Raw genomic sequence first — 458149 nt, 5'->3', positions numbered from 1 at the left:
AGAAACGATGCCCAGACCAGTGATAACGACGCGGCGCATGCGGATAACCCTTAAAAGTTGTCAGTGGAAGTGAATACGCCGACCCGAAGGCCTTCGGCAGTATAGATCTCGCGACCGTCGACAGTCACCGAACCGTCGGCGATGGCCAGGTTCAGCTTGCCCTTGAGGACGCGCTTGATTTGAATGTTATAGGTGACTTTCTTGGCGCTCGGCAGTACCTGGCCAAAGAACTTCACTTCGCCCGAACCCAGGGCGCGACCGCGGCCCGGCAGGCCTTGCCAGCCCAGGTAGAAACCGACCAGCTGCCACATGGCGTCAAGGCCCAGGCAGCCTGGCATCACAGGGTCACCTTCGAAGTGGCAAGCGAAGAACCACAGGTCAGGGGTGATATCCAGCTCGGCGACCAATTCACCTTTGCCGTACTTGCCACCCTCTTCGCTGATATGGGTGATGCGATCCACCATCAGCATGTTCGGGGCGGGCAGTTGCGCGTTACCTGGGCCGAACAGCTCACCGCGACTGCAGCGCAGCAGGTCTTCCCGAGTAAAGGCGTTTTGTTTGGTCATGCGAGCTCCTCAATAATCCCATGCGGCAGGGTAGGGCAAATCTTCCCGAACCGAATGAAGCGTTCATGCCTCATAGCGGCAGCCTACACATAGACTATTGCGTTGTAGTGAAAGTCACAGCGGCAAGGCACTGAATGTACACTTGTTCACTGAAATTTTAAACCGGGCCTGTTTATCGGCCCGTTCGGGTGCCTAAGACTGCCGCACTTTCGTCTTTCACGCCAGTCGCAGTTGGCTGATGGCGCGGCGCTATTGCACCCAGCGCTGCAGGATTTGCTGCAAATCCGTGCGTTTGAACGGCTTGGCCAGGTAATCGTTCATTCCGGCTGCCAGGCAGGCTTCGCGGTCGCCCTGCAAGGCGTTGGCCGTCAGGGCGATGATTGGTAGATCGGCGCAGCCGGGCAGTTGGCGAATCTGCCGCGTGGCTTCGTAGCCATCGATCAAGGGCAGGCGGCAGTCCATCAGGATGGCGGTGAAAATCAGGCTCTCGGCACTGCGGATCGCCTCGGCGCCGTCCGTGGCCAGGCTGACTTCAAAGCCCAGGCTGCGCAGCATCGCTTCGACCACGGTGCGGTTGACCGGGTTGTCTTCCACCAGCAGCACGTGGCGCCCGTCGCCGGCGCTGGCTTTGCCGAGCGCGTCAGGAGCGGCCACCGGCACATGCTGCTGGTCGATGGCCAGCGGAATTTCCAGGGTGAACACCGAGCCTCGACCTTCTTCGCTCTGGGCGCGCAAGGTACCTCCCATGCGCTCGGCCAGGGTGCGCGCAATCGGCAGGCCCAGGCCTGTTCCACCGTAACGCCTGGAAATCGAACTGTCGGCCTGCTGGAATGCATCGAACATCAAATCCAGGCGTTCGGCGGAAATACCAATGCCGCTGTCGCGCACGGTGCAGGTGAACCACACCAGCTCATGGTCCAGGGTTTGCCAGTGGGGCTCGACGGTCACGCTGCCACGTTCGGTAAATTTGAGTGCGTTGCCGATCAGGTTCACCAGGATCTGGCGGATCCGTGTCGGATCGCCGCGCACCCGCAGGGCCTCCATGCCCATGGGTATCGGCAGTTCCAGGCTCAGCCCGCGCTGCTGGGCGCTGTGTTGGAAAGCCTGGGCGCAGCTGTTGATCAGATCCGCCAGGTTGAACGCAATATGTTCCAGTTCCAGGGCGGCGCGTTCTATGCGCGAGAAATCAAGGATGTCATTGATCACCTTGAGCAAATGCTCGGTGGACTCGGACGCCAGCGCCGCATACTCGGTCTGCTCCTCGGTCATCTCGGTGGTTTCCAACAGTTGCAGCATGCCCAGTACACCATTCATGGGCGTGCGCAGTTCATGGCTCATCATCGCCAGGAAATCCGACTTGGCGTTGTTCGCCCGCTCGGCTTCTTCACGGGTCTGGATCAGCTGGGCCATGGCTTGCTGCTGTTCGCGACTGGCCTGTTGAAGGCCCTCGGCCAGGTTGTTGATATGCCGCGAAAGGTCGCCCAATTCCGAGTCATCGACGATCGGCAGTGGCGTTTTGTAGTCGCCTTGCTGGATGGCCTTGACCGCATGCCCCATGGCGCTGATCGGCTTTGACAGGCTCGCCGACAGGCGTCGCGCCAGCAGGAAGGTAAACAGCAGGGCGAACAGCGCCAGGATCCCGGCTTTGAATAGGATTTCCTGCTGGCGCTGGCTGAACGCATCGTTGGACATGCCCACGATCACCCGCCCCAGGTAATCCGCGCGGGGGGCCTTGGGTTCGTTGAGGTTGTCCTGGAAAAAGTCATTGTTGAGCTGAATGTGTTGCAGGCGGATCGGTGCCTGGAACACCTTCACCGACAGCGAGCGATCATGTCGCTCGGACGGCTGCTCCACGTACACCAGGATGTTCTCGGCGCTGTCCTGGATCTCGAGGAAGCGCACATGGGGGGTGGCCAAGGTCGCGCGCAGCAGGGTTTCAAGCACATCGTTGTTGCCGGAAATCACGCCGTACTCAGTGGCAGGCGCCAACTGGTTGGCGATCAATTGACCGGTGTGGTCCAGCTCCTGGCGCAAATCCTGGATGCGCACGAAGGTGAAGAAGGTGATGAGCAGCAGGGTCAACAGCAGCGCGGGGCCCAGGGTAATGAGCTGGGTGCGGGTGTTGATATCCCAACGACGGCGCAAGGTCATGGGCGTTTTTCTCCTTCTGCCAGGCGGGCGGCAACGGCGACTTCATCGACCTGTTCGATGCCCAGTGAGCGTGCGACTTGCGGGTTGCCCACGACTTTGAAGTGTTGCGGGTACAGCGTGTGCGGCCAATTGGCCGGCGGCTGGTCCAGCAGGTGATTCAGCACGGCGAGCCAGTCGGCCTGATCGCTGTAGGTGCTGGCCAGGCTGCCGGCCCGCACAAACCCGGCATTGGGCCCTACTAACGGCAGTTGCTGGGCATAACTGCTCAGCAACAGGTTTTTTACGGTCTTGGGGTTGTACAGGTTCGGGTCGTCGAGGCCCAGTAGCACGTCGCTGTTCTTGAACAGGTTTTGCAGCGGCCGGCTGTCACTGGTGTTCTCCCAGAGCTGGGGCACGATTTCCAGGCCCATGGGCTTGGCAGATTGAGTCAATTCGCGCAGCAGGAACTCGCTGCCAGCTTCGTAAAGCACGCCAACGCGCTGGGCCTGGGGCAGGATATGGGCGATCAGGCGCAACTGACGGTCCAGCGGCGGGTCGCTCCAGAGCAGGCTGATTTTCGCCGGATGGGTGTTGCCCAGGCGTTGCCGGGCCTGCAGGCGGCTGATGCGCAATACCAGGGTGGGCGGCCCTTGTTCATCCTGCAGTCGCCAGTCCAGGCCGGGCAGGTCAAGGAGGATCAGGCGGGTGCTGGCAGGCAAGTCCCTGGGCGCCGGCAACGCGTTGAGGGGGGTGAAGCTGACCTGGTCGTCGGGGCGCTGCTGGGCAAGGGCCTGGATAAAGGCGCGCACGCCGGCGCTGTCTTCGGCGGCCGTCAGCAGGATGTTGGCGCTCCACGCCGGCGCCGCCAGCAACAGGCACGCGAGCAGCAGGCCACGGCGCCAAAACCGTGAAACCAAGAGGGTCATCCGTGACTGATCGGCCATGTCAGAAGTCCAGCTCGGCGCTGAAGTAGAGAACGTGGCGATGGTCGTAGTTGTTGTCGGCCCAGGTGGTGGGCTGGTTGTCCAGGCGTTGTTGCAACATGCCCGCCAGCTCCACATTGGTTTTGCCTACGGCGATGCGCTTGGCCACCCGCAGGTCGACCCGCTGGAAGCGATACTGGTTGAGCGCGTCGTCGCCATAGTAGAACAAGGCGCTGGACCAACCCTGGCCCCATTCACGCAGCCAACCGGCCGAGCCGCTGTTACGCGCGGTTTGCGCCTTGTCCCGCGGGTTGCTGGAGGTGGCGTCTACATAAGCATAGGTCAGGCGCAGGCGGTCGGCGTTACTCACGCGCCAGTCGAACTGCGACTCGGCACCGCTAAAGCGCGCACTGTTGGCGTTGCTGGCGATGTATTGGTTGTTGCGCAGCGGCGAGCTGATCATGTCGGTGATTTCGTCATAGAACAGCTTCACGTCGACATTCAGCCCCAGCTCGGCAAAGAAGCCGTTGTAGCCCAGCTCGCGCGAGCGCATCAACTCTTTGTCGAGGTTGCCGGGGCCGCGCGTCACGACAAAATATTGCCCGGCGTTTTGCCCATAGGTCGGCGAACTGAGATTGGTGACGCGGTAGCTCCAATTGACGTTGTTCTCAAACATGTCCGGCGAGCGGATCGCCTCGGAGTAAACCGCGCGCAAGCCGTGGCGGGGGTTGATCAGGTAATTGACCGCCACACGCGGGGTAAGCGAGTTGCCGCTCAGGTGGGTGTCTTCGTACATGGCGCCACCTTGCAGCAGCCAGTGCTCGCTGGCGCGCCATTCCAGGTGCCCGAACAGGCGCCAGGTGGTGTCGTCCAGGGTGCCATTGAAGTAGGTCTCGGAATCGGCGCGGTCGTAGCGGTAATTCATGCCGCTGACCAGGCGCAGGCTGTCGGAGAGGCTGAGCGTGTCCTGGATCTCCAGGTCGTAGCGGCTTTCACGGGTGCTCTGGTCGATATCGCCACACACGCTCTGGTTGGCGCCGTTGCGCCACTGGTCCAGCACCTGGTTGGCCAAGGCCTGTTCGGCGGCGTTACCCGGTGGGGCGGAGCCTTGGCTGTAGGTGTCCATGTGCCGCGCCAGCAATTCGGCATAGTTGGGGTTGAGCTGCCATAGCTGGGTCAATTCAGGGCTGAACGAGGCCTTGGCGTCACAGGCTTTCCAGATTTGCTTGCGGTCCCATTGCTGTGCCGAGCCCTGGATATACAGGCTGTGATCGGGGTTGAAGTCGAAGTTCCAGCGCAGGGAGCCGGCGTAGTCTTTGGCGGTGACGTCGGAATTGGTGCCGCCTTCGGTAATCCCGGCAAACACTGGGGTGTAGGTGTATGGGCGTTGGTTGGTGCCTTCCTTGACGTTCAGTTGCCAGTCGAGGCTTTGTTGCGCGTTCAAGGTCTGGCTCACCGCCAGGCTGAAACGGTTGAGACGACGCCCGTCACGGCGGTCGGCGCCGGCCGCGTCGCTGTCAAAACCATCGTCCTGTTGCCCGGACAGGGACAAGCGCAAATCACCGGTCTCCCAGCCCACACCCTGGCTGGCATAGAAGTCATTGATGCCACGCTCGCCACGGATGACCTTTACCCGCGAGCCGTGGCTGTTGGCCGGCGAGCGGGTGAGGATATTCACCACCGCCATCAGCGCATTGGCACCGTAGCTGACCGTGTTGGGGCCGCGAAACACCTCGATGCGCTCGATATCCTCCATGGCCACCGGGATATCGCTCCAGTCCACCGTGGCCAGGCCGGCGCGGTAGACCGAGCGCCCATCGATCAGCACCTGCATGCGCCGTGCATCGCTGGCGCTGGTGCCGTGGTAATTCACTGAGGCCTGGTTACCGCTGGTGTAGCCGACCATCATCCCCGGGACCAGCCGCAGCAGTTCCGAGATGTCCCGGGCGCCGCTGGCCTTGATCAGCTCACTGTCGATCACCGTCATGCTGCCGGGCACGGCGGCGGCCGATTGCTTAAGGCGCGTGGCGGTCAAGACCTGCGGCAGCGGCTGGCTGTCGAGGAATAGATCGTCGGCTTGCGCGCAGGTAGCGCACGCCAGCATCAATAACAGTGATGAACGAGGAGGGGGGCCTAGATACACGGCACGGCCTTGTTAATTGCGGATAGCCGCCCATGTTAACCGAGGCGCGGCTATTTGCCAGTCGTAGGACTTGCAATTACTTCGCACCTCCATGGCATTTTCCGACAACCCCGCGAATTGATACGGGGGCTGGCCGCAAGCCGGGCGCCCCGTATAATGCCGCCATCGCCACTGGTATGGATTAACGGATTGCATATGACTGAACAGCGCCCTATTGCGGTCCTGGGAGGCGGAAGTTTTGGTACCGCCGTGGCTAACCTGCTGGCCGAGAACGGCCACGCGGTGCGCCAGTGGATGCGCGACCCCGAGCAGGCCGAAGCCATTCGCGTGCATCGCGAAAACCCCCGTTACCTTAAAGGTATCAAGATTCATCCTGCCGTCGAGCCGGTGACCGACCTGCTGGAAACCCTCACGGCCTGCGACCTGTGCTTCGTCGCGCTGCCTTCCAGTGCCTTGCGCTCGGTATTGGCGCCCCACGCCGAACGCCTGGCCGGCAAGCTGCTGGTCAGCCTGACCAAGGGCATCGAGGCCCACACCTTCAAGTTGATGAGTGAAATCCTCACCGAAATAGCCCCGCAGGCGCGTATTGGCGTGCTGTCCGGGCCTAACCTGGCGCGGGAAGTAGCCGAGCACGCATTGACCGCCACCGTGGTTGCCAGTGAAGACGAAGCCTTGTGCGAGCGCGTCCAGGCCGTGCTGCATGGCCGTACCTTCCGGGTCTACGCCAGCGCCGATCGCTTCGGCGTCGAATTGGGCGGGGCGTTGAAAAACGTCTACGCGATCATTGCCGGCATGGCCGTGGCCCTGGGCATGGGCGAAAACACCAAGAGCATGTTGATCACCCGTGCCCTGGCCGAGATGACCCGTTTTGCGGTGAACCAGGGCGCCAACCCCATGACCTTCCTCGGCCTGGCGGGCGTGGGTGACTTGATCGTCACCTGTTCATCGCCTAAAAGCCGCAACTATCAGGTCGGGTTTGCCTTGGGCCAAGGGCTGAGCCTGGACGAGGCGGTGACGCGCCTGGGCGAAGTGGCCGAAGGGGTCAACACCCTCAAGGTCTTGAAGGCCAAGGCCCAGGAAGTGGGCGTATATATGCCGCTGGTCGCCGGGCTGCACGCGATCCTGTTCGAAGGGCGCACCTTGAACCAGGTCATCGAGTTGCTGATGCGGGCCGAGCCCAAGACCGATGTCGACTTTATTTCCACCAGTGGTTTCAACTGAGGAACGCGTCATGAACGATCCCAAAGCTGCCCCTCCTTACGAGTCGATTGTCTTGCGCATCCTGTGGATGCTGGTGTTTGCGCTGGTATGGCAGGTGGCGCAATTCCTGCTCGGCGCGCTGGTGGTGGTGCAATTGATTTACCGGCTGATCTACGGCGCACCGAACCTGGGCCTGATGAATTTTGGCGACAGCCTCAGCCAGTTCCTGGCGCAGATCGGCCGCTTTGGCAGCTTCCACACTGAACAAAAGCCTTGGCCGTTCGCCGATTGGCCAACCCCGCGTGCGCCCGAAGGTGAAGCGGCCCACAGCGTACCGCCGGCACCGCACCCGGTGCGTGATGAAGAGCCGAAGCTATGAAGGTATGGATTTTGCGTCACGGTGAGGCCCAAGCGCATGCGCGCACGGACGCCGAGCGCAACCTTACCGAGCATGGGCGTGCCGAAGTCTTGCGCAGTGCTGCGCACCTGATTGGCCAGCCCTTGGGCGCCATCATTGCCAGCCCTTATGTGCGAGCGCAGCAGACGGCGCAGTTGGTGCGCGATGTGCTGGGGTTTGAGCGCGAGATCCTTACGGTGCCGTGGCTGACGCCTGATGAGGATGTTCGACAGGTGCTGGAGAAGCTCGATACCGATGACGACGTGCTGTTGGTCAGCCACCAGCCGTTGGTGGGCAACCTGATCAGTTTTTTGCAGCATGGGCATCAGCGTCAGCCACAGCCGATGTATACGGCCAGCTTGGCGCAGCTTGAGGGGGACTTTCCGTTGGCGGGGTTGATGAGTCTGGTGGATGTGAAGAATCCCTAACGCACTCCAACTGTGGGAGCTGGCTTGCCTGCGATGACGGCCTGCCAGCCAACACCTGTCCACCTGACACCCCACAATCCAACTGTGGGAGCGGGCTTGCTCGCGAAGGCGGTTTGGCAGTCAACACAGTTGGATTGGGTACATATCCATTGCTGCGGTAACGGCGGCTTAGGGGGCCGCCCTGACGGCGGGTCACTTTTGGAAGGACCCAAAAGTAACCAAAAGGTCCTCGCCCCACCACTCGGCACCTCGCTTAGGCTCGGTGTGCCCGTAATTCGCCAGTGATTTGGGGGGCCGCCGCCACGCGCCATCCTTGGCGCGGGGCGGCTAAACCGGCATCCCTGCCGGTTTACCCCCCAAATCCCTGTCGAATTCCGGCCAGCGTGGTTTGATGGGGCGCTTAAGATCAAGATCACAAGCAGATCAAGATCAAGAGCGACTCGCTTCGCATCGTGGTTAGCGGCAGGCCGTTTCCTTTGCCTGTGCTATACAGTCAGCCAAGCAAGTGCTTGGTTGGCTGTATCTCGGATCACAAAGGAGTGCGTCCCATGCCTGTCGCTTTTCGTTTGCCGTTGCAGGTCTTCTTTGAGCGTGAAGCGCGGCACCCGCGTAAAGTTTTTCTTGTTCAGCCCATCGGCGGCGGTGAGGTGCAGACCCTCACCTGGGGCGAGGTGGGCCACCAGGCGCGTTGCGCTGCGCACTGGCTGCGTGCGCGGAAGTTGCCCCTGGGCTCGCACATTGCGCTGATTTCAAAAAACTGCGCCCACTGGATCATCGCCGACCTGGCGATCTGGATGGCCGGGCATGTGTCGGTGCCGCTTTATCCCAACCTCACCGCTGAGTCCGTCGCCCATGTGTTGACCCATTCGCAGGCGCGGTTGGCGTTGATCGGTAAACTCGATGACTGGCCGGCGATGGCGCCTGGCGTTCCTGCGGGGGTGCCGACTATCAGCCTGCCGCTGTGTCCGGAGGGGACTTTCGATTTCAGTTGGATGGACCTGCAAGCCTGTTCTCCTATCCAGGACAACCCGCTGCCGGATGCCGCCAGCCTGGCCACTATTATCTACACCTCCGGTACTACGGGCCTGCCTAAAGGGGTGATGCACAGTTTCGGCGCCTTGGGTTTTGCTGCCACGCGCGGTACTGAGTTGTTCGGCCTGGGGGAGGGTGACCGGTTGCTGTCGTACCTGCCGCTGTGCCATGTGGCGGAGCGGATGTTTGTTGAAATGGCGTCGATCTATACCGGGCAAACCGTTTTTTTCGCCGAGAGCCTGGAGACGTTCCTCACCGATCTGCGCAGGGCGCGGCCGACGGCCTTGTTTGGTGTGCCGCGCATCTGGACCAAATTCCAACTGGGCGTCTACGCCAAAATCCCGGAAAAACGCCTCGATACCCTGTTACGCCTGCCTTTTATCGGCAAGCGCGTCGGCCATAAAGTCCTCGCCGGTCTGGGGCTGGATGCGCTGCGTATCGCTCTGTCCGGCGCGGCGCCGGTGCCCGAGGCGTTGCTGCGTTGGTATCAGCGCCTGGGCCTGGATGTGCTGGAGGTGTATGGCATGACCGAAAACTGCGGCTATTCCCATGTGTGTCGCCCTGGCGGGCAAAGGCTCGGCTGGATCGGCCAGTCCTGCCCAGGTGTGCAAGTGCGTATCGACCCGTCAGGCGAAGTGCAGGTACACAGTGGCGCGACCATGCTGGGCTATTTCAAGGACCCGCAGAAAACCGCGGATACGCTCACCGCAGATGGTTTCCTGCGCACGGGGGACAAGGGCGAGCAGGACGCGGACGGCCGGCTGCGCCTGACCGGGCGCCTCAAGGAGATCTTCAAGACCAGCAAAGGCAAATACGTGGCCCCGGCGCCGATTGAAAACCGCTTGGCCGAACATGCGCGTATTGAACAGGTGTGTGTGATCGGCGAGGGGCTCAGCGCACCGATCGGGCTGTGCGTGTTGTCGGCGCCGGACGAGGACCGCCACGCCCTGGGCAGTGGCCTTCAGCGTTGGCTGGCACAGGTGAATGCCGGCCTGGATAAGCATGAGCGCATGGGGCAGTTGGTGGTGGTGAAAGATCACTGGGCGGTGGAAAACGGTTTTCTCACGCCGACCTTGAAGATCAAGCGCAACGTGATCGAGTCGACGTACGGGCCACATTTGCAAGCGTGGAGCGCGCGCGGCGAAACCGTTCTGTGGCAGGATTAGGGCCGTAATAAAACCAACAAGGACAACCGTATGAGCCTGTGGCGTACCCAACCGAATATCGAACACCTCAACGCGATCCAGAAAAACACCATCGGTGAAATGCTGGATATTCGTTTCGAAAGCTTCGACGACGAATCCCTTACCGCCAGCATGGTGGTCGACCACCGCACCCATCAGCCCTACGGCCTGCTGCACGGCGGCGCCTCGGTGGTGCTGGCCGAAAGTGTCGGCTCCATGGCCGCCTATTTGTGCATTGATGCCAGCAAGTTCTATTGCGTGGGCCTGGAGGTCAACGCCAACCACCTGCGCGGTGTGCGCAGCGGGCGGGTGACGGCGGTGGCCAAGGCCATTCATATCGGGCGCACCACCCAGGTGTGGGACATCCGCTTGAGCAGCGACGAGGGCAAGGCCAGTTGTGTCTCACGCCTGACCATGGCCGTGGTGCCGCTGGGTGAACAACCGCCGGCGCGATAGGCGTGGCGTGAGTGTCATCATTCCTGGCAGTTACAGTCATTGCTGTAGGCGCCGGGCATGGTGACAATCCCCCTCTGTTCTGGTTGATGGAAACTGTATGTCGCAGCACGTGTTTTTTACCCACGCCAATGGCTTCCCTTCGGCCACCTACGGCAAGCTGTTTGCTGCCCTGGCCCCGGAATATGCAGTGGCACATCTGCCGCAGCACGGTCACGACCCCAGGTTCCCGGTGGATGATAACTGGCAGAACCTCGTGGACGAACTCATCCACCATCTGGAGCAGCAGCCAGAGCCGGTCTGGGGCGTAGGCCATTCCTTGGGCGGCGTGCTGCATTTGCACGCGGCCATGCGCTGCCCGCACCTGTATCGGGGCGTGGTGATGCTGGATTCACCGGTGCTCACCCGCGCAGACCGCTGGGTGATCCGCGCTGCCAAGCGCTTTGGCTTTATCGACCGCCTCACCCCAGCCGGACGCACCCTTGGCCGGCGCGAAGAATTCACCGACCTGGACACCGCGCGCAGCTACTTCGCCGGCAAGACCCTGTTCCGGGGCTTTGACCCCGACTGTTTTGACGCGTACCTGCAACATGGCCTGCTGCAAGTGGGCGACCGCCTGCGCCTGCGGTTCGACCCGGCCACCGAAATCAGCATCTATCGCGGCGTGCCCCACACCAGCCCGGGCCAGGTGCGCCAGTTGAAGGTGCCCCTGGCCGTGGTGCGTGGCCGCCAGAGCCGAGTGGTGATGCGTCACCATGCCAGCGGCGTCGACCGCTTGCCCGTGGGCGAAATGCTCACCATGCCCGGCGGCCATATGTTCCCCCTTGAACGCCCTCAGGACACCGCCGCCTTGATCAAAAATCTGTTCGCCCGCTGGCAGGCCCGTGAGCGCAGTTGCGCATGAGCACACCTGTCGAAGAGGTACGCCTGAGCCTGCCGCACATCGAGCTCGCCGCGCATCTGTTCGGGCCCGAGGACGGCCTGCCGGTGATTGCCCTGCATGGCTGGCTGGACAACGCCAACAGCTTTGCGCGCCTGGCGCCCAAGCTGCACGGCCTGCGCATCGTCGCCTTGGACATGGCGGGGCATGGGCATTCGGCGCACCGCCCGGCCGGCGCCGGTTATGCCTTGTGGGATTACGTCTACGACGTGCTGCAGGTGGCCGAGCAACTGGGTTGGAAACGTTTTGCATTACTCGGCCACTCTCTTGGCGCCATCGTCTCCCTGGTGTTGGCCGGGGCCTTGCCGGAGCGGGTGACACACCTGGGCCTGATCGATGGCGTGATCCCGCCGACCGCCAGCGGCGAGAGCGCGGCCGAGCGCCTGGGCATGGCCTTGCAGGCGCAATTGAGCCTGCAAGATAAGCGCAAGCCGGTCTACAACAGCCTTGATCGAGCGGTTGAGGCGCGGATGAAAGGCGTGGTGGCGGTCAGCCGTGAAGCGGCGCAGCTCCTGGCCCAGCGCGGTTTGATGCCGGTACCGGGCGGTTACACCTGGCGCAGCGACAGCCGACTGACCCTGGCGTCGCCGATGCGCCTGACCGAAGAACAAGCCATGGCTTTCGTGCGAAGGATAGGGTGCCCTACGCAGTTGGTGGTCGCGGCTGACGGCATGCTGGCGAAACATCCCGAATTGCTTTCTCAGCTACCCTTCACGGTTACCACGCTGCCAGGCGGCCATCATTTACACCTGAATGACGAGCCCGGCGCGGCTCTTGTTGCAGACTGTTTCAATCGGTTCTTCTCCACGCCTTGACTTGGCGGGGTCAACTGCCGAGGCTGGGCGGATTGAAAGGGAGTCAACCATGAACACACTCAATATCGCTGTGACCAACATTGGCCAGGGCTCACTGATCCGATGAGCCTGGGTAAAGGAAGTATCCGTGCCCTTGGCCTTTGCTGTTTCAGCCCCCTGGTATTTGCCGCCGACCTGCCGGGCAGCCAGGATTTACCGGCGGTAGCCCGCCAGGTGGATGCGCAAATCGTCGATTACCGCCCCGCTGAAGACAAGGAACGCATCTACCCCATGGGCGCGATCCGCAAGATCAGCGGCCAGTTGCGCTATGAAGGCCAAGCCATCGCGCGCGGCCCGGCCACTGCAATCACCTATGAACTGCCCGCTGAACACAGCTCCAGCGCTGCCTTTACCGCAACGCGCGAAGCTTTGCAGGCCAAGGGGGCGCAGTTGTTGTTCTGGTGCAAGGCCCGCGATTGTGGCGAAAGCAGCCTGTGGGCCAACGAAGTGTTCGGCAACGCCAAGCTGGTGGGCGCCGACGGCCAACAGGAATACCTGCTGCTACGCCTGGCCGCCCCGCAGGACAATTCCCTGGTCGCGCTGTACGGCATCACCCGTGGTAACCGCCGCGCCTACCTGCATGTGGAGCAACTCGACGCCAGCGCGCCCTTAGGCGACCTGCTGCCCACCTCGGCCACCCTGCTGCGTGAACTCAAAAGCACCGGCGAGCTGGATTTCCCCGCGCTGGGCGCCGAACCGGATGACACCTGGCTGACCTTGATATCCCGCGCCTTGAACCTCGATACCACCCTGCGCGTCAGCCTGAACGGCCCGCAGGCCGAGGCCTGGCGCCAGGCGCTGGTGGAGAAGGGCGTGCGCACCGCCCGTCTGGAAACCGGCAGCGGTGAAACCCAAGGGCTGCATCTGCATCTGATACGCTAAGCACCACAGGGCGAACGGACCCGCGCCGTTCGCCTAAGCTCTCTTTCTACAGCCTTCTTCTCGAGATACCCGATGCTCAATAACGATCGCCTGCTGGTGCAAATCCTGCTGTTGGTGCTGTTTGGTGCCAGCTTCTGGGTCATGGCGCCGTTCTGGTCGGCGCTGTTCTGGGGCGCGGTGCTGGCCTTTGCCAGTTGGCCGCTGATGCGTTTGCTCACCCGCTGGCTGGGCGGTCGGGAATCCCTGGCGGCTGGCATCCTGACGTTGGGCTGGATGTTGCTGGTGGCGGTGCCATTGGTGTGGCTGGGGTTCAACCTGGCTGACCATGTGCGTGATGCAGTGGCGCTGATCAAGGACATCCAGGTCGACGGCTTGCCCGAGGCGCCGACCTGGTTGGGGTCGATCCCCTTCGTAGGCGAGCGCCTGGTGGCGACATGGGACAGTATTGATCAACAAGGCGCGGCGCTGATGGTGAGCATCAAGCCGTACCTGGGCCAGGTCGGTAATTGGTTGTTGGCGCGCAGTGCGCAAATTGGCGGCGGCATTCTTGAGCTGACCCTGAGCCTGGTCTTCGTGTTCTTTTTCTACCGTGACGGGCCGCGCCTGGCGATGTTTGTGCACCGCCTGTTGGAGCGCCTGATTGGCGAGCGTGCTGGCTATTACATCGAACTGGTGGCCGGCACGGTACAGCGGGTGGTCAATGGTGTGATCGGCACCGCTGCGGCCCAGGCGCTGCTGGCGCTGATCGGCTTTCTGATCGCAGGCGTGCCGGGCGCGTTGGTGCTGGGTATCGTGACCTTCTTGCTCAGCCTGATTCCCATGGGCCCGCCGCTGGTGTGGATCCCGGCCACGGCGTGGCTGGCGTGGAAGGGCGACTACACCTACGCGGTGTTCCTGGGCGTGTGGGGCACGTTCGTGATCAGCGGCGTGGATAACGTGCTCAAGCCGTACCTGATCAGCCGTGGCGGCAACCTGCCGTTGGTGATTGTGTTGTTGGGCGTGTTTGGCGGGTTGATAGCGTTCGGCTTTATCGGCCTGTTTATCGGCCCGACGTTGTTGGCGGTGGCTTACAGCCTGCTGACAGACTGGAGCGCGAGCCAGGCGCAGGTGCGCCGTGAAGACAAACCGTGTAACTGATCGGTGACTACATAACTGTCATGCGACGCTGCACCTGTGGGAGCTGGCTTGCCTGCGAAGACGGCCTGACAGCCGACCGGGATGTTGGATTTGACCGCGTACATATCCGTTATTTAGGTAACGGCCACTTAGGGTTCCGCCCTGACGGCGGCTCACTTTTGAAAAGCGCAAAAGTAAGCAAAACGCTCTTGCCCCACCACTCGGCACCTCGCTTAGGCTCGGTGTGCCCGTAATCCGCCAGTGATTTGGGGGGCCGCCGCCACGCGCCATCCATGGCGCGGGGCGGCTAAACCGGCATCCCTGCCGGTTTACCCCCCAAATCCCTGTCGAATTCCGGCCAGCGTGGTTTGACGGGGCGCCTAAGAGCAAGATCAAGAGCGACTCGCTTCGCATCGTAGTTACCGTCGGCTGCTACAACTTACAAAATTGTATAGATACCTATGCTGCGATAGCGGCGGGCCAGCCAACACTTCATCGACTGACACTGCGCAATCGCAGGCAAGCCAGCTCCCACATTTGGATCGCGGCGCGTCAGGTAATGGGAGTGCTTAAACCCTCGGCAACCACATCACCGCCGTCAAACCACCACCCGGTGTGTCCTCCAGGCTCAGGTGGCCGCCGAGTCGCTCGACGGCCTCCCGGGCAATGGTCATCCCCAAACCGACCCCTCCGGAATTGCGGTTGCGCGACCCTTCCAGGCGAAAGAACGGCTCGAACACCGCTTCGCGCTTATCGGCGGCGATCCCCGGGCCGTGGTCGATCACCCGGATCACCAGGGCGCCACGGCTGTCGGCCAGTTCTACCCGGGCGGTGCCGGCATAGCGCAGGGCGTTGTCGATCAGGTTATTCAGGCAGGAACGCAGGGCCATCGGCTGCACCTGCAACGGCGTACAGGTGCCGGAAAATTGCACGTCGCGGCCTTGGTCCTGGGCGTTTTCACTTAAAGACTCCACCAATGCCTGCACATCGAGCCAATGCCGTGTCTCGCTGGTGCGCTGTTCGTGCAGGTAGCTCAAGGTGGCATCGAGCATGCCGATCATGTCGTCCAGGTCCTGGCGCATCTGGCCTTGCAGCTTGGGGTCTTCGATTTGTTCCAGGCGCAGCTTGAGGCGCGAGAGCGGGGTGCGCAGGTCATGGGAGACCGCGCCGAGCATGCGGGCGCGCTGGCTGACCTGTTCGCGGATGCGCTTTTGCATCAGGTTGAAGGTGGAGGCCGCCTGGCGTGCTTCGCGAGGGCCGGATTCCACCAGGGGCGGGCTGTCGAGGTCGACGCTCAAGCGCTCGGCCGCCGCGCTCAGGCGCTGGATCGGCCGGCTCAGCAGTTTGGCGCCGTACCAGGCGGCGATGATCAGCGAGATAAATTGAAACGTCAGGGGCACCACCGGGCCGCCAAACCAGGGGCGAGGCGCTTTGCGCAAAGGCGTGAGGCTGCCGTCCGGTTGTTCGACGAACGCCGCGCGGGGCGGTGGCGGCGGGCCGTAGTGGTGGAACCAGAAGAATGCCAGCACGTGGGCCAGCACAATCGCCACCAACAACAGGCCGAACAGTCGCCCGAACAGCGTATTGAAGGGGGCGCGCATCAACCGATATCCCGGGCGTCGAACAGGTAGCCTTCGCCGCGTACGGTCTTGATCAATTGCGGAGCCTTGGGGTCATCCCCCAACTTCTGGCGCAGGCGCGACACCAGCAAGTCGATGCTGCGATCAAAAGCCTCGATGGAGCGCCCACGGGCCGCGTCCAGCAGCTGTTCGCGGCTCAGTACGCGGCGCGGGCGTTCGATAAACACCCACAACAAACGAAACTCGGCGTTGGACAACGGCACCACCAGGCCATCATCGGCCACCAGCTGGCGCAGCACGCTGTTCAGGCGCCAGGTGTCGAAACGGATATTGGCCCGCTGTTCGGTGCGGTCATCACGCACCCGGCGCAGGATGGTCTGGATACGCGCGACCAGTTCTCGGGGTTCGAACGGCTTGGACATATAGTCATCAGCGCCCAGTTCCAGGCCGATGATGCGATCGGTAGGTTCGCAACGGGCAGTAAGCATCAGGATCGGAATGTCCGACTCGGCGCGCAGCCAGCGGCATAAGGTCAGCCCGTCTTCGCCCGGCAACATCAAGTCGAGCACCACCACATCGAAGGTCTCCGCTTGCATGGCCTGGCGCATGGCGGTGCCGTCGGTGACACCCGAGGCGAGAATATTGAAGCGTGCCAGGTAGTCGATCAGCAGTTCGCGGATCGGCACGTCGTCGTCGACAATCAGCGCACGGGTGTTCCAGCGCTTGTCTTCGGCGATCACCGCGTCTTTTGGCGCTTCGTTTACAGGGTCGCAAGGGGTATGCATAGCGAGGTCATCTGCCTGAGTGTGGCTGTCAGCATAGGCGCCCAGTTCCAGGGCTGGAAGTGCTGGGCGGGCGGTCATGTGCGCGAGGCTAGCCGGGCGGCGTATTGGGGGCGTGTCGTGAATGTATCGAGGTTGAAACAATTACCCTGAATCGCCGGTATTGGGCGCTTGATCGGTATTTACCGATCATCGGATCCCGCAACGGCGCTGCTTGCGCTACAATCCGCGCCGATTTCGACTTGCCTGAGAGCCCATTCCAATGTCCGTCTGCCAGACTCCTATCATCGTCGCCCTGGATTACCCCACCCGTGACGCCGCACTGAAGCTGGCTGACCAGTTGGACCCCAAGCTTTGCCGGGTCAAGGTCGGCAAGGAATTGTTCACCAGTTGCGCGGCGGAAATCGTCGGCACCCTGCGTGACAAAGGTTTCGAAGTGTTCCTTGACCTGAAATTCCATGACATCCCCAACACCACGGCGATGGCCGTCAAAGCCGCGGCCGAGATGGGCGTGTGGATGGTCAATGTGCACTGCTCCGGTGGCCTGCGCATGATGAGCGCCTGCCGCGAAGTGCTGGAACAGCGCAGCGGCCCCAAACCGTTGTTGATCGGCGTGACCGTGCTCACCAGCATGGAGCGCGAAGACCTGGCAGGCATTGGCCTGGATATCGAGCCGCAGGCGCAGGTGTTGCGCCTGGCAGCACTGGCGCAGAAAGCCGGCCTCGACGGCCTGGTGTGCTCGGCCCTGGAAGCCCAGGCCCTGAAGAACGCTCACCCGTCGTTGCAACTGGTGACACCGGGTATTCGTCCTACCGGCAGCGCTCAGGATGACCAGCGCCGTATCCTGACCCCGCGCCAGGCCCTGGATGCGGGCTCGGATTACCTGGTGATCGGCCGTCCGATCAGCCAGGCGGCGGATCCTGCAAAAGCGTTGGCAGCGGTCGTCGCCGAGATCGCCTGATTTTTAGAGTGAGCAAAAAATGTGGGCTGCCCACAGAATCAGTGCAAGGAACAGATCCCCTGTGGGAGCGGGCTTGCCCGCGATGGCCATAGGTATCTACACAATTTTGGGACGACACTGGACCTGTGGCGAGGGAGCTTGCTCCCGTGACGGCCTGACAGCCGGCGCCTATCTTTCTGACGCACTTGATTCAAATGTGGGAGCTGGCTTGTCGGGTCGCCGCATCGCTGCGAAGACGGCCTGATAGTCAACGCAGTTAGACCCGGTACATATCCGTTATTTAGGTAACGGCCACCTAGGGTTCCGCTCTGACAGCGGCTCACTTTCGAAAAGCGCGAAAGTAAGCAAAGCGCTCTTGCCCCACCACTCGGCACCTCGCCTAGGCTCGGTGTGCCCGTAATCCGCCAGTGATTTGGGGGGCCGCCGCCACGCGCCATCCATGGCGCGGGGCGGCTAAACCGGCATCCCTGCCGGTTTACCCCCCAAATCCCTGTCGAATTCCGGCCAGCGTGGTTTAACGGGGCGCCTAAGATCAAGATCAAGAGCGGCTCGCTTCGCATCGTGGTTACCCGGTGGCTGCGGCGAACTGCACAGTTGTGTAGATACCTATGCCGCGATGGCGGTGGGTCAGATTAATTAATCTGACCCACCGCTTTCGCAGGCAAGCCAGCTCCCACATTTGTTTTTGTGTTGTTTCAGCTGACTTTGAGCACCAACTTCCCGAAGTTCTCGCCGTTGAACAGCTTCATCAGCGTTTCCGGGAATGTCTCCAGCCCTTCGACAATATCTTCCTTGCTCTTGAGCTTGCCCTGGGCCATCCAGCCGGCCATTTCCTGACCCGCCGTCGCAAAGTTTGCCGCGTGGTCCATCACCACAAAGCCTTCCATGCGCGCACGATTGACCAGCAATGACAGGTAGTTGGCCGGGCCTTTGACCGCTTCCTTGTTGTTGTACTGGCTGATTGCACCGCAAATCACCACGCGGGCTTTGAGTGCCAGGCGGCTGAGCACCGCGTCGAGAATATCGCCGCCGACGTTATCGAAATACACGTCCACGCCTTTGGGGCACTCGCGCTTGAGGGCGGCGGGCACGTCTTCGCTTTTGTAGTCGATGGCGGCGTCGAAGCCCAACTCATCGACCAGGAACTTGCACTTCTCGGCGCCACCGGCGATTCCCACCACGCGACAGCCCTTGAGCTTGGCGATCTGCCCGGCGATGCTGCCCACGGCACCGGCAGCACCGGAGATCACCACGGTGTCACCGGCTTTCGGTGCGCCGGTCTCCAGCAGAGCAAAGTAGGCCGTCATGCCGGTCATGCCCAGGGCGGACAGGTAGCGGGGCAGGGGCGCCAGCTTGGGGTCCACCTTGTAGAAGCCACGGGGCTCGCCGAGGAAGTAATCCTGCACGCCCAGTGCACCGTTCACGTAGTCCCCCACCGCGAAGTTCGGATGCTTCGAGGCAAGTACCTTGCCGACGCCCAGGGCGCGCATCACTTCGCCGATGCCCACCGGTGGAATGTAGGATTTGCCTTCATTCATCCAGCCACGCATGGCTGGGTCGAGGGACAGGTATTCGTTGCGCACCAGCACCTGGCCGTCCTGGGGTTCGCCCACCGGCACTTCCTGGTAAGTGAAGGTCTCGCGCGTGGCTGCACCGACCGGGCGTTTGGCAAGCAGAAATTGGCGGTTGGTCTGGGCGGTCATGGCAAGGACTCTTTAGAAAGGGAATATGAGTGATAGACCCTCAGTAGCAGAAGGGCAAGGGTGTGCGGCGCAGGCGAATGCCCGGCAATAGGCCTCATTGATAATCAGCCGGGCGGCTTTATCACTGCGATTCATGCAGCGCCAACCGGCCTTCTGATAGTGCTGACGCGCGGCTCCCGGCGTTGGCTAGACTCGCTCCACCGCTACTAACTCCACAGGACAGTTCCCATGAGCATGACGTTTTCCGGCCAGGTCGCTTTGGTGACCGGCGCCGCCGCTGGTATTGGCCGTGCCACCGCGCTGGCATTCGCCGCCGAAGGCTTGAAGGTGGTGGTCGCTGACCTCGATGTGGCGGGAGGCGAGGGCACTGTGGCACTGATCCACCAGGCCGGTGGCGAAGGGATATTTGTGCGCTGCAACGTCACGCTCGACACCGACGTACAGCAATTGATGGCGCAGACCGTCGCCACCTATGGGCGCCTGGACTACGCCTTCAACAACGCCGGCATCGAGATCGAAAAGGGCAAGCTGGCCGACGGCAGTCTCGATGAGTTCGATGCCATCATGGGGGTTAACGTCAAAGGCGTGTGGCTGTGCATGAAGTATCAGCTGCCGTTGCTGTTGGCCCAGGGCGGCGGGGCCATCGTCAACACCGCCTCGGTGGCGGGGTTGGGGGCGGCCCCGAAGATGAGCATCTATGCGGCGTCCAAGCATGCGGTGATCGGCCTGACCAAATCAGCGGCCATCGAGTACGCGAAGAAGAAAATCCGCGTGAATGCCGTCTGCCCGGCCGTGATTGATACCGACATGTTTCGCCGCGCCTATGAGGCTGACCCGCGCAAGGCTGAGTTTGCCGCAGCCATGCACCCCGTTGGACGCATTGGCAAGGTTGAGGAAATCGCCAGCGCCGTGTTGTACCTGTGCAGTGATGGCGCAGGGTTTACCACCGGTCAGGCCCTGGCGGTGGACGGTGGCGCGACGGCGATCTAGGACGGCAGGTCGCGCGGCATTCGAAAACAGATCCAGGCGCTGTGGGGCGTTTCCATGGCAGGCAGTGGGCTGTGCCTGAATATGTTTCAGTAGGTAAATAACTCAATAAAATCAATACTTTAATAAAAGTTGGCGACCGGTTTTAACAGGCTTCTGTGCTTAACTGTTTTGGGTTAACAGACAGTTTAAGTGAGTGGCTCATGGATTTAGGGATTGATCGACAAGCCCAGGTACCGGTTGTTCAGCAGATCGTCAGCGCGGTGGCAGAATGGATTCGCAAGGAAGGGGTGAGCCCTGGCACACGCTTGCCGTCCATTCGCCAATTGGCCCTCGATAACCTGCTGAGCCAGGCCAGCGTGATCGAGGCATTCGAGCGGTTGGTGGCCCAGGGGCTGCTGGCCCCCAGGCAGGGTTCGGGGTTTGTGGTAGCGCAGCCCACCACGGCCCACGAAAACCACTGGTATGAAGGTGCGGAACAGGGCTGGGGCGCCTTTACCGATGGCCCGCTGGGCGAGCTGAAGCTGGGTTGCGGCTGGTTACCCGACACTTGGCGCGAAAGCGATGACATCAGCTACGCGATCCGTGAACTGAGCCGTACCGACACCGGCGGCCTGTTCAACTACAGCACGCCTCTGGGGCTGCCGGCGTTGCGCGAACAACTGCTCAAGCGCCTGACCCAGATACACGTACCTGCCAGCCTGGACCGTATCCTCACCACCCATGGCGCCAGCCATGCCCAGGACCTGCTGATACGCACGCTGCTCAAGCCCGGTGATAAGGTGGTGGTCGAGACCCCAGGGTATGGCAACCTCTATCGCCAACTGGCCTTTCAGGGGGTCACGCTGCTGCAAGTGCCGCGCACCCGTGGTGGCCCGGATATCCCGGCATTGGAAGCGCTGCTGCACACCCACCGACCCAAGTGCCTGTTCATCAACAGCCTGTATCACAACCCCACAGGGACCAGTTTGAGCCGTCCGGTGGCGGAGCGCTTGTTGGAGCTGGCACGCGAGCGCGACTTCCTGATTATCGAAGAGGACGTCTACGGCGACCTGCAACATGCCAGTTGCACACGCTTGGCGGCGCTGGCCCATGATGACCGGGTGATCTATGTGTCGAGCTTTTCCAAGACCCTGAGCAGCGCCCTGCGCGTGGGTTACCTGTGCGCCAGTGCTGCGATCATCTCGCAATTGGCCCAACTCAAGACCCTGACTGGCATCGGCACTTCACGTTTTGCCGAAGCCATGGTGACGACGTTGTTGACTAACGGCACTTACCGTAAGTGGGTGCAGCGCCTGCGCAAGCGCCTGAACGCGCAGATGGCCGCGACGTTGCAGGTGCTGGAGGATGAAGAGTGGCAGGTATTTGCCGCACCCGCGGGTGGCATGTTCCTGTGGGCGCGACCGGGCTTGGCCGACCCCCTGCGACTGCAAGCCTGCGCCCAGCGGCTCGGTGTGTTGCTGTCGCCGGGGGCGTTGTTCAGCCCCACGGGTGAGCGCAGCGAATGGCTGCGTATCAATGTGGCCTACGCCGCTGATCAGCGCGCGTTGACGCTGTTTCGCGCCATGGGCGCGGCAAGATCGACCTCGACCATTCTGAAAACGACGCACATGTAGCTTTTTGCCATTATTCCGGCGCCAGCGGCTTGTGCTCAGTGCCTCGGGGTTGCGAATCTCGCTGCTTGTAAACCTGGCCTATGGCATTTGCCATTGCAAGAGGATCAAGTGCAATGATTTCGGGCGTGCAACGACGTTTCGCCAACCTCGGTATGGCAAAAAAACTCGGCTTGGGTTTTACCCTGGTACTGCTGCTGACGGCCCTGGTCGCGGCCATCGGTGTGTGGTCCCTGCAGACCATCGGCCAGCGCTTCGAAGGCCTCACGTCGATGTCGACGCTTAACAGTGACCTGCTCAAGGTGCGCTTGATCGAACAGGACTATGCGCTGCACGCCGACGCCAAGGCCGTTGACGCCCTGCATGCCAGTGTCGATGCGCTGCTGGCCCAGGCCACGCGCCTCAAGGCTCGGTCCGCCAGCAACGAGCGAGTGATGGGCGACGTTGAGCAAGCTTTGGTCGCCTATCGCAAGGCATTCGATGAGTTCGTCGAGTTGACCCAGACCAAAGACCTCGCCTTGGAAATGGCCAGTTGGTCGGTGTCCAGCGTGGCCAATAATCTGGATGTGCTGCAAGCCGGGCTGGCGGATGACGGTGCCTACGGCCTCAAGGAAAGCCAAGGCAAGGAGGGCGCGGAGTTTATCGAGCAGGCAGGGCAAGTCAGCCAAGTGTCGCGGCTGATGTTGCAGGCCATGAACGAAGCACGGGTGCGCCTGGACCAGAGCCGCAGGGCAGACGCAGACGACGCCGGGCAGGGCAAGATCGAGCAAGCCGACCAGGCCCTGGCTGAAGTCGAGAAACTCAAAACCACGGTCAAGGACCCCGGCTACCAGACCGTGCTCAATGAAGTCTCCGGGCATATCGCGTCGTTCAGTGACAAGCTCGGCGAATACACCGGGCTGCTGGCCCAGGAAAAAGTGGTCTACACGCAATTGCATGACCGCGCCGAGCAAGTGGTCAGCCGGGTCAACCAGGCGTATGCCGCCGAAGACCAGTCCATGCAAACGCAGTTGCAGCACAGCACGCTGTTGATCATCGGTTCATCTGCTCTGGCACTGCTGGTGGGTTTGATCGCTGCGTGGGTGATCACCCGCTTGATTGTTGCGCCGTTGCGCGCGGTGATCGCCGTGGCCCAGCAGATCGCCTCAGGTGACCTGAGTGGGCGCATGGAGGTCAGCCGGCGTGATGAAATCGGCCAGTTGATGCAGGCGATGCAGCAGATGGGCAACAGCTTGAGCCAGATGGTCAGTGGGTTGCAGACGGGGATCGAACAGCTCGCCAGCTCCGCGCATTCGCTGTCCAGCGTCACCGAGCAAACCACTGCCGAAGTCAGCAACCAGAAGGACGAAACCGAACAGGTCGCCACGGCGATGAACCAGATGACCGCCACGGTGCACGATGTGGCACGCAATGCCGAGCAGGCGGCCCAGGCCGCGCAGACTGCGGATGCCAAGGTCGATAGCGGCCAGCAGGTGGTGCGCATGAGCCTGCAGCGTATCGAGCTGCTGGCCACATCCAGCAACAGTGCCAGCGCCAGCATCGAAAGCCTCAGTGCGCAAATCCAGAACATTGGTACCGTCTTGAGCGTGATCCGGAGCGTGGCCGAACAGACCAACCTGCTGGCCTTGAACGCTGCGATTGAGGCGGCGCGTGCCGGTGAGCAAGGGCGTGGCTTTGCGGTGGTGGCCGATGAAGTGCGGGCACTGGCCAAGCGCACCCAGCAATCGACCGAAGAAATCGAACGGCTGGTCAGCACGCTGCGCAGTGCGGCGCAGTCCTCGGTGCAGCAGATCCAGCAGAGCGGCGAGCTGGTGAAGCTGGCGGTCAGTGATGCGCTGGAAACCGAAGGGGCCTTGGGCAGCATTGCGGCGGCCGTTTCATTGATCCAGCAGATGAACCAACAGATCGCCGCCGCCGCCGAGGAGCAGAGCTCGGTGGCCGAAGAGATCAACCGCAGCGTTACCAGTATTCGGGCGAGTGCCGATCATTCGGCGTTGAGCATGCAAGACAATGCCGCCTCGAGCATCCAGTTGGCGCAGTTGGGCGCGCAACTCAAGGGCATGGTGGGGCATTTCCGCCTTTGATCGCAGCCAAGGCGCTGCGATCTGAGGGCAGGGCGATCAGGCGTGGTTGGCGAGGAAGGTCAGCAGCGCCTCGTTGACGAAATCCGGGTTCTCGCGGCTGGAGATATGCCCGGCTTCGGGGATCAGGATCAGGCTGCAACCAATCAGTTCGGCCATTTCCTCGGACTCGGCCGGTGGCCGGGGTTTGTCCTGCTCGCCGCACATCACCAGGGTGGTGTCGGAGTCCAAGGCCGGTAGTTGCGCCAGGATGTCTTCGCGGCTGAAGATCAGGCGGCCCAGCGGCACGATGCTGTCCAGCAGGCGTTCTTTGGGGAAGCTTTGCAGTGACTGGCGAAAATCCTGGTACAGCGCGGATTCGCGGTCAATGTTCGGGCGGAAGAAGATCGGCGCGATCACATCCAGCAACGGTTCGGGGATCGCCCCGGCGTCTTCGATCATCTTGAACAGCGAGAAATAGTACTGGCACGTTGCTTCGGGTTCGGCCCCGAGGTAGGTGTCCATCAGTACCACGCTGTTGATGCGCTCGGGAGCCAGCAGCGCCAGGCGTGCGCCCCACATGCCGCCGACCGAGAGGCCCACCAGGTTGGCCTCTGCGATGTCCAGGTGATCCAGCAGTGCCAGGGCCTGGCGGGCCAGGTCATCCAGGGAATGGGTGGGTGCTGGCAACGGGCCGGACTCACCGTGGCCCCATAATTCGGGGACGATTACGCGGTATTGCTGCGACAGCGCTTCAATCTGCGGCGCCCACATGTCGCTGGCCCATAGGTAACTCGAACCCAGTAGCACGACGGGGCCGGCGCCCTGGTCGATATAGTGCAGCGGTTGTCCATCAATCACGGCGACAGGCATAACAGGCCTCTAATTTCACGGAGTGAGGGGCACTTTTTTACGCTAGTCGGGGGCGGGGGGATAGGGTCATATTAATGGCATGTGGCAGAGTCGGATTTTCCTTAGCGGCCTGACACCCTACGACCTCACTGTGGGAGCTGGCTTGCCTGCGATGAAGGCCCGCCAGCCGATACTCACCTACCTGACACCCCACCATCGAACTGTGGGAGCGGGCTTGCTCGCGAAAGCGGTGGGTCAGTCAACATCAATCTTTGCTGAGCCGACGTCTTCGCCGGCAAGCCCCACCTTTGATCTTCGTTGCTTTGAGCATTGCGCTCGCGTTGCCATCAATCGTAAATAGCTTTCTTCTTCCACTCGGCGTCAGCGTCAACGACTTTCAAGCCCTCGGTCAGCTCGTTGACTTCGTCCTCGGCAGGCTGGCTGTTGGTCAGCACCGTGGAGTTGGCGCGCGCAAGTTGGGATTCCAGCAGTTGCAACTGAGCGCTGTAGAGCACCGGCTCTGGCTGTTTGCGCAGGTACTGCACGCCGCGCTCGAACGCCAGGCGTGCCTGGCCGGGTTGGCCTTGCAGCAGGGCGTGCTGGCCGAGGTTGTTGAAAAACTCGATGTGCAGCAGCACCAGGATATGCCGGATTTCCTTGATCCAGTGCTTGGCCTCGTTGGTCGGCAGGAAGCCGTCCTGGGCGGCGCGGGTGACTTGGCCGTGCAGGGCTTCGAGCAAGAAGCGCACGTCCTTGGCCTTGGCTTCGGTCTGGATCGGCGCCGGCGGGTTGGCCACTGGAATCGACTCGCCTTGGGCGATCAGCGCATTCAGTTCGTTGATGCGCGCCTTGAGTGGTGTGCTGGACTTGTTCAGGTTCAACAGGCGCTGGTTGACGTTCAGCTCCAGGCGAGCCAGCAACAGCTTGAGCGCTGGGGTCATCAGTTGGCCAGGGAAGGTCTCGGTGATTTCACCGCAGCGACGCAGCCGATCGTTAAGCTCGATCTCGGTGCGCTTCTTTTCCAGCTTGTTGTTTTCCACCACGTGGTTCATGTAGCCAATGGCGATCAGTATTACGATCCCGGCTATTACCAGCAGGGTGATCATGAGTGGTGTCACCGGTGTGACCTCTTTAATAGGGTGTGCTGTGGAGTGTAGTGACTGGGTCATCCGGCGGATAGGACCGATCGACCAGTTGCCCAGGTGATTTCTTCTATATAGGTAGGCGTTGCCTGAATGGATGCACATTGCCATCATTTACCTGGGTGAACTATAGCGCCTTGTCGAACGCCAGAATATAGGCGCCAAGGCTCGGACGGCACCAATGCCCGCGAAGGCCGTGAAACCATGGCGAAGTCATTGATTTAAATAAATTTATCCTTGGGGGTTGACGACCTTTCAATCCATCCATAGAATGCGCGCCACTTACAGCGTAAAGCACACAGCGAAACGGGGTAGGGAGTGAATGTTGTACGTGTGTCCCCTTCGTCTAGTGGCCTAGGACACCGCCCTTTCACGGCGGTAACAGGGGTTCGAGTCCCCTAGGGGACGCCATATGCGGGAATAGCTCAGTTGGTAGAGCACGACCTTGCCAAGGTCGGGGTCGCGAGTTCGAGTCTCGTTTCCCGCTCCAATTTACAAGCAGTGTGGCCCTCGGGCGGCATTGAGTGAAACCAGGACCAAGTCTTCGGACAAGGCCTCTGGGCACTGGAACACACATCATGTGTTTCAGTAGCGTGTCCCCTTCGTCTAGTGGCCTAGGACACCGCCCTTTCACGGCGGTAACAGGGGTTCGAGTCCCCTAGGGGACGCCATTTGCGGGAATAGCTCAGTTGGTAGAGCACGACCTTGCCAAGGTCGGGGTCGCGAGTTCGAGTCTCGTTTCCCGCTCCAAATTTTGATCCACAGACTTCTACTGGGGTCTGTAGGTCATTGAAAAAAGGAGCTTCGGCTCCTTTTTTCATTCCAGCGAGTGCCACGGAAATCCACCCACAGCTACCGTTTTTGAGTGACCAAATAAGGCACAAGAATACGGGTGGGTCGGCTACCGGATAGTTGCTGGGGCTGAGCGGGGACCATGACGAGCATAGGGCCTAAGTCATTACTTAGGAGTCTCGAAATGGCGCTCTCTGATCTGACCGTCCGGCAGGCGAAGACCACCGGAAAACGCTACACCCTCTCCGACAACGACTGCCTGGGCCTGATGGTCTCAGCCGCAGGCGGCAAGTCATGGCAATTCCGCTACTACTGGCTGGGCAAGCAAAAGCGCCTGTGCCTGGGCGGCTATCCTGCTCTCAGCCTGCGCGAGGCCCGGATCGAGCGAGACAAGGCCCAGGCCCTGCTCGCCAGGGGGATCGATCCTCAGGTCGAGCGCGACCAGAAACGGCACGCGGCCAAGCTGGCGGGCGAATACACCTTCAAGACCGTCTTCGATGCCTGGGTCGAGCATCGCCGCAAGGAACTCAAGGAAGGCCGTCAAAGCACGCTGTCGCAGATCCTGCGCATCTTCAACAAGGACGTGTTGCCCACCCTGGGAAGAATGTCGATCTACGACATTCGCCGCCCCCAACTCCTGGGCGTCTTGGCGGCGATCGAGAAACGCAAGGCGTTCACCACCGCCGAGAAGGTCCGCACCTGGTTCAACCAGTTGTTCCGCTATGCCCTGGTCATTGCCGAGGGGTTGGAAGTCAACCCGGCCGCCGACCTGGACGTGGTGGCAGAGCCCAAGCCCCCCGTAGCCCACAATCCCTACCTGCACCTGCCCGAGATGCCCGAGTTCCTCCAGAAGCTCCGGCTCTACAACCCCCGTGGCTGGCAGACCCAGCTTGGCGTCCGGCTGCTGTTCCTGACCGGGGTGCGCACCGGCGAACTGCGATTGGCCGAACCCGAACAGTTCGACCTCGACAGGGGCTTGTGGATCATCCCACCGCAGATCGTCAAGCAGCTCCAGGATGAAATGCGCAAGGCAGGGAAGCGGCCGCAGGATGTGCCCCCCTATATCGTGCCGCTATCCCTGCAGGCCATCGAGATCGTGCGCTATCTCCTGGGGGTGATGCGGCCGGCGCAGAAGTACTTGCTGTCACACCGCAGCGAACTCAAGAAGCGCATCAGCGAGAACACCCTCAACAAGGCCGTGCAGCTCATGGGCTATGAGGGGCGCCTGACCGGCCACGGCATCCGCGGCACTATCTCGACGGCGCTCAACGAGATTGGCTACCCGAAGATTTGGGTGGACGCGCAGCTTTCCCATTCCGACCCCAACAAGGTGAGTTCGTCCTACAACCACGCCAAGTACGTTGAGCCGCGCCGTCGGATGATGCAGGACTGGGCCGATCGGCTCGACCTGCTCGAACAGGGCGAAGTGGAAGCCGCGAGCGCGCATCTGACCATCCGTATCGACGGGGTGCCGGCGATGGCAGAAGTGGAGGAAGCGGTGGATGCGACCCTCGCGATGGCCGAGCCCACTCCTCCCGGCGTCCCGCCCGTCGTGGCCACGCCTATTGTCGTAACCCCGAGCAACGGCGGCATCACGTTCCAGCGGCTGTCTCAGGTACCGCCGCCTCCGACGCATGCCCCAGAGCCGGAAGTGTCCGCGATCCAGCGCGAGCGCGAGGAAATGCTGACCATCTACGAGTCTCCAAGCAGCTTGCCGGTCCCGCTGTTCGGCAAGCTGGCCGGAAAGTCCAAGGACCAGATCAACCGCGAACTGAAAGCGGGCAAGTTGCTGTCCATCAGTTTGGGCAATCGGGGGCAGCGTGTTCCCGATTGGCAACTGGTGCCGCTCAAGCACAAGCTGGCCCAGGTGCTCATGAACCAGTGCCCGCACGCGGATTCGTGGGATCTGTACCGCATGCTGACCCAGCCGCACCCTGACCTGGGGGACCGCGCGGCCATTGATGCGGTCACGCCGACCAACGTGCCGGCGATCATCCAGGTCATCATGGGCGACTACCAGCACTATGCGGATATGCCCGAGGCCATTGCCCCGTACCCCATCCCCGAGGATGTGCGGCAAAGCGTTCGTCGGCTGGTGGATAGCGCAGTAGTTCTAGACGGAGCATAGGGCTCTCAAACCTTGCAGGGGCCTTGCGGCCCCTGCATTACGCTTGCACCGCCTCCACGAGTTCGCTCAGCGTGCGCGGTGCGGGAGCGAAGAACACGGCGCCGGTGTGCGCCGTCGAGAAATCGAGCAGGCGGTCGTGCATGCCTGGCGGATCGCCGAGGAACATGCGCTCCAGCATCTTCTGCGTCACCCACAGATGCCTGGAGTAGCCGATGAAGTAGGTGCCATATTCGCCCTGGCCGGGGCGGCCGAAGGGCATGTTGTCGCGCAGGATGTCGTGCTCGGTGCCGTCGTCGTCCACGATCGTGGCGAGGGTCTTGTGCGATTTCTGGCCGCTCGTCGCGTCGGGCAATTCGACATTGCTGACGATCTCCCGGCCGATGATCCGCTCTTGCTCGTCCTTGGCGAGCCGAGCCCACGGCTGCATTTGGTGCAGATACTTCTGCACCACCAAGTAGCTGCCGCCGGCGAACGCCTGATCTTCACTGCCGACCAGCGTCGAGGCGCCGATGTCGTGCCCGGTCGGGTTGGCCGTGCCATCGACAAAGCCAAGCAGGTCGCGGGAGTCGAAGTAGCGAAAACCGACCACCTCGTCGGCCACCGTCACGCTGCTGCCCAGTTGGTCCAGCAGCAGGCGCTCGAATTCAAAACAGAGGTCCTCGCGTTCGGCACGGATGTGAAAGAACAGGTCGCCGGGCGTGGCAGGCGCGGTGTGCTTGGCACCCTCGATGGGCACGAAGGGCCGTAGTTCCTTCGGGCGCTTCCCGGTCTGGAAACGGTCCCATAGCGCCGATCCCAGTGCAGTGATGCACGACAGCCGGCCGTTGAGATCGCGGAAGCCCACCGTTTTGATCAGGTCGTCCAGCCCGTCCAAGACGCCGGCGACCGCCTGAAGGGCCTCGTGGCCCTCGGCGACTGTCAACGTGAGAAACACCGCCGCGCGCGACAGCGGCGCATCGATGCTTTGCGAGTCAATTGGTACTCGATCCCAACCACTTCCAACCATTCGTGCCTCCAAAGACCATGTTAATTCATCATATTGCCAGAGATGGAAGCGCTATCACTGGCGCGCTAACAGGCGCGTGCCGCTGCAATTACCCGCACGCAGCCTCGGCGAGAGCGGGCTATGGGGTATTCGAGCAAGCCGCCCTGTCCCTGGCAACCAACATTGCCCTGTGCTCGAACCGCTCAGAAACAACATTGGCTCGTCCGTGGGGCCGCTGCAGATATGTCACGATCTCGTAGGGGCCGTCTGAAAGCGGTCGCATAGTGATCCCCCACGCATGGGCACGCTCAATGCGCGATTGCGCGGAGAGCCCCACTCCGTAGCCAGCGGTCACCCAAAGCGCCATCATCTCGAACGAAGTCACGTGCTGAATGCTCTGCTGGCTCAACGGAAGAAAGGACAGTCGCTGATCCAGCAGTAGGCAAGCCTCCGCCGGCCAGCGAAACACCGGATAGTCCAGAAGCTCGGCAAGCGTGATCTTCGCCTGGGCAACTAAGGGGGACCCCAGCGGCACTGCAACAGCCACGTTCTCCACCCAGAGCGGTTGGCTTTTCACGGCCGGAGCACCAGCGTTCCGAAGCGTCATTCCAGCGTCGTAGCGGCCTTCCTCAAGGCCCGTCAACAGATCATCGGCTGAGGTCTCAAAGAACGTGATGGTGACTTCTGGTTCCTCCGCGCGCTGTAGGGCAAGAAGCGTTGTGAGGCAAGAGGATGGCACTCCGGGCGCGATAGCAAGCCTGAAATGGGAAAACTGGCTGGTGGCGTCATGCATGAGGGCCCCCAATAAGCGATCTGTCCAGAAAGGCAAACCAGCGTTGCAGGAAAGAGTGAAGTTTAACGTCGTTATCTTTAACGTGGTTAATTGTGGCAGATTGTTTGACGCTTCTGCTAATGCAGAAATCAACAATTCAGCCAGGCCGTCCTTCTGGCACATCGACGTATGAATCCGAGTCGGCGTTAGCCTTCGGACAGGCCGTGCGCGCTGCGCGCGTCGCTCAAGGAGTCGCGCAAGACGAGTTCGCATCTCGGGCAAGCATTTCGCGTTCTCACATGGGTAAGATCGAGCGTGGTGAGCACGTGCCCACGCTTCCGCTCATACTGAAAATTTCTACGGCACTTGGAATAAGCGCGGCTGACCTGATGACGGCGACCGAACGCAATCTGCGTGCCGACACTGATCCCTGAGTGTCTAGCCTGCCAGGCTCCGTCAACCGTCCGAAGAGTCGCGAAGGCGAACGATAAATCGCTCCACCGAAGCCGATAAATTGCCGCCGTCGGGCCGAAGCAGGTAGGTGGTGATCACGGCAGAATCCATCGCCAAGGGGCGGATCACCACATCCGGCCGTTGGGAGATGGGAATCTTGGTCGCCGTCATGAAGCCGATGCCGTAGCCGGCGCCGACCAACGTGAGCATCATGTCCAGCGAGGACACTTCCTCGACAACATTCAGCTTGTGCTCCAACGTGTTGAGCAGCCGCTTGAGTTCGCGGCAATAGCCCTCGCATACCTGCGGGTCGCACAGGACAAGTGGATGGCCTTGAAGTTCTTGAAGTGGCACCTCCTTGTAGGTGAGCAATGAGTGACGAGCTGGCACCGCAATCACCAGCGGGTCGTGCCAGATTGGTTCGGCAGCGATACCGTCGCCGACATCGCCCGTGTGCGCGAACCCGATCATGAAGTCGCCCGAACGCAAGCCACGCACTTGCTCTGCCAGAGGCACTTCTGACAAGCGTATTTCGATCTCCGGCTCCTCGGCGCGGCAACGAGCCAGAAATGCCGACAGCCGTGGATCGATAGCCCCATCTGATACAGCGATGCGCAGGCTACCGCGCAAGCCCGATGCCACAGCCTTGGCATTTTCACGAGCCTGTTCCAGCACTGTGAATAGACGGCGAACATCTTGCAAGAAGACCGCGCCCGCCGCCGTTAGAACTGTTCCTCGTCGGTTTCGGTCGAAGAGCACTACGCCCAACTCGTCCTCAAGTTCCTTGATGGCTCGTGATAGCGGTGGTTGTTCGATATGCAGGCGCTCAGCCGCCCGCGTGAAATGTAGCTCCTCAGCAAGAACTACGAAGCAGCGAAGATGGCGCAGCTCCATAGGCCACCCTCCCGTTCCGACTTATCCAACACTGTGCTATCTCCCTATAGAAGTGACTGCCATTCTGGCGGCGGCGAGTTCGGCCACATCATTGGAAACTTCTGGCTGAATGAGCCAGGGCTGGGTTGACCGTGCGATGGCCCGAGGCAGGCACAACACCAGGCGAGCCTGTCAAGTCCGTGGGGTGATAAGGATCAGACGAAGGCTATCTCCAGCCACGCACGTCAATGGATGCCGTGCATCGTCCCCGTCTGACCCTTGGCCGATTGCGAACCAAGCGCTTGAACACGCTTGCGGTTGATCATCACCTGCGGATTGCTGAGGCTCTGCTCCTGGTCCGAGCCAAGGCAAGTACCCTGGGGCAGACGGCAAATGCCGGCGAAAATATTCGCCGGCTCCAGTTGCTGCCCGGAGACTGGCGGGACCAGAATGCCTCTCACCAGAAAGTGTGAGACATCCTGATGCTTAGCCCGCGCCGGATGCTTAATGCCGCACTGAACCATGCGGGTCGATGACGTACTTGTATGCAGAACCCGCGTCGAACTCTTTGTACGCGGCGGGCGCGTCTTCGAGCTTGATGAACTTAGTGTTCATCATCGGCGAAAGGTAAGGCATGCGATCGTTCAGTATCGCCCGCATTAACGCGTGGTTGTAGTTGGCCGTCGGAGATTGACCAGCCGACATTCGCGGCGACTTGATCCAGGCGTTGGACCATTCCAGATCCATATGGCCTTTCTTGGCTTTCGGGTCTTTCGAGATCGGGTTTGCGCAGTACACACCGACCGTACTGGTCATTCCGCCGAAGCGGACATATTTGAGCATTGCGTTGGTAACAGCGCTCTCCACGATCTTGTCAGCCTCCGCGCCAAACCCGCGGCAGTCCACACCAACATAGTCGATGACGCGATCCACCTCCCTGTGCCCGGTAATGCGTTCGAGATGCTCCTCGATCGGCACGCCGTCGGAAAGGTTGATGGTTTCCACGCCGTGTGGCTTGAGAAGGTCCAGCCGCTCTTGAATGTAATCGGCAACGATGATGGCGCCTGCACCCAGAAGTCTGGCGCAGGCGGCACCCGCTCTGCCGACCGGCCCGGCACCGAAGATCAGGATGTTTTCGCCGACGACGTAGGCCGGCGCGGCTGGCCAGTCTGGGCCAGCGAACCCATGGAAAGCTGTGGGTAATACGTCAGAGAGAAGGGTCAGGTCGCGGATTTTTTCCATGGCGGCATCCTTGTCAGGGAAGCGAAGGAGATTGAAATCCGCATACGGTACGAAGAGATAATCACCTTGCCCCCCCGTCCAGCCACCGAGGTTGAACCCGTAGGCTCCGCAGTCGATTTCGGGGTTGGTGTTCTCGCATACATCGGAGCGCATATGCTTGCAGTTGTAGCAACGCCCACACCCCACATTGAAGGGAACGGAAACGATGTCGCCCTTCTTCACGACTTCGACGTCTGATCCCACTTCGATCACTTCGCCGGTCATTTCATGGCCCATGGTCATTCCCTTGGGAACAGCAAACGAACCGCGATAAATGTGAAGGTCGCTGCCACAGATATTTGTGGTAACTATTTTGAGGATAGCGCCATGGGGTGCGCTTTTCCCTTGAGGGGTTATCAGCTCTGGAAATTTGAAGGTGTTGACCTTCATTTCCAAGGGCTTCTCGAAAGTCACGATTCGGTTACCGGTCGGAGTCATTTCGTCACCTCTGTGCGTTAATGTTTCCATCTTCTAAATCGAAGTGGGAAACGAAATTTACCGCTGTCAAGAAGAACGATCGTGGTATTGCCTAGCCGTTGGTCGCGTCTCCTTCTGCGGTCTTGACAGCATCGGATCAAGCTCAGAAGTGGTCAAACTGGAATAATCTATGTGCAGATAGGCACGATCTATCTACGCGGGATCGTCGAGCCGTGCTCGTCTCCTAGCCGGGAGAGGGCAACGATCATCGCTACATCGCGCCTCCTAGCTTGATCTAGGAACAGTCAGCTCGACCCAGCGAGACATGAGGAGGCCGCATGCAGCAGGTACTCCTGCCCCCCGAGTTGCCCCTGGACCTAGTGGCCTTCGATGGGTTGCTCAGCACGTGGCGCCTGTTAGCGGCGCACACGGCATGCCTGCAATCTTCGCCTGGTTGAAGCAATACAGAGTTGCTCTTCAAGACTCGCTATTTCAGGGGGCTTTGAGATGAGTCTGCTTTGGGCTGGAACCGACGATGGATCGATATAACGGATTGAAGAGTGGCGGCGAGTTCGGGGGTGTGCACCATTTCGAGCAATGCACGCGATGACGGTGCCTCGAACGCATTTTTCCCAGCAACGAATCCGACATTTGAGTGCGACATTGGTCCATTGATTGCGATTGCGTGGAGATTTGGAATGTGCGCGAGTTGGCCGGCGAGAGATTGCGGAAGAACTGCCGAATATTTTCCTGTCGCCACGTGTGCCGATAGCACGTCAATTGAATCAGTGCGAATAGTCTGCGCGGTACATTGCATCAGCCTATCTTGAATGGGTTCAGGTACTGCCGAGTTCAGCACGCAGAGTTGTCTATTGAGAACATGGTCCCACGTTGTGCTTCGGGGTTGCTGTGTTCTCGCGGCGTGAAAAAGGAAAATGCGTTCACGGTACAGAAGGTGAGTATCGAAGTCTTCCCCTGGGATATCCTCCAAATGCATGAGTGCGATATCCAAATTGTTTTCTCGAATCGCCTGTAGCAGGGAAGAAGCGCCGGAAACCAGAACTGATTGTTGAAGTAAGGGTGTTTTTTCAGCAAGGGCGATGCTTAATGTGGGCGCTACACCGGCAGTTCCTGGGAGTATCCCTAGCCGGAATTGCCCCTCTATACCTCGCCGTAGTGCGGAGAGTTCTCGCTCCAGCCCTTTGCAGTCGTCATACATCTGCTGAGCCCAAGACAGTACGCGCATCCCTTCAGAAGTGAGGCCGTCATAGCGTCGGCCATGACGCACGATCTCGACACCCATGTCTTCCTCCAATTGCTTAATGCCCGCGGAGAGTGTCGGCTGAGAAACATTGCAGCTTTTGGCCGCGTTGCCAAAATGGCCTTCACGGTGCAAAGCAAGCAAGTATTCAAAGTTTCTTACGATCATATATTTTCTTCTGATAAAGTTGATTGGATTTTATACTTTCACGAAAAACCCTGCGCACGCTTCGATCCGCGTCCAACCTTGGGCACGTAGCTGGCACGCATGAAAGGCTGCCGCGCGCAGTGTCCATACAGTAGGTTCGACTCGTCATCGACGGTCAGCACCACAACGCACGGGACAGCCAATAGCGCGAACACAGGTGCTTTGCGCTGTGGGCGAGTCGTCCTCATGTAGCTTAGCAGTTGGCGCGTTCTGGAAGGGAGTAAGCGTGAGTGGTGAGGCACGCAACCGCAAAAGGCGGTGCTAAGCTCTTGAGCTGTTCGGGTCGTGGCCGTTGAAGCGGCGAGAGAATGGAGCCTGCCATGGCCGTTGTGGCGCAGCTAGTACACCATGCCCCCAGCGTTTCCTTAGCTGCGATTGACGGGCATGCCTGGCGGTAGCTCAATAACAGCCATTTATGGATGAAGGAACGAGGGGAATAAGGCAGATGAAGATATTCACGATTGGATTCACTAAGACCTCCGCGCGGTCCTTCTTCACCAAGTTAAGTGCTTCTGGTGCCAAGCGCCTTGTCGATGTTCGCCTGAATAATGTTTCGCAATTGGCCGGATTCGCTAAACGCGAGGATCTTCGATATTTTTCCGAGGCGTTGTGTGGGATGGAATATGAACATCTACCAGCACTTGCTCCAACCAAAGACATGTTCGAGGAATATAAAATAAAAGGGGGAGATTGGGATATCTACGCCAGTAAATTTCTGGATTTAATGTCGTCCCGAAAGATTGAGTCAATCGATAAAGAAAAGATTGATAACAGTTGCCTGCTTTGCAGCGAAGACAAGCCCCATCACTGCCATCGGAGGCTAGTGGCCGAGTACCTTGCAGGCAAATGGCCGAATGTTGAGATCGTGCATCTTTAGAGGGGCGACGTAGCTCCCAATGTCATCAACTTAAGCCCCCAGCCCTGGCCGGGGCAAGAAATCCCGGGGCTTGGACGCGCGGTTGCAGCAGTGCCTTCACTGGTTTTGCTCCCCAGTTCAGCGCATGTGCGACCCAGACGCCAGCTTAATGGATGCCGGTTCGCCTCGGCGGGCGGGATTTCTCGTTTTCCGGGCGAGCGCGTGCCGGCCGCTGTCTGGCCAGCTTTTTTGCGGTGCAGTTCGGGTGCTGCTTGTTCTTAGCGCGTCGGTTTGTAGCCCTCGCAGCCGCGACTGGCCAGGCGCATACGCTGGCGCGGGAAGCTGCGGCCCGGGCGCACAGCGCTGAGGCTGTTGGCCATCAACTCCATCACGTTGGCCAGCCCCTGCACACCGGGGCGTACCAGCAGGTCGACCAGGGTGTTCTTGAGGCGTGACACCCCTTGGGTGAAGTTGACCTTCCAGCGCAGCTTGCGGCCTTTGTGGCGCTGCTCGATGACCGGTTGCAGCAGATGTTGCATCAGCAGCGCTAGGTTTTTCAGCAGTTGCCCGGCATGAAAGTCCTGCTTCACGGCCGTCACGCTACGGCCGCTAAAGTTGTCGAGGCAGAGGGTCTGCTTGAGGCGGCGGTAGTCCGTTTCGATGCCCCAGCGGCGGTGGTAAAGATCCGCGAACACCTCGGCCGGGAAGGCCTGTCGATCCAGCAGGGAGGTCAGCAGCACTTCGCTTTCACCGCTGGCTAGCTCGACCCGGATCAGGCGCAATTCGACCCGGCCCGCGGGATCGACGCCGGCCTCGGTACAGAACAGGCGCGCCTCGGGATGACTGGCAGAGAAGAACTGCGTGTCTTCTGTCTGCCCCGAGCGGAGAAACTGTTTGACCTGCGCGTTGTAGCCACACGGCAGGCGCATCAGGAAATGTCGCCGGTGCTGCTCGAACAGCGCAAACAGCCAGTGTCCGGGGTAGCCGCGATCAAACAACGTCAGGCTGTCAGCGGGCAGATGCTCGAGGTGCAGATGGGCGCAATCGCGCTCGCCGACTGCGGATGGCACGATCAGGCTGTGTAGCGTCTGGCCGTCGGCGACGTCGTAGAGCATGGACAGACGGGCAACGGGAAACTCGCTATGGCAGCCGAAAAAGCGCGTCATGACCGACTCCAGCGGTAAATGGACGGTCGAGCCGTCCACGGCGAGTACCCGTAACCCGCGCCACGTCTGGCGCAGCCCGAGGCTGTCGAGCTGTTGCTGAAGGGTTTGGTTGAGGCTCTCGAAGACCTCGGGCTTGAGCTTGCCGCGCGCCTTGCTGAAGGCCTGCGCGGTGACCACCTGGGTCTCGGCCGAGGCCTGGTTGAGCACGCGATAGAACTGATCGAGCTCGGTTTGCAGGGCGGTGCGTGGCTGATTGAGCAAAAACAGGACGAGGTTCTTGAAGGTCAGTTGGCGTCGGCGGGTAAAGTCGTGAGGGCGCTGGCGGTGGGTATCGATGAAGTCGGGACAATCGAGCTGACTGGTTATTTTTTGTACAATTTTCAAGCCAGGGTTTGCTGGGCGGTGTCAAACGGTGTGGAATGAGGGGCCAAAAGGGTTTCTCCTATGCGCTGAATTTAGCGCTAATTATATGATATTTATAGGAAAAATTCCTTAAGTTGATGACATTGACGTAGCTCCACGTTTCCAACGCCTCGTCTGGAGGGCTGAGAGAGACAAAGGCGCGTATCGGCGGGAGCCGGCGCCACACATTGGGCGTACAGAGCAACCTCGCCCGCCACGGCTCGATGTCAGCGCTCAACGAGGCGAGTGGCTCCAGGTGCATTGGCAGACGGGCCGCTGGCTGACGTCGTGGCGATCGGCGGATATGCACTGGGAAGCCCGCCCATGTGCTGGGCTATCATGTTGGCGACGCCTACGCCCAGGTGGGGCGCGGCAGGATCGCCGTCATTTACACCCCAGTTTGGTACTGCTATAGGTCTTCTGGAATAGCCGATACATCAGGACAAATTGAAGTAGCTCAATTAGGAGATATCTAATGTCAACCGGTATGTTTATTCTGCACTCCAACTATACGCCGGCGGGGGACCAGCCAGAGGCGATAGCGCGCCTGCTGTCGGACATAGAAGAAGGTGCGACGCACCAGACGCTGAAAGGTATCACCGGCTCAGGTAAGACCTTCACCATGGCCAATGTGATTCATCGTCTGAAGCGGCCTACGTTGATCTTGGCTCCTAACAAGACGTTGACCGCGCAGCTTTATGGTGAAATGAAGCACTTCTTTCCTGAGAACGCGGTCGAGTACTTCGTTTCCTACTACGATTATTTTCAGCCCGAAATCTATATGCCGGGCACCGATCGTTTCATTCCAAAGGACTCGGCCATCAATGACCACCTTGAGCGCCTGCGCCTGTCCACGACCAAATCCTTGATTGAGCGTCGTGACGTGATCGTCGTCGCTTCGGTGTCTTCAATCTACGGCCTGGGTGATCCAGATGCATACCGAGCGCTACAGATCGCTCTGTCCCCTGGGGTCAAACTAAACCAGAGAGAGCTAATTCGTCGCTTGGCTTTGCTGCAATATGATCGCACGGAGCGCACTCTCAAGCGTGCAACGTTCCGCGTCCAAGGTGATGTGATTGACATTTTCCCCGCTGATTCCGAGTACAGGGCGGTTCGGGTGGAACTGTTGGATGACACTGTTGCGTCTGTCCAATGGATGGACCCTGTTACCGGCAAGACGTTGGGAGAGATAGACCATTATTTGGTTTCGCCAAAAACGCTTTTCGCGCCGCCCACGAACAAAATAGATTCTGCATCCAAAAAGATACTCGCTGATATGGAAGAGCGGGTTGCCGAGCTGAACAGGAATAATCGCTTGGTCGAGGCAATCAGGCTGTACGAGCGGATCACGCATGACGTGGAAATGATGCGCGAGGTCGGCTATTGCTCGGGGATGGAGAATTATTCCTGCTACTTCAGCGACCGAGACGCAGCTTCTCCTCCGATCACGTTGCTGGATTATTTGCCGAAAGACGGGCTGCTGTTCGTCGATGAATCTCATGTCATGGTGCCACAGATATCCGCAATGTACCGGGGGGATCAGGCGCGCAAGGACACGCTGATCGATTACGGGTTCCGTTTGCCTTCATCGAAGAACAACCGGCCATTGAACTTTGACGAGTTCGAGAAGGTCAAGCCTCAGACCATCTTTGTTTCCGCTACTCCGGGCGACTACGAGCTGAGGGTGTCGAAAGGCAGGGTTGTCGAACAGGTTATCAGGCCAACGGGACTGCTTGACCCCAAGGTTGAAGTGCGGAAAGCGGATGGATACATAGATGACCTGCTTGCCGAAATATCGAAGTGCGTGAAGAGAAAGAATCGAGTGCTTGTGACTACGCTGACGAAGGTCAGTGCAGAAGAGCTAACGGATTTCTTGACGGACAACGGGATTCGAGCGCGCTACATGCATTCGGACATAAAAGCGGAGGATCGTGTTGAGATCATCAATGGCCTGCGCGCAGGAGAGTTCGATGTTTTGATTGGGATTAGTCTTTTGCGCGAAGGGCTGGATATTCCAGAGGCATCATTGGTTGCCATTCTCGATGCAGACCGTGCAGGGTTCTTGCGTTCGGCCCATGCGCTCATTCAGATGATCGGTCGAGTCGCTCGGAATGAAAACGGCAAGGCGATCTTGTACGCCGACGCGGTGACGCCGGCGATGAAGCAGGCGATCGATGAGACCAATAGGCGCAGGCAGCTTCAAATTGCCTTTAACGAGGAAAATGGGATTTCTCCAGCCTCGTCTGTGCGAAAACTAGCAGGGGAAGAGACGAATACGGAGGAGCCCACCGTTCATTCCGAGGCTTTCTGCGAGAACTTGTCCGACCTTTGCGATCAGATCACTGCCAAGGAACAGCAGCTACTCGAATTTACCGATACCGGTGACGAGCAGCGCGTCGAAGACATTCGTCGTCAGTTGGATGGGTTGTACCGGCAATTCATTTACATCTAATCGTTCGCCGGCATTGGGTTGCATGGCCGACCGATCTGCATCTGGGGCAAGCGGGCAGACGGTCGGTTCATCATTCAACCGGAGGGGTGAGCCGCCGAGGCTCAGTGCCCCGCTTTCCAAGATGTGTGCCCTACAGCGTCTTGCGACGTGTCAGCGCAAAGCTGGCAACGATCCAACGGCGACCAGCATTTCATCAAATACCGCTCGAACCCTTCCCGGAATGGGGCCACGCTGAGGCCGATAGACGTACAACCCCCATGCCGGAGGTTCTTCGTTCTCCAGCACTCGCACGAGCTTCCCGCTGGCAATGTAGGGGGCGGCCATGTAGTCCGCCAGTTGCGCGAACGCGATCCCGGCCAGCGCCGCTCCCATTTCCATGTCGGCATTGTCGGCGACGAGAGTGGGTGCGGTAGGTGTCCACTGGCGTCCCGCCTTGAAGTGCCAAGGCCAGGGACGGCCGGTATTGATATCCAAGGCCACGGTAACTGGCAGGCTGCTTAGCGCATCGATGTTTGCAGGTACGCCCACTTTCTTGATCAGGCGCGGAGCGGCAACGATGGGGAGTCTCATGTCGGCGGCCTTGCGTGCGACGAAGCGGCTATCGCGCATGAATCCGACCCTGATCCCGACGTCAATCCCTTCGTCAACCGTATTGCTGATGCGATCGGACAGGCGCACATCCAGCGTGATGCCGGGATGACGCGCGGCCACGCGCTCCAGTGCCGGTAGCACCGCTCTGGTGCCCAAGCTGTGCGGTGCGGTGATGCGAACCGTACCGGACAGAGAGGCCTGCTGGTCGGAGCTAGGCGTTCGCCACAGATCCTCGAACCGCTCCAATGCGGGGCGCACTTGGTCTAGCAGCCCTTCGCCGAAGGCGGTGATGCGCACCTGGCGCGTGCTTCGATGAAACAACACCTCGCCGTAGTGTTGCTCCAGTTGCTGGATGGCACGGGTTACACCTTGCGGAGAAGTCCCCAGCCGGACGGCCGCATCGCGAAAACTGCTGCTTTCGGCCGCCACCCGAAAGATGCGCAGTAGTTCCATTTCTTTGTTCATGACGCACGCCTCATGGCCGGTTTCGCTGCTCGTTAATTGTTCCAGATTGTGGAATTATAAAATCGCAACAATTCCATATACAAGGAGAGCGCGGTTGCCCAGACTGACAACACCCCGGAATGCTCCGCTCCGAACAACCCAACAAGGAACGCGAATGAACGCTGCGACTCTCATCACTGCCTACTACGACGCCTTCAACCGCGGCGACCGCGAGGCCATGCTGTCAATGTTGACCGATGACGTCGCGCACGACTTGAACCAGGGCGCTCGTGAGGTCGGTCGCGAAGCCTTCCGCGCCTTCCTGCAGCGCATGGACCGCTGCTATGGCGAGCAACTGCGCGGGATCGTGGTGATGGTCAGCGCCGACGGCCTGCGTGCAGGCGCGGAGTACGTGGTGCATGGCGAATACAAGGTGACGGACGACGGGCTGCCGGAAGCCCAGGGCCAGCGCTACGTGCTGCCGGGCGGCGCGTTCTTCGAGATCCGCGATGGCAAGATCGCTCGTGTCACCAACTACTACAACCTCGGCGACTGGATCGCACAGGTTGGAGGGGACGCCTGAAATGACCAGCGACGTGCAGGTGCTGGTTCGTCGTGGCCCGGACATTGCCGAATGGTTCGATGCCGTGGCAGGCCTGCGGGCGAGCGTCTTCCGCAGCTTTCCTTACCTGTACGAGGGCGACACCGAATACGAGAAGCACTACCTCGCCATGTACGCCCGTTCGGCAGACAGCCTGCTGGTACTCGCGCTCGCTGATGATGTGGTCGTGGGTGCGTCCACGGGGTTGCCGCTCGGCGATGCGGAGCCGGCCTTCCATGTGCCGTTCGCCGATCGAGGAATCCCGGTGGAGGCAGTGTTTTACTGTGGCGAATCAGTCCTGCTCCCGGCCTTCCGGGGCCTTGGCCTGGGCCATCGCTTCTTTGACGAGCGCGAAGCGCATGCCCGTTCGTTGGGCGGCATGCAGTGGGCATCGTTCGCGTCGGTGGATCGTGCAGACGACGATCTCCGGCGTCCTTCCAACTACCGCAGTAATGACCCCTTCTGGACCCGTCGCGGCTACGTGCGGCAGTCGGACATGAAGGTTACGCTGCCCTGGAAGCAGGTGGGTGAGCCGAGCGAAACCGAGCAGACGCTCACGATGTGGCTGCACTCCCTGGAGAACGCGAAATGAAAGTAGCAGTTGCGAAATACTCAGTGGGTCAGCCCGCGGGCTTCGAGGCATTTGCTGCGCGGCAGCGGCTGGTTCTGGAGGAGGCGCGCCGTGGCGGGGCGGAACTGGCCGTGTTGCCCGAGTATCTATCCCTCGAACTGGCTGCAACGTTCGAGCCTGGCATCCGCCATGATTTCAACGCCTCTCTGGCCGCGCTGCAGGCCTTGCAGCCTGCGTGGCTGGCACTGTATGCCGACCTGTCGCGCGAGTTGTGCATGACCATTCAGGCCGGTACGTTTTTGACCCAGGTTGGATTGGACCGCTACCGCAACCGGGCTTGGTGGTTTGCGCCTGACGGCACACGCGACTACCAAGACAAATTGCAGTTGACGGGGTTCGAGAAAGACGCCGGCGTCATCGAGGGTGGCGACGAACTGAAGGTGTTCGATTTGAAAGGCGTGCGTGCCGGCATCGCTGTTTGCTATGACAGTGAGTTTCCATTGCCCGTGCGAGCCCAGCGAGAGGCGGGAGTGCGCCTGCTGCTGGTCCCGAGCTGTACCGACACCCAAGCAGGTGCAACCCGGGTCCGTGTGGGCTGCATGGCGCGGGCACTGGAGAACCGAATGTTCATCGCGCAGGCCGTGACGACCGGAGCTGCTGACTGGAGCCCGGCGCTGGACACGAATACTGGCGAGGCCACGATCTATGCACCCATGGATCGCGGATTCCCGGAGGATGGCATTCTCGCGACGACTTGCGGCACGCAGACATGGGCGATTGCTGATCTGGACGTTGAAGCCCTCGAACGAAACCAGGAACAGGCCCAGGTTGCGGTCGATCGTGACTGGGACGGCCAGATGTTGCCTGCACTGAGGAAGGCTCGGTACTCGGGTCGTCAGGTCGCCTAGCCGGTCTCATCTTGATAGCTTCAGCTCGATGAGTTGGCTTAGATAGGCCATATCTATCTGCGCATAGATTTTTCCAGTTTGACCGGTTTTGAACTTGCCCCGATGCTGTCGATACATGCAAGAAATATTCATTGATTTGAATGTTTTGCGCTTCTTGGGAACAAATCTGTACTAGCCTGTAATAGTGCTCGAAGAGCACAGAATTTGTGGCGAAGTTCGGCCGCATATACTATGGTGGAGTATTGTATAATGCGGCGGTGTACCCAAGTAGAGAGGTGTTCGATGCCACACAGCCCGGAAGAAAAGAAGCAAGCCCTGACGCGCATCCGGCGCATCAAAGGTCAGGTAGCGACTCTTGAGCAAGCGCTCGATGCAGGTGCGGAATGCCCTGCAATTCTTCAGCAGCTTGCGGCCGTTCGTGGGGCAGTCAACGGATTGATGGCAACCGTTCTGGAGAGCTATCTGCGGGAAGAGTTTCCCAGTAGCGAAATCAGGAGCGATTCGCAGAACAAGTCCATTGACGAGACCATCTCTATCGTCCGCTCCTATCTGCGGTAGAGGCACCAGGGTGCCCTCGGTGAGGGCAAATTTAGTTAGCTAGTAAAGGAAGCGACATCATGAAATCACGTGCAGCAGTTGCCTTCGGGCCAGGAAAGCCGCTGGAAATCGTCGAGATCGACGTCGAGCCGCCGCGCAAGGGCGAGGTGCTCATCAAGATCACGAACACCGGCGTTTGCCATACCGACGCCTTCACCCTGTCGGGCGACGACCCCGAAGGTCTCTTCCCGGTCGTGCTGGGTCATGAAGGTGCGGGTATCGTCGTGGAGGTGGGTGAAGGTGTGACCAGCGTGAAGCCTGGCGATCACGTCATTCCCCTCTATACCGCCGAGTGCGGCGAGTGCCTGTTCTGCAAGTCCGGCAAGACCAACCTGTGTGTCGCGGTGCGCGCCACCCAGGGCAAGGGCGTGATGCCCGATGGCACCACCCGCTTCAGCTACAACGGCCAGCCGATCTACCACTACATGGGCTGCTCGACCTTCAGCGAATACACGGTGGTGGCCGAAGTCTCGCTGGCCAAGATCAACCCGGACGCCAATCCCGAGCATGTCTGCCTGCTGGGTTGCGGTGTGACCACCGGCATCGGCGCTGTTCACAACACGGCCAAGGTTCAGCCGGGTGACTCTGTGGCCATCTTCGGCCTCGGCGGCATCGGGCTCGCTGCGATTCAGGGGGCACGCCAGGCCAAGGCAGGTCGCATCATCGCCATCGACACCAATCCAGCGAAGTTCGAGCTGGCTCGTACCTTCGGCGCGACCGAATGCCTCAACCCGAAGGACTTCGACAAGCCGATTCACGAGGTTCTCATCGAGATGACCGGTTGGGGTGTCGATCACACCTTCGAGTGCATCGGCAACGTCAACGTGATGCGCTCGGCACTAGAAGCAGCACATCGTGGCTGGGGTCAGTCGATCGTCATCGGCGTGGCTGGTGCAGGCAAGGAAATTTCGACGCGCCCGTTCCAGTTGATCACCGGTCGCACCTGGAAGGGCTCGGCTTTCGGCGGGGTCAAGGGCCGCACTCAACTTCCCGGCATGGTGGAGGACGCAATGAAAGGCGAGATCGATCTCGCCCCGTTCGTCACCCACACCATGGGCCTCGACGACATCAACAAGGCCTTCGACCTGATGCATGAAGGCAAGTCGATTCGCACGGTGATCCACTACTGACCGCCCACTACCCATTCAACACCAACCACCAAGGAAATTAATCATGTCCACTCCTGTCATTTCTGGCGATGGCATCTTTTCGCACATTTTTATCGGCGCTGCCGACCTTCAGAAGTCGGTCGCGTTCTACGACGCCGCTCTGGGTGCTCTTGGCATCAAGAACCTCGGTCCTTTCAACAACGGATGGGTACTTTTCGGTCGCGAAAAGCCGGCTTTCATCATCGCCCGTCCGGGCAATGGTGAAGCGCCCTCCAGCAACGGCGTGACGATCGGCTTTGCGGCCGCCACTCCCGCCGAAGTGGATGCCTTCCATGCTGCCGGCCTTGCCGCAGGCGGCACCGACGAGGGCCAGCCTGGCGCACGTGGTCACCTGCCGGGTGCCTATGCGGCCTACCTGCGTGATCCGGCGGGCAACAAGGTCTGCTCGTACACCTTCGTCTGAAAGCAAGGAAGCTGAGGGCGTTCTGAAAGGGCCAGCACAAGCCTCTATACGGCGAGCCTATTAGACGGACCGTGTAGAGCGGTGCCTGCTCATGAAGATCGGCCCGCAGCCATGTGCGAAACGCATGGCTGCGGGCATTTGCTTTGAAGCGTGTTTTTCAACCAATGAGAAATGAGGTCGTTATGCAAGAGCCGGCCAACATCAATGCGACGACCGTACAACCCGCCCCGACCGCCACCGTGTACGGCATGCCGGCCTATGCCGATCGTGCTGCGGCCGTGGGTGAAGTGCATGCGCGCCCGCATCTGTTGATTCAGGCCCCCCGCGGCATATTGCAGCTCGCTTTCATGACCGAAGGCGATCAGGCCAGGGATCAGATGGCGATGAGTGAGTTGTCTCATCGCTTCGGCGTTGCCGAGCCCGACCACGCTACGCCGCTTCACGGCATGACATGGGATGAGGGAGACCTGCACTGTGAAAAGCACACCGAGTTCTCAACGTATCTCTGGTGCGCTTCGCTGGATTCCGAGACGGGAGAGCCGTGCGGCGAAAATCCGTTCAAGCATGGATTTGTTCCTCCCGGCCCGGTCGTATCCGGCATCCGTTTGAGACTTCTTCCATGGACGCCGGAAACGGAGAAGGAGGCCGATCGCTTCGATCCTGCCAGCCTGTGCTACTCGCTGGTGGAGAACGGCTCTGCCGCCATCCTCACCGACTTCCGACAGGATGAGGATGGCCTGACGCAGATCCTCGTCCTTGCCCGCGATTTGACCCCGGCGCGGGCGGGTGCGCTGGCTCAACGTCTGCTGGAGATCGAGACCTACCGTACCTTGGCGTTGCTGTCCTTGCCGTTGACGCGGTCGATGACGTCGGAGCTGCGGCGCATGGAGTCGCGCCTTGCGGCGATCACCGACGAGATGTGTACGAGCTTGGTGGAACGGCGCGACAGCGACGTGCTGCTGTCCGAATTGACCGGCCTGGCTGCCGAACTGGAAGCTGGCGTTGCGGCGAATCTCTATCGCTTCGGCGCCAGTCGTGCCTACTACGAGATCGTCGAGGAAAGGCTGGCAGCGCTTTCGGAAGAGGCCGTATCCGGGTACTGCACCTGGGCGGATTTCCTGCAGCGTCGCATCGCTCCCGCCATGCGGACATGCCAATCCGTAAAGGAGCGCCAGACCAAGCTCTCCGACAAGCTGACCCGGGCCATCGCGTTGCTGCGTTCCTGGATCGACGTCGAGCTTGAACGCCAGAACCGCGATCTGCTTGCGTCGATGAACAACCGGGCCAAGATGCAATTGCGCCTTCAGCAAACCGTCGAAGGCCTGTCGGTCGCGGCAATTTCTTATTACGTCGTGAGTCTTCTCGGCTATTTGCTCAAGGGCATTCCGATGGTTCACGACAGCGTGGCGCCGGTGATGGCGGTTCTGGTGCCTGCGGTGATGCTGACGATCTGGTGGATCGTGCGCAGGATCAGACACGCCCACGGCGACACGGCAGCGGAAGAGAAATCTTCCTGACGAGCTGCCGTCCTGGCGCGCGAGAGCTGCGCCGTTCCTTTGAACATAGGAGAACTACATGGAACGCATCGAACATCACGCCAGCTTTGATGGTTGGCAGGACGTTTATCAGCATGAATCCACGACGCTCGGTTGCACGATGAAGGTCGGCGTCTATCTGCCTCCGCAGGCACAGCACGGCAAGGTGCCGGTGCTGTACTGGCTTTCAGGCCTCACCTGCACCGAGCAGAACTTCATCACCAAGGCCGCCGTCCAGCGCTACGCGGCCGAACATGGCATTGCCGTCGTCGCGCCCGATAGCAGTGCTCGCGGCGAAGGCGTTGCCGACGATCCTGCCTATGACCTCGGACAGGGGGCGGGTTTCTACGTCAACGCCACACAGGAACCCTGGGCTGCGAATCATCGGATGTACGACTACGTCGTGCAGGAATTGCCGGCGCTGATCGAGGCCCACTTTCCCGTGACAGCGGAGCGGAGCATCAGCGGCCATTCCATGGGAGGACACGGCGCTCTGGTCATCGCCCTGCGCAACCCGGGCCGTTATCGAAGCGTCTCGGCCTTCTCGCCCATCGTCGCCCCCACCCAGGTTCCCTGGGGGCACAAGGCCTTCGAGGCGTACCTGGGCAGCGATCGGGAAGTGTGGAAGCAGTACGACACCGTGGAGCTGATTCGCACCGTGCAGGAGCGTTTGCCGTTGCTGGTTGATCAGGGCTTGGGCGACGAGTTCCTGGAGAGCCAGCTTCAGCCCGACCTGCTGCGCAAAGCCTGCGACGAGACGGGGCACCCGCTCACGTTGAATCTGCGCCCAGGCTACGACCACAGCTACTACTTCATTGCCAGCTTCATTGGCGAGCATATGGCACACCACGCATCGGCGCTGAAACGCTGAGAGAGGAGATCAGGTCATGACAAAGACCTCCAAAAACCGACATCACGTCGTCATTATCGGAGCGGGCTTCGGCGGGATCGAGGTTGCCAACCAGCTTGCTGGTGTCGAGGTCGATGTGACGATCATCGATCGGCGCAATCATCACCTGTTCCAACCCTTGCTTTACCAGGTCGCAGGTGCGTCACTTTCGACATCCGAGATCGCCTGGCCTATTCGCTATCTCTTCCGAAATCGCCCGGAAGTGAACACCTTGATGGCGGAAGTGGAAGGTATCGACCAGGACGCGCGTCAGGTCATTCTCAACAATGGAATGCGGCAAACCTACGACACGCTCGTGCTCGCGACAGGTGCTACCCATGCCTACTTCGGACACGACGAATGGGGGGCTTTCGCGCCGGGGTTGAAGACGCTGGAAGATGCCACGACCATTCGGGGCCGAATCCTCGCGGCTTTCGAGGAAGCTGAGCGCACGAGCGATCCTCAGCAGCGTGCCGCGCTGCAGACGTTCGTCATCATCGGTGGTGGTCCCACCGGGGTTGAATTGGCCGGAACCATCGCCGAGCTGGCACGAGACACGCTGGCGCGTGACTTCCGCTCGATCGACCCGAGCACATCGCGGGTTGTACTGATCGAGGCTGGCCCGCGTCTGTTGTCGGTCTTTCCAGAGGATCTTTCGGCCTATACGCGCCAGGCACTCGAAAAACTCGGGGTCGAGGTCGTGCTGGGTACTCCGGTCACCGAATGCTCGGCCGACGGCGTGGTGTATGGCGGCAAGCCCCTTTCGGCCAAGACCATCGTCTGGGCCGCCGGAGTCCAGGCGTCTCCCGCGGCTCGCTGGTTGGGCGCTGCGTCTGATCGTGCTGGTCGAGTGGTCGTTGGCCCTGACCTGACGGTGGCCGGTCGCCCGGAGGTCTTCGCCATCGGCGATACAGCCTCGTGCACCATGGCCGATGGGAAGCCCGTGCCGGGCATCGCCCCGGCCGCCAAACAGCAAGGGAAGTACGTCGCTAACCTGATTGGACGGCGTTTGAAGGGCAAGCCCGCTGACGGGCCTTTCAAATACCGGCATCAGGGGAACCTGGCCACCATCGGCCGCAGCCTGGCGGTGATTGACATGGGGCGGGTGAAGCTGCGTGGTGCCTTTGCGTGGTGGATCTGGAAGCTGGCGCACATCTACTTTCTGATCGGCACGCGAAATCGTCTCAGTGTCGCTTTGAGCTGGGTATGGAACCACAGCATCGGCTACCGCGGCTCTCGCATCATCATGCATGCGATTGCCGACAAAGAGCCCACGGCGTTGGATAAATCCGGCTCTCTGGATTGAGGTGCCCACCTTATCGGAACGTCAACTATCAGAAATGCCAGGGAGAGGAACTTGACCGATCTATTCACGACAAAGCCCAAGCCTCCCTTGGCCGAACTCCTGCGGCCCAAGACGCTGGACGAATTCGTCGGGCAACGGCACTTGCTCGGCCCCGGCAAGCCGCTGCGTCTCGCGTTCGAGGCGGGCAAGTTGCACTCGTTCATCCTCTGGGGGCCGCCAGGCGTGGGCAAGACCACCCTAGGGCGCCTGGCCGCCAGTGCGACCGACAGCCGATTCATCGCCATCTCGGCCGTGCTGGCCGGGGTGAAGGACATCCGGCAAGCCATCGACGAGGCCCAGGCCGAACTGGACAACCATGGTCGATCGACGGTGCTTTTCGTCGATGAGATCCATCGCTTCAACAAGGCGCAGCAGGATGCCCTGCTGCCCCATGTCGAGTCGGGGCTCCTGACCCTGGTGGGGGGGACGACCGAGCATCCGGGGTTGGCGGTCAATTCCGCACTGCTCTCGCGCGCGCAGGTCTATACCCTCGAACCGCTGTCCAGCGACGAACTGAACCAACTCTACGAACGCGCACTGCCGCATCTCCAGGGCGTCACGTTGGACGCGGACGCGCTGGATCTGCTCAAGGGCTTTGCCGATGGCGATGGCAGGCGCTTCCTCAATCTGCTTGAGCAGGTGACGAATGCGGCGTCGGGCGCTGGCAAGACCGTGGTCGATGGCCAGTCCGCCAAGCTGTCCACCAGTCCATCGCTGCGCAGGTTCGACAAGGGCGGTGACGAGTTCTACTGGCAGCTCTCAGCCTTCCACAAGTCGCTACGGGGCTCCGACCCTGATGCGGCCCTGTATTGGCTGGCCCGCATCCTTGACGGTAGCGGCGACGTCAGCCAGGTGACCCGCCGCATGGTGGTAGTGGCCAGCGAAGACATCGGCAATGCCGACCCGCAGGCGCTGCAACTGGCGCTCAATGCCGCGCTGGCTTATGAGAGGCTGGGTTCCCCCGAAGGCGAAATACCGATTGCCCACGCGGCGACCTACCTTGCTGCCGCCCCCAAGTCGAACGCTGCCTATGCCGCCTGGAACAAGGCGAAGACCTTCGTCAAGAACAGCGGCTCCCTGCCTGTGCCTCTCCATCTTCGCAATGCGCCGACGAAGCTGATGCAGCAGATGGGGTATCACGAAGGCTACCGCTACGCTCCTGACGAGCCCAACGGCTACGCCGCTGGGCAAAGCTACTTTCCCGAGGGCGTGGCGCGGCCGGGCTGGTATCAGCCAACGGACAGAGGTGTTGAGCGCAGGCTGGGAGAATGGCTTACTTGGCTGCGCTCGCTGGATGATGGGACGCTGCCAGAGGCGGACGCCTGACCGGTCGCCTCCGAAACCTGCCCATCGTGATCTCACAAACTACAGGATAAGCACATGCCAGCCTCTTCTTTTGGTGAGTCCTCGGCGCATATCAGACGGAGACGCGTTGCCCACTATCTACGCACGGAGTCTGGCGCTGCGGTGCTGCTGGTGATCGTCACGGTTGTGGCGCTCGTGTGGGCGAACTCGCCGCTATCTAACGCCTATTTCGAGTTGTGGCACCTAGACGTCGGGTTCAACTTCGGGCCACTGCGCCTACACATGGATCTGCATCACTGGGTCAACGACGGCCTGATGGTCGTCTTCTTCTTCCTGATCGGACTGGAGGTGCGTCAGGAGTTCGCCCACGGATCGCTCCGTGACCGCAGCCGTGCCCGCCTCGCCCTGATCGCGGGGGTCACGGGAGTCGTGCTTCCCGCGCTGGTGTATGTCCTGATCGTGAAACTAGCCGGAAGTGAGGGCCTGCACGGGTGGGGTGCGGTGGTCGGCACCGATACGGCGTTCATGCTGGGCACCTTGGCGATCGTCGGCCCGCGGCTATCGGGTCAGTTGCGCGTGTTCCTGCTCACCCTGACCGTGGTCGATGACTTCCTCGCAGTGTCCATCATCGGCATCGTCTATAGCGAGGAGATCCGGATCGTCCCGTTGCTTATCGCCCTCGCCAGCCTCGTTGGATTGTGGTTGTTGGGGCGCACCCGCCAGTGGCGGGCGACGCCGTATGTGTTGATCGTGATCGTGCTGTGGTTCGCAACCGTGTATTCCGGCATCCATGCCTCCCTCGCCGGGATGGCCGCGGGGCTGCTGATCCCCGCCTATGCGACGCAACGTCACGGGGTCGTTGCGGCAAGACAGTTGTTCCGTGACTTCTGGCAGTCGCCGAGTGCCGCATCGGCCCGCGCGGTGGACTGCGGGCTGTCCCGGGGTATCTCGGTGAACGAGCGATTGCACGAGTTCCTGCGGCTGCCGACGGCGCTGCTGATCGTGCCGATCTTCGCCTTGGCGAACGCCGGGGTGGACGTGCGTGGCGGGCTGCTCGCCGAGGCCTTTGGCTCGCCAGTCACGTGGGGCGTCATCGCAGGGCTCGTGCTCGGCAAGCTCTTGGGCATCGGGCTCACCACGCTCGTCGCCGTCCGTCTCGGCCTGGGCCGGCTGCCCGAGGGCGTCGGGGTGGGGAGCGTGTTCGGTGGGGCGGCGCTGTCCGGGATCGGCTTCACCGTGTCGCTGCTGATCATCGGGCTCGCGTTCGGCACGACCTCCGACCTGGGCCGCCAGGCGACGGTCGGCGTGCTCGTGTCGATGGTGTTCGCCACGTTGCTCGGGTGGCTGATCTTCAAGGTCGCCGCCCAGCGGTGGGGTGAGAAGACCGCTGACCTGCCGATGGTGCTTGAGCCGCCGGTCGATCCGGAGATCGATCACATCCGCGGGCCGGAGGACGCCCAGCTCACACTCGTCGAGTACGTGGACTTCGAGTGCGCGTACTGTGCGCACGCCACCGGTTCGTGGGACGATCTTCGCGCCCACTTCGGTGACGACCTGCGGTATGTGGTGCGCCATCTGCCGCACCACCCGCACGGGCCGATTGCCGCGCGGGCGTCCGAGGCAGCGGCGAACCAGGGGATGTTCTGGCCGTGGCTGGACTTCGTGTTCACCCGTCAGCATGCGCTGGAGCGCGAGCATCTGATCGGCTACGCCGCCGAGCTTGGGCTCGACGTCGAACGGTTCATCGCGGATCTCGACAGCCCTGCGGTGATCGAGCGTGTCGAGCGCGACCTCGCCAGTGCGGTCGCCAGCGGTGCGCACGCCACGCCGACGTTCTTCGTCGAGGGTCGTCGTCTGCGCGGCAGCTACGACGCCCGCACTGTCACCGCAGTGCTCGAAGCCAGCCGCCGCGGCACCCGAACTCAGGAAGTCCCGTCCTGAGCGGGACGAACTACAGGATAAAAACTTGCCAAACAATTCTTTCGGTGAATCCTCTTGTACCGCTGCGGCCAGCGGCATGGTGGAAGTGCGCGGTGCGCGCGAGAACAACCTCAAGGAGGTGGACGTCTCCATCCCGCGTAACGCGCTGGTGGTGTTCTCGGGTGTCTCCGGCTCCGGCAAGTCCTCGCTGGCCTTCGGCACCATCTATGCCGAGGCCCAGCGACGCTACTTCGAGTCGGTGGCCCCCTATGCGCGGCGACTGATCGAGCAGGCCGGCGTGCCGGACGTCGATGCGATCGACGGCCTGCCGCCGGCGGTGGCGCTGCAGCAGCAGCGGGGCTCCAGCAACGCGCGTTCCTCCGTGGGCAGTGTGACCACCTTGTCCAGCCTGGTGCGGATGATGTATTCGCGCGCCGGCGCCTATCCGGCCAACCAGCCGATGCTGTACGCCGAGGATTTTTCGCCCAACACGCCGCAGGGAGCGTGCCCGACCTGCTACGGCCTGGGCCATGTGTACGAGGTGACCGAGGCCATCATGGTGCCCGATCCCTCCCTGAGCATCCGCGAGCGGGCGATCGCCTCCTGGCCCCCCGCCTGGCAAGGCCAGAACCTGCGCGACATCCTGGTCAGCATGGGCTACGACGTTGACCGACCGTGGAAGGACCTGCCGAAGAAGGATCGCGACTGGATTCTGTTCACCGAGGAAACACCGACGGTGCCGGTGTACGCCGGCTTCACGCCCGCCGAAACCCGCGCCGCGCTCAAGCGCAAGATGGAGCCGAGCTACATGGGCACCTTCACCGGCGCCAGGCGCTACGTGCTGCACACCTTTGCCAACACCCAGAGCGCGTTGATGAGAAAGCGCGTGTCCCGGTTCATGGAGGGCAAACCGTGCCCCACCTGCCACGGCAAGCGGCTCAAGCCCGAGGCGCTGTCGGTCACCTTCGCCGGCGTGGACATCGGCGCGTTCATGCAGATGCCGCTGGACCAGTTGGCGGCCTTGCTCGAACCCATCGCCCAGGGCGATTTCCGCGCCCATGCAGCGGGGGCGGCTACGGACAAGGAAGCGACCCGACGCGACCGTGCCGAACGCGCGGCCTCCGGCCGCGCCGTCCATGCGGTATCGCCCGACGTGCGCCGCACCTCGGCGCTATCGGAAGAAAAGCGCCTCGCCGCGCAGCGCCTGGCCGGTGGCGTGATGGCACGCCTGCGCCAACTGCGTGGGCTGGGCCTGGGCTACCTGACGCTGGACCGGGCCACGCCGACGCTTTCGGCCGGCGAGTTGCAGCGCCTGCGGCTGGCCACGCAATTGAGTTCCCTGCTGTTCGGTGTCGTGTACGTGCTCGACGAGCCCTCCGCGGGCCTGCACCCCTCCGATAGCCAGGCCCTGTACGACGCGCTCGACCGGCTGCGCGACGCCGGCAACTCGGTGTTCGTGGTGGAGCACGACTTGGACCTGATGCGCCGCGCGCAATGGCTGGTGGATGTCGGGCCGGATGCTGGGGAGCGTGGCGGCCGCGTGCTCTACAGCGGCGAGCCGGATGGCCTGCGCAAGATTGCCGAATCGCGTACTGCACGCTACCTGTTCGATGAGATCCCCGCGCCGGGAAGCCGGGCACGCGAAGCGACCGGCTGGCTGGAGCTGCAGGACATTCACCGCCACAACCTGCATGGCGTGAATGCGCGCATTCCGCTGGGCGTGCTGACGGCCGTCACCGGCATCTCCGGCTCGGGCAAGTCCAGCCTCGTCGCGCAGGCCCTGCCGGAGCTGGTGCTGCTGCACCTGGGCCACGAGCCGGAAGACGATGTAGCCGAAAGCGCCACCAGCGAAGGGCCGGCAGTGATCGAAGCGACCGGCGGCCATCTGGCGGGCGACGTGGACGCCGTACAGCGTCTGGTGCAGGTGGACCAGAAACCGATCGGGCGCACGCCGCGGTCGAACCTGGCCACCTACACGGGCCTGTTCGACCATGTGCGCAAGCTGTTCGCTGCCACGCCCGATGCTCGACGCCGCCGCTATGATGCCGGACGGTTCTCGTTCAACGTCGCCAAGGGGCGCTGCGAGACTTGCGAGGGCGAGGGTTTCGTTAGCGTGGAACTGCTGTTCATGCCCAGCGTGTACGCGCCGTGCCCGACCTGCCATGGCGCGCGCTACAACGAGGCCACGCTGAAGGTGCAGTGGAACGGGCGCAACATCGCCGAGGTGCTGCAGATGACCGTGGACGAGGCCAGCGAATTCTTCGCGGGTGAAGACGCGGTGGCAAGGCCCCTGCAACTGCTGCGCGACATCGGACTGGGCTATCTGCGCCTGGGACAACCAGCCACTGAGCTTTCCGGTGGCGAGGCGCAGCGCATCAAGCTGGCGACCGAGCTTCAGCGCAGCCAGCGCGGCCGAAGCCTGTACGTGCTCGACGAGCCGACTACCGGGCTGCATGCGTCGGACGCCGACCGGCTGCTGGTGCAGTTGCAGCGCCTGGTCGATGCCGGCAATACCGTAGTGATGATCGAACACGATATGCGCGCGGTGGCCCAGGCCGATTGGGTGATCGACGTGGGGCCTGGTGCAGGCGCTGCCGGCGGCAGCATCGTGGTGGCGGGCTCCCCTCAGCAGGTGGCCCGAACGTCTGGCAGCAGAACCGCTCCGTTCCTTGCACAGGAGTTGGCGCGGGCCGAGTAGCTCAGTTCGCCAAATGTTGCCAATTTTCGCGGGGCATTGATCGTCGCCACACGACGGTGGCGATCAATGCCCGAATCGCGTCATCCTTCCTGAGTCAGAGCAAGATAGGGATTGTTGGGCGGTATTTCGGCGAGTGCCAAGGACCCATCTTCGAGGAGGTAGCCATGCAGTCGGCGGGACTTCCTCGGGCCCGTGACTTCACAGGTCCAAATGTTCAGGCCATTGGGCTGCTTTCGATGTAGCTGCAGCTTCTCGAAGCGCTTCTGCACCCACTGCCAATCCTGTTGATTCTCCTGCTTGGCGAGTGCGGCCACTTCGGGATGCTCCTGCGCATAGCGTTGGAACACACCCGGGCTGACCAGGTAGGCCGTCTCATTCACCGTATGCACGAGTGCCTTCGCGTCGTTGATGATGAGCCGTCGTGAGGCGATTCCCTGCTTCAGCCAAACCATGAACTGTTCCCCGGATGGCTTCGTTGCCGATGACCCAGGCGTAGGCGCGGGTGCAGGTGCAGGCGATGGAATGGACGTCGCGGCTGTTGCTGGCGCGGGGGTGTGGAGGAACTCCTCGGCATCCTGGCCAACGCCGGCCGACTCACCCAAGCCCACCATCGCGAGCAAATCCTCCATGACGTCGGGCACGGGCTGGGCTGCGGGCGGTGAAACGATGGTGGTGCTGTCGCCCTCCCAAATCGGAGGCTCTTGACCTCCCTGCGCTGGGTTCACCGAGACGGTAGGCGCGGGAGCCGACATGCAGGCGTCGTTTTCCGCGGGCGTCGCGTCGATCTCTACCGTGCCCGCGAAAGGTGCTGGTCGCTCGCCAGACTCCCAGATCAGCGCGGGAGCGAGACGCAACAGGGTGAACGAATGGGACCAGCCGGTCGTGCTGGTCACGGTCGCGCGCCAGACCGCTTTGCCGTCCGAGGTGGGCTGGAGCATGCCGTGGTCTTGCAGCACGTTGAACACGGCGGTGTTGTTCGCAGGAATGCCATCGATCCCCTGAGACAGGAGGTGTGCGCGCAGTTTGTCCGAAACCGTCTTGCTCACCAGCCACAAACCATCCTCGGTGAGCCAGCCATCGGAGGCTTCCGGCTGGTTCAGCTTCAACTCTTCCTTGAGCAGATAACGCAGCCCGTCGAGCAGCTTGCGTTGCAGTGCGTGCTTGGGTGCTGCCATGACGCGGGCCGGATCACCACCCAGCTCCTGAGCCACAGAAGCGCGATCAGCCTGCACGACAAGCTCGCCCAGGACCCCGGCATGCTCGTACTGTCCGGCCAAGACGTAGAGCAGCGGGGCCCATAGCGCCGGGTAGCCACTGAGCCAGTCCAAGACGTGCCGATCGAGCAGTTGGCGGTAGAGCAGACCTGTTGCAGCACTATGCAAGCGGTATTCACGATCCTCACGATAGCGGAAGCGGTACGGCTGGAGCAGCGGCCCGTGCCAGGGATGCCAGGTGTTGCCGTCGGCGAGTTCGACGTGCAGATCGACAGCGATCTTGCCGATGTCGTGCAGTAGTGCCGCGTAGGCGACGGCGGCGGTCCAGGCCTCGGACTGCGCCGCCTGGTCCTCGGGGCTGGCACCGATGGGCAGCAGATGGGACTGGCGCAGCTTCAGGCTGTAGGCGACGATTTCCAGGCCGTGGTCGAGCATGCCGCCCGGGTAAGCGTGATGGTGGCTTTCGGAAGCGGGAAATTGCTGGACCAGCTCGGCATATCGTTCCAGCGGCGTGCGGTACAGGGTGACGAACTGCTTGCGCGAGAGGGAGGTGCGCTGCCAGATGTATTCCAGCAGCTTCTGCCGGCGCGGCGTGGCCAGCAGCGATGCGGCCGACTCGGGCCGCAGCAGCCCTTTCGGGAGATCGAGGGCGGGCGCTGGCGACGGAGCGGCAGCGACCGGAGGTCGTTTCCGCTGGAACAGAAAGAGCATGCGGGTGTCCTGGTGGTGGGCCGAGCGGGGGGCCTTTTCGCCTTTTCGAGGTAGGGCCTTTCCCCTTGCACCCCATTCCCTTGCCCTTTCGGCCCTTTAGCCTTTAACCATTTGGGTATAGGGCGTGGGGCATTGACCGTCCACGGCCAATGCGAGGTTCGGCGGGCCGGATTGATGCGTGAAGGCTTGGTGTTCCCGCCCTACGATGGGCCGATTCTTGGACTCGGGAGGACGCCATGAGACCCCATATTGACATGGTAAGGAATATTCCTTACCATCAGGGCATCGCTATTAGGAGAACGGCCATGCCTGCCATTCATGAAGTTGCCACGCTGACCTCCAAAGGCCAGATCACGCTGCCCAAGCCCATCCGGCAGGCGCTCGGTGTCGATGCCGGCGGCAAGGTTGCGTTCGACCTGCGTGACGGAGAAGTCGTCGTGACCCGTGCCGACGCCGAGCACGAGGACCCCGCCATCGGTGCGTTCCTGAGTCTGCTGGCCCGCGACATCGAGGCGGGCCGGAACGTCCATGGTCTGCCCGAGGATCTAACTCGCGCCATGCTGGAGCAAGCGGGTCACGGCGTGAAGCTGGACGAGGAAATCGACGGCGAAGTGGAACTCTGATGCAACGGCATGGCTGGGCATTGCTGTTCCACGACTGTGTGATCGAGCAGTTGCAGAAGCTGCACGCAGCCGCACGGCGCGCGCAGGAGAACGACCCGGAGGGCTTCGAGTCCAACGCCAACGTCAAGCTCTTCCGGGCCTTGAACCAGTTGATATTAGATGTGGTGCCCGGTGATCCGGCACGCGACGAGTACCGCCAGGGCAACACCCTGGGGCTGGCCCACCGGCACTGGCGAAGGGCCAAGATCGGAAGGCGGTTCCGGTTGTTCTTCCGGTACGACTCGAAGGCCAAGGTCATCGTGTACGCCTGGGTCAATGATGAGCAGACCTTGCGGTCTTCGGGGAGCAAGTCAGATCCCTATGCCGTGTTCGAGAAAATGCTCGGACGTGGAAATCCACCAGACGATTGGAACGTATTGGTGCAGGCAAGCAAGCAGGATTGGAGCAAACTGGAATAGGCATTCCTCATGTAGCAGGAGACGACCATGAACACGACAACCCGCATCAGCACCGCAGAACGCCTCGGCCGCAGCGTTGGCCGTGGATGGCGCGCCTATGCGCGCGGCGAGCGAAGGTTGTCGTGTTGGCTCGCCTCCAAGGGGATGCCGCTTGCCGGGGCCACCGTGCTCGTATGGGTAGTGAAGCTGGTCGCGCTGGGATTGCTGTTCTACGCCGCGTTCTGGCTGGCGTTGGTGCTTCTGGTTGGGGTTGCCGCAGCATGGACGGCCAGCAATTCGACGGTCAATGATGATCGCTGGACGCAACCGGACGAACTGCGAAACGGCGAGGCAGGCTTTGGCCTGTATTCGTCCAGCGGTCAGCGGATCGACCCGCACGACCCGAACGATCCGTTCAACGACTGAAATGGGCGACCGATCAAAGCACCTTGCCGGTAACCTTGTTTACGCCTGATCCCGCGCTGTCGCGTGCTTCCTTGGAACCGACAGCCAGGTTCTGAGCGATTACCCCGGCTTTTACTCCGACCCACCCAAGCGCTGCCACCCAGAAAGTCGGCAGGACCAAGAACATCGTGCCGGTGACGAACATCAAAAGCATGTCGCCGAAGGCATTGTTCAGCCCCACCAGCGGGTCGAAGTTGGTATGCGGCCGGTTCCAGCCAAAGCCCCACCCGTAGAGCGCATCGAGGATGGTGCTGTCGATCCAGCGTGCGAGCTGAAACCAGAAGTCCGTGAAGAACAGCGCGAACTGGACGGTGCTGACGGTGACGACCATCTTCAGGTCATAGGTGCCCACGACCAGCACTAGCGGAATGCAGATCACGAGCGCCATCTTGAGCAGCGCGAGCACCATGGGCAGTGCTTGGCGCACTACGTCCATTGCCGGGAAGGCGGCGAGAGCCCCAACCGCCAAGCCAACATCGCTGGTGGCACGGTTGACGACATTGGGCAATGTCTTGTCGATCTGACCGCCGTAGTCCGTATAGACGCTGCCTTGGTTCAATTTCTGCTGCCGCGGTGACGCGATGGCGCGGATCACGGAGTCGTCCACCTCGGCCCGGCTCAGGAATCCAGCCCAGCCCGCCAGGCGATTCAGCAGGCTTGGGTCCACTTGCCCCAGCAGCCGCGCGCGCAGTCCGTTACTGCCGTCGGACCACCACTGCCTGCAGGTCGGGTAGCCGCCACCATTGGCAACCTGCGCAAGCCCAGCGTCGCGGGTGTCGTCATAGGGCCATGCCTCGCGCGCCGTGCTAGAGCGGTAGCTGTCGTAGTAACCGCCCGTGTCCGTGAAAAACCTCGAACCGATCCAGGTCACATCGTTCATCTGCGTTTCGTCCAGCTCCGGCCGCGCCATGAACAATTTGGCGCGAGCCGGTCCATAGCAATCGTGCGTGAAATCCGCCACTTCTTGGGCCAGCACCGGGTCGTCGATGCGTGTGGCATCGATCTCCATCCGCATCTGCCGCAGATCCGTGCCGCACGGGATCGCAGCCACCGAGGCGCTCGTGACGGCGCGCGAAAGCGCGTGCATGAAAGCCCACCAGACCGGAACCTTCGCCGACTGGTTGTTGATGGTGCTGAAGGACTGCGACCAGCCAGTTTGCGCGGGCTGCGGCACGCTGACCTGGCACTGCGCCGAGCGCGAGCTGTCGTACTGGATAGTGCTGAGGTCGACGTCGATGAACGGAATGCCGGCGAACATCACGACCACGATGGCCACAAATACTCGGTTCTCGATGCGCGCCGCCGAGAGCACGCCCTTGTTGCCTTCGTCGGCGCCCTCCGCTCTGGCCTTGAGCCATTCCTGGATGACGATCGCCACAAAGGGCAGCGCAAACACCCCGCTGGACACCAGCACGGCCCAGATGCCGTTGTTGACGATCCAGGACACGAGGGTGAGGTAGTACTCCAGGTAGTCGGTCGTGAAAAGCGTCATTGCCTCGATCTCCCCTCAAGCGGCCTGCATCAACAGGCTGGCTTCGAGCGCCACAATGGCAAGGACGCCGGCGACCTCTGCGCGGATCAGCCGACGTCGCGCCTGCGTGCTGTCTTCGCGGGCCAGCAGCCGACGGCGCATCCAGACCCATCCATAGGCCGTACCGCCGTACAGGCACAGTCGCCAGATGAAGAAATACCCTGCGGACGCCGCCAGCCACCGCTCCCAGGCCGCGACACTGCCGACCAGGTAGATGCCCGCGACGTTGGCCCCTACGGCGGCGGCCACGACCAGCACAAGCCATAGCAGGGTTTTCGCCGCGTGCCGGCTGAACAGCCAGCGTAGTGGACGCCAAGTCATGCGAGCCTCGCTCATGGCCGACCTCCCGGATTGCCCTTCTGGAGTTGGTCGAGACGGTCGGGCACCGGATCGCCCTCGTAGATGCCGCGCGAACCCGAAGCGCGCGTGCTATGGCGCTGAATGATGGCCATCGGCGAGTTGTTGGCCAGCTCGCGGCGCAGTTCCAGTTCCGTTTTGAGGTTCTGGATCTCGCGGTCGAGCGTATCGCTCTCCTTGTTCACGGCCTCCACCGCAAGCTCGTTGGCCGCGACGTTGGGCTCTTTCTTGCCCGTGAGCAGCGTGCGCTGTAGCAACAGCGCCTTCTCCAGCACGGAGGACAGCGCGACCTCGGACGCCAGGCGCTGCGACAGCAGGTGCTGGTCCGGCTCGTCACGCAGCGCCTCGATCACGCCGCGGGTGATGGGCAGCGATGCACTGCCAGCCTCGCGCAGGTTCTCGGGCGTCGTGTTCTTCGCCTTGGACACCAGATCCTGGAGCGCCTGCAGCTTGGCGTCGTATTCTTCTTGGATCAACGGCGTCAGCCCTACGCCGGGCGTCGTCTCGGTCTTGGTGCAGGCATCGCAAGTGCGCTGTTCCTTCTCGCCGAGTACGCGCGTGGCCCACTCGACGGCGGCCTGCGGCGAGGTCCAGGTCTGGCACGAGAGACTGCTGCAACTGGTCGGTGCGATGGACGATGTATCGGTCACGCCGCGGCCGTTGACCAGGTTGTAGCCGGCGCGGGTGACATCGCCGACGACCTTGATCGCGGGCTGGCCGGAGCCTCCCGCGTTGCTGCCCCCGACCCACGGCACACCGTCATTGCCGCGGCGCGTCTCGGCCTGCTCGACGGCCGAGACCGCATCCGTGCTCGACACCGCATCGCGCAGCGCCAAGCCTTCTGCCATCTGGCTCCAGCCGAGCTGCCCGCCCGCCGTCTCGGCCATCCTCTCCGCCATGGCACGGCACGTCAGCTTGGAGCGGTCGAAATCGAGCCGTGCCTGCAACACGCCATTGGTGAGCAGGTTGTAGAGGCCGGGATCGGCCCGCTGAATGATCAGTGCCGGCAACGACGCCACCGCGCTGGTGGCGCTTTGGATCACCGATGACATGATTTGCTGGAAGCCGTTGGTGACGCCGTTGAGCTGATTCTTCAACGTGGTCTGGATGCTCATGTCACCGCAGATCAAGTTGCTGTTCCAGCCCACGCCGACCCCGAGAGAGCGCATGCCAGCCGCACGTCCCATCGACACGGCGTTTCCGCCGCCGATCGAGTACATGACGTCATCGCCGATGACACTGCCGCCGGTCTGGTAGCCCAGTTGGCTCCAGGCCACACCGCTCGTCAGCGCGAGCGCACCGGCCACCGCCATGACGATCCTCGTGCGACGTACCCGGCGGGAGAACGGATTGAATGCAGGACGGAACTTCATGGCACCACCTCAGAGGAAATCGACGCTGCCGAGAAACACCTGGCCCCGGCGTTCGCAGCACGCATAGGGCCGCCACAGCGCCCAGGCGTAATCGCCTTGCCGGGCCTGTGTCAGGGCGCCGCTGCGCGGGAAGACCGAGCAGGACGAGGACAGGACTGGCGTGAGTTCCTGCCACTTGCCCGTCGAGGCATCGCTCTCCATGAGCGCGCCAGCCGGCCAGTAGCCATCGCGGGAGTTGGCGAGCAGCGGCTGATAAACGTGGATCTGTCCCCGGCGCGTGACGACATCGCCTGCGCGCTGGGCCACCACTGCACTGGCCTTGTGGTCGTCGGTCTGGTGCAGGAAACCCCCGCGGGGATACACGTTGCCCCAGAGGTTCATCGTGGTGCGTGCACCGACCTCACGCATGCCGGGAATTAGCGCCTCCGGGTAGGCCATCTCGGGCACGTTGTAGCGCCAGGCCAGCGTGTCCAGGGTGCCGAGCAAGTACGGCATGAACGCCGTGCCCGCACCCTCGCAGAAGTAGCCCGAGGACGACACGAACTGGTTGAACACCTCGACGCCCGGGTGCCCGATGACGTCCGCGTTCTTGAACTTGGCGAGGTTGTTTTCGTGGTCCTCGTTCGTCGTTCCGTCCCCGCCGGTTTGGGCGGATGGGTTGGGCGTGCTCATCGGCCGGACTTCGATCCAGGGGTTTTCGCCGGTGTTGCTGTAGCTGGAGACGATCGCATCGGGGATGTAGTGGCGGACCTTGATGGACGTGCGTACCGTACAGCCCGTCCAGGTGCAGTAGAGCCAGTAGCAGATCCCGACGACGCGGTATTCGAGGCAGTCTGGCGATGCCACCGAGCCGACGATGGTTGCGGTGTTGAGCGCGTAGCTGCCCGTGGCGCTGAGCAGCAGAACGGACGCCACGCCAGCACGCAGGCGGCGCATCAGGTCGAATGGGCGGGTCACGGCTGGGCCCTCCAGTGCTGCTCGATGCGAGCGACTGCGCGGGCCACATCCGGTTCGCCATAGACGACGTAGCGTTGATCCACCACGACGGCCGGGATGCTGGTGATGCCCAGGCTCCACGCGTCGGTGACGCCCTGGTAGGCGGAAGCGATGCGGCGTTGGAGATCGGTGCCGCCGCTGTTCAGTCGGCGCTTGACGATGGCGGTCGCCTGCTCGGGTTCGGCGGGCAGTTCCGCAGAAAGCTCCGCTTCGATCCGGTGCGCTTCGTCCAGCTCGATCAGCCGCTCGCCGCCCATGGTCTTGACCGGATGGCGGCTGTCGGTGATGACCAGCACATCGGCAGCGAATGTGGCCGGACTAAAGACACCCAAGGACACCGGCAGTGCAACGGCCAGGCCAAGGGCTCGCCAGCTTGGCGCGAACCTGGGAAAAGATGCTGGCATGACACGTGCCCCGGAAGTTGATCAGGGCCATAGTCAAACGCCGAATCCGGTGCAGCCCCCACAAACAATGCGCATCGCGGACACCCCGCATACCTGCTTGCTTCGGGGCAAGGAAGAAACGGAGGCCGAAGCCCCCGTTGTGATCAATGAACGATGCGCTACAGCAAGCTGTGCTCCGCGAAGGAGTACGGAATCCCCTGGCCAACGATGATGTGATCCAGTACCCGAACATCGATCAGCGCCAGCGCTGCCTGCAGTTGCTGGGTCAGCGCACGATCGGCGCTCGACGGCTCAGTGACACCCGAGGGGTGCTGGTGCGCGAAGACCACTGCGGCGGCTTTCAGCTCCAATACACGCTGCACGACGACACGGGGATAGACCGCAGTCGAATTGATCGTGCCCCTGAACATCGGCTCGTAGGCCAACACTTGGTGCATGCTGTCCAGGAAAACGATTGCGAATACCTCGTTGGGCTCAGCGACCAGTTTTAGACGCAGGTAGTCCCGCACGGCGGCCGGTCGGCTGAGGCACGGTCCGACTTTGAAGATCCGTCTCTCCAGCAGCGCGATAGCCTGCTGGATGATCCAGTCCTCACGCTGGGCTGCGACAGCGGAAAGCGACTCCACGCAGGAGTCATTGACGACGAGAGACATGGCGAACCTCCGGATGATGAGATCAGAGGGCGCACGCCCTGGGAGGGCAAGCCCTCCTGGGGATGAGAACAACGGAACAAGGTGCATCCACCACCACGCAGAGGTGATTGTTCGCGGCCAGGATGCGGAGCGAACGGGGAGCGGTCAGCGCAGAAGACTGCGCCGTAGCCTCAAGGACCGCGGGCTACCTGGGCATGTCGCCGACAACGTCGGCAGGCATTTCGGTGGCGGGTGTGGCGGGTGGTTCATCAGCGGACAGCATGTCCATGGCCGACAGCAAGGCATCGCCTTCGATCGGTCCCTGCAGCAGGATGGACTGACCCGTCTGGCGATCGAGCAGGCGCAGCGACGGCGTGGCCGTCACGCCGCTTTTCGTGGCTTCCGCGGCCTGGGCGCGGATGGCCGCGTCGACCCGCTCGCTTGCCATGCACTGCTCGACGGCCGGCGTCGATTCGGGGTAGCGCAGGCCATCGGGCAGTCCCAGGCCGTCGCTGCGCGTGTGGGCATAGACCCACTCGACGGCTCGCCAGAAGGCAGCATGCCCGCCGGCTTCGGCGACGCACTCGACCAGACGCGCCTCGGCCAACGCGGCCGGCTCGTGCGCAGCCAGCGGCTGGTGATGCCATTGCAGGGTCACGTCGGCGTTGCTGCCGACCCAGCGCTTGAGCTGCGGGAAGTACTCCCGGCAGAACGGACATTCCAGATCGGCATAGAGCGTCAGTGTGAAACGGCCCTCGGGGTTGCCCATTTTCCAGGGCGGCCCGGCCATCTGCGCCGTGCTAGCCGGCGTGGGCGACTGCGATGAGGATTCGCCGGGCGACCGGGACACGAGCCAGATCAGCAGCAGCGCGACCAGCGCAGCAGTCAAGGCCCAAGGCCAGCGGGGCCGCCTGTGGCGACGGCGGAACGCCTGGACTTGTATCGGAATGGAAGGACGCTTCTGCTCCATGGTGTTCTCCGGCTTACGACAGTTCCAAGGCCGGCGACTCGATGCCGCGTGCCTGGTCGATCTTCTCGGCGACCTTGAAAGCTGCTTCCAGCTCGGTGCAGCCGTATTGCTGCATGAGCTGGTAGCGCTCTGCCTTCTCTTCGGGTTCGGTTTGCGCGAGCGCGAGGTACAGGCTCGGCGGCACGGCGCGGAACAGCACTTCCATGCTCTTGGAGAGGATGACGCCCTCGGTGAATTTCCCCGCCTCTTTGCGCGCCGAAAGCATCAGCGCTTTCTGCGCGGGCGAGAGTTCGCGGAACCGGGCGATCTTCTCTACCTCGTCCGGCGGCATCGACAGGCAGATCCACCACTCGATCATGTTGAGCATGGGTTCCGCGGCGCGCGGCAGATCGTCGATATTCTGCGTCGCGAGCCAAAACCAGGCACCCAACTTGCGCCACATCTTCGTGATCTTCACGACGTAGGGCGCGAGCAGCGGGTTCTTGGTGATGATGTGCCCTTCATCGGTCACGTTGATGATCGGGCGGCCCAGGTACTGGTCGCGCTCGGCGATGTTGTTCACCGTGCTGATCAGGCTGATGTAGGCGATGGAAAGCTGCGCGTTGTAGCCTTCGCGGGCATAGGTCGCCAGATCGACCAGGGTGATGTCGGCCTCGGGCCACGGCGTGCCGTCGCGGTCGAACATTTCGCCATCGGTGCCTTGACAGAACATGTCCATGGCATCTGCCATCTCCAGCAGCCGCACGCGCCGCATCTCTGGCAGCGTTGGGTCCTGGCCGCGCTCGCGCAGCGCGTTGCGCACGTCGCGCGTGAGCACCGTGCGCTTCTCGGCCACGCAATGCTCGGCGGCGTCGAGGATGCACTGGCGGATGAGCGAGCGATCGGCCCGCGTCATCCGGGCCTCTTCTTTATCCTCGCCGCCGGTGATCATCAGCCGTGCGGTGATTTCCAACTCGCCGAGTACGTCGCGCTGCTCGTCCGCTTCCATGGCCGATGCATCGGGTGGCATGTCCTCGTCCAGCACATCGGCATCCAGCGTCTGCACGTCGCTCGGCGTTTCGATCAGCCGACGCGCGTCGGCGAACGGCGCCAGGCTGATGCCCGAGCCAGGGGCCAGCTTGACCCGGTTCACAGTCAGGCCCAGGCGCTTGGCGAAATCGCTGAACAAGCCGAAGCTGTTGCCGGCTTCCACGATGAAGAGGCGCGGCCGGTAGATGGCCGTGACCTGGTTCAAGAGGTTGTTGAGCGTTGCGCTTTTGCCGGAGCCGGTGGGGCCGAACAGGAACAGGTGCGCGTTCATCTGCCGATCCAGGCGGTTGAGCGGGTCAAAGGTGATCGGCCCGCCGCCTCGATTGAAGAACGTATTACCCGGATGGCCCGTGCCCTGGCTGCGGCCCCAGGCCGGTGAGAGGTTCGCCACGTGCTGGGCGAACATCAGTTGGGTGAACCAGTTCCGTCGATCCTGGCTCGGGTTGTAGCAGCACGGCAGCCAGCGCAGATAACTGTTCAAAGGCGCGACTTCATCGTCCTCGCGCACGGGCTGCAAACCGGCGTTAAGCATCACGTTCGCCAGATCAAGGCCGCGCCGGTCCAGTTCGGCTTCATCCCGGCCGCGCAAATAGAACGCCAGTGTTCCCCGGTACAGCTTGTGCGCGCTGCCGATCAGCGAGCGGGCCTCCTGCACATCCTTGAGCGTCTGTTCCGATGCCAGTGTTTCGCCGACTGCCTTCTTCGCCAGGTGGTTCAGGTGCGATTCGAGGATGTCCTGGGGGGTCGCCACCATGGTCAGACACATCGTCGTGTCCTCGGGCATCTGATCGAACAGCGTATTGATCGCATCGCCTTTGCGAGTTTCGCCAGTCAAATGCCCCGTGCCGGGCGGCATGCGCAGCCGGTCAGTGACCAGCACACGATGCGGCATGCCGTCGAAGTGCCAGGTGCCGTGCTCCGCGTCCGAACGTGGCTGGCTGAAGAAAAGCCGCTGGCTGAAATCCCGTCCGCTCGCCAGCTCGATCTCACCGTCTTCTGTCTCGTCGGGGTAGCGTGCCAGCGCATAGAAGCGTTCGCGGTCCTCGACCCCAGGGCCGAGCAGCGTGGGACGCGGGTTAAACCACCGCAGTAGCCAGTCATGGACGTCGGCCGCGACCATGCGCCGGGCCTGGATGCCGGCGTTCGCCAGCCCGCCACACAGGCGATCACAGACGATGTTCAGCATCTGCTCGGGCGTCTGGCCGCGGCGGCTCGCCTGCCCGGTGGCCCGGCGATAGACGACCATGCGCACGCGCCGCGTCTGGCCGCGCCAACGCAGCCGCGTGACCACCGTGTCCTCGAACAGCCCGCCCGGCTTCGCTACCGCGCGCAGGTGGTGTCCGAAGAAGCGAAGGTAGAACTCGGTGAAAGCCGTATTGCGGGCGCGCGGCTGCACGTAGTCGCGCAGGGTCTGCATGTACTGGTCGAAGCTGGGTTCGTCCTGGGCGTAGAGCTGGAGTACCCAGGGGTTCTCGTCCAGTTCATCGAACGAGTCCTGGAGCGCGTTCTCCAAGGCGTCGCGGGCATGCGCGAGCCAGCCGGGTTCCCGGCCCTCGGTGCCCAGCGGCACCAGCTCGTAGAATGCCGCGACCGATTGCCCGTCTTCCAGCAGCATGGACTTCGAATCGGGCAGGAACTCCACCCAGGGCAGGAATTCCGCGAACGACGGCGCGACGTCGTACAGCGCCTGCTCGTCGGCCACGGTCGCCGGCCTGCGGCCATGGACCGCCGTGCCGGGTTCTGGGATGCCGGCCTGGCGCAAGGCCTCGACGTGGCGTTGCCAGCCCTCCGGCCGCTCGTCATCGCCTGCGCCGGATGCGGCCAGCTTCGGCGCGGCCGACTTGTGCCAGGGGAGTTTCCAGCGCATCAGTAGTCCTCCACGCGCTCGCCCGGCATGGCGTACTGCACGCGCTGGTACAAGGGAAAAACCGTCGTATAGCCCGGCACGGGCACCGGGTCCGTGCCTGCCAGGTGCGGGTACACGTACATCACCAGGTCGGGATTCGGCAGGCGCTGGAACTGGCGATAGACCTCGTTGCGCGCTGTGCGCGTGTAGCGCATCTGCTCGGCGGGCGCGGCCTGTACATCCATCTCGGTCAGCGGCCGGCGCAGGCTCTGGCGCGCGTCGAGCAATTGCCTGCGTGCCACCTGGCCGGCGCCACCGCCGCCGTCACCGGCGTTCTGCTGCCAGATGTCCATCATCGTGCTGTCGCCGTGGGGCAGCAGCTTTTCCTTGCTGGTGGCGCAGCCGCCGAGCACCGCGACGGCAAGGGCCAGCGCCAGGCCCTTATTCAAGTTCGAGAGCATGGCTTTCTCCTGCACGGTGATCGACCTTGCGACCTTCGGGATCGAAATCGATGGCGAGCGGCTTTTCGAGGTGGACGGCGACCTTTGCGCCGGGTTGGACATAGACGGCGGCGAAGGCCTGGCCGTACAACTTGTTCACCCAATCGGCCATGTCGCGCACGCCACCGGCCAGGATGCGACCTACGGCCTCGTTGCTGGAAATGCCGACGCTGCCGATGGAACCGTCTGCGCCCACGTAGGACATCTGACCGCTGTCGCTGTCGATGAGCGAGGCCACGCCAGCACCCGCCGCGGTGATCAGCGCCTGCGAACCGAGGTACTGCTGGGCGTTGCTGCGCCGCTCTCCGCTGACGCAGGGAATGCCATAGGGATCGCTGATCCAGCCCAGGCCCCCACTTTGAGAGTTCTGCTGCTGGTTGTTCTGCTGGTTGCCGTCGCGGTCTTCGGGAATCGTCCGAATGGTCCCGTCATGGAACACAAAGGTGATGCTGCGCACCTGGCCGCGCACGCAAGAGAGCGTCCAGTCGCCCGAGGCCGTGCCGGAAAACACGGCGCCCGCCACGTCGGGAATGTCGATACCGTTTGCCGTGAGATTGTCGGGACCGACCAGGACTTTGAACGGATACGGATCGTTGACCGTACCGTCGATCGGCACGCGGCCGATCAGCGCCGTCATTGCCACCGATCCCATCAGCGTCGAGTTGGTCGGCACCGTATAGACCGGCTTGGCGCTCTTGACGCCTGCGGCGCGGGCGCCCGCGTTCGCCACGGTTTGTGCCGTGGTTTCCAGCGTGCTCTGCGCGGGGCCGAAGCTCGTCGGAAAGCTCATGCCGCCACCCGTGCCGCGACTGCCGTTACGCCCATCAGCGGGCTTCGCGTCGTCCGGCTCGACCCAGCGCACGCCGCCTTCCATGCCTGCCTCGTCGCCGTTACGCAGCCCCAGGCCCACGGGTAGATCGGCGTGGCCGCCGCCGCGCCCGCCGATGCCTTCCAGGCGCCGCTGCAGGTCGGCGAGCAGTCCCTCGGTCTGCTGGCGTTCGCTGGCTGCCTGCTGCTGGTCGCGGCGCAGGTTGGAGCGCTCGGTCTCCAGCGCCGAATTGATGCGCTGGTCGATCGAGTTCTCGCGTTGGCGCAGGCGCTGGTTCTCTTCGCGCTGGGACTTGTTGTCGGACAGCGCCGTCTGCAGTTCGGTGCGCAACTGCTTCACTTGCGCCACGAGCGTCGCCACGGTATCGCGGGGGGTATCGCCCTCGATGCCCAGCGCCTTCATCTCCTCCGGCGTGAGCTTGGCGCCGGCATCCGCAGCGGGCGGCGCCGACGAGCCTCCACCCGAAAACAGCCGGATGGCGACGAACAGCACCAGCAGGGCCACGGGGATCATTAACCACTTCAGGAGTCCGTTACTGCGCATGGCGGGCCTCCTTGTCGTCGGTGGCCTCGGCTTCGGGCTGCGGCAGATGCACGGCTGGGTCGAAGCGGTTGATCGCCGGCAGCAGCGATTGCGCGAGGCCGTGCCCCCGCGTCACCAAGTACAGGACGGTCGTGTCCTCTGGCGTCCCGCGCGGGCCGAGTGCTTCGTGCTGGAAGGTGGCGGTGAGGAAATCGCCCTGCAACACGCGCGGGTCCAGGGTGATCCAGCCGCCGCTGCTATTGGTGAGGCGCACGGCTGTGACCCACTGGTCTTCCAGACGCCACGAGGCGAGCGCAACTGCGCGCACCGGCAGCGTCGGCACCAGCGTGCCGAGGTCGAGATCGCGGCGCAGGTTCACCCGCATGACGCCCGGCAGCGGCTCCACGGTGCGCAGCGGTGCGTAGAGGTTCTGCGCGGCGAAGCGCGTCAGCACGACCGGAACCGGGGTTTCACGCCGCGCTGCCCGCGCGCCTGCCTGGTCCTGGGCGCGCGCCGGGGCGTCGTCTGCTCCGTCGGCTTGATCGCCATAGCGCGTCGGGGCGCTGTCGCCCTCGACGATGCGCACCGGCTCCAACTCGGCTTCGCCGTCCTTGGCCGGCTCGGCCGCGATATCGAGCAGAATCAGCGCGCCCGTGTCGGCATCCTGCAATTGCAGCCGTGTGGGCTCGATCGGCTCGCTCGCGCGCAGGTACACCGCGCCGCCCGCACTCTGCACCCGCAAGCGCTCGCCGACGCCCGCGGGCACGCCCACGCGGACGTTCCGGTTGATAAACACGACGCGCTCCTGCCCGACACGCAGGGGCACGGCCAGGGGCATGCGTTCCCAGCGAAGGATCTCCACGGCCTGGGCAAAAGGAGCCGAGGCGACGGCCAGCAGCCCCAGCAGTGCGAGTACAAGGTGCTTCATGGGGTTTCTCCTTGAGGCGCTTGCGGAGACAGGCCGCCAGGTGCCGGGCGCGACGGCTCCGGTGTGCTGATGCGCTGGGGCGCACCCTCGTAGCAGTCGAGCGCCAGGCCAAACGGATTGCGAGCGGGATCGATGTCCACCCGCGTGACTTTCACGGGGTAGCGCACCAAAGCCCGCTTGACTTGTTCCGCCCCGTAGTACTCGTCTGCGGTGATGTCCAGCGTCACCACCCAGTCGCGGTCGGACACCACGCGCACGCGCGCCGTGGGGTCGTCACCGTAGCCGCGACCGGGGATTTCGTAGATGCCGCGCACGCGCTGACGCAGCTCGCCCGTGGAGCGGCGATAGTCGTAGTCCGCCCGCAGGAAGGCCTGGCAGGATGGGGTGAGGTACGGCGAGAGCGTGTGGAGATTACGCGCATAGTCCTCTTCGCCATTCGTCGGCCAGCGGTTGAGGGTCTGAAACACGTAGAACGTGAACGCATAGACCGATTCGGGCGGCACTTCCCACCACTTGCGGGTACTGCCGGAGCGCAGATCAGGCGGGACGTGGATGGTCAGGTCGCGCGGAGCGCTCCACCAGCCGCCGCCCATGACCAGGGCGACGATGACCAGCGCGCCAGCACCCAGGCGAAGCGTCTTGATGTGCGCCTGCAGATGGGTGATCTCGTTCTTGAAGCGGCTCATCGTGCCCCCCTTGCAGCAGACCTTCGGGTGGTCCAGAAGCCGGAGCGTGAGATCAGCACATGGCCGCCCACCCAGCCCGCCACCAGCGGATAGCGCGTGGCGATGCGCCACTGGAGTTGCCGATACAGCCAGGTGTCGGGACGCCCACGCTTGAGGCGACGCAGGATGCCGCCCCCGATGAACACGCCGAAGGCCACGCCCAGCACGACGAACGTGGGCGCGAGCGCGATCGTGCGGAACACCCAGGACAGCGGCGCACCGACCAGCAGGCCGGCGGCGCCGGACAGGCCGCAGCAGATCCACAGCTCGTCGGCGGTGAGGCCGCGCACGACAACGGGATGGCGGTTGAGCCGGTGCGGAAGGAACGTGACCGTCCCGTCAGCACGGACGTGCTGCTGCTCGGACATACCGGCCTCGCCTTACAGGATGCCGGTGGCTTCGGTGAGCAGCCAGATGCCGATCACGAGCAGCACCGCGCCGATGGCGACCGTGAGGCCGAATTGGCCCCAGGTTTTGCGACCAGTGTGGATTTCCGCGTAGGTGCCGTAGGCGTGGTAGCACACGCCAATGAACATCGACGCCACAACCAGCAGGGCCACGAGCATGATGATGTCGTAGCCGTAGTTCCTGATCGTTTCCATGATGCCGTTGCCCGTGCCGCGGGTCGGGTTCTCCAGTTGCGGCAACCCCTGCGCGAACGACAGCGCGGGCAGCGCGGCGGCGCCCAGAGCCACGGTGGCGCGCTGGACAAAACGGGAAGTGAGGATGCGGTTTTGCATGGTCAGGCCTTTCAGGTCAGGAGAGGAGGAAGAAACTCAGGACGAGGTACATCGCGACGAAGCGGATGCAGACGCCGAGGAACTGGCGCTGGTTGAGGTGGCTCTCGGACCACCCCACGTAGGCCGTTCGGATGGCCCAGACGCCCCAGACGAGCAGGACCGCGAACACGACGCCGACCAAGACGGTCGCCATCGCGGAAGGCGCGATGCCGCTGTTGGCTTGAAATGCCGAGACCTGGGCGCCGTTCATGGCTTGACCTCCGCGGTCGTCGGCGATGGCTCGACGGCCCGCTCAGTGCGGTAGTCGCCGGCCAGTTCGGAGGGGTCGCGCGGCTGGGCACGCGAAGGTGAGAGGTGGGCCTGGATACCGGCGCGCACGCGCGCTAGGTCAGCCAGCAGCCGCGGGTAATCGAAGTGGTAGCGCTCTCCCGGCTGGATGGGGGCATGCGCGGCGCTGTCGGCGACGGTGCGCTCCAGCGCGTCGAGCTGGCGCAGCGCCGCGACCAGTTCCTGGCGCTGCGTGGGGGGCTCGGCCAACGCCATCGGGGACTGGCCCAGCAGGAGGGCCGTCACGAGAAAAGTGGGCACGCCGCGATGCGCGGCGCGCAGCCAGATCGGAGCCAACATCGCGCCATTCCTGTGAAATCAGCAATGGCTTGATCGTGGAGATCAGGGCTGCTTTAGGCCACAAACAATAGGAACTGGGGCCGACCGGATTAGGTGCGCAGCGATCCGCAAATACAGGAGCGAACGACGCTTTGTTCTACAGTGCGTCCCAAGAAGATGGCTGTCCAGCACCCGGCCACAAACCCAGGGCGACGAGCCGTTGTTCCTTATCAGGCCACTCTTGTTTGCTGCGGCATGCGACTGTCCATCGCGCCGCGGCAACGCTGGGCTGCTGAAGGAGCGCCTGGAAGTAGATCGCATCCACGGGGGACAGAGAGTGGCCAAGCACGACGACCTTCTGGATGGCTCCCAACGCCTGAAAAAACGTCCTATGCTGGGCGATCAGTTCCTCGGAACGCTTGAAGGTGGCTGAGAAGTAGTCGTCGATGATGTCGTTGGCTTCAGCCACCCGGGTATCGATCTCCTCGATATCCGGACGGTCGTTGAGCGAGGGGCGGGATTGGGGATTCCAGGCGTGGCCCAAGACCAACTCATCGTCTGCCGCATCGGATCGGCCGTGGATGTGCAGAACACGTGCCAGATCGATGCCATAGAGAGTGTCCAACGTGCTCGTGTAGTTGAAGGTCAGGAACAGCGCCTGTGGATCCAGCGTCGCAAGCCGTCGCGGGGCGGTGTCGTGTGTCGGGATGGGCAAGTCTCGGATCCATTCGGCAAAGCGCGTCCGAAGCCCCTTGGACAGTCGCTCGACGACGTTCCCCACCTCGTACTGAAAGTCGTGGTGCCCTGAATCACTCCAGTCCTCGGCACCATAGGCCCCCATGAAGTGCCCCAAGTTGTCGACCAGCATATCGGCATCCAGTTCAGCCAGGGCTAATTCCAAGTCGCACCAGTCGTCTCCGGCTGGAAGGTAGTCCTCGACCTCGCGATGAATGTCCCGGTCTGTGGCCAGGACATACTCCTTGAACTGTCCGAGGCCCGATGGAATGCCGTGCCACAGGTCGAATCCATTGCCGACTACATAAAGCGTGGTGGGGTGCACGGTGTGCTCCTTAGGTCCCAAGAATCCGAAGTGTCTGGGCATTGAAGGTTATGGTCGATATAGTAATATCAAATAGCGTAAATAACCCATTTGAGGAGTCAGTCATGAGCGTCGTTGCAGACCGTCTCGGCGTGTCGACCCTTGTGGGTACGCCCAAAGAGATTCAGGCTCAACTCGCTCGGTCGCAGGCTGACCACGTGCTGGTGGTGGCGTTCGACCACATCAAGCCCAGTGTTTTCGCGGCATTGGCGGAAAACTTCACCAACGTCGCTTCATCCATGTTCGAGGTGCTGCTTGAACGTCAGGACCGCGAATCGCTCGAACGGCTGGCAGAAATGCTCGTGCCGCGCAATCCGCTGTCGCCCCGGCTGCTCAAGGAAGCGAGCCTGCTGGTGCAGGCGCGTAAGGCGGTGTTGGAAAGTGGAGACTGGTTGACCGCCGCGAACATCGCACAACTCGCGGAACTGAGCACCCGGAACCCGAGCGCTCAGCCCAATAAGTGGAAGAAGCAACGCCAAATCTTCGCTATCAACCACGGTGGCATCGATTACTTTCCGGACTACGGGCTGGATCGTGACGCTGGTTTCCGTCCACTGAAATCGCTGGCCAAAGTGATTGAAACCTTCGAAGGACACAAAGACGGCTGGGGCATGGCTTATTGGTTCCGCTCCGAAAACAGCTTCCTGGGTGGAAATCGTCCCCAGGATCTACTCGCTTCGGCACCGGACCGTGTCATTGCGGCCGCTGTGGATGAAATTCTTGAAATGACCCATGACTAAGCGATGCGCCAATCTGCCCGCCGATGGCGAGCCACCTAGTGAACCATCCTCGGCCGCGTCTGAGCCTTCGCACAACGACGTCGGTGCCTACGATGCCGTGCTCGAATTGGCCGACAGGATCGGAGTGTCCATTGTCCAGGGGAAGAGTTGAATGGAATGCTTCCGGATCGATGAAAGTGGTTATACCGGCTTTGACCTGATGAACCCTGAGCAGCGGTTCCAAGGAGCGACGGCCATCGCCATTGAGGATGACGAGGCCGGGCGCCTGATCCGGGAGCACTTTCCCAAGCTTCAGGCGGACGAACTCAAGTACCGGGCGTTGGCTCGGCGCCCAGCCAATCACCCCCGTCTGATGGCGCTGCAGCGCGACTTGCTAACCGACCACAAGTGCGTGACCTACGTCTGCGACAAGCGCTACCTGTTGCTGCTGATGTTCCTGGACTACGCGGTCGAGCCGTTCTACTACGAGCGCGGCATGGACTTCTACGAAGACGGGCAGAACTACTCGCTTGCGTCGCTGCTGTATACGGTTGGACCGACGCTCCTCGGCAAAGGCGCGCTCGACCGGCTGTTGGTCAGCTTCCAGCGCGCGGTGAAGGAAAAGAGCTCGGAGGCGCTTGGGAACCTGATCGATGCGGCGTGCGCATCGCGCTGGTGGGAACTGCCGGAAGCGCTTGGCCCGCTTGCGCAGTTCGCTGCCCCTGAATGCCTGAAGGCGATCGTCACGCCGGGCGTCAACACCGATGCTGCTTTCGTGGTGCTGCAGTCCCTGGTCAGTCGGATGGAAATCATGGCTGACGGCCCGTATCGGGTCGAGCACGATCAGTCCAAGAACCTGCTCACTTATCACGACCTGCTGCAGCGGTACATCCGCCATGAGAAACCGATCACGTTTCGTCAATCGGAGATCGCCAGCATCACCTTTCCGCTCAAGCTTCAGTCCGTGACTCAGATCGATTCAAAGCACAGTCCTGCAGTGCAAGTGGCGGACGTGATGATCGGCGCGGCCATCGAAGCGGCGAATACGCTTACCGGACAACGCGCCGGGGTACTGGATGCCGAGAAGGTCATGGCGCTGTACGCCGATCATCAACTGATCCATATGCTGCCCTCGATCGACTTCGAGGAGCAAAAGCGTTTCCGTCAGGGATCCCAAGCGGGGCAGGTCATCGACTATTTTGCTGAGAACTTCCACAAACCGTAATAGCGAATGGAAGCATGACCCGCCTGTGCCTACTGCGCTGGCGACCGATCAACATCATCAAGGACGCCATCGAAGCGTCTTCCTGTGTAGAGGGGGCTGCATGGCAAGCATTCATTCGGAGTACCACCGCTTCTTGGCGCACTTGGCGCAACGCCAGGTGCATGACGACGTGTGCCGGCTCGCGCATCTGGTGCTTGATCACCTGCAACCTCTGGCTGAAGTTGGTGCAGCGCGCCGTGGACGCTCCACCCGCATGGCGCCACTGGCCGTCGCCCATTTGGCGCAGATGCCGGTCGCGTACCAGGGAGATGGCCACGGACCCGAAGTCGGGCCGGCGCTGGGGCGCCTGCGCCAGCTTGAGGTGGGACCGTTTCGCGGATTCATGCGGCAAGAGACATTCGACCTCAGCCACGACATCACTTTGGTCTATGGCGCCAACGGTACCGGCAAGAGCAGCTTCTGCGAGGCGCTGGAAGTGGCGATGCTCGGCTCCATCAGCGAGGCCCAAGTCAAGCGGGTCGACCAACGGACATACTGCAACAATGCCCGGTTGCGTCGCCATGTCGCGCCCGTCCTGTCTTCCGGAGCACCAGACCAGGCCCAGGCTGTGCAGCCCAACGAAGCGGAGTACCGCTTCTGCTTCATCGAAAAGAACCGCCTCGATGACTTCGCCCGCATCGCGGCGCGTACTCCGGGCGATCAGCGGCAGCTCATCGCTACCTTGTTTGGCGTGGATCAGTTCAGCGACTTCGTGCGCGGCTTCAATCCCGCGCTCGACCAAGACCTGATGCTCGTCGGCGCCCAGGCTACTCAACTCGCGCAGCGGCGCTTGCAGTTGGCGAACTCTGAACAGACGATCGCTGCTTATCCGCAAAAGATCGCGGCGGTGGAGAACTCCGAGCAAGCGCTGGCGCAACGAATGTCGCCCGGCGCGACGTACCAGGCTTGCGTTGACTGGCTGCTCGGCACACCGGAGCAGCAAGGGCGGCTGCCGTACGTCCAGGCGCAACTGGTTGCCGTCCCACCTGCCGTTCATGAGGTGAGCCAAGCGCGGCTGCAGACGCTGCTGGATGAGGCTTATCACCTTCAAGGCCTGTGGCAGGCGGCCACCGGACAGCTTTCGGCGCGTGCTGGGGAAGTGTCGTACGCTAAGCTCTACGAGGCTGTGCTGGCCTTGACTGACGGGGCGACCACCTGTCCCGCATGCGGAACCGGATTGGCTGCTGTCGCACAGGATCCTTTCGCCAAGGCCCGCACGGGCCTGGAGCAGCTCGCGCAGTTGGCCACCCTCCAGCAGCAGGAAGCCGGCCTACGGACGCAGTTGAGCGAGGCGGTGCGGGCGCTGTGGGACGAGATGCGTCGGGTAGTCGCGGTTGGCGCAAACGCTTGTCCTGCACAGTTGCAGGCAGCAGGCCTGCCTCCATTGCCGCCTACCTCGACAGGCGCCTGGCTTGGCGCATGGGTCGATGGCGACCGGCGTGCCTGGAACGCTCTGCTGCAGGTCACGGAAATCATCGAGCGCGCCGACGCGCAAGCCCGCGAAGCGCATGCCCTGCGCGGGGCGCTGGCCCGGGAGCGGGACGCACTGGACCAGCACCGGCTGGAGATCGAACGGCTGCGGACCATACGCATGACAGCCGACCAAGAAATGGCCGCTGCCCGCCAGACCGTGGCCCAATTTGACGAGGCGAACCGTGAGTTGATCGAGTCGGTCGCAACCGAAGTGCCGGTAGTCGCGCACCACCTGCGGGTCAAGGCCGCCTACGACGGCTTCTTGCCCGAAATCCAAGCCTACTTGGCCGCATTGCCGGGCGTGCTGCTCCAGGGCCTCGGAGAACAGGCACGCAATCTGTACAACGCATTCAATCGTGCTGATCCGCCTGGCGACCTCTTGCACGCGTTGTGGCTGCCTGTCGCCGAAAACGGCAAGATCGAAGTAGAGTTCACCGGTGAGCCTGGCGTGCGCTATGACGCGCTGGTGGTCTTCAGCGAAGGGCATATCAAGTGCCTGGGTCTGGCGATTCTGCTGGCGAAGAACATCGCGCAGGGGTGCCCCGTGGTCATTTTCGATGACGTCGTCAACGCGATCGACGATGACCATCGTGACGGAATCTGGCGTACCTTCTTCGAGGATGGCTTGCTCGTCGGCAAGCAGGTCATCCTCACCTCACACGCCGAGGAGTTTCTGCACCGGATCCAGCAGGAATTGGGCGCCCGGCGGGCCGGGTCCATCAAGCGCTACAAGTTCCTCCCGCACCAGGGCGAGCATGAGCTGCGCGTTGACAGCGATCCACCGACGAAGAACTACGTCCTGTTGGCCCAGCAGGCGTTGGCAGCCGATGAGAAGCGTGAGGCGCTGCGCCAGGCGCGGCCCGCGCTGGAGAGTCTGACTGACCGTCTCTGGACTTGGCTGGGCCGGCGAGCAGATGGGCGCATCGAACTCAAGCTAGGCGGGCCACGCTCCCCCTGGGAATTGAACAACAAATGCGCAAAGTTGAGATCAGCCGTCGATCGCATCTCCGCGCAGCATGCTGGCGCGCCAGACGTCGTTGTCGCTTTGACCCGGCTGCTTGGTGTTGGTGCAGGAAGCATTGAATGGGGGTGTCTCAACAGCGGTGTCCACGATTCCCAGCGAGACCACGAGTTCGACCGCTCCTTAGTGAGAGTCATTGTCGAATCGATTACGGCGTTGGACGCTGCGTTAGATGTTCTGCAGAACCGATGAGCACTACAGCCACGCGGGACAGCATTCGCCTAAAGGTATTTCTTGAAGCTGCCCGCGGTCAGGCTCACGGCCAGCCCCAGCAAGGCGGCGCTCGGCAGCAGAATCAGCAGTGGATGCACCGAGATCGGCAAGGCCAGGTACGTGACCCAGGGCAGAACGGCCAGCGGCATCAGGCTTGCTTTCGCGCGGTGGTAGATGAAGCCCGATTCGCGGCCCGCGCCGAACCGGCGCACGTCCCTCCGCACTAGGCCGTCGATCAGGCCGACGAATGCCGCGGTGAGGATCAGCGGCAACGTGAGCACCAGGACCAGCAGGCGCACAAGGAAGGTCAGCGTCGTGAAGGCTGCGGCGATCAGGTAGCTCTCGGTCCAGACATAGGCCTGGCTGATGTAGTAGCGAAAGTTGCGTGTCTGCCCGTGGCTGGGTGCACGGGCGCGCTCGGCGGTCTGGCTCATGCGCTCCAGCAAGCCCGAGCGCACGAACACCCATTCGTATCCGGTATCCACCAGCTCGTGCGCCGTGCGCCCCGGTTCCTGCACGACCACGCTGCGCGTGAAGTGGTTGGACAGGTGCCCCAACTCGTACTGCAACATCTGCTGGGAGTGTCGCCAGCCCTCGTCCTTCCAGAACAGGTGCATTCCGACGCACTCCACGACAATGGAGAACAGCAGCGAGCCGATCAGCACCCCCAGCAGCCGGAACGGCAAGGTGATGGTGCCGACGATCAGGCCTTGGCGCTGGTTCTGCTCCCGCTGCGCGGTCGAGGCGGCATCCTTCATGGCGAGGCCTCATTGCCGGCGCTGTCGTCGGTGGCCACCGGGCCAGGTTCGGCCGCAGCGGCATCATCCAACAGGTCGTCGGGCAAGGCCCCGTCCTGCAACGCCGGGGAACTGGTGAACTCCCACCACTGCGTGGCCTCGCTGTAGCTCTGGCGCATGTAGCCCGCCAGTTGTTGCAGATCCTGCGGCATGACCTCATCGGGGTCCGGTGCCGGCAGCGGCATGCGAACCTTCCAAAGCTGGCCGCCCTGCAACAATGCGAAACATTGGCCCTTGGGTAAGGCGACGACGTGCGACGGCTCGATCATCGGCACGCTGGACATGCTGATGCGGTCCTGCGTGTTGCTGGTGAAGTCCGTCGCGCCGCGGATGTCCGAGCTGTCGGTCGCGCCGGAGACGATGGTGGTCGTATAGACCTCGACCTTCGGCAATTGCCGGGTCAGCAGTTCGGCGGTGGCCGTCTCCCTGACCCTCAGCATGAACAGATTGTTGAAATTGCCAATCACTTGACCCGCTTTGGCGCGGTTCCCGATACGGGCCTCGATGTCCGAAAGCGTCTGCGTGTACGCGGTGACCTGCAGACCGGCGCCGCCGCCTTTGTTGATCAGCGGCACGAACTCGTCACCCATCAGTTCATTGAATTCATCCGCGTGGACGTTGATCGGCACGCGCGTGCCAGCCGATGCGCCCGGCAGGCCGTCATCGATCCCGTGCTTGTAGATATGGCCTGCCACCGAAACGAGATCGCTGAACATCGAGTTGCCGACCGCTGCGGCGACCTCGGCATCGGATAGCGCGTCCAGGCCCACATAGACGACTGCGCGCTTTCGGATGACCTGCATCCAATCGAAGATCGGGCGGGGGTCGGCCAGGTCGGAATAGTTCGGCGCCAGAAGCTGGGAAATCTTCCCGCTGGTGAGCTTCTCCAGCAGCGGCAGCAAAGACGCGACGATCTTGTCGAAATACGTCTTGTCGTAGCGAACCGCCGAGCGCAGGCCGTCGAGCACCGGGTCGTAGTTACGGGCCTGGGATAGGTACTGCTCCAGCGCCACCACGCGCTTCTCGCGCCCAATCATGTTGCGCGGGATGTTCTTCTCGTTGAGCTTGGCCTCGATCTGGACGATCACCTCCCAGGCTTTGGGCTCGGTCTTGGCGAAGTAGTGCTGGGCGTACTCGATGAACAGCGCGTCGATGTTGATGACGTGCCGCTGGATCAGCATGTAGTCCGGGCGCTGCCCCAGTTCCACCAAGGCGCGGGCAATGATGTTGACGAAGCGCCACGCGAATTCCCTGAAGGCTGCGCTGTTGCCTTCGCCGGAGAGCTGCCCCGCGATGCGGGTGGCGACTTCCGAGATGCGACCGAATCGGCCTACGGCGTTGTAGCGTGCCGAAATGTCCGGCCACCCCAAATGGAAGACATAGAACTCGCCTTCGCGGCCCGCGCGCTTGGCCTCGACATACATCCGCTTCAGGAGATCGGCATCTCCTTTGGGGTCGATGACGATCACGACCTCGTGTTCGCCCGCGGCGTTCCTCCGGCGGATGTCTTGAGTGACGAAGAGTTCGGCCAAACGTGTTTTGCCCACCCTTGTCGTTCCCAAAACCAAGGAGTGGCCCACGCGCTCACCCAGCGGCAGGCTGACGTCCACCTCGTCGGGTTCGATGCCGTGCAGGCGCGGCAGGCCGCCCACTGGCGGCAGCGGCCGCACCGGATTGAAAGGCACGTCCCAGCCGGTGAGTTTCGATAGCCGGGACAGCGGGAACGGCGCGAACTCCAGCCGTTCCTCCAGGCGCCGGGCCAGCCGATAGGCCGGCGTCGGCTCGACGTAGCGCCGAAACTCTGGCCGGTACGTCTGCATGAGCCTATGGGTGTGTTTCTGCTCCCACAGAAAGCCGCGTCCCACAAACAGACGTTGCTGGCTGACCGGCACGTCCTTGCTGGTCATCACGTAGCGCGGCAGGCGACGGATGTTGCGCCGGTAGCACAGGATGACGCGGGCATCGCGGTAGCGGATCGCGCCATAGGCTCCGAACGCCAGCGCGCTGCCGACACCCATGGCGGGGCTCAGCGCGAGCGACCACGGGGCCACCAGGGACAGAAACGCGGCGCCTGCACACGCCGCGACGGTATATAGCTCCACCGCTGGGCGAAGCAGAACCTCGACCGGCTGTTTCCCCGACATGGCTTCATTGCTCGATGCCGGTGGCCGTGACTAGCGCCGGGTAGTGCCGCAGGCCCAAGCGCTCGGCCAAGTCGTCGCCGGACACGGGCGCAAGCGGCACGCCGGACGCCAGTGCGCGCAGCCGCGCCAGGCCTTGCACGGTCTCGACGTTGACCACCAGACCGACCGCGCCGCGCTCGCGCAATGAGGCTGCATGGCGGCGCAACCAGGCCTGGGAAGCCTCGTCGTCGCCCACGACCACGAAGGGACGCAGGCCCGGGGCCTCGATCACCCGCCGCGCGACGGTGCCGGGCGTGAGCTTGGCGCTGCGCACCGGCAACATCGCGGCCTCATCCGCCGGCGTGGCCGGGATCTGAGTCGCAGGGATGGGCGATCGGGCCGGAGTGTTGGCGCGCGGCTGGAGGCTCAGGGCTTCGTAGTACGGCAGCGCCGACGTGCCGCCACGGTCTTCGACCAAGATCAGCGGCTCGCCGGCACGCGAGGCCAGCGGCAGACCCGCCAGCAGCACGAGCAGGCCTTTCGCCGCGAGATGGGCCAGATGGGATTTCGTCATGGGGTGGTCTCCTGGCGCGCGGCGAGGACCGCGGCGGTTGGGCGCGTGCCCTGCACGCGGGCGAGGTGGCGGGAAACGCTCCGCCGGTAGCGGGCTGCGGGCTCGCCCCCCGCGGGGCGGTGGTAGCGGCCGATCGCCAGCAGCCAGTTCTCCCCCGGGATGTGCTGCTCCTTCAGGATCTCGGAGGCGATGGCGAGGTTGCGGTACGGATCGAGCAAGTCGCACGGGCTGGTGAAGCGGTGCTTGTGGTAGCCGAGGTTGATCTGACCCAGGCCCGCGTCGATGCGCGTGTGCGGCGTGGAGCGCATCGCCTGCTGCAAACCGGCGCAGGCGTCGGCGCGGGTCGCATAGCGGCGCGATTGGCCGGCGACGTTGAGGGACCACGGCCACGGGACGATGCGTCCGTTCCGCCGGATGCCGCTCTCCTGCAAGGCCACGGCGTAGAGCACCGTGGAGGGAATGCCCGCACGTTGGGCGGCAAGCTGATAGGCCGGAGGCGGAACCTCCTGGGCATGGACGGCGCAGGCGTACAGGCCAGCAGCGATCACCAGTACGCGAAACCGCGCCGTCAGGGCTGGCGCTGCCATTGGCCGTTCACCTCGCGCACGACCGCGGGCAGATCGCCGGGCAGACCCAGCGACAGCCAGCGGCCGCCGTCGTGGTTGAGCGTGATGGTGCCGCTGCGCACCCGTGTCGGGTCGATCTGTGCGCGCTTGGCCCAGTCGCGGATGCGCGCGTCGTCCTGGCGGCTGCCGACCATGTACAGGTCGAACTCGGTACCTGAGGATTGCAGGCGTTGCACGAGCTGTCCGCAGGCCGCGCAGCCGTCCTTGACGAACACCGCCGTGCGGCCGCCGCCGCGCACTGCGCCGCCGCTGGGTTTGTCGTCAGGCAGGTTCACCCGTTGCATGCCGGGGTTCAGGCGCTGCCAGGCTTCGTCGTAGGCACGTTGATAGGCAAGCAGCTTCTCGACGCGGCGCGCTTCGATTTGCACCTGCAGTTCTGCGTAGCGCCGCCGTTCCTCGTCGGTGCGGGCCTCGATGCCCAGGGCGGACAGAGGGTCCAGGTTAGGCGAATAGATGCCCAGCGGCCCGTCCATCAGCTCGCGGTATAGCGCCCATTCCTGCGGTTGGAGGCCCCAGTCGCCTGCTACCTGGTCGTCCGGGGTTCGGGCGACCAGCGGACGCTCCTGGTTCTGCGCATTGCGGGCCGGGGCGGTGACCGGCTGCTGCGCCCAGGCGGGCAATTGGGCGGATGCCAGCAGGAGCGCGGAAAGGATGATCGACGGATTCATGTGGTGTGCTCCGGTCAGGGAATCGCCACGCGACGGGTCTGGTTGCCGGCCTGGAACACGGCGGTGTTGCCCTCAATCGCCTGTAAGTGCCACGGGCCGAGCGCATCACCTGGCAGCAGCACCTGAAGCTGGTCAGGCGTGAAGTCCGCACTGCTCGGCGCAACGGACACGCTGCGCTGGCCAGCGCGCAATTCGGCGCCGACGACGCGGAACGGCAGCGGCGGCGGTTCGGGCTTGGCGGCGGCCTTGCCCGATGCGCGCGGCTGGGCGGGTGCTGCGGCGCGCGGAACGGGCGCAGCGGTCTGGCGCGCCTTGATCTGCTCGACCTCCGCGCGCAGCGCCTGAAGGTCGTCGGCAGCGGCATAGCCGCTCAGCGTTTTCTCAACCTGGGCAGCGCGTGCTTCCAAGACTTGGCGGGTGTCTTTGAGGTCTGCCGCCGTTGCGACGGCCGAACGCTGCTGGATGGCCTCGATCGACTCGACCAGGCCCGCCGCCCGGGCTTCCAGGCGTTGCAGGCGGGAATCCAGCCGTTCCTGGTCGGCCTGGTCGTTCATGGTCTGGTAGCCCAAGGCTACGAAGACGCTGAGGCCGATCAGCCAGAGCCACAGAAGGCTCTGCACCATCACGACGGCGGCCGGGCGCCGGGCAGACTGTGGGGCGCTCATGGCTGGCCTCCCGAAACCGAAGGCTCCAGCGGGAACGTCTGCACCGCCTCGGCGGCGGGTGGCTCGGATGCGGGTTCGATGACCGCGCTGTCGGCGGGCCGTTCGAAGCAAATCTGCCGTGCGCGATCATCCGCGTGCAGTTCCCAGGCCGGGCCAGCCAGTGTGAGCAGCGCATCGCGCAAGGTCATGGGGCCGAGGTGCAGGTGCGCCGCCGGCAGCGGCAGCGCGTACAGCTCGATTACCGCGTGCGCCGTCTGGCACAGGCTGTAACCGCTGCGCTTGAGCACATGCCGCAGCCCATCGCCGACGGTGGCGCGGGCATCTTCGGGCATGGACACGTCGATGGTCTGCAACAGCAGGTCGCGTTGCGCCGCTCTGGGTGCCAGCTCGACCAGCGTGTAGCGACCGTAGCGCACGACGGGGATGTACTCGGGCGCCTCGGGTTCGGGCGTGGCCAACACTTCCTCGATGGCATCAGGTGCGGGCGGCGCAGTCGTCGTAGCGCAGCCGCCAGCCAGCACCGACCAGAGCAGGCCGAGGACTCCTGCCAGCAGGCGGCGTTCGGGATGGTGAAACCAAGGTGGAGAGGGGCACATAAGCTCGGCGTCCTGAAACAACGAGCCCTCACCATCGCCGCTAAGGCCCGGGGCAGCAGCAAACAATGCGAACCACGCTGCGTCCGATTTGCCGGCAGCGGTCTAGTCGAACAAAAGCGGCCTTGAGGGCGCCGAAACGGAAAAGCTCAGTCGCGGTCGGCGGATGGAGGCCGGCCGCTTGACTGCTACTATTTGTTAAAACACCAGTGGACGGGGGCGTAAATGAGGGTTTCTCGGGTCAGGTTGATCAATTTCGCCAATTTCTCGGATGTTGATGTCGAGACGGGGGAAAGTATCGTCATCGTGGGAGAGAACAAGGTTGGCAAGAGCAATTTCATTCGCGGCCTGCAGTTGATCCTTGATCCGGGCTTGTCTGAACGCGATCGACAACTGGGGCTTGAACATTTCTGGGACGGACTTGGCGAAGACAAGGTTGGTGCGACCATTGAGGTCTCTGTGGATCTAACGGACTTCACAAACGATCCCCGGCTGATGGCTCACCTCAACGATTGCGTGATTGATCCTGGCCCACCCATGGTGGCCCGACTCACCTACCGCTTCCAGCCTAAGGCGGGCCTGGGGCGCGCCCCGGAATCGTTGAAGGACTATGAGTATGTGATCTTCGGTGGCAACGATCCCGAAATGCGTATCGGCGGCGCACTTCGCCGGATGTTGCCAATAGATGTTCAGGTAGCCCTGCGTGACGCTGAGAAGGACCTTGCGAGCTGGCGCAATTCGCCATTGAGGCCACTCATTGAGGATCTTGCCGCGTCGTTGGATGATGACGCCCGTGAGGAGATTCAGAATCAGGTCGACCAAGCACAGCGAGAGCTGGCTGGACACGAGGAAGTGGTAGCGACAGCAGAACGGATCAGCGAACGGCTGATCGCAATCGCCGGGGGGCAACATGCTGTCCCGGTATCGCTCGGACTTGCACCTACACGAGTGGATGCATTGCTGCGTAGCCTTCGGCTGCTTATCGACAACGGTGTTCGCGGTGTCGGCGATGCCAGCCTAGGAACGGCGAATCTGATCTTCCTGGCCTTGAAGAGCCTCGAACTCGACCGTCTCGTCTCCGAGGGGGAGCGCGACCACACATTCTTCGTCGTCGAGGAGCCCGAAGCGCACCTGCATCCGCATGTCCAGCGTCTTGTCTATCGCTACTTTCTCGGCACAAGAGCGGAAGATGAGGACGAAGCCCCTCCACTGACGACAATTCTCACTACTCACTCGCCGCATATCGCAAGCGTTACACCGATTAGGTCCATCGTTCTCCTGCGTCATAACGCAACGGACGGGAAAACCGTCGCGGTTTCGACCGCGAACACACCTTTCACACAGAGGGATGAAGACGACCTCCAGCGCTACATCGACGTCACTCGCGGAGAAATATTATTTTCCCGGGGAGTGATTCTGGTTGAAGGGGACGCCGAGCGCTTCATCATTCCCGCGTTCGCCGACGCCCTCGGGATTCCTTTCGACATACTTGGAATCACTGTGTGCTCGGTCGGGGGGACGAACTTCACTCCTTATGTGAAGCTTTTGGGCCCTAAAGGGCTAAATATTCCACATGTAATTTTGACAGATCGCGACCCGGTCAATGGCAAACCTCCACTAGCCCACAGGCGATTAATTAATCTCTTAAACGAGGTCGATGACGAATATGGTTACGATGACCTGGATATAGATGAGGTGCTCAAATACGCCGCAGAGTTTGGATACTTCGTCAACGAGAGCACGCTGGAATCCGACCTATTTGCCGCCGGAATGACCGAGGCGATGAAGTCGGTAATCGAGCAGGAGTTGCCGCTGAGGCAAGTCACCCGGGACGCATTGCAAGAGTGGGTGGATGATCCGGATCAGGTCGATGAAGACCGGCTGCTGAAGTTGATTGAACGGATTGGCAAGGGGAGATTTGCACAGGCACTTGCGCCGTCGGTGTCTGAGGACGTTTGCCCGGCCTACATTCGCTCTGCGCTGGAGCATATCCGCGATGCCGTCGCGTAACGTCGGTACAGCCTACCTGGCGCAGGCTGCCGAGTTGGCTGGAAATCCAGGGCAGTTGGCAGCTTACAACTCTCAAGGACATTGTGTGGTACTCGCTGGTCCCGGGAGCGGTAAGACCAAGACACTCGTCCTAAAGCTCGCCCGCATCCTGGCCGAAGACGTCGAGGCCCCTCGTGGCGTTGCGTGCATCACTTATAGCCAGGAGTGCGCTCGCGAACTCGCTCGCCGAATTGAAAACTTGGGACTTCAGCAGGCACCTAATCTTTTCATTGGTACGGTCCATGGGTTCTGTCTGCGTCATCTCTTGATGCCGTATGGACGCCTGGCCGGCCTGCCCATATCTTTCCCACTTTCGGTAGCCACTCAACGAGTCAGTGATCGGTTGTTGAAGCAAACTGGAGATGCGCTTTTCGGCCAGAACCATCCGTACAAAGTTATTGACCTCGGGCGGCATCGCCGTTCCGTGCTCAATCGAAATAGCGTCGCTTGGCGTAGCGAGGAGGAACTCGCTGCCTGGGCCGAGGCCTACGAGGCCGCTCTGCGCGACGAGGGGCTGATTGACTACGATGACATGGTTGTCTTCGGCCAGCGTTTGATCGCCGAGCACGACTGGGTACTACCTCTGGTTCAGGCAAAATTCCCCGTGCTCGCGGTGGATGAGTACCAGGATTTAGGCGTGGCACTGCATCGCATCGTCAAACGCCTTGCCTTCGACGGGGGTGTCCGACTTTTCGCTGTCGGGGATGCGGATCAGTCGATATATGGATTTACGGGAGCTGATGGCGCGTTGCTCATGGAATTGGCGGCTCGCAGAGACATTGAGCCTGTCCAGCTTCAATTAAATTACCGTTCTGGTGCAGGGATCGTGACTGCGTCAGAGATGGCGCTTGGAGAAGCCCGAGGCTATCAAGCGAGCGATCCTGCGCGACAAACGACCATCGAATTTGTCCTGCGCCCGGGTGGTATGGCGGACCAGGCTGCGCACGCCGTCGCGCAGATCATTCCGGCGGCCTTAGCCTCCAAGCCGGGACGAACACTGGGCGATATCGCGATCCTATACAAAGACTATCGCGCAGGCGATATCGTGGCTGAAGCTGTGGCAACCGGTGGTCTCGATCACATCCGTGTGGATACCGCAGCACCTTACCGCAAGGTTGCCCTAACAAGTTGGGTAGAAGATTGTGCGGCGTGGTGCGCGGGTGGCTGGCGTGTTGGACGCCCACAATTGCGTGGACTACTCGACCGCTATCGCGCATTTCATCGGGCGAGCTTGGACGATTCACAGGCCAAGCGCGAAGAGCAAGAGCTAACCGCCTTGCTATGGGAGCTGCGTGCTGACCAGCAACCTGCGCGAGAATTTGTTGCTTCGCTGCGCAACGGTGTAGTGGATCATCTGCTGGCGGCTGAATTGGCGCTCGCTGATCAGAAGGAGCAACTGGATCGCATGACGGCAGCGCTCGCTGAAGGCGGTGCACTGGCTTCGCTAGACATCACGAGTTTGGGCGGTCGGGACGGTTCGCCCGATCACCTGAATCTGCTGACACTGCATTCCGCAAAGGGCTGTGAGTACGACGTCGTCATCATGGTTGGACTCGACCTCGGAAATCTGCCGTGGCGCAATGAAACTCCAGAGAAGTTGCGCGAAAGTCGCCGGCTCTTCTATGTGGGACTCACACGTGCTCGCGACGAGGTCCACATGCTGTATTCGGGCTTCGTTGATGGCCGCTATGGCCCTATGCGCTTTGGGCGCTCGCCATTCCTTGATGAGCTGGAGGCGCGAATGCGTGCCGCTGGCATTTGAGTGTGAACCCGGGAATCTGGAGTGTCGGTGCTGCGTCGGCGCATGTCGAGCAACACCACAGTCGAGCTACATCTTTGCAGCCAAGCGATTGGCTGCGAAACGCTCGCGCGCGAGTCTGGCGGCGTTATTCATCGAGTCTAGGTTATCGATACACCATAGACCGTTGATGCAAAGAAAGCGCTCACTAAGCACTGCTTCAAGTATGTTTGGAAGGGTTGCGTTGAAGAATCCGGCACCCTTGACCGTTGGGGCCGGATCTAGCTCAAGCATCGCGACCGGCAGGTCAGAAAGGCACGGGCCGAAGTGGCCGGCCGAAGGGAACTTGCCCCCAAACTCGGTGCGCAGACGCTCCTTTCCCATGCTCTTGGTGAGAGTGCTATATCGCTCCTGCCGCAGCAACCAAAGAGACTTGATGCCCGCCTCGCGGTACCGCTCTTGGCGTTTACGGTAGTCACGGAGCGACTGATACGATCTTTGGATCTCGACAGCCAACCTAACCCCATTGCGCTCACCCCAGACATCAGCCTGCCAGCGACCTGCATCACCCGAACCCGGCATTTCAACCGAGGCACGGAATCCAAGATCTTCAAGCACGCTGCGCACAAGTATCTTGGCCGCCAGGTGCCATTGGCTTTCTTCGGAAGTACTGCACGCACCTCCTAGATGCGCGAAGAAGGGGTACCCATTAGCACTAACCTTGGGAATCGCTGGAGCGTTGCAGCAAGGCATCAGCAGATCACCGACGCAGTACGCCCGTTGCAACTCTTCCCACTGCGCCTGAGACATATGCAGTGCGTTGGCTGCACCAGTACCATCTGCATATGCTGCTTCGATCACCATAGCCATAGTGCCTCCTTGAATCTCGGTATTGTCTGATCAGTTTAGCCTTCCCCGCGCTGGGACCGGGGCGGTGATCGAATCCTCCGAGCAGCAATTTCCTAGAAAAATGCCGGCACCCCCGAAAGGATGCCGGCAGACAGCAGATCACGCAGTTACCAATTGCCGGGCCAATGCGACCTCGACGGAATCACCATCCTGGTTCAGGACATCGAGCCCCGATTCGGGTACATCGCCCGAAGTGGACTGCGAGACCATGATCTTCTTGGCCATCAGCTCCAGGCAGGTCATCTGCGAGGAGCCGGCGTAGCCCAGGTAGATCACGCGCACGGACAGCTTCTGCCCGATACGCCAAGAGCGGCGTGCCGCCTGCTGGAGCGAATACACGTTGTAGCCCGACTGCATGAACACGATCGTCGGAAACTCCAACAGGTCCAATCCCGTCTTGACAAGCTCGGGATTGGTGATGAGCACGTCGATGCCACGGTCCAACTGCTCGGCGATCCAGTCCTCGCGGCGGCTGGCATCCACGCTTGCGCGCAGTACCGCCACTTTGAAGCCTTCCTGCTCCAGCAATACCTTCAACCGGCTAGTCGTGTCGCGCGTGCCGGTATAGACCGTGTAGGCCAGAACCTTGCGGCCCTGTGCTTTCTCTTCCCTGCAGATGTCGATCAGCTCACGCTCCTTGGGGCTGATCTCGAACTCGTTGAACTGAGCCGGGACGAACGCCAAGGTATTGCGTGTGCGCGGATGCACCACGGTCTCCGACCGGAAGCAGCAGTCCGGCCAGGCCAGCAGCACGTTGAGGACCACACCCAGCAAGGTTGTATCGCGTCGCGCCAGAGCCTGTTTCAGCTCCGCGGTCAGCCGACCCGCCAAATCGCGGTAGGCCGCGGCTTGCGCCGTGTCCATCGCGACTTCACGGAACTCCTCGTCATACGGTGGCAGAACGTTGCCGCCGATGTCTCTGAGTTTGAGGAAGATCGTGAACGGCAGGATGCAGCGCAGCACGCCCTTGGGGCCGAAGCCCGGAGCTTTGACCGTTCTGACACTGACTTTCGTGCCTTTCGCGGTCTTGTGCGCCGTCCCGGTGCTCTCGGAATAAATGTCCTTCAGGACACCGTGATCGCGCATGAACGCCATCGCGGCCGAGGTCATGCTGCCGCTCGTGGTCGGGCGATAGCCGTCTTCGATCATCCGCCCGGGAAGGGCTCGGAACAGCAGGTAGAACAGATCGTCGCCGTAGCCGCCCATCAACGTGCCGGTCAGCAGTAAGGTCTTGCGAGCCTTCGCCGCCAGCACGCCCATGGCCTGGCCCTGGGCGCTGCCGCCGTTCTTGTACTCGTGGGCCTCGTCGGCGATGAGCAGGTCGAACGTGCCTTGCGGCAGGTAGCGCTTGATGAACTCGGACGGTTGATAGCCGCCCTCGCCAAAACCGAACTCCATGTTGGCCATCGCACGTTCCATGCGCGTGGCTTGACGGTCGGAAAACACCAGCTCGCCGTTGCCGTCCATGAGGTTGATGAACTCATGGATGTTGTCGCCCAGCATCGACGCCAGGAACCCGTCGCCGAACTTCTGCATCAGCTTCTGCGCGGTGACTTCCCCGATCGTCGGGATGCGCTTCAACGCTTTCAGCACGGCCGAGGACTGGTCGCTGCCGGACAGGCTGCGCGGGCGGATCAATGTCCACAGGGGCGCGGCGCAATGGCTGCACTTCCTGCGGTACTCCTCGGCTTCGAGCGCGACCGGGTTGACCGGCTCGCCGTCGAGGTCGGTGATGACCGTGCCGCAGTCAGGGCACGCTGCCACGTCGCCATGGCGGGTGCGCCGCGTGGTGAAGACAGGCTTCCAGTGGAATCCCATCCGCATCCTGACGCGCCCCAGGACAAAGAACTCCTGGCCCGTGGGCTGCACACCCAACTGCTCGCGCAGCTTGATGAGCTTGACCAGCGTGTCCGGGCCGTTGAGCACCCAGACCTTGGCGCCTGCCACCGTCTCCTGGATCTCGCGCCGCCACTTGTAGACCAGGTGCGGTGGAGAAAGAACCAGGGTACGGCGATAGCCTTCGGCGTTGAGCACGGCGGCTGTGGCGATACCAACGGTCGTTTTGCCGCAACCCATCTCGCCGTTGACGATCGCGGCGTGTTCGCCACGGTCGATCAGCAGCTCGGCGGCGGCATGGACGACTTCGGCTTGGGCTTGGAATAGCTTGCGTTTGAGGCTGGCGACGACGAGTTGACGATGCGCCTGCGGCTGGCCGGTATAGACCGGCGGATTGGCGCTGTTGAGGGCGTCGAGCAGTTCGTCGCCGAACTCGCCGACAAAATCCTGAAGGCTCAGGGTCAGAGGGTTGGATTCCGCGTCGAGCAGTTCGCCCTGTACGGGCGTGGCTTCGGCGGTAGTGTTTTCGAGATCGAGGGACATGGTGATGCTCCAAAGAAAATGGGGCATGCACCACCCCCAAAGGGGCAATGGCCTGCCCCAGGGTGGGAAGATCAATCGGCACACGGCCGACGGTGGATGGAAAACGCAGGCGCTGGCGGCCTGCTGGTGAAATGTGCTTAGTCTTCGGACGGCAGCACGATGGATGTGAGATGGCGTTTCGCATCGGTGACGATGCGAATGCGCAGCGCACGATGAATCACGTAGTGCGATTCCAGCAAAGCACCCGATTGAAGTGCGATGCCGTTGGCTTGCCATTGCCCGTCGCTGACGTCCCCCCAGTCGCCACGGACATGGCGACGGAAGTACGGAATCGGGTCAAGACGACCGGCGCGGACCAGGCGGTCGATACCTTCGCTGAGGATGAGTGCACCTACCGGAAACAGCAGGTCCTGGCAGTAGGTTTCGATGTGTCGGGATGCCATGGATTCCTCCTTGATGGATTCATTGAGCCACGACACCCCTGGCGGAGTGAAGTGGCTCCGTCAGGTGACTGGGATGACGATGGGTGACTTCAGATCATGTCGCGCTCTTCGGGAAGCTGGACAACCGTGGTCTGGTGGTCTTCGCTGGTCTTGACGATCAGAACCAGCTCCGGCGTGATCCGGTAGTAGGAGATCATCAGGTTGTCCTGTTGGAGTGCGACGTCGTTGGCCTTGCGGGTGGCCTTGTCGATCTCGCCCCAGTCACCGCGCACATGGCGCTGGACATAGGTCAAGGGGTCGATCAGGCCTTTGCGGGCCAACCAATGCACCTTCTCGCTCAACTTCAGCGAGCCCGGTGCGAACAACGGTTGCTTCTGCGGCGCGGGCCGCTTGAACAGATTTGGGAACATGGTGTTTCTCCTTCGATGTGGTACAGCAGGACAGCAGCGCGTCCGGTGGATTAACGAATGGTCAAGACGTCGCCCCGTGTCGGGGAGCCAGGCGTCATGTCCCACGCGCGGATGACAGGTACGAACTTGTCGGTGAGGATGCGGGTCTCGGCGATGGAGCCGTCTTCGCGTTCGGTGAATTCCCGCTGGAGCGTCTTGTCCTTGTGGGTGTCACCTTTGACGACGAGCACGCGCCCCGTCTTGGAGCGCACAACCCCCGAGATCGCGCCTGCGGCCAGAGCCAGGGCGAGATGCCAGTGGGACAAGGCCCGCGCCGGTGGACGCAGCGACTGCTGCGCGGCCCCCAGGTGCGTGTCCTGCGACGGCCAGAGGCCTTGCAGCCTGCCAACCTCGTCGGCGAACTGCTCGGGCTCCATCGTCACGCGGAAGAAATGCTCCGGCTCGGCCGGACTGGCGGGGACGATGTACGGCAGGAACGGCCATTCGCTCGGCAGTTCGTCAGCTTCGATCTCGCCTTGCCCAACCTGCAGCAGCAGATTGCGCACGGCCTTGACGCCATCCGAGGCCTGCTCGCGCTGGCGCACCCGCCGGCCGAAGATCACAACTTGCTTGAACTGCGTCTCCACCGCTCGGTAGATGCGCAGGTCGGTGTAGTGGCGCGTCAGCCAGCCGACCAGCTCCGCGTCGAGCACGTAGCCGGGGACGATGAAGACCAGCACGCCGCCGTATTGCAGCAACGACAAACTGCGCTGGTAGAACAGTTTTTCGAGGCGGGCACGACCCTGGCCCTGATAGCCGATGTTGCCGTTGACGTCCTTGGACAGGTCGCCATACGGCGGGTTGAGCCAGAGCAGTCCGAACGACTGCTTGGAGACCATCGTGTCCATCAGGTCCGCGTGCAGGCAGTGATCGACCAGGCCGCGGGCATGGCGTGCCCGCTCCGCGTCGAACTCAACGGCGAACGCCTTGGCCTGCTCGCGCCCGAGGGCGTGGGCGGCTTCGGCGATCGCTACGCCTTCGCCGGCGCAGGGATCGAGGATGCACATCGGCCCGTCGCTGGGCATCAGTGCGTTGAGGGCTCTTTCGAGCGTGGGTTCATCAGTCGGGAAATACCCGTTCTTCACGAAATTGCGGGCAAGCCGCGGGAACATGAGGGCCATGGAAGTCTCCTGGTTGGCGGGGATGAAAGACGGAAGCACACCAAGGCGTGCCTCCGAGGGTGGGTCAGGCCGCTACCACTTCCGGCGTCCAGATCTTGGCCGGGTATGGATAGGCGGTGAGCACGTCACTGCGGATCAGGGAGCCCAGCGCCAGGGTCAGCGTCGGCACGTCGATGGCGAGCCGATGGCCTTCCAGCGGCCCGAGGGCGAACGGAAGGCGGCCCAGCATCTCGCGGCTTTGCAGCAGTTCCAGCACGGTCTCGCGCCAGTGGTCGAGCAGCGGCAACGGGCACGTGTCCCGCACCAGCGTCCACAGGCGGTCGAGCCGGTGGGCGCTGTCGCGTGGCAGCAATGCCAGCGCGCTGGCGTTGGCCTTGTCGGGCTTGACGCAGCGCCGGTCGAACAGCCACACGTTGGACAGCGAACCGAACAGCGTTCGCCGGTAGGCGCGCGTGATGCGCTTTTCCAGGCGATCGACGTTGCCGATGAACACCGGGACGCTGCCGCCTTGGTCGGTGATGACGTGAAACTGGTCCAGTCCCTGCTCGTCGCGCCCAAGGGTCAGGCGAGCGAGGAACTGCTGGACGGCGGTGTCCCGCGCCCAGATCGACAGGAAGATCAGGTTGCCCTGGTCGTCGCCGACGCAGGCGTCGGCCATCACATCCGGGCATTCGTCGATGCGGTACAGCGTGGTGGAAGAAGTGTGTGCGGGCATGGTGGTGTCCTCGGATGAACGGGAACAGCACCGCCCGCTGGGGCAAGTGCTGCCCCTGGGGGTGGAAGAAAACCGCTCAGTCCGGCTCGAACTGCCGGGTGTGCGGGTTGAAGTGAAGCACCTCGTCCACCGCGGTGATCGGCGTGAAGCCGTCCAGGTAGATGTTGTTGAGGTACTGGTCGCGGTAGGTCAGTGCCTGCCGCGCCTGTTTCTCGGTGAGGCCGTTGCTGATGAAGTACTCCAGCATCTCCTCGTCGGAGGACACTTCGTCGTTGGACAAACTCCCTTCAACGAGCGCCAGCAGCGAGGGGGAGAGCGCAGCGAGGATCAGGTCCATGTCGGTTCCTCCTGGCTCAGACCATCAGCGTTGCGGCGGGTGCCGTGACAGCCGTGGGTGTGCGTCGCCGAGCGTGGTAGGCGCGAACGCCTGCACGCCATTCGGCAGACTGCTCCGGTGCAAGGTCCAGATAGGACAGCGGGCACGAGTAGTAGTACGGGTGCATGGACTCGTCCAGCGGCTTGTAACCCCACTGGCCGCCGCTGCGTTCAAGCAGATCGCAGCGGATGTAGCGCAGGGATTGGCCCGGCGCGAGATCACGATGTACGCCTTCGACCTTGGCCGTCACTTCCGCGACAGACCAGAGGACGTTGCCGCGCAGCGCGTGGGCGATGACCTTGACGCTGGCGCGCTCGGTCTCTTGCGGTGCGATCAGTTCCGCGATCAGTTCAGACCGCGATTGGGGTGAGAAATACCAGCCCATGAGAGGCCTCCTGGAAAAGTAGAGCCGGAGGCCTCCCCACGGGGAGGGCCTCCCGGCGGGTGATGAAAAGCCGCAGGTGCGGCGAAGGAACCTATGCTTTGCCCTTAGTCCCAGTCGTCATCGTCGCGATCACAACCGGCCGGGCAGTAGCCGAACTCGATCCCATGCGAGCAATAGCCATGCTCCGCATTCCAGTCCTGGGCTTCCTGCCGCTCGGCGGGTGTTGCGTAGTCCCATTCGTGGGCTGCGATTTCCAGGGCCTGAGCTCGCTGGCTTTCCGGCAACCGACTAGCTTGCGCGTCGATCTCCGAACTGAAAAGCGTGACCCAATGATCCCAGGACAGGCCGCAACCACGCTGGGCGTGCTCGGCGGCTGTCTTGCAAACAGCTCGCCATGCGGATTCATCCAGCGCGGAACGGGGTACATCGAAAGCGATGGTGGACATGATGGAGACCTCCAGAAAATGGCCGAGGCCTCCCCCGCAGGGGGAAGGAACCCCGGCGGGTGGATGAAGAACACCGCGGATGCGGCGTCTGCGATCACGCAGGTTGCAGTTCGGCCTGACGGCTCCACTCCTGCGTCTTGAAGTCCAACGCAAAACCCAGTTCGCCCAGGCGGGCGATCTGCGCGCGCAGGGCGCGGCGGTCGATGGTCGAATCCAATTTCACGGACTCGCCCAGCGGCCACAGCAGACCGAACAGAGCGGCGTCGCCATCTTCGGTGCTGCCGGGGGCAGCCGCCGCAGCGGGCGTCGGCGCATCCACACCGAAGGGCGTGGTATCGACCAGAGGATCCGCCGACGCCTGCACGGGTGCGTGCTTGGCGGGCGTGGAGGCCTTGGCAGACTTGGCCGGCGTTGCTGCAGGCTGCGTCCCCAGCTCTTCATCGAGTGGATCGACGTCCTGGGTGGCGAAGCTTCGGGCTTCGTCGCGGCTCAGTTTGTCGATTCCGTTGAGCGTCATTCCGTCCAGGTTGGCGCGGATCTCGAACCGCATGCCGTCGCCGACCGGATAGGACTTCGGGAAGATGTAGCGGATGATGAATTCCCCGTCGTATTTTCCTTCGGGGTACTGCTCCAGCTCCGCATCCTTGACCGCGAACTTGCCGATGGGGGTGACAAGGCGGCCGACGGTGAACGGGCCGTTCTTGCCGCGTATGGTGCGCAGCGTGAGCTGGCCCGGAACAATGATGGGCGATACCGATTGCTCGGGCGCCGATGTGGTTGCCATGTTGGTTCTCCTGATGACGAATAGCGGGCCGCCGACGGCGCCCGGTGGATGAGAGGAAATGGACCTCACCCGAGCTGGGCGAGGTCCGCTTGGCATCACGCCTTGAGCTGGCGCATGCCTTCGGCCAGCAGCCACAACGCCCGGTTCAGGCGCAGGTTCTGGTCGATTCCTTGCACCGGACGGGTGCGTTGATTGCGGCCATTGGCCGAGCGTCCATTCAGTCCCCCTTTGACGAGGTTCTCCTGGACGCGGTTGAAGACGGCCCACAGGTCGTTCTTGCGGTCGTCCCAGCGCCTGGGCGCCAGAAGTTGGCTCTCCGTGACAGGGGTGGACTTGGCCGGGTCGTCGTACTTGAGTGCGAGCGCGGAATTCGCAAAGATTTCCGCTTCGCCCTCATCGAGGGTGATGGTGCGCATCGCATCGCGCGCGTCCTGCACGCGCTCGAAGCCTTCGAGAACCTCGTAGGCACCTTCGATCACCTGGCTTGCCACGTCGCCCTTGTGAGGAACGCGGATGTCGGCGGTGGTGTCACCGCAGACCAGGCCGTTGTGGCAGACGAACCGGAACATGCCGGCAAGCATCTGGTAGCTGCTCGTGCCGTCGTGGCTGTTGAGCAGGATGATCTCGTTCGCCTCGTCGCCGTTGATCTGGCTTGCATGGCGAAGTCGGATGAGATGCTTGGTGTACTCGCGCCGATCCTCGTTGCGCACGCGCGTCTGGCACACCATGAAGGGCTCGAAACCCTCCTGGCGCAACCTGGTCAGCACGACCGAGGTCGGTATGTAGGCATACCGATCGGACCGGCTCCCATGCGGAGCGTCGGCAAAGATCGAGGGAACAACGGCACGAATACGGTCGTCCGAGAGTGGGCGATCGGAGCGCAGGATCGGGGATTGCGGAGCAAAACGGGATGCCAGAGACATGGCTGATCTCCTTTGAGAAATGCGGTAACCGCGCGGTCGTGTGACCACGCGGGACTCGGGGGATGAAAAGACGCAAGCACCTTTGGCGTCTTGGGGACGCGGCGGATGCTAGGGAGGAGAAGCGACAAGGCCCCATGAGGGGCCATGCCGGATCAAAACGAAGCGACCAAGGCCGGCTCCTGCTCCTCGACTTCACCCTCGGGCTCGCGCTCGGCGGACTCGACGGGTAGGTCGGAAACGGCGTCGGCGGCAGTGTCGATGGCGTTGTCGGCTTCGGGCGCGGGTGCGTCCTCCACCGTTGGCGCCTCGGCTTGCGCCTGGCTCATCGGATAGACCTGGGTGCCATCGATCTTGATCAGACCGATGTGGATCAGCGTCGACTCCAGGCTTGCGGCCGGTGCCCCAGCGTGCTCGCCCTTGGTACGGATGTACGGATCGATCTTCATGTCGTTGAGACGGAAGGCGATCAGCACCTTGCGATCCCCTTCGATGGCCTGCACGCATCGGCGAACCAGATGCTCGGCCCCGAGGGTGGCGACGATCGTGTCGAAGTACCGATATTCCGGTTCATCGACAGGTCCGGCCAATGCGGCGATGGAGCATGACAGGAACGGATCGCCATCCTTGGGGGTGACGTCCTTCGGACGGTTGAGGTAGCCGATGCCACGGGTAATCAGCTCGTGCTGCTCGATTGAAGCCAGTTCGGCCCGCTCGATCGGCTCGGCCTTGAGCAGTCGCGCCTTGAGGGACGCGGCGGCCTTGCCCTGGTTTTCGCCCTTGTCGCGGATGTACGCATCGCCCCAAAGGTCGCCGAGGCGGAAGCGCACCAGCGGGCGCTGCTTGGAATCGTCAACGCCGATGTAGCGCTGAACGAGCTTCTTGGCCTCGGCACCCGAGACCTTGACATCGAAGTAGCGGTAGCTGGGGTCCCTGGCGGGGCCGACCAATGCGGCGATGGTGCATGCCAGGAAGGGCTGCGCACGGCGGCCGCCCCTGACGGGCACTTCACGGACACGCTGGATGTAGCCGATGCCCGATGTGTGGAGGTCGAAATACGATTTCTCGTTGGACGTGGTGTTCATGGTGAATCTCCATTGGGAAAAGCGGAGACACACCGAGCCCACGCATGCGGGGAAAGGTGCGTAACCCCGCGGTGGGTTGATAAGGCGAAAGCATCCACCACCAGAGACTGGTGGCCGCTCGCGTATGGATGCGGTGCGAGCTGGCTCGGTCACGCAGTGGAAACTGCGCCGCAACCTCGAAGACCGATGATTGCCTGGCATGTCGCTGACAACGTCAGCAGGCATGGGGTCAGCATGGGCGGCCCTTGCGCGCGCGGCAGCAATCAATTGGCATCCGGGTGTTTCCCTTTGTCCACGCAGCCCGGTTCAGCGCAAGAAAAAGCCCCTCGAAAGGGGCTGGAGATGTCAGGCTTCGTACACGAAATAGTGTTCGCGCTGACGTGGGAAGAACACGTGTTTCCACGTGTCGCCGGTTGTATTGCCACCGTCAAACACGACCATTTCGTAGTCGTCAATGTCGGTGTCCATCAGATCGGCGCTGTCGATATGGCGCATGTGCAGCGTGCCGCTCATGCGCTCGAACACCAGAATCTGGCCGATGGCGTCGTTCTGGCTCATGGCGTTAACGCAGGCTCCAAGCTGATTCTCGAAGTCAGGCGTAGGCGAGATGAGATCGGGGAACATGAGATTGCTCCTATGGAATTGAACCGGCCCAGCTCCTGGTGGGAGGCGGGCTGGCATGTGGGGGATAAAGGGGAAGGCTTGCGCGTCGCGCGTCTGCTAGATCTCGGCCAGTGGCAGGCCCAGTAGCGCGGGTGCGTCAGCGTCTAGGATGAGGATGCGCACATCGGCCTGGCCGGCCAATTCAAGAATGTTCGCCAGGTCGTCAGGCATGCCCTTGTCCCGGTGTTCCTGCCGAAGCTGCTCCGCACTGATGCCCTCGGCATACTCCAGGTTCTTGTCTGTCCAGGGCGTGGAAATCAGCTTGACGCCGATCGCTGGGCTGTATGGAACCCGGAAGGCGATGAACAGAAAGGCCTCCGGTGTCGCAAGGTCCGCTAGGCTGGCCAGGTACTGGCCGGTTTCCTGGCTGATGTGCGCGCTGCTGATTTCCCAGCATCGGCTGTAATAGCCGGTCTCGAAACCCAACCGCTGCACCACGTCTCGCGCGGCCTCGGCCGAATAGGTATCACCGACGTGGACCGGGCGACCGTCCAGGTCGTCGCCATGGATGGCATAAACCACCGCACCCACCACGCCTTCGCCGCTGACGCCTTCAATGGCATCGCATTCGGCCATCAGTTCGGCACTGACAGGCACAGTGCCATTCCTGACCACCGCGAAGTCGCTGGTGACGATGCAGGGGGAAGAAACCAGCTCCTCGTCGGAGAGGTGCTGTTGGCTCGCGTGGATGTTTCGCCACACATGCGGGCTTCCGTCTTCGTAGCTGATGCACAGCGTTCGGACGATTTTCAGATTCCAGTAGCCGCGTACAAAGGGGTTGGGATTCTGGGTCATAGGATTTCTCCAGATTGAATAATGGAGCCAATCCCCGCCACCGGGAACTGGACCCCGGTGGGTTGAAAGTCGAAAAAGCGTCAGGCGGCACTGATCGATGGCTTTGGGCCAATCCGCGCTGGCTGACGGAGGGAAAATTGAGGGACATGGCCTGGTGGGCGCATGTCCCTCATGGGGTGGCGAACGACAAGGTGGTGATATTCCGGAAGCCGGCTCACCAACCGCTGTAGTTCACCAGCAGGTCGGCGATGACCTTGCGGCGTTGCAGATCGAGACCGTCGAAGTCCGACAGTCCTTGGAAGTGGCAGCGTTTGAGCATGGCACCGCCCTCGCGCGCGTTGTAGAAGCTGAACATGGCGGACAGGAACATGCGTTCTCCGCTGCTCAGGACGCCGAGAGCGTCGTTGGCACGCAGCATGTCGGGACGCAGATCCCACTTGCTCTTGGCCTGGTTCAGGCCTTCGCGTGTGCCGTCGCCAAACCATTGCGGGCCAGCGATCTCGACACCGCGCTTCCAGGCCTCGAAGAAGGCTTGGGGCGCGGCGGCGAAATGCTGCTCTTCCCGCATGATCTGATCGACGACTTCCTGTGGCAAAAGCTGGTTCATGACGTGATTCCTCCAGTTGGATCAGGGCGTGGCGAGCTGGGACCAGCCGCCTCTTTCTAGGGCACGTTGAGCCGCGACATAGCTGCGGAAGTACTCGCTGGATTCCCGCGAAACGGGACCTTCGGTATCGCGCGTGCCGATGTAGTGGCCGGCGGCGCTATGCAGGACTTCGAGCGGCAGGAACTTGCCGCAATGGATCAAGGCCAACTGGCCGAAAGAGGCTTGCTGGGACATGGATGGGCTCCTTGGAGAAGCGAGGGCCTTGTCCCTCACGGGATGGCAGCTCCCGCATGCGGTTGAGAAAAAGCATCGGCGTCACGAGGACGCGCGTCCGCAGACTCGATGCGATGGCGGACTGGCGGGTGGCGCGGAGAGAATCCGCGGCAGCCTGGAAACCCTGGCTGCTGGCATGGTGCTGACGGATCAGCGACACATGCAGGCAGCTTCGTGCGCGAGTCGAGCCACGTCAGCCGGAAATCGGCACCTGCTACAGCCCCGATTGGCGAACGTGGTGTCATTTTCAGAAGGTGACTGCACGGAATATCAAGAGTCGGCTGCACAGTCTTTTCTGATCTGTGGTCGTCTCAGAAAACGGAAAATAAAGCACGCTAAGCTGTGGAAGCCCCTGCCAAGCTCGTTCCACCTTGCAACGACGCAATCAGCGGACACGAAACATTCCCCTGCCGCGAATGGCAGGCGCACACCAGGTCAGACAGCACAGCCTCCATGCGCGCCAAATCGGCCATCTTCTCGCGCACGTCTTGGAGCTTGTGCTCGGCCAGGCTGCTGGCCTCCTCGCAGTGGGTGCCATCGTCGAGCCGCAACAGCTCGGCAATCTCGTCCAGACTGAACCCCAGCCGCTGTGCCGATTTCACGAATTTCACCCGAACCACGTCCGCCTCCCCATAGCGGCGGATGCTGCCGTAAGGCTTGTCCGGTTCCGGCAACAGGCCCTTGCGCTGATAGAAGCGGATTGTCTCCACGTTGACCCCGGCCGCCTTGGCAAAAACGCCAATGGTCAGGTTTTCCAAATTATTTTCCATATCGCTTGACTCCGTACATGAGTACGGAAGTAAGGTTACGCTATCCAATCCAAATTCAAAAGGGCCAACGTATGTCTGAACCACAAAACGGGCGCGGTGCGCTCTTCGCCGGCGGGCTGGCCGCCATTCTTGCATCGACCTGCTGCCTGGGGCCGCTAGTACTGGTCGCCCTGGGCTTCTCCGGTGCTTGGATCGGCAACCTGACGGTGCTGGAACCCTATCGACCGTTGTTCATCGGCGCGGCGCTAGTGGCGCTGTTCTTCGCCTGGAAGCGGATTTACCGGCCCGTGCAGGCATGCAAGCCAGGTGAGGTCTGCGCGATTCCGCAGGTGCGCGCCACCTACAAGCTGATTTTCTGGATCGTGGCCGTGCTGGTCCTGGTCGCGCTTGGATTTCCCTATGTCGTTCCATTTTTCTATTAACCAGGAGTTCATCATGAAGAAACTGTTTGCCTCCCTTGCCCTCGCCGCCGCTGTTGCCCCGGTGTGGGCCGCCACGCAGACGGTCACCTTGGCCGTTCCTGGCATGACCTGCGCGACTTGTCCTATCACCATTAAAAAGGCCTTGAGCAAGGTCGACGGTGTTAGCAAGACCGAGGTCGACTTCTCAACCAAGCTTGCCGTCGTAACGTTTGACGATGCGAAGACCAACGTCCAGGCGCTTAGCAAGGCGACGACGGATGTAGGCTACCCATCTGAGCTGAAGAAGTAAGGCAACAAATAACGGCAGCATCGCTAGAACCACGGCAGAGATGCCGCTCAGGCGATTCTGCCGGTCGTCATCGCGTGAGCAGCCTGTAAACGACCCACGGAGCCTGTTCCCTGAAGCGCACAACCGATTCAGTGACCGAGGCGTCGTACTAGTTGGCTTGGGCACAACGGATAAAAGAGAGAGCGGAATGCAAGAGTTAAACGAAGTTGGTTTGAGCGTGGCGGGAATGACTTGCCCAAGTTGTACAAGGCACGTTGAGGACGCGCTGCTGGCGGTCCCCGGCGTAACGCGAGCGGCTGTCGATTATCCATCGAACAAGGCGCAAGTCACAGGCAATAGGCTTGACGTGTCCGCGCTCGTAGCAGCAGTGGGCGCCCTTGGTTACGGTGCTACGCCTACAGACGAATTTGAAAGCAAAGAGCGCAGTGTTGAACAGCCAGGACTCCTTGGCAAAGCCGCCCAGTGGCTGAGCGGCGAGCGCGCGGTGGAGAAACCGGCAGGTCAGCTGCATGTGGCGATCATCGGTACTGGCGGCGCCGCTGTGGCAGCAGCGCTGAAGGCAGCTGAAAACGGTGCCCGTGTCACCCTGATCGAGCGGGGAACTATCGGCGGCACCTGCGTCAACGTGGGCTGCGTCCCTTCTAAGATCATGATTCGGGCAGCGCATATCGCTCATCTGCGACGCGAAAGTCCTTTTGACGTGGGACTGTCGGCAACGCCCCCAGTTGTCCTGCGTGACCGTCTGCTGGCGCAACAGCAGGCCCGTGTGGACGAGCTGCGTCATGCTAAATATGAAAGCATCCTCGAAAGCAATCCGTCGATCAATCTGGTGCGAGGCAGCGCCCGATTCAAGGATGGCCAAACGCTTATCGTGGAAGCGGCAGAAGGTGACACTCGCGAAGTGGCCTTCGATCGCTGTCTCATTGCCACTGGTGCAAGCGCTGCCATCCCGCCGTTGCCTGGTCTTGCAGGAACGCCATATTGGACGTCCACCGAAGCCCTGGTTAGCGAAGCCATTCCTAAACGGCTGGCAGTAATTGGCGCCTCGGTCGTAGCACTGGAACTGGCACAAGCGTTTGCGCGCTTGGGCAGCGAGGTGACGGTCCTGGCCCGGCGCACCTTGTTTGCCAGTGACGACCCTGCCATTGGCGAGGCCGTGACTGCAGCTTTCCGTGCGGAAGGCATCACGGTGCTGACACAGACGCAGGCGAGTGCCGTGACCTATTGCGACCGCCAATTCATCCTGACGACCGCGCAGGGCGAGTTAAAGGTGGATCAATTGCTTGTTGCCACCGGCCGCACGCCAAATACCGCAAGCCTGAATCTCGAGCGCGCAGGTGTGACGTTTGACTCGCAACATCGCATCCTGATCGATCAAGGCATGCGCACGAGTGCTTCGAACATTTACGCAGCTGGCGACTGCACTGACCAGCCTCAGTACGTCTACGTTGCAGCCGCGGCTGGTACCCGGGCTGGCATTAATATGACCGGCGGCGACGTAAAGCTCGATCTCGACGCCATGCCGGCAGTCGTGTTCACCGATCCGCAAGTTGCCACGGTAGGCTACAGTGAAGCAGAGGCCCAGCGCATTGGTCTGCAAACCGAAAGCCGTACGCTCACGCTCGACAATGTGCCGCGTGCACTCGCCAACTTCGATACCCGCGGCTTTATCAAGCTTGTTGCTGAGGCAGGGTCCGGACGCATTCTCGGAGTCCAGGCTGTGACACCGGAAGCAGGCGAAATCATCCAGACTGCCGCGATTGCCATCCGGGCCCGCATGACCGTCCAGGATCTGGCTAACCAGCTTTTCCCTTACCTCACCATGGTTGAAGGTCTCAAACTGGTGGCACAGACTTTTTCGAAGGATGTGACACAGCTATCGTGCTGTGCCGGCTAAACCTTGGGCACCAAAACAGGGACAGAGGAGTTTTTATGTTTTGTGACATCAGACTTAAATTACGCCGTGTACGCGCGTGCTTGACGATCGTACTGGCAAGTACCGCAACGTTAGGCATGCCAAACCAAGCGTTGGCGGCTTATGATTTTTCTAAGCTCGGCGCCGCGATTGAAACATTGTCGCCAGAGACCGTCAGTGATTGGGAAAAGAAGGCCAGGGCTGGCGATGCCATGGCTCAGAACATCATGGGTCTTGCGTACAAATGCGGTATGGGCGTAAAGCAAAACCACGCGGCATCGATCCAGTGGTTCCGCAGGGCGGCCGAGCAGGGTGAAGCCGATGCACAGTTCAACCTCGGGCGCCTCTACGGAAGTGAAGTCGACGGTATGTATAAGAATGGGCGTGCGGCTCCTGCCAACGATGCAGAGGCTTTCAAGTGGTACCGCCTCGCTGCCGAGCAGGGACACACGCAGGCTCAAGTCAGGCTGGCCCAGCTGTTTGCAAAGGGTCTTACCGACATCGCGCCCGACCAGGTGCAGGCATACCAGTGGATGAGTCTGGCCGCAGCGTCGGGAGAACCGACAGCAGCAAAAGTCGTTGCAGACTATGCAGCTCAAATGAAGCCCGAACAGTTACAGCAAGCCCAGCTGCTGGCCGAGGAATGGCAACGCCGGCAAGGCACAAAGTAATTCGTCTTTTTTAAGCGCAGGACGTAACCGCCGAGTAAGGTTTATCTCGGTTGATCGCTGCCCGATATAACAGGTGGAAAATGGACAAGACTATTTATTCCAAAAAGATTGCCGAAAGCCTTTCATCTGGCAATCATCCTAAAGAGTTCGCAACGCTCTTTGTCGCGCTGCTCCGACAGCTAGCGATGGGGGGACCTGTATCACGCGAAAAGCTCGCCGGCGCACTCGGATGGTCTGGAGCGAGAGTTGCAACGGTACTTGAGCAGGCACCTGGTACGGAATATGACGACGAGGCCAATATCATTGGACTGGGGCTGACACTACGTGAAACCTCTCACGTTTTTGAGGTGGATGGCCGTCATTTGTACACATGGTGTGCGCTGGACACCTTGATGTTTCCCGCCTTGACCGGCAAGATTGCCCGTGTCACTTCCCGCTGCGCGCCACCGGTAGGCCGATCACTCTCACCGTTGCACCAGAAGCAGTGCTTCATGTCGAACCGGCAGAAGCAATGGTTTCACTGCGAACTCCGGATACTTCGCCCGACATTCGTTGTTCGTTTTGCTGTCATGTGCATTTCTTTGCGTCTCCGTCTATTGCAAATTCGTGGGCTTCGACCCACCAAGGGATTGAGGTCGTGCCTGTCGAGAGTGCGTTCGACCTTGGTCATGATGTCGCGCTTAAGCTGCTAGAGGACTGCGAGGAAAGCCCAGTATGAATGCGTACTCGATATCGAAGCTGGCTGATGATGCTTGCGTCAGCGTGCATGTCGTGCGCGACTACATGATACGCGGCTTGTTGCACCCTGCTCGGCGAACCGAAAGTGGCTATAACATTTTCGATGACAAAACACTCGGAAGGCTGCGGTTTCTCCGCGCAGCCTTCGAGTCCGGAATTGGGCTCGACCGAGCAGGGACACACGCAGGCTCAAGTCAGGCTGGCCCAGCTGTTTGCAAAGGGTCTTACCGACATCGCGCCCGACCAGGTGCAGGCATACCAGTGGATGAGTCTGGCCGCAGCGTCGGGAGAACCGACAGCAGCAAAAGTCGTTGCAGACTATGCAGCTCAAATGAAGCCCGAACAGTTACAGCAAGCCCAGCTGCTGGCCGAGGAATGGCAACGCCGGCAAGGCACAAAGTAATTCGTCTTTTTTAAGCGCAGGACGTAACCGCCGAGTAAGGTTTATCTCGGTTGATCGCTGCCCGATATAACAGGTGGAAAATGAACAAGACTATTTATTCCAAAAAGATTGCCGAAAGCCTTTCATCTGGCAATCATCCTAAAGAGTTCGCAACGCTCTTTGTCGCGCTGCTCCGACAGCTAGCGATGGGGGGACCTGTATCACGCGAAAAGCTCGCCGGCGCACTCGGATGGTCTGGAGCGAGAGTTGCAACGGTACTTGAGCAGGCACCTGGTACGGAATATGACGACGAGGCCAATATCATTGGACTGGGGCTGACACTACGTGAAACCTCTCACGTTTTTGAGGTGGATGGCCGTCATTTGTACACATGGTGTGCGCTGGACACCTTGATGTTTCCCGCCTTGACCGGCAAGATTGCCCGTGTCACTTCCCGCTGCGCCGCCACCGGTAGGCCGATCACTCTCACCGTTGCACCAGAAGCAGTGCTTCATGTCGAACCGGCAGAAGCAATGGTTTCACTGCGAACTCCGGATACTTCGCCCGACATTCGTTGTTCGTTTTGCTGTCATGTGCATTTCTTTGCGTCTCCGTCTATTGCAAATTCGTGGGCTTCGACCCACCAAGGGATTGAGGTCGTGCCTGTCGAGAGTGCGTTCGACCTTGGTCATGATGTCGCGCTTAAGCTGCTAGAGGACTGCGAGGAAAGCCCAGTATGAATGCGTACTCGATATCGAAGCTGGCTGATGATGCTTGCGTCAGCGTGCATGTCGTGCGCGACTACATGATACGCGGCTTGTTGCACCCTGCTCGGCGAACCGAAAGTGGCTAGAACATTTTCGATGACAAAACACTCGGAAGGCTGCGGTTTCTCCGCGCAGCCTTCGAGTCCGGAATTGGGCTCGACGAACTGGCGCGACTTTGCAAAGCATTGGACGCAGACGATAGCGAAAGCCTGGACCGATGCGTCGAGCGCGTGCGATGGAAGATCGACGTGCGTCGAACAGTTTTGACTGTCGTCGAGGCCTCTTTGAATGAAATGGCGGCCGGTGCAGCTACTTGAGGTCCGGCCGGTAAAAGCGTTGGAATTAGCCACTTCGTATATAATATATTGATTAATATAGCTTTTTCGATGAATGTTTGACTAAAGCCTTTATCGCGACAGTGACTCCTGAAGCTGCTTAAACTGCCCCTGAATCACCGCTTTTTCCTGAAGAATCAACTTGTTCTCATCGGACAGAACTTCCGCTCTATTCTGAGAGGCTTTCAGATCCGTTTTGGTGACCTCTAATGCTTGGGATAGTACGGCCACCTGCTTATCGGCATCTGCTTTCTGGCTTGCGAGTGCGGCAATATTATCCGCCAATTGTTTGCTTTCATGCTTCCGCTCCCGGTTTTTTGCCGAGGCGTCGTTAAGTTGATGCTCCAAGTTCTGGATATCGGCCACTTGCCTATCCAAGGTGCTTTTGTGCATCGCATTGGCCTGTTCGAGCTCATGCGTTTGTCGTTGTAATTGCGCATTAGTGTCTATCAGCTCGGACGCTCTTGACTCGGCTTGGATGAGCCGGTTTTGCAGGTCTTGAATCTGGTCTTTCAGGCCCCGGTTAACCATCTGGAATTGCTCGCGCTCCTGCTGCCGGTCTTCGGCGGTGCGTTGCTGGTAGGGGGCACCTCAGAAAACGGAAAATAAAGCACGCTAAGCTGTGGAAGCCCCTGCCAAGCTCGTTCCACCTTGCAACGACGCAATCAGCGGACACGAAACATTCCCCTGCCGCGAATGGCAGGCGCACACCAGGTCAGACAGCACAGCCTCCATGCGCGCCAAATCGGCCATCTTCTCGCGCACGTCTTGGAGCTTGTGCTCGGCCAGGCTGCTGGCCTCCTCGCAGTGGGTGCCATCGTCGAGCCGCAGCAACTCGGCGATTTCATCCAGGCTGAAGCCCAACCGCTGGGCCGATTTCACGAATCGCACCCGTGTCACGTCCGCCGCGCCATAGCGGCGAATGCTGCCATAGGGCTTGTCCGGCTCGGGCAACAAGCCCTTGCGCTGATAGAACCGGATGGTCTCCACGTTGACGCCGGCTGCCTTGGCAAAAACGCCAATGGTCAGGTTCTCCAAATTATTTTCCATACCGCTTGACTCCGTACATAACTACGGAAGTAAGCTTAAGCTATCCAAACCAAAGATGTCAAACAATTGTCCTGCTGCGCAGGATGAAAGGAGATGGAACCATGAAGCTCGCCCCATATATTTTAGAACGTCTCACTTCGGTCAATCGTACCAATGGTACTGCGGATCTCTTGGTCCCGCTACTGCGGGAACTCGCCAAGGGGCGTCCGGTTTCACGAACGACACTTGCCGGGATTCTCGACTGGCCCGCTGAGCGAGTGGCCGCCGTACTCGAACAGGCCACCAGTACCGAATATGACAAAGATGGGAACATCATCGGCTACGGCCTCACCTTGCGCGAGACTTCGTATGTCTTTGAAATTGACGACCGCCGTCTGTATGCCTGGTGCGCGCTGGACACCTTGATATTTCCGGCGCTGATCGGCCGTACAGCTCGCGTCTCATCGCATTGCGCTGCAACCGGAGCACCCGTTTCACTCACGGTTTCACCCAGCGAGATACAGGCTGTCGAACCTGCCGGCATGGCGGTGTCCTTGGTATTGCCGCAGGAAGCAGCCGACGTTCGTCAGTCCTTCTGTTGCCATGTACATTTCTTTGCATCTGTCCCGACGGCGGAAGACTGGGCCTCCAAGCATCAAGGATTGGAAGGATTGGCGATCGTCAGTGTCCACGAGGCTTTCGGCTTGGGCCAGGAGTTTAATCGACATCTGTTGCAGACCATGTCATCTAGGACACCGTGATCGGATATCGACCCAATGTTCTACGGCACCGGCATCGGATTCGCAGCGCGCGGATTGAACTCGGCGAAACGGTATATGCATTGCCGTGAACCGACCAAAAGGAGGTGTTCGATGAACGCCTACACGGTGTCCCGGCTGGCCCTTGATGCCGGGGTGAGCGTGCATATCGTGCGCGACTACCTGCTGCGCGGATTGCTGCGGCCAGTCGCCTGCACCACGGGTGGCTACGGCCTGTTCGATGACGCCGCCTTGCAGCGACTGTGCTTCGTGCGGGCCGCCTTCGAGGCGGGCATCGGCCTCGGCGCATTGGCGCGGCTGTGCCGGGCGCTGGATGCGGCGAACTGCGATGAAACTGCCGCGCAGCTTGCTGTGCTGCGTCAGTTCGTCGAACGCCGGCGCGAAGCGTTGGCCAATCTGGAAGTGCAGTTGGCCGCCATGCCGACCGCGCCGGCACAGCATGCGGAGAGTTTGCCATGAACAGCCCCGAGCGCATGCCGGCCGAGACGCACAAACCGTTCACCGGCTACCTGTGGGGCACGCTGGCCGTGCTGACTTGCCCCTGCCACCTGTCCATCCTCGCTGCCGTGCTGGCCGGCACAACCGCCGGTGCATTCCTTGTCGAGTATTGGGTCATCACGGCGCTCGGTTTGACCGGCCTGTTTCTTCTGTCACTGGCGCGGGCGTTGCGGGCATTCAGGGAAAGATCATGAGCGCTTCCCGGCCGGATGGATGGACTACGGCGGAGGGCCCAAGCGTTCGAGCGCGGGCAAGGCTTTCTGTTCGCAAAGCCGATGCCGGCGGCGGCATTCGCCGTCTTCGTCAGTCAATGGAGGGGTGCCACCATGAATGCAAATGATCCGACCGCCACCAGTTGCTGCGTGTGCTGCAAGGAAATTCCGCTCGATGCCGCCTTCACACCGGAAGGCGCGGAGTACGTCGAGCACTTCTGCGGGCTGGAGTGTTATCAACGTTTCCAGGCGCGGGCCAGCACTGCGACCGAAACGAGCGGCGAACCGAACGCTTGCGGTTCGCCGCCGTCAAATTGAGACAAACCACGCTTTCGCTACGTCGCCTCATGTCGGCATCAAATTCGGCTGAGTAGCTTCTCGCCATCTGGACGTAGCTCGCCCTTGGGTGAAATATGCCGATACAGGGTCTGCCGCGTGATGCCAAGTTCCTGGCACAGGTCGCCGACCTTGGTCTCTGACTGCCCCATTGCCGCCATCGCCAGCCGCAGCTTGGCGGCGGTCATCTTGAACGGCCGGCCGCCTTTCCGGCCGCGTGCCCGTGCTGAGGCCAGGCCCGCCACGGTGCGCTCGGCGATCAACTCGCGCTCGAACTCGGCCAGCGCGGCGAAGATACCGAAGACCAGCTTGCCGGCGGCGGTCGTGGTGTCAATGGCCGCGCCGTGCCCGGTCAGCACCTTGAGGCCGATGCCGCGTCCGGTCAGGTCATGGACGGTATTGATCAGATGGCGCAGGTCGCGCCCGAGCCGATCCAGTTTCCAAACGACCAACGTGTCGCCTGGCCGTAGTGCCTTCAGACAGCTCGCCAGACCGGGACGATCCTCGCGTTTTCCGGACGCTTGGTCTTCATAGAGATGCGCCGGATCAACACCGGCCGCGACCAGCGCATCGCGCTGCAAGTCCGTCGCCTGGGAGCCATCCGCCTTCGATACTCGCATGTAGCCAATCAGCATCTTGTACCTGTCACATATACGTTCGATTATGTGACAGTTTGCATCGGGAAGCTCTGCACGTCAAAATTTGTCACTTAACCCGTCATTCTGTCTAAGGCATGCAAAGGGTAGGCTAGGCTCATAATGTGACAGAAATTCCGGGGGGATGCCTTCCTTCGCGAAGGTGGCGCGCAACTGTTCCAAGGAAGCGGGGTCGCGCCGACCATAGGAAGCCAACGCGAACAGCGAGCGTGCCGTCTCGGGGTTGTGTCGTGCTTCAATGATGGCCTCATCAATGGCCTGGATTGCACGCTGCCAGTGATCGACGGGTTCGGGCTTCGGCGCTTTCGCCGGCAGGCCACTGGTGAACCCGGTTTGGGGCTCGGACCAGAATAGCTTTGCGTGCTCGCCTGGCGGGCTTATATCCCTCACCTCAATCAAGCTGATTGCCGTTGCCGCCGCCTCCAGCATCTGCAACCGTACTGCCGGGTTCAGGGTTTCATACGGTCGCCACAGACTTTGCCCAGCACGCAGCGGATGCCCGCAGCATTCCCAGATTTGGCGGAGATACCCCGCGTAGGTGCCGCACGTCGAAAGCGGGGTGTTCAGCTCATCGAGCAGCGTGCGTAGCAGCCTAAACCACAATCCGGCGTGGATGCGTCGGCGCGGCAACTCCACGTGGCCGGTCGTCAGTGCCTGCCAGGTACGCTGGTCCATCGCCGCAATCGCGTCGCTGGCAGTGCGCGGTTCGGCGTCGGCGTTCTCCCAGCCGAGAAACCGCCCTGGCACGCCCCAATAGGATTCCAGCCAGCAGCCATGCAGTGGGCAGCTCAGCATCAGGGGCAGCTTCCACGCGAGCAGTACGGCTTGGTTCTCCGGATCGTTCAGACAGAGCGGGCAGGCGCGATGTATCGGCTGGCTGGGCAGCCAGGCACGCCAGCTCGTGATGGATCGCGTCCTACGGCGGAGTTTCGGCAGCAGCACCGAGAGCTGGAACGCATAGGTTTCCAATGCATCTGGAATCTGATCATCAAGGCTGTCCAGTAGCCAAGGCACCCAGCCGGCGAAACTCATGCAACGCAGCCGGTCCGGCTCGATGCCGCTCCGCTGGGAGAGCATCGCCAGCAGCGCCAGTGGTGGCGCGGTGTCCAGGTCATCAACCTGGCCGTGACCAAGATCGTGCTCCAGCAGCTCGGACACCTCCATGTGATAGCAAAGGGCCACGCGGTTGAGCCACGAAGACAAGGCTTCGCCTTCCCTGGGAGCCGGATGCAGTGGCCAGTGTGGCGCTGGCTTCACATCAGTTCCCGCTCGAATTGCCGCCGCCGCTCGCTGGGACCGGTGTAATCGGCCATGCTGAGCGTGCGATGGTTGATCGCTTCCTCACCGCTCTCCACGGCAGCGACGGCCGCCGCCATCAACAGGTGCGCCAGCTCGCCGATGGTGCCCTCGCTGCGCGTGAGCAGGTAGCGGGCCATATCCAGCGTGGCAATCGACGAGGGTCGCCGCAGCGGGAGCGAAGCCGCGAAGCTGGCCAGCAGTGAGCAGCAATCGTCGTTGGCCTCCCACACCGGCAGCATCATCGGCTCGAAGCGGTTTTCCAACTGGTCGTCCGAGCGGATCGCCAAGTAGGCATCGCGTGTGCCGACCCCGACCAGCGGGATGCGCAGCTCGTTGCCGAGGAAACGCAGCAGGTTGAGGAATTCCCGGCGGTTGACGCTGTTGCCGGCCAGGACGTTGTGCAATTCGTCGATCACCAGCATGCGCACGCCGACCTTGCGTAGCAGTGCCAGCGCCAATTGCTCCATTTCCGGCAGCCGTGGGCGCGGGCGCAATGGCGCGCCCATCGCGGCAAGTAGCGCGACGTAGAAGCGGATTACCGACGGTTCGGATGGCATCTGCACGACCAGTACCGGAATGTGCTCCTGGTCGGCGTCGGAGCTGGCCGGGTGGGTGCGGCGGAATTTCTCGACGATCATCGACTTGCCGTTGTTGGTTGGACCGACCAACAGCAGGTTGGGCATGCGTTGTTTGTTCGGCCACGCATACAGGGCTTCCAGCCGATTCAGCGCCTCGACTGCTCGCGGATAGCCGATCCAGCGGTCAGCGCGAAGGCGATGGATGCGTTCGTCCGCCGGAAGACGGGCCAAGCCCTGGGCCACCGGCATCAGGTGGGACAAGTCGATGATGGGATATTCTTCCACGGCTACCACTCCTCAATCTGGTCGAACGGTTTGGCAGGTGGCTGGTTGTCTGCCTGCGGGTCAGCCATGTCCGCGTCCGGTGGTGGCGTGGTTTTGAAAAGAACTGCCGTTGCCTTGAGATGCTGGCGTCGATCCGCGTCGCGCCGCGCCTTGCGCGTAGCTTTCTGCGCGGTGGACACGATTTCGCGCATCTGGCCGATCATGCGAAACAGCGCCGACTCATCCACCTGTTCGCGCCCTTGCTGCCGCAATTTCGCCAGCGCCTGTCGTTGTTCCCAGAGGGTGACAGCCGGGTGCGACAAGGTGCGGTATGGAATTTCCAGATAGTGCTGCCCCTCCGGCTCCAGCACCCAAATGCGGCTGATGTCGCGCGGGTCGCGCCGGATCAGGAACGCAGGCAAGCGGTCGCGCCGAGCTATCCACGGCTTGAGCGCATCGGCGTAGTAATGGATGTGGTCGATGACGAAGCCGGTGCGGGTCAGCGTGCGGCGGATGATGGGCAGAAAATCGACCAGAAAAGCCGTGGTGCGAGTGATGACGGTTGGCACGCCGGTCCGCGCGATAGCTTCGGCCCAGCGCGCTGCCGGCGGCTGGAGCAGGCCGTTGTGCACGGAGCCGTGGTAGGTGCCGACCGCCAATGTGAGCCAGCGCTCCAGCTCACGCAGCGTCAGGGCGGCCTTGTTTTCGGAATCGTAGTCGCCGCGCTGGTCAGGGTTGGAGAAGGTCGTCCCTGGCAATTCGTCGTGGATCATCTGCATCGCCGTGCCGATGATCCGTTCCACGATGCCGCCGTAGTGCGGCTGCCCGAGCGGGCGATAGTCAAGCCGGATGCCATGCTGCTCGCAGCCTCGGCGTAGCGCTTCGCTCTTGAACTCGGCCGCGTTGTCCAGGTAGAGCAGCCTGGGCTTGCCGCTCATCGGCCACTCCATTTCTATGTTCAGACCCTCCAGCCAGGGACGCTTGTCGCAGGCGACATGCACAAGGCACAGGCCGACCGAAACAGATGACGGCGCTTCCAGCGTGACGACCATGCCGAGCACGCAGCGGGTAAACACGTCGATGGCGATGGTCAGATACGGACGGCCAATCGGTTGCCGGTCGCGCTCGTCCACCACGATCAGGTCGATGACCGTGTGATCAATCTGCACTTGTTCCAGTGGCGCGGTCACGGCGGGAGGCTCACCACCGACACCTTGCAGGCTGCGGGACGCATCCTGACCTTCCCGGCGGCGAGTGGCCTTGAGCGGATCGAGGCCGGCGATCCGCAGAGCCACGGTGTTGCGCGCCGGCGCCCGCAGCTTTTGCGCTTTGCAAGCCTGCGCGACCTCGCGGTGGAACGCTGCCAGGCTACGCTTCTGCTTGGTCAGGAAGCGCTTTTGCAGCAACTCGCGGATGATGCGCTCAACTGATTCCGGCAAGCGTCCCTTGCCTTTTCCGCCGCCGGATCGGCTGCGAGCCAGGTCCGTCACAAGCCCAGCACCTTGCCGGGCACGGCGGATTAGGACATACACCTGCCGCCTGGACAGGCCAAGCGCGTGAGCAGCGGCATCGGCGGCTTCATGCCCGACCACATCAAGCGCTGCCAGCGGCCCGATGATTTCCGCCCGTTGCCGGGCCTGCGCCCAAGCCGCATCGGGCAGGGTGGCCACGCCTTGCTCGGCAATCAATGATGTGTCTGACGCCATGCTCACACCTCGCTTTGGTGCACACGAGTATTGAGCATAGTCGAGATTGGTGCAGATGACTTCTGATATTGCGTTGTCAGGAGTCGCCTGCACATCTGGCGTTACGCCCCGTCAATTGGTGCAGTCGTCTTCTGAAAATGACACGTGGAAAAAGAAAGCCCCGCAGCAAGTGCGGGGCTGTCAGGACGGGTAGGAGAAGCTGGATCGATGCCGCTGCACACACTGCCGTACAGCAGTTGCGCGCAATATTGAGGGTGCATGTCATCTCTCCTGTTCGTGTGGCCCAGGCCAATGGCCGGACCGGGACGTTGATGGGCAGGAAAAAGGCGCCGAAGGCCCTGCGGCCTTCGGCTCGGGAGGAAAGAGGAGCCACCCGTGGGCTGATTGGCAGGCCCGGTCGTCGCTAGAACCGTCTGCTCTCAGCAATCACACCCGGCCCATGTCGTGGCTGGGGCCGGCATCGTCTGGCGCACATCCGCGCACAAAGGGAGCCCGTTTTTGCACCGGCGGGCACCGGCACCGATTACCGCTGACCACGAAGGGTCTCCCGGTGGCTCGTGCACGCTGGCAAGCCACCGGGAGACCCTTCGCAGAGGGCGGAAGAAACGCAGATCAACAGAACGCGCGTGGTGCGGCTCGCAGAGAAGCTACCTTCAGGTCCCGCGGCCGGGGACGGCTGGGCGGGACGCGCACACAAATCAAGAAGGCGTTGCGCGCTGGGCGTCCCGCAGGGCATGCGGGACACGGGCCACGCCGCCGAAGGCGGGCACGGCTCACGGGGAACGGGATCGGTCAGGAGCCTTTGCGGCCGCTACGGCGCGGGCGCGAGGCGGCGCGCTTGGAGCTGCCGGATTCGACCGGCAGCGTGCCTTTGCAGTCCGGGTAGCGACTGCACGACCAAAACGGGCCGCTCTTGCTGCTGCGCTGGCGCGTGGGTGCGCCGCACTGCGGGCATGTCGGCCCTTGGGGAGCCTTGATAGACAGGGACGCGTTGCCGTACTGCGCGATCAACTGCGAAATCCATGCGGCCTGCTTGCCGATGAACACATCCAGCGTGAGCTGGCCGGCTTCGATCATGTCGAGCGCTTGTTCCCAGACGGCGGTGGTGCCGGGGTCGGCAATCGCCGCAGGCACGGCATCGATCAAGGTGAAAGCCGCATCCGAGGCGCGGATGGCGCGCCCTTTCTTTACGAGGTAGCCGCGGGCGATCAGGCCGCCGATGATGTTGGCCCGGGTCGCTTCGGTGCCGATGCCGACCGTATCCTTGAGCTTCTGCTTCAGGCGGGGATCGGACACCAGCTTGGCGACGCCTTTCATAGACTTGACCAACTCGCCTTGCGTGTACGGTTTGGGCGGCAGCGTCTTGAGTGCCTTCAGATCGATATCGGCCACCTGACATGCCAGACCTTCGTGCAGCGCCGGTAGCACCTGGGCGCGGGCCGCGGTGTCGCCGTCGCCATCGCCGTCCTCGGACTGCGGCTCGGCCAGCACCTGGCGCCAGCCCGGCGTGACAACCTGCTTGCCCGTGGCCGCAAGGTTCTGCCCACCGCACGAAAGCTTGGCCACAGTATGGTCGAACTCGTGGTGAGGGAGGAACTGCGCTAGGTAATGCGCCCGGATGAGCCTGTACACGGCCAGTTCCTTCTCGCTCATGGCGGAGAGGTTCGCCGGTTCGAGCGTCGGGATGATGCCGTGGTGGGCCGTGACCTTGCCATCGTTCCAGGCGCGCGAGCGCTGCAAACGGTCGAGCTGGCCTATGATCGAGCGCAGCGAGGGATCGGTCTTAAGCAGGCTGTCGAGAACGGTGGTCACTTCGGCAAACATGCTCTCGGGCAGGTAGCCGGAATCCGAGCGGGGGTATGTCGTGGCCTTGTGCGTCTCGTACAGGGCCTGGGCGATCTCCAAGGTTTCCTGCACGTCCAGCCCGAGCTGCTTTGAACACACCTCCTGCAAGGTGCCCAGGTCGAACGGCAGCGGCGGGCCTTCGCGCACGCGCTCGGTCTCAACCGACACTACGTGGGCGCTGCCCGCAGCGCGGATCTGCTGCATGGCCTGCTGTGCGACCGGCTGCTGCAGGCAGCGGCCTGCGTCGTCGGTGCAGGCATTGGGTGGAACCCAGTGCGCGGTGAAAGCCTGGACACCTGCGGACAGGGACACGACGATGGCCCAGTACGGCACGGACACGAAGGCTGCGATCTCGCGGTCGCGGTCCACGACGAGCTTGAGCGTCGGGGTCTGGACGCGGCCGACCGACAGCACGCCGTCGTAGCCGGCCTGCCGCCCCAGCACCGTGAACAACCTACTGAGGTTCATGCCCACCAGCCAATCCGCACGGGATCGCGCCAGCGCCGAGTGGTACATCGGCAGCGTCTCGGCTGAGGGCCGTAGCTTGCCGAGGGCGGCGCGGATGGACGCATCGTTGAGTGCCGACAACCACAGCCGCTCGATGGGGCCGCGGTAGCCGCACAGTTCGATGATCTCGCGGGCGATCAACTCGCCTTCGCGGTCGGCATCGGTGGCGATGACAAGCTGGGTCGCCTTCGCCAGAAGCGCCTTGACGACCTTGAATTGCGTGGCGGTCTTCGGTTTGACCTCGACCCGCCAATGCTGGGGAATGATGGGCAACTGCTCGATGGACCAGCGCTTCAACTGCTCGTCGTAGGCTTCGGGCGTAGCGGCTTCTACGAGATGGCCGATGCACCAGGTGACGGTGACGCCGGAACCGTTGAGACAGCCTTCACCGCGCTGTGTGGCGCCGAGAATCCGGCCAATGTCTTTGCCCTGGGAGGGCTTCTCGCACAAGAACAGCCGCATATCCGTTCATCCGATTCCCATGGTTCATGGAGTTGCTGGGATCGAGGATGCCGAGCACCACCGGGGGCAGCAGCAAACAAGCGGCACGCGGCGGCGACCGCTTTCACGGGATGGAAGGGCTTGTGCGGTAATGGCGAGTGGCCGGAGGTATGCGGTTCGGGAGCGGCGATTCGCGGGAACGCGTGGAAGTCGGTGGACGTTGATGGAGCTATCCCCTGGGGATAGCTCGCGGCGCATGGAGGGCGGCGAAGCGCTGCGGCAGCCGCCCTCCATGCCGGGTCACTTCCGGCGCTTCGTCTCTTTCGGCGCGGTCGATTCCTGGTCGGCCTGCGGCTTCGGTTCTGCCTCCTGTGGCTTCGGGCTGAGGACCACAGACTCGATGCGGTACGGCAAGATGCCTACGCTGCGCGCATTGACTTGCCAGGTCTCGCGTGGCTGATCTTCGTTGTCCGTCCAGGGCTCGCGCTCCATGCGGCCGATGACCAGCACCCGCATACCCTTCTGGTAGAGGCGCTGCCAGTGCTCGGCGTCGCGGTGCCAGATTTCCACCGGCGCCCAGAAGCCGCCACGGTCCTCAAAGGTGCCATCCTTCTTGGGAACGGGGTTGTCGAAATAGACGTTCAGGCGCAGCAGGCGGTTGGGCTCGTCGTTGCCATTGGGGAATTCGCGGTACTCCGGTGGCGAGCCGATATTGCCTTCGCCAGAAAAATGCGTGCTCATGATGTGATCTCCGTGGTGGTTGAAATACCCGTGCCTCATCGGCGCCGGGTGCGTGCTGGGATGTCTGGCGCAATCACCGATCGCGCATTGCGGTTGGGGTGGACTTGAGCCGGCGCAGGTATGCGTTGTCCGCTTCGGCCGCTTTGCTGGCGCATTCCTGCGCCTGCCTGCCCAAGGTGTGCAGCAGGCTGATCTGCATGTTCAACGTGATGCGCTGTAACTCGATCGCGTGCAGGTCGGCCAGCAGGTTGACCGGCGTGCTGGTGCTCGCCACCAGTTCCTGCCACAGCGCCACGCCCATGGCCGAGCGGTCGTGCTTGCGCCAGCGAAGGAACGTCGTTCCCGCGCCAGTTATCTGCTGGGCCAGCTCGACGGGAAGCAGGTGGAAGGGATGCCCGCACGCCTGTGGCAGCACCTGTCGCTGCGCCAGGGCAATCAACTCGTCGCGCATGGCGAAGCACTGGCTGGCCCAGGCCTCGAAGTCCCCTTTACCTTTAAAAGGCTTTAAAAGGCCTTTTAGAGAGGCCGCGTGTTCCAGCCGCATGAAGGCTGGCTGTTCCAGACCACGGAAGTAGCGAGGTTCGCGGTTCGGGTCGCTCATGCCTGTTCGTCCTCGCCGGTGCTGGCCTCGGCCGGATCGGCGGCAGTGCCTTCGTCGCTGGGAGGTGCGGCTGCGGCAGCGCTATCACTGCGCTGTTGCAGGCCGCGGCGCACGACGGGCGGCGCAAACTTCGAGCGGCGAGCGCCTTCGAGCACGTCCTGCGGCAAGTCGCCGAACTTCTCCAGCGCCGCCCGCGCTGCGGCGTTCTTGGCCGCGAAGTCGTCGCGGGTGCATCCCGAGTAGCGGTACTGCTGGGCCAGGCTGAACAGGCTGCGCAGCGTGTGAGCGCCTTCGTTGAGCCACCGCTCCAATGTCGAGCGATCGATCAGCGCGGTGTGATGGGCGAGGATCAGCTTGCGGGCGATGTCGTCATAGTCGGCCAGGAGATAGACCGCGGCAAAGCCGAGCTGCGCGTTCACGAACAAGGGGAGCTTCACCGGTTGCACGTTGAGGTTCTCGCCCAGGCTCAACGCCGCTGGCACGCCGGCCAATGCCTGGTCCACCTGCTCGCGCAGCGATTGCAACGTGGTCTTGGCCTGGTCGAGCTTTTCCTCGATGCGCAACATCCACCAGTCGCTGTACGGGTCATCCTGTTCCGAGCCGCGCTTCATCTTGTTCATCACGGCGATGTAGCCGTTCAGGCCGACGATGCCGGGTCGCCCCTCGGCGGCGGCGCGGCCATGCCAGATGCGCGATGCGTGGTGGGTGTGAAGCGTCAGCGACATCGCGCTGCGCAAAGAGCCGAGATTGAGTTGCAGAGGTTCGTTGGTTGCCATGGTGTCCGCTCGCTTGGGAAAAGGAGCGGTCAGGATCGGCATGCAGCGGAAGGCAGTCAGTCAACAAACCGAAATGAACTGGTCCCCGGTTGTCGTGGTGGTGGCGGCCCGCAATGCGAGCTATCCCCAGGGGATAGCTCCATCAAACGCCACAGAGCGCTGCTCGCGCAGATGGTGGGTGCGCTCAGGAACCGGACGCCACTGCAGCACCGTGGACAGAAGCACCCAGCCTGTGTCTTTCGGTGTTACGCCTTGCATCACATCTATCCCCAGGGGATAGCTCTACTGACGGCCACGGGCGTCTGCTTCACGCCCTTGTCGCTCGTCGCGCTCAGCTACTGCGCAGAAGGTCGCGCAGCCGGTCGATGTGCTGCCGGGCTACCTCGGGCGGAACTACATTGCGCGGTGGCTCAGGCGGTGCATCTCGTGCAGGGGCAGGTGGCGGTGCTGACCCAGCTTGCCTGGCCCATGCGTTGAACTCGCCACGGATGGCACGTTGGATGATGCCGAACAGGTAGCCTGCCGGGTTGCGGATGGTGCTGCCACGACAGCGATCCGCCCATTCGTCCAGCACGGCCTGGCGTAGCGGGGCATCGACCTGCTGCAATGCCACCATGGCGCCGGCCTGCTGTTCATCTTTCAAGCCGAGAAAGCGATCAGGCAGACGAACTCCCGGCATCGCGCGCGCCTGCCCACGCTCACGCGCGGTAGTACGTACTTCATTAATACGACTACTACGTACAGTACGGTCCTGTTTCGGATTCCGAAGAGCGCCGTCTGCTGCGTGTTTTGGCCCTGCTTCGGAATCCGAAGAGGGCCGATCAGAATTCCGAAGAAGGCTCGGCGCCCCTTCTTCGGAATCGTGAACCGTGTCCTCCTGTGGATAACTCTCCTGCGACCCAATGCCTTGGCTTGCGAGGCGTTCGGCAAGGACCTGCAGCCGCGAGGGCAGCATGCGGCCAGACAGCAGCGGGTCTTCGGCGATCTCATTGAGCGTGTGCAAGCCCACGACCTGAACGGCCCTGGCCGAATGGCCCAGGGCTTGGCTGACGAGCTGCAGGTAGTCCGGGTCGAGCTGCATCGCCTCGAACGGGGTCAGGGGCTCATCGTGCAGGACGTAGAGGTTGCCGAGGATGCGCCCGGTCTTGGGGTCGCGCCTGCGGCGCACGAGACTCAACCAGCGCGTCAGGCGCAACAGCGTCAGCGCCCGTGCCACGGTCTCGTGGGAGGCCTGTCCGGCGCAGGGCATTGACGCGAGCCACGGGCGAAGTTGCTCATACGTCGGAAACGCCGTGACGCCATCCTCGTTGAGCATCATCCGGAAGACTTGCCAGGCATTGCGTTCCAGCGGCGTCAGGCGTCGGTCGAGGAACAGCCGTCGCGGCACGCTCTCGTGCCGATTTCCACTGAACAGGAAACCGTCGCCGGTTGCAGACACAGGAGACGTCGCGGATGCGAAGGCGGGAGCCGGTGCTAGTGGGCGAGGTTTCGGTGCAAGGTCTTTCAGCGCGCTGTCGAACAGATCAGCGAGGGCGACCGGACCTTGGCGTGGTGCTCGTGGTGCAGCGTCGTCCACGGCCATGATTCAACCCAGTCCCTGATCGATCCAGTTCTTGATCGCAGCCCAGACCACCGACAGCGGCAGCTCCATGCCTTCGGCGAGGTCCATTGCCGCATCAAGAACCGAGGTCTCATCCTCCAGCTCGACGTTCCTGCTGCTGGTCACGACCTTCCAGCGCCGCCACAGCTCGGTGTCCTGCTCCTCGTCCAGAACCGGATGGCGCCCCTTGCGTTTGGGCAGGCCGAGAACTTCGCGCCGAAGTGCGACTTCCTGATGTGTCAGCCCGTAGAAGCGGCTCACCATTTCGGTACTGGCACCCAGGCGCAGCATGCGATCGACGGTGGCGATCTCCTTCTCCACGTCCTGCGCCTGTTTGAGCAATCGCCGGAGCACTTCCCGGTTCACCGAGACAGAGCACCAGGAGACGTTGGCATTGGCCAGCACGCTGATCAGCGCCGGATGCTTGAGCGCATCCAGCTCTTCCTCGCCGAACCCCATCGCCTTGCAGCGACGCAGTTGCCCGTTGCGTAGGTCGTAGAGTGCCTGCGCGATGACGGCCTGGTTGAGTGGGTTCGGTGCGGACATGCAGGCCTCCCTCGCTCAGATCCCAGAACCGACAGCGCCGGCTTCCAGATCCAGCAGGCGCCGGGCCAGCCGCAGCAGACGAAACAGCTTGACCAGCGCGGTGTCGCTCAATCGCCGGGCCCCGCCGTCACGACGTTGACCCTGGCCGTGCAACAGCGCTGGCAGGTCTGTGATGAGTTGCCCGCTGTCCAAGCCGACGCCGGCTGGCTGCTGACCGGCCAGGGAAACCAGTAGTGCGAGCACGGCGCGTGCGAGCGGCGACGAAGCCTGGGCTGGGGCACGACACGTGAACCCGATGCCATCAGAACGATCCTCGACACACGCGTCCAGGTCGGCCTCGCCCGCGATCTCGCGCGCGAACTGCGCGATGTGGATGCGCAGGCGGTCGGGTGTGTCGAGGCCAGGGTCGATATACCAGATGTCCGAGATGGGATAGAGGCCACCGGCCTGCACGGGAATCGACTGCAAGACGTTGGCCGAGAAGTCGGGCGGCAGCGCATCGCCCAACTGGTCGGCGACCATGCGCTGGATGGACTGGAGCCGCTCCGTCGTGGGTGCCGGAGAGATGATGTGCTCGTCAAGCAGACCGCCATTCGCTGCCGCAGGGCTGGCTGCGGATGCCTCGCTCGGGGCCCCATCGTCCCGGGGCCTTGTCGGCGCGTCGGCAGAGTGGCCCGCAGAAGGTGCAGTTGTAGTGGGGGGCGGTGCCGGTTCGATCGGCGGCCGTGCGATGGCCCCAGGCTCGGGCAATGCCGGCGGCGCCGATGGCGGGGTTGGGTCGCTGACCAGGGCGCGGTGGCGGCTCTCGGATTCGGTCAGGTCCAAGGCGAGCACGTCGTAGTCGATGCCCAGCAGCTCGGACATCTGACCGATCAACTCGTCCTGCACACGCGGCGGCGAGAACTCGTCGGGCTGGACATCAAATTGCGACAGCGCCTCCAGAAAGAAGCTGTCGAAGTCCAGCGGCAGGGAGCGGCCTTTGGCATAGTGCTCCCACGTGCGTTCGCTGGCTTTGCGCATGACCGACAGCCGCTCGACCTGGTGGCGGCCGAGGCCCCCGTATAGGACGGTCGGGATCGCGGGCAGCAGGTAGCGCACCGCGTCAGCCATGCGGCTGATGTGCGACTGCTGGACTGGGAAGCCGTCGGCGGCCAGGCGGCGGGCCAGCTCGGACTGGCTCAGGGTGGTGCCGCTTTCAGCCTCATAGAACTCGCGGGCTTTCTCGACGCCCAGGGCGCGCTCGATGAACGTGAGGCCGCCGCGTAGTTCGTTCTCGGCGAGGTGCCCGGTCAGGGCGACGATCTCTCCGCGCGCAGGCCACGGCCGGAACAGGCACGATATGCGGAAGAAGCGTTCGTCCTTGGTCTCCGCCCAGAGTTCACGCAGGATCGCCAGCCTGGTGTTGCCGCCGTTGCGGATGATGTAGTGCGCCTCGCCAGGACGGCGTGTGATCGCTGGCGCCGCGTCCAGGCCGCGCTCTCGGATGGAGGCCTTGATTTCATCGTAGGCCGAGTTGCGCTTTTTGCGGGGGTCGTGGTCGTAGGGCCGCAACTGGTCCAGCGTCACGACCATCGGCGTGTCGGCGATCGGGTCGCTCAAGGCCGTGGCCGATGGCCCACTGCGCTCGAACCCGGCGGCAAGCAGCTTGCCGGCCATGTCCTGGGAGGTCATCTCAGCCATGACCACATCCCTCGGCGTTGACGGCCCGGGCCATGCGGGCCTCGCGCTCGGCGCGGCGGATCTGTGCACGGGCGTTGAGATCCGCCCGGTAGTCGCTCGCTGTTGAGCTGGTGTAGATGGCGGCGCAGCCGGCCTTGGTGAACTTGAGGTGTCCGCCCCGTGTGCGCTTGACGTGCCAGCCTTCGCTCACCGCAAACTCAATCAGGGCGCGCAGCCGTTTGTGGCCGCGGGCCAGTTCATGTGCGTTCGCCATGTGACCTCCCGGTTTCAATGGAACGAGGAGGACGGCCGGACACGAGGGCAAATCTGTCTTGCCACTGTGGGAACAGTTCGCCGGCGAGCGCGCGCATGGTGTCGAGCGCGGCGGGCGCAACTCTGCCCGGCGGCTGGCGATGCTCGACGCGATGCACCGGCAGGCCGCGGGTTGCGGCGCGCGGATAGGCCTCGATGGCCGGCACGTCGGTGCCCAGCACGCATATGCCGGCATGGTCCTGGAACAGGTCGCGCAGCGCCTGCTGGATCATCCGTGCATTCGCGGACACGGGGTGGACGCGATTGATGAGCAGGTGCAGGGATGGCGGTTCGATGCCGAGGTGCCGGTATGGCGCGATGTCCTCCAGCAACTGCATGGTGCCGCGTCGCAGTTCGCGGGCAGCGAGAATTTCCGGGGTCACGGGCGACAGCGCCAGGTCAGAGGCGAGCACCGCCATCTCCAACAGCACCGAGCGTGCACCCTGGGTGTCGATCAGCACCAGGTCATAAAGCGGCGCCAGCGCCGGCAGCAGGTGCCGCAGTCTCAGGCGTCCGTCTGGCGCGTGCAGTAGCAACGTGTTCAGTTCACCCCGGTGATCGTTCGAGAGCACCAGGTCCAGGCCCGCGATGATGGTGCGGGACACCAACTGATCGAGGGCGCGTTCGTTGAACGCCAGCAACTCATAGATACCGCCGGCAGCGCGGTGTGCCAGCTCGTAATAGGACGACAAGGTCGGCTGCACGTCGAGATCGAGCAGCAGCACACGCAGCCCCGCGTCCGCGGCGAGGCCGCCGAGGTTGGCGGCCGTAGTCGTCTTGCCTACGCCGCCTTTCGTTGAAATTATGGATACGACCTGCATGGCGCTCTCCGTTTGGCGATGGGAAAATCGAGGGGGAGCGGGTCAGGTCCGGTTGTTGAGGCGTTCGGCGATCCACTGGTCGATCTCGACCGAATCCCAGCCCACGGCGCGCACGCCCAGGCGCAACGCCTGCGGAAACTGGCGCTTCTTCATCAGGTTGTAGATGTGGGCGCGTTTGAAGCCGGACTTCGCTTCAACTTCATCGAGCCGCAGGATGCGGCGCTCGTGCGGTGGCAGTACAGGTATTTGCGACATGGCGGTCACTCCTGAACGCTCAGTAGCGTTTGTTGGCGTGACCTCTATTCAATAGACATGGCTGCGGAAAAACATTGCAAATGCAATCTCCGCGACTGCACATACAAGATGGAAGAATTCACGCGGCTGCGCTACGGACATTCTTCCTGGCATTGGCGAACTTGCCGTTCAAGGTTCGCTCCGTGATGCCCATGGTGCCGCCATAGTGGGCGAGCAATGCGGTGACGATGGCCTCCTGCGTCTTGAAGCTGGAGTACGGCACGCCGGATGGGGATTGGCTCAGCATCAGCGTCAGCATGCCGCCGATGATGTTCAGGTATGTAGTTTCCGCCCGATCACTGATCACGCACTGCTTGGGAGCCAGCAGTACGGCGGACTGCTTTAGCAAGACTTCGTGTTGCTGTTGCAGTTCGCGCATCTCGCGTCGGCTATGGTCCAGCGCGGCCTGCAGAGCCAGCCGTTCCAGCAGGATTGCCTGTCCTGTCTCGATGGTGATGAAGGGATGCACCATGCGCTCGCCGCGACTGAACAGAAATCCCGGCCGATGCTCGGGATAGTGGGTGCGCATCCACCGCTTCAGATCGACATGGCGGACGGTCAGATCGAGTGAACTCACCAGATCTGGGTCATTAAGTGTGATCCCGTTCTTGCCGAAGGGTAGTTCGGCGTTGAGGATACCGTCGTAGATGCGTTCCGAGTACAGCCGACACTCGTTCCATCGCGGGCAGTCCAACATCTGCGGCAGACAACGCGGTGATGCGATCGATGCGACGATCACCGCTTCGTACCGCAACAACCCAGCCCACCGTATGGCAGCTTCGATGGGACGATAGAACACCTTTGATAGTGGTGGCTCCTTGTGCATGTTTTCGTCTCCTTTCGGAAGCGCTACATCACCGGCTCCTTCTTGCCCCACCAAGGGGCTGTTTTTTCGTTATGCCTGTGGCTGATGCCTGGGGCGATGCCCTGGAACATGGACGGAAGAGATCATGGCACCCGTCACAGGTGGTTCTCTCTTGCTCGATATGCAAGAATTGACCAGTTGCCGGTCCGTCGAGTAATAAGGAAGAAGCACGCTCGACAATTGCGCTCACGGTGCCAGCGTCATGGGGTGCGTCAAGCACATCAAGACCGATTCGATATGGTCTGATATCCCCACGGTTTCACAAGGCGCAGGGGATTGCATCCGCTGCTCCACGTCCAGAGGGACCTGGAGAAATCCGCGCATGTCATGCTTGTTTCGGCATCCTGATATATCGACATAGCATCTTGCGGCGAAGCATTTTGCTTGGTTCAATCCAACGCACTTTGCGTTCACGCGCCTGCGGTGTGGGCCAAACATGGTCACATCGCATCAGGATGCAGTGCAGTTCTATCGCCCGCTAGGCATCCTGCCTTCCCTTGAACTAGTCCGTGGTGCGAGAAGGCATCCGCCGCTCTTGATAGAAGCATCTTGCTGCCGCGATGACTTTGATGGGCGTGATGCGCGGAACATAGTCCAAGAACTCGACGGCGGTATGCCGCGAAGCCATGAATGACTTGCCCGCTGATTCTTATCCATTAATTCAATAATTGTTGTACTATCGAATCATGAACGAAGATCAAGCCGTTTCCGCCCTGAGCGCCTTGGCGCACACCCAGCGCCTGCGTGTGTTCCGCGCCCTGGTCGTCGCCGGCCCGGAAGGACTCACGCCCAGCGTGCTGGCCGACCAGCTCGACGTGGCCCGCAACACCTTGTCCTTCCATCTGAAGGAACTGGCCCACGCCGGCCTCGTCAGCATCGAGCAGCAAGGCCGCAACCTGATCTATCGCGCCGAATACGACCACATGAACGGCCTGATCGGCTACCTGACCGAGCATTGCTGCCAAGGCGGAGTGTGCGAGGTTTCCGAATCCACCCGCTGCGACTGCTGACGCCATGACCGACACGATCTACAACGCATTGTTCATTTGCACGGGTAATTCCGCCCGCTCCATCCTTGCCGAAGGCATGCTCAACGAGCTGGGCAAGGGCCGCTTCCACGCTTATTCGGCGGGCAGTCACCCCAAGGGCGAGGTTCATCCGCTGGCACTTGCCACGCTGGAGCGGCTGCACCTGCCGACGACCGGCTACCGCAGCAAGAGCTGGGACGAGTTCGTGGCACCGGGTGCGCCGGTGTTCGACTTCATCTTTACAGTTTGCGACAACGCTGCTGGGGAGGCTTGCCCGCTGTGGCCGGGCAAGCCGGTGTCGGCGCATTGGGGCGTCCCTGATCCGGCAGCCGTCGAGGGCACTGAGGAGCAACAGCGCAAAGCGTTCCTCGACGCCGCGATCACGCTGCGCCGACGCATTGAACTGTTCCTGTCGCTGCCGCTCCAGCGCCTGGACGCCATGTCGTTGCAGCGCGAGCTGCGCGACATCGGCCGCCAGTAAGGGCGGCGCGATGACTACAGAAACCGAAGCGGCCGGTCACGCGCCGGCCGCATCTGCCATGAGCAGCTTCGAGCGCTATCTGACCCTGTGGGTGCTGCTGTGCATCGTTGCCGGCATCGCGCTGGGCCAGTTCGCGCCGGGCGCGTTCCAGGCCATTGGCCAGCTGGAAGTCGCCCAGGTCAACCTGCCGGTGGGCTTGCTGATCTGGGTGATGATCGTGCCGATGCTGCTGAAGGTGGACTTCGGCGCACTCGGCCAGGTCAGGCGACACTGGCGCGGCATCGGCGTCACGCTGTTTGTGAACTGGGCGGTCAAGCCGTTTTCGATGGCGCTGCTGGCGTGGATCTTCATCCGCCATGTCTTCGCACAGTGGCTGCCGGCCGGGCAGCTGGACAGCTACATCGCCGGGCTGATCCTGCTGGCCGCCGCGCCCTGCACGGCGATGGTGTTCGTGTGGAGCCGGCTGACCGGCGGCGATCCGGTGTTCACGCTGTCGCAGGTGGCGCTGAACGACACCATCATGGTGTTCGCCTTCGCGCCCGTCGTCGGCCTCCTGCTGGGCCTGTCGTCGATCATCGTGCCATGGGCCACGCTACTGGTGTCGGTCGCGCTCTACATCGTCATTCCTGTCATCCTCGCGCAGCTCTGGCGCCGGGCGCTGCTGCGCCGGGGTCAGGTTGCGTTCGACCGGGCGCTGGAACGTATTGGCCCGCTGTCGATCGCCGCGCTGCTACTGACGCTGGTGCTACTGTTCGCCTTTCAGGGAGAGGCCATTATCCGGCAACCGCTGGTGATCGCCATGCTGGCGGTGCCGATCCTGATCCAGGTGTTCTTCAATTCCGGGCTGGCGTACTGGCTCAACCGCAAGGTAGGCGAGAAGCACAGCATCGCCGGCCCCTCGGCACTGATCGGCGCGAGCAACTTCTTCGAGCTGGCCGTGGCCGCCGCCATCAGTCTGTTCGGCTTCCACTCGGGCGCGGCGCTGGCCACCGTGGTTGGCGTGCTGATCGAGGTGCCGGTGATGCTGCTGGTGGTGCGCGTGGTCAACCGCTCGCGCGGCTGGTACGAGCGCCAAGCGTAATCATGGACAACACCATCCCGCGCTCTCGCGGCTGGCTGATTCCCTCGCTCGGACTGACGCAGATCGTCGCGTGGGGGTCGATGTTCTACGCCTACGGCGTCCTGATGCAGCCCATGCAGGACGAACTCGGCCTGTCCAAGCCCGCCATCGTCGGGGCTTATTCGGTGGCCTTGCTGATCTCGGGACTGCTTTCGACCGCGGCCGGCAGCATCATCGACCGCATCGGTGGACGTCTGCTGATGGGAAGCGGCGCCTTGCTGGCCGCCGTCATGCTCGCGTGCCTCTCGCGGGTACACAACGCGACGGAGCTTTACCTCGTGTGGGCCGGTATCGGCGTGGCCATGAGCGCGACCTTGTACCAGCCGGCCTTCGCGGTCATCACGCAGGTCCATGGCAGCAACTATCGCCGGGCGATCACGCACCTGACGTTGTTCGGCGGTTTCGCCAGCACGGTATTCTGGCCGCTGACGCAAACGCTGTTGCAACACGTCGGCTGGCGCGAGGTCTGGTTGATCTATGCGGCCGCGAACCTGCTGATCTGCCTGCCCATCCATGCCAGCCTGCCAAAGGGACGCGGCCCGGCACACGGCACACCCCCAGCGCGGACGGAAACCCGATCCCGCAATCTCACCGCGGTCATGCGCGAACCGGTGTTCTATCTCGTCACGGCGGCTGTGACGCTGAATGCACTGGTGTTCGCGGCGATGTCGCTGCACATGATCCCAGTCTTGCAGGCACATGGCATCTCTGCCGCAAATGCGGCCTGGGTCGGTGCGCTGATCGGGCCAATGCAGGTACTCGGCCGTGTGGTGCAAGCCACGGTCGGCAAGCGGGCCAGCACGCGCCAGGTCGGCATGGCGGCCATCAGTCTGCTGCCGCTGTCATTGCTCCTGCTCTTTGCTTCCGAGCAGTGGCTGCCGGTGTATGTCGTGTTTGCCGCGCTCTACGGCATCGGCAATGGCGTCATGACGATCGTACGAGGCGCCTTGCCCGCCGAGCTGTACGGTCGGGCCGCTTATGGCGCCATCAGCGGCGCGATGGCGACACCCGTGCAGATCGCAGTGGCCGCCGGCCCCTTCGTGGCCTCGCTGCTGTATTCCGCCGGCAACGGCTATCCCGGCACGCTGCTGGCCCTGACCGGCATCAGCGCGGCGGGCGCGATCCTGTTCGGCTATGTGATCAGGCATCTGCGCCAGCAATCCATGCTTCTCTCGAACGAAGGCACCTCGACATGAGCCACATCACGATCTACCACAATCCCGATTGCGGCACGTCACGCAACGTCCTCAGCCTGATTCGCAACAGCGGCGAGGAACCGGCTGTCATCGAATATCTGAAGACACCGCCCGACCGCGACATGCTGAAGGCGCTGATCGCCGCGATGGGCATCCCGGTACGCGCGGTGCTGCGCGAGAAAGGCACGCCGTATGCGGAACTCGGCCTGGGAGATCAGAAGTGGAGCGACGAGCAATTGATCGACTTCATGCTCCAACATCCGATCCTCATCAACCGACCTATCGTGGTCACGCCGCTGGGCACGCGCCTGTGCCGCCCGTCGGAAACAGTGCTCGACATCCTGCCGCAACCGCAGCGCGGCGCGTTCAACAAGGAAGACGGCGAGCCGGTAGTGGATGTGGAGGGCCGTCGTGTCTGAATCCCGTCTCGACCTGCCGAACATCGACGCCGCATTGCTCCAGCCGCCGGACATGGAACGGCTACTGGCACCCGAACGTTCCACCCATGCGCCACGCTTCCTGCTGCTCTACGGCTCGCTGCGCGAACGCTCGTTTAGCCGACTGGCCGCCGAAGAGGCAGCCCGCGTGCTGCGGGCGTTGGGCGGCGAGACGCGGCTGTTCAACCCGTCGGGCCTGCCGCTGGTGGATGACGCGACCGAGGATCATCCCAAGGTCAGGGAACTGCGCGAACTCGCGCAGTGGGCCGAGGGTATGGTGTGGAGTTCGCCGGAGCGCCATGGCGCGATGTCCGGCCTGATGAAAACGCAGATCGACTGGATTCCGCTGTCAGTCGGCGCGGTGCGTCCGACTCAGGGCAAGACGCTGGCAGTGATGCAGGTGTCGGGCGGCTCGCAATCTTTCAATGCTGTCAATCAGATGCGCGTGCTGGGCCGCTGGATGCGGATGCTGACCGTCCCCAACCAGTCCTCGGTCGCCAAGGCGTATCAAGAATTCGATGAAGCGGGACGCATGAAACCGTCGGCCTACTACGACCGCATTGTGGACGTGATGGAGGAACTGATGAAGTTCACGCTGCTCACGCGCGATGCGTCGCCGTATCTGGTGGACAGGTATAGCGAGCGCAAGGAAAGCGCCGAGGCGTTGACCAAGCGCATGCAGCAGGCGGTAATCTGATAACCCCTGATTCCATTCGCCTATCGCCGCACGACGGCCTTGGCCACTGGAGGCCCCATTGCATCGCGACAGCATCGTAGGGCGGTGCGACTGCGAAAAGAGCAGTCCTTGGACTTCAATGGAAGTCGTTGGATGAACTTTGTTGCCGAGGGCGAAAAACAAGGCTATAATTCAGGCCTTCGCTGCTCACCACAGCGGAGAAAGTGATTGGGAAACAGAGACTTATCGCTCTAGTGCATGACTCGTTTCCCGCTCCATATTTAACGAAAACGCCGATCAGTGATGATCGGCGTTTTTGTTTGTGCGCAATAAATACCGCAACGGTGAGCCGAGTGTCGTCGATACGGGTCAGTTGCCCGGCTGCGTCGTGCCGGTAGTTGCGTACCACCAGGCGTTGAGGGTCGCCGCGTTTACCCAGTGCCTGTTCCAGCAACTGGCCGTTGGGTGTCCAGGCCTGCCGCTGCTGTAGACCGTTGCCCTGGTCGCGGGCGATTTCGCGGTGCAGGTTGTCGCGCTGGTAGCTGAGCAGTTCTTGGTCATCTACTTTTAGCGCCAGTAAATGGCCGCTGCCGCAGGTCAACCAGCTGACACGATGGCCGTCTGGTCGTGTGGTGGCGATACGCTGGTTGAGGGCATCGTATTCGTGCTTCCAGATGGCGACATGCGGCTCCTGCAAATAACGCAGGTACTGATGCTCGCGGGTGTTGTTACCTGCACGGTCGTAAAACCATTGCAGCTTGCATGCAGCGTTCTCGGCCAGCAGTAGGTTGCCGTTGCCGTCGTAGGCGAAGGTCTCGGTCTGCCATTCCTCGCCCTTCCTGTGCCCGGCATTACGGGCGATCAGGCGACCGAGTGGGTCGTACTCGAACGTAGTGACCCGGTCGCCAGCTATGCGACGGGTCGGCTGGTTGCTGCCGTGGTCGTAGAGGTAGTTGGTGATCTGTTTGTCGAAGCCGGTTTCCTGGCGTAGACGTCCGTCGGGATCGTACTTGAAGCTGGCGGTGCTGTTGTTTTCGTTGCGTAACTCGGTCAGTTGACCGAGGCGATCCCAGCGGTAATCGAGGGTTGTGTCGTTGGCATCCAGGCGCTTCTGGATCAGCCCAGCCTCGTTGTAATACCAGGTGGTGCGTTGGCGCAGAGCATCGGTATGGGTGAGCAGGCGACCTTCGGCGTCGCGTTCGAAGTGTTCTTCGGTCTTGTCGGGGTGGATCAGTCGTACCAGCTGCCCGGCGCGGTACTCGTAGCGGGTGACATGACCTTCGGCATCGGTGAAGCGGCTGAGCCGGCCGAGTGCATCGTAGTCCCACTGACTGATTTTGCCCGAACAGTCGGTGTAGCGGATCAGTTGGCCGTCAGCGTTGTAGGCCAGTTGCTTGGCACCACCGTTGGCATCGGTGATGACCACGGGCAGGTTGTCGCTGTTGTAGCTGTATTGGGTTTTGTTCTCCAGCGGGTCGATGGTTTCGATGATGTTGCCGCGTTGATCGTAGTCGTACTTCCACAGGCCGCCTTCGGCATCGCGGTTTTTGCCACGGGTATAGGCATTGGCGAGATCAAGCCAATGCCTGTGTCGTCCGGTTGTTAAAGAACGGGGTTGCCGGTCAGCGGTGAACGGAGCCGCGGGAGCCGCTCGCGATCAGGGTCGCGCCGCAGGTGGTCTTCATGCCATCCAAGGCTACGGGAATGCCGTTGACGGAATAGGTGCTACTGCCTTCGGCAATCGGGAAGGGGCCTTTACATAAGGGGCACATCACCATGTGGCCTTTACCGGCCATGGGTTTGCCGTTGAGGTTCGTGTGAGGGATGGATTCGGTGACAACACCACCGTGGTCGGTGGTGTCGCCAAGTCTGACGATATTATTCAACGCGTTTCCCCCGATTGGATATTCAGAATTTGGTTGATATTTGTACTTTCCTAAATCTCGTCTGCCGTGGAAATATTTTCAATGCCTGAAATTTTATCTCCAATAAAATTGATCAGTATTCCATACGGCTCACCAATTGGGAGGGCGCACTCACTGAAGAGGATGGACCAATGACCATTTCCCCAGAACGTGGCCTCCGGTTCGCCGATTAGCTCGTCTGGGGGGCAGAAATTACTGGTCACACCCAATAACTCTGGTGATGTTCGTAATAGTTGATTTATGTAATTGATTGAGTTGTTAAGGTGCTTTGAAAATTCGCTAAGTGCAGTCATCGCGAAAACTTTGCTTTCATTATTACTTTTAGGTGTGTTGCTGTTTTTGATCGAAAAAAACATACCGTCGCCATTTGCAAGTTTGTAAGTTCCTTGAAGGAATGAGTCGCCCTCAGGACTAATGCACTCTGTGAGGGGGCCGAGATCAGAAGCGGAAGTTGTATTTTTCATGTTCGGTTTTCTCCTATCTTGAGTATCGGTTGGTCTTGTTCTTACAGGTGTAATTCACATCCATATTGTTTTTGGCCGCGAAATTGCCCATCGCTGTGCCACACGCCGGGCATGGTTTTATTCCGCCAATAGGAACGGTTTTTCCGTTAACTTTGATAAATGATGGTTCGGAGGTTATATCTAAGGTGCACCCTTCCAACTCGGATTTTGAATAATTGTTTTCAATATGACGTAATAGTTTTTGCTCCGCATCTTCTGTTCGTCCGGGCATGTTTTTTGCTCCTGGTGACGATCTAAAATCGGGGAGCTTAATCGACTCCCCTGTGGGGCGCGTAAGCGTAGAGCTGATCTTATTCGTTCCAAAAGGGTCTACCCAAGAAGTAGGGGTGGGCGCATACGCATAAACGTTAAGCCCGCCCGCAAACCCAATCGGATCCTTGCCAATAAACCGCCCGACCTGCGGATCATAGTACCGATAGCGATTGTAGTGCAGCCCGGTTTCAACATCGAAGTACTGACCTTGAAAGCGCAGCGGGTTGCGCACATCCGCACGGTTTGCCGTCTCGCTGCGTTGTTCCTTAGCCAGTCCCCAAGCCTTGTAGACCCCGGCCCAGGCGATGTCGCCGTTCTCGTCGGTCAATTCCATCGGTGTGCCGAGGTGGTCGCATTGGTACCAGGCCACAGCGCTGAAATTCACCGGCTTAGGCTTGTGCTGCCAAACCGGGTCACGGTCGATGTCGTAAGCGGCTTCATAGACCGGCTCGGGCAGCAGTTGGATGCTGCGTTGCTCCACCGCCTGCGCCACCGGCACAAAACTGCCCGGTTCAAAAAAGTAGTGGGTGAGGCGTTCGCTTTTGTCGTTGTTACGGCTTTCGAAGGCCAGCACATCGCCGTCCCAGCCATAGATCGTGTAGCCACAGCCGTATTGTTCGTCGAGCTTGGCGCGCTCTAGCTTGTTCCACATTGGCCCGGCTTCGCGGCGGTCGTGGTACTTGGCCTTGGACAGTTTGAACAGACGCCGTCCCAGTGCGTCGTAGGCAAAGCTGACGGTCAACCTGTCATCTACGTAGCCGATCAGACGGTCGTACAAATCCCAGGTGAAGTGGGATTTTTTGCCGTTGTGCAGACGTTCCTTGAGGTTGCCGCGTTCGTCGTAGCTGTAGTGGGTGCCAACGTAGTCGCGCAGCAGGTTGTCGAGCAGTTTGGTTGGGCCGTATTGGTTGGGACGACGCGGTGCCTGCGGGTCCAGCAGGTTGCTGGCCGGGTCGAAGGCGAAGGTTTCTTCGCCGCTGATGGTTTGGGCTGCGAGCAGGCGACCAAGTGGGTCGTAGCGATAGCTGAGGGCTCCGCGTCGGGTGTCGTCGATGCGAGTCAGTTGGCCGGCAGCGTCGTGCCGGTAGTTGCGTACTACCAGGCGTTGAGGGTCGCCGCGTTTACCCAATGCCTGTTCCCGCAACTGGCCGTTGGGTGTCCAGGCCTGCCGCTGCTGTAGACCGTTGCCCTGGTCGCGGGCGATTTCGCGGTGCAGGTCGTCGCGCTGGTAGCTGAGCAGTTCGGTGTCGTCGACCTTCAAGGCCAATAGATGACCGCTGCCATAGGTCAACCAACTGACACGATGGCCGTCTGGTCGTGTAGTAGCGATACGCTGGTTGAGGGCATCGTATTCGTGCTTCCAAATGGCGACATGCGGTTCCTGCAAATAGCGCAGGTATTGGTGTTCGCGGGTGTTGTTGCCCGCGCGGTCGTAGAACCATTGCAGCCTGCAGGCGGCATTCTCTGCCAGCAGCAGGTTGCCATTGCCGTCGTAGGCGAAGGTCTCGGTCTGCCATTCCTCGCCCTTCCTGTGCCCGGCATTACGGGCGATCAAGCGACCGAGTGGGTCGTACTCGAACGTAGTGACCCGGTCGCCAGCTATGCGACGGGTCGGCTGGTTGCTGCCGTGGTCGTAGAGGTAATCGGTGATCTGCTGGTCGAAGCTGGTTTCCTGGCGTAGACGTCCGGCTGGATCGTACTTGAAGCTGGCGGTGCTGTTGTTTTCGTTGCGTAACTCGGTCAGTTGACCGAGGCGATCCCAGCGGTAATCGAGGGTTGTGTCGTTGGCATCCAGGCGCTTCTGGATCAGCCCAGCCTCGTTGTAATACCAGGTGGTGCGTTGGCGCAGGGCGTCGGTGTGGGTGAGCAGGCGACCTTCGGCGTCGCGTTCGAAGTGTTCTTCGGTCTTGTCTGGGTGGATCAGTCGTACGAGTTGCCCGGCGCGGTACTCATAGGCAGTGGTGCTCCCTTCGGCATCGGTAAAACTGGCGAGTTGCCCTAAAGAATCGTAATGCCACTGGCTAACCTTGCCGGAACAATCGGTATAGCGAGTCAGCTGGCCGTCAGCGTTGTAGGCCAGTTGCTTGGCACCACCGTTGGCATCGGTGATGACCACGGGCAGGTTGTCGCTGTTGTAGCTGTACTGGGTTTTGTTCTCCAGCGGGTCGATGGTTTCGATGATGTTGCCGCGTTGATCGTAGTCGTACTTCCACAGGCCGCCTTCGGCATCGCGGGTTTTGAAGCGTTGATCCTGATCATCGTAGGCGTGATGAACACTGCTGCCGTCGGGGCGGAGGTGTTGGAGCAGGTTGCTCCGGTCATCGTAGACATAGTTGTCGGTACTACCGTCGGTGTGGATATGACGGACGACGTTCTTGGCATCGTCCCGGTAGAACCACTCTTCATTGCCGTCTGGATGGATGACACGGTAGGTGTAGCCGAGGATGTCGTAGTAGTACCAGGTCTCCTGGCCCAGCGCGTCGGTCACGTAGGTCAGGCGGATATTTTCATCCCACTCCAGGCGGGTGTCGTAGGTGCCGTCGTCGGCCCATTCGCGTATGGCCTTGGCGTCGGCACCTTCGCCTTGCCATTGCAGGTTGATACCGCGCCCGGTGCGGTCGGTATAACGGGTGATCAGGTGATGCTGATATTGGTAGTCCCACTGCGCGGCGTGTTCGTCGCGGGCGGCAATCAGGTCGCCGTGTTCGTCGTAGTCATAACCCGTCAGTTGGCGCTGAGGCAGGCCTTCGTGCATCAACCACAGAGCATTGATACGGCCGTGTTCGTCGAGGCGGGTCTGAATGTGCTGGTGCTGAGTGTCATCCTGGTAGGTGAGCAGGTCTGAAAGCAGGGCCCGGCCTGCATGTTGATGCTCATAGTGCAGGGCGATGCGTGCGCCCCCTCGTAAGGTAATGCCGCTGAGCAGGTAGCGATCACCTTGCTTTTGAAATGTCTCCTGGCTGTCGTGACCGCGCACGACCACCAACGTGTTGAGCGTGGTGCGAATCAGCAACACCCCTTCGATCGGGTCGTAGTGATGCTTGCTGATCTGGACATCAGGGTAACGCTGGCTGCGCCCGTCATAGCCGTTATAGCTCAGGCCGTTCTCATCTTGATCAATGCGAATCGAGAATGGCGTGATCCAACGTGCGCCAAGGCTTCCTTGATCAAATGCAGCAAGGCTGGAACGGTAGGTTCGCGTCCACTCGATTGGGAAGGGGCCGGGCAGCGAGAAATCGGTATGTTCCAGTGTTTCACTGCCGGTGGCGAAACTGATGCTGTGGCGAGTACCTACAGGGACGCTAGGCTTGCAGTTCTTACAACCATTTGGGTCATGGGCGGTTTTACGTTGAGTTGATTGACTGACCAGTGGGCCTTGGCCTTGGGTCGCTTGAGCTCGATTGTTCTGGTGACTGGAGGCACTGGCTGTTTGAGTACCTCGACGTTTGCGGGCTGCCAATGCGCTGACCAATGCCATGATCAGGTTGCCGATGCTGCCGATTTTTTTCGGGTCTCCTAGCCCCTGTACTTTTTGCGCCACCGCCAAGCCGATTCTGTCAGCGGCACTGGCGACGGTGAGCAGTTTCTGGCAAACGGCTTTGGACAGAAGCCTGTCGTCAATCATGAATTGGGCGGCAATGCCGACCACTGGGCCGAAGAAGAAAGAGCCAATCTTGGCCTTCTTTGCCAGCGCCTGCTGCCCTTGCTCGCTGGCAATACTCCTGAGCATACGGGCAAAGGCGGCGCAGGCTTTCCTGATTTCTGCGGCGATTTTGGTGAGCAGTTCACTGAGACGCGCTTGGATGGCGTTGGCAAAATCTTCCAGGGCGCCGCGAGTTTTTTCGTTAAGGTTCTCCTCCAATGCACTGAGCATGGCCGTCGAAATGGCGGGCAAACCGTTGCGCCTGACCGTTAAAAGCGTGGTGCGCACCGCCAGCCGTGCAGGCCCGACACCGGGAAAGGAGATCAGGCCGACGACATTGACACCAAAGCTGACCCAGGTCAGGAAGTCGTTTTGATCACCGTCGATCAGTGTGAGCAGGTCACCAATCGCATCAATCGCGGCAAAGACGGTGCCGACACCGGGAATCACAGCGCCTGCGGTCTGTACGGCATTCCAGCCAATGGCATCGTTGGTGAGATTACGCAGCCACTTGTCGAGCTTTTCCTTGCCTGCATCAATGTCATTTTTTGATGTGGTATTGAGCGGGGCGGTGGCTGATTGAGGCGGGCGCGCAGTGGCTGCGGTCATTGTGTCTTCTCCGAGAGCTTGCGTGGCAATCCGAGCATCTCGGCGTTTTTCACGAGTGCCTGAGGTAGTTGGGAGGCAAGCGCGGTCGCAGCATCTGGCATTGGCACGGTCTTTTTCAGCAGGTCGGTGGCCAGGCTCGTTGGCGTTTGCTTTGTGGCGTTGAGCACCTTGTCCAGCATGGATTGCGCTTGTGCCGGTAGTGGTTTGGAGGCTTCAGTGGCGCTTGCTTCTATCTGCTCATGCGGACCGGGAAAGCCGGGATCGGTCCAGACATCGACCGGGTCTTTGCTGAAAAGCACTTTGGCCGGACCTGGAGCAACACCGGCTACCGCTGCAAATCCGTTCGCGTCCAGAGACCCTTTGAAAACCTTCCCCAAAGCATCCTCAACCTTGTATTCGCCTCCCTTGAAGGCGACTCCGTTGGCATACTGTTGGAGCAATTCCAAATTCCCTTTCCCCGCCTTCGGCTCCTCCGGAAACGCCCCCGCCTTACTCTTCGAAGAGTCGTAGATAAACTGCACGGCGTGTCCGGTGTACACCCCACCGGTAGCATGGGTAATCCCCCCGGCGTTATAGGTGGTGCTACTCCCCGCCGCCTGAATCACAATCTCTTCCTTGGCACTCAACGTGATGCGCTCAGCCGTCACGGTGACCTTGAGTTTTGCCAGCAAATTGATGTTGTCTTTCAGCGCCCGGATATCGATATCGCCGGAGGCCGCCACCAGCCGCCAGCCCAGGCTTTGCACAAAGGTGCGCACACCACGGCTGGCGCTGACCAGCAGGCGCTTGCCGATGGCCAGGCTGGTGTGGCCGCCGCTGCTGAGGGCCAGGTGTTCGCCGCTGGCGATATGGGTGGATTGCGGGGTGTTGCTGGCGATGCCGGCGGGGCTGTGCAGTACCAGGTGCGGTTCGGCCAGTTCCGGGTATTGGTTGGCGTTGGGGTTGCCGCCGGTGCCACGGATGGCACTGTGTTGGGCCTTGAGTGCGTCGGCGACTTCGTCCTGGTCCCCGCTTTCCTGGGCCAGGTGGTCGCGGGCTTCGCTGGCGAAGGTGGCGTGGTGTTGGCGGGCGGTGTCGAGTTGTTCGGCGGTCTCCGGCAGGTCGGTGTGGTGCTCTGCGGCACGGGGGCGCAGTTGGGTGGTGAGTAATAGGCCCGCGCCGGCGCGCAGTACGCCGTGGGCGTCGGTGCGCAGTTCAAAGCCTTCGCCACGCGGCACGCCGCCACCGGGGCGTGGGTGGGTGAGGTAGCCGAGGGTGAGGGCGCTGGCGGCGTGGTCGCTCATCAGTGCGGCGCTGATTTGCCCGGTGGTGTCGTCCAGGCGCAGTTCGTTGTGGCGCTCGCCGTGAAGCTCCTTGCTGCGGATGGGGCTGAGGGCCTTGAACTCCGGCAGTTTGTACGGTGAACGGTTGATGGCGTGGTAGCTGCGGCCAATGATCATCGGCTGGTCGGGATCGCCTTGCACAAAGCCCACCAGCACTTCCTGACCGACCCGGGGCAGGGCAACGTGGCCCCAACCGGCACCGGCCCAGTTGTGGGTGACGCGCACCCAGCAGGAGCTGCGGTCGTCGTCCTGGCCTTCGCGGTCCCAGGGGAATTGCACGCGCACGCGGCCGTGTTCGTCGCAGTAGATTTCTTCGCCGGGCGGGCCGACCACGGTGGCGATCTGTGGGCCTTCGATACAGGGTTTGGGGCGTGGTGGCGCTTGCCATTCGACGCTGTCGGGAATCAGTGTGGCGGTGAAGCTGTAGTGGGTACCCACTTTGCTGTCGGCCGCTTCTTCTTCCATCGCCGTGTGTTGGCGGCCAGTGTGCTTGATGTGCAAGGCGCGCCAGCCGATGTTGAGGTCTTCACGCGGATGCCCGGTCAGATCAAACGCCAGCCCCGGCACCAGGCGCGCATCGTCGCCCGTGACTTCGGCGGTGCGCGCATCGCCGCGCAGGCCTTGCAGGCGGGTCTGGGTAAAAGGTTTACCGGCGTCGTCGTGCTTGTAGCGGCCGGGGTAGTCGTAGCGTTCGTAGTCGGGGCTTTGGTGCTCCAGCTGGCGTGCTTGCTCGTGTTGCTCCAGGTTGTAGCGCGGGTGGGTGAAGGTGTAGTCGCGCTGGGTTTGCTGGGCACTACGCACCTGCTCGCGGTAGGTGAAGCTGTTCAGCGCCGGCTGCGCCTGATCGCCACCGGGGTTGGCCTCGTACACCAGCGGTTCGCCCTCGAGCATCCCGAAGCTGGCGATATGGTCGGCCTGAATCAGTTGATGCCCGCCCTCGCTGTGCTGGAAGATCGACAGCAGGCCTTCTTCGGCGGCCAGGCGCTGGTAGAAGTCCCAGTCCAAGTCGCCGGCCTGTACGCAGTATTCGCGAGGCAGGTGGGTTTCGGTCAGGTGCTGGGTAAAGGCGCCCCAGCGGCGTTCGGTGCACAGTTGCTCAAGGATCTGCGGCACGCTGCGTTGCTGGAAGATGCGCCAGTCCGATTGCAGGGTGGCGCGGGCCAGTTGTGGTTCGATCACGGCGCGATAGCGGGTGCGGCGAAAGCCGGTCTTGCCCTGTTCGAAACGGCTGATGAGGCCGTGTACATGGCGCACCGGTTGCTCGCCTTGCCAGATGGTCAGGGCGGCGGGTTGATCCAGCAGTTGCATGAAGTTGGCGTTGGCCGAAGTGCTGACCAAATCCACGGTCAGGCAATACAGTTCGCCAATACCTTCGGTAAGTTCAAACGAGACCACATCGAAGTCGATACTGGCGGTAGAACTGAAGGCAAAGCGCACATCACGCAAGTTAGGCATGGCAACTCCTGCGGGCAATCCCTTTGGCAGGTTTCAGAGGCCTTGAACTTTAAAGAGGCGTTATCTGGCTGTCGCCTTCATGCTTTCCGTGTGTGTTGTGGGAAGTTTCTCTAAGTTGGGGATGGGGTGTTTTTTTCGAGGTGGCTACATACGTTGTTAGTACGGGGGGGCAACGAATGTGCGCACCGTCGTTAACGCAACAAGATGGCTTCCAGCGATTGCATGACTTGTTGAGTGGTGGTGTTCAAGCGGATGGCAAAGAACGTGTATGCCCCCAGGCAAACCACTCCGGCTGCTGCCCAGGGCGTCCACAACGGCCATTGCCGGTTCAACTGGTAGTTGCGCGGCGCAACGTTATCCAGTGGGCGGGTCAATTGCTCAGGTGCCGGCTCGTGCAGCGCGCCGATGACGCTCTGTAACCGGCTGATCAACTTTTGCAAGGCCTGGTCGCCTTGGGTCTGCACGCTGTACTGGCCCTTGAAGCCCAGGCATAGGCACAGGTACATGAACACCAGCACGTCGCGGTAGTGTTCCGGGGTTTCCTGCAGGCGCGTCAGCAGGGTGAAGAACGTTTCGCCGCCCCAGGTTTCCTGATGGAAGGTGCTCAGCAGCGATTTGGCTTGCCACACCGACCCGCTGCCCCAAGGCGTGGCTAATACGGCCTCATCGACAAACGCGCACAGCGCATAGGAGAACACCCGCAGTTCGGCCTCGCTGTAGTCGTGCTGGCGCAGCTCTTCCAGCATGACCGTGATCTGGTTAGCGAGGTGCCCGTGCAGTTGTTCTCCCGCGCGGTAGGCATCGGTTTTGCGCAAACGAATCACCAACCCGAACAGTGGCATGGCGACATCCACCAGCGGGTTGAGGCTATGCCCGCGCAACTGGAACTCCAGCGGGTCGTGATGGCAGAACAGTTCATGGTCAGGCAGGTTTTCGCGGGCGTCGTCGTGCGTACTGGAGAAGGTAGTGGTAGGGGTGAGGGTTGGCATGCCGGTCTCCACGAATCAGATGATGGGTTGCTGGCCGGTACGCATCGGCCAAGTAAAGGCAGTGCGGTCGGCGGCGTTGATGATTTCCAGCTGATGGAAGGCGTTGGTGCTGGCATACAGCGCCATGAAATGTGAGAGCACACTGCCAAACAGGTGCAGGTCGCCGGCGTTGCTGAAGGCGGCGGGGTCCATGGTCAGGGTGGTGCAGCTGCCGCGCACGGGTACTCCCTTGATCAACCAATCGACCGGGGCGGTGCTGACCTGACGAATGCCCTCCAGGCGGCGTTGGGTGGCGCGGTGGTAGGGCAGGTCGTGAGCGGCGACGAAGTCATATACCTGTAACACCGCCTTGAGCGCTGCAGGCGAAGAGAGTGACAGGTTGTTCAGGGCCAGGTTGGAGATCAGCGCCCACTGGGTCTGGCCGTCAAGCATCGGCGGGTAGGCGCGTGTTGGACGGGTGAGGTTGCGATAGGTGGCGAACGAAGGGGTGGTTTGGGTGATGAGGCTGAGTTCGCCCACCTCTAAGTGTCTAGGCAGGTCGCCGTTGCTGCAGGTCAGTTCGATGTTGAGCACTTCACGCGCGCCCAGGTATGGGCGCTGGTCGGCATGGATCAGGCGCAGGCTGTGTTTGGCGCGATCCTTGAGCAGTTCCGGTTCAATGGTGTGGCTGTAATAGCGCGCCGTGCGCTCGCCGGCCGGTTCCACCTGATGCTGCAACGACTCATACGGGGCGAAGTCGACGCGATAATTGTCCGCTGCGGTTTGCGGCATGCGACGCCGAGCGCTGACCTGGTCGATGCTGAAAATCTCATAGGTATGGGCGTATGGGCCGCGCGGCTGCACTGATGCGTGCAATTCTTCTCCGTCCAGTTGGATTGGTTCGGCGGGGTGCTCAAACAGGTTGATGGCAGGGGTGCAGTACAGGCAGAGCGTGTCAGGGGTGATCTGGAGGGACGCCGGCAGCGGAGTGGAAAAGTGCAACTCCAGGCGAGTCCGCCCCGCCGTTGCCTGCGGCCAGAGGCGGCTTAGCCCGCTGACGCTGAAGCCGTGAAAGCGCTGGGGAAAGTAGAAATACTCCTGGAGCAGGCGATAGCCCTCCAGTTGATGGTCCAGGCCAGGTAACAGGGCCTCCTGGGGCGTGAATCCGGGAAAGCCCAGGGCATCCGGGGGCAGGCCCATGCGCTGGTCGTCGAAACACAACACCATCTTGTTCAGGTGTTGGGCCAGCCATTGGTAGAGCGTCAGCGCGTTGAGCTCGCTGCCACCAAGATGGAAATCCAGGCGGTTGCTGTTGATTTCACTCAGCGGCTGGTCCGACAAGGCCTGCAGCTCGATGCTTAACACCGACTTTTGCACACTGTGGGAAACACCGACGCTGCTGACCTGCAATGGATAAAGGGTCACATCGGTACAGGTGCGAAAGGTGCAACTGACGCCGTCTACCGGCCGGGAAAACAGCTGCGTGCCCTTGGCAATCACCTGCGGGCCGCTGAGAGCCTGCACCACCGGGTCAAAACGCACGTGGGTCACGCTCGGCAATGGACGCAGGTAGTTGGGGTAAACCTGTTGCAGCAGCGGGTGAGTGAGCTGCGGAAGATCGTCTTCGATTTTCAGGGCCAGTTTGGCGGTCAGAAAGGCGAAGCCTTCCAGCAGGTGCGCGGCACCTGGGTCGCTTGCCTGGTCACCCAGAAACGGCGCCAGCTGCGGATTATCTTCAGCGAACTCGCGTCCCAACTCGCGCAAGTAGCGAAGTTCTTCTGAAAAACGATCTTTTAGTGGCATGGCGCGAGCCTGTTTAGGGAAACTCTGAAAAAGACTTTCTGATTTGGCAAAATACCGCGACCCCACCCACCGAGTTTCCCGATGAAGCAGATGACCTTCGCCGACGCCGAGTACGCTGGCAAGCGCAAGCAAACCCGCAAGGAGTTGTTCCTGATCGAGATGGATCGGGTGGTGCCGTGGAAGGGCTTGATTGCTTTGATCGAGCCACATTATCCGAAAGGTGAAGGTGGCCGTCCGGCCTACCCGTTGATGGCGATGCTGCGTGTGCATCTGCTGCAGAACTGGTTCGGCTACAGCGATCCAGCGATGGAGGAAGCGCTGTACGAAACCACGATCCTGCGCCAGTTTGCCGGGCTGAACCTGGAGCGCATCCCCGACGAAACCACCATTCTCAACTTCCGCCGCTTGCTGGAGAAACACGAGCTGGCGGCCGGCATCCTCGCTGTCATCAATGGCTATCTGGGCGACCGCGGCCTGTCGCTGCGCCAGGGCACCATCGTCGATGCAACGCTGATCAATGCGCCCAGTTCGACCAAGAACAAGGACGGCAAGCGCGACCCGGAAATGCACCAGACCAAGAAGGGAAACCAGTATTATTTTGGCATGAAGGCCCACATCGGCGCCGATGACGAATCGGGTCTGGTGCACAGCGTAGTGGGCACGGCGGCCAATGTGGCGGATGTCACCCAGGTGGACAAATTGCTGCATGGCGACGAAAACGTGGTCTGCGCCGATGCAGGCTACACCGGTGTCGAAAAGCGGCCCGAGCATGAAGGACGTGAAGTTATCTGGCAGGTGGCGGCACGCCGCAGCACCTACAAAAAACTCGATAAGCGCAGCGTGCTGTACAAAGCCAAGCGCAAGATTGAAAAGGCCAAGGCTCAGGTGCGCGCCAAGGTCGAGCATCCGTTCCGGGTAATCAAGCGCCAGTTCGGTTACACCAAGGTGCGCTTTCGCGGCTTGGCCAAAAACACGGCGCAACTGGTGACACTGTTCGCTCTGTCGAACCTGTGGATGGCGCGCCGACATTTACTGACGAATGCAGGAGAGGTGCGCCTGTAATGCGGGAAATGGCCACCGGAGTGGGGTCCGGGTGGCGAAAACGTAAGAAATACTCGTCGAATTGATTGTTTTTTGATCATTTGGCGAGTTTAAAAGTTGCGCTAGGTGGTATGCCGGGGAAATACATGGCTACTTCAGACCATCCTTAGTGGGTTTAAGTTGTATGGGTTAGTTGTAAGAAGGTTCTGTAGGAAAGTTGTGGTTTGATATTTTTTTGGATTGCAAGGCTGTTTGTGAATGGTTCTTTTGGTTGGCGTGTTTCGTCAAGGTAATTGCAGGGCTTAGGTGTAATATTTTGTTTCTCTAGAAAATAGCATTGATTGCTAGTTATTTGCACTGCTACTGTTTGTTTGAAGTTACGAACGACATCCTTCAAGTCAAACATTGTTTTCCTCCATTAGGGTAGGGCCGTTTTTATCTTGGAAAAAGTTCAGGGGCGAACAGTCATGAATAAGAAGCTGGGCATGTTGGCGCGTGGGTTTTCTGCCCTTCAGCGCCATGGGGCACTCGTCGCTATGGTGGCCGGGATGTTGGCGATTGCTGTGGTGCTGGGCTGGCTCTGGTGGCTAGCGCCGCACTGGACCTGGCGCGACACGCAACCGTTGGCGCCTTGGCCGCTGCGCCTGGCCATCAGCGTGGTTTTGGTGGTGTTGCCGCTGTTGGCCTGGACCTGGCTGGTGCATCGTCGTCAGCGCCGTTTGCAGCTGGAGCGTGAGCAGCAGGCACAACGGGTGCAAGACCCTTGTCTGGTTCACCTGCAAGCCCAGGAACGCTCATTGGAAAACAATCTGGCGCGGGTTTGGGACAACCATCAGGGCCGTAGCCTGCACCAGATCCCCTGGTACTTGGTGCTGGGGGAAGAGAACGCCGGCAAGTCCAGCTTTATCAGCCGCTCCAGCCAGAGTTTCGCCCTGACCCGCACCGCGCGCAGTGGTACCGCGCAGACCACCTCGGATCCAGACCTTGCGTTCGACATCGACTGGTGGATCGGCGATGAGGCGGTGTTGATCGATCCGCCCGGTGAGTTCATCAGCCAGCCCGAGCGGCAACCGCAGCCGACGCCGGCTCCAGTCGCGCCCACTGAGAATGCGGCGGCGGACCCTGAAGCGGTCGCCGAGCCCGTGGTCGTTGCCCAAGTCAAACAACCCACCGGCCTGCCCGCCGGCGCCGAGAAACGCCTGTGGCACCATATGATCGACTGGCTGGCGCGCAGCCGCAGCCGTCGTCCGCTCAACGGCGTGGTGCTGTTGGTGGACATGGTCAGCCTCTTCGAGCGCCCGCCCAACGAGCGCCGCAATCTGGCCTATATGTTGCGCGCTCGCCTGAACGAACTAGGCCATGAACTGGGCACGCGCCTGCCGTTGTACGTGGTGCTGAGCAAGTTCGACTTGCTCGATGGTTTTGAAGAGTTGTTCGCCAAGCTTCCGGCGTCGGCGCGGGAAGAGGTGCAGGGGTTTACCTTCAGTCTCGAATCCGTCGGGGATTTTGATGCCTGGCTGGGTGAGTTGACGGTCGTCTATGACCGCTTCGTCGATGCGTTGAACAGGCAGGTCATACGGGCCATGGGTGACCCCGGGCCAGCCGAAGTGCGTGAGCGCCTGTTCTGCCTGATGCGTCAGCTCAGTGGCTCACGGGAGATTTTGTTGCGCTTTCTTGGCGATGTGTTGGGCAGTGATCGCTACACCACGCCAGCCCTGGTGCGTGGTGTGTATCTGTCGTCGGTGTACCAGCGCGGTGTGGTGGCCAACTTGTTTGTCGAGGCCTCGGCACGGGCCTATGGTTTTCCCGCACCGGTCAGCTCGGCCAAACCCCAGGGGCATTCGGTGGTGTACTTCGCCCAGCACCTGTTGCAGCGGGTGGTCTACCCGGAAGCCGGGTTGGCCGGGGACAACTTCAAGGTGGCACGGCACAAGCGTCGCCTGCTGCTCAGCGGTTCGGTACTGGCCGGGATTTCCAGCGCATTGCTGGTGGGCGGTTGGTGGTACTACTACAGTGTCAACCACGACAAGGCCGACCAGGTCCTGGCCCAAAGCCAGGCCTTCAGCAGCAAGGCCAGCGACCTGCAGGCAGACCCCACCGGGCTGAACTTGCTGGTGCCGCTGGATGAAATTCGTAAGGCTGTCACGGTGTATGGCGACTATCGAGCCACCTGGCCGCAATTGGCCGACATGGGCTTGTACCAGGGGCAGCTCATCGGGCCGATGGTCGATCAGGCCTACCTGAACTTGTTGTCCCGACGTTTCTTGCCCGCGATTGCCGAAGGCGCTGTAGAGGTCATCCGCCGCGCCGAACCGGGCAGCGACGAGCAACTTGCCGCGCTGCGCGTGTATCGCATGATCGAGGATCGCGACAATCGTCGTCCGAAGATCGTTGCGCAATGGATGGCCCAGCAATGGCAACAGGCTTATCCGGGGCAGGGCCAACGCCAGGCCGCCTTGATGCGTCATCTGACTTACGCGCTGTCCTATGCCGATGTCGAGCTGCCCGAACACCGCGAGCTCATCGCACTAACCCAACAGCAACTGCGCAAGCTGCCTATGGCGCAGCGGGTGTACATGACCCTGCGCCAGCAGGCCCAGGAACGCCTGCATGGCGAACTGGATTTGCGCAATGAAATTGGCCCGGCCTTCGACGTGGTCTACCGTCCCCTGAACGAACGCGACAGCGGTGCGGCGCTGGACGAAAACCTGACGCTGCCGCCGCTGCTGACCGCACGGGGCTTTCGGGATTATTTCGAGCCCAACAGCCAGAACGTCACCGAGCTGGCATTGATTGATCAATGGGTGCTGGGCGAGCGCCGCAGCCTGGATTATTCCGAGGCTGACCGCCGGGTGCTGACCGAGCGACTGCGGGGCTTGTACAGCGCTGATTACGTCGACAGCTGGCGCCGCGCGTTGAACCAGTTCGCCGTGACCGACTTCACTGACCTGGCCCAAACCCTGGAAGTACTGGGGCAAGTCACCGGCCCGGCCGCGCCGCTGCGTCGTCTGTTGGAAACCGTGCGTGACAACACGCTGATCTATCCACCATCCACCGGCAAGGACGAGGGCGCTCCCGGCGATGAGGCGGGTCGCACTCAGGCGCTCGGCATCCACCGCGCGTTCGCGGGCCTGTCCGGGTTGCTCAATGCCGAGCAGGACAAGCCCTCCTACTACGAAGAAACCCTGCGCGCGATCAGTGGCGTCTACGACTATGTTAAAGGTGTGCAGGATCAGCCGAACCCTGGCAAGGCGGCACTGGGCGTGGTGCTTACCCGGTTTTCCAAGTCCGATCCTGACCCGATCCGCAACTTGCAACGCATCGCTTCGGGTCTGCCCGAGCCACTGAACCGCCACGTTAACCAATTGGCTGTACAGAGCTCTCAGATGCTGAACATTACCGCGTTGCGCGAGTTAGAAAAACGTTGGGACAGTGAGATTTACAGCTTTTACCGTGACCGCTTGGCTGGACGCTATCCGTTCAAGGCCAGTGGCGAGGATGCCTCGCTGCAGGACTTCGTCGCTTTCTTCGGACCAAAAGGGCGTCTGCAACGGTTTCAGGACCAGTATCTGAACGTATTCCTCAAGGACAATCTGGATAGCCTGTCCACTGGAGACCAGGGCGGCCACTGGGTGCGCCAAGAGGTATTGGAGCAACTTGAAAAGGCTGAGCGCATCCGCGAAACCTTCTTCAACCCAGACGGCCAATTGGCCGTGCAACTAACCATCGAGCCGCTGGCCTTGAGTGCGACCCGCCTGAGCAGCATGTTCAGCGTCGATGGCCAGTTGATCCCTTATCAGCATGGTGCGCCGCAACGCACGGGGCTGGTGTGGCCGAACACCCTGGGCAATACCAATGGCAGCCAACTGACCCTGGTACACAGCACCGGCAACACCGCCAGTTTGAGTTATCGCGGACCGTGGTCACTGTTTCGGCTGCTTAGCCGCGGGCACCTCAATGGAAGAACCGACACCAGCGTGGACCTGACCTTTGCCGTTGCCGATGGGTTGATGCGTTATCGCATTGGTGCGGAGAAAGCCAACAACCCCATCACCCAGCGAAGTTTTGAAGGGTTTGCTTTACCGAGGACTTTGCTGGAAGAGCGGCGGCAAGCATCATCCGAGGATGAGGTCACCCTGTTGTAGAACTGCGCAATTTACCTCGCCAGCGCACCGCCCCCCTTCAAAGCGTCGAGGTAATCTCCTGCCGTGGCATAAAAAACCGCGCAAACAGCTCCGACTGAGATTTGATATTCAGCTTGCTATAGATATTGCGGCGGTGAACCTTGATGGTTTCTGTCGACAACGACAGCTTGCCGGCGATCTCTTTGTTGGAGAACCCACTGAGCAGTAACTTGAGCACGTCTTTTTCACGCGTCGTTACGTGTGTTTCCAACTGAGTGAGTGCCTCGGCCCATGGGGTCGGCTCGGCGAGGTTTTTTGTTTCACGATGACTCCAGCCCGGTAGTTCGCTGGACTGCGACGTAGCCCGATACAGCAGGTTTATCAATAGCTTACGCGCTTCCATCATATGCCGGTGCTTTCTGAAACTTGACCCGGTTCTCCCTCGCGCCGCTCCTATCTGGCTCCTGGAATCCGGGTCGTTCCAAGGAGTCATCATGGCAAAGATCAAGCTCACCAAGACCGCCGTAGAGTCGGCGCAACCCCAGGCGAAGGACATCGAACTACGGGATACCGTCGTGCCCGGCTTCCTTTGCAAGATTACCTCGACGGGACGCCGGGTGTTCATGCTCCAGTACCGCACGAACTCTGGCCAGCCCCGCAAGCCCTCGCTGGGACTCTACGGGGAGCTAACCGTCGAACAGGCGCGGGTCAAAGCGCAGGACTGGCTGGCCGAGGTTCGCCGGGGTGGTGATCCCGGCGGTGCCAAGGCCGAGGCGCGCAAGGCGCCCACGATGGCCGAGTTGTGCAAAAAGTTCATGGAGGACTACTCCAAGAAGCGCAACAAGGTCAGCACGCAGGACGGCTACCAGGGCGTCATCGACCGCAACATCATCCCGCTGCTGGGCCGCAAGAAGGTGCATGACGTGAAGCGGCCCGACATTGCGGGGCTCATGGAAAAGCTGGCCTACAAGCCGACCGAGGCCAACAAGACCTTCGGCGTGCTGCGCAAGATGTTCAACTTGGCCGAAGTCTGGGGCTTCCGCCCGGACGGCACGAATCCGTGCCGCCACGTCCCGATGTACCCGCCGGGCAAGGAAACCCGGCTCATCGTGGACGAGGAAATGGTGCGGATCTTCCGCCAGTTGGAGAAACTGGAGGCGGAGGGGCTGGAGAACTACGTCATCCCGTTGGCGATCCGGCTGCAATTCGAGTTTGCGGCGCGGCGCTCCGAAATCTGCCCGCTCGAATGGAGCTGGCTGGACTTCGAGAACCGGCGCGTGGTGTGGCCCGACAGCAAGGTTGGCGGCATTTCCAAGCCCATGAGCGAGGAAGCCTATCGGCTGCTTTCGACGGCGCCGCGTCTGGAAGGCTGCCCTTACGTCCTGCCGTCGCCGAACGACCCGGCCAAGCACCTGACCTTTGGCGAGCACTATGGCGGCTGGTGCCGGACGCTCAAGGCCGCCAGCGTGCCGCACGTAGGCACGCACGGCATCCGTCATCGCTCGACCACCGACATTGCCAATTCCGGTGTGCCGACCAAAGTGGGAATGAAGCTGACGGGCCACAAGACCGTGGCGATGTTCATGCACTACGTCCACACCGAGGACAAGCCGGTGCGCGAGGCGGCCGAGCTGGTGGCCAGCCGCCGCCAAGCCATCACGGGCGCGCGGCAGCTTGCGGAGGCGGTGGCATGAACGGGCGCCGGCCATCAGCAGCATCGCTCGCAGCGCCCGCGGCGCTGCTGGGCGACATTCGGGCACTGATCGAGGCGGCGCGCTTGCGCGCCGCCTCGACGGTGAATAGCGAGCTTACGATGCTCTACTGGCGCATCGGCCAACGCATCCACACGCAGGTCTTGGACAGGCGCCGGGGCGCCTACGGCAAGGAAGTTCTGCCCACCTTGGCTGCGCAGTTGGTGGAGGAGTACGGCAGCAGCTTTGCAGAGCAGAACTTGCGCCGCATGGTGCAGTTCGCCGCCACCTTCCCCGACGAGCGAATTCTCGTATCACTGATACGAGAATTGAGCTGGACGCACTTCATCGCCCTGATGCCGCTGAAAGACCCGCTCCAGCGGGACTACTACGCACAGATGGCCAGCACCCAACGCTGGAGCGTGCGGACGCTGCGCGAGCGTATCGACTCGATGCTGTACGAGCGCACGGCGCTTTCCCAAAAGCCGGAAGAAACCATAGCGCAGGAGTTGGCGACCCTGCGCGATGCGCAGCGCATGTCGCCGGCCCTGGTCATGCGCGACCCGTACATCCTCGACTTCCTGGGCCTGCGGGACACTTGGCAGGAAGGCGACTTGGAAGCGGCGATCATCCGTGAAATGGAGTCCTTCCTGCTGGAGCTGGGCGCGGGCTTCTCATTCGTCGCCCGGCAGAAGCGCATTCCGATCGACGACGAGGATTTCCACCTTGACCTTCTGTTCTACAACCGCAAGCTGCGGCGGCTGGTTGCGGTGGAGTTGAAGGTAGGTGACTTCAAGGCGGCCTACAAAGGGCAGATGGAGCTTTACCTTCGGTGGCTAGACAAGCACGAACGGGAGCCGGAGGAAGCCTCGCCGCTCGGGATCATCCTTTGCACCGGCAAGAAGCGCGAGCAGATCGAATTGCTGGAGCTGGACAAGTCCGGCATCCACGTTGCCGAGTATCTGACCGCCTTGCCGCCGAGGGGCGTGCTGGTGGAGCGGCTGCAACAGGCAACGCAACGGGCGCAGTTGCAAATCGAGCAGCGCAAGACGGACAACGAGTAGTCCTGTCCCAAGCAGTCGGGCGTCCCGGCGTGCCGCCGTCGCGCTGTCGTGCTGCGCATCGAGCTTCGCTGCGCGAGTCTCGCCCCTGTCGGGCTTCCATCACTGACGCCTCCGTCCCGGCTCGTTGATCCGGGCCTGCGCGCTCCGCTTGCCAAAAATCGACTCTGTGCAGTGGGCGGGTGTGGGCGGTCTTGCTGTTCCCTTCACCGTATCACGGCGTTCTCGCCGTCAAGGGCGGCGCGCGCCATGCGCGCTTGCGTCCTGGCGGCCGTCTGCGACCCCTGACTGCTTGCGCTGCGCCGTGCTGCCGCCGGTTCCGGGCAATTCCGCCCGAGCAACCGGAGCACGATCATGTCGCAACTGTCCTTTCCCTCGTTCGATTCCTGTCTGCTGGTGCGCGACGCGCACGGGCGCTATCTACCGGCATCGGCCGACGACATTCTGGAAGCTGCGCGCCAGGTCATTGACCGGAAAATGCGGCGCGGAGCAGAGTTCACTTCGCCGGCGGCGGTCAAGGAATACTTGCGTACAAAGTTGGCCAGCTTCGAGCATGAGGTGTTCGTAGTGCTGTTCATGGATACGCGCCATCGTCTGATCGAATACAGGGAGATGTTCCACGGCACTATTGACGGTGCGTCGGTGTATCCGCGCGAAGTGGTCAAGGAGGCGCTGCGGCTCAATGCGGCGGCGGTCGTCGTTTCGCACAACCATCCGAGCGGAAACCCCGAGCCGAGCGCGGCTGACCGGGCGCTGACCCAGCGGCTCAAGGAAGCGTTGGGTCTGGTGGACGTGCGCGTGCTCGATCACATCATCGTTGCGGGCAACGAAACGGCATCGTTCGCCGAGCATGGGCTGATCTAGCCCAAGGGGCTTCGGCCCCTTTTTGCTGCGCCTGGTGGCATAGCTATGGCCCTCGCGGCCTGATGCTCAGGCCGTCGCAACCTGAATCATCTCGTCGTAATGTTTCTTGTCCACCTCTTCCAGCCACTGGAAGATGTTCCCGATGACGCTGTGGCTTTCGCCTGCCAAGTTTTCTGCGGATTCCTCTGTTATCTCAATAACGTCGCTATGTGAATACTTATTGATAAAGCGGTAGATTTTTTCTTTAAGCTCTGGTGTCGTGATGGTGCAATCTTTTAGGCCAGCCTCCATCAATTGACTAATGTCGCTTCGACGCCTTGGATATTTGAAGGTGAAAAACGATTCAACAAGCTTTCGGGCGAGGTTGGCGGTCAAGAACGCCTCATCTCGATTGAGTGTTGTGTGCGCCCTATATTCGTAGAGCTTCTTGAAGATATAGTGGTACTCGGAACCGTAGTTCTTGAGTGAGTCGTCGGCATCCACAAGTAGGGAGTGACGAGGGGAGCCAGGTGGCGCATCCAGGCGATAAAAGAAGCAATTCTCGGCGTTGCCTTTTTTGACTCGATTCCTATTGGTGCCAGTGAACCAGTCTCTCACTAGCTTAAAGTAAGTGAAGTTGTGAGTCAGCACAAAAAGTTGCTTGGCTTCAGTGCATTGCGTTCTCAAAAACGAGTAGGCGTGAAACAAGTGATTAGAATCAAAGCTTGAGACCGGATCGTCAACGACGACGATCGTATCCTTGATGTTATTTCCATTTTCTTTGAGCTTCGTGATGAAATAGACAAATGCAATCGCAGTTTTCTCACCTTCGCTCAAATTCCCATCGTGCTCACCAACCCCGTTTCTGATGATCTCATAGCCTTTCTTCTTCTGATTGAAGTTCAGGCAAAGCTCAGAGCGGCCAATGAAGCGATGCAGGATGTCATTGAACTCCTTTGCCCCGACCGTTTCATTCGAGAGCGCCGCTTCTATGGCTCCGACCTCTAGACTAATTTTTTCAATTTCCTTATGGTCGTTCTTTGCTTCTGACTCAAGGTCATTGCACTTCTTCTCACTTCCAGCATAGTCAAACTCTTGCACCTCAGCCGCAGCAAAGTGAAGCTCCAGTGCCACCTTGCTTTTTGAGGTCTCAGATTTGAAATTTGAAGTCTTATTGTTGTGCTTTCCAACGAGAGCAACAATCGATTTCAGGATGTCATTGAAATTGGTGACATCGTCTTCAACCACATCCGAGATCTGAATGTCTGTCTTCCCAGGGTCTGTGATCTTGGCCTTCAGGGCTTCCCGCCAGGCGTCGATTTGCTGGTCGATCTTTTCAGCAGCAGTTGCGTAGTCCTTTTGAAGCTTCTCTGCCTCGGCCGATAGTTCTTTATAAAACTCGGTCGATGCGGGAAACTGATTAGCTGGAGCGCCTTGAGATTCAATCCATGTCGCCGCGTTCTGAAGTCGGCTCTGAAACTCCGTGAACTCCTTGCTGAAGTGGGCAGCAAGCGCCTCGGCACGAAGCTGGGCGAACGGAGAGCCGCAGAACTCGCAGGATTGCGAGTCGTGGTTTTTATGGATTTCCAAGCCTGCTTGAACCCATTCGCGGATTTCCGGGTTATCGGTCAGCCGCTGGATTGCTTGATTGACCGCCGTAGTCCCAATCAAATCTCTGATGCGGCCCGCCGCTTTCTTAAAGTAGTCCGGCTCAATGGCCGTTGAGGCGAAAGCAATGCTTGGAAGCTGATCTGGCTTGGCGGCATTCGTAAGGTCGATAACCCTCTCATCTGGAAGAACCGACTCCGCCTTGATAATTGTCTCGCCGTTATTCTGTATGAAGTTGAAGAGCTTGCGGCGGTCGTAATTCAAGTAATAACTGTCGCTCGTATCAATCGCCTGAAGTCCAAGCTTCATTTTCTTGGCAGCATTGGTCAGGAACTTCTCTAATGCCTCACGCTGCTTCTTGATATCGCTTTGCTTGTCGTCGTGAGCCTTCTTTTTCGACTGAAGCTCGCTCTTCAGCTTCTCCAGCTTCTGCAAGTCATCAATCTTCTCTTTCGCAATAAGAAGGATGCTCTTTACGGATTTGTCCCAATCAATGTTCTCATGCACGAAGCGTTGATTGAAAACATGAATATTCAATTGGGATGAGTGGAGTGTGGATTCCGTGATCGTTGAGCCATCCTCCAGAACTACTGAAAATTGGCCCGTGCTGAAGCGGGGAACCATCGAGCGAAGCTCAAAGCAAGAGAATAGATTCGATAACGTTGACTTGCCTGTTCCATTCCAACCATAGACCAGGTTGTACCGGCCGAACTTTTGGATCTTCGTTCCATTGAAGTCGCTGAAGATTCCGAACTGTTTGAGGCGGTTGATGCAGACAATCATCTCTATATCTCCGTGTTCTTGCTTTCCCATCATTTGCTTGCGAAACAAATGGTAAACGAAGAGTCCTCTTGCGTCTCCGCTTCGCGGATCGCGCTGCTCCAGGTTCGCTAGTCGCTCATCCCTGGCGGGACTGGCTTCGCCAGCCTTCCGCATCGCTGACGCCTACGGCCCGGCTTCCAGCTTCGGGCCTGCGCGCTTCGCTTGCGTGCGGTCAGCACAAAGGGATGGCCGTTGCCTTGTCCAGCCGTCTCCCCTGACTTCATCACCTTACCCGCGACCGTAGCCCGCGACCGTGTGCCGTCAAGGCGCGCAGGGCCGTGTCCTCGGCTGCGCCTGCGGGCCGCACCAACCCTGCGCTTGGCTCCTTGACGGCCCCCGTCCGCGCGCTCCTTTGGGCGCGGGCGATGAACTCAGGAAAGACGGTGGCAACAGGGCCAACCGGGTTCCTCGTGCCGACCGCACCAAACAGCCGAAAGGCTGGGCTCCGAATCTAGAAATCCGGTGTGCGGTGTGAACAGCAAACCTCTTTTGTCAGGAGAAAGACCATGCAACTCGCATCCCGTTTCGCTTTCCGCTCCCCCTCGCTGCGCAGCGATTACCCGCTGTCCGACGACCAGATTCACCGCGTGGCCCCGTCCATCTTCGCGGATGCCCCGCACGAGAGCCGTTCGCAGCGGTACGCCTATATCCCCACCGCCGCCGTGCTGACCGAGCTTCGCAAAGAAGGCTTCCAGCCTTTCATGGTGACGCAAACCCGCGTGCGCGACGAAGGCAAGCGCGAGCACACCAAACACATGATTCGCTTGCGCCATGCCAGCCAGATCAACGGCGCGGAGGCCAACGAAATCGTGCTGCTGAACTCGCACGACGGCACCAGCAGCTATCAGATGCTGGCCGGAATGTTCCGGTTCGTGTGCAGCAATGGCCTTGTCTGCGGCAACACCGTGGCCGATGTGCGAGTGCCCCATAAAGGCGACGTGGCCGGTCTGGTCATTGAGGGGGCTTACGAAGTCTTGAGCGGTTTCGATCGGGTGAAGGAATCGCGCGATGCCATGCGCGGCATCACCTTGGACGATGGCGAATCCGAAGTGTTCGCCCGCGCCGCGCTCGCCCTCAAGTACGACGACCCCGACAAGCCCGCGCCCATCACGGAATCGCAAATCCTGATGCCGCGCCGCTTCGACGACCGCCGCCCCGACCTGTGGAGCGTGTTCAACCGCACCCAAGAAAACCTGACCCAAGGCGGGCTGCGTGGCCGCAGCGCCAACGGGCGCCGACAGCAAACCCGCCCGGTGCAGGGCATCGACCAAAACATCCGACTAAATCGCGCCCTCTGGCTGCTGGCCGATGGCATGCGCCAGTTGAAAGCCTGAATCCCCACGCGGCAGGGGCAGGCAGCAGCCCTTGTCGCTTTCTTCGCTGCTGCATCCCTGAACCGATAGGAGTTATCACCATGAACGCCGTTACCCAAACCGAAGCCCGCGCCATCAACACCGCCGCCGCTATCCCGCTGGAAGCCGCTGATCCGACCAAGAACCTGATTCTGGTTCCGCTGTCGCGGCTGGTGTCGCGTCCCACTGGCCGCAACGTGCGCAAGACCCCGCGCATGTCCATTCCCGAACTCGCCGCCAGCATCCAGCGTGTCGGCCTGCTGCAAAACCTCATCGTGATTGCCGCCGCCGATGGCGAGCATTACGAGGTCGTGGCCGGTGACCGTCGCCTCGCAGCGTTGAAGCTGCTGGCGAAAAAGCACCGCATTAGCAAGGAATGGGAGGTGCCTTGCCTGCTGGTGGCCGATGGCACCGCCCGCACGGCCAGCCTCACCGAGAACGTGCAGCGCGAAGCCATGCACCCCGCCGACCAGTTCGAGGCGTTCGCCGCGCTCGTGGCCGAAGGCCGCAGCATCGAGGACATTGCAGCGGATTTCAGCGTCACGCCGCTGGTGGTGCAGCGCCGTCTGAAACTCGCCAACGTGTCGCCGCGCCTGCTGGCCGACTACCGGGCCGAGGCCGTGAGCCTTGACCAGTTGATGGCCCTCGCCATCACCGACGACCATGCTGCGCAGGAAGCCGCGTTCTACGATGCGCCCACATGGCAGCGCGGCCCGCACAACCTGCGCGACCGCCTGACCGAACGCGAAATCGACGCCTACCGGCATCCGCTGGTGCGCTTTGTCGGGCTGGACGGCTACGAGCAGGAAGGCGGTGGCATCCGCCGCGACCTGTTCGCGGAGGGCGACAAAGGCGTGTATCTGACCGATGCCGCACTGCTGGAACGGCTGGCGCAGGACAAGCTGGCAGGTATCGCCGCCAAGGTGCAGGCCGAGGGCTGGGCGTGGGTGGATGCCACGCCGGGCATGACCCATGCCGATCTGCAAGCCTTCCAGCGTGCGCCAAGGGAACGCCGCAGTCCGAACAAGCGCGACGCGCAGCGCATCGAGAAGCTGCAAACCAAGCTGCACGAACTGGCCGAGGCGGTGGATGCCGCGCTGGACGACGAGGACGAGGAAAAGGCCGATGCCTTGCAGGAAGAAGGCGAACGCCTGGGCGAGCAGTTGCAGGCGCTGGAAGATGGCTTGCTGGACTATGCGGCCAACGTGAAGGCCGCAGCCGGTGCCATTGTCACCATCGACCGCGACGGGCAGGCCGCGATTCATCGCGGGCTGCTGCGCGAAGCGGAGGCCAAGGCACTGCGCACGCTGGAGCGGCTGCGGCAGGGTTTCGGCAGCGAAGGCGAAGCCGCGAACGAGGACGCAGGCGAGGACGACGAGCAGCCCAAGACCGCCGCCATGTCTGACCGACTGGCGCAGCGGTTGAGCGCGCACCGTACCGCTGCGCTGCAAATCGAAGTTGCACGGCATCCGCAAGCAGCGCTGGCCGCCGTGGTGCATGGCATGGTGCAGACCGTCTTGCAGGAAAGGCACTACGGGCACGACCTGCCGCTGGGTGTGCGCCTCACGGTGCAAGACCGGCTGGAAGGCATGGCCCCGGACTGGCCGGAATCACCCGCCGCCGTGGCGCTGCGCGAACTGCAACAGGTGGCAGGCGAAACCTTGCCGGAGGACAGCGCCGAACTGTTCGCCGCGCTGCTGGCGAAATCACAGGATGAACTGGTGCGGCTGTTGGCCGTGTGCTTAGCTTCCACGGTGGACGTGGTGACGCCTCGCGCCACGCCGCACCAGCCCGGCGCGGAACTGGCGCAGGCCGTGGGGCTGGATATGGCCGCGTGGTGGCAGCCCACCAATGAGGGTTACTTCCGGCATGTGCCGAAGGCCGCGATTCTGGAAGCCGTTGGCGGGTTCGCGCCCTCGCACGTCACCCGACTGGCGAAGTTGAAGAAGGGCGACATTGCCAGCGAAGCCGAACGGCTGGCCGCTGGCACCGGCTGGATGCCCGCCATCTTCCGCTCCGAAGGCCCGCAGCAGACCGGGCAGGACGCGCCGGCGGATGGCGAAGCCGAAGCACAGGAAGAAGTGGCCGCCGTGGCGGATGACCAGCCGCAGGCCGAGGCTTTGGCCGCGTGACTTCGCACCGTAGATAGCGCCCCGGTTCCGGCCGGGGCGCTTCATGTTGAGGATGCCTGCCATGACCCACCAACCCGCAAACCGCCCCCGCATAGCTGCGACCTATGCCTCCGGCACGGTGCGCGCCCGCCGCTGGCACGGCGACGGCGACGTGCGCGGCTACCGTCCGCCGCGTGGCTGGACGGCCCGCGCCGACCTGACCGATCTGCATCCCCTCACGGGCCGCGCCTTGCCGCGCGCCGTGTGGTGGATCATCGAAACCAAGGAATAACGAGCCGCACCGGCCCCAAGCCGTGCCGCCTTGGGGCCGGTGGTCGAAAACTCCGGGCGCGGCGGTGGCCGCGCCCGGTTTCACTGCTCAAAGCCAAAACGCCCCATCGCCGCCTTCGGACAGGCGGCGATGGGGCCACGCACAAGGGCGCTCGTGCGCGAAATCCACGAAGCCAGCAAGTGTGGCGGCGCATCGCGCCGCCAACGATTCGACCGAGCCCCGCCGCAATGGGCGGGGCTGGTGTGGCTACGCCCCGGCTTGCTGCGGCAGGTTGCACGAAAGCGTGCCGTCCCCGACGCTGGCGGTTCGTTGTCTGTACGTCACGAAAGACGGTTCACCGACACGCCGCCCAGCCTCGCTTCTATGGAGCTTCCACACCACGCCTCAGTATGTGGCCGTGAGCTGCGGCAGGGGCGCTCTGGCCTTGTCGTCGGGGCATTGACCTGGCCCGCGTCAGGGCGCAAGCCGGTGCAGCCGTCACGCGGGGATGCCGAGTTGGCCACGTCTCCATTCGGGAGCGGGCGGCCTGTGCGTCCTTGTCTTGTTGTGAATCCTGGCGGTGGCGCGGCTGCGCCTTGTGCTTGATGGCCGCAACCTTGCAGCGAAAACAATTTCCCCTGCGCTGCGCGCATTCCTCGCGGGACAAATTCTTTTCGCTTCCAGGTTCTCCACGTTGTTGCGACCGCTGTGCGGTGCGACCAGCCCATCCCCCGCCGGCCGGATCACAACAAGGACGCACTGGCGCGACCTTGTTCAACCCGAAAGGAGAAACATCATGGCTAACATCGGCACCTTCACCGCAGAGAAAGACGGCTTCACCGGCACGCTTCGCACCCTGACGCTCAACGTCAAGGTCAAGCTGGTTCCCAACGACAAGGGCGACACCGAGAACGCCCCCGACTTCCACCTGCAAGCGGCTGGCCACGAAGTCGGCGCAGCGTGGAAGAAGACCAGCGAGGCCGGGCGGGAATACCTGTCCGTATCCATCGACGACCCTTCGTTCCCGGCGACGGTCTATGCCCGCCTGATCGAGAACGAGGACGGCACGCACGACCTGATCTGGTCGCGCAACAAGCCGAAGGCGGCCTGACAGCCGCTTACCGCGTCCCGCCCACTGCGGCGGGGCGCGATGCTGCTGATCGCAGCACCGCACGCGCAGGATTTCTGCTGCTGCCGCGTGCTGGATACGCCCGTCACGGCGGGCCTGCATGCGTGCCTTGTGGCTCGCAATCCGTGTCAACGAGCGGTGTGTGGCGTGTCGGCGCTGTAAGCGCCGCCGGGCTTTCGGGCTTCGCCCCGTGCCGGCAAGCCGTCACGGCCATCCGGCTTCAATCCCTCACGCCTTCGCGCCTGCGGCGCTGCGCGCTCCGCTTGCTGCAATTCAGTACCACACGCCAACGCGCTAAGGCGTGTCGGGCTCTTCCAATATCGCCCTGAGTTCCTGGCGCACCTGTGCCAGCAATTCATCAGCTTCGCGGGTGCTGTCACCGGCATAAGCCAATGTGAGCAGCGTGAGCGGATGCACTTCCATGACCTCGCACAGATCGGCCAGCTTCTGGATGGTTGGGCTTTTCAGGTCGCGCTCCAGCGTGCTCATGTAGGTGCGACTGGACACGTTGGAGAACGCTTCCTGGCTCAAACCACGCGCCTTCCTTACCGTCCGAATCGCCGCTGCCAATGAGTTCTTCGCTGCCACCTATGGTTTCCCCAAAAAACCAAGATGACAGCCCATTGCGCCCTATAGGACTACAATCTATAGTGTTCATTTGGTGGTGATGTTTTCCTTTTCCGTGCTTTTACGGAGATCCGCATCTGCGGATTTCCTCAGACCCAGGGAACCGCATCCGTGTCTTTCCTGACTTCCACCAATACGCCTTCGTGCCTCTCCGCTTTTGCGGCTTCGTGCGCTTGCGCATACGTGCATCCGTCCGCAGGCACAGATGCGCCTCGGCGATTGCGTGTGTTCGTGGAAGGGGCGCGGCCTTGACCACGCTTGTCACCGAGGAAGACCGGGTGCACCTACTGGCCCACGGCCTCACCCGCGCCGCAGGCCAGGAATGTGACCCGCTGCCCGTGGTGCGCCTGTTCACACCGGACGCACATGCGACCTGGCTATTGGCCGCGCTCGATCCGACCGATGGCGATACGGCCTACGGCCTGATCGACCTCGGGATCGGGATGCCTGCCCTGGCGACGGTGAAGCTGTCCGATCTGGCGTCCATCGTCGGGCCGCTCAAGCAGCCCGTGATACGAGATCGGTATTTCCAGCCGACGCGGCCGCTGTCGGAATACGTTCGACTGGCTCAGGAAAACGGTTCGATCACCGATTGACGCATTCCAGCGCGACCAGGCAAAAAGTATCGCATTGTGACTATTTCGGTCTTAGCCAAGACCTGGCAAGTCTTGATCCGCATGCTTGCACCAGGGTGGTGCGCTCCTGACCAAAACAGTCATGATGCCAGGCGCGAGATTCGGCACGGTGTTCAATGCTGCACCCCATTTCCGGGCGGTGCAGTCGTCGCATTTAGACGATTTCGGCAATGCACTGGAGCGAATCTGTCTTGACACCAGCAGTTAAAGCGTAACCCGAGTTTGATGACCACTTGATGGCGATTCGATAGCTCCCGCACAGCGGAATTGTGGCGACGTTCCCAGAAACAGGGAGGTTTCGCCATGACTGACCGCAGCAGCCAACACTGGTATCCCACGGCCGCGTATCTCTACACGCTGCACCTCGATGGCCCAGCGCTGGCTTGGGAGTATTTGCGCAGGAATCCAAGCTACCGGCGCGACTGGCTACGCCGGCGTCGCAAGCCTGATGCGGCGCAGGCCTGGGGCCTGCGCCTGCTGGAAGATCCCGGCCTGGATGCGCGCGACGCACATCCTGCTTGGTTCCCCGATCACGATGCCGTGGTGCAGCTATACCCCGACGCCGACCCACCACCCGATGCGCATACCTTCGAGTTCTGGCGCATTCCTGGGCGCAAGCAACTGACCCACGACGGCAAGCGCCTGGTGCTCGTATCGCATTGGCCAGGCTGCTGCGTTCGGCTGGCACTCGCACCCGACCTGGAAGATGGTTCGGCCTATCTCTACGCCACACGCGCCTGCGCCACGCCCTGTGCGCGCTACCGCACGCTCGCTGCGAAGCTGGATGCGCTATCTGCCGCAACCGTGGCCACGCCTGTGGCAACAGCCCGCTCCCGCCCCACGCCCGCCGCGCTGCTGGAACTGCATACCTTGCAAGCGCTCGACGCGACCCTCGCGGGAGCCTCCTTGCGCGAGGTGGGCGAAGGTCTGTTCGGCGCGGATGCCGTCGCGGCCGACTGGCACAAAGACAGTGCATTGCGTGCCCGCGTACGGCGGCTGGTACGCCGCGGCGATGAGCTGATGCACGGCGGCTACCGCCGACTAGCGCAGCTTCCAATGTTCCCGTCGCATTAGGGGGGACGTTTCTCGACCCGTGCGAATCGTCCCTTAGCAAGAAGCCTTGCTTTCTTGAGAGTGCCTCTATCCGGCCGCGTGGTGTGGCCGGGCTTGATGGAGGTACATCCCATGCGACCTGCTCCCTCGCGGCCTGCCGCCGCTGCCGTCACTGCGACCTCGCAGCCTCAACGCTACCTGACAAACGACGAAGCCGCCGACTACCTGCGGCTGTCGCCGCGCACGCTGGAGAAGCAGCGGGTGATCGGCGGCGGCCCCAAGTTCCGCAAGTTCGGCCGCCGCGTCATGTACGCGGTGTCCGACCTCGATGCCTGGGCCGACCAGCGCAGCTACGAGGCCACGTCCGATCCCGAATACGCCGAGCGCCACGCGGGCGACTACCGTGATGGCCGCTGATCGTCGGCGCGTGGGTGGCCTTCGCCATGTCCAGCCCGCCAGGGCAAGCCTTGCCGCAGCGCGAACAGCTCGATCTGTTCCGCGCGCTGCCGGGCGACATGGCGCCACGCGATTCCCAGGACTTGATGGCCTTTCCGTTCTTCTCGCTTGCCAAGTCGCGGCGCACGGCGCCGATCGACTTCCGCAGCGGGAACGTCACCATTCGCGTGGAAGGCACGCAGGAGCACGGCATCGCAACGATATGGGATGCCGACGTGCTGATATGGGCCGCCTCGCAGATCGTGGAGGCGCGCGACGCGGGCCTGCGCCCGTCGCGCTGGATACGCGCCACGCCTTACGAGATTTTGCGCTTCATCGGGCGCGGCACGTCCCTCAACGACTACCAGCGCCTGAAGGCCGCCCTCGACCGGCTGCAATCGACCACGGTGGCCACGTCCATCCGCGAAACCACGGGAAGGCGCTTGCATCGCTTCTCGTGGATCAACGAGTGGAAGGAACTCGCCGACGCCAGCGGCACCCCGCTGGGCATCGAGCTGATCTTGCCGGACTGGTTCTATGCCGGCGTGCTCGACGCCGCCCTGGTGCTGACCATCGACCCGGCCTATTTCCGCTTGAAGGGCGGTATCGAACGCTGGCTGTACCGCCTGGTGCGCAAGCATGGCGGGCGGCAGGAGCACGGCTGGCAATTCGACTTCCGACACCTGTACCGCAAATCCGGCAGCGCGGCCCGCTTCTCGGACTTCGCCTACGACGTGCGCGCCCTGGTGGCGCGGCAGTCGTTGCCCGGCTACGTCCTCGGCATCGAGCGGATGCCGGACGACAACACCGAGCTGCTGACCTTCCGGCCCGTGCCGCACGCGGCACGGGGATAACTGCGGGAGAACCTGTGGACGGCCTCGTGCTATCAGGAGTACCGGGTATCGTGCTATCAGGAGTACGACCCTCGTGCTATCAGGAGTACGAAAACGCCGGAAAGCCAACAACGGCGCGGGTTTGCGTTCCCTCTAACTTACCTAACAAGAAATACATAACTTTTAGTAGAAGCGCGCCGTTTCGGTGGACAACCACGAAACGGCACGGCCAGGCCGGCTTTCCAGCTCGGAGGGCCGCGCCATGATCTTCGCGTTTCTCAACCAGAAAGGCGGCGTCGGCAAGACCACGCTCGCCACGCACATCGCCGGCGAACTGGCGATGCGCGGCCTGCATGTCATCCTGCTGGATGCCGACCCGCAGGGGTCATCGCTCGACTGGACGCAGCGGCGTAGCCAGCAGGGCCTGCCCCGTCTGTTCAGCGCCGTGGGCCTTGCCCGCGAAACGCTGCATCAGGAAGCGCCAGAACTCGCCAGGCGGGCCGATCACATCATCATCGACGGCCCGCCGCGCATCGCCGCCCTCGCGCGTTCCGCGCTGCTGGCGGCCGAGCGCGTGCTGATCCCCGTGCAGCCCAGCCCCTACGACGTATGGGCTTCTGCCGAGATGGTCGCACTGATCCGCGAAGCACAGGTGTTCCGGCCAGCGCTGCGCGCGGCCTTCGTCATCAACCGGCGCGTCAGCACCACCATCATCGGCAGGGAGGCACGGCAATCGCTGGCCGAACAGCCGCTGCCCGCGCTGCGCTCGGAGATCCACCAGCGCATCGTCTTTGCCGACAGCGTAGCCGCTGGCCGGCTCGCCCGCGAAACCGCGCCCGACAGCGCCGCTGCCCGCGAGATCGCCGCGCTCACCGACGAACTGCTGCGGTGGCCGACATGACTGGGAAGCCACCACCACGCAGCAAGCGCGTCGGCATCGGTGCGCGTCCCCCAGCGAATCCGCACGCCGAAGCGTGGATTCGCCAGGGCGACGCAGATGCCGTGCAGAAAGGCGACCTCTACACCGCTCGACTGACGCTCGACATCACGCCCGCCATGCGGGCGCGCATCAAGGTGTCGGCCTTCACGCGAGGCGTGACCGTAGCCGAACTGCTGCGCGACCTGCTGGAGCGGGAGTTTCCCCCGGAGGGCACGCCGTGAACGCATCCGCTTCGACCGCCCACACCCCCAAAGCAAGTGCGCCCACGGCTGCGCCGCCGCCGGCGCCTTCGACACTCGCCGGCCAGGCCGGCAACGTGCCGCTGACGCGCGTGGCGCTGGCCTACATCGAACCGCGCTTCAAGCTCTACCTGCGCTTCGGCGAACCGGCGCGCACGCTCCAGCTCGACCGCTGGCGGCGCTGCGCCGTGTTCCTGCCGAACGCGGTTCTGTGCCGCATCCGTTGGCAGGCCAACGACTACGGCACGATCCGCTGGCAGCTCATGGTGATGCAGACCGCCACGCCGCTGGACGCCGTGCAGCGCATCCCCGGCGTGCAGCCGGGCGCGCGTCTGCTGCTGCACGCCGAAGGCGATGCCAACGTGCGCGCCGTGCTGGAACGCATCGACGGCATCGAGGCGCTGGGCATCGCAGCCGCAGACACATCGCCCGCGTACTGGCGCACGCTCGCGAACCGGCTCGCAGCGCGCTCGGCGCTACCCACATACACCGCAGAACGGCACGCCGCCTGGCTGGCCGGGAGGGCATTGCCATGACCACGATTTCCACGACCGGCCCCGTGCCGCATCCTCGCTCGCGCCTGCGCGCTCGCCTCGTGCTGGCAGGCTTCGCCACCGTCGGCCTCGCTGCGCTGGCCTGGGCGGCGTTCGTGCAGCCCCTGCCGCGAATGGCCTACAACCCGTCCGACAGCGTGGCGGTCGGTTGGTATCGCATCGAACCGTTCGACCCGCGCACCGCCTCGCGGCCACGTCCGCTGTCCGTGGACAGCATCGTGCTGATGCCGCTGCCCGACAGGGCCGCCATGCTGGCTGCGCAGCGCGGCTACCTGCCGACCCGCGTTCCGCTGCTCAAACGTGTGGGCGCAGTCGCGCCACAACACGTTTGCATCGTCGCCGGCCAGGTTCGCATCGACGGCGTGCCGGTGGCCGCCGCCCTGCCTGCCGACCGGCTGGGCCGGCCGCTGCCATCCTTGCAGCTTTGCCGCCGTCTCCAACCGGGCGAACTGTTCCTGTTGAGCGCGACCAACCCGGCGTCGTTCGACAGCCGCTATTTCGGGCCGGTCAGCGCGTTCGCCGTGATCGGCGTTGCGCATCCGATCTGGCTGGAGACACGTCCATGATGGCCGCCGATTCGCTGCACTTTGCCGCGCCTCTCATCGTGCCATCGGGCATGTCGTTCTACTGTTCGTCGCCGTGTCGTCGCGCGTGCAGTGCGGGTGCATTCGCACCGCACTTCGCGCTGCCTTCGGCGCAGCCGCCCAACGTGCAGGCGTCTTGCCTCGAACGCGCCTGGCCTGCGGCCATTGGCGTGTTCGCCGGCGGGCTGGCTGCTCGTGCAGCAGCGCCGCCGGGCCGCCGATGCCCGGAGCGGGAGCGAGGGGCAAAGGCGGAAGGCAAGACAAAAGGGTTCGGCACTCTGCCGCCCGCAAAGCCAGTCTGCACGTGGGGGTGGCGCGGCACGGCGCGGCTTCGCCGCCGTGCCGCGTGGGGCGCGAGGCACGCGCCGATGCAGGCATGTCCGCGTGCTTCGCACGCTCGGACACGCCGGAGCTTGCAGGGAGCACAGCCATGACCGACCGCGGCGACCATGATTTCTGGGTGCGCCCTGGCGCGCCGAAGAACCGAGGCAAAGGCCAGGGCCAGAGCTTCGTTTCCAAGGTGCTCAAGCAGGCTGGCAAGGCCAGCGGCGGCAAGTCGGCGGTGCGCCGTCCTACCGCTGGCGGGAGCGGCCAGCACGCCGGCCAGCGGCCCGGCTCACGGCTTGGACGCGGCCATACGGCGGCGCGCTTCGCAGGCGCAAAGCTGACCCCTATGTCACGGCGCGTGACCATCAAGACGCTGCTGGTCAACCAGCGCAACGCCAGTCCGCAGTCGCTCGCCAAGCACCTGCGCTACATCGAGCGCGACGGTGCCGGCCGGAACGGCGAGCCGGGCCGTGCCTACGGGCCGCAGACCGACGAAGCCGACCTCGATGCCTTCAAGGAACGCTGCCAGGACGACCGACATCATTTCCGCTTCATCGTCTCACCTGAAGACAGTGCGGAGCTGGACGACCTGCGCACCTACACCCGGCACCTGATGAACCGGATGGAGGCCGACCTGGGGACGCGGCTGGATTGGGTGGCGGTCGATCACTGGAACACCGACAACCCGCACACGCACCTGATCGTGCGCGGACGCGACGATACCGGCAAAGACCTCATCATCGCGGGCGACTACATCGCCCACGGCTTCCGCCATCGCGCCGCCGAGCTGGCGACGGAATGGCTGGGGCCGCGCACCGAACTGGAGATCCAGCAGACCTTGCAGCGCGAGGTGGAGCAAGAGCGGTGGACGAGCCTCGACCGCACGTTGCAGCGCGAGGCCGGCGAGGATGGCCGGGTGCAGATCGAACGCTTCAACGAACCCCGGCTGCAACGCCAGCGCCTGCTGCTGATCGGCCGCCTGCAACACTTGCAGCGCCTGGGCCTGGCCGACGAGGTGCAGCCCGGCACCTGGGCCGTCCATGCGGACGCGGAGAAGACCTTGCGTGCCCTGGGCGAGCGTGGCGACATCATCCGAACGATGCAGCGGGCCATGAGCGGCAAGCCTCGCGAGCTGGCGGTGTTCGAGCCGGGCGACGACGGCCGCACTATCGTCGGTCGCGTGGCTGCTAAGGGTCTGGCCGACGAGCTGCACGACCGCGGCTATCTGGTCATCGACGGGTTGGACGGCAAAGCCCACTACGTCGCGTTGGACGCCCGCGACGAGCTGGCGAACTATCCCATCGGCGCGGTGGTGGAGGTACGCGGTTCCGCCGAGGTGCGGGCGGCCGACAAGAACATCGCCACGCTGGCGAGCAATGGCCTGTACCGCACCGATCACCACCTGGCGATCGAGCAAGGCCGAGCCAAGCCCGGCCGCGACCCGCAAGAGGCTGTGGCGGCCCATATCCGCCGGCTGGAAGCCCTACGGCGGGCCGGCATCGTGGAGCGCGTGGCCGAGGGGTTATGGAAGGTGCCGGACGACTTGGCCGAGCGTGGCCGCCAGTACGACGCGCAGCGGCTGGGCGGCGTGGCGGTCGAACTGAAATCGCATCTGCCGATTGAACGGCAGGCCCGCGTCATCGGCGCGACCTGGCTGGATCAGCAGTTGATCGGCGGCGGCAAGGGACTGGGCGACCTGGGCTTTGGCGGCGATGCTAGGCAAGCCTTGCAGCAGCGCGCCGACTTCCTCGAAGAACAGGGGCTGGCCCAGCGGCGCGGGCAGCGGCTGATTCTCTCCCGGAATCTGCTGGAAACGCTGCGCAATCGGGAGCTGGCGCAGGCCGCCCAGCACATTGCCGCCGATAGCGGATTGGAGCATCGGCACGTCACAGACGGGCAGCGCGTAGCCGGCATCTACCGGCGCTCGGTCATGCTCGCCAGCGGTCGCTATGCGCTGCTCGATGACGGCATGGGATTCAGTCTGGTGCCTTGGCGGCCGATAATCGAGCCACGACTGGGGCAGCAGATCGCCGCGACTGTACGCGGCGGCGGTGTGTCATGGGAGGTTGGACGGCAAAGAGGTCCTGGGATTGGATCGGGGCCGTAGGCTGTCGTACCGAGTTAAGGTGTCGAGCAGCGTTTTGGCCCTAGCTTCTGTGCTCCGTTAAGACGACTAGTCTGTGCTTATCGACGACGCTGTGGGTGCATGGTTGCTTGCCAATTCCGGTGCAACTCGCAAACGCGCTGCCCCGACCTGAACTGCCCATTCAACGATCTGCCCGGCCAATATATCCGTGGCGACACCGAACGCGCTCACCACATCGGCCTCTCGCTTGCTGCCTGTGGCTTGGATTGCTTCGAAGCGTCTACTGGCAATAGCAGTCCGTTTGGCCGGATCGACCAGTTGCACATCGAGCCGAACCGCGGCGATCGCTTCAGTGCCGCGGTATTCGAGCTGGAACGCCCGCAGCGTACTGCGCAACTCCATATCGGCGCTCATTGGGGTGCTATCGGTAATCACGGAAGTCGACCGCCCATCGCGCATGAAGGCTTCGACGATTCGGTCACGCAGCAGCACCGGTGCGGGGTCGGCCCAACGCACTCCTTGCCAAGCCGACAAGCGACCATCGGGCTGCGCAATGAACAGCCGCTCCGAATCCAGGACGCGACTACTCTCAGGGGCGTAGACGCGCAGCGCCCCGGGTCCCGGAACGGCGCGCGGCGTACTCTCCGCCTGGGCGATGTGATAGTCGGGCAATTTGTAGGTGACCATTGGAGCTGCTTTGGGAAGCACACTGCACGCGGACAAGCCGAGTACTAGCGTCATAGTCACGGCAGCGACGGGAATCATCCTGGCGGAAGTGTTCACGGCTTGGTTTCCTCAATGTTCTCTCCACCGAGCAGGTATTGCGCCGGATTGCGATCCAGTCGGCGCAGCACGGTGTTTAGATTGGCCAGCGCCTGCTGGAGTTCGTGCATGGCAGGACCTGTGGCGGCCAAGCCCTGGTTCAGCGATTCCTGATTGTTTTGCAGTAGCGTCTCAACCCTGAAAGCGGCGCGTTCGAGGGATGCCGTTGCATCACGCGTGTTCACCATGATTTGCTTACCATCGTTATTTAGTAGCAGGTTGGCATCGCGAAGAGTGCTATTTGCTTGGCGCACGGCAGCTGTCGATTCTCTGCTTGCTTCGGTCAGATTGCTGATTAACGTCGCGATCTCGGCCCTCTGGTCAGCGACCGCGCCCGTGGTCTGTTCAAGATTCACCAGACTGCGGTGCACAAGAGCCAAATTCTCCTTCGACAGTAACTCCTGCGTGCGCAGCAAGATGCCGTTGAGTGTCGTCATGCTGTTCCCCTCACCGGAGACCAGGGATGCCATCGCCGAACGTGGTGCGAGGATCAACGGTTCCTCGTCCTCTCTCCGATCCAGCAATGGCACGTTTGGCCCACCGTCGCTCAACTCGATCACCGCGTTGCCGGTAATTCCCGTGATGACCAATTCAGCGCGGGTATCCTGCCGGACCGGGATGGTGGCATTGATGCGTACGCGCGCTATCGCCCGCCTTGGGTCTCGCGGTGAAAGAGAAAGTGCAACGACTTCGCCAATCGTGATTCCGCTGTACTGAACCTGGCTGCCGGGCGTAAGCCCGGTCACTGGCTCATCGAACATAATCCGGTAATACTGGTAATCGTGGTCGGAACGTGTGTCGCTGAGCCAAAGCGCGAAGCCAATACCAATCGCACCGAGCAGCACGACGAACAGACCAATGAATACATGATGGGCACGTGGTTCCATGATCAGACCACCTCGTTCTCAGAGTTTAAATATTGCGTGCGCCCAGCCCAATGCGTGCGCGACGGAAGAATGATGCAGATGCGGAGGGGTTTCATGGCTGCGTCTCTTGGCTGGAAGCACCAGTGGCCTGTGCGGCCGCACGGCCACGGGGGCCGTGAAAGTATTCCTGTATCCACGGGTGCTTGAAGCGCTCGACTGCCTCGATGCCGTCGTTGATGAGTACCTTCTGGTTCGCCAGGACCGCGACACGGTCGCATATGGTGTACAGCGTATCGAGGTCGTGGGTTACCAGAAACACCGTGAGGCCCAGTGCATTGCGCAGGGTCAGAATCAATTGGTCGAAAGATGCAGCCCCGATTGGATCCAGTCCTGCGGTGGGTTCGTCAAGAAACAGGATGTTCGCATCAAGCGCCAAGGCTCTCGCCAGTGCTGCTCGTTTCACCATGCCTCCGGACAACGAGGCCGGATACTTGTCTCCCGCTCCGGCAGGCAACCCCACCAAGCCCAGCTTGCTTCTTGCCAAACGCTCGGCAAGAGGCCGCGCCAGACCGACATGCTCGATCAAAGGAAGAGCGACGTTCTCCAAGACGGTCAGCGATGAATACAACGCGCCCTTCTGGAACAGAATGCCGAACCTTCGCTCCATACGCGCGCGCGCAAGCCATTGGGCTCGCAGTAGGTCGCGCCCCCCGATACGGACCACGCCCGAATGCGGCTTCTGCAGCCCGACGACGCTACGCAAGAGCACGGATTTCCCGGTGCCTGACCCTCCCACCACGCCAAGGATTTCCCCGCGCCGCACGTCCAGGTCTAGGTCCTGATGGACCTGCTGGGTTCCAAACCTGTTGTCCAGGCCGCGCACTTCAATAGCGTGTCGCACACCGTTGTCGGTGTCTTGCTTCACCGCGCTCACCAGCCCATCTCCATGAAGAACAGTGCAGCGATGGCGTCTATCAGGATCACCATGAAGATTGATTGCACGACACTAGACGTCGTGTGGTCGCCTACCGACTCAGCGCTACCGGCGACCTTGAACCCTTCATGGCAGCCGATAGCGGCGATCATCACCGCGAAGAGCGGGGACTTGCTCATTCCGACAAGAAAATGGCGCACCTCGATTTTTTCCTGCACGATGGCAAGGAACTGTGCGGGAGGAATTTCCAAGCTCAGTGCGCATACGGTGGCGCCGCCCGCAATGCCAGCCAAGATGCCTACTAAGGTGAGCAGTGGCAAGGACACAAGAAGCGCCAGCACGCGTGGCAGCACCAGTAACTCGATGGGGTCGAGCGCGTTGGAGCGAAGCGCATCGATCTCTTCATTTGCCTTCATCGAACCGATTTGGGCGGTGTACGCGCTTGCGGTACGGCCTGCAATCAATATGGCCGGGAGCAGCACTCCGAACTCGCGCATGAACGAGAAGGCGACCAGATGCACCGAGAAGATGCTCGCACCGAAGTTGGCCAGCACCGTTGCTCCCAGGAACGCCACCACCATTCCTACCATGAAGCTCAGTAGCGCCACGATGGGAATGGCGTCCACCGCTGATCGCTGGATTTGAGCGATCACCGAGGTCGCGCGCCAGCGACGCGGGTGACGAACGGTACGGCTCCATGTTTCGATGATCTGGCCCACGAACCCGGCCAGACCAAGACACGCACGACAGCCCTGTTCCAAGGTCAGGCCTATGCGTCCCAGACCGCGGAGCAGAGGATTCCCGCTCACCGCTGCTTTCTCCGTCTTCTGCTGATCGGTAGCAGCGGCGGCCAGCGCTCTCATTAGGGCGAGGCGATCCGAGGACAGATTTGGAGCTGCCTCCGGCCGGTCGAGTATCGAGTCTGGCCCGAGAATTTCCACCAGCAGAGCCGCGCCGGCGGTGTCCAGTCTCTGGACTTGCGTCCAGTCGAGTAAGGGAGTGGCGTACCCCTCGGCATGACTGATGCGGGCGGCGGACACGGATTTTGCCAGACTGGCGTAGTGCTCTATCGTCCAGTCGCCACCCGCCAGCCATTTGTGATCACCGCCGACCATGGCATCCTGCCGGAGCCAAGCCTGTGAAGCGTTGCTCATGGCTGCGTGTCCCGCCAAGCGCTGTCGATGCGCTCGATGCAGTTCGTGATCGCCGCTTTGGCATGACCCAGCAATGTGTACGAACCGGCGAACTCTTTAATGACGTTGCCGCGCTCGAAGCAACTGGCGGCAGCAACCCGGCGTCCCGTCCTTAAATCGACTGCTTCGAACTCTAGGCTGGCACCACCCGTCGTCACGGGTCCAACCAGCAGGGTCGTCATTGCATTGACTGCCCGATTCGGTGTCTGCAGTTCGGTGACCGCTACACGCACCCGAACCTGTCCCGCGCCACCTGGGGGGGCGGGACTTTTGCCTTCCTGGCGTTTCAGTTCGCTCGTCACATGGTCTAGCACTTCGCGCTGCTGCGCGTCATCGAGCCCATCGATGCGACCCGAGGCGGTCTTGATCTGCGCTTCTTCCACCACGACAGCGGCATAACGCTTGGGCTCGAATCCCGCTGCGCGGTACATCAGTACGTTCTCGTATCGTGTCGGCGATAACTTCTCGTAGTCGCCGAGAAATCCGGAGCGCGTCATGCTGTTGGTCGCGCATCCAGAGAGCGCGCCTGCTACGCAAAAAAAGATGCCGCCGCGGATCAATGCAGTTTTGCTCTTCATAATGGGTCTCCTTGATCAAACGAAACTAAGACAGGCAATGCCTGCTGCGATGAGGGCGGTGCCAGACCAGCGCGTTACCGATGCGACATCGCCTAGTAGGAGGGCGCCGACGCCCAAGTTTCCAAGTAGCCCGATTCCTGCCCAGGCTGCAGAGGCCGCGCTGATCGGAATCCGCTTGAGCGCGAACCACAAAAGTGCGCCGCTGGCCGCCATGCACGTCACTGCCACACAGAGGCCGACCCAGCGCATCGGACCGCCCGCCGTGATGGCCCGCAGGCCCAGTGGATAGCCCGCTCCTAGAACCCCTGCGGCAATGACAATCGACCAGGATTTCCAGATCAGCGGATGGGTGCTGAATCGCATAAGCCTAGCGAGACATACGCATGAAGCGTGGGTGCATACGAATTCTGAGAATGCGCAGCACGCGGCGGCTCGCAAGAGACTCATGAGCGATCTCCATGCGCGGTGGCGACACTCAGGTTCCACGGCCCAATTCGCTTGATTCCAAACAGGACTTCGTAAAGCAGCGGAATCAAGCCCAACGTCACCAGCGTTCCGAGTGCCAGCCCACCGATCATCGCGATCGCCATCCCTTTCCATAATGGTCCGGAGAAGAGCATGAGTGGCACCAGTCCCGAAATGCAGGTGACCTTGGTCATCACGATTGGACGAAGCCGTTGTATCGCGGCCCCAACCAAGGCTTCATGGCGTGGCAGGCCTTCCGCTAGCCCCTGGTCGATGCGTTCCAGCAAGAGCACGGCGTTGTTGACAATGATCCCGAACAGGGCCAGTACGCCGAAGGTCGCCATGAAGCTGAAAGGTGTGCCGGTCAGCTTCAGAGCCAATACCACGCCGATAAGCGTGAAAGGGATCGTCGCGAGGATCACACCGAGCTTGCGGAAAGAATTGAACTGCCATACGAACAGCATCAGCATCGCCAGAAATGCGAGGGGCATGTAGGTCGACAGCGCGGCGTTCGATTCGGCGGCTTCCTCGATCTCGCCGCCAAGTTCAACCGAGTAGCCCGCGGGCAGGTCCAGGGCAGCGACGCTAGGCGCCAGGCGGTTGATGATCTCCTGGGCGGTGTAAGAGGTGTTCTGTCCTTGCACGGTGATCGTGCGGATGAGATTGCGCCGTTGGATGACCGAGGGCTCGCTCGCGAGCGATACGTCTGCGACCTGAGCCAGCGTCACCGCTGGACCGCCGTTGGTGGGATAGATGAGCGTCGCGCCTACGTCTGCCGTGCTGCGACGCTCGCTTACGATACTGCGCAGGACGATCGGGACGGAGGTGTCACCGTCGCGAATAACCGAGATCGATCTGCCGCTGTAGCGGACATCCAGCCCGCCAGCGATGTCTTCAGTCGTCACGCCCGCCCGACGCGCGCGGTCCTGGTCGACCCGTACGTCGATGCGGCCAACGCGCGTATCCCAATCGTTCTTGACGTTGATGGTGCCGGGCAGCTTGCGCAGCGCTGCTTCGATTTTGGACGCGGCCCCCAACAATACCTCCTCATCCGGACCGCTGACGCGATAAATGGCAGTCCCTGACTCGGTCGCACCGAGCGAGAAACGCTTGGGCTCGGCGCGCACGTCGCCATGTGCTTGCGCAAAGTAGCTGCGGGTGCGGGCGAGGACGGCGTCGATGTCGCTCTTCGGCTTCAATGTGACAACGAAGTACGCGATGTTCGATGCCGGCAGTGGTGGATTCAGGCTAAGGATGAAGCGCGGGCCACCATCGGCGACGTAGCCGATGTGATCGGAGACTTCTGGATTGATGTTCGTGTCGCCCAGCCAACCACTGATCTGCTTCACGCGGGCGAGCGTTTCGCGCGAGTCGGTACCGGGGGCGAGCTGCACCGGAATCTGGAACTGAAGCCGGTCGGACTTGGGCATGAAATCGTACGGCAGGGTGGTGAAGCCATACAGCGCAATGGCAAGCGCCGCGATCATCGACGCTACATAGACCGCCTTATGGTGGAGCACCCACTCCAGTACGCGCCGGTAGCCACGGTAGAAGCGGGTGTCATAGGCGTCGCCCTGCTCCTGCTTGTGATGGGGTTTGGCGAAGTGGTAGCACAATAGGGGCGTGACAGTCAGGCACAGCAGCCACGAAGCGAACAACGTCAGTGCCAGCACGACCACGAGATTGTGCAGATACTCGCTCGTGGCGTTCTGGCCAAAAAAGAACGGCGAGAACACGATCACGATCACGAGCGAGGACGTGAGCAGCGGAATGGCGAGCGTGCGGCCCGCCTCGAGGCAGGCATGCTTACGATCTTCGCCACCGGCCAGGCGGCGTTCGATGTCTTCGGCAATCACAATGCCGTTGTCCACCAACAAGCCGAGCGCAATGATGATGGCGCCCATCGAGACGTTCTGAAGCTCGATGTTCATCGCGCGCATGACGATGAGTGCACTGAGGATCGTCAACGGCACGATCATGCCCACGATGATCCCGGTGCGCCAACCGAGAAATAGCACGACGACACCGAGGACGACGATGATCGTCTCCATCATGACGTGGTTCATTTTGCCCATCTCGTGCTTGACGACATCGGCCTGGAAAGTGACGTATGACAGATCGAAACCCGCCGGCAGCAGCTTCTCCTGGTCTGCAACCCGTGCTTTGAGCGCTTTTCCGAACTGCTCCACGTTCTGACCGGAGGCCATCGAAACCGCCATGACGACAGCGGGCTGGCCTTTGTAGATGGCAGCAGATTCCGGCGGATCGGCTGGCCGCACACTCACCTGCGCCAGTTCACCCAATGCGATCGTCGGCACGGGCGCCGTACTACTTTGCGGTCGTGGCAGCGCGATCGGCATTGCTCGCAGGGAGGGAGCGTCACGCACTTCGCCACTGACCGCCAAGGTTGCATTGATGCCGCCGACAACAATTTGTCCACCCGAAGCGACGACGTTCTGTTTGACGAGTTGGTCGATCACCCCCTGTGGTGTCAGCTCCAATCGCGCGAGCCTAGGCCGATCGAATTCGAGATAGACGCGCTCTTCCTGCAGGCCGTAGAAAGTGATGCGCTCAATACCAGGCACGGTGTACAGGCGGTCGCGCATCTGCTTGAGCGCGACGCGCATCTCGCTCATGGAGTAACCTGGTGCAGTGACCGCAATCGAGGCAACCGCGACGCGGCCGAAGTCTTCGTCGACGAAAGGCCCCATCGTGCTCTGTGGTAAGGCATCCTTCGAATCGGCGACCTTGGCCCGGACGCGCTGCCAGATCGGTGCCAAGTCGGTGTAGCGGTCCCAGATCGTGACCTGGATCATGGCGCTGCCTGCGCGCACGGTGCTCGTCACGCGCTTGACCTCTGCCAGTTCGCGCAAGCGCTCCTCGATCGGCCGGGCAATGAGTTGCTCAACGCGTTCGGCGGGCAGCCCCGGGTTCAACGCCGTGACCATCGCATCGCGGACCGTGACAGTCGGCTCCTCCTGAGAAGGAAAATTCAGGAAGGTCGCGATGCCGGCGACGAAAATGATGAGCGCTACAAAGTAGGTAAGTCGACTGGCGCGCAGCGCCATCTCGGTGATCTTCATGATGAAGTAACCTGGTGGATCGCGTTAGCGCTTGGTCAATTGAGTGGTGGCTTCCAGTGGTGTCACTGGCTGTCCATCGGTGAGCCATCCTCCTCCGGCGGCAACCACCGTCTCGCCGGGCTTGAGTCCAGCGAGGACGCGCGCGCTGTCTCCTTCCTGTACCGGCGTGAAGCGCACCGCGCGACGGTGCACCTTCTTATCTTCAGGGGTGTAGACGAAGACGGAAGCCTCGCCCGGCTTCGTGCCGAGCACCAGCGAGGCATAAGGTATGGATACAGTCTCGGGCCGAGAGGTCTTGGAGGTTGCCGCAGGTGCGTCGAGCACGACCTGTACGGGAATACCTGGCCGAAGTGCGCGCGCTTGCGCGTTATCTTCAGGCACTAGCACCACGGGTAGGAGCGAGCCATTTTCGGCGCGCAGACCGACACGACGTACCACCGCTCGGATTGGTTGTTCGGCTCCGCTCCAGCTCAGTTCTGCGCGTTGGCCGACATCTATGTGAGGTGCCTGTGTAGTAGACGCGTTCGCGATGATCTCAGTGCCACTGCGCACGCCGTCGACCTGAAATACCGGCGCACCAGCAGCAATGTCGGTGAACGCCAAAGCCAGCTTTTCCGCCACGACACCATCGAAAGGAGCGACGATCATCGTGCCACGTTGTGCTCGTTCGGCCAGGCCAAGCGCCGCCTTGGCAGTGCGCGCTTGACCCTCTGCGACCGCTAGCTGCGCCTTCGCGCTCTCGAACGCAGCAGGGGAGATGACTTCGCTTTCGAGCAACCGGCGCTGTTGATCTGTCTGTACACGTCGATCCATCAGGCCGGCTTCGGCGGCCGCCAGGGATGCTTGCGCTTGTGTCACGCGAAGCCGGTCAGGTTGCGCATCAAGTTCTGCCAGGACTTGGCCGCGGGAGAACCGTTCACCCACGTCGACGTTCAACTTGGCGATCCGTCCTCCTGTTTCAAATCCTAGGATGCTGCGCTCGGTTGCTCGCGCCGAGCCAGTCAATTCGATGCGAGAGCTATGCGGGAGATCCGACTGCGCGGCGGCGAGCTTCACTGCGCGCGGAGGCTCGGATACGGTGGATTGCGAGTTTCCGCACCCTGAGAGCAGAGTCGAAATGGATAGTGTGCAAGCAACCGCCAAGGAGCGCGGTGCGCACGCGGTCATGACACCGCTACGGACGCGACTCATGTGCGTCCTTTTGCCGGGACAAGTTCGAGATGGCCCGAGGCGAGATCCTGGAGCGCCCGAAAGAAATGCCGCCGCTCTGCGGGTGCGAGTATTGGCAAACCCAGAAGATCGGCGAACAGGGCGCCATCCAATGCCAGCATGATGAGTGCCGCGGTCTCGGTGCCACGCGGGGATCGACGCACGCGTTCGTACTGCACGCGGTACCACTCGCGCAGTGGGTCGAGAAGTGTTGGATCTTCCGCAGCTGCCGCGAGCAGCGCTGCGCCCATCTTCTGCATCTCGTCGTCGGGCATCGCTTCCACCTGGCTCGACAGCCAGGGGTCCGGATCTCCGGCAAACCTGCGCTCGTGATTGGCTTGTACCGCGTCGAACGCCCGGATCATCTCGTCGATCAGTGTCACGAACAAATCGCGTTTGGTCTTGAAGTGATAGAGAAACGCCCCTTTGCTCAACCCGGCCCGCACAACGACGGCGTCCAGTGTCAAGCGACTGGCACCTTCCTCCAGCACCAGTTCGCGGGCGGCCTGCAGGATGCGGTCGCGAGTTCGCTGGGCTCCTTGCTGGAGGCCGGGCTGCGCATCGGCGCTGCTATGGGCAGTGGACGGGGGGGGGCAACGTTTGACATGAGGGGCGGCCAAGGGCGCCAGCCCTTGGACGTCCCCCTCGATGGAAGGGTTAGGCATCACTGCGTGTTCGCTCGAATGCCTGGCGTGTTTGAACCATGTACACGGCTGGACCATCTGGGGTGGTTACGGTACCTTGCCTCTCAAACCCCGCTTTCTCGTAGCATCGGATCGCTCGCAAGTTGCTCGGCGACGGGTCCGTTTGGATCTTGGTGACCTCGGGATCATTGAACAGCAACTCAACCAGTGCTCGAACCAGCTTGGTTCCCAAGCCTTTGCCCAGTTGTGATGCATTCGCCAGTGACTGGTCTATTCCGCGTACTCCTGGATCGGTTTCTTCTTCCCACCATCCGTCCCCGCTTCCAAGAGCAACGTACGACTGGGCATACCCAATCGGCTCTCCATTCAGCATTGCAATGTATGGAGTGACGGACTCTTGCGCTAAAACGCTTGGCAAGTACTGTTCCTGTACGTCAGCAAGTGTCGGGCGTGCTTCTTCTCCGCCCCACCACTCGACGATATGAGATCGATTTAGCCACTCATAGAGCATCGCAAGGTCATGCTCAGTCATGAGGCGCAGTGTGACGGAATCGTTGCTGTTGGTCACGATGCTGTACTTTGTGATGCCTAACTTTGTTTTCGCGCGGGGCGGCATGGTCGTGCTCCAAAAAAGCTTGAGTCATATACAGTCCAGACGGTATAGTAGAAGCCATACAACAGTCCGTCAAGACTTTTTCGGAGCGCAAGGAGCTGCCATGTCTCAAATTCTTGAACGCTATCGCCTCATTGCCATGATTTCTCCGCTACTGCTTCTTGCGGCCTGCAGCCATGCCCCGCACTCTGCCGATCCACCTCGCCTGGATGTACCGGCCCATTTCTCAAATGAAGAGGGAGGTGAAGGCATCTTGGACAAATCGTCCCGCCGTACTCTTCCCGTCGATTGGTGGACGGCCTACGGCGATCCGCACCTCAATGCCTTGGTCCGGGCGGCGCTGGAGCGCAATACCGAACTGACGATTGCGCGAGCGCGCGTGGACGAGGCATCGGCCGCCACGCGGCGAGCACGGGCCTCCCTGCTCCCCTCGTTGTCCGCGGGCACGCAGGCAACTCGAGGACGCGACTATTCAGAGAACGTTGCAATCGGCAATGATGGCCGCGCCACGTTGTCCGCATCGTGGGAGGCAGACCTGTCGGGACGGCTTTCGCAGGCAGCAGAAGGTGCGCGCCTGGATGCGGTGGCAGCCGAACAAGCGTGGGTTGCCACGCGGTGGCAGGTCGCGTTTGAAACAGTGTCGGCGGCTGTGCAGCAGCGCCAAGCCAGTGAGCTCGAAGCGCTAGCCGCGGCGCGGCTGGCATCCGCAGAACGACTCGTCTTGCTGATGCAACGGAAGTTCGAGGCCGGACAAGCTACCGGCTTCGACATCGAGCGTACCCGCGCCGGCGTCGTCGCACTGCGCGTGGAGCAAGAGCAACTGCGGCGTGCGCGCGGCGAGGCGACGCATGCACTCGATGTACTAGTGGGACAAACGCCCGGAGCGCCTGCAGCTTCCCCAACTCTTGCGTCGCTCGCCGTCCCGGACTGGACACCGACACGCATACCTGCGGACCTGCTGAGTGAGCGGCCCGACGTGCGCGCCGCCGAAGCGAAGTTCGCCGCCGAAACCGCGCGCTGGAACGCAGCCGAAGGCGAACGCTTCCCCAGGCTGGTGTTGGACCTGAGCGGCGGACGGCAGCGCGTAGAGAGTGTGGGAACCCGCATCACTGGAAACATTTTTTCACTTGGGGCCGGGGTGTCGTTGCCGATCTTCGATGGTGGCGCGATCCGTGCCGGCATCGAGACCGGAGAGGCGCGCAGCCGAGCTGCCCGTGCGGAGTTCGAGCGCACTTTGTTGAGTGCTTTGCAGGACGTAGAGAACGCATATCTCGGTTGGCATACGCAGCACGCAGCACTGGAGCATCAGGCCGAGGGTGTCGCAGTCGCGGAGCGTCAGCTCGATCGCAGCCGACGTCTGTTCGAGGCGGGACAAGTGGACGCCACGGTGGTGGCCGAGGCTGAGGCCGGGGTGCTGTCAGCGCAGGCTTCGCTGATCCGCACGCGGGCCGAGACAGCCATGCAATGGGGCGTCCTGGCAAAAGCATTATCCGGCTCTCCTGTTTGATCGCAGAAACATGCTGGAGCAGCTTGCGAAGGCTAGCTAAATAGCGTGACGCAAGGCGAAGGTGGTGAGGCCTGAGTGATGAGGAATGCGAACATGGAAATTCGACACCTGCGCTACTTTCTGGCGGTGGCAGAGGAGCTGCACTTTGCCCGAGCCGCAGAGCGCCTCCACATAGAGACATCGCCGCTGTCGCGCGCCATCAAGGAACTTGAGGAAGAGTTGGGCGTAGCGCTATTTGCGAGAACCACTCGGAGCACCCGCTTGACTCGTGCGGGCAGGCTCTTCTTTGAGAGCGTGCCGCGTGTCTTCGCAGCTTTGCAGCAGGCGCGCGACAGTGTGAACGCCGCAGCCAATGGCTTTCATTGCCAGCTCCGTATTGCATTGTCTGATGGAATCACGCCATCGCGCCTGCCTGCGTTGTTGGCGCTCTGCCGGCAGGAAGAGCCGGAAGTGGAAGTTCGCTTCTTCGAGGTGCCTTTGGCACAGCAAATCAAGGGATTGTGTGGCGAACTGTACGATCTCGGCTTCGCTCAATCGGATGAAGTCGGCGAAGGCATCATCGCCGTGCCGGTGTGGAGTGACCCTCTGATGGTAGCTGTGCCCGCACGGCACCCCTTGCTATCCCACAAACAGATTCCCCTAGAAGAGCTGTTGCGGTATCCGCTGGTGCTCTGCGACGCGGTGGCGTGTGAGGGCCATGCTCGGCAAGTTGAACGGGTGCTACGTCGCGTGGACATAGAGCCACTGATTGCCGAACGCGTGACTTCCAGCGATCTAATGATGGTCCTGGTTTCGGCGGGACTTGCACTAGGCCTCACAGGAGGCGCGCATATCACAGCCAGCAGGGAACAGGGGGTGGTCGCACGGCCGCTGACTGGACGTTCGCCAATGCTCACGACCTATCTACTACGGCCGGCCAGCGAGCCGTCAGAAATGCTGACTCGCTTCATGGAACGCGTTCATTCGATCAAATCTCCAGATGCCAAAGGTCGGCGGTAAACCATCACACAATCTCCCAAAGAAAATTAACCATGAAGAAGATTGCTCTCATATTGCTTTCCTCGACATTGGCAGCCTGCAGCCCATCTGGGAAACCAGATAAAGCCAACCTTCCGACAGTCGATGAATTAGCGCTCAATCCTGAGCGTCTGAAAGAGTTGCGCAAGCAATGCAAGTTGGATCGACCAATGCTGGGCGACCAACTATGTAACCGGGTTGCCGAGGCTACGCGAAAGCGCTTTTACGAAGATGGCGATGTGCCCCACACCACGCCTAAAGAGCCGCCGAAGTTCTAAGCTGGTGGTCATGCCGGAGTATGTATGCCGGATATGAAAAATTTGAAGGAGAATCGCAATGGGTTGGATCTATCTTGTTTTGGCTGGATTGTTTGAAATCGGATGGCCGGTCGGGCTGAAAATGGCGCAAGAGCCAACATCGCGTTGGAGTGGGGTCGCAGTAGCCGTCTCTTTCATGACAATTAGCGGCGCCTTCCTATGGCTTGCTCAGCGTCAGATACCGATTGGGACTGCTTATGCGGTGTGGACGGGTATCGGAGCGGCGGGAACTTTCTTAGTCGGAATTCATTTCTATGGCGACCCAACCTCCCTGATGCGATACCTTGGCGTGGCGTTGATCATCCTGGGCGTTATCACGCTCAAGTTATCGAGTTGATCGCTAGCTCCATTGGTAGCGTAGTCGCTAGGCGACCCAGCTCCCAGAGTGGATCGGGCGCTGGGAACTCGTACGGTCACCTCCTCTCTCTAGTCGCTATGTGACGAGCTTGCCGGCGCCTCGGGAGAGTTCGAGCCAGTGCGCGTAAGGCGGTGGGAGCACCCATTCCGGGTGGCTCCACCTTCAGTGCCTGCGCCAAGGTGACCTGAGTACGAACTTTGTAGCCAGTCAGGCAGTGAGTTCGGAGGGGATGCTATCGGATTGGATCCAGTTGCGCCGGATCGTCGCCGGCGGTTTGTAAGCATGCGCGCTATGCGGCCGCTGCTCGTTGTAGAACTGTCGCCAACGTTCGATCAGCACCTTCGCTTCGGTCCGACTGCGGAACCATTCGCGGTTGAGCAGTTCGTCGCCCATCGTTGCCTGCGAAGTCAGGACCAGCAGAATCCTGAGGGGAGTTCTCATCATGGTTTTCTCCGTTCAGACGCTTGGGATCAAGCGGCCGGAGACCACTACGCCTGCTTGGCTTTGCGCGCTGCCTCGACCAAGCTGTCGAGCCAGTCCTGATGGCCGTTGATCATCGGGTTGGGTTTGGCGTTGTGCAGCTCCTCGGCCGGTTTGCCCTTCTGAGTTTCCTGCGTGAGGATGCGCACGCGCCTGCCGTCCAGGTTCTCAACCAGCCAGGCGTGATGCACATCCAGGCGCGTATCTGTGCCTTCCTCGCCGGACCAGCCGTGCCAGGCCACGCGGCCGGGTTGCCCATCCGCAGGTGGCACGTATTCGTTGCACTGCCCCTCTACCGGGAAGCCGAAGGTCTCGAAGTAAAACCGATCGCCGTCGGCCAGTACCGGGCCTTTGCCGTCATGAAAGCACACGTTAGCCGAGTTGGCGTAGTAGCTTGGCCACAGCGATGGTGTGACGAGTAGAGGCCATACGTCGGCCGCGCTCAAGCCGGCGGCGATGATCTCATTGGAGGCGAAATTCTCAGTAAAGCCCGGCGTGTAGCCTTCGGGCCAGAGGATGGCGTTCTGTTGCTTGCTCATATCGAAGCTCCTTCACAAAATGTCGATGACGCAACAGGGGTGGCTGCGTCATTCAAGTGGTCATGGAGCAAATCATGAGCCTCCATCTGCAATAAGTGAAATCCTAAGTTTCTATTTTTGATATCATAAAATATGATATCAAGGCCTAGGTTCTGCCATCCACCGACTAGGCTATCTCGCAGCGGCGCTACGAAAGGGCGCGTCTCCAATTGAGCCGACTGATTGCTTATTTGTAGTGCGAGGTAGAGTTGTGCTGAGCATGACGATAGGAGCGATCTTGCCTACTTGTTGTTAGCACAGGAAGTGAACAGCAGTGCTCGTATCCAGCGATGTGCTGGATCGTGATGGGTGCGTTCGTGCCAAGCAGCCGTCTTGGTGAACCCCGGTATCTTCACCGGCGGCAGGGAGATAGCCAGCTTGTCCATACCGGCGACCAAGCGGCTCGGCAAGATCGCAACCATGTCACTGGCACGCAGGATGTCTGGCAAGATCAGAAAGCTCTTGACCGACAGTGTGACGCTGCGTCGTTTGCCCAACTGTTCTAGCGCATCGTCGGTGACGCCGCGGAAACCTCCACCATCGTAGGAAACAAGCGCATGGTCGAGAGCACAGAACTGTTTAACGGTCAGCTTGCGCCCCATAGCCGCAGGATGGTCTTCCCGCAGGACACACACATAGTGTTCCTTGAACAGCTCTCGGGCATGCAGATTTGGCGGAGTGATCTCTGGCGTCAGGAGGGCTAAATCGATCTGACCGCGCTCAAGCTGGTTCTGTAGCTGCCCGCTCTCGACTGGCACTAATGAGACTCGTACACGCGGTGCGTGCCGTTTAAGTGCCGATAGAAATGGGACAGCAACGGCACGCAGCGCATAGTCCGTCGCGGCGATGGAGAAGGTCAGTTGTGCGGTGGCCGGATTGAAGGAAGGTGGCTGGAGCAGCGCGTCGATTTCGGCGAGCACCTGCTTGACAGGCATCCCTAGATCCAGCGCCCGCTGCGTTGGAACGATACCCCGCTGCGAGCGCGCGAAAAGCGGGTCACCGAAGCTCTCGCGCAACCGCGTCAGCATGCCACTCAAGGCCGGCTGGGTTAGTCCCAGACGGGCCGCCGCCCGTGTCACATTGCGTTCGTCTAACAATGCGTCCAGCGCCTTGAGCAAGTTGAGATCCATACTCTTGATATTTTTCATTTTTATTCCAATCTTAAATATCATCGTTTTTCATGATATCTAAATATTGCCTATGAGTGGAAGCAAGGCCCATTGACGGCTTTTTTTGGGTAACTTGCTTGGAACTCTGTATGCGCCGCAGTGCGCTTTCGCTTGCGGCGCTTTTCTTTGACTCGCCACCGCGCTCATTCTTTCTTTTCCCTCGACCATTGTGCTGCGAACGGTCTTTGACCGGCACTAGCCCAGAACCGATCCTGACGCCTGCGACACCCCCTGTGCAACGCTTTCAATGAGACACCAGCGCAGGAGAAATCGGAGGACAGGTCATGCAAGGGACGAACGTTCTGTTCGGCCAGATCGCTGTGGTAATCGGCATCGTGATCGCCGGCGTCTGGGGCGCCACACAATGGACAGCAGCGACCCTTGGCTATCAAGTACGCCTCGGATCGCCCTGGTTCGATCTTCTAGGTGTACCGGTTTATCACCCGTGGCGCTTGTTCGAATGGTGGTTCTTCTTTGATGCCTACGCGCCGCACGTCTTCGACACAGGCGGTGCGATTGCGGGTGGTAGCGGTTTGTTCGCTTTACTCGTCGCCATCGCCATGTCGGTATGGCGTTCTCGGCAGTCGCGGCTGGTTACGACTTATGGTTCGGCACGCTGGGCCGATGCCGTCGACATCCGCAAAGCTGGACTGACCCTCCCGGCGGGCGTCTTCCTCGGCCAACACGACGACCAATACCTCCGACATGAGGGGCCGGAACATGTCCTGAGCTTCGCACCCACGCGCTCGGGCAAGGGCGTGGGCTTGGTGGTGCCTACGTTGCTTTCGTGGCCGGCGTCCGCCGTCATTCACGACATTAAGGGAGAGAACTGGAAGATCACGGCGGGCTGGCGTTCGCGCTTTTCGCACTGCCTGCTTTTCAACCCCACCGATAGGCAGTCGGCCGCCTACAACCCGCTGCTTGAAGTCCGGCGCGGCGCACATGAAGTGCGCGACGTGCAGAACATCGCCGACATTCTGGTTGACCCTGAAGGTGCGTTAGAGAAGCGCAATCATTGGGAGAAGACCAGCCACGCGCTACTGGTCGGTGCAATCTTGCATGTTCTGTACGCAGGCGAGGACAAGACGCTGCGCGGCGTCGCCAACTTCCTCAGCGACCCGGCGTGTCCGTTCGAGCTGACGCTGCACCGGATGATGACGACGAAGCACCTGGGCGATGCGCCTCACCCGGTTGTCGCATCCGCTGCCCGCGAAGTGCTCAACAAGTCGGACAACGAGCGATCGGGCGTGCTCTCCACCGCCATGTCGTTTCTCGGCCTGTACCGCGACCCGACCGTGGCCGAAGTCACATCGCGCTGCGATTGGCGCATCGCCGACCTGATTTCCGCCGAGCACCCGGTATCGCTCTATCTGGTGGTGCCGCCCTCCGACATAAGCCGCACCAAGCCGCTGATCCGGCTCATCTTGAACCAGATCGGGCGGCGGCTGACCGAATCGCTCGACGGCAGCGATGGCATCGCGCGCCGGCACAAGCTGCTGCTGATGCTGGACGAGTTTCCGGCGCTGGGTCGCCTCGATTTTTTCGAGTCCGCGCTTGCCTTCATGGCCGGCTACGGCATCCGCAGCTTTCTCATCGCTCAAAGCCTGAACCAGATCGACAAGGCGTATGGGCAGAACCATTCCATCCTCGACAACTGCCATGTCCGGGTGACTTTCGCCACCAACGACGAAAGGACGGCGAAAAGGATTTCCGAAACCCTCGGCACCGCCACCGAGCTTCGCGCGCAGCGCAACTACGCGGGCCACCGCCTCGCTCCGTGGCTGGGGCACCTGATGGTGTCGCGTCAGGAAACTGCACGTCCGCTGCTGACGCCCGGCGAGGTGATGCAGCTTCCACCTGAGGACGCCGTAGTCATGGTGTCCAGCGTTGCCCCGATCCGCGCGAAGAAGCTGCGTTACTACGTCGACGCCAATTTCAAGGATCGCGTCCTGCCACCGCCCGTGCTCGCAGTCGGGAGGTACGCCGACGCGCCGCCAGCCCGCCCCGACGACTGGAGCGGCTTGGCGATCCCGGCCGTACCTACGGCGCCGACCTCGGTATCCGCCGATGGTCCGGGCGGCACCGATGACGGCGGCCCGCGCCGCCAGCTCGAACTCTCCGAAACCGTCGCCTACGAGCCCGAGTTGGACGCGTGTGCGAACGACCTGGAGCTGCTCGATGACGACGACCTGGCGCTCCCGCTTCCCGGCCAGCTCGACCCGGCCATGCAGCGCACGGCCCGGCTGGCTTCTCTCGACCCCAACGACGGAATCGACCTATGAGCCAATACCGCCTCAATCTTTTCATCCAGCCCGAGCACGCCAAGCGCCTGGATGAACTTGCCGCCAAGAAAGGCGTGTCCAAGTCCTCCATCGTCGCAGCGGCCTTGGCGTCCTGGCTGTCACCCGATGCGGGCGACCAGCGTGAGGCCGCCATTGCCAAGCGGCTGGATCGACTGTCGCGGCAGACCGAACGCATGGAGCGCGACCAGAACATCCAGATCGAAACGCTGGCGCTGTTCATCCGCTATTTCTTGACCATCAGCACGCCGGTGCCAGAAGCCCACAAGGACGCGGCCCGCGCCCAGGGCAAAGCGCGCTTCGAGCAGTTCGTCGAGCAGTTGGGTCGCCACCTGCTGCGTGGCCGCAGTCTGGTGCGCGACGTGGTGGAGGAACTGCACCCCGATCCGATGCGGATGGATGACGCAGCAGCGATGGCGTCCGCCGATGAGCGAGCTGCAGAGCGTGCGTCATGAGTGCCGTTCCGCAGATTCCGCCTGAATCTCGCTCATCCGCCGCGGCGTCCCAGGATCGCCGCATCCAGATGCTGCGCACGGCGATGGGGCCGCTGATCGCCGCTGCGCTCGAAGATCCGGATGTTGTGGAAATCATGCTCAACCCCGATCGCACCCTGTGGGTGGATCGGCTGTCGTCGGGTCGCTCGCCGCTGGGCGTGGAGATGCCCGAGGCCGATGGTGAACGCATCATCCGCCTGGTCGCCGCGCATGTCGGCGCGGAGGTGCATCGCGGCCAGCCGCTCTTGACCGCCGAGTTGCCGGAAACCGGCGAGCGTTTCGAGGGCATCCTGCCTCCGGCCGCCCCGGGGCCAGCCTTCGCGCTACGCAAGCGGGCCGTGAGCATCATCGGCCTGGATCGCTACGTGGCCGACGGCATCCTGACCGCCGGGCAGGCCGAGTTCCTGCGCCGCGCCGTGCGCGAGCGGCAGAACATCCTGATCGCCGGCGGCACCAGCACCGGCAAGACCACGCTGGCGAACGCGCTGCTGGCCGAGATCGCCGCCACAGGCGACCGCGTGCTGGTGCTCGAAGACACCATCGAGCTGCAATGCGCGGCCCGCGACCATGTGCCGCTGCGCACCCGCGCCGGCGTCGTCACAATGACCGAGCTGGTGCGGGCCACGATGCGCCTGCGGCCTGACCGCGTGATCGTCGGCGAAGTGCGTGGCGGCGAAGCCCTGGACTTGGTGAAGGTCTGGGGCACCGGCCACCCCGGCGGCATTGCCACCATCCATGCCGGCTCCGCCTTGGGCGCACTGCTGCGTCTGGAGCAACTGATCCTCGAAGTGGCAGTGAATCCGCCCCGCGCCCTGATCGCCGAGGCGGTCAACGTGGTGATTCACATCGCAGGCCGTGGCCGCAAACGTCACGTCGAAACCATCTCCCGTGTCGTCGGCTTCGACGGTGCGGGCTATCGCCTGACAGATGCGCTGGAAACGCCGTTTCCCGAGCTGCCGCCGGTTCCTCTTGCAGCCGCTGCCGCTGCGCCTTCCTCGACCCCTGACCAACCTGGAGAACTGCCATGACGCACGTTGATGCTTTCCGTCTTTCCGTAAATCCTATTTCTCGCCTGTCCAGCATGGCGCGGCTGCGCCACCTGGCCCGTCCCGCAGGGCAAGGGCTGCTGCTGGCCGCGCTGATGCTGTTGCTGGCGGGCACGGCGCAGGCCGCCGGTTCCTCGATGCCGTGGGAAGGGCCGCTGACCTCCATCCTCGAATCCATCCAAGGGCCAGTCGCCCGGATCGTGGCGGTGATCATCATCATCTCGACGGGGCTTGCGCTGGCGTTCGGTGATACCAGCGGCGGCTTTCGCAAGCTGATCCAGATCGTGTTCGGCCTGTCCATCGCGTTCGCCGCGTCCTCGTTCTTCCTGTCGTTCTTCAGCTTCTCCGGAGGGGCCGTCGTATGAGTAAGGCCACCGATCTTCCGGGCTTTGAAGTGCCGCTGCATCGCTCGCTGACCGAGCCGATCCTGCTGGGCGGTGCGCCGCGCACCGTGGCGATTGCCAACGGCACGCTAGCCGCCGCCGTCGGGCTGGGCCTGCAACTGTGGATTCCCGGCGTGGTGCTCTGGATCGTCGGCCACTCGCTGGCCGTATGGGGTGCGCGCGTCGATCCGCAGTTCATGCAGGTCTTCGCGCGGCATATCAAACACCGCCCGCTTCTGGACGTGTGAGGGGAGGACGCCATGCTGAACCTTGCCGAATATCGTCAGCGCCCGGCCTTGCTTGCCGACTGGCTGCCCTGGGCCGGGCTGGTCGCGCCGGGCGTTGTGCTGAACAAAGATGGTTCGTTTCAACGCACGTTCCAGTTTCGCGGCCCCGACTTGGACAGTGCGACACAGGGCGAGCTGATTGCCACGTCGGCGCGGCAGAACAACGCGCTTCGCCGTACCGGGTCTGGCTGGGCCTTCTATATCGAGGCCGAGCGGATGCGGGCATCGAGCTATCCGCAATCCTCCTTTCCCGAACCACTGTCCTGGCTGGTGGATGAGGAGCGACGCGCGGCGTTCGAGGAGTCGGATGGCCATTTCGAGAGCGTCTATCACTTCACGTTGCAACACCTACCGCCGCAAGAGTCTCGCGCCCGTGCGGCTGGGATGCTGTACGAGAACCGGCCCACTGAGGGTGTGGACTGGCGTGGTCGGCTTGATTCCTTCGTGGCAGAGACCGATCGCGTGTTCGACCTGCTCGATGGTGTGATGCCGGAGATTGCCTGGCTGGACGATAGCCAGACGCTGACCTACCTGCATGCCACAGTCTCCACGCGGCGCTATCGCGTCGGCGTGCCCGACGTGCCGTTCCATATCGACGCACTGCTGGCCGATGCCGCGCTGGTCGGCGGCCTGGCGCCCATGCTGGGCGATCAGCACCTGCGCGTGGTGTCGGTACGAGGCTTCCCGACCTCGACCTGGCCGGGGATCTTGGACGACCTCAACCGCCTGGGCTTTGCGTATCGCTGGAGTACGCGCTTCCTGTGCCTGGACAAAGCCGAGGCGGAACGGGAATTGGGGCGCTTGCGGCGCCAATGGTTCGCCAAGCGCAAGAACGTCATCGCGCTGCTGCGCGAAACGATCTTTCAGCAGGAAAGCCCGCTGGTCGATACCGATGCCAGCAACAAGGCCGCCGACGCCGATGCCGCCTTGCAGGAGCTGGGCAGCGATCAAGTCGCCTTCGGCTACCTCACCGCCACGGTGACGGTGCTCGACGCCGACCCGGCCGTGGCCGACGAGAAGCTGCGCATGGTGGAGCGCGTCATCCAGGGCCGGGGTTTCGTGACCATCCCCGAAACCCTCAACGCAGTCGATGCCTGGCTGTCGTCCGTCCCCGGCAACGCATACGCGAACGTGCGTCAGCCCATCGTTTCGACGCTGAACCTGGCGCACATGATGCCGATGTCAGCGGTATGGGCTGGGCCGGAGAAGAACGAACACCTCGATGGCCCGCCGCTGATCGTCACCCGCACCGATGGCGCGACGCCGTTCCGGCTGGTGACGCACATCGGCGACGTGGGGCACACCCTTGTCGCCGGGCCGACCGGCATGGGCAAGTCGGTGCTGCTCGCCATATTGGCCATGCAGTTCCGGCGCTACTTCGGCTCGCGGATCTTCGCCTTCGACATGGGGCGCTCGATGCGCGCCACCATCCTCGGCCTTGGCGGTGAGCACTACGACCTCGGTGCCGATGGCGGCATCGCCTTCCAGCCACTCGCGCGAATAGCCCACGAGGGCTACCGCACCTGGGCCGCCGAATGGGTGGAGGGCCGGCTGCTGCACGAAGGCGTGACGGTCGGCCCGGACGAGAAGGCTGCCATTTGGTCGGCGCTGCGAAGCCTTGCCGGTGCGCCAGTGGAGCAGCGCACCATGACCGGCTTGTCGGTGTTATTGCAGTCCAACGCGCTGCGCCAAGCGCTCGCGCCCTATGTGTTGGGCGGCGCCCACGGCAAGCTGCTGGACGCTGACCACGACCGGCTGGGCATGGCCGACGTGCAGGGCTTTGAGATGGAAGAACTGATGCACAGCCCCGCCGCCGTGCAAGCAGTGCTGCGCTACCTGTTCGCCCGCTTCGACGAACGTTTTGACGGCGCGCCCACGCTGCTGATCCTCGATGAAGCGTGGCTGTTCCTCGATGAGCCGTCCTTCGCGGCCCGCATCCGGCAATGGCTCAAGACGCTCAGAAAAAAGAACGTCAGCGTCATCTTTGCCACGCAGTCGCTGGCCGACATCAAGGACTCGACCATCGCGCCAGCCATCATCGAAAGCTGCGCGAGCAGGATCTTCTTACCTAACCCGCAGGCCACCGAGCCGCAGATTCGCACGATCTACGAAGGCTTCGGCTTGAACAGCCGCCAGATTGAGATCGTGGCGACCGCACAGCCCAAGCGCGATTACTACTACCAGTCGCGCCTCGGCAATCGCCTGTTCGACCTCGACCTGGGGCCTGTCGCGCTCGCATTCGCGGGCGCATCCACCCCTCAAGACCAACGCGATATTGACCGCGTGCTGACGCAGGCCGGCGCTCCCGGCTTCGCCGGCGCGTGGCTGCGCCATCGCGGCCTCGGCTGGGCCGCCGACCTGCTGCCGTCCGCTCCGGCGGCAGCTTCCTTTCTCGCTTCTCAACCGCTGGAGGTTTCACCATGAAGACCAAGCCCCGTTTGCTCTCTGTCTCACTCGCTGCCGTGCTGTCGGTATCGCTGCTGGCCGTGCAGCCCGCATCCGCGCTGACGGTGTTCGACCCGTCCAACTTCGTGCAGAACACGCTGACCGCCGTGCGCACGCTGGAACAGATCAACAACCAGATCAACCAGCTTCAGAACGAGGCGCAGATGTTGATGAACCAGGCCAGGAACCTGGCAAATCTCGACTTCAACATCGTCAACCGCCTGCGCTCGACGCTCGCCACCACCGAGCGCCTGATCGCCGAGGCGCGCGGCTTGGCCTACGACGTGCAGAGCATGGATGCCACGTTCGCCCGCCTGTACCCGGAACAGTACGCCGCCACCATCAGCGGCGACCGCATGGCACAGGACGCCCGCGAACGCTGGCAGAACACCTTGAACGGCTTGCACACCGCGATGCGGATGCAGGCGCAGGTGTCGCAGAACCTCGCCCAAGACGAAAGCGCGCTGGCCGATCTCGTGAGCCAGAGCCAGTCGGCCACCGGCGCGCTGCAAGCGATGCAGGCGACGAACCAGCTCCTGGCTTTGCAGGCCAAGCAGTCGATCCAGGCGCAGCAGCTCCAGATCACGCAAGACCGGGCCGCTTCACTGGAACTGGCGCGGCAAGCGGCGGCTATGGAGCGCGCCCGCGAAGTGCGGCGGCGCTTTCTGGGCACCGGCACGCCGTACACGCCGCAGTCCGTCAACTTCTATAACAACTGACCGGAGGCGGCCATGCGATGCGCTTCCGTCCTGATGGCCGTGCTGCTGACCGCGTGCGGCCAGCAGCCGGCCGAGAACCTGGCCGACGCCCTGGCCGCAGATCCGGTGCGGCTCAAGGCGTTGCGCGGGCAATGCGCGGCCGACCGGCAGGCCGTGGGCGAGGATGCCTGCCGCGCCGCCGCTGAAGCCTTCCGGCGGCGCTTCTTCGCCGGCCATACCGGGCCGGATGAATACAACTCGCTGGCTGAACTCCCGCCGATTCCGCCGAGCTTCGATACGCCCGCAGATGAATTGCCAGAGGGCGCCGTTCCGCTCACTCCGCCCGAGGATTCGCCATGAACGACGTGACCATCATCGACCGTTTCCTCGATACGTTCTCGCGCTACATCGACTCGGGCTTCGGCTTATTGCAGGGCGAAGTGGCATTTCTCACCGCCACGCTCATCGTCATCGACATGACGATCGCTGGCCTGTATTGGGCCATGAGCCACGCCACCGGCCAGGGCGACGACGTGATCGCCAAGCTGCTGCGCAAGGTGCTCTGTGTCGGCGCGTTCGCCTACATCATCGGCAACTTCAACTGGCTGGCGAGCATCGTGTTCCGCTCGTTCGCCGGCTTGGGAATTACCGCTACCGGCTCGGCCATCACGATGGAGAACTTCCTTCAGCCGGGCCGGCTGGCGAAGACCGGCATCGACGCAGCCGCGCCGATTCTGGAACAGATCGGGGACATGGCTGGGTTCCCCGAGGTGTTCGTGAACATCGACCCTATCGTGGTTCTGTTCATCGCCTGGCTGGTGGTGATCCTCTGCTTCTTCGTGCTGGCCGTACAGCTTTTCATCACGCTGATCGAGTTCAAACTGACTACGCTCGCCGGCTTCGTCTTGATCCCGTTTGCACTCTGGAACAAGACCTCGTTCCTCGCGGAAAAGGTGCTAGGCAACGTGGTGTCGTCAGGCATCAAGGTCTTGGTGCTGGCCGTCATCGTCGGCATCGGTTCAGGCCTGTTCGCCGAGTTCCAGGTGCATCCCGACGAACCATCCATCGACCACGCGCTGGTCGTGATGCTGGCCTCGCTCGCGCTGCTGGCGCTGGGCATTTTCGGCCCCGGTATCGCCACCGGCCTGGTGTCCGGTGCGCCACAGCTTGGTGCGGGCGCGATGGCTGGTGCTGCGGTCGGGGCTGTCGGCACCGGCGTTGCCATCGGCGCCGCCGTAACGGGCGTGGGCGGCGCCGTCATGGCCGGGGCACGAATGGCCCCGGCGGCCGCAAAGCTGGCCGGTGCCGGTGCGCGTGCCGCGACTTCGGCGGCCGGCAGTGCCCGATCGGCGTTCCAGGCCGGTTCCGCTGCGGCCGGCGGCGGTGCCAAGGGCGCGGCGGCTGGCCTCGGCAATGTCGCCAAGACTGGCGCACAAGCCGCAGGCCGCAGCGTCACCTCTGGTGCTTCCGCTGTTGGGCAGAAGGTGGCCGACTCCTTCCGCGCTGGCTGGAACGGCACAGAAGCCGGCAGCGACGGTGCTGGCCCCGGCCAGACCGCAGACGGCACCGCAGGCTCGCAGAAGCAACAGCAACCGGCCTGGGCCAAGCGGATGCACCGCCGCCAGCAGGCTACCCATGCCGCGACCACTGCCGCCCACACGCTGCGCGGCGGCGACGGCGGCGGCTCCGGGCAAGGCCCGAGCCTGCGGGATTCCGATACCTAACCTTCAAGGAGAACACCCATGCGATTCAAACGACCGCAGGTGCGCTACGCCGATACGCCGCAGCCTGCCACCCCGTATCAAGCCGCCGCCCAGGTGTGGGACGACCGTATCGGCTCCGCCCGCGTGCAGGCGAAGAATTGGCGCCTGATGGCCTTCGGCTGCCTAGTGCTCGCGCTGTTGATGGCCGGCGGCCTGGTGTGGCGCTCGGCGCAGTCCATCGTGACGCCCTATGTCATCGAGGTCGATCAAGCCGGGCAGGTGCGCGCCGTGGGAGAGGCCGCCACGCCGTACCGGCCCGGCGACGCGCAGATCGCGCACCACCTGGCGCGCTTCGTGACGCTGGTTCGCTCGCTGTCCATCGACCCCATCGTGGTGCGGCAGAACTGGCTCGATGCCTACGACTACACCACCGACAAGGGCGCGGCGGTGCTCAACGACTACGCCCGCACCAATGACCCATTCGCCCGCATCGGCAAGGAATCGGTAACGGTGCAAATCACCAGCGTGGTTCGCGCGAGCGACACGTCTTTCAACGTGCGCTGGACAGAGCAGCGCTATGTCAACGGTGCGCCCGCCGGCACCGAACGCTGGAACGCCGTGCTTTCGACCGTCCTGCAAACCCCGCGTACTGAACAGCGCCTGCTCAAGAACCCATTGGGTATCTACGTCAACGGCCTGTCATGGAGCCGCGAACTGGATTCTTCCGAAGGAGCCAAACCATGAAACTTCGTTTCCGCCTTTACGTTGTTCCTTTGACGCTGCTGGCCCTCGCGGGCTGCGCCTCGCAGGGGAAGCCGCCGCCATCCATCTCGCTCGACGAGACGGTGCTGGCCCAGCCGTTGCCCGAACCGCCCAAGCCCGTCGAAGTCGTCGCCGTCCCTGAACCGCTGGCGCTGCCGGCGCAGTTGAAGCCCCTGCCGGAACTCGATGAGGCCCCCGTTGCGCCGGAGCCGGCCGACGAAAAGGTGCGCGTTTCCCGTGCCAATGCAGAAGCGCGTATCGCGCCTACCCGTGAGGGCTACGTCAACGCGATTCAGGTGTGGCCGTTCACCGATGGCGCGCTTTATCAGGTCTATGCGTCGCCGGGGCGCGTGACGGTGGTTTCGCTTCAACCGGGCGAGGAACTGGTAACGGTCGCCGCCGGCGATACCGTGCGCTGGATCGTGGGCGACACGTCCAGCGGCGGCGGGGCCGATCTGCGCGTCAATGTGCTGGTCAAGCCTATCCGCTCCGGTCTGAAAACCAATCTCGTCATCACCACCAGTCGGCGCACCTACCTGCTGGAGCTGACCTCGACCGAGAGGGCATGGATGGCGTCGGTGTCCTGGGACTATCCGAAAGACCGAATGCTCGCGTTGCAGCGCCAGGCGCAGGCAGCGCAGGCAACAACGCCTGTCGATACGGGCCTGTCGCTGGACAAGATCCGCTTCCGCTACGCGGTATCGGGCAGCAACCCGCCGTGGAAGCCTCTGCGCGCCTTCGATGATGGAGAGAAGGTCTATATCCAGTTCCCGCCGGGCATCGCCCAGGGCGAGCTGCCGCCGCTGTTTGTCATCGGCGCGCAGGGCGACGGGCAACTGGTGAACTACCGTTTTCGCTCGCCGTACTACGTCGTGGATCGCCTGTTCGGCGCGGCCGAACTGCGGCTGGGCGGCGATGGCGGCGACGTGGTGCGGATCGAGCGCACCGATGGTGTTGCACGGAGGAACTGACCATGAGCCAGGATGACACTCCCGACCTTGCCGCGCCGCAGGCGGACAAGGTGGCGCCGGAGGCAGTGGCGCTGCGCGCCCAGCCGCGTCCAGTCACACGCCTGAACCGGCGCTCGCTGGCCATCCTTGCCGGCGTCCTAGCGGTCGCCGTGCTCGGCGCGCTGATGTGGTCGCTGCAACCTCATCGACGCAGCACAGGCGAGCAGACCGAGCTTTACAACGTCGATCGCGTGTCAAAGTCGGAAGGACTGGATGCGCTGCCGACGGACTATTCCAAGCTGCCGCCGGCGTTGCTGCCTGCCGTTCCCGAACTAGGGCCACCGCTGCCGGGCGATCTTGGCCCGGCTATCGTGAAGTCGCAGCAACCGGCGACGGCTGCCTACGCGGCCCCCGGTCACGACCCGAACGATGCCCTGCGAAAAGAAGCCGAGGCGGCCGCGGCCTCGTCCGTGTTCTTCCGCTCGGGTGGGCAGAATGCGGCGCCGGTAGCGCAGACACAGGTGGCCGCTGCGCCGGGCTTCGCCGCCAATGCGGCGTTTGACCCGCTGGCGGCCGGGCCGGCCTCCACGGCGGCCCAACCTGCTGACCCGACAGCGGTGCAAAACCGGCAAGACCAGAAAGAGGCTTTCATGAAAGCTGGCCCCACTGAAACCCGTAATTCCGGCAATCTGACTCTGCCAATTTCGCCGTATCAGGTTATGGCCGGAACAGTGGTCGCAGGTGCCTTGGTGACGGGCATCAAGTCGGACTTGCCCGGCGACGTGATCGCCACGGTGACGGAGCCGGTCTATGACACAGCCACCGGGCGCTTCCTGCTGATTCCGCAGGGTTCGCGCATCCTGGGCAAATACAACAGCCAGGTCAGCTACGGGCAGAGCCGCGTTCAAGTCGTCTGGAACCGGATCATCCTGCCGGACACGTCTTCGCTCACGCTCGACAACCTGGCCGGCACCGACCCAGCCGGCTATGCCGGGCTGGAGGACGATGTGGACTACCACTGGGGCCGCATCTTTGCCGGTGCGGCACTCACCACGCTGCTGGGCGTCGGTGCCGAGCTGGCCGCGCCGGAGAACCGGCAGGATGGTGATCGCGTCATCATCGCTGGGCGCGACAGCGCGCAGGACAGCATCAATCAGGTCGGCCAGGAGATGACCCGGCGCAACCTCAACATCCAGCCGACCTTAACGCAACGGCCGGGCCTGCCGGTTCGCATCATCGTCAACCGGGATCTGGTGCTGCGGCCGTACCAGCCGCTGTTCTTCAACCGGGGGACTTCACGATGAGCACGACCAAGAAGCTGCGGCTCGGCCCGCTGCCGAAGACCGAGAGCACCAAGCTGACTTTCGTTTGCCCGACCAGCTTGAAAGTCGACCTCGACCGCTACGCCGCGCTACACGCGCAGGCGTATGGCGAGGCCGTTGATGCGGCGACGCTGATCCCGCATATGCTGGAAGCGTTCATGGCGGGGGATCGAGGATTCAGGAAGGGCACGGCGACCCGCAGCACACCACCGAAGCCGCCATGATTGCACCGCATGCTATTCAACGGCATCCATCGAACGCGCAGCCCAGGCTGCGCGTTCTTCATTCTGGATGCCGCCGAGCCTGTTGGGCTATGATGATGCGACAGGCCCGCCGTTCCTCGGCAATCCAGCACTACACAGTGCGATGCGGCTTTCTCTCCCAACGCTCCTATGTCGCTCCTAGCCGACAACGCCGCTCTTCTTCTAAGCGGCCCCGAAAGGAGCTAACCTACTGTCCCATATACGGTTTCAAGTCCTTCTTGATTTGCGCGAAAGAATTGACACCGGCACTTTTTTGCCGGGTCGGTTTCAAAGCCCATGCGTTGATGCATCATTGCTGTTACCCACGGCTTGATCATGTCCAATACCGTTATCTGCGCCTGGGTGAAGCGCAGGTTGCTGCCAAATGACATGCACAACGTTCTGTCGGCATCGAGCCGTACGTTGTATTGCGCCTCATCGACCGAGATGTACTGCGCAAAATATTGTTGGTAGTACTCGGTTTCCCGGAAGTGTTCCGGCGCAATATCGAGCAGATGGAAGAACCCGCTCTGCGGGTTTTCTCGATCAGCGATATAGAACGGGTCCAGCAGATACAGGCCTTTCACATAGCGATGAATAAAAGCGTCGATTTCTTCGCTGTCGGCCACCTCGGGCAGGCTGATCACACGTACTGCGTGGTCGCCGAAAACCAGCACCACCCAATTGTCTATCTGCACATATTCATTCAGTACCCGAATCAACGAACTCCAGAACTCCGGGCGATTGAGCTGCATGATCAGTTTTCCAACCGATCGGTGCCAAGCCAGGCTATGAAGGTCAAGCGACATGTTCTACCCCTTTAGGGTTAGGGCTTTGCAGGCCAGAGCTAAGTACTTGTAGGTATTTACTATTCGTCGAGGCTCGGTATATTCACCCCGAGCTTACGATAGCCATGAAGGCGCGTCGTGTGGACAGGGATAGTCATATGAGTCGAGCACACTTGCGAGCTATTTTTTTAGCTTCGTTTATGGGCGCTGTAATCAGCACGCCCGCAGCCGCCGCTGAAAATTCGGTGTATCTGTATAACTGGTTCGGGTTTCTTGAGCCGCAGACGCCCAAGCAATTCCAGCAGGAGAGCGGCATCAAGCTGCATATGGATGCCTTCGACAGCGCCGAAACCATGCAAAGCAAGGTCATGGCTGGGCGCACCGGTTATGACCTGGTGGTGGCCACCTCCAATGTATTGCCCGGCTTGATCAAGGCCGGGGTGTTGCAACCATTGGATCGTGCGCAGTTGAGTAATCTGTCGCACATCGACCCTGACATCCTGGCCCTGCTGGCGGTCAATGACCCCGGTAACCGCTACGCCGTGCCCTATGTCTGGGGCACCACCGGCATTGGCTACGACGTGGATAAGGTCAAAGCGGCACTCGGTGATGACGCGCCGGTGGACAGCTGGGACCTGATCTTCAAAGAAGAAAGCATCAGCAAGCTCAAGTCTTGTGGCGTGGCCATGCTCGACTCCCCCAGCGAGATCATTTCCATTGCCTTGCACTATCTGGGGCTGCCCAGTAACAGCACCGATCCAGAGGATTACCAGAAGGCCCAGGCGCTGTTGTTGAAAATCCGTCCCTATGTACTCTATTTCGACTCGTCGAGAATCGACACCGACCTGGCAGACGGCAATATCTGTGCGGTCGTCGGCTGGGCCAATGGTGCCCTGGCGGCGCAGGCGATTAATGAAAAGTCCAACAGTGGCCGCAAGATTGCCTACAGCCTGCCGCGCGAAGGCGCCTTGGTCTGGTCTGAAAACTGGGTGTTGCTCAAGGACGCTCGCCACCCCAAGGCCGCTCTGGAATTCATCAACTACATGCTGCGGCCACAGGTGATAGCCAAGACCTCCAACTACATGCTCTATCCCAACGCCAACAAAGATGCCACGAAGTTTGTCGAGCAGAAGTTGCGGGATAACCCTTGGATCTATCCCGATAAAAAGACCATGGCGACATTGGTTCCGCTTGAGCCCTTGCCGCTGAAGGCCGAGCGTATTCGCACGCGGGTCTGGACCAAGGTTAAAAGCGGTACGTGATGGGGATGGGGCCGGGGAGGGAGACAGCATGCGCCAGGGCGGTGATCAGCGCTACTTAGAGTCAGACGACTACAAGGCCTACAAAGAAATTGAAGAGCAGATCGGCTTGTGTACGCCAGAACAGGCCTGGGCCATGTATTACGTTTCGACGGGCATGGTGCGGGAAAACATTACCCTGGCGGTGATGGAGCACATTGGCCGGGGCAATCGTGCCTTGTTGCTTGAGTTTCCCGACCTGGTGCGAGTTGCCGGGCGTGACGCTGAGCCGGGTGCGCTCGCTTCCAACTGGCCTTTGCTGCGCAGGCGTCGTCGATAACTCTGCTGGGTGTACCTCTCGACGGGCGATACGCAGCATCGATACGAAGCTGAACCCGTGACGGTCCGACAGTCGACGCCTATCTCCCTGACACACCACGATCAAACTGTGGGAGCTGGCTTGCCTGCGATGACGGCCTGCCAGCCGACGCCTATCTCTCTGACACCCCGCGATCAAACTGTGGGAGCGGGCTTGCTCGCGAAGGCGGCCTGACAGTCAACACAGTTGGACCGGGTACATATCCGTTATTTAGGTAACGGCCACTTAGGGTTCCGCCCTGACGGCGGCTCACTTTTGAAAAGCCGGAATGCCGGCCCAGTCAAAAGTAAGCAAAACGCTCTTGCCCCACCACTTGGCACCTCGCTTAGGCTCGGTGTGCCCGAACGCAGGCTTGAATCCGTGGGCCGCCGCCACGCGCCATCCATGGCGCGGGGCGGCTAACCCGGCGTCCTGCCGGGTTACCCACGAATTCAAGCCTGCGTTCGGCCAGCGTGGTTTAACGGGGCGCCTAAGATCAAAAGCAGATCAAGAGCGGCTCGCTTCGCATCGTGGTTACCGTCGGGTACTTCGGCTTATAGAGTTGTATCGATACTTATCCCTATGGGGAGGTGCAGCTCAGTTGTAGGTTATTATTGTGAGGCTTGTAGGGAAAGTCTGCATTTTTTGTAGGGTCGATGCCTTTTCGCCCTGTGTTCTCTACTCTGGCCACCCATTCTCCCTGCCCACTTCAGAGAACTGACCGGATGCTTCAACTCGATTTTTATTCAACCCTCGTTGCCGCTTCACTGGTGCTATTGCTGGGACGCGGGCTTGTGGCCCGTATCGGCTTTTTGCGTACTTACAATATTCCTGAACCGGTAGCCGGTGGCCTGCTGGTCGCCATGCTGCTCCTGGCGTTGCGCGGGTTTGCCGATATCGAAGTACGCTTCGATCCTTCATTGCAAACCCCGTTGATGCTGGCGTTCTTTGCCACGATCGGTTTGAACGCCGACTTTGCCAGCCTGAAGAAAGGCGGGCGTATCCTGGCGGTGTTTCTGCTGGTGGTAACGGGCTTGCTGGTGGTGCAAAACGCCATGGGTATCGCGCTGGCGTCGGCGCTCGGGCTTGACCCATTGATGGGCTTGCTGGCGGGTTCGGTGACCTTGTCCGGTGGGCATGGCACCGGTGCGGCCTGGGGGGCGGTGTTCAGTGAGCAGTATGGCGTGGCTTCGGCGTCTGAATTGGCGATTGCCTCGGCAACTTTTGGCCTGGTGCTCGGTGGCCTGATCGGCGGGCCTGTGGCGCGTTTTCTGATCAAGCGGGTCGAGGTGCCAGGTATTGGGCAACCGCAATCGAGCCTGGCCAAGGGGTTTGAACAGCCGAATGAAGAGCGCCTGATCACGGCGTTTTCGTTTATCGAGACCTTGGCACTGGTCGCGATCAGCCTACAGGGCGGCAACCTGTTGAATGCCGCCATCCAAGGCACCGCTTTCGAATTGCCGACGTTCGTCTGTGTACTGTTCGTGGGTGTGGTGCTGCGCAATGGGCTGTCGATGCTCGGCTGGCATCAGGTGTTCGAGCGCGAAGTCTCGGTGCTGGGCAATGTCAGTTTGTCGTTGTTCCTGGCGATGGCGCTGATGTCACTCAAGCTCTGGGACCTGGCGGCACTGGCTTTGCCGATCGTCATTCTGCTGGCCGCACAGGCATTGCTGATGGCGTTGTTCGCGATTTTCGTGACGTTCCGGGTGATGGGCCGCAACTATGATGCGGCGGTACTGGCGGCGGGCCATTGCGGCTTCGGGCTTGGCGCTACGCCCACGGCGATTGCGAATATGCAGGCGGTGACGCAGCGCTTCGGGCCTTCGCAGATCGCGTTTCTGGTGGTGCCGATGGTGGGCGCGTTCTTCATCGATATCGCTAACGCCGTGGTGATCAAGTTGTACCTGGCGCTGCCGTTCCTGGGCACTGCTGGCTGATATTGCACACTTCCTCGTCACGGGCCTGATGACGCGCGCTAGCGTTGCCGCCACAGCCCGTGACGCAGTCTCGCTGGACGTGCTGCTGGCCGTCGATGCCTCGGCAGCTCGCGCCGTTACCCGGACGTTGATCCGAACCTGACCCTTCCCACCTCAATCAGTGCGCCATACATCTTTCCAATACGCTGCCGGGCTCGGCGCCATCTTCATTCTTGGGACATTTCATACAACAACTAAGGCGTTTATACCGGTTGTTTGTCTCGACGCTGACACAAGATGAGCTGCCGCATTCGGCTCATGGAAACGTCAACACACCCGCGTCGGATTGCCCCTTGAATGAAGTGTGTTGTTTTGTGTTCAAACCGTATTGGAATAATAAAATGCAAATATCCAAGTCTGTTCCCGTATTGCTACTGGCCACTTCTGCCATTTACATGTCGCAGGCGATTGCTGCGCCGGCGGACGAGGAGGGGTACTACGGGGTTGCTCGGGTGATCAGCGCCGAGCGCAAAGCCCGCAATATGGATTCCAGTGCCCGCCCCGGTATTGGTTCGTTCGTGCCCGGCGACGACAGCCAGAAGGATATGACCGGGTCCATCGGAGTCGGCTATCGCTTCGGTAATGGCTGGCGCGTGGAGGGCGAACTGACCCTCCCGCAAAGCGACACATTCACCAGTGGTTCGACTGCTTTCCCTACCAGTCTCAATCAGCACCACATCGACTCCAGGCGCGTGATGCTCAACGCCTATCGCGACTTTCGAATCACCGAGAAGGTAGCGATTTATGGTTCGGCCGGGCTGGGTCTTGCCCGCCTTGAGTCGAAAGGATGGCAGGGCAATGAGTCTCGCCAGTATGGGGCCTCGACCCAGACCAACCTGGCGTGGTCGGTCGGTGCAGGCGTCGCTTATGACGTTACCGATCGCCTGGCCCTGGACCTCGGCTATCGCTACGTTGATATGGGCGATACCGAAAGTGGCTGGAACAACTTTGCCAATGCCCGAGGCCTGCAAGATGAAAAAATGAAGGCCAACCTGGTCTCCAGCGAATTCTCGTTGGGCATGCGCTGGGCGTTCTAACACGCTCCCTCGCCGCAGGCTTTGGCCAAACGCAAAGTGGCCTCGCGGATCTCGTCCTGATTGAGTGACGCGAAGCCCAGGCGCAGAGCATTCTGCGGTTGGTCCAGCGGCGAAAACTGGCGGCCGCTGCGCACCACCAAACCGTGGTCCACAGCGGTTGCCACCATCCGATCAACGTTTATTCCCTCCTCGAAACGCACCCACAATGCCAGGCCGCCTTCGGGCTCGCGCAGCTGGATACGCTCACCCAAGGCTTCATGCAGGCAGTTTTGCAAGGTCTCTCGCCGGGCCCGGTATTCTTTCGATACACGGCGCAGGTGCTTCTTCAGCTCACCGTCATTGATCAGGTCGGCCAGCATCCTCTGCGCGACAGCGTCGGCATCGCCCAACATCAGCGCCGCGTTGCGATGCAGCACCTCAATCACTTGGGCGGGAGCCACCACATAGCTGCAGCGAAACGTCGAGCCCAGCGTCTTGGATAACGAGCCTATATAAATCACATGGCGCTGAGAGCGTTCACTGGCCAGCGGCAGGTAAGGGCGGCCGTTGAAGTGAAACTCATGGTCGTAGTCCTCTTCGATAATGCAGAAGTCATGCTGCGCGGCCAGCGCCAGCAAGTGCTGCCGGCGTGCGGCATGCAGGCTCACGGTGGTGGGGAACTGGTGATGGGGCGTGAGGTAGATCATGCGCACGTTGTGCTCACGGCATAAGCGCTCGACCTGATCGGTGCGGCAACCTTCATCGTCGATGTCGACCGTGACCAACTGCGCGCCGAGCTTGCGGAAAATTTCCCACGCAGGTGGGTAGCTCAGGCGCTCCACCAATACCACGTCGCCGGGCTTGAGCAGCAGGCTGGCGCTCAGGTACAGGGACATCTGGGTGCCCTGGGTCAGGCAGATATTTTCAGCAGTGACCGTCAGCCCACGGTTGTTGCGCAGCATCTCGGCCAAGGCGCAGCGCAAGTGATAGCCGGTGCCTTCGCTGCCGTAGCGCACGGTATTGGAGGCGAAACTGTTGCGCAGTGCGTGGCGATAGTAACGGTGCAAAACGGCCTGGGGCAGCAGGCGGTGGTCGCTGGTGCCGTTGTCGAAAAACAGCGCATCGCGCCGACGCTGGAGTGCGACCACTTGGGCGTTATGGGTGAAATACGGCACCCGTGGTTGCTCCAGCAACGGCGGCGCGAAAGACGGTTGTGTGACGCTGGGCAGTTGTTTGGGTGTCAGTTGCGCATTGACGAAGGTGCCACGGCGCGGCTCGCTGACCAGCCAGCCCTTGGTCATGGCTTCTTCGTAGGCCAGGATCACCGTCTTGCGGTTGACGTTGAGCAACTGCGCCATTTCCCGCGTGCCTGGCAGCAATGTCCCAGGTGGCAGACGGCCTTCGAGGATGGCATTGACCAAGCCTTCGGCAATCTTGCGGTAGGACGCCTGGCTGGTGGTTTCTTCAAGCCGCAGCAAGGGGCGCCATTTGCGCATCTGGACCATCTGAAGTATCCAAATCTGGAGGTTTTAATGGGCCTAGTCTAGCGCAACAATCAGGCCTCACTTAGCCCGAGGTTGTTATGAATACACGTCATGTCATCGAACTGTCGCCCTCGGGGAAAACCTTTGAGGCGGGCGACGAATTGTTGCTCGACGCCATGCTCGCCAGTGGCCTGGCCGTGCCGTTCTCCTGTCGGCGTGGTGCCTGCGGTTCGTGCAAGGTGGTGGTGGCCGAAGGTGAGTACCGGGCCAAGCGCCTGGCACCGGGTGCGCCGGTACCTTCTTATCCTTTGGCAGCCAATGAAATGTTGTTATGCCAGAGCCACGCCTGTGGCGACATGCGCCTGCATATTCCCGGCTGGTCGCTGGATACGCCCGCGCTGGTAGTGGCGGCGCAGGTTCACAGCAAGCGTGCGCTGGGCCCCGATGTGATCGAGTTGGTATTGATGCCAGACACGCCCGTGATGGTGCGGGCCGGCCAATACCTCAAGTTTTGCCTGGCGGACGGTGACACACGTTGCTTCTCGATTGCCAACCTGCCCGACGAGGACGATGGGCGGTTGGTCTTCCAGATTCGCCGGGTGAGTGGTGGATACTTTTCCGAGGGTATCCTGGGTGGTCTCGCCGTGGGTGAGCGTCTGCACGTGGAAGGGCCTTTTGGTGCCTGCACCTGGCAGGACGATGATGCGGCGCCTGTGGTGTTATTCGCCACGGGCACTGGTTATGCGGGCATCAAGCCTATCCTGCTGACCGCGCTCAAGCGCGATGTCGACGTGACGTTGTATTGGGGGGGCGCGCAATCGGCGGATTTTTATGACAGCGCCTTTCTCGACGACTTGATGGTTGAGTATCCGCGTTTTCGCTGGCATCCCGTGCGGTCCTCCGAGGGCAGAGTGCAAGAGGTTGCAATGAGTCATGGGCATCAGTGGGAACAGGCCCAGGTCTATGCGTGCGGCAACGCTGCAATGCTCGGCCAGGTGCGGGCCCATTGCCTTGAAGCGGGGTTGCCGAGCCACCGGTTTATCGCAGAGGCGTTTGTCGCCAGTGGTCGGTCAGGCGCTGAAACAGGCTCGCTGTTGTTTGACCCGGTCTGGGAGAAAGTCGGCCCGCGCTATTCCCTGGATGGCATGCTGGCAGCGCGGGAAAAATCCATGCGTGCCCTGGCGGCGATTGCCAGCCAGTTGAAAGTTGGCATGACTACCGGTGAGGCCCTTGAGATGGCTGCGAGGCAACTGCAGGCCATGGGCGCTTCGCACACCTGGCATCCGACCTACATTCGTTTTGGCGCTGACACCGTTCGCCCACCGCGCGAGGGCATAGATCGCCAACGCAGGCTGCGGGCTGATGACATTGCCGTGGTCGATCTTGGCCCGGTATGGGATGGCTACGAAGGGGACTATGGCGATACGTTTGTGTTTGGCGATGGGCCTTTGCATCAGGCCTGTACAACGGCCTTGCATGAAGTCTTCGATGAAACACGCCAAGCGTGGCTGCGTGGCCTGACCGGGCGTGAACTCTACGACTTTGCCGAGCAGAGTGCCCTGTCCAAAGGCTGGAGACTGGCACGCAACCTGGCAGGGCACCGCCTTGCAGATTTCCCCCATGCATTGTTCGAGAGCAAAGAGTTGGCTGACCTGGAGATCTCGCCCAGTGAAATGGCCTGGGTATTGGAAATCCAGCTGTGCCATCCCACCGAGCCGGTCGGTGGGTTCTTTGAGGATATGCTGATGATGCAAGGCTGAATTGCGCATACACCGCCGATCCCCTGTGGGAGCTGTCGAGCTTTAGCGAGGCTGCGAAAGCGGTGGTTCAGGCGCTGAAGATTCTGCCCGTGCCGCCGCCATCGCAGCCTCGCTGGGGCTTCAACTGGGTCAGAGCTTCGGCAACTGCCCGACGCGGCCCATCATTTCGGTGACGATCTGCAGGTCCAGCAAGAACTGCTCAACCGTCTTGAACTCACTGTCAGTGTGCCCGGTGTACTTCTCTTCCGGGCGCGCCAGGCCAAATTGCACGCCGTTGGGCAGGTCATGCACGGAGGTTGCGCCGGCTGAGGTGCCGAATTTGTGTGCCATCCCCAGGTTTTCCGTGGCCACCGCCAACAAGGCCTTGACCCATTCACCTTCCGGGTTGCGGTACATCGGGGTGTCGAGCGAGTAAGTGAAGCTCACGTTGACCTTGGCGTTCTTGTCCCAGGCGTTCAGCTTCTGCTCGATCTGCGCCTTGAGCGCTTCCGGGGTTTTACCTTTCGGCGCGCGCAGGTTCACGGCCAGTTTGAAAGCTTTGTCATCCTGCCCCACAAACGTCAGCGAGGTGGTCAGCGGGCCCATGAAATCATCCGCGTAGCCCACGCCCAATTTGCCACCCAGGTAATCCAGGCCCCAGTTGTCGGCGGCATACCGCGCAGCATCGGTGATGTGGTTGTGCTTGAGGGCGACCTTGCCATCGAGGCTGTGGATCAGCTCCAGCATGCGTGCCACCGGGTTGACTCCGGTTTCGGGCTCGGAGGAGTGCGCGGACACGCCGGTCACCGTAAGTTTGACGTCCTTGCCATCGACCTTGGCCGTCACCTGAAAATTGCCACCGTTGCGCTTGGCATAGTCGGCACCGGCCTGTTGCAGGCTGGCGGCCAGTTCGGCGGGTGCATCGCTGACCAGCGTGGCCACCGAGGCCGATGGGATCTGGTTGTTCGCCTTGCCGCCGGTCATCGCGATGATCTCTGCGCCTTTGCCTTCGCCTTTGCGCACCGGGAAGGTGGCCATGACCGTCCCCGAGCCTTTCTCGGCGATCACCACCGGGTAGCCGCCATCCAGCGCCAGGTTGTATTGCGGCACGGGATTGCGCTCGAAATAGTAAGGAATAGCCTCACCGGAAGTTTCTTCGGTGGTGTCCACCAGCAGCTTGAACGTGCGCGCCAGTGGCAGCTTTTCTTCCTTGATCACCTTCATCGCGTACATCGTCACCACGATGCCGTTCTTGTCATCCTCGGTACCGCGGCCATACATGCGGTCGCCGATCAGCGTGACCTTGAACGGGTCGAGTTTGGTACCGTCTTGCAGCACCCAGTTTTCCGGGGTAACGGGCACCACATCGGCGTGGGCATGCACACCCACGACTTCATCACCGCTGCCTTCCAGGGAGATTTCGTACACGCGGTTATCGACGTTACGGAAGTTCAGGTTGAAGGACTTGGCCAGGGCCTCGATCTTCGCGGCGATCTTGAGGAATTCCGGGTTTTTGTACTGTGGCAGACCGTCTACGTTGAACGTAGGGATCTCCACCAGTTCACGCAGGGTTTCGAGCGCGGCTTTGCCGTATTTCACGCGGGTGTAAATGCCCAGCAGGCGATTGATCTCGTTCTGCTGCTCGGCGCTCAGGGTTTTGTTGCCCAGAAACGCGTTGATAGCCGGGCCAGTGTCAGCGGTTTTACCCAGTTCGCCCTTAGCCAGGGTGCCGAGGAAGCTGCGGAAATCGGTGACCGAGGTCTCGCTGAAGTGCTTCAGGATTGCCGTGCTTTGGTCTGCAGTGATGTTAGCGGATGCAGGCGTGGCGATTGCCGAAAGGCTCGCGGCGAACAAGGTGGCAGCCACCAGTTTTTTCAATGGAAAGTGCATGGTTAAAGGCATTCCTTTGCAGGTAGTGAGTAGGAGGTTTCTGACGGAAGAGTCAGAAACATTTCCACACACTACCATTACTCAGGTGCCCAAGGTCAATGCTGGCCAGGGTGGGGCGCGGGATACTCCTCCGTCACGCTCAAGGCTCTAGCGTAAGGCCCATCCCACAATTGTTGATGCAGTTGGCCTACGCGCTTGGCCATCGCCTCACTGCGCATCACCACCTCCAGATTGCGCGAATTATCCAGGTAACCACCCAACCAGTTGCTGGTGCCAACCCACGCCACCTGGCCGTCGATCTCCATGGTTTTACTGTGGATCACCCGCGCATAAGGGATAAAGCCTTGCTTGGCTTCGGGCAGGGTGACGATCTTGATTTCGACATTGGGCAGCACCGCCAGGCTCTTGAGATAGGGCAGCTCCAGTGGGTCGGTATTCCAGTTGGACACCATCAACTTGATCGACACGCCACGGGCAGCGGCGGCGCGCACGGCGTTGTCGATCACCGCGTAGTACGGTCGGGTTCGATCCGGTCCGTAGGACAGCGGCGCGTAGTCGAGCAATTGCACGCGCACCTCTTTTTGGGCTTCGCCCAGCAGGCGCGGCAGTTCCAGCTGTGAGTCACCCACGCCGGGCGGGTTGTAGCGTTGCGGGCTGGCCACCAGGTAGTTGCCGGTACGTGCAGGTGCCTGGCCGTTGGCGGGTAGCGGCACCGGTTGTTTACCCGCCAGCGCGGCCTGGGCTTGCCAGTCTTGCTCGAAGATCGCCTGCACTTGGCCCACCACCGTTTCGTCAGTGATCCGCAGCCCGGTTTCGTGGATATGTTCCAAGGCGCGCCAGTCGAAATTCTGACTGCCGACAAACGCTTGCTTGCCATCCACCAGCAGGTACTTGGCGTGGATGATGCCGCCGCTCAGTTGCCCATAGGGCAGCACGCGCAAGGTCAGATTGGGAATGGCGCGCAAGCGTTCCAGGGTGCCGGCATCCGACAGCTTGATGCCTTTTTCTTCGAGCAGGAAACGAATCTTCACGCCGCGTTTGCCGGCGGCTTCCAGGCGTTCCAGCACCGTGTTCATCACCGAACCGGGGTGATCCGCGGCGTAGAACTGGCCGATATCAATGCGGCTTTTGGCGCCGTCGAACAGCTCGATCCATACCGGGCCGGGCTGGCGTAAATCGTCGGTGCCCAGGGCGGTGTCCACGGGTACGGTGTGCACCAGTTCAAAACCCGGAATGGAAAAGTCCGCCTGGGCCAGCGGACTGAGGAGCAAGCCGGTCAGGCCGGCGATACGCAACTTTATCGAAAGGGACATAAGCGTCTCATCGCACCAAAGGAAAAGGCGAGCGCCCAAGGCGCCCGCCCTGCAGGTCAGGCTGTGCGGCTGTGCAGCGGGGTGGGCACGCGATGGGGCACTTCATCCTGTGCGCGGGCGCCGGTGGCGGCGCGGATCAGCAGGATCTTCAACTGGTCGTTGATACGCTCCAGGCTGTCCTGGAAGAAGTTGTGGAACACCACGCAGAACAGCGCGATGGCGATACCTAATCCCGTGGCAAACAAGGCCGTCCCGATACCACCGGAAATCTGCCCTGGGTCCGACACGCCTGCGGTGGCCAGTGCCTTGAAGGTGTCGATGATGCCGAGAATGGTACCCAGCAGGCCCAGCAGCGGGGCGGCGGTGGTGATGGTCTCGATGATCCACAGGCTGCGGGCCAGTGGGGCGCGGGTCTTCAGGTACTGGGTGTCGATTTCGTCGTCCAGGTCCTTGCGCGAACCGTGAGTCGCCTTTTGGGCCAGCACCGGCAAGATCATGTTCAGCGGCAGGCTGTCGCGACGGGTCAGGTTCTCCGGCAAGTCACGCTCGCTGTGCACGTTGGTGCCCAGGGCATCGATCAACGCGCGAGCCTGGCGGCGCACGTAGGCAAAGTAGATACCGCGTTCGATGGCGATGAAGATCGCAATGGCCATCGCCGCGTACATCACATAGAAGGTGACGTCGTGGAGCAGGTTCATATCCATGATGGTGTTCCTCTTGAGGTGAGTCTTAGAAATTCGCTTCCAGCGAAACCGTGACGGTGCGGTCCAGGCCGACGATGTACGCAGGGTCGCCATCGCGGAAACCGCTGTAGCTGGCCGCGTTGGTCTTGGTGGTGTACACGCCGTCCAGGTATTTCTTGTCGAACAGGTTGTCGACGTTCAGGCGCAGGGTCGCGTCCTTGACCACCTTCTTGTCCACCGGCAGGTAAATACCGGCGCCGAGGTTGAACACAGTGCGACCGGAAATCGCCTCGTCGTTGGTCAGGTCGCCGTAGAGCTTGCTGGTGTACTTGCCGCCGAAGGTGCCGTAGAAGCGCCCGTCGTCATAGCCGATGTTGGCCGCCAGCATGTTCTTGGGCACATTGGCGAACTGCTTGCCGCTGGTGGGCAGCACGATGGGTTTGCCGGCGTTGTAGACGGTCAGGTCATCCTGCTGCTCGGCCTTGGTGTAGGTGTAGGAGGTGTAGTAATTGAAGTGGTGGGGCAACTGGCCGCTCCACTCCAGTTCCAGGCCTTTGTTGACCACGGAGCCCGCGTTGATGTCGGCAAAGTCACCGTTGATGTCCCGGGACGACACTTGGCGGTTCTTGAAGTCCATGTAGAACAGGGTGGCGGCCAGGCTCATGTCGTCGCCGCTGTAGCGCCAGCCCAGTTCATGGTTCCAGCTGGTTTCCGGCTCGGCGTCGATCGAGCCGGCGCCTTTGTCGTAGAGCACGTAGTTCTGCGGCACGCGCATGTTGCGCGACAGGCTGTAGAACAACTGGTCACGCTCGTCCAGTTGGTATTTCAGGCCGGCGTTGGGCAGCAGTTTGTTGTAGGTCTGGTTACGTTTTTCCGGGCGTTCGTTGAGGCTGCCGTGGTTGGTGCCTTCACGCTCGACGTTCATGTAGGCCAGGCCTGCGATGAAGGTCCAGTCCGGGTTGATGTACCAGGTGTCCTGGGCCCAGACCTTTTGCGCCGGCGTCACGGTGAAACGGTCGCGACCCTGCACGGTGTTGCCGTTGGCATCGACGATGGCGCTGTTGGAGTCCGGCCAGGTGTCCACCGGCTTGCCGTTGCTCTTGAGCGGAATGAACGGCTGGGTCTGGCTCTGGCGTGCGCGCTCGTACCAGTAACCGAATTGCAGGCTGTGGTCGCCCAGGTCCCAGGTCAGCTTGGTGGTGATGCCTGGGCGCCAGGTTTGCGTGCGTGAAGGGCGGTAGTAGACGCCGCTGTTGGGTGTGCCGTCGGCGTTGTATTGGGCGGCGGTGGGCAGGTTGCCAAGGTCGAACACACCGCCCTGGTTGGAGCCACGGTTGAGGGGGTAGCTGGATGAACCAACGCCGCTGCCATTGCCCCAGTAGTAATACGGGATCACCGACAGCGCGAGGTTATCGGCCAGTTTGAACTGGGTGTTGAGCACGGCGGTGAAGGTCTGGAACGGGTTCTGCGCCAGGGCGTAATAGCTGTTGTACTTGCCGTTGCTGCCCACGCTGGGGGTGGCCGGATAAGGGTCGTACTTGCGGCCATTTTGCTGGAATTGCGCCTTGGTCAACTGGCTGTAACTGTTGTTGTCCTGCTCGTGGTACTTGAGGATCAGGTTGGCGGTGTTGCCATTGCCGGCGTCGAAGAAGCTGTTCCACTCCACCTTGTCCGCGCGTACCGCGCCCGAGCCGCGCCACATTTCGCCTTCGGTATGGGACACCGACAGCCAGTTGCTCAGGCCGTTGATTTCGCCGGTATTGAGGCGGGCAAAAGTCTTGCGCGTGGCATTGCTGCCGACGACCTGTTTGACGAAGGCGCCGGTTTCCTTGGTCGGGCGAATGGTCACGATGCCAATGTTGCCGCCGCTGGAACCAATGTGCGGGCCGTCGGATTCCGCGGCGCCCTGGGTGACGAAGATCTGGTCGATGTTTTCCGGGTCGCCCAGCAGGTTGGAATACAGCGCGTAGTTGCCCGAATCATTGATCGGCATGCCGTCCACCGACATGCCTACCTGGTCTGAGTTCATGCCGCGCATGGTGAAGCGAAAGCCCGACAGGCCGGTGTTGTCTTCACTGGAGATGTTCAAGCCCGGGGTGTACTTGAGCTTGTCGATGGCATTGCCCGTGGCCGCCTGTTTATCCAGTGCTTCCTTGGTCACCGTGGAGCGGCCTTTGATGCTTTCCTCCGGCACCATGTAACCGCCCCCGGCGGTCGCCTTGCCTTGTACGCCAATGGTGCCGACGTCACTGTCGCTGGTCTCTGCCATGACCATTCCCTGGGTCATGCTGGTCGCGGCCACTAGTGCCAGATGAATACGGGTGAACTTCATCACTGTCGTCCTGGTGTCGGGTGCTTATTGCACGCTGTAGTTGAAGGTGGCGGTGAAGCGCTGCTCATTGCGCCCCCCGAAGGCTTGCTCGGGGAACGGTTTGACTTGCTTGATGCGACGCAAGCTATTGGTGGCGGCCCGGTTGAGCAGCATGCTCGAGGCCTGGGTTTGTAAACCTGAGTCGAGTACGCGGCCTTGACGGTCTACCAGCAACCACACCACCACCTCGCCGCTCGGGCGTTCGAGGGACGCCTGGCGCCCGGTGGGGTACTGCTTGTAGGTGTCCAGTTCGTTGCGCAAGCCTTTGAGATAACCGCTTTCCAGGGCCTGGCCATCGACCTTCGGTGGCGCCGGTGGGGCGGGTGTCGGTGCCGCTTGGGCCACCGGGGCCGGGGCTGGTTTGGCGGCCACCGGTGGCGGCGTTGGCGCGGGCTTGGCGACCACGGGCGCAGGCTTGGGCACAGGTTTTGGCTTGGGCTTGGGTTCGGGTTTAGGCAGGGGCTTGGGCGGTGGCGGCGGGGGAGCAGGCTCGGCCTCTTCCTCTTCGATCACCGGCGGTGGCGGTTCTTGCTCCACCACCGGTTCAGGGACCACTTCCGGTTCCGGCTCGACCAAGGCCAATTCGACCGCCGACTCGTCATACACCGGCTCGACTTTCAACGTCTGGGACTGGATACCCAGTGCAATCAGCACCAGGGCGATCAGGGCCGGGACACTGCCCAGCAGCTGACGCGCACGAAACAGAACGTACATGGTCAGGACTTACGCGTAGCAATGGACACGGAGGTGAAGCCACCCAGGCGCAGGGTGTCCATCACTTCCACCAGGCGCGAAACCTCCACGCCTTTGTCGCTGTTGACGATGATCGTCGACTTGGTATCGGGCTTTTCGGCAGCCTTCAGCGCGGGCACCAGGGCATCCACCGTCAGGTCCTTGCCGTCCAGTTGCAACTGGCCTTCCAGGCCCAGGGTGAGGATGAATTTGTTCTGCGGCTTGAGCTGCTGGGAACTGCTGGCGCTGGGCAATTGGGTCTTCATGCCGAGCGCGGGAATCACGTTCAGGCTCACCAGTACGAAAAACACCAGCAGGAACATCATCACGTCGATCATCGGGATCAGCTCGATGTGCGCCTTGCGTTTCTTGGGTTCGTCCCAGGTTCTCATTCCGTTACCCCGTCATTGAATTAGGGGCAAAACGCTAACAGCCAAAAATGACCGATTGGTTAACTTTAATTGACCGTTTGGAGGCTCTAGGACGCGTCTTTCAGAAAACTTACCAGTCAGTTTTCGGGCGTAATGAAACTGACACTCGGGGCATCCATGCTTGAGAAATTTATCTTGAGAGCCGGCTCCCATGCCCACTGCATTGCCTCAATTGACGACCCCGCGACTGCTGTTGCGCGCACTGCATATGCACCAGGCGCAGGTGCTTTTCACGCTTGCCAACGGGCCGAAAATTGCCGACAACACGGCGAACATTCCATCGCCCTACACCCTGGAAACCGCCCAGGATTTTATTGCCGGGATCGCTGACAAGTACCGCAACGGTGAGCTGCTGAACCTGGGGATGCATGTGCGCGGCACCGATGAATTGGTCGGCATGGTCAGCCTGCGTATCAATGCTCACCATCACTATGGGCACTTGGGGGGCTGGGTGGCGGCACACTGTCGTAATCAGGGTTACGCGGCGGAAGCGGCGAGCGCGGTGATGGACTTCGGCTTCGAGGCGCTAGGGTTGCAGCGCGTGGGCAGCCAGTGTTTCGCGCGCAACAAGGAGTCGGCGCGGGTCATGGAAAAGATCGGCCTGCGCTATGAAGGTTGCATGCGCCAGGCGTTTTTAAAGAACGGCGCGTATGAGGACATGCTCGGGTTTGCCACCGTACGTGACGACTGGGAGCGCTGCCGGTGAGCGGCGAAGTCGACCACGGCCGGCGCCGGGTCCTCGGCGGGCTGGCGGTCGCTACGGCGTTTTCTATTCTCAGCCCGTTTGCGCGCAGTGCCGGGGTGGATTATCCGTTCACCCTTGGCGTGGCTTCCGGCGACCCGCTGCCGGATGGCTTTGTGATCTGGACGCGCTTGGCACCTTTGTTCAATGCGGCGGATGGCCGTGGCGGCCTGAGTCGCACGGTGCCGGTGCGTTGGCGGGTGGCCAGCGATGCGGCGATGACGCGCATTGTGAAGCAGGGCGAAGTACTGGCGACGCCGCGTTTTGCTCACGCAGTGCATGTCGAAGTGGCGGGGTTGGCGGCGGATCGGCCGTATTGGTATCAGTTTGAAGGGCTCGGCGCGCAGAGCCCGGTGGGCCAGTCGCGCACGATGCCGGCGCTGCACGCCATGGCCTCGGCCCGGCTGGGCTTTGTGTCGTGTTCGCACTGGGAGCGTGGCTATTTCAGCGCCTACCGACACCTTGCCGCCGAGCAGCCGGACCTGGTGTTTTTCCTCGGTGATTATATTTACGACAGTTCCTATGCGGCGCAGTCGGGCAAGGTGTTTCGTTCCCACGGCAGCGGCAATGCGCAAAGCCTGAGCGATTACCGCAACCGCTACGCACTGTACAAGACTGATCCAGATCTTCAGGCCCTTCATGCCGCGGCCCCCAGCGTCGTCACCTGGGACGATCACGAGGTCCAGAATGACTACGCCAACCGCTGGTCCCAGGACCCGAAGGTGGCCGTGGCGCAGTTTCTCAAGCAACGGGCCGCGGCGTACCAGGCGTTTTACGAACACATGCCCCTGCGTGCCAGCAGCGTGCCGAAGGGGCCGGACATGCGCATCTACCGGCGCCTGGATTACGGCCAGCTTGCGCGTTTCCATGTGCTCGATGGTCGCCAGTACCGTTCCGAGCAACCGTGCATCGCGGCCAATGGCAGCCATCAAGGGCATATTGTCACCACCCCTTGCAGCGACCTGCGTGACCCTGGCCGCACGTTGCTCGGCTGGCAGCAAGAGGCCTGGCTGGACCAAGGATTTGCCCAGTCCAAGGCGCAGTGGAATATCATCGCCCAGGATTTGCTGGTGGCGCCGCTGATGCAGCGTGACCTCACCAACCATAAGCTTGGCCGCTGGACCGATGGTTGGGATGGCTACATGGCTAACCGCTCACGGATGCTGGCGTCGATCGTGCGCAACCGGGTGAAGAACCCGGTGTTCTGGGGTGGGGATATTCATTCGTTCTGGGCCACCGACCTGCATGCCGACGCCGACAGGCCAGACTCGGCGGTGGTCGCCACCGAGTTTGTCGGCTCGTCGGTCACCTCCGACGGCCCGCCCTATGACGCGTTCATGAAGATCATGCCGCTCAACCCCCATGTGAAGTTCTTCGACAGCCGCCAGCGTGGCTATGTGTCGGTGGAGTTGGCGGCCAACACCATGTTGACGAATTTTCGTGCGATCAGCGACCCGCGTGACCCGGCGGCGACGGTGTCGACGTTGAAGTCGTTCGTCAATGAATCGGGCCAGCCGAGCGTGGCCCTGTAGGAGCGAGCTTGCTCGCGAAAAACTCACAGGCACCGTGTGCAACCTGACTGCTCGCGTTATCGTTAACGTTCTTCGCGAGCAAGCTCGCTCCTACAGTGTCAGGGTGTCAGGGTGTCAGGGTGTCAGCGAGGCTGTAGCGTACTGACAGCGCGCCTTTTTTTTCCGATAGCGCCAGGATCGTCACCTGGCCCAGTTCGCTCAACGCTTGAACATGCGTGCCGCCACAGGCGTAAGCCGGCAACTCGCCGAAGCCGACTTCACGGGTGCCGTCTTCCAGCGTCATATGGCGGGGATAGTCGGCGGCGATCCATGTGTTGACCCACTGCTGGAGCGTCTGCGCATCCATGTCTTGCGCGGCCTGGCCACGGATAAAGGTGATCTTGCCTTCGCCCGGCCAATGGTGGGCTTTGATCGGCATCCAGCCCAGGCGTTCGCCAGCATTGCCGATCAAATGCCCTGCCGAATGCAGACGTGTGTGCAAGGCGCGCCGCTCTGCGTCGACGCGTGCAATGACAGGTCCAGGTTCCAGAGGTTGGTCGACGTAGTGCACCACCCGTTCGGCTTCCTGCATGACTCGCAGTACCTGGCTGTCGCCGAGCCAGCCGGTGTCGAATGGCTGGCCGCCGCCTTGGGGATGGAAAATCGTCGATTGCACAATCACGGCGAATTGCTCTTCGTACGGGGTGCAACTGAGCACTTCCAGCTCGGCCGTCAGGTGATCGTGGGTAAAAAACAGGCGCTCGGTCATCATCTACATCCGCATCAGGGTTCTGTGGGCAGTATAAATAGTGCGCAGATGAGTGATAATCCGCTCAATTATCAATGGACCTGTGCGTCATGAGCATCAATCTTCCTTTGCCGTTATTGGGTGAAATGGCGATTTTCGTCAAGGTCGTGGAAACCGGCAGCTTCTCTGAAGCGGCGCGGCAACTCAGTGTTTCGCCTTCGGCGGTGAGCCGCAGCATCTCGCGCCTGGAACACGCCCTGGCCACGCGCCTGCTACAACGCACCACGCGCAAGCTGCGCCTGAGCGAGGGTGGCGAGGAGGTGTTCAAGCGTTGCCAGGAGATGGTCAACGCGGCGCGCTCAGTGATGGAAATCAGTGGGCAATTCACCCATGAAGCCGAGGGCCTGGTGCGGGTCAGTGTGCCCAAGGCGGTGGGGCGTTTCGTGGTGCACCCACATATGCCGGAATTCTTGCGGCGCTATCCCAAGGTGGATGTGCAATTGATCCTGGAAGATCGGCATGTGGATTTGATCGACGACAACGTCGACTTGAGCATCCGCATCACCGACAGCCCGCCGCCAGGCTTGGTCGGGCGCCAGCTGTTGCCCATCGAACATTTGCTGTGCGCGACGCCGCAGTACCTGGCCGAGCACGGTACACCGAGCCATCCCCATGATCTGCTTGGGCACAGTTGCATCTATCTGGGTGAGACACCGGGAGATTCACGCTGGAAGTTTCGCCACGCTGGCAAGGCAGTCACGGTCGGCGTACGCGGGCGGTATGCGGCGAACCACACCGGGGTGCGGCTGGAGGCGGCGTTGCAGCATGTCGGGATTGCCAGCTTGCCGTATTTCACCGCACGGCATGCGTTGGAAGCGGGGGAGTTGGTGCAGGTGTTGCCAGGGTGGGATTTTATTGCCTCGTACCATGGCGAGGCGTGGCTGCTGCACTCGCCCACACGTTACCTGCCGCCGAAGTTGCGGGTGTTTATCGATTATCTGGTGGAGTGCATGGCCAGGGAGCCCACACTGCGCCGACGGTAGGAACGCGGTTGCTCGTTCCCACGCTCTGCGTGGGAATGCCACCTTGGACGCTCCGCGTCCTGCCTTTATGCCTGTGCACGGGTGACGCAGAGCGTCACAGGATGGGTTCCCACGCAGAGCGTGGGAACGAGCATCGTTGTCAGTGTTTGCTCTGGTCTTGAGGCATCGCCAGCAGCTGTTTTTCCTGGTTCCAGTCGAACGGTTCGTCGTTCTGTTCGGCTTCATAGCGACGTTCTTCCAGGGCCTGGTACAGGTCCAGTTCTTCGTCAGGCATGAAGTGCAGGCAGTCGCCACCGAAGAACCACAGCAGGTCGCGGGGCACCAGATGGGCGATTTGCGGGTAACGCACAATGACCTGGCTCATCAGGTCCTGGCCCAGGTACTGGCTTTCGATCGGGTCGATCGGCAGCAGGGCGCGCAGTTCGTCGAAGCGCTCCAGGAACAGTGCGTGGCTTTCCTCGGGCACCTGTTCGGCTTCGCCGACGGCAACCAGGATGCTGCGCAAGTGGTCGAGCAAGACGAGATGATCGGCAACGACGTTGGACACGAGATAAGGCCTCTAAAGCAAAAACGGGCGCGAGAGTATAAGCCTCTCGCGCCCGTTTTTATATGACCGCTCGACTCAGCGGACTTTACCCTCTGCCTGCATCAGCTCTTCCTTGCTGAAATCATCCACGTCGATCACCTTGCGTCGCGCCGCCTCGGCATCGCGCAGAGTTTGCGCCTCGGCCGGTTGCAGCACGCCGGCCTGCAAGGCCGCGTCGATGGCGTGCTCACCGGCCACCGGTTTGACCTGGCCGCTCTTGAGCGCACTGTGAAGTTTTTTCTGCAAGGGATGGCTGGCACCGAGCAGGTCGTAGGCATGTTGCAGGGCGCCTACCGGATCTTCTGCCGATTGCGGGCGATAACAGCCAGCCAGCAACTCTTCCAGGGTCGGGTCGCCCTTGGCGCGGCCGATCACGGCTGCCACTTCGGCATCCAGCGCGTCGGACGGCCCGGTATGACGACGCCCGAATGGGAACACAATCACTCGCAGCAGGCAGCCCAGCACCTTGTTCGGGAAGTTGCTCAGCAGCTCATCCAGTGCACGTTCCGATTCACCCAGGCTTTCTTCCATGGCCCAGGCAAACAGCGGCTCCAGATGGTCCGGCGAGTCCAGGTCGTGGTAACGCTTGAGCGCCGCGGAGGCCAGGTACATGTGGCTGAGCACATCACCCAGGCGGGCGGACAGGCGTTCGCGGCGCTTGAGCTCGCCACCCAGCAACATCATGCTCAGGTCGGCCAGCAGGGCAAACGCAGCCGCCTGGCGGTTCAGAGCACGGAAGTAACCCTGGCTCAACCGGTTGCCCGGAGCTTTTTCAAAGTGCCCGAAGCCCAGGTTCAGCACCAATGTGCTGGCAGCGTTACTCACGGCGAAGCCGATGTGTTGCATCAGCAGGCCGTCGAATTCCTTCAACGCCTGGTCATGGTCTTCGCGACCGGCCAGGGCCATTTCCTTGAGCACGAAGGGATGGCAACGAATCGCGCCCTGGCCGAAGATCATCAAGTTACGCGAGAGGATATTGGCGCCTTCCACGGTGATGAAGATCGGTGCGCCCTGCCAGTTGCGGCCCAGGTAGTTGTTGGGCCCCATGATGATGCCCTTGCCGCCGTGCACGTCCATGGCGTGGCTGATGCACTCACGGCCGCGCTCGGTCAGGTGGTACTTGAGGATCGCCGACAGCACCGACGGCTTCTCGCCCAGGTCCACGGCGTTGGCGGTGAGCATGCGCGCGCTGTCCATCAGCCAGGCGTTGCCACCGATGCGCGCCAGGGCTTCCTGGATGCCTTCGAAGGCCGACAGCGGTACGTTGAACTGTTCGCGCACCTGGGCGTATTGCCCGGTCACCAGGCTGGTGAACTTGGCGGCACCGGTGCCGACAGCGGGCAGCGAGATCGAACGGCCGACCGACAGGCAGTTCATCAGCATCATCCAGCCCTTGCCGAGCATTTCCTGGCCACCGATCAGGTATTCCAGGGGGATGAACACATCTTTGCCGGAGTTGGGGCCGTTCATGAAGGCGGCGCCAAGCGGCAGGTGACGACGGCCGATTTCCACGCCAGGGGTGTCGGTAGGAATCAACGCGAGGCTGATGCCCAGGTCTTCTTCTTCGCCCAGCAGGTGGTCCGGGTCATGGGCCTTGAAGGCCAGGCCGAGCAAGGTCGCGACCGGGCCGAGGGTGATGTAGCGTTTTTCCCAGTTCAGGCGCAGGCCGAGGGTTTCCTTGCCTTGCCATTCGCCTTTGCAGATCACCCCGGTGTCGGGCATGGCGCCCGCATCGGAGCCGGCCAGCGGGCCGGTGAGGGCGAAGCACGGGATGTCGTCGCCACGGGCCAGGCGCGGCAGGTAGTGGTTACGTTGTTCCTCGGTGCCGTAGTGCAGCAGCAGTTCGGCCGGGCCCAGGGAGTTGGGGACCATCACGGTGGAGGCGAGGTCACCGCTACGGGTTGCGAGCTTCATGGCAACCTGGGAGTGGGCATAGGCGGAGAAGCCCTTGCCGCCGTACTCCTTGGGAATGATCAGGGCGAAGAAACCATGGGTCTTGATGTGTTCCCAGGCTTGCGGCGGCAGGTCCATGGCCTGGCCGATTTCCCAGTCGCTGACCATGGCGCAGAGTTCTTCGGTGGGGCCGTCGATAAACGCCTGCTCTTCCTCGGTCAATTGCGCCTTGGGGTAGGCCAGCAATTTGTCCCAGTCGGGGCGGCCACTGAACAGTTCGCCGTCCCACCAGACGGTGCCGGCATCGATCGCATCGCGCTCGGTCTCGGACATCGGCGGCAGCACTTTCTGGAACCAGCTGAACAGCGGCTTGGTGAAGTATTGGCGGCGCAGGTCAGGCAGCAACAACGGCGCGGCCACCACGGCCAGGAGCACCCAGAAGATCAGCAGCAGCCAACCCGGTGCGTGGCTCCAGGCGCCCATCGCCAGCAGGTAGACGGCGACCACGCCCAGGGCGGGCAGGGGGGCAGTACGGCGGTGTGCCAGGTAGGCAATGCCGACCACCAGCACCAGTATCCACAACAACAGCATATTCAATCCTCCGTGAACCAGGGGCGAAACCACCAGGGAGCTTAGTCGGCATCCGAACAAGCCGGGTGATCAGGGTGTAACAAGGTGTACTGGGCAACCCATCAGCCGGCGCCGGCATTTGGCCGAATCGTCGTTATCTCTCGGGCAGGCCTGGTGGTTAAACTCCAGGCTCCCCTCGGAGATCAAGCTCATGAATACGTACTTGAGTCCCAGCCGCTTCATCGATAGTGACCACCCTGTGGTGGTGGAGTTCGCCGAGAAACATCGCGGAACCCGCCCGGATTTAAGTGACCAGGCAGTCAGTCTTTACTACGCGGTGCGTGAGGCCATTCGCTACAACCCCTACACCTTCAGCCGTGACCCCAACACCTTGAGCGCCAGCTTTGCCCTGGCGGCCGGCGAAAGCTACTGCGTACCCAAAGCCACGTTGCTCGCCGCTTGCGCGCGCCACTGCGGCATTCCCGCACGCATTGGCCTGGCGGACGTGCGCAACCACCTGTCCACCCCGCGGCTGCTCGCCCTGCTCAAAAGTGACGTGTTCGCCATGCACGGTTATACCGAGCTTTACCTGAACGGCCGCTGGGTCAAGGCCACGCCGGCGTTCAACCAGCAACTGTGCGAAGTGTTCGACGTGCCGCCGTTGGAATTCGATGGCCTACACGACAGCGTGTTCCACGCGTTCAATCGCCAGGGCCAGCGTTCGATGGAGTACGTGGTGGACCACGGGCAATTTGCTGACGTGCCCGAAGCATTTTTCTTCGCGCATATCCGCCAGTGTTACCCGCACTTGTTTGGCGACGATGCGCCCACCTTGCTCGGCGATATGCAGGGCGATTTAAGCCGCGGCTGAACCGGCGTATGCTGCTGCCTTCATCAAGCCATGTTCATCAACGATAAGGCGCGGTCATGCTGAAGATCTGGGGTCGTAAAAATTCATCAAACGTCAGGAAAGCACTGTGGTGCGCCGAGGAACTCGGCCTGGACTATGAAGCAATTGATGCGGGCGGGGCTTTTGGTGTGGTCGATACCCCGCAATACCGGGCCATGAACCCCAATGGCCGGGTGCCGGTGATCGAAGATGGCGACTTTGTGCTGTGGGAATCCAACACCATCGTGCGTTACCTGTGCGCCAAGCAGGCATCGGACTTTTACCCCAGCGACCTGCAAGCCCGGGCCAATGCCGAGAAGTGGATGGACTGGACCACTTCCACGCTCGCCGACCCGTTCAAGGCGGTGTTCTGGGGCATCGTGCGCACCCCGGCTGACCAGCAAAACTGGGACAGTATCAATGCCGGGCGCCAAGCCTGTATCGACGCGCTCAAAACCGTCGAGCAAGCCCTCGCCGAGCAACCCTACCTGTCCGGCCAGGCGTTCGGCATGGGCGATATTCCCTTGGGCTGCTTTATCTACGCCTGGTTCGAGATGCCCATCGAACGCCCCGCCATGCCCCATCTGGAGGCCTGGTACCAGCGCCTGCAACAGCGCCCGGCCTACCGCAAGGCGGTGATGACCGCGTTGACTTAATACACACTATTAATACGGGTGACTGTACTTGTGCGGCATGGGCACGCACCATGCTCGCACTGCATCGCAGGTTGAACTACCTGGGGTGTGCCTTCATCTATTCTTTCTATTCCCTTCTTTGGTGCGTATTCCCATATGAGTTCCGCTCTGTCCATCCGGCAGCTAACCAAAACCTACGGCAACGGTTTCCAGGCCCTGAGTGGTATCGATCTGGACGTTGCCGAAGGTGACTTCTTCGCCTTGCTCGGCCCCAACGGTGCCGGCAAATCCACCACCATCGGTATTCTCTCGACCCTGGTCAACAAAACCAGCGGCACGGTGAATATCTTCGGGCATGACCTGGACAAATCCCCGGCGGCGCTCAAGCGCTCCATTGGCGTGGTGCCCCAGGAATTCAATTTCAACCAGTTCGAAAAGACCTTCGACATTGTGGTGACCCAGGCTGGCTACTACGGCATTCCGGCGAAAGTCGCCAAGGAACGCGCCGAGCAGTACCTGACCCAACTGGGCCTGTGGGACAAGCGTGACGTGCCTTCGCGCTCGCTGTCCGGTGGCATGAAGCGCCGCCTGATGATCGCCCGCGCCCTGGTGCATGAGCCGCGCCTGTTGATCCTCGACGAACCTACCGCCGGCGTGGATATCGAACTGCGCCGCTCAATGTGGACCTTCCTCACTGAACTGAACGAGAAGGGCATCACCATCATCCTCACCACCCACTACCTGGAAGAGGCTGAGCAGTTGTGCCGCAACATCGGCATCATTGACCACGGCACCATTGTCGAGAACACCAGCATGCGCAACCTGCTGGGCCAGTTGCATGTGGAAACCTTCCTGCTCGACCTGAAAAACAATCTCTCGGTGGCGCCGCAGTTGCTCGGCTACCCCAGCCGGCTGGTGGACAGCCACACCCTGGAAGTCCAGGTAGATAAGGCCATGGGCATCACCGCGCTGTTCACCCAGTTGGCGACTCAGAACATCGAAGTGCTGAGCCTGCGTAATAAAACCAATCGCCTTGAGGAGTTGTTCGTGTCCCTGGTGGAGAAAAATCTGGCGAAGGTGGCGGTATGAGTTCTGAACTGCAACCCAACCTCGTCGCGCTGCAAACCATCGTCTATCGCGAAGTGAAACGCTTTACCCGGATCTGGCCGCAGACCCTGCTGCCGCCGGCGATCACCATGGTCCTGTACTTTGTGATCTTCGGTAACCTGATCGGCCGGCAGATCGGCGACATGGGTGGTTTCACCTACATGGAGTACATCGTGCCGGGCCTGATCATGATGTCGGTGATCACCAACTCCTACGGCAACGTGGTATCGAGTTTCTTTGGCAGCAAGTTCCAGCGCTCCATCGAAGAACTGATGGTCTCGCCGGTGTCACCGCACACCATCCTCATCGGCTACACCCTGGGCGGCGTGTTGCGTGGCCTGATGGTGGGAGTGATCGTGACGCTGCTGTCCCTGTTCTTTACCCACCTGCAGGTGCATCACCTGGGGGTCACCATTCTGGTGGTCGTGCTGACGGCGACGATCTTCTCGCTGCTGGGCTTTATCAACGCCGTGTTCGCACGCAACTTCGATGATATTTCCATTATCCCGACCTTCGTGCTGACGCCGTTGACCTACCTGGGCGGGGTGTTTTATTCCATCACCTTGCTGCCGCCGTTCTGGCAGACGGTGTCCCTGGCCAACCCGGTACTGCACATGGTCAACGCCTTCCGCTACGGCATTCTGGGCGTGTCGGATATCAAGATCAGCGTGGCGATCACCTTCATGATCGTGGCCACCATCGTCTTGTATATCGGTTGTGCGCGGTTACTGGTGAGTGGGCGTGGGATGCGTACCTAGCCGCTGACGGCACGCGGTAAAAAATGTGGGAGCGGGCTTGCTCGCGAATGCGGTAGATCAGTTGCTGATGCATTGACTGACACGACGCCTTCGCGAGCAAGCCCGCTCCCACATTTGCTATGTGCAGGGCTTTAAGCCTTCAGTGCCAGTTCGATCAGGGCATGCAGTTCTTCTACCGCCAAAGGCTGGGCCGAAAATAGAATACGAAACACCATCGGTGCGGCGAGCAGGTTGATCAGATGGTCAACGCTCGGCGGCTGTTCCTGCGGGTAGCGGTCCACGATCACCTGCAACTGCCCACTCAGGATGCTCACGCAATACCCAGGCGTGGGGCTGCTTTGCACGTCGCGCATCATGTTGCGGCCTACGTCCGAACTCATCTCATCCAGGTATTGCTCGGCCCAGGCTTGCAGGTCGCCGCGCAGGCTGCCGGTGTTGGCCGGTTCGGTATCGGGGCGCATACGGGCCAGGGCGACGTCGGCGAGCAGTACTGACAGATCGCCCCAGCGCCGATAGATGGTCGACGGCGTGACGCCTGCACATGCCGCAATCATCGGCACGGTGACGCTGGACCGCTCATGGGTTTCCAGCAGTTCGCGCACCGCCCTGTGGACGGATTCTTGTACCCGGGCACTACGGCCCCCCGGGCGGAGGCCTTCTTTGATCGCCATGGGCAAGACCTTAACACAAAGAATTTGCTTTAAGCGCCAGCGAGTAGCACACTCCACAAAAGCAAAATATTAGCTTTAGCGGAGCGTGCCCATGCCCAGCGTCATCTCTCAACGGTCCAGCCTGGCGTTTCTGGTCATCACCGTGCTGACCTTTCTCGCTGCCTCCAGCGCGCCGACGCCGTTGTACCAGGTGTATCAAGACCACCTGCATTTTTCGGCGGCGATGCTCACGGCCATCTTTGGCGTTTATGCCGTGAGCCTGTTGGCGGCGCTGCTCACCGTAGGGTCGCTTTCGGATTACCTGGGGCGCAAACCGGTGATCTTCGCCGCGTTGCTGCTCAATATCGTGGCGATGTTGCTGTTTATCGTTGCTGACAGCACCAGCTACCTGCTGGCCGCACGCGCCTTGCAGGGTTTCGCGACCGGCACGGCGACCGCGGTATTGGGTGCGACGCTGCTCGACACCGACCGCGTGCGCGGCCCGATGCTCAACAGCCTTGCACCGATGCTCGGCATGGCCAGTGGTGGCCTGGGCAGTGGGCTGCTGGTGGAGTTCGCGCCCTGGCCAACCCAATTGATCTATTTCACCCTGCTGGGCTTGATGGTATTGCAGGCGCTGTATGTGTGGCGCCTGCCTGAAACGGTCAGCCGCATACCGGGCGCCTTGAAGTCGCTGGCGCCAACCCTGCATGTGCCGCCGCAAGCGCGGCGCGCGTTGTGGCTGGCGATGCCATTGAATGTGGCCGTGTGGGCGCTGGGTGGGTTCTTTTCCTCGTTGGCGCCGTCGTTGGTGCGTGTCGCCACGGGTTCGACCTCGCACTTGATCGGCGGCGGGCTGGTGGCGGTGGTGACCTTGAGCGGCGCGGTGATGATCTACAGCCTGCGCAATCACGCGGCTGACAGGGTGATGCGCTTGTCGGCCGCACTGCTGGCCGTGGGCGTGGGGTTACTGCTGGTTGCCGTAAACACCGCCAGCCTGTGGCTGTTCTTTGTCGCCAGTGTGATCGCAGGTCTGGGCTTCGGCGGCGGCTTCATGGGCAGTGTGCGCAGTATCGTGGGCCTGGCGTTGCCCCATGAACGGGCGGGCCTGATGTCGGCGTTCTATGTATTGAGCTACCTGGCGTTCTGCATACCGGCGTTATTGGCGGGTAACCTGAGCCGTGTGTTTGGCCTGATCGCGACTACGGACGGCTACGGTGCGGTGCTTATCTTGCTGTCTCTGGGCGCGCTTGTTGGGTTGTTGTGGCGGGACACGGCGCAGGCAAGGGCGAGGGCATGATTGCGATGAATATAGGTAAAACAGATAACAGTTAGAGATATTACCCGTTATATAGATATTCGATCAGGTTCTATCATGGCTTCAACCTCAAATGAGGAAGAGGATTAACCCATGACCTGCTCGACCACTCACCGCTACAAACCCTTCAGTCACCTGGCCCGTCCCCGGGAAGTGATTCGCCAGTTCACCCCGAACTGGTTCGCCGCGACCATGGGCACCGGTGTGCTGGCGCTGGCCTTGGCTCAGTTGCCGGTCAACTTGCCAGGTTTGCACGCTATCGCCGAGGGCCTGTGGCTGTTCACCATCGGCTTGTTTGTGCTGTTCAGCGTGCTGTATGCCGCCCGCTGGGTGATGTTTTTCCACGAGGCGCGACGCATCTTCGGGCACTCCACCGTCTCGATGTTTTTCGGCACCATCCCCATGGGGCTGGCGACCATTCTTAATGGCTTGCTGCTGTTCGGTCTGCCGCGCTGGGGCGGTGATGTGATCCCGTTGGCCGAAGCCTTGTGGTGGCTGGACGTCGCCATGTCCCTGGCCTGCGGCGTGCTGATCCCGTTCATGATGTTTACCCGCCAGGAGCACAGCATCGACCAGATGACTGCCGTCTGGCTGTTGCCTGTGGTGGCGGCCGAAGTGGCGGCGGCCAGCGGCGGCTTGCTCGCGCCGCATTTGGCCGATGCCCATTCGCAACTGGTGATGCTGGTGACCAGCTACGTGCTGTGGGCGTTTTCCCTGCCGGTAGCGTTCAGCATCCTGACCATCCTGATGCTGCGCATGGCCTTGCATAAGTTGCCCCATGCCAATATGGCAGCGTCGAGTTGGTTGGCCCTGGGCCCCATCGGCACCGGTGCCCTGGGCATGTTGCTGCTCGGTACGGACGCTCCTGCGATCTTCGCCGCCAATGGCCTGGCCAGTGTCGGTGAAATGGCCCACGGCCTGGGCCTGATTGCGGGCATCACCTTATGGGGCTTCGGCTTGTGGTGGATGTTGATTGCGGTGTTGATTACCCTGCGTTACCTGCGCGCCGGTATCCCGTTCAACCTGGGCTGGTGGGGGTTCACCTTCCCATTGGGGGTTTACGCCCTGGCCACACTTAAGTTGGCGAGCCTGCTGCAGCTGGCATTTTTCAGTGTGTTTGGCAGTGTGCTGGTGGTTGCGCTGGCGCTGATGTGGCTGATCGTGGCCAAGCGCACCGTGCAAGGGGCCTATAAAGGCGAGCTTTTTGTTTCGCCTTGTATTGCCGGGCTAGCGAATAAGTAAGCAGGATTAGGTAAAGTCGTGGCCTGATAAATAAAGGCCACGCAGGAACACGGACGACGATGAGCCATCCTTCCCAATTTACCTTGCTGCGCACGCGGCGCTTCTTGCCGTTTTTCATCACCCAGTTGCTGGGCGCGTTCAACGACAACATCTTCAAGCAGTCGCTGATCCTGGCCATTCTTTACAAGCTCACCATCGAGGGCGACCGCTCCATCTGGGTCAACCTGTGCGCCTTGTTGTTTATCCTGCCGTTCTTCCTGTTCTCGGCGTTGGCCGGGCAGTTTGGCGAGAAATTCAACAAGGACGCGTTGATCCGCGCGATCAAGATCGGCGAGATCGTGATCATGACGGTGGGCGCGGCGGGCTTTTTGACCAATCATCTTGAGCTGATGCTGCTGGCGCTGTTTGCCATGGGCACTCACTCGGCACTGTTCGGCCCGGTGAAGTACTCGATCATGCCCCAGGCATTGCACGACGATGAGTTGGTCGGTGGCAACGGCCTGGTAGAGATGGGCACGTTCCTGGCGATTCTGGCCGGCACCATCGGCGCCGGCATCATGATGTCTTCCACCCATTACGCGCCGGTGGTGGCGGTGGCAATTGTGGCCGTGGCAGTGCTGGGCTATTTGGCCAGCCGCAGCATCCCGCGCGCGGCGGCGTCGACACCGCAACTGCGCCTGGACTGGAATATCTTCACGCAGTCCTGGGCGACGTTGCGCATGGGCCTGGGGCAGACGCCTGCAGTGTCGCGCTCGATTGTCGGCAACTCATGGTTCTGGTTTGTGGGCGCGATCTACCTCACGCAAATCCCGGCCTATGCCAAGGAATGGTTGTACGGCGACGAAACCGTGGTGACCTTGATCCTCACGGTGTTTTCGGTGGGCATCGCCCTGGGCTCGATGCTGTGCGAAAAACTCTCCGGGCGTAAGGTGGAAATCGGCCTGGTGCCGTTTGGCTCGTTTGGCCTGACCGTGTTCGGCCTGCTGCTGTGGTGGCACTCCGGCGGCTTTCCGCAGAACGTGCAAGCCAACGATTGGCTTGCGGTGCTCAGCTACGGACAGGCGTGGTGGGTGCTGTTCGATATCCTCGGCCTGGGTGTATTCGGCGGCTTTTACATCGTGCCGCTGTATGCGCTGATCCAGTCGCGCACCGCCGAGAACGAACGAGCTCGGGTGATCGCGGCCAACAACATCCTCAATGCACTGTTCATGGTGGTCTCGGCCATCGTTTCGATCCTGCTGTTGAGCGTGGCCAAGCTGTCGATCCCCGAGTTGTTCCTGGTGGTGTCGCTGCTCAACATCGCGGTTAACACTTACATCTTCAAAATCGTCCCCGAGTTCACCATGCGCTTCATGATCTGGCTGCTCAGCCATTCCATGTACCGCGTGGAGCATCGCAACCTGCAAGCCATTCCGGATGAAGGCGCGGCGTTGCTGGTGTGCAACCATGTGTCGTTTGTCGATGCGCTGTTGATTGGCGGTGCAGTACGTCGGCCGATTCGCTTTGTCATGTACTACAAGATCTACCGCTTGCCGGTGCTCAACTTTATCTTCCGCACCGCCGGGGCGATTCCGATTGCCGGTCGCCATGAAGACATTCAGATCTACGAAAAGGCGTTCGCGCGCATTGCCCAGTACCTCAAGGATGGCGAGTTGGTGTGCATCTTCCCGGAAGGCAAGCTGACCGCCGATGGCGAGATGAATGAGTTTCGCGGTGGGGTGACACGCATCCTGGAGGAGACGCCGGTGCCGGTGATCCCGATGGCGTTGCAGGGGTTATGGGGGAGTTTCTTCAGCCGCGATCCTAACAAGGGCTTTTTCCATCGGATCTGGTCGCGGGTGGTGTTGGTGGCGGGTGAGCCGGTGGCTGTGGAGGCGGCGACGCCCGAGCAGTTGCAGGCTGTGGTGGGCGGTTTGCGGGGGAGTGTCAGGTAGTTTGTGGTTGTTTGTCGGGGCCTCATCGCAGGCAAGCCATAGGTATCTACATAACTTTGTGGGCTGTAGCAGCAGACGGTAACCACGATGCGAAGCGAGTCGCTCTTGATCTTGATCTGCTTTTGATCTCAGGCGCCCCGTCAAACCACGCTGGCCGGAATTCGACAGGGATTTGGGGGGTAAACCGGCAGGGATGCCGGTTTAGCCGCCCCGCGCCATGGATGGCGCGTGGCGGCGGCCCCCCAAATCACTGGCGGATTACGGGCACACCGAGCCTAAGCGAGGTGCCGAGTGGTGGGGCAAGAGCGTTTTGCTTACTTTTGCGCTTTTCAAAAGTGAGCCGCTGTCAGAGCGGAACCCTAAGTGGCCGTTACCGCAGGAATGGATATGTACACGGTCCAACTGTGTTGACTGTCAGGCCGTCTTCGCAGGCAAGCCAGCTCCCACATTTAGATCGCGGTGCCTCAGCCAGATCAGCGTCGGCTGTCAGTCCGTCACGGGAGCAAGCTCCCTCGCCACAGATTTAGCGTCGTGCCGTAGTTGTGTAGATACCTATGCTGCGATAGCGGTAGTGGCTTAAGTCGAGATCTTGAGGCCAATCAGCCCGCAAATAATCAACGCCACACTGGCCAACCTAAACAGCGCCATGGATTCTCCGAACAGGATAATCCCGGCAATCACGGTGCCCACGGCACCGACGCCGGTCCAGATGGCATAGGCGGTGCCCAACGGCAGTTCCTTCATGGCCAGCCCCAATAGCCCAAGGCTGACGGCCATGGCGGCAATCGTCAGGGCGGTGGGCAGCGGCTTGCTGAACCCGTCGGTGTACTTCAGGCCGACGGCCCAGCCCACTTCAAACAACCCGGCAAAAAACAGAATGATCCAGGACATGATGACCTCGCTTCTATCAAAGTGGGGTCGTCCCCGGGTAAGCGCTTGATAGCGTCGCGAGGTCGTCCCCGCGAAGTTCGGTAGAGTGCCGAAATTGGACCAGGCGATCAAGCTACGGCGTGGTTTCCAGCGCGCGACGGTCTTCCTTCTCGCTCATGCGCCGGAAGTAGGTCGACAGCAACGCCCCGGAAATATTGTGCCAGACGCTGAAGAGCGCACTGGGCACTGCCGCCAGCGGCGAAAAGTGTGCACTGGCCAAGGCGGCGCCCAGCCCGGAGTTCTGCATGCCCACTTCCAGGGCCAGCGACTTGCGTTGCGCCAGGGGCAACTTGAACAGGCGCCCGGTGAAGTAGCCCAGCAGGTAACCGAAGCTGTTGTGCAGCATCACCACGGCCATGATCAGCAGGCCCGACTCGGCAATCTTGCCTTGGCTTGCAGCAACCACGGCCGCGACGATGATCACAATGCTGACCACCGACACCAGTGGCAGCACGTCCACCGCGTGCCGTACTCGATCACCGAGTAAACGCTGCGCGACCACACCCAGTACGATCGGCAGCAGCACTACTTGCAGGATCGACCAGAACAGCTCCATGAACGATACCGGCAACCAGGCCGAGGCCAGCAGCCAGATCAATGCCGGTGTGAGCAGCGGCGCGAGGAGGGTGGTGACCGCGGCAATCGCCACCGATAACGCCAGGTCACCCCGGGCCAGCCAGGTCATCACGTTGGACGACGTGCCACTTGGGCAACAGCCGACCAGGATCACGCCAACGGCAATTTCCGCTGGCAAATGGAACGCCTGGCACAGCAACCATGCCACGCCCGGCATGATCACGAAATGCGCGACCACGCCCAAGGCCACGCGCCACGGGTGGCGAGCGACTTCGGCGAAGTCTTCCAGTTTCAAGGTCAACCCCATGCCGAACATCACCAGGCCCAGCAGGGGGACGATGGCGCTTTTCAGGCCGATGAACCAGCTGGGTTGGAGAAAGGCGACGACGGCGAAGATCAACACCCAGTAGGCGAAGGTGTTGCCGACAAAGCGGCTCAAGGCGGCGAGTGCGCGCATGGGGAGGTCCTTGTTATTAGAGTGTTGGATAGGGCGATGCAATCCAATGTGGGAGCTGGCTTGCTCGCGAAAGCGGTGAATCAGTCACCATATATACTGACTGATACACCGCTTTCGCGAGCAAGCCCGCTCCCACATTTTGATCTTCACATGGCTTAGATGCCCTGTGGTGTCTCTTCGCCGCCCAGTGCTTCCACCAACGCTGGCAGGAAATCGCCGAAGGTCAGCATCATCAAGGTAAAGCTGGCATCCAGTTGGCCCAGGGCTTCATCACCACCGTCCTGTTCCGCCTGGTCTTGCAGCAGGTCTTCGAACTTCAGGCGCTTGACGGTCATCTTGTCGTCGAGCATGAAGGACAACTTGTCCTGCCACGCCAGGGACAGTTGGGTCACGACCTTGCCGGTGGTCAGGTGCAGTTGGATCTCTTCGCTGGTCAGGTCCTGACGCTTGCAGCGCACGATGCCGCCGTCTTCGTGGGTGTCACGCAGTTCGCATTCGTCGAGGACGAAGAAGTCGTCGGCCGGTTTCTGGGTGGTAACCCAGTCGGTCATGATCGCAGTCGGGGCGGTTTTTACCGTCAGCGGGCGGACGGGCAGGGTGCCGATCACTTCGCGCAGGGTGGAGAGCAGGTCTTCGGCGCGCTTGGGGCTGGCCGAGTTGACCAGGATCAGGCCCTGTTTCGGCGCGATCGCAGCGAAGGTCGACGAGCGACGGATAAAGGCGCGCGGCAGGAAGGCCTGGATGATTTCATCCTTGATCTGGTCGCGCTCCTTCTTATAGACCTTGCGCATCTGCTCGGCTTCGATCTCTTCGACTTTCTCTTTAAGTGCATCACGCACCACGCTACCCGGCAGGATGCGTTCTTCCTTGCGGGCGGCGATCAGCAGGAAATCGCCGCTGACGTGAACCAGGGGAGCATCTTCACCTTTACCGAAAGGTGCGACGAAACCGTAAGTGGTCAACTCCTGGCTTGCACAAGGGCGCGCCAGTTTGGTGGCCATGGCCGCTTCCAACGCCTCGGCATCAACAGGCAGATCTTGGGTCAGGCGATAGATAAGCAGGTTCTTGAACCACATGGGGTGAGTCTCTCCTCTATACAAAGGGGGGCATTATTCTCTTGATCACGCCGCAGGCCAACCCTGCCTAAGCCATTGGAAGGGCTGAAAAAAAAGATTTAAGAAAGTGCTTGCCAGACTTAAGGTCGCTCCGTAGAATGCGCGCCACACCGAAACGAAGGGTGATTAGCTCAGCTGGGAGAGCGTCTGCCTTACAAGCAGAATGTCGGCGGTTCGATCCCGTCATCACCCACCATTCGCTTCATGTGTTACGCGCAGCGGTAGTTCAGTCGGTTAGAATACCGGCCTGTCACGCCGGGGGTCGCGGGTTCGAGTCCCGTCCGCTGCGCCATATTCGGTCACCTGGAACGCTGAACGCCAGGTAACCACAGAAAGCCCGCTCATCGAGCGGGCTTTTTTCTGTCCGAAATATGGCAAAAAATCGTGCGCTAAACTTTTTTTAAATAAACTGCATTTAAATCAAGACATTACGATTTTTTGGTGTATGATGCGCCCACACCGAAACGAAGGGTGATTAGCTCAGCTGGGAGAGCGTCTGCCTTACAAGCAGAATGTCGGCGGTTCGATCCCGTCATCACCCACCATTCGCTTCATGTGTTACGCGCAGCGGTAGTTCAGTCGGTTAGAATACCGGCCTGTCACGCCGGGGGTCGCGGGTTCGAGTCCCGTCCGCTGCGCCATATTCGGTAACCTGGAACACTGAACGCCAGGTAGCCACAAGAAACCCGCTCATTGAGCGGGTTTTTTTTCGCCTGCGATTTAACGCACCTTACGGTGCGTTGCGGCTGTGGCGGTAGTCGCTGACGGCTTCGTACACCGCTTTGCGCAGCCGATTGATGCCGCCGATAGGGCGGTGGGCTTCCAGCCCGAACCAGGGGTTGAACGACTGGTTATCGCACGCCAGGTTCTGCGCCGGCGTGTCGAAGTCCTGGGCGGGAATCCTGACCTTGGCCACGGTTTCATACGGTGCGTCGCTTTCCTTCCATTCGATGCTGGTGTCTTCGATGGGCATGAAGGCCTGCGGGTTTTGCCGCTGGATCTGCAGCACAAAACACGCATCTACACGGTCGGTGGACAGTTGCTGGTTGAGCGCGCTGCGCAGGAAGTTGGGCAGGTCCTGGTTCTGTTTGGGCAGTACATAATCCGGGCAGCTTTGCGGGTCGGGCGCGACGCGAAACTTGGCGTTGGCCGCGCCAAACTTGTAGGGCGACACTGAAAAGTAGGTCGTCTGCGTCGGGCTGGCCGGTGCGGGCGCCAGGGTTGCCAGGGCGATAAACAGGTGACGTACTTGCCAGCTGCGCGGGTCGAGCTTGGGAAAGAACGCCAGGACCTTCTTGCCGTCCGCTTGCGCACCGATGTTCTGCGCGTATTCCGCAACATCGCTGACAAAGAAGTTCGGATGGCTGAACATCACGAAATCCTGCTCGGTGCGCGCTTGCTGGTCGGCCATCAGTTGCTTGCCCGGCACATCCAACAGTTTGATCGCCATGCCGCGGGCATCGCGGATGCTGTCGAATTGCGGGTAGGCGTTGCCGTTGGACAGGCGCATCGTCGCCTGCCAGGTCTTGCCCGGCTCGGCGAATACACCCTGGCGCAAGGCCGGGTCGAGATCCGCCAGGACGCTGACTTCGGCTTTCACACAGCCATGGGCCTTGGCATGGGCATCACGCAGGTAGCGGGTACCTTCGCGATGCTGGTCAACGATGCGCACGGCGGTCTGGATGATGCCTTGGGTCATCGCCGCTTCACCCGGCGGGATCTGTTCTTTCACCGACACCGGGCCCCTGTGCTGCCAGGCGAACCAGGCCATGGCCAACACCCACCCCAGCAGGCCCAGGCCCAGCAGCCACAACAGGGTTTTACCCACAAAGGCGCCAAGGCGCAGCCAGAGACGAGCAAGCATGGAGCGGTCCTTGTTTTGCGATCGGATAATCATGGCAGTTGTTGCTCCAGCGGGCCGCCCAGCACTTTGAGGTATTCGAGCAGCGCCCAGCGTTCCTGCGGCAGCAGGCCACGGCCGATAACGCCATTGCCACGTTCGCCGGCGCGGAATTCGTGGCCGCTGTTGTGGTTGCCGGTGATTCTGGTATCGAACAAGAAGGCGTTCTTGAAGGCGCTGGTCTCAAACCCCAGGTGACGCGGGTCGTAGTTGAAGGTGCCTTTATAGAAGGTGGTGCTGCGTTCGTCCTGGGGCGAGAGCAGTTGGTAGATTGTCGGCACCGAACCGTTGTGCAGGAACGGCGGGGTGGCCCATACGCCGGCCAGCGGTCGCGCCTTGTAGGCGCGCAACTCGCGCACGCCGATGGGCAGGCCGAACCCGTCCAGGCCTGGGCGCTCGGCCGGGGTGACGCCGGCCGCACGGTAGGCGTGTTCTTCGACGAAGGCGGTGACATAGGCCAGGCCTTGGGCCACCGACATTTTTTTCAGGTCCAGCGGCGCGGTGGGGGTGGGGTGCAGTTCGACATTGAGCCGGGCCAGTTCGGCCGGGTCCCATTGCAGGGCACTGAGGTCATAGCGTTGGTCGGCAATGTTGTTGGCCGTGCCGGGGTCGGTGCCAATGTAGTCCACCGGCAGCATTTTCAACTGCTGCACCGGGCGGCCGTTTTCTTGGGTAACGGTGGGCAGGTGGCAGCCGGCGCAGTTCTCGGCAAAGAGTGCGCGGCCCTGGGCGGCGAGGGGTTTGTCGATGGCACCGAACAAGTCTTGCGGCCAGGTCGGCGGCTTGAGCCGTTGCAGGGTTTCTTCGATCAGGTGCAGGTCGCGCACCCGTACGCTGGACGGGTAGCGGGCATCGCCTTTGAGCGGTTGCCCGGCTGCGTCGAAGAACGCCAGGGTCGCGCCTACGCCAAGGGCTTCGCCGATGTTGCGCGCCATGGGCTGCTGGGCCGAGCCATTCCACTGCACCCAGTCGAAGGTCCAGATGTCCCACAGCTGCGGGTAGTCCACCGGCGCATTGGCGACGCGATAATTGTCTGGGGAAATAGCGTCTCCAAAACTGGCGTTGGCGATGCGCCCAAAGGCGTCAGTACGGCCCGGGCCTTCTTCGGTGGGGTAAAGGCCGCGGTGGGTGTCATTCCAGGCGACTTTGAGGAACTGGTTCAGCGATTGCTTGAAGTCTTTGCGCAGTTGATCGCGCTGGGCATCGTACTGATCCCCCAGCACCTTGTGGGCAAAGCGCTCGAACTTCCATGGGTTGTAATAGGTAGCGGCCAGGCTGGCGACCAGGGCCTGGCCGAAACTGCCGCCGCGCAACGTGGGAACGCTGGAGGGCAGTACGTGTTGCGCCGAGCCACCGTCGATGCGCAGGGCCTGGCCCTTGAAGTGCAATTCGCCGGTGTGGCAGGCCGCACAGGTGATATCCAGGTACTGAGCCTTGCTATCGGCGTTCTGGTGCCGGGCGAAACCTACCGGCAGGTTGCCAGGGTTTTGCGCGGTGGATACCTGCTTGGGGTCGACCAGGAAGCCGAAGCGCGCCAGGTACTCGGGTGCGGCAAAGCGTTGCTCGGAGAACGGCAGCTCCAGGGCGGTGAACCAGTCGTAGTGCAGGCCTTTTACTTGGGTGCCCTGGGGTGTGAAGTAGTAGGTCTGACGGTCGTCTGCACTCCATTGCTCCTGGTAGTGCACCTGCTTTACGGGCACATAATCCGGCAGCTTGGGGTTGAGGGTGTAGTAGAGCACCACGGCCAGAATCAGGCCCAGTGCGATCAGTATCAGGAGTAAAACACGGGAAAAAATGCGCAAGATAACTATCCTTGTCGAATTGTCGCGTTGTTATGCCACTGCGCCACAGGTGCGGCAAGTAGCAATTGGCCCGCTATCAGGCGGTCCCGCGATCCGTCGCGGGGCCCCATGATAAAGGGAAATGCTTTTAAACACGTGAACTTATCAGAAGTTTCCTGCTCACATGCCGGTAGCCATTGGTCGTGGCCGCCTGATAAGCTCGCGACTTTATTCGAATGCCCTTATGGCGCATGAACAAGGAAATAGCATGAAACAGCATCGGTTGGCGGCGGCGGTGGCCCTGGTTAGCCTGGTACTTGCGGGTTGTGATTCGCAGACCAGCGTAGAGCTGAAAACCCCGGCGCAAAAAGCTTCCTACGGCATCGGCCTGAACATGGGCAAGAGCCTTGCCCAAGAAGGCATGGACGACCTGGACTCCAAAGCTGTTGCTCAGGGCATCGAAGATGCCGTCGGCAAGAAAGAGCAGAAGCTCAAGGACGATGAGCTGGTTGAGGCGTTTGCCGCACTGCAAAAGCGTGCTGAAGAACGCATGACCAAAATGAGCGAAGAGTCGGCAGCCGCTGGCAAGAAATTCCTCGAAGACAACGCCAAGAAAGACGGCGTCGTCACCACCGCTTCCGGCCTGCAGTACAAGATCGTGAAGAAGGCCGACGGCGCCCAGCCTAAGCCAACCGACGTGGTGACTGTTCACTACACCGGCAAGCTCACCAACGGCACTACCTTTGACAGCTCCGTAGATCGCGGTAGCCCGATCGATCTGCCGGTCAGCGGCGTGATCCCGGGTTGGGTCGAAGGTCTGCAACTGATGCACGTTGGCGAGAAGGTCGAGCTGTACATCCCGTCCGACTTGGCCTACGGCGCCCAGAGCCCGAGCCCGGCGATCCCGGCCAACTCGGTGCTGGTATTTGACCTGGAGCTGCTGGCCATCAAGGACCCAGCCAAGGCAGAAGCGGCTGACGCACCTGCTGCACCAGCCGCCAAAAAGTAATCGGCGCCTGAACACACAACGCCCCGTCTCGACGGGGCGTTGTTGTTTTCGGCGTTGGTCAAACGACGCAAAATTCCCTGTGGGAGCTGGCTTGCCTGCGATGGCGGCTAGCCAGCCAAAGCCTATCTCCCAGACACCCCAACGATCCAACTGTGGGAGCTGGCTTGCCTGCGATGGCGGCCTGCCAGCCGACGCCTATCTCCCAGGCACCCCAACGATCCAACTGTGGGAGCGGGCTTGCTCGCGAAGGCGGCCTGACAGGCGACACAGCTATACCGAGTACATATCCATTCCTGCGGTAACGGCCACCTAGGGTTCCGCTCTGACAGCGGCTCACTTTTGAAAAGCGCAAAAGTAAGCAAAACGCTCTTGCCCCACCACTCGGCACCTCGCTTAGGCTCGGTGTGCCCTCACTCCGGCTTGAATCCGTGGGCCGCCGTCATGGGCCATCCTTGGCCCAGGACGGCTAACCCGGCGTCCTGCCGGGTTACCCACGGATTCAAGCCTGCGTTCGGCCAGCGTGGTTTAACGGGGCCGGCGTTTTTCAAGGTAGTTGTCGCGTCCACCGTCGCGCTACGCGATTTTTATTACCACGGTCAGCTCCCTTTCGGGGTTCAGATACACCGTCCCGATAGGGTTCCAGTTGCGTGTCTCTCCTGACCATCGTTCCGGTCTTTTCTCTCTGGCCTGCCGGTATATCGCATCTCGACGAGCCAAGATTTCTCGGTCTTTTCCTTCATGACGTTGAGCCGGTGTTACGAAGCGGATCCGGCTATGACGGTGCACGGTGTTGTACCAGGTCATAAAATTCCTCACCCAGATACGCGCATCATCCAGGCTGGTAAACCCTGCCTGTGGCCACTGCGGGCAGTATTTCAGTGTCCTGAACAGTGATTCCGAGTACGGGTTGTCGTTGCTAACCCGTGGTCGACCGCGAGACGGCGTGATGCCCAGGTCATACATCTTGGTCAGTAACGTCACCGATTTCATTGGTGCACCATTGTCCGAGTGAAGCACCAGCGGCTGGCGCCAACACTTCTCCTGAGTCACGCTTCGTTGCAGCAACGCTGCCGCCTTTTCCCCGCTCTCGGCTTCATAAACTTCCCAGCCCACGGCTTTTCGGCTGTAGATGTCTTCGATCAGATAGAGATAGTAAAATTTCCCGCGAACCGGGGACGGCAGGTAGGTGATGTCCCATGACCACACCTGATTAGCTGAAGTCGCTGCGTAAGTGGTCGGTGCCTCATGGCGATGCGGTCGCTTGGCTCTGGATCGGTGATGCTGCTGACCTGCCGCATGCAGCACACGATAAAAAGTCGCCTCCGAGGCTACATATCTTCCTTCATCGGCCAATTGCGGCACGATCTGGCTTGGCGGGAGGTGCGCGTAAGCTTTGCTGTTGCACAGCGTCACGATGCCTTGTCGCTCAAGCTCACTGAGCGCGTTGTTCGGTATCGGCCTGAGCGTCGTCGTGCGTCCATCTGCCAAGAGTTCTTGCGGCAAGCTCCAGCGTTGCAGCGTCCTCAGTGAAATGCCTCCTGACAAGCAGGCGCCCTGCGGGCGCCCGCCAGAATGGCTTCATTAAGCCAATCAACGAGTAAATACCGTTCTGGCAACAAGGTCAGGTGGCCTCGTCGTCGCTCCCCCAGTAGGCATTGAGCTTTTTTCGTAGTACCAGTAAAGCCGCTGTTTCAGCCAGGGCTGCATCTTTGCGGCGCAACTCACGTTCAAGTTCACGGATACGATTTTTATCATCTCGTGACTGTCCGGAGCTTGCAGTTTTCGCGGTTGACTGTTTCGTGCTGCCGGCAATAAAAGCGTTGCGCCAATCGGTTATTTGCTCGGGAAAAATACCTTTTCGTCGGCAGTACTCACCGATTTCCAGTTCCGATAGCGAACCTGTTTCTATGATGATCGCCAGCTTGGATTCGGCTGACCAATTTTCGGCCGGTTGCTTGGCATCGGACAATTGCGTTCCTCTGGCGGCAGCTTGTTTGCGCCAATAATGGAGAGACATATCGCTACAACCTTCGCGCCGAGCGACCTCCGCCGCCGAGAGGCTCAGGGGCGGAAGCATCATTTTCAGCAGCGCAGCTTTACGTTCTTCTGAATAGAAAGGCATGACCATACTCTTGCCGCCCCCGGAATGCTTTTCAAAAAGCGGGGGACACGACAACTACCCTGACACCGGGGGGGGGCGCCTGAGATCAAGATCAAGATCAAGAGCAGATCAAGAGCGGCTCGCTTCGCATCGTGGTTTGCGTTGGCTGCTACAGCCTGTAGGGTTGTGTAGAGACTTATGGCAATCGCAGGCAAGCCAGCCCCTACGTTAAAGCCTCTACAAATCCAAACGAACGTCCGCAACCGGACACAGTCTGATATAAGACTCGAGCACGGGTAGCCGCACATACATGCCAAGTCAATGAATTCTTGGGTTTTTTTGATGTGCGCAAAAAACGCCCGATCTGACTGTAGGCCTTGTAGTCCGTGGCTTTCAGCCGATAAAACAGGCTCTGTTCACAAGGTTATCCACAATTTGTGTGGATAACCTTTTATGTCGCCTGGAACTGGAGTGCCCTATGAAACCACCGTTCAATTTCACCCGTTTCCTGCCGATGGCCGCGCGCTTGCTCGGTCGTGGGCGTTTGCCAACCTTGCTGTTTGCCGTCGCTGCCAAAGGCTCAAGCCAAGGCAATCGGCTCGGCCAGCTCAAGGATGATCTCAAGTTGCTGCAGGCCCTGTGCCTGGCTTACTGGCGCGGCGAATACCGTGCGATCAGCCCTAAGGCGTTGATCTCGGTGGTGGCGGGGCTGATGTATTTTCTTAGCCCGATTGATGCGATTCCGGATTTTCTCCCCATGTTCGGCATGCTCGACGACATCGCCGTGCTGGCGTGGGTCATGAAGACCCTGAGCGGCGAGCTGAGCGCCTTTCGCGCCTGGCGCGATGGGCAACGTCCGGAAAAACTCGCGGTGGTTGAGCGGCTGCCTGCGACGCCTGAGCTACTGGCCCGGGAAAACCCGCAAAAAAACTAATGCCGCCAGCTATCCCCTGCGACCTTTGTGGCTGTTAGGATTACACTCTTAAGAAGGAAATAACTTACTTAGTAAGTGTTTTTATCCTACGGGGCAGTCATGGATATCCAGATCATTTCACGCGATGGCGAACCCGAATATGCGGTGTTGCCATGGGACCAGTACCAGGCGCTGCTAAAAGCCGCCGGTCAGTTGCAACCGCCACGCGCTTCTCCTTCTGCTGCACCCACCGCCACCGAGCAGGACCTGCGCCCGCTTGCAGCCCTGCGCGGCCTGCGTGAGGCCAAGGGCCTGGCGATCGAGGCCCTGGCGCGTACCGTGGGCATCAGCCCTTCGTATCTTGGATTGATAGAAAGTGGTGAACGCCAGCCGGATGCCGCCATTCGCCGCAGCCTGGCCTGGGAATTGGGCGTTGCAGGTTGGAGGGATGAGTCTTGAGCCTACGTATCAGCCGTCAACACTGGGATGGGTTAATCAATGAACTGGACCAGGCACGTCGCCAGCGCCATTTGCTGACATATCGTGCGCTGCTGGAGCGCCTGCAATTCCCCACGCCGGCCATGCAGACCCTGGCTGCGGCTTTGGAGCACCTGGCGGCGCTGGATGCCAAGGCGGAGCAACCGCTGCGCAGTTCCCTGGTGATCAGCCAGGGCGCCAGCCGCCTGCCGCGCACCGGTTTTTTTGAATGTGTGGAGCGCCTGGGGCGGTTCAGCGGGCCTTCCGATGGCGTGGCCGCCGCGTCTTGGCATGCATCTGAAGTGGTGCGGGTGTTCGAGTACGAGTACCCGGAGTCCGCCGAGGCCTAGAGCGCCTGGGTGCAGCTGTCCATGCTGTCGATCACGTGGATGCTGTAGCCCGCAACATCCTTGGCGTGGTGCTTGGCTTGTGAAGCCAGCTCTGCCAACTGGCTGGCATCGAGTTGCGCACAGGCCTGTGGATACAAGTGCACCACGCCGATGGACAGCGACAGCAATGCAAATTCCTGGCGCGCGCCCTGGCGGTTGAGGGCCACGAAGCAGCCAGCCTCAAGGTGTTCGGCGCGGTAGAAGCGTCGGCATTGGGTGTGGAAGTCGTCCAGCAGCTGGTTGAGGCGCTTGCGCCAATCCTGCGGGCCCAGCACCAGCAGAAAGTCATCGCCGCCAATGTGCCCGACAAAGTCGCGGCTGGGGTCTACCCGATCGTTCAGGCACTGCGCCAGGCATAGCAGCACTTCATCCCCGCGCCCGTAGCCGTAGATATCGTTGAACGGCTTGAAGCTGTCGATATCCACATAGCAGATCACCGACTCGCGCTGTTGCTGCAACAGCCTAGTGAGGCATTGCTGGATCGGCACGTTGCCAGGCAGCAAGGTCAGCGGGTTGGCGTAGCGGGCCTGCTGGATTTTCAGTTCGGTGATCAATTTGAGCACGTCGATAACCCGGCCCAGCCCCAGATAATCACCGTTCAGGGTGATGATGAAATCCTCTTCGATGCGTTGCCGTGCGCGGCTGGTCAATAAGCGGCTGACCTGCTGCAAGGACTGGCTCAGTTCCACCGCCAGAAAGTCATCGCTCATCAGGCGGCTGATGGGTTTGCGCGCGAACAAGTCGGTGGCGAATGGCTTGAGCAACGCGTCCGATAGCGAATGCCGGTGCACAATACCGACCGGGCGACCGCAGCCGTCCAATACCGCCAGCGAGTTGAGGTTGGCCTGGCGGCGGAACGATTCCAGCACTTGGGCGGTGGCGGTGTCTTGATCCACGGCGGGCTGCTCATTAAGCAGGGCGCTCAGGTCACTGCCTTCGTCATTGAGGGCCAGCATGGCGTTATCCGGTTTGGGCAGCATCAGGCGCGCTTCCTGCGGCGGCTGTTCCTGAGGGCGGCAGAGCAGGTAGCCCTGGACCAGGTCGACGCCCATTTCGGTCAACACCGCCAGTTCTTCCGGCAACTCGATACCCTCGGCAATCACCTGGGCGCGGGACGCCTTGGCGATCTGCAGGATGGAGCCGACAAACTCGCGCTTGAGGGCGTCCTGGTGAATGCCGTCGATAAAGTGCCGGTCGATCTTCACGTAGTCCGGGCGCAGCTCCGACCACAAGCGCAAGCTGGAATAACCGGCGCCCAAGTCATCCAGTGCGATGGCAAAGCCCATGTCGCGGTAGTGGTGCAAGGCAGTTTGCAACAGCGCGAAATCGTCGGTGGGCGCCTGCTCGGTGAGTTCGATCACCACGTGGCTGGGAGAAATACCGAAGTCGCGCAACAGTTGCAGGGTGCGCCCTGGCTGATGCGCGTGCTCCATCAACGATTCCGGCGAGATATTGAGGAACAGCTTGCCGGGCAGTTTCTGCTCGCTGAAGCGCCGGCATGCACTCTCTCGACACGCCATGTCCAGCTCGCTCAGGCGTCCGGCATGGCTGGCCACCGAGAACAGGGCGACGGGGGAGTGCAGCGGGCTGTTGGACGGGCCGCGACTGAGGGCTTCGTAACCGAGGATGCGCCGCTCTGACAGGCAGATGATCGGTTGGAACAGGCTGTGCAAACTGCCTTGAGCCAGGATTGAGCCCAATGCATTCAGCTGTTCGGTCATGGTCATGGCGGTCTCGATCAAAAAAAAGGACCGCAGGCGTAAACCTGCGGTCCTTTTATTTCACGACAGAATGATGTCTATATGATTACACTCCGAGGCGCGATCACATTAAATCGCCATCATTTATTGCTTGGCCACCTGCTTGGTGATCTTCAAGTAATCCAGCAGGATCCGGCCCGTCTCGGCCAAGTAGGCGTCGTCTTCCGGCTTGGTTTTATCCGCCTCGGTCGGCAGCGCGTCTTCATCTTCTTTCTTCAGCTCTTTGAGCGGGTCTTCACCCTTGGCCTTGCGGCGGGTGTTTTCCAGCACCAGTTGCTGATTCTCGATGCTGGAGTGCTGTGCACGGCGATCCGCTTCGTTGAGGCTGACGGTCTTCTCTTCCATCAGCTTCTTGGCCAGGGCCAGCTTGTCGCGGATAAACACGAACTCGGCGTCCTTGGCGGAGCGGGTGTCGTGGTCAGCCTTCAACTGAGCCAGGAACGGCTTGAACGGATCCGACGCCGGCTTGATCGCAGGGCGGATGGTGTCCCACGGCATGGCTTCAGGCAGGGCGCTTTCGCCAATTTCCTTGGTGTCGATGATCGACGGGAAATCGATATCCGGCAGCACGCCCTGATGCTGGGTGCTCTGCCCGGATACCCGGTAGAACTTGGCCAGTGTCAGCTTGAGCTCGCCATGGTTCAGCGGCTGGATGGTCTGCACGGTGCCTTTGCCGAAGGTCTGGCCGCCGATGATCAATGCACGGTGGTAGTCCTGCATGGCGCCGGCGAAAATCTCCGAGGCCGAAGCCGAGAGGCGGTTGACCAGCAGCGCCATCGGCCCTTTGTAGAAGGCGCCCGGGTTCTCGTCTTCCAGCACGTCGACACGGCCGTCAGCGTTGCGTACCAACACGGTTGGGCCCTTGTCGATAAACAGGCTGGTCAGCTCGGTGGCTTCCTGCAGGGAGCCGCCGCCGTTGTTGCGCAGGTCGATGACCACGCCGTCGACTTTCTCTTTCTGCAGTTCTGTGAGGATTTTCTTCACGTCGCGGGTGGTGGACTTGTAGTCCGGATCACCGGCACGGAACGCCTTGAAGTCCAGGTAGAAGGCCGGGATTTCAATCACGCCCAGCTTGTAGTCCTTGCCATCCTGCTTGAGGTTGAGGACTTTCTTCTGCACGGCCTGGTCTTCGAGCTTCACCGCTTCACGGGTGATGGACACGATCTTGCTGGTCTGGTCGTTCGGTGCATTGGTGTGCGGAATCACTTCCAGGCGCACCACGCTGCCTTTAGGGCCGCGGATCAGCTTGACCACTTCGTCCAGGCGCCAGCCGACCACATCGACCATCTCTTTGTCGGCCTGGGCCACGCCGATGATCTTGTCGGCCGGTGCCACTTGCTTGGTTTTGTCAGCAGGGCCTGCCGGCACCAGACGTACGATTTTCACCTGGTCATTGTCGCTTTGCAGGACGGCACCGATGCCTTCCAGGGACAGACTCATATTGATATCGAAATTTTCCGCGTTATCTGGCGACAGATAATTGGTGTGCGGGTCGTAGGACATCGCAAAGGTGTTGATGTAGGCCTGGAAGATGTCTTCGGCACGGGTCTGGTCCAGGCGCGCCAGCTGGTTCTTGTAGCGCTTGGTCAACAGTTCTTGAATGGCCTTGGGCTCTTTGCCGGCGATCTTCAAGCGCAGCACTTCGTCCTTGACGCGTTTGCGCCACAGGTCGTCCAGGGCTGCGGTGCTGGTCAGCCAAGGGGCGTCCTTGCGATCCACCAACAGGGTTTCTTTCTGGGTGAAATCGAGCTTGTCGACGCCTTTGTTCAGCTCACCCAGAGCGAAGTCCAGACGCGCTTTGACGCGGTCCAGGTAGCGCTTGTAGATGGTGAAGCCAGGCTGCAGGTCGCCGCTCTTGAGGAAATCGTCGAATTGCGTCTTCCACTTGTCGAACTCAGCGATATCGCTGGCCAGGAAGTAGCTGCGCGACGGGTCCAGCAGCTTGAGGTAGCTGTCGTAGATGATCACTGAGCGAGCGTCGTCCAGCGGCGGCTTGCTGTAGTGATGGCGCTTGAGCAACTCGACGACGTTAAGGCTGGCAATCACCTCATCGCGATCAGGCTGAAGGTTGTCCCAGCTATTGGCTGCGAACGTATTGGTCGACATCGACGCGAAGCCGAGACCAATGAAAAAAGCGAGGGCGGTGCTGGGGAACAGATGCTTCATGCTGATTCGACGCGGGGGCAATTGATAACGCATATTAGGCCGTCTTTGAGGGAGCCGGTTCCATATGGTCCGGTCGCATAATGCAAAAAGCCCGGCGCTACAGCACCGGGCTCAGTCCAGACTCACTATGGAGGCACTGTGAAAGCATTGCAAGGCGTTGACGGTGATGTGGGGGGCCAGAACAACCCCGTCCTACGTTCGGTGTAGTCCATATTGCCAATAGCCTGACCGAATCCTAGATTGAAATGCAGTCAATGTGGGAGCTGGCTTGCCTGCGATAGCGGTGCACCAGATGAAGAATTCTTCACTGTTGCACCGCTATCGCAGCATAGGTATCTACACATTACGACGCTGGACCTGTGGCGAGGGAGCTTACTCCCGTGACGACCGGATAGCTGGCGCCTATCTCCCTGAGGCACCGCAATCCAAATGTGGGAGCTGGCTTGCCTGCGATGGCGGCCTGGCAGTCAACACAGTTGGATGGTGTACATATCCATTGCTGCGGTAACGGCCACCTAGGGTTCCGCCCTGACGGCGGCTCACTTTTGAACAGCGCAAAAGTAAGCAAAACGCTCTTGCCCCACCACTCGGCACCTCGCCTAGGCTCGGTGTGCCCGTAATCCGCCAGTGATTTGGGGGGCCGCCGCCACGCGCCATCCATGGCGCGGGGCGGCTAAACCGGCATCCCTGCCGGTTTACCCCCCAAATCCCTGTCGAATTACGGCCAGCGTGGTTTGACGGGGCGCCTAAGATCAAAAGCAGATCAAGAGCGACTCGCTTCGCATCGTGGTTAGCGTCTGCTGCTACCCCACAAAGTTGTGTAGATACCTATGGCTATCGCAGGCAAGCCAGCTCTCACAGGTTGATCTCTATTGAGTCAGGTCCAGTGGTGGATCGGCCAGCCGGCCTGTTCGGCATGGGCGCGCAACACCGGGTCCGGGTTCACTACCTGCGGGTGACCCACCTTGAGCAGCAGCGGCAAGTCATTGCGCGAATCCGAGTAGAAATACGCGCCTTCCAGACTTTCACCTTCCTGCTCCAGCCATTCCAGCAAGCGCGTGATCTTGCCCTCACGATAGGTCAGCACGCCTACGGTCTTACCGCTGTACACGCCGTGGCTGACGTCCAGGTTTATGCCCAGCACTTCCTCAATGCCGATACGCGCCGCAATCGGCGTGACCAGGTGAGTGCCCGAAGCGGAAATCACCAGGATCCGGTCGCCGTTCGCGCGGTGGCGGGCGATGGTCTTGGTGGCGTCGCTGTAGATCAGCGGCTCGATCACGTCCTCGACCCATGGCTCCACCAGGTGCTCGATTTCTTCCGGGGTACGGCCGATCATCGGCTCCAGGCTGAAATCCATGAAATCTTCCATCCGCAGCTGGCCCTGGCTGTAGGCGTCCATCAGCTCGTTGTTCCGGCGCATGAATGACTCAGGGTCGACCCAGCCGAGGCGGCCCATCTGTTCGCTCCACAGCGTGGCGCAGTCGCCGTGGATGAGGGTGTCGTCCAGATCAAAAATTACCAATGCCATCGGTGATGCTCTCTCTCAATAGGTCGCTGCCTGTCAGGCTACTTCACACAGTGCGCTGGGGTCGATGGAAAGTGCCAGGCGCTGGCCATCCGGGTGCAGGTCATCGGCCGAACGATTGAGCACGTCCACCACCAGCTCGACGCCGCGGGCTTCGATGCGGTAGCGAATCACGTTACCCAGCAGGCTGTGGCTACGCACCAGCGCATCAAGCTCGCCGCTGCGGCTCAACTCGATGGCCTCGGGGCGAATCGCGATGCGCCCGCTGATCGGCCGTTGCAGCAGTTGGCTGGCCTTGTCGGCATCGAGCAGGTTGTAGTTGCCGATAAACCCGGCAGCGAACGCATCCACCGGCGCGGTATAGAGGGTTTCGGCATCGCCGCTCTGCACGATCTTGCCCTGGTTCATCAAGAAGATGCGGTCGGACATGGTCAGCGCTTCTTCCTGGTCGTGGGTCACGAAGATCGTGGTCAGCCCCAGCTCGCGCTGGATCTGGCGGATCTGCTCGCGCAAGTGCTTGCGAATCCGTGCATCCAGCGCAGACAGCGGCTCATCCAGCAGCAGCAGGCGCGGGCGGGTCACCAGGGAGCGGGCAAGGGCGACGCGCTGGCACTGGCCACCGGACATCTGGTGCGGATAGCGGCCGGCCAGGTCCTTGAGCTCCACCAGTTGCAGCACTTCTTGCACGCGCTTGTGGCTGTCGTCGGCGTTGACCTTTTGCATGCGCAGGCCGAAGGCGACGTTCTGCTCCACGGTCATGTTGGGGAACAGCGCGTAGCTCTGGAATACCATGCCGATCTGGCGTTTCTGCGGGCTCAGGGGCACGATGTCCTGGCCATCCAGCAGGATTTGGCCACTGTCCACGGGGGTAAGCCCGGCGATGCAGCGCAGCAGGGTGGATTTGCCGCAACCGGACGGGCCGAGCAGGGTGACGAACTCGCCCTTGGCGATCTCGCAATTGATATCGCTGAACACCGGGGTGCCGGTGTAGGCTTTTTGCAGGTGTTGGACGCTGACGAAGCTCATTGGCTTTTGTCCTTGTTCAAGAGCGTGGCGGCCCAGGTGAGCACCAGCACAAAGAAGAAATAGGAGATCACCACGGCACTGGTGAAATGGCCGCTGCTGTTGCGCATGTTGTTGAGGTACACCTGCAGGGTTTCGTAGCGGGTGCCGACGAGGATGTTGGCGAACACGAACTCACCGAACAGGAACGAGAACGACAGCAGCAGCGCCACCATCAGGCCCTTGCGCAGGTTGGGCAGTACCACCAGGATCGCGGCCTGCCAGGTGCTGGCGCCGAGCAGTTGCGAGGCGTCCATCAGGTCGCGCAGATTGATGGCTTGCAGGTTATTGGTGATCGCGCGGTACATGAACGGCAGCGCGACGGTGAAGTAGCAGCCGATCAGAATCCACGGCGTACCCACCATCGCCAGCGGCCCGGAACCGTAGAGTTGCAGCAGACCTACCGAGGACACCACCGGCGGCACCGCAAAGGGCAGCAGGATCAGGATGTTCATCAGCGCGTCGAGCTTGGGAAAGTGGTAATGCACCACGAACAGCAGCGGCAAAATCAACACCACCGAAAGGATCAGTGCGCCCACGCACACCAGCAACGATTGCCCGAAGGCCATCAGAAAGCGCGGGTCGCTCCACAGCTGTACGTACCATTTCACGCTGAAGCCGGCGGGCAGGATGGTCGCCGACCAACTGCTGGAAATCGAGTAGACAAAGGTGCCCACCAAAGGCAGCACCAGGATCAGGAACAACAGGTACACCACCACCCGATGGTAGAGGGAGGCCGTACCGGCTTCAGCGCGAGACATGATAGCTCCTCTTGAGCAGCAGTTGATGCACCACCGTGACCACGGTCATCAGCGCCACCAGCACCACGGCCAGGGCGCTGGCCATGTTCGGGTCCAGCGACACATCGCCGGACACCAGGCCGGCAATGCGAATCGGCAGTACGTTGAAGTTGCCGGTGGTCAGCGCATAGACCGTGGCATAGGCGCCGAGGGCGTTGGCCAGCAGGATCACAAAGGTACCGAGCAGGGCCGGGGTGAGCACCGGCAGGCCGATATGCCGCCAGAACTGCCAGCCATTCGCACCGAGCAGGGCGGCCGACTCGCGCCAGTCTTCGCGCAATGCGTCAAAGGCCGGGTAGAGCAGCAGCACGCCGAGGGGAATCTGGAAGTAGGTATAGAGGATGATCAAGCCGGTTTTGGAGTACAGGTTGAAGTCCTCAATGATCCCGGCTTGCTTGAGCATGAGGGTGATGCTGCCGTTGAACCCCAGCAGGATGATGAACGCGAAGGCCAGGGGTACGCCGGCGAAGTTGCTGGTCATGTTGGCGAATGCGGTGACGAAGTTGCGCAGCGGCGAATCCACCCGGCGCAGCGAGTAGCTGCCCAGGGTGGCGATGATGATGCCGAAGATGCTGGAGTAAAAGCTGATCTCCAGGCTGAACTGGATCGCCTGCCGGTAGAACTTAGAGGTGAAGATGCGGGTGAAGTTTTCCAGGCTCCAGCCGGCCTCTTCGGTTTGCAGGCTGCTGATCAACACCCACACCAGCGGCGCAATTTCGAACACGATAAAGAACAGTGCGAAGGGCAGCAGGCATAGCAGGGCCAGCCATTTGCCGCGGGTCAATGCATTCACTTGAGCAACTCCCGGCACACAGGTTTGTCGTGGGGCACGCCCAGCAGTTCGCAAACGGTACCGCATAGGTCGATCTGCCTCGGCGCAGCGTCAGTGTCCAGGCTGAAGGCGTCACCGATCACAAACAATGGCACTTCCCGTTCTTCACGCAGCAGGCCGTTGTGGGAGCGGTCGTTATTCATGCCGTGGTCGGCGGTGACCAGTACCTGGTAGCCGGCATCGAGCCAGCCTTGCAGGTAGTCGGCCAGGATGATGTCCGCCGAGCGTGCGCTGTTGCGGTATTGCGCGGTGTCGAGGCCGTGCTTGTGGCCGGCATCGTCGATGTTCATCGGGTGCACCAGCAAAAAGTTTGGCGCGTGCTTGAGCCGCAGGCTTTCCGCATCGGCGAACAGGTGGGAATCGGGGTAGTGGTCATTCCAGTAGAAATGCCCGTGCTGGATCGCCAGCGCCTGGTCGTCGGTGTGACGATCGCGGGCGGCGAGAAAGGGCGTGCGGTTATACAACTCGCTGATCCAATGGTAAGCCGCCGCCGCGGTGCTCAAGCCTGCGTCGGTGGCGTAATGGAAAATGCTGCGCTGGTTGGACGGGCGCGAGACGTTGTTATGCACGATACCGCTTTGAATCGGCGGCACGCCGGTGAGGATGCATTCATACAACGGGCGGGACAGGGCAGGCAGTTCACATTCCAGTGTGTAAAGGGCTGCGCGTCCTGCGCCGACATAGGCCTGCAAGTGCCCCATGGCGTGCCGGGCGACCTCGAAGTTGAGGCCGTCGAGCACCACAAGGATGACATTGTGCTTCATGGGGGCTCCGCAACAGAGGGTTGAACCAATTTAACTGGAGGAACAGGGCAAAACTGTGGGAGCGGGCTTGCTCGCGAATGCGGTAGCTCATTCAGTCTATAAGTCACTGGCCCACCGCATTCGCGAGCAAGCCCGCTCCCACATTGGATCTCCACTGGATCTCCAATGTGGGGTAAACCCTTACTTCATTTCTACGATGACCTGCTCGTTCCACATCTGTGGCAGCTTCTTGGACGTCGCTTCCCAGGCATCGGCATCCTTGATCGGCTGCGGGTTGGCCTTGGTGTACTGCTCGCCCGGGATCAGGTTCTTGGCAACGTCTGCCGGCAGTTTCAAGTCAGTTTCAGCGCGGATCGGGCGCGCATTGCCACGTGCCAGGTTGAGCTGGCCGGCATCGCTGAAGATGTATTCGCGGGTGAGCTTGGCGGCGTTCGGGTGCTTGGCGTATTTGTTGATGATGGTGGTGTAGCCGGATTTAACCGAGCCATCCGAGGGGATCAGCACCACGTAGTCATCCGGGTTGGCCATCTTGGCCTTGTAGCTCAGGCCGTTGAAGTCCCAGACGAGGCCCACTTCGACTTCGCCTTTTTCCATGGTGGCGATGGTCGGGTTGGACAGCGAGAGGCGACCTTGCTGGGCGATCTTGGTGAAGAATTGCAGGCCCGGCGCGATGTTTTTCTCGTCGCCTTTGTTGGCGATGGCCGCGGCGAGTACTGCGTTCGAAGCCTGGGCGGCGGTGCTCACGTCACCCACCGATACCTTGTACTTGCCGGTTTGCAGGTCAGCCCAGGTGGTAGGCACTTCGGAGCCATGCAGCAGCTTCTTGTTGACGATAAAGGCAATGGTGCCGGTGTAGGCCAAGGCCCAGTGACCGTCCTTGTCTTTCGCCCAATCCGGCACCTGGGCCCAGGTGGACGGCTTGTACGGCTGGGTGACTTCCTGCTTCACCGCGATCGGGCCGAAGGCCGCGCCCACGTCACCGATATCGGCGCTGGCGTTGTCTTTTTCGGCTTTGAACTTGGCGATTTCCTGGGCCGAGCTCATGTCGGTGTCGATGTGCTTGAGGCCGTAGGTCTTGGCCAGGTCTTCCCAAGTGCCCTTCCAGTTGGCCCAGTCATCGGGCATGCCGACGCTGTTGACGGCGCCTTCCGCTTTGGCGGCGGCTTCCAAGGTTTTTAGATCGGTATCAGCAGCCATGGCGGCGGTGCACATGGCAATGGTCGAGCCTAACAGTGATGCCAGGAAAAGCTGTTTCATCCGAAGCTCCTTTGGGCGTTTTCAACGCGGCGTTTTATCTGAACGTTAGCGGTGGTTTGGTCTAGGTCAGCAATACCTGAGCCAATCTAGGCCCCCTGGATGACAGTTTCATGTCGATGTCGTTTTTGAAGCGCTGATGTCGCTCAGCTTCGACTTAGCGTAGACCATGCCCAAGTGCCCGCAGGCCCTGGACTTGGCCGATGTATTGCAGGGTGTGGTAGAGGCAGTCGACAGCCTTTGTCATCTGTCGGTCATCTGGAGTGCCTAGGCTGGCATACAGCAGCAAAAGCCCAGATAGAGCGCGTTTTGTGCACCTGAACGGTGCTGGTCTAGTCCAGATAGGTAACGTTGATGCGTGATGAGGCAATCAAGGCGGTAACTTCCATCGGCCTGGCGCTGCAAGAGCAGATCGACCATGGCCTGTTGCCGCCTGCCAGCAAACTGCCCGCCGAACGCAAGCTCAGCGAGTTGTTTGGTACCACTCGGATTACCGTGCGGGAAGCCTTGTTACAACTGGAAGCCCAAGGGCAGATTTACCGTGAAGAGCGCAGGGGCTGGTTCGTCTCGCCGCCACGGCTGGCCTATAACTTGATGCAGCGCAGCCACTTTCACGCCATGGTCAGCGACCAGGGGCGCGAGGCTTCCACGCAGGTTATTTCCGCACGCTTGCAACCGGCGTCGGCGGCGGTGTGCGCGTGGTTGCAATTGCCGGCGTTATCGAGCGTGATCCAGATTTGCCGGGGCCGCAGGATTGACGGGCGCTTGGTGTTGTATGTGGAGCACTACCTGAACCCGCAGTATTTTCCGGGGATCCTGGCGTGTGATTTGAATCAGTCGATGACTGAGCTGTATGCCAGCAAATATGACTTGCACTACGGGCGGGTGCGTTTCGAGATTGTGCCGACCTCATTGCCGGTGGAAGCGGCCGCTGCGCTGCGGGTCTCGGTGGGCAGCCCGGGCTTGCGCATCGCCCGGGTCAACTACGACCAGCATCAACGCCTGATCGATTGTGACCTGGAGTTCTGGCGGCATGATGCGATTCATGTGGGGGTGGATGTGGTGTAGCGGCTGGTGCACCGCGAACCCATGTGGGAGCTGGCTTGCCTGCGATGGCATCGACGCGATAGGCCTGATAAACCGAGGCGCCCGTATCGCAGGCAAGCCAGCTCCCACATTGAACCGAGTTTATCGCTGACGGATCGGTGGCTTGCCTAGGGCGTAAGTGCCTTGATCACTTGGTCCACATTGCTTTCCAGCTCTGTCACCGGGTCGGCACCGTCCACATTCAATACCAACAGTCTGGCGCCGCCGGCAGTGACGGCGGCTTTGACCGCATCACTGGGTTGACGGTGATGCAGCACCACCGCCACGTCGTTGTCCTTCAACGCGCTGCTGAGTTTTTGCAGCGCCTCAGGCGTCCACTCGGCATCGGGGCGTGCATCGGTGCTGAGCACTTCCAGGTTCAGGCTGCTGACCAGGTACGCAAAGTGATCGCTCAAGCTGACCACACTCAGGTTGTCGGCCTTGGCCAATCGCGCTTCGCTGTCGGCGGTGAGCTTGAGCAAACGCTGTTTGAGCGCGGCCAGGTTGGCGTCGATCCTGGGTTTGGCTGCCGGGGCCAGGCGGCCCAGGTCGGCGGCCATTACGTCGGCCATGCGCCCCATATTGTTGCTTGATTGCCAGGGTTGGCTGTTCAAGCCATCGGTGACCCCCGGTTGTACTGCGATACCCGGCAAGCCACCGTCCACCGGGCGTGCGGCATCAACTTCGACGATGCGGATATTGCTGCGCCGTGCCACGGGGTACAGCGGGTCATCGGCCCACAGCGAGCGCAGGCCGATGGCCGCGTCGGCGTCCAGCGCCAACTTGTTCAGTGCCGCAGCACCGCGGCCGGTGAAGTAGGACACCTGCCGCGAACCCGGCAGGTTGGCTGGCGCGGCGCGTTCAAGCGCTACGTCGGTGCCTTCGAGCAGCGCCTCGGCCAAGCCGTAGGTAATCGGCAGCGAGGCCAGCACCTTGACCGGCTGCTTGGCCTTGGTCAGGGCCGCGTGACCGAGACCCTGGTTGACTTTGAAGTCCTTGGCGTCGAAACCGTCGACGGCCAGCGCCGGCGTACTCATCAAACAAGCGATGGCCAGGGCCAATGGGCGAAAGACAGGGCGCATTATCCAAGATTCCCTTTGAGGCTGGGCACAACGCCACGGGCGATGGCGGCGAAGGCGAAGGCGATACCGGCAACCAGAATGATGGCGGCGCCGGAGGGGATGGGCAGGTCAAAGATGATCGGCAGCAGGATACCGCACAGGGTGCTGACGGTAGCGATCAGCACCGATATCCAGAAAAACCCTTTGAGTGACTGGCTCAACAGGCGCGCCGCCGCGGCAGGAATCACCAGCAAGGCACCGACCAGGATTGCGCCGATGACCTTGACCGCGGCCACGGTGATCAGGGTCACCAGGATCACGAACAGGTAGTCCAGGCTTTTCACCGCCACCCCGCGCACTGCCGCCAATTGCGGGTTGAAGCTGGCCAGCATGATGCGGTTGTACAGCGGCAATGCCAGGGCCATCACCAGCGAGCCGACAATGGCCAGCACCAGCAGATCGTTGCCGTTGACCGTCAGCACTGAGCCAAACAGCACGTTCTCGAGAATGTGCACGTTGATCTTGCCGGCCAGGATCAGCAGCAGGCTTGCCCCCAGCGCCAGGGACACCGACAGGAACACGCCGATCAAGGTATCGGGCGCCAGGCCGGTGCGGTTACGCAGGTAATTGAGCAGGATGCCGAACAGCAGGCAGTAGCCAAACAGGCTGCCATAGGGCCCCGTATAGGGTTCGCCCAGCAGGATGCCCACGGCCACGCCGGTCAGCGCGGCATGGCCGACCGCTTCGGAGAAAAACGCAAAGCGCTTGACCACCACCAGCGTCCCCAGGCCGCCGAGTACCGGGCCGATCAACAAGCCGGCGAGCAGGGCGTTGACCACAAACCCATAGGCCAGGGCTTCGGGCAGGTAACCGGAAGAGGCCCAGCCCTGGACCATCAAGCGAAAGGCTTCATAACTCATGGCGCCGGGCTCCGAGGGTGGGTGGAGAAAAGAGTGAGCAGGCGGTCCGGGGTCAGCGCCTCTTTCGGTGTGGCGTCGAACAGCACGCGGCGGTTCAGACCGGTGACGCGGTCGGCCAGGCGGCCCACGGCCTCCAGGTCGTGCTCGATCCACAGCACGGTAATCCCAGCCCGGCGCCAGTCGGTCAACAAGCGTTCGAACACCTGGATACCGGCCTCATCGAGAGCCGACATCGGCTCATCCAGCACCAGCAATTTCGGCGCCGGAATCAGCCCCTGAGCCAGCAGCACGCGCTGGCGCTCACCGCCGGACAACGCGCCCATGCGGCGCTTGCGCTTGTCGTGCATGCCGACGCGCTCAAGGGCATCGCCAATCGCCGCCGCGTAATGCCTGGACAGGCCGAGAAACGCCGGGCGACGCTGGCACATGGCAGCCATGAAATCGTCCACGGTCATCGGCAGGCCCCGGTCAAATTCCAGCGCCTGGGGCACGTAACCGATGGTGCCGGGTGTGGTTGGCCATTCCAGGCTCAAACGCCCCTGATGGGGTGTTTGCCCCAGCAGGGTTTTGATCAGCGAGCTTTTACCGCCGCCATTGGGGCCGACCAGCGCATGGATGCTGCCCGGCTGTACCTGGAAACTCACGCCGTCGAGGATCACGGTGCGCCCCAGGGTCAGGGAGACCTGGTCGAAGTTCAGAGTGGGGCCGACGCTGACGGCGTTCAGTTGCTGCGCCGCGGTCATGCTCCCGACTCCTGAATCGCGCGTACCACGGTGTTGAGGTTGCCTGTCATTTCCACTTCGTACTTCTCGGCGCTGTATTCGCCGTAGGAAATATGCGACAGCGGGTACAGCTTGACCCCGGATTCACGCTGGATGGTATCGACGTAGGTGGATGGGAAGTCCATCTCCGAGAAGATCACTTTCACATCCAGAGCACGCAGTTCATCGATGGTCTTTTTCAGCTGGCTGGGGCTTGGCTCGATACCGTGGGCCGGCTCGACCACGGCGGTGACTTCCAGGCCAAACTCGCGCAACAGGTAGTCGTAGGCTGCGTGCACGGTGGCGACGCGCAGGTCCGGGTTGGGCGCGCTGGTCAGCTTGGCCAGGGCGTCGGCACGCATCTGGCGCAGGCGCTTGCCGTAGGCGCGGGCGTTCTGGGTGTAGGTCTTGGCGTTGTCCGGGTCGAGCTTGCCCAGCTCGCGGGCAATGTTATTGACCTGGGCAATCGACGCGCTGATCGACAGGAAGGTGTGCGGGTTGACCACCTTGCCCGCACCGCGTGCGGCGTTACCGGTGGCGGCGAGCAGCGGCACGTTGGCGTTGGCTTCGATCACCTTGATGTCCGGGCGCTCGCTGGTGGCGATCATGCGGTCGGCGAAGTCGTCATGGCCGACGCCGTTGAGCACGATCACATCCAGGGTGCCGATGCGCTTGATGTCTTCGGCGCGCGGCTCGTAGGCGTGGGGGTTGAAACCGGCGGGAATCAGCGGCACCACTTCGGCCTTGTCGCCCACGATATTGGCTACGTAGCTGTAATAGGGGTGCAAGGTAATGCCGATACGCAGGCGCTTGGCGGCCTCGGCATTGGCAAGGGGAGCGAGCATCAGGCTGAACAGGCCAACCATTAACAGGCGTAACAGGGGCGATGACATAGGCATGGGCAATCGGTCTTCTCGTTCAGTGACGGTGCTGGCGGGTGACGCCGGCATCGAATTGCGCGACCACCTGCTGCCAGCCGGCCGCGATCAGCGCCTGGTCAGTGAGGTCGGATGGGGCGGCAAGGTTGGCGCTGCGGTTGAGCCAGATATCCGGCTCACTGCCTTGCACGCGCATCAGCAGTGAACCGCTGGTAGCCGGCGCCTGGCTCAAACCCAGGTAGGCGGCCGGTGCCAGCAACTGCCAGCGATGGCCACCACGGCTGACCGAACTGGCGTCCTGGGCAAACGGCGCGAAGCCTTCTTCGGCCAGTTGCTCAGGCGTCGGCAGGGCGCTGTGCTCCTGCTGCAACAGGTGGATTTCATCCAGGGTCACCCGCAGGTCGGCATAGATGCCTTGCTCGGCCGCGCTCAGGTCGCGGCGGGCGTCCAACTGGTGGCTTGGCACCGCCGCGACTTCCTGGGTTTCCCCGTGCAGCGCCACGACGGTGCCCGCCACCGCGAGGATGATCAGGCACAACAGCAGCACATAGAGGGTTTCGTGGCCCGCCCCGGCGGGGCGTACAACCTGTGTGGTACTCATTGCGACGGGATATCCGCTTGGTCGATTTCCACCACGTGGCCGGGGCCGGCATCGAACAGCACGTAGAACTCGGCGGCGGGCTTCTTGAAGGTCAGGGTCGAGTCCTCGCCGAGCTTGCCTGGCACCAGGATGGTTTCGTCGTAGCCGATCACATCCAGGGTTACGCCGGGGGCGCCACTGCCGTCGGAGAAACCGCCTTTGCACTGGATCTGCTCGCCGGGGATTTCCTTGCATTCGCACATCGGGTTGTGGGCGAAGGCGGTGGTACTCAGGCCGGCGCACAGCAACAGCGCGGCGCGGGTGAGGCGCTTGAACGTCATGGTTTGACTCCTTGCTTGTTCAGCCAGGCAATGGTGGCAGGCGAGGCCTGGCTCAGCGGGATGGAACCCTGGTGCATGCTGCCGTCCCAGCCTTCCATGGTCACCCATATTTCGGCGTCCACCGGGGTGCGTTCGGGGATTGGCAGGGCGGCGCCCATACGGTACGGCGTGCCGAAGAAGATCACCCCGGCGGCGCGCAGGCTGCGGGGTTTGCCGATACGCAGGTAAGTAGCCTTGACCTGCTCGGCACAGGTATCACACAGGGCGGCGTTGAAAAACTTCATCGGGCCAGCCGGGTTCGGGCTCGGGCCTTTGTTGCGAAACTCAGCCAGCGTGAGGCTCCAGGGGCCGACTTGTACCTGCCCGGCCACGCGCTCGCCGATGCCGGCATCCCCGCGAAACAGTGCGGCGTCGGCAAAGTACTTGGGCATGAACCCCAACGGCACCAGCAACAGCAGGATGTTGATATGGAAACGCCATTTAAGCCAAAAGGCGCGCAGCGGGGACGGCGGTACGGTCGCGACCTTGCTCATCGCTGGGCCTCCGAGGTTTTAGCGCGCATGGCCGGGATGGAAGCGGATTGACGTTGCGTCTTAGTTTCCCGCTTGAGGGCGTTGAGGGTGGCCAGGGCGGTGCGCTTGGTCCAGATCAGCAAGCCGCTCAATACCATCATGCTCAGCACCAGGCCGAAGAACGCCCAGATCAGCTTGACCCACAAGCCGCCGAAGTCACCGGTGTGCAGTGGGCGCATCGACTCGGTGACAAATTCCAGTTTCGAGCGGTCGGACAGCAGGTGCGCGGCGGCGACCTCCCCGTCATAGGGGTTGATCTGTGCAGTCTGGTACATCAACGGATACCAGCCCCGTCCGCCGATCTGCAGGTGGCTGTAAGCATTCATGGGAAGGCTGATGAAACTTGGCTCCAGGCCGGGGATACGCTGCGTGGCGATTTTGATCGCGTCATCAATGGGAATCATCGGCGCCGGTACACCAGGCGCCGACATTGGCACCTTATCCCGGGCAATCACCGGGATGACGGGCTCGGTGGAAATCGAAATGTGGTTGTCCCCCAGGATGGCGCGGATCAGGAACCAGATGCCGGTGACGGCAATCACAGCAATGAACCAGATCGACCAGATGCCGCTCAACCGGTGGAAGTCGCCCCAGAAAATCCGTGCACCGTGGCGCACACGCAGTGTCGGGCGTAGGAAGCCCTTCCAGAACTTCTTGTAAACCACCAGTCCTGTGACCAGTGAAGCAAGCAGCGGAATACCGAGGGCAGAGACCAGATACCAGCCCCAACTGTAGCCGTTGGTGAACGGTACAAGCCACCAACCGTGCAGGGCGCGAGTGAATTCCTGGAAATTGAACGAAGGGCTTATGCCCTGGATTGCTCCGGTGTAGGGGTTGACGTAGACCTCGACCGAGCGCCCGTCGGGATAGCTGAGGTCTACGCTCAGAGCGAAATGGGATTCGTCGGGACGGCTGATTGACTGAACGAACACCCGGGGCTCTTCGCGTTTGATGGCCGCGATCACTTGGTCGTAGCTCAGCGGCTGAGCGTCATCCGACGGCTTGCTGGCGCGGATATCCGGGTTGGCCAGCCACACGATTTCCTGGCTGACCACGGCCAGCGTGCCGGTGACGCAGACAATCAGTACAAAGAACCAGATGGGCAACGCCAGCCAGCTATGGACGAGAAACCAGAGTTTGGAGCGTGACTTCTTCGACATATCAATGAGGGTCTTGATCGGAGGGGGCGATGGAGGCCCGGAAAAGGCCAGTCGTAGCTTTTGCTGACGCGACAGGCTGTATCTAAGTTAAGACGGATGAGAATGAGAAATCCCTAAGGCGGATATGAAAGAAAATGTTTCAGGTTCACATTCAGGCCGGATTTCAGCGCTGATCGAATACGTGATACACCAGCCCGCAGGCGTTCAGCGGCTTGCGTTAGGCCGGGGCAGACCTCCAAGGACGTGATCATGCCGCTGTGTGATGTCGTCAGCAGCTATGCATTTGAGCGCCACTACCTCGCGGCCAACCCCTGGCTCAGCTGAAGTGCGGCTACGTAGTTGTATAAGTAGAAATAACGCTCTCTATAGTTACTTTCAGTGTTATTTGTTTTTCAAATAGCTTGGCTTGAACGAAAGCACCCCTTGTCATTACGGGGTGTTGGCGCGGGTGCCGGTTAATTCCAGAGGGACTACAAGGTTATTGTATTGACACATTGGCGGGCATCGGCTTTAGTGAGTGCGGACTTGGAAGTCGGATTTTATAAAAAGGAAGTTAATCGCATGACCGTGCTAGTCGTTTATTCGTGCCATCACGTGCTGAACTGTTATATCTCTCTGGTGCCGTTGATCAAGTTAGTTACTTGATCGTGGTCTCTCGCCTGCCCGTCGATTGTCATTGCTGCGAATAATACTTTTCCTGCGCTGGAAAAGTACGCGACCCTATGTCTTAACAGAGAGTTCAAATTCATGTCGATTTTTGATCAAACCATGCATCGTTCAGTTCAATGGCAAGACTGGCGTTGGCAGCAGAAGAATGCCATCCGCGATGAACCTGCACTGCGCAATGCCTGCGGTGGATGGGACGAGGCCACAACGGCGCATATCGAGCACAACTTGCAAGATCGCAAGATGCAGATCACGCCTTACTACATTGATTTGATCAAGCGTTCACTCACCACCGCAGAGGTGATGGACCACCCCCTGTGGCGCCAGGTAGTACCGTATTGGAGCGAACAGGTGCAGGGCGACTACGACGGCAGTTCCGAAAACTGGGAACTCAATCATGAGATGAAGACGCCCATCTGCCAGCACAAGTACGACAACCGCGTGATCCTGCGCACCACCAACACGTGCAATGCCTATTGCCAGTTCTGTTTCGAGGCGCTGCGCACGCTGCAGGTGGGCACCGACAAAGCTAACGCCAACACCGACTCGTTCAAGGATTCGGTGGAGTACATCCGCGGTAACCCAGCGATTGAAGAGGTGATTCTCAGCGGCGGTGACCCACTGATGCTGGCCGACCGCAAGCTTGAGGAGATGCTGGCCGCATTGCGCGGCATTCGTGATGATCTGCTGATACGCATTCATTCGCGGGCCTTGAGTTTCAACCCGTTTCGCGTGACCGATGAATTAGTGGCGATGCTGGAGAAGTACAAGGTCAATGCATTTGGTGTGCATGTCTGCCACCCGCTTGAGCTCAGTGCTGATTTTGCCGTCGCGGTTAAACGGATTCAGGGTGTGGTACCGATTGTATTCTCTAACATGCCGCTGTTGCGTGGCGTGAATGATGATGAAACGACGTTGCATAAACTATTCATTGATCTTTATCGTCTGGGCGTAAAGCCATATTACTTATATCACTTCATGCCGTTTTCACCCGGTGCTTCAGAGTATAAGGCGTCGATCAGCCAAGCCATCGCCATAATGGATCGGCTCAAACGCCGCGTATCGAATATTGCCCTGCCCGAATATGTACTGCCTCACGCACAAGGCAAGTTCACCGTGCCGTTGTTGGACTTTGAAAAACCTGAAGACTTACCGCATTTTGAAGTCCGCGATGGGCAGCGCACTTACCGTTTTCGCAACTGGGAGGGCCAATGGTGCAGCTGGCAGGATGCGGTATGAAACAGGCTGCGATTCTGTTTATTGATGTAGATGACAGCACTTGCGCTCGCTACCGCTACCGGGAACCGCATTTCACGGTGGCCCGCGCCGACGGCTTGGCGTGTTTGACGGCCGCCGTGGCTGGGCACAAGCACTTGCAACGACTCAAGGACGACAGTGACGAAGTGTTCCTGCTCGAAACGCTCAGTGAGCAGTCTATTCTGGAGTTGGTCGGACAGTTAGACGGGCGTTATCAGGTGCGGGGGATTTTCTGCCAGGCCGGGCACCCGTCCGCACAAGGGGAGGTGGGCTGTATGGTTGCGCAGGCGTGTCAGCGGTTGGGCTTGGTCTACAGCCACCCAGGGGCGATTGCCGCGTGCAATAACAAGTTCTTGATGCGCCGCGTGTTGAAACAGCACGAATTGCGTTCGGTACCGTTCGTGCTGTGCAACAACGAACAGGAACTCCAGCAAGGCGCCGAGCGCGTGGGTTATCCACTGATCGCCAAACCGCCCTTTGGCGGGGCTTCAGCGTTTATCAAAAAATGCTCGAGCTGGGAGGAGCTACGCAGCCACTATCGGCATTTTGTGAGTGATCATGGCGCCGCCGCGTATGCGGACTTCTACGGCTGTGCGCACGCCCTGCCACTTGAGGATGGGCTGCGGCGTGAATACCTGCCAGGCCACAGCATTCTGCTGGAAGGTTATATTCCTGGCATCGAAGGCAGTGTGGAATGTGTGATTGTCGGCGAGCGTGTCCATCCGCTGCTGATCAATGAAAAACTGCTGCTGACCGAGCGCAGCGGCACGGTCCTTGAGAACTTGCTGATTTCCCCGCCGACGTCGTTCAGCCAGGCCCAATGCGAGCAGATCCGCCGGTACGCGGTGGACTGCCTGCACGCGGTGGGCCTGACCAACGCTGTGGTGCATTTCGAGTTTCGCATGACGGACGCAGGGCCGGTGGCCATCGAGATCAACCCGCGCCTGGGCGGACTGTATGTGAACTCGGCGTTCCGCGACTTGGCCGGTATCGATCCTTATCAGTTGTACATGGGATTGTTGTTGGGCGAGAAGGGCATCAATGCACAGTTAGAGGCTGGCGCACATAAGGTTGCCGATGCGGGGCAACACTACGCGATGCTGGCGATTTATCCGCAGCACAGTGGCCTTTTCAGGGGCATTGACGGCCTGCAGTTCCTGGACCAACACCGCTCGGTGCTGGAATATGCCCCGCAGGACCCCGGCCACTACATTGACGCGGATATCGAGGAGCATTATTTGCTCAAATGCTGGGCCCGGGTTGGCAATGCCGCCGACGCCCATGCCTTGCACGATGCGTTGCAGCAACACCTGCGCATCCTCATCGATCCACCGGTTGCAGGATAGCGATATGGACATCCATCAGATTTCGGCGCTTTTGCGCGAACATCACTTCTGTCATCGCCCGGACTTTCGCGAACTGGTCAACGTTGAACCCGGTGAGGAGCAAAGCTTTCGTGCGTATTGGGACAACCTGGTGCGCGACGAGGCGTTCAGGACTTATACCCACCGCGAGCGGCGCATCTTGCGCTATCGTCTGTTACCGTCACGGCAATTGCAGATCGACAGGAATACGGCGTTCAAATCGCCGGTCACCTACGCGGTGAACTATCGCCAGGGTGTGAACCACCTGAGCTATAGCGAGGAAGGCTTTATCGAGCACCCACTCATGCACAAGCTGCTGGCGACGGACCTTGCGGTGATTGCCCCGCACCTGGGCGAACAGACCTATACGATCGATATTCACCAGTTCCGGGTGCGGGCGGATGTGTCATCGAGCAGCCCGACCACATCGGGGATTCACCAGGACGGCCTGGATTGGGTGTTCATGCACTTTATTGGCGAATGCAACACGGTGCCGGTGGTGTCGGAGGTGTTTGCCGACGAAACGGAGCACAGCCGGCTGCTGAAACTGCCGATGGAGAAATTTCTGGAGACTATCGTGATCAACGACCGTGGCTTCTACCATCGGGCCGGGGAGGTGCGACCGCGGCTGGCGACGGCACCGGCCTGGCGCGATGTGCTCTTGGTAAGCCTGCGCAGTGTCGAGGAGGCACAGTCTGCATGAGCCACGATCAACAACTGAATCTGTCGACCCGCAACGCTCGCCTGATCATCTTTGCCCGCGGTGTGTCGGATTTTGGCGCGTTCCTCAACATGGTGGCGTTGTCCACTTATGTGTACTGGCTCAGCCAGAGCGTAGTGTTTGTCAGCATCTTCCTGGCGTGCCGGGTCACCGGCGGGATTGTCGCGAGCCTGTTTGGCATCCCGTTTTTCCGGCGGTTTGCCGGGCGTGGGACGTTGGCGGGGTTGGACCTGGCCCGGGCGCTGTTGCTGACGCCCCTGTTGGTGTTGTTACCGGCCCATCAACTCACCCTTCTTCCCTTTATCGCCTTCGGCATCGGCCTGTGCAATTCGCTGTTTGCCATTGGCCTCAACAGTCAGTTGCCCACCTGGGTCGCGCTTGAACAGCGGGTAAATACCAACGCATGGATCACCTCGGCGGCCGCCACCGGCGCGGTCTTCGGCAGTTTGCTCTCCGGCTTGTTGATTGCCACGGGCGGATTTGAAGCGGTGTTTGCCGTCAACATCGGCACCTATGTGATTGCCGCTTGCCTGGTCTTGCCCTTGCGCGCGTTATATAGCGTTGCTGTTGCCGTCCATCGCGGGCTCGCCGCTGAATGGCACGAGCTGACCAAGGGGTTGCGCGGTGCGCCGGTACTGGCTGCGATGTTGCTGATCAGTATGCTCGACACCCTCGGCAGTGCGGCCCATAACGTTGGCTGGCCAGTGCTGTCGCAGTATATTTCACCGGACACGGCCAAGACGGTCATGGGCTATCTGCTGGCCGTGTGGGCCTGTGGCAAGTTTGTTGGCGCGCGCATCGCCAGTGCAGTGTTGAAAGGTCGTGGCACCCAAGGCATGGAGCGCTTGTTCATGCTCGGTGTGGCGTTGATGTCCAGCGGCTTTATCCTGACATTCCAGCAGACCGAACTGTGGCTGGCGCTGTTGCTGGTGGTGTGGGCAGGGTTGGGCGATGGATTGTCCGAGGTGGCGTTGATTTCCCGTGCGCAAAGCGAGCCCGATAGCCTCCGCTTGCCGTTGTTCAGCCTCTTGACCCTGATCCAGATGGCCGGTTTTGGCGTGGGCATGCTGGTGGTCGGGCCGTTCTATGTGACGTGGACGCCGGCCCAGGTGATCGTGTTGTTCCATGGGCTGCCATTGACCGCCTTGTTGGTCATGACGATATGGCTGGGGCGCAATGCCTACCGGGGTGTCAGATCGACGAACCCTTGACATGTTCCAAACGCCACAGAGGCCTTTAACTTGCCGGAGTAGGCCGGTTGGAACCTGGGGCAAGGTGTGGCGTGTTGCAGGCGCGAGCAAGCTCACGCCCACAGGGTTAATTTTGCTTGAACATCTCCATGGCACGTTGGCGGATTTGCTTCTCGGTCAGGTCCTCCTTATGGGTGGCCAGGAACCACAGGTGCCCGAACGGATCCTTCACACTCGCCGAGCGATCCCCATAGAACTGATCCTGCGGCTTGGACACCTCACTGGCGCCGGCACCAACCGCCTGTTTGAATTGTTTGTCCACGTCAGTTACATACAGGTGCAGGCCGACACTGGGATGTGCGTCCGGATTGCGCAGGGCCGTTTCGTCGCAGGGTGTGCCCAGCATGATCACCGCTTCGCCAATGCGCAGTTCCGCATGGCCGACCCTGCCGTCAGGCATGTCCAGGCGCATGAACACTGAGGCGCCAAAGGCCTTCTTGTAGAACTCGATCGCCTTTGCGGCCTCGTTGATGCCCAGATAGGGGGTAATGCCGTGATAACCCTCGGGAATAGCTTTAACGCTCATAACGTTCTCCTTGAGTCGAGGTACGAGCATTTCACTATAGGCCAGGTAATGCGTGGCCTGCGGGCAGCCGACGAGGTGCTTTTTATCAAGGCTGTGTGGTGGGCTCCAGCAACTGGGCGCCTGGCCCATGCTCAGCGAGCTTATCGTCCTGATTGCGCAACGGGCACGCCTCCATCGACAGGCACCCGCACCCGATGCAGCCATTGAGCTTGTCGCGTAGCAGTATCAGCTTGTTGATGCGCTCATCCAGGTCTTCACGCCACAACGCCGACAGGCGCTCCCAGTCTTGAGCATTGGGTGTGCGCCCATCGGGCAAGGCCTGCAATGCCTCGCCAATGTTGGCCAGCGGAATGCCCAAGCGCTGGGCGATCTTGATCAGCACCACCCGCCGTAGCACATCCCGTGGGTAACGCCGCTGGTTACCGGCATTGCGATTGCTCTTGATCAGCCCTTTGGCCTCGTAGAAGTGCAGGGCAGTCACCGCGACGCCGCTGCGGGCAGCGAGCTGACCGACGCTGAGTTCCTTAGTGAGCATGAACCTCTCCCAAACAGTGCTTGACCTCGACTTAACTAGAGGTTTTACCCTGCGTGGCATCGAATCGCAAGATTCTGCCTACAGAGCGAGGGGAGTTTTCATGCCGGTATCAGAGAAAAATCACAGCTTCACTCAACTGATCGAATTTCACATCGAACCCCGTCAGCAATCCGCCCTGGTGGCCGCCTTGACCACCCAGAGCGAGCGTCTGGCCGTGCGCCATGGCGGCTTCTTGAGTGCCAGCGTGCAGGTCAGCGATGACGGGCGGCGGGTGCTCAATTATTTGCAATGGCAATCGCGGGAAGAGGGTGAAGCCGCCTTCAAATGTTTTGAACAGGGCGGCGAAGATTTCTGGACGCTGATCCGTGCTCACCGGGCCACGGCCGTGACCTTTGGCGCATTTCAGGTACTGCGCAGTTTTGAGCGCAGTCAGGACGATGCCCTGCACTGCCGGCTAAATGGATAGATGCAGCATCCGTTCGCCTTGCACGTGTGCCCCAAGCCTGCGCTTGTTCACGGCCAGTTCGCCGATCTTGATCAGGCGAGCGCGGGTGACGTTTCGGCTCAGGCCCAGCAGGTTGGCGGTGTGCACCTGGTTGGAGTGGCTGAAGCGATAGGCAGCGCGCAATAAAGCGTCTTCGACCTTTTCATGCAGGGCACCGGACTGTTCCTCGAAGAGCTTTTGAAACGCCCGCGCCAGCAGGGCTTCTGCACTGGGATCGGTGTCGCTGTCGTTCTGGCGTTCGATGCGCAGGCTCGAGAGGCGCAGGTCGTCGGGTTCGATCACCGCATTGCGGCAGATCAGCAGGGTGTGATGAATCACGTTTTCCAGCTCACGGATATTGCCCGGCCAGCTGTAGCGCTTGAGCTTGTGCTCGGCCTCGTGGCTCACGCTGATCGGGCCGTAGCCCAGGCGCTGGCTGTAGGTTTGGATGAAGTGCCGGGTCAGCGGCAAGATATCGCCGGTACGTTCGCGCAGCGGGCGCAATGCCAGGCTGACTACATTGAGGCGGTAGTAGAGGTCTTCACGGAAACGCCCAGCGTTGATGGCCTTTTCCAGTTGTACATTGGTGGCGGCCAGGACTCGCACATCGATTGCAATGCTCTTGCGCGAACCCAGTCGCACCACTTCGCGCTCCTGTAGCACCCGCAGCAGCTTGACCTGGATGGCCATCGGCAAATCGCCGATCTCATCCAGAAACAAGGTGCCGCCGTCAGCCTCTTCGAACCAGCCGGCCTTGGCGCTGAGGGCGCCGGTAAAGGCGCCTTTCTCATGGCCGAACAACTCGGCTTCCACCAGGGAGTGCGAAAAGGCCCCGCAGTTCACCGCCACGAAGGGCCGGTTTCGCCGCGCACTGAGGTGGTGGATATGCCGCGCAACAAGTTCTTTGCCGGTGCCGGTTTCGCCAATGATCAGCACGCTGGCTTCGCTGGGGGCCACTTGTTGGATATGGTCGAGCAGGGCCTGGGACTTTGGGTCTTCGAAGACCTGGGCTGTGGCGCGGATCGAGGTCGCGAGGGCAGGCGAGGGCGGCAGGGTGAACAGCTGCATGGTGACCTCTCATGGGAATTCGGGCTTTGTTGAAGGGCTGTTGCCTGGTGGACAGTGGCTACGCGCACGGTCTTTATAGAGGTATCGTCTTAATTCGTAAATGAAGGTGTTTCTATATTTATAGAACTTAAATGAATATCAAGGTGTTCCCGTCGCAGACGCCGATGCGCGTGATAGCGACTATCACGGACGATGATTTTTCAGCGAGAAGGGCCGGGAGTAGCCTGTGTTCATTGACTCGAAACCTCCTTCGCAGGGCCATCGCCATGAACCGTTTCCTCGCTGTTTCCTTTTTACTTGTCACCTCTGTCCTTGCGGGTTGTGCGACCCAGCCTTCCCCGGAGTTGCGCCCCTATACGGCCGAGGAAACCAAGCAGTTGGCCCTGGAGGCCCTGGGCCGTCGCGGCTTGTCGTTTGACGACTATCAACGCCAGCGTGCCGCGTTGCTTGGTCAGCCAAAGCAGCCTTTCGGTTTTGATCGTCAGGGTGAAATGAACGCCGAGCGCAGCGTGGTCCTGCATGGCCGCCCCAGTTGAGCGCGCTTCTTACAGCAAAAAGCCCGAGGTTTCCCATAAGGAGCCTCGGGCTTTTTGTTTGCCATGGGGCTACTTCAGCCTGTTAAGCTCAATTCCAGGAGCGTTCCTACGCACATTTAAATAAAGTCACCTTCTTTAATGGCATTCGATCGGTTAAACCTGACGACCTCTGTTCTGGTCGATGCCCCCCGAGACGCTGCTCTTGGGAATACGCTCTGCGAGTTTTAACCTCATGAATAAACGTCCGTTGTATTTCGACTATGCCGCCACCACGCCGGTGGATGAGCGAGTGATCCAGGTGATGGTCGAGTGTCTGGGTTTCAACGCCCATTTCGGTAACCCTGCGTCCAGTTCCCATGCATTCGGCCAAGCGGCCCGGCAAAAGGTTGAACAGGCGCGTCGCCAAGTGGCCGAGTTGGTGGGTGCCGAACCCGAGCAGATCGTCTGGACCTCCGGTGCCACAGAATCCAACAACCTTGCGCTCAAGGGCGTGGCCCAGGCCCGAGGTGTGGCGGGTGGGCATATCATCACCAGCCAGATCGAACACAAGGCCACACTGGACACCGCTCGGCAGTTGCAGGAAGCCGGTGTGGCAGTGACTTACCTGGTACCGGATGCAGACGGCTTAATCAGCGTCGAGGCGGTCAGCGAAGCCTTACGCGAGGACACCTTTCTGGTCTCGCTGATGCTGGTCAACAACGAACTGGGTACCCTCAACGACATCCCGGCCATTGGCGCGCGGGTGCGTGAGCAGGGCGCGTTGTTCCATGTGGACGCGGCGCAAGGGGCAGGCAAAGTGGCTATCGACCTGGCCCGGTGGCCGGTGGACTTGATGTCGTTCTCTGCTCACAAGCTGTATGGGCCCAAGGGCATCGGCGCGTTATATGTCGGGCCGCGGGCGCAGCAGAAGGTATTGGCGCAGATTCATGGGGGTGGCCATGAAGGAGGCTTGCGCTCCGGCACCCTGGCGACCCATCAGATTGCCGGCATGGGTACGGCGTTCGCTCTGGCGGCGGCGTCTTTCGCGGATGAGAAGGCCACGATTGTCGCACTTCGCCAGCGCCTGCTGGATCAACTGGCGTCGGTAGCCGGCTTGCGTATTAATGGCAGCCCGACCCAGCGTATTCCGCACACGCTGAGCCTTACCTTCAGCGAAGGCGAGTTCAATTCCGCCGCATTGAGTGCAGGGATTGCCTTTTCCGCGACTTCAGCGTGCAATTCGGCCAGCAATGCGCCGTCCCATGTGCTCCTGGCCTTGGGGCATGACGCCCGCAGTGCCGCTCGCACTATTCGCTTGAGCCTGGGCCGGTTCACCACCGAACAGGATATCGACCAGGCCGCGCAGTTGATCAAGGCCGCGTTGGCGAGCGCGCCGGCATTCTGGGCGGTCTGATTTATCATTCGCAACACATAACAATTATTAGTGGTTAGCAGGAGACACAATGAGTACGCAGCCTTTGACCCATGGAACGGTTCCCCAGCGCCTGGCGCATACCCGTGAACTGATGCGCCGCGAAGGCATTCATGCCCTGCTGGTGCCATCGGCGGACCCGCACCTGTCCGAATATTTGCCGGGTTACTGGCAAGGGCGTCAGTGGTTGTCCGGCTTTCATGGTTCGGTGGGCACCCTGATCGTCACGGCGGAGTTTGCCGGGGTCTGGGCGGACAGCCGTTACTGGGAACAGGCGACCAAGGAACTCAAGGGCAGCGGTATCGAGCTGGTAAAGCTGCAACCGGGTCAGCCTGGGCCGCTGGAGTGGTTGGCCGAGCAAACCCCTGAGGGTGGCGTGGTGGCGGTGGACGGTGCGGTCATGGCCGTGGCCTCGGCACGTACCCTGGGTGGCAAGTTGGCCGAGCGTGGCGCGCGTCTGCGTACCGATATCGATGTACTCAATGAAGTCTGGCAAGACCGCCCGGCATTGCCGAACCAGCCGATCTATCAGCATCTGCCGCCCCAGGCCACCGTCAGTCGTGGCGAGAAACTGGCCGCTTTGCGCGCCAGTTTGAAAGACAAGGGCGCCGACTGGCATTTCATCGCGACGCTGGATGACATCGCCTGGCTATTCAACCTGCGCGGCGCTGATGTGTCGTTCAATCCAGTGTTTGTGTCCTTTGCCTTGATCAATCAACAGCAGGCGACTTTGTTTGTGGCGTTGGGCAAGGTCGATGCGCAACTGCGGGCGGTGCTTGAGCAGGATGGCGTGACCCTGCGTGATTACAGCGAGGTGGCGCAAGCGCTGCGAGCGGTACCGGCGGGCGCAAGCTTGCAAGTAGACCCCGCCCGCGTCACTGCCGGCTTGCTGGAAAACCTCGACGCGGGCGTCAAGCTGGTTGAAAGCCTCAACCCCACCACACTGGCCAAATCCCGCAAGAGCCTGGCAGACGCGGAACATATCCGCCAAGCCATGGAGCAGGATGGTGCGGCGCTGTGCGAATTCTTTGCCTGGCTCGACAGTGCCCTGGGCCGCGAGCGCATTACCGAACTGACGATTGACGAACACCTGACCGCTGCGCGTACCCGCCGTCCAGGCTATGTATCGCTGAGTTTCAATACCATTGCGGCCTTCAATGCCAACGGCGCGATGCCGCATTACCACGCCACCGAAGAAGAGCATGCGCTGATCGAAGGTGATGGCTTGCTGCTGATCGACTCGGGCGGCCAGTACCTGGGCGGAACCACGGACATCACGCGGATGGTGCCCATCGGTACACCGAGTGAAGAACAGAAGCGCGATTGCACGCGGGTGCTCAAGGGCGTGATTGCCCTGTCTCGTGCGCAGTTCCCCAAAGGCATTCTTTCACCGTTGCTGGACGCCATTGCCCGGGCGCCGATCTGGGCAGAAGGCGTGGACTACGGTCACGGTACAGGCCACGGCGTAGGGTATTTCCTCAACGTGCATGAGGGCCCGCAAGTGATTGCCTATCAAGCCGCTGCAGCGCCACAAACGGCGATGCAGCCAGGGATGATTACGTCGATTGAGCCGGGTACTTATCGCCCTGGCCGTTGGGGCGTGCGCATTGAGAACCTGGTGTTGAACCGTGAAGCGGGCAAGACCGAGTTTGGCGAATTCCTCAAGTTCGAAACCCTGACCCTGTGCCCGATTGATACCCGGTGCCTGGAGCCGTCGTTGCTGACGGCGGATGAGCGTGAATGGTTCAACGCGTATCACGCCCAGGTGCGTGAGCGTTTGAGCCCGCTGCTCGATGGCGCAGCCCTTGAATGGTTGCAGGTGCGCACTGCGGCGATTTGATCGAATGCAGCTGGCGCATTGCCGGCTGCAATCGATATCTAGCTGAGGGCTTCACGCACAAAGTCCAGACGGTCCTGGCCAAAGAACAGCTGGTTTCCTACAAAGAAGCTGGGAGCGCCGAACACGCCGCGCTTAATGGCTTGTTCGGTTTTGTCCTTGAGAGCGTCCTTGACGGCTGCATCGTTTGACAGGGCCAGTACCTGCTCGGGATCGAACCCCTGTCCGGTGAGCACATTGGCCACGACCTCTGGGTCGCCCAAGTGATGGCCTTCCACCCAGAGTGCTTGGAACAGGCAGTCGATGAAGTCGAGGAAGCGCTCAGGCTGGTGGATTTGAATGCCAGTGACAGCGCGCATCAGCAACAAGGTATTGATGGGAAAGTGTGGGTTGAACCTGAGCGGCACGTTGTAGCGTTTGGCGTAACGCGCCAGGTCATCGAGCATGTAGCGCCCTTTGGCGGGCACCATGATCGGCGAGGCATTGCCCGTGGCCTTGAAAACACCGCCCAATAGCATCGGTTGATACACCACCTGTGCGCCGGTTTGGGCACACAGCGCCGGCAACTGGGTATAGGCCAGGTAAGTGGCGGGGCTGCCGAGATCAAAGAAAAACTCTAGGGTTTTACTCATGGTCTGTACTCACTGCTTATTGTTATAGGGGGCGTCACCAGGTTTCGTTCCAGGGGCGCAGGTCCAGTTCGAACGTCCAGGCGTCCCGTGGCTGCTTGTGCAGGAACCAGTAGTTGTCGGCAATATGGTCAGGGTTGAGGAGGGCGTCCTGATCCTTGAGGGCGTACTTTTGCGGGAAATTCTCGCGGATGAAGTCGGTATCGATGGCGCCGTCGACCACCACATGGGCAACATGGATGTTCATCGGGCCTAACTCCCGCGCCATGCTTTGTGCCAGGGCGCGTATCCCGTGTTTGGCGCCGGCGAAGGCGGCAAACCCTGCGCTCCCGCGCAAGCCTGCGGTGGCGCCGGTGAACAGGATAGTGCCGCGGTTACGCGTGACCATGCGTTTGGCGACTTCCCGTGCGTTCAAGAAGCCAGAGAAGCACGCCATCTCCCAGATCTTGAAGTACTTGCGCGCGGTTTCTTCCAGAATGCTGCAAGGCACATTGGCGCCGATGTTGAAGACGAACGCTTCAATAGGCCCCAGCTCGGTTTCGATTTGCTCGACCAGTGCGATCACGTCTTCTTCTTTGCGCGCATCACAGGCAAAGCCATGGGCTTCACCGCCGGCTGATTGAATGCTGTCTACCAGAGGCTGCAGTTTGTCGGCGCTGCGACGGGTGACGCATGCGATGTAGCCTTCGCGGGCAAAGCGTTTGGCTATGGCGCCGCCGGTCGCGTCACCGGCACCCACGACTAATACGATTTTCTTGTTGTGCGGCATGGGAACTCCATTGGCTCGAGGGTCGAGCAGGAGTTTAGCCTTCGTGCCGCAACTGGGCGGGATTTAAGATGAGCAGTCAGAAAGGACTGCTCGGGCAGCTATTTGCAGATGACGATCATGCTGCGGCTGGTATAGCCGGCAGGGTTGAGACCGAAGGGGTAGTCCCCAGGCTCCTCGGAGTTATCGCCGGATTTGGCGATCACCCGGTAGCCCTTGGCGCCGCATGAGTTGGCTGCACTGGTGTAGCACTGGTCCCAGGAGGAGGACAGGCCCGAACAGTTGATATGCAGCCCTTTCTTACCCCGTTTCACTTCTGTTTTTGTGGTTGCAGCACAGCCAGCGATGCCCACAACCAGCAACAGTATCAAAATTCGTTTCATTCCCATCCTTAATAGCCGCCCTGCAAAAGAACAGAGCCGCTTTACTCGCTCTCGAGCGAAGCGTTCATGCTGTCCGTGTCGAAATTCTCCATGAATGACATTCGGTTACGGCCTAAACATGGCCTAAATGAGCGGTAAATACCAGCGCTGGCTTTAAAGATGATCAGTCGGCGGGCACCAGTGGTTTGGATTCGTTGCGCATCGTCAACGTGGCGCCTACAGAAGCCAGGATAATGCAGGTGATGGCCAGCCATTGGGCCAGGGATAAGTGCTCATGCAGAAAGAGCAGGCCGGAGAGGGCGCCGAACGCCGGTTCGATGCTCATGAGCGTGCCGAAGGTGCGAGCAGGGAGGCGAGTCAGTGCGACCATCTCCAAGGTGTAGGGCAAGGCGGTGGACAGAATCGCGACGCCAATGGCGATAGGGATCAGGGCCGGCGTCAGCAGCGCGGCGCCCGCATGCACGATGCCGATCGGTGCGACGAACAGGGCGGCAATCATTACGCCGAGTGCGGCGGTCTGAACACCATTGTCGTTCCCAGCCTTTTGGCCGAACAAAATATACAAGGCCCAGCATCCGCCTGCGCCCAGTGCGTACGCCGCGCCGACCCAGTCGATACCGCTACTGGCCTCGCCCAGTGGAATCAACAGCAGTAGGCCGATGATCGCCAGGGCAATCCACAGGAAGTCGACAGCCCGGCGCGAGGCATAGATTGCGACGGCAAGCGGGCCTGTGAACTCAAGTGCTACTGCAATCCCCAGGGGGGCGGTGCGAAGGGACATATAGAAGAGGAAGTTCATGCCGCCCAGCGCCATCCCGTAAATGATCACCGTGCGCAGGGACTTGGCCGTCAGTGTGGCGCGCCATGGGCGTAATAGCACCAGCATGATCACACTGGCAAAAATCAAACGCAGAGCAGTGGTGCCTTGTGCGCCAACAATAGGAAACATGCTTTTGGCCAATGACGCACCGGATTGGATGGACGCCATGGCGATTAATAGCAGGCCGATCGGAAACAATGCGGATGCCAGGCTGCGAGGAGGGGTGGTCATTGCGGGAGTTCTTCCGAAGTCATGGTCGATAAATACGTGGCGCTATGATGCTTAACTGTCAGCGAATGAGCAATATATTGCGCAAAAACTGATTCGTAGCTATCTATATAGTGGAATTATCGGCTTTTTGAGGTTTTTGATAGAAAAACCGAATAATTGGGTTGACGGCAAATTCTGGAAGCCTATAATTCGCCCCACTTCCGGCGCAGTCGAAACGGAAAACTCCTTGGTAAACAAAGAGTTACGCAGTTCTCGACAGCAAGTTGCTTCAGTTCATCGAAGCCAAAAGGAAGTTGAAAAAGAGGTGTTGACAGCAGCGTGTAACGCTGTAGAATTCGCCTCCCGCTTACGAGATATCGCAAGCGCAAGTGGTTGAAGTTGTTGAAGAAATCTTCGAAAACTTCTGAAAATAACCACTTGACAGCAAATGAGGCTGCTGTAGAATGCGCGCCTCGGTTGAGACGAAAGATCTTAACCAACCGCTCTTTAACAACTGAATCAAGCAATTCGTGTGGGTGCTTGTGGAGTCAGACTGATAGTCAACAAGATTATCAGCATCACAAGTTACTCCGCGAGAAATCAAAGATGTAACCAACGATTGCTGAGCCAAGTTTAGGGTTTCTTAAAAACCCAAAGATGTTTGAACTGAAGAGTTTGATCATGGCTCAGATTGAACGCTGGCGGCAGGCCTAACACATGCAAGTCGAGCGGTAGAGAGAAGCTTGCTTCTCTTGAGAGCGGCGGACGGGTGAGTAATGCCTAGGAATCTGCCTGGTAGTGGGGGATAACGTTCGGAAACGGACGCTAATACCGCATACGTCCTACGGGAGAAAGCAGGGGACCTTCGGGCCTTGCGCTATCAGATGAGCCTAGGTCGGATTAGCTAGTTGGTGAGGTAATGGCTCACCAAGGCGACGATCCGTAACTGGTCTGAGAGGATGATCAGTCACACTGGAACTGAGACACGGTCCAGACTCCTACGGGAGGCAGCAGTGGGGAATATTGGACAATGGGCGAAAGCCTGATCCAGCCATGCCGCGTGTGTGAAGAAGGTCTTCGGATTGTAAAGCACTTTAAGTTGGGAGGAAGGGTTGTAGATTAATACTCTGCAATTTTGACGTTACCGACAGAATAAGCACCGGCTAACTCTGTGCCAGCAGCCGCGGTAATACAGAGGGTGCAAGCGTTAATCGGAATTACTGGGCGTAAAGCGCGCGTAGGTGGTTTGTTAAGTTGGATGTGAAATCCCCGGGCTCAACCTGGGAACTGCATTCAAAACTGACTGACTAGAGTATGGTAGAGGGTGGTGGAATTTCCTGTGTAGCGGTGAAATGCGTAGATATAGGAAGGAACACCAGTGGCGAAGGCGACCACCTGGACTAATACTGACACTGAGGTGCGAAAGCGTGGGGAGCAAACAGGATTAGATACCCTGGTAGTCCACGCCGTAAACGATGTCAACTAGCCGTTGGAAGCCTTGAGCTTTTAGTGGCGCAGCTAACGCATTAAGTTGACCGCCTGGGGAGTACGGCCGCAAGGTTAAAACTCAAATGAATTGACGGGGGCCCGCACAAGCGGTGGAGCATGTGGTTTAATTCGAAGCAACGCGAAGAACCTTACCAGGCCTTGACATCCAATGAACTTTCTAGAGATAGATTGGTGCCTTCGGGAATTGAGACAGGTGCTGCATGGCTGTCGTCAGCTCGTGTCGTGAGATGTTGGGTTAAGTCCCGTAACGAGCGCAACCCTTGTCCTTAGTTACCAGCACGTATGGTGGGCACTCTAAGGAGACTGCCGGTGACAAACCGGAGGAAGGTGGGGATGACGTCAAGTCATCATGGCCCTTACGGCCTGGGCTACACACGTGCTACAATGGTCGGTACAGAGGGTTGCCAAGCCGCGAGGTGGAGCTAATCCCATAAAACCGATCGTAGTCCGGATCGCAGTCTGCAACTCGACTGCGTGAAGTCGGAATCGCTAGTAATCGCGAATCAGAATGTCGCGGTGAATACGTTCCCGGGCCTTGTACACACCGCCCGTCACACCATGGGAGTGGGTTGCACCAGAAGTAGCTAGTCTAACCTTCGGGAGGACGGTTACCACGGTGTGATTCATGACTGGGGTGAAGTCGTAACAAGGTAGCCGTAGGGGAACCTGCGGCTGGATCACCTCCTTAATCGACGACATCAGCTGCTCCATAAGTTCCCACACGAATTGCTTGATTCATTGAAGAAGACGAAAAGAAGCAGCCCGAAATTGGGTCTGTAGCTCAGTTGGTTAGAGCGCACCCCTGATAAGGGTGAGGTCGGCAGTTCGAATCTGCCCAGACCCACCAATTTTGTGTGGGAAACGCCTGTAGAAATACGGGGCCATAGCTCAGCTGGGAGAGCGCCTGCCTTGCACGCAGGAGGTCAACGGTTCGATCCCGTTTGGCTCCACCACTACTGCTTCTGTTTGTATAAAGCTTAGAAATGAGCATTCCATCGTTGTGATGGTGAATGTTGATTTCTAGTCTTTGACTAGTTCGTTCTTTAAAAATTTGGGTATGTGATAGAAAGATAGACTGAACGTTACTTTCACTGGTAACGGATCAGGCTAAGGTAAAATTTGTGAGTTCTCTTAATTGAGAAATTCGAATTTTCGGCGAATGTCGTCTTCACAGTATAACCAGATTGCTTGGGGTTATATGGTCAAGTGAAGAAGCGCATACGGTGGATGCCTTGGCAGTCAGAGGCTGAAAGACGTGGTAGCCTGCGAAAAGCTTCGGGGAGTCGGCAAACAGACTTTGATCCGGAGATGTCTGAATGGGGGAACCCAGCCATCATAAGATGGTTATCTTGTACTGAATACATAGGTGCAAGAAGCGAACCAGGGGAACTGAAACATCTAAGTACCCTGAGGAAAAGAAATCAACCGAGATTCCCTTAGTAGTGGCGAGCGAACGGGGACTAGCCCTTAAGTGGCTTTGAGATTAGCGGAACGCTCTGGAAAGTGCGGCCATAGTGGGTGATAGCCCTGTACGCGAAAATCTCTTAGTCATGAAATCGAGTAGGACGGAGCACGAGAAACTTTGTCTGAATATGGGGGGACCATCCTCCAAGGCTAAATACTACTGACTGACCGATAGTGAACTAGTACCGTGAGGGAAAGGCGAAAAGAACCCCGGAGAGGGGAGTGAAATAGATCCTGAAACCGTATGCGTACAAGCAGTGGGAGCCCACTTTGTTGGGTGACTGCGTACCTTTTGTATAATGGGTCAGCGACTTATTTTCAGTGGCGAGCTTAACCGAATAGGGGAGGCGTAGCGAAAGCGAGTCTTAATAGGGCGTCTAGTCGCTGGGAATAGACCCGAAACCGGGCGATCTATCCATGGGCAGGTTGAAGGTTGGGTAACACTAACTGGAGGACCGAACCGACTACCGTTGAAAAGTTAGCGGATGACCTGTGGATCGGAGTGAAAGGCTAATCAAGCTCGGAGATAGCTGGTTCTCCTCGAAAGCTATTTAGGTAGCGCCTCATGTATCACTGTAGGGGGTAGAGCACTGTTTCGGCTAGGGGGTCATCCCGACTTACCAAACCGATGCAAACTCCGAATACCTACAAGTGCCGAGCATGGGAGACACACGGCGGGTGCTAACGTCCGTCGTGAAAAGGGAAACAACCCAGACCGTCAGCTAAGGTCCCAAAGTTATGGTTAAGTGGGAAACGATGTGGGAAGGCTTAGACAGCTAGGAGGTTGGCTTAGAAGCAGCCACCCTTTAAAGAAAGCGTAATAGCTCACTAGTCGAGTCGGCCTGCGCGGAAGATGTAACGGGGCTCAAACCATACACCGAAGCTACGGGTATCACGTAAGTGATGCGGTAGAGGAGCGTTCTGTAAGCCTGTGAAGGTGAGTTGAGAAGCTTGCTGGAGGTATCAGAAGTGCGAATGCTGACATGAGTAACGATAATGGGTGTGAAAAACACCCACGCCGAAAGACCAAGGTTTCCTGCGCAACGTTAATCGACGCAGGGTTAGTCGGTCCCTAAGGCGAGGCTGAAAAGCGTAGTCGATGGAAAACAGGTTAATATTCCTGTACTTCTGGTTATTGCGATGGAGGGACGGAGAAGGCTAGGCCAGCTTGGCGTTGGTTGTCCAAGTTTAAGGTGGTAGGCTGGAATCTTAGGTAAATCCGGGATTCTAAGGCCGAGAGCTGATGACGAGTTACTTTTAGTAACGAAGTGGTTGATGCCATGCTTCCAAGAAAAGCTTCTAAGCTTCAGGTAACCAGGAACCGTACCCCAAACCGACACAGGTGGTTGGGTAGAGAATACCAAGGCGCTTGAGAGAACTCGGGTGAAGGAACTAGGCAAAATGGCACCGTAACTTCGGGAGAAGGTGCGCCGGTGAGGGTGAAGGACTTGCTCCGTAAGCTCATGCCGGTCGAAGATACCAGGCCGCTGCGACTGTTTATTAAAAACACAGCACTCTGCAAACACGAAAGTGGACGTATAGGGTGTGACGCCTGCCCGGTGCCGGAAGGTTAATTGATGGGGTTAGCTAACGCGAAGCTCTTGATCGAAGCCCCGGTAAACGGCGGCCGTAACTATAACGGTCCTAAGGTAGCGAAATTCCTTGTCGGGTAAGTTCCGACCTGCACGAATGGCGTAACGATGGCGGCGCTGTCTCCACCCGAGACTCAGTGAAATTGAAATCGCTGTGAAGATGCAGTGTATCCGCGGCTAGACGGAAAGACCCCGTGAACCTTTACTATAGCTTTGCACTGGACTTTGAATTTGCTTGTGTAGGATAGGTGGGAGGCTTTGAAGCGTGGACGCCAGTCTGCGTGGAGCCATCCTTGAAATACCACCCTGGCAACTTTGAGGTTCTAACTCAGGTCCGTTATCCGGATCGAGGACAGTGTATGGTGGGTAGTTTGACTGGGGCGGTCTCCTCCTAAAGAGTAACGGAGGAGTACGAAGGTGCGCTCAGACCGGTCGGAAATCGGTCGTAGAGTATAAAGGCAAAAGCGCGCTTGACTGCGAGACAGACACGTCGAGCAGGTACGAAAGTAGGTCTTAGTGATCCGGTGGTTCTGTATGGAAGGGCCATCGCTCAACGGATAAAAGGTACTCCGGGGATAACAGGCTGATACCGCCCAAGAGTTCATATCGACGGCGGTGTTTGGCACCTCGATGTCGGCTCATCACATCCTGGGGCTGAAGCCGGTCCCAAGGGTATGGCTGTTCGCCATTTAAAGTGGTACGCGAGCTGGGTTTAGAACGTCGTGAGACAGTTCGGTCCCTATCTGCCGTGGACGTTTGAGATTTGAGAGGGGCTGCTCCTAGTACGAGAGGACCGGAGTGGACGAACCTCTGGTGTTCCGGTTGTCACGCCAGTGGCATTGCCGGGTAGCTATGTTCGGAATAGATAACCGCTGAAAGCATCTAAGCGGGAAACTAGCCTCAAGATGAGATCTCACTGGAACCTTGAGTTCCCTGAAGGGCCGTCGAAGACTACGACGTTGATAGGTTGGGTGTGTAAGCGCTGTGAGGCGTTGAGCTAACCAATACTAATTGCCCGTGAGGCTTGACCATATAACACCCAAGCAATTTGACTACTCTAACGAGCATCAGATTGCGGTGTGTGAAGACGAAAATGAACCGAAAGTTCGACGCTCACAAAACACCGAGATCTATCACTTACCCAATTTGCTGAAGCGAGGCCAGCTGGCCACGACTCAGTACCCGAATTTCTTGACGACCATAGAGCATTGGAACCACCTGATCCCATCCCGAACTCAGCAGTGAAACGATGCATCGCCGATGGTAGTGTGGGGTTTCCCCATGTGAGAGTAGGTCATCGTCAAGATTAAATTCCGAAACCCCAATTGCGAAAGCAGTTGGGGTTTTGTTTTGGGCGCTCGAAAATTCCAGCGCTTCTGGCAACATTAAATAAGCTGCCGTTGAGGGAATTCGATACAAAGTGTTTCTGCATTTTTGCTATGGTGCAGCACATTTTCACAAGGATTGATCCTTATCCGCAGGATGCGGCGTCGACCTTTTCCAACGAGATGCTGTAGAAATGCCTGAACCGATACCTATCAAAGATCACGAAAAAGAAAACCGCCTGGTCAACAAGCGCTTGCTCGCCTGCGCGTTGTTGGTGATTGGGATCACGTGTGCGCTGGTAGGGCGCATGTATTTCCTGCAGGTGGTGCAATACGACTACCACTCCACAATTTCGGAAAACAACCGGGTCCACGTACTGCCCATCACACCGACTCGCGGCCTGATCTATGACCGGAATGGCGTAGTCTTGGCCGACAACCGACCGAGTTATAACCTGACCATCACCCGTGAGCGCACTGCCGACCTCAAGGGTGAGCTGGACGAAATCGTCAATCTGTTACACCTGCCTGCCGAAGACCGGGCGGTGTTTGATAAGGCGCTCAAGCAGGCCCGTCACCCGTTTGTTCCCGTCACGTTGTTCTACGAGCTGACCGAAGAGCAGATCGCCGTTTTGGCCGTCAACGAGTTCCGTCTACCTGGTGTGGACGTCGAGCCACAATTTGTTCGCCACTACCCCCTGGGCGCGCACTTTGCCCACTCGATTGGCTACGTCGGTCGCATCAACGAAAAAGAATCCAAGACCCTTGATTCGGTCGAGTACCGCGGTACCCAATCCATCGGCAAAACCGGAATCGAGCGCTTTTACGAGTCAGAACTGCATGGCCATGTCGGTTATGAAGAGGTGGAGACCAACGCACAGGGCCGTGTGCTGCGCGTGCTCAAGCACACCGATCCGATCCCTGGCAAAAACATCGTACTGAGCCTCGACGTCAAGCTACAGGAAGCCGCCGAAGAGGCCTTGGGCGACCGTCGTGGTTCGGTAGTCGCCCTGGACCCGCAAACCGGTGAAGTACTGGCGATGGTCAGTAAACCGAGTTTCGATCCGAACCTGTTTGTCACCGGCATCAGCTTCAAGGAGTACGCCGCGCTGCACGACTCCATTGACCGGCCGCTGTTCAACCGCGTGCTACGCGGTCTCTATGCGCCAGGTTCAACCATCAAGCCGGAAGTGGCCATTGCCGGTCTCGACAGTGGTGTCGTTACCCCACAAACCCGAGTCTTCGACCCGGGTTACTATCAGTTGCCTGACTTTGACCATAAATACCGCAACTGGAACCACAGCGGTGACGGCTGGGTGGACATGGACGCGGCCATCATGCGTTCCAACGACACTTATTTTTACGACCTGGCCCATAAGCTCGGGATCGACCGCCTGCACGACTATCTGGCCGAGTTCGGCCTGGGCCAGAAAGTGTCCCTGGATATGTTCGAAGAATCTGCCGGCCTGATGCCATCCCAAGCCTGGAAGCGTGCGACCCGTCGCCAGCCGTGGTTCCCAGGCGAAACCGTGATCCTCGGCATTGGCCAAGGTTATATGCAAGTGACACCGCTGCAATTGGCCCAGGCCACAGCATTGATCGCCAACAAAGGTGTATGGAACCGGCCGCACCTGGCCAAGACCATTAACGGTGTGGCTCCGGTAGATGAACACCCGATGCCCAACGTGGTGCTCAAAGACCCGCGTGACTGGGAGCAGGTCAACCACGGCATGCAATTGGTGATGCACGATCCCCGCGGTATCGCCCGGGCGGCAGCGCAAGGCGCCCAATACCGTATCGCCGGCAAGAGTGGTACCGCCCAGGTGGTGGCGATCAAACAGGGTGAGCGCTACAACCGCAACAAGACGTTGGAGCGGCATCGCGATAACGCCTTGTTCGTCGGCTTCGCGCCGGCCGAACATCCGAAAATCGTGATTTCAGTCATGATCGAAAACGGCGAGGCCGGCGGCCGTGTAGCCGGGCCTGTGGTGCGACAGATCATGGATGCCTGGTTGCTCGACCAGGAAGGCCACCTCAAGCCGCAATACGCGGTGCCGGCCAAGGCTCCGGGTGATCCACGGGTTTGACTCAGACCTTCCATTCGTCCCAGCGCGCTACGCCGTCATAGGCCAGCCAGGGCACTTCATGGGCCGTCCAGATATGCGAGGTGGGCCTGACGCCCGGATCCTCATCCAGCGTCGCCACCCGCACAATCACGTGGGGCTGATGCCCACGTTCAGCGATCAGATGTGAGCCGCAGCGCGAGCAGAAATGTCTGAATTTGCCCGGCGAAGATTCAAAGGACGACAGCAGTTCCTCACCCTGCGTCCAGCGAAAATGCTCACGCATCACCCCGGCCGTGGCAACAAACGCGGCCGCGTGTGCCTTGCGGCAGCTTTCGCAGTGGCAGTGGCTGATGGGCATGTCCAGGCTGTCCACTTGGTAGCGCACGCCTTTGCACAAGCAACTTCCATTCAGCGGGTCAGTCATAACCTATGGCCAGGTAAGGAGGGGTCATCATCGCGCACAACGCAAGGTTGCGCATTGGTTGATGTCGCCTAGTGTTCAGTTGAAGGAGGTGACTTATGCACGTATTAGATCGCATCGAACGCAAAGTGCTGCTCAACGCACCACGTAAACAGATCTGGGAGGCACTAACGCAGGCCGAGCAATTTGGTAACTGGTTCGGTATCGCGCTTAAAGGTAAAACCTTTGTGGCCGGAGAAACCATCGAAGCACCCATTACCTACAAAGGTTACGAACATGTCGTGTGGAAGGCCAGGATCGAACGCATCCTGCCCCAAACGCTGTTTTCTTTCTGGTGGCATCCTTTCGCAGTGGAAGAGGGCGTCGACTACGACAAGGAACCGCCGACGCTGGTGGAGTTCACGATTGAAGATCGGGCTCCAGGCATTCTCTTGCGGGTCGTTGAGTCCGGTTTTGACAAGATACCCGAAGCGCGGCGTCAGAAAGCCTTCAAGATGAACTCCCGTGGCTGGGACGAACAAATGGGCAATATCGAAAAATACCTGAGCCGAGCCTGACCCGAACGGGCATCATGGTTGATGCCCGGCTTCACGCCAGCGTGCATTCGATTGCTTTAGAAACTCATCTGCCACTGGCCGACCACCGCATGATTGCGGCTATTGCTGCCCAACTCGCCGTTGTAACCGACACTCAGGTTCTGCTGCGCAGACAAACCCACCGCCAACCCCACTTCAACCATCAAGCTGTCGCGGTCCAGTGCGCTGCCTTCAATATTGAACGCGTCGCCGCCAATCAAAAAAGCCTGCCGAGTCTTGCTGTCGACATTGCCATACAGGTGCCGCCAGCCGAAGCTGGCCTGCGGGGTCAGGCTGATGCCATTGTCCAGTTGGCTCAGATGAGCCAGGCGCACCCCGAAGGTACTGCTGACATTGTCCTGGGTTTGTGCATCCACCTTGAGTGAAGCATCGCCGCCTTTCTCGCGGTAGTTGTCGCGGTGATAGCGCTGATAGCCGAGGTTGGCGAAGGGTTCGATATTCAATCGGCCGTTACCCAGCATGTAACCCAGTTCGGCAAAGGCTTGCTGGCTATCGGCGTCGTAATCACCCTTGGGTCGCTCGCTGAAACCTGCGAACTCTACTGTGCGCTTGTTGTTACCCCTGTGTTGGCTGTACGCAGCCCCCAGGCGCAACGCCAATGGGCCATCCTGGCGTACGGCATATGCCCCCGCGTGCCAGCTGCGTAATGAATTATCGACGTTGTGGCTGTCCATATCGGTCTTCGAATAGCCGCCCAGTACACCCAGGCGCCAGAGCGGCGACAAGGACCAGTCAATACCCAGCAGGCTGCCTTGTGTACGCTGCTGTGAAGACTCGTTGCCGTGCTGGCCATCAAGCTTGCCGTAGCTGCCGAGACCTTGCAGCCACACACGGCCTCGTGCGTTTGGATCATTCAAGTTGCGCGCACTGCTGGGGATGCCAGTTACGGCCAGCTCAGGTGTTTGCGCCGACTCAAGCCCGACGAGCAAGCTTGAACTGCTGCTCATCTGGCGCATGGCCGACAGCATGGACGTGCCCACTTGGCTGCTGGCCGCCAGTGTGGCACTGGCGAGGTTGGCGTTGCTGCTGCCTGCCAGGGCCTCGAGCGCGGCGCTGGCCGTGGTCTCCGAGGTGGCCAGCAGCGCGTCGTAGAGCGGGTTGGGGTTGGGCATCATGGAGGGCGGGGGGAAACTGCCATCCCAGTTGCTCCAGTGGCGCCACGTGATGGACTCGATGCTGTTGACTGCGCGGGCGGCGTTACGGGTACGGGCGTAATCGATGAACTCGACATCGTTGCGTGTGTAGCTCAGGTTCACCCGGTTATTGTCGTAGCTGAGTGTTGGCGTCAGGAAGGCGTAGTAGCTGCGCAGGTTGGAGTCATCAAAGGTCCCCGTGATGCTGCCTGCTTGCAGGACCGTGTACGTGCTGTGCCAGGGATAGTCCATCGAGTAACCCGGCTGCGGCCACAAATAGGCACCGTTGAGGCTGGCATTGCCGACCACATGGGTTGTCGCAGCACTGCCGTCGGGATAAGTAGCGAACTCGAATGCAGAGCCTGGCTTCATGATCAGGTTGCCGTTGACCTGAGGCGCGCCGACAACGGTATTCGTGATCAATCTCCCGCTGACGGTAAGATTGTTGACTGAGCCTCGGCCCCGGTAAGTCGCGCCTTGGTCGACGATCACGTCACCAGCGATGTTGCCCTGGTTGTTTAAGTGACCATTGGCAGAGAGGCGTGCGCCTTCGCTGAAATCGCCGCGACCATTGAGTACCCAGTAGCCGCGACGCACTTGTAGTACGTCAAAATTGCGCGTCGCCTCGACCGTCCCGTCGGGTTCACGCGTATCTGAAGGATAATATTGGTAGCCCTCCAGAATCATGGTGTTATGCCCTGCGCCGCCGTCAACTAACCCTTCAAAACGGGCGCCGGGGTACAGCGTCAAGGTGTCGTTGCCGCCCCCCATGTCCAGGGCTACACCATTACCCCCGCTGATCAGGGCACCGTTGAATACCCGGTCGTCGAAATTACCGATAAAACGTGCGCCATAGCCATCAAGCCCACGCAGGTCGACGAAATTTCTCAGCTCCGTTGCGCCGGTTGCCGGCCCATCATGGCCATCACTGACTAAGAGGCCATTGTTGGCACCTGTGATTGAGCCGGTACGTGGAATGCCTGTGGAAGGATCAAACCTGCCGCCGTTGAACAGGTAGCCACCGCCAATCGATACCCCATCGCTGGTGTTGGCTCGTCCATTTTTGTCCGCTCCACTGGCGCCCCATGCCCGGATAACGCCAGAGTTTTCGATGTGGGCAATGCCTCCTATGCGTAGGCCATCGCCGTCGATATTTTCCAGGCGTCCTTCTCGTGCGCCAGTGATCGTGCCGTCGTTGTAAACCGTGGCATCACCCGTTATCGAAACCCCAGCGCCGTCACGTCCGGCAAGCGTGCCATTGTTGCTCAGCAAATTGAGTTGTTCGCCTGAGATTGCATGTTGGGCGCCGGAGATTACCCCGGTGTTGTCGATGCGCACATCGGTCGCAGCGCCCAGGCTGATCCCGTCTAATCTATCGGCAGTGATCGAGCCGTCATTTTGAATGAAGACATTGCGCTGCCAATCAGGCAGGTTTTGGCGAACGCTGACGGCGGTCGTATGGGTGGTGATGCTGCCGGTCTTGGTCACCCACAAACTGGGATTGTAAAAATAGCCACTGCCCACGGTGAGCGGGGTATTGGTTGGGGTATCGATGAATGCTTGAGCAAGGCTGGCAGGAGAAAGCGAGGCGCCGGAAACAATCAACGAAATAGTCAGGGCCAGACGGCGGGGGACGAACGACATGCGCGAAATCCTTTTCTTGAATCGCGCTATCTTCCTATATAGCCATTTGATATTGCCAGTGCATTATTATCCTAAAAAACGATGACATCCTTTTTATGATATTGCGCGCTAGGTGTGCGTTTACCCGCCGCCTTGGACCGGATGCCGAGTAGAATCACGCCCTGAACGCGATTCTTGAGGTGCGGTACGGTGGATTTACAGCAGGGTTTTGTCCTGACCCGGCATTGGCGCGATACCCCGGCAGGCACGGAGGTCAGCTTCTGGTTGGCCACCGACCAGGGGCCACGGTGCATTCGCCTACCCGTGCAAACCTCGGTGGTGTTCATTCCTGAGGCTTACCGCAAGCCGCTCGATTGGTTGCTCAAGGGCGAGCGCGATCTTGAGTTGCGCCCGTTGCAGCTGTGCGACTTTCATCACCGCCCGGTCCTGGGCCTGTATGCCCGCCAGCACCGGCAGTTGATGGATATCGAAAAGCGCCTGCGCGCTGCCGGGGTCGATGTCTACGAAGGTGACGTGCGCCCGCCCGAGCGCTACATGATGGAGCGCTTTATCACCGCCCCGGTGTGGTTCGGCGGCACGCCGGATGCGAGCGGCACCTTGCTCGACGCGCAGATGAAGCCCGCCCCCGACTACCGCCCGCCCTTGAAGCTGGTGTCCCTGGACATCGAGACCACCGCAAAGGGCGATCTCTACTCCATCGCCCTTGAAGGCTGCGGCGAACGCCAGGTGTACATGCTCGGCCCGCCGAACAAAACCGACGCGGTGGATTTCAAGCTCGACTATTGCGACACCCGCGCTCAACTGCTCGAACGCCTCAACCAATGGCTGGCCACGTTTGACCCCGACGCGATCATCGGCTGGAACGTGGTGCAGTTCGACCTGCGCGTCCTCCACGAACACGCCCAACGCCTGAACGTGCCGCTGTTGCTGGGACGTGGCGGTGAAGCCATGGCCTGGCGTGAGCACGGCAGCCGCAATCACTACTTCGCTGCGGCGGCGGGGCGGTTGATCATCGACGGTATCGAAGCGCTGCGTTCGGCCACCTGGAGTTTTGAGTCCTTCAGCCTGGAAAACGTCGCGCAAACCCTGCTCGGCGAAGGCAAGGACATCTCCACGCCGTACCAGCGCATGGACGAAATCAACCGCATGTTCGCCGAGGACAAGCCCGCCCTGGCGCGCTACAACCTCAAGGACTGCGAACTGGTCACGCGGATTTTCGAGAAGACCGAGCTGCTCAAGTTCCTGCTCGAACGCGCCAGCGTCACCGGCTTGCCGGCCGACCGTAACGGCGGCTCCGTGGCTGCCTTCACCCACCTGTACATGCCGTTGATGCACCGCCAGGGGTTTGTGGCGCCGAACCTGGGTGACAAACCGCCCCAAGCCAGCCCTGGCGGATTTGTCATGGACTCGCGCCCGGGCCTCTATGAATCGGTGCTGGTGCTGGACTACAAAAGCCTTTACCCGTCGATCATCCGCAGTTTCCTCATCGACCCGGTGGGCTTGATCGAAGGCCTCAAGCACCCTGACGACAGCGACTCGGTGGAAGGTTTTCGCGGGGCGCGCTTCTCCCGTACCCGGCATTGCCTGCCGTCCATCGTCACCCGCGTGTCCGAAGGCCGCGAAGAGGCCAAGCGCGAGCGCAATGCGCCGCTCTCCCAGGCACTGAAGATCATCATGAACGCCTTTTACGGGGTGCTCGGCTCCAGCGGCTGTCGGTTCTTCGACACTCGGCTGGCGTCCTCGATCACCCTGCGGGGGCACCAGATCATGCGCCAGACCCGCGCGCTGGTTGAGGCCCAAGGGTACGAGGTGATTTACGGCGACACCGACTCCACCTTCGTCTGGCTGGGCAGCGCGCATTCTGCGCAGGACGCCAATCGCATCGGCCTGGCGCTGGTGCAGCACGTCAACGATTGGTGGCGTGCGCACCTGAGCAACGAATATGGCCTGCAAAGCGCTCTGGAGCTGCAATACGAAACCCACTTCAGCCGCTTCCTGATGCCGACTATCCGTGGCGCTGAGGAGGGCAGCAAAAAGCGCTATGCCGGCCTGGTCGTACGCGAAGATGGCAGCGAAGAAATGGTCTACAAGGGCCTGGAAACCGTGCGCAGCGACTGGTCGCCCCTGGCCCGGCAATTCCAGCAGGAACTCTACCAACGCATCTTCCATCGCCAACCCCATCAGGACTACATACGCGACTACGTGCGGCGTACCTTGAGCGGTGAATTCGATGAGTTGCTGATCTACCGCAAACGCCTGCGCCGGCCCTTGCACGACTACGAACGCAACGTCCCGCCCCACGTACGCGCCGCGCGCCTGGCGGACGAGTACAACGATCGCCTGGGCCGCCCGCGCCAGTACCAGCGCGGTGGCTGGATCAGCTACGTGATCAGCGTCAACGGCCCGGAACCGCTGGAAGTACGCCAGGCGCCCATCGACTACGACCACTACGTCACGCGCCAATTGCAGCCCGTCGCAGACGCGATACTGCCGTTCGTGAATGATGATTTCGGTACGTTGGTGGGCGGGCAAATGGGACTATTCTAGCTAATCGACCACAGGCTCACTATTGCCCTTGGCTCAGGAGGAAACGCCCATGTACACGCTCTATGGCACCGACGAATCCGGCTCCTGCATGATCGAAATTGCCCTGCAGCGCTGCGCAGTGCCGTGGCATCGCGTGGAGGCCAGTTCCTGGCAGGACGGCGAGGGCAGCGACGCCCTTGCACGTATCAATCCACTCAAGCAGATCCCCACGCTGGTTACTCCAAATGGTCAGGTGCTGACCGAAAGCGCCGCGATCCTGATCCACCTGGGCCTGGAGTATCCCAAGGCCGAGTTGCTGGCTGGCGATCGTACGCAGATCCTGCGCGGCTTGCTCTACATCGCCGCCAACTGCTATTCGGCGATCGGCATCATCGACTACCCGCAACGCTGGTTGGGCAATGCCGATGAGGCGCAGCAAGCGCAACTGGTCAGCGGCACACGGCGCTACCTGCATCAGGCCTGGGTCGTGTTTGCCGATCAGTTTGCCGGCCAACTGTTTACACCCAGCAACGCGCCGAATGCACTGGGCATCATGGCGGCGGCTGTGTCGCGTTGGGACGACGCGCGCGAGGTGCTCGGCAACCTGGCGCCGGGCTTTGCGCAGAGCCTGGAGCGGGTAGACGCCGACCCTGTCGTGGCCCCCGTTTTTGCCCGACATTGGCCGCAGTGGAAGGTCTCGTAACCGGAAGAAACAATGACCAGGCCACTGTCCAAGCCCTTGCGTAGCGGGCTTCCTGACCTACGCTTCTCAAAGTGGTGTAGGAATCATCCTTGAATTTGGCTGTCGCAGACATGAAACTCAAGAACCCTGCATGGAATTCAAAGGAGGTGCGCATGCTCATCCGGTCGCTGACCCTGGCTACCTTGATGGCTTTTACGGGGCCGTTGTTGGCCGCTGATGATAATCCGCTCAAGCAGGAATTGGGCAAGACGCGCCCCCTGGTGGTCGTAGAGCTTGATGCTGGAAACCCGACACTGGCAACCCTGAAGAAACAACTGGAAGAGGCTGCCACCAAGCAGTCCTTCGAAGAGCGCAGCATGGTGTTCTACACCGTCAAGTTCGGCAGTATCGGCGCCGAAGGGGAGAAGTTCGCCAAGGACCCAAAGGACAGTAAAAAGCTCACGCCGCCAGAAACCAACGCGCTGATCCGCGCCCTCAAACTCGGCGTCGGCAGCGGCACCAAGGTGATCCTGATCGGCAAGGACGGCGAGAAGAAACTCGAAAAAACCGTACCCCCAGACAGCCTCGACCTGAAGGAATTCTTCAGCGCCATCGACCAGATGCCTCAGGCGGAAAAGGAGCTTGCCGCACCTGCGGAGCCAGAGCCTGTTCCAGCCGCGCCAGCGGCTCCGGCCAAGGGCAGCAAACCCGCCAAGCCCGGCAGTAAAGCCCCCAAGCCACTGGAGGATTGAACGGGTCCCCATCCCACCGCTCTGGTGGGATCCGGCCTCAGGCCTTCCACGGCTTGAGCCAAAGCCCCAACCCCAGCAACACCAGCGCGCCGGCCAGGCTGCTCAACCCCAACTGCCACCCATCGTTGTGCAAGGGGTGCAGGGCCAGCGCCGCCACACCCAACAGCACCCCGCTCAAGCCCCACTGCAACGGCCAGCCCAGTTGGCCGAGCAGTTGCTGGCGGTGCATCAGCAACAGGTTGGTCACCACCACGCCACCCAACGCCGCCAGGGCGATCCCCGGCAGCCCGAAACAATAGGGCAGCACCACCAACAAGGCGGCGTTGACCAGGCTGCCCAGCAGTTCGCAATTGAGCGGCAGGCGCGTGTCACCGCTGGCGTAGGCGTAGCGCGCGAGCATGGCGTTCCAGGCGCCAAACACCAGCGGCGTGGCGAACCAGGCCAGCAGCGCCGGCAGTGGGCCGTCGGCGCTCTGGGCGGGCATCAGCAGATGAATCAGCGTAGGGCTGGCGCCAATCAGGCCGAAGGCCGCAGGCAGGCTCAGCAGGGTCGCTGCATCCAGGCCGCGGCGCAGCAGCGCCAGGCGCTGTTGGCCTTGCTCGCCGCTCATCATGCCCAGCAGCACTTGGTTAAGGCTCATCAAGGCAATCAGTGGCAGGTTGATCAGCTTGCGCGCGAGGTTGACCCACGTCACAGCGCCGTCCCCCAGGAAACTGGCGATCAACCGCTCCAGTAGCGCCAGGCCTTGGCTGGCCACGTTGCTGGCCAACAATGGGCCGATGCGCCCCAGCAATTCGCGGCCTGCCAGCGGGTCGCCGCTGACCTGCCACGGCCGCCAGCCGAAGGACCAGACCGGCGCCAGCAACGGCAGGCACATCAACACACTACCCGCAAAAAAACACATAGCCAGTTCGGCGCTGTCGCTGGCGCTGCCACGGATAAACAGGTACAGCACCGGTGGCAGATTGAACAGTAAAGAGCCCAGGCCCGGCAGGACAAAACGTTGGCGTGCCTGCAAGGGAATACTGAACAGCCCATGCATCACCAAGCCTGGCGCACAGGCGGCCAGCCAGCGCAGGTTGGCGGCGGCTTGGGCATGGGCCGCGGCGTCCAGGCCGGGGCCGATCAGGCGCACCCACAGCGGCGCGCCCAGCGCCAGTAGGGCAAACAGGGCCAGGCCCACGCCCAGCAGGCGAGGGGACAGGCTGGCCAGCCAGGCTTGCTGGCGCTGTGGGTCGCGTTGCTGATAGAGGGGCAGGGCAGCCGCTGCGAGCAAGCCGGCGGCCAGGGTCATGCGCAATGCTTCGGGCAAAAACACCGCCACCAGAAACCCGTCGCTGCGACTGCCCGCACCCCAGGCCGCCACCAGCAGCCATTCGCGGGCAAAACCGGCCACCAGCCCGGCGAGCGTCGCCAGGGTCAGCCAGAGCGTGCTGCCGAACATCAGTGAAACAGGGTGAACAGGCCTTTGCCACCCACCTTGTAGTTCAGGTCATGGCAACGTTCGCCCATGATTTTGGCGCCGCTGCCGCCAATGATTTTGTAGGGGGCCACTGCCTTGGCCACCACGGTATTGGCGCTGATCACTGAACCATGGCCCAGGTGCGTGCCGTAGCCGATCAACGCTCGGCTGCCGATCCACACATAGTCGTCGATGTAGATCGGCCCGGAAATCGACCAGAACTCCGGCGCCTGCAAATCATGACTGCCGGCGATGATCAGCACGTGGGAGGCAATCGCCACATGGTTGCCGATCACCAGCCCGGCGCGGGCGTCCACCTGGCAATGCCAACCGATGACCGAATCGTCGCCGACCACCAGATTGTGCATGCCCAGCACTTCGGTGTTACGCCACACGCTGGAGCCCTTGCCGATCTTCGCGCCACCCAGGCGCAGCCAGGCGATGCGCACGTGGTGGCTGGGGATCTTGTTGATCAAGATGTTGTAGGCCATGTCCCAGACACTGCGCCATCGGTCTTTGACGGTTGCCCAGTTTTTGCCGTAACGCGGCAGTAGCTGGGCCGCAAGGTCCTGTTTCATCCGGTGGAACAGGCGGCGCGCCACCGGGTGCTCAATCGCGGTTTCCAGGTCGATGGAGCTGATCCAGAAGCGCTTGTTGTCGCCTTCGCCTTCTTCAAATACCACGTCGTGGGCCAGGCACCAGTCCAGCGCCTCTTCCAGGTCTGGCAGGCTCACGCCTATTTCAGCGGCCAGCGCGGGGAGGCGGTCGCGCAAGTCGGTGGAGTGAATCATCCGGTGCTTCATGGTTGGTTATCCTTTGGCGCAGTAGCAGCAACAGGGGCGGTAATGGAAGGGCGCAGGCGCACCTGTTGCAGGCTCATGCCCATCAACAGCCAGAACAGCGCGATCAGTACAAAGGTGAAGCTGAAGTAGTGGTCGAAAATCCCCGTCAGCAGCGCCGCCAGTACGCCGCAGATGCACCCCAGCCACAGGGCATTGTCGGCGGTGACTTTGCGCACCTGGCCCAGGGGCCGCACTTCGCGCCACCACAACAGGGTGACGGTGATAAACAGCAGCATCCCTGGAATGCCGACCTTGTAGATAAAGTTCAGCCACAGGTTGGAGATCCCCAACAGATTGGAGCCGGGCACGGGCGGGTCGATCTTGAAGCCGATCCCCAGGGGGAAGGTCGCCATGGCGGTGGGGAACCTGGCGTACTCGTCAAAGCGGATTTCGGTACTGGCGTTGGTGGTCGAGAAGATGGTCAGCAAGCGCTCCTGCAACGGCGGATAGAACATCACCAGCGCAACGGCGAACGCCGCCCCGATACCGATGATGCGCCCGCTGTTCGGCACGCGCTTGTAGGCCAGCCAGATCAACACCAGCGCCAGGGCCACGATGGCGCCACGGGAAATACTCAGCAGCAGGCCGGCACACCCCAGCACCGCCACCGCCAGGCCCAGGGCCCGACGCCAGCCGCTGCGGGTCCAGCCATAAAACAGCGCCAGCGGAATAAACAGCACCAGCACGCCGCCGGTCAGGTTGGGGTGCACCCAGGGCGAGGCCATGCGCGTGTAGTTGGCGGAGAAAATATCCTTCACCGCTTCCGGGTGGGCGTATTTGAGGTCGGTGAGAATATCGATCATCGACATCGCATTGCGTGTTTTGAGGAACATGAAGATCGACAGCAACAGCATCGCTAGGTTACCCAGCAACAGGGCGACCACTACCTTGTCGCGGTCGGCGTCGGTGCGCAGCAGCAGCGGCACGATAAACAACATCGACAGGTTCATCAGCCAGCGCACCCAGTTCACCGGCCCGTTGCCTTCGGCATGGATGATCAGCATGCCCCAGATAAACGGAATGGTGCTGAACAGCATCAGCCACATCAGCGCCCGCTCGGTCGGCCGCCACAGCATGAAACCACGGGTCTTGCCGATGAACGATTGCCAGAACACCCCGACCCAGGTCAGCCCCAGTACCGCCTCGCTGACGGTGGTGCGGATGCCCAGTTGCAAGGTGGTGTAGGGAATACTGGTGGCCAGTACCGCGAAAATCAGCAAACCCCACAGGGGAAAGCGGATCAGGGTCAAGGCTACGGCCACACCGGCCACCACCAACATGACCTTGATCGGCGACAGGGCCAACAGCAACCCGCCGAACACCAGGCCCAGCAGCAGACTGACGAATTTTCCTGGCAGCATTAGCGATCCAATTCCTTGAGCAAAGTGTCCAGGCGCGCGCGATAAGCCGGTTCGGCAAATTGCCGGGCCCAGGCGCGGTGTGTTTCGCCGTCTTGCGTGGCCTCGGCGGCTGCCAGTTGTTGCATGACCTTGTGCAGTTGCTCGGCGTCATGGGGGGCGAAGCGCGGGGCGTCGGGTGGCGCGATTTCATCCAGGGCGCTGCCGCGTGCCACCGCTACCGGCGTGCCGACACTCAAGGCTTCCACCACCGGCAAGCCAAAGCCCTCGGCATAGGACGGCTGCCACAGGCACGCGGCATGACGGTAAAGCGCTTGCAGTTGGCCGTCCGATAAACCGCTGCACCAATGCAGGCCCGGCAGGTCACCAAGTGCCGCAGGTACATCGCTGGCGTGGCCCACCAATACCATGTCCGGCACATCAGGGTTCAGCGCACGGCAGGCCTGCCATTGGCGCAAGAAGAACGCCATGTTCTTGCGCGGCTCCCGCGTGCCCACCACCAGCCAGTAACGCGCCGGCAGGTTGGCGGGCAGCGGTTCTGGCGCTGCATTCAGTTCGGGTACCAGGTTGTTCAGCACGCGGAACTTGGCCCGGGCCCAGGGGAACAGGCGCGCGGCCTCATTGCAGGAAAACTGCGAAGGGCACCACACCCGATCAGCCTGCCATACCGACCAGGCAATCGAGGCCCCGTCGATCAGGCGGTAGGCCAGGGCCTTGAGCTTGGAGCGATGGAAGTTGCGGTGGGTGAGCTGAAACAGGTCATGCAGCACCAGCACATAGCGGGTGCCGGCGGGTTTGCGACACAGCGGCAAGCCCATATTGGCCGTGGCGATGTACAGGTCGATCTGCTGCTCGTGCAGCGCCTTGGGCAAGAAGCCGCGCTCGAACCGCAGGCGCACTTGTGGGCGTTGCAGGCCGTCCAGCGGGCTGGCCCAGGCCGGGCAAACCGCCGTCTGGCGTTGCGGATGCTCCAGGGGCGCCTCACTGAACAGCACCACCTCGGTGTTGCCCCGCGCGCGCAGGGCGTCTTCCAGGGCCACGACCTGGCGGGCGATGCCCGAAGACGGCGCAACCGTGGCGGGGCGATAATCCAGGGCTACGCGCATGGCTGAGACTCCTTGGCGGTGAGCAAGCTGTGGTAGAGGTGCTCCAGTTCATTACCCGCCACTGCCCAGTCGTGATATTGCCGCGCATAGTCGCGTGCGGCATCGGCCAGTCGCCCGGCCAGCGCCGGTTCATCCAGCAGGCGCACAACGGCGTCGGCCAGGGCCTCGGCGTTTTCGCCGGCCAGGTAATGCACCTGCGGCTGTACCGCCAACCCGGAAACGCCCTGGGCCGTGCTCACCAGCGGCAAGCCGGCGGCCATCGCCTCCAACACCTTGAGCTTGGAGCCGCCGCCATGGCGCAACGGGGCGACAAAACCGGCGCAGCGGCGTTGCAAGGCGCACAGGTCGGGAACAAACCCGAGCCACTCGATACGTTCATCGGGCCAACGCTCGCGCCAGTGTTCGGGTAAGCCATAGCCGACCACCGCCAGGCGTGCGTTCGGGCACTGCAACCAGAGCCTGGGGAAGATCTCTTCGAGCAGCCACTGCACAGCGTCCAGGTTCGGTGCGTACTCGTAGTTGCCGACGAACAACAGGCGCTGGCTCCGTGCATCGGCGTTGACCTCGGCGAAGGCGCGGCTGTCGACCCCATTGACCACCACGCTCACCGGCGTCGACGACAATGGCCGCATGGCCTGAGCGTCCGCCTCGGTCACCGCGACCACATGAGCGGCGGCATCGAACGCCTTGCGTTCCCATTGCCGGCAGCGCCACTGATCGTACTGCACAAATGGCGCGGCCCACTTGGGGAAGCGGTCGTAAGTGGCGCCGCCGAGGCTCGATTCCAGGTTGTGCTCGGTCAGCACAAACTCGCGCCGTTGCTGCTGCAAGGTGCGCAAAAACGGTTGCAGGCTGTAGCTGTGTTCTACCTGAATCACGTCCCAGCGCTCGTTCAACAGCTGCGCAAACTGGGCCTGCAACGGTGCCGACAGGCCGTTGACTGTGGTCAACAGCGGCCAGGGCGCGAACAAGCCTGCGAGCAGGGTCAGCGGGTGTTTCAGTGGCCGGCGCGGTACCACGATCAGGCGCTCGAGCAGCGGCTCAAGGGCCGCGTGCACCGCGTCATCGGCTAGCGTTTTCGATTGCGCCAGCAGCGTGATGCGATGCCCGCGCTCACTCAAGGTGCGCAGCAAATGGTACTGCCGCGTCTTGCCGCCGCTGGTGGTCGGCCACGGCAGGTAGGGCACAATCCAGAGGATTCTCATGTACAGCTCTCCATGCCCGGGGCTACCACACCAATATCTGCAAACTCGGCTTCACCGCTGGGCGAATACCGTTGTCGTCGCTCAGGGTTTGCCGGGCGCCGGTCAGCGGGTCCAGCAGTTCCGCGTTTTTGATGCCGGGCAGGCTGATGCTGCTGCCTTTGGCGCTCCAATACATCAGCAGGTTTTTTCCGTCAGGGCGGGTCCAGGCCACGCTGTAGAAGCTGTCCGGTACATCCTGCAACTGCGGCGTGTTGCCGGGTTTAAGCGTGGGGCCGGTGATCTCCAGGAAGCGGGCGAGGGCGGTGTACACCGGCTTGGGTTCGCCATCGAGGTTCAACAGGCCGTAATGCTGGTCACGTGGTGAGGCGCGTTGGTCGAGGTCGGACAGCGCGAACAGGAAGATCTTCTGGTAGTCCTGGGACGCCATCAACGCCAGGCGGCGCAAGGTGTAATCGGCTTGCCCGTCGACACCGATCAGGTCCTGCATCTCCTTGGGGCCGGAATAGCTGGACCAGCCCCATTCAGTGGCCCAGACCTGCTTGATCCCGGCACCGTGCAGCATTGAATTGAGTTGATCGCCGCGCAACAGCACTTCGTTCTTGCCCGGCTCATCGGTTTCCGGGGTCATCGAATAGGGGTGATAAGCCGCGACCATGCCCAGGCTTTGCACCCCCAGCGCGCCGAGCGCTTCAAACATCAGGGTTTTGCCGCGGGGCGGCATCTGGCTGTAATACGCCATGCCACCCATGACCTGCAGTTTGTCCGGCGCTGCAATGTTCAAGGCCTTGTGACTGGCCAATAACAACTGCGCGTATTCCTTGGCGTTGACTTTGGGGCGCCAGTTGTTCGGCAGGTTCTGTTCATTCCACACCTGCCAGGCATCGATATTCGGATAACGCTTGGCCAGGACGGCCAGGCGCATGGCATAGATATTGGCGTCCCTCGGTTGATACTGGTCCTGGAACGGCACGCCCTTGGGGGCGGTGGTGATAAAGGGTGCCGACCCCACCAGGTAAAACACCGAACGCAGTTTTTCGGCGGTCAGGGTGCGGTCCAGTTCATCGAAGGTAGCGAGCTGATAATCGTCTTCCTTGGGTTCCAGGCGATCCCAGTGCAGGTCGACCCGCACCCATTGCAATCCAAGCTTCTTATATTGGTGGATCTGCTTACGGTACTGCTCGGGCGTGAACCACAGAAAGTGGGCGTTCACGCCGAGAAAGTCCTTCCAGACTACGGTGCGCTCCGGGGCCAGGTTCACCGGCTGCGCATCGACTTTTTCACTCAACAGCAGGGCGCTACCGACGGCGATTGACAGCGCCAGCGGCAAGTAGCGCCACAGTGGGCGAACGGATGACAGGTTCATCGCAACGGCTCCTCACAAGCATCCCGAAATAATTCAGCAAACCGCTGGGCCGTGTTGGCCCACTGGCGTTGGTGCCCGATTTCTCCTGCCCGTGCGGCCCATTGCTGCGCCTGTTGCGGGTCGAGGATCAAGCGGCTCAAGGCGTTGCTCAAGGACGCTGTATCGCCCTGCTGATAGGTGATGCCATTGCCGCCGGCCACCTCTTCGGCAAAGGCGCGGGCGTTGGAGGTGATCACCCCGCGCCCGCAGGCATTGGCCCACGACAGCGCGCCACTGGTGCCACGCATCTGCCCCAGGAAGCTGAGTTTTTTCGATTCGCGATAGGGCAGCACCATCACATGGTGTGCCTGGATCGTAGAAGGGATCTGCGCCGAGGGCAGGTCCAGTTGCCAGTCCACCACATCCTCAAGATGCAGGGCGCTGATCTGCTCGCGCAGGCCGTCGAGGTAGTTGCCGGCGGGGTCAAAGGTCATTTCCGGCGCGGTGCCACCGGCCAGGGTCAGGCGTACCTGGCCTCGGCATTGCGGGTGGGCGGCCAGTGATTGGGCCAGGGCCAGCAGCAAGTCCTCAATGCCCTTGCCACGGTAGATAAAGCCGAAATACAGCAGGCGCAACGGCGCCAGTGGCGGCAACGCCTGGGGCGCGATGGGCAGGTTGCCATGGGCAATCACCGCCACCTGTTGCGGGCGCAGGCCCATGCGCTGGCGCAGGCAGTCGCCGCCCAAGCGGGTGAGGGTGATCAGGCGACGCATGCCTTTGGCCAGGCGCCGCTCTTCGTGCAAGGTCAACGGGTCGGCCAGCAGCGCCGCCGCCTGGGGCAGCGGGTGGGGCAGGCGTTCAAGCAGGGTCAAAGGGAAAAACAGCTTGGCCCGGCGCCAGATCAGGCGCTCCGGGTCATGCACCGTGGCGGTCAACGGCAGGTGCGGTTGCGCCCGGCGCAAGTACTCCAGCGCCTGGAACTCACCGAAGCGTCCACCCCCCAGTTCTGCATGCACCAGGTCCACGCTGCGCCAGTCAAAGGCCTGCAGGCGCTTCAACTGTTCAGGCAGCTCCAGGCAGCCGGCGAGTGGGGTCACCACCTCCAGGCCCTGTTCGATCAACGCGTTGCGCAAATGCGCGGCGTAATCGGCGATCCCGGTCTGCTCCGGTGGCAGCGGCGCCAGCAATGCGATACGCATCAGGCCGCCCCACGCCAGCTATTGAGTCGCGCCAGCACCTTGGCCGGCACTTCGAAGCGTCGACGGTTGAGGATCATGCCGTCGACTTTGCCGAACGCGGTGGTCAGCAACGACACGGCATTTTCGATCGTCGGGACGGTGCTGGTGCGGGCTTCGATCACCAGCACAATCTGGTCAGCGCGGCGCAGCGTCAGGAACGCCTGCGGGTTGGAGGACAGCGCCGAGGCGTCCAGCAGTAACACTTCACCCGGCGTTGGTGCGTTCGCCCCATCGACCGAGACGCGGTGACCACGTTCCTCCAGCAGACGCTTGAGTTGCGAGGCGATAAAGGTCACACCCTCGCCATGGCGCGCCGAGGTCAGGCCCAGGGCAAAACCTTGGGTGGCAATGCGATCCAGGGGCAACAGGCTGTACAAGCGATAAAGGCTGGCGGTGACGGCTGCCGGCGTTGCGTCTTGCACATCGGGAATGCTGCTCCACAGCGGCACGTGGAACATCTCCTGCAAGCGTGTGCCATCGTGAATGCGCTGGTCCAGCAGGTACAGCACATAGATGGTCAGCAAGCCCACGGCCACGCCAGCGGGAATAGCGAACAACAGCATCAGCAGGCTCTTGGGAAACACACGTGCCGGGTTGAGGGTGGCGTGTTCGATCAGGGCGATGTTGCTGATCTGGCTGTTGTCCAGTTCGTGGTCGATTCGCGCCTGTTCAAGATTGTCCGAGTACAAGGCATAGCTTTTTTCGGCGGTGCGCAGTTGTTGGCTCAGGGTGTTGAGTTGCGGTTCATCGGTCATCGCCTGGTCACGCTGGGCGCGCAATTCGGTAAGGGTCTTGTCGTAGTTCTCGATTTCCCCGGCCAGTTTGCGCTCTTGCAACTGGGCGTCGATCATTTGCTGTTTGACGTTGATCACCAGGCTGTTGGGCGCGGTGTTCTGTGAGCGTTCCAGGCGGGTGGCTTCCTGGGCGCTGAGGGCTTCCATGTCGCGGATGTTCTGCTCGATCTGATTGACCTGCGGCGTGCCCGGCAGGTAGGTGCGCAACAGCCGAGCCCGCTCCACTTGCAGCGCATTGAGCTGGCGCTTGAGGTCGAGTTGGGTGGGGTTGAGGCTGGTTTCGCGCATCGTGACCACGTCTGCCGGCTGGCTCTTGATTTGCTGGCTGGCGTTGGCCAGCAGGCTGCGAATCCCCGAGATCTGGTTCTGGGCGCTGACCTTGGCGTCGGTGACGCGGTCGATCTGGTTGGTCAGGTTCTTCAGGCGCGCATCGACACTGATCGAGTCGATCTGCTTCAAGCGGCCTTGCAACTGGTCCTTCAGGCTCTGGATATTCTCCGCCACCTTGGCGCGTTCGGTTTCATAGAAGGTGTGCAGGCTCTTGCGCCCGAGAATTCGCGCGCGTTCTTCAAGGTAGGCGTTGACCCAGGTCTCGACGATTTTTTGCGCCACCGCCGGGTCGTCCCAGGTGAAGGAAATCTCGATCACCGAAGAACCCGGCTCGTGGCCGGCGGTAAAGTTCTTCTCCAGTGAGGTCGCCAGGCGTTCCAGCGGGCTTTGTTTCTCGGCAAGGCCGACGAACTGCAGCACACTACGAATGCCATTGATGACTTCGCCCACGCCCTTTTTGATGTAGAACTTGGTGACCTTCCAGAAGCCTTGCGGCGGCTCGGCGGTCATTGCCATATAGCGCTCGGCGACGATATGCACGATGGGCCGGCCCGTGAGCATTTTTTCTTCGTCGACAATCGGGTCGTGCTGGGTGCTCGGGGCAATCAGTGTCTGGCGGTTGGCGGCCTCGATCGGCAAGGTGGTGTTATCCCGCCCCGGCTTGACCAGCAAGCGCGCGTCCGACTCGTAGCGAGCCGGCAGCAGGAAGGCACCGAGCACGGCGATGACGATCGTGGTGAGCACGGCCAGTTTGAATTCGCGGCGGTAGATGAAAAACAGCCGCAGCAGGTCGCGAAGAGAGCGGATTTCGATCACAGGATCACTCCATTGCATATGGGGTTTACGAAAGGCGGGAACGCTTGGTTCGAGTGATACGAAGCCCGCTTCATAATCCTTGGCCTGCGTTGATGGTTGGGTTGTTGTAGATGGTGTTGCCGCTGTTTTTCACGTCGCTCTTGTTCAGGTCGTAATTCAAGCCAATACCAATCCCTTTGTTGATCGGAAACAGCTTGGTGAAATACATATCCACAGCCTCCACCGTCGCGCCGATGCCCGACTGCGGCACAAAGATCAAATCGCCGCGCTGCAACGCCACCCGCGGGTGATTGGGGTTGGTCAGCATGCTCTCCAGGCTGATGAAGTACGTCCTGTACTTGCCATCGGGGCCAGTGCGCAGCAAGGCTACGTTGGAGGCATCCGCCGAGGGCAATACACCACCGGAGCTGAGCAGCGCCTGCTCGACGCTGACGTTGCCGGCCAGGTCGAAAAACGCCGGGTTGGACACCGCACCGCCGATAAACACCTTGTTGCTCGGTGCGCTGGCGATGTTCACCGTCACCGCCGGTTCGCGGTAGATGCGCTTGTACTTCTCGGTGATCTCCTTGCCCAGGTCTTCGGGCGTGCGCAAGGCCGCCTTGACTCGGCCAATGTTGGGCACCGAGATCACGCCGTCAGGGCGCACCACAAATATCGTCATGTCATCGGCCGCCGCCGGCTCCTGGGCATCACGCACGATCCGCAGCGAGTCGCCGCTCTGTATCAACACCTGCGGGGGCGGCAGGTCGGCCAGGGTCAGCGCCGCTTGATGGCCGGCCTTGAGCGTGTCGTTATCAGGAAGCGGCACCCGCGCGGGGGTCGAACAACCAGCCAGCCAGATTGAGGCACTCAAGAGGCCGAGCAGGGTAAGACGGAAACGTCGGTTGATAGTCTTCATGACGGCTCAAGTCCAGTAGGTGGAAAACATGCCCAGGCGCCGTTTAAGCGCGTTGGGCAGGTGGCGTTCAAGGTGGCCCAGGCGATAGCCCAGCAATTTAAAGGCACTGCGCACCACCACTTCGGGGGCGCGGTACAGCGCGTTGGCCTCGCGCAATGCGTGCAGTTCGGCCAGCACATAACGTTTGCCTTCGCCGCCGGCGTCGCCAAACGCCTGGCGAATCCACGGCTCGCGGCCGTAAAACACACCGATGTCGAAGTAGCGGCGAAACTCTTCCAGCAAGCGGTAATCGTGGGAGTGATAAACCTGCGCACTCGCGGCATAGCGCACCTGGTAACCGGCCAGCAGCATGCGCGCGGCCACATAGGCGTCTTCACTGCCAATCACGTCCTGAGGAAAACCGCCCACCGCGCTCAGGGCGCTGCGCCGGTACACCGAAAACGAGTCGGAGCTGAAGCAGGTCTTGATGCCCAGTTGCGCTGCATCGTCCAGGCGCTTGGTGCGGCTGGCCGCCGGGTAATTGAAGTGCCGCGACTGCGCGCCGAGCACGCCGGCACCGGGGTGCGGCAGTTGCCGGCCGTAGGCGACGCCATTGAGCGGCTCCAGTTGCAGCTCGCTGATCAGGTTGGCGAAGGTCTCGGCGCTGGCGGGGATCGCGTCCTGGGTCATGACGATCAAGGCGTCGCCGCCCACCTGCTCGCTGGCCCAGCGCCGGGTACCGCCGTGGTTGAAATCACGGGCGTCAATCACCTCCACGCGCGCGCCAAATTCGCGAAAGCGCGCCACGGTGTCATCGCTCGATGCGCTGTCGACCACCAGCATTTCGTCCGGCTGCAAGGTCTGCAGGCGCAGCGCTGGCAACAGGCGGTCCAGGTGGCTGGCCGCGTTGCGGGTGGGGATGATCAATGACGTACGCATCAGGGCTTCACTTCAACCGGCGCGCGGCCGTAGATGTCGTCATAGCGCACGATGTCGTCTTCACCCAGGTACTCACCGCTCTGCACCTCGATCATCACCAGGTCGATGATGCCGGGGTTGGTCAGGCGGTGCTTGTGCCCGGCGGGAATGTAGGTGGACTCGTTCATGTTGAGCAGGATTTCGCGCTCACCATTGGTGATCATCGCCGCGCCGCTGACCACCACCCAATGCTCGCTGCGGTGATGGTGCATTTGCAGGGACAGCGAACCTTTGGGCTTGACCACGATGCGCTTGATCTTGAACCGCGTGCTTTCTTCCAGCACTGTGTAGGTGCCCCAGGGCCGGGTGACGGTGCGATGCAGGCTGAACGCCGGGTGATTCTGGCGCTTGAGTTCGGCAACGATATAGCGCACGTCCTGGCTGCGATGGGCGTCGGCGATCAGCAGGGCATCGGGGGTATCGACGATGATCAGGTCGCGCACGCCCACCGCACCGAGTACCCGCTTGGGCGAGTCGATGTAGCAGTTATGCACGTCGTGCAGGATCGCCTCGCCATTGATCTGGTTGCCATTGTCGTCACTGGGCGTGAGTTGGCGCAGGGCTTCCCAGGAGCCGATATCGCTCCAGCCAATGTCGCAGGGCACGACCGCAACTTGGGCGGATTTTTCCATCAGCGCTACATCGATGGAGATATCCGGCGCGGTGCCGAAACCTTCCGGGCTCAGCTCGCGCTGGCGGCTGCTGCTGTTTTGCAGGCTCTGGCTGTGCTCCAGCGCAGCCTTGGCCGCCTCTAAAACTGCCGGTGCATGGCTGGCCAATTCTTCCAGCAGGGTGGCGGCCTTGAAGCAGAACATGCCGGCATTCCACAGGTGCTTGCCGCCGTCCAAGTAGCCTTGGGCGGTAGCCTGGTCGGGTTTTTCGACAAAGCGCTGCACCCGAAAACCTGCGCCCAGTGCCGGCCCTTGTTCGATATAGCCAAAGCCGGTTTCTGCTCGGTCAGGCTGGATGCCAAAGGTCACCAGGTAACCGGCCTCGGCCAAGGCGCGGGCTTTTTCCACCGCCTGGGCAAAGGCGCTTTCATCCAGCACCAGGTGATCGGCCGGCATCACCAGCAACTGCGCGTCTGCGCCAAAATGCTCCTGCACATGCAAGGCGGCCACGGCGATGGCGGCGGCGGTGTTGCGGCCAAACGGCTCCAGCAGCAGGTCGAGGCCCAGGCGCTGGGTGTTCACCGCGCGGTAGTCGTCCAGGGTGCGAAACAGCAGGTCGCGGTTGGTCACGGTCAGGATGCTGTCGACGCCCGGCAAGTGACTGGCCCGCAGGAAGGTTTTCTGCAACAGGCTCTGGTCGTCGCGCATGCGCATGAAGGGCTTGGGCATGTTCTGCCGCGAAACCGGCCATAGCCGCGTACCCGAACCACCGGAGATGATGCAGGGAATCAATCCGTTAAGTGGGTTCATCAATAGACTTCCTTGGTGGAAAGAACGGCCGGGACCGTCATGAAAACGATGTAGAGGTCCAGCCATACGGACCATTTGGCGATGTATTCCAGGTCGTATTCGACCCGCTTCTGAATCTTGAACAGCGTGTCGGTCTCGCCGCGGTAACCATTGATCTGCGCCCAACCTGTGATGCCAGGCTTGACCCGATGGCGCGAACTGTATTCGCTGACCGCTTCCTCGAAAGGAATCCCTGCAGCCTTGGTGGCCGTGGCGTGGGGGCGTGGGCCGACCATCGACATATTGCCCAGCAGCACGTTGAACAGTTGGGGCAGCTCATCGATGCTGGTCTTGCGGATGATCCTGCCGACCCGAGTGATGCGCGGGTCCTGGCGCGTGGTCTGGTGCTCGGCGTTGAGGTCGGTCTGCTCGACGTACATCGAGCGGAACTTGAACACGCGGATCAGGTTGTCGTTGTAGCCATAGCGCTTCTGGCGAAACAGTACCGGGCCCTTGGAATCGAGTTTGATCGCGATGGCGGTCACCAGCATCACCGGCGACAGCAGCAACAGGCCGATACTGGCCAGCAGCAGGTCTTCGCAACGCTTGATAAACGGCGACCAGCCTCGCAGCGGCAACTGCGAGGTGTTGAACATCAGGATGCCGCCCACATCGGTGATGCGGTTATGGCCGTAGCGCAGGGCGGCCATGTCCGGCACCAGCATGACGTTCACCGACATCTGCCGCAGGCGCTTGACCAACCCGTTGATGCGCTGCTCGGCGGCCCAGGGCAGGGTGATCATCACCTGGTTGACCTGTTCGGAGCGGATCAGCTTTTCCAGGTCGCGGGTATTGCCCAACAACGGCAAGCGGCTCAACTCCTTGGGAATGCGCTCGGTACGGTCGTCGATAAAACCGATCAGGCCGGAGCGGATGTCACTGTTGCGCGACAGGTGTTCAGCCACATGCACGGCCGTGTCGGTAAAGCCCAGGATCACGGTGCGCTGGAGGAACTTGCCGTTGTCCATCAAATGGCGGTACAGGCGCAGCATCAGTATGCGCTCCACGCCAAACAGCACCAGGCTCGCGGAAAACCAGAACATCAGGTTGCGAGGGCTCAACTGCGGGAACAGGAGCAGGATCTGGTACATGAACAACAGGATGCAAAACGCCGAGACCCAGGCCACCAGCATCACGCGAAAACGCAGGCGATTGCTGAACAGGTCGTCGGAGTAAACCCCCAGGGCCTGGAACAAGATAATGGTCAGGATCGCAAAGAACGCCAGCAGGCCCAGATAGTGAGTGCGCATGTGTTCTGCGACCGGGTCCGGGTAGAACAACAGGATGATCGCCGGCGAGATTGCGGTCAGCCCGTGAAGCAGTTTTACGAAAACGACAAAAAACTCAACGAAACCGGTACGAGTCAAAAACAGGCTATCAACGGACGATTTACCGCGCATACATCAGATCCTCAATACACCACCAGAACGTTCCTATTCGTTTGCTCATCCATAAGGCAGGTATGCATTACAAGTGGTGCAAATCGAACGACTTCTGTTGCTGGGTAATCCGTAATGGCTGTCTAGACGCAGGCATTTACTGGGTGATGGCTAAATAGTGGCTCCTTTGAGGGTTTGTGTCAATGATTTGGCTTTTTGTCCGTTTTCTTCGATGATCCTCTCAAGGTCTCCATGATATGACGGTTTGTTGACGTGGCGGCTGGGTATTTCAGAATAATCGAGAATCGATGATGGCTTTTTGGAGTGTAGGAACAAACCTAGGGATTTGCCTGCCAGCGAAGAAAAGCTTTTGCAGGGGGACGAGGCTTTTTTGTAGGAGCGAGGGGGACGCCTAGTTCTTGCTCGCGAAAGACGTCAACGATAACGCGTGCTTCCTGGGTACACGCGGCGTCTGTGAGTTTTTCGCGAGCAAGCTCGCTCCTACAGGAGGGGGTGCGGTGCTTGCCTTTGAGGCTCAGCGTCAGGTTACGCGGTTCCCCGTTGAGCGCTACCGTCCAGCTGATAGTCGCCCCACACCCTGAGCCTATGTCGGGGCAAGTGGGTGTTGGAGACCGCGTCTTCAGCAATCACTGGGTTCGCTGCGTGAGCAATGTATCCAGCACAATTTTTTGTAGGGTCTGCCAGCGCCGATTAATCTGGGTTTTTCCCAGCGGACGGTTCAACCATGATCAGCCTCGTCACACTCGGTGTTTTTTCCGGCGCTGTGTTGCTATTGCTGCTGTCACCGGGGCCGAACATGGCGTTTGTCATCAGCCAGGGTGTCACCCATGGCTGGCGCGGCGGTGTTGCTTCGGCCCTGGGCATCGGCGTGGCCGACCTGTTGCTGACGGCATTGACCGCCATGGGGGTGACGGCGGTGGTCGCCAGTTGGCCGCCGGCATTCGACCTGATCCGTTATGCGGGCGTGATCTACCTGCTGTGGCTGGTCTTCAAAACCTTGCAAAAACGCCCCAGCCTGGGCGCCGCTCACGTCGGCCGGGTGGCGTTGGGCCGAGTGTTTTTGCAGGCCATGTTCAACAGTTTGCTCAACCCCAAGGCGTTGTTGTTTTTCATGGTGTTCCTGCCACAGTTTGTGCGGCCCGAGGCGGGGCCTATCGCCTTGCAATTGCTGGTGCTGGGCGGCGTGCTGACGCTGATCGCGAGCGTGTTTCATGTGCTGTTGGGCCTGTTTGGCGGGGCGCTCAGTCGCTTTTTCGCCAAGCGCACAAAAAGCGCCTGGCTGCAGAAGTGGGGCTTGGCGGCGGTGCTGATGGCGTTGGCTGTGCGTTTGGCGGTGATGTCGCGTCCTGCCTGAAGCCACGCAGGCTTCTTTGTGGCGGGGGCCCGACAGCCGATGCTCATCTACCGGACACCCCAAAATCCAATTGTGGGAGCTGGCTTGCCTGCGATGGCGGCCTGACAGGCGATGCTTCTCTACCTGACACCCCGCGATCCAACTGTGGGAGCTGGCTTGCCTGCGATGACGGCCTGACAGGCGATGCTTCTCTACCTGACACCCAACGATCCAATTGTGGGAGCTGGCTTGCCTGCGATGGTGGCCTGACAGGCGATGCTTTTCTACCTGACACCCCGCGATCCAAATGTGGGAGCGGGCTTGCTCGCGAAGGCGGCCTGGCAGTCAACACGGGTGGATTGTGTACATATCCATTGCTGCGGTAACGGCCACTTAGGGTTCCGCCCTGACGGCGGCTCACTTTCGAAAAGCGCGAAAGTAAGCAAAGCGCTCTTGCCCCACCACTCGGCACCTCGCTGGGGCTCGGTGTGCCCGTAATCCGCCAGTGATTTGGGGCGCCGCCGCCACGCGCCATCCATGGCGCGGGGCGGCTAAACCGGCATCCCTGCCGGTTTACCCCCCAAATCCCTGTCGAATTCCGGCCAGCGTGGTTTAACGGGGCGCTTAAGATCAAGTTCAAAAGCAGATCAAGATCAAGAGCGACTCGCTTCGCATCGTGGTTACTGTCGGCTACAACCGGACAGCCGTTTAGTACCGAAAGAATCAAAAGAAGTTTCGTACAGCAGCCTAGGACTCACCTTGCGTCCAGGCGCTGAAGCCGGCTTTTTCCCACAACCCTTTAAGGTTGCTGCTAGGAATGGTCATCACTAGTCTTGCCCAGTCGCTGCCAATTCAGCGACCGGACGTGAGAAATCCGAACTACTCCATTGGCGCAAAAGCGCTCACCGTATACAGTGCACGCGCTTTTCGGCTTGCTGTTATGGCGGCTGTGCGCGGGCACGCTTCGGCGTGGCCAAGCTCCTGGGGTCTTGGTTTTCTCACTCCGCGTACAGCTGCCACCTTCAGTTCGTGAGAAAAACTCGGTGGTAGTCCATTACTCTCAGGAACTACACCATGATCAAAGACAGCCCCAATCCTCCTTCAGATTCCAACCTGCTCTTCACCCTCCATCCCAACCTCGACACCGAAACCCTGTTGGTCAATGCCTCTCAGGATCTGGAATCCATCAATGCGATAGCGGCGCACCTGGCCTTTGAGGTTGAGGGTTCGCAGCGCAGTGTGGTGCTGGGGATTTGCCGAATGGTGGAGGGTGTTCAGTTGCTGGTTGATCGGGTAGTAGAGGGAGGCGGCGAGACGCGAGCGCAGTAACGGCGATGCCCGTCAGTTAAGAAGCATTGCTGTACTGTGGCGAGGGAGCAAGCTCCCTCGCCACGGATGAACATTCACCCCAACCGCGCAGCCGCCCGCGCCACAATCTCCCCGCGCACTCTGCGTGACTCTTCCGTGCGCTTGTTAGCCTCCTCCAGCACATGCCGGGGCGCCGTTTCCGGGCGGCCGGAGTCAAACGGTGGGGCTGGCGCGTATTCGATTTGCAGTTGCACCAGTTGCGCTGCCGCTTCGCTGTACAGCTCCGCGGCCAGGGTCAGGGCAAAGTCGATGCCGGCGGTGATCCCGCCGCCGGTAAACAGGTTGCCGTCACGCACTACACGCTCCTGCACGGGGATGGCACCGAGCGGGGCGAGCAGGTCGTGGTAGGCCCAGTGGGTGGTGGCCTTGCGACCGCGCAGTAACCCTGCCGCGCCCAGTACCAATGAACCGGTGCACACCGAGGTCATGTAGCGTGCGGTCTGTGCCTGTGCCTTGAGGAAGTCCAGGGTTTGCGGGTCTTCCATCAACGGGCCCACACCGGCGCCGCCGGGTACGCAGAGCACATCCAGGTTCGGGCAGTCGGCGTAGGTCATGGTCGGCGTGAACACCAGGCCAGTGCTGGAGGTGATCGGCGCGAGGTCTTTCCACACCAGGTGCAGTTTCAAGTCTGGCAGCGAACCGAGGACATCATAGGGGCCGGTAAGGTCCAGTTGCTGGATGCCGGGGAACAATAGAAAGCCGATCTGCAAGGTCATGATTCAAGCTCCGAAAGGAATGGACGTCCTTACTGTAGAAGCCTAGGCTTTGGCGAATACGCCATTGAACCCACTAATCTCGCCAATCATGCCAAAAATTATTCATGTACTCGCGTTTGAGAATGTCCAGGTGCTCGATGTGACCGGGCCTCTACAGGTGTTCGCATCGGCTAACGATCTGGCGCGCCAGCGTGGTTTGTCATTGCCCTATGCGGTCAACGTCATTGCTACTCAGGCTGGGCCGGTGATGACGTCGGCCGGCCTGGCGCTGCTGGCCGAGGCGTTGCCCGCCATTGAGCAGCCCTGCGACACCCTGGTGATCGCCGGTGGTTGGGGCGTGTACGGTGTTGCCGAGGACCCGGCGCTGGTGCAATGGGTGCGCGATAAATCCCGGCACACACGGCGCATGGCTTCGGTGTGCACCGGAGCTTTTCTGCTGGCGGCCAGTGGCTTGCTCGATGGTTGCCGCGTGGCCACGCACTGGACACGCTGTGAAGAACTGGCGCGCAAGTTCCCCGCACTCACGGTGGAGGCCAATCCGATTTTCATCCAGCAAGGCGCAATGTGGACGTCTGCCGGTGTGACCGCTGGGATCGACCTGTGTCTGGCTTTGGTAGAGGAGGACCTGGGGCGTGCGATTGCCCTGGAAGTGGCGCGCCACTTGGTGGTGTTCCTCAAGCGCCCTGGCGGTCAGTCGCAATTCAGCGTGACGTTATCCCTGCAAAAGAGCGACAGCCGCTTTGCCGAGCTGCATGCCTGGATCGCCGATAACCTGACGCTGGAGTTGAGCATCGCCACCCTGGCGGCCCAGGCTGGCATGAGCGAGCGCAGCTTTGTGCGTCACTACCGCACCGAGACCGGCCAAACCCCGGCGCGGGCCGTGGAACTGATTCGCGTCGAAAACGCACGCCGGCAACTGGCAGACAGCACAACCTCCATCAAACGTATCGCCATGCAATGCGGTTTTGGCTGTGAAGAGACCTTGCGCCGCAGCTTTCTAAGGGCTTTGTCGGTGACGCCTCAGGCGTATCGGGAGCGTTTTTCACCGCTCCAGTAGTTCCTGCAGTGCTTCAAGCGTGACCTGGGGCGCTTCCTGGAAAACATTATGCCCAACACCGGGCAACACCTGGCGGCGATAAAAGCCGCTGAAGTGCTCCACATCGTCATCCACAAGCGGCGGCGGGCCCACACCGTCGTCGGCCCCGCACAACGAAATACTCGGCACTGATATCGGCGGTTGTGGCACCAGCGCCTGCTCGATGTATTCCAGCGCGGGATCACCTGGCGCATACATGAAGCGATGGCGATAGGAATGAATCACCACCTCGACAAAATCCGGGTTATCAAACGACGGCGCAGTCAGCGCGTAGCGGCTTGGCCCTTCAGCCCAGGACGGCGACCACAGCGTCCAGAGCAATTGGCAGAGTTCACGCCGGTTGGCCGTCAAGCCATCGACCCCGCGCTGGGTGTGAAAGTAGTACTGATACCAGAGCCGGTGCTCTGTCTCAGGTGCCCTGGGTTTGAGCGACTGGCTGATGGCCTGAATGTTGTAGCCATCGCCGGTCACCAGGCCGCGTACCCGCTGCGGCCACAGTGCCGCGACAATACAGGCGGCGCGCCCACCCCAGTCGAAGCCTACGAGGGTGGCTTGCGGGATCGACAAGGCATCCATGAAGTCGAGCAAGTCCTTGGCCAGCGCCGCCTGTTGGCCGGAGCGCATCACTTGCGTGTTGATAAACCGTGTCGGGCCATAGCCGCGTAAGTACGGGACCAATACCCGATAACCACGTTCAGCCAGCACCGGCGCGATGTCGTCGTAACCCCGAGGATCGTAGGGGAAGCCATGCAACAGGATCACCGGTTCGCCCTCGACGGGGCCGTGGGTTTCGTAAGCCACATCAAGCAGGGTGGTGCGCACATACAGCAATGCGGGTGGGGTGGTCACGGTTGCCATACGGTCTTCTCCCCGCTGAGCTTGCGGTCCAGGAATGTTGCCGCGCTGATCAACGCCAAATGGCTCAAGGCCTGGGGCGTGTTGCCCAGGTGCCGGGCCTGGCTGTCGAACTCTTCGGCGTACAACCCCAGCGGGTTGGCGTAACGCAGCAACTGTTCGAACTCCAGGTGGGCTTTTTCCACTTGCCCGGCGCGCGCCAGGCATTCGACATACCAGAACGAGCAGGCGGCAAACGCGCCTTCGACGCCTTGCAGCCCATCGATCTGGCTGTCGTCATTGCGATAGCGGTAGACCATGCCGTCGCGCACCAGGCTTTTCTGGATCGCTTCCAGTGTCGACAGCCAGCGCGGGTCCGTGGCGGCGACAAAGCGCACCAGTGGCATCAACAGCATGGAACCGTCGAGGGCGGTGCTGCCGATATGCTGCACAAAATGCCCGCGTTCTTCGTTCCAGAAGTTCGTCCAGATGTCGGCGTAGATCGCCTGGCGTGTCTGGTCCCAGCGTGCGAACGGCGCTGGTAGTGAACGTTTGGAGGCCAGGCGGATGGCGCGGTCCAGGGCCACCCAGCACATCAGGCGTGAGTGCAGGAAGTGATGCTGCTCACCGCGCATTTCCCAGATGCCTACGTCTTTGTGGTTCCAGATCTCACACACCTGGTCGACCACTTCCACCGTGTGTTTCCAACCTTGGTGGGAGATGGCTTCGCCGTATTTGTTCACCAGGTAAACCGCGTCCATCAGTTCGCCATAGATATCCAGCTGGATCTGATCGAACGCCTCATTGCCCACCCGCACCGGTTGGGCGCCGCCGTGGCCGCTCAAGTGGTCGAGGGTGGTTTCCGGCAGTTCCTGGCGGCCGTCGATGCCGTACAGGATGTTGATCTTGGTCGGCTGGCCGCAGCAGTCGCTGACCCGGCCCCTGAGCCAGCGCATGTAGGCGTTGGCCTCCTCGACGAAACCCAGGCGCATAAACGCATAGACGGTGAACGAGGCATCGCGGATCCAGGTATAGCGGTAGTCCCAGTTGCGTTCGCCGCCGGGCGTTTCCGGCAGCCCGAACGTGGCCGCGGCAATGATGGCGCCGTGTTTGCGCGAGGTCAGCAGTTTCAGCGCGAGGGCCGAGCGGTTGACCATCTCGCGCCAACGCCCGCGGTAGTTGGACTGGCTGATCCAACCGCGCCAGAACTTCAAGGTGCGCTCCAGGTAGAGGTCGGTACAGTCGTTGGTGACGCGCGCATCGTCCTGGCCGCCGAGGACAAATTCGGCACCTTCATCCTGGGCGAGGGTAAAGGTGGCGAGGGCGGTGTTGTCTTGAAGAGTCAGCGGCTGGCTGCCGATCAGGCGCAGGCCGGGCTGGCCGCTGGCGGTGAACACCACGCTGGCAGCCTCGGCCTTCGCCTCGGTGGCGGCCCTGGCATAGTCATGGCGCACGGCGCAGCTCAGGTGGATAGTCGACTTGCCACTGACCACCCGTACCCGCCTGATCAGCAACGGCAGTTCGTCGACGTTTTCGCTGACGTTCAGCAGGTCGGTGATCTCCACCACCGCTTCATCACTCAGCCAGCGGGTCTGCAGCACGTTGGTATCGGGCAGGTAGATCTGCTCGCGGCGGGCGTTGGGCAGGTCCGGGGTAAGTTGGAACGTGCCGGCCTCGGGCGTGTCGAGCAATGCGCAAAACACCGATGGGCTGTCGAATTCCGGCCAGCAGAAGAAGTCGATGCTGCCGCGGTCATTCACCAGTGCCGCGCTGCGCATGTCGCCGATAATCCCGTGGGCACCAATGGCGCTTTGAGGTTCGTTCTTGAAATCAACCATTGCCACGGAACTCCGGGTAGAGGCTCATACCGCCATCAATGAACAAGGTGCTGCCAACCACATAATCAGAAGCATCGCTGGCCAGCCACACCACGGCATTAGCCACGTCTTCGACGTCACCGACACGACCATAAGGAATCAATTTAAGCAGCTCTTGTTCTGCCGCGCCTTCGGTGGCCGCACGGTTGATCGCCGTACGAATGGCCCCCGGTGCGATGCCGTTGATACGGATGCGTTGCTCGCTGACTTCCTGGGCGAGCGTGCGCATCAGCATCTCCACGCCGCCCTTGGACGCCGCGTAATTCACATGCCCGGCCCAGGGGATGATTTGATGCACCGAACTCATATGGATGATTTTGCCGGCGGCCCGTGACACACCTTCGCGAATACCTTGTCGATTGAAGATACGCACCGCCGCCCGCGCGCACAGGAATTGCCCGGTGAGGTTGACGCCAATCACCGTGTTCCAATCCTCAAGGCTCATATCCACCAGGTTGGCGTCTTTTTGCAGGCCGGAATTGGCCACCAGAATATCCAGATGGCCGAAGGCGTCGAGGGTTTGCGCGAACAGGCGTTCGACATCGGCTTCCTTGGACACATCGCCGCCAATCGCCAGCGCCTGGCCGCCGTTGGCATTGATCTGCGCGGCGAGGGCCTCAGCCGGTGCCGCCTGGGAGTTGTAGTTAAGCACCACCGCCGCGCCTGCTGCGGCCAGGGCTTTGGCCGCACCCGCGCCAATGCCGGAACTGGCCCCGGTGACCAGGGCCACTTGTTGCTGCAAGGAAATCTGCATCGCCCACCCACCGTTTTATGAGAGTCCTTCTTGCTGACTGGCGGCGGGGAGCGGAAGTTCACCCCCAGGCGTTTACGCCCAGCGCGAGTAAACGCGCGACTTATCGTATGATGCTGAAAACAAAGGGCAATACAGGAAGCGATGGAATGCATGCGTGGGCCGATACCCGATTGATCAAACTGTTAGTCAGCGGCGTCTTGGCCGTTTTATCACTGACTCAGACAGCCCTGTGCCTCGCCGATAACAGCAATGGTAAAACGCTGTATCTACAGCGCTGTGCTGTGTGCCATGGGCCCGATATCAAAGGCACGGGGCCATTGGCTAAAAAAAGTAATCCGCCAACCCCCGACCTGACAACCGCCGCCTTCAAGAAACGACTCCATGATTATCCGGGCGTTATCGTCTCCTCGGTCATCCTTCGCCCCAATGGCAACCTGATCCCCAAGACGCTGCAGGACAATGGCGTAAAGATCGCGCCGCATGCCTGGAGCGTTAAAGACTTTCGCGATTTGCATCAATACATGAGTGAGGTCATTTCAAACAAATAGTGGGGGCGATCAGCAGCAATTGCTCCGCTTAATAGGAAGCATTACTATTCACGGCCCGCCTTCCCAGTGCTCCCGTGATGACTCCTCAGCCGCCCCGCAGAACAGGCTTTTTCGAGCACTACGAAGAGTTGATCGGCACCTGGACGCGCCGCCTGAGAAACCGTCAGCAGGCCGAAGACCTGGCGCACGACACCTTCGTGAGGGTGCTTGAGTCCGCTGCCTGCGAGGTGGCGCAGCCGCGCGCCTACCTGCATCAAACCGCGCGCAATATTGCGGTGGACGCCTACCGCCGCGAAGACCGTCGCGAGGCGTTGACGTTGCAGGCGCTTGATCACAGCACGCCCCATAGCGGCGACCCGGAGCATTACATGCACGCCATCCAGTTGGCCGACGCCATAGAGCGGGCGCTGGCAGAGTTGCCGCTCAACTGTCGCAGGGTTTTTATCTGGCAGAAGATCGAAGGGCTCACCCAACAGGAAATCGCTACACGCCTGGGGCTGTCTAAAAACATGGTGGAAAAGTATATGATCCGCACCCTGCGGCATCTGCGTGATCGTCTGGATGCGAGCGCGCCATGACCGGCTTTGAAACAGGATCTTCCACGATGGATAACCGTGTCCGTGATGAGGCCGCGCAGTGGTTTGTACGCCTGCAAGACGGCCCATTGAGTGCCCAGGAACGTCAACGTTTCGATGCCTGGCGTGGGGCGCATCCCGCGCATCAGTACGAAATCGATGTGCTGCAAGGGCTATGGAACGCTACGGATTTACTGCCCAAGGCCCGCTTGCAGGCGCTGGGCGAAGCGCCGGTCGAGCGCCCCGGTCGGCGTGCGCTGATACGTTATGCCGTGGCCGCCAGTGTGGTCGCCGTCGCCGTGGGCTTGAGTGTATTCAGCGTGTTTGAGCCAAAGCCCTACAATGCCGAATTCAGTACGCAAGTGGGCGAGCATCGCCAAGTGACTTTGCCCGACGGTTCAGTGATGGACCTCAACAGCCGCAGCGTGGTCGCAGTTCACTACGCAAAGGGCCGGCGAGGCGTGGAGCTCAAACAGGGCGAGGCGATGTTCAACGTTCAGCATGACGCCGGCCGCCCGTTTGTAGTCGCCGCCGGGGCAGGGCGGGTGACCGTCACCGGCACGCGCTTTGATGTGCGCCTGGATGCGGACCAGACCCGCGTGGCGGTCGAAGCCGGCACGGTCAAGGTGCAGGGCCAGGCGTCCGATCACATCGTCACGCTCACCGCCGGGCGTGGCACCCATGTCGATCCCCAAGGCCAAGTGGCAGCGGCTTACGCAGTGAACCCTGAAGAACTGACCGCGTGGCGCAGCGGTAAACTGGTGTTCAACAACGCCACCCTGAGTGAGGTGGCGCGGGAAGTGTCGCGCTACCGCGAGCAACCGCTGCGTGTCAGTACGGCAGCGGTGGGCAACCTGCGCCTGACCAGCGTTTTCAAATCCAACGACACCGACGCCTTGCTCAAGGCCTTGCCCCACATCCTGCCGGTCGCCTTGCGCACCTTGTCGGACGGTAGCCAGGAAATTATTTCACGCTGACATTCAGGTTTTTTTCGAGTTCTTCGTCTTCTTCTGCAACTGCAACTGGTTTGCATTAACGGCCGCGCATGCTTGCGATCACAGGACTAGGTTCGACGTGAAAAAACTTGCCCTCCACAACAATAAAATCTCCCGCTGGGCGCCCTTGGCCCTGGCCGTTGCCATCAGTACCGCACAGGCTGCCGAGGGCATCCACATTCGCGCCCAATCCCTGGGCGCAGCCTTGAGCCAATTGGGCCAACAGACCTCGCTGCAAGTGTTCTTCAGCCCCGATATGGTTGCCGGCAAGCAAGCCCCTGCGGTGGATGGCAAGCTCTCGCCCGAACAAGCCCTGCGCCAATTACTGCAAGGCAGTGGCCTGGATTACCAGATTGACGCCGGCTCCGTGACCTTGCGCCCTGTGAGCAACGGCACCGGTGAAGCCGGCTCGCCGCTGGTGCTGGGTGTGACCGATATCAAGGTGGTAGGCGACTGGCTTGCCGACGCCGATGCCGAAGTGGTGCAGAACCATCCCGGCGCGCGCACGGTCATTCGCCGCGAGGCCATGGTGGAGCAGGGCGCGATGAACGTCGGTGATGTGTTGCGCCGCGTGCCTGGCGTGCAAGTGCAGGAATCCAACGGCACCGGTGGCAGTGATATTTCCCTCAACGTCGGTGTACGCGGGCTGACGTCGCGCCTGTCGCCGCGCTCCACCGTGCTGATTGACGGCGTACCGGCGGCGTTTGCTCCCTACGGCCAGCCACAACTGTCGATGGCGCCGATTTCTGCCGGTAACCTGGAAAGTATCGACGTTGTCCGTGGCGCGGGTTCGGTGCGTTATGGGCCACAGAATGTCGGCGGTGTGATCAACTTCGTAACCCGTGCGATCCCGCAAGACTTCTCCGGGGAAGTCGGCACCACCCTGCAAACCTCCGCCCATGGTGGCTGGAAACATGTGGAGAACGCCTTTATCGGCGGCACGGCCGACAACGGTATCGGCGCCGCGCTGCTGTACTCCGGGGTCAACGGCAACGGTTACCGCAACAGCAACAACGGCAACGACATCGATGACGTGATCTTCAAGACCCACTGGGCGCCGACCGATCAAGACGATTTCTCGCTGAACTTCCATTATTACGATGCCAGCGCCGATATGCCCGGCGGCCTGACCCAGCAGCAGTTCGACGCCAACCCGTACCAATCGTTACGCGACTGGGACAACTTCAGCGGGCGCCGCAAGGACGTGTCCTTCAAGTACATCCGCCAGATCGACGACCGTACCCAGGCCGAAGTGCTGACTTACTATTCCGACAGCTTCCGTGGCAGCACCATTGCCAACCGCGACCTCAAGACCCTCAGCTCCTACCCGCGCACCTACTACACCTTCGGCATCGAGCCGCGTGTGTCCCATGTGTTCGACCTGGGGCCCAGCACCCAGGAAGTCAGCGTGGGTTATCGCTACCTCAAAGAAGGCATGCACGAGGAGGCCAGCAGCCTGAACCTGGTCAACAACGTGCCGACGCCGGGCGGGCAGAGCGACGGCCACGTATACCAGGACCGCACGGGGGGGACCGAAGCCAACGCCTTCTATATCGATAACAAAATCGATATCGGCAAATGGACCATCACCCCCGGTATTCGCTTCGAAGACATCCGCACCGAATGGCATGATCGTCCGGTCGTGGCCCTGAATGGCAAGCGTACCGAGGAAAAGCGCCGCGAAGTCCACAACAACGAACCGCTGCCGGCCCTGAGCGTGATGTACCACGTGTCTGACGCGTGGAAACTGTTCGCCAACTACGAAACCTCATTCGGCAGCCTGCAGTATTTCCAATTGGGCCAGGGCGGTACCGGCGACCAGACGGCCAACGGCCTGAACCCGGAAAAGGCCAAGACCTACGAGGTCGGTACGCGCTACAACGACAGCGTCTGGGGTGGCGAAGTGACGCTGTTCTACATCGACTTCTCGGATGAACTGCAATACGTCAGCAATGACGTGGGCTGGACCAACCTCGGCGCCACCAAGCACAGCGGCATCGAAGCATCGGCCCATTACGACCTGGCCAACCTCGACCCGCGCCTCGACGGTCTGACCGCCAACGCGGGCTTTACCTACACCAAGGCCACCTCCGAAGGTGATGTGCCGTTCAAGGGCCGCGACCTGCCACTGTATTCCCGCCAAGTGGCGACCCTGGGCCTGCGCTACGACGTCAACCACTGGACCCACAACCTGGACGTCTATGCCCAGTCCGGCCAACGTGCGCCAGGCACCGGTACCACCTATATCACCCAAGGCACTGCGGATGGCCAATACGGTGATATCCCAGGATATGTCTCGGTCAACGTGCGCAGTGGCTATGACTTTGGCGCGCAACTGTCGAACCTGAAGCTGGGGGTGGGTGTGAAAAACGTCTTCGACCAGCAGCATTACACGCGCTCCAGCGACAACAATGCCGGGTTGTACCTGGGTGAGCCTCGCACGTTTTTCGTACAGGCGAGCGTGGGGTTCTGATCTGTTGTTGGTAGGAAAGATCGCAACCCCAGGGTTGCGATTTTTTTTGCCTGGGTCAGGCGCTCTGCTCACTCATAACCGGCAGGCCACCCTCCGTTTCCTACGTCGCCCCCGCACAGATTATTGCTGGCTCAGGAACTGATTCCGACGCAAAACCACACATGGGAAAGCTGGTGGGCTTCGACATTACGTTGGAGCGACAAGCTGAAAATCGCCCACTGTCATGGAGAAACGTATGTCGGTATCGATGTCGGATGCACCCGTCTCTGCGTCATCAACGCCTGACCTCTCACCGGCCAATGCCAAGGCCGAGATCAAAAATACCCGCCAGGCGCCTGCTACGCCTTCCTTCAATGGTCAGCAGGCTGCCCATGTGAATTTTCAAACCGGGGACAACAAGGCCGGGCCTGTATTCAGTCATCACCAGGCGCCAACCACCGCGGCAGATGTGCTTGGGCATCACCACAACCCGCCGGCCATGCAGAACTTCCTGAGCCAACTCAAGCACTGGATCAGCCACTGGTTCTCTGGGCATCGGCCACCCATGCATCCTGGTTGTGGGCATCCGCCGCCACGGCCGAACCCAGGTTGCAGCAACCCGCCACCCAGGCCGAACCCTAGTGAGTGCAACCCACCACCACGACCGGATCCCACCGCATGTCGGCCGTATCCGCCCGCCCCCGGCAGGCCAGACGCGCAGTACTCTCTCAAGAGTCGAGAAGAGTTGGCGCAGCAGTTGCGTGACAGCTTCAATGCCTTCAGAGACCCGAAGAACCCTGGCTCTATCAGCGTTGACAGCATTCTTGCGATGGCAAAAAGAGGGTGGTCGCCCAGCTCGGGCATGAACGAGAACATTCGCCTGGCCAATGAGTTGCTACGGCGTCCGGAACTGATGGCCGCGCTGGATCGGCACGGTTCCACGGGCGCTTTGGATGGCCTGATCGACCGGCACAGCCTGAATGCGGTGATCCAAGGGGAAAACTACTTCAAGTACAAGACTGACAAAGAGCTGGCCGGTGAACTGCTTGAGCATTTTGACGAGTTGAAGGACGGTAGCGGGGGCTCAAGCCTTAAAATCTGCGACTTGAAAAAGTGGGCATGCAAGCCGCTTACCGGCGACGCGGCCAAGGATCACCTGATCCAGTTGGCCCAGGAAATGCTCAAGCGCAGTGACGTGCTTGAGCGGATGGATAACCGCGCCAGTAAAGATGACGATGGGAAGATCAGCCGTACAGGCCTGTACCTGTTGTCCCGCTGAGCCTTCTTCAGGCGTCGCCTCTCGGAGGCGGCGCCAGTCCTATATGTTTCAAGGAACGAATCACGCCCATTTGCCACATAAGTGGTACCTGCGGTTGCGACTCGCGCCGTCGCTTTTCAGATTCTGAATGAGGGAAAAATATGCCTTCAACCTCGTTTAATTCTCGCCCAACCGGGCCCATCGAACTCCTGCGCAATACCCAACGTGAAAGTCTGCCAGTCTCCCAGGACCGCGCACCCTCGTGCAGTTTCCCTTTTGCGTCGACGGAATATGAGGCACAGGCGCGGCGCATGAAAGCTTATGCCGGCCAGCTTAAATTCCAAGCGCCTGTGTCGGACGATTTTTCCCGAGGCATGCTGGCAGACCCACAGGTTAAGGGGCAGGGTACTGATTCGTTGGACGACACCGGCTTGATCAACTGCCTGACCAGTTGGTGGCGCAGGCGCAAGCTGGGCTAACCGTGGCTGAGCACGGTTTACATATTGTCATGGGTATTTATCGTCCACTCGGAACTGTCGAGTTCATCCAACCACACATGAGGTGCCTGCCTGAGTGGAGTCCAGTCGTTGATTTTGCCCATCAAGGTAACGTCAACCCAGCGGATATGCATCTGAACAGAGTTGGAGAAAACCCATGACAATCGAGGGTGTACTACCTTCCCGGCCTCTCCCCCCCGACAGGCCGGCCTTACAACCAACCAAGCCACCACCGGCCACCGCTGAAACCTGGCATGAAAGCTCTTCCACGTCCCCGCTGGAAGGCCCGCGCAAGGCCCGTCTTTTTCGTGCACCCTTGTCTGCTCTGCGTCATCGAGACTTGCAGAACTTATCCATTGAGCGGTCCAGTGGTGCCCTGCCGAGTGCAACGTCAACGGATAGCCAGTTGGCTAAAGCGCTGGAAAAATCCTTCGCCTTGCTGCACTCGTTCCTGAGTGATGGGCGACTGACCTGGCTGTCCTTGCAGCGGATCGCCGCTCATCCTATGGGGGAAAGCGAGGCGTTGGATGACGTGATTCAGGTCGTGAGGGAAATGCTCAAGCGCCCGCGCTTGAGTGATGCGGTTTTCAGCCGGGACGGCGATATCACGCGCGATAGCCTCAATACGGCTGCCCAGGCTTTGCCGGGGAACAGCTCGGCGAATGTGTTCAGTCAAGACCCGTTTCATGCGCAAGGCAATGCGCAGGTGGTGGAGGCACTGCAAAGCCAGTTTGCGCTGTTGAGAGACGAGGCCATGGATCGAACCTACCTGTTTGAACAGCATCAGTACGTTGAAATCGCCAGGCTCAAGGAGGTCATGCAGGACCCGTACGAGGTTGATCAACAGGGCGCGCCCGTGCTGGATACGTCCACGGGCATGCCCCAGCCCAAATACAGCGAACTCTGCGTCTACACCGCCAAGAACATTATTGAACGCCCAGGCTTGTTGCCCTCATTGGAGCGTGCAAATGTCACACGACTATTTGGTCCACCTCACAAAGAGGGGTGGCTGAGCAACAAAAGCCTCGAACGGTGGCATGAGCAGGACGCCGCTCGCAAGGCACGCTGAAAAGCGAGCTATACCTTGAGGATTTTGCCACTGATGGCCACTGCCGCCAGCAATACCGCGATCAGGATGAAGGCAGTACTCAAGCTGCTGCCATGGGCGATAAAGCCAATCATGGCGGGGCCGGCGAGAATGCCGGCATAACCCAGTGTGGTGATGGCTGGCACCGCAATATGTTCCGGCATCACTGTTTGCTTACCCACGGCGGTATATAGCACCGGCACGATATTCGAACACCCGGCACCCACCAGTGCATACCCGAGCAGCGCCGTTTCCCACGCTGGCAATAGGGTTGCGAGGAGCAAGCCGGCACAGGCCAGCGCGCCACCGATCACAATCACCCGTGTGGGCCCCAGGCGTCGAACAATGGCATCGCCGGTCAGGCGTCCAGCGGTCATGGTCAAGGCAAATGCCGCGTAGCCCATGCCGGCGTAAGCCTCATCCAGGCCGCGCTCGGCGCTCAAAAACACAGCACTCCAATCCAGTACGGCGCCTTCAGCCAAAAAGACGATGAAACACAGGCAACCGATAAACAACACCACCCCATGGGGCACTGCAAATGCCGGCCCCGAGCTTTCACTGCCATAAGGCAACAAGTGCGGTGCAGCCTTGAACAGCGCTGCCAGCGTGATAACCACCACCACCAGGGTTGCCTGCAATGGTGACAGCCCCAGGCCCAGTAACCCCGCAACGCCCGCTGCGCCGACAATGCCCCCCAGGCTGAACAAGCCATGGAAGCCCGACATCATGGTTTTGCCACTGGCGCGCTCAACGATCACCGCTTGCAGGTTGACGGTGGAGTCCACGGTGCCCAGGCCTGCGCCAAACAGGAATAGCCCGGCAATCAACAACGGGATCGAACTGACGGTGGCCAGCATCGGCAGGGCCAGGCAGATCATCAGTGTCCCTGCGGTCAGTACGCGTCGGCAACCGTAACGCGAGGCCAGCGCACCCGCTGCCGGCATTGCGATGATCGACCCCACTCCCAGGCACAACAACAGCAGGCCAAGGGTGCCTTCATTCAGGTCCGCACGCGCCTTGGCGTACGGCACCAACGGCGCCCAGGCGGCGATACCAAAACCTGCGATAAAAAAAGCGATGCGGGTCGACATCTGTTCCAGCCGCCCAGGAACCACGGGGGCAGGGGTGGAAATGGCAGTCATGAAAAATCCTTGGTTTGGCGTTCAACGAACGATGTCCGGCGCGACATCCTTGCACATCAGGCCCTCTCGAGCGAGCCGGGTTCCCTTGGTGTTACGGGGTACGAGGCAAATTTTTTTACAAACACGGAACGCTTTGACCACCGGTGACCACGTAGAAATGATCGAGCCTGTAGGAGGTGAGCTGGAAGGTGTGTAATCCCTGTGGGAGTGGCTGAACCCCAGGTTTCTTGCGGCGGATTACCACCTTCCAGCTCACTTTCCACAGACTTGGCGTTGTAATACGCCGCAGTCCCGCTAGGTAGAGACGCGGGGGCGATATCAGTGGGGAGGCTTGACGCCCCGCGATCCTAATGTGGGAGCTGGCTTGCCTGCGATGACGGCCTGCCAGCCGATGCTGATCTACCTGACACCCCACTCTCAAACTGTGGGAGCGGGCTTGCTCGCGAAGGTGGCCTAGCAGTCAACACAGTTGGATTGTGTGCATATCCATTGCTGCGGTAACGGCTACTTAGGGTTCCGCCTGACGGCGGGTCACTTTGGAAAAGAGCCCCAAAGTAACCAAAGGGCTCTTGCCCCACCACTCGGCACCTCGCCTAGGCTCGGTGTGCCCGTAATCCGCCAGTGATTTGGGGGGCCGCCGCCACGCGCCATCCATGGCGCGGGGCGGCTAAACCGGCATCCCTGCCGGTTTACCCCCCAAATCTCTGTCGAATTCCGGCCAGCGTGGTTTGACGGGGCGCTTAAGATCAAGATCAAAAGCAGATCAAGAGCGACTCGCTTCGCATCGTGGTTAGGCATGGTCAGGAGCCGACACTCGTAGCGGGACAGGGCGACTAAAAAGCGGAAACGACTTCAGCATTAAATAAGTGTCAGCCGTTTCCTTAAAGTTTAGTTACACAGAGACAAGCTGTAGTCAGAATTTTCTTCATGCTGTAAGAAGATTTTTTTTGGCTGTATATATTCTGTAAAAGACACTTCCATCTTCGCTGTACGAAACTTCTGTTTTATTCAAAAGGGACCGAAAAGTGCCTGGGGTCGCTAAGCTTAAGCGTGTTCAGGTGCTTTTTTTCGCAATCCGAATGGGTATTGGGGCGAGAGAGAGTCGTTCAAGAGAAAGTTGATGGCGGGTAACAAAGGATGGTTAACGGGTTTGTTTCGTCGCGTTTCAAGTTAGTCCTTGCAAGCATAAATACAGAACTTCAGGTAGTGGCGTTCAAAGGCAGCGAAGCCCTCGATCAGCCTTACTTTATACAGGTGCAGTTAGTCAGCGAAGATCCTTCCCTTGACCTGGAGGCGTTGCTCCATCAACCCGTCTATCTGGCTTTCGGCGAAGCAGACCAGGGCTTGCATGGGCAAGTCTACGCCATCGGTCGGGATGATCCCGGTACGCGGCTCACCCTTTATCACCTGACGCTCGCCCCACGCCTGGCATCCCTTGCCCATCGTTGCGACCAGCGGGTTTTCCAGCAGCGCAGCGTACCGCAGATCATTGCCGCGGTCCTCGAACACCACGGTATCTTTGCCGACGCCTACGCGTTTGAGTTGGGGCCGGTGGTGTATCCGCCGCGCACGTTTTGCGTGCAGTACAGGGAGTCCGACCTGCATTTCATCCAGCGGCTGTGTGAGGAGGAGGGTATTCACTACCACTTTCGCCACAGCGCGGAGAATCATCTGCTGGTGTTTGGCGATGACCAGACGGTATTTCGCCGGTTGCCGGTGCAGCGTTATTGTCCCTCGGCTGATCCATCGCTTGGGGCCCCGGTTGTCCAGCGTTTCGACCGGCGCCTAATAACGCGCAGCCGGCGCACAGTACGTCGTGATTATGACTTTGAGCACCCTTCGTTTCGCCTGCATGCCCAGGCCGGTAGCGGGCCGGCGGATCCTTTGGAGGACTATGGCTATCCTGCCGGCTTTAATGGCCATGCACGCGGTGCACAACTGGCGCGACGTAGCCTGGAACGTCACCAGCGTGATCGCCATCGGGTACTGGGCAAGAGCGATCAACCGGCATTGTGCAGTGGTCACTTTCTTGAGCTGTGTGATCACCCGGACCCAGCCTGCAACGACTTATGGCTGTTGACTTCGGTGCGTCATGAGGGTTACCAGCCGCAGGTGTTGGAGGAGTCGATCGTTGATGCCAATGGGTTCCAAGGCTATCGCAACCGGTTCACCGCAACTCCCTGGCGCGCAGTGCATCGACCTGCCCTCAAGCACCCCAAGCCAACGATCAGTGGCAGCCAGACCGCGACGGTAACCGGGCCTGCCGGCGAGGACGTGCACTGCGATGCCTATGGTCGTGTGAAGGTGTGCTTTCACTGGGATCGCGCGGAAAAGGGCGACGAGACCAGCAGTTGTTGGCTGCGCGTGGCGTCCGGTTGGGCGGGTGATGGGTTTGGCGCCATGGTCATTCCACGGGTGGGCATGGAAGTGCTGGTGAGCTTTCTGGAGGGAGACCCGGACCAACCCCTTGTCACCGGTTGCCTGCCCAATGCATCGCACTTGCCGGCGTACCCTTTGCCGCAGCACAAGACACGCAGCGTTCTGCGCAGCCGCAGTTCGCCGAGCGGCGGGGGCGCCAATGAGTTGTACCTTGAAGACCGACGCGGCGAAGAGCTCATTTACCTGCGCGCCCAGCGTGACCTGGAGCAACGGGTGGGGCATGACAGTCGCCTGGAGGTAGAGGGCGATAGCCTGACTCGCGTTGGCCAAAGCCTGGTGATCGAAGCCGGGCAGCAGGTTCATCTCAAGGCCGGTGGCAGCCTGGTGATAGAGGCTGGTGCACAATTGAGCTTGAAGGCGGGCGGCGAACACCTGGTGATGCAAGCCGGCAGTATTTTCAGCAGCCGGCCCATCACCCTGGGCGGTTCGCCGTCTGCAGGCCGTTCGGTGAGCCCGTCATTGGTTGCCGGCGCGCAAATCTCTGCAGCGCAAGGCGTCATCATGGATCTGGCCAAGCAACTGGGCGCGGACTTTTGCCCGCTGTGCGAACGCTGCCGCGAAGGCCTGTGCAATATCGCGGGGAGGGCGGCCTGATGGACAATTTGCCCCATCGCTGGATGGCCCAACAACAGCAGAGCGGACACCAACTGTGCCTGATGCTGGAGGGTAATCACGAGGCTCGCCAACCCCTGCTGGCAGATCGCGCCCCGTCGCACTATTGCAGCCTCTACAGCGAGACCGATGCGGCGGAGTTGGCGAATTCAGGCCCGCTCATACTGTTACTGGAGCAGATGAATGAGCCTGCACTGGCTGACCTGCTGCTACACCCCGAGTCGAACTGGGGTTGGCTCGCCAGCCTGCCGGCCAGCGACTTGGCGGGTATGGCGCGTCATTGGCGTGAGCGATTACTCCTGGGGCCAGTAGGCCAGCAGGCGCTTTATCGCTTTCACGACAACCGCACCCTGGCCCGCGCCTTGGCCCATCTGGCCGAGGAACACTGGCCGGTCTACCTCGGGCCAATGATCAGCGTGTGCTATTGGCATGAAGGCCGTTGGTGCCATCACGAAAACCCTGCACCGGGCGACTACCCGGCGCCTGAGCCCCCGCCGTGGCTCGACACACCCAACCCTCAGGCCGACGCCATCCTGCACGCCAATATCCTGCGCTACCTGCTGGCGGAGCACAGCGAAGACCTGGCGGCATTGGTCGAATTCCAAGACCCCAGGATTTGGCTGGCCCAGGTACTGAAGCAAGCGCGCACCTGGCAATGGCGGGAGCCGGAGCAGCTCGAATTTCTGGTGGTACGCCGGTTGGCAGAGGCGACCGGCAGCAGTGTTGCTCATTGGCAGCCGAGGGCAGGCGAGGCGCCAGAAGAGCATTTTGAACGAGTGGCGGCACAGTGGCGCAGGGAGGTGGGGAGTGGTGAATAGATGGATGGGATTGGTGCTACTGGTGGTTATGGGGCTTTCGGGATGTACGGGGCGGGCGGTGGAGAGTTTTACGTTGGAGGTGGATTTGCCGGCGCAATTCGGCCTTGTGGGCGATGCTTCCTACACCCCCGCTCCGGGTGAAACGTGCAAGTTGCCTCGAAGACATGGCAAGCGACCGGATCTCAAAATATTCAAGGCTGCCAGCAAGCCCGTAGCGAATAGAGTGAGTTTCGACGTGCCACTGACAGAGCGGGTGGAAGGCTGCTCGCTGATGTTACGTAAACTTGTGTTTGCGATTAACGCAAAGTGGGGGGAGCGTTGGTCGGATGTCGGACGGGATTACGCCGCTGTTTATATCCGAGATAGTTGGGAGACGGAAATGTCTTTGATGGCCGATACTCGGGTTCGAGATCTCCCAGGACAATGCCAATGGTTGTTCCGTACCATTGGTCCTCAACATGCCCTCATTAAGGTGCTTCGATGTAATTCGCTGAGTCCCGGTGGACAACCTACGAGGGCCCGGGCGGGTGGGTATGTGTCTCGTAATGGTTTGCCCGGGAAGACGGTGAGAATGGTGTTGGCGTTAACGGAGGAAGAACAACCTGCAGTGGGGGACAACTGGGTAAAGGTTGCCGGTGGCTGGAAGCGTTGCAGAGGAGAAAGCCAGGAGGACATATTTGCGTTTTGTCGCGGCAACGTTTCTGACTTTAAGGCCTTCAAAATGCCAGATGGGCGCTTATGCGGTATTTATCCGACCTGTGATTAATAAAGGAGAAAGTCATGGAGCAGGATGCATGGAAGCAACAGTTCTTCAGCGATAGGATGCCGGCTTGTTTGTTGAACACGGATTGGTTGACCTTTTGCTTGGTTGACGAGACCGGAAGCGGAAAAGGTTATGGTGGATTGGCTTACACCATTAACGATAGTGCGGGTCAGCAATACAAAGGCCGATTAAACGCAGATGGCTTCGCCCGAATTGAGAATTTTTTTTGCGGTCCAGTAATTCTTATGATGGAAGAGCGTTATAGCGGAGTGGAAAGCCCCTATCAAGCGCTTATGGGACGCGCTGACTACGCGCTGCCTATTACTGAACTTCAAGTGCGTGCTGAGAAAACTCTCTTTATTAATAACGATGCAAGGCGTGTCGAGAATAATCCCGCGCAACAGAATGCAGATCGATTTTATCAGGTTGAGGTGAGTGAATTAGTTCGTCACAGTGCTCACTTACCTCCGGTCTCGTCACAGACTCATCGCCCAGTTCGGCATGCGCTAAAAATGATGGCGGATTTGGGCTTTGGACCTCCCGAGTCCTCACTCAAGGGATTGGTGCTCTTTCCAAAGAAATTCACGGTATTGGAGGTGCGTCCTCTGCGAGCTTTAAGGCCAGTCATTTCTACGCATGATCAGTTTTGCGCATTGAATTTGTACCAACTGGCGCTGATGGCTACGTTAAGTTATTGCGAGTTTGGTCAAGATCCTCCGGCGGCGTCTGAGGATAAAGTCAGCTTTCCCCTAGATCCAAGTATCGGAAATTTATTTGTCGAATACCTGTCTTGTTTCAGGGAAGCATGGAAGTTCGACTCAGAGCAAATACAGCGTTTCTATCCAGTGTACGAAGAGGTGGCCTATTCCAGTCGCTTTGAAATTTTACCTTTTGATCCCGAGTTGTACGGGCAGAACGACGCCTCTGGTGGTTCTGAGCATCCGGAGCGAGTGCATTTTTTTAACGATGTTGAGTCTGGTACAGATACTCAAGCATTCATCTGTCATCACGAGGAGATTGTTCTCATCGCCGTGCGTGGCACTGCTAGTGGTGCCGACGTCTTGCGGGATGCAGATGCTCACCAAACCCATTTTGTGGAGGGCGTCGGAAAAGTTCATCATGGGTTTTACCAAGCGTTTCAGGCCATGCATCGGTTCGTACTCGGATACCTTGCACGATTTCACATTGGCCAGCGCATCGTAATTTGCGGCCACAGCCTCGGCGGCGCCATTGCCTTGCTGTTGGCCGAAGGACTGCGCCGAACCCCAGATGCCCACTACAACGTCCTGCTCTACACCTACGGCGCCCCCCGCGCCGCCGACGCTGAATTCACCGCTGGCGCCTCAACCCTGGTCCACCACCGCATCGTCAACCACAACGACCCCGTCCCCAGTGTTCCGGCGCCCTGGATGAACACCACCGCCAAGCTCTGGATTCCCGGGGCCATCACGCTATTCAGCAACCCCGCACCTGGTGGCCTGCTATTCGCCGCTGGGCTGGTGCGCGTAGGCGGCAACCCCTATCGGCATCACGGTGAGCAATATCACTTCATGCCAATCACACTCGCCGATGGCAGCCATTCCTCTGTGTTATGGAAGCCGGGCTGTGAATCGCTCCAAGAGGCCGGGTGCAACCGCGCATTGCAACTGCAGGGCGATATGCCCGACCGCGATAATCTGCTGAGGCAGCTGTTCCAAGCCGACCAGCACTTCATGACCACCAGCTACATCCCCGCCGCCTGGGCGACGTTGCGCCGCTGGCAACACACCCTGGAGAGTGAGGGCCCGCTGGTGACCCAGCGGGAGTTCGAGCTGCTCGATCGGGCCTTCGAAGACATGCGCGAGCAACTGCGGGCCAAGCGGCGTGAACTGGCTCAGCGGCGCCCAGCCAATGATCGTAGCCATGAACCCACCGATGCCTTGAACGCAGAGATCGACCGTTTGCACACCAGCCGCGAGCGCTTGGCAAGCCTGCGCTGGCGTCGCCTGCAAGCCCACGATGTCTACGGCAGCCATGCCCCTTCCGCACATCTGCAATCGAGCCTCAAACGTTGGTTCAGCCACCGCGAGAATCGTGAGCCAGCCCAATTCGCCAGCATCCCGCCGCCGTCCCACGACGAACGGGCACGGGCTCAAACGCTGGACATCGACTCAGTCGTCTAAAAACTCCACCTGGGCCGGTTGCCGTTTCATCAGTACCTTGCCGTTGCGGATCGAATACAACGGCAGGCCCTGGCTACGTATGACTTCGTAGTCGCTGTCGGCCGACAGGATCAGCAGGTTCGCCGGGCGGCCTGCTTGCAGCCCATAGCGGTCGCCCAGGGCCATGGCTTTGGCACTGTTGTCGGTAACCAGATCCAGAGCGTTTTGCAAATTGCGATAACCGAGCATATGGCAGATGTGCAGGCCGGCCTCCAGCACTCGCAAGATATTGCCGTTACCCAGCGGGTACCAGGGATCGACGATGGAGTCCTGGCCAAAACACACGTTCATGCCGGCCTCAAGCAGTTCGTTGACGCGGGTGACGCCGCGGCGTTTCGGGAAGTTGTCGAAGCGGCCTTGCAGGTGGATGCTCTCGGTGGGGCACGAGACAAAGCTGATACCGGAATGCCCCAGCAGGCGAAACAGCTTGGCGCAGTAAGCGTTGTCGTAGGAGCCCATGGCCGTGGTGTGGCTGGCGGTCACGCGGGCCCCCATGTCGCGGCTGCGGGCTTCTTCGGCGAGGACTTCGAGAAAGCGTGAGTGGGGGTCATCGGTTTCGTCACAGTGCACGTCCACCAGGCAGCCGGTGCGTTCGGCCAGGTCCATGAGGAACTTCACCGAACTCACGCCTTGGTCGCGGGTGTATTCGAAGTGGGGGATGCCACCGATCACGTCGGCACCCAGGCGAATGGCTTCTTCCATCAGTTCGCGACCATTGCGGAATGACTCGATGCCCTCCTGGGGGAAAGCGACGATTTGCAGGTCGATCAGGTGCGTGCTTTCTTCACGCACTTGCAGCATGGCCTTGAGCGCGGTGAGGTCCGGGTCGGTGACGTCGACATGGGTGCGCACATGCTGGATGCCATGGGCGGCGAGGGCCTGTATGGTTTTTTTGGCCCGGGCCTTGGTGTCTTCCTGGGTAATGGTGGCCTTGCGTTCGCCCCAGCATTCGATGCCTTCAAACAGCGTACCGCTCATGTTCCAGCGCGGTTCGCCGGCGGTGAGGGTGGCGTCAAGATGGATGTGGGGTTCGACGAAGGGCGGTATCACCAGGTTGCCGGCGGCGTCCAAGTCGCCGGCCATCAGCGCCGGCACCCCGGTTTGCGCAGTGATGCTGGCGATCCGGCCGTGTTCCAGGTGCAGATCATGCAGGCCTTCACGGTTGCGCAGGCGGGCATTGATGATGTGCATGCTCAAGTTCCTCTTGGCTAAAAACAATCAGGCAGACAGCCGCCAGATCCTCAGGGCGATACTGATGTCCAGGCGGTCATGGCGCGTAGTATGGCCGTGAGCAGTACATAGGTCAGCGACGCGGCAACAATTCCCACCAACGGCGCGACCCACGGTGAGTTGAACGCCAGCACGGTGCCCACTCCATACGCAATCAGGCCGGGCCAATTGAACGCCGGCAGGCGAGCCTGCGCCAAGCGTGGGTATTGGCCGCGATAACGATAGAAGAAGTCCGCCATGATCACGCCCCCAATCGGCGGGATGACCGTGCCCAGCAGGATCAGGTACGGCACCAGCAGGTCGTACATGCCGAACAAGGCGAGCAGGGTACCGATCACCGCGCCGGCCAGGGTCACGCTCTTGCGCCGTTGGGTGCGCAGCAGGTTGCAACCGGCGACGGCGAAGTTGTAGATGGTGTTGTCCTGGGTGCTCCAGATATTGAGCAGCAACATCGCCATCGCCGCCGTGGCGAAACCTTGCAGCAGCAAGACCTCCACCACATCCGGTTGCTGATAGACGATGGCGCCATAGGCCCCGATCAGCACCATCAAGCCGTTGCCGACAAAAAAGCCGATCAGGCTGGCCAGCACCGCAACCTTGGCCGAGCGCGAAAACCGTGTCCAGTTGGTGGCCTGGGTTGCACCGCTGACAAAGGTCCCGAACACCAGGGTGATGGCGGTGGACAAGTCCAGCTCCGCGCTGGGCACCACTGCCAGCAGCCCCTGCAGCCCGCCGACTTTCACGGTGGCGACCCACATCGACAGCAGCAACAGCAGCCCCATGGCCGGCACCGCGATGTAGGACAAAATTTCCAACCCGCGATACCCCACGTAGGCGGTGGCGCAGAACAATAAGCCAAACACCAGCATCAGCCCCAGCACACTGCCCGGGCTCAACTGGAAATACTTGCCCAATACCACGGCCGCCGTGGCCGTGCCCCAGGCATACCAGCCGATCTGGGTAAAACCGAGGATCAAGTCACTGAGCTTGCTACCCACTTCGCCAAAGCAGAAACGCCCCATCAGCACCGAGTTCAAGCCGCTCTTGAAGGCGACGTAACCCAAGCCTGCGGCGTAGATACCCAACAACAGGTTACCCAGGGCCACGACGCCAAGCATGTCGATGAAGCTGAACGCCACCCCCAGCTTGCCGCCGGCGAACATGGTCGCGGTAAAAAAGGTGAACCCCAGCAACACCATGGCCGTAGAGGCCAGCCCCTTGCGCGCATGCAAGGGGACTTCGCTGAGAGGGTAGTCGTTGCCGGGGTCTTGCTGCGTCATGGGGGCTGCTCCCTGAGTGGTGACCCAGGTAGCGTGCATCCCGCGTGCCAACGCAGATGCGAGCAGGTATGCGCTGACGGGAGCAAGCCCTTTATAAGGCTGCCCCCTTCCAATCAGCGCAAAAGCAGTGCAGCGGTGAGCCAAACTGGCTCAGTCGAACAGCGTTTGTGCGGGTTTCCCAGATGGGTCAGCCCGCCGGCGCTTCGAAAAAAACCACCCGCAGGTGGTTCTTACTCACCGCGATAAATGCAGCCACTGGTGCACGTCTCGTGGATACGGATCGCACTGAGTTCCGGCAGCAGAGGTTTCAACTCCGTCCAGATCCACTTGGCCAGCACTTCGCTGGTGGGGTTTTCCAGGCCGGGAATGTCGTTGAGGTAGTTGTGGTCGAGGCGTTCATACAGCGGCTTGAAAATCGCTTTGATCTCCGAGAAGTCGCGAATCCAGCCAGTATGGGGATCCAGGTCGCCGCTCAGGTGGATGGCCACCTTGAACGAATGCCCATGCAGGCGCCCACATTTGTGGCCTTCCGGTACGTGGGGCAGGCGGTGGGCGGATTCGAAGGTAAACTCTTTGAAGATTTCCACAGTGTTTTCAGCTCGGTCAGGTGTCTGGCAGGCGGCGAGTTTAACAGCTTGACCAGCCCCTGCGCATACCGCCCATGCGGTCAAAGGGCCAGCAAACGGTCGCCGAGCTTGCCGTTGTCCGCCAATGCCAAAAACTCATCCCCCAGCCGCTGGCTCTCGCTCATCGCCGTTTGCCAATATTTGTTGCGGCCTGGATCATCGCCCATAAAGCGCTTGAAGTCGCTGCGGTCTGGCAGCTTGCCATGGGGCAGGCGGGCCAGGTAGTCCCTGGACGGCGCCAGCAGTAACACATCCTGCAAGCCCTGCTGGTTGCTGCGTCGCCATGGCAGGCCCTTGTCGAACCAGCCGGGGATGACTCGGTCGGTAAAGTGCGGGTACAGCACGATGTCATCGCCGTGGTAAGGCAGGTCTAGGTGGTAATCCAGCAGGCCGCCGTCGCGGTAGGTGCCGGCTCCGGCTCCGGGCAGGTCGCGCACGCCTTGCATCACCATGGGGATCGAGCCGGACGCGAGCAACGCCTGGCGCAGGTTACCCACGTCCAGGCTGAGGAAGCGCGAGGGGAAATCCTTCAGGGGGTGTACCGGGGGTGCCTGGCGCGGGTCGTGGATGATCAGCCGCTCAAAATGCCGCGACAGCCGTGCGCGGCCCCGCAGGTTATCGGCAATCACCGACGACAGGCCCAGCCCCAGCCGCCCACGGTGGTCATCGGCGAGCAAGCCGTGGCTCTTGACCACCATGATGTTCAGCCGATAGTCGGGGTTGTCCAGCACCCGCGCATCACGCCCGGCCAGCAGGTCGTCGAGCATGCGCTGGCAGCTCTGGCTGACTTGGGCCATGGTCACGCCTTTGGCAAAGCGCTGCTCGTTGTACAGGCGGCCCAGGTCGAGCAAGCCTTGCACCGGGTCGGGCAGGCAGGCGCTGGCGAACCGCCAGGAGCCGATGGACGCGCCGATCAGCGCACGCTCGCGTGGGGCACGGCGTAACCAGTCACCGAACAGCGCCAGGTCGAGCCCTTGGATACCCAGGGCCTTGGGGCCGCCCGCCGCACCGGGAAGGATGCCGACGTCGGCAGGCGCAAGGCCCTGCTCGCGGATGCGGGTGAAGGCGCGTTTGCCGGCCTTGAGGGTCAAGGTCGGGAACTTGATATGGATGGCGGTCATACCGGTCTCTGTTGAGGCGAGCGGGGCAGTATAGGAAATCTCGCAGGCCGTGGGAAAAATGGCTTAACCGCAATTGCCATGGTGGCAATTCAGTTTCAGTTAAGTTGCAGCGCGTACCGTGGCCGGCGTAGGAAAACATCATGTAACGGAGACTTATCATGAAGCGCCTCACTGCCCTGGGCGCCGCCGCTATCATCCTCGTTACGGCGACCCCGGCCGCCGCCGTGGACCCCGACAAGCCACTGATCGTGCCGGCCACTGTTACTATTGTCGCTTTCGATCAATTGGAAGCCACGGCCCTGGCCCTTCACCCTGGTTCGACGCTGCTGGACACCGATCTGGATGAGGAATATGGCAAGTACGTCTATGAAGTCGAGCTACGAGATACCAACGGGATTGAATGGGATGTTGAATTGAACGCGCTCACCGGGCAGGTTCTCAAGAATCATCAGGATACGTAATGAAGGTAAATTTACGCGTCGGCAGTCGCGTGGCGCTGGTGCTCATGGTGTTTTGTTCCAGCCTGGCGGCCCGCGACCTCAACCAGGACGAAGCCCTAGCCCTGCGCCAGCAAGGCGTGATCCTGCCATTGGAACAGCTGTTGCAGCAGGCCATGGCACGATACCCCGGCTCGCGGCTGCTGGAAGCCGAACTGGAAAAGAAACACGGGCAATATGCCTATGAAGTGGAACTGGTGACCACCGAGGGCGTGGTGCGCGAGATCAAGCTGGACGCCACCAACGGTGACCTGATCAAAGATGAGGAAGATTGATGCGCCTGCTCCTGGTGGAAGACAACGTCCCCCTGGCCGACGAACTGATGGCCGGCCTCCAACGCCAGGGCTATGCGGTCGACTGGCTGGCCGATGGCCGCGACGCCGTGTATCAAGGGCGCAGCGAACCCTATGACCTGATCATCCTCGACCTTGGCCTGCCAGGGTTGCCCGGGCTTGACGTGCTGGCGCAATGGCGCGCCGCCGCGTTGGCCATCCCGGTGCTGATTCTCACCGCCCGCGATTCCTGGGCCGAGCGTATCGAAGGGCTCAAGGCTGGCGCCGATGATTACCTGAGCAAACCCTTTCACCCTGAAGAGCTTTACCTGCGCATCCAGTCGCTGCTGCGCCGCTCCCACGGCCAGACGAACCAGCCCACCCTGCAAGCCGCTGGCCTGCATTTGGATGAAGGGCGCCAGTGTGTGCTGCGCGACGGCGCCGAAATCCAACTGACGGCTGCCGAGTTTCGCTTGTTGCGCTATTTCATGCTGCATCCCGAACAGATCCTGTCCAAAAGCCACCTGGCCGAACACTTGTATGACGGCGAGACCGAGCGCGACTCCAATGTGCTGGAGGTGCACGTCAACCACCTGCGGCGCAAGTTGGGCCGCAGCGTGATCGAGACGCGGCGCGGCCAGGGCTACCGTTTCGGCGCCACCCCGGCATGAGGTCAATCCAGCGGCGCCTGAGCCTGGGGTTGATCAGCGTGATGGTGATTGTCGGCGTGGTGCTGGCGCAAACCAGCCTGTGGTTGTTCGAGGCGGGTTTGCAGCGCTACCTTGAAGCGGGCTTGCGCAACGACAGCGAAAACCTGCTGGTGGCGCTGGTGCGTGGGCCCAACGGCGTGCAGTTGGATGAGCAACGCCTGTCGCCGGCGTACCAACGGCCATTTTCCGGGCATTACTTTCGTATCGACTTTGCCGATGTGCATTGGCGCTCCCGTTCACTGTGGGACCAGGAACTGCCCCGGCTCCCTGTGGCGGGGCTCAAGGGCAACCTGCAACTGGGGCCCGAAGGCCAGCAACTGTTGGTGTTGCGCTCGGACTACAAGCGCTTTGGCCAGTCGATTTCCATCAGCGTGGCCCAGGACTACACGCCCGTACGCGAGAGCTTTCGCCTGATGCGCCAGGTCGGCCTGGTGATGGGGCTGGCGGCGCTGCTGCTGGTGCTGATCCTGCAACGGGTCACCGTGCGCCGTGCCTTGCGCCCGCTGGAGACCGCACGTAACCAGATCGCCCAACTGCAACAAGGCCAGCGTTCGCAACTCGACACCCAGGTGCCGCTTGAGCTCGAACCCCTGGTGGCGCAGATCAACCACCTGCTGGCGCACACCGAAGACAGCCTGAAGCGCTCCCGCAATGCCCTCGGCAACTTGGGCCATGCGCTTAAAACCCCGCTGGCGGTGTTGTTGAGCGCCGCTTCCAGTGAAGCCCTCAAGGATCAGCCGCAGTTGAGCCAGTTGCTGCGCGAGCAATTGGAGCAGGTGCAGCAGCGCCTCAACCGTGAACTCAACCGTGCACGCCTGGCCGGCGATGCCTTGCCGGGCGCGTTGTTTGACTGTGAACAAGAGCTGCCCGGTTTACTGGCCACCCTGCGCATGATCCACGGCGAACACCTGGACCTCAGCTACCAGGTGGCGCCGGGCCTGCAACTGCCCTGGGACCGTGAAGACCTGCTGGAACTGCTGGGCAATCTGTTGGACAACGCCTGTAAATGGGCAGACGCCGAGGTACGTCTTAGCGTCAGCGAGATGCCCCACGGTTACCAACTGGCGGTGGAAGACGACGGCCCCGGCATTCCCGAGGCCCAGCGCGACCAGGTGTTCAGCCGTGGCGCACGCCTGGATGAACAGAGGGTTGGCCATGGCCTGGGTTTGGGGATCGTGCGCGACATCGTTGAGGTGTGGGGCGGGGTGTTGCAGCTGCAGGAGAGTGAGCTAGGTGGGCTCAAGGTCTTGATCCAATTGCCACGCCGCTAGCATTCACACACCGTAGTTCAAAATGTGGGAGCGGGCTTGCTCGCGAATAGGGTGTGTCAGTCAATGCATTGGCGACTGATACACCGCATTCGCGAGCAAGCCCGCTCCCACCCTGATTTTGCTATCTCAGGTTGTGTGCAAGGTTCTTACACCCTGAACTGATCCATCAACCCCTGCTGCTGATTCGCCAGGCTGTTCAACGCCTGGCTGACCCGCGCCGATTCATTGGCCTGCTCCGACAACGACTCGGTCACATCGCGAATGGTCGCCACGTTGCTGTTGATCTCTTCGGCCACCGCGCTTTGCTCTTCGGCGGCGCTGGCGATTTGCAGATTCATGTCGCTGATCACCGTGACCGCATCGCCAATCTGGCGCAAGGCCGTCACGGCCTGGCCGACCTGTTCGACGCTGCCCTGGGCCTGGCGATAGCTGTTGCCCATGGAACCGACCACGTCGCTGGTACCGGTTTGCAATTGTTCGATCACCAGGCGGGTTTCTTCCACCGATTCCTGGGTGCGCCGTGCCAGGTTGCGCACTTCGTCGGCGACCACGGCAAAACCGCGGCCGGCTTCACCGGCGCGAGCGGCTTCGATGGCGGCGTTGAGTGCCAACAGGTTGGTCTGCTCGGCGATGCCGCGAATTACTTCGAGCACCGAGCCGATCTGTTCGCTGTTGGCGGCCAAGCCTTCTACCTGGGCCATGGCAGTGCTCATGTCGGCGGCGAGTTCGCCAATGTTGACGGTGGTGCGGTCGATAACCGTCAAGCCTTGGCGAGTCGCCTGGTCGGCATCTCGAGCGGCTTGGGCCGCCTGGGCGGCGCTGCGGGCCACGTCCTGGGCGGTGGCGCTCATTTCGTGGGACGCGGTGGCCACCTGATCCACCTGGCGGTACTGCTGCTCCATGCCGGCGCTGGTTTGCGTGGCAATGGCTGCGGACTGGTCGGCGGTGCCACGGGCGTCCTGCACCGAGCGTTTGACCTCGGCAATGATCGGCTGCAGCTTGTCGAGGAAGCGGTTGAACCAGCCGGCCAATTGGCCCAGTTCGTCCTGTTTGGCATAGGCCAGGCGCCGGGTCAGGTCGCCTTCGCCGCTGGCGATATCTTCAAGCATGTGCGCCACGCCAAGGATTGGCCGGGTCACGCTGCGCGCCATCAGCCACACCAGGATCAAACCGACCACGGCGGCCAGCAGTCCCAGGCCCAGTTCCAACAGGGTGCCTTTGGCGTTGTCGGCGTCCAGCTGGTTTTTTAGCGCTTCGGCGGGGGCGACCAGGACTTGTTCCGGTACATCCAGCAATACGCCCCACGACTTACCGCCGGGAATCGGCGCAAAAGGCGCCAATACCTTGAGTTGATGGTCGGTGCGCAGGCTGTGAGTCTGGGTACTGCTGGCCAGGGCACTGATCAACTGCGCGCCGCTGGCTGGGTCGACCTGCTCCAGGCGTTGGCTGAGTTTGCTGGCGTCGGGGCTGTAGCCGGCCAATAAGCCAGTAGCGCTGAGGATGCTGACCTGGGTCTGGCCGTCGTAGAGTTTCTGGCTGGCCTGTTGGCTGACCGCCTGCAAGCTGTTGAGGTTGATGTCCACCGACAGCGAGGCGATGACTTTGCCGTTGACCATCAGCGGAAACACGATGCTGGTCATCAGCACGTTCTGGCCGTCGATCACATAAAAGTAAGGTTCGATCACGCAGGGTTTGAGGGTCGTGCGTGGGCAAGTGAACCAGGCGTTGGCCTTTTCGCCGCTGGGGCCGATGGAGGTGTCGGCCATGTCGCTCTCGGGCAGCGCCATCGAGGTGATTTTCCCCGGCGTCGGTTGCGACCAGTACAGGGCGAAACGGCCTTTGTCATTGCTGCCCAATTCCGCCTGGTTGGCGAACAGTTCGTCCTTGCCGTCCAGCGCATTGGCTTCGAACACCAGGGACAGGCCGAGCAGGTCAGGGTTGGCCTGCAGGGCGGCCTTGACCTGGCGGGTCAGGTCTTCACGGGTGTCGAAGGCATCGAGAAAGCGCTTTTCGGCCTGCTCGCGCAAAAACAGCACCTGGCGGGAAAAACCGTGGCCGTATTGGTAGGCATCCATGAACTGCTGGCGAATGCCCAGCGCCTGCACTTCGCCTTGGGCTTCGATGCGCGACTGGGCGGCTTCGTCGAGCATCTGCATGCTGGACGCCTTGACCTGCTGCGAGCTCTGCGCCATGCGATACAGCGACAGACCCACCAGCAGGGTCACGATCCCCAGCAGGCACAGGCCCGCCAGCAGGGTGATTTTCCATTGAATGGAGAGCTGCCTGAGCGACATCGGGACATCCTTACCTGAAAGCACGTTAGAGACAGCTTATCGGCGGGCGCCTGCAATTCTTTATCTGTTGAGAGAGCGTTCACTCACCACAGTTTTTGACATGGCAGCCCAGCTCCTGCAAAGTGCGCGCCCTCTAATAAGACCTCTTTCAAGCCTGCACGCCGGCAGCTGTTCCCATGGGCCGCGCGCGGGCATGCCTGTCTTTTTTGTTTCTGCTTGAGGTAACCATGATTAACGCAGTCATCGCCGCGGTCGGCACCATGCTGGTACTCAGCCTGTCCCGCGTGCATGTGGTCATCGCCATTATCGTCGGCGCCCTGGTGGGCGGCTTGACCGGTGGCCTGGGTATCGAGGCCACGCTCAAGGCCTTCAACGGCGGGCTGGGCGGCGGCGCAACCGTGGCCTTGTCCTACGCATTGCTCGGCGCTTTCGCCGTGGCGATTGCCAAGTCCGGGCTGGCCCATGCCCTGGCGGACAAAGCCTTGCTGCTGGTGGACCGCCAGGACGCCAGCGGTGGCAACCACGTCAAATGGCTGCTGATCGGCCTGTTGTGGGTGGTGGCGATTGCCTCGCAGAACATCTTGCCGATCCACATTGCGTTTATTCCGCTGCTGGTACCGCCGCTGCTGTACGTACTGACCAAGCTGCAACTGGACCGTCGCCTGATCGCCTGCGTGATGACCTTCGGCCTGATCACCCCGTATATGTTTCTGCCGGTAGGCTTTGGCAATATATTCCTCAATCAAATCCTGCTGGCCAACGTCGCCAAGAGCGGGGTGGATATCAGTGGGGTCAACGTCACCCACGCCATGGGCCTGCCGGCGCTGGGCATGGTGGTCGGCCTGCTGGTGGCGGTGCTGATCAGCTACCGCAAAAAGCGTGTGTACGACCTGAAGAAAATCGAACGTGTCGAGCAAGTGGCGGTGCAGTACAACCCGCTGACCCTGCTGGTGGCCGGCCTGGCAATTGCCTCGGCGTTCATCATCCAGCTGTGGTTGGACTCGATGATCATCGGCGCCCTGGCCGGGTTCCTGATCTTCTCGGTGTCGGGCATCGTGCGCTGGCGCGACACCGATGACCTGTTCACCGAAGGCATGAAGATGATGGCGATGATCGGCTTCATCATGATCGCGTCCTCAGGCTTTGCCGAAGTGCTCAAGGCCACCGGTGACGTGAACTCGCTGGTGCAAGCCTCGGCAGCGTTCATCGGCCATAGCCGGGGCGTCGGGGCGTTGTTGATGCTGCTGGTGGGGTTGTTGGTGACCATGGGCATCGGCTCGTCGTTTTCCACGGTGCCGATCCTCGCGGCGATTTTCGTGCCGCTGTGTGTCCAACTGGGCTTCAGCCCGTTGGCCATCGTGTGCATCGTCGGTACCGCCGGTGCCTTGGGCGACGCCGGTTCGCCCGCCTCGGACTCTACCCTCGGGCCCACCTCCGGCCTGAATATCGACGGCCAGCACCACCACATCTGGGACACCGTGGTGCCGACCTTCCTGCACTACAACCTGCCGCTGCTGGCGTTCGGCTGGCTGGCCGCGATGACGCTCTGACGAGGTTCCTGTAGGAGCGAGCTTGCTCGCGAAAAGCGTCAACGATAACGCGGGCAACCTGGCACCCCGCAGGGCTCTCAGGTTCTTCGCGAGCAAGCTCGCTCCTACAGAAATCGCTCACATGGCCGTTAACCTCTCAAGTCGCCACTAACAAGAGAGAAAAGCCATGCGTCTGAGTTTGAAGGCCAAAGTCCTGGCCCTTGCTGTCGTGCCGGTGTTGTTGTTTGCCGTGGTCATCAGCCTGACCACCGTGTGGATTCTGCAGGGCCAGGCCCGCAACGAAGTGGATGAAACCCGCCAGCGCCTGCTCAACGACGCCAAGGCCACCCTGCAAGGTTATGTCGAGGTGGCCATGACCACCATCAAGCCGCTCTACGACGCGGCAGCCCCCGGCGACAGTGCGGCGCGGGCGCAGGTGGTCAAATTGTTGTCCAATACCAGCTACGGCAAAGACGGCTATTTCTTCGGCTACGACTCCGAGACCATCCGCCTGTTCAAGGGCGACAGCCCGGATGGCGTAGGCAAAAGCTTCAAGGACAACCGCGACCCTAACGGCGTCTACGTCAACCGCGACCTGGTCAAGGTCGGCAAGGACGGCACCCACTACCTGCAATACAGCTCGACCCAGCCCGGCCAGACCGAGCTGGTGCCCAAGCTCGGCTATACCGAGTACCTGCCCAAGTGGGACATGGTGATCGGCACCTCGGTGAACCTCGATGGCATCGACGCCCAAGTGGCAGTGGTGCAGGCTAAAGTCGAGACACGCATGCAAGGCGTGCTGCTGAGCATCCTCGGTGTGGCCGTGGTGGTGTTGCTGGTGATCGCCGCCGTGGGCATGTTGCTAGCCAATACCATCTTGCGTCCGCTGCACCTGATGAAAGCCAACCTCGATGACATCGCGGCGGGTGAAGGCGACCTGACCCGCCGCCTGGCCATCACCAGCCAGGATGAACTCGGCGACCTGGCCGGTGCGTTCAACCGCTTTGTCGATAAAATCCACGGCCTGGTGCGCCAGATCACTGACATGACCGCTCAGCTCACCGGGTTGGTGAGCCAGGTGTCCGACCAGGCCCAGCGCTCCGAGCAGGCCATGGAACGCCAGCGCCACGAGACCGACCAGGTGGCCACCGCGATCAACCAGATGTCCTCGGCTGCCCACGAAGTGGCGCGCAGTGCCCAGGGCGCCGCCGTCGCCGCGCAGCAGACCGATGCCGAAGGCCAGGCAGCCAAGCGTGTAGTGGACGGCAGCATCGCGCAGATCCATGCGCTGGTGAACGACATCCGCAGCAGCGGCGTGTCCTTGGACAGCCTGCAGCAGGATGTGTCGTCTATCGTCAGCGTGCTCGGCGTGATCCGCTCCATCGCCGAACAAACCAACCTGTTGGCGCTCAACGCTGCCATCGAAGCCGCACGGGCCGGGGAGGCCGGGCGTGGCTTTGCCGTGGTCGCCGACGAAGTGCGTGCGCTGGCCAGCCGCACCCAAACCAGCACCCAGGAAATCCAGGGCATGATCGACCGCCTGCAAAAGGGCACCGAGGCGGCCGTGGACGCAATGCGCCGCTCCAGCGATGCCGGCGACGGCACCTCGGCCCAGGCCAACCAAGCCGGCGCGTCCTTGGACACCATGGCGCAGCTGATTGGCACCATCAACTCAATGAACGCCCAGATCGCCAGCGCCGCCGAAGAGCAGACCGCCGTGGCAGAAGAGATCAACCGCAGCGTGCATCAGATTGCCGTAGCGGTAGACAGCGTGGCGGACGAAACCCAGTTGGGCGCTCAGACGTCTCGCAGCCTGGCCGACCTGGGCCAGCGCCTCGGGCAGTTGGTGGGCCAGTTCAGGATCTGATCCTTTCAACCCATGGCAGCATAGGTATCTACACAATTTTGGTGCGACGCTGAACCTGTGGCGAGGGAGCTTGCTCCCGTGACGGCCTGACAGCTGGCGCCTATCTCCCTGAGGCACCGCAATCCAAATGTGGGAGCTGGCTTGCCTGCGAAGACGGCCTGACAGTCAACACAGTTGGACAGGGTACATATCCGTTATTTAGGTAACGGCCACTTAGGGTTCCGCCCCAACGGCGGCTCACTTTTGAACAGCGCAAAAGTAAGCAAAACGCTCTTGCCCCACCACTCGGCACCTCGCTTGGGCTCGGTGTGCCCGTAATCCGCCAGTGATTTGGGGGGCCGCCGCCACGCGCCATCCATGGCGCGGGGCGGCTAAACCGGCATCCCTGCCGGTTTACCCCCCAAATCCCTGTCGAATTCCGGCCAGCGTGGTTTAACGGGGCCCTGAGATCAAGATCAAAAGCACGGCGTTTTTCAAGGTAGTTGTCGCGTCCACCGTCGCGCTACGCGATTTTTATTACCACGGTCAGCTCCCTTTCGGGGTTCAGATACACCGTCCCGATAGGGTTCCAGTTGCGTGTCTCTCCTGACCATCGTTCCGGTCTTTTCTCTCTGGCCTGCCGGTATATCGCATCTCGACGAGCCAAGATTTCTCGGTCTTTTCCTTCATGACGTTGAGCCGTGGTGTTACGAACGGATCCGGCTATGACGGTGCACGGTGTTGTACCAGGTCATAAAATTCCTCACCCAGATACGCGCACTCATCCAGGCTGGTAAACCCTGCCTGTGCCACTGCGGGCAGTATTTCAGTGTCCTGAACAGTGATTCCGAGTACGGGTTGTCGTTGCTAACCCGTGGTCGACCGCGAGACGGCGTGATGCCCAGTCATACATCTTGGTCAGTAACGTCACCGATTTCATTGGTGCACCATTGTCCGAGTGAAGCACCAGCGGCTGGCGCCAACACTTCTCCTGAGTCACGCTTCGTTGCAGCAACGCTGCCGCCTTTTCCCCGCTCTCGGCTTCATAAACTTCCCAGCCCACGGCTTTTCGGCTGTAGATGTCTTCGATCAGATAGAGATAGTAAAATTTCCCGCGAACCGGGGACGGCAGGTAGGTGATGTCCCATGACCACACCTGATTAGCTGAAGTCGCTGCGTAAGTGGTCGGTGCCTCATGGCGATGCGGTCGCTTGGCTCTGGATCGGTGATGCTGCTGACCTGCCGCATGCAGCACACGATAAAAAGTCGCCTCCGAGGCTACATATCTTCCTTCATCGGCCAATTGCGGCACGATCTGGCTTGGCGGGAGGTGCGCGTAAGCTTTGCTGTTGCACAGCGTCACGATGCCTTGTCGCTCAAGCTCACTGAGCGCGTTGTTCGGTATCGGCCTGAGCGTCGTCGTGCGTCCATCTGCCAAGAGTTCTTGCGGCAAGCTCCAGCGTTGCAGCGTCCTCAGTGAAATGCCTACCTCCTGACAAGCAGGCGCCCTGCGGGCGCCCGCCAGAATGGCTTCATTAAGCCAATCAACGAGTAAATACCGTTCTGGCAACAAGGTCAGGTGGCCTCGTCGTCGCTCCCCCAGTAGGCATTGAGCTTTTTTCGTAGTACCAGTAAAGCCGCTGTTTCAGCCAGGGCTGCATCTTTGCGGCGCAACTCACGTTCAAGTTCACGGATACGATTTTTATCATCTCGTGACTGTCCGGAGCTTGCAGTTTTCGCGGTTGACTGTTTCGTGCTGCCGGCAATAAAAGCGTTGCGCCAATCGGTTATTTGCTCGGGAAAAATACCTTTTCGTCGGCAGTACTCACCGATTTCCAGTTCCGATAGCGAACCTGTTTCTATGATGATCGCCAGCTTGGATTCGGCTGACCAATTTTCGGCCGGTTGCTTGGCATCGGACAATTGCGTTCCTCTGGCGGCAGCTTGTTTGCGCCAATAATGGAGAGACATATCGCTACAACCTTCGCGCCGAGCGACCTCCGCCGCCGAGAGGCTCAGGGGCGGAAGCATCATTTTCAGCAGCGCAGCTTTACGTTCTTCTGAATAGAAAGGCATGACCATACTCTTGCCGCCCCCGGAATGCTTTTCAAAAAGCGGGGGACACGACAACTACCCTGACACCGGGGGAGCAGATCAAGAGCAAGAGCGGCTCGCTTCGCATCGTGGTTACCGTCTGCTGCTATAGCCCACAAAGTTGTGTAGATACCGATGCCCATGGCAGGGTTTAAACGTCGCGCATCAGCAGGCCAAAGCGCAGGTCCATCTGCGCCGGAATCGGCACATACACCGTATGCCCGTCCCCCGGCGCCACCTCGATGCTTTTGCCCTTGGCGTTATGCAGGCTCGCCAAGTCAAAATGAAAATTGCCAGCGGGCGTCATCAACTCCAGATGATCGCCCAGCGCAAAGCGATTCTTCACCTTCACCTCGGCCAACGCGCCACGCCGCTCGCCGGTCAGTTCTCCGACAAACTGCTGACGTTCGGAAACCGAGCTGCCGTTCTGGTAGTTCTGGTATTCGTCGTGCACGTGGCGGCGCAGGAAACCTTCGGTGTAGCCACGCTGGGCCAGTGACTCGAGGTTGGTCATCAAGCCGCGGTCAAACGCACGGCCGGCCACAGCGTCGTCGATGGCCTGGCGGTACACCTGGGTGGTGCGCGCGCAGTAAAAGTGGGACTTGGTGCGGCCTTCGATCTTCAACGAATGCACGCCCATCTGTGCCAGGCGCTCCACATGCTGCACGGCCCGCAGGTCCTTGGCGTTCATGATGTAGGTGCCGTGTTCGTCTTCGAAGGCGGGCATGGGTTCATCGGGGCGATTGGCCTCTTGTAGCAGGAACACCTGATCGGTGGGCGTGCCGATGCCCAATGTGGGTTGATATTCCTGGACGATATCGCCAGTGGCATTCTCCACTGCCGGCGTGGCCTGGTATTTCCAGCGGCAGGCATTGGTGCAGGTGCCCTGGTTGGCGTCACGCTTGTTCATGTAGCCCGACAGCAGGCACCGCCCGGAATAGGCCATGCACAAGGCGCCATGCACAAACACCTCCAACTCCATCGTCGGCACCTGCTGGCGGATTTCGCCGATCTCTTCCAGGGACAGCTCCCGCGACAGAATCACCCTGCAAATACCTTGTTGTTGCCAGAACGCCACGCTGGCCCAGTTCACCGTATTTGCCTGTACCGACAGGTGGATCGGCATCTGCGGGAAGTGCTGGCGCACCAGCATGATCAACCCCGGATCGGACATGATCAGCGCATCCGGGCCCATGGCGATCACGGGCGCCAGGTCCTTGAGGAAGGTCTTGAGCTTTGCGTTGTGGGGCGCAATGTTCACCACCACGTAGAAACGCTTGCCCTGGTCATGGGCTTCCTGGATGCCGAGGGCCAGGTTGGCGTGGTCGAACTCGTTGTTGCGCACCCGCAGGCTGTAGCGCGGCTGGCCGGCATAGACCGCATCGGCACCGTAGGCAAAGGCGTAGCGCATGTTTTTCAGGGTGCCGGCAGGGGCGAGCAGTTCGGGGGCAATCATGGAGGGCATGGCTGTAGGTCGCAAAAGGCGCGAGGGTAGTGCAGGGCCGGGCGCCGTGCATTGATCCACGTCTAAACAGGGCGATCTATGCTTGTTCGAAAAACAAGGGCACTCCCAGGTTTGGCTGCGGACTAAGCAACAGGGCCGCGATCGGCCCTGTTTTTCTGACATGGACCGGACATGAATCAAACCAACCTGCAATTCAAAACCCTGTTGCTGCTACTGGCCCTGGTCACCGTGGCCTTTATCTGGATATTGCTGCCGTTCTACGGCGCGGTGTTCTGGGCCGTGATCCTGGGCATTATCTTTGCGCCGATGCAGCGCCGCCTGCAGCAGCGTTTTAGCTGGAACCGCAACCTGACCTCCCTGACCACCTTGATGGTATGCCTGGTGATCGCGATTCTGCCGGTGATCATCACCAGTGCGCTGCTGGTGCAAGAGGGGGCCACGCTCTACAAAAACATCGAGAGCGGCAAACTCGACGTGGCGGGTTATATCGAGCAATTCAAGAACGTCCTACCGCCGTATTTCCAGCAATTGCTCGACCGCTTCGGCATGGGCAACCTCGAAGGGCTGCGGGAAAAGGTCGTCAAGGGCGCGATGCAGGGCAGTCAGTTCTTTGCCTCCCAGGCGTTCAGCTTCGGCCAGGGGACGTTTGATTTTCTGGTGAGCTTTTTCATCATGCTGTACCTGCTGTTTTTCCTGCTGCGCGACGGCCCGGAGCTGGTACGCAAAGTGCGCACAGCCGTGCCCTTGGCCGAGCCGCAAAAGCGTCGCCTGCAACTCAAGTTCAACCGCGTGGTGCGCGCCACGGTCAAGGGCAACGTGCTGGTGGCCGTGACCCAGGGTGCGCTGGGTGGCTTGATTTTCTGGTTCCTGGACATTCCCAGTGCCTTGCTCTGGGCCGTATTGATGGCGTTCCTGTCCCTGCTGCCTGCGGTGGGTGCCGGGCTGGTCTGGGGGCCGGTGGCAGTTTATTTCCTGTTGAGCGGTTCGATCTGGCAGGGCGTGGTGCTGGGGCTGTTCGGCGTGTTCGTGATTGGCCTGGTGGACAACGTGCTGCGCCCGATCCTGGTGGGCAAGGACACCAAGATGCCGGACTACCTGATCCTGATCTCGACCTTGGGCGGCCTCTCGGTGTTCGGCCTTAATGGCTTTGTCATCGGGCCGCTGGTGGCAGCGTTGTTCATGTCGTGCTGGGCGTTGTTCGTCGAAACCAAGCCGCGGGTCAAGCTGCCGCTGCCGTAACGCTCAGGCTTCTAGCCTGAAGTCGGTTGCCATCCGGCGTTGTGTTTCGGCATCTGATAACGAGGTGAGCGGGCCGCTGATCGGCTCGCCATCGCGCACCACATACCAGCAGGCGAGCAAGCCCAGTTTGCGCAGAGGGGCGGGGACGGCGCTACCGATGACAGACATGATTTGAACAGTGGGCATAAGTACCTCCAAACGTTATGGAGGCCACCTTACGGTTTGCTGGCGCCTGGGAAAAATCACCTGGCTCGATAGTCGACATCAACGCCAGGCGTTAATCCACCACCTGGTCGAGCATGTTCACCACTTCGTGTTCACTGAGCAGGCCCTTGCGCACCAGGTTTTCGGCCAGCAAGGCCAGGAACTTGGCGTTGCGATGGCCTTCAAGGTGCTTGAGTTCAGTCAAGGCGCTGTAGACCTTGCTGGAGGTGCACAGGCCGGCGGTGCGGTGCGGGTTTTGTGTGGGCATGGTCAATCGTCCTTAATTGTTATTGGCTGGACTGGGTCGATAGTGCGACTGTTTTGTGACGCAAACATGACAGCGCAGCCCGCAATCGATCAAGAGGATATTCGACGCTCATGATGTGGGATTGGCGCTCGTGCGTTGTTCTCACAGCGACATCGGCAGAATAAATCCGGACTTTTCAGGCAAAAAAAAGGCCCCGCGTGTGGGCGAGGCCTGTGGCTGTCAACGGGGTTAAACCTTACCAACCATGGCGGTAGTAACCGTGGGGCGGGCCGTAGTAGCCGCGAGGCGGCCCATAATAACCACGCGGTGGGCCGTAATAGACGGGCGCCGGGCGGTAGTAAACCTGCTGTTGCACATACACCGGTGGCGGTGGCGCGTAGTAGACCGGCGGCGGCGCGGCATACACCGGCTGCGGCTGCACATACACCGGTTGTTGCACGTACACCTCACGCGGCTGGCTGGCAACCACGGAGCCGACTACCGCTGCGCCGACAAGCGCACCGAACACGGCCGGGCCACCCCAACCACCACCGTGGGCGGAGGCTTGGCCGGCCATCGCGAGTGCGCCGATAAGCAAGGCGATCCTGGGGAGTTTACGCATGATGGTCATTCCTCAATTAGCCCCTGCGCTTGTGGTCTGCAATCAATAGACTCAAGGATTGTCGCGGGGATACTTTTAAGACAACGTATTTCGAGAAAACAGCACCGCCACTGGGTAAAGGTTGTGTAAGGTCTGTACCGATTTGCTTACTTCAAGGAGTTATCCATGCAGATGCATCCCAACAAAGACACCCAACTGTGCATGTCACTGTCGGCGCGCCCTGGGAACTTTGGCCTGCGTTTTCATAACCACCTGTATGAACAGCTGGGTCTGAATTTTTACTATAAAGCCTTCAGCAGCCAGGACTTACCCGGCGCGATCGGCGGTATCCGCGCCCTGGGTGTGCGGGGTTGCGGGGTGTCCATGCCGTTCAAGGAGGCCGCGATTGCCTTGGTGGACGAACTCGACGATTCGGTTCAAGCCATTGACTCCCTGAACACCATCGTCAATACCAACGGTCACCTCAAGGCTTACAACACCGATTACATCGCCATTGAGCAACTGCTGAAAAAGCACGCCGTGCCCAAAGACTCCAGCTTCGCCCTGCGCGGCAGCGGCGGCATGGCCAAGGCGGTCGCCAGTGCCTTGCGTGACGGGGGGTACGCCAATGGCGTGATCGTGGCGCGCAACGAGGCCGCGGGACAGGCATTGGCCAGGAACCTGGGGTATCAGTGGCAGGCGGAGTTGGGCAGCCTGCGGCCACAGATGCTGATCAACGTGACGCCCATCGGCATGACGGGTGGGGCGGAGGCGGATGCATTGGCGTTTGAGGCTGAGGCAATCGATCAGGCTGAGACCGTCTTCGATGTGGTGGCGATCCCGGCGGAAACGCCGTTGATCGTGCGGGGGCGTGCGCAGGGCAAGCGGGTGATTACCGGGTTGGAAGTGATCGCTATCCAGGCGTTGGAGCAGTTTGTGCTTTATACCGGCGTGCGGCCTACGCAGGAGCAGTTCGAGGCAGCGGTGGCCTTCGCCCGCAGCTAAAGCCTTGCGCCAAATCCAATGTGGGGGCTGGCTTGCCTGCGATGGCGGCCTGCCAGGCGACGCCTATCTACCTGACACCCCACGATCCACTGTGGGAGCGGGCTTGCCTGCGATGGCGGCCTGCCAGGCGACGCCGATCTCCCTGACACCCCACGATCCAACTGTGGGAGCTGGCTTGCCTGCGATGGCGGCCTGCCAGGCGACGCCGATCTCCCTGACACCCCACGATCCAACTGTGGGAGCTGGCTTGCCTGCGATGGCGGCCTGCCAAGCGACGGCTATCTCCCTGACACCCCACGATCCAACTGTGGGAGCGGGCTTGCTCGCGAAGACGGCCTCACAGTCGACACCGTAATACCGAGTACATATCCATTCCTGCGGTAACGGCTACTTAGGGTTCCGCTCTGACAGCGGCTCACTTTTGAAAAGCGCAAAAGTAAGCAAAACGCTCTTGCCCCACCACTCGGCACCTCGCTTGGGCTCAGTGTGCCCGAACGCAGGCTTGAATCCGTGGGCCGCCGCCACGCGCCATCCCTGGCGCGGGGCGGCTAACCCGGCGTCCTGCCGGGTTACCCACGAATTCAAGCCTGCGTTCGGCCAGCGTGGTTTAACGGGGCGCCTGAGATCAAAAGCAGATCAAGATCAAGAGCGGCTCGCTTCGCATCGTGGTTACCGTCGATCACTTCAGAGTTGTGTAGATACCTATGGCTATCGCAGGCAAGCCAGCTCCCACATCTTTATCTGCGTTATGCCTGTTCCAGCTGCGCCAGCCGCTCTTCCAGTGCGGCAATCCGCGCTTCCAGCTCTTCAATACGCTCCACTGAGACAGCGCCCGCGCTACGCTCCACTGGGTTCCCCCTTGCGGTCATAATCGCTTCAATATCCGCCGGGTCCCCCAGCGCATGGGTGTACCGGTCTTCACGCTGCCCGGCCTGGCGCGGCACCAGCAGCGCCAATCCCCGTGCAATCAGGCGTTCGAGCTGATGCACAACCTGTTCGGCATCCTCAAAGTCATGCATGCGCCCACTGCGGGTGAGCAACTCGTTGACGGTCTGCGGCCCCCGCAAAAACAGCAGCCCGGTCAGGATCACCTGGGCCGGCACCAGTTCCAGGGCCTTGTCCACACGGTGTTCCCAGCGGTCGGCGCGGCTGCCCATTACCAGGCGCGTGAAGCCTTGGCCTTCGAGCGCGCGCAGGCTCTGGCCGACCTGGCCTTGGCTGAGGTTCATCACCGGCTCGCGGCTGGTCTTCTGGTTGCAGGCCAGCACCAGGGCGTTGAGGGTGAGGGGGTAGGTTTCCGGGTTGGTCGCCTGTTTTTCGATCAGGCAGCCCAGGACGCGGATTTCCGTGCTGTTCAGGCGCGGCTCAGGGGTGTCGGTATCGTGCTCGGCGGTCATCGCGCTTTCCCTATGCAGTGAAGCCCCTTAGCCTAAGCTTGAAAAAATAAAAGACAAGCGCCAGGCATGGCTATAATCGCGGCTGGTTCCAACCCCGCCATTACCGTGAGACTGTCATGACTATTTCCCTGTACGCCGCTTCCATCCCGGTCTTCAAGCAAATGCTCAACGCCCTCAGCGATGTGCTGAACAAAGCCGAAGCCCACGCCAGCGCCAAGAACATCGAGCCTAACGCCTTGTTGCAAGCGCGCCTGTTCCCGGACATGTTCCCGTTGGTGCGCCAGGTGCAGATCGCCGTGGACTTCGCCAAAGGTGTGTCGGCACGCCTGGCCGAGATCGAAGTACCCAAGTACGAAGACAGCGAAGTCACCTTTGCCGACCTGCAAGCGCTGATTGCCAAGGTCCTGGCCTTTGTCGACACCATCAAGCCCGAGCAGATCGACGGCAAGGAAGGCATCGAGATCGTCACTCGCCCCGGCACCCCGAAGGAGAAGCGCTTCAGCGGCCAGTCCTACCTGCTGACCTACGGCCTGCCGCAGTTCTTCTTCCACGTCACCACCACTTATGCGCTGCTGCGTCATAACGGGGTGGAAGTGGGCAAGCGCGATTATATGGGCGCGTTCTAAACTCAAGGTTCAAAAAAACCTGGGGTTGTTCTTTCACGAACAGCCTCAGGTTTTTTTATGCATGGTTGTTTTATACCAAACTCATCATTTGTTACGCATTTCGACGCAACCAATATCCAGATAGATCTCACTCACGGGCGCCTATAGAACTTTCTAGTAAAGAACCTGGAGCCTACAAACGACATGCATCTTTCTCCCATCGCAGTCACGTCGATTACCAACAACGCTTATTCCGAGCCAGCATTGGATACGACGAAGAATCAAGATGGCTCTTCCTCGAATTTGGTTGCGGTGAGCCGCACCCGCCGAGAGGTGCCGGGTAATGAAACGTCCTCCCACACCTCTGCGCGGGATCAAGCCAACAGTGAACTGGCAGCCCGTTATAGTGAGGCGTTGGAGGGCCGGACACGTGATGAAGAAACGATCATTCCGAATATTCCGGAGGCTTCATCGTTCGGCCAGTGGCGAGCGCAGCTACGTCATACCCTTAACGACAAGGACTTTTTAACCTGGCTTAAGTCGGAGGGTTATGATCCATCCTCACTCAAGATTAGTTCTGACGGCGGGCTGAGTGTCAGAAAAAATGGCGTGCTTACCTTATTTACCTTAAAAGACAACTCACCTTGGGCAACCTTTGCCGGACCGATTCTGGCCGCGCTAAAAGCTTATGCGCCCGATGGGATCAGCTACTCGGACCTGCAGGCCGAAAGTGCGCCGCTCAAGCAGGTAGCCCAATTCTATGGCGAGACGATTCATAACGACTTCACCGAAGATCAACGACGTGTCCGAGAGTTGCAAAGCAATAATGGGTTTGCCACCTCAGGGGTGGGTGAGGCGCGTACTGAAGAAGCGCTGGTGGCGCAAAAACAGCAGCTTGCCAACAAACGTGACCTGGATACTTTCAGGGATGCTTTGACCACAGCATATGTGGGAGCGGACGAGTATTTGGATAACCAAGCCTCATTGCATGACTACACTCATCGCCTTCTTCCCGACCCGCCAGTTTATGATCGTGAAGCTGGACTGCGATCCTATCTGCAATCGCAACAAATCAAGCTGGATCCTGACTCCGGCTTTCGTCTGGATAACCAACCAATGGCAGGGCGGCAGGTGAACCTCTTGCAGTTCATGACGGGTAATGGTTGGGAGCACCCCGCTGATAAAGCCGACATTAAAAACATGACCCTTGAGTTGTTACGCCCTGTCGAGTACCGACAATTGCATGGCGATTTGGGGGGCGGGTTATCGTGGCCAACGCCACTGGATACGTCGCAACAGCAGGCGATCTACGACGCTGTTTCCTATAACGCAATGGCGTTGCCTGAGTTCGACTCGTTAACATTGAGCCAGAACGCTTTCGGTTATTTGACGCAAGGTATCCAGTGGTCTGAAGCAGAGCTGAAAGATCCCCGGCAAGCGATCCTCAGGCTTTTGCAAAGCCCCGCCGCGCGTGCCATGGGCGAAGCCTTGCGTACTAAGTTTGACGGCGCAGGCAGTGCTGAGGATTGGGCGCTTTCGGCTCTGCAGATAGGTCTCAACCAGGATGCATTGTTCAAGACTGACGAAAAGAACAAGGTGGCCGGGTTTGATTTGTCGGCGCGCGAGAATTGGGGTAAGCCGCTGTCTTTTGTCCTTGAGGGGCTAACCGAGCATCTGCGCAAGTCCTATGGCCACAACGCTGCGTTGGCAGCCTACCTGCTGTTGTCGCACCACGCTCCGGAGTTACTGGTCAAAAACATCCCTGACAGTGTGACTTACGGTTCCCCGGCCTGGGTCAGCTTGAAAGCCATCGTTGCCAAATCCGAGATGCGCAATCCGGGGGCGGCGGCGACTAAAACTTATGAGCAGCTGCTCAAAGACGATCTGGACCCCATTACCGACGCTGAAAAAAAAGTGCAAGCGCTGGCTGGGAGGGAAGGCCTGATTCACTGGGCCGTGGCGGATGGAGCCATTGAAAAACGGGTAGATAACAATTACACGGATGAAGAAGTAGAACGTGCTGTGACCCTCGCCAGTGAGCGTTTCGACACCTTGATACGAGCTTCAGAAGCTCAACGCACCGAATTAGCCACGCGTCAGGCACTGGCGCTCAATGCGCTGAAGGAGAAATTTCCCGTAGAAGAATACGGGGTGATAGATTTTGAGAAGAAAACAATCTACCCAAAAGTACGGGATCGTGATTTACAAGGCCCTTACTCGATACTGGATATCTTTTTGCAGCCGCAGCAGCATGTGGAGTGGTATTCCAATGACCCTACCGTTCCTATTGAAAAAATATCCCATGAGCTCAAGTTTATGCCGTCGCCCAATGAGCTGTTTGAAAAGCAGGCTGTCGATTATTACGACGGCCTTAAAGGCGCCATGAAGGTTACCGTACAACACCAACTATCACTGCTGCCTGAGGAGGATAAGGAGGCGCTGCAGTATGGTGAGCTGAAAATTTATGGGGAAGAGAAGGTGACTCGAACCATTACCGATACAGGCACTGGAATTCATCGCCGTGTCAAAAAAGTTGAAGACGCCAAAAGCAGCTCCGTATTGATCGAAACCCTGCATAAAGGCCGTAAACGAGTGTATGAATTCAACCCATCGACAGAGGGGTGGAGGCATCGAGCAGATTTGACTGATGGTGTGAAGGTTGGGCTACAGGGCGACTGGGCTGAAATGGCTACGGGTGAGGAAGGGGTGAGAGCTATATCAAACACCCAAGTGAGTGAAATGACAGCCGACAACTCGACAGACACCAAGGAACGAGAACCCAAGCCTCAAACTTCAACAACCCTACACACCTTCACCTCGGCGAGAACGCAGCACATAGCCGATGCCGTTACGCGCCATTTTTTCAGTGATAAAGAGCGTGAACAGTTGGCCAGCGGAGCCAGAGGCGTTACCACATTCGATAGTGAAGTGACGGAGTTCGAAAAAATACAAGCTGTTACCCGTGCGCTGATACCAGGTGCAGCGGCGCTACACAGTTTTCAGCAGGGCAGAGTCGGTGAAGGGCTTAAGTTTCTTGCATTCGATATATTCGGCTTCGTTGTCGCCGGTGCCGGAGCCCTCGGTAAGATTTCCAAAATAGCGAAGGTGGGCGCAACGCTAGGGAAAGGAGGCGTTGGAGGCAGGCTGGGTCGGGCATTTGTCAGAGCTGCCAATCCGTTTGCAGGGGGGGCTGCCATTGGAACCAGAGGCCTTACAACGTTCTCCTCGTTCGCGGGCAAAGGGAGCCTTACCTGGAAAGTGATTTCGGCTAATTTCAGTGTGGATAGGGTGTATCAGTACAAGCCCAAAGACGTGATAGAAGGCACTTATCAGGGCGCCGATACATCAAAAGGTCCTGGCTCAGTTAGATGAAATCACTGGTAAGTGGTATCGAGTCGATCCGAAAACGAACAAGCGATATGGGACACCTCTTCAGGGGTTCACTGCGCAAAACTCCCCGACTTAACCTCAATACTTTCTAACCCTCGTCATAGAAAGGCCCGAGTCGGCTCAGCAGTGAACCGCTCGGGCTTTTCTTCTTTCATTCAAGCTGTTTGTTCTTCCTTGCCCAAACACGCCGCCGCCGTAAACAGTACATCGGTAGACGAGTTGAGTGCGGTTTCCGCCGAGTCCTGCAGCACGCCGATGATGAAACCGACGGCCACTACCTGCATGGCGATTTCACTGGGGATGCCGAACAGGCTGCACGCCAGGGGAATCAGCAGCAGCGAACCACCCGCCACGCCAGATGCGCCGCAGGCACACACCGCGGCAACCACGCTGAGCAGTACGGCGGTCGGCATGTCCACGGCGATGCCCAGGGTGTGCACGGCGGCCAGGGTCAGCACGGTGATGGTGATGGCGGCGCCGGCCATGTTGATGGTGGCACCGAGCGGGATCGACACCGAGTAGGTGTCTTCATGTAGGCCCAGGCGTTTGCTCAACGCCAGGTTGACCGGAATGTTCGCCGCTGAGCTGCGGGTGAAGAACGCAGTGATGCCGCTTTCGCGCAGGCACATCAGCACCAGCGGATAGGGGTTGCGGCGCAGTTTCCAGAACACGATGGCCGGGTTGATCACCAGCGCCACGAACAACATGCAGCCGATCAGCACCACCAGCAGGTGGGCGTAGCCGAGCAGGGCGCCGAAACCCGAGGTGGCCAGGGTGGAGGCTACCAGGCCAAAGATGCCCAGCGGCGCGAAGCGGATCACCACGCGCACGATCAAGGTGACGCCGTTGGACAAGTCGTCCAATACCGTACGGGTGGTTTCACCGGCATGGCGAATGGCGATGCCCATGCCAATGGCCCAGGCCAGGATGCCGATAAAGTTGGCGTTCATCAGCGCGCTGACGGGGTTATCCACCACACTGAGCGCCAGGCTTTGCAACACTTCGCCAATGCCTCCAGGAGCGCTCACCGTGGCGTCATGGGTCGCCAATACCAGGAATGACGGAAACATCATGCTGGCGACCACCGCAACCACGGCGGCGGCAAAGGTGCCGAGCAGGTACAGGAACAGGATCGGGCGGATATGGGTTTCCTGGCCATGCTTATGGTTGGCAATCGAGGCCATCACCAGCACAAACACCAGGATCGGCGCGACGGCTTTAAGGGCCGTGACAAACACCTTGCCGATAAAGCCAGTGGCGCGCGCGGCCTCGGGTAACAGCAGGGCCAGCACGATCCCGGCGATCAGGCCGATGACAATTTGGGTGACCAGGCTGACGCGCATTAAACGTTGCAACAGGGAGGGGGCAGCAGTCATAAAGAGTTGTCTCTAGTTTTTTTAGTAGGGCACAGCATTGCAGGCAGAAAGCACTGTAGGAAGTAGGCGCGAAGTCTAGCATGCTGTGGGAAGCGTCTTGTTTGCTGCGGCATTCCGTCACCCGTTTCAGTCGGACTTGGTCAAATCCAGACATGTTCTGTTAAGATTCCGCCTCTCATCTTTCCTCTCCGTCAGCGGGCCCTTAGGGCTGTCGTTGATGTCGTCGTTTCTGGAGTTTTCATGTTGTTTCCTATCCTGCTGCTGTCAGCCGCCGGTTTTACCGTGCTGACCACAGAATTCGTCATCGTCGGCCTGTTGCCGTCGATTGCTCGGGACCTGAACGTCAGCGTGTCCCAAGCCGGGCTGCTGGTGACGCTGTTCGCGTTCACCGTGGCCGCGTTCGGCCCGTTCCTCACCGCCTACTGCGCGCGGTTCCCGCGCAAGCGGCTGTTTATCAGCATCCTGATCATGTTCGCAGCCGCCAATACCGTGGCGGCATTGGCGCCGAATATCTGGGTGATGGCCATGGCCCGTTTGATCCCCGCCCTGGGCTTGCCAGTGTTCTGGGCCCTGGCCAGCGAAACGGCGGTAGACATTGTCGGCCCTGAGTTCGCCGGGCGTGCGATTGAAAAAATTGGCTTCGGCATTGTGTGCGCCACCGTGTTTGGTATTCCGGTGGGCACGCTGATTTCCGATATGTTCGGTTGGCGCACCGCGTTTGCGGTGCTCGCGGTGATCGCCCTGGCCAAGGCGTTGCTGCTGTATATCTACCTGCCGGTCACCCAGGCCAAGCACCAGCAGGCCAGCTTGCGCTCACAATTCAAGATCCTGCGCAGCCCGGTGATGCAGGGGCATATCCTGCTGTCGATCCTGGTGTTCAGTGGCATGTTCACCGCCTATACCTACCTGGCAGATATCCTTGAGCGCCTGGCCGGCTTCGACGGCACGTTGGTGGGCTGGTGCCTGATGGGCTTTGGCGCGGTCGGGCTGATCGGTAATTCCCTGGGCGGACGTGCCGTGGATCGTCATCCGTTGATCGCGTCCATGGTGTTCTGCGGGTTCATGATCGCGGGCATGGTGGCGGTGGTGCCGGCGATTCACTCGACCATCGGCCTGGCTGCGGCGATGGCGGTGTGGGGCGTGACCCAGGCGGCGATGTTCCTGGTCAGCCATGTGCGCTTGATGAAGGCTGCGCCCCATGCGCCGGCGTTTGCCGCGTCGCTGAATATCGCCGGGGCCAACTTGGGCATTGGCTTGGGTGCGATGGTGGGCGGGCATGTCATCGACACCCTCGGCCTGGGCAGCCTGGGGTTTGCCGCTTCGGGGTTTATCCTGGTGTCGATCCTGCTCGCATTGTGGCTGATGACCGCCAAACCCACGGCGCTCAATGCCTGAGTGATCAGGGCAGGGCGGTAAACAACTCCCGCCGGGCACCCTCGGTAATCGCCACAATGCCGGGGTGCTTGACCTTGCGCTCCACCGAGATTGCATAAAACGACTCGGTCACTGCATCGGTCTGGCCGATCAGCGCCACGCCATATTGGCGCACCACCTCGTCGGCGATCACGCTGGGCGCGATAAAGATCCCGCTGCCCGATTGCCCGAACGCCTGCATCAAGGCGCTGTCGTCGAACTCGCCAATGATGCGCGGTTGAATCTGTTGCTCGGCAAACCAGCGCTGCAAACGGCTGCGCACCACGGTCTCTGCCCCCGGAATCAACAGCGGTGCACCCTGTAAACACTGTGGGAATAGGCCGCCATGCTGATCAGCCAACGCCTGGGTGGCGAAAAAACTGATGCCGCATTCTCCCAGCTTCTGGCTGTAGCCCTTGATGTCCAAGTGCGTGGGCATGGGGCTGTCGGAAATCACCAGGTCCAGGCGCTGGATCGCCAGGTCGGCCAGTAAACGTTCGAGTTTATCTTCACGGCAGGTGATGCGGATCGGTTCGCTCAACTCCATGGTCGGCGCGATCAACCGGTACACGATGGACTTGGGCACCACATCCGCTACCCCAACGCGGAACGGAATCTGCTGCTCGTCAGGCTGGGCGCGCAGCATCGCCTCCAGTTCATTGCCGGTCTGGAACATCTGCTCGGCGTACGGCAGCGCCTGGCGCCCGGCTTCGGTCAGTTCAAGCTGGCGCCCGACCCGCTGAAACAGGGCAACACCATAGGTCTGCTCCAACAGGCTGATCTGCCCGCTGATGGTCTGCGGCGTGAGGTTCAACTGCTCGCAGGCGCGCACGATGCTGCCGGTCTTGGCCACCACCCAGAAGTAATGCAGTTGTCGATAATTGAGCATCGCGACCTACACTTCGTAAAAATCGAAGTATACGCGAGAAAAATACGAATTTTCCTGAACTGTTCGCCTGCATAGAATGCCTCGCTATCGAGGGGCCACTATTTGGACCCAATGGTTCTAACGAGGAATACATCATGAAACTCAATTCCCTGGGCGCGGCGTCGTTGCTTGCGCTTTCATTGATAGTGGTCAGCGGCTGTGATCAAGTCGAGAAAAGTGCGCAGCAAGTGTTGGGCAAAGCCACCGAGTCGGCCAAGCAGGCCATCGACGACACCCACAAGGCCGCCGAGCAGGCATTGAGTGAAGCAACCCAGGGCTTGATCAGCCCTGAGAAGCAGGAAAAAGACGCCGAAAACGACGCTGAATCCGACACCAAAGAAACCTAATTCCCCAGCACTACCACGTCAGGACTGACCTATGGATTACCTTTTACAACTGGCCGCCAGCCCCACCGCCTGGGTCGCACTGGCGACCTTGATCGTCATGGAAATCGTGCTGGGCATCGATAACCTGATCTTTATCTCGATCCTCACCAACAAATTGCCGGAGAAGCATCGGGCCAAGGCGCGGCGCATTGGTATCAGCATGGCGTTGATCTTGCGCCTGGGCCTGTTGAGCACCATCGCGTTCATCGTGCAGTTGACGACGCCGGTGTTCGAAGTGTTCGGCCAGGCGTTCTCGTGGAAGGACATGATCCTGATCGCCGGTGGCCTGTTCCTGGTGTGGAAGGCAACCACCGAGATCCATCACAGCATGGACCCGGAGCCTGAGGAGAAGGCCACCGTCAGCAACACCGTGACCATCGGCTTTGCCGCTGCCATCGGCCAGATCCTGATGCTCGACCTGGTGTTCTCCATCGACAGCATCATCACCGCCGTGGGCATGACCGAGCACTTGCCGATCATGATCATTGCCGTGGTGGTCTCGGTGATCGTGATGCTGGTGGCCGCTGAACCGTTGGCCAAGTTCATCAACGACAACCCGACCGTGGTGATGCTGGCCCTGGGTTTCTTGATCATGATCGGCATGACGCTGATCGCCGAAGGCTTCGGCGCCCACGTGCCAAAAGGCTACGTGTATGCGGCCATGGCCTTCTCGGCAGCGATCGAATGCTTGAACATCGCCCGGCGTAACCGGCACGCACGTTTGCTCGCTGCGCGCCAGTAACCGCTGAACAAACAGGCCGGCTGTGCTCACAAGAGCCCAGCCGGCCTTTTGCTGTCTGCTAGAATCGGCCCACTTGATAGCTTGAGGTCCCCCATGAACGAGCCGATTCGCCTTACCCAGTACAGCCACGGTGCGGGTTGCGGTTGCAAGATTTCGCCCCAGGTGCTGGAAGTGATCCTTGCGGGCAGCGGTGCACAGAACCTCGACCCCAACCTGTGGGTGGGCAATGCCTCCCGCGACGATGCGGCGGTATACGCCATCGACGACGAGCGCGGCGTGGTGTCCACCACGGACTTTTTCATGCCGATTGTCGACGACCCGTTCGACTTCGGCCGCATTGCCGCCACCAATGCCATCAGCGACATCTACGCCATGGGCGGCGACCCCTTGATGGCCATCGCCATTCTCGGTTGGCCGGTCAACGTGCTCGCCCCGGAGATTGCCCGCGAAGTGATTCGCGGCGGTCGGGCCGTGTGCGACGCCGCTGGCATTCCGCTTGCGGGCGGGCATTCCATCGACGCGCCGGAGCCGATCTTCGGCCTGGCCGTGACCGGCATTGTGCAAAAGCGCCATATGAAGCGTAACGACACGGCCACTGCCGGTTGCCGCCTGTACCTGACCAAGCCCTTGGGCATCGGCATCCTCACCACCGCCGAGAAGAAGGGCAAGCTGCGCGAGGCGGATATCGGCCTGGCGCGTGACTGGATGTGTACCCTCAACAAGCCGGGCAGCCGTTTCGGCAAGTTGGCCGGTGTGACGGCCATGACCGATGTCACCGGTTTCGGCCTGCTTGGCCACCTGGTGGAAATGGCCGACGGCAGTGGCCTGACGGCCCGCATCGACTATGCAAAAGTCCCACGCTTGCCGGGGGTTGAGTATTACCTGGACCAGGGCTGCGTGCCCGGCGGCACCTTGCGCAACTTCGAGAGCTACGCCAGCAAGCTGGGGCGTGTGCAGGAGCTGCACAAGCGCGTGCTGTGCGACCCGCAAACCAGCGGTGGCCTGCTGATCGCCGTTACCCCCGAAGGTGATGCCGAGTTTCACGCCGTGGCCGCCGAACTGGGCCTGGCCCTTGAGCCTATCGGTGAACTGCTGGAGCGACAGACCAACGCGGTTGAGGTGATTTGATGGCGACGGACATCACCGATTACCGCGACATTTTCCTCAATGACCGGCCGATGATGGATACCCGCGCGCCGGTCGAATTCACCAAGGGCGCGTTCCCCGGGGTGATCAACCTGCCGCTGATGACCGACGATGAGCGCCAGCGGGTTGGCACCTGTTACAAGCAGCAAGGCCAGCAAGCGGCAATCGTACTGGGGCATGAACTGGTGTCCGGGGCGATCAAGGCCGAACGCATCGAACAGTGGGCGCAGTTTGCCCAGGCTAACCCCAATGGCTACCTGTACTGCTTTCGGGGTGGGCTGCGTTCGCAGATCGTGCAGCAATGGTTGAAAACCGAAGCGGGCATCGAATACCCCCGCGTGGGCGGTGGCTACAAGGCCATGCGCACCTTCCTGCTGGAGACCCTGGAGCAGGCGACCGTCCAGTGTGACTTCGTACTGCTGGGCGGCATGACCGGCACCGGCAAGACCGAAGTGCTCGGCCAACTGCGCAATGCCTTGGACCTGGAAGGCCACGCCAACCATCGCGGCTCCAGCTTCGGCAAGCGCGCCACGGCGCAACCCTCCAATATCGACTTCGAAAACCGCCTGGCCGTGGATTTGCTGAAGAAGCGCGCAGGCGGTATCGAGCAGTTTGTGGTCGAGGACGAGAGCCGTATGATCGGCAGTTGTGCGCTGCCACTGCCATTGCACAAGGGGATGCAGACGTTTCCGATGGTGTGGCTGGAGGACAGCGTCGAAGGTCGCGTCGAGCGCATCCTGAAGGATTACGTGGTCGACCTGTGCGCCGAGTTCATTGGCGTGTTTGGTGATGCCGGCCAGGGGTTGTTTGCCGAGCGCCTGACCCAGAGTCTGGCCAATATTTACAAGCGGCTGGGGGGCGAGCGTTTCCAGCGGTTGCAGGCGGTATTGCAGGACGCCTTGGCCGAACAGGCACGCAGCGGCGCAGTGGACCTGCACCGGGTATGGATTGAAGGCTTGCTGCGGGAGTATTACGACCCGATGTATGCGTTCCAGCGCGAGAGCAAGGGCGCGCGTATCGAGTTTGCCGGGGAGCAGGGGGCGGTGGTGGAGTATTTGCGTGAGCGGGCAGCTCGGGTGGGGTGACCTTTGGGGCGCCATCGCAGGCAAGCCAGCTCCCACCTTCTGAAGTGTGAATACATACAAAGGTGGGAGCTGGCTTGCCTGCGATGAGGCCATCAGCCCCACTGAAAATCTAAAGAATCACCGCCCCAATCAACCCACACACCACCCCCACCAGCATGGTCAACCCGGCCACCGTCACCAGCACCCGCGCATCGAAATCCTTGCGCAGCATCAACAGCGACGGCAGGCTCACGCTCGGCAGGGTCATCAGCAAGGCCACGGCCGGGCCGGTGCCCATGCCCAGGGCCATCATGGTTTGTACGATGGGAATCTCTGCCGCTGTCGGAATCACAAACAGCGTGCCCACAATCGCCAGCGGCACCAGCCACACCAGGCTGTCGGCCATCGCCCCGTCCACATGGGGGAACAGCCACACCCGCGCCGCGCCGAGGATCAGCACCGCCAGGATATACACCGGGATAGTGCTCCAGAACAGCTGCCACAGGGTGCGCAACCAGCGGCTCAGGAACGGTTGCGATTCCACCGTACTCACGTCGGCAACGGCTTCCAGTGCGGCTTCCGGCACTTGGTCCGGGCGCGCAATGCGCTGTGCCACAAGGGACACGCCCACCACCAGCACAATCCCCGCCACCAGCCGCAACGCGGTGAAACCCCAGCCCAGCACAAAGCCCATGAACACCAGGGTGGCCGGGTTCAATACCGGGTTGGCAATCCAGAATGCCAGCGCCGCGCCGACCGACACCTGCTGGCGGCGCATGCCCGCCGCCACCGGGGCCGCGCAGCAGCTGCACATCATCCCCGGCAGGGCGAACAGCCCACCGCGCAGGGTCGAGCCCAGCCCGGCGCGGCCAAACAGGCGCAGCAGCCAGTCGCGGGGGATCAACACTTGCAGCAACGAGCCGAGGATCACCGCCAGTACGGCGGCTTTCCAGATGGCCAGGAAATACACCTGGGCATAAGCCAGCGCCGCCGCCAGGGGCGAGCTTTGCTGGTCATTGAGAATCGAGGCGCCAATGCTGTGGTTATCGGCCGCTACAAACGCCTTGAGGTAGTAGGGCGACCACTTCACATAATAGAGGCCGATGCAGGCCACCAACAGAAATAGGGCCGGTTTGCACCAGAACGCCCAGCCGCGGCTGGGCTGGGTGGAAGCGAGGTTGGGCATGGAGAGGATCCGCAGGTGAGTCGATAGGTTGGCATCATACGCCCCTGCGGCCCAAGCTTCAGATATCTGCGCTGACCTGGGTCGGGTCCGGGCAGTTTTCCCCACCGTTATTCAGCCCTTGCTTATAGTTGCGGCTGAGCAGCGAAGCCTTGCCGTTGTGCCAGGTCAGTGTCAGCACGTACAGGGAGTCGTAGTCATTGCCCGACCAATCATCGGTAATGGTGTGTTTTTCACCGGCTGCTTCGCTGGCGACTTTGTTGATCAGTTCTGGCAAGTAACCATGGGACCAGGCCGTATAGATCGTCGCGTTGCGGTACTTGTCCTCGACCAGTTCTTCGGCCAGGGCGCTGGTGTCATTGGCTGAAAACTCGATGTTTACCGGCAGGCCGAGCTTGATCGCGCTGGGGCTGATGGTGATCAAGGGGCGAATGTAGCTGTAGGAGTTATCCAGTTCGCCTTCCTCGACATTGCGCGTCGGGTTGGCAGCGAACACATAGTTGGCTTTGCCGAACTTTTCCGGCAACAGGGTCGCCAGGTTCATGGCGCGGTTCAGGCCCTGGCAATTGAGTTGGCCCAGGCCACCGGCCGGTTTTTCGCCATGGCGCAGGAATACCAGGGTTTGCACGCCATCGACCGGCTGCGCGCGGCTTTCACGGGCGTCCAGGGCGGTGACGATGGCGGCGCTGACCAGCAGCAGCGGCAACACCATGTAGGAATAACGTTTGAGTCGTGGCACAAGGCGCAGAGGCTTGATCTTCATGATAGGTTCGAGTCTTCGTGCGTCGGGTTAAGGCGGACAAGCCCGGCCCCAGTGACGCATCAGCGTCCTGCGGTGTTCCCTGTCGATAGAGCAAAGCGCCTCCTTTCATTGTTCGGGCGCTCTTTAAGAGTGCATTCGGGCGCTTTGGTTCGCCCACGCGGGATTCTATCCGGCAAATGTTGCGCAACGATGACCCATGCACGACGGCAGGCAGATGACTATCATGGGGACTTTCCGTCCAGGGGGTTCTCGATGAACGCACTCGCCGCTTTCCCGATCAACAGCAAATGGCCTGCCCAGCACCCGGAACGCCTGCAGCTGTATTCGTTGCCCACGCCCAACGGCGTCAAGGTATCGATCATGCTCGAAGAACTGGGCCTGCCTTACGAGGCGCACAAGGTCAGCTTCGACACCCAGGACCAGTTGTCACCCGAGTTCCTGTCCCTGAACCCCAACAACAAGATCCCCGCGATCATCGACCCCAACGGCCCGAGCGGGCAGCCGCTGGCGCTGTTCGAATCCGGCGCGATCCTGATTTACCTGGCGGAAAAAACCAGCCAGTTGCTGTCCGAAGACCCGGCCACCCGCTATGAAACCCTGCAGTGGTTGATGTTCCAGATGGGCGGCATTGGCCCGATGTTTGGCCAACTGGGGTTCTTCAACAAATTCGCCGGCAAGGCGTATGAAGACAAGCGCCCGCGTGACCGCTACGCCGCCGAATCGCGGCGCTTGCTGGGCGTGCTGGAAAAGCGCCTGCTGGGCCGCACCTGGATCATGGGCGACGAGTACAGCATCGCCGACATTGCGACCTTTCCGTGGGTTCGCAACCTGATTGGGTTCTACGAGTCCGGTGACCTGGTGGGCATTACCGATTTCCCTAACGTACTGCGCGCGTTGGACGGCTTTGTCGCACGTCCGGCGGTGATCCGTGGCCTGAACATTCCGAGCTGAAGCATGCCGACTTTCGATTTTCAACAACTGGATGTCTTCAGCAGCGTGCCGCTCAAAGGCAACCCCTTGGCCGTTGTGTTGGGCGCGGATAGCTTCACCGACCAGCAGATGGCGGACTTCGCCAATTGGACCAACCTCAGCGAAACCACGTTTTTACTGACGCCGCGCGACCCACGTGCTGACTATCGGGTAAGAATCTTCACCACCCTCAAAGAGCTGCCGTTCGCCGGGCATCCAACCTTGGGCAGTTGCCACGCCTGGTTGCAGGCTGGCGGTGTGCCACGTGGCGAGGAGATTATCCAGGAGTGCGAAATCGGCTTGGTGCGTATTCGCCGTCAGGGTGATGAACTGGCGTTTATCGCGCCGCCGTTGCTGCGTGCCGGCCCGGTGGAGGCGCCGTTGCTGGAGCGCGTGCGCCTGGCATTGGGCCTGGCGCCCGAGGCTATCTTGCGCAGCCAGTGGGTCGACAATGGTGCCGGTTGGCTGGCGGTGATGCTGGCTGAGCGTGATGCCGTGCTGGGCCTGCGCCCAGACTACGCGCAGCTACAAGGGTTGGCCGTAGGGGTGATCGCCCCCTGTGACCCCACGCGTGACGCGGTGGACGCGCAATTTGAAGTGCGCGCTTTTGTCGCTGGCGATGGCGCCGCCGAAGACCCGGCCACTGGCAGCTTGAATGCCGGCGTGGCCCAATGGCTCCTCGCTGAAGGCCTGGCGCCCAACCGTTACGTGGTCAGCCAAGGCACGGCGATCGGGCGAGCGGGGCGTATTTATATCGAGCGCCAGGGCGATGAAATCTGGGTGGGCGGCGCCGTGGCGTTGTGCATTGAGGGGCGTCTACAGCTGTAGATCAATGAATTGTTACGCGCCTGGCAATACACTATTGGCCCCTCGGCGTTTGTGTTGCCAGGACTTGGGGGCATAAGCTTTCGCCCCAAAGTGTTCAGCCATTTTTCAGGATTGCCATGACCAGCCAGTTCCCCCAAGCCCGCCCACGCCGCCTGCGCCGCTCCCCGGAGCTGCGTGGCCTGTTCCAGGAAAGCGAATTCACCCTCAACGACCTGGTACTGCCGATTTTTGTCGAAGAAGAAATCGACGATTTCGTGCCCATCACCAGCATGCCGGGTGTGTTGCGCATCCCCGAGAAAAAACTCGCCGGTGAGATCGAGCGTTACGCCCGCGCCGGCATCAAGTCGGTGATGACCTTCGGCGTGTCCCACCACCTCGACGCCAGCGGCAGCGACACCTGGAAAGAACGCGGCCTGGTTTCGCGCATGTCCTCGATCATCAAGGACGCCGTGCCGGAAATGATCGTGATGTCCGACACCTGCTTCTGCGAATACACCGACCACGGCCACTGCGGCGTAATGCACGGTGCCCATGTCGACAACGACGCGACCTTGGTCAACCTCGGCAAACAAGCCGTGGCCGCCGCCCGCGCCGGCGCCGACGTGATCGCTCCGTCAGCGGCGATGGACGGCCAGGTCCAGGCCATCCGCCGTGCCTTGGATGACGCGGGCTTCACCCACATCCCGATCATGGCCTACTCCACCAAATTCGCCTCGGCCCTCTACGGCCCCTTCCGCGAAGCCGGCGGCAGCGCGCTCAAGGGCGACCGCAAAAGCTACCAGATGAACCCGATGAACCGCCGCGAAGCCGTGCGCGAATCACTGCTGGACGAACAGGAAGGCGCCGATGCGCTGATGGTCAAGCCAGCCGGTGCCTACCTCGACATCATCCGCGACATCCGCGAGGCCTCGCGCCTGCCGGTGGCGGCGTACCAGGTGAGCGGTGAGTACGCGATGATCAAGTTCGGCGCACAGGCCGGGGCGATTGATGAGGACCGGGTGGTGCGCGAGACGTTGGGGTCGATCAAGCGAGCGGGGGCGGATTTGATCTTTACGTATTTTGCGATGGATTTGGCGTTGGCGGGGATTTAAGAGCGTCGCTGAACCTGTGGCGAGCGAGCTTGCTTGCGTGGGGCTGCATAGCAGCCCCGTATCTCGGCAAGAAAATTATTTAATGGCGTTCTTTAGTACTAACGCAACATGGTTTAACCACGTTTCCCCATCACTCCATTCATTAGGGTAATAGTAATAACAGCCGATATCAGAGAGTAAAAAGTCTTGAAGATCTTGCTCTGTTTTTTTGGCTGACACTAGTTTTTCTAGCTCTGATAGCACTATTGTCATCGTCTCTTCAGACGACTCCGAAATAAAAAAATCAATTACGTCGTTTGCGCTTTTATGATCATCAACCCAATCTTGATTGAAGTACCCTGCAAGAAATTGCTGCAGCTCGGGGTAGTCCTTATTCATGGGTTTGGAAACCCTGTGTGAATTCGATATCCAGTATGCATTTTTTGGTCTCTGCGAATAATTAAGTAAATTTCTTTTCCGGGTACAGGTGTCGTAGTGTTCTTTTTGAAACTTGTGCCGATTGGCTCTGGGGATGGTTGAGTGATGACTATCTGCTGGTTGTTTCCTTCTAGGAAGTCTTTGATTTTGTCTTGATTGTTATCCAATACCTTTGAAATGGCGAGTTCAGCTGTTGCGCGATCATGAAAAGTAGAGGCTGCCGGGATATGTGGTTCCTGTCTCAAGCGGTCAAGCAATTGTTGATCAGTTCTACCGACATGCTTTTGCATAAGATGTCCTCCTGCCGCCTCATGTGCGGCTAAACCTCCTCCTGGAACGATTACGCTATAAGGCCCTTCAGGGCAGCTTGTTTTTTTACAGCTTAGTCCCAGCGGATCCACCCACCCCGTGGGATTGGGCACATACCGGTACCCATTGATCCCACCCGCCAGCTTCACTGGATCTGGCGTCAAGTAACGACCAATATCCGGATTGTAGTAGCGATGGCGGTTGTAGTGCAGCCCGCTTTCCGCATCGAAATACTGCCCTTGAAAACGCAGCGGGTTGTCGATTTTGTCCACATCTAACCGGGCGATCTGGCCGTAGGCGCGGTAGTGGGCGGACCAGACGATGTCGCCTTCGGGGCTGGTCAGTTCCTGCGGGGTGCCGAGGTGGTCGAGTTGGTAGTGGTAGGGCGTTGTGGCCTGTGGGCCGAAGCCTTCCAGCAGCGCCAGTGGGCGGAAGCTGTCGGGTTCGTAGAGGTAGCTGCGATGGCAGTCAGCATGGTGCTCGGCAATCAGCTTGTCGCCTTGCCAGAAAAACTCGGTGGTTATGTCATCCACGGTCTTGCTGATGCGCCGTCCAAAAGGGTCGTAGCGATAGCTGGCGGTCTGGCCGTTGGGTTGGGTGACGCTGATGAGCCGATGCAGGCAGTCGTAGCGGTACTCAGTGACGAGTTGCTGGCCTTTGCCGCGCCGTTCGCGGATGAGGTTGCCGAAGGCGTCGTAGTCGTAATGGCGGTCGCCCTGGATCATCAGGCGGTTGGCCGCGACGATGTCCGGGCCGGGGCGGTCTTGCATGAGCAGGTTGCCGGCGGGGTTGTGGCCGAAGCGTTCCTGTACGTCTTGGGAGTGGTCGGCGCGGGTCAGGCGGGCGAGGGGGTCGTAGTGGTAGCGGTGTTCGCCTTTGCGGGTGTCGAGCAGGCGGGTGAGGTTGCCGCTTTTGTCGTAGTCGTATTGGCGTTGGTAAAGGTGGTTTTGTTGCTGCGTCACCGCGTGGGCGTGTAGCCGGTGTTGGTCGTCGTAGTGGTAATGGCTGAGCAGTTGGCCTTGCTGGCGCTGGTGTTCGCGGCCGCTGTTGAATAGATGTGAGGTGAGTACTTCACCGTTGAGTTCGACGGTGGCGAGGTGGCCGCCTTTGTCGTGGTTGAAGGTGACGCGGTTGTTGTCTGGCAGGCACAGGTTTTTCAGTTGCCCACAGGCGTCGTAGCCGTAGCGCAGGGTGCCCCAGCCTTGGTGTTCGGCGGTGAGGCGGTTTTGGCGGTCGTATTCGTAGGCCAACGCCCAGTGGCCGTCTTCGACGCTGAGGAGGTTGCCTTGGCGGTCGTAGGCGTAGTCGACAACGTTGCTGTCGGGCAGGGTTTTTCGGACGAGTCGCCCGGCGTAATCGCGCTGGTAGCGGGTGATGAGCTGACTGCCATCGTCGCCGTATTCGGTCTTTTCCAGCAGGTTGCCGTTGAGGTCGTAGGCGTAGGCGGTGCGTTGGCCGTCGAAGCCGGTTTCCTGGCGGATCAGGCCGTTGGGGTGGTAGTCGAGTTGGTAGGTTTCGCCGGCTTCGTTTTCGATCTCGGTGAGCAGCAGCCGGGCGTTGTCGTAGCGGTAGTTGACCTGGGTGCCGTCGGCGTTGAAGCGGCGGCTGATCAGGTGCAGGCCGTCTGCGTATTCGTAGCGGGTGACGTGGCCGAGTTCGTCGCGTTCGGCGATGATTTTGCCGTAGGGGTTGTAGCTGTATTCGCGGGTGGCGCCGCCTGGCAAGACGAGGCGAATCAGCCGACCGACGCTGTCCCATTCATAAACGGTCTGCGCGCCGTGTTCATCCTCACGAGCAATCTGTCGACCCAGATCGTCATAGCGATAACGCTTGATCCCACCATGGGGCAATTGCTCCTCAAGCAACTGCCCGCGCTCGTTCCACACCAGCCGATGGCAACTGCTGTCGGGGTACCAAACCCCGGTCAGTTGCCCCTGTTTGTTGTAGCTGTAGTCAGTCGAATGGCCATCGGGATCAGTCTTGCGAATGACATCGCCCTGGTCATTACGCTCATATTTCCAGACCGCTTCACCACGCCGTACAACCCGTACGAACCCATTGTCATGCTCGTAGGAAGTCGGCTCATCATCCCCCGGAAACAGCGCCACCAAACGTCCAGCGTCGTCATATTGATAGGCCGTCACCGCGCCCATCGGGTCTTGCTCGACGGTCAGCCGGCCTTTGTCATCGTAAGATTTGTAATGCTGAGCGCCGTCCGGATCGATGCGCTGCACCAACCGCGCCCGCTGGTCATGGACATACACCTCCTGGCTACCATCGGCGTTATGCACGGTGACGCGCCCGTCATCGCCCCAGGCATAACGCGTGTCCATCTGCGAAAAACTCGCCCAATGCCGCACGCAGCGCGCCGCCTTGCCCGCGCGTTCCCATTCCCAGAAGAAACTCGCACCACCGGCCAGTTGGCGTTCCAGAATGACGTGCTGATCGTCGTACCGATAGCGCTCGCTTTCACCGACAGCATTGGTCGCGCAAACCAGTCGTCCGTGTTCGTCATAGGCGTAGGAAACAACGTTCTGTTCGGTCTCCCACACGTAGGGCTCACGCCCTTTGGCACGATGAACCTGATAGTCCACCGCGACGATGCGACCCAACTCATAACGCAACAGCAACGAACGGCCAGCACCGTTATCCAGCCGCTCAATCCGCCCTGAGCGGTCCCGGCAAAGGCGCAGGCGGTTGTCATACGCATCGCTGATCGAGACCAGTACGCCATCGCGAAAGTGATAGAAACGTGAGGCCTGGGCCAGTACCAGTTCACCAGGCGCCGAACCCAAATAGATCGCCGCTTCGGCCAGGCTGTTGGTGATCGCGGGTCGAGAATCGGTGGGCAAGGGCAGGGTAGTCGAGCGGTTTTCATGGTCAGTCCACACCACCGAATCGCCCGACACCACCAGCCGATGGGCCAGCGCATGGCTCCAACCAAACCCCAACCCGCAATCGACCTCCACCGCGCTGGTGCGGTACAGCCGCGTCCATTCAAACGGCAAGATCCCGTCCAACGCACCATCGGTAAGGGTCAGCAGTTCCTCGCCCGTGACCATCGACACCGGGCAACCGTGGGTAACGGTCTTGTCCGCTGGCGCCGCCGCATCCCCCTTAGGATTCGACGCCACAGCCGGCACATCATCGACAGGCTCCTGGCGGACCAACGTGGTGCGCTGGGTCTTGCCACGCACCATCGGCACCGGGTTCGAAACCAGCGTGTCGCCAGCCTTCAACGGCACCACCGGCACTGCCTTGACCGGCGTCGTCGCACTGCTCAGCAACACTGGTTTGGCGACCTCAACATGCGTCTCCAGCCGAGGCCCCGCCACCTGCTTGGCCAACATCTCTAACAACGCCCGCGCCCGCCCGGACTTGACGTGACTGAGCAGACGAGCCCCCAATCGCACCACCACGCCCATCGCACCCAACACGCGAATCAGCAGCAGATTGATCAGCACCTCACCAGTGATTTCACCCCACAGTTCCGCCATCTCCGTAGGCGGGAGCATGCGCATCCAGCTGACCAGCGCCGACAGGTAGATAAACAGCAGCGGCTCATCACTGAGCACCAACAAGCCCTGGGCGATCGAGTCACTGCCCAGGGTCAGCAGTTCATCGAGCTCAGCTTGCGAAAGGTAGTGCAGCAGCTTTTCGCTATTGGGCTTAAGGTCTGCCAGCAGCGCAGACAGCTCGCCAATGTTGTCCCACAGGCTGTAAAGCGCCTTGCCCAACCCACTGGCAAAAGCCGCTTCCAGCAGGCGGCGCCGTTCCAGCGGGCGGGAGTCTGTGTAGTTTTTCCACTGGGCTTGGAAGGTGTCGGTCCACTCTTTGCGCAGCCGGGTTTCCAGTGCAGCGATCACCGACTGGTAGGACGCATACAGCGCCTGGACGTGATCCTGGGAAACGTTGGGGTAGAAACTCACCCGGTATTGCTGGTTGCGATCACACTCGGTGACTTCGAGGATGCCACTGGGGCCGATGGTCTTATGGAGGGGCTCGCCCAGCGGGCCGCCGTGTGGATCAACGCGTTGCACCACCACTGGCGTGTTGCCGATGGGCACGAACCTGGTGCTCTGGAACATATGCACCAGGGTCAAGGTACCTGTGGCCTGGCACGTGGCGACGGTACTGCTGGGGAACAGGGAACGATTGATCGGTGCAACCAGTGCGACGTCATCGCCGACCTTGAACACCTGTTCGACTTCCAGTGCCGAGAAGCTCCAAAAGCTTTTGGCCCACTCGTCAAAGGTGTTCAAGCAATCGCGAAAGTCACGGAAGACGCCTTCAACGTCGACCGCTTCCACGTTCATTGGCGTCAGCGCCAGCCTGCCAATGGCCGGGTTCAACTGTCGGCCCCGTCAACCGCACGCGTCACGAAAAAAACCATCTGCACTCCCTCGCACTGTTTGATCAGGCGAGGGACTTTGCAGAGGTTTGCCGGGGTGAGGAGTAGAGCTTATCCGGCAGTTGTGTGGGATGTTTCAGTTACTGCCAGGCACGGGGTTCGGCATGCCGACGAACCCCGGTTAGACTTACCTGTCGATATCTGCACTGCCCGGTCTGTCGTTAACCAAGGAAGCCCCATGTATTCAACGCGTCTGCTGCTCTGCCTCATTCCTTTGCTGGTACTGGCCGGTTGTTCCACTTCCCGTGGCCCTCAGCAGCCCGAGCGCAGTGAAGCCGAGGTGAAGGCGCAGATCGTGCGCCTGCTGCCGGCCAAGGTCGCGGACCGTAACGGTTGGGCCCAGGACATCTATACCGCCTTCGACACCCAGAAAATCTACCCCAGCACCGAAAACATCTGTGCGGTACTGGCGGTGACCGAGCAAGAGTCCACCTATCAGGTCGACCCGCCGGTGCCCGGTATGGGCAAGATCGCCCAGGATGAAATCCTGCGCCGCGCCGGCAAGGTGCATGTGCCCGCCTTCGTGGTGCGCAGCGCCTTGCAGTTGCGCTCGCCCACCGGCAAAACCTACGCCGACCGTTTGAATGCCGCCCGTACGGAGAGGGATTTGAGCGGCATTTTCGATGACTTCATCAGCATGGTGCCCCTGGGCAATACGCTGTTTGGCGGGTTCAACCCGGTACACACCGCAGGCCCCATGCAGGTCAGTATCGACTTTGCGCAGAAACAGGCGCGGGGTTATCCCTACACGGTGGACGGTACGATTCGCCGTGAAGTGTTCACCCGTCGCGGCGGTATGTACTTCGGCATCGCCCATTTGCTCGGCTACCCGGTGAGCTACGACCAGCCGCTGTACCGCTTTGCCGATTTCAATGCCGGTTGGTACGCCAGCCGCAATGCCGCGTTCCAGGCCGCGGTCAGCCGTGTTTCAGGCAAAGAGCTTGCACTGGATGGGGATTTGATTCGCTATGGCTCCTTGCTGCCCGGCACCACCGAGCTGGCGGTGCGTTCACTGGGGGCGAAACTGGACATGCGCAACCCGAGCATTCGCAGCCAACTGGAGCAGGGCGAGCAGTTGGATTTCGAGGACACCACCTTGTACAAGCGCGTCTTCGCCTTGGCCGACCAGGCGGCCGGCAAGCCGCTGCCACGGGCGATCCTGCCGGGTATAGTGCTCAAGAGCCCGAAGATCACCCGCAACTTGACCACGGCCTGGTTTGCCAAGCGCGTGGATGAGCGCTACCAGCGCTGCCTGAAGCGCTGATCAACCGCGGCGCTTGACGAACCGGCGCCACAAGCCCACCCACAACCACACCACCGGGAACGCCAGGATCACGAAGGGCAGCACATAGCTGGCGCGTTCCAGGGCGTCTGCGGTGCCGTTCACCAGGTTGTCTCCCAGGTTGCTGAACATCCGGGTGAACCTTGACACCTGGTTGGCGCCGTCGGAGGAGCGGAAGTTCAAGGTCACGCGGTTGGTGTCGAGACGGCGTTGCTGGCCGGCGGCAACCTGGGCCAATTCCTGCAGCTCGTTTTCAATACCGGCTTGCTCTTTGCTCAGGACGATCAGGTCGCTGACGGTGATGTCCTTGCGCTTGGCCAGTTCGTCGAGGCGTTGCTGCTGGGCTTGCAGACGGTCCTGGCGACGGCGCACATCCGCCACGGCATCGGCCAGGTCTTCGGCAGTGGTGATGCGCTGGCCGAGCTTACCGCCCTCGGCCGCCAGGGCGACCATCGGCTCCACACCCGTGGGCGCGATCCGCAGGATGATCTGGCCACCCTGGCTGTCTTCGGTAATGCCCAGGATATTGCAGGCGCCAAAGCGCGCCGTTTCACACGCCTCGCGAGTGGCCTGCATGCGCGGCGAAAGCAGGGCACCGGGCAGGGCCAGGGTCAATTCATGTTCATAAGCCAGTTGTGCCCCGGCCTTGCCCTGTTCGCCATTGATGACGGTGGCGCGAGAGTGGTCCTTGGGGGAACAACCGGCCAAGGCCAGGCCGGCGAGCAAGAGCAACAGCGGCGCGCGAAGCGGGTGGGAGTTGCCGTCCAGGTGGCGCATGGCGTTTCCTTGAAATGTGCGGAAGAAATTGGGCGAGATTAAAGCGGGTCTGGCCCATTAACGCAAAGCATTGCCCGGGATTTGCCCGGCTGATGGTGGTGGCTGCCGGGTCGAGGCTGGCGTACATCTCAAGCCTCATACCAGGGAAGCAACCACCATGAACGCTCAGACCGTCCCCCAAGGTTTTGTCCCATTACCGCGCAGCAGCCCGTTGCTGGAACTGCTCGGCCCGGCGTATTGCCGTGGCGAAGGTTTGCAATTGGAAGTCGGCCTGCGCGCCGATCATCGTCACGCCAACGGGCGCGGTACGGTGCACGGTGGGGTGCTGGCGACGCTGGCCGATATCGGCATGGGGTATGCCATGGCGTTTTCCAGTGAGCCGCCGTTGCCGTTGATTACCGCTAGCATGACCGTGGATTACCTGGGCGCCGTGCAGGTAGGGGAGTGGATGGTGGTGCGTTTGGAAAGCCACAAGCGCGGACGGCAGATGGCGTTTGCCACGTTGAGTTTGCAGGTGGAGGAGCGGGTGGTGCTGCGGGCGAGTGCGGTGTTCGCGGTGCCGCATGCTGACAGGCAATGAGAGCAAATGTGGGAGCTGGCTTGCCTGCGATGTCGGCCTGCCAGCCGAGACTTTTCTACCTGACACGCCACAATCCAACTGTGGGAGCGGGCTTGCTCGCGAAGGCGGCCTAACAGTCAACACAGTTGGACCGGGTACATATCCGTTATTTAGGTAACGGCCACCTAGGGTTCCGCCCTGACGGCGGCTCACTTTTGAACAGCGCAAAAGTAAGCAAAACGCTCTTGCCCCACCACTCGGCACCTCGCTTAGGCTCGGTGTGCCCGTAATCCGCCAGTGATTTGGGGGGCCGCCGCCACGCGCCATCCATGGCGCGGGGCGGCTAAACCGGCATCCCTGCCGGTTTACCCCCCAAATCCCTGTCGAATTCCGGCCAGCGTGGTTTAACGGGGCGCCTAAGATCAAAAGCAGATCAAGAGCGACTCGCTTCGCATCGTGGTTACCTGTGGGGTGCAGGTTCGACTTCTGTGTCGATTGAACGGCCGCCTTCGCAGGCGATCCAGCTCCCACCTTTTGAGCGAGTTGTTTCAGGGTGGAGCGAGAAAAAGAAAAGGCCTGGCTTTTCGTGGAGCCGGGCCTTTTCTGTGTTGCTCGTTATGTCTCACCTGTAGGAACGAGCTTGCTCGCGAAGCACTCATAGGCAACAGGTTCTACCAGGAGCGCTGCGTTATCGTTGACGTTTTTCGCGAGCAAGCTCGCTCCTACAGGTCAGTTGCGTTCGAGTGCCAGGGCTACGCCTTGGCCGCCGCCGATGCACAGCGTTGCCAAGCCTTTCTTGGCGTCGCGCTTGATCATTTCATGCAGCAGGGTCACCAGTACGCGGCAGCCTGAAGCCCCAATAGGGTGGCCGATGGCGATGGCGCCGCCGTTGACGTTGACCTTGTCCGCGTCCCATTCCAGCTCTTTGCCCACCGCGAGGGATTGTGCGGCGAAGGCTTCGTTGGCTTCGATCAGGTCCAGGTCAGCCAACTGCCAGCCGGCCTTGTCCAGGCAGCGGCGGGTGGCCGAGACTGGGCCGATGCCCATGATGGCCGGGTCGACACCCGCGTTGGCGTAGCTGGCGATACGCGCCAGTACGGGCAGGCCGAGGGCCTTGGCTTTGTCGGCGCTCATCAGCATCACAGCCGCAGCGCCGTCGTTGAGGCTGGAGGCGTTGCCGGCGGTGACGCTGCCGTCTTTCTTGAACGCAGGCTTGAGCTTGGCCAGGGATTCGGCGGTAGTGCCGGCGCGGGGTTGTTCGTCCACCGCGAAGGCCACCGGGTCGCCTTTGCGCTGGGGGATCAGGATCGGCGTGATCTCATCGGCAAAGCGCCCGGCTTCGATAGCAGCAGCGGCTTTTTGCTGGGAGGCGGCGGCAAAGGCGTCCTGGGCTTCGCGGCTGATGCCGTATTTGTCCACCAGGTTCTCGGCGGTGATGCCCATGTGGTAATCGTTGAACGCATCCCACAGGCCGTCGGTGATCATGCTGTCGATCATCTTCGCGTGGCCCATGCGCAACCCGGTGCGCGCGGCAGGCAATACATACGGGGCCAGGCTCATGTTCTCCATGCCACCGGCAATGATCACCTCGGCGTCGCCGCAACGAATGGCCTGGGCGCCCAGGTGCAAAGCCTTGAGGCCCGAGCCGCAGACCTTGTTCAGGGTCAGGCTCGGCACGGCGTGGGGCAGGCCGGCGAGGATCGAAGCCTGGCGCGCCGGGTTCTGGCCGCTGCCTGCGGTGAGCACCTGGCCGAGGATCACTTCATCCACTTGCGCCGGGTCCAGGCCGGTCTGCTCCAGCAGGCGACGGATTACGGCGGCGCCCAGTTCAGGAGCCGGAATATTCGCCAGCGAACCTTGGAAGCTGCCCACGGCGGTGCGGGTGGCAGCAACAATCACGACGTCTTGCATGGAATCTGTCCTCACTGGAAGTGCATTTCTGGAACGTGGTCCGGGACGATCAGTTTACCGGCGGTCTTGCTCACAATCTCTTCAACGCTGACGCCAGGTGCGCGTTCCTTGAGGACAAAAGCGCCATTTTCGATTTCCAGGTACGCCAGGTCCGTGAGCACACGCTTGATGCAGTTGGCACCGGTCAGCGGCAGGCTGCATTGGCTGAGCAACTTGGACTCACCGTCCTTGGAGGCGTGAGTCATGATCACGATGATGTTTTCTGCGCCAGCCACCAGGTCCATGGCACCGCCCATGCCCTTGACCAGCTTGCCGGGGATCATCCAGGAGGCGATGTTGCCCTGTACGTCCACTTCGAATGCGCCCAGTACAGTGAGGTCGACATGCCCACCGCGAATCATCGCGAACGACTCGGCAGAAGAGAAGATCGAGGCGCCGATGCGTGCGGTGACGGTCTGCTTGCCGGCGTTGATCATGTCGGCATCGATGGTGTCTTCGGTCGGGAACGGGCCCATGCCAAGCAGGCCGTTTTCCGATTGCAGCATCACTTCCATGCCGTCGGGGATGTAGTTGGCCACCAGGGTCGGAATGCCGATACCGAGGTTCACGTAGTAACCGTCCTGCATTTCGCGGGCAACGCGTTGAGCCATTTGTTCGCGGGTAAGCGCCATGATTGTTTCCTCTTATTGTTCTGGACGGGGATTATTTGCGGACGGTGCGCTGTTCAATGCGCTTTTCGAAGGTGCCGCAGATGATCCGGTCGACGTAGATGCCAGGGGTGTGGATCTGCGCCGGGTCCAGCTCGCCCGGTTCGACGATTTCCTCGACTTCGACCACGGTGATCTTGCCGGCGGTGGCGGCCAGCGGGTTGAAGTTCTGGGCGGTGTGACGGTAGATAACGTTACCGAAGTGGTCGGCTTTCCAGCCTTTGACGATGGCAAAGTCGCCGGTGATGGACTCTTCCATCAGATACGGGCGACCCTTGAATTCGCGGGTCTCCTTGCCTTCGGCAACGGGGGTGCCGACGCCGGTGGCGGTAAAGAAGGCCGGGATGCCTGCACCGCCTGCGCGCATTTTTTCTGCCAGGGTGCCTTGAGGGGTAAGCACCACCTCAATCTCGCCGCTGAGCAGTTGTTTCTCGAAGAGGGCGTTTTCACCCACGTAGGAAGCGATCACTTTGCTGATCTGCTTCTGTTCCAGCAGCACGCCCAGGCCGAAGCCATCGACGCCGCAGTTGTTGGAAACCACCGTCAGGTCGCGGGTGCCTTTGCGCTTGATTTCGGCAATGAGGTTTTCCGGAATGCCACACAGGCCAAAACCACCGGAGAGCACGGTCATGCCGTCTTCCAGGCCTGCCAGTGCTTCTTCATAGGACGCCACGCGTTTATCGAAACCTGCCATATGCACCTCTTTTATTGTTTGTGGTCCAGCCAGTGAGCTGAGTGTTGCGCCAGCGGATTGATTTGTTAAGTTGTTTTTTAAGGTTGATTGATTTAGAAAACAGCATAGTCCAGTCATCGTCCGGAGCAGCTCATGACCGTCAAACAGATGCGTGCCTTTCTCGCTGTCGCGCAAAGCCTGAGTTTTGCCGCTGCCTGCGAGCGCTTGCACCTTTCCCAGTCGGCGTTGAGCTTGACCATCAAGGGTCTGGAAGAAGGTTTGGGTGGGCGCCTGTTCAGCCGCAATACCCGTAACGTCGCGCTGACCCCTGAAGGTGAATCCCTGTTGCCCCTGGCCCGCCGGTTGATTGCCGATTGGGATAACGCCGAAGACGAACTGCGCCAGCGTTTTACCCTGCAACGCGGCCGAGTCACGGTGGCGGCCATGCCGTCGTTCGCGGGGAACCTGTTGCCACCGATCCTGAAGATATTCCGCGCCCGTTACCCTCAGGTGAACGTGACGGTGCATGACCTGATCAATGAGCAAGTGCTGGAGATGGTGCGCGACCGACAGGTGGAACTGGGGGTGGCGTTCGAGCCGTCTGAAGGCTCGTCATTGGCGTTCACGCCGCTGTACCTGGACCGCTTTATCGCCGTGGTCCCGGGAGATTCAGCCTTGGCCCAGCGCGCTGAAATCGACTGGAAAGCTCTATTGGAACAGCCGTTCATCACCCTGCAACGGCCTTCCACCGTGCGAGTGATGCTGGAAGAGCACCTGGGGGCCTTGCAGATGAAATTGCCCGTGGCCTTGGAAAGCCATCAACTGGCGACGGTGGGCAAGATGGTTGCCAGCGGTTTGGGGGTTAGCGCGGTGCCGGCGTTATGCGCCAGGCAGATGGAAGAGGCCGGAGCCCATTGCATTACCTTGACCGGCCCGGTGATCGAGCGGCCGATTGGGGTGCTGACCAAGCCGGGGCATGAACTGTCTGCGGCGGCGCAAGTGTTGTTTGATATCTTTCGAGATGAAGCGGGGAAGGGCAGGTTTCCAAGTTTCTAAACCGGTAAATACAAATGTGGGAGCTGGCAAGCCAACTCCCACATTAATTGAGTACTACTTATTAGTAGTAACGGTCGATCACTTTAACTTGCGAGCTGTCTTTGAAAGACGCCCAGGCATTGTTAAGTGTGTCGAACACCTGTTCGATAAAGTTGCGGTCAGCCGCGGCTTTCTTGCCGACATAACCCTGGCCACGGCGGTACATCTTCAGGCGCGCCGCCAGCTCACGGTTGTTACGGTCAAACTCGGCTTCTTCGGTATGGGGCGCCAGGCAGTCAATTTGCACTTCGCCCGATTTGCCAATCCACAGGATATGGTCGTCGAGTGTGTCTTTCTGCGCTGCGAACATCTCAGCCAATTCATCGATAGTTGGTTGGTTGTTCAGATTCATGTGTAAGCCCCTTGACCAGTTGGCGATCTATCAGTTGGTTCGTTAATACCAGTTAAGTTGTCTCCGGTTACTAAAACCGGGCGTCAGCGACGGGCTGCCGAATACGGGCAGGGTCTTGAAGCTGATGCATGTAGTCTTGCTGATGGACTGCTACGCAATGCTCTGATTGCGAAGACAAGCCGCGTTTGAGCGCCTTGTACCTGTCCCTCTCGGGGCCGGTCAGCTTCATCAATCTGCCTTGTGGGCAGTGCACATCCAGAAAAACAGCTCGGCGGTCAGACGAGCCTGTTCAAAACGCTTGTTACCAACGCTCTCGATCCGAGAGACGTCTAGATCATGCAAGGACAAAAAGGTTACGTCAACGGTTATGTAGTGATTATTTTGGTGCACTACATAAATTGCCGTGGGGACGGGGGAATGCGAGAAAACGTGACTTGGGCGTCATTTTTTGGAAGTGATGGTCGAGCGCCTTAACCCTTGTAGGAGCGAGCTTGCTCGCGAAAAACTCGGGCTCGCCGTGGGGTGTCAGGTTGCCCCGGTTATCGTTGACGATTTTCGCGAGCAAGCTCGCTCCTACAGGGAGAGCTGGTCGACCAGTAATGGCAGTAGTTGCTCGCAGGACGCCTGGATTTTTACCTGCAACAGCTCATCCCCCCGCGTCTTGCCCAGGTTGATAGCAATCACCGGCTTACCCTGTTCAACCATCGCCTTGCACAGGCGAAACGCCGAATAGGCCATCAGCGACGAACCCACCACCAACAATCCCTCGGCATGCTCTACCGCCGTCATTGCCTTGAGCGCCGTCGCCGGTGCGACGTTTTCGCCAAAGAACACCACATCCGGTTTCAGCCGTTCGCCATTGCAGTGGGGGCAGCGGGGCACCTGGAAGCGCTGTTCGAACGCGGGATCGAGCAAGGTGTCGCCATCTGGCGCTTGCACCGCATGAACCTGTGCCATGTGCGGGTTATCGACTTCCATCTGCCGCTGGATCGCGTCGCGCTCGCTGCGCAGTTGGCAATCCAGGCACAGCACGCGATGCAAGCTGCCGTGCAACTCGATCACACCCTGGCTGCCGGCCTGGTCGTGCAGGGTGTCGACGTTCTGCGTAATCAGCCCGCTGATATGGCCACGGTGTTGCAGCGTCGCGAGCGCAAGGTGGGCCTTGTTCGGCTGGGCAATGCGCACCCGCGGCCACCCCAGCATCGCCCGCGCCCAGTAGCGGCGCCGCGCCTCTGGAGTGGCGAGGAATTCCTGGTACATCATCGGTGGCTTGCCCCGGCGTACACCTTCACCGTCCCGGTAATCCGGGATACCCGAAGATGTACTGATCCCTGCGCCGGTCAGTACCAGAAAACGCCGGCCGGTCATGGCCCGGTGCAGGGTGTCGAGGTGGTCTTCCTGATGGTCCAGCGTGTCGAGCATGGGTTCCCCCTATTCGCCGCGGATGTACTGTTCCAGCTGCTGGATCAAGGCCGCTTGTTCGGCAATCGCTTCCTTGACCAAGTCACCGATGGACAGCAGGCCCAGCAGTTTGCCGCCTTCGACCACGGGCAGGTGGCGCAGGTGACTGTCGGTCATGATGTTCATGCATTCCTCGACACTCTTGTGAGTATCCACCGTGATCACCGGCGAACTCATCACCTCATGGACCTTGGTGGTCACCGACGAGAGGCCCTTGAGCATGATTTTGCGTGCGTAATCCCGTTCACTGATGATGCCGACCACCACGCCATCCTTGACCACAGGCAAGGCACCGACGTTTTTCTCGGACATCCGCACCAGCGCTTCAAACACGGTGTGGTCCCATTTGATGGTGTGGACGTCCTGGTTCTTCTGGTCCTTGGCTTTGAGCAGTTGTGCAACGGTCTTCATGGCGGCCACTCCGGTGTTGTTGTTGGTAGTCCAGATCCCCTACAGAATCCTAGACCGAACCCGCCGGAGCAAGGGCCAATGCGGCGTTAAACCTGTCGAAAAACGTCATGTCCCGGTTTTTTTCGGTATTTAACCGGCATTTGCCGGCTTTTTCCCGCGCTTGGGGCTGGCAGCAGCCTTACGTGGGGCGGCCTTGCGTTTCTTTTTCCACGGCGTTGCACCTCGGCCAGCGGGGCTGGCGGGGCCAGTGATGGTCATGCGCATGCCGTTGCAGCGCGCCACCTGTTTACTCATCCACGCCGCTTGCTTGGCGACGAATTCTTCCAGGCTCATTTCGCCGCTTTGCACCATGTCCAGCGCCTGTTCCCAGATGGCGGTGGTGCCGGGGTCGGCGATAGCGCGGGGCACGGCGTCGATCAGGCTGAACGCAGCCGGGGTTGCCGACAGGGCCTTGCCGTTTTTCACCAGATAACCGCGGTCCAGCAGGCCCTGAATGATCCCGGCGCGGGTGGCCTCGGTGCCGATGCCCGTGGTGTCCTTGAGTTTTTGCTTGAGCAACGGGTCCTCCACCAGCTTGGCGACGTTTTTCATTGCTTTGATCAGGTCGCCTTCGGTAAAGGGCTTGGGTGGCTGGGTCCACAGGTCCTTGAGGTTGACCTTGGCCACGGCGTAGTCGTGGCCCTGCACCAGCGTCGGCAACGCTTGGGGCGCAGGGGCTTCGCGACCTTTGGTGGGTGCCAGCGCTTCGGGCAGGGCGCGTTTCCAGCCCGGTTCGATGACCACTTTGCCCACCGCGCGCAACGCCTGGCCGGCACAGTCGAAATCGGCCTGGGTGCGGTCGTATTCATGGTTGGGCAGGAATTGCGCCAGGTAGCGCGCACGAATCAGCGTATAGACCGCACGGTGCTTGCCGGTCAGTTGGCTGATGTCCTTGCCGGCCCCGGTGGGGATGATGCCGTGGTGGGCGCTGACCTTGGCGTCGTTCCAGGCCCGCGAACGGCGCTGTGGGTCGATGTGTGGCATCAGTTCGTTGACCGCCGTGTCCGCACGGCCCAGGGCCGCCAGAATCTTCGGCGCCTCGCTGTGCTGGCTCAATGGCAGGTAACCGCAATCGCTGCGCGGGTAGGTGATGGCCTTGTGGGTTTCGTACAGGGATTGGGCGATATCCAGGGTTTCCTGGGCGCCCAGGCCAAGCTTCTTCGAACAGATCTCCTGCAAGGTGCCGAGGTCGAAGGGCAGGGGTGCCACCTCGCGCATGCGTTCGGTACGCAGTTTCACCAGCCGCGCCGTGGCGGCGTTGAGCATGGCGTCGGCGGCGTCCCGCGCCAGTTGCGGGTTGAGGCAACGGCCCTGGTCGTCACAGGCATCCTCAGGGGCGCGCCATTGGGCGGTGAAGGTCATGCGCTCGTGGCGCAGGTCGACATCGATGGCCCAATAGGCCACCGGCACGAAGTCGGCGATGCTGCGATCACGGTCCACCACCAGGCGCAGGGTCGGGGTTTGCACCCGGCCTACCGGCAGCACGCCCTGGTAACCGGATTGGCGCCCCAGCAGGGTAAACAGGCGGCTCATGTTCATGCCGATCAGCCAGTCGGCACGTGAGCGCCCCAGGGCCGAGTGATACAGGCTGAAGGTTTCTGCACCGGGTTTGAGCGCCGCCAGGGCCTTGCGAATGGAGGCGTCGTCGAGTGCCGACAGCCACAGCCGCTGGATCGGCCCGCGGTAGCGGCAATGCTCCACCAGTTCACGGGCGATCATCTCGCCTTCGCGGTCGGCGTCGGTGGCGATCACCAGTTCCTTCGCTTCCCCCAGCAAGCGCTTGACGGCCTTGTATTGGCTGGCGGTCTTGGGCTTGACCAGCATCTTCCACTTTTCCGGAACGATCGGCAGGTCGGCCAGCACCCAGCGTTTGTACTTGGCGTCGTAAGCGTCGGGCGGGGCGGTTTCCAGCAGGTGGCCGATGCACCAGGTGACCGTGACTCCGTTACCCAGCCAGCAGCCAGCAGCCATCGCCGCGGCGGCTGGCGCCGAGCACGGCCGCGATATCCTTGGCCTGGGAGGGTTTTTCACAGAGGTACAGCCGCATGGTCATCACATCAGATCAGGTTGATGCCTTGCAGGATGCTTATTTGAAGGGATTTGAGCAACCATTATCTGTATGGATGTACAGCAATTTGTGTGAGCATCGCACACCGCTGTAGGAGCGAGCTTGCTCGCGAAGAACCTGAGAGCGACGCGAGGCACCAGGTTCCCCGCGTCATCGTTAACGATCTTCGCGAGCAAGCTCGCTCCTACAGGGGGGGGTATCAGTTGTTTTCGATATCCACATGCCGGGTTTCTTTCAGGCAGAACAGCCCGACGATCAGGCTCACGCCCGTCACCACCACCGGGTACCACAACCCGTAGAAGATATCGCCGGTGTACACCACCAGGGCGAACGACACGGTCGGCAGAAACCCGCCAAACCAGCCGTTACCGATGTGGTAGGGCAGGGACATCGAGGTGTAGCGGATGCGCGTTGGAAACAGCTCCACCATCAGCGCTGCCAAGGGCCCGTAGCACATGGCGGCGATGAAGATCAGCACCACGATCAGCACCACCACCATCAGCTTGTTGACCTGGGCCACATCCGCCGATGACGGGTAGCCGGCCAGGGCCACGGCGCCACGCAGGGCCGCTTCGTCAAAGCCATCGATACGCACATCGCCCACGCTCACTTGCACCGGGCTGCCCGCAGGGGCGGCGGCGCTGCTGTAGGGCAGGCCCTGTTTGACCAGGAAGGTTTTGACCTTGTCGCACGGGCTGTCAAAACGGGCCTTGCCCACTGGGTCGAACTGGAAGGTGCAGGTGGCCGGGTCGGCCAGTACGGTGATCGGCGCTTGTTGGCTAGCCTGGTCCATCGCCGGGTTGGTGTAGTGCGCCAGGCCCTTGAAGATCGGGAAGTACAGCACGGTCGCCAACAGCAGGCCGAGCATCAGCACCGGCTTGCGCCCGACCTTGTCCGACAGCCAGCCAAACAGGATAAAGAACGGCGCGCCAATCACCACGCTGATGATCAACAGCATATTGGCCAGGGCCGGGTCCATGCGCAGGAACTGGGTGAGGAAGAACAGCACATAAAACTGCGCCGCGTAGAAGGTCACCGCCTGCCCGCCGTTGATGCTGAACAAGGCGATCAGCACCACCTTAAGGTTTTCCCACTTGCCGAACGACTCGCGAATCGGCGCCTTGCACGCCTTGCCTTCCTCTTTCATTTTCAAGAAGGCGGGCGATTCGTGCAGGCTCATGCGGATCCAGGTCGAGATGCCCAGCAGCACGATGGAAAACAGGAACGGAATGCGCCAGCCCCACACTTCGAACTGATCGCCGGTGAAGTAACGGCAGGCCAGCACCACCAGCAGCGACAGCAGCAGGCCGAGGGTGGCGGTGGATTGAATCCAGCTGGTATGCAGTCCGCGTTTGCCCGGTGGCGCATGCTCGGCCACGTAGGTAGCGGCGCCACCGTATTCACCGCCCAGCGCCAGGCCTTGCAGCATGCGCAGCACGATCAGGATGATCGGTGCGGCAATGCCGATGCTGGCGTAGGTCGGCAGCAACCCGACGCAGAAGGTTGCCACGCCCATCAGGATGATGGTCACGAGGAAGGTGTACTTGCGCCCGATCATATCGCCCAGGCGGCCGAACACCAGCGCACCGAATGGCCGCACCACAAAGCCTGCGGCAAAGGCCATCAAGGCAAAGATAAACGCCGTGGTGTCGTTGACCCCGGCAAAGAACTGTTTGCTGATTACCGCCGCCAGGGCGCCGTAGAGGAAAAAGTCATACCACTCGAACACCGTCCCCAGGGAGGAGGCGAAGATGACCTTTCTTGATTCGTTGGCGGTACTTGCACTGGCCGCCGAGCCCAGGGGTTGAGCATGTTCTGACATCGGGTGTCCCTCACAGTGATTATTTATTGTTGTTCCACTGTCGGCGCCAACCTCAGCGCCGCTATTTTTTCAACGTCAACGATTACGCGGGGTGCCCTGTAGTGCGCGGTGCTGGTGGGTTTTTCGCGAGCAAGCTCGCTCCTACAGTGTTTGGGGACAGGATTAGCTGCGCGGCTTTCTCCGCGATCATCAGCGTGGGTGAGCAGGTATTGCCGGAGGTGATGCGCGGCATGATCGATGCATCGGCAATGCGCAGGCCGGGAATGCCGTGTACGCGCAGTTGGTTGTCGACCACGGCGTCCTTGTCATCGCCCATGCGGCAGGTGCCCACCGGATGGAAAATCGTGGTGCCGATCCGCGCAGCGGCCTCGTGCAGTTGTTCTTCAGTTTGCAGGGCTTGGCCGGGCAGGTATTCCACCGGTTTGAACTGGCTCAGGGCTGGAGCGGCAACGATGCGCCGGGTCAGGCGAATGGCGTCGGCGGCGACGCGCAAGTCCTCTGGGTGGCTGAGGTAATTAGGCTGTATCAGCGGCGCATCCGCCGGGTTGGCCGAACGAATATCCACCCGGCCGCGGCTTTGCGGGCGCAGGTCGCAGACCGACGCGGTAAATGCTGGGAAGCCGTGCAACGGTTCGCCAAAGCGCTCCAGGGACAGTGGCTGGACGTGGTATTGCAGGTTGGCCGAGGCTTGCTCCGGGCCGGAGCGGGCAAATGCGCCGAGCTGGCTGGGCGCCATCGACAGCGGGCCGCTGCGGTCGTACAGGTAGCGCAGGCCCATGCCCATCTTGCCCCACAATGTGCCGGCGATCTGGTTCAGGGTGCGGGCATTTTCCAGTTTATAGATCAGGCGCAGTTGCAGGTGATCTTGCAGGTTGCCGCCAACGCCTGGCAGTTCATGCACTACGTCGATACCCAGGGGCTTGAGCACTTGGGAAGGGCCGATGCCTGAGCGTTGCAGAATCCCCGGCGAACCCACCGAGCCCGCGCACAGCACAATCTCCTTGCGCGCCTTCCAGCCCATCGACTGGCCGTGTTGACGCCCCAGTACCTGCGAGGCACGACCGTTTTCCAGCAGCACACGCTCAACCTCTACCTCCGTCAGCACGGTGAGGTTGGGCCGCTGGCGGATCGGCTTGAGAAACGCCTTGGCCGCATTCCAGCGCACACCGGCTTTCTGGTTGACCTGGAAGTAACCGCAGCCCTCGTTGTCGCCCTGGTTGAAGTCATTGATATTGGCGATGCCGCTTTGGGCCGCCGCCTCACGAAACGCATCGAGGATCGGCCACGACAGGCGCTGTTGCTCGACGCGCCACTCGCCGCCCTCGCTGTGGAATTCAGAGCCGCCGGCAAAATGGTTTTCGCTCTGTTTGAACAGCGGCAATACGTCTTTCCAGGCCCAGCCAGCGTTGCCTGCCGCCGCCCAGCCGTCGTAGTCCTGGGCCTGGCCGCGCATATAGATCATGCCGTTGATGGACGAGCAGCCGCCCAGCACTTTGCCCCGTGGGTAGCTCAAGGCGCGACCTTGCAGGCCAGCTTGGGATTGGGTCTTGAAGCACCAGTCGGTGCGGGGGTTGCCAATGCAGAACAGATAGCCGACGGGGATATGGATCCAGGGGTAGTTGTCGCGGCCACCGGCTTCAAGCAGCAGGACACGGTGAGCCGGGTTGGCGGACAGACGATTGGCCAGCAGGCATCCGGCAGGGCCGGCGCCGACGACGATGTAATCGTATTCAGCAGTTGCATTGGGCATCTGGGGTCTCGCTTGTTTTTCTTATTGGCCCCATCCTAGTTGTTAGTTTTCGTCTTAAAAATGTTAGTTTTTACCCACCTGCTGTGCGTTTTTAAACAACGCCGGCTGGCTCAGGCACTGGAGGCGATATGTTCGACTGGAATGACCTGCGGTTTTTTCTCGAGTTGCAGCGCAGTGGCCGCCTGCTCACCGCCGCCCAACGCCTGAAAACCACGCATGCCACCGTGGCCCGGCATATCGACGCCATCGAGAAAAGCCTCGGCACGGCGTTGTTCGTGCAACATGCCCAGGGCTATGAACTGACGCCTGCCGGCGAAGCGTTGCTCAAGCATGCCGAGGCCATGGAGAACGTAGCGCTGCTGGCCGAAGACGAACTCACCCATTCTGCTGCGCCCCTGGGCAAGATCCGCCTCGGCGTGGCCGAAGGGCTGGGCGTGATGTTTTTGGCCGCGCGCATGGGCGGGTTGTTTGAACGCTATCCAGGATTGGAGGTGGAGCTGGTCGCGGTGCCGCGTTTTGTCAGTATTCTCAACCGCGAAGCGGAGATCAGCATTCACCTGGAGCGCCCCAGCGCCGATCAATTGGTGACGCGCAAACTTACTGATTATCGCCTGGCGCTTTACGCCAGCCGTGGCTATCTGGCGCGCAACCCGCCTATCGAGAAGCGTGAAGACCTTGCTGCCCATGCCTGGATCGATTATGTCGATGACCTGCTGTTCAGCCAGGAGCTGAAGTTCCTCAACAGCTTCTGCCGTAACCCCAAGGTGGTGTTCCACAGCACCAGTGTGATTGCGCAGCACCAGGCGGCGCGTTCGGGGTTGGGCATTGCGGTGTTGCCGTGTTTTATGGCGGCTGGGGATGGGGAGTTGGTGCCGTTGCTGCCGGCGGAGGGCATTCAGCGCAGCTATTGGATCAGCTCGCGCCGGGAGTTGCACAAGTCGGTGCGGTTGCGGGTGTTGTGGGATTATGTGGTGGAGTTGTGCGCGCGGGAGCAGGGCCTATTGCTCGGCGAATCTCGCTGACACACACGCGGATTAAAATGTGGGGGCTGGCTTGCTTGCGATGACGGCCCGACAGCCGATGCATATCTACCTGACACCCCGCGATCCCTCTGTGGGAGCTGGCTTGCCTGCGATGGCGGCCTACCAGCCGACACTTCTCTATCTGACACCCCACATTCCAACTGTGGGAGCGGGCTTGCTCGCGAAGGCGGCCTGACAGTCAACATAGTTGGACCGGGTACATATCCGTTATTTAGGTAACGGCCACTTAGGGTTCCGCCCTGACGGCGGGTCACTTTTGGAAGGACCCAAAAGTAACCAAAAGGTCCTCGCCCCACCACTCGGCACCTCGCTTAGGCTCGGTGTGCCCGTAATCTGCCAGTGATTTGGGGGGCCGCCGCCACGCGCCATCCATGGCGCGGGGCGGCTAAACCGGCATCCCTGCCGGTTTGCCCCCCAAATCCCTGTCGAATTCCGGCCAGCGTGGTTTAACGGGGCGCCTAAGATCAAAAGCAGATCAAGATCAAGAGCGACTCGCATCGTGGTTACCGTGTGCTGCTACAACCTGCAAAGTTGGAGATACCTACGGTCATCGCAGGCAAGCCAGCCCCCACATTTGGATAGGGGGTGTGTCAGGGGCACCTTAGAACTTCACCACCTGATGCACCTGCTCGGCACAGGCCCGAGCTTCTTCAATCATCTTGCCGAACGCATCGCTGGTGACTTCGGCATGGGTCAGCCAACGTTTTTTCTGGCTCAGGCGATAGTGATAGCGCAGTGAGCCGTCTTCCAGTTTTCCGTCCAGGTCGAGGTCGTACCAGGGCGAGCGCACCTTGCAGCCGGGGATGGCTTTTTCCATCTTCCCGCCTGTCAGGGTGTAGGTGTAGTCATAGGTTTCGGGGTTGCCCAGGTAGAGGTCGGCCTGTTGCCCCTGGCGGCGATAGTTGACGTAACCTTCCCAGCGGTCTTTCAAGGACGGGTCGGTGTAGACATAGTCATTGGCCAGTTTTTCCAGGGCGCGCTGATCGTTCATGCGGGCGCTGACGCTGTAGCCGTCATGTACCACAAAACGGGTGGGTTCGCGGGTGATCTGGCAGTCGCTGATGTCGTTGCCGAAGTTGGCGCAGATGTTCTGGTCGGTGGCGGTGGTGCCTTGCTGGCGGTCGGCGACGCTCAGTTGCATCAGCGGCAGGCGGCTGAAGGTAATAGTCGCCTTGACCGCGCCATCTCCCTCTTTGCCGTATTGCACCTGTTTGTCCAGGCGTATCGAGACTTCGGGGCGCTCCAGTGGGATGTGTTCTTCGCGCACCTGGCTCTGGGCGTCGTTGACCAACACCCAGCGGTCCTGAATATCGGGCATGGTCTGGCCAGGGGCGAAGACCGGGTTGGTCGGGTCAAGCCACCACACTTGGCCATTCACTTCGGCACGCACGATGGCGTGGTTCGGCGCCTGGGTGCCCGGAATCAGCAGGGCATCGGCCACGTCGCCACGGCTGACCCACGCGGTCTCCGCCTTGATGCCGCTGGCTTTGAGCATGGCCGTCAGCAGCGTCGCCAGGTCCTTGCAGTCGCCGTAGCCGTGCTGCTCGATTTCCGCCAGGCTGAACGGCACGTAGCCGCGTTCGGTTGCGCGCCAGTCACCCAGGTAGCGGTAGTGATCATTGATGTGCTGCATCATTGCGGCCACTTGCTCAGCCGGCGCCAGGCTGCGTGCGGCGGCCACGGCGGCGGCGGCTTGCGTCGGCAGGTTGGCGCCGAGGATCTGGTTGTAACGCTGGGCAAAATCACCGAAGTACGCCTGGAGGTCCACGGCGCTGCCCACTTCCAGGCGTGGAACGCGCAGCAGCGCGGCGGCGGAGGATTCATTGATGTAGTTGAGGTAGATCGGCGCTTTAAGCGCCACGTCCAGGGTTTTGCCGTTGCTCGAAGGGGTCACGTTGAAGGCGTCGAACATTTCACTACGCCACTGGATCGGGCGTTCGGCGGTAAAGCGCGCCTTGAAACGATCGCGGCGGGCCGCGCCGGGGCCGAACTTGAGCACGTAATGGAACTGGCTCATCAGCGGTTTTGCCGGATAGTGGTGGCGTACGGTGTAGCGGATCTTGGTGCCCACGCGCAGGTTGGGGAAGGCCAGGGAGGTTTGCTTCTCGCGGCTGAAACCCTGGTCTGGGTTGGGCGCGCTGCGGGTATCGATTTGCGTGGCGGCGAGGGCGACCGGCTTGGCGCCAGGCTGGGTGGACTGGGCGCTGATTACTTCAAAGGTATCGCCTTCGGCGTAATCGAAATCGATGCGCGAGAGCATTTCGCGGCCGTTGGGTTTGAGGATCGTGTAGCGGTAGGTGGTGGTGCAGTCGGTGCTGGCGTCGCGGTTGAAGTGGCAGTGCAATTCGGTGTCGTTGGCCAGTGGAGCTTCGGCTAGGGGTTGCAGTGCAGCGCTGACGGAATGGGAAACCAGCCCCATACTGATAGCAATCAAAGGGCGGTGAAACGAAAAACGGTACATGGGCGCCTCGGGTGACACATTGAAACAGCTACCCGGCGGGTAGCGAGAAGGCGCCGGATGATAATGGATCTCAACGGCAAAGGCCAGGATTGTTCGACAATTTTTAAGCCTGAAAGGCCCGTGCTAGAGCCTTTCGTTGATTTGGATCAAGGTTTGTATACCGCCGCCAGCGCGGCGCGTGTTTAGAGAAACCAGCGATATTCGCGCGCATGAATTTCTTGCTGAAAAGCCAAGTGATCCTGGCGTTTGTTCTCGCAATACACGTCGACAAATTCCGCGCCCAGCTTGTCGCGCAGCACCGGTTGCTGCTGCATGGCACGCACGGCGTCGAGCATTTCCACCGGGAAATCGGTGCCGCTGTTGCGGTCTTCGTTCAGGGGCGCGATGGGTTCGCGCTTGGCCTCAAGCCCGTGCTCAAGGCCCACCAGGATTGCCGCCAGCACTAGGTAAGGGTTGGCATCGGCGCTGGCCAGGCGGTGCTCGATCCGCAGGTTGCGCGGGTCGGACTCGGGGATGCGCACACAAGCATCGCGGTCTTCAAAGCCCCAGCTCGCCCGCGTCGCAGCGTTGACCGTGCCGCCCAGGCGGCGGAAGGCGTTGTGGTTGGGCGAGAAGATCGGCATGCAGTGGGGCAGCAATTCCAGGCAGCCGGCCACGGCGTGGCGCAATGGCTGCTGCTGATGGGCCGCGAGCAGGTTATTGCCCGCTGCGTCGTAAAGGCTGACATGCACATGCATGCCACTGCCGGGAAATTGCAGGTAGGGCTTGGCCATGAAGCTGGCGCGGTAACCCTGCTTGAGCGCCACGCCACGGGTGCTACGGCAGAACAGGGCGGCCCAGTCGGCGGCGCGCAGGCCGTCGTCGCAGTGGCCGAAGTTGATCTCGAACTGGCCGGGGCCGATCTCGGCGGTGATCACCGTGATGTCGATGCCTTGGTCCTTGGCGGTTTGCGCCATGTCGTCGAGCACGTCGCTGAAGCGCGACAGCCGTTCGATATGCAGGTTGGGCTGGTCGTCGGCATCCCCACTGAGCGGGTCGCGGGCAAATTGCGGCAGGCCGTTTTCCAGCTGTTTATCGAACAGGTAGAACTCCAGCTCAAACGCGACCACGGGGTGAATGCCCTGGTGCTGCAAGCGTTCCAGCACCTTGGCCAGGACTTCGCGGGGTTCGAATTCGATGGGCGCTTCGGTGCCGTCCGAGGTGATGAGCATTTGCCCTAATGGCTGCGATTCCCAGTTCACCGGTTTGAGCGTGCCCGGCACCAATCGGCGATTGGCGTCCGGGTCGCCATCGTTGAAGCAGTAGTCGCCAATCTTGAACAACCCACCCTGAGCCCCCAGCAATACCGCGTTCTGCGGCAGCTTAAGCGGGCTGCCGGCTGCGACTTTCTCAAGCATCTCCACCGGGTAGCGCTTGCCATAGAAATGCCCGGGAATGTCCAGGGCGATCAGGTCGACATAGCGCACGTCGGGGTGGTTCTGGCGGAAGCTGCGTACTTCGGCCAGCAACGTGGAGGATTGGCTTTTCACGGGTGCAGCTCCTAGTTGTAAACCCACAAGACGCGGGCGGGCAGGTCGGTGAGGTTGGCATAGCGGCAGTGGGCGAAACTGGCCAGGTGGAAACTGTCGCCAGCGTGGAGGGTGACCGCATCGGGCTCACCCTCAACCCACAGCGTCAGCTCGCCCTCCAGCACAAAACCGGCCTGCTCGGCGCGGTCGCTCATGCTTTGCTCGCCGCTGTTGGCACCGGGGGCCAACAGGCTGTCGAGCATCGAAAACGCGCCGTTCATACTCGGCGACACCAGGATGTCGGTGATGCCATTGGCGTAATACACCGTGCGCCGCTCGTTGGGGCGGGTGACCCAGTCTACTGCCTTTGGTTTGGGCAGGCTGTAGAAGTAGGTGGTGGGCACGTCGAGGGCGTGGCTGATGGCGGTCAAATCGGCCACGGTCGGGCGCGACAGGCCACGTTCGACCTGGGAGAGAAACCCCACCGACCGCTCGATTTTTTGCGCAAGTTGCGCCAGGGTGAGCTTCTTGTGCTTGCGCAGGTCGTGGATCAGCGCCGCGAGGGTGGCGAGTTCTTCTTGTGGGGTCATGAAATTTATGTCGAATAATTTCATGAAAAATTACAGCATTATTTTCACGATCGCAATCTCTGGCCACAGGAAACAAGGCTGAATGATTGCGCGCCGCCGCGGTCGGAACCTGGGTATGCATCATTAATTGAAGGAGCACCCATGAAATCCAGAACTCTAGCTGCCTGTGTTCTCGTCGCTGCAAGCTTGTCTACCGCCAGTTTCGTGGCGCAGGCCGGCGATACCCCTCAGGAAACCGTGCAACCTTCAAACATCAACGCTCGCGACTTGAAAGAGGGCGACCGCGCGCCGGATATCCTGATGCGCAAGGAGTCGGCCATCAGCGATTGGAAAAAGCGCGGCCTCAAGCAGCCCGAAGAAGAAAGCCAGTGGGCGCGCGTAGGCGACAAGTACGTCCTGCTCAAGACCACCAACGGCACCATCCTCGAGATTACGCCAGTCAAGAAATAATCCCGCCGGGGCACCTGCTCGTTTCATGTCTCTTGCGTTAAGGTAACCGACCGCAATGGTCGCGTTACCTTTGAAGAATGAGAGCAGGATGCTTGCCACCATCAGAAACTACCCCCGCACCGTGAACCTGCTGCTGTGCGCCACGTTGTTGCTGACGCTGGCCAAAGCCATCACCTTTCCCTACCTCGTGATCTACCTCACCAGCCATTTTGGCCTGGACATTACCCAGGTCGGCCTGGTGATCGGCAGTTCGTTGATCGTCGGTTCGCTACTGAGTGTCTACGGCGGTTTCCTGGTCGACCGCATCAATAGCTATCGCCTGTTGCTCGGGTTGAGTCTGGTGTTTGTGCTGGGGTTTATCGGCACGGTGCTGGCGCAGAATATCTGGGCGTTCTATGGCTGCCTGATCCTGATCAACCTGGCCTACGCCGTCATCGATATTGCGGTGAAAGCCGGCTTCGCCAGCCTGCTGCCCGAAGACGCGCGCAGCGAGGTGTTTTCCATCAAGTACACCCTTACCAATATCGGCTATGCCGTGGGGCCGTTCTTTGGCGCGATGGTGGCCAAGCTGGATATCAGCTTGCCGTTTATTCTGTCGGCGCTGTTGGGGCTGGGGTTTTTCCTGCTGTATGGGCGTTGGGGTGACCGCACCTTGGCCACTGCGGACGCTACGCAAAAGCCGGTGCCGTTCCTCGCCGTTGCCCGCGTACTGCTGCAGGACCGCCGGCTGGTGTGCTTCACCCTCGGTGGTTTACTCAGCGCGGTGGTGTTCGGCCAGTTTACGGCCTACCTGTCGCAGTACCTGGTGACCACCACGACCGCCGAATACACCTACACGGTGATCAGCGCGGTGCTGACCACCAACGCTGTATTGGTGATCGCCTTGCAGTACCTGATTGGCCGGCGCATCTCGCACCGTTACCTGAGCCAATGGCTGATCGCCGGCTTGAGCATGTTCATGCTGGGTTTGATCGGCTTCGGGCTGTCCACCAGCGTGGTGGGGTGGGTATTGGCGATGGCGGTGTTCACCGTCGGTGAAATCATCGTGTTCCCGGCCGAGTACATGTTTATCGACCGAATTGCCCCGGACCACCTGCGGGGCATGTATTACGGGGCGCAAAACCTGTCCAACCTCGGCGCCGCGCTGGGGCCGGTGCTGTGCGGGCTGGTGCTGGCCAGCCTGCCGGCCCATTACATGTTCTACATGCTGGGGGCGTTTATCGTCGCCGGCGGGGTGTTTTATTTCATGGGAGCGGCGATAAAGGCAGATCATCCAGCGTGAGCTTGCCGACGTTGTTGCTTTGCAGCTCGTAGCGCAATTCGTCAACCATCTTCGCTACTTCCTGCGGGGTCTGGAGGCGGTTGGTGCTGATGCCGGTCACCACCAGGTCGACGCGGCCAGTCTCGGCGTCATAGACCTTGAGGGTCAAGGAAGCGTCCCGGCACAGGGTAAATTCGCACGTCAGCGGTGACAGGCCTTCTTCGATGCAGTTGCGCAGTTGAGAGAGGGTAAACATGCGGGTTCCTTCTAGGCATAAATACGATCCCTTGAAGGTTATTGCTTGCACCGCCGCTCAATAAGGCGAATTCGCACTAGACGCACTAGTGCATTTGCACGGTCAGGGTTTGTTTTTCAGGCGCAAATCACCGGCAAACAGCCCGCGTTCACGGGCCCAGACGATCGCTGCACTACGGCTGTGCACCCCCAGCTTGGAATACACCGTGGCCACATGGTTACGCACGGTGTTAGGCGCCAGTTTCAGGCGCGAGGCGATCTCTTTGTCCGCCAGGCCCTCGCAGATCAGGCCCAATACATCGCGCTCGCGGGCGGTGAGGTCGGTGAAGGAAACATTCGGCAGGTTGGGGCTGTTGACGCTCTTGGCGTTGGCCAGCTTCTCGATCAGGGTCTGGCTGAACCAGGAGGCGTCCTGCATGACTTCCTCGATGGCCGCTACCAGCTCCAGCTCCGAGCGTTTGCGTTCGGTGATGTTCATCAGCACCATCAGGTAGCAGGGCACGTCCTGGATAATCACGGTGTCTGCGGACACCACGCAGTCGATCACCTCGCTGCCTTTCTTGCGCACCTTGAGGTCCTGGCCTTCAAGGTTGCCGGCTTTTTCCAGGGTAGCGAACAACTGTGCGCCGGCCTGGGGGCTGTCGATGAAGTTGATGTCTTCGATGGATTTGCCGATCAGTTCCTCGCTGATGTAGCCGGTGATGCTCATAAAGGCTTCGTTGATGTCCACCACCTGGCGGTTGTCGGCACTGCACACCAGGGTCGGCACGGGCGTCAGACGGAAGGATTTGGCGAAGCGCTCTTCGCTCTGGCGCAGGGCGATTTCGGCTTTGCGCCGTGGCTCCAGGTCGGTGAAGGAAAACAGCATGCAGTCTTCCTCGTTCATGTCCAACGGTTGGCCGGCGACGATCACCAGTTTACTGCCACCTTCGGGCAGTCTCAGTTCGGCCTGCATCTGCGGGATGGTCGCGCCTTCGCCCAGGCGCTGGATCGCCAGGTCCTTGCGCTCGGCCTGTTCCAGCACATCCAGTTCATACACGGATTTGCCGATGACCTGGTCGCGGTTGTAGCCGGTCATCTCCAGAAAACCCTGGTTGACCTTGATGTAGCGCAAGTCGCTGAGGCGGCAGATCACGGCGGGCGCCGGGTTGGCGTTGAAGGTTTTCTCAAAGCGTTGCTCGGCGCTGGCCCATTCGGTGGCGTCGCTGAGGATCAGCACCAGCAACTCCGGCTCACCCTGGGCATCGGTCAGCACCAGGCTGCGCAGGCGATGTACCCAACTGCGGTGTTCGTCGTCGGCGGGTGTGACTTCCACCACCACATCGCTGAACTCTTCTCCGGCAGCCACGCGGCTGAGGGGGTAGCTGTCCAGTGGCAAGGGGTGGTTGTTGCGATAGCGCAGGGCAAAGCGCTTGGCGTACGCCTCGGTATTGGCGCCCAGTTCCTTGACCTCGCTGACCCCATGCATGGTCAACGCCGCTTCATTGGCCCACAGAATGGTCTGGTCGACCTCGGCCAGGATCACACCGTCGGACAGTCCCGAGATGATGGTCTGCAGTTGGCGGCGGTTGGTTTCTTTGGCGAGAACATCCTGGGTCATAACGTCTCCGATTAGGGCAGGGCAAGGCACATTGGGTTACGACATCCCGGCTTCAGGATAGTGCAGAGTAATTGCCTACGGGGCAGTGCGAATGCACCAGGGCGCCTGGTGCATATGGGCCAGGACTGAACGTATGTCGTTTCGCCACACTCACACCCAACAAGGCACATTGCCTTGCTCCCAAATTTTAAAAGGACCTTTGTATGACCACTGTCTATGAAACCAATCGATCACTGTTTCGTGTGTCGTGGAGCTCGGTATTGGCCGGTAGTGCAATCGCACTGGTCACCTACCTGGTGTTGAGTGTGTTGGGCACCGCCATTGGCGCCAGTGCCGTTGACCCGATGGAAGCGGGCAACCCGTTGAGCGGTTTCGGCACGGGTGCGGGTATCTGGCTGTTTGTATCGACACTGGTCGCCATCGCGTTGGGCGCGTTCGTGGCCGGCCGCACCGCGCCGGATCGTGGCGGCCTGCACGGGGTGCTGACCTGGACCCTGACCACCTTGCTCACCACTTGGCTGCTGGCGGGCCTGGCTTCCAGCGTGGTCGGCACTGCCAGGAACGTGGTGGGCAAAGGCCTGTCCGCAGCCGGCAGTGGCATTGCTGCCGCCGCGCCGGGGATTGGCAATAGCATCAAACAGCAGTTGAACGAGCAGGGCATCGAGCTGGACTGGAACAGCCTGCAAGGCCAACTGGATACCTTGCTCAAGCAGAGCGGCAAGGCGGAGCTGGACCCTGCCAATGTTGAGCAAAAAGCCGATCAGGCAGCAGCCGATGGCAAGCAGTCGGCCACCGATGCAGCGACCAACCCTGCCCAGGCCGGTGATGAGCTCAAGCAGTGGTTCGAACGTGTGAAAGCGTCCGGCGAGCCAGCCCTGAATGCAGCGGATAAAGAGGCGCTGGTCAACATCGTCGCGGCCCGCACTGGCAAGAGCAAAGAAGAAGCCACCCAGATCGTCGACAACTATGCCCAGGCTTATCAGCAAGCCATGCAAAAGGTCGATGAGCTGAAAAAACAGGCTGAACAAAAAGCCCGTGAAGCCGGTGAAGTCGCTGCCAAGCAACTGTCCCGCGCGGCCTGGAGCACCTTGGCCATGCTGCTGTTGGGCGCAGCCTTGAGCTTCTTTATCGGTCGTATTGCGCTGACTACCCGTCGCGTGCCTTTGGCTTAAAACTGTCTACGGCAAGGACGCCGCCTGTGTGAAGGGGTAAAATGCTGGCATTTTACCCTTATCCCACAAAGGTGCCCCCTTGAGCGCAGGCAAAGCCGTCGGACTGTTATTACTCACTTCTCTGTTGGCGGCGTGCGGCACCTCGCCGCCACGCACGCCCAACGACCTCTGCGGTATCTTGCGCGAAAAAGACGACTGGTACGACGCCGCCAAGGTCACGCAAAAGCGTTGGGGCGTACCGATCCAGGTGCCGTTCGCCATCATGTATCAGGAGTCAGGCTTTCGCCACGACGCCAAGACCCCGCGTAAATACCTGCTGTGGATCATCCCCTGGGGCCGCGTCTCCACCGCTTCCGGCTATGCCCAGGCCAAGGATGAAGTGTGGAACGACTACCGCAAAGCCACCGGCCGCAGCGGCGCTGATCGCGAAGACTTCGACGACGCTATCGACTTTATCGGCTGGTACATGGACAAGACCTACACCATCAACGGCGTCTACAAGTACGACGCCTATGGCCAATACCTGAACTACCACGAAGGCTGGGGCGGCTACCGCCAGCGCACCTACGCCAGCAAAGCCTGGCTGCCACCGGTGGCGAGCAAGGTGCAAGCGCGTTCGCAGATGTATGCGCGCCAATATGCCGGGTGCAAGGATGAGTTGGGGCGAGGGTTTTGGAGCCGGTTCTGGCATTGGTTGTAAAGGCTTTTGGATGCACGCAGATCCAATTGTGGAGCTGGCTTGCCTGCGAAAGCGGTCGTGCAGGCACAGATGCATTGACTGACACGCCGCCTTCGCAGGCAAGCCCTAATGCCGGTCAGTTAAGCGAACGCAATGCTCAAAGCAACGAAGATCACATGCGGGAGCGGGCTTGCTCGCGAAGACGTCGGCCCAACAAACATGGATATTGACGGACCCACCGCTTTCGCGAGCAAGCCCGCTCCCACATTGGATTGCGTTAACGCGGCTGGATGCATTCCAGCGAACGGTCCACCATCACGCTGGCCATTTCCACCAAGTGCATGACCGAAATCACCAAGGTGCGTGAAGTGCCATCCAACTGCTCACCTGCCGTCTGCGCCGCAACGGCCGCGCAACGCAACACGCTGCTGGCATGGGCTAGGGCGTCTTCGAAGCTGAGGTCGGGTGTGGTGGCGAAGAATTGCAGTTCTGGGGCGGGTGGTGCGGGGACGAGCTTTTCCATTGTTTGACTCCTAATCTAAGTTAGAAGGCCACCATCATCGCTACCAAACGACTTTTAGGGTGGTGGCCGTACGCAGATTGGTAGACCGGTGATTAGGACCCGGTGCACCCGAAGGTGCCCTGCGCACGGCCGCCATAACGCAGGGCCGAAAAAAAGCGCCTTGCAGAAGGGGGCGCTTAGCGCCTAATCATTCGCGGTCTACCAAACCCCGAGTCACTGAGTTGGCAGTGACCGACAAAGACTAGCCACGCAATGTGAGCGGCGCAAGCGGTTGGGATTCTCTCGGAAACGTCCTTCAAGTTAAAGGGAAATGTCATTGTTCCGACTGTTCCTACACTTGCCAAACCCATCCGATTCTGGGAAAACCCCAGCCTTTTCACGCCTTCAATGAGAACCCCATGAGCAACGACGAACTGCAGGTCATCGACATCCGCCTGGGCGACGGCAAAGCCGTGGTCAAGGGCGCGCTGATCACCACCCAATACACCGGCACCCTGGAAGATGGCACGGTGTTCGATTCCTCCTGGGAGCGGGGCAAACCGTTCCAGTGCGTGATCGGCACCGGCCGCGTGATCAAGGGTTGGGACCAGGGTTTGATGGGCATGCAGGTTGGCGGCGTGCGCACGTTGTATGTACCGGCGCACTTGGCTTATGGCGAGCGCTCGATGGGCGCGCATATCAAACCCAACAGTAACCTGCGCTTCGAGATTGAATTGCTGGAAGTGCTGACGCGGGATGATTGAAGAGGTTGAACATGGACGTTGATCCACATCTGTTGCCTGGCAGCTCCCTGGAAGGCATTCGGGTGGTTGAGCTGTTTGGCTTCGATGAAGCTGAGCTGCAGCAGTTTTTTGAACGGGCACCCGATTACTTCATCGCGGTGAATGGCGAACCGGCTACCCCGACCGAAGCACGGGAAGAGTTAAGCGGCCAATTGCCCGCTGGCTGGCATTGCAGCCGCCTGTACTGGCTGGGTTACCGAGATGCGCAGGGCCACCTGGTCGCCGTGGTGAATATCGCTGCGGATTTGCTCGCCGCCGGGGTGTGGCACATTGGGTTGCTGCTGGTGCATACGCGCTGGCACGGCAGCGGGCTGGCGCAGCGCTTGCACGCGGACCTTGAGGCCTGGGCGGTGGCGAAGGGCGCGCAGTGGCTACGGCTGACGGTGGTGGTGGGCAATACCAGAGCCGAGCGTTTTTGGCCCAGGCTTGGCTATGTACAGGTGCGCACCCGCGAGGGCATCACGATGGGCCGGCAGGTGAATAGGGTGTCTATCCAAGTAAAGGTTGTGGCTAGCGCGAGCATTGAAGACTACCTGGCGCTGGTCGAACGGGACCGCCCCACGTGGGGTGAAGAAAGGCGTTCCTGAACCCATCCTGAAGAATTTTCTTATTCGCCATGCAGGCACTTTCCTACGGTTTACTCTGCCAACATCGGGGCGTAAGCTTCGCGCGTTTTCATCAATAGCGGAGACCCTCAGTGGGTACTTGTTCGAGTGACAGTCGTCGGCCGGTTTCGGTAACCGGCCTCTTGGCAAGGTAACGCGCATTTTCCAGATGCCGTTGTCTCGCCTCACAAAGCGAGAAGCGGCATCCCGGCGGTGGCCAATCCTGGCACCTGTCTGATTCCCTCTCATCGACGCTGACCAGCACCTGGGTAACGCCTGGATGCTACGGACGCGCCTGCCTGTTACGGCGGGCGGGCCAGGTTCGGCTGTGCCTGTGTGACGGGCGCGGTGTGGACGGGCAGTACCTGCACGACGGTTTTTCCTCGCGCAGGAGTTACACCATGAACCTCACGTTGCTCAAAGAGTTCTTCGCCGGTTTCCTGCGGACCCGGCATATCGCCCGGCATTTTCGCCGCCTGGCGATGCTGGAGACCGTGACCGACGCCAGCGTCAGCCGCGAAGTACCGCCTAGCCTGGCGCAGACGCTGGTGGCTTCTGCCAACCGCAGCACCGTGCAATTGCTGGGTGTACTGGGCAGCCACACCGAGGGCCTGAACACTCAGGAGGCCGATGCCCTGCGCGTGCAATACGGCCTCAATGAAGTCGAGCACGAACAGCCGCTGCCGTGGTGGGTGCACCTGTGGCATTGCTACAAGAACCCCTTCAACCTGCTGCTGACCCTGCTGGCGGTGATCTCCTGGCTGACCGAAGACATGAAGGCCGCCACGGTGATTTTTTCCATGGTGGTGCTCTCGACCCTGTTGCGCTTCTGGCAGGAGGCCAAGTCGAACAAGGCCGCCGATGCTTTGAAGGCCATGGTGAGCAATACCGCGACGGTGCTGCGCCGCGATGCTGCCAAGCGCATTGAACTGCCGATCAAGCAACTGGTGCCAGGCGATCTGATTGTGTTGTCGGCCGGCGACATGATCCCCGCGGACTGCCGCGCGCTCAGCGCCAAGGACTTGTTCGTCAGCCAGGCGGCGATGACCGGTGAATCCATGCCGGTGGAGAAGTTCGCTCATCAGCAGGACGCTCATACGCGCAACCCGCTGGAGCTGGAGAATATTCTGTTCATGGGCACCAACGTGGTGTCCGGCGCCGCCACGGCGGTGGTCCTGGCCACCGGCAACAGCACGTATTTTGGTGCCTTGGCGCAACGCGTCACGGCGACGGACCGTGCCACCACCTCGTTCCAGCAGGGGGTCAACAAGGTCAGTTGGTTGCTGATTCGCTTTATGTTCGTGATGGCGCCGCTGGTGCTGTTCATCAACGGCTTTACCAAGGGCGACTGGACCGAGGCGTTGCTGTTCGCGCTGTCGATTGCGGTGGGTCTGACCCCGGAAATGCTGCCCATGATCGTCACCTCGACCCTGGCCAAGGGCGCGGTGTTTCTGTCGCGCAAGAAGGTGATCGTAAAGCGCCTGGACGCGATCCAGAACTTCGGCGCCATGGACGTGCTGTGCACCGACAAGACCGGCACGCTCACCCAGGACAAGATTTTCCTGGCGCGCCATGTGGACGTGTGGGGCCAGGAGTCGGACGACGTGCTGGAAATGGCCTACCTCAACAGCTACTACCAGACCGGCTTGAAAAACCTGTTGGATGTGGCCGTGCTCGAGCACGTGGACATCCATCGCGAGCTGAAAGTTGGTACCGCGTTTCACAAGGTCGACGAGATCCCCTTCGACTTCAACCGCCGCCGCATGTCGGTGGTGGTGGCCGAGCAGCACCAACCGCACCTGTTGATCTGCAAAGGGGCGGTGGAGGAAATTTTGTCGGTATGCAACCGCGTGCGCCATGGCGACGTCGATGAAGTGCTGACCGACGAACTGCTGGCGCGCATTCGCCAGGTGACGGCAGCCTTTAACGAAGAAGGGCTGCGGGTGGTGGCGGTCGCGGCGCAGCCGATGCCGGCGGGGCGTGACACCTACACCCTGGCTGATGAGAATAACCTGACGCTGATCGGCTACGTGGCGTTTCTCGACCCGCCCAAGGAAAGCACCGCACCGGCTCTCAAGGCCCTGAAGGCTCACGGCGTGGCGGTGAAAGTACTGACCGGCGACAACGAACTGGTCACGGCGAAGATCTGCCGCGAAGTGGGCCTGGAACAACAAGGTTTGCTGATGGGTAACGACATCGAGGCGATGAGCGACGCCGAACTGGCCCTGGCCGTGGAAACTACCAATGTGTTCGCCAAGCTCACCCCCAGCCACAAGGAACGCATCGTGCGTCTGCTCAAGGCCAACGGGCATGTGGTGGGCTTTATGGGCGATGGCATCAATGATGCTCCGGCGTTGCGCACGGCGGATATCGGTATTTCGGTGGACAGTGCGGTGGACATCGCCAAGGAAGCGGCCGACATCATCCTGCTGGAGAAGAGCCTGATGATCCTGGAGGAGGGCGTGCTGGAAGGCCGGCGCACCTTCGCCAACATGCTCAAGTACATCAAGATGACCGCCAGTTCCAACTTCGGCAACGTGTTCTCGGTGTTGGTGGCCAGTGCCTTTATCCCGTTTTTACCGATGCTGCCGATGCACCTGCTGGTGCAAAACCTGCTGTATGACATTTCGCAGATCGCGATCCCGTTCGACAACGTCGATGACGAGATGCTTGCCACGCCGCAACGTTGGCAGCCGGGGGAAGTGGGGCGCTTCATGCTGTTCTTCGGGCCGATCAGTTCGATCTTCGACATCACCACGTTCGCACTCATGTGGTATGTGTTTGATGCCAACACGCCAGACCACCAGACGCTGTTCCAGTCCGGCTGGTTTGTGGTGGGGCTGCTGACCCAGACCCTGATCGTGCACATGATCCGCACCCCGAAAATCCCGTTCCTGCAAAGCCGTGCGGCGCTGCCGTTGATGCTGATGACCGGCGTGATCATGGCCGTGGGGATATTCCTGCCGATGGGGCCGTTGGCGCATTACTTCAAATTGCAGGCGCTGCCGTCGCTGTACTTCGTGTTCCTGCCGGTGATTTTGCTGGCTTACATGGCGCTGACCCAGGCGGTGAAGGGCTACTACATCCGCAGGTTTGGCTGGCAGTAATACAACATCGCAAAACCCTGTGGGAGCCGGGCTTACTGTAATGCCCGTCAGTTAAGGTTCTGTAGGAGCGAGCTTGCTCGCGAAGAACTTGCAGACGCCGCGTTCATTCAGCAAGCACGCGTCATCGTTGACGTTTTTCGCGAGCAAGCTCGCTCCTACAGGGGCCGGCATTGTTTCAATGTGCATCTGCATTCATGGAGATTTTTTTATGCAGGCAATCAACAACATCAACCTCAACTCCCTGGTCGACACCGTGGTCAGCCTCAGCGCGGCATTTATCCTCGGCGGCTTGATCGGTTTCGAACGTCAGTACCGCCAGCGCACCGCTGGCTTACGTACCAATGTGCTGGTGGCGGTGGGCGCGGCGATCTTTGTCGACATGGCCAACCGCCTGGGCGGCGCGGAGGGCGCGGTGCGCGTGGTCGCTTACGTGGTCTCGGGCATCGGCTTCCTGGGGGCGGGTGTGATCATGCGCGAGGAAGGCAATGTGCGCGGGCTCAACACGGCCGCCACCCTCTGGGCTTCGGCGGCGGTGGGCGCCTGCGCTGGCGCCGACCTGATCCTCGAAGCCTTGCTGGGTACGCTGTTTGTGCTGGCGGCCAACACCTTGCTGCGGCCGATCGTCAATAACATCAACCGCCAACCTTTGGATGTGGTGTCGGCAGAGGTCACCAACATTCTTTACGTCATTGCGCGCCGCAGTCAGCAGCAGGCGGTGATGGCGTTGCTCGAAGCCGAGCTGGCACGTTGCAACTACCCGGCCAGCGATGTCGATGTGCGGCCGTTCGGCAGCGACGAAGTGGAGATCGAGGCCATCCTGGCCGCCACGTCGGTGGATGGCGACGAACTGGATGCTCTGGTAGCGCGCCTCTCGACATCAACCCTGGTGGTACAGGCTTTCTGGAGCCCAAGTACTACCGACTGACCCCTATGGGCGAGCCAGGATTGGCTAAGCTTGCTTGTGGAAAAATCCTACATCTAGTCCGGATTATCCCTTCAGTTAAAACATCATTGCGTTGCTAAGGTTGGGCACTTGCGGCTGTTGGGTCGTTGAGGTCCGGCGTCCGTGGTTATGCTGAGTTAATTGAAGGGGGCCAGACACGGCCTGGTTACCGTATTGATAAGGCAGCGCCGTTCGTCGGAACTGTCATTTCTCACAGGTACCCAGGTCCGGTGTGATGTGTAAGGGTATTTTGTCCACATAGGGAAGTTGTATGAACAAAGCATTAATTGTGGATGACCATCCGTTTATCCGGGCGACGGTCAAACACCTCCTGCAGTTGGAGGGTTTTGTTGAGATTTTTCAGGCTGGGGATGGCGCAGATGCGATGCAGTTGGCGCGGGAGCAACGTCCCGAGCTGATTATCCTCGACCTGGCGATGCCCAAATTGGGCGGATTGGAGGTCATCAGCCGGATCAAGGCGTTGGGCTTGCCGTGCAAGATTCTGGTGCTGACGTCCTACCTGGCGGTGTTTTTTTCCACCCGCTGCATGCGCGCCGGCGCCATGGGGTTCGTCGCCAAGACCGGCGAACTGGATGAGCTGCAAAAGGCTATCAAGGCGATCATGTCGGGCTACAGCTGCTTCCCCAGTTTGCCGACCAGTTCGGTGCGGCGCGACGATTTGCAAGAAACAGAACGGCAGATGATCGAATGTTTGTCTGACCGCGAACTTACCGTACTGCAGATGCTCGCCCTAGGGCTGGGCAACAAGGAAATCGCCGAGCAAATGCTGCTGAGCCACAAGACCATCAGTACCTACAAGACTCGACTCAAGGAGAAGTTGCGAATGTCCTCGGTAGTGCACTTATCCACGTTTGCCCAGCGCAACCATCTGATCTGATCTGAACTGAAATGATCACCGCCGCGTTTATCAGGTTCGTCACGATCCTTTGGATGAGCCTGTTACCTCTGATCGCGGTGGCCCTTGAAGAGCCTCACGCTTTGCGGCTGTTGGGGCACTCTCATATCGAAACCCCGCCAGTGGCGCTGGACGAGGCCGATTGGCGTTGGCTGCGTGAGCGGCGCACATTGCTGATGGGCGTTTCGGCGCCCGATTACGCACCTTTTGACTTGACCAATAACAACGACGAACTTGAAGGTATCACGGCTGATTTTGCCGCATTGGTCGGCCAGGCCCTGCATATCGCCATCGAGGTTCGGCGTTACGACACCCGCGATGAGGTGGTTGAGGCGCTGAAGCAGGGGGCGGTGGATTTCCTCGGCTCCGCCAATGGCTATGAAGCGGCGGACCCGCAGCTGCTGCTGTCTCGCTCTTATGCCAACGACCAACCGACCCTGGTGACCCGCAGCGGTGACAGCCAGGTATTGAATGACGACCTGGCCGGCAAGCGCGTGGCAATGCTCTATCACTACATGCAGCCCGACGCCGTACGGGCGTTTTACCCCAAAGCCCAGTTGGAACTGTTTGCCTCGACGTTCGAAGCCATTGGCGCCGTGGCGTTTGGTCGTGCCGACGTCTACCTGGGGGATGCCATCAGCAGCAATTACCTGATCAATCGCAACCACCTCAATAATGTACGCATGGCGGATTTTTCCGGCCTGGAAGTCAATCCGTTTGCGTTTGCCGTCACCCGCGAAAATGCGCGCTTACTGCCCATCCTCAATGCCGCGCTGGAGGCGATTCCCGCCAGCGAGCAGATGGAAATCCTGCGCCGCTGGAGCGGAGGTAACCTGGGCATAATCGGCGTTGACCGGCTGCACTTGAGCGCCAGTGAGCAACGCTGGGTGCAGAAAAACCCACGGGTCAGGGTCGCGGTGCTCAATGACTTCCTACCGTTATCTTTTATTGGTGGTCGAGGTCAATTCGAAGGGTTGAGTGCCGAGGTGTTATCGCGCATCAGCTTGCGCACCGGCTTGAAGTTCGATGTGGTGCCAGGCAGTTCGTTGCCGCGCCAGGTCAACATCGTCAGTGCGGGGACGGCGGACATGCTGGCGGTTATCACCCCCAGTGTGGAGCGGGCCGAAAAAATACGCTTTACCCGGCCCTACCTGACCAACCCCTTTGTGCTGGTAACCCGTGACAGTCCACATAGCCCGCTTACGTTGGAGGAGATGGTTGGCAAACGCTTGGCCATGGTGGTCGGCAATGGCCTGCACGATGAAATAGCGCAGAATTTTCCAGGCGTGATGTTTGTCGATGTGGAAAACCCCCAGCAAGCCATGGCGCTGGTGGCCAACGGTGACGCCGACGGCGCGGTCAACTCGTTGATCAGCGCGCGCTATTTGATCAGTCGGTATTACCGCGACCGCTTACGTGTCACCAGTACGGTCGGCACTGAGCCTGCACGCGTGACCTTTGGGGTCAACCGCAGTCAATTGGAGTTGTATTCGATCCTCGACAAGGCGCTGCTGAGTATCACCCCGCAGGAAATGGACGAATTGATTGGTCAGTGGCGCAGCGAGGTCATCATCGAGGACAGTTACTGGTTGCGTTATCGCAACGTGATTCTTCAGGGCTTCGGGTTGGCGGCGCTGTTGTTGGCCGTCACGCTGGGCTGGGCCATTTACCTGCGCAGCCTGATTCGTAAGCGGCTACAGGCCGAGCGGGCGCTGAGCGATCAGATGCGGTTCATGAGCGTATTGATCGACGGCACGCCGCACCCGATTTACGTGCGTGACCGCCAAGGGCGGTTGATGGCCTGCAATAACGCCTACCTCGACGTGTTTGGCTACAAGCTTGAAGACGTGATCGGCAGGACGGTGGTGGAAACCGACGTCGAAAACCCGCCGCAGGCTCAGTCGTTTCATGAGGATTACCTGCGCTTGATGGCGGGGGGCGAGCCGCAGATTCATGATCGAATACTCAAGGTGCCCAATGGCGATGTGCTGACCATCTACCAGTGGATGCTGCCGTACCGCGACGGCGACGACAAGGTGGTGGGCATGATTGCCGGTTGGGTCGACGTGAGCGAGCGGCATCGGTTGCTCGGCCAGCTACAGGAAGCCAAGGACGATGCCGACGCCGCCAATCGCGCCAAGACGACCTTCCTGGCGACCATGAGCCACGAGATCCGCACGCCCATGAACGCCGTGATCGGCATGATCGAACTGGCGTTGAAAAATGCCGAGCAGGGGCGGGTCGACCGCGACGCCCTGGAGGTGGCCTCTGTGGCTTCACGGGGCATGCTGGAGTTGATCGGCGATATTCTCGATATCGCGCGCATCGAGTCGGGGCACTTGTCGCTGACCCTGGAACCCGCCAACCTGCATGAGCTGTTGGCGTCGGTCGCGCGCGTGTTCGAGGGGCTGGCCCGCGCCAAGGGGCTGGCGCTGCAGGTTGAGCTGGACCCGTTGATTGACCGGGCGGTGCTGGTCGACCCGCTGCGATTCAAGCAGGTGGTGTCGAACCTTTTGAGCAATGCCATCAAGTTCACTGCTCATGGGCAGGTCAGTCTGGTTGCGCGGGCTAAGGTCGAGGATGATCGCTTGGCCGTCCAGTTATGGGTGCAAGACACCGGCATCGGAATCAGCATCGCCGATCAGCAGCGGTTGTTCAGTGTGTTTATCCAGGGCAGCAATAACCAGCAGTCGGCACGTAGCGGGTCTGGGCTGGGGTTGGTGATCAGCCGCAGCCTGTGCGAGATGATGGGCGGCCAATTGCACTTGAGTAGCGTGTTGGGGCACGGTACTCGGGTGGACGTGACGCTGACCCTGGCCATGACCGCCACGCTGCCGGCCCCGGTTGAGCCTGCGCAAGAGGCGGCGCCTGAGGACCGTGCGCTGAAGATTCTGGTGGTGGATGACTACCCGGCCAACCGCTTGCTGCTGGCTCGACAGTTGAGCTTTCTGGGCCACCAAATCGTCACGGCCGAAGACGGTGTTCAAGGGCTTGAACAGTGGCGAGCGGGGCAGTTCGACGGCGTCATTACCGATTGCAACATGCCGTTCAAGAACGGCTATCAGCTGGCACAGGACATTCGCGCGCAAGAGCGTGAACAGGGTCTGGAACCCTGCCTGTTGCTGGGGTTCACCGCCAACGCCCAGCCGGAGGAGGCCGAGCGCTGCCGGCAGGCGGGCATGGATGGCTGCCTGTTCAAGCCAACCGGGCTTGACGACTTGCGGTCGGCGCTGGCCTCGCGTGTGGCCGACGCGGGCCCGCAGACCGTGGCGACATTCGACTTGAGCACACTGGTCGCGCTGACCGGCGATGATCACGCTGCGCTTGTCGAATTGCTGGCGCCGTTGCTCGACAGCCTGGAGGCCGACCGTACCTTGCTGCCACGCCTGGCCAGCCAGGCAGATTTTGCCAAGCTGCACGACTTGGCTCACCGTGCCAAGGGCGGCGCGCGGATGGTCAAGGCAAACCTATTGATCAGTGGGTGTGAAGCATTGGAGGCAGTGTGTGAACAGCGCGACCGTCAGGCATTGGGGTCAGCGGTTGAGGACGTGTCTGAAGCGATCGATGTTTTGCGTCTTGGCTTGAGCGCTTATTGCAATCAGCCTTGACTGCGGTTGATCGCCATTCGGGAAATTTGGGAAAACTCTTACGCGAACCGGGAACATGCCTGATTTTGTCGTCGGCATATGTCTGGAAAATGGGCAGCGCTCACTGCCGAGCACTGCCTGCCAGGGGTTTGCCATGCCGAACAAAGCACTGACCATCCTGATTGCCGATGAACAGCATCTGCAACGCCTGTACATCGAGAAAATGCTCAACCGGTTGGGTTATTACCGGATCGTGCCGGTGCAAACGTTCGAAGAGGTGCGGATTCTTACCGCCATTCCTGCCGAACCCTTCGATGTACTGATAATCCATGCCGGGCTGATGGCCCAAGCCTATGAACCTCAGCCCCAGGTGCGTCATGTGCTGGTCTACGAGCATCTGGACCTGGGCGCACCTTGCGGAGTAACACCAGCCGTGCGGGTGCGCCTGCCGGGCGTGCCGGACCACGTCAACCTCGAACACTTCATGGACATCGTCGACCCCTGCGAGACTGCCCACGGCCTGCGGGTGTTGCCGTGGTTGCGGGAGCTGTCCCGCATGCCGGTGGCCCGGGCATAACCTCACTGGGCCTGTGGCGAGGGAGCAAGCTCCCTCCCAGATGTTGATTTTCACCGATCAGTCGGCTTTGCCGTGTTCCCGCAACCGCTCAGCGGCACTGCGCAACAACTGCTCGGTCCCGTCCCAACCCAGGCAACCATCGGTCACCGACACGCCGTATTTCATCGACGCGCTCAGCGGCTGGCAGCCTTCGAACAGGTGACTCTCAAGCATCATGCCCACCAGGGAGGTATCACCTTGCAGGCGCTGCTCCAGCACGTCATTGAATACCGCCGGTTGGCGCAGCGGGTTCTTGCCGCTGTTGGCATGGCTGCAGTCGACCATGATCCGCGCCGCCACCTTGGACTTGGCCAGGTCATGCTTTACGTCGGCCACGCTTTGCGCATCGTAGTTCGGCCCACGGTGGCCGCCGCGCAGCACCAGGTGCGTGTCGGGGTTGCCGGGCGTCTGGATGATCGCCGGGTGGCCCTGGCTGTCGACGCCGAAATGGCGATGCGGGTGAGACGCTGAGCGCATCGCATCACAGGCAATGGCGACGCCACCGTCGGTGCCGTTCTTGAAGCCCACGGGCATGCCCAGGCCGCTGGCCATTTCGCGGTGAATCTGCGATTCGGTAGTGCGTGCGCCAATGGCGACCCACGTGAGCAAGTCATCGAAGTAGCCGGCGGCCATGGGCTGCAGCAACTCGGTGGCCACCGGCAGGCCCAGGCGCAGCATTTCACGCATCAGTTCGCGGGACAGGGTCAGGCCGGCGGCCATGTCATCGCTGCCGTCCAGGTGCGGATCGTAGGCCAGGCCTTTCCAACCCACCGTGGTGCGCGGTTTCTCGACGTAGGCACGGATCACCAACAGCATCTGGTCGCTGACTTCAAGCGCGAGCTTCTTCAGATTGCGCGCGTATTCCATGGCCGATTCCGGGTCGTGGATCGAGCACGGCCCCACAATCACCAGCAGGCGTGAATCTTCGCCATTGAGGATGGCGCGCACGGCTTGGCGATGGGCGTGGACTTGTTCGTTGAGGAACGGGCTGAGCGGGAGTTGATGCTTGAGCTCAAGGGAGCTGGGCAAACGCTGTGTCAGGGCTTCATTGGCACTGTTGAGGGTAGAGACGGGCAAAGCGGCGACGGAGGAGTTCATATTCAAGGCTTCCTGGGCAAGCGGCGGGCGATTCCCGCACGCTTGGCCTACTGGGGTGTTCGACAATTGGCCGTATCGGCTACGTGTGTTGGCTTGCCACCATGGGGTGACCGGTCGGAGGCGGCAGGCTGTCCCGAACGGAGCTGGCTAAATCGCCATGCAGTGCAAGTGTCGTAGCGGTAATAGGTGGTGAAGTTCATGGTGTGATTCCTTTAAGTGATCGTGAGCAAACAAGTTGTTAGGCGCTGAAAAAACAAAACCCCCGGTCGGGGAGCCGACCGGGGGTTTAGATTTCTCTGGTAGGCGACCCCTTGAGTAGTGGGCGCCGATTTCAGGTATCAGGCGCGCCAGTGGCTAAACCAATACCCAAAATAAAAGCCGGCCAGTGCGCTCGAACCGTTCACACGGGTAGCCGACACCGAGCGCAAGGCGCTGGCAGCAGGACAAACCTGAGTGTGGGTGAGTGGCAACATGGGGCTCTCCAAATGATGGGGGGAGCTTACTAGAGGCGTGCAGGTGGATTCAATCAGTAATTTCTATTGCGTGGCGGTACTTACCGCTATGGGCAACGCTGGACCTGTGGCGAGGGAGCTTGCTCCCGTGACGGCCTGCCAGCCGACGCCTATCTACCTGACACCCCGCGATCCAACTGTGTGTGGCTTGCCTGCGATGGCGGCCTGACAGGCGATGCTTCTCTACCTGACACCCCGCGATCCAACTGTGGGAGCGGGCTTGCTCGCGAAGGCGGCCTAGCAGTCAACACAGTTGGATTGTGTACATATCCATTGCTGCGGTAACGGCTACTTAGGGTTCCGCCTGACGGCGGGTCACTTTCGAAAAGCGCGAAAGTAACCAAAGCGCTCTTGCCCCACCACTCGGCACCTCGCTTGGGCTCGGTGTGCCCGTAATCCGCCAGTGATTTGGGGGGCCGCCGCCACGCGCCATCCATGGCGCGGGGCGGCTAAACCGGCATCCCTGCCGGTTTACCCCCCAAATCCCTGTCGAATTCCGGCCAGCGTGGTTTGACGGGGCGCTTAAGATCAAGATCAAAAGCAGATCAAGAGCGACTCGCTTCGCATCGTGGTTACCGTCCGCTGCTACAGCCCACTCAGTTGTGTAGATACCTATGCCGCTATGGGGCAAGTGTGGATATGCTGACGGCTCTCAAACAATGATTGCCAGGACGCGACCATGACTGCCTTGACCCTTGCTGCGGCGCAAACCGTTTCCATCCCGGGCGATGTCGCTGCCAATATCCAGCGGCACCTGGCGTTGATGTGGGCCGCGGCTGAACAGGGCGTGCAGTGCCTGGTGTTTCCAGAACTGTCACTGACCGGCTACGAGCCGTTCGTGGCGGCCGACTTGGCCATCGACCCGCAAGACGCCGTGTTGGCGCCGTTGCGTGAGCTGGCGCGGGAGCTGCGATTGACCGCCGTGGTGGGCATGCCGGTGCGGTTGGCGTCACAAACAAGTGTACTGATTGGCGCACTGGCGCTGGGGGCGGACGGCTCAGTAGGCGTCTACACCAAGCAGCACTTGCACCCCGGTGAGGAGTTGGCATTTGCTGCGGGGCAGGGCGGCGAGGTCCTGGCATTCGGAGATGACCGCATAGCATTGGCGGTGTGCGCGGACTTTTCCCAGGCCAGTCATCCATGTCAAGCGGCGGCAGCGGGCGCCACGGTGTATGCCGCAAGCGTACTGATCAGCGAGGGAGGCTACGCGGCGGACAGTGCTTTGCTTGAAGGCTATGCGGCCGAGCATGGCCTGTTGGTATTGATGGCTAACCACGGTGGGCCGTCCGGAGGCTGGGCCTGTGCCGGCCGCAGTGCAATTTGGACCGCCGATGGCAACTTGCTTGTTGCCTCCCCCGGTGTCGGCGACGCGCTGGTGATCGCCCGTCGCGAGAGCGGGCAGTGGGCCGGCCACGTGGTAGCTCTCTGAATGAGGTTTCATTTGCGCCGGGCCACTGAGCAAGACCTACCGTTTGCCCGCACCCTGACCCGGGAGGCTATGAGCCATTATTACCGTCAGAACGGCTTGTTGTGGTCCAACGACGGCTTCGACGTGGCCTGGGCGGGCCGCGAGAACTGGCTGATCTGCAACGATGACGGCGTCATGGGCTTTATCAGCCTGAGCCGCGACGGCAAGGCCCTGTATATCCGCGAGCTGCACCTGCTGGAATGCTGCCGCAAGCAGGGTGCGGGCAGTTGGGTGCTGGCGCAAATGGTGCTCAAGGCACGCGTCGAGGGCCTGGGCTTTCTACGTTTGACGGTGTTCAAGACCAACCCGGCAAGGAGGCTGTATCAGCGCCTGGGGTTGAGCATTGTCGGTGAAGAGGATGGCTTCTGGCGGATGGAGCGTGAGTGTCGCGCACTCACATCGGACTAAAACAAGCACGTCCTACAAATAAGCGCATACTGCTGTCAGCTAGTGCTTTGTTCATCGTGGGATTGAGCTTCAGGCTCATCCACGATAACGCCCTCTTTCATGCCCAGAAGTACCGCCACTTTATGGGCTTCTCCACGTCGTCCCTTTTTTCGCCCGGCGAGCACTTGATAGGTGGTTGCCGGATCTACGCCATGCTCCCGGGCGAACGCTTGAACTGACTTTCCTTGATGTTCCAGCCAGGCCTTGGCTTGTGCAGCAGTACGGATTCCGGGCATAGTTCAAAACCGTTCAAGTTTGTTTAACGAAGTGATGGTGTGACACCTCTTGGGGTGTGCCAATTTAGGATCATACATCCAAATGAGTGGAATCGGTTCGCGCTTAAGGCAAGAAAGAGAGCGACTTGGCCTGTCGCAGAAAGTTTTTGGTGAAATTGGAGGCGTTGAAGCGAACGCCCAAGGCAAATATGAAAGTGGTGGTCGTGCGCCCAAGGCCGACTATTTGTCTCGTGTCGCCGAAAAAGGCGTGGATATCCTGTACGTGTTGACCGGCAGCCCAACGCCGATCCAACTGGATAACCTGAGCAAGATCGAAGAAAAAGTGCTGGGCAATTACCGAGCGATGTTCAAGGAAGACCAGGATGCAATCCGTCGCTTGACCAGTACCTTGGCCGAGCATTCATCCGTGGTGAACGGAAAAGCCAAGCCGCACCCCCAGGAATCCTGACCTTTAGCCCAGGAAACAGGGCTGTTTGCCACGTGGTGAACAGCCCCAACGCGTTGAATCTCTATATATATGACACTTGCAACTAGGTCTGCGCCTTGGTTTTTTGCTAAGGTGTTCAGCAACCTATAAGACCATATCGCGAGGTGTCTGCTTGATTAGGGTGCTAGTAGTCGATGACCATGATCTCGTTCGTACAGGTATTACACGAATGCTGGCTGACATCGACGGCCTGCAAGTAGTCGGCCAGGCGGAGTCGGGGGAGGAATCCCTGATCAAGGCCCGGGAGTTGAAGCCCGATGTGGTGCTGATGGACGTCAAGATGCCTGGGATTGGCGGTCTTGGTGCCACGACCAAGCTATTGCGCAGCCATCCGGACATCAAGGTCGTGGTGGTCACGGTGTGCGAGGAAGACCCGTTCCCCACCCGTTTGCTGCAAGCCGGTGCCGCCGGTTACCTCACCAAGGGCGCAGGCCTGGCCGAGATGGTGCAAGCCATTCGCCTGGTTTTTGCCGGCCAGCGTTACATCAGCCCGCAGATTGCCCAGCAATTGGCCATCAAATCGTTCCAGCCCACCAGCGATTCGCCGTTTGATGCGCTGTCGGAGCGGGAAATCCAGATCGCCCTGATGATCGTCGGTTGCCAGAAGGTGCAGACCATCTCTGACAAGCTGTGCCTGTCGCCCAAGACCGTCAATACCTACCGTTATCGTATCTTCGAGAAGCTTGCCATCAGCAGTGATGTTGAATTGACCCTGCTCGCGGTGCGCCACGGCATGGTGGACGCCAGCGCCTGACATGACCACACCGTTTGATCCCAGTGCCTTTCTCTCCACCTGCAGTGGCCGCCCCGGCGTGTACCGCATGTTCGACAGCGAGGCGCGCCTGCTTTACGTGGGCAAAGCCAAGAACCTGAAGAGCCGTCTGGCGAGCTACTTTCGCAAGACCGGCCTTGCGCCGAAAACCGCCGCCCTGGTGGCGCGTATCGCCCAGGTCGAAACCACCATCACCGCCAATGAAACCGAAGCGCTGCTGCTTGAGCAGACGCTGATCAAGGAATGGCGGCCGCCTTACAACATCCTGCTACGTGACGATAAATCCTACCCTTACGTATTTTTATCTGACGGCAATTTTCCGCGCCTGAGCATTCACCGCGGGGCAAAAAAGCAGAAGGGCAAGTACTTCGGGCCTTACCCCAGCGCCGGAGCGATCCGTGAAAGCCTGAGCCTGCTGCAAAAAACCTTTTTTGTGCGCCAGTGCGAAGACAGCTTCTACAAGAACCGTACACGGCCGTGCCTGCAATACCAGATCAAGCGCTGCAAGGCGCCCTGCGTGGGCCTGGTGGAACCTGCGGAGTACGCCGAGGATGTGCGCCATTCGGTGATGTTCCTCGAAGGGCGCAGCAACGCGCTCACCGATGAGCTCTCTGGAGCCATGGAGCAGGCCGCCAGCACCCTGGATTTCGAAAAGGCTGCCGAACTGCGTGACCAGATCTCCCTGCTGCGCCGTGTCCAGGACCAGCAAAGCATGGAAGGCGGCACCGGTGACGTCGACGTGATCGCCGCGTTCGTCAACCCAGGCGGCGCTTGTGTGCACCTGATCAGCGTGCGTGGCGGGCGAGTGTTGGGGAGCAAGAACTTCTTCCCGCAGACCGGTATCGACGAAGACGTGGCAGAGGTCATGGCTGCGTTCCTTGGCCACTATTACGTCAGCAGCCCAGAGCGGGACCTGCCGTCGGAGCTGATCGTCAACGTGGTGCATGAAGACTTCCCCACCTTGATCGAAGCGATCCACGAACTGCGCGGCCGCGAGCTGGACATCAGCCACCGCGTACGCGGCACCCGTGCCCGCTGGCAGCAACTGGCCGTGACCAACGCCGAACAGGCCCTGGGCGCGCGGCTGGCGAACCGACAGCACGTCGCTGCACGCTTCGACGCCCTGGCCGAGGTGCTCAACCTGGACGAGCCGCCCCAGCGCCTGGAGTGCTACGACATCAGCCACTCCAGCGGCGAGGCCACCGTGGCCTCCTGCGTGGTATTCGGGCCGGAAGGGCCGATCAAGGCCGACTACCGGCGCTACAACATCGAAGGCGTTACCGCAGGCGATGACTACGCCGCCATGCACCAGGCGCTCACGCGGCGTTTCAGCAAGTTGAAGGACGGCGAGGGCAAGTTGCCCGATATCCTGCTGGTAGACGGCGGCAAGGGCCAGTTGTCCATGGCCCGTGACGTGCTCAACGAACTGGCGGTGCCCGACCTGATCCTGCTCGGTGTGGCCAAGGGCACCACGCGCAAGGCCGGTTTTGAAACGTTGTACTTGAATGATGCCGCCCATGAGTTCACTTTGAAGGGCGACTCACCCGCACTGCACTTGATTCAACAGATCCGCGACGAAGCGCACCGTTTCGCCATTACCGGCCACCGTGCCCGCCGTGGCAAAACCCGGCGAACCTCAACCCTGGAAGGGGTTGCGGGGGTAGGCCCGACCCGCCGTCGCGACTTGCTTAAACATTTTGGTGGCTTGCAGGAGCTGTCCCGTGCCAGCATTGACGAGATAGCCAAAGCACCCGGTATCAGTAAAAAGCTCGCTGAGCTGATTTATGCAAACCTGCACAGCGAATAGAATGCCTTCTCACCTCGTAGCCAGTTGTGCCGATGAATATCCCTAATCTGATTACCGTTCTACGCGTCCTGCTTATCCCGATTTTCATTTTGTTGTTCTATTTGCCGTATGAATGGAGCTACATCGCCTCCAGCTCGGTATTTGCCTTCGCAGCCGCCACCGACTGGCTCGACGGCTACCTGGCACGCCGCCTGGAACAGAGCACGCCCTTCGGCGCGTTCCTCGACCCTGTGGCCGACAAACTCATGGTGGCCGTTGCCCTGGTCCTGCTGGTACAGGAACACGGCAACCTGTGGCTGACCCTGCCGGCCGCCGTGATCATTGGCCGCGAAATCGTCGTCTCGGCCCTGCGCGAGTGGATGGCCGAAATCGGCGCCCGCGCCCACGTCGCCGTCTCCAACATGGGCAAATGGAAAACCGCCGCGCAAATGCTCGCGCTGGTCATCCTGCTGGCCAACCCGTCGGACTTCACATTCTGGGTACTCACCGGCTACGCCTTGCTGCTCATCGCCGCCGGCCTGACCCTGTGGTCCATGCTGCAATACCTGCGCGCCGCCTGGCCTCATCTGCGAACCACGGTTGAAAAGAAATAAAACTTTTTTGAATCAAGGGGTTGACGGGTGCTGAGGATTCTATAGAATGCGCATCACCAAGCGGGAATAGCTCAGTTGGTAGAGCACGACCTTGCCAAGGTCGGGGTCGCGAGTTCGAGTCTCGTTTCCCGCTCCAAACGTTAAAGAAAAAGCCACTCAATCGAGTGGCTTTTTTTTGCCTGTGATTTACGGAAGAGACGCTTAGGCGTCTTTTTTTGTGTGCAAAACCTTGGGCGCCCAGGGTGATCCTGTAAGACTCAAATTCGTATTGTTAACGGATTCGCTCAGTTCACCTGTCGCCAAGCCAGCTACTGTTTGTTCATCCTCCGGGCATACATAGACCTTTGGTCATGCGTCACTTCTGGTACCGATAATCCTGAGTCACGGTGGTTTACAGGCAGTGGACTTGCCACATGTCCTGGCAACTGCTTGAAAAGGCCTCTCTGCGTGATGCGCCCCAAATGCTCACCCGAAGAAGCTATGCGACATCGGAATTGGACCCCATGAACGCGGTGTTTATACTCAGTGAACCTGCATTGTGAAAGAGGCAAAAAACACATGGAGCTACACAAGGAGCAAGGAATGGTCTACGGCCAAGAGAAAGAAGCGCGCACAGGGCGACGATCAACGATGCTTCGCGCTGCCAGCGCGGAATATTCCGGAGTGCGTCTGCGGGTAGTGCTGTCGGAGTGCAAGATCGCGCCAATGGATTTCGCGCTATTTCTGAAGATCAGCCCTCAGCGGCTGACCAATTGGTTTTCTCGTGGTATCCCGCACTCGCAGCTCGATAGGATCGCAGGACTGTTGAGCGTTAATGCACAATGGCTGGAAACAGGGGCTGGGGAAAAATTCCCGGCGACAGGCGAGTAGCGAGCCCTGCGGGAGCACATAGCAGGATTCCCCAACCGCAACCGCCGTACGGTTCCGGTCCGCTTCGGTGAAGACACAGAGGTCCAAGCCGTCACTAATGACATAGGACGACAGCAGGTAACCGCCAAGTTTCAGCGCCGCGTCGTTGTAGCGTCGATGCTCTGCGCGCACATCGCCCCAGTCGCCGCAGATGTGTCGGCGCACGTAGGGAAGCGGGTCGAGCAGATCTTGTCGGGTCAGCGCGTCGACACAGCGGGAGATGGTCAGGCCACCGAAGGGAAATCGTGGCTGAAGGCTGAGGAGGGCGGACATGGGGATGCGCAGTTCCTCCACGGCGATGGGGCTTCGTACTCTAGCAAGGTCGAACGTTCCGACGGCGAGGTCGCGGTCACAATCACGCACGTGATGGTGTTGCTTGTGGGTCGGCAGGCGTGCTTTGGCTGGGTAGAAAAGCTCCATGGGGCCGGCTCTTGGCAGCGTGTCCAACCCCGCAGGTACTTCATCGTTCGCTGACCCATGACGGTGTCACTTTTTATGGGTGAGGGCGTTCGGCCCCACTGGTTTCCTTGACCGCATACAACAGGCAGCGTACCGCTTCACGATCCTCATCCGACAATGAGCGGTAGTAGTGGATCAAGCGCTCTTCTTCTCGATTGATTTGGCGGGGCCGCAGGGATGTGCCGGGGGCGGTGCGTAATGAGGGAAAAAACGAAGTATTTAGCATGACCCTATTTCTTTATGAGATGAATGGAGACGTGGGCTTCTTGCCCGGAACAACTGAATACATAACGTTTATTGTAAGAAAGAGCTCGTCATTTTTTGTGACTGCTGAGTTTTTCAGAAGGGGCTGTCGGAAGGGCTTGGCAACGATGTAGGAGCGATCTTCCAAACCCGGTTGAATGAAGGTGCGATTGAGCGGAGAGCCCGCCAAACTGGTATCCCTGGTCAGATTGGCGGTGGGGAGGTGCGAGCCTGTCAAAAACGGGACACCTCCTTGAAGGCGCAGGTCAAATAGCGCATCGCCACCCGGTCGGTTTCCGACAGCGTGCGGAAGTGTTCAATCAACCCACCTGATTCATCCGTTATAGGCTGATTTGCATTGACGGAACCTCAAGAGGCTGTACGTGACTCAAGGTCTATTTCGGCCGGCCACTGCACTTTGGGGGCCAAGCGGCGGGCGAGGTTGAGGTTCACGGCTTCGTTGCTCCAGTCGCGAGGTGGGTGGGGGAAGCTGGGCAGGGCGTGCGGGCCTTGTTGCATGAATAGTTGGGCCATGGCCCAGTACATTTCGCCTTGTTGAATTTCGTGGGCGAAATGAAAACGATCTATTACCTGGTGGGTGCCAGGTTTCACGACGGCAAGGGTGACGGTTTCGATGAGGCCGCCACTGCCCATGGGGCCGTACACGCTGCAGGCTTCGGCACGCAGGTTATCCCAGTCATAGACTTCGGCCCGAACGCCCCAAGCCGTGCGGCTGAAGGGTCTGAGGCCGTCGTGGTGGAAGCGGTAGACATAGACTTTGCGTCGGAAGCGGTTGAAGCGGATGGGTTCGTCGCGGGGAGGGGCAACGTCCATTCGCCAGAAGTAACTTCCTAGCCATAAGCCGATGCCTATCGGGATAAGCTCCAATAATTTGGATAACAAAGACGAAGGTGTTGGAGAACTGGCGTGAATCATTATTAGGAACATTGTTAAGGATAGTGTCATTGCAAACAGGAATGCGGCACACCAAATGCCCACGCCACGCATTCTCACTGTAGCGCGTGCCAGTTCAAGATATACATCGTCAACATGGTTGGGTGGATTCGATAGTACGGGAGGATACGGTTCAATGGAGGGCGATTCGTTTGGCCCCGGCAAATCGTGCTTCCAGCCAGGAGCAGGTTTGTCGAGTAAAGGTGTTTTAAATACCATGATGAGCTGTTCCAAGTTCGGGCTGAACGCCGCTTGTAATCTTTAGCCTGTTGTATCGAGGCTGCTTCGGTTGATGGCTTGTAGTCAGGGCTCGGTGCGTGACTCCAGGTCTAGTTCGGCTGGCCATCGCACTTTGGGGGCCAAGCGACGCGCGAGATTGAAGCTCACGTCTTCGTTGTTCCAGTCACGAGGTGGGCGGGGGAAAGTGGGCAGGGCTTGCGGGCCTTGTTGCATGAAGAGTTGGGCCATGGCCCAGTACATTTCGCCTTGTTGAATTTCGTGGGCGAAATGAAAACGATCTATTACCTGGTGGGTGCCAGGTTTCACCACGGCAAGGGTGACGGTTTCGATGAGGCCGCCACTGCCCATGGGGCCGTACACACTGCAGGCTTCGGCACGCAGGTTATCCCAGTCATAGACTTCGGCCCTAACGCCCCAGGCGGTGCGGCTGAAGGGTCTGAGGCCGTCGCGGTGGAAGCAGTAGACATAGACTTTGCGTCGGAAGCGGTTAAAGCGGATGGGTTCGTCGCGGGGGGCTTCTACGTCCATTCGCCAGAAGAATACGCATACCCATAGAGGCACGATAAACGCGATGAGGCCAAAGAAGTTAAATACAAAAGAAGGCACAGTTCCAGTTGTTATAAAAAGGGTAATCCAAGTGAAGGGAGGAATGAGAGAGAACAAAAAAAGAGCCATAGCCCCCCAAACGGCAACACCCCTAATTCGGAAGGTCCCACTTGGTAACTCAAGATATACATCGTCAACATGATTGGGCGGATTCGATAGGACGGGTGGATACGGTTCGTTGGAGGGCGACTCGTTTGGACCCGGCAAATCGTGCTTCCAGCCAGGAGCAGGTTTGTCGAGTAAAGGTGTTTTAAATACCATGATGAGCTGTTCCAAGTTCGGGGTGAACGCCGCTTGTAATCTTTAGCCTGTTGTATCGAGGCTGCTTCGGTTGATGGCTTGTAGTCAGGGCGCGGTGCGTGACTGCAGGTCTAGTTCGGCTGGCCACTGCACTTTGGGGGCCAAGCGACGCGCGAGATTGAAGGTCACGTCTTCGTTGTTCCAGTCACGAGGTGGGCGGGGAAAAGCGGGCAGGGCTTGCGGGCCTTGTTGCATGAACAGTTGGGCCATGGCCCAGTACATTTCGCCTTGTTGAATTTCGTGGGCGAAATGAAAACGATCAATTACCTGGTGGGTGCCAGGTTTCACCACGGCAAGGGTGACGGTTTCGATGAGGCCGCCACTGCCCATGGGGCCGTACACGCTGCAGGCTTCGGCACGCAGGTTATCCCAGTCATAGACTTCGGCCCGAACGCCCCAGGTGGTGCGGCTGAAGGGTCTGAGGCCGTCGTGGTGGAAGCGGTAGACATAGACTTTGCGTCGGAAGCGGTTAAAGCGGATGGGTTCGTCGCGGGGGGCTTCGGTGTCCATTCGCCAGAAATAGACGCCTGCCCACAGGGCAACAATAAACGCCAAGAGTAAAAAAAAGGTTGGGATGAGAGGCGGCGTGCCTTCCTTCAGTATGTATTCGATCAAAGTGAAGGGGGCGATCAGGGAAAGCAAAAACATAAAAGGGCTTAAACAAACACCAGCGCCACGTACTCTCATCGTGGCGCGAGCCAGTTCGAGACATATATCGTCAGAACAGTTAGGGGGATTCGATAGTACGGGAGGATACGGTTCAGTGGATGGCGTCTCGTTCGGCCCTGGCAAGTCGTGCTTCCAGCCCGGAGCGGGCTTGTCGAGTAAAGGTGCTGTGAATCGCATGATTAGTAGTTCCGGTTTTGTATGATAGCCGCTTACGACTTGTTTAATGGGAAGGGGCAAGCACAATGTTGATGAGCGCCAGTAATGGTCGCTATGGGCCCGGTCGCAAATGAGCACTCCACGGCGCTGTCGGCTGTGGCTTATAAGGTGTCCATTAGTTCCAGCTCCGCATAGGCGTCGTGAATGTCGCGATTAGGCCAGTAAGTTAACGACAAAGTTGCGGCCTCGATGTTGTGCCGGCGGGTATCGGGCATCAGTACTATCGCGCCTCTGATGTCCTTGACCTGCTGGGGACTGGCGTTGGCCAATTCGACGGTGCGTATTTCCTGGATGGGGGTGGTGCTGTCTGCCCGGTAATCAGGCTTGTTCGGACGTTTGGGCACAGCCAGGGTCGCTCGGCGTTCGCTGGCTGCGGTTGCCAGGGTGGGGGGATTCAATTCGCCTTCGGCCAGCACTTCGCCGCCGGTGTACTGGTTGACCGAGCCGTCGCCGTGGCGATGAACCGTCAGTGACCAGCGATAGGCCGACCGGTTGGCGTTGAAGAACGGCAGAAGCAGGTGATATTCGAGGTGCTGTTCATGGACCTGTGCGCCCACACTACCCATGGGGCCACCCCAGCCATGTGAGCCGCTATCGACGATTCGTAAGCGGAAGTTGACGCCGGCCTCAACGCCAATGGTCGCGGCATTGAGTTCGGCAATGGCGATGTGTGCGTGTTCAGGTTTGTTCCAATGAATGGGTGGAACTTCGTTATGGTTGCCGAAAAAGCAACGGCGAGCCCAGCGGTCGAGAGGTGTCGACTCCTCGCTTTCGGCCCACTTGTAAAACGCATATCCCACCATACCAAGAAGTACGGCTATACCAAGGGGACCGAGCAGCGTGCTGGTACCTACAGCAGCAGCCCAGATGCCCACCCCTGCGCCAACACCTGAAAGTAACGTGGAGATTCGGTAAGCGAGCATTGCGTCAGTATCCCCGCCCTTCCAAGTACGATTAGCAGCAAACCCCGCTCGTGTAGCATCGTACAGTCCCGCCACAGCACCAATACTCCCCCCGGCCCGTACGAATACGTTGCCCACCCGTGAAGTCGCTGTTGCGTTAGCTATCGCCCTGGTAGACAAGCTGCTGACCTGTTGCACCCGTTCCGCCCCTTTTTCCAGTGCAATACCTACAATTTCCACCCCTCCACCCAACACCCCCAAACTACTGCCATACACCGCCAACCTGGCCTCAACGGCCTTTTCGCCCATGGCTTTCTCCGCTTCCTTGAGACTTTTGTTCAGCGAGTCGCTAAGCAGGTACATCCCGCCCATCGCCATCAAAAACCCGCTACTGCCGACCGCGCCACGCAGCCCGGTAAAGCCAGTGCGAACCCATCCAGCCGCCAGGTACGAGGACACCTTGACCCCCTGCAACACCTTGCGCGCCTGCGGGTCCAGGGTGCCAACCCCGACTGCGATTTCGACTAGCGCAGCGTGGGCACCTTTGCCCAGTTGATCCACGCCGAGGTTGGCCTGGCGCATCAGGCTGTCCTGCAGCTCGGTGACCTGGCCTTCCACCCAGACGCTGAGGGTCACGCTGAGGTTGGCTATTTTGGGGTCCAGCACCGCCAGGCTGAGCAGGCCGCCCTGAATCAACGGGCGCACCTGTTTGCGCACCTTGTGGGCCTCTTCGTCGGTTTTGCCCAACTCGTCCTTGAGGCCTTCCCAGGTGCGGTCGATGGCATCAGCGGCCTTGCGTTGCAGGTTGCGCAGGTGCTCGCATTGCAGGGCGTAGTATTCACCGAGCTTCATCTTCACCTTGAGTTCGGTCAGATGAATACCGTTGTAGAGCAGTTGGCTGGCACTGTTGAGACGCGAAACCGCCCGCCCCACGCCAGGGCCGAGTGACGGTTGCAAGCGGGCGGCAGCGGCATTGAGGGCGCCGAGGAGCTGCGCCATGGCATGCTGTAGACGGGGGCGGACATGCTGCTTGAAGTCGTCGTTGGCGATGAGCTTGGTAAGGGTGGAGTAGAGCTTTTCGCTGTCGTTCCAGTCGCCATCACCTGTTGCATTGAAACTGGGCAACAGATCGGCCAGCAAGCCTTTGTCACGCAAGAGAAGGGCGCGGTAGATCGGGCTCTGTGGGTCGTTCAGCCATTCACTCCACAGGGAGGCGGTATGGCCGTTATCTTGACTCGCGGGCGCTTCACTGATACCACCTTCAAGGCACAGCGCCATGGTCTGGCTGTAGGCCCGTCCTGATGGGCGGTCATTACCGTCGTAGTCATTTTGCTCGACACACACGAACAGGCTGGAGCGGCACGCTGCCGCGTAGGCGTGTGCGCTTTGGTCGATGTAACGCTGATAGTTGGCGCATTCCTGCTCATACAGTTGGTGAAACAGGGCACGGCTCTGTTCATCGTAGCGTTCCTCCAGTTTCTGGTTGTGGGCGAGTGTGCGCTTCTGGACGATTCGCTCGCGTTGCTGCTCAGGGCTGGAAAATACCGGTGGGCCATCGCCGGTCATGGGCTCGACAGACGCCGGTAGGGGCGTCTGGCCTTCTGCCTGTTCGCGATGGACTTCGCGAATGGCCAGCAGTAACTGAGAGGTCTGGTAGCGATAAGCCCGGTCCGGGTCGTTCATCCAGGCCTGGCGCTGCTGCACCCAGCGGTTGCGCGTGTCGTTGAGTTCCTGCACCAGGCCAACGATGTCATCCAGTACAAACGCGAGGACGCCTTGTTGGAGCTTGTGCTGTGGGATGGCGCTGCGCAGGAAGCCCTTCAGCGCGCCCAGGCGATGGGCGCGGCTATGGAAACCGTGCACGCTGTCGAATCTTGGGGCTGCCTCTTGCGGGGGATGCTCATAAAAACGCCAGTCGGGTTCGGTAGGGATGGGCAATGGGCTTGTCGGGTGGTGCTGGTATTCGTAAACCTGCTTGTCCACCTGCAGGTTTTCATCGGTCATGGCCAGGCCAACGCTGGCGGGGTTGTCGCGTGCGCTGGCGAGGTCGAGTGTCTGGAACCGCTCTGATGCCTGACCGGCCTTGTAGGCGTCCAGCACGCTGGCGGGCCACGGGTCATTGGCAAACGCCAGCCACGCTTGGGTGTGTTTTTCAGTGTCGATGTTGAGGAACGAGGCCGGGCAGTCGTGGTTGGCCGCGACGCACGCATCGGACAGCGGGGTCTCGTTGGCGGGCGGCGGTGCGTAGGGGTTGAATTGACGTAGATAACCGTCCGGGCTGATCTGGTAAGCCTGCCAGGTTTTGCGATCGAGCAAGACATACAGGTAGCCGGCGCGCAAGGTGCGCAAGCCCAGGCGCGTATCGATATGCACGGTATCCGGACGCACTGGCTCATTCGGTGAGCGCGGCACCAGTGCGTGGCGCAATGGCAGGATGGGCAACCCTTTACGTTGGCAGGCTTTGCATTGATCGTTTGAAACGGCGGTTTCGGCTATAACGATGCCCAGTTGTGTGCCCAAGGTCATTGAGGTGCTCCGGCATAGGTCAGGTCCGACACTGCCCTTTGCAAGGCGATGTCGTTGTAGGGGACCAGCAGTTGGCTGAGCGGCGCTTGCCCCTGAACCGCTTGTTCAATCACGGCGCGAAAGCCGGTGTGCTGGTGCAGATGCGGATGCAGCATCAGGCGATGCAAGGCGAGTGTCAGGATGTCGTCCTGGCGGCTAAGCCCAAGCTGACGGGCTTGCTGGATATGGATATAGGCTTGTGCCGCCGCTTGGGGCGGCAGCGCAGTAGGGCCGCTCCAGCGAGCCGGGGCATACGCCAGCGGCAATTGGAGTGCGCGACGCCAACCGCTCAACAAGGCCGCAACCAAGGGGGCGTCCTGCTGTACCGCCGTCGTGTGGCTGCCCGGTACGGTGCGACGTTCGGGCGCGCCCACCAATACGCTGCCGGCACCGCTGCTTGTGGGCAGGAACCAGCGTCGAATGGGCCACCAGGGCCCCTCATTTTTGTCGAAGGTGCCAGCCAACAACTCCAGCCGAACGGGCTCATGGATCGGGAAAAACACTTGGCCTTGCTTCGAGGGCAGTAGCCCGAGCGAAACGATGTGGGCACTTAGCGCCTGGGAGGGGGCGCTGCTACTGAGCCAGCCGCACACGTAACGCTTGTGACGATCCATCTCCTCATGAGCGCGTAAGGCAGATAGCGCCAATAGTTCCTGCGACGGCGAAGTTCCGGGTGTCGCGAGGGCCACCAGTGCCGGGCAGGCCGACGGCGTATGGATCAGATCGGGCCGATGCACAGGCGTGACGGCATCGTCGCCGAGCGTTTGGCGCAATACCTCTATGCGTAATGGATCGTCTGCGGCGCAGTCGGCCAAGGGGTCGAGTAATAAATACAGGGTGGCATCGGGCGCATGCTGTTCGGCCACGAACGCCTGGACGCTCGCCGGCCTCATCGGTTTTTCTCCACACAGGCCTGACCTGTTTCGGGCTGCAGCTGCAGCTTCAGGGCTTGGCCGTTGCCTGGGTTTGTGGCGTTGACCGGGCCACGCAGGGTTATCGCTATGCCATTGAGGTGAATGCCTTGCGCGTCGAGCGTGAGGCTACCTCCCGGGCTTTGGAAGACCACACGCTCACTGGCTTGCAGTTGGTAGACCGTGGTGGTGTGGTGTATGCCTTGGCCGGCAGTTAGACGATGTTGCCCCGAGATCGTTTGCTGGCAGTGGCCGCCCACTTCGCTGTGGTGGTTGGCTGTTGTGGTGTCGTAGCGGTTATTGCCGACCCGCTCACTGCGATCCCGACCGACAGTTGTCTCATGGTCACGTCCCGACGAGAGCGTGTGGTCCCGGCCGATCACGTGGGACTGGTCGTTCCCGATAGTGATCTGCTCGTCATTGCCTACTTCTTCTTTGCGGTTATTACCTACAAACGTTGTGTTGTCATGTTTGACATGAACGTTCTTGTCCTTTTCAGCATGGATAAACACCTCCTCGTGCCCTAGCTCATCCTCAAAACGCAGCTCATTGAAGCCATTGCCTTTATGGGTTTGGCTCTTGATGGTCATCCGCGTCTTGTGTTTGGGCAGCTCATACGGCGGCAGATTGGTCTCGCGGTAGGTGCGGCCCGTGGCGATGGGCTGGTCAGGATCGCCATCCAAATAGCCAATAATCAGTTCCTGACCGATTCGCGGCACGGCCATGGCGCCCCAGGTCGCACCGGCCCAACCCTGCGCTACACGAATCCAGCATGAGCTGTGATCGTTGTTTTTGTCCGAGCGATCCCACGGGAATTGCACCTTGACCCGACCCCATTCATCGCAATAAATCTCCTCTCCTGGCGGGCCGACCACCGTGGCAATCTGCGGGCCGTCGATGCAGGGTTTGGGGCGCAGCGGCGCCTTCCAATCCGAGGTCCAGCGGATGGCGCTGGCTTTCAACGAATAAGAGGTACCGAGGCCGCTACCAAAGGATTCTTCCTGCAAGCTGGTGTGTTGCTTGCCTTCGTGCTTGATGGCGATGGTGCGCCAGCGGTCGTTGAAGTCCTCACGGGGATGATCGTTGAGGTCGAAGGCCAACCCCGGTTGCAGGCGTTCATCGTCGCCTTCCACATGCGCCAGCTTGGCGTCGTTGCGTAGCGCCGTTAGGCGTGTCTTGGTGAAGGGTTTGCCAGCGATGTCGCGTTTGTAGCGGCCTGGGTAGTCGTAGCGTTCGTAGTCCTTGTGCTGGTTTTTCAAGTCCTGGTCGCCGGTGGCGGTGTGCTGTTGGTCGTAGCGCGGGTGGGTGAAGGTGTAGTCGCGCTGCACCTGGCGTGCGGTACGCACTTGTTCGGTGTAGTGGAAGCGGTTTAACGCGGGCTCCTTGGAGTCGCCACCTCCCATGGGCTGGTAGATCACCGGGCAGTCGGTGTGGGTGCCGATGGTGCCGAGGCCGCCGACGCGGTCGGTGAGCACGAGGGTGTGGCCGTCGGCGCGGTGTTCGAAGGTGTAGAGCAGGCCTTCTTCGGCGGCGAGGCGGGCGATGAAGTCGAGGTCGGTTTCACCGGCTTGTACGCAGTATTCGCGAGGTTGGTGATCGAAGCAGATTTCGCTGCGGATGTCGGTCAGTTTATGCTCGGCCAGCATGCTGGTGATGATGTCGGGCACGGTCTGGCTTTGAAAAATTCGCCAGTTGGAACGCAGGTTGAAACGCGCCAGAGTCGGTTCGACCACGGCGGTGTAGTGGGTGCGCCGAAAACCGGTATCGCCCTGTTGGAACAGGCTGACCAGGCCGTGCACGTAGCGTACCGGTGTGTCGTCGCGCCAAATGGTAAACACCGCGGCCAGGTCGAGCATGCGGTAGAAGTCGATGGCGGGGTGGTGGCTGACCAGTTCCAGTTCGAGTTTGAAGGGCTGGGACAAGCCCTCTTCAAGGGTGAACGAGACCACTTCGAAGGGATCGCCCCGCAGCGGTTCGAAGGTGTAACGCAGGTCGCTTTGACGGGGCATGGGGCCTCCATTTCAGTATGTAAGTGTCAGTCGATCAACCAGCTGCTATCACCGTTTTCCAGTTTTCCATCGTGGTCGGTGGTGTCGCCAACCCGGGCCACGGCTTTTCCTTCGACGGTCATAGAGCGTGAGCCGCTGGTGATCACGGCGCCGCATCCGAGGGTGTCGCCGACACGGGCGACAGCTTTGCCATTGACGGTCATGCTGCGGGCACCGCTGTCGACGGTGGTGGGGCCACACAAAGGGCAATCATGGTCGTGTCCGACCAGTACGACGGCAGGCATAGAGCCTCCTTAATAGGATTCAAGTCAGTGAAGGGTCCGCCGCTGCACGAGCCGCAGCGACGGAGCCGGGTACGCGCTTAACCCGCTGCTGCCGGCTTGCGCCAGTCGTCCGAAGCTTCAGTGCCGGCGACTACATGAATCCAGCTGATCTTGCGGTAGGCCAGGCTGGTCCTGATCAGTTGGGTGTAGTTGGCCTTGCTGCTGTCCTGTGCATGGGGCAGTACGGTTTCGATCTCGACGACGGTGGCGTCTTCGAGTTTGGTGGTGAAGAAATGCTGCTGTTTGCCCTCCCCGCAAGTGCGGAACCACTTGACCTCAACGGTTGGCAGCGTCTCGCCGGTGGCCAGGGCTTGATAGAGCATTGGTGAGGCTTTGTTCAGCGCACTGGTGAAAATCAGCGGTTTATGCACGCGCTGGCCAGCGGGTTGGCCGCTTTGCGGGTCGGTAGGCGTGCATATTGTGTGGTCGATGGCCTGGGCAAGAATTTCGTCCTCATGGCCTTCTACATAAACGTTGCCCACCGAGTCTGCGGTGAACGCACCTTTGGAGATATGCCCCTGGTTTTTGCCGTGGATGCTGATATACGCGGGTGTTGGCATGACAAGCTCCTTGTCGCGATGATTGAGCGACCTTGAGGTCGCGGTTTATGGCCGAAACGGCCATGGCTTTGCAGGCGCTCGACATGAGCGCGCTGAAATTCGGTTACAGGTGCAGCACCCGCTCCAGCGACACCAGCACCTGCTGGGTGATGGTGTTCAGGCGGATCGAGTAAATCGTGTAGGCGACGGTCAGCACGACGGCGGCCATGGCCCATGGCGTCCACAATGGCCAGGCGCGTTTTATTCGGTAGTTGCGCGGCGCGACGTTGGTCAGCGGGTCGGTGAGGCGTTTGGGTGTTTCGCCGCGAAGAGGGCGTAGTAATCCGTGCAATTGGTCGATGATTTTCCGTATTTCGTCGTCGCCCTTGGCGTGGGCGCCGTATTTGCCTTTGAGGCCGGAGATCAGGCACTGGTACATGAACTCCAGCACATGCTGGTACCTGGCGGCTTCGGGGATCATGTTGTTCATGATGGTGAAGAATTTTTCGCCGCCTCGGGTCTCGCCGTGGAACTGGCTGAGCAACGAGCGTGCGCTCCAGGTGGAGAGCCTGCCCCAGGTGGTGCGCATGACCACCTCATCCACCAACAGGCACAGGCTGTAGGAGTAGGCCTTGAGCATGCCGGCGTCGTAGTCGAGCTGGCGGACTTCTTCCATGATCGCAGTAATCTGGTTGCTGACGCTTTGGTACAACGCAGGCACGTCATGGTGGTGGTCCAGACGGCGTAGGCGGATGACCAGGCCGATCAGCGGCGTGGCGGCATCGCACAGCGGGTTCCAGGCCACGCCACGGATGTCGAATTCAGGGTCTGCGAGCAGCACCGGCGGCTTTGGCTTGGCCTGTTCCTCAGTGGGGTCCGGTTCTTTGCTGCCGTTCGCCTGTTGCAAATAACTCAAGAGCTGATTGTTGCCCGCAGGTGGCGGGGTTTCGGTGGGCGTTGCTTCATTCATCTCTCTCACTCCTGATCGCCCAGAACTGCAATTCCAGCTCCGGGAATTCACCGGCAATATGGAAACCGAACCCGCTGCCACTGCTCAGGCTTTGCCAGGCAGGGTGATGGCGGTCGAGTTCGAAGTAGCTGAAGCCGGCATGAAACGGCAGGTGGCGCGGCGCCACCGGCAGCGGCCGCAGTGGAATGCCCGGCAGTTGCAGGCTGACCAGTTGCTCCAGGCCTTCGGTGGAGCTGATCTTGATCTGCCGGGGCAGTTGCTGACGCAGGGTCTCCGCCGGCAGCCCGGCGCGCACGGCGAGGATGAACTCGGCGTTGTCCAACAGGCGCTTGTCGTTCAATGCGGCGCTACGCACGCCGTACTCCTGATCGACGATGGGCAACGACACTGCGCGCGGTTGCAGCACGGTGCCCAAGGCGCGACGCAGGGTGTGCTCCAGGATCTGGAAGGATTCGCGCAGGTTGTCGTGCTGGTAGGCCGGGTATTCCTGGGGCAGGTGGCCTTCATCGGTGAAGGTCACCAGTTCGCCGCAGGCTTGCGCCAATGCGATGTACAGCCGCTCCGGGTGAACCTGGCGTTGCCGGGCCAGGTGCTGGAACAGCGGGAACAAGCGGTTGAGGGTTTGCAGCAGGTTGAAGTCGGTGACATCGGCCACCCCCGACTGCCCCGGTGAGCCGATACGCTGGGCCAGGTTCTTGGCGCGCTCGCGCATCAGCCCGGCCACTTCGCCGAGGTAGCGATGCAGCGCCGGCACGGCTTGCAGGGACAGGCTGGTGGGATAGAAGTGCTCATCCATCACCAGGCTGCCGTCGGGGCGCTTGTCTTTGATCCTGCCCAGGGCGATGCCGGTGAAGGCACTGCGGTCGCTGCGTTCAAGCATCAGTTGCAGGTTGGGTACGGCCAGGTCCATGCCGACCTGATCGCCGTCATCGCTGTGGGTATCGCGGATTTCCTCGCGGCGGGCAATGTAGCGGCTGTTGCCGTACTGGTCGGGCCAGCGCACTTCGAGGGCGCCGTTGGACCGCAGTGGCAGCGTCAGGTAAACGATCTGGTTGACCGCGCTGCTGTCGGCGATTTCCAGCGGGGAGGGCGGCGCCAGGTCGTGGGGAATATCGAAGACACTGCCGTCGGGCATGATCCCGCGTGCCTGGGTAATGGCGACTTTACCGAAGCTCAGGTACTCGGTGTTCAGCGTCAGTTCGCTGAAGCCGTAGAGGGCGTCGTTGAGGCTGTGCAGGCGCTGATGCACGGCGGCTTCGGCGGCGCGGGCCTGTTGCTGGAAGTGTTGGGGCTTGACGAACAAACCTTCATGCCAGATGACGGGGTTGCGTGAACTCATCAGTAATTACTCGGGGCAAAAGCGGCTGAAAAGGGCGTCATCGGGTTTCTCCCTTGAGGCTGACCTGGGTGGCGTCCAGCTGCACCAGCACCGCGTACTGCCGGCCTTTGGGCTCGACGCGTAGGCGCTGTTTCCACTGGCCGACGTCGCTGCTGTGGTAGTTGGCGATCACCGCGATAAAACGCGTGTCTTCATCCAGGGCACGCAGGTCGATGAACTTGAATTGGCCGGGCTGGAGCAGGTAGTCGTCGGCCCGGATGTAGGTGCTGCCCAAGGTCTTTTTCAGGTCCTCGGCCAGGGCTTCGGGGCTGGCGTTGACCAGCAGCGAGTCATCGGTGAGTTGCAGCACCTTGAAGGCGATTGGCGTAGCGACATGCTCCAGCGCCGGGCTGCCCCATGGGGTGGTCAGGCTCACGCCCTGGGCGTCGTAAGCGCCGAGCAGTGCGTCCTCGATGGGCGACATTTGCTCCGCAGGCGTGGGCTCAATGGTTAGCAACGATTGCGCTGGCACGGCTTCGTAAAGATGGTTGAGCAGGGTTTGCACTTTGTCCGTCAGCGCCTGCGGGCTGGCGGCCTGGACGTTGAGGGTGTAAGGCGAGCGGTTTTCGTCCTCAACCGGTGCGGTGCCGGTGCTGATCAGGCGCGGGTTGACGTTATCGCTGGCGTGCAGGCTCAGGGAGTAGCGGCTGGGCTGATCGTCGGGGCCGCCGACCGGGATAGAAGGCGTCCAGATCACCTGGCCGATCTTGCCGAGCATGGTGCAGCCGCCGAGGGCCAGGCAGGCCAACAACAAGGTGCATAGGCGCAGGTTGCTGAACAGGCTGAAGCTGCGCTTGTGTGCGGGCGCGCCACTATCCGCCAGCGGTTTGGGCGGCGGCGCTTTATGCATCGCCCGCAGCGGATCGCCTTGCTCGCTTAAATCCACGGGTTGGCAAAGGCGTTCGAATTCCGGGCAAACCACAGGTGCAACTTCGGCCAGCGGAGGGTTCGTTACCTCCTCCAGGTGCCACTCCAGCAGGCCATCCGGGCGACCACTGAACAGCGCTTCGAGCGAGCGTTGCCCTGGCGCATGCTCGCCAAACTGCACGGCCACTCGATAGGCGCCCACTTGCAAGAAGTCGCCATCGTTGAGTGCTACCGCACTGTCGCAACCCACCGGCAGATCATGGCCATTGACGTAGGTGCAGCCACTGCGGTCGATCACACAAAAACGCCCCTCGACAACGCGGATATCGCAGTGGTTAGGCCGCACACTGTTCTGCCGATCCACCAGATGCCAATCCGCTGCGGTACTGCCAATGCTGCCGCCCTGCGGACCAAAGCGGTGGCTGGGTAGATAACCGTGCAGCAACTGCGCGGGATTACTGATGACCAGGGTCAGCTTCATGCGCGCCCCCGAATCCGCACTACGGCGGGATGGCGTTGTTGCTGGTGCTCGATAAAACTGGTCCAACCCAGGTGAGTGCCGCTGGCGCGTTGCAGGTTGAACGGCGGTACATCTTCTTCGCGCAGCCCCAGTTCCAGGTCGTAGGCGGTGGTATCGCGCAGCAGAAAATCCATCAACTGGCGCAAGCGCCCGAACTGATCGCCGCTGGGCAGAAACTGACGAAAGCGCGCCTGGGTCAGGTTGGGAATCACCAGGGTGAACTTGCTGGCGCGGGTCTTGCTGCGGTCACCCACCACAAAGTTGCTGCCCAGGGTGCCGTTGGCTTTGCCCAGCGCCAGGCGCTGGCGTTGCGCAAAACTCACCGAGCGGGCCTCGAACTCACGGATATGCACGCCGTGCAGGTCGAAACAGTGCTCGACGATGCCGGACACCACCGACGGCGAGCGGCTGCGGTTGGCGATCAAGCCAGCAAAGCTCAGCAATCGGCCCCAGGGCAGCGGGGTGGCGCCGCGCAGGTCGTTGTCATTCAGGCCGACCATCGAGAAGACGTACCGCGAAAAGCGATCGGTGGCCTCGGCCTGGAAGCGAACGTAGTAGCGGTACTTGCGCCAGCTGGTGTGCAGCAGCGTCAGCAAACGATGATTGAAAAAGTCCATGAACGCCGGACGAATGCCACGCTCCTGGGCCTGCTCGTAGGCCAGGCGATCAAGGTAGTAACCGGGCAGTGGCGAATCCGTACCGTGCAGGCCAAAGAAGCTGGTCTGCAAGCGATAGCGCACCTCTTCACGATCGTCCTCAATGCGTGCGGCCTCCACCACGTCGGAGGCCGGAAACCCCAGCCCCGCATGGCTTTGCAGGCGTACGCGACGGCGCACCGCATCACTCAGGGGCCGTGCTTCCAGGTCATCGCCATGCAAGGCGTGCAGGTGCTCCAGCAGACGGTGAAACGAATAGTTTCGCGCGTCGGCCAGCAGCAGGTCAGCTAGATCACGGGTTGTCTGCCGGTCAACAGTGGCCATTCGTAGCGCTCGTTGTTAGTGGTATTGATCACTTCCAGGCGATGGAAGGAGTTGATGCTTGCGTACAGGGCGAAGAAGTGCGAAAGCACACTGGCGAACAGGTACAGCTCGCCCTCGCAGAGAAAAGCGTCCTGGTCCAGTTTTAAGCGCGTCTGCACGCCGCGTACCGGCAGGCCTTTCATCAGCCAGTCGATGGGCGTGGTCACCGCATCCTGGATGCCGTTGAGGCGTTTGCGGGTGGCGCGGGCCTGTTGCAGATCGTGCAGCGCGGCAAAGTCATAGGCACGGATCACCGCCTTGAGCGGCTCGGGCGACAGCAATGACAGGTAGTTGAGCGACAGGTTGGAAATCAGCGTCCAGTGCAGGCTGCTGTCCAACACCGGCCGGTAGCCGCGCGTCGGCGCAATCAGATTGGTATAGGTGGCAAACGAGGGTGTGGCCTCGGTAGACCGCGACACATCCCCGATACCCAGCCTCTGCGGCAGGTCGCGGTTGGTACAGGTCAATTCGATCGAAGCTGCTTCGTTTTCGCCGATATACAGGCTTTCATCGCCGCGCACAAAGGCGATGCGATGACGCAAGCCTTCACGTCCGTGGGACTCCTCGATATGCGTGCGGAAATACAGTGCCGTGCGGCCCCGGGCATGTTCGATCTCATGCTGGAACGATTCGAACGGGGTGAAGCGCCGCAATGGGTCGCCTTTACGCTCCTTGTCGGCGGCGTCCCAACCGGCCACGTGGTCGACACTGAAAATTTCATACGCATCCTGGCGGTTGCCCGTGGGGCTGATACGGCGTTCCTGGCTGCGCCCATCCAGCATGATGGGCTCGGCATCGTGGCGGAATAGATTGACTGCCGGCGCGCAGAACAGATGCAGGTCGCTGGTGCGCAGGTGTGTATTGACCGGCATCGGCCGCGAGAACTGAAATTCGAAGCGTATCTGCCCGGTGGTGACGGCCGGCCAGACCTTGGCAAGCCGGGTCAGGCTGAAAAAGTGGAAGCGCTGCGGGAACACAAAATATTCCTGCAGGATGCGGTAGCCATCGAACACATTGCGCGGGTAGGGCAGCAGTGCCTCGTCGGGGGTGAAACCGGGAAAATCCAGATCGTCGGGGTTGAGGCGATAAGGCGTGTTGTTGACGTACAGCGTGATGCTTTTGAGGTAATGGGCCAGCCATAGGTACAGGGTCAGCGCGGTGGCATTGTCGCCGCCCAAGTGAAAGTCCAACTGGTCGCATTCAAGACTGTCGAGCGGCTGCTGGGTCAACACATTAAGGTCGACGCGCAGTGTCGAGGCTTCGCGGCTGTGGGCATCGCTGACGGCGTGCAACGCCAAGGGGTACAGGTTGACGTCGGTGCAGGTGCGAAACTCGCAGGAAATACCGTCCACAGGGTTGGCAAACAGCCGCGTCCCTTTGGGAATCACCTTGCGTTGACTGATCGCATTTGGCAGCGGTGTAAAACGGATGATGGTCGCACTGGGCAGGGGCCGCAGGTAATTGGGCCAGAGCATTTGCAACAGCGGGTGGGTCAGCTCCGACAGGTCGTCATCAATCTTCATGCCCAGCTTGGCGGTGAGGAAGGCAAAGCCCTCCAGCAGCCGCTCCACATCCGGGTCGCCGGCCTGATCGCCAAGAAACTGCGCCAGTTGCGGGTTGTCCTCGGCGAACTCGCGGCCGAGTTCGCGCAGGTAGCGCAACTCCTCGGCAAAGCGTTGTTTCAAGTCCATCGCATCCTCATCTCACGCGGGTGTAGCCGTCGCGGCCGTGCATGGCCACTTCGATCTGCACCTGTTCTTCCTTGTGGTTGACCTGCACCTGGCAATCCAGGCGAAAGTTCAGCTCCAGCGGCAGGTCCGGGTCGGGCTGATAGCGCACGCCCGTGACCTTGATGCGCGGTTCAAACGCTTCCACCGAACGCCGGATATCGGCGCTGATGGCCAACACCAGGTCACTGCTGGCCTGGGTGACGCCGTTGAAGTCGCGCAGGCCCAGTTCAGGGCTGCTTTGTGAGCAGCCCTGGCGTGAGTTGAGCACCTGCTCCAAGTGACGCTTGATCGCCTCGATACGCTGGTGCGCCTGCTCGTCCGCGCAGCCTTGGCGGTAGCGCGGTGCATCGGGTTCCAGGCGTTCGAACAGGCTGGCGCCGCGCATTTATTGGGTGTCCAGCCGACCGACCAGGGAGATCTCGAAGTTGGCCCCCATGTACTTGAAGTGCGGCCGTATCGCCAACGACACCTGGTACCAGCCCGGGTTGCCCTCGACGTCCTGCACTTCGATTTTTGCGGCGCGCAATGGGCGACGGCTGCGTACGTCGGTCGACGGGTTCTCCTGATCGGCGATGTACTGCTTGAGCCAGGTGTTCAGCTCGCTTTCCAGGTCCTGGCGTTCCTTCCAGCTACCGATCTGCTCGCGTTGCAGCACCTTGATGTAGTGGGCCAGGCGATTGACGATAAACAGGTACGGCAACTGGGTGCCGAGCTTGTAGTTGGTCTGGGCTTCCTGGCCTTCGCGGGTCTTGGGGAAATTCTTGGGTTTCTGCACCGAGTTGGCTGAGAAGAACGCCGCGTTGTCGCTGTCTTTGCGCATGGTCAGCGGGATAAAACCGGCTTCGGCCAGCTCGAATTCCTTGCGGTCGGAAATCAACACTTCAGTAGGGATCTTGGCCTGCAACTGGCCGAAGGACTCGTACAGGTGCACCGGCAGGTCATCCACCGCACCACCGGACTGTGGGCCGATGATGTTCGGGCACCAGCGGTAGCGGGCAAAGCTGTCAGTGATGCGCGAGGCCATCAGGAACGCGGTGTTGCCCCACAGGTAGTTGTCGTGGTTGCCGTCGACGGTTTCGTTGTAGCCGAAGCTGCGGGCCGAATTGTCTTCAGTGCTGTAGGGCGTGCGCAGCAAGAAACGTGGCAAGGTCAGGGCCAAATGGCGAGCGTCTTCGGACTCGCGCAAGCCGCGCCATTTGGTGTGGCGGGGGCCGTCGAAAATATCGTTGATCTCTTTGAGGTCGGGCAGGCCCTGGAAGCCTTCGAGGTTGAACAGTTCCGGCCCGGCCGCCGACACAAACGGCGCATGGGACATGGCACCGATGGAGGCTACATAGCTGAGCAACTTGATGTCCGGCGAGCTGGGACCAAAGGTGTAGTTGCCGACAATCGCCCCCACCGGCTCACCGCCGAACTGGCCGTAGCCGGCGGTGTAGACGTGCTTGTACAAGCCGCTGCGAGTGATATCACCAGCGTTGTCGAAGTCGTCCAGCAACTCCTCCTTGGTGACGTGCAGCATTTCCAGCTTGATGTTTTCGCGAAAGTCCGTGCGGTCCACCAGCAGTTTCAGGCCACGCCAAGCCGATTCCAGTTGCTGGAGCTGCGGCTGATGCAGGATCACGTCCATTTGCTTGCTCAACGCGCGGTCGATCTCGGCAATCATCTGGTCAACCCGGTGCTTGTTGACCGGCTGCTTGTGATCACCGCTTTGCAGGATCTCGCTGATGAACGCAGCCACGCCTTGGCGGGCCACGGCATAGCCTTCCTGGGACGGGCGGATGGTGGTATTGGCCAGCAATTGATCGAGCAACGACGACTGTTCATCGGCGACCAGTACTTGGGCGGCACTACTTTCCCTAGGCATAAGGGCTACTCCATATGGACGTAAAAGAACTCAGTTGTTTGGCGCGTCAAGCACCAGGTTCAGTTCGCTGGCCAGGCGTTGGCGGGCGGTTTCATCGGTCAGCAGGTTTTGCAGGTGCTTGCGAAAGGCAGGTACGTTGCCCATTGGTCCCTTGAGCGCAACCAAGGCTTCGCGTAGTTCCAGCAACTTGTTCAGCTCGGGTACTTGGCGAGCAATGGCGTCAGGGCCGAAGTCATTGATGGTTTTGAATTGAAGTTGCACATTCAGGTCGGTGTCGTGATCGTTGTTCAGTACCGACGGGACCGCCATGTCCAATGCAACTTCTGCTTTGGTAAGGACTTCATTGAAGGTGTCTTTATCTATCCGAATGGATGGTCTATCTTCAAGAGCACTTAGTTCGCCGTGGCCTTTGAAGTCGCCCGTGACCAGTAACTTCAGCGGTAGCTCGACTTCGGCTTGTTGGTCGCCTGTGGCCGGTACGTACTTGATATTGATGCGTTCTTTAGGCGCGACAGAACTTTGGGATTTCGACATGGGAAAAATCCTTTTTTGAAGGTGGCGCTATTAAAAGCCCATGTTTCAGAAAAAGTCATGTCGGACGAAGTCGATTCGTTTCGTGGTACTTGGATGTAAGAAAAATTACTGTTTAATGTTTATGTTGGGCCTGGGAAAATTCATACGCTGTCAGGTTCTGTTATCTGAGGGGTGTATCTGGTATTTGAGGGTGTTGCAAAAAAAATGATGCCTCGGACTTGCCAGTTCGTTATTTATATAAGTTCATGAAAAGTTGCTGTGTTCGAAGATGAGTGATCGCCTTGGTTCAATAGCAAAAGTTGAATTTATTGATAATGTAGGGGAGGCGTTGATGCGCAAAGGATCGCAACGTTGGCGTTGGGTAGGGGGCCTGGCAGCAATGCTGATTGCCCCGCACATACACGCAATGCCGATGGCACAGGATTGCCCGGCGATCGTGTCCCCGCTCAAACGCCTGGAATGCTTTGACTTGGCTTCCGGCACGCCCATCCATCATCCGCCTGCGCCGCCGCGTGCGCTGAGCCGGGTGCTGCCGATTGTCGACCTGGTACAGCGCAATGAGGCCAAGCGCCAGCCTGAGGATCAGCGCTTTCTGTTGTCGTCATTCCCGGCGCCGGACAACGACCAGCCACCACGGCTGGTGATCTCGGCCCCGGCCTTGGGAGCACTGCCGCCAAGGCCCTATTTGGCCATCAGCTGCGAGTCGAAAATCTCGCGCCTGCAATTGGTGCTGGATGAACCGGCCAAGCCCAACAAAATACGCATTCAACTGTTCAAGGATGAGCGCCCCGTATCCGCAGCTTATCAATGGCAGGTGCTGGACGACGCCGGCCTGGTGGTCGATGCCGGGCGCGGGCTGCAGGCGATTGCCCTGTTGCGCAATATGGGCGGTGGCCAGCGCCTGCGGCTGGAGAGCGACTATCCAAGGCTGCACGGCCTGATATTCGACGCCGAGGGGCTGGGCGAACTGATTGAACAGGAGCGCCAGGCATGTCGTTGGTGATCGACGTTCCGGTCGACATCGTCGAGCGGCTGCTGGCCCCCATTGACCCCGCGCAACCCGCCGGGCATTTCGATGTAGAGGACGAAACCTACCAGGCCATCGACCAGGAGATGGTCAAGCTGGGCGGCTTGCGTGAGAGCGATATCGACTGGCCCTACATCGATGAAGCCTCCCGCGACTACCTGACGACCCAGTGCAAGCACTGGCGCATCGTCGGCCATCTGCAAGTGGTCTGGTTGCGTACTCGCCAGTGGGTGCGCTGGGCCGATGCCCTCGGGCTGATCGCGGGTATGGTCGAACAGTATTGGGACAGCGCCTACCCCAAACCCGGCCCCACCGGTTACCTGAACAAGCGCAAGCAGGTCCAGCGCCTGCTGGAAGATCTGGGCCAGGTGCTGCCGGCCCTGGAGCGCAGCAGTTTTGAGCCGGCTTACCAAGCAGCGGCGCAACGGGCGCTGGCTACCCTGCAACAGTGCGTCGACAGCGCCAAGCTCGACCCCGCAGCGCTGGATACCCTGCAACGGCAGTTGGACAAATACAGCGAGCCGGCCGTGGTGAACGCGCCTGCCCGTATGCCCACCGCCAGCGGCGCCCTGGACGCAGCCTTTTTCAGCCCGCCTAAACCGCAAGCGCCCAGTAACGAACGTGAACAACGCCGTGCGGTGTTGAACATGGCCGAGCAGATCAACCAGCAAGACCCTTACGACCCCACCGGCTACCAATTGCGCCGCTTCGGCCTGTGGTCGCATCTGCGCACCGCGCCCTTAGTCGTCCGTGACCGGCGCACCGAACTGACCGCCGTGCCCAAAGACATTGTCGACGGCTACCAGGATGCGCTTAACCACAACGCCATTGAGCCGAACCTGTTACTGCGCATCGAAAAAAGCGTGTGCGCCTCGCCGTACTGGCTGCGCGGCAGTTACCTGGCCGCCCAGGTCGCCTCGCGCCTGGCGATGGAAGAGGTGGCCGGCGCCATCCGCCAGACCTGTGAGCGGTTTGTCTGCCGTCTTCCGGCCTTGCTGGAGTTGTGTTTCAGCGACGGCACGCCGTTCGTGGATGCGCAAACCCACGCATGGATCACCGGTGCCGATCAGACGCAAGCCAGCGGCAGCCCGGTGCAGGAATACGCCGGCTTGCGCGACGAACTGGCCACTCAACTCAACACCGAAGGCGTGGAAGTGGTGCTGCTGCGCCTGCAGGAACTGCACGCCACCCAAGACGCGCCGCGCCATCGCAGCTACGCCACCGTGATTGCCGCCGACCTGCTGGCATCGCGTGGGTTGTCGTGGCTGGCGGACGATTTGTACGCCAGCGTTGCGCGGTTGATGCGCGATACCACGGCGCAGGGCTGGGAGCCGGAGCTGTATCAGAAGGTGGCGGCCATCATCAGTCAAAGTAAGGACTAGCCACGTGCCCCGCCAAAGCGACCTGCGATTCACCTTCGAGCCCTTGAAAGGCGATGCCTTCGATGTGGTGTCCTTCACGCTTGAAGAAGGCCTGTCCCAGCCGTTCAAGCTGGAACTGCAACTGGCCAGCCACAACGCGGCCATCGACTTCAATAACGTGCTCGACCTGACGGGGCTGTTCACCATCTGGCGCGGCGAAACCCCAGTGCGCTATGTGCACGGCCTAGTCAGCCTGTTCACCCAGGGTGACACCGGTTTTCGTCGCACCCGCTACACCGCCGTCATCGAACCGACCCTGGCGCGTTTCGACCTGCGCTCCAACTGGCGCATCTTCCAGGGCCAGACCGTGCCCGACATCATCACCAACGTGTTGGCCGAGCAAAAACTGACCGACCTGCGCCGCGAAATCTGCTTCGATCATCAACGCCGCGAATACTGCGTACAGGCCGGCGAAACCGACCTCGACTTCATCGCCCGCCTCGCCGCCGAGGAAGGCCTGCTCTACACCTTCGAACACCGCGACGACGGCCACACTCTCGTCCTCACCGACCGCGTCGGCGGCCTGGGTACCATCGGCACGCACAAACATTGCCCCGTGATCTACCAACCCATGGCCGGAGGCGATGCCACGGAACCGGCCTTGACCCGTTTTCACTACACCGAACAAGTACGCACCGCCCGCCAGGTACAACGCGACTACACCTTCACCCACCCGCGCTACGACCAACAGCACACCGCCACTGGCGACCAGGACCTGAAAAACCAGCACAAGGACTACGAACGCTACGACTACCCCGGCCGCTACAAACGCGACATCGCCGGCAAACCCTTCACCAAGACTCGACTCACCGCCCTGCGCAATGACGCCAAACTGGCCCACCTGGCCGGTGACGACGCACGCCTGCAACCGGGGCTGGCGTTCGACCTCAACGAGCATCCCCGCGAAGACTTCAACGACCGTTGGCGCACCATCGCCATCAAGCACGAAGGCAAACAGCACACCAGCTTGCAAGAAGAGGCGTTCGGCAGCGACCACGGCACCTCTTATGAAATGACCGCCAGCGCCATCCGCTGGACCTCAGATTGGAAGGCGCCGCTGCGTGCCAAACCCTGCATCGACGGCCCGCAGATCGCCACGGTGGTCGGGCCGCCAGGGGAAGAGATTTACTGCGATGAATGGGGCCGGGTGAAAGTGCAATTCCCGTGGGATCGCTCGGACAAAAACAACGATCAGAGTTCGTGCTGGATTCGTGTGGCTCAGGGTTGGGCCGGAGCGACCTGGGGCGCCATGGCCGTGCCGCGCGTGGATCAGGAACTGATCATCAGCTTTCTGGATGGTGACCCGGACCAGCCCATCGCCACAGGCCGGACTTATCGCGAGACCAATTTGCCGCCCTACGAGCTACCTAAGCTCAACGCCGTAGCGACAACCAAAAGTCGCGAATTCAAGGGGCCCCGCGCCAATGAGTTGCGCATTGACGACACCACGGCGCAAATCAGCGCGGCGTTGATGAGTGATCACGAGCACAGCGCGCTGCATCTGGGTTACCTCACTCACCCCCGCCATTACGGTGGCGGTAAACCCAGGGGGGAGGGGTTTGAGTTACGGACGGATGGGCACGGTGCGTTGCGCGCGGCAAAAGGTTTATTGCTGACTGCGGAAGCGCAACTGAAGGCCGCTGCGGGCCAACTGGAGCGCCAGCAAGTCATTGAGGTGCTGCACACCGCCCTGGCATTGGCCAAGCAGCTAGGCAGTTCGGCGGAGGTTGCCCAAGGCATCGCCCAGGATTGGCAACCGCAACAGGCCCTCACCGAGGCCGTCAACACCCTGGGGCAGGGCGCCAATGACCAGCCCAACGGCACGGGCACTGGCGCGCAGCCCATCATCGCCCTGAGCGGGCCCGCGGGTATTGCTGCCGCCACATCCCGCAGCATTGCCATAGGCGCAGGCGAACACATCGACAGCGTCGCGCAACAAAGCCTGCAACTGACCGCCGGTAAAAAAGTGGTGATTAACGCGGGTGACGAGTTGGGCCTGTTCGCCCAGGGCGGTGACATGCGCCATATCGCCCAGAACGGTCAACTGCTGTTGCAGGCCCAGCACAACAGCATCCAGGTGCAAGCAGATCAAAGCGTGGAAATCAGCGCCAGCCAGCAACACGTGCTGGTGGCGGCGGACAAACACATCACCCTGCTGTGCGGCGGGGCCTACATCAAGATGCAGGGCGGCAATATCGAGCTGGGCATGCCCGGCGATTTCATTGTGAAGGCTGCGAACAAACAATTCATTGACCCCAGCCATGCCGCGACGCAACTCAACAGCTGGCCCAGCACCTCGTTCAACGAACGCTTTCAACCCTTTTTCAACGGTCAACCCATGCGCAACCGTGCCTACGCCTTGGTTCGCAAAGACGGCGCACGCTTCGAGGGCCGCACTGATGGCGAAGGCTACGTCACCCTGCAACAGGGCATGACACTGGAAGGGTTGACATTGGAATGGCTACAAAACGGAGACCCCACATGACCAATAGCCCGACGACGCCCCGTGTCGCCCCCATGCACTACAACGCGCGGGGCAACCCCGTGCATACCTGGACCCTCACGCCCAGCCATATCACCGACCCGGTGCACTGCATATTGCCGCCGGATGGGGTGCTGCCGGTGATTTTTGTGCCGGGGATCATGGGGTCGAATTTGAAGAGCAAGCCGGAGAAAGGAAAGGATAAGAAAAAGGCGGGGCCCGTCTGGCGGTTGGATGCGGGGTTCATGGGTAAGAATATGTGGTTGGCCCTGAACTGGATAAACAAAAAGGCGGGTATACGACAGCAACTATTGCACCCAGCCAGGGTAGAGGTTGATAACAAAGGCGCAGTGCCGGAGCGCTCTGTCGGCACGGTCATAGTGCCGCCAGAGCCGGACAGGAAAAAAACAATCCTGGCTCTGACCAAGCGCTACGAAGAGCGGGGCTGGGGCGAGGTCAGCGAAACCAGCTACCACGCGTTTCTTCTGTGGCTGGAAGACACCCTTAACAGCGAATTCATGCCGCACAAATGGCCGCAGTTCGACATTCGGCCTGAGCATCTGCATACCCGCAGTGTCGAGCCCGGCCCGGTTCAAGTCACCGAGTTGAAACCCGAAATGCCCATCGCCATGCCGGGGTTGGGCGCTAACCTGGCGGCGCAGTTGCCGTCGATTATTTCGCACGAGTTGGCGGCGCGTGGTGGCTACCGCATGCCAGTGCATGCCTGTGGTTACAACTGGCTGGACTCCAACGAGGAGGCCGCTTCAAGGCTGGCTGAGCGTATTGATGAACTCATGCAGCAGTACGGTCGCAACTGCCAACAGGTGATTCTGGTTACCCACTCCATGGGCGGGCTGGTGGCACGGCGATGCGCGCAGCTACCGGGTATGGCCGACAAAATTGCCGGCGTCGTGCACGGCGTGATGCCCGCCATCGGGGCGCCGGTCGCTTACCGTCGCTGCAAGGTCGGCATGCGCGACGAAGACCCCATTGCCGGTGCGGTCATTGGCCCCACCGGTCAGGAGGTCACCGCTGTATTTGCGCAGGCACCCGGTGCCTTGCAATTACTGCCCACCCAGGACTATGCCCCGGGCTGGCTGCGGCTGGTTGACGAGCGCGGAGCCCCGGCTATGCCGCGTCAACCGGTAAAGGATCCTTACGAAGAGATTTATCTACGCCGTGACCGCTGGTGGGGATTGTTGCGTGAAGAGTGGTTGGCACCGAAGGATGGGGATCCGATTACGTGGGAAGATTTTGAGGAAAACATGTCGGAAGCGAAGCGGTTCCATCAGAAACTCGCTGGCTCCTACCACCCTCAAACCTACGTTTACTACGGCAACGACGATAAGCACCCCAGTTTCGAATCCATCACTTGGGAAATGCGTCGTGGGTCTCGCCTCAATGGCCCTTATGCCTCAAGCCCGGATGCTTTCACGGTGTCCAGCCTGCAAATGCATGAGGTGCGTGACGACGGGCGAAGCCCGTTGTACGTAGGCGGGCAAGCCGAAAGTGTAATGCCCCCACGCGGTGACCCGAATGCGCCAGTAAAGACCGTACAGACCAGCTATTGGGAACTGCATTGCCGTATGCAGGACGGCGCTGGCGACGGCACCGTACCGGTGAGCTCCGGCCGCGCGCCGATCAGGCAGGTCCGCCAGGGTTCTGTCCGCCAGCAAGTGCAGGCCCCAGGGTTCGATCATGAAGCGTCCTACGCCAACCCGCTCACCCAGCAATTCACCCTCTACTCCCTGATCAAGATCGCGGCGAAAGCCAAGAGGCCTCTATGCGCAGGTTGACCGTTTTTTTTACATGCCTGCTGCTTGGATCGGTTGCAGGGTGCACCACTTTCAGACAACCCAGTGAACAGGAGAAACAAATCGTGCACGAACTGACCAGCAACATGCGCACCTGGGCGCTGGGCCGTGGGCTGATAGATTTGCCCGCCAACTGGACGGGGGGCGGGGATGTGAAATTGTACTACGGGCTGGGGGCCGATCATGCATCCGTTGAAGTGCGGGTGTTGGGCGAAGGGGTGTCACAGCAACGCTTTTCCGCTGCCTTGCAGGAGCGGGCCAGCCGGATCGCCGCGGTCAAAAATTATGAGATGGATGACGTATCAATGCTGGTGTCAGCCAAAGCGCAGACACCGCAAAGTGTCATGTTGCAATACTACCGGCGTCCAACACCGCGTCAGACTTTCGTTCACGAACTCCACCTGCTGGTCGATGATGTCTACGTCATGCTCCGAGCAGACTCCTTCAAGGGTAATACCGCCCCTGTTGAAGATCGTCTGTTAAAACTTTCAAAAGAGATCTTCAAAGTCACCCCTGAAACCGCAGGCGCAGGCTTTGCACTGGACTCCATTGTCATTCGCAGTCATCACGATCAGGAGATCGCTAGTTTCGACTTTAGCCCACCAGCCTCAGATGTCTCGCTGAGTATCTATATCAACGCTTTGTCGCCTGATGATGAAGAACGCTTGCACGTGCGCACCCCCAAAGACGGGCAAATTTTTCTCGCAGGGGATTACGAAAATTTGCGGGCGAGGAAAATTACCTTGGCCGGCATGCAAGCTGAAGAGTCCCTGATCGGCTTCAGCGATGACACTCACCGTCAAATACTCTTTGTGAGCGAAAACTACCGGGACAATCCTTCGCTGGCTCGGCCTGGCATGAGCATCCGTTTGTCGGCGGGTGGCATGAAAGGAGAGCCAGTTGATCCCAACGAACCCGAAGACCTAGTGCGCTGGACCCTTCCCCAGTTCGCCAACAAAGGCTACGAACTGCCTCTCTGGCAACAACCCGCGTCACCAGAACCCGTCAACCCCTCGCTCACCGACTACGAAGCCATGGCCGTGTGGGACGCCATCCTCAAATCCGTACGCATTCGCTACGGCTCGGTCGTGCCCAAGCCGGACCCCTGGGCCAACATTCGCGGGCCTAGTGCCGAGGAGGTTGCCGAAAGCAAACGCATCCTCGATGAGTTCATTGCCAGCTTGGAAAAACGTAGGTCGTTACCAGGGGATAGCGATCAATGAATAGCGCCCACCGGCTTTATTTTGGCCGCCTTCATCCTAAAGCCCCCCAGCTTCTTTTCATGGGCTTGACGCTCGCGTTGCTTGCGGGCTGCGCCGCCTTCAAACAACCCAGTGAACAGGAGAAACAAACCGTGCACGAACTGACCAGCAACATGCGCACCTGGGCGCTGGGCCGTGGGCTGATCGACTTGCCTTCCAGTTGGACCGGCGGAGGGGATGTGAAGTTGTATTACGGGCTGGGGGCCGATCATGCATCCGTTGAAGTGCGTGTGCTGGGCGAGGGGGTGTCACAGCAACGCTTTTCCGCTGCCTTGCAGGAACGGGCCAGCAGGATCGCCGCGGTCAAAAACTATGAGATGGATGACGTATCAATGCTGGTGTCAGCCAAAGCGCAGACACCGCAAAGTGTCATGTTGCAATACTACCGGCGTCCAACACCGCGTCAGACTTTCGTTCACGAACTCCACCTGCTGGTCGATGACGTCTACGTCATGCTCCGAGCTGACTCCTTCAAGGGTAATACCGCCCCTGTTGAAGATCGTCTGTTAAAACTCTCAAAAGAGATCTTCAAAGTCACCCCCGAAACCGCAGGCGCGGGCTTTGCGCTTGGGCCGGTTGTCATTCGCAGTCATCACGACCATGAGATCGCCAGTTTCTATTTTCACCCCCCTGCTTCAGACGTATCGCTGAGCGTCTACTACAACGCCTTATCACCTGATGATGGAGAACGTTTGCATGTCCGAACCCAAAAAGACGGGAAAATATTCCTCGCTGGCGATTATGAACAACTGCGTATAGGCAAAATCACATTAGCCGGAATGCAAGCCGAAGAATCCTTGATCGGCTTCAGTGATGACACACATCGTCAAATACTTTTCGTCAGCGAGAACTATCGAGATAACCCATCCCTAAGCCGTCCAGCTATGAGTATTCGCCTATCGGCAGGCGGAAAGAAGCGTACCGCCGTAGATCCTGATAAACCCAGGGATCTTGTGCGCTGGACCCTTCCCCAGTTCGCCAACAAAGGCTACGAACGGCCTCTCTGGCAACAACCCGCGTCACCAGAACCCGTCAACCCCTCTCTCACCGACTACGAAGCCATGGCCGTGTGGGACGCAATCCTCAAATCCGTACGCATCCGCTACGGCGCGGTCGTGCCTAGACCTGACCCTGAGGCCAACAGTCGCGGCCCCAGTGTCAAGGAGGCTGTCGAAAGCAAACGCATCCTCCATGAATTCATCGCCAGCGTTGAAAACGCAAGCCATGCCCCCGGGCGTGGCTCAGCGGGAGCAAAAGGGATGCGTTCACCGTGTGTAAGCAACGAACTCTAAAAAAGCGTTAGGAGCGATTCATGAAAACAGTCTGGAGTTACCTCAAACGCTGGGGCCTGCCGGTGCTGCGCCAATTCAACCAGGCATGGCCGGTGTTGGTGCTGTTGGGCGTGATGTTCTTGCTGGTCGCCATCTGGTGGCTGGGCCCGCAGTGGACGTGGCGTGAGCGCCAACCGTTGGGCGAGCTGGCGATGCGGGTCTCGGCCAGTGTGGTGGTGATGGTGGTGCCGCTGCTGATCTGGGCGTGGCGCGTGCGCGAGCGTTATCAGCGTTTGCAAGTTGAGCGCCAGCACGAGGCTGCCGTGCAAGCCGACCCTTGCTTGCCTTATATCGAAGCTCAAGAGCGGGCGCTGGACCGCAGCCTGGGCAATTTGCTCAACAACATGGAGCGCCGTCGTTCGCTGTATCAATTGCCGTGGTACCTGGTGCTCGGTGAGGAGAATGCCGGCAAGACCAGCCTGATCACCCGCTCCAACCAAAGCTTTTCGTTGTCTCATGTGACCAAGGCTGGGGTCAGGGCTCAGGAAGAGCAATTGGCCTATCCGGTGGATTGGTGGATCGGGGACGAGGCGGTGTTGATTGACCCACCGGGTGAATTTCTCAGCCACCCGGATTCACCGGCTGAAAACGTCGAGCAGCAGGGCAAGGTCAAGCCGGTGTTGCCCACCGGCACTCATGCGCGCCTTTGGTCGCACCTGCTCGACTGGCTGACGCGTAACCGCAGCCGTCGGGCATTGAACGGCGTGGTGCTGGTAATTGATATACAGGCCTTGTTGGCGCAACGTCCCGAACAACGCGAGGCCCACGCCAATCTGCTGCGCACCCGGCTGTTTGAGCTGACGCGGCAATTGGGCACGCGCTTGCCGGTGTACGTAACGCTGAGCAAGTTCGACCTGCTGGAAGGCTTCGAGGAGTTCTTCGCCCGGTTGTCACGCAGTGGTCGCGAAGATCTGCTGGGTTTCACGTTCAGCCTGGACGCGGTGGATGACTTTGATGCCTGGCTGGCGGAGCTGACGCGTCAATATCAAGCCTTTGTCGATTGCCTCTGCGAACAGGTTTTCAACAGCACCCGGGAGTCGCGCACGTTGGATGAGCGTGATCGCTTGCAGGCGCTGATGCATCAGATGGCGGGCTTGCGCCCCGCGTTGTTTGGCTTCCTGACTGAAATGCTTGGCAGTGATCGGTTCACCACACCCGCGTTGGTGCGCGGGCTTTATTTTTCCTCGGTGTTGCAGCAGGGCGCTCTTAGTAACGCTTTCATCAAAGAAGCAGGGCAGGCGTATCAACTGCCACCACCGCCACCGGAGGTCAAACCGGCCGGTGGCACGGCTATCTACTTTGCCCAGCAACTGTTCCAGCGGGTGATCTACCCCGAAGCGGGCTTGGCGGGCGACAACATCAAGGTGGCTCGCAGCAAACGGCGGCTGCTGATCGCCGGGTTCAGCGTTGCGTCCCTGGGATGTTTGGTGGCGATCGGCACCTGGCAGTTTTACTTCAGCATCAACCGCGACAAAGCGGCCAACGTGTTGGCCAAGAGTCAGGAGTTCAGTGAGCGAGACATCGACGCCACGGTCGACCCTACGGGGCGCAACCTGTTGCTGCCTCTGGACCAGATTCGCGATGCGGTGTTGGTCTACGGTGATTACCGTAAAGCCTGGCCGTTACTGTCGGATATGGGCTTGTACCAGGGCAGGGCGATTGGTCCGACGGTGGATGAGGCCTATTTGAATCTGCTGTCCAAGCGCTTCCTGCCTGCCATTGCCAGCGGCGTGCTGGAGGCTATTAACACCGCGCCCGCCGGCAGCAATCAGCAACTGGCAGCCTTGCGCGTGTACCGCATGCTCGAAGAACGCCCCAACCGCCGCCCGGCGATTGTCGAGGAGTGGGTCGCCAAGCAATGGCAACGCGCCTATCCGGGCCAGGGCCAACTGCAGGCCGACTTGATGGGCCACCTGGGCTATGCGCTGAAATACGCCGATGCCGACCTGCCGAACTACCGCGAGCGCATCACTCAAGTGCAGCAGCAACTGCGCCAGTTACCCATGGCTGAACGGGTGTATATGAGCCTGAAACAGGACGCCTTGGAGCGTATGCATCGGCCGCTGGACCTGCGCACTGAGGTCGGCCCGGCGTTCGATATCGTCTACCGTGCGCTGAACACCGATCAAGCCGGCAGCGGTCTGCAATTGCCGCCGCTGCTCACCGCCAAGGGATTCAAGGATTACTTCGAACCCGGTACCAAGGGCATTATCGAGCTGGCGATGATTGACCAGTGGGTGCTTGGCGAACGACAACGCCTTGACTACTCCGACGAAGACCGCAACGTGCTGACCCAGCGTATCCGCGCCCTGTACAGCGCCGACTACGTCGACAGCTGGCGGCGTGCGCTGAACCAGTTCGCGGTGACCGACTTTGACGACCTCAGCCACGGCGTGGCGGTGCTGGAACAAGTCACCGGCCCGGCCGCACCGCTACGACGCCTGCTGGAAACCCTGCGTGACAACAGCGTGATCTACCCGGCCGTGCCCCTGGCGGAAGGGCAAGCGCCGCTCAAGCTGGACAAGGTGCCCGAGGGGCAACAACAGGCAGCAGGGATTCGGCGCGCATTTTCAAGTCTGTCAGAGCTGATCACCGCACGAGGCGAGCAGCCGTCCTATTACGAAGAAACCCTGCGTTCGGTCAGCGCCGTCTATGACTACGCCAAGGCCGTGCACGACAACCCGGACCCGGGCAAAGCCGCCCTTAAAACCGTGCTCAACCGCTTCTCCCTGGGCGGCGCCGACCCCATCGCCAACCTGCAACGCGTTGCCGTGGGGCTGCCCGAGCCGTTGAATCAGCAGGTCAAAAAACTCGCCGATCAAACCTCGCAAGTGCTGGTGATCGCCGCCCTGCGCGAGCTGGAAAAACGCTGGGACAGTGAGATCTACAGCTTCTACCGCGAACGCCTGGCGGGCCGCTACCCGTTCAAGGCCAGTGGCGAGGACGCCTCGCTGGAAGACTTTGAAGCCTTCTTCGGCCCGCAGGGGCGTTTGCAGCAGTTCCACGACCAATACCTGAACGTGTTCCTCAAGGACAACCTCGATGCCCTGTACTCCGACAGCCTCGGCGGCTACCTGGTACGCAGCGACGTGCTGGAGCAACTGAAAAAGGCCGAGCGCATCCGCGACACCTTCTTCAACCACCGCGGCCATCTGGCCGTGCAACTCACCATCGAACCCCTGGCCCTGAGCGCCACTCGCCTGAGCAGCATGCTCAGCGTCGACGGCCAACTGATCCCCTACCAGCACGGCGCGCCGCAACGCACGGGGCTGGTGTGGCCCAACAGCCTGGGCAATACCAATGGCAGTCAACTGACCCTGGTGCACAGCACCGGCAACACCGCCAGCCTGAGCTATCGCGGGCCGTGGTCGTTGTTCCGGCTGCTGAGTCGCGGGCACCTCAATGGCCGCACCGACACCAGCGTGGACCTGACCTTTTCAGTCGCCGATGGGTTGATGCGTTATCGGATAGGCGCGGAGAAGGCTAACAACCCGATTACACAGCGCAGTTTTGAAGGGTTTGTGTTGCCCAGGACCTTGTTGGAAGAGCGTAAAACGAAGAGGGACCTGAACAAGGTTGGGGGTGTCGCCGCAATAGCTTTCAGCGTTGAGCGTCCATAAGGCAGCGATGACTGGACAAAATAATCACATACGAAACAGGACTGTTTACATGGCAATCAAGCTCCAAATGTTGACCGACGATCCTAAAGAAATTGAATTGATCGAGCGTTACTGGGCTGTCGATGAATCAGGGCAGTACGTTGAAAAAGTGGGTGCGCTGACGGACGTTATTGAAATGGCACCAGGCGTTACACTCGCCAGCTTCATACGGCAACGTTGCAATGCATTTGATGACAATCAGGTCTGCCCTAAGTGCGCGAAACTGATCGAAATCAAAAATCGCTCAGAGGCCAAAAAGGTCCCTCAACGGTCCACGAAGCTTTGTACGCTTTGCCAAAACGACCATGACGCCATTGCGCTTGAGGCTAAAAAGACCAAAGCCGCAGAGCTTGAACGGCAGTTGGCCGAATACGTACGCAAGCAGTCAACCCGCACGGTGGACTACTCAGCGGTGCCGGATAATCAGGTGGTGCTTCTGCTGGCGTTGGACAGGGCTGTTACCCCGAGGTTGACCAATGGCGGCTTCAGACCGGGTGATTGTCGAGGGCTGGCGCCTCGGTATGTCGATGACTTCATGATGCAATTGCGTGAGGCTGGGCTCGTCCTTGATGACCCCAGTAAAGCAAGCCCGGGCACCTACTATTGGGAGGGCGATGAGATTTGGGTGTTGAGGGACCAGGTTGTCTATCGTTTGGCGCCAGATGTCGCATCAAGGCGTGCGGACGAGGTCATTCGTAACCTGTCGGATAGGGTGTATACCGACGCTGACGGGCTTTTCAACCTGTGGCTTGATTACGCAGTCGCTGATGTCATGCGCTATCTGGACGTTCAGTGCGAACTCTATAACCATGATCTGTCGGAACAAGAGCTGGCAGAAATTAAAAGTACGATGCGCGCAGCATTGCATACCTACAGTGTTTCACAGCTGTGGTCGGTGGCCTGGAAGGTTGTCAGGGACGCCGCAAGTTTAGCTAACCGCGAGTACTACAATCGCCCTAAAGCGGCGGCGACCATTCCTGGAAAGATTCGGCGGAACTTGGAAAAGGTGCAGCGAGAGTCAATTGAACTCAAGACTTGGAGCCGCCCGGAACAACATCCTGCCGGCACACTGGGAATGGTGTTAGGCGAGATTTTGGGTGTTGATGAAGACACCCCAGGCCATAGGGTCTCGTCCCTTGTTGCCTGGCTCACAGGGCAGGCGTGTTCACCCAGCGTCGAAGCAGCGCTTGATGAACCCATACGCGAACTGATGACCTTGGCGCTGTCCCACGATGTCGGCTCTTCCGTGATGCTGCGGTTCGCGGAGTTGATTCGTGCGGGGCATGACGTTGGTTTTGCTATTGAAGAAATTGGTGAGGCGCTGCGCTCGTAAAGCGGGCAGGGTGCTCCATACAATAAAAGTTCTTGTATCTGCGACGGCTCGATGAGGGCACGTTCTGCCTGTGCCACTCCCATGGTGGTGAACAAGCCGACCGCCAGCGTTACGCTGATGCTACGTGAACGCAGGTTCATGAGCGAATGCTCAGGCCGGGCGTGGCCGCAGTTTTTTTGTGATGCGCGCGCACCCTGTAATCTGGTTGAACTGCACGTAATGGGCTTGCGCCGTCCATTCCTCGACCAGGATCAAATACTTGGCCGGCGGATTGATCTGGCGCAGATAGCCGCACAGCAGACGGGTGCGTCGCGCGTTCATCGGTTGCTTTAGCGTCAAGATGACGTTGTCTGCGGCACGGCATTCAGTGATCTCCATGACTGAGCCCCTCATCGAGTGCTGGCGGCAAACGTGCTGGCCCAGTCTCAGAGGCTGGGGATTCTCGCCGCGTGGCGTTCATTCTCAGGTGGGGGCGTCGCAGGCGTCTACTGTCATACTTGACAGTCCTTTAGCCGGTTGTGCACTGCCGTGACCCATTCCTCGACGTAACGGGCGTTAAATTATTCAGGGGTAAAGATCGTCGACTACATGCGCTCAGCTTCACGTGACAGTAGGCTACCTCACCTTGCGACTGAACCCCGGTGTCTTCCCCGTAATGCGTTTGAATGCGCGACTGAAAGCCGCCTGGGATGTATAGCCCAAGCGTTGTGCTACCTCTTCGATCGGCAGCCTTTCGAGGGTCAGCCATTGGCTTGCAAGCCGCATTCGCAGTTCGGTGACATAGCGCAGCGGCGTCATGCCAATCGTCACCTGGAAGCGGTCCGCGAAGGCCGAGCGTGAGGTGTTGCATTGCGCTGCCAATTGCGCAACGGTCCAGTCGCGGCCCGGTTGTTGATGGAGCGCTAGCAGTGCACCGGCCAAGCGGGGGTCGCGCAAGGCGGCGACCAGGCCAGAGGCATTCCCGCAAGCGCACTCCACCCAGCCGCGAACGATCATGGCGGCCACCACGTCGGCCAACCGTGCGAGGATACCGGCGAAGCCCACACGTGCGGCGCTGGCCTCGCGTTCCATGGTGGACAGAATAGGCACCAGTCCAGGGTAGCGCTGGCCGTCGGCATCAATCAACATCAGGCCCGGCATCAGCTTGCCGAGGCCATGGATACTGCTCAGTTCAAACTCCATGCAACCACTGAACAAAATGGTGCTCGGCGTTGGGTTGGCATCGGTTCCGGTGTGCACCGCGCTCACGGTGTCACCGAGGGGGACGCCGTCTAGGCGGTCGATGTCCTGAACGGGCACGTCCGCATGGGAATACAGTTGATGGGCCGCGCCGTGGGAGATGAACACGGCGTTGCCGGCAGACAGCGCGTAGGTGGTGCCGTCCTCCATTCGCAGTACCGCATTGCCGACGGCCATGAAATGGAACCAGGCATGCCCAGGTTTTTCAGCGAAGCCCAAACCGAAACTCGGACTGGCTTGTATACGCCGGTATTCGACGCCACGCAGGCGCATGCCGCGCAACAGCTCGTTGATGAGATCCGAGGCAAGCGCAAACTGTTCTGCAGACATTGTTCAGGTGTTTTAGTCAAAAATGAGAGATTTTGGATCATAGATCATCCAGATTCGCGCGCCTAGACTGCGGGTCGCAATGATGATTGGGAGATCCCTGCAATGACTGACTGTGTATGTAATGCCGTATCCAACCGCCATCCCGACGCCTTCTCGGATGCAGAGCCTGCGGCCCCCGCGTGGATGGCCGTCTTCTCGCTGGCAATGGGGGTGTTCGGATTACTGACCGCTGAGTACCTTCCGGCCAGTTTGTTAACACTGATGGCGACTGATTTGGGCGTGTCCGAAGCGCTGGCTGGCCAGGCGGTAACGGTGACAGCAGTGGTAGCGTTGTTCGCCGGTTTGTTGGTGCCAGGCCTGACCCGCGGCATCGACCGACGTTGGGTGTTGCTGGGGTTTTCCACGTTGATGGTTGCCTCCAATCTGTTGGTCGCCGTTTCTTCCAGCTTCGCGGTGCTGCTGTTGATGCGTATCTTGCTGGGGGTTGCCCTTGGCGGGTTCTGGAGCATGGCTGCGGCGGTGGCGATGCGCTTGGTGCCGAGTGCGCTGTTGCCTCGGGCGCTTTCGATCATTTTCAGCGGCATTGCCGTCGGGACGGTCGTTGCAGTGCCGCTGGGCAGCTATCTGGGCGGGCTGTACGGCTGGCGCAGTGCGTTTTTTGCAGCGGCGGCGGTCGGCATGGTGACCCTGGCGTTTCAGTCATTGACTTTGCCGCGCCTTGCGCCGCGCCGGCCGGCACGTCTGCGCACGGTTTTCGAAGTGTTGCAGCGCCCGGGCATCGCCATGGGGATGTTCGGTTGTGTGCTGGTGCATAGCGGTCACTTTGCGATGTTCACCTATGTTCGGCCATTTCTGGAAGGCACTACCGGCATCGGCCCGCAAGGGCTGTCGCTGATGTTGCTGGGCTTCGGGGTGGCGAACTTCGTCGGCACACTGTTGGCCGGCAAGCTGCTGGAGCGCCACCCGCTGGCCACTCTGGTGTTGATGCCTGCGCTGGTCGGCGTTGCAGCACTGGCGCTGGTGCTGTTGCCGCCCTCGTTGCCGGGGCAGGCGATACTGCTGGCAATCTGGGGCTTGGCCTTTGGCGGTGTGCCGGTGGCGTGGTCGAACTGGGTCGCCAGCGCGGTACCTGATCAGGCGGAAAGCGCCGGCGGCATGGTGGTGGCCTCTGTGCAGTCCGCCATCGCCACGGGCGCCGCCGCGGGTGGTGCAGTGTTCAGCCTCGGTGGCAGCGCGGGCGTATTCATAGCGGCAGCGGTGCTGATGCTGCTGGCTGCGTTGCTGATTGCGCTGCGTGTGCGGGTGCCTTCTGTCCATGGCGTTCGCGAGTCCAGGCCCGCGTTGCATCTTTGATTCGTTTTTTTAAACCGCCTCTTTGCGCCTTGGGTGGATGTCACTTTTGACACCGATAATCCTGAGTCACCGTGGTTTCCAGGCAATGAAACTGCCCCATCGTTCGGCACACGGATTTCTCTGTGCCTGCGCGTTCTGCCCGCGCATAGTCCCAAAACTGGCAGCGCCCCGTGGCGATCGCCAAGCCTTGGGATTCGCGGATTTGGCCGTACTCGAACGGCGTATGTACGTAGGAGAGTTGGACCAGCCCATCAGACGGGTTGCCACCGGTAGCTTCCCAGTATTTGGGCGTGACGCAGCCTGCAAAGAGCGGTAGGGCAATGGCGACGATGACGGGTTTCATTGTCGAGGACGATCCTCATGGGTAGAAATGACGTGGGTAGGCAGCGTTTTTGTTCGCCAGTATCAGCGTTGGATCTGTGCGCATAGCCGGTACGCGCAACGCCCGCACCGGCTGCCAGGCTTACTTCGTGCAGGTCAGGCGCGAGTACTTCGGCGGCTCAAGCAGGATGCCTGGCGTCATGACCGTCGAGCAGTTGAACACACGGCCCTTGGCGGTCGTGGCTTTGAAGTTCAGTTCAGCGCCGCCCAGGAAGTCCTCCTTGCTCTTGGTGACCGGGCCCATGGTCAGCTCATCCGTAGAGGCCAAGCCAATCGCCTCGGCGGTGACTTTGTGTATCTGCAATACGTTGGGGTTGGTGGTGCAGCCCGCCAGCAGGCTGGCCAGTGCGAGCAGGAGGAGGGCGGTTGAGGTCTTGGTCATTGGGTGAGGCTCCTTGCGAGTGGCGGCGGCAAAAAATGTGCGCCATGCCGCCTGTGGGAATCATGAGGGAACAGGGGATTTGCCCTACGGCGGCGAAGTCTAGGAGCGCGTAAAAGGCCCCACAATCACCTGGAGGAAATCGAGACGGAGGCTACGGTGAAGCGTGTTGGGGCTGAAGGAAATCACCTACAACAATCCAAGCGGTTATCGGGCTCTGCCACGCTGCATGACGCGCCCCTGCGGCAGCGCATGGGTAAGGAGGGGGTTCAAAGGCTGATGTTGATGACTGACGATCGTGTCCTGCGCGCTATCGCTTTTTTGTTCCTATTACTCATACCTATTTAGCCCACCCAACGATGATTCACTCCCTAGGCTGGCTGCTTCGCAAGCTACCTTTGAAGAGTGACTTCATGTCTGAAAACAACCCACTGCTACAGCCCTACGACTTGCCACCGTTCTCAGCCATCCGGGCCGAACACTTGGTGCCTGCCGTTGAGCAGATCATCACTGAAAGTCGCAACGCCACCGCCACGATCATTGCCAGCCAGGCACCACTTCCCACCTGGGACGACCTAGTGCAAGCCCTGGAGGCGTTGGAGGCTCGCCTGGATGGCGTGCTCAACCTCATTGAGCTGCTTGACGCCCAGCCCCAAGGGCCGACGTGGGCGCAGGCATCACACCGCAGTTATGAGTTGGCCATGCAATACAAAGCCGAGTTGGCCGTGAACAACGACCTGTATCAGCTGCACCGACAGCTTGCCGATAGCCCGATTGCGGCGCTTTTCAATCAACAACGCCACAGTGCGTTGCGTAAAATATTGCGCAAGTACCATTTGGCTGGCCTTGATCTTTCTCCTGAGAAGCAGCTACGGCTCAAAGCGCTGAACCAGCAAATCGGTGAGTTCAGCCAGGAGTTCCTGCGCCGGGTAAGAGACTCCAGCGATGCATGGCGTAAGCACATTCAAGACAAGGCGCTGCTGAGCGGACTGCCCGACGCAACCTTGGCGCGCCTGGCGGTCGCGGCTCGGGACGCAGGTCTGGATGGCTGGTTACTAACCCTTTGCGAGCAGTCCTTTCAGGACGTGATGAGCTACGCCGACCATCGAGCCTTGCGCCAGGAAATGATGGTGGCTTACTACAGCCGTGCCGTGGACACCGGTGCGGATGCCCTTGCCACCGATAATGAACCGATCCTGACGGTGTTGCTCGACAGCCGTCACCAGAAAGCACAATTGCTGGGCTATGCCAACTTCGCCGAGCTGGCGTTGGTGGAGCAAACGGTGCAGACGAGCGATGAGGTCGTTGCCTTTATGCATCAACGGGTTGAGCAGGCACGCACGACATTCGCCGATGAGGCGCAACAACTGCAACGCTATGCCGCGCAGCACGGGGTCGAAGCTCTGCAACCTTGGGATCACAGCTATTTCGTGGAAAAAATCCGTCAGGACGTGGCCGGCGTTTCCCGGGATGCGTTGCGCAACTATTCCCGTTGGACACCGTGCTGCAACGCTTGTGCACCTTTACCCAGACCCTGTTCGGCGTTGAGCTGGTCGAACAGACCACGGTCGATACCTGGCACGCGGATGTGCGGGTATTTGAGCTCAGGGAGTATGAACAGCCGATCGGACATTTGTTCATTGACCCTTATCGCCGCGTAGAGGGTGGCGAGACTGGCGCCGCCTCTGGCTTGCGCAGCCACCGAATGACGGCCGAGGGGCGTCCGCAACGGCCTATCGCGGTGCTACGCAGCAAGTTGCCACGGCCGACAGAGGCCCAGCCTTGCTTGCTGGATCATCTGCAATTGAGGGTCTTGTTGCATGAGTTCGGCCACTGCCTGCAGCACCTGTTGACCGTCGCCCCCTATCGGGCGATTTCCGGTATGGACCAATGGAGCCATGATGCGGCGGAATTCTTCGGCCAAGTGCTGGAGCAGTTCTGCTTTACTTCGCCGTTCCTGGTCTGGCTCTCTGGCCATTTTCAGACGGGAGAGCCCTTGGGTGATGATATGGCCAATAAAATGCGCCGATGGGTTCACACCCAGACCAGTCATGAAACCGCCAGTGTGTTGCTCACAGGCCTCGTCGACTTCGAGTTGCACCGTACCTACGGTGACGGGCGTACACCTCACGAGGTGTTCACTCAGGCCAACGCTGAAGTGGGGTACTTGCAGTGGCCTGATGGCGCCCGCCCGATCAACCGCTTCGAACAACCGATGGGGAGCTATGGGGCCAAACTGTATTCCTACCCGTGGTCCGGTGTGCTGGCCCGCCAGGCTTTTGAGCGGTTTGAGCGCGATGGCCTGTTCAACCCAGAGACCGGCAAAGCCTTCCGGGACGCTTTTATCACTGAGGGGGACACCGGGACGCTGCTGCGCTCACTTGCGCTGTTCCGGGGGGACGGTAAGCGATGCGCCGAGCTACCAGCGGGGCATGAGCATAGGCATATGTAGCTCCTCGACTGAAACGTGAAGCGCCAGAGTGATCTTTTCCGATCACTCACCGCTGCTCAGTTCAGCAGCCCATCCGGCATGGAGCGTATTCAATGGTCACGGACAACCCATCGTACTTTTTCAGCGAAACTCAAACCGAGCGCACGCAGCTCAGCGAGCGCCAACGCGCACGCAACTTTACCCTCAAGGACCTTGACTGGTTCGACAGCGTCTACCTGGCCACCGATGCGTTGCGACGCGCACAAACAGTGCCGATGCACGTCCAAACCCTGCAATTGAACGTACCCGGCCAACCGGCTATTGAACTGGCGGGCGCTTTCGTCATGAGCCCCGCCCCGGAAGGGGGCGTTATTCTCTACACGCCCGTTCGCGGCCTGGAAAAGCTGCAAAGCCATGACGCACTCAAGACGCAACTGGGGGCGTGGCTCAAAGACTCGTCGCAGCGCCAAGGGTTGCTCGATTACCTTTCCATCTCCCAGCAGCACATCCTGACGCCCACTGCGAACCTGACGATTAGCGCACATACCGTGGGCGGCGCTGTCTTCCAAGCCCAACACACGACCCTCGCCAACAACCTGCTGGAAAACGCCCGTCTGATGCGCGAGGAACTGCTCAAGCTGCCCAGTTTCACCTCGCTGCTGGATGAGTACATTTGCACGCAGTTGGCGCAGACGTTTGCGGGCGTCGATCAGCACCGAATCCAGGTGCACACGTATGTTGTCGACACCTCCAGCGAATCAGGCAACGCTGACAAGCCACCGCTGCGGCACACGACCACCCGCACGTTGAGCGCAACGATCCTCCAGTATTTCGTCAACAATGGCTGGCCTGAAGGGGAAACCCGGCGCTACGTTGACCCTCAGCGCACGCCTGACCCGCAGCAGCCCGCTCAGGGGGCTGACGACCAGTTACGTTGGGAAGCCTCGGTGCAAGGGCTGGCGCAGGGCTTGCGAGCCCACATGAAGCAACAGCCTAAGGCATTTTGGGCGCAACCTGCTTCCACCGGGGCCTCACGGCTGCAACTGTTTACCCATGCCATGGCCAATGCCTTTATCACCGTGGCGCTGGACCAACAGCAGCAAGCGGCGATTACGGTTGACCAGCGTTTGCAACTACTGGCCTTGCCGCTCAAGGCTGCGCTTGCCGCAACAACGGCGGTTCCCAGCGTGACTGTTGAAAAGGCACTGCTGCAGGCGCCAGGGCAATCCCCTGTCGAGCTGGCAGGCACACTCATCATCGGCAGTGAAGAAAGTGACGATGACTCGCCCTGGCTGCTCTACACCCCCCACCAAGGCTTGCAATCGTTCACTGCACTGGATGCGCTGAAAACCCACCTTATCGATAGCCTCAACCCGCGGCAGCACGCCGATGCCTGGAGAAACCACCTGTCCAGGTCGCAGCGCTTTAACGAGGCCGATCTGTCGGCCTGCGAGGTCATCAAAGCCCCGATCACGGGGGGTGTTTTCGACAGCATCATGGTGGGCATTATTGAGAAGCAAGGCCGCAACCTTGAATACGCCCTCGATCAATATCGCCTGAGCCAGGGCACGATGGACCTCGATGCCCTGGTCGATCATGTGCTGGATGTGCGTGGCATGATTGATCCAAAACTACTGACCTTCGACCCCATGGGCCGCTGGAGTACCCAGTTGGCAAGTACCTGGACTGCGGCGGCGACAGAACCCAGGGTTCCGCCAACGCTCTCAGCACTGCGCACCTCTGCGCAATTGCTCGAAAACGTCAGCGCTGAAATCGCACGACATCTGGCATGGCGCCCCTCGCTGGAGAATTCCGCCACCACCTACCTCAACACCAAGCTGCATGCTAAGCATCAACACCTGCAGGCAGCGTGCCTCTCGGTACGTCAATACAGCAGCCCCTCCAGTGACACCGATACACCTCAACTGCTGTCATCGAGCAGTATGGTCGAGTATTTTCTGGCGCGTTTATGTGGCGATGTGGGTGCACTGAACGACCCGTTGAACACTCACGTCTACTCAGTCACATCTGACAATGCCGCCACCAAGATTTCAGGCCTGGACATCACCGACTTCAATACGCTGATCGACAGTGCAGTCGAGGGTTTCAAGCCGTATCTGCGTAGAACCCACAGTGCGTACCCCAACATGCAACCCTTGCTGAAAAAAGCAATGGAGATGGGCTTGACCGGGGAAATGCAAATCAGGCTGTGGAACAACGCGTTATTGCCCCTGGACTACGAAGTACTCTCAACCGTACTGGGTATTTACGCCCGAGACTTGCGCCTGAGTGTCAACGGGTTTCGCCCTGATGCGTTTGCGTTGGCGATCACGCCCACAGGGCAACACACCCAACAGGTACTCACTCACTGTTTCATGTTGACCGAGCGCGGCGGGCTTGACCCGCACTATTGCGGTCGTGCACTGCTCTGGACGCCCGCGTTAGGACTGGAAAGTTTCGCTTCATTGAGCCACTTCAAAGCAGAGGTTGACCGACGCCTGGCAAGCCCGGACGAGCGACAGGCTTTGCTGGAGAACCTGGCGCAACCGGACTGGCACACCCATCCGTCCTATGCACTCAGCTCCCTTGAGCTGATCGAAGACAACCTCGTCGAACACTTGCAACGAACCTATGCTCAACACAAAGACCGTGAGCTGGAGCGAATCCTGGCCACGCAGCTGTCGCTCGAACAGTTGCGCAAGCTGTGGCAGGTTCACGCCACGCAAGACCTGGCGCCTACCAACCTGCTGCGTGCCACGGACATGGTCCAGGCCATGATCGTGCAACATGGTTTGCAATGGTTGGGCAGCGCCAGTGCTGTCGATCAACAGCTCTATGCCGAGTTGTTGGAGCAGTATCGAAACAATGTCACTGATAATCAGGATTACCTGCACGGGATCGACTCGCTGGCTCGGTTCACGCACGACAAACTCAGCGGTGTGCTCAAGGACGGTGACGATCAGGCCAGCCTGACACCGGATGACGTCGAAGTCGGGCTGCCGGAGCAGGGCAGTAAGCCTGCGCGCAACCAGTCACTGCTGGACTATGCCTTGAGCCATCAATCGTACTGGAACGATGAGGTGCCGCTGTTCGCCAGCACCGGTAAAACGCCATTACCCTCCGCGCTGGATGCACAGACGCTGAAAACGCGGATACAGGCGCTGAATATCAATGGGGCTTATCAGACTTACATCCAAGGATTACTGGGCCCCACCAGCCCGGATTTTGAGCAACGTGCTACACGATTCGCCAAGCAACTGCCGTGGCAACTGATGCAATACGCTCATGGCATGATGCTGCAAGGTCAGCTTTCACCGGCGGCCTTCGGGCTCATTCAACAGATCATGGACATGCCCGATGCTATCGCCCGGGCCACAGTGGTAGACGCCCACGCCATGATCCGCCCTCTGGAACTGCTGGTTGATGACGGGAAGAACACCATCAGGATTCCCGGGGCTTATTTGATCGGTCCCGCCTCAGGTGACGCGGGGCCTCTAGTCCTTTATGCCCCCTATAGTCCAGGCTACACCCTCAAGGAATATTCGGTTGAGGCCGCACTGCGTGCCGAGCTGACAGCCAGCGATGCCTTACAGCGTTGGGTTCGGCTGCTGGTCCCGGCCGTTGACCACGCAGCACTGTCCAGCGCACTGGAGCAACCCCAGGCCAGCACCGCTCTGCAGCTGGCATGCAACCCCATCAGCGCGCCTTTGTTTAAGCAGTTGTACACCGAGAATGTCGAGTTGCTGACAACGTTGCTGGGCTGTCAGAAAACCGCCAATGCAGGCACTGCCTGGGATACGGCCAAAGCCGTGTTCGCTGAGGGTGTGCAGCAGGCCATCGTGTTTTTTGCCGGAAAACTGGCTTACCCCTTGATAGTCTGGCAGAGCTTCAAGTTGTTCAAAGCGTCTGCCGAAGAGCTGCAAAGCCACCAATGGCATGAGGCGCTGGGTCATTTTATCGGCGGCGTCGCCTTACTGGTCGGTCTGCGCAATTCCATGCCTGCCGTATCGGAGGGCGGCACACTCCCGGCAGCCGAGCCGAGCCCACCGTCTTCCACGCCTGCGACCGCCGTGGTGTCCTGGCCCGCGCTGGACATTACCGCTGCGCCACGCACCCGGCTCCAGCGTTTCGAAGTCCTTGAGCCGAGCTTGGCCAGCCTGATCAAAGACACCTCTCTCAACCTTTACCAATCGGCCTCCAACCATTACTACGCAGCAGTGGCAGGCAAAGTGTTCCAGGTCATCAAGCACGACCTGGGCTGGCGGATCACGGGGGAGGGGGAGGTCGGCCCGTTGGTGCACAGTAACACCCGACAACAGTGGATGCTCAGCAGCACTGACCCATTGCTGACGGGGCGACGAGCTATTGCGCGACTGACCAATCGCTTCTATTCCGAGCCATTTGCGCGCCCCAGCATGAATATATTGGCCAGCGGCATGCGCCAGATTCGCGCGCTTTACGCTCAGGAGTCGTTGATGATTACTGAGGCACTGGCACTGGCCACGTTTTATGCAAGGAACGCCCAGGACAACCTGCGCCTGCTCGCACAAACACCCCTGGCTGCACCTGATGTCGCCAAACGAATCAAAACGTTTTTTGGCCTGCAGACCATCGAGGCCGAACACCTTGAAAAAATTCAGGCGATCGTCGACACGGTCTGCAGCGCGTTGATGGAGCCCTCACTGACCGGCGCGGACTCAGCGCGATTTGTGATTGGCCACTCGCGGATACCGGCACTTCAGGGGGCCTACAAGGTGATGGCTTTTACGATCGTTCCCGACCCCTTGCAACTGGTGTACTTGACCGAAGCATTCTTCAACCCGGGTCTGCAATACGATCATTTGTTGATAAAACCCTTCCATGTCGACGTCCACGCCCGTGCGACCACCCTCATTCACGAAATCACGCATCATGTCTGTGCGACATTGAACTTGGCTTACGTGCAGTCCACCCATCCTTTTCATGACCTGATTGACCCCCAAACCCCGGCGGGCAGTAAAACCAAGGCGGCCCTGGAAAACCGCCAGCTTTCAAGCCTGTCGCTCAGCACCCCGACGCAGCAGCTGTTCCAGGTGGTTGATATCGCCACCGGCCTCAAAACCGATCCCGCCAAGGGCTCGTCGACACAACCTGTGCTCGACCGGCTGCTCACTGTCACCGGCACCCAAACCCTCGCCGATGCTCGACAAACTTTCCGTACCGATCCGCTTAAACGCATCCTTACGGTACTGAGCAACGCCGACTCCGTCGCTTACCTGGTTGCACAGCTGGGGCGTCGCAAAGAGATACCTGTTGCCCTGACCAGCGATTCGCCCTGATTCACCCAGCAGTAACCACGATGCGAAGCGAGCCGCTCTTGCTCTTGATCTGCTTTTGCTTTTGCTTTTGATCTTAAGCGCCCCGTCAAACCACGCTGGCCGGAATTCGACAGGGATTTGGGGGGTAAACCGGCAGGGATGCCGGTTTAGCCGCCCCGCGCCATGGATGGCGCGTGGCGGCGGCCCCCCAAATCACTGGCGGATTACGGGCACACCGAGCCTAAGCGAGGTGCCGAGTGGTGGGGCAAGAGCGTTTTGCTTACTTTGCCGCTTTTGCAAAGTGAGCCGCCGTCAGGGCGGAACCCTAAGTGGCCGTTACCGCAGCAATGGATATGTACACCATCCAGCTGTGTCGACTGTGAGGCCGTCTTCGCAGGCAAGCCAGCTCCCACAATTGGATCGTGAGGTGTCAGGTAGATAGGCGTCGCCTGACTGGCCGCC

At 60.8% G+C, this 458149-nt stretch carries 393 protein-coding genes, 11 tRNA genes, 3 rRNA genes and 16 pseudogenes (1 of these 423 only partly in view); 204 read left to right on the top strand and 219 right to left on the bottom strand.

Annotation, left to right across the window (positions count from 1 at the left end):
* The 5 genes from fabB to PSH76_RS18560 all read right to left on the bottom strand — a co-directional run.
* On the bottom strand, window positions 1-39 hold the start of the coding sequence (gene fabB / locus PSH76_RS18580) for a beta-ketoacyl-ACP synthase I (protein WP_003190033.1). Its footprint begins 1182 nt before the window's first position; the window shows 39 of its 1221 coding nt (coding positions 1-39); the start codon lies at window positions 37-39; its stop codon lies off the left edge, out of view.
* Between the two features lie 11 nt (window positions 40-50).
* Window positions 51-566: a 3-hydroxyacyl-[acyl-carrier-protein] dehydratase FabA gene (gene fabA / locus PSH76_RS18575; RefSeq protein ID WP_003190035.1), complete on the bottom strand. Its 516-nt coding sequence runs from the start codon at window positions 564-566 to the stop codon at window positions 51-53.
* A 249-nt stretch (window positions 567-815) separates the two neighbouring features.
* The gene (locus PSH76_RS18570; protein WP_305492699.1) at window positions 816-2717 is read right to left on the bottom strand and encodes an ATP-binding protein; all 1902 of its coding nucleotides are present in this window, start codon (window positions 2715-2717) and stop codon (window positions 816-818) included.
* Window positions 2714-3640, bottom strand: coding sequence for an ABC transporter substrate-binding protein (locus PSH76_RS18565; protein ID WP_032892623.1), 927 nt, complete (start codon window positions 3638-3640; stop codon window positions 2714-2716). The genes PSH76_RS18570 and PSH76_RS18565 overlap by 4 nt, the downstream gene beginning before the upstream one ends.
* 1 nt (window position 3641) lies before the next feature.
* The gene (locus PSH76_RS18560) at window positions 3642-5762 is read right to left on the bottom strand and encodes a TonB-dependent siderophore receptor (protein WP_138763462.1); all 2121 of its coding nucleotides are present in this window, start codon (window positions 5760-5762) and stop codon (window positions 3642-3644) included.
* Between the two features lie 195 nt (window positions 5763-5957).
* Here PSH76_RS18560 and PSH76_RS18555 point away from each other — a divergent pair, with 195 nt between their 5' ends.
* The 9 genes from PSH76_RS18555 (at window position 5958) to PSH76_RS18515 (ending at window position 14269) form a co-directional block, all read left to right on the top strand.
* Window positions 5958-6983, top strand: a complete 1026-nt coding sequence (locus PSH76_RS18555; RefSeq protein ID WP_044273025.1) for an NAD(P)H-dependent glycerol-3-phosphate dehydrogenase — start codon at window positions 5958-5960, stop codon at window positions 6981-6983.
* Between the two features lie 10 nt (window positions 6984-6993).
* The gene (locus tag PSH76_RS18550) at window positions 6994-7341 is read left to right on the top strand and encodes a DUF4389 domain-containing protein (protein ID WP_003190047.1); all 348 of its coding nucleotides are present in this window, start codon (window positions 6994-6996) and stop codon (window positions 7339-7341) included.
* Window positions 7338-7787: a phosphohistidine phosphatase SixA gene (sixA, locus tag PSH76_RS18545; protein ID WP_032892620.1), complete on the top strand. Its 450-nt coding sequence runs from the start codon at window positions 7338-7340 to the stop codon at window positions 7785-7787. Before PSH76_RS18550 ends, sixA begins: the two co-directional genes overlap by 4 nt.
* Window positions 7788-8335: 548 nt before the next feature.
* On the top strand, window positions 8336-9985 hold the full coding sequence (locus PSH76_RS18540; RefSeq protein ID WP_305492698.1) for an AMP-binding protein: 1650 nt from the start codon (window positions 8336-8338) through the stop codon (window positions 9983-9985).
* A 30-nt stretch (window positions 9986-10015) separates the two neighbouring features.
* Entirely contained in the window at window positions 10016-10459 is a 444-nt protein-coding gene (locus PSH76_RS18535) for a hotdog fold thioesterase (protein ID WP_014717751.1), read from the top strand.
* A 97-nt stretch (window positions 10460-10556) separates the two neighbouring features.
* Window positions 10557-11360 (top strand): alpha/beta fold hydrolase, encoded by an 804-nt coding sequence (locus tag PSH76_RS18530; protein WP_305492697.1) that lies wholly within the window; start codon window positions 10557-10559, stop codon window positions 11358-11360.
* Window positions 11357-12211 carry an alpha/beta hydrolase gene (locus PSH76_RS18525; RefSeq protein WP_305492696.1) on the top strand — a complete coding sequence of 285 codons (855 nt, stop codon included), beginning with the start codon at window positions 11357-11359 and terminating at the stop codon, window positions 12209-12211. The genes PSH76_RS18530 and PSH76_RS18525 overlap by 4 nt, the downstream gene beginning before the upstream one ends.
* A 102-nt stretch (window positions 12212-12313) precedes the next feature.
* Window positions 12314-13132: a DUF4892 domain-containing protein gene (locus PSH76_RS18520; RefSeq protein ID WP_305492695.1), complete on the top strand. Its 819-nt coding sequence runs from the start codon at window positions 12314-12316 to the stop codon at window positions 13130-13132.
* Window positions 13133-13204: 72 nt separating this feature from the next.
* Window positions 13205-14269 (top strand): AI-2E family transporter, encoded by a 1065-nt coding sequence (locus PSH76_RS18515; protein ID WP_003190063.1) that lies wholly within the window; start codon window positions 13205-13207, stop codon window positions 14267-14269.
* Between the two features lie 548 nt (window positions 14270-14817).
* Here the strand turns inward: PSH76_RS18515 and PSH76_RS18510 are convergent.
* A complete protein-coding gene (locus PSH76_RS18510; RefSeq protein ID WP_044273032.1) occupies window positions 14818-15849 on the bottom strand; it encodes a HAMP domain-containing sensor histidine kinase in 1032 nt (343 codons plus the stop codon).
* On the bottom strand, window positions 15849-16613 hold the full coding sequence (locus tag PSH76_RS18505) for a response regulator (RefSeq protein ID WP_014717756.1): 765 nt from the start codon (window positions 16611-16613) through the stop codon (window positions 15849-15851). Before PSH76_RS18505 ends, PSH76_RS18510 begins: the two co-directional genes overlap by 1 nt.
* Before the next feature lie 259 nt (window positions 16614-16872).
* Here PSH76_RS18505 and pyrF point away from each other — a divergent pair, with 259 nt between their 5' ends.
* Window positions 16873-17571 carry an orotidine-5'-phosphate decarboxylase gene (pyrF, locus tag PSH76_RS18500; RefSeq protein WP_032892612.1) on the top strand — a complete coding sequence of 233 codons (699 nt, stop codon included), beginning with the start codon at window positions 16873-16875 and terminating at the stop codon, window positions 17569-17571.
* Between the two features lie 695 nt (window positions 17572-18266).
* Here the strand turns inward: pyrF and PSH76_RS18495 are convergent.
* Window positions 18267-19274 (bottom strand): NADP-dependent oxidoreductase, encoded by a 1008-nt coding sequence (locus PSH76_RS18495; RefSeq protein ID WP_305492694.1) that lies wholly within the window; start codon window positions 19272-19274, stop codon window positions 18267-18269.
* Between the two features lie 228 nt (window positions 19275-19502).
* Here PSH76_RS18495 and PSH76_RS18490 point away from each other — a divergent pair, with 228 nt between their 5' ends.
* The 4 genes and pseudogenes from PSH76_RS18490 to PSH76_RS30795 all read left to right on the top strand — a co-directional run bounded on the left by PSH76_RS18490 (window position 19503) and on the right by PSH76_RS30795 (window position 23958).
* Window positions 19503-20264 carry an SDR family oxidoreductase gene (locus PSH76_RS18490; RefSeq protein ID WP_098952214.1) on the top strand — a complete coding sequence of 254 codons (762 nt, stop codon included), beginning with the start codon at window positions 19503-19505 and terminating at the stop codon, window positions 20262-20264.
* 200 nt (window positions 20265-20464) lie between these two features.
* Window positions 20465-21877: a PLP-dependent aminotransferase family protein gene (locus PSH76_RS18485; RefSeq protein WP_305492693.1), complete on the top strand. Its 1413-nt coding sequence runs from the start codon at window positions 20465-20467 to the stop codon at window positions 21875-21877.
* A gap of 80 nt (window positions 21878-21957) precedes the next feature.
* Window positions 21958-23052 (top strand): annotated as a pseudogene (locus tag PSH76_RS30800) (HAMP domain-containing protein); the annotation flags it as partial.
* Window positions 23041-23958 (top strand): methyl-accepting chemotaxis protein, encoded by a 918-nt coding sequence (locus PSH76_RS30795; RefSeq protein WP_370874667.1) that lies wholly within the window; start codon window positions 23041-23043, stop codon window positions 23956-23958. The pseudogene PSH76_RS30800 and the gene PSH76_RS30795, both read left to right, overlap by 12 nt.
* A gap of 36 nt (window positions 23959-23994) precedes the next feature.
* On the opposite strand, the gene PSH76_RS18475 is transcribed toward PSH76_RS30795, so the two are convergent.
* The gene (locus PSH76_RS18475) at window positions 23995-24807 is read right to left on the bottom strand and encodes an alpha/beta fold hydrolase (protein ID WP_098952211.1); all 813 of its coding nucleotides are present in this window, start codon (window positions 24805-24807) and stop codon (window positions 23995-23997) included.
* Window positions 24808-25133: 326 nt separating this feature from the next.
* Window positions 25134-25904 carry a hypothetical protein gene (locus PSH76_RS18470; protein ID WP_032892606.1) on the bottom strand — a complete coding sequence of 257 codons (771 nt, stop codon included), beginning with the start codon at window positions 25902-25904 and terminating at the stop codon, window positions 25134-25136.
* 359 nt (window positions 25905-26263) lie between these two features.
* Here PSH76_RS18470 and PSH76_RS18465 point away from each other — a divergent pair.
* The 5 genes from PSH76_RS18465 to PSH76_RS18445 all read left to right on the top strand — a co-directional run bounded on the left by PSH76_RS18465 (window position 26264) and on the right by PSH76_RS18445 (window position 28848).
* A tRNA-Glu gene (locus tag PSH76_RS18465) sits at window positions 26264-26339 on the top strand.
* A 3-nt stretch (window positions 26340-26342) separates the two neighbouring features.
* Window positions 26343-26418, top strand: a tRNA-Gly gene (locus tag PSH76_RS18460).
* Between the two features lie 105 nt (window positions 26419-26523).
* Window positions 26524-26599, top strand: a tRNA-Glu gene (locus PSH76_RS18455).
* 3 nt (window positions 26600-26602) lie between these two features.
* A tRNA-Gly gene (locus tag PSH76_RS18450) sits at window positions 26603-26678 on the top strand.
* Between the two features lie 226 nt (window positions 26679-26904).
* Window positions 26905-28848, top strand: a complete 1944-nt coding sequence (locus PSH76_RS18445) for an integrase arm-type DNA-binding domain-containing protein (protein ID WP_009876631.1) — start codon at window positions 26905-26907, stop codon at window positions 28846-28848.
* Between the two features lie 37 nt (window positions 28849-28885).
* Here PSH76_RS18445 and PSH76_RS18440 read toward each other — a convergent pair whose 3' ends face one another.
* Both PSH76_RS18440 and PSH76_RS18435 read right to left on the bottom strand, forming a co-directional pair.
* Window positions 28886-29770: a Dyp-type peroxidase gene (locus PSH76_RS18440; protein WP_009876630.1), complete on the bottom strand. Its 885-nt coding sequence runs from the start codon at window positions 29768-29770 to the stop codon at window positions 28886-28888.
* 202 nt (window positions 29771-29972) lie between these two features.
* Window positions 29973-30626, bottom strand: coding sequence for a substrate-binding domain-containing protein (locus PSH76_RS18435; protein ID WP_023106332.1), 654 nt, complete (start codon window positions 30624-30626; stop codon window positions 29973-29975).
* Window positions 30627-30745: 119 nt separating this feature from the next.
* On the opposite strand from PSH76_RS18435, the gene PSH76_RS18430 reads away from it, so the two are divergent.
* The gene (locus tag PSH76_RS18430; protein ID WP_009459591.1) at window positions 30746-31039 is read left to right on the top strand and encodes a helix-turn-helix domain-containing protein; all 294 of its coding nucleotides are present in this window, start codon (window positions 30746-30748) and stop codon (window positions 31037-31039) included.
* Window positions 31040-31061: 22 nt separating this feature from the next.
* Here the strand turns inward: PSH76_RS18430 and PSH76_RS18425 are convergent, their stop codons facing one another.
* The 3 genes from PSH76_RS18425 to PSH76_RS18415 all read right to left on the bottom strand — a co-directional run bounded on the left by PSH76_RS18425 (window position 31062) and on the right by PSH76_RS18415 (window position 35058).
* The gene (locus PSH76_RS18425) at window positions 31062-31952 is read right to left on the bottom strand and encodes a LysR family transcriptional regulator (protein WP_023103878.1); all 891 of its coding nucleotides are present in this window, start codon (window positions 31950-31952) and stop codon (window positions 31062-31064) included.
* A 483-nt stretch (window positions 31953-32435) separates the two neighbouring features.
* Window positions 32436-33650, bottom strand: coding sequence for a glutathione-independent formaldehyde dehydrogenase (locus PSH76_RS18420; protein ID WP_023093406.1), 1215 nt, complete (start codon window positions 33648-33650; stop codon window positions 32436-32438).
* Window positions 33651-34116: 466 nt separating this feature from the next.
* On the bottom strand, window positions 34117-35058 hold the full coding sequence (locus PSH76_RS18415) for a LysR family transcriptional regulator (RefSeq protein ID WP_028698648.1): 942 nt from the start codon (window positions 35056-35058) through the stop codon (window positions 34117-34119).
* Between the two features lie 484 nt (window positions 35059-35542).
* Here PSH76_RS18415 and PSH76_RS18410 point away from each other — a divergent pair, with 484 nt between their 5' ends.
* Complete coding sequence (locus PSH76_RS18410; protein ID WP_023835768.1) at window positions 35543-35974, top strand: DUF488 family protein; 432 nt, start codon at window positions 35543-35545, stop codon at window positions 35972-35974.
* 257 nt (window positions 35975-36231) lie between these two features.
* Here PSH76_RS18410 and PSH76_RS18405 read toward each other — a convergent pair whose 3' ends face one another.
* Complete coding sequence (locus PSH76_RS18405) at window positions 36232-37503, bottom strand: IS4-like element ISPa45 family transposase (protein ID WP_020924943.1); 1272 nt, start codon at window positions 37501-37503, stop codon at window positions 36232-36234.
* A gap of 493 nt (window positions 37504-37996) precedes the next feature.
* On the opposite strand from PSH76_RS18405, the gene uvrB reads away from it, so the two are divergent.
* Window positions 37997-39973, top strand: coding sequence for an excinuclease ABC subunit UvrB (gene uvrB / locus PSH76_RS18400; RefSeq protein WP_020924944.1), 1977 nt, complete (start codon window positions 37997-37999; stop codon window positions 39971-39973).
* Between the two features lie 150 nt (window positions 39974-40123).
* On the opposite strand, the gene PSH76_RS18395 is transcribed toward uvrB, so the two are convergent.
* Complete coding sequence (locus PSH76_RS18395; protein WP_020924945.1) at window positions 40124-41029, bottom strand: LysR family transcriptional regulator; 906 nt, start codon at window positions 41027-41029, stop codon at window positions 40124-40126.
* Window positions 41030-41183: 154 nt separating this feature from the next.
* On the opposite strand from PSH76_RS18395, the gene PSH76_RS18390 reads away from it, so the two are divergent.
* The 12 genes from PSH76_RS18390 to PSH76_RS18335 all read left to right on the top strand — a co-directional run bounded on the left by PSH76_RS18390 (window position 41184) and on the right by PSH76_RS18335 (window position 54949).
* Window positions 41184-41591: a ketosteroid isomerase-related protein gene (locus PSH76_RS18390; RefSeq protein ID WP_017514126.1), complete on the top strand. Its 408-nt coding sequence runs from the start codon at window positions 41184-41186 to the stop codon at window positions 41589-41591.
* 1 nt (window position 41592) lies between these two features.
* Complete coding sequence (locus PSH76_RS18385) at window positions 41593-42201, top strand: GNAT family N-acetyltransferase (protein WP_007182546.1); 609 nt, start codon at window positions 41593-41595, stop codon at window positions 42199-42201.
* The gene (locus PSH76_RS18380) at window positions 42198-43088 is read left to right on the top strand and encodes a carbon-nitrogen hydrolase family protein (RefSeq protein ID WP_007182547.1); all 891 of its coding nucleotides are present in this window, start codon (window positions 42198-42200) and stop codon (window positions 43086-43088) included. The genes PSH76_RS18385 and PSH76_RS18380 overlap by 4 nt, the downstream gene beginning before the upstream one ends.
* 282 nt (window positions 43089-43370) lie before the next feature.
* Window positions 43371-43646, top strand: a complete 276-nt coding sequence (frmR, locus tag PSH76_RS18375) for a formaldehyde-responsive transcriptional repressor FrmR (RefSeq protein WP_007182548.1) — start codon at window positions 43371-43373, stop codon at window positions 43644-43646.
* A 59-nt stretch (window positions 43647-43705) separates the two neighbouring features.
* Entirely contained in the window at window positions 43706-44815 is a 1110-nt protein-coding gene (locus PSH76_RS18370) for an S-(hydroxymethyl)glutathione dehydrogenase/class III alcohol dehydrogenase (protein ID WP_007182549.1), read from the top strand.
* 43 nt (window positions 44816-44858) lie between these two features.
* Window positions 44859-45257, top strand: a complete 399-nt coding sequence (locus PSH76_RS18365; RefSeq protein WP_017514589.1) for a VOC family protein — start codon at window positions 44859-44861, stop codon at window positions 45255-45257.
* Between the two features lie 182 nt (window positions 45258-45439).
* A complete protein-coding gene (locus PSH76_RS18360) occupies window positions 45440-46774 on the top strand; it encodes a DUF3422 family protein (RefSeq protein ID WP_023106334.1) in 1335 nt (444 codons plus the stop codon).
* A 58-nt stretch (window positions 46775-46832) separates the two neighbouring features.
* Complete coding sequence (gene fghA / locus PSH76_RS18355; RefSeq protein ID WP_011871465.1) at window positions 46833-47663, top strand: S-formylglutathione hydrolase; 831 nt, start codon at window positions 46833-46835, stop codon at window positions 47661-47663.
* A 16-nt stretch (window positions 47664-47679) separates the two neighbouring features.
* A complete protein-coding gene (locus tag PSH76_RS18350) occupies window positions 47680-48987 on the top strand; it encodes an NAD(P)/FAD-dependent oxidoreductase (RefSeq protein WP_011871464.1) in 1308 nt (435 codons plus the stop codon).
* 51 nt (window positions 48988-49038) lie between these two features.
* Window positions 49039-50352: a replication-associated recombination protein A gene (locus PSH76_RS18345; protein ID WP_023106336.1), complete on the top strand. Its 1314-nt coding sequence runs from the start codon at window positions 49039-49041 to the stop codon at window positions 50350-50352.
* Between the two features lie 141 nt (window positions 50353-50493).
* A complete protein-coding gene (gene nhaA, locus PSH76_RS18340) occupies window positions 50494-52272 on the top strand; it encodes a Na+/H+ antiporter NhaA (protein ID WP_009876622.1) in 1779 nt (592 codons plus the stop codon).
* Between the two features lie 25 nt (window positions 52273-52297).
* Window positions 52298-54949 (top strand): excinuclease ABC subunit UvrA, encoded by a 2652-nt coding sequence (locus PSH76_RS18335; protein ID WP_020924950.1) that lies wholly within the window; start codon window positions 52298-52300, stop codon window positions 54947-54949.
* An 80-nt stretch (window positions 54950-55029) separates the two neighbouring features.
* Here PSH76_RS18335 and mobH read toward each other — a convergent pair whose 3' ends face one another.
* On the bottom strand, window positions 55030-56874 hold the full coding sequence (gene mobH, locus PSH76_RS18330; RefSeq protein ID WP_009876620.1) for a MobH family relaxase: 1845 nt from the start codon (window positions 56872-56874) through the stop codon (window positions 55030-55032).
* 305 nt (window positions 56875-57179) lie between these two features.
* On the opposite strand from mobH, the gene PSH76_RS18325 reads away from it, so the two are divergent.
* The 3 genes from PSH76_RS18325 to PSH76_RS18315 are packed head-to-tail and all read left to right on the top strand — an operon-like array spanning window position 57180 to window position 58360.
* The gene (locus PSH76_RS18325) at window positions 57180-57497 is read left to right on the top strand and encodes a type II toxin-antitoxin system PrlF family antitoxin (RefSeq protein WP_009876619.1); all 318 of its coding nucleotides are present in this window, start codon (window positions 57180-57182) and stop codon (window positions 57495-57497) included.
* Entirely contained in the window at window positions 57497-57955 is a 459-nt protein-coding gene (locus PSH76_RS18320) for a type II toxin-antitoxin system YhaV family toxin (protein ID WP_009876618.1), read from the top strand. Before PSH76_RS18325 ends, PSH76_RS18320 begins: the two co-directional genes overlap by 1 nt.
* A gap of 27 nt (window positions 57956-57982) precedes the next feature.
* Window positions 57983-58360 (top strand): DUF3742 family protein, encoded by a 378-nt coding sequence (locus tag PSH76_RS18315; protein WP_011871459.1) that lies wholly within the window; start codon window positions 57983-57985, stop codon window positions 58358-58360.
* A 13-nt stretch (window positions 58361-58373) separates the two neighbouring features.
* Here the strand turns inward: PSH76_RS18315 and PSH76_RS18310 are convergent, their stop codons facing one another.
* The 17 genes from PSH76_RS18310 to PSH76_RS18230 all read right to left on the bottom strand — a co-directional run bounded on the left by PSH76_RS18310 (window position 58374) and on the right by PSH76_RS18230 (window position 73447).
* The gene (locus PSH76_RS18310) at window positions 58374-59891 is read right to left on the bottom strand and encodes a conjugal transfer protein TraG N-terminal domain-containing protein (RefSeq protein ID WP_009876616.1); all 1518 of its coding nucleotides are present in this window, start codon (window positions 59889-59891) and stop codon (window positions 58374-58376) included.
* A 15-nt stretch (window positions 59892-59906) separates the two neighbouring features.
* Window positions 59907-60266 carry a hypothetical protein gene (locus PSH76_RS18305; RefSeq protein WP_009876615.1) on the bottom strand — a complete coding sequence of 120 codons (360 nt, stop codon included), beginning with the start codon at window positions 60264-60266 and terminating at the stop codon, window positions 59907-59909.
* Window positions 60263-61600, bottom strand: coding sequence for an integrating conjugative element protein (locus PSH76_RS18300; RefSeq protein ID WP_009876614.1), 1338 nt, complete (start codon window positions 61598-61600; stop codon window positions 60263-60265). Before PSH76_RS18300 ends, PSH76_RS18305 begins: the two co-directional genes overlap by 4 nt.
* Before the next feature lie 69 nt (window positions 61601-61669).
* Complete coding sequence (locus PSH76_RS18295; protein ID WP_009876613.1) at window positions 61670-62617, bottom strand: TIGR03756 family integrating conjugative element protein; 948 nt, start codon at window positions 62615-62617, stop codon at window positions 61670-61672.
* Window positions 62614-63060, bottom strand: a complete 447-nt coding sequence (locus PSH76_RS18290; RefSeq protein ID WP_011871456.1) for a TIGR03757 family integrating conjugative element protein — start codon at window positions 63058-63060, stop codon at window positions 62614-62616. Before PSH76_RS18290 ends, PSH76_RS18295 begins: the two co-directional genes overlap by 4 nt.
* Window positions 63061-63218: 158 nt before the next feature.
* Window positions 63219-63713, bottom strand: coding sequence for a JAB domain-containing protein (locus tag PSH76_RS18285; RefSeq protein WP_009876611.1), 495 nt, complete (start codon window positions 63711-63713; stop codon window positions 63219-63221).
* 184 nt (window positions 63714-63897) lie between these two features.
* Window positions 63898-64662, bottom strand: a complete 765-nt coding sequence (locus PSH76_RS18280; RefSeq protein ID WP_011871455.1) for a DsbA family protein — start codon at window positions 64660-64662, stop codon at window positions 63898-63900.
* Window positions 64663-64675: 13 nt separating this feature from the next.
* Window positions 64676-67558, bottom strand: a complete 2883-nt coding sequence (locus PSH76_RS18275) for a conjugative transfer ATPase (RefSeq protein WP_009876609.1) — start codon at window positions 67556-67558, stop codon at window positions 64676-64678.
* Window positions 67558-67998 carry a TIGR03751 family conjugal transfer lipoprotein gene (locus PSH76_RS18270; protein ID WP_003158644.1) on the bottom strand — a complete coding sequence of 147 codons (441 nt, stop codon included), beginning with the start codon at window positions 67996-67998 and terminating at the stop codon, window positions 67558-67560. The genes PSH76_RS18275 and PSH76_RS18270 overlap by 1 nt, the downstream gene beginning before the upstream one ends.
* On the bottom strand, window positions 67979-69409 hold the full coding sequence (locus PSH76_RS18265; protein WP_011871453.1) for a TIGR03752 family integrating conjugative element protein: 1431 nt from the start codon (window positions 69407-69409) through the stop codon (window positions 67979-67981). The genes PSH76_RS18270 and PSH76_RS18265 overlap by 20 nt, the downstream gene beginning before the upstream one ends.
* Window positions 69399-70316 carry a TIGR03749 family integrating conjugative element protein gene (locus tag PSH76_RS18260; RefSeq protein ID WP_009876606.1) on the bottom strand — a complete coding sequence of 306 codons (918 nt, stop codon included), beginning with the start codon at window positions 70314-70316 and terminating at the stop codon, window positions 69399-69401. Before PSH76_RS18260 ends, PSH76_RS18265 begins: the two co-directional genes overlap by 11 nt.
* On the bottom strand, window positions 70313-71002 hold the full coding sequence (locus tag PSH76_RS18255) for a PFL_4703 family integrating conjugative element protein (protein WP_009876605.1): 690 nt from the start codon (window positions 71000-71002) through the stop codon (window positions 70313-70315). The genes PSH76_RS18260 and PSH76_RS18255 overlap by 4 nt, the downstream gene beginning before the upstream one ends.
* Entirely contained in the window at window positions 70999-71409 is a 411-nt protein-coding gene (locus tag PSH76_RS18250) for a TIGR03750 family conjugal transfer protein (RefSeq protein WP_003158639.1), read from the bottom strand. Before PSH76_RS18250 ends, PSH76_RS18255 begins: the two co-directional genes overlap by 4 nt.
* A 12-nt stretch (window positions 71410-71421) precedes the next feature.
* Window positions 71422-71781, bottom strand: coding sequence for a TIGR03745 family integrating conjugative element membrane protein (locus tag PSH76_RS18245; RefSeq protein WP_009876604.1), 360 nt, complete (start codon window positions 71779-71781; stop codon window positions 71422-71424).
* Window positions 71782-71797: 16 nt separating this feature from the next.
* Window positions 71798-72031, bottom strand: coding sequence for a TIGR03758 family integrating conjugative element protein (locus tag PSH76_RS18240; protein ID WP_009876603.1), 234 nt, complete (start codon window positions 72029-72031; stop codon window positions 71798-71800).
* On the bottom strand, window positions 72028-72408 hold the full coding sequence (locus PSH76_RS18235; protein ID WP_009876602.1) for an RAQPRD family integrative conjugative element protein: 381 nt from the start codon (window positions 72406-72408) through the stop codon (window positions 72028-72030). The genes PSH76_RS18240 and PSH76_RS18235 overlap by 4 nt, the downstream gene beginning before the upstream one ends.
* Window positions 72409-72544: 136 nt before the next feature.
* Window positions 72545-73447, bottom strand: coding sequence for a bacteriophage abortive infection AbiH family protein (locus tag PSH76_RS18230; protein ID WP_017514686.1), 903 nt, complete (start codon window positions 73445-73447; stop codon window positions 72545-72547).
* A 104-nt stretch (window positions 73448-73551) separates the two neighbouring features.
* Between PSH76_RS18230 and PSH76_RS18225 the strand changes: the two genes are divergently transcribed.
* The 3 genes from PSH76_RS18225 to PSH76_RS18215 all read left to right on the top strand — a co-directional run bounded on the left by PSH76_RS18225 (window position 73552) and on the right by PSH76_RS18215 (window position 78155).
* The gene (locus PSH76_RS18225; RefSeq protein ID WP_011871451.1) at window positions 73552-74226 is read left to right on the top strand and encodes a hypothetical protein; all 675 of its coding nucleotides are present in this window, start codon (window positions 73552-73554) and stop codon (window positions 74224-74226) included.
* A gap of 151 nt (window positions 74227-74377) precedes the next feature.
* Entirely contained in the window at window positions 74378-75430 is a 1053-nt protein-coding gene (locus PSH76_RS18220) for a DUF3800 domain-containing protein (RefSeq protein ID WP_011871450.1), read from the top strand.
* Between the two features lie 100 nt (window positions 75431-75530).
* Window positions 75531-78155 (top strand): ATP-binding protein, encoded by a 2625-nt coding sequence (locus PSH76_RS18215; protein ID WP_011871449.1) that lies wholly within the window; start codon window positions 75531-75533, stop codon window positions 78153-78155.
* 29 nt (window positions 78156-78184) lie between these two features.
* Here the strand turns inward: PSH76_RS18215 and PSH76_RS18210 are convergent, their stop codons facing one another.
* Genes PSH76_RS18210 through PSH76_RS18180 form a run of 7 tightly spaced genes read right to left on the bottom strand, consistent with a single transcriptional unit; the run spans window position 78185 to window position 84225 of the window.
* The gene (locus tag PSH76_RS18210) at window positions 78185-78934 is read right to left on the bottom strand and encodes a TIGR03747 family integrating conjugative element membrane protein (RefSeq protein ID WP_009876598.1); all 750 of its coding nucleotides are present in this window, start codon (window positions 78932-78934) and stop codon (window positions 78185-78187) included.
* Window positions 78931-81117 carry a type IV conjugative transfer system coupling protein TraD gene (traD, locus tag PSH76_RS18205; RefSeq protein WP_011871448.1) on the bottom strand — a complete coding sequence of 729 codons (2187 nt, stop codon included), beginning with the start codon at window positions 81115-81117 and terminating at the stop codon, window positions 78931-78933. The genes PSH76_RS18210 and traD overlap by 4 nt, the downstream gene beginning before the upstream one ends.
* A gap of 4 nt (window positions 81118-81121) precedes the next feature.
* Window positions 81122-81670: an integrating conjugative element protein gene (locus PSH76_RS18200; RefSeq protein WP_009876596.1), complete on the bottom strand. Its 549-nt coding sequence runs from the start codon at window positions 81668-81670 to the stop codon at window positions 81122-81124.
* On the bottom strand, window positions 81667-82257 hold the full coding sequence (locus PSH76_RS18195) for a transglycosylase SLT domain-containing protein (protein WP_009876595.1): 591 nt from the start codon (window positions 82255-82257) through the stop codon (window positions 81667-81669). The genes PSH76_RS18200 and PSH76_RS18195 overlap by 4 nt, the downstream gene beginning before the upstream one ends.
* A complete protein-coding gene (locus PSH76_RS18190; protein WP_009876594.1) occupies window positions 82239-82964 on the bottom strand; it encodes a TIGR03759 family integrating conjugative element protein in 726 nt (241 codons plus the stop codon). Before PSH76_RS18190 ends, PSH76_RS18195 begins: the two co-directional genes overlap by 19 nt.
* Before the next feature lie 14 nt (window positions 82965-82978).
* The gene (locus tag PSH76_RS18185) at window positions 82979-83629 is read right to left on the bottom strand and encodes a hypothetical protein (protein WP_009876593.1); all 651 of its coding nucleotides are present in this window, start codon (window positions 83627-83629) and stop codon (window positions 82979-82981) included.
* Complete coding sequence (locus PSH76_RS18180) at window positions 83626-84225, bottom strand: PilL N-terminal domain-containing protein (protein ID WP_020924956.1); 600 nt, start codon at window positions 84223-84225, stop codon at window positions 83626-83628. The genes PSH76_RS18185 and PSH76_RS18180 overlap by 4 nt, the downstream gene beginning before the upstream one ends.
* A gap of 243 nt (window positions 84226-84468) precedes the next feature.
* On the opposite strand from PSH76_RS18180, the gene PSH76_RS18175 reads away from it, so the two are divergent.
* Both PSH76_RS18175 and PSH76_RS18170 read left to right on the top strand, forming a co-directional pair.
* Complete coding sequence (locus tag PSH76_RS18175) at window positions 84469-86232, top strand: ATP-dependent endonuclease (protein WP_134315833.1); 1764 nt, start codon at window positions 84469-84471, stop codon at window positions 86230-86232.
* Window positions 86219-88033 carry an ATP-dependent helicase gene (locus PSH76_RS18170; protein WP_020924957.1) on the top strand — a complete coding sequence of 605 codons (1815 nt, stop codon included), beginning with the start codon at window positions 86219-86221 and terminating at the stop codon, window positions 88031-88033. The genes PSH76_RS18175 and PSH76_RS18170 overlap by 14 nt, the downstream gene beginning before the upstream one ends.
* 66 nt (window positions 88034-88099) lie before the next feature.
* On the opposite strand, the gene PSH76_RS18165 is transcribed toward PSH76_RS18170, so the two are convergent.
* From PSH76_RS18165 to PSH76_RS18085, 17 genes are all read right to left on the bottom strand, one after another.
* Window positions 88100-88879 carry a competence protein CoiA gene (locus PSH76_RS18165; RefSeq protein ID WP_017514159.1) on the bottom strand — a complete coding sequence of 260 codons (780 nt, stop codon included), beginning with the start codon at window positions 88877-88879 and terminating at the stop codon, window positions 88100-88102.
* A gap of 138 nt (window positions 88880-89017) precedes the next feature.
* Window positions 89018-91297 carry a helicase-related protein gene (locus tag PSH76_RS18160; protein ID WP_011871444.1) on the bottom strand — a complete coding sequence of 760 codons (2280 nt, stop codon included), beginning with the start codon at window positions 91295-91297 and terminating at the stop codon, window positions 89018-89020.
* A 137-nt stretch (window positions 91298-91434) separates the two neighbouring features.
* Window positions 91435-91740, bottom strand: coding sequence for a hypothetical protein (locus PSH76_RS18155; protein ID WP_009876590.1), 306 nt, complete (start codon window positions 91738-91740; stop codon window positions 91435-91437).
* 89 nt (window positions 91741-91829) lie between these two features.
* On the bottom strand, window positions 91830-92150 hold the full coding sequence (locus PSH76_RS18150) for a hypothetical protein (protein WP_009876589.1): 321 nt from the start codon (window positions 92148-92150) through the stop codon (window positions 91830-91832).
* 50 nt (window positions 92151-92200) lie between these two features.
* Window positions 92201-93310: a DUF6094 domain-containing protein gene (locus PSH76_RS18145; protein ID WP_011871443.1), complete on the bottom strand. Its 1110-nt coding sequence runs from the start codon at window positions 93308-93310 to the stop codon at window positions 92201-92203.
* A 64-nt stretch (window positions 93311-93374) separates the two neighbouring features.
* Complete coding sequence (locus PSH76_RS18140; protein ID WP_009876587.1) at window positions 93375-94025, bottom strand: hypothetical protein; 651 nt, start codon at window positions 94023-94025, stop codon at window positions 93375-93377.
* A 76-nt stretch (window positions 94026-94101) separates the two neighbouring features.
* Window positions 94102-94362, bottom strand: a complete 261-nt coding sequence (locus PSH76_RS18135) for a hypothetical protein (RefSeq protein WP_009876586.1) — start codon at window positions 94360-94362, stop codon at window positions 94102-94104.
* 16 nt (window positions 94363-94378) lie between these two features.
* Complete coding sequence (locus tag PSH76_RS18130) at window positions 94379-94786, bottom strand: hypothetical protein (RefSeq protein ID WP_009876585.1); 408 nt, start codon at window positions 94784-94786, stop codon at window positions 94379-94381.
* 104 nt (window positions 94787-94890) lie between these two features.
* A complete protein-coding gene (locus PSH76_RS18125; protein WP_011871442.1) occupies window positions 94891-95232 on the bottom strand; it encodes a hypothetical protein in 342 nt (113 codons plus the stop codon).
* Window positions 95233-95326: 94 nt separating this feature from the next.
* Window positions 95327-96016 (bottom strand): DUF3275 family protein, encoded by a 690-nt coding sequence (locus tag PSH76_RS18120; protein ID WP_009876584.1) that lies wholly within the window; start codon window positions 96014-96016, stop codon window positions 95327-95329.
* A 95-nt stretch (window positions 96017-96111) separates the two neighbouring features.
* A complete protein-coding gene (locus tag PSH76_RS18115) occupies window positions 96112-96939 on the bottom strand; it encodes a DUF932 domain-containing protein (protein ID WP_011871441.1) in 828 nt (275 codons plus the stop codon).
* 152 nt (window positions 96940-97091) lie between these two features.
* Entirely contained in the window at window positions 97092-98021 is a 930-nt protein-coding gene (locus tag PSH76_RS18110; RefSeq protein ID WP_009876582.1) for a DUF3577 domain-containing protein, read from the bottom strand.
* Between the two features lie 345 nt (window positions 98022-98366).
* Complete coding sequence (locus PSH76_RS18105) at window positions 98367-98645, bottom strand: hypothetical protein (protein ID WP_011871439.1); 279 nt, start codon at window positions 98643-98645, stop codon at window positions 98367-98369.
* Between the two features lie 96 nt (window positions 98646-98741).
* Complete coding sequence (locus PSH76_RS18100; RefSeq protein ID WP_009876580.1) at window positions 98742-99479, bottom strand: hypothetical protein; 738 nt, start codon at window positions 99477-99479, stop codon at window positions 98742-98744.
* Between the two features lie 214 nt (window positions 99480-99693).
* The gene (locus tag PSH76_RS18095) at window positions 99694-100086 is read right to left on the bottom strand and encodes a hypothetical protein (protein WP_009876579.1); all 393 of its coding nucleotides are present in this window, start codon (window positions 100084-100086) and stop codon (window positions 99694-99696) included.
* A gap of 21 nt (window positions 100087-100107) precedes the next feature.
* Window positions 100108-100320 (bottom strand): hypothetical protein, encoded by a 213-nt coding sequence (locus tag PSH76_RS18090; protein ID WP_009876578.1) that lies wholly within the window; start codon window positions 100318-100320, stop codon window positions 100108-100110.
* 374 nt (window positions 100321-100694) lie between these two features.
* The gene (locus tag PSH76_RS18085; protein WP_032490487.1) at window positions 100695-101129 is read right to left on the bottom strand and encodes a mercury resistance transcriptional regulator MerR; all 435 of its coding nucleotides are present in this window, start codon (window positions 101127-101129) and stop codon (window positions 100695-100697) included.
* A gap of 71 nt (window positions 101130-101200) precedes the next feature.
* Between PSH76_RS18085 and PSH76_RS18080 the strand changes: the two genes are divergently transcribed.
* The 9 genes and pseudogenes from PSH76_RS18080 (at window position 101201) to merD (PSH76_RS18035) (ending at window position 106630) form a co-directional block, all read left to right on the top strand.
* On the top strand, window positions 101201-101551 hold the full coding sequence (locus PSH76_RS18080; RefSeq protein WP_001294663.1) for a mercuric transport protein MerT: 351 nt from the start codon (window positions 101201-101203) through the stop codon (window positions 101549-101551).
* A 13-nt stretch (window positions 101552-101564) separates the two neighbouring features.
* Window positions 101565-101840 carry a mercury resistance system periplasmic binding protein MerP gene (gene merP / locus PSH76_RS18075; protein WP_011405607.1) on the top strand — a complete coding sequence of 92 codons (276 nt, stop codon included), beginning with the start codon at window positions 101565-101567 and terminating at the stop codon, window positions 101838-101840.
* A gap of 187 nt (window positions 101841-102027) precedes the next feature.
* Window positions 102028-103737, top strand: a complete 1710-nt coding sequence (gene merA / locus PSH76_RS18070; RefSeq protein WP_011405608.1) for a mercury(II) reductase — start codon at window positions 102028-102030, stop codon at window positions 103735-103737.
* An 80-nt stretch (window positions 103738-103817) separates the two neighbouring features.
* Window positions 103818-104426 (top strand): phenylmercury resistance protein MerG, encoded by a 609-nt coding sequence (gene merG, locus PSH76_RS18065; RefSeq protein WP_231990915.1) that lies wholly within the window; start codon window positions 103818-103820, stop codon window positions 104424-104426.
* 80 nt (window positions 104427-104506) lie between these two features.
* A pseudogene (gene merB, locus PSH76_RS30790) lies at window positions 104507-105144 on the top strand (organomercurial lyase MerB).
* Window positions 105141-105332: pseudogene (gene merD / locus PSH76_RS18050) on the top strand (mercuric resistance transcriptional repressor MerD); the annotation flags it as partial. The pseudogenes merB (PSH76_RS30790) and merD (PSH76_RS18050), both read left to right, overlap by 4 nt.
* Window positions 105322-105567 (top strand): hypothetical protein, encoded by a 246-nt coding sequence (locus tag PSH76_RS18045; RefSeq protein WP_305494508.1) that lies wholly within the window; start codon window positions 105322-105324, stop codon window positions 105565-105567. The pseudogene merD (PSH76_RS18050) and the gene PSH76_RS18045, both read left to right, overlap by 11 nt.
* Before the next feature lie 80 nt (window positions 105568-105647).
* Entirely contained in the window at window positions 105648-106286 is a 639-nt protein-coding gene (merB, locus tag PSH76_RS18040) for an organomercurial lyase MerB (protein WP_058672289.1), read from the top strand.
* Window positions 106283-106630: pseudogene (merD, locus tag PSH76_RS18035) on the top strand (mercuric resistance transcriptional repressor MerD). Before merB (PSH76_RS18040) ends, merD (PSH76_RS18035) begins: the two are co-directional and overlap by 4 nt.
* A gap of 90 nt (window positions 106631-106720) precedes the next feature.
* Here merD (PSH76_RS18035) and PSH76_RS18030 read toward each other — a convergent pair.
* Both PSH76_RS18030 and PSH76_RS18025 read right to left on the bottom strand, forming a co-directional pair.
* On the bottom strand, window positions 106721-107179 hold the full coding sequence (locus PSH76_RS18030; RefSeq protein WP_011405611.1) for a hypothetical protein: 459 nt from the start codon (window positions 107177-107179) through the stop codon (window positions 106721-106723).
* 84 nt (window positions 107180-107263) lie between these two features.
* A complete protein-coding gene (locus PSH76_RS18025) occupies window positions 107264-107698 on the bottom strand; it encodes a mercury resistance transcriptional regulator MerR (protein ID WP_010981353.1) in 435 nt (144 codons plus the stop codon).
* A 101-nt stretch (window positions 107699-107799) separates the two neighbouring features.
* Here PSH76_RS18025 and merB (PSH76_RS18020) point away from each other — a divergent pair, with 101 nt between their 5' ends.
* From merB (PSH76_RS18020) to PSH76_RS18005, 4 genes and pseudogenes are all read left to right on the top strand, one after another.
* Complete coding sequence (merB, locus tag PSH76_RS18020) at window positions 107800-108438, top strand: organomercurial lyase MerB (RefSeq protein ID WP_000761850.1); 639 nt, start codon at window positions 107800-107802, stop codon at window positions 108436-108438.
* Between the two features lie 111 nt (window positions 108439-108549).
* A complete protein-coding gene (merD, locus tag PSH76_RS18015) occupies window positions 108550-108915 on the top strand; it encodes a mercury resistance co-regulator MerD (protein WP_000995361.1) in 366 nt (121 codons plus the stop codon).
* The gene (merE, locus tag PSH76_RS18010) at window positions 108912-109148 is read left to right on the top strand and encodes a broad-spectrum mercury transporter MerE (RefSeq protein ID WP_005413392.1); all 237 of its coding nucleotides are present in this window, start codon (window positions 108912-108914) and stop codon (window positions 109146-109148) included. The genes merD (PSH76_RS18015) and merE overlap by 4 nt, the downstream gene beginning before the upstream one ends.
* Window positions 109149-109196: 48 nt before the next feature.
* Window positions 109197-109484 (top strand): annotated as a pseudogene (locus tag PSH76_RS18005) (DUF3330 domain-containing protein); the annotation flags it as partial.
* A 38-nt stretch (window positions 109485-109522) separates the two neighbouring features.
* Here PSH76_RS18005 and PSH76_RS18000 read toward each other — a convergent pair.
* From PSH76_RS18000 to PSH76_RS17930, 15 genes are all read right to left on the bottom strand, one after another.
* Window positions 109523-110137 (bottom strand): recombinase family protein, encoded by a 615-nt coding sequence (locus PSH76_RS18000; protein WP_010981357.1) that lies wholly within the window; start codon window positions 110135-110137, stop codon window positions 109523-109525.
* Window positions 110138-110197: 60 nt separating this feature from the next.
* Window positions 110198-111415 carry a TniQ family protein gene (locus PSH76_RS17995; protein ID WP_011405615.1) on the bottom strand — a complete coding sequence of 406 codons (1218 nt, stop codon included), beginning with the start codon at window positions 111413-111415 and terminating at the stop codon, window positions 110198-110200.
* On the bottom strand, window positions 111412-112320 hold the full coding sequence (locus PSH76_RS17990; protein ID WP_000393453.1) for a TniB family NTP-binding protein: 909 nt from the start codon (window positions 112318-112320) through the stop codon (window positions 111412-111414). The genes PSH76_RS17995 and PSH76_RS17990 overlap by 4 nt, the downstream gene beginning before the upstream one ends.
* A 2-nt stretch (window positions 112321-112322) precedes the next feature.
* On the bottom strand, window positions 112323-114005 hold the full coding sequence (locus PSH76_RS17985; protein ID WP_010791757.1) for a DDE-type integrase/transposase/recombinase: 1683 nt from the start codon (window positions 114003-114005) through the stop codon (window positions 112323-112325).
* Window positions 114006-114797: 792 nt separating this feature from the next.
* Window positions 114798-116819 carry a DNA topoisomerase III gene (locus PSH76_RS17980; protein ID WP_009876577.1) on the bottom strand — a complete coding sequence of 674 codons (2022 nt, stop codon included), beginning with the start codon at window positions 116817-116819 and terminating at the stop codon, window positions 114798-114800.
* A gap of 279 nt (window positions 116820-117098) precedes the next feature.
* The gene (locus PSH76_RS17975; protein ID WP_009876576.1) at window positions 117099-117539 is read right to left on the bottom strand and encodes a single-stranded DNA-binding protein; all 441 of its coding nucleotides are present in this window, start codon (window positions 117537-117539) and stop codon (window positions 117099-117101) included.
* A 73-nt stretch (window positions 117540-117612) separates the two neighbouring features.
* Window positions 117613-118140 carry a DUF3158 family protein gene (locus tag PSH76_RS17970; protein WP_011871437.1) on the bottom strand — a complete coding sequence of 176 codons (528 nt, stop codon included), beginning with the start codon at window positions 118138-118140 and terminating at the stop codon, window positions 117613-117615.
* The gene (locus PSH76_RS17965; protein ID WP_011871436.1) at window positions 118137-118916 is read right to left on the bottom strand and encodes a PFL_4669 family integrating conjugative element protein; all 780 of its coding nucleotides are present in this window, start codon (window positions 118914-118916) and stop codon (window positions 118137-118139) included. Before PSH76_RS17965 ends, PSH76_RS17970 begins: the two co-directional genes overlap by 4 nt.
* Before the next feature lie 331 nt (window positions 118917-119247).
* Window positions 119248-120498 (bottom strand): STY4528 family pathogenicity island replication protein, encoded by a 1251-nt coding sequence (locus PSH76_RS17960; protein ID WP_011871435.1) that lies wholly within the window; start codon window positions 120496-120498, stop codon window positions 119248-119250.
* Between the two features lie 3 nt (window positions 120499-120501).
* Window positions 120502-121062: a DUF2857 domain-containing protein gene (locus tag PSH76_RS17955; RefSeq protein WP_009876573.1), complete on the bottom strand. Its 561-nt coding sequence runs from the start codon at window positions 121060-121062 to the stop codon at window positions 120502-120504.
* A 15-nt stretch (window positions 121063-121077) separates the two neighbouring features.
* On the bottom strand, window positions 121078-122742 hold the full coding sequence (locus PSH76_RS17950) for a ParB family protein (protein WP_009876572.1): 1665 nt from the start codon (window positions 122740-122742) through the stop codon (window positions 121078-121080).
* Window positions 122735-122995, bottom strand: coding sequence for a hypothetical protein (locus PSH76_RS17945; RefSeq protein WP_009876571.1), 261 nt, complete (start codon window positions 122993-122995; stop codon window positions 122735-122737). The genes PSH76_RS17950 and PSH76_RS17945 overlap by 8 nt, the downstream gene beginning before the upstream one ends.
* Window positions 122979-123854 carry a ParA family protein gene (locus PSH76_RS17940; protein ID WP_011871433.1) on the bottom strand — a complete coding sequence of 292 codons (876 nt, stop codon included), beginning with the start codon at window positions 123852-123854 and terminating at the stop codon, window positions 122979-122981. The genes PSH76_RS17945 and PSH76_RS17940 overlap by 17 nt, the downstream gene beginning before the upstream one ends.
* Window positions 123855-123896: 42 nt before the next feature.
* Window positions 123897-124109, bottom strand: a complete 213-nt coding sequence (locus tag PSH76_RS17935) for an AlpA family transcriptional regulator (protein ID WP_009876569.1) — start codon at window positions 124107-124109, stop codon at window positions 123897-123899.
* Between the two features lie 118 nt (window positions 124110-124227).
* Window positions 124228-124974 carry a hypothetical protein gene (locus PSH76_RS17930; protein WP_011871432.1) on the bottom strand — a complete coding sequence of 249 codons (747 nt, stop codon included), beginning with the start codon at window positions 124972-124974 and terminating at the stop codon, window positions 124228-124230.
* 725 nt (window positions 124975-125699) lie between these two features.
* Here PSH76_RS17930 and PSH76_RS17925 point away from each other — a divergent pair.
* The 6 genes from PSH76_RS17925 to arsH are packed head-to-tail and all read left to right on the top strand — an operon-like array spanning window position 125700 to window position 129972.
* Window positions 125700-126023, top strand: coding sequence for a helix-turn-helix transcriptional regulator (locus PSH76_RS17925; RefSeq protein ID WP_009876567.1), 324 nt, complete (start codon window positions 125700-125702; stop codon window positions 126021-126023).
* A gap of 4 nt (window positions 126024-126027) precedes the next feature.
* Complete coding sequence (locus tag PSH76_RS17920) at window positions 126028-126522, top strand: arsenate reductase ArsC (RefSeq protein ID WP_009876566.1); 495 nt, start codon at window positions 126028-126030, stop codon at window positions 126520-126522.
* A 10-nt stretch (window positions 126523-126532) separates the two neighbouring features.
* Complete coding sequence (gene arsB / locus PSH76_RS17915; protein WP_011871431.1) at window positions 126533-127603, top strand: ACR3 family arsenite efflux transporter; 1071 nt, start codon at window positions 126533-126535, stop codon at window positions 127601-127603.
* 2 nt (window positions 127604-127605) lie between these two features.
* A complete protein-coding gene (locus PSH76_RS17910) occupies window positions 127606-128838 on the top strand; it encodes an MFS transporter (RefSeq protein WP_009876564.1) in 1233 nt (410 codons plus the stop codon).
* A complete protein-coding gene (gene arsC / locus PSH76_RS17905) occupies window positions 128835-129257 on the top strand; it encodes an arsenate reductase (glutaredoxin) (protein ID WP_009876563.1) in 423 nt (140 codons plus the stop codon). Before PSH76_RS17910 ends, arsC begins: the two co-directional genes overlap by 4 nt.
* Window positions 129250-129972 carry an arsenical resistance protein ArsH gene (gene arsH / locus PSH76_RS17900; RefSeq protein WP_011871430.1) on the top strand — a complete coding sequence of 241 codons (723 nt, stop codon included), beginning with the start codon at window positions 129250-129252 and terminating at the stop codon, window positions 129970-129972. Before arsC ends, arsH begins: the two co-directional genes overlap by 8 nt.
* A 115-nt stretch (window positions 129973-130087) precedes the next feature.
* Here arsH and PSH76_RS17895 read toward each other — a convergent pair whose 3' ends face one another.
* From PSH76_RS17895 to tssF (PSH76_RS17860), 8 genes and pseudogenes are all read right to left on the bottom strand, one after another.
* Window positions 130088-131377, bottom strand: coding sequence for a hypothetical protein (locus PSH76_RS17895; RefSeq protein WP_305492691.1), 1290 nt, complete (start codon window positions 131375-131377; stop codon window positions 130088-130090).
* 18 nt (window positions 131378-131395) lie between these two features.
* Window positions 131396-131476: pseudogene (locus PSH76_RS17890) on the bottom strand (hypothetical protein); the annotation flags it as partial.
* Between the two features lie 97 nt (window positions 131477-131573).
* A complete protein-coding gene (locus PSH76_RS17885; protein ID WP_305492690.1) occupies window positions 131574-131837 on the bottom strand; it encodes a PAAR domain-containing protein in 264 nt (87 codons plus the stop codon).
* Between the two features lie 50 nt (window positions 131838-131887).
* A complete protein-coding gene (locus PSH76_RS17880; RefSeq protein ID WP_305492689.1) occupies window positions 131888-132340 on the bottom strand; it encodes a hypothetical protein in 453 nt (150 codons plus the stop codon).
* Between the two features lie 13 nt (window positions 132341-132353).
* The gene (locus PSH76_RS17875; RefSeq protein WP_305492688.1) at window positions 132354-136904 is read right to left on the bottom strand and encodes an RHS repeat-associated core domain-containing protein; all 4551 of its coding nucleotides are present in this window, start codon (window positions 136902-136904) and stop codon (window positions 132354-132356) included.
* Window positions 136901-139681, bottom strand: coding sequence for a type VI secretion system Vgr family protein (locus PSH76_RS17870; protein ID WP_305492687.1), 2781 nt, complete (start codon window positions 139679-139681; stop codon window positions 136901-136903). The genes PSH76_RS17875 and PSH76_RS17870 overlap by 4 nt, the downstream gene beginning before the upstream one ends.
* Before the next feature lie 191 nt (window positions 139682-139872).
* On the bottom strand, window positions 139873-140670 hold the full coding sequence (icmH, locus tag PSH76_RS17865; protein ID WP_078802812.1) for a type IVB secretion system protein IcmH/DotU: 798 nt from the start codon (window positions 140668-140670) through the stop codon (window positions 139873-139875).
* 15 nt (window positions 140671-140685) lie between these two features.
* Window positions 140686-142452: a type VI secretion system baseplate subunit TssF gene (gene tssF, locus PSH76_RS17860; protein ID WP_305492686.1), complete on the bottom strand. Its 1767-nt coding sequence runs from the start codon at window positions 142450-142452 to the stop codon at window positions 140686-140688.
* 81 nt (window positions 142453-142533) lie between these two features.
* Here tssF (PSH76_RS17860) and PSH76_RS17855 point away from each other — a divergent pair, with 81 nt between their 5' ends.
* On the top strand, window positions 142534-143514 hold the full coding sequence (locus PSH76_RS17855; RefSeq protein WP_010466230.1) for an IS5-like element IS1384 family transposase: 981 nt from the start codon (window positions 142534-142536) through the stop codon (window positions 143512-143514).
* Window positions 143515-143668: 154 nt separating this feature from the next.
* Here the strand turns inward: PSH76_RS17855 and PSH76_RS17850 are convergent, their stop codons facing one another.
* Window positions 143669-143899, bottom strand: coding sequence for a hypothetical protein (locus tag PSH76_RS17850; RefSeq protein ID WP_305492685.1), 231 nt, complete (start codon window positions 143897-143899; stop codon window positions 143669-143671).
* Window positions 143900-143960: 61 nt separating this feature from the next.
* Here PSH76_RS17850 and tssM (PSH76_RS17845) point away from each other — a divergent pair, with 61 nt between their 5' ends.
* Window positions 143961-147638 (top strand): type VI secretion system membrane subunit TssM, encoded by a 3678-nt coding sequence (gene tssM, locus PSH76_RS17845; protein WP_305492684.1) that lies wholly within the window; start codon window positions 143961-143963, stop codon window positions 147636-147638.
* Between the two features lie 37 nt (window positions 147639-147675).
* On the opposite strand, the pseudogene PSH76_RS17840 reads toward tssM (PSH76_RS17845), so the two are convergent.
* A pseudogene (locus PSH76_RS17840) lies at window positions 147676-147933 on the bottom strand (response regulator transcription factor); the annotation flags it as partial.
* A 178-nt stretch (window positions 147934-148111) separates the two neighbouring features.
* Here PSH76_RS17840 and PSH76_RS17835 point away from each other — a divergent pair.
* From PSH76_RS17835 to radC, 3 genes are all read left to right on the top strand, one after another.
* Window positions 148112-149311: a site-specific integrase gene (locus tag PSH76_RS17835; protein ID WP_001062689.1), complete on the top strand. Its 1200-nt coding sequence runs from the start codon at window positions 148112-148114 to the stop codon at window positions 149309-149311.
* The gene (locus PSH76_RS17830) at window positions 149308-150372 is read left to right on the top strand and encodes a YhcG family protein (protein ID WP_003092331.1); all 1065 of its coding nucleotides are present in this window, start codon (window positions 149308-149310) and stop codon (window positions 150370-150372) included. Before PSH76_RS17835 ends, PSH76_RS17830 begins: the two co-directional genes overlap by 4 nt.
* 351 nt (window positions 150373-150723) lie before the next feature.
* Window positions 150724-151233 (top strand): DNA repair protein RadC, encoded by a 510-nt coding sequence (gene radC, locus PSH76_RS17825; RefSeq protein WP_003092330.1) that lies wholly within the window; start codon window positions 150724-150726, stop codon window positions 151231-151233.
* 66 nt (window positions 151234-151299) lie between these two features.
* Here the strand turns inward: radC and PSH76_RS17820 are convergent, their stop codons facing one another.
* Window positions 151300-153603 carry an AAA family ATPase gene (locus PSH76_RS17820; RefSeq protein WP_006379607.1) on the bottom strand — a complete coding sequence of 768 codons (2304 nt, stop codon included), beginning with the start codon at window positions 153601-153603 and terminating at the stop codon, window positions 151300-151302.
* A gap of 545 nt (window positions 153604-154148) precedes the next feature.
* Between PSH76_RS17820 and PSH76_RS17815 the strand changes: the two genes are divergently transcribed.
* From PSH76_RS17815 to PSH76_RS17800, 4 genes are all read left to right on the top strand, one after another.
* The gene (locus PSH76_RS17815; RefSeq protein WP_003092327.1) at window positions 154149-154976 is read left to right on the top strand and encodes a DUF932 domain-containing protein; all 828 of its coding nucleotides are present in this window, start codon (window positions 154149-154151) and stop codon (window positions 154974-154976) included.
* A gap of 80 nt (window positions 154977-155056) precedes the next feature.
* On the top strand, window positions 155057-157126 hold the full coding sequence (locus PSH76_RS17810; RefSeq protein WP_000994919.1) for a ParB/RepB/Spo0J family partition protein: 2070 nt from the start codon (window positions 155057-155059) through the stop codon (window positions 157124-157126).
* A gap of 61 nt (window positions 157127-157187) precedes the next feature.
* Window positions 157188-157397: a hypothetical protein gene (locus tag PSH76_RS17805; RefSeq protein ID WP_022580212.1), complete on the top strand. Its 210-nt coding sequence runs from the start codon at window positions 157188-157190 to the stop codon at window positions 157395-157397.
* Between the two features lie 775 nt (window positions 157398-158172).
* Complete coding sequence (locus tag PSH76_RS17800) at window positions 158173-158487, top strand: DUF736 domain-containing protein (RefSeq protein WP_001273857.1); 315 nt, start codon at window positions 158173-158175, stop codon at window positions 158485-158487.
* 312 nt (window positions 158488-158799) lie between these two features.
* Here PSH76_RS17800 and PSH76_RS17795 read toward each other — a convergent pair whose 3' ends face one another.
* On the bottom strand, window positions 158800-159093 hold the full coding sequence (locus PSH76_RS17795) for a helix-turn-helix domain-containing protein (RefSeq protein ID WP_006379425.1): 294 nt from the start codon (window positions 159091-159093) through the stop codon (window positions 158800-158802).
* Between the two features lie 287 nt (window positions 159094-159380).
* On the opposite strand from PSH76_RS17795, the gene PSH76_RS17790 reads away from it, so the two are divergent.
* The 9 genes from PSH76_RS17790 (at window position 159381) to PSH76_RS17750 (ending at window position 166839) form a co-directional block, all read left to right on the top strand.
* Window positions 159381-159728, top strand: coding sequence for a DUF2958 domain-containing protein (locus PSH76_RS17790; RefSeq protein ID WP_016487838.1), 348 nt, complete (start codon window positions 159381-159383; stop codon window positions 159726-159728).
* 342 nt (window positions 159729-160070) lie between these two features.
* Window positions 160071-160841, top strand: coding sequence for a DUF2285 domain-containing protein (locus PSH76_RS17785; protein ID WP_003092318.1), 771 nt, complete (start codon window positions 160071-160073; stop codon window positions 160839-160841).
* 111 nt (window positions 160842-160952) lie between these two features.
* Window positions 160953-161237 carry an AlpA family transcriptional regulator gene (locus PSH76_RS17780; RefSeq protein WP_001247107.1) on the top strand — a complete coding sequence of 95 codons (285 nt, stop codon included), beginning with the start codon at window positions 160953-160955 and terminating at the stop codon, window positions 161235-161237.
* Between the two features lie 26 nt (window positions 161238-161263).
* On the top strand, window positions 161264-162109 hold the full coding sequence (locus PSH76_RS17775) for a replication initiator protein A (RefSeq protein WP_022652188.1): 846 nt from the start codon (window positions 161264-161266) through the stop codon (window positions 162107-162109).
* 241 nt (window positions 162110-162350) lie between these two features.
* Window positions 162351-162989 (top strand): ParA family partition ATPase, encoded by a 639-nt coding sequence (parA, locus tag PSH76_RS17770; RefSeq protein WP_003092312.1) that lies wholly within the window; start codon window positions 162351-162353, stop codon window positions 162987-162989.
* Entirely contained in the window at window positions 162986-163249 is a 264-nt protein-coding gene (locus tag PSH76_RS17765; protein ID WP_000147048.1) for a hypothetical protein, read from the top strand. The genes parA and PSH76_RS17765 overlap by 4 nt, the downstream gene beginning before the upstream one ends.
* Window positions 163246-163803 carry a DUF2840 domain-containing protein gene (locus tag PSH76_RS17760; RefSeq protein WP_023093372.1) on the top strand — a complete coding sequence of 186 codons (558 nt, stop codon included), beginning with the start codon at window positions 163246-163248 and terminating at the stop codon, window positions 163801-163803. The genes PSH76_RS17765 and PSH76_RS17760 overlap by 4 nt, the downstream gene beginning before the upstream one ends.
* Complete coding sequence (locus PSH76_RS17755; RefSeq protein ID WP_003092304.1) at window positions 163800-164387, top strand: S26 family signal peptidase; 588 nt, start codon at window positions 163800-163802, stop codon at window positions 164385-164387. Before PSH76_RS17760 ends, PSH76_RS17755 begins: the two co-directional genes overlap by 4 nt.
* Window positions 164388-164835: 448 nt before the next feature.
* Window positions 164836-166839: a relaxase/mobilization nuclease and DUF3363 domain-containing protein gene (locus tag PSH76_RS17750; protein WP_000132148.1), complete on the top strand. Its 2004-nt coding sequence runs from the start codon at window positions 164836-164838 to the stop codon at window positions 166837-166839.
* A gap of 66 nt (window positions 166840-166905) precedes the next feature.
* Here PSH76_RS17750 and PSH76_RS17745 read toward each other — a convergent pair whose 3' ends face one another.
* The 10 genes from PSH76_RS17745 to PSH76_RS17700 all read right to left on the bottom strand — a co-directional run bounded on the left by PSH76_RS17745 (window position 166906) and on the right by PSH76_RS17700 (window position 177180).
* On the bottom strand, window positions 166906-167505 hold the full coding sequence (locus tag PSH76_RS17745; RefSeq protein ID WP_003124411.1) for an ABC-type transport auxiliary lipoprotein family protein: 600 nt from the start codon (window positions 167503-167505) through the stop codon (window positions 166906-166908).
* A 92-nt stretch (window positions 167506-167597) separates the two neighbouring features.
* Complete coding sequence (locus PSH76_RS17740; RefSeq protein ID WP_000433686.1) at window positions 167598-168527, bottom strand: MlaD family protein; 930 nt, start codon at window positions 168525-168527, stop codon at window positions 167598-167600.
* Window positions 168528-168618: 91 nt separating this feature from the next.
* Window positions 168619-169431 (bottom strand): ABC transporter ATP-binding protein, encoded by an 813-nt coding sequence (locus tag PSH76_RS17735; protein WP_024944155.1) that lies wholly within the window; start codon window positions 169429-169431, stop codon window positions 168619-168621.
* A 5-nt stretch (window positions 169432-169436) separates the two neighbouring features.
* Window positions 169437-170594 carry an ABC transporter permease gene (locus PSH76_RS17730; protein WP_000063629.1) on the bottom strand — a complete coding sequence of 386 codons (1158 nt, stop codon included), beginning with the start codon at window positions 170592-170594 and terminating at the stop codon, window positions 169437-169439.
* Window positions 170591-171211 (bottom strand): DUF3313 family protein, encoded by a 621-nt coding sequence (locus tag PSH76_RS17725; protein WP_000837791.1) that lies wholly within the window; start codon window positions 171209-171211, stop codon window positions 170591-170593. Before PSH76_RS17725 ends, PSH76_RS17730 begins: the two co-directional genes overlap by 4 nt.
* Before the next feature lie 15 nt (window positions 171212-171226).
* The gene (locus PSH76_RS17720; RefSeq protein WP_038421338.1) at window positions 171227-171574 is read right to left on the bottom strand and encodes a multidrug efflux SMR transporter; all 348 of its coding nucleotides are present in this window, start codon (window positions 171572-171574) and stop codon (window positions 171227-171229) included.
* Window positions 171575-171654: 80 nt separating this feature from the next.
* On the bottom strand, window positions 171655-174759 hold the full coding sequence (locus tag PSH76_RS17715; RefSeq protein ID WP_003092293.1) for an efflux RND transporter permease subunit: 3105 nt from the start codon (window positions 174757-174759) through the stop codon (window positions 171655-171657).
* A 24-nt stretch (window positions 174760-174783) separates the two neighbouring features.
* The gene (locus PSH76_RS17710; protein ID WP_223294861.1) at window positions 174784-175926 is read right to left on the bottom strand and encodes an efflux RND transporter periplasmic adaptor subunit; all 1143 of its coding nucleotides are present in this window, start codon (window positions 175924-175926) and stop codon (window positions 174784-174786) included.
* A gap of 20 nt (window positions 175927-175946) precedes the next feature.
* Window positions 175947-176633, bottom strand: a complete 687-nt coding sequence (locus tag PSH76_RS17705) for a TetR/AcrR family transcriptional regulator (protein ID WP_262222514.1) — start codon at window positions 176631-176633, stop codon at window positions 175947-175949.
* Window positions 176626-177180: an aminoglycoside N-acetyltransferase AAC(6')-Ib4 gene (locus tag PSH76_RS17700; protein ID WP_003159191.1), complete on the bottom strand. Its 555-nt coding sequence runs from the start codon at window positions 177178-177180 to the stop codon at window positions 176626-176628. The genes PSH76_RS17705 and PSH76_RS17700 overlap by 8 nt, the downstream gene beginning before the upstream one ends.
* Window positions 177181-177328: 148 nt before the next feature.
* Between PSH76_RS17700 and PSH76_RS17695 the strand changes: the two genes are divergently transcribed.
* From PSH76_RS17695 to PSH76_RS17680, 4 genes are all read left to right on the top strand, one after another.
* A complete protein-coding gene (locus tag PSH76_RS17695) occupies window positions 177329-178732 on the top strand; it encodes an efflux transporter outer membrane subunit (RefSeq protein WP_000078291.1) in 1404 nt (467 codons plus the stop codon).
* 93 nt (window positions 178733-178825) lie between these two features.
* Complete coding sequence (locus tag PSH76_RS17690; protein WP_000405670.1) at window positions 178826-179731, top strand: LysR family transcriptional regulator; 906 nt, start codon at window positions 178826-178828, stop codon at window positions 179729-179731.
* Window positions 179732-179763: 32 nt separating this feature from the next.
* Window positions 179764-180027, top strand: a complete 264-nt coding sequence (locus PSH76_RS17685; protein ID WP_000717310.1) for an EexN family lipoprotein — start codon at window positions 179764-179766, stop codon at window positions 180025-180027.
* Between the two features lie 58 nt (window positions 180028-180085).
* Window positions 180086-180403 (top strand): multidrug efflux SMR transporter, encoded by a 318-nt coding sequence (locus PSH76_RS17680; protein WP_000539741.1) that lies wholly within the window; start codon window positions 180086-180088, stop codon window positions 180401-180403.
* Window positions 180404-180631: 228 nt separating this feature from the next.
* Here PSH76_RS17680 and PSH76_RS17675 read toward each other — a convergent pair.
* The 3 genes and pseudogenes from PSH76_RS17675 to PSH76_RS17665 all read right to left on the bottom strand — a co-directional run.
* Window positions 180632-180811: pseudogene (locus tag PSH76_RS17675) on the bottom strand (integrase core domain-containing protein); the annotation flags it as partial.
* 101 nt (window positions 180812-180912) lie between these two features.
* The gene (locus PSH76_RS17670; protein WP_000043569.1) at window positions 180913-181443 is read right to left on the bottom strand and encodes a hypothetical protein; all 531 of its coding nucleotides are present in this window, start codon (window positions 181441-181443) and stop codon (window positions 180913-180915) included.
* A gap of 281 nt (window positions 181444-181724) precedes the next feature.
* Window positions 181725-182630: a LysR family transcriptional regulator gene (locus PSH76_RS17665; RefSeq protein WP_023093368.1), complete on the bottom strand. Its 906-nt coding sequence runs from the start codon at window positions 182628-182630 to the stop codon at window positions 181725-181727.
* A gap of 305 nt (window positions 182631-182935) precedes the next feature.
* Here PSH76_RS17665 and PSH76_RS17660 point away from each other — a divergent pair, with 305 nt between their 5' ends.
* From PSH76_RS17660 to PSH76_RS17600, 13 genes are read left to right on the top strand one after another with little or no spacing between them, the layout of a single operon-like run.
* A complete protein-coding gene (locus tag PSH76_RS17660; RefSeq protein WP_001163195.1) occupies window positions 182936-184933 on the top strand; it encodes a conjugal transfer protein TraG in 1998 nt (665 codons plus the stop codon).
* Complete coding sequence (locus tag PSH76_RS17655) at window positions 184930-185406, top strand: ribbon-helix-helix protein, CopG family (RefSeq protein WP_000085131.1); 477 nt, start codon at window positions 184930-184932, stop codon at window positions 185404-185406. Before PSH76_RS17660 ends, PSH76_RS17655 begins: the two co-directional genes overlap by 4 nt.
* Complete coding sequence (gene trbB, locus PSH76_RS17650; RefSeq protein ID WP_023093367.1) at window positions 185403-186473, top strand: P-type conjugative transfer ATPase TrbB; 1071 nt, start codon at window positions 185403-185405, stop codon at window positions 186471-186473. Before PSH76_RS17655 ends, trbB begins: the two co-directional genes overlap by 4 nt.
* Window positions 186470-186856, top strand: a complete 387-nt coding sequence (locus tag PSH76_RS17645) for a TrbC/VirB2 family protein (protein ID WP_000150010.1) — start codon at window positions 186470-186472, stop codon at window positions 186854-186856. Before trbB ends, PSH76_RS17645 begins: the two co-directional genes overlap by 4 nt.
* Window positions 186853-187122, top strand: a complete 270-nt coding sequence (locus tag PSH76_RS17640; RefSeq protein WP_003092280.1) for a VirB3 family type IV secretion system protein — start codon at window positions 186853-186855, stop codon at window positions 187120-187122. The genes PSH76_RS17645 and PSH76_RS17640 overlap by 4 nt, the downstream gene beginning before the upstream one ends.
* A 12-nt stretch (window positions 187123-187134) precedes the next feature.
* Window positions 187135-189585, top strand: coding sequence for a conjugal transfer protein TrbE (gene trbE / locus PSH76_RS17635; RefSeq protein WP_000933135.1), 2451 nt, complete (start codon window positions 187135-187137; stop codon window positions 189583-189585).
* Window positions 189582-190325, top strand: coding sequence for a P-type conjugative transfer protein TrbJ (gene trbJ / locus PSH76_RS17630; protein WP_003092277.1), 744 nt, complete (start codon window positions 189582-189584; stop codon window positions 190323-190325). The genes trbE and trbJ overlap by 4 nt, the downstream gene beginning before the upstream one ends.
* Before the next feature lie 12 nt (window positions 190326-190337).
* Entirely contained in the window at window positions 190338-190664 is a 327-nt protein-coding gene (locus PSH76_RS17625; RefSeq protein ID WP_014603538.1) for a hypothetical protein, read from the top strand.
* Window positions 190661-192028: a P-type conjugative transfer protein TrbL gene (gene trbL, locus PSH76_RS17620; RefSeq protein ID WP_023093366.1), complete on the top strand. Its 1368-nt coding sequence runs from the start codon at window positions 190661-190663 to the stop codon at window positions 192026-192028. The genes PSH76_RS17625 and trbL overlap by 4 nt, the downstream gene beginning before the upstream one ends.
* 18 nt (window positions 192029-192046) lie before the next feature.
* The gene (gene trbF, locus PSH76_RS17615) at window positions 192047-192751 is read left to right on the top strand and encodes a conjugal transfer protein TrbF (RefSeq protein ID WP_001211312.1); all 705 of its coding nucleotides are present in this window, start codon (window positions 192047-192049) and stop codon (window positions 192749-192751) included.
* A complete protein-coding gene (trbG, locus tag PSH76_RS17610; protein WP_000776560.1) occupies window positions 192748-193740 on the top strand; it encodes a P-type conjugative transfer protein TrbG in 993 nt (330 codons plus the stop codon). Before trbF ends, trbG begins: the two co-directional genes overlap by 4 nt.
* 2 nt (window positions 193741-193742) lie before the next feature.
* Window positions 193743-195023 carry a TrbI/VirB10 family protein gene (locus PSH76_RS17605; protein ID WP_003092274.1) on the top strand — a complete coding sequence of 427 codons (1281 nt, stop codon included), beginning with the start codon at window positions 193743-193745 and terminating at the stop codon, window positions 195021-195023.
* A complete protein-coding gene (locus PSH76_RS17600) occupies window positions 195020-195265 on the top strand; it encodes a DUF2274 domain-containing protein (protein ID WP_000108283.1) in 246 nt (81 codons plus the stop codon). Before PSH76_RS17605 ends, PSH76_RS17600 begins: the two co-directional genes overlap by 4 nt.
* Before the next feature lie 290 nt (window positions 195266-195555).
* On the opposite strand, the pseudogene PSH76_RS17595 reads toward PSH76_RS17600, so the two are convergent.
* Window positions 195556-196092 (bottom strand): annotated as a pseudogene (locus tag PSH76_RS17595) (helix-turn-helix transcriptional regulator); the annotation flags it as partial.
* Window positions 196093-196229: 137 nt separating this feature from the next.
* Between PSH76_RS17595 and PSH76_RS17590 the strand changes: the two are divergent.
* The 4 genes from PSH76_RS17590 to PSH76_RS17570 all read left to right on the top strand — a co-directional run bounded on the left by PSH76_RS17590 (window position 196230) and on the right by PSH76_RS17570 (window position 200680).
* Window positions 196230-197333 (top strand): polyamine ABC transporter substrate-binding protein, encoded by a 1104-nt coding sequence (locus PSH76_RS17590; protein WP_305492683.1) that lies wholly within the window; start codon window positions 196230-196232, stop codon window positions 197331-197333.
* Window positions 197334-197361: 28 nt separating this feature from the next.
* On the top strand, window positions 197362-197649 hold the full coding sequence (locus PSH76_RS17585) for a hypothetical protein (RefSeq protein ID WP_032892595.1): 288 nt from the start codon (window positions 197362-197364) through the stop codon (window positions 197647-197649).
* Window positions 197650-198392: 743 nt separating this feature from the next.
* Window positions 198393-199604, top strand: coding sequence for a sodium/glutamate symporter (gene gltS, locus PSH76_RS17580; RefSeq protein ID WP_003190086.1), 1212 nt, complete (start codon window positions 198393-198395; stop codon window positions 199602-199604).
* A 341-nt stretch (window positions 199605-199945) separates the two neighbouring features.
* Entirely contained in the window at window positions 199946-200680 is a 735-nt protein-coding gene (locus PSH76_RS17570; protein ID WP_305494474.1) for an outer membrane protein, read from the top strand.
* On the opposite strand, the gene PSH76_RS17565 is transcribed toward PSH76_RS17570, so the two are convergent.
* Entirely contained in the window at window positions 200677-202164 is a 1488-nt protein-coding gene (locus PSH76_RS17565) for a PLP-dependent aminotransferase family protein (protein ID WP_305492682.1), read from the bottom strand. The genes PSH76_RS17570 and PSH76_RS17565 overlap by 4 nt on opposite strands.
* Window positions 202165-202241: 77 nt before the next feature.
* Between PSH76_RS17565 and PSH76_RS17560 the strand changes: the two genes are divergently transcribed.
* A complete protein-coding gene (locus tag PSH76_RS17560; RefSeq protein WP_138763412.1) occupies window positions 202242-203903 on the top strand; it encodes a M24 family metallopeptidase in 1662 nt (553 codons plus the stop codon).
* Between the two features lie 129 nt (window positions 203904-204032).
* Here PSH76_RS17560 and PSH76_RS17555 read toward each other — a convergent pair whose 3' ends face one another.
* From PSH76_RS17555 to PSH76_RS17530, 6 genes are all read right to left on the bottom strand, one after another.
* Entirely contained in the window at window positions 204033-205772 is a 1740-nt protein-coding gene (locus tag PSH76_RS17555; protein WP_098952200.1) for a dipeptidase, read from the bottom strand.
* Between the two features lie 95 nt (window positions 205773-205867).
* Window positions 205868-207085, bottom strand: a complete 1218-nt coding sequence (locus PSH76_RS17550) for a phospholipase D-like domain-containing protein (RefSeq protein ID WP_305492681.1) — start codon at window positions 207083-207085, stop codon at window positions 205868-205870.
* 56 nt (window positions 207086-207141) lie between these two features.
* Window positions 207142-207789, bottom strand: coding sequence for a MotA/TolQ/ExbB proton channel family protein (locus PSH76_RS17545; RefSeq protein WP_032892588.1), 648 nt, complete (start codon window positions 207787-207789; stop codon window positions 207142-207144).
* Between the two features lie 25 nt (window positions 207790-207814).
* Window positions 207815-210100, bottom strand: coding sequence for a TonB-dependent receptor (locus PSH76_RS17540; RefSeq protein ID WP_032892587.1), 2286 nt, complete (start codon window positions 210098-210100; stop codon window positions 207815-207817).
* A 24-nt stretch (window positions 210101-210124) separates the two neighbouring features.
* Entirely contained in the window at window positions 210125-210853 is a 729-nt protein-coding gene (locus PSH76_RS17535; RefSeq protein WP_056788453.1) for an energy transducer TonB, read from the bottom strand.
* Window positions 210854-210855: 2 nt separating this feature from the next.
* Window positions 210856-211263: a biopolymer transporter ExbD gene (locus PSH76_RS17530; protein WP_005786670.1), complete on the bottom strand. Its 408-nt coding sequence runs from the start codon at window positions 211261-211263 to the stop codon at window positions 210856-210858.
* A gap of 190 nt (window positions 211264-211453) precedes the next feature.
* Between PSH76_RS17530 and PSH76_RS17525 the strand changes: the two genes are divergently transcribed.
* On the top strand, window positions 211454-212008 hold the full coding sequence (locus PSH76_RS17525) for a GNAT family N-acetyltransferase (protein ID WP_305492680.1): 555 nt from the start codon (window positions 211454-211456) through the stop codon (window positions 212006-212008).
* Window positions 212005-213576 carry an alkaline phosphatase gene (locus PSH76_RS17520; protein ID WP_305492679.1) on the top strand — a complete coding sequence of 524 codons (1572 nt, stop codon included), beginning with the start codon at window positions 212005-212007 and terminating at the stop codon, window positions 213574-213576. The genes PSH76_RS17525 and PSH76_RS17520 overlap by 4 nt, the downstream gene beginning before the upstream one ends.
* A gap of 106 nt (window positions 213577-213682) precedes the next feature.
* Here PSH76_RS17520 and PSH76_RS17515 read toward each other — a convergent pair whose 3' ends face one another.
* Complete coding sequence (locus PSH76_RS17515; protein WP_305492678.1) at window positions 213683-214324, bottom strand: alanyl-tRNA editing protein; 642 nt, start codon at window positions 214322-214324, stop codon at window positions 213683-213685.
* Between the two features lie 89 nt (window positions 214325-214413).
* On the opposite strand from PSH76_RS17515, the gene PSH76_RS17510 reads away from it, so the two are divergent.
* Window positions 214414-215346 (top strand): LysR family transcriptional regulator, encoded by a 933-nt coding sequence (locus PSH76_RS17510; protein WP_305492677.1) that lies wholly within the window; start codon window positions 214414-214416, stop codon window positions 215344-215346.
* A 139-nt stretch (window positions 215347-215485) separates the two neighbouring features.
* On the opposite strand, the gene PSH76_RS17505 is transcribed toward PSH76_RS17510, so the two are convergent.
* On the bottom strand, window positions 215486-215893 hold the full coding sequence (locus tag PSH76_RS17505) for a PA2817 family protein (RefSeq protein ID WP_032892578.1): 408 nt from the start codon (window positions 215891-215893) through the stop codon (window positions 215486-215488).
* A 75-nt stretch (window positions 215894-215968) separates the two neighbouring features.
* Entirely contained in the window at window positions 215969-218416 is a 2448-nt protein-coding gene (locus PSH76_RS17500) for an acyl-CoA dehydrogenase (protein WP_305492676.1), read from the bottom strand.
* A gap of 190 nt (window positions 218417-218606) precedes the next feature.
* Between PSH76_RS17500 and PSH76_RS17495 the strand changes: the two genes are divergently transcribed.
* From PSH76_RS17495 to PSH76_RS17480, 4 genes are all read left to right on the top strand, one after another.
* A complete protein-coding gene (locus PSH76_RS17495) occupies window positions 218607-219266 on the top strand; it encodes a transglutaminase family protein (RefSeq protein ID WP_032892576.1) in 660 nt (219 codons plus the stop codon).
* A 56-nt stretch (window positions 219267-219322) separates the two neighbouring features.
* A complete protein-coding gene (locus tag PSH76_RS17490; RefSeq protein ID WP_032892575.1) occupies window positions 219323-219940 on the top strand; it encodes a glutathione S-transferase family protein in 618 nt (205 codons plus the stop codon).
* 135 nt (window positions 219941-220075) lie between these two features.
* Window positions 220076-221008, top strand: coding sequence for an ABC transporter ATP-binding protein (locus tag PSH76_RS17485; RefSeq protein WP_014717781.1), 933 nt, complete (start codon window positions 220076-220078; stop codon window positions 221006-221008).
* Window positions 221005-221784, top strand: coding sequence for an ABC transporter permease (locus tag PSH76_RS17480; RefSeq protein WP_003190115.1), 780 nt, complete (start codon window positions 221005-221007; stop codon window positions 221782-221784). The genes PSH76_RS17485 and PSH76_RS17480 overlap by 4 nt, the downstream gene beginning before the upstream one ends.
* Before the next feature lie 131 nt (window positions 221785-221915).
* Here the strand turns inward: PSH76_RS17480 and PSH76_RS17475 are convergent, their stop codons facing one another.
* On the bottom strand, window positions 221916-222455 hold the full coding sequence (locus PSH76_RS17475; protein ID WP_305492675.1) for a TetR/AcrR family transcriptional regulator: 540 nt from the start codon (window positions 222453-222455) through the stop codon (window positions 221916-221918).
* A gap of 91 nt (window positions 222456-222546) precedes the next feature.
* Between PSH76_RS17475 and PSH76_RS17470 the strand changes: the two genes are divergently transcribed.
* The 3 genes from PSH76_RS17470 (at window position 222547) to PSH76_RS17460 (ending at window position 226928) form a co-directional block, all read left to right on the top strand.
* A complete protein-coding gene (locus PSH76_RS17470; RefSeq protein ID WP_305492674.1) occupies window positions 222547-223734 on the top strand; it encodes an MFS transporter in 1188 nt (395 codons plus the stop codon).
* 111 nt (window positions 223735-223845) lie between these two features.
* Entirely contained in the window at window positions 223846-224994 is a 1149-nt protein-coding gene (locus tag PSH76_RS17465; RefSeq protein WP_305492673.1) for a TDT family transporter, read from the top strand.
* 59 nt (window positions 224995-225053) lie between these two features.
* The gene (locus tag PSH76_RS17460) at window positions 225054-226928 is read left to right on the top strand and encodes an MFS transporter (protein WP_305492672.1); all 1875 of its coding nucleotides are present in this window, start codon (window positions 225054-225056) and stop codon (window positions 226926-226928) included.
* Window positions 226929-227504: 576 nt separating this feature from the next.
* Here the strand turns inward: PSH76_RS17460 and sugE are convergent.
* The 3 genes from sugE to rdgC all read right to left on the bottom strand — a co-directional run bounded on the left by sugE (window position 227505) and on the right by rdgC (window position 229967).
* Complete coding sequence (gene sugE / locus PSH76_RS17455; RefSeq protein ID WP_010211634.1) at window positions 227505-227819, bottom strand: quaternary ammonium compound efflux SMR transporter SugE; 315 nt, start codon at window positions 227817-227819, stop codon at window positions 227505-227507.
* Window positions 227820-227931: 112 nt separating this feature from the next.
* Window positions 227932-228891 carry a bile acid:sodium symporter family protein gene (locus PSH76_RS17450; RefSeq protein WP_003190129.1) on the bottom strand — a complete coding sequence of 320 codons (960 nt, stop codon included), beginning with the start codon at window positions 228889-228891 and terminating at the stop codon, window positions 227932-227934.
* A gap of 155 nt (window positions 228892-229046) precedes the next feature.
* On the bottom strand, window positions 229047-229967 hold the full coding sequence (rdgC, locus tag PSH76_RS17445; RefSeq protein WP_020301078.1) for a recombination-associated protein RdgC: 921 nt from the start codon (window positions 229965-229967) through the stop codon (window positions 229047-229049).
* A 159-nt stretch (window positions 229968-230126) separates the two neighbouring features.
* Here rdgC and PSH76_RS17440 point away from each other — a divergent pair.
* The 4 genes from PSH76_RS17440 to PSH76_RS17425 all read left to right on the top strand — a co-directional run bounded on the left by PSH76_RS17440 (window position 230127) and on the right by PSH76_RS17425 (window position 230647).
* A tRNA-Val gene (locus tag PSH76_RS17440) sits at window positions 230127-230202 on the top strand.
* A gap of 19 nt (window positions 230203-230221) precedes the next feature.
* Window positions 230222-230298: transfer RNA gene (locus PSH76_RS17435), tRNA-Asp, on the top strand.
* Between the two features lie 177 nt (window positions 230299-230475).
* A tRNA-Val gene (locus PSH76_RS17430) sits at window positions 230476-230551 on the top strand.
* Window positions 230552-230570: 19 nt separating this feature from the next.
* A tRNA-Asp gene (locus PSH76_RS17425) sits at window positions 230571-230647 on the top strand.
* A gap of 89 nt (window positions 230648-230736) precedes the next feature.
* Here the strand turns inward: PSH76_RS17425 and PSH76_RS17420 are convergent.
* Both PSH76_RS17420 and PSH76_RS17415 read right to left on the bottom strand, forming a co-directional pair.
* On the bottom strand, window positions 230737-231870 hold the full coding sequence (locus tag PSH76_RS17420; RefSeq protein WP_044273086.1) for a catalase family protein: 1134 nt from the start codon (window positions 231868-231870) through the stop codon (window positions 230737-230739).
* Between the two features lie 29 nt (window positions 231871-231899).
* The gene (locus PSH76_RS17415; RefSeq protein ID WP_305492671.1) at window positions 231900-233708 is read right to left on the bottom strand and encodes a di-heme-cytochrome C peroxidase; all 1809 of its coding nucleotides are present in this window, start codon (window positions 233706-233708) and stop codon (window positions 231900-231902) included.
* A 247-nt stretch (window positions 233709-233955) separates the two neighbouring features.
* Between PSH76_RS17415 and PSH76_RS17410 the strand changes: the two genes are divergently transcribed.
* A complete protein-coding gene (locus PSH76_RS17410; RefSeq protein ID WP_003190133.1) occupies window positions 233956-234696 on the top strand; it encodes an FKBP-type peptidyl-prolyl cis-trans isomerase in 741 nt (246 codons plus the stop codon).
* 573 nt (window positions 234697-235269) lie between these two features.
* On the opposite strand, the pseudogene PSH76_RS17405 reads toward PSH76_RS17410, so the two are convergent.
* A pseudogene (locus PSH76_RS17405) lies at window positions 235270-236818 on the bottom strand (IS3 family transposase).
* 457 nt (window positions 236819-237275) lie between these two features.
* On the opposite strand from PSH76_RS17405, the gene PSH76_RS17400 reads away from it, so the two are divergent.
* From PSH76_RS17400 to PSH76_RS17390, 3 genes are all read left to right on the top strand, one after another.
* Window positions 237276-237731, top strand: a complete 456-nt coding sequence (locus PSH76_RS17400) for a YkvA family protein (RefSeq protein ID WP_020301075.1) — start codon at window positions 237276-237278, stop codon at window positions 237729-237731.
* Between the two features lie 99 nt (window positions 237732-237830).
* On the top strand, window positions 237831-238169 hold the full coding sequence (locus tag PSH76_RS17395; RefSeq protein ID WP_032892567.1) for a helix-turn-helix transcriptional regulator: 339 nt from the start codon (window positions 237831-237833) through the stop codon (window positions 238167-238169).
* Window positions 238166-238537, top strand: coding sequence for a hypothetical protein (locus PSH76_RS17390; protein ID WP_003190138.1), 372 nt, complete (start codon window positions 238166-238168; stop codon window positions 238535-238537). Before PSH76_RS17395 ends, PSH76_RS17390 begins: the two co-directional genes overlap by 4 nt.
* On the opposite strand, the gene PSH76_RS17385 is transcribed toward PSH76_RS17390, so the two are convergent.
* From PSH76_RS17385 to PSH76_RS17350, 8 genes are all read right to left on the bottom strand, one after another.
* Entirely contained in the window at window positions 238534-240303 is a 1770-nt protein-coding gene (locus tag PSH76_RS17385; RefSeq protein ID WP_032892566.1) for a bifunctional diguanylate cyclase/phosphodiesterase, read from the bottom strand. The two genes, PSH76_RS17390 and PSH76_RS17385, sit on opposite strands and share 4 nt — an antisense overlap.
* A 117-nt stretch (window positions 240304-240420) precedes the next feature.
* Window positions 240421-242502, bottom strand: a complete 2082-nt coding sequence (locus tag PSH76_RS17380) for a carboxy terminal-processing peptidase (RefSeq protein WP_223816873.1) — start codon at window positions 242500-242502, stop codon at window positions 240421-240423.
* A gap of 877 nt (window positions 242503-243379) precedes the next feature.
* Complete coding sequence (locus PSH76_RS17375) at window positions 243380-244033, bottom strand: HAD family phosphatase (protein WP_305492670.1); 654 nt, start codon at window positions 244031-244033, stop codon at window positions 243380-243382.
* Between the two features lie 33 nt (window positions 244034-244066).
* Window positions 244067-245056 (bottom strand): ABC transporter ATP-binding protein, encoded by a 990-nt coding sequence (locus PSH76_RS17370; RefSeq protein WP_305492669.1) that lies wholly within the window; start codon window positions 245054-245056, stop codon window positions 244067-244069.
* Window positions 245053-245853: an ABC transporter permease gene (locus tag PSH76_RS17365; RefSeq protein ID WP_032892564.1), complete on the bottom strand. Its 801-nt coding sequence runs from the start codon at window positions 245851-245853 to the stop codon at window positions 245053-245055. The genes PSH76_RS17370 and PSH76_RS17365 overlap by 4 nt, the downstream gene beginning before the upstream one ends.
* The gene (locus PSH76_RS17360) at window positions 245840-246685 is read right to left on the bottom strand and encodes an ABC transporter permease subunit (RefSeq protein WP_003190145.1); all 846 of its coding nucleotides are present in this window, start codon (window positions 246683-246685) and stop codon (window positions 245840-245842) included. The genes PSH76_RS17365 and PSH76_RS17360 overlap by 14 nt, the downstream gene beginning before the upstream one ends.
* Complete coding sequence (locus PSH76_RS17355; protein WP_305492668.1) at window positions 246682-247488, bottom strand: alkaline phosphatase family protein; 807 nt, start codon at window positions 247486-247488, stop codon at window positions 246682-246684. The genes PSH76_RS17360 and PSH76_RS17355 overlap by 4 nt, the downstream gene beginning before the upstream one ends.
* A gap of 180 nt (window positions 247489-247668) precedes the next feature.
* Window positions 247669-248745: an ABC transporter substrate-binding protein gene (locus tag PSH76_RS17350; protein ID WP_003190150.1), complete on the bottom strand. Its 1077-nt coding sequence runs from the start codon at window positions 248743-248745 to the stop codon at window positions 247669-247671.
* A 351-nt stretch (window positions 248746-249096) separates the two neighbouring features.
* Between PSH76_RS17350 and PSH76_RS17345 the strand changes: the two genes are divergently transcribed.
* Entirely contained in the window at window positions 249097-249810 is a 714-nt protein-coding gene (locus PSH76_RS17345) for a UTRA domain-containing protein (RefSeq protein ID WP_003190151.1), read from the top strand.
* Window positions 249811-249956: 146 nt separating this feature from the next.
* Here PSH76_RS17345 and PSH76_RS17340 read toward each other — a convergent pair whose 3' ends face one another.
* Genes PSH76_RS17340 through PSH76_RS17305 form a run of 8 tightly spaced genes read right to left on the bottom strand, consistent with a single transcriptional unit; the run spans window position 249957 to window position 256101 of the window.
* A complete protein-coding gene (locus tag PSH76_RS17340) occupies window positions 249957-250910 on the bottom strand; it encodes a metal ABC transporter solute-binding protein, Zn/Mn family (protein WP_305492667.1) in 954 nt (317 codons plus the stop codon).
* The gene (locus PSH76_RS17335) at window positions 250910-251809 is read right to left on the bottom strand and encodes a metal ABC transporter permease (RefSeq protein WP_003190154.1); all 900 of its coding nucleotides are present in this window, start codon (window positions 251807-251809) and stop codon (window positions 250910-250912) included. Before PSH76_RS17335 ends, PSH76_RS17340 begins: the two co-directional genes overlap by 1 nt.
* Window positions 251806-252552, bottom strand: coding sequence for a metal ABC transporter ATP-binding protein (locus PSH76_RS17330; protein ID WP_305492666.1), 747 nt, complete (start codon window positions 252550-252552; stop codon window positions 251806-251808). Before PSH76_RS17330 ends, PSH76_RS17335 begins: the two co-directional genes overlap by 4 nt.
* A complete protein-coding gene (locus PSH76_RS17325; protein WP_138763397.1) occupies window positions 252549-253469 on the bottom strand; it encodes a metal ABC transporter substrate-binding protein in 921 nt (306 codons plus the stop codon). The genes PSH76_RS17330 and PSH76_RS17325 overlap by 4 nt, the downstream gene beginning before the upstream one ends.
* 19 nt (window positions 253470-253488) lie before the next feature.
* The gene (locus PSH76_RS17320) at window positions 253489-254049 is read right to left on the bottom strand and encodes a DUF6162 family protein (RefSeq protein WP_014717807.1); all 561 of its coding nucleotides are present in this window, start codon (window positions 254047-254049) and stop codon (window positions 253489-253491) included.
* Window positions 254046-254369, bottom strand: coding sequence for a hypothetical protein (locus tag PSH76_RS17315; RefSeq protein ID WP_014717808.1), 324 nt, complete (start codon window positions 254367-254369; stop codon window positions 254046-254048). Before PSH76_RS17315 ends, PSH76_RS17320 begins: the two co-directional genes overlap by 4 nt.
* A complete protein-coding gene (locus tag PSH76_RS17310; protein ID WP_305492665.1) occupies window positions 254366-254902 on the bottom strand; it encodes a thiamine pyrophosphate-binding protein in 537 nt (178 codons plus the stop codon). The genes PSH76_RS17315 and PSH76_RS17310 overlap by 4 nt, the downstream gene beginning before the upstream one ends.
* The gene (locus tag PSH76_RS17305; protein ID WP_032892555.1) at window positions 254899-256101 is read right to left on the bottom strand and encodes a PepSY domain-containing protein; all 1203 of its coding nucleotides are present in this window, start codon (window positions 256099-256101) and stop codon (window positions 254899-254901) included. The genes PSH76_RS17310 and PSH76_RS17305 overlap by 4 nt, the downstream gene beginning before the upstream one ends.
* A gap of 747 nt (window positions 256102-256848) precedes the next feature.
* Between PSH76_RS17305 and PSH76_RS17300 the strand changes: the two genes are divergently transcribed.
* Genes PSH76_RS17300 through PSH76_RS17285 form a run of 4 tightly spaced genes read left to right on the top strand, consistent with a single transcriptional unit; the run spans window position 256849 to window position 261320 of the window.
* Window positions 256849-258006 carry a KamA family radical SAM protein gene (locus tag PSH76_RS17300; RefSeq protein ID WP_098952165.1) on the top strand — a complete coding sequence of 386 codons (1158 nt, stop codon included), beginning with the start codon at window positions 256849-256851 and terminating at the stop codon, window positions 258004-258006.
* A complete protein-coding gene (locus PSH76_RS17295; RefSeq protein WP_305492664.1) occupies window positions 258003-259370 on the top strand; it encodes an acetyl-CoA carboxylase biotin carboxylase subunit family protein in 1368 nt (455 codons plus the stop codon). Before PSH76_RS17300 ends, PSH76_RS17295 begins: the two co-directional genes overlap by 4 nt.
* A 4-nt stretch (window positions 259371-259374) precedes the next feature.
* The gene (locus tag PSH76_RS17290) at window positions 259375-260091 is read left to right on the top strand and encodes a 2OG-Fe dioxygenase family protein (RefSeq protein WP_098952162.1); all 717 of its coding nucleotides are present in this window, start codon (window positions 259375-259377) and stop codon (window positions 260089-260091) included.
* Window positions 260088-261320 (top strand): MFS transporter, encoded by a 1233-nt coding sequence (locus PSH76_RS17285; RefSeq protein ID WP_098952160.1) that lies wholly within the window; start codon window positions 260088-260090, stop codon window positions 261318-261320. The genes PSH76_RS17290 and PSH76_RS17285 overlap by 4 nt, the downstream gene beginning before the upstream one ends.
* 106 nt (window positions 261321-261426) lie before the next feature.
* On the opposite strand, the gene PSH76_RS17280 is transcribed toward PSH76_RS17285, so the two are convergent.
* Both PSH76_RS17280 and soxR read right to left on the bottom strand, forming a co-directional pair.
* Window positions 261427-261885, bottom strand: a complete 459-nt coding sequence (locus tag PSH76_RS17280; protein ID WP_305492663.1) for a VOC family protein — start codon at window positions 261883-261885, stop codon at window positions 261427-261429.
* Window positions 261886-261970: 85 nt separating this feature from the next.
* Entirely contained in the window at window positions 261971-262420 is a 450-nt protein-coding gene (gene soxR / locus PSH76_RS17275; RefSeq protein WP_098952157.1) for a redox-sensitive transcriptional activator SoxR, read from the bottom strand.
* 100 nt (window positions 262421-262520) lie between these two features.
* Between soxR and PSH76_RS17270 the strand changes: the two genes are divergently transcribed.
* Window positions 262521-262886, top strand: coding sequence for an antibiotic biosynthesis monooxygenase (locus tag PSH76_RS17270; protein ID WP_098952155.1), 366 nt, complete (start codon window positions 262521-262523; stop codon window positions 262884-262886).
* On the opposite strand, the gene PSH76_RS17265 is transcribed toward PSH76_RS17270, so the two are convergent.
* Entirely contained in the window at window positions 262875-263972 is a 1098-nt protein-coding gene (locus PSH76_RS17265) for a sigma-54-dependent Fis family transcriptional regulator (protein WP_305492662.1), read from the bottom strand. The two genes, PSH76_RS17270 and PSH76_RS17265, sit on opposite strands and share 12 nt — an antisense overlap.
* Window positions 263973-264238: 266 nt before the next feature.
* On the opposite strand from PSH76_RS17265, the gene PSH76_RS17260 reads away from it, so the two are divergent.
* The 3 genes from PSH76_RS17260 (at window position 264239) to PSH76_RS17250 (ending at window position 267759) form a co-directional block, all read left to right on the top strand.
* A complete protein-coding gene (locus tag PSH76_RS17260) occupies window positions 264239-264508 on the top strand; it encodes a hypothetical protein (protein WP_032892547.1) in 270 nt (89 codons plus the stop codon).
* A gap of 232 nt (window positions 264509-264740) precedes the next feature.
* The gene (locus PSH76_RS17255; RefSeq protein ID WP_032892546.1) at window positions 264741-265901 is read left to right on the top strand and encodes a cysteine desulfurase family protein; all 1161 of its coding nucleotides are present in this window, start codon (window positions 264741-264743) and stop codon (window positions 265899-265901) included.
* Between the two features lie 49 nt (window positions 265902-265950).
* Window positions 265951-267759: an aminopeptidase P family protein gene (locus tag PSH76_RS17250; RefSeq protein ID WP_032892545.1), complete on the top strand. Its 1809-nt coding sequence runs from the start codon at window positions 265951-265953 to the stop codon at window positions 267757-267759.
* A gap of 38 nt (window positions 267760-267797) precedes the next feature.
* Here PSH76_RS17250 and PSH76_RS17245 read toward each other — a convergent pair whose 3' ends face one another.
* The 4 genes from PSH76_RS17245 to rhtA form a co-directional block, all read right to left on the bottom strand.
* Window positions 267798-268388 carry a 2-hydroxychromene-2-carboxylate isomerase gene (locus PSH76_RS17245; RefSeq protein WP_305492661.1) on the bottom strand — a complete coding sequence of 197 codons (591 nt, stop codon included), beginning with the start codon at window positions 268386-268388 and terminating at the stop codon, window positions 267798-267800.
* A gap of 34 nt (window positions 268389-268422) precedes the next feature.
* Window positions 268423-269154, bottom strand: coding sequence for an SDR family oxidoreductase (locus tag PSH76_RS17240; protein WP_032892542.1), 732 nt, complete (start codon window positions 269152-269154; stop codon window positions 268423-268425).
* A 98-nt stretch (window positions 269155-269252) separates the two neighbouring features.
* The gene (locus PSH76_RS17235; protein WP_003190182.1) at window positions 269253-269534 is read right to left on the bottom strand and encodes a hypothetical protein; all 282 of its coding nucleotides are present in this window, start codon (window positions 269532-269534) and stop codon (window positions 269253-269255) included.
* 163 nt (window positions 269535-269697) lie between these two features.
* Entirely contained in the window at window positions 269698-270585 is an 888-nt protein-coding gene (gene rhtA / locus PSH76_RS17230) for a threonine/homoserine exporter RhtA (RefSeq protein ID WP_305492660.1), read from the bottom strand.
* 642 nt (window positions 270586-271227) lie between these two features.
* Here rhtA and PSH76_RS17225 point away from each other — a divergent pair.
* From PSH76_RS17225 to mrdA, 6 genes are all read left to right on the top strand, one after another.
* Window positions 271228-272761: ribosomal RNA gene (locus PSH76_RS17225) — 16S ribosomal RNA — on the top strand.
* 82 nt (window positions 272762-272843) lie between these two features.
* Window positions 272844-272920 (top strand) — tRNA-Ile (locus PSH76_RS17220).
* A 30-nt stretch (window positions 272921-272950) separates the two neighbouring features.
* A tRNA-Ala gene (locus PSH76_RS17215) sits at window positions 272951-273026 on the top strand.
* 247 nt (window positions 273027-273273) lie between these two features.
* Window positions 273274-276161: ribosomal RNA gene (locus PSH76_RS17210) — 23S ribosomal RNA — on the top strand.
* A gap of 158 nt (window positions 276162-276319) precedes the next feature.
* Window positions 276320-276435: ribosomal RNA gene (gene rrf, locus PSH76_RS17205) — 5S ribosomal RNA — on the top strand.
* The 16S, 23S and 5S rRNA genes sit together here with 2 tRNA genes alongside, the layout of an rRNA operon.
* A 213-nt stretch (window positions 276436-276648) precedes the next feature.
* Window positions 276649-278541, top strand: coding sequence for a penicillin-binding protein 2 (mrdA, locus tag PSH76_RS17200; RefSeq protein ID WP_305492659.1), 1893 nt, complete (start codon window positions 276649-276651; stop codon window positions 278539-278541).
* A gap of 1 nt (window position 278542) precedes the next feature.
* Here mrdA and PSH76_RS17195 read toward each other — a convergent pair whose 3' ends face one another.
* Complete coding sequence (locus PSH76_RS17195) at window positions 278543-278944, bottom strand: GFA family protein (RefSeq protein ID WP_305492658.1); 402 nt, start codon at window positions 278942-278944, stop codon at window positions 278543-278545.
* A gap of 95 nt (window positions 278945-279039) precedes the next feature.
* Here PSH76_RS17195 and PSH76_RS17190 point away from each other — a divergent pair, with 95 nt between their 5' ends.
* Window positions 279040-279498 carry an SRPBCC family protein gene (locus PSH76_RS17190; RefSeq protein ID WP_305492657.1) on the top strand — a complete coding sequence of 153 codons (459 nt, stop codon included), beginning with the start codon at window positions 279040-279042 and terminating at the stop codon, window positions 279496-279498.
* Window positions 279499-279554: 56 nt separating this feature from the next.
* Here PSH76_RS17190 and PSH76_RS17185 read toward each other — a convergent pair whose 3' ends face one another.
* Window positions 279555-282314 (bottom strand): autotransporter domain-containing protein, encoded by a 2760-nt coding sequence (locus tag PSH76_RS17185; RefSeq protein ID WP_305492656.1) that lies wholly within the window; start codon window positions 282312-282314, stop codon window positions 279555-279557.
* Between the two features lie 189 nt (window positions 282315-282503).
* Between PSH76_RS17185 and PSH76_RS17180 the strand changes: the two genes are divergently transcribed.
* From PSH76_RS17180 to PSH76_RS17170, 3 genes are all read left to right on the top strand, one after another.
* Entirely contained in the window at window positions 282504-284861 is a 2358-nt protein-coding gene (locus PSH76_RS17180; RefSeq protein ID WP_305492655.1) for a DNA polymerase II, read from the top strand.
* A 49-nt stretch (window positions 284862-284910) separates the two neighbouring features.
* A complete protein-coding gene (locus PSH76_RS17175) occupies window positions 284911-285543 on the top strand; it encodes a glutathione S-transferase (RefSeq protein WP_305492654.1) in 633 nt (210 codons plus the stop codon).
* 152 nt (window positions 285544-285695) lie between these two features.
* Window positions 285696-286274: a DUF4174 domain-containing protein gene (locus tag PSH76_RS17170; protein WP_032892532.1), complete on the top strand. Its 579-nt coding sequence runs from the start codon at window positions 285696-285698 to the stop codon at window positions 286272-286274.
* A 37-nt stretch (window positions 286275-286311) separates the two neighbouring features.
* Here PSH76_RS17170 and PSH76_RS17165 read toward each other — a convergent pair whose 3' ends face one another.
* The 12 genes from PSH76_RS17165 to PSH76_RS17110 all read right to left on the bottom strand — a co-directional run bounded on the left by PSH76_RS17165 (window position 286312) and on the right by PSH76_RS17110 (window position 301482).
* The gene (locus PSH76_RS17165; RefSeq protein WP_305492653.1) at window positions 286312-287718 is read right to left on the bottom strand and encodes a lipid II flippase MurJ; all 1407 of its coding nucleotides are present in this window, start codon (window positions 287716-287718) and stop codon (window positions 286312-286314) included.
* Window positions 287718-288539, bottom strand: a complete 822-nt coding sequence (locus PSH76_RS17160; RefSeq protein WP_305492652.1) for an acyltransferase — start codon at window positions 288537-288539, stop codon at window positions 287718-287720. The genes PSH76_RS17165 and PSH76_RS17160 overlap by 1 nt, the downstream gene beginning before the upstream one ends.
* Entirely contained in the window at window positions 288536-289939 is a 1404-nt protein-coding gene (locus tag PSH76_RS17155; protein WP_305492651.1) for an O-antigen ligase, read from the bottom strand. The genes PSH76_RS17160 and PSH76_RS17155 overlap by 4 nt, the downstream gene beginning before the upstream one ends.
* A complete protein-coding gene (locus PSH76_RS17150; RefSeq protein WP_305492650.1) occupies window positions 289939-291042 on the bottom strand; it encodes a glycosyltransferase family 1 protein in 1104 nt (367 codons plus the stop codon). The genes PSH76_RS17155 and PSH76_RS17150 overlap by 1 nt, the downstream gene beginning before the upstream one ends.
* Window positions 291033-292247 (bottom strand): glycosyltransferase family 4 protein, encoded by a 1215-nt coding sequence (locus PSH76_RS17145; protein ID WP_305492649.1) that lies wholly within the window; start codon window positions 292245-292247, stop codon window positions 291033-291035. The genes PSH76_RS17150 and PSH76_RS17145 overlap by 10 nt, the downstream gene beginning before the upstream one ends.
* Before the next feature lie 22 nt (window positions 292248-292269).
* Window positions 292270-293610, bottom strand: a complete 1341-nt coding sequence (locus PSH76_RS17140) for a beta-galactosidase (protein ID WP_305492648.1) — start codon at window positions 293608-293610, stop codon at window positions 292270-292272.
* Complete coding sequence (locus tag PSH76_RS17135) at window positions 293607-294788, bottom strand: glycosyltransferase (RefSeq protein ID WP_305492647.1); 1182 nt, start codon at window positions 294786-294788, stop codon at window positions 293607-293609. The genes PSH76_RS17140 and PSH76_RS17135 overlap by 4 nt, the downstream gene beginning before the upstream one ends.
* Window positions 294788-296767, bottom strand: a complete 1980-nt coding sequence (locus PSH76_RS17130) for an exopolysaccharide transport family protein (RefSeq protein ID WP_278917835.1) — start codon at window positions 296765-296767, stop codon at window positions 294788-294790. The genes PSH76_RS17135 and PSH76_RS17130 overlap by 1 nt, the downstream gene beginning before the upstream one ends.
* A gap of 70 nt (window positions 296768-296837) precedes the next feature.
* Window positions 296838-297665 (bottom strand): polysaccharide biosynthesis/export family protein, encoded by an 828-nt coding sequence (locus PSH76_RS17125; protein ID WP_044273576.1) that lies wholly within the window; start codon window positions 297663-297665, stop codon window positions 296838-296840.
* Between the two features lie 6 nt (window positions 297666-297671).
* Window positions 297672-298583, bottom strand: a complete 912-nt coding sequence (locus tag PSH76_RS17120) for a glycosyltransferase family 2 protein (RefSeq protein WP_278917833.1) — start codon at window positions 298581-298583, stop codon at window positions 297672-297674.
* A complete protein-coding gene (locus tag PSH76_RS17115; RefSeq protein ID WP_032892521.1) occupies window positions 298583-300043 on the bottom strand; it encodes a mannose-1-phosphate guanylyltransferase/mannose-6-phosphate isomerase in 1461 nt (486 codons plus the stop codon). Before PSH76_RS17115 ends, PSH76_RS17120 begins: the two co-directional genes overlap by 1 nt.
* Window positions 300043-301482, bottom strand: coding sequence for an undecaprenyl-phosphate glucose phosphotransferase (locus PSH76_RS17110; protein WP_032892520.1), 1440 nt, complete (start codon window positions 301480-301482; stop codon window positions 300043-300045). Before PSH76_RS17110 ends, PSH76_RS17115 begins: the two co-directional genes overlap by 1 nt.
* A 724-nt stretch (window positions 301483-302206) precedes the next feature.
* On the opposite strand from PSH76_RS17110, the gene PSH76_RS17105 reads away from it, so the two are divergent.
* A complete protein-coding gene (locus PSH76_RS17105) occupies window positions 302207-302836 on the top strand; it encodes a LysE family translocator (protein WP_305492646.1) in 630 nt (209 codons plus the stop codon).
* Between the two features lie 1053 nt (window positions 302837-303889).
* On the top strand, window positions 303890-304144 hold the full coding sequence (locus tag PSH76_RS17100; RefSeq protein ID WP_098952109.1) for a DUF6124 family protein: 255 nt from the start codon (window positions 303890-303892) through the stop codon (window positions 304142-304144).
* A gap of 74 nt (window positions 304145-304218) precedes the next feature.
* On the opposite strand, the gene inhA is transcribed toward PSH76_RS17100, so the two are convergent.
* Complete coding sequence (gene inhA, locus PSH76_RS17095; protein ID WP_305492645.1) at window positions 304219-304899, bottom strand: isonitrile hydratase; 681 nt, start codon at window positions 304897-304899, stop codon at window positions 304219-304221.
* Window positions 304900-304987: 88 nt separating this feature from the next.
* Here inhA and PSH76_RS17090 point away from each other — a divergent pair, with 88 nt between their 5' ends.
* Window positions 304988-305956: a GlxA family transcriptional regulator gene (locus PSH76_RS17090; RefSeq protein ID WP_305492644.1), complete on the top strand. Its 969-nt coding sequence runs from the start codon at window positions 304988-304990 to the stop codon at window positions 305954-305956.
* Here PSH76_RS17090 and PSH76_RS17085 read toward each other — a convergent pair.
* Genes PSH76_RS17085 through PSH76_RS17075 form a run of 3 tightly spaced genes read right to left on the bottom strand, consistent with a single transcriptional unit; the run spans window position 305942 to window position 309460 of the window.
* Window positions 305942-306853, bottom strand: coding sequence for an alpha/beta fold hydrolase (locus PSH76_RS17085; protein ID WP_305492643.1), 912 nt, complete (start codon window positions 306851-306853; stop codon window positions 305942-305944). The genes PSH76_RS17090 and PSH76_RS17085 overlap by 15 nt on opposite strands.
* The gene (locus tag PSH76_RS17080) at window positions 306841-308667 is read right to left on the bottom strand and encodes a glycoside hydrolase family 15 protein (protein ID WP_305492642.1); all 1827 of its coding nucleotides are present in this window, start codon (window positions 308665-308667) and stop codon (window positions 306841-306843) included. Before PSH76_RS17080 ends, PSH76_RS17085 begins: the two co-directional genes overlap by 13 nt.
* Window positions 308660-309460 carry a glucose 1-dehydrogenase gene (locus PSH76_RS17075; RefSeq protein ID WP_278918427.1) on the bottom strand — a complete coding sequence of 267 codons (801 nt, stop codon included), beginning with the start codon at window positions 309458-309460 and terminating at the stop codon, window positions 308660-308662. The genes PSH76_RS17080 and PSH76_RS17075 overlap by 8 nt, the downstream gene beginning before the upstream one ends.
* Window positions 309461-309606: 146 nt before the next feature.
* Here PSH76_RS17075 and PSH76_RS17070 point away from each other — a divergent pair, with 146 nt between their 5' ends.
* The 7 genes from PSH76_RS17070 (at window position 309607) to PSH76_RS17040 (ending at window position 316854) form a co-directional block, all read left to right on the top strand.
* Window positions 309607-310008: a cytochrome c gene (locus PSH76_RS17070; protein WP_098952100.1), complete on the top strand. Its 402-nt coding sequence runs from the start codon at window positions 309607-309609 to the stop codon at window positions 310006-310008.
* 77 nt (window positions 310009-310085) lie between these two features.
* On the top strand, window positions 310086-310586 hold the full coding sequence (locus PSH76_RS17065) for a sigma-70 family RNA polymerase sigma factor (protein WP_098952098.1): 501 nt from the start codon (window positions 310086-310088) through the stop codon (window positions 310584-310586).
* 26 nt (window positions 310587-310612) lie between these two features.
* Window positions 310613-311560, top strand: coding sequence for a FecR family protein (locus tag PSH76_RS17060; RefSeq protein WP_305492641.1), 948 nt, complete (start codon window positions 310613-310615; stop codon window positions 311558-311560).
* Between the two features lie 97 nt (window positions 311561-311657).
* Window positions 311658-314051: a TonB-dependent receptor gene (locus PSH76_RS17055; protein WP_098952094.1), complete on the top strand. Its 2394-nt coding sequence runs from the start codon at window positions 311658-311660 to the stop codon at window positions 314049-314051.
* A gap of 235 nt (window positions 314052-314286) precedes the next feature.
* Window positions 314287-315309, top strand: coding sequence for a type III secretion effector protein (locus tag PSH76_RS17050; RefSeq protein ID WP_305492640.1), 1023 nt, complete (start codon window positions 314287-314289; stop codon window positions 315307-315309).
* Between the two features lie 290 nt (window positions 315310-315599).
* Entirely contained in the window at window positions 315600-315767 is a 168-nt protein-coding gene (locus PSH76_RS17045) for a type III secretion effector protein (RefSeq protein WP_084570923.1), read from the top strand.
* Between the two features lie 424 nt (window positions 315768-316191).
* Window positions 316192-316854 carry a type III secretion effector protein gene (locus PSH76_RS17040; protein WP_238344574.1) on the top strand — a complete coding sequence of 221 codons (663 nt, stop codon included), beginning with the start codon at window positions 316192-316194 and terminating at the stop codon, window positions 316852-316854.
* A gap of 8 nt (window positions 316855-316862) precedes the next feature.
* Here the strand turns inward: PSH76_RS17040 and PSH76_RS17035 are convergent, their stop codons facing one another.
* Window positions 316863-318014 carry an MFS transporter gene (locus tag PSH76_RS17035; protein ID WP_305492639.1) on the bottom strand — a complete coding sequence of 384 codons (1152 nt, stop codon included), beginning with the start codon at window positions 318012-318014 and terminating at the stop codon, window positions 316863-316865.
* Window positions 318015-319151: 1137 nt separating this feature from the next.
* Here PSH76_RS17035 and PSH76_RS17030 point away from each other — a divergent pair.
* From PSH76_RS17030 to PSH76_RS17015, 4 genes are read left to right on the top strand one after another with little or no spacing between them, the layout of a single operon-like run.
* Window positions 319152-321047, top strand: coding sequence for a type VI secretion system tip protein VgrG (locus tag PSH76_RS17030; RefSeq protein ID WP_305492638.1), 1896 nt, complete (start codon window positions 319152-319154; stop codon window positions 321045-321047).
* Window positions 321047-321883 (top strand): DUF4123 domain-containing protein, encoded by an 837-nt coding sequence (locus tag PSH76_RS17025; RefSeq protein ID WP_305492637.1) that lies wholly within the window; start codon window positions 321047-321049, stop codon window positions 321881-321883. The genes PSH76_RS17030 and PSH76_RS17025 overlap by 1 nt, the downstream gene beginning before the upstream one ends.
* 4 nt (window positions 321884-321887) lie before the next feature.
* Window positions 321888-322649, top strand: coding sequence for a hypothetical protein (locus PSH76_RS17020; RefSeq protein ID WP_370874587.1), 762 nt, complete (start codon window positions 321888-321890; stop codon window positions 322647-322649).
* Window positions 322650-322663: 14 nt separating this feature from the next.
* The gene (locus PSH76_RS17015; RefSeq protein ID WP_305492635.1) at window positions 322664-324808 is read left to right on the top strand and encodes a lipase family protein; all 2145 of its coding nucleotides are present in this window, start codon (window positions 322664-322666) and stop codon (window positions 324806-324808) included.
* Here PSH76_RS17015 and codA read toward each other — a convergent pair.
* From codA to PSH76_RS16995, 4 genes are all read right to left on the bottom strand, one after another.
* Window positions 324797-326038: a cytosine deaminase gene (gene codA, locus PSH76_RS17010; protein WP_305492634.1), complete on the bottom strand. Its 1242-nt coding sequence runs from the start codon at window positions 326036-326038 to the stop codon at window positions 324797-324799. The genes PSH76_RS17015 and codA overlap by 12 nt on opposite strands.
* Window positions 326039-326088: 50 nt before the next feature.
* Window positions 326089-327357, bottom strand: a complete 1269-nt coding sequence (gene codB, locus PSH76_RS17005) for a cytosine permease (protein WP_305492633.1) — start codon at window positions 327355-327357, stop codon at window positions 326089-326091.
* A 230-nt stretch (window positions 327358-327587) separates the two neighbouring features.
* A complete protein-coding gene (queD, locus tag PSH76_RS17000) occupies window positions 327588-327944 on the bottom strand; it encodes a 6-carboxytetrahydropterin synthase QueD (RefSeq protein WP_003237990.1) in 357 nt (118 codons plus the stop codon).
* An 80-nt stretch (window positions 327945-328024) separates the two neighbouring features.
* On the bottom strand, window positions 328025-329104 hold the full coding sequence (locus tag PSH76_RS16995) for a patatin-like phospholipase family protein (RefSeq protein WP_305492632.1): 1080 nt from the start codon (window positions 329102-329104) through the stop codon (window positions 328025-328027).
* A 158-nt stretch (window positions 329105-329262) separates the two neighbouring features.
* On the opposite strand from PSH76_RS16995, the gene PSH76_RS16990 reads away from it, so the two are divergent.
* From PSH76_RS16990 to PSH76_RS16975, 4 genes are read left to right on the top strand one after another with little or no spacing between them, the layout of a single operon-like run.
* Window positions 329263-329565, top strand: a complete 303-nt coding sequence (locus PSH76_RS16990) for a PepSY domain-containing protein (protein ID WP_056788323.1) — start codon at window positions 329263-329265, stop codon at window positions 329563-329565.
* The gene (locus PSH76_RS16985) at window positions 329565-329876 is read left to right on the top strand and encodes a PepSY domain-containing protein (RefSeq protein WP_003190266.1); all 312 of its coding nucleotides are present in this window, start codon (window positions 329565-329567) and stop codon (window positions 329874-329876) included. The genes PSH76_RS16990 and PSH76_RS16985 overlap by 1 nt, the downstream gene beginning before the upstream one ends.
* Entirely contained in the window at window positions 329876-330544 is a 669-nt protein-coding gene (locus tag PSH76_RS16980; RefSeq protein WP_003190268.1) for a response regulator transcription factor, read from the top strand. Before PSH76_RS16985 ends, PSH76_RS16980 begins: the two co-directional genes overlap by 1 nt.
* Entirely contained in the window at window positions 330541-331854 is a 1314-nt protein-coding gene (locus PSH76_RS16975) for a sensor histidine kinase (protein WP_305492631.1), read from the top strand. Before PSH76_RS16980 ends, PSH76_RS16975 begins: the two co-directional genes overlap by 4 nt.
* 146 nt (window positions 331855-332000) lie before the next feature.
* Here PSH76_RS16975 and PSH76_RS30785 read toward each other — a convergent pair.
* Window positions 332001-332510, bottom strand: a pseudogene (locus tag PSH76_RS30785) (methyl-accepting chemotaxis protein); the annotation flags it as partial.
* A 348-nt stretch (window positions 332511-332858) separates the two neighbouring features.
* Window positions 332859-333929 (bottom strand): annotated as a pseudogene (locus tag PSH76_RS30780) (HAMP domain-containing protein); the annotation flags it as partial.
* 449 nt (window positions 333930-334378) lie between these two features.
* Between PSH76_RS30780 and PSH76_RS16965 the strand changes: the two are divergent.
* The 3 genes and pseudogenes from PSH76_RS16965 to PSH76_RS30770 all read left to right on the top strand — a co-directional run bounded on the left by PSH76_RS16965 (window position 334379) and on the right by PSH76_RS30770 (window position 337544).
* Window positions 334379-335698, top strand: coding sequence for a Na+/H+ antiporter family protein (locus PSH76_RS16965; RefSeq protein ID WP_161794324.1), 1320 nt, complete (start codon window positions 334379-334381; stop codon window positions 335696-335698).
* A gap of 166 nt (window positions 335699-335864) precedes the next feature.
* Window positions 335865-336638 (top strand): annotated as a pseudogene (locus PSH76_RS30775) (cache domain-containing protein); the annotation flags it as partial.
* Between the two features lie 84 nt (window positions 336639-336722).
* Window positions 336723-337544, top strand: coding sequence for a methyl-accepting chemotaxis protein (locus tag PSH76_RS30770; RefSeq protein WP_370874666.1), 822 nt, complete (start codon window positions 336723-336725; stop codon window positions 337542-337544).
* A 502-nt stretch (window positions 337545-338046) separates the two neighbouring features.
* Here the strand turns inward: PSH76_RS30770 and PSH76_RS16950 are convergent.
* A pseudogene (locus tag PSH76_RS16950) lies at window positions 338047-339599 on the bottom strand (IS3 family transposase).
* A 169-nt stretch (window positions 339600-339768) separates the two neighbouring features.
* A complete protein-coding gene (gene yegQ / locus PSH76_RS16945; RefSeq protein ID WP_305492629.1) occupies window positions 339769-341082 on the bottom strand; it encodes a tRNA 5-hydroxyuridine modification protein YegQ in 1314 nt (437 codons plus the stop codon).
* A gap of 171 nt (window positions 341083-341253) precedes the next feature.
* Between yegQ and PSH76_RS16940 the strand changes: the two genes are divergently transcribed.
* Window positions 341254-342321 (top strand): AI-2E family transporter, encoded by a 1068-nt coding sequence (locus PSH76_RS16940; protein WP_019818663.1) that lies wholly within the window; start codon window positions 341254-341256, stop codon window positions 342319-342321.
* 3 nt (window positions 342322-342324) lie between these two features.
* Here the strand turns inward: PSH76_RS16940 and PSH76_RS16935 are convergent, their stop codons facing one another.
* The 3 genes from PSH76_RS16935 to PSH76_RS16925 all read right to left on the bottom strand — a co-directional run bounded on the left by PSH76_RS16935 (window position 342325) and on the right by PSH76_RS16925 (window position 343403).
* Complete coding sequence (locus PSH76_RS16935; RefSeq protein WP_003190283.1) at window positions 342325-342507, bottom strand: hypothetical protein; 183 nt, start codon at window positions 342505-342507, stop codon at window positions 342325-342327.
* Between the two features lie 91 nt (window positions 342508-342598).
* Window positions 342599-342793 (bottom strand): hypothetical protein, encoded by a 195-nt coding sequence (locus PSH76_RS16930; protein ID WP_032892487.1) that lies wholly within the window; start codon window positions 342791-342793, stop codon window positions 342599-342601.
* Window positions 342794-343028: 235 nt separating this feature from the next.
* Window positions 343029-343403: a hypothetical protein gene (locus tag PSH76_RS16925; protein WP_019818659.1), complete on the bottom strand. Its 375-nt coding sequence runs from the start codon at window positions 343401-343403 to the stop codon at window positions 343029-343031.
* Between the two features lie 156 nt (window positions 343404-343559).
* Here PSH76_RS16925 and PSH76_RS16920 point away from each other — a divergent pair, with 156 nt between their 5' ends.
* Entirely contained in the window at window positions 343560-344378 is an 819-nt protein-coding gene (locus tag PSH76_RS16920) for a shikimate 5-dehydrogenase (RefSeq protein ID WP_305492628.1), read from the top strand.
* A 746-nt stretch (window positions 344379-345124) separates the two neighbouring features.
* Here the strand turns inward: PSH76_RS16920 and PSH76_RS16915 are convergent.
* Window positions 345125-345775, bottom strand: coding sequence for a YceH family protein (locus PSH76_RS16915; RefSeq protein ID WP_186609497.1), 651 nt, complete (start codon window positions 345773-345775; stop codon window positions 345125-345127).
* 116 nt (window positions 345776-345891) lie between these two features.
* Between PSH76_RS16915 and PSH76_RS16910 the strand changes: the two genes are divergently transcribed.
* Window positions 345892-346401, top strand: coding sequence for a DUF1993 family protein (locus tag PSH76_RS16910; RefSeq protein ID WP_044273114.1), 510 nt, complete (start codon window positions 345892-345894; stop codon window positions 346399-346401).
* Window positions 346402-346584: 183 nt separating this feature from the next.
* Window positions 346585-349752, top strand: coding sequence for a hypothetical protein (locus PSH76_RS16905; RefSeq protein ID WP_305492627.1), 3168 nt, complete (start codon window positions 346585-346587; stop codon window positions 349750-349752).
* A gap of 173 nt (window positions 349753-349925) precedes the next feature.
* On the opposite strand, the gene sstT is transcribed toward PSH76_RS16905, so the two are convergent.
* Window positions 349926-351146: a serine/threonine transporter SstT gene (gene sstT / locus PSH76_RS16900; protein ID WP_098952068.1), complete on the bottom strand. Its 1221-nt coding sequence runs from the start codon at window positions 351144-351146 to the stop codon at window positions 349926-349928.
* A gap of 240 nt (window positions 351147-351386) precedes the next feature.
* Between sstT and PSH76_RS16895 the strand changes: the two genes are divergently transcribed.
* On the top strand, window positions 351387-352541 hold the full coding sequence (locus tag PSH76_RS16895; RefSeq protein ID WP_098952067.1) for an MFS transporter: 1155 nt from the start codon (window positions 351387-351389) through the stop codon (window positions 352539-352541).
* 4 nt (window positions 352542-352545) lie between these two features.
* On the opposite strand, the gene nhaR is transcribed toward PSH76_RS16895, so the two are convergent.
* Entirely contained in the window at window positions 352546-353448 is a 903-nt protein-coding gene (gene nhaR, locus PSH76_RS16890) for a transcriptional activator NhaR (protein ID WP_305492626.1), read from the bottom strand.
* 134 nt (window positions 353449-353582) lie between these two features.
* Here nhaR and PSH76_RS16885 point away from each other — a divergent pair, with 134 nt between their 5' ends.
* The 4 genes from PSH76_RS16885 to mnmH all read left to right on the top strand — a co-directional run bounded on the left by PSH76_RS16885 (window position 353583) and on the right by mnmH (window position 356846).
* A complete protein-coding gene (locus tag PSH76_RS16885; RefSeq protein WP_032892480.1) occupies window positions 353583-353834 on the top strand; it encodes a hypothetical protein in 252 nt (83 codons plus the stop codon).
* Window positions 353835-353865: 31 nt separating this feature from the next.
* Complete coding sequence (locus tag PSH76_RS16880) at window positions 353866-354615, top strand: TerC family protein (RefSeq protein ID WP_014717958.1); 750 nt, start codon at window positions 353866-353868, stop codon at window positions 354613-354615.
* Window positions 354616-354708: 93 nt separating this feature from the next.
* Entirely contained in the window at window positions 354709-355743 is a 1035-nt protein-coding gene (gene selD, locus PSH76_RS16875) for a selenide, water dikinase SelD (protein ID WP_020302053.1), read from the top strand.
* Window positions 355743-356846 (top strand): tRNA 2-selenouridine(34) synthase MnmH, encoded by a 1104-nt coding sequence (gene mnmH, locus PSH76_RS16870; protein WP_305492625.1) that lies wholly within the window; start codon window positions 355743-355745, stop codon window positions 356844-356846. Before selD ends, mnmH begins: the two co-directional genes overlap by 1 nt.
* A gap of 109 nt (window positions 356847-356955) precedes the next feature.
* Here mnmH and PSH76_RS16865 read toward each other — a convergent pair whose 3' ends face one another.
* Window positions 356956-358011: a permease gene (locus PSH76_RS16865; protein ID WP_056788363.1), complete on the bottom strand. Its 1056-nt coding sequence runs from the start codon at window positions 358009-358011 to the stop codon at window positions 356956-356958.
* Between the two features lie 58 nt (window positions 358012-358069).
* Window positions 358070-358771: a hypothetical protein gene (locus tag PSH76_RS16860; RefSeq protein ID WP_019817513.1), complete on the bottom strand. Its 702-nt coding sequence runs from the start codon at window positions 358769-358771 to the stop codon at window positions 358070-358072.
* A gap of 252 nt (window positions 358772-359023) precedes the next feature.
* Between PSH76_RS16860 and PSH76_RS16855 the strand changes: the two genes are divergently transcribed.
* The 3 genes from PSH76_RS16855 to hemB all read left to right on the top strand — a co-directional run bounded on the left by PSH76_RS16855 (window position 359024) and on the right by hemB (window position 361659).
* The gene (locus tag PSH76_RS16855; RefSeq protein WP_032892475.1) at window positions 359024-359722 is read left to right on the top strand and encodes a glutathione S-transferase N-terminal domain-containing protein; all 699 of its coding nucleotides are present in this window, start codon (window positions 359024-359026) and stop codon (window positions 359720-359722) included.
* A gap of 3 nt (window positions 359723-359725) precedes the next feature.
* On the top strand, window positions 359726-360568 hold the full coding sequence (locus PSH76_RS16850) for a PhzF family phenazine biosynthesis protein (RefSeq protein WP_098952057.1): 843 nt from the start codon (window positions 359726-359728) through the stop codon (window positions 360566-360568).
* Window positions 360569-360684: 116 nt separating this feature from the next.
* On the top strand, window positions 360685-361659 hold the full coding sequence (hemB, locus tag PSH76_RS16845) for a porphobilinogen synthase (RefSeq protein WP_016977356.1): 975 nt from the start codon (window positions 360685-360687) through the stop codon (window positions 361657-361659).
* A 75-nt stretch (window positions 361660-361734) separates the two neighbouring features.
* Here hemB and PSH76_RS16840 read toward each other — a convergent pair whose 3' ends face one another.
* Together PSH76_RS16840 and PSH76_RS16835 are read right to left on the bottom strand one after the other, a co-directional pair.
* Window positions 361735-362037, bottom strand: coding sequence for a contact-dependent growth inhibition system immunity protein (locus tag PSH76_RS16840; RefSeq protein ID WP_305492624.1), 303 nt, complete (start codon window positions 362035-362037; stop codon window positions 361735-361737).
* Entirely contained in the window at window positions 362034-366701 is a 4668-nt protein-coding gene (locus PSH76_RS16835) for an RNase A-like domain-containing protein (protein ID WP_305494473.1), read from the bottom strand. Before PSH76_RS16835 ends, PSH76_RS16840 begins: the two co-directional genes overlap by 4 nt.
* A gap of 273 nt (window positions 366702-366974) precedes the next feature.
* Between PSH76_RS16835 and PSH76_RS16830 the strand changes: the two genes are divergently transcribed.
* Complete coding sequence (locus PSH76_RS16830; RefSeq protein ID WP_032892469.1) at window positions 366975-368060, top strand: DUF1615 domain-containing protein; 1086 nt, start codon at window positions 366975-366977, stop codon at window positions 368058-368060.
* On the opposite strand, the gene PSH76_RS16825 is transcribed toward PSH76_RS16830, so the two are convergent.
* A complete protein-coding gene (locus tag PSH76_RS16825) occupies window positions 368061-368855 on the bottom strand; it encodes a DUF4349 domain-containing protein (RefSeq protein WP_305492623.1) in 795 nt (264 codons plus the stop codon). It abuts the gene before it with no gap.
* Window positions 368856-369012: 157 nt separating this feature from the next.
* Here PSH76_RS16825 and PSH76_RS16820 point away from each other — a divergent pair, with 157 nt between their 5' ends.
* Window positions 369013-369435, top strand: a complete 423-nt coding sequence (locus tag PSH76_RS16820) for a PaaI family thioesterase (protein WP_044273557.1) — start codon at window positions 369013-369015, stop codon at window positions 369433-369435.
* A 708-nt stretch (window positions 369436-370143) separates the two neighbouring features.
* Here PSH76_RS16820 and PSH76_RS16815 read toward each other — a convergent pair.
* From PSH76_RS16815 to PSH76_RS16805, 3 genes are read right to left on the bottom strand one after another with little or no spacing between them, the layout of a single operon-like run.
* The gene (locus PSH76_RS16815) at window positions 370144-371325 is read right to left on the bottom strand and encodes an acetyl-CoA C-acetyltransferase (RefSeq protein ID WP_138762682.1); all 1182 of its coding nucleotides are present in this window, start codon (window positions 371323-371325) and stop codon (window positions 370144-370146) included.
* 11 nt (window positions 371326-371336) lie between these two features.
* Window positions 371337-371996 (bottom strand): CoA transferase subunit B, encoded by a 660-nt coding sequence (locus PSH76_RS16810; protein ID WP_003190327.1) that lies wholly within the window; start codon window positions 371994-371996, stop codon window positions 371337-371339.
* 31 nt (window positions 371997-372027) lie between these two features.
* Window positions 372028-372726 carry a CoA transferase subunit A gene (locus PSH76_RS16805; protein ID WP_003190329.1) on the bottom strand — a complete coding sequence of 233 codons (699 nt, stop codon included), beginning with the start codon at window positions 372724-372726 and terminating at the stop codon, window positions 372028-372030.
* A 132-nt stretch (window positions 372727-372858) separates the two neighbouring features.
* Here PSH76_RS16805 and PSH76_RS16800 point away from each other — a divergent pair, with 132 nt between their 5' ends.
* The gene (locus PSH76_RS16800) at window positions 372859-373761 is read left to right on the top strand and encodes a LysR family transcriptional regulator (RefSeq protein WP_032892460.1); all 903 of its coding nucleotides are present in this window, start codon (window positions 372859-372861) and stop codon (window positions 373759-373761) included.
* A gap of 61 nt (window positions 373762-373822) precedes the next feature.
* On the opposite strand, the gene PSH76_RS16795 is transcribed toward PSH76_RS16800, so the two are convergent.
* From PSH76_RS16795 to PSH76_RS16760, 6 genes and pseudogenes are all read right to left on the bottom strand, one after another.
* On the bottom strand, window positions 373823-374152 hold the full coding sequence (locus PSH76_RS16795) for a hypothetical protein (protein WP_003190335.1): 330 nt from the start codon (window positions 374150-374152) through the stop codon (window positions 373823-373825).
* A gap of 573 nt (window positions 374153-374725) precedes the next feature.
* Window positions 374726-375574 carry an NAD-dependent protein deacetylase gene (locus tag PSH76_RS16785; protein ID WP_278918462.1) on the bottom strand — a complete coding sequence of 283 codons (849 nt, stop codon included), beginning with the start codon at window positions 375572-375574 and terminating at the stop codon, window positions 374726-374728.
* A 9-nt stretch (window positions 375575-375583) separates the two neighbouring features.
* On the bottom strand, window positions 375584-376024 hold the full coding sequence (locus PSH76_RS16780; protein WP_032892454.1) for a CBS domain-containing protein: 441 nt from the start codon (window positions 376022-376024) through the stop codon (window positions 375584-375586).
* A gap of 129 nt (window positions 376025-376153) precedes the next feature.
* Window positions 376154-378110, bottom strand: a pseudogene (locus PSH76_RS16775) (DNA topoisomerase III).
* Window positions 378111-378330: 220 nt separating this feature from the next.
* A complete protein-coding gene (locus tag PSH76_RS16765; RefSeq protein WP_198715188.1) occupies window positions 378331-379953 on the bottom strand; it encodes an MFS transporter in 1623 nt (540 codons plus the stop codon).
* Between the two features lie 82 nt (window positions 379954-380035).
* The gene (locus tag PSH76_RS16760; RefSeq protein WP_305492622.1) at window positions 380036-381703 is read right to left on the bottom strand and encodes a GMC family oxidoreductase; all 1668 of its coding nucleotides are present in this window, start codon (window positions 381701-381703) and stop codon (window positions 380036-380038) included.
* Between the two features lie 128 nt (window positions 381704-381831).
* Between PSH76_RS16760 and PSH76_RS16755 the strand changes: the two genes are divergently transcribed.
* The gene (locus tag PSH76_RS16755) at window positions 381832-382725 is read left to right on the top strand and encodes a LysR family transcriptional regulator (protein ID WP_305492621.1); all 894 of its coding nucleotides are present in this window, start codon (window positions 381832-381834) and stop codon (window positions 382723-382725) included.
* A 622-nt stretch (window positions 382726-383347) separates the two neighbouring features.
* Here PSH76_RS16755 and PSH76_RS16750 read toward each other — a convergent pair.
* The 3 genes from PSH76_RS16750 to PSH76_RS16740 all read right to left on the bottom strand — a co-directional run bounded on the left by PSH76_RS16750 (window position 383348) and on the right by PSH76_RS16740 (window position 387305).
* Window positions 383348-385207, bottom strand: coding sequence for a DUF3857 domain-containing transglutaminase family protein (locus tag PSH76_RS16750; protein WP_305492620.1), 1860 nt, complete (start codon window positions 385205-385207; stop codon window positions 383348-383350).
* Window positions 385208-385389: 182 nt separating this feature from the next.
* On the bottom strand, window positions 385390-386736 hold the full coding sequence (locus PSH76_RS16745) for a glutamine synthetase family protein (RefSeq protein ID WP_169918624.1): 1347 nt from the start codon (window positions 386734-386736) through the stop codon (window positions 385390-385392).
* A gap of 11 nt (window positions 386737-386747) precedes the next feature.
* Window positions 386748-387305, bottom strand: a complete 558-nt coding sequence (locus tag PSH76_RS16740; RefSeq protein WP_032892444.1) for a helix-turn-helix domain-containing protein — start codon at window positions 387303-387305, stop codon at window positions 386748-386750.
* A gap of 141 nt (window positions 387306-387446) precedes the next feature.
* On the opposite strand from PSH76_RS16740, the gene PSH76_RS16735 reads away from it, so the two are divergent.
* Both PSH76_RS16735 and PSH76_RS16730 read left to right on the top strand, forming a co-directional pair.
* Window positions 387447-387755, top strand: coding sequence for an RcnB family protein (locus PSH76_RS16735; RefSeq protein WP_186606201.1), 309 nt, complete (start codon window positions 387447-387449; stop codon window positions 387753-387755).
* Window positions 387756-387843: 88 nt separating this feature from the next.
* Window positions 387844-389037, top strand: coding sequence for an MFS transporter (locus PSH76_RS16730; protein ID WP_098952043.1), 1194 nt, complete (start codon window positions 387844-387846; stop codon window positions 389035-389037).
* Here PSH76_RS16730 and PSH76_RS16725 read toward each other — a convergent pair.
* Both PSH76_RS16725 and PSH76_RS16720 read right to left on the bottom strand, forming a co-directional pair.
* Window positions 389000-389272, bottom strand: coding sequence for a DUF1652 domain-containing protein (locus PSH76_RS16725; RefSeq protein WP_003190355.1), 273 nt, complete (start codon window positions 389270-389272; stop codon window positions 389000-389002). The genes PSH76_RS16730 and PSH76_RS16725 overlap by 38 nt on opposite strands.
* Before the next feature lie 102 nt (window positions 389273-389374).
* A complete protein-coding gene (locus tag PSH76_RS16720; RefSeq protein ID WP_032892441.1) occupies window positions 389375-390871 on the bottom strand; it encodes a PAS domain S-box protein in 1497 nt (498 codons plus the stop codon).
* A 203-nt stretch (window positions 390872-391074) separates the two neighbouring features.
* Here PSH76_RS16720 and PSH76_RS16715 point away from each other — a divergent pair, with 203 nt between their 5' ends.
* A complete protein-coding gene (locus tag PSH76_RS16715) occupies window positions 391075-392043 on the top strand; it encodes a hypothetical protein (RefSeq protein ID WP_305492619.1) in 969 nt (322 codons plus the stop codon).
* A 79-nt stretch (window positions 392044-392122) separates the two neighbouring features.
* Window positions 392123-392743 carry a hypothetical protein gene (locus PSH76_RS16710; protein ID WP_003190361.1) on the top strand — a complete coding sequence of 207 codons (621 nt, stop codon included), beginning with the start codon at window positions 392123-392125 and terminating at the stop codon, window positions 392741-392743.
* 256 nt (window positions 392744-392999) lie between these two features.
* Here PSH76_RS16710 and PSH76_RS16705 read toward each other — a convergent pair whose 3' ends face one another.
* Entirely contained in the window at window positions 393000-393245 is a 246-nt protein-coding gene (locus PSH76_RS16705) for a DUF3077 domain-containing protein (RefSeq protein WP_043050220.1), read from the bottom strand.
* A 398-nt stretch (window positions 393246-393643) separates the two neighbouring features.
* Between PSH76_RS16705 and PSH76_RS16700 the strand changes: the two genes are divergently transcribed.
* The 7 genes from PSH76_RS16700 (at window position 393644) to PSH76_RS16670 (ending at window position 403762) form a co-directional block, all read left to right on the top strand.
* A complete protein-coding gene (locus PSH76_RS16700) occupies window positions 393644-393988 on the top strand; it encodes an FKBP-type peptidyl-prolyl cis-trans isomerase (protein WP_032892436.1) in 345 nt (114 codons plus the stop codon).
* Window positions 393989-393999: 11 nt separating this feature from the next.
* Entirely contained in the window at window positions 394000-394614 is a 615-nt protein-coding gene (locus PSH76_RS16695) for a GNAT family N-acetyltransferase (protein WP_305492618.1), read from the top strand.
* A gap of 419 nt (window positions 394615-395033) precedes the next feature.
* Window positions 395034-397739, top strand: a complete 2706-nt coding sequence (gene mgtA, locus PSH76_RS16690; protein ID WP_305492617.1) for a magnesium-translocating P-type ATPase — start codon at window positions 395034-395036, stop codon at window positions 397737-397739.
* A 208-nt stretch (window positions 397740-397947) separates the two neighbouring features.
* Complete coding sequence (locus tag PSH76_RS16685; RefSeq protein ID WP_019821435.1) at window positions 397948-398664, top strand: MgtC/SapB family protein; 717 nt, start codon at window positions 397948-397950, stop codon at window positions 398662-398664.
* 289 nt (window positions 398665-398953) lie between these two features.
* Window positions 398954-399580, top strand: a complete 627-nt coding sequence (locus PSH76_RS16680; protein WP_032892431.1) for a response regulator transcription factor — start codon at window positions 398954-398956, stop codon at window positions 399578-399580.
* Window positions 399581-399591: 11 nt separating this feature from the next.
* On the top strand, window positions 399592-403206 hold the full coding sequence (locus tag PSH76_RS16675; protein WP_305492616.1) for a transporter substrate-binding domain-containing protein: 3615 nt from the start codon (window positions 399592-399594) through the stop codon (window positions 403204-403206).
* Between the two features lie 133 nt (window positions 403207-403339).
* Entirely contained in the window at window positions 403340-403762 is a 423-nt protein-coding gene (locus PSH76_RS16670) for a hypothetical protein (protein WP_032892429.1), read from the top strand.
* Window positions 403763-403819: 57 nt separating this feature from the next.
* On the opposite strand, the gene PSH76_RS16665 is transcribed toward PSH76_RS16670, so the two are convergent.
* Window positions 403820-404899, bottom strand: coding sequence for a 3-deoxy-7-phosphoheptulonate synthase (locus PSH76_RS16665; RefSeq protein ID WP_098952035.1), 1080 nt, complete (start codon window positions 404897-404899; stop codon window positions 403820-403822).
* Window positions 404900-406090: 1191 nt separating this feature from the next.
* Between PSH76_RS16665 and PSH76_RS16660 the strand changes: the two genes are divergently transcribed.
* Entirely contained in the window at window positions 406091-406840 is a 750-nt protein-coding gene (locus tag PSH76_RS16660) for a carbon-nitrogen hydrolase family protein (RefSeq protein WP_305492615.1), read from the top strand.
* Window positions 406841-407287 carry a GNAT family N-acetyltransferase gene (locus PSH76_RS16655; protein WP_032892423.1) on the top strand — a complete coding sequence of 149 codons (447 nt, stop codon included), beginning with the start codon at window positions 406841-406843 and terminating at the stop codon, window positions 407285-407287.
* Between the two features lie 35 nt (window positions 407288-407322).
* Here the strand turns inward: PSH76_RS16655 and PSH76_RS16650 are convergent, their stop codons facing one another.
* Window positions 407323-407562: a DNA-binding protein gene (locus PSH76_RS16650; RefSeq protein WP_044273192.1), complete on the bottom strand. Its 240-nt coding sequence runs from the start codon at window positions 407560-407562 to the stop codon at window positions 407323-407325.
* An 82-nt stretch (window positions 407563-407644) separates the two neighbouring features.
* Here PSH76_RS16650 and PSH76_RS16645 point away from each other — a divergent pair, with 82 nt between their 5' ends.
* The 5 genes from PSH76_RS16645 to PSH76_RS16625 all read left to right on the top strand — a co-directional run bounded on the left by PSH76_RS16645 (window position 407645) and on the right by PSH76_RS16625 (window position 411357).
* Window positions 407645-408010, top strand: a complete 366-nt coding sequence (locus PSH76_RS16645) for a helix-turn-helix domain-containing protein (RefSeq protein WP_032892420.1) — start codon at window positions 407645-407647, stop codon at window positions 408008-408010.
* A gap of 151 nt (window positions 408011-408161) precedes the next feature.
* On the top strand, window positions 408162-408803 hold the full coding sequence (gene uvrY, locus PSH76_RS16640) for a UvrY/SirA/GacA family response regulator transcription factor (protein ID WP_003190387.1): 642 nt from the start codon (window positions 408162-408164) through the stop codon (window positions 408801-408803).
* A gap of 1 nt (window position 408804) precedes the next feature.
* Complete coding sequence (uvrC, locus tag PSH76_RS16635; RefSeq protein WP_044273194.1) at window positions 408805-410628, top strand: excinuclease ABC subunit UvrC; 1824 nt, start codon at window positions 408805-408807, stop codon at window positions 410626-410628.
* A 32-nt stretch (window positions 410629-410660) separates the two neighbouring features.
* A complete protein-coding gene (gene pgsA, locus PSH76_RS16630; RefSeq protein WP_032892416.1) occupies window positions 410661-411221 on the top strand; it encodes a CDP-diacylglycerol--glycerol-3-phosphate 3-phosphatidyltransferase in 561 nt (186 codons plus the stop codon).
* A gap of 60 nt (window positions 411222-411281) precedes the next feature.
* A tRNA-Gly gene (locus PSH76_RS16625) sits at window positions 411282-411357 on the top strand.
* A gap of 581 nt (window positions 411358-411938) precedes the next feature.
* Here the strand turns inward: PSH76_RS16625 and PSH76_RS16620 are convergent.
* From PSH76_RS16620 to tssB, 18 genes are all read right to left on the bottom strand, one after another.
* Window positions 411939-412550: a hypothetical protein gene (locus tag PSH76_RS16620; RefSeq protein WP_192901653.1), complete on the bottom strand. Its 612-nt coding sequence runs from the start codon at window positions 412548-412550 to the stop codon at window positions 411939-411941.
* A 73-nt stretch (window positions 412551-412623) separates the two neighbouring features.
* A complete protein-coding gene (locus tag PSH76_RS16615; RefSeq protein WP_032892413.1) occupies window positions 412624-412815 on the bottom strand; it encodes a hypothetical protein in 192 nt (63 codons plus the stop codon).
* A 386-nt stretch (window positions 412816-413201) separates the two neighbouring features.
* Window positions 413202-413768, bottom strand: a complete 567-nt coding sequence (locus PSH76_RS16610; protein ID WP_370874665.1) for a DUF6708 domain-containing protein — start codon at window positions 413766-413768, stop codon at window positions 413202-413204.
* Window positions 413769-414089: 321 nt separating this feature from the next.
* Window positions 414090-414701 carry a DUF6708 domain-containing protein gene (locus PSH76_RS16605; RefSeq protein WP_370874664.1) on the bottom strand — a complete coding sequence of 204 codons (612 nt, stop codon included), beginning with the start codon at window positions 414699-414701 and terminating at the stop codon, window positions 414090-414092.
* Between the two features lie 276 nt (window positions 414702-414977).
* Window positions 414978-415580, bottom strand: coding sequence for a DUF6708 domain-containing protein (locus tag PSH76_RS16600; protein ID WP_370874663.1), 603 nt, complete (start codon window positions 415578-415580; stop codon window positions 414978-414980).
* A gap of 338 nt (window positions 415581-415918) precedes the next feature.
* Window positions 415919-419245 (bottom strand): T6SS effector BTH_I2691 family protein, encoded by a 3327-nt coding sequence (locus tag PSH76_RS16595; RefSeq protein ID WP_305492611.1) that lies wholly within the window; start codon window positions 419243-419245, stop codon window positions 415919-415921.
* Window positions 419242-420177 carry a hypothetical protein gene (locus tag PSH76_RS16590; RefSeq protein ID WP_098952023.1) on the bottom strand — a complete coding sequence of 312 codons (936 nt, stop codon included), beginning with the start codon at window positions 420175-420177 and terminating at the stop codon, window positions 419242-419244. The genes PSH76_RS16595 and PSH76_RS16590 overlap by 4 nt, the downstream gene beginning before the upstream one ends.
* Window positions 420174-422204 carry a type VI secretion system Vgr family protein gene (locus PSH76_RS16585; RefSeq protein WP_305492610.1) on the bottom strand — a complete coding sequence of 677 codons (2031 nt, stop codon included), beginning with the start codon at window positions 422202-422204 and terminating at the stop codon, window positions 420174-420176. The genes PSH76_RS16590 and PSH76_RS16585 overlap by 4 nt, the downstream gene beginning before the upstream one ends.
* Before the next feature lie 26 nt (window positions 422205-422230).
* Window positions 422231-422488, bottom strand: coding sequence for a PAAR domain-containing protein (locus PSH76_RS16580; RefSeq protein WP_032892405.1), 258 nt, complete (start codon window positions 422486-422488; stop codon window positions 422231-422233).
* Between the two features lie 77 nt (window positions 422489-422565).
* Window positions 422566-423087, bottom strand: a complete 522-nt coding sequence (locus PSH76_RS16575; RefSeq protein ID WP_305492609.1) for an Hcp family type VI secretion system effector — start codon at window positions 423085-423087, stop codon at window positions 422566-422568.
* Between the two features lie 103 nt (window positions 423088-423190).
* Window positions 423191-424036, bottom strand: coding sequence for a type IVB secretion system protein IcmH/DotU (gene icmH / locus PSH76_RS16570; RefSeq protein WP_305492608.1), 846 nt, complete (start codon window positions 424034-424036; stop codon window positions 423191-423193).
* Window positions 424029-425375 carry a type VI secretion system baseplate subunit TssK gene (gene tssK, locus PSH76_RS16565; RefSeq protein WP_098952019.1) on the bottom strand — a complete coding sequence of 449 codons (1347 nt, stop codon included), beginning with the start codon at window positions 425373-425375 and terminating at the stop codon, window positions 424029-424031. Before tssK ends, icmH (PSH76_RS16570) begins: the two co-directional genes overlap by 8 nt.
* A gap of 37 nt (window positions 425376-425412) precedes the next feature.
* Window positions 425413-426762, bottom strand: a complete 1350-nt coding sequence (gene tssJ / locus PSH76_RS16560; protein ID WP_305492607.1) for a type VI secretion system lipoprotein TssJ — start codon at window positions 426760-426762, stop codon at window positions 425413-425415.
* The gene (tssG, locus tag PSH76_RS16555) at window positions 426759-427781 is read right to left on the bottom strand and encodes a type VI secretion system baseplate subunit TssG (protein ID WP_098952017.1); all 1023 of its coding nucleotides are present in this window, start codon (window positions 427779-427781) and stop codon (window positions 426759-426761) included. Before tssG ends, tssJ begins: the two co-directional genes overlap by 4 nt.
* Complete coding sequence (tssF, locus tag PSH76_RS16550; protein WP_305492606.1) at window positions 427745-429511, bottom strand: type VI secretion system baseplate subunit TssF; 1767 nt, start codon at window positions 429509-429511, stop codon at window positions 427745-427747. The genes tssG and tssF (PSH76_RS16550) overlap by 37 nt, the downstream gene beginning before the upstream one ends.
* A 7-nt stretch (window positions 429512-429518) precedes the next feature.
* Window positions 429519-429935 carry a type VI secretion system baseplate subunit TssE gene (tssE, locus tag PSH76_RS16545; RefSeq protein ID WP_032892396.1) on the bottom strand — a complete coding sequence of 139 codons (417 nt, stop codon included), beginning with the start codon at window positions 429933-429935 and terminating at the stop codon, window positions 429519-429521.
* Window positions 429936-431414 (bottom strand): type VI secretion system contractile sheath large subunit, encoded by a 1479-nt coding sequence (gene tssC / locus PSH76_RS16540; protein WP_305492605.1) that lies wholly within the window; start codon window positions 431412-431414, stop codon window positions 429936-429938. It lies immediately after the preceding gene.
* Between the two features lie 30 nt (window positions 431415-431444).
* Window positions 431445-431948: a type VI secretion system contractile sheath small subunit gene (tssB, locus tag PSH76_RS16535; protein WP_032892393.1), complete on the bottom strand. Its 504-nt coding sequence runs from the start codon at window positions 431946-431948 to the stop codon at window positions 431445-431447.
* 331 nt (window positions 431949-432279) lie between these two features.
* Between tssB and vasI the strand changes: the two genes are divergently transcribed.
* From vasI to PSH76_RS16495, 8 genes are read left to right on the top strand one after another with little or no spacing between them, the layout of a single operon-like run.
* Window positions 432280-432951, top strand: coding sequence for a type VI secretion system-associated protein VasI (vasI, locus tag PSH76_RS16530; RefSeq protein ID WP_305492604.1), 672 nt, complete (start codon window positions 432280-432282; stop codon window positions 432949-432951).
* Window positions 432939-434357, top strand: coding sequence for a type VI secretion system protein TssA (tssA, locus tag PSH76_RS16525; RefSeq protein ID WP_305492603.1), 1419 nt, complete (start codon window positions 432939-432941; stop codon window positions 434355-434357). The genes vasI and tssA overlap by 13 nt, the downstream gene beginning before the upstream one ends.
* 4 nt (window positions 434358-434361) lie before the next feature.
* Window positions 434362-436881, top strand: coding sequence for a type VI secretion system Vgr family protein (locus tag PSH76_RS16520; RefSeq protein WP_305492602.1), 2520 nt, complete (start codon window positions 434362-434364; stop codon window positions 436879-436881).
* Window positions 436878-438674 (top strand): triacylglycerol lipase, encoded by a 1797-nt coding sequence (locus PSH76_RS16515; RefSeq protein WP_098952014.1) that lies wholly within the window; start codon window positions 436878-436880, stop codon window positions 438672-438674. Before PSH76_RS16520 ends, PSH76_RS16515 begins: the two co-directional genes overlap by 4 nt.
* Complete coding sequence (locus PSH76_RS16510) at window positions 438662-439915, top strand: T6SS immunity protein Tli4 family protein (RefSeq protein WP_032892389.1); 1254 nt, start codon at window positions 438662-438664, stop codon at window positions 439913-439915. Before PSH76_RS16515 ends, PSH76_RS16510 begins: the two co-directional genes overlap by 13 nt.
* Window positions 439912-441246 (top strand): T6SS immunity protein Tli4 family protein, encoded by a 1335-nt coding sequence (locus PSH76_RS16505; protein ID WP_305492601.1) that lies wholly within the window; start codon window positions 439912-439914, stop codon window positions 441244-441246. Before PSH76_RS16510 ends, PSH76_RS16505 begins: the two co-directional genes overlap by 4 nt.
* A gap of 20 nt (window positions 441247-441266) precedes the next feature.
* Window positions 441267-444905, top strand: coding sequence for a type VI secretion system membrane subunit TssM (gene tssM, locus PSH76_RS16500; RefSeq protein WP_305492600.1), 3639 nt, complete (start codon window positions 441267-441269; stop codon window positions 444903-444905).
* Window positions 444906-444954: 49 nt separating this feature from the next.
* Window positions 444955-446277: a hypothetical protein gene (locus PSH76_RS16495; RefSeq protein ID WP_098952012.1), complete on the top strand. Its 1323-nt coding sequence runs from the start codon at window positions 444955-444957 to the stop codon at window positions 446275-446277.
* Between the two features lie 150 nt (window positions 446278-446427).
* Here the strand turns inward: PSH76_RS16495 and PSH76_RS16490 are convergent, their stop codons facing one another.
* Together PSH76_RS16490 and PSH76_RS16485 are read right to left on the bottom strand one after the other, a co-directional pair.
* Window positions 446428-446655, bottom strand: a complete 228-nt coding sequence (locus PSH76_RS16490; protein ID WP_044273243.1) for a hypothetical protein — start codon at window positions 446653-446655, stop codon at window positions 446428-446430.
* Between the two features lie 237 nt (window positions 446656-446892).
* Window positions 446893-447846, bottom strand: coding sequence for an AraC family transcriptional regulator (locus tag PSH76_RS16485; protein WP_305492599.1), 954 nt, complete (start codon window positions 447844-447846; stop codon window positions 446893-446895).
* A 102-nt stretch (window positions 447847-447948) separates the two neighbouring features.
* Between PSH76_RS16485 and PSH76_RS16480 the strand changes: the two genes are divergently transcribed.
* Complete coding sequence (locus PSH76_RS16480; RefSeq protein ID WP_278914974.1) at window positions 447949-449199, top strand: MFS transporter; 1251 nt, start codon at window positions 447949-447951, stop codon at window positions 449197-449199.
* A 40-nt stretch (window positions 449200-449239) separates the two neighbouring features.
* Here PSH76_RS16480 and yecR read toward each other — a convergent pair whose 3' ends face one another.
* Together yecR and PSH76_RS16470 are read right to left on the bottom strand one after the other, a co-directional pair.
* Entirely contained in the window at window positions 449240-449542 is a 303-nt protein-coding gene (yecR, locus tag PSH76_RS16475) for a YecR family lipoprotein (RefSeq protein ID WP_032892382.1), read from the bottom strand.
* Between the two features lie 120 nt (window positions 449543-449662).
* Window positions 449663-449962: a hypothetical protein gene (locus tag PSH76_RS16470; RefSeq protein ID WP_014718001.1), complete on the bottom strand. Its 300-nt coding sequence runs from the start codon at window positions 449960-449962 to the stop codon at window positions 449663-449665.
* A 356-nt stretch (window positions 449963-450318) separates the two neighbouring features.
* Here PSH76_RS16470 and PSH76_RS30765 point away from each other — a divergent pair.
* Together PSH76_RS30765 and PSH76_RS16455 are read left to right on the top strand one after the other, a co-directional pair.
* Window positions 450319-452411 (top strand): annotated as a pseudogene (locus tag PSH76_RS30765) (M3 family metallopeptidase).
* Between the two features lie 92 nt (window positions 452412-452503).
* Window positions 452504-457708 carry a dermonecrotic toxin domain-containing protein gene (locus PSH76_RS16455; protein ID WP_305492597.1) on the top strand — a complete coding sequence of 1735 codons (5205 nt, stop codon included), beginning with the start codon at window positions 452504-452506 and terminating at the stop codon, window positions 457706-457708.
* The last annotated feature ends 441 nt before the right edge of the window (window positions 457709-458149 follow it).

The sequence above is a fragment of the Pseudomonas sp. FP215 genome (genome assembly GCF_030687795.1).
Classification (GTDB): Bacteria; Pseudomonadota; Gammaproteobacteria; order Pseudomonadales; family Pseudomonadaceae; genus Aquipseudomonas; species Aquipseudomonas salmasensis.
This window is presented reverse-complemented; position numbering and strand designations above follow the sequence as displayed.

Excerpts from the sequence above, each read along its gene's own strand:
- fabA (WP_003190035.1), bottom strand. The coding sequence starts at position 566 with ATGACCAAACAAAACGCCTTTACTCGGGAAGACCTGCTGCGCTGCAGT.
- PSH76_RS18570 (WP_305492699.1), bottom strand. The coding sequence starts at position 2,717 with ATGACCTTGCGCCGTCGTTGGGATATCAACACCCGCACCCAGCTCATT.
- PSH76_RS18565 (WP_032892623.1), bottom strand. The coding sequence starts at position 3,640 with ATGGCCGATCAGTCACGGATGACCCTCTTGGTTTCACGGTTTTGGCGC.
- PSH76_RS18555 (WP_044273025.1), top strand. The coding sequence starts at position 5,958 with ATGACTGAACAGCGCCCTATTGCGGTCCTGGGAGGCGGAAGTTTTGGT.
- PSH76_RS18550 (WP_003190047.1), top strand. The coding sequence starts at position 6,994 with ATGAACGATCCCAAAGCTGCCCCTCCTTACGAGTCGATTGTCTTGCGC.
- sixA (WP_032892620.1), top strand. The coding sequence starts at position 7,338 with ATGAAGGTATGGATTTTGCGTCACGGTGAGGCCCAAGCGCATGCGCGC.
- PSH76_RS18540 (WP_305492698.1), top strand. The coding sequence starts at position 8,336 with ATGCCTGTCGCTTTTCGTTTGCCGTTGCAGGTCTTCTTTGAGCGTGAA.
- PSH76_RS18535 (WP_014717751.1), top strand. The coding sequence starts at position 10,016 with ATGAGCCTGTGGCGTACCCAACCGAATATCGAACACCTCAACGCGATC.
- PSH76_RS18530 (WP_305492697.1), top strand. The coding sequence starts at position 10,557 with ATGTCGCAGCACGTGTTTTTTACCCACGCCAATGGCTTCCCTTCGGCC.
- PSH76_RS18525 (WP_305492696.1), top strand. The coding sequence starts at position 11,357 with ATGAGCACACCTGTCGAAGAGGTACGCCTGAGCCTGCCGCACATCGAG.
- PSH76_RS18520 (WP_305492695.1), top strand. The coding sequence starts at position 12,314 with ATGAGCCTGGGTAAAGGAAGTATCCGTGCCCTTGGCCTTTGCTGTTTC.
- PSH76_RS18515 (WP_003190063.1), top strand. The coding sequence starts at position 13,205 with ATGCTCAATAACGATCGCCTGCTGGTGCAAATCCTGCTGTTGGTGCTG.
- PSH76_RS18510 (WP_044273032.1), bottom strand. The coding sequence starts at position 15,849 with ATGCGCGCCCCCTTCAATACGCTGTTCGGGCGACTGTTCGGCCTGTTG.
- PSH76_RS18505 (WP_014717756.1), bottom strand. The coding sequence starts at position 16,613 with ATGCATACCCCTTGCGACCCTGTAAACGAAGCGCCAAAAGACGCGGTG.
- pyrF (WP_032892612.1), top strand. The coding sequence starts at position 16,873 with ATGTCCGTCTGCCAGACTCCTATCATCGTCGCCCTGGATTACCCCACC.
- PSH76_RS18495 (WP_305492694.1), bottom strand. The coding sequence starts at position 19,274 with ATGACCGCCCAGACCAACCGCCAATTTCTGCTTGCCAAACGCCCGGTC.
- PSH76_RS18490 (WP_098952214.1), top strand. The coding sequence starts at position 19,503 with ATGAGCATGACGTTTTCCGGCCAGGTCGCTTTGGTGACCGGCGCCGCC.
- PSH76_RS18485 (WP_305492693.1), top strand. The coding sequence starts at position 20,465 with ATGGATTTAGGGATTGATCGACAAGCCCAGGTACCGGTTGTTCAGCAG.
- PSH76_RS30795 (WP_370874667.1), top strand. The coding sequence starts at position 23,041 with ATGGAGGTCAGCCGGCGTGATGAAATCGGCCAGTTGATGCAGGCGATG.
- PSH76_RS18475 (WP_098952211.1), bottom strand. The coding sequence starts at position 24,807 with ATGCCTGTCGCCGTGATTGATGGACAACCGCTGCACTATATCGACCAG.
- PSH76_RS18445 (WP_009876631.1), top strand. The coding sequence starts at position 26,905 with ATGGCGCTCTCTGATCTGACCGTCCGGCAGGCGAAGACCACCGGAAAA.
- PSH76_RS18435 (WP_023106332.1), bottom strand. The coding sequence starts at position 30,626 with ATGCATGACGCCACCAGCCAGTTTTCCCATTTCAGGCTTGCTATCGCG.
- PSH76_RS18430 (WP_009459591.1), top strand. The coding sequence starts at position 30,746 with ATGCAGAAATCAACAATTCAGCCAGGCCGTCCTTCTGGCACATCGACG.
- PSH76_RS18425 (WP_023103878.1), bottom strand. The coding sequence starts at position 31,952 with ATGGAGCTGCGCCATCTTCGCTGCTTCGTAGTTCTTGCTGAGGAGCTA.
- PSH76_RS18420 (WP_023093406.1), bottom strand. The coding sequence starts at position 33,650 with ATGACTCCGACCGGTAACCGAATCGTGACTTTCGAGAAGCCCTTGGAA.
- PSH76_RS18415 (WP_028698648.1), bottom strand. The coding sequence starts at position 35,058 with ATGATCGTAAGAAACTTTGAATACTTGCTTGCTTTGCACCGTGAAGGC.
- PSH76_RS18410 (WP_023835768.1), top strand. The coding sequence starts at position 35,543 with ATGAAGATATTCACGATTGGATTCACTAAGACCTCCGCGCGGTCCTTC.
- uvrB (WP_020924944.1), top strand. The coding sequence starts at position 37,997 with ATGTCAACCGGTATGTTTATTCTGCACTCCAACTATACGCCGGCGGGG.
- PSH76_RS18395 (WP_020924945.1), bottom strand. The coding sequence starts at position 41,029 with ATGAACAAAGAAATGGAACTACTGCGCATCTTTCGGGTGGCGGCCGAA.
- PSH76_RS18390 (WP_017514126.1), top strand. The coding sequence starts at position 41,184 with ATGAACGCTGCGACTCTCATCACTGCCTACTACGACGCCTTCAACCGC.
- PSH76_RS18385 (WP_007182546.1), top strand. The coding sequence starts at position 41,593 with ATGACCAGCGACGTGCAGGTGCTGGTTCGTCGTGGCCCGGACATTGCC.
- PSH76_RS18380 (WP_007182547.1), top strand. The coding sequence starts at position 42,198 with ATGAAAGTAGCAGTTGCGAAATACTCAGTGGGTCAGCCCGCGGGCTTC.
- frmR (WP_007182548.1), top strand. The coding sequence starts at position 43,371 with ATGCCACACAGCCCGGAAGAAAAGAAGCAAGCCCTGACGCGCATCCGG.
- PSH76_RS18370 (WP_007182549.1), top strand. The coding sequence starts at position 43,706 with ATGAAATCACGTGCAGCAGTTGCCTTCGGGCCAGGAAAGCCGCTGGAA.
- PSH76_RS18365 (WP_017514589.1), top strand. The coding sequence starts at position 44,859 with ATGTCCACTCCTGTCATTTCTGGCGATGGCATCTTTTCGCACATTTTT.
- PSH76_RS18360 (WP_023106334.1), top strand. The coding sequence starts at position 45,440 with ATGCAAGAGCCGGCCAACATCAATGCGACGACCGTACAACCCGCCCCG.
- fghA (WP_011871465.1), top strand. The coding sequence starts at position 46,833 with ATGGAACGCATCGAACATCACGCCAGCTTTGATGGTTGGCAGGACGTT.
- PSH76_RS18350 (WP_011871464.1), top strand. The coding sequence starts at position 47,680 with ATGACAAAGACCTCCAAAAACCGACATCACGTCGTCATTATCGGAGCG.
- mobH (WP_009876620.1), bottom strand. The coding sequence starts at position 56,874 with ATGCTCTTTCTGTTCCAGCGGAAACGACCTCCGGTCGCTGCCGCTCCG.
- PSH76_RS18325 (WP_009876619.1), top strand. The coding sequence starts at position 57,180 with ATGCCTGCCATTCATGAAGTTGCCACGCTGACCTCCAAAGGCCAGATC.
- PSH76_RS18320 (WP_009876618.1), top strand. The coding sequence starts at position 57,497 with ATGCAACGGCATGGCTGGGCATTGCTGTTCCACGACTGTGTGATCGAG.
- PSH76_RS18315 (WP_011871459.1), top strand. The coding sequence starts at position 57,983 with ATGAACACGACAACCCGCATCAGCACCGCAGAACGCCTCGGCCGCAGC.
- PSH76_RS18310 (WP_009876616.1), bottom strand. The coding sequence starts at position 59,891 with ATGACGCTTTTCACGACCGACTACCTGGAGTACTACCTCACCCTCGTG.
- PSH76_RS18305 (WP_009876615.1), bottom strand. The coding sequence starts at position 60,266 with ATGAGCGAGGCTCGCATGACTTGGCGTCCACTACGCTGGCTGTTCAGC.
- PSH76_RS18300 (WP_009876614.1), bottom strand. The coding sequence starts at position 61,600 with ATGGCGGTGGCCGGTGCGCTCGCGCTGACGAGCGGTGTGGCCTGGAGC.
- PSH76_RS18290 (WP_011871456.1), bottom strand. The coding sequence starts at position 63,060 with ATGCCAGCATCTTTTCCCAGGTTCGCGCCAAGCTGGCGAGCCCTTGGC.
- PSH76_RS18285 (WP_009876611.1), bottom strand. The coding sequence starts at position 63,713 with ATGTCTCTCGTCGTCAATGACTCCTGCGTGGAGTCGCTTTCCGCTGTC.
- PSH76_RS18280 (WP_011871455.1), bottom strand. The coding sequence starts at position 64,662 with ATGGAGCAGAAGCGTCCTTCCATTCCGATACAAGTCCAGGCGTTCCGC.
- PSH76_RS18275 (WP_009876609.1), bottom strand. The coding sequence starts at position 67,558 with ATGCGCTGGAAACTCCCCTGGCACAAGTCGGCCGCGCCGAAGCTGGCC.
- PSH76_RS18270 (WP_003158644.1), bottom strand. The coding sequence starts at position 67,998 with ATGCTCTCGAACTTGAATAAGGGCCTGGCGCTGGCCCTTGCCGTCGCG.
- PSH76_RS18265 (WP_011871453.1), bottom strand. The coding sequence starts at position 69,409 with ATGCGCAGTAACGGACTCCTGAAGTGGTTAATGATCCCCGTGGCCCTG.
- PSH76_RS18260 (WP_009876606.1), bottom strand. The coding sequence starts at position 70,316 with ATGAAGCACCTTGTACTCGCACTGCTGGGGCTGCTGGCCGTCGCCTCG.
- PSH76_RS18255 (WP_009876605.1), bottom strand. The coding sequence starts at position 71,002 with ATGAGCCGCTTCAAGAACGAGATCACCCATCTGCAGGCGCACATCAAG.
- PSH76_RS18250 (WP_003158639.1), bottom strand. The coding sequence starts at position 71,409 with ATGTCCGAGCAGCAGCACGTCCGTGCTGACGGGACGGTCACGTTCCTT.
- PSH76_RS18245 (WP_009876604.1), bottom strand. The coding sequence starts at position 71,781 with ATGCAAAACCGCATCCTCACTTCCCGTTTTGTCCAGCGCGCCACCGTG.
- PSH76_RS18240 (WP_009876603.1), bottom strand. The coding sequence starts at position 72,031 with ATGAACGGCGCCCAGGTCTCGGCATTTCAAGCCAACAGCGGCATCGCG.
- PSH76_RS18235 (WP_009876602.1), bottom strand. The coding sequence starts at position 72,408 with ATGTTGGCTCCGATCTGGCTGCGCGCCGCGCATCGCGGCGTGCCCACT.
- PSH76_RS18225 (WP_011871451.1), top strand. The coding sequence starts at position 73,552 with ATGAGCGTCGTTGCAGACCGTCTCGGCGTGTCGACCCTTGTGGGTACG.
- PSH76_RS18220 (WP_011871450.1), top strand. The coding sequence starts at position 74,378 with ATGGAATGCTTCCGGATCGATGAAAGTGGTTATACCGGCTTTGACCTG.
- PSH76_RS18215 (WP_011871449.1), top strand. The coding sequence starts at position 75,531 with ATGGCAAGCATTCATTCGGAGTACCACCGCTTCTTGGCGCACTTGGCG.
- PSH76_RS18210 (WP_009876598.1), bottom strand. The coding sequence starts at position 78,934 with ATGAAGGATGCCGCCTCGACCGCGCAGCGGGAGCAGAACCAGCGCCAA.
- traD (WP_011871448.1), bottom strand. The coding sequence starts at position 81,117 with ATGTCGGGGAAACAGCCGGTCGAGGTTCTGCTTCGCCCAGCGGTGGAG.
- PSH76_RS18200 (WP_009876596.1), bottom strand. The coding sequence starts at position 81,670 with ATGACGAAATCCCATCTGGCCCATCTCGCGGCGAAAGGCCTGCTCGTG.
- PSH76_RS18195 (WP_009876595.1), bottom strand. The coding sequence starts at position 82,257 with ATGGCAGCGCCAGCCCTGACGGCGCGGTTTCGCGTACTGGTGATCGCT.
- PSH76_RS18190 (WP_009876594.1), bottom strand. The coding sequence starts at position 82,964 with ATGAATCCGTCGATCATCCTTTCCGCGCTCCTGCTGGCATCCGCCCAA.
- PSH76_RS18185 (WP_009876593.1), bottom strand. The coding sequence starts at position 83,629 with ATGAGCGCCCCACAGTCTGCCCGGCGCCCGGCCGCCGTCGTGATGGTG.
- PSH76_RS18180 (WP_020924956.1), bottom strand. The coding sequence starts at position 84,225 with ATGTGCCCCTCTCCACCTTGGTTTCACCATCCCGAACGCCGCCTGCTG.
- PSH76_RS18170 (WP_020924957.1), top strand. The coding sequence starts at position 86,219 with ATGCCGTCGCGTAACGTCGGTACAGCCTACCTGGCGCAGGCTGCCGAG.
- PSH76_RS18165 (WP_017514159.1), bottom strand. The coding sequence starts at position 88,879 with ATGGCTATGGTGATCGAAGCAGCATATGCAGATGGTACTGGTGCAGCC.
- PSH76_RS18160 (WP_011871444.1), bottom strand. The coding sequence starts at position 91,297 with ATGTCCCTCGATCTCGAAAACACTACCGCCGAAGCCACGCCCGTACAG.
- PSH76_RS18155 (WP_009876590.1), bottom strand. The coding sequence starts at position 91,740 with ATGGCATCCCGACACATCGAAACCTACTGCCAGGACCTGCTGTTTCCG.
- PSH76_RS18150 (WP_009876589.1), bottom strand. The coding sequence starts at position 92,150 with ATGTTCCCAAATCTGTTCAAGCGGCCCGCGCCGCAGAAGCAACCGTTG.
- PSH76_RS18145 (WP_011871443.1), bottom strand. The coding sequence starts at position 93,310 with ATGGCCCTCATGTTCCCGCGGCTTGCCCGCAATTTCGTGAAGAACGGG.
- PSH76_RS18140 (WP_009876587.1), bottom strand. The coding sequence starts at position 94,025 with ATGCCCGCACACACTTCTTCCACCACGCTGTACCGCATCGACGAATGC.
- PSH76_RS18135 (WP_009876586.1), bottom strand. The coding sequence starts at position 94,362 with ATGGACCTGATCCTCGCTGCGCTCTCCCCCTCGCTGCTGGCGCTCGTT.
- PSH76_RS18130 (WP_009876585.1), bottom strand. The coding sequence starts at position 94,786 with ATGGGCTGGTATTTCTCACCCCAATCGCGGTCTGAACTGATCGCGGAA.
- PSH76_RS18125 (WP_011871442.1), bottom strand. The coding sequence starts at position 95,232 with ATGTCCACCATCGCTTTCGATGTACCCCGTTCCGCGCTGGATGAATCC.
- PSH76_RS18120 (WP_009876584.1), bottom strand. The coding sequence starts at position 96,016 with ATGGCAACCACATCGGCGCCCGAGCAATCGGTATCGCCCATCATTGTT.
- PSH76_RS18115 (WP_011871441.1), bottom strand. The coding sequence starts at position 96,939 with ATGTCTCTGGCATCCCGTTTTGCTCCGCAATCCCCGATCCTGCGCTCC.
- PSH76_RS18110 (WP_009876582.1), bottom strand. The coding sequence starts at position 98,021 with ATGAACACCACGTCCAACGAGAAATCGTATTTCGACCTCCACACATCG.
- PSH76_RS18105 (WP_011871439.1), bottom strand. The coding sequence starts at position 98,645 with ATGTTCCCCGATCTCATCTCGCCTACGCCTGACTTCGAGAATCAGCTT.
- PSH76_RS18100 (WP_009876580.1), bottom strand. The coding sequence starts at position 99,479 with ATGACCCAGAATCCCAACCCCTTTGTACGCGGCTACTGGAATCTGAAA.
- PSH76_RS18095 (WP_009876579.1), bottom strand. The coding sequence starts at position 100,086 with ATGAACCAGCTTTTGCCACAGGAAGTCGTCGATCAGATCATGCGGGAA.
- PSH76_RS18090 (WP_009876578.1), bottom strand. The coding sequence starts at position 100,320 with ATGTCCCAGCAAGCCTCTTTCGGCCAGTTGGCCTTGATCCATTGCGGC.
- PSH76_RS18085 (WP_032490487.1), bottom strand. The coding sequence starts at position 101,129 with ATGGAAAATAATTTGGAAAACCTGACCATTGGCGTTTTTGCCAAGGCG.
- PSH76_RS18080 (WP_001294663.1), top strand. The coding sequence starts at position 101,201 with ATGTCTGAACCACAAAACGGGCGCGGTGCGCTCTTCGCCGGCGGGCTG.
- merP (WP_011405607.1), top strand. The coding sequence starts at position 101,565 with ATGAAGAAACTGTTTGCCTCCCTTGCCCTCGCCGCCGCTGTTGCCCCG.
- merA (WP_011405608.1), top strand. The coding sequence starts at position 102,028 with ATGCAAGAGTTAAACGAAGTTGGTTTGAGCGTGGCGGGAATGACTTGC.
- merB (WP_058672289.1), top strand. The coding sequence starts at position 105,648 with ATGAACAAGACTATTTATTCCAAAAAGATTGCCGAAAGCCTTTCATCT.
- PSH76_RS18030 (WP_011405611.1), bottom strand. The coding sequence starts at position 107,179 with ATGGTTAACCGGGGCCTGAAAGACCAGATTCAAGACCTGCAAAACCGG.
- PSH76_RS18025 (WP_010981353.1), bottom strand. The coding sequence starts at position 107,698 with ATGGAAAATAATTTGGAGAACCTGACCATTGGCGTTTTTGCCAAGGCA.
- merB (WP_000761850.1), top strand. The coding sequence starts at position 107,800 with ATGAAGCTCGCCCCATATATTTTAGAACGTCTCACTTCGGTCAATCGT.
- merD (WP_000995361.1), top strand. The coding sequence starts at position 108,550 with ATGAACGCCTACACGGTGTCCCGGCTGGCCCTTGATGCCGGGGTGAGC.
- merE (WP_005413392.1), top strand. The coding sequence starts at position 108,912 with ATGAACAGCCCCGAGCGCATGCCGGCCGAGACGCACAAACCGTTCACC.
- PSH76_RS18000 (WP_010981357.1), bottom strand. The coding sequence starts at position 110,137 with ATGCTGATTGGCTACATGCGAGTATCGAAGGCGGATGGCTCCCAGGCG.
- PSH76_RS17985 (WP_010791757.1), bottom strand. The coding sequence starts at position 114,005 with ATGGCGTCAGACACATCATTGATTGCCGAGCAAGGCGTGGCCACCCTG.
- PSH76_RS17980 (WP_009876577.1), bottom strand. The coding sequence starts at position 116,819 with ATGCGGCTGTTCTTGTGCGAGAAGCCCTCCCAGGGCAAAGACATTGGC.
- PSH76_RS17975 (WP_009876576.1), bottom strand. The coding sequence starts at position 117,539 with ATGAGCACGCATTTTTCTGGCGAAGGCAATATCGGCTCGCCACCGGAG.
- PSH76_RS17970 (WP_011871437.1), bottom strand. The coding sequence starts at position 118,140 with ATGAGCGACCCGAACCGCGAACCTCGCTACTTCCGTGGTCTGGAACAG.
- PSH76_RS17965 (WP_011871436.1), bottom strand. The coding sequence starts at position 118,916 with ATGGCAACCAACGAACCTCTGCAACTCAATCTCGGCTCTTTGCGCAGC.
- PSH76_RS17960 (WP_011871435.1), bottom strand. The coding sequence starts at position 120,498 with ATGGCCGTGGACGACGCTGCACCACGAGCACCACGCCAAGGTCCGGTC.
- PSH76_RS17955 (WP_009876573.1), bottom strand. The coding sequence starts at position 121,062 with ATGTCCGCACCGAACCCACTCAACCAGGCCGTCATCGCGCAGGCACTC.
- PSH76_RS17950 (WP_009876572.1), bottom strand. The coding sequence starts at position 122,742 with ATGGCTGAGATGACCTCCCAGGACATGGCCGGCAAGCTGCTTGCCGCC.
- PSH76_RS17945 (WP_009876571.1), bottom strand. The coding sequence starts at position 122,995 with ATGGCGAACGCACATGAACTGGCCCGCGGCCACAAACGGCTGCGCGCC.
- PSH76_RS17940 (WP_011871433.1), bottom strand. The coding sequence starts at position 123,854 with ATGCAGGTCGTATCCATAATTTCAACGAAAGGCGGCGTAGGCAAGACG.
- PSH76_RS17935 (WP_009876569.1), bottom strand. The coding sequence starts at position 124,109 with ATGTCGCAAATACCTGTACTGCCACCGCACGAGCGCCGCATCCTGCGG.
- PSH76_RS17930 (WP_011871432.1), bottom strand. The coding sequence starts at position 124,974 with ATGCACAAGGAGCCACCACTATCAAAGGTGTTCTATCGTCCCATCGAA.
- PSH76_RS17925 (WP_009876567.1), top strand. The coding sequence starts at position 125,700 with ATGAACGAAGATCAAGCCGTTTCCGCCCTGAGCGCCTTGGCGCACACC.
- PSH76_RS17920 (WP_009876566.1), top strand. The coding sequence starts at position 126,028 with ATGACCGACACGATCTACAACGCATTGTTCATTTGCACGGGTAATTCC.
- arsB (WP_011871431.1), top strand. The coding sequence starts at position 126,533 with ATGACTACAGAAACCGAAGCGGCCGGTCACGCGCCGGCCGCATCTGCC.
- PSH76_RS17910 (WP_009876564.1), top strand. The coding sequence starts at position 127,606 with ATGGACAACACCATCCCGCGCTCTCGCGGCTGGCTGATTCCCTCGCTC.
- arsC (WP_009876563.1), top strand. The coding sequence starts at position 128,835 with ATGAGCCACATCACGATCTACCACAATCCCGATTGCGGCACGTCACGC.
- PSH76_RS17880 (WP_305492689.1), bottom strand. The coding sequence starts at position 132,340 with ATGAAAAATACAACTTCCGCTTCTGATCTCGGCCCCCTCACAGAGTGC.
- PSH76_RS17875 (WP_305492688.1), bottom strand. The coding sequence starts at position 136,904 with ATGACCGCAGCCACTGCGCGCCCGCCTCAATCAGCCACCGCCCCGCTC.
- PSH76_RS17870 (WP_305492687.1), bottom strand. The coding sequence starts at position 139,681 with ATGCCTAACTTGCGTGATGTGCGCTTTGCCTTCAGTTCTACCGCCAGT.
- icmH (WP_078802812.1), bottom strand. The coding sequence starts at position 140,670 with ATGCCAACCCTCACCCCTACCACTACCTTCTCCAGTACGCACGACGAC.
- tssF (WP_305492686.1), bottom strand. The coding sequence starts at position 142,452 with ATGCCACTAAAAGATCGTTTTTCAGAAGAACTTCGCTACTTGCGCGAG.
- PSH76_RS17855 (WP_010466230.1), top strand. The coding sequence starts at position 142,534 with ATGAAGCAGATGACCTTCGCCGACGCCGAGTACGCTGGCAAGCGCAAG.
- PSH76_RS17850 (WP_305492685.1), bottom strand. The coding sequence starts at position 143,899 with ATGTTTGACTTGAAGGATGTCGTTCGTAACTTCAAACAAACAGTAGCA.
- tssM (WP_305492684.1), top strand. The coding sequence starts at position 143,961 with ATGAATAAGAAGCTGGGCATGTTGGCGCGTGGGTTTTCTGCCCTTCAG.
- PSH76_RS17835 (WP_001062689.1), top strand. The coding sequence starts at position 148,112 with ATGGCAAAGATCAAGCTCACCAAGACCGCCGTAGAGTCGGCGCAACCC.
- PSH76_RS17830 (WP_003092331.1), top strand. The coding sequence starts at position 149,308 with ATGAACGGGCGCCGGCCATCAGCAGCATCGCTCGCAGCGCCCGCGGCG.
- radC (WP_003092330.1), top strand. The coding sequence starts at position 150,724 with ATGTCGCAACTGTCCTTTCCCTCGTTCGATTCCTGTCTGCTGGTGCGC.
- PSH76_RS17820 (WP_006379607.1), bottom strand. The coding sequence starts at position 153,603 with ATGATTGTCTGCATCAACCGCCTCAAACAGTTCGGAATCTTCAGCGAC.
- PSH76_RS17815 (WP_003092327.1), top strand. The coding sequence starts at position 154,149 with ATGCAACTCGCATCCCGTTTCGCTTTCCGCTCCCCCTCGCTGCGCAGC.
- PSH76_RS17810 (WP_000994919.1), top strand. The coding sequence starts at position 155,057 with ATGAACGCCGTTACCCAAACCGAAGCCCGCGCCATCAACACCGCCGCC.
- PSH76_RS17805 (WP_022580212.1), top strand. The coding sequence starts at position 157,188 with ATGACCCACCAACCCGCAAACCGCCCCCGCATAGCTGCGACCTATGCC.
- PSH76_RS17800 (WP_001273857.1), top strand. The coding sequence starts at position 158,173 with ATGGCTAACATCGGCACCTTCACCGCAGAGAAAGACGGCTTCACCGGC.
- PSH76_RS17785 (WP_003092318.1), top strand. The coding sequence starts at position 160,071 with ATGACTGACCGCAGCAGCCAACACTGGTATCCCACGGCCGCGTATCTC.
- PSH76_RS17780 (WP_001247107.1), top strand. The coding sequence starts at position 160,953 with ATGCGACCTGCTCCCTCGCGGCCTGCCGCCGCTGCCGTCACTGCGACC.
- PSH76_RS17775 (WP_022652188.1), top strand. The coding sequence starts at position 161,264 with ATGTCCAGCCCGCCAGGGCAAGCCTTGCCGCAGCGCGAACAGCTCGAT.
- parA (WP_003092312.1), top strand. The coding sequence starts at position 162,351 with ATGATCTTCGCGTTTCTCAACCAGAAAGGCGGCGTCGGCAAGACCACG.
- PSH76_RS17765 (WP_000147048.1), top strand. The coding sequence starts at position 162,986 with ATGACTGGGAAGCCACCACCACGCAGCAAGCGCGTCGGCATCGGTGCG.
- PSH76_RS17755 (WP_003092304.1), top strand. The coding sequence starts at position 163,800 with ATGACCACGATTTCCACGACCGGCCCCGTGCCGCATCCTCGCTCGCGC.
- PSH76_RS17750 (WP_000132148.1), top strand. The coding sequence starts at position 164,836 with ATGACCGACCGCGGCGACCATGATTTCTGGGTGCGCCCTGGCGCGCCG.
- PSH76_RS17745 (WP_003124411.1), bottom strand. The coding sequence starts at position 167,505 with ATGGTCACCTACAAATTGCCCGACTATCACATCGCCCAGGCGGAGAGT.
- PSH76_RS17740 (WP_000433686.1), bottom strand. The coding sequence starts at position 168,527 with ATGGAACCACGTGCCCATCATGTATTCATTGGTCTGTTCGTCGTGCTG.
- PSH76_RS17730 (WP_000063629.1), bottom strand. The coding sequence starts at position 170,594 with ATGAGCAACGCTTCACAGGCTTGGCTCCGGCAGGATGCCATGGTCGGC.
- PSH76_RS17725 (WP_000837791.1), bottom strand. The coding sequence starts at position 171,211 with ATGAAGAGCAAAACTGCATTGATCCGCGGCGGCATCTTTTTTTGCGTA.
- PSH76_RS17720 (WP_038421338.1), bottom strand. The coding sequence starts at position 171,574 with ATGCGATTCAGCACCCATCCGCTGATCTGGAAATCCTGGTCGATTGTC.
- PSH76_RS17715 (WP_003092293.1), bottom strand. The coding sequence starts at position 174,759 with ATGAAGATCACCGAGATGGCGCTGCGCGCCAGTCGACTTACCTACTTT.
- PSH76_RS17710 (WP_223294861.1), bottom strand. The coding sequence starts at position 175,926 with ATGACCGCGTGCGCACCGCGCTCCTTGGCGGTTGCTTGCACACTATCC.
- PSH76_RS17705 (WP_262222514.1), bottom strand. The coding sequence starts at position 176,633 with ATGCCTAACCCTTCCATCGAGGGGGACGTCCAAGGGCTGGCGCCCTTG.
- PSH76_RS17695 (WP_000078291.1), top strand. The coding sequence starts at position 177,329 with ATGTCTCAAATTCTTGAACGCTATCGCCTCATTGCCATGATTTCTCCG.
- PSH76_RS17690 (WP_000405670.1), top strand. The coding sequence starts at position 178,826 with ATGGAAATTCGACACCTGCGCTACTTTCTGGCGGTGGCAGAGGAGCTG.
- PSH76_RS17685 (WP_000717310.1), top strand. The coding sequence starts at position 179,764 with ATGAAGAAGATTGCTCTCATATTGCTTTCCTCGACATTGGCAGCCTGC.
- PSH76_RS17680 (WP_000539741.1), top strand. The coding sequence starts at position 180,086 with ATGGGTTGGATCTATCTTGTTTTGGCTGGATTGTTTGAAATCGGATGG.
- PSH76_RS17670 (WP_000043569.1), bottom strand. The coding sequence starts at position 181,443 with ATGAGCAAGCAACAGAACGCCATCCTCTGGCCCGAAGGCTACACGCCG.
- PSH76_RS17665 (WP_023093368.1), bottom strand. The coding sequence starts at position 182,630 with ATGAAAAATATCAAGAGTATGGATCTCAACTTGCTCAAGGCGCTGGAC.
- PSH76_RS17660 (WP_001163195.1), top strand. The coding sequence starts at position 182,936 with ATGCAAGGGACGAACGTTCTGTTCGGCCAGATCGCTGTGGTAATCGGC.
- PSH76_RS17655 (WP_000085131.1), top strand. The coding sequence starts at position 184,930 with ATGAGCCAATACCGCCTCAATCTTTTCATCCAGCCCGAGCACGCCAAG.
- trbB (WP_023093367.1), top strand. The coding sequence starts at position 185,403 with ATGAGTGCCGTTCCGCAGATTCCGCCTGAATCTCGCTCATCCGCCGCG.
- PSH76_RS17645 (WP_000150010.1), top strand. The coding sequence starts at position 186,470 with ATGACGCACGTTGATGCTTTCCGTCTTTCCGTAAATCCTATTTCTCGC.
- PSH76_RS17640 (WP_003092280.1), top strand. The coding sequence starts at position 186,853 with ATGAGTAAGGCCACCGATCTTCCGGGCTTTGAAGTGCCGCTGCATCGC.
- trbE (WP_000933135.1), top strand. The coding sequence starts at position 187,135 with ATGCTGAACCTTGCCGAATATCGTCAGCGCCCGGCCTTGCTTGCCGAC.
- trbJ (WP_003092277.1), top strand. The coding sequence starts at position 189,582 with ATGAAGACCAAGCCCCGTTTGCTCTCTGTCTCACTCGCTGCCGTGCTG.
- PSH76_RS17625 (WP_014603538.1), top strand. The coding sequence starts at position 190,338 with ATGCGATGCGCTTCCGTCCTGATGGCCGTGCTGCTGACCGCGTGCGGC.
- trbL (WP_023093366.1), top strand. The coding sequence starts at position 190,661 with ATGAACGACGTGACCATCATCGACCGTTTCCTCGATACGTTCTCGCGC.
- trbF (WP_001211312.1), top strand. The coding sequence starts at position 192,047 with ATGCGATTCAAACGACCGCAGGTGCGCTACGCCGATACGCCGCAGCCT.
- trbG (WP_000776560.1), top strand. The coding sequence starts at position 192,748 with ATGAAACTTCGTTTCCGCCTTTACGTTGTTCCTTTGACGCTGCTGGCC.
- PSH76_RS17605 (WP_003092274.1), top strand. The coding sequence starts at position 193,743 with ATGAGCCAGGATGACACTCCCGACCTTGCCGCGCCGCAGGCGGACAAG.
- PSH76_RS17600 (WP_000108283.1), top strand. The coding sequence starts at position 195,020 with ATGAGCACGACCAAGAAGCTGCGGCTCGGCCCGCTGCCGAAGACCGAG.
- PSH76_RS17590 (WP_305492683.1), top strand. The coding sequence starts at position 196,230 with ATGAGTCGAGCACACTTGCGAGCTATTTTTTTAGCTTCGTTTATGGGC.
- PSH76_RS17585 (WP_032892595.1), top strand. The coding sequence starts at position 197,362 with ATGCGCCAGGGCGGTGATCAGCGCTACTTAGAGTCAGACGACTACAAG.
- gltS (WP_003190086.1), top strand. The coding sequence starts at position 198,393 with ATGCTTCAACTCGATTTTTATTCAACCCTCGTTGCCGCTTCACTGGTG.
- PSH76_RS17565 (WP_305492682.1), bottom strand. The coding sequence starts at position 202,164 with ATGGTCCAGATGCGCAAATGGCGCCCCTTGCTGCGGCTTGAAGAAACC.
- PSH76_RS17560 (WP_138763412.1), top strand. The coding sequence starts at position 202,242 with ATGAATACACGTCATGTCATCGAACTGTCGCCCTCGGGGAAAACCTTT.
- PSH76_RS17555 (WP_098952200.1), bottom strand. The coding sequence starts at position 205,772 with ATGCACTTTCCATTGAAAAAACTGGTGGCTGCCACCTTGTTCGCCGCG.
- PSH76_RS17550 (WP_305492681.1), bottom strand. The coding sequence starts at position 207,085 with ATGTCCCTTTCGATAAAGTTGCGTATCGCCGGCCTGACCGGCTTGCTC.
- PSH76_RS17545 (WP_032892588.1), bottom strand. The coding sequence starts at position 207,789 with ATGGATATGAACCTGCTCCACGACGTCACCTTCTATGTGATGTACGCG.
- PSH76_RS17540 (WP_032892587.1), bottom strand. The coding sequence starts at position 210,100 with ATGAAGTTCACCCGTATTCATCTGGCACTAGTGGCCGCGACCAGCATG.
- PSH76_RS17535 (WP_056788453.1), bottom strand. The coding sequence starts at position 210,853 with ATGTACGTTCTGTTTCGTGCGCGTCAGCTGCTGGGCAGTGTCCCGGCC.
- PSH76_RS17530 (WP_005786670.1), bottom strand. The coding sequence starts at position 211,263 with ATGAGAACCTGGGACGAACCCAAGAAACGCAAGGCGCACATCGAGCTG.
- PSH76_RS17525 (WP_305492680.1), top strand. The coding sequence starts at position 211,454 with ATGCCCACTGCATTGCCTCAATTGACGACCCCGCGACTGCTGTTGCGC.
- PSH76_RS17515 (WP_305492678.1), bottom strand. The coding sequence starts at position 214,324 with ATGACCGAGCGCCTGTTTTTTACCCACGATCACCTGACGGCCGAGCTG.
- PSH76_RS17510 (WP_305492677.1), top strand. The coding sequence starts at position 214,414 with ATGAGCATCAATCTTCCTTTGCCGTTATTGGGTGAAATGGCGATTTTC.
- PSH76_RS17500 (WP_305492676.1), bottom strand. The coding sequence starts at position 218,416 with ATGCTGTTGTTGTGGATACTGGTGCTGGTGGTCGGCATTGCCTACCTG.
- PSH76_RS17495 (WP_032892576.1), top strand. The coding sequence starts at position 218,607 with ATGAATACGTACTTGAGTCCCAGCCGCTTCATCGATAGTGACCACCCT.
- PSH76_RS17490 (WP_032892575.1), top strand. The coding sequence starts at position 219,323 with ATGCTGAAGATCTGGGGTCGTAAAAATTCATCAAACGTCAGGAAAGCA.
- PSH76_RS17485 (WP_014717781.1), top strand. The coding sequence starts at position 220,076 with ATGAGTTCCGCTCTGTCCATCCGGCAGCTAACCAAAACCTACGGCAAC.
- PSH76_RS17480 (WP_003190115.1), top strand. The coding sequence starts at position 221,005 with ATGAGTTCTGAACTGCAACCCAACCTCGTCGCGCTGCAAACCATCGTC.
- PSH76_RS17475 (WP_305492675.1), bottom strand. The coding sequence starts at position 222,455 with ATGGCGATCAAAGAAGGCCTCCGCCCGGGGGGCCGTAGTGCCCGGGTA.
- PSH76_RS17470 (WP_305492674.1), top strand. The coding sequence starts at position 222,547 with ATGCCCAGCGTCATCTCTCAACGGTCCAGCCTGGCGTTTCTGGTCATC.
- PSH76_RS17465 (WP_305492673.1), top strand. The coding sequence starts at position 223,846 with ATGACCTGCTCGACCACTCACCGCTACAAACCCTTCAGTCACCTGGCC.
- PSH76_RS17460 (WP_305492672.1), top strand. The coding sequence starts at position 225,054 with ATGAGCCATCCTTCCCAATTTACCTTGCTGCGCACGCGGCGCTTCTTG.
- sugE (WP_010211634.1), bottom strand. The coding sequence starts at position 227,819 with ATGTCCTGGATCATTCTGTTTTTTGCCGGGTTGTTTGAAGTGGGCTGG.
- PSH76_RS17450 (WP_003190129.1), bottom strand. The coding sequence starts at position 228,891 with ATGCGCGCACTCGCCGCCTTGAGCCGCTTTGTCGGCAACACCTTCGCC.
- rdgC (WP_020301078.1), bottom strand. The coding sequence starts at position 229,967 with ATGTGGTTCAAGAACCTGCTTATCTATCGCCTGACCCAAGATCTGCCT.
- PSH76_RS17420 (WP_044273086.1), bottom strand. The coding sequence starts at position 231,870 with ATGCTTGCTCGTCTCTGGCTGCGCCTTGGCGCCTTTGTGGGTAAAACC.
- PSH76_RS17410 (WP_003190133.1), top strand. The coding sequence starts at position 233,956 with ATGAAACAGCATCGGTTGGCGGCGGCGGTGGCCCTGGTTAGCCTGGTA.
- PSH76_RS17400 (WP_020301075.1), top strand. The coding sequence starts at position 237,276 with ATGAAACCACCGTTCAATTTCACCCGTTTCCTGCCGATGGCCGCGCGC.
- PSH76_RS17395 (WP_032892567.1), top strand. The coding sequence starts at position 237,831 with ATGGATATCCAGATCATTTCACGCGATGGCGAACCCGAATATGCGGTG.
- PSH76_RS17385 (WP_032892566.1), bottom strand. The coding sequence starts at position 240,303 with ATGACCATGACCGAACAGCTGAATGCATTGGGCTCAATCCTGGCTCAA.
- PSH76_RS17380 (WP_223816873.1), bottom strand. The coding sequence starts at position 242,502 with ATGAAGCATCTGTTCCCCAGCACCGCCCTCGCTTTTTTCATTGGTCTC.
- PSH76_RS17375 (WP_305492670.1), bottom strand. The coding sequence starts at position 244,033 with ATGGCATTGGTAATTTTTGATCTGGACGACACCCTCATCCACGGCGAC.
- PSH76_RS17370 (WP_305492669.1), bottom strand. The coding sequence starts at position 245,056 with ATGAGCTTCGTCAGCGTCCAACACCTGCAAAAAGCCTACACCGGCACC.
- PSH76_RS17365 (WP_032892564.1), bottom strand. The coding sequence starts at position 245,853 with ATGTCTCGCGCTGAAGCCGGTACGGCCTCCCTCTACCATCGGGTGGTG.
- PSH76_RS17355 (WP_305492668.1), bottom strand. The coding sequence starts at position 247,488 with ATGAAGCACAATGTCATCCTTGTGGTGCTCGACGGCCTCAACTTCGAG.
- PSH76_RS17350 (WP_003190150.1), bottom strand. The coding sequence starts at position 248,745 with ATGAAACAGCTTTTCCTGGCATCACTGTTAGGCTCGACCATTGCCATG.
- PSH76_RS17345 (WP_003190151.1), top strand. The coding sequence starts at position 249,097 with ATGCGTGATGAGGCAATCAAGGCGGTAACTTCCATCGGCCTGGCGCTG.
- PSH76_RS17340 (WP_305492667.1), bottom strand. The coding sequence starts at position 250,910 with ATGCGCCCTGTCTTTCGCCCATTGGCCCTGGCCATCGCTTGTTTGATG.
- PSH76_RS17335 (WP_003190154.1), bottom strand. The coding sequence starts at position 251,809 with ATGAGTTATGAAGCCTTTCGCTTGATGGTCCAGGGCTGGGCCTCTTCC.
- PSH76_RS17330 (WP_305492666.1), bottom strand. The coding sequence starts at position 252,552 with ATGACCGCGGCGCAGCAACTGAACGCCGTCAGCGTCGGCCCCACTCTG.
- PSH76_RS17325 (WP_138763397.1), bottom strand. The coding sequence starts at position 253,469 with ATGCCTATGTCATCGCCCCTGTTACGCCTGTTAATGGTTGGCCTGTTC.
- PSH76_RS17320 (WP_014717807.1), bottom strand. The coding sequence starts at position 254,049 with ATGAGTACCACACAGGTTGTACGCCCCGCCGGGGCGGGCCACGAAACC.
- PSH76_RS17315 (WP_014717808.1), bottom strand. The coding sequence starts at position 254,369 with ATGACGTTCAAGCGCCTCACCCGCGCCGCGCTGTTGCTGTGCGCCGGC.
- PSH76_RS17310 (WP_305492665.1), bottom strand. The coding sequence starts at position 254,902 with ATGAGCAAGGTCGCGACCGTACCGCCGTCCCCGCTGCGCGCCTTTTGG.
- PSH76_RS17305 (WP_032892555.1), bottom strand. The coding sequence starts at position 256,101 with ATGTCGAAGAAGTCACGCTCCAAACTCTGGTTTCTCGTCCATAGCTGG.
- PSH76_RS17300 (WP_098952165.1), top strand. The coding sequence starts at position 256,849 with ATGTCGATTTTTGATCAAACCATGCATCGTTCAGTTCAATGGCAAGAC.
- PSH76_RS17295 (WP_305492664.1), top strand. The coding sequence starts at position 258,003 with ATGAAACAGGCTGCGATTCTGTTTATTGATGTAGATGACAGCACTTGC.
- PSH76_RS17290 (WP_098952162.1), top strand. The coding sequence starts at position 259,375 with ATGGACATCCATCAGATTTCGGCGCTTTTGCGCGAACATCACTTCTGT.
- PSH76_RS17285 (WP_098952160.1), top strand. The coding sequence starts at position 260,088 with ATGAGCCACGATCAACAACTGAATCTGTCGACCCGCAACGCTCGCCTG.
- PSH76_RS17280 (WP_305492663.1), bottom strand. The coding sequence starts at position 261,885 with ATGAGCGTTAAAGCTATTCCCGAGGGTTATCACGGCATTACCCCCTAT.
- soxR (WP_098952157.1), bottom strand. The coding sequence starts at position 262,420 with ATGCTCACTAAGGAACTCAGCGTCGGTCAGCTCGCTGCCCGCAGCGGC.
- PSH76_RS17270 (WP_098952155.1), top strand. The coding sequence starts at position 262,521 with ATGCCGGTATCAGAGAAAAATCACAGCTTCACTCAACTGATCGAATTT.
- PSH76_RS17265 (WP_305492662.1), bottom strand. The coding sequence starts at position 263,972 with ATGCAGCTGTTCACCCTGCCGCCCTCGCCTGCCCTCGCGACCTCGATC.
- PSH76_RS17260 (WP_032892547.1), top strand. The coding sequence starts at position 264,239 with ATGAACCGTTTCCTCGCTGTTTCCTTTTTACTTGTCACCTCTGTCCTT.
- PSH76_RS17255 (WP_032892546.1), top strand. The coding sequence starts at position 264,741 with ATGAATAAACGTCCGTTGTATTTCGACTATGCCGCCACCACGCCGGTG.
- PSH76_RS17250 (WP_032892545.1), top strand. The coding sequence starts at position 265,951 with ATGAGTACGCAGCCTTTGACCCATGGAACGGTTCCCCAGCGCCTGGCG.
- PSH76_RS17245 (WP_305492661.1), bottom strand. The coding sequence starts at position 268,388 with ATGAGTAAAACCCTAGAGTTTTTCTTTGATCTCGGCAGCCCCGCCACT.
- PSH76_RS17240 (WP_032892542.1), bottom strand. The coding sequence starts at position 269,154 with ATGCCGCACAACAAGAAAATCGTATTAGTCGTGGGTGCCGGTGACGCG.
- PSH76_RS17235 (WP_003190182.1), bottom strand. The coding sequence starts at position 269,534 with ATGAAACGAATTTTGATACTGTTGCTGGTTGTGGGCATCGCTGGCTGT.
- rhtA (WP_305492660.1), bottom strand. The coding sequence starts at position 270,585 with ATGACCACCCCTCCTCGCAGCCTGGCATCCGCATTGTTTCCGATCGGC.
- mrdA (WP_305492659.1), top strand. The coding sequence starts at position 276,649 with ATGCCTGAACCGATACCTATCAAAGATCACGAAAAAGAAAACCGCCTG.
- PSH76_RS17195 (WP_305492658.1), bottom strand. The coding sequence starts at position 278,944 with ATGACTGACCCGCTGAATGGAAGTTGCTTGTGCAAAGGCGTGCGCTAC.
- PSH76_RS17190 (WP_305492657.1), top strand. The coding sequence starts at position 279,040 with ATGCACGTATTAGATCGCATCGAACGCAAAGTGCTGCTCAACGCACCA.
- PSH76_RS17185 (WP_305492656.1), bottom strand. The coding sequence starts at position 282,314 with ATGTCGTTCGTCCCCCGCCGTCTGGCCCTGACTATTTCGTTGATTGTT.
- PSH76_RS17175 (WP_305492654.1), top strand. The coding sequence starts at position 284,911 with ATGTACACGCTCTATGGCACCGACGAATCCGGCTCCTGCATGATCGAA.
- PSH76_RS17170 (WP_032892532.1), top strand. The coding sequence starts at position 285,696 with ATGCTCATCCGGTCGCTGACCCTGGCTACCTTGATGGCTTTTACGGGG.
- PSH76_RS17165 (WP_305492653.1), bottom strand. The coding sequence starts at position 287,718 with ATGTTCGGCAGCACGCTCTGGCTGACCCTGGCGACGCTCGCCGGGCTG.
- PSH76_RS17160 (WP_305492652.1), bottom strand. The coding sequence starts at position 288,539 with ATGAAGCACCGGATGATTCACTCCACCGACTTGCGCGACCGCCTCCCC.
- PSH76_RS17155 (WP_305492651.1), bottom strand. The coding sequence starts at position 289,939 with ATGCTGCCAGGAAAATTCGTCAGTCTGCTGCTGGGCCTGGTGTTCGGC.
- PSH76_RS17150 (WP_305492650.1), bottom strand. The coding sequence starts at position 291,042 with ATGCGCGTAGCCCTGGATTATCGCCCCGCCACGGTTGCGCCGTCTTCG.
- PSH76_RS17145 (WP_305492649.1), bottom strand. The coding sequence starts at position 292,247 with ATGAGAATCCTCTGGATTGTGCCCTACCTGCCGTGGCCGACCACCAGC.
- PSH76_RS17140 (WP_305492648.1), bottom strand. The coding sequence starts at position 293,610 with ATGAACCTGTCATCCGTTCGCCCACTGTGGCGCTACTTGCCGCTGGCG.
- PSH76_RS17135 (WP_305492647.1), bottom strand. The coding sequence starts at position 294,788 with ATGCGTATCGCATTGCTGGCGCCGCTGCCACCGGAGCAGACCGGGATC.
- PSH76_RS17125 (WP_044273576.1), bottom strand. The coding sequence starts at position 297,665 with ATGAAGACTATCAACCGACGTTTCCGTCTTACCCTGCTCGGCCTCTTG.
- PSH76_RS17120 (WP_278917833.1), bottom strand. The coding sequence starts at position 298,583 with ATGCGTACGTCATTGATCATCCCCACCCGCAACGCGGCCAGCCACCTG.
- PSH76_RS17115 (WP_032892521.1), bottom strand. The coding sequence starts at position 300,043 with ATGAACCCACTTAACGGATTGATTCCCTGCATCATCTCCGGTGGTTCG.
- PSH76_RS17110 (WP_032892520.1), bottom strand. The coding sequence starts at position 301,482 with ATGCGCGGTAAATCGTCCGTTGATAGCCTGTTTTTGACTCGTACCGGT.
- PSH76_RS17105 (WP_305492646.1), top strand. The coding sequence starts at position 302,207 with ATGATCAGCCTCGTCACACTCGGTGTTTTTTCCGGCGCTGTGTTGCTA.
- PSH76_RS17100 (WP_098952109.1), top strand. The coding sequence starts at position 303,890 with ATGATCAAAGACAGCCCCAATCCTCCTTCAGATTCCAACCTGCTCTTC.
- inhA (WP_305492645.1), bottom strand. The coding sequence starts at position 304,899 with ATGACCTTGCAGATCGGCTTTCTATTGTTCCCCGGCATCCAGCAACTG.
- PSH76_RS17090 (WP_305492644.1), top strand. The coding sequence starts at position 304,988 with ATGCCAAAAATTATTCATGTACTCGCGTTTGAGAATGTCCAGGTGCTC.
- PSH76_RS17085 (WP_305492643.1), bottom strand. The coding sequence starts at position 306,853 with ATGGCAACCGTGACCACCCCACCCGCATTGCTGTATGTGCGCACCACC.
- PSH76_RS17080 (WP_305492642.1), bottom strand. The coding sequence starts at position 308,667 with ATGGTTGATTTCAAGAACGAACCTCAAAGCGCCATTGGTGCCCACGGG.
- PSH76_RS17075 (WP_278918427.1), bottom strand. The coding sequence starts at position 309,460 with ATGCAGATTTCCTTGCAGCAACAAGTGGCCCTGGTCACCGGGGCCAGT.
- PSH76_RS17070 (WP_098952100.1), top strand. The coding sequence starts at position 309,607 with ATGCATGCGTGGGCCGATACCCGATTGATCAAACTGTTAGTCAGCGGC.
- PSH76_RS17065 (WP_098952098.1), top strand. The coding sequence starts at position 310,086 with ATGACTCCTCAGCCGCCCCGCAGAACAGGCTTTTTCGAGCACTACGAA.
- PSH76_RS17060 (WP_305492641.1), top strand. The coding sequence starts at position 310,613 with ATGGATAACCGTGTCCGTGATGAGGCCGCGCAGTGGTTTGTACGCCTG.
- PSH76_RS17050 (WP_305492640.1), top strand. The coding sequence starts at position 314,287 with ATGTCGGTATCGATGTCGGATGCACCCGTCTCTGCGTCATCAACGCCT.
- PSH76_RS17045 (WP_084570923.1), top strand. The coding sequence starts at position 315,600 with ATGAAAGCTTATGCCGGCCAGCTTAAATTCCAAGCGCCTGTGTCGGAC.
- PSH76_RS17035 (WP_305492639.1), bottom strand. The coding sequence starts at position 318,014 with ATGACTGCCATTTCCACCCCTGCCCCCGTGGTTCCTGGGCGGCTGGAA.
- PSH76_RS17030 (WP_305492638.1), top strand. The coding sequence starts at position 319,152 with ATGGTTAACGGGTTTGTTTCGTCGCGTTTCAAGTTAGTCCTTGCAAGC.
- PSH76_RS17025 (WP_305492637.1), top strand. The coding sequence starts at position 321,047 with ATGGACAATTTGCCCCATCGCTGGATGGCCCAACAACAGCAGAGCGGA.
- PSH76_RS17020 (WP_370874587.1), top strand. The coding sequence starts at position 321,888 with ATGGGATTGGTGCTACTGGTGGTTATGGGGCTTTCGGGATGTACGGGG.
- PSH76_RS17015 (WP_305492635.1), top strand. The coding sequence starts at position 322,664 with ATGGAGCAGGATGCATGGAAGCAACAGTTCTTCAGCGATAGGATGCCG.
- codA (WP_305492634.1), bottom strand. The coding sequence starts at position 326,038 with ATGCACATCATCAATGCCCGCCTGCGCAACCGTGAAGGCCTGCATGAT.
- codB (WP_305492633.1), bottom strand. The coding sequence starts at position 327,357 with ATGACGCAGCAAGACCCCGGCAACGACTACCCTCTCAGCGAAGTCCCC.
- PSH76_RS16995 (WP_305492632.1), bottom strand. The coding sequence starts at position 329,104 with ATGACCGCCATCCATATCAAGTTCCCGACCTTGACCCTCAAGGCCGGC.
- PSH76_RS16990 (WP_056788323.1), top strand. The coding sequence starts at position 329,263 with ATGAAGCGCCTCACTGCCCTGGGCGCCGCCGCTATCATCCTCGTTACG.
- PSH76_RS16985 (WP_003190266.1), top strand. The coding sequence starts at position 329,565 with ATGAAGGTAAATTTACGCGTCGGCAGTCGCGTGGCGCTGGTGCTCATG.
- PSH76_RS16980 (WP_003190268.1), top strand. The coding sequence starts at position 329,876 with ATGCGCCTGCTCCTGGTGGAAGACAACGTCCCCCTGGCCGACGAACTG.
- PSH76_RS16975 (WP_305492631.1), top strand. The coding sequence starts at position 330,541 with ATGAGGTCAATCCAGCGGCGCCTGAGCCTGGGGTTGATCAGCGTGATG.
- PSH76_RS30770 (WP_370874666.1), top strand. The coding sequence starts at position 336,723 with ATGACCGCTCAGCTCACCGGGTTGGTGAGCCAGGTGTCCGACCAGGCC.
- yegQ (WP_305492629.1), bottom strand. The coding sequence starts at position 341,082 with ATGCCCTCCATGATTGCCCCCGAACTGCTCGCCCCTGCCGGCACCCTG.
- PSH76_RS16940 (WP_019818663.1), top strand. The coding sequence starts at position 341,254 with ATGAATCAAACCAACCTGCAATTCAAAACCCTGTTGCTGCTACTGGCC.
- PSH76_RS16935 (WP_003190283.1), bottom strand. The coding sequence starts at position 342,507 with ATGCCCACTGTTCAAATCATGTCTGTCATCGGTAGCGCCGTCCCCGCC.
- PSH76_RS16930 (WP_032892487.1), bottom strand. The coding sequence starts at position 342,793 with ATGCCCACACAAAACCCGCACCGCACCGCCGGCCTGTGCACCTCCAGC.
- PSH76_RS16925 (WP_019818659.1), bottom strand. The coding sequence starts at position 343,403 with ATGACCATCATGCGTAAACTCCCCAGGATCGCCTTGCTTATCGGCGCA.
- PSH76_RS16920 (WP_305492628.1), top strand. The coding sequence starts at position 343,560 with ATGCAGATGCATCCCAACAAAGACACCCAACTGTGCATGTCACTGTCG.
- PSH76_RS16915 (WP_186609497.1), bottom strand. The coding sequence starts at position 345,775 with ATGACCGCCGAGCACGATACCGACACCCCTGAGCCGCGCCTGAACAGC.
- PSH76_RS16910 (WP_044273114.1), top strand. The coding sequence starts at position 345,892 with ATGACTATTTCCCTGTACGCCGCTTCCATCCCGGTCTTCAAGCAAATG.
- PSH76_RS16905 (WP_305492627.1), top strand. The coding sequence starts at position 346,585 with ATGCATCTTTCTCCCATCGCAGTCACGTCGATTACCAACAACGCTTAT.
- sstT (WP_098952068.1), bottom strand. The coding sequence starts at position 351,146 with ATGACTGCTGCCCCCTCCCTGTTGCAACGTTTAATGCGCGTCAGCCTG.
- PSH76_RS16895 (WP_098952067.1), top strand. The coding sequence starts at position 351,387 with ATGTTGTTTCCTATCCTGCTGCTGTCAGCCGCCGGTTTTACCGTGCTG.
- nhaR (WP_305492626.1), bottom strand. The coding sequence starts at position 353,448 with ATGCTCAATTATCGACAACTGCATTACTTCTGGGTGGTGGCCAAGACC.
- PSH76_RS16885 (WP_032892480.1), top strand. The coding sequence starts at position 353,583 with ATGAAACTCAATTCCCTGGGCGCGGCGTCGTTGCTTGCGCTTTCATTG.
- PSH76_RS16880 (WP_014717958.1), top strand. The coding sequence starts at position 353,866 with ATGGATTACCTTTTACAACTGGCCGCCAGCCCCACCGCCTGGGTCGCA.
- selD (WP_020302053.1), top strand. The coding sequence starts at position 354,709 with ATGAACGAGCCGATTCGCCTTACCCAGTACAGCCACGGTGCGGGTTGC.
- mnmH (WP_305492625.1), top strand. The coding sequence starts at position 355,743 with ATGGCGACGGACATCACCGATTACCGCGACATTTTCCTCAATGACCGG.
- PSH76_RS16865 (WP_056788363.1), bottom strand. The coding sequence starts at position 358,011 with ATGCCCAACCTCGCTTCCACCCAGCCCAGCCGCGGCTGGGCGTTCTGG.
- PSH76_RS16860 (WP_019817513.1), bottom strand. The coding sequence starts at position 358,771 with ATGAAGATCAAGCCTCTGCGCCTTGTGCCACGACTCAAACGTTATTCC.
- PSH76_RS16855 (WP_032892475.1), top strand. The coding sequence starts at position 359,024 with ATGAACGCACTCGCCGCTTTCCCGATCAACAGCAAATGGCCTGCCCAG.
- PSH76_RS16850 (WP_098952057.1), top strand. The coding sequence starts at position 359,726 with ATGCCGACTTTCGATTTTCAACAACTGGATGTCTTCAGCAGCGTGCCG.
- hemB (WP_016977356.1), top strand. The coding sequence starts at position 360,685 with ATGACCAGCCAGTTCCCCCAAGCCCGCCCACGCCGCCTGCGCCGCTCC.
- PSH76_RS16840 (WP_305492624.1), bottom strand. The coding sequence starts at position 362,037 with ATGAATAAGGACTACCCCGAGCTGCAGCAATTTCTTGCAGGGTACTTC.
- PSH76_RS16835 (WP_305494473.1), bottom strand. The coding sequence starts at position 366,701 with ATGAACGTGGAAGCGGTCGACGTTGAAGGCGTCTTCCGTGACTTTCGC.
- PSH76_RS16830 (WP_032892469.1), top strand. The coding sequence starts at position 366,975 with ATGTATTCAACGCGTCTGCTGCTCTGCCTCATTCCTTTGCTGGTACTG.
- PSH76_RS16825 (WP_305492623.1), bottom strand. The coding sequence starts at position 368,855 with ATGCGCCACCTGGACGGCAACTCCCACCCGCTTCGCGCGCCGCTGTTG.
- PSH76_RS16820 (WP_044273557.1), top strand. The coding sequence starts at position 369,013 with ATGAACGCTCAGACCGTCCCCCAAGGTTTTGTCCCATTACCGCGCAGC.
- PSH76_RS16815 (WP_138762682.1), bottom strand. The coding sequence starts at position 371,325 with ATGCAAGACGTCGTGATTGTTGCTGCCACCCGCACCGCCGTGGGCAGC.
- PSH76_RS16810 (WP_003190327.1), bottom strand. The coding sequence starts at position 371,996 with ATGGCGCTTACCCGCGAACAAATGGCTCAACGCGTTGCCCGCGAAATG.
- PSH76_RS16805 (WP_003190329.1), bottom strand. The coding sequence starts at position 372,726 with ATGGCAGGTTTCGATAAACGCGTGGCGTCCTATGAAGAAGCACTGGCA.
- PSH76_RS16800 (WP_032892460.1), top strand. The coding sequence starts at position 372,859 with ATGACCGTCAAACAGATGCGTGCCTTTCTCGCTGTCGCGCAAAGCCTG.
- PSH76_RS16795 (WP_003190335.1), bottom strand. The coding sequence starts at position 374,152 with ATGAATCTGAACAACCAACCAACTATCGATGAATTGGCTGAGATGTTC.
- PSH76_RS16785 (WP_278918462.1), bottom strand. The coding sequence starts at position 375,574 with ATGCTCGACACGCTGGACCATCAGGAAGACCACCTCGACACCCTGCAC.
- PSH76_RS16780 (WP_032892454.1), bottom strand. The coding sequence starts at position 376,024 with ATGAAGACCGTTGCACAACTGCTCAAAGCCAAGGACCAGAAGAACCAG.
- PSH76_RS16765 (WP_198715188.1), bottom strand. The coding sequence starts at position 379,953 with ATGTCAGAACATGCTCAACCCCTGGGCTCGGCGGCCAGTGCAAGTACC.
- PSH76_RS16760 (WP_305492622.1), bottom strand. The coding sequence starts at position 381,703 with ATGCCCAATGCAACTGCTGAATACGATTACATCGTCGTCGGCGCCGGC.
- PSH76_RS16755 (WP_305492621.1), top strand. The coding sequence starts at position 381,832 with ATGTTCGACTGGAATGACCTGCGGTTTTTTCTCGAGTTGCAGCGCAGT.
- PSH76_RS16750 (WP_305492620.1), bottom strand. The coding sequence starts at position 385,207 with ATGTACCGTTTTTCGTTTCACCGCCCTTTGATTGCTATCAGTATGGGG.
- PSH76_RS16740 (WP_032892444.1), bottom strand. The coding sequence starts at position 387,305 with ATGACCCCACAAGAAGAACTCGCCACCCTCGCGGCGCTGATCCACGAC.
- PSH76_RS16735 (WP_186606201.1), top strand. The coding sequence starts at position 387,447 with ATGAAATCCAGAACTCTAGCTGCCTGTGTTCTCGTCGCTGCAAGCTTG.
- PSH76_RS16730 (WP_098952043.1), top strand. The coding sequence starts at position 387,844 with ATGCTTGCCACCATCAGAAACTACCCCCGCACCGTGAACCTGCTGCTG.
- PSH76_RS16725 (WP_003190355.1), bottom strand. The coding sequence starts at position 389,272 with ATGTTTACCCTCTCTCAACTGCGCAACTGCATCGAAGAAGGCCTGTCA.
- PSH76_RS16720 (WP_032892441.1), bottom strand. The coding sequence starts at position 390,871 with ATGACCCAGGATGTTCTCGCCAAAGAAACCAACCGCCGCCAACTGCAG.
- PSH76_RS16715 (WP_305492619.1), top strand. The coding sequence starts at position 391,075 with ATGACCACTGTCTATGAAACCAATCGATCACTGTTTCGTGTGTCGTGG.
- PSH76_RS16705 (WP_043050220.1), bottom strand. The coding sequence starts at position 393,245 with ATGGAAAAGCTCGTCCCCGCACCACCCGCCCCAGAACTGCAATTCTTC.
- PSH76_RS16700 (WP_032892436.1), top strand. The coding sequence starts at position 393,644 with ATGAGCAACGACGAACTGCAGGTCATCGACATCCGCCTGGGCGACGGC.
- PSH76_RS16695 (WP_305492618.1), top strand. The coding sequence starts at position 394,000 with ATGGACGTTGATCCACATCTGTTGCCTGGCAGCTCCCTGGAAGGCATT.
- mgtA (WP_305492617.1), top strand. The coding sequence starts at position 395,034 with ATGAACCTCACGTTGCTCAAAGAGTTCTTCGCCGGTTTCCTGCGGACC.
- PSH76_RS16685 (WP_019821435.1), top strand. The coding sequence starts at position 397,948 with ATGCAGGCAATCAACAACATCAACCTCAACTCCCTGGTCGACACCGTG.
- PSH76_RS16680 (WP_032892431.1), top strand. The coding sequence starts at position 398,954 with ATGAACAAAGCATTAATTGTGGATGACCATCCGTTTATCCGGGCGACG.
- PSH76_RS16675 (WP_305492616.1), top strand. The coding sequence starts at position 399,592 with ATGATCACCGCCGCGTTTATCAGGTTCGTCACGATCCTTTGGATGAGC.
- PSH76_RS16670 (WP_032892429.1), top strand. The coding sequence starts at position 403,340 with ATGCCGAACAAAGCACTGACCATCCTGATTGCCGATGAACAGCATCTG.
- PSH76_RS16665 (WP_098952035.1), bottom strand. The coding sequence starts at position 404,899 with ATGAACTCCTCCGTCGCCGCTTTGCCCGTCTCTACCCTCAACAGTGCC.
- PSH76_RS16660 (WP_305492615.1), top strand. The coding sequence starts at position 406,091 with ATGACTGCCTTGACCCTTGCTGCGGCGCAAACCGTTTCCATCCCGGGC.
- PSH76_RS16655 (WP_032892423.1), top strand. The coding sequence starts at position 406,841 with ATGAGGTTTCATTTGCGCCGGGCCACTGAGCAAGACCTACCGTTTGCC.
- PSH76_RS16650 (WP_044273192.1), bottom strand. The coding sequence starts at position 407,562 with ATGCCCGGAATCCGTACTGCTGCACAAGCCAAGGCCTGGCTGGAACAT.
- PSH76_RS16645 (WP_032892420.1), top strand. The coding sequence starts at position 407,645 with ATGAGTGGAATCGGTTCGCGCTTAAGGCAAGAAAGAGAGCGACTTGGC.
- uvrC (WP_044273194.1), top strand. The coding sequence starts at position 408,805 with ATGACCACACCGTTTGATCCCAGTGCCTTTCTCTCCACCTGCAGTGGC.
- pgsA (WP_032892416.1), top strand. The coding sequence starts at position 410,661 with ATGAATATCCCTAATCTGATTACCGTTCTACGCGTCCTGCTTATCCCG.
- PSH76_RS16620 (WP_192901653.1), bottom strand. The coding sequence starts at position 412,550 with ATGGAGCTTTTCTACCCAGCCAAAGCACGCCTGCCGACCCACAAGCAA.
- PSH76_RS16615 (WP_032892413.1), bottom strand. The coding sequence starts at position 412,815 with ATGCTAAATACTTCGTTTTTTCCCTCATTACGCACCGCCCCCGGCACA.
- PSH76_RS16610 (WP_370874665.1), bottom strand. The coding sequence starts at position 413,768 with ATGATTCACGCCAGTTCTCCAACACCTTCGTCTTTGTTATCCAAATTA.
- PSH76_RS16605 (WP_370874664.1), bottom strand. The coding sequence starts at position 414,701 with ATGGCTCTTTTTTTGTTCTCTCTCATTCCTCCCTTCACTTGGATTACC.
- PSH76_RS16600 (WP_370874663.1), bottom strand. The coding sequence starts at position 415,580 with ATGTTTTTGCTTTCCCTGATCGCCCCCTTCACTTTGATCGAATACATA.
- PSH76_RS16595 (WP_305492611.1), bottom strand. The coding sequence starts at position 419,245 with ATGACCTTGGGCACACAACTGGGCATCGTTATAGCCGAAACCGCCGTT.
- PSH76_RS16590 (WP_098952023.1), bottom strand. The coding sequence starts at position 420,177 with ATGAGGCCGGCGAGCGTCCAGGCGTTCGTGGCCGAACAGCATGCGCCC.
- PSH76_RS16585 (WP_305492610.1), bottom strand. The coding sequence starts at position 422,204 with ATGCCCCGTCAAAGCGACCTGCGTTACACCTTCGAACCGCTGCGGGGC.
- PSH76_RS16580 (WP_032892405.1), bottom strand. The coding sequence starts at position 422,488 with ATGCCTGCCGTCGTACTGGTCGGACACGACCATGATTGCCCTTTGTGT.
- PSH76_RS16575 (WP_305492609.1), bottom strand. The coding sequence starts at position 423,087 with ATGCCAACACCCGCGTATATCAGCATCCACGGCAAAAACCAGGGGCAT.
- icmH (WP_305492608.1), bottom strand. The coding sequence starts at position 424,036 with ATGAATGAAGCAACGCCCACCGAAACCCCGCCACCTGCGGGCAACAAT.
- tssK (WP_098952019.1), bottom strand. The coding sequence starts at position 425,375 with ATGAGTTCACGCAACCCCGTCATCTGGCATGAAGGTTTGTTCGTCAAG.
- tssJ (WP_305492607.1), bottom strand. The coding sequence starts at position 426,762 with ATGAAGCTGACCCTGGTCATCAGTAATCCCGCGCAGTTGCTGCACGGT.
- tssG (WP_098952017.1), bottom strand. The coding sequence starts at position 427,781 with ATGGCCACTGTTGACCGGCAGACAACCCGTGATCTAGCTGACCTGCTG.
- tssF (WP_305492606.1), bottom strand. The coding sequence starts at position 429,511 with ATGGACTTGAAACAACGCTTTGCCGAGGAGTTGCGCTACCTGCGCGAA.
- tssE (WP_032892396.1), bottom strand. The coding sequence starts at position 429,935 with ATGCGCGGCGCCAGCCTGTTCGAACGCCTGGAACCCGATGCACCGCGC.
- tssC (WP_305492605.1), bottom strand. The coding sequence starts at position 431,414 with ATGCCTAGGGAAAGTAGTGCCGCCCAAGTACTGGTCGCCGATGAACAG.
- tssB (WP_032892393.1), bottom strand. The coding sequence starts at position 431,948 with ATGTCGAAATCCCAAAGTTCTGTCGCGCCTAAAGAACGCATCAATATC.
- vasI (WP_305492604.1), top strand. The coding sequence starts at position 432,280 with ATGCGCAAAGGATCGCAACGTTGGCGTTGGGTAGGGGGCCTGGCAGCA.
- tssA (WP_305492603.1), top strand. The coding sequence starts at position 432,939 with ATGTCGTTGGTGATCGACGTTCCGGTCGACATCGTCGAGCGGCTGCTG.
- PSH76_RS16515 (WP_098952014.1), top strand. The coding sequence starts at position 436,878 with ATGACCAATAGCCCGACGACGCCCCGTGTCGCCCCCATGCACTACAAC.
- PSH76_RS16510 (WP_032892389.1), top strand. The coding sequence starts at position 438,662 with ATGCGCAGGTTGACCGTTTTTTTTACATGCCTGCTGCTTGGATCGGTT.
- PSH76_RS16505 (WP_305492601.1), top strand. The coding sequence starts at position 439,912 with ATGAATAGCGCCCACCGGCTTTATTTTGGCCGCCTTCATCCTAAAGCC.
- tssM (WP_305492600.1), top strand. The coding sequence starts at position 441,267 with ATGAAAACAGTCTGGAGTTACCTCAAACGCTGGGGCCTGCCGGTGCTG.
- PSH76_RS16495 (WP_098952012.1), top strand. The coding sequence starts at position 444,955 with ATGGCAATCAAGCTCCAAATGTTGACCGACGATCCTAAAGAAATTGAA.
- PSH76_RS16490 (WP_044273243.1), bottom strand. The coding sequence starts at position 446,655 with ATGGAGATCACTGAATGCCGTGCCGCAGACAACGTCATCTTGACGCTA.
- PSH76_RS16485 (WP_305492599.1), bottom strand. The coding sequence starts at position 447,846 with ATGTCTGCAGAACAGTTTGCGCTTGCCTCGGATCTCATCAACGAGCTG.
- PSH76_RS16480 (WP_278914974.1), top strand. The coding sequence starts at position 447,949 with ATGACTGACTGTGTATGTAATGCCGTATCCAACCGCCATCCCGACGCC.
- yecR (WP_032892382.1), bottom strand. The coding sequence starts at position 449,542 with ATGAAACCCGTCATCGTCGCCATTGCCCTACCGCTCTTTGCAGGCTGC.
- PSH76_RS16470 (WP_014718001.1), bottom strand. The coding sequence starts at position 449,962 with ATGACCAAGACCTCAACCGCCCTCCTCCTGCTCGCACTGGCCAGCCTG.
- PSH76_RS16455 (WP_305492597.1), top strand. The coding sequence starts at position 452,504 with ATGGTCACGGACAACCCATCGTACTTTTTCAGCGAAACTCAAACCGAG.